The organism is Streptomyces sp. PR69 (assembly GCF_026420845.1).
Taxonomy (GTDB): domain Bacteria; phylum Actinomycetota; class Actinomycetes; order Streptomycetales; family Streptomycetaceae; genus Streptomyces.
This window is the reverse complement of the sequence record NZ_JAOWCB010000004.1, coordinates 1-337,959: the sequence shown is the minus strand read 5'-3', so window position 1 is coordinate 337,959 and position 337,959 is coordinate 1. Positions and strand designations below refer to the sequence as shown.

At 71.8% G+C, this 337,959-nt stretch carries 258 protein-coding genes, 11 pseudogenes and 2 riboswitches; of the genes and pseudogenes, 124 read left to right on the top strand and 145 right to left on the bottom strand.

Translation table 11 applies throughout. From position 1 onward, the window contains the following. The 7 genes from pqqE to OF819_RS06130 all read right to left on the bottom strand — a co-directional run. The coding region (gene pqqE, locus OF819_RS06160) for a pyrroloquinoline quinone biosynthesis protein PqqE (RefSeq protein WP_323748900.1) at positions 1–1,195 on the bottom strand (1,195 nt) is incomplete at its 3' end. Next, a complete protein-coding gene (gene pqqD / locus OF819_RS06155) occupies positions 1,192–1,464 on the bottom strand; it encodes a pyrroloquinoline quinone biosynthesis peptide chaperone PqqD (protein ID WP_267242315.1) in 273 nt (90 codons plus the stop codon). The genes pqqE and pqqD, both read right to left, overlap by 4 nt. Next, positions 1,461–2,183, bottom strand: a complete 723-nt coding sequence (pqqC, locus tag OF819_RS06150) for a pyrroloquinoline-quinone synthase PqqC (RefSeq protein ID WP_267242314.1) — start codon at positions 2,181–2,183, stop codon at positions 1,461–1,463. The genes pqqD and pqqC overlap by 4 nt, the downstream gene beginning before the upstream one ends. Further along, a complete protein-coding gene (pqqB, locus tag OF819_RS06145) occupies positions 2,180–3,094 on the bottom strand; it encodes a pyrroloquinoline quinone biosynthesis protein PqqB (RefSeq protein ID WP_267242313.1) in 915 nt (304 codons plus the stop codon). The genes pqqC and pqqB overlap by 4 nt, the downstream gene beginning before the upstream one ends. Positions 3,095–3,102: 8 nt before the next feature. Next, a complete protein-coding gene (locus OF819_RS06140) occupies positions 3,103–3,252 on the bottom strand; it encodes a pyrroloquinoline quinone precursor peptide PqqA (protein ID WP_267242312.1) in 150 nt (49 codons plus the stop codon). Positions 3,253–3,295: 43 nt separating this feature from the next. Continuing rightward, complete coding sequence (locus OF819_RS06135) at positions 3,296–4,504, bottom strand: PQQ-dependent sugar dehydrogenase (protein ID WP_267242311.1); 1,209 nt, start codon at positions 4,502–4,504, stop codon at positions 3,296–3,298. Between the two features lie 180 nt (positions 4,505–4,684). After that, positions 4,685–5,206: a GAF domain-containing protein gene (locus tag OF819_RS06130; protein ID WP_323748899.1), complete on the bottom strand. Its 522-nt coding sequence runs from the start codon at positions 5,204–5,206 to the stop codon at positions 4,685–4,687. An 84-nt stretch (positions 5,207–5,290) separates the two neighbouring features. Between OF819_RS06130 and argF the strand changes: the two genes are divergently transcribed. Both argF and OF819_RS06120 read left to right on the top strand, forming a co-directional pair. Then, a complete protein-coding gene (gene argF / locus OF819_RS06125) occupies positions 5,291–6,301 on the top strand; it encodes an ornithine carbamoyltransferase (protein ID WP_267242310.1) in 1,011 nt (336 codons plus the stop codon). A 147-nt stretch (positions 6,302–6,448) separates the two neighbouring features. Beyond that, positions 6,449–7,882 (top strand): amino acid permease, encoded by a 1,434-nt coding sequence (locus OF819_RS06120; RefSeq protein WP_267242309.1) that lies wholly within the window; start codon positions 6,449–6,451, stop codon positions 7,880–7,882. Here the strand turns inward: OF819_RS06120 and OF819_RS06115 are convergent. Further along, positions 7,860–8,303 carry an ATP-binding protein gene (locus tag OF819_RS06115; protein WP_267242308.1) on the bottom strand — a complete coding sequence of 148 codons (444 nt, stop codon included), beginning with the start codon at positions 8,301–8,303 and terminating at the stop codon, positions 7,860–7,862. The genes OF819_RS06120 and OF819_RS06115 overlap by 23 nt on opposite strands. Before the next feature lie 197 nt (positions 8,304–8,500). Between OF819_RS06115 and OF819_RS06110 the strand changes: the two genes are divergently transcribed. Beyond that, the gene (locus tag OF819_RS06110) at positions 8,501–9,328 is read left to right on the top strand and encodes an enoyl-CoA hydratase family protein (RefSeq protein WP_267242307.1); all 828 of its coding nucleotides are present in this window, start codon (positions 8,501–8,503) and stop codon (positions 9,326–9,328) included. After that, positions 9,325–11,742, top strand: a complete 2,418-nt coding sequence (locus tag OF819_RS06105) for a bifunctional salicylyl-CoA 5-hydroxylase/oxidoreductase (RefSeq protein ID WP_267242306.1) — start codon at positions 9,325–9,327, stop codon at positions 11,740–11,742. Before OF819_RS06110 ends, OF819_RS06105 begins: the two co-directional genes overlap by 4 nt. A 243-nt stretch (positions 11,743–11,985) precedes the next feature. Here the strand turns inward: OF819_RS06105 and OF819_RS06100 are convergent, their stop codons facing one another. Continuing rightward, a complete protein-coding gene (locus tag OF819_RS06100; protein WP_267242305.1) occupies positions 11,986–12,795 on the bottom strand; it encodes a PaaX family transcriptional regulator C-terminal domain-containing protein in 810 nt (269 codons plus the stop codon). 22 nt (positions 12,796–12,817) lie between these two features. Beyond that, on the bottom strand, positions 12,818–14,446 hold the full coding sequence (locus tag OF819_RS06095; RefSeq protein ID WP_267242304.1) for an AMP-binding protein: 1,629 nt from the start codon (positions 14,444–14,446) through the stop codon (positions 12,818–12,820). A 128-nt stretch (positions 14,447–14,574) separates the two neighbouring features. Here OF819_RS06095 and OF819_RS06090 point away from each other — a divergent pair. The 4 genes and pseudogenes from OF819_RS06090 to OF819_RS06075 form a co-directional block, all read left to right on the top strand. Further along, positions 14,575–15,687: pseudogene (locus tag OF819_RS06090) on the top strand (acyl-CoA dehydrogenase family protein); the annotation flags it as partial. An 836-nt stretch (positions 15,688–16,523) separates the two neighbouring features. After that, the gene (locus tag OF819_RS06085; RefSeq protein WP_267242303.1) at positions 16,524–16,922 is read left to right on the top strand and encodes a RidA family protein; all 399 of its coding nucleotides are present in this window, start codon (positions 16,524–16,526) and stop codon (positions 16,920–16,922) included. 148 nt (positions 16,923–17,070) lie between these two features. Next, complete coding sequence (locus OF819_RS06080) at positions 17,071–18,615, top strand: MFS transporter (RefSeq protein WP_267242302.1); 1,545 nt, start codon at positions 17,071–17,073, stop codon at positions 18,613–18,615. 39 nt (positions 18,616–18,654) lie between these two features. Next, complete coding sequence (locus OF819_RS06075) at positions 18,655–20,136, top strand: PP2C family protein-serine/threonine phosphatase (protein ID WP_267242301.1); 1,482 nt, start codon at positions 18,655–18,657, stop codon at positions 20,134–20,136. Positions 20,137–20,178: 42 nt separating this feature from the next. On the opposite strand, the gene OF819_RS06070 is transcribed toward OF819_RS06075, so the two are convergent. Together OF819_RS06070 and OF819_RS06065 are read right to left on the bottom strand one after the other, a co-directional pair. After that, positions 20,179–20,400 (bottom strand): hypothetical protein, encoded by a 222-nt coding sequence (locus OF819_RS06070; protein ID WP_267242300.1) that lies wholly within the window; start codon positions 20,398–20,400, stop codon positions 20,179–20,181. Further along, complete coding sequence (locus OF819_RS06065; protein ID WP_267242299.1) at positions 20,336–20,512, bottom strand: hypothetical protein; 177 nt, start codon at positions 20,510–20,512, stop codon at positions 20,336–20,338. Before OF819_RS06065 ends, OF819_RS06070 begins: the two co-directional genes overlap by 65 nt. 165 nt (positions 20,513–20,677) lie before the next feature. On the opposite strand from OF819_RS06065, the gene OF819_RS06060 reads away from it, so the two are divergent. The 13 genes from OF819_RS06060 (at position 20,678) to OF819_RS06000 (ending at position 42,389) form a co-directional block, all read left to right on the top strand. Further along, positions 20,678–21,460: a 2,3-dihydro-2,3-dihydroxybenzoate dehydrogenase gene (locus OF819_RS06060; protein ID WP_267242298.1), complete on the top strand. Its 783-nt coding sequence runs from the start codon at positions 20,678–20,680 to the stop codon at positions 21,458–21,460. A gap of 216 nt (positions 21,461–21,676) precedes the next feature. Further along, entirely contained in the window at positions 21,677–22,672 is a 996-nt protein-coding gene (locus OF819_RS06055; RefSeq protein WP_267242333.1) for an isochorismate synthase, read from the top strand. Further along, a complete protein-coding gene (locus OF819_RS06050; protein WP_267242297.1) occupies positions 22,669–24,279 on the top strand; it encodes a (2,3-dihydroxybenzoyl)adenylate synthase in 1,611 nt (536 codons plus the stop codon). The genes OF819_RS06055 and OF819_RS06050 overlap by 4 nt, the downstream gene beginning before the upstream one ends. A gap of 2 nt (positions 24,280–24,281) precedes the next feature. Beyond that, positions 24,282–24,950, top strand: a complete 669-nt coding sequence (locus OF819_RS06045) for an isochorismatase family protein (protein ID WP_267242332.1) — start codon at positions 24,282–24,284, stop codon at positions 24,948–24,950. Beyond that, complete coding sequence (locus OF819_RS06040) at positions 24,947–25,186, top strand: phosphopantetheine-binding protein (RefSeq protein WP_267242296.1); 240 nt, start codon at positions 24,947–24,949, stop codon at positions 25,184–25,186. The genes OF819_RS06045 and OF819_RS06040 overlap by 4 nt, the downstream gene beginning before the upstream one ends. After that, positions 25,183–26,031 carry a siderophore-interacting protein gene (locus tag OF819_RS06035; protein WP_267242295.1) on the top strand — a complete coding sequence of 283 codons (849 nt, stop codon included), beginning with the start codon at positions 25,183–25,185 and terminating at the stop codon, positions 26,029–26,031. The genes OF819_RS06040 and OF819_RS06035 overlap by 4 nt, the downstream gene beginning before the upstream one ends. Before the next feature lie 69 nt (positions 26,032–26,100). Next, positions 26,101–27,108 (top strand): ABC transporter substrate-binding protein, encoded by a 1,008-nt coding sequence (locus OF819_RS06030; RefSeq protein ID WP_267242294.1) that lies wholly within the window; start codon positions 26,101–26,103, stop codon positions 27,106–27,108. After that, positions 27,105–28,124, top strand: coding sequence for a FecCD family ABC transporter permease (locus OF819_RS06025; RefSeq protein WP_267242293.1), 1,020 nt, complete (start codon positions 27,105–27,107; stop codon positions 28,122–28,124). Before OF819_RS06030 ends, OF819_RS06025 begins: the two co-directional genes overlap by 4 nt. After that, the gene (locus OF819_RS06020; RefSeq protein ID WP_416370478.1) at positions 28,121–29,116 is read left to right on the top strand and encodes a FecCD family ABC transporter permease; all 996 of its coding nucleotides are present in this window, start codon (positions 28,121–28,123) and stop codon (positions 29,114–29,116) included. The genes OF819_RS06025 and OF819_RS06020 overlap by 4 nt, the downstream gene beginning before the upstream one ends. Then, positions 29,113–29,898: an ABC transporter ATP-binding protein gene (locus OF819_RS06015; protein WP_267242292.1), complete on the top strand. Its 786-nt coding sequence runs from the start codon at positions 29,113–29,115 to the stop codon at positions 29,896–29,898. The genes OF819_RS06020 and OF819_RS06015 overlap by 4 nt, the downstream gene beginning before the upstream one ends. Before the next feature lies 1 nt (position 29,899). Continuing rightward, positions 29,900–39,898, top strand: a complete 9,999-nt coding sequence (locus tag OF819_RS06010) for a non-ribosomal peptide synthetase (protein ID WP_267242291.1) — start codon at positions 29,900–29,902, stop codon at positions 39,896–39,898. After that, a complete protein-coding gene (locus OF819_RS06005; RefSeq protein WP_267242290.1) occupies positions 39,895–41,295 on the top strand; it encodes an MDR family MFS transporter in 1,401 nt (466 codons plus the stop codon). Before OF819_RS06010 ends, OF819_RS06005 begins: the two co-directional genes overlap by 4 nt. Next, positions 41,292–42,389 carry a 3-deoxy-7-phosphoheptulonate synthase gene (locus OF819_RS06000; RefSeq protein ID WP_267242289.1) on the top strand — a complete coding sequence of 366 codons (1,098 nt, stop codon included), beginning with the start codon at positions 41,292–41,294 and terminating at the stop codon, positions 42,387–42,389. Before OF819_RS06005 ends, OF819_RS06000 begins: the two co-directional genes overlap by 4 nt. Before the next feature lie 538 nt (positions 42,390–42,927). On the opposite strand, the pseudogene OF819_RS05995 reads toward OF819_RS06000, so the two are convergent. The 4 genes and pseudogenes from OF819_RS05995 to aceA all read right to left on the bottom strand — a co-directional run. Further along, positions 42,928–43,128, bottom strand: a pseudogene (locus OF819_RS05995) (hypothetical protein); the annotation flags it as partial. 135 nt (positions 43,129–43,263) lie between these two features. Then, on the bottom strand, positions 43,264–44,136 hold the full coding sequence (locus OF819_RS05990; RefSeq protein WP_267242288.1) for a 3-hydroxybutyryl-CoA dehydrogenase: 873 nt from the start codon (positions 44,134–44,136) through the stop codon (positions 43,264–43,266). Next, positions 44,133–45,725, bottom strand: a complete 1,593-nt coding sequence (gene aceB, locus OF819_RS05985; RefSeq protein WP_267242287.1) for a malate synthase A — start codon at positions 45,723–45,725, stop codon at positions 44,133–44,135. Before aceB (OF819_RS05985) ends, OF819_RS05990 begins: the two co-directional genes overlap by 4 nt. A 95-nt stretch (positions 45,726–45,820) precedes the next feature. Beyond that, a complete protein-coding gene (aceA, locus tag OF819_RS05980) occupies positions 45,821–47,107 on the bottom strand; it encodes an isocitrate lyase (protein ID WP_267242286.1) in 1,287 nt (428 codons plus the stop codon). 362 nt (positions 47,108–47,469) lie between these two features. Between aceA and OF819_RS05975 the strand changes: the two genes are divergently transcribed. After that, the gene (locus OF819_RS05975) at positions 47,470–48,876 is read left to right on the top strand and encodes a short-chain fatty acyl-CoA regulator family protein (RefSeq protein WP_267242285.1); all 1,407 of its coding nucleotides are present in this window, start codon (positions 47,470–47,472) and stop codon (positions 48,874–48,876) included. A 55-nt stretch (positions 48,877–48,931) separates the two neighbouring features. Here the strand turns inward: OF819_RS05975 and OF819_RS05970 are convergent, their stop codons facing one another. Next, a complete protein-coding gene (locus OF819_RS05970; protein WP_267242330.1) occupies positions 48,932–49,393 on the bottom strand; it encodes an acyl-CoA thioesterase in 462 nt (153 codons plus the stop codon). Positions 49,394–49,534: 141 nt separating this feature from the next. After that, positions 49,535–49,720: riboswitch (cobalamin riboswitch) on the bottom strand. Positions 49,721–49,743: 23 nt separating this feature from the next. On the opposite strand from OF819_RS05970, the gene OF819_RS05965 reads away from it, so the two are divergent. Continuing rightward, the gene (locus OF819_RS05965; protein WP_267242284.1) at positions 49,744–49,893 is read left to right on the top strand and encodes a hypothetical protein; all 150 of its coding nucleotides are present in this window, start codon (positions 49,744–49,746) and stop codon (positions 49,891–49,893) included. A 131-nt stretch (positions 49,894–50,024) separates the two neighbouring features. On the opposite strand, the gene OF819_RS05960 is transcribed toward OF819_RS05965, so the two are convergent. Then, complete coding sequence (locus OF819_RS05960) at positions 50,025–51,554, bottom strand: helix-turn-helix domain-containing protein (RefSeq protein WP_267242283.1); 1,530 nt, start codon at positions 51,552–51,554, stop codon at positions 50,025–50,027. A 69-nt stretch (positions 51,555–51,623) separates the two neighbouring features. After that, positions 51,624–51,815, bottom strand: a complete 192-nt coding sequence (locus OF819_RS05955; RefSeq protein ID WP_267242282.1) for a hypothetical protein — start codon at positions 51,813–51,815, stop codon at positions 51,624–51,626. Between the two features lie 260 nt (positions 51,816–52,075). Here OF819_RS05955 and OF819_RS05950 point away from each other — a divergent pair, with 260 nt between their 5' ends. The 7 genes from OF819_RS05950 (at position 52,076) to OF819_RS05920 (ending at position 58,024) form a co-directional block, all read left to right on the top strand. Further along, the gene (locus OF819_RS05950; protein WP_266731637.1) at positions 52,076–52,276 is read left to right on the top strand and encodes a hypothetical protein; all 201 of its coding nucleotides are present in this window, start codon (positions 52,076–52,078) and stop codon (positions 52,274–52,276) included. A 506-nt stretch (positions 52,277–52,782) separates the two neighbouring features. Beyond that, positions 52,783–53,877: a hypothetical protein gene (locus OF819_RS05945; protein ID WP_267242281.1), complete on the top strand. Its 1,095-nt coding sequence runs from the start codon at positions 52,783–52,785 to the stop codon at positions 53,875–53,877. Positions 53,878–54,208: 331 nt separating this feature from the next. After that, a complete protein-coding gene (locus tag OF819_RS05940; protein ID WP_267242280.1) occupies positions 54,209–55,360 on the top strand; it encodes a tyrosine-type recombinase/integrase in 1,152 nt (383 codons plus the stop codon). Then, positions 55,357–55,692, top strand: coding sequence for a helix-turn-helix domain-containing protein (locus OF819_RS05935; protein WP_267242279.1), 336 nt, complete (start codon positions 55,357–55,359; stop codon positions 55,690–55,692). The genes OF819_RS05940 and OF819_RS05935 overlap by 4 nt, the downstream gene beginning before the upstream one ends. After that, positions 55,689–57,209, top strand: a complete 1,521-nt coding sequence (locus tag OF819_RS05930; RefSeq protein ID WP_267242278.1) for a hypothetical protein — start codon at positions 55,689–55,691, stop codon at positions 57,207–57,209. The genes OF819_RS05935 and OF819_RS05930 overlap by 4 nt, the downstream gene beginning before the upstream one ends. Positions 57,210–57,309: 100 nt before the next feature. Then, positions 57,310–57,816 (top strand): DUF6650 family protein, encoded by a 507-nt coding sequence (locus OF819_RS05925; RefSeq protein ID WP_267242277.1) that lies wholly within the window; start codon positions 57,310–57,312, stop codon positions 57,814–57,816. A 73-nt stretch (positions 57,817–57,889) separates the two neighbouring features. Next, positions 57,890–58,024 carry a hypothetical protein gene (locus OF819_RS05920; RefSeq protein ID WP_267242276.1) on the top strand — a complete coding sequence of 45 codons (135 nt, stop codon included), beginning with the start codon at positions 57,890–57,892 and terminating at the stop codon, positions 58,022–58,024. Between the two features lie 135 nt (positions 58,025–58,159). Here OF819_RS05920 and OF819_RS05915 read toward each other — a convergent pair whose 3' ends face one another. Further along, a complete protein-coding gene (locus tag OF819_RS05915) occupies positions 58,160–58,732 on the bottom strand; it encodes a hypothetical protein (RefSeq protein WP_267242275.1) in 573 nt (190 codons plus the stop codon). A gap of 281 nt (positions 58,733–59,013) precedes the next feature. Between OF819_RS05915 and OF819_RS05910 the strand changes: the two genes are divergently transcribed. After that, positions 59,014–59,831, top strand: a protein-coding gene (locus OF819_RS05910; protein ID WP_267242274.1) for an IS5 family transposase whose coding sequence is annotated in 2 segments (ribosomal slippage) — positions 59,014–59,356 and positions 59,356–59,831 — 819 coding nt in all. Because the reading frame shifts where the segments join, the coding sequence is not laid out codon by codon here. Positions 59,832–59,865: 34 nt separating this feature from the next. Here OF819_RS05910 and OF819_RS05905 read toward each other — a convergent pair. Next, on the bottom strand, positions 59,866–60,921 hold the full coding sequence (locus OF819_RS05905; protein WP_267242273.1) for a hypothetical protein: 1,056 nt from the start codon (positions 60,919–60,921) through the stop codon (positions 59,866–59,868). A 424-nt stretch (positions 60,922–61,345) separates the two neighbouring features. Here OF819_RS05905 and OF819_RS05900 point away from each other — a divergent pair, with 424 nt between their 5' ends. After that, the gene (locus tag OF819_RS05900; protein WP_267242272.1) at positions 61,346–62,956 is read left to right on the top strand and encodes an AAA family ATPase; all 1,611 of its coding nucleotides are present in this window, start codon (positions 61,346–61,348) and stop codon (positions 62,954–62,956) included. A gap of 122 nt (positions 62,957–63,078) precedes the next feature. Here the strand turns inward: OF819_RS05900 and OF819_RS05895 are convergent, their stop codons facing one another. From OF819_RS05895 to OF819_RS05875, 5 genes are all read right to left on the bottom strand, one after another. Further along, a complete protein-coding gene (locus OF819_RS05895; RefSeq protein ID WP_267242271.1) occupies positions 63,079–64,086 on the bottom strand; it encodes a recombinase family protein in 1,008 nt (335 codons plus the stop codon). Between the two features lie 281 nt (positions 64,087–64,367). Continuing rightward, on the bottom strand, positions 64,368–65,039 hold the full coding sequence (locus OF819_RS05890) for a DUF2306 domain-containing protein (RefSeq protein ID WP_267242270.1): 672 nt from the start codon (positions 65,037–65,039) through the stop codon (positions 64,368–64,370). 96 nt (positions 65,040–65,135) lie between these two features. Beyond that, positions 65,136–65,978, bottom strand: coding sequence for an ABC transporter permease (locus OF819_RS05885; RefSeq protein ID WP_267242269.1), 843 nt, complete (start codon positions 65,976–65,978; stop codon positions 65,136–65,138). Further along, entirely contained in the window at positions 65,975–66,943 is a 969-nt protein-coding gene (locus tag OF819_RS05880; RefSeq protein WP_267242268.1) for an ATP-binding cassette domain-containing protein, read from the bottom strand. Before OF819_RS05880 ends, OF819_RS05885 begins: the two co-directional genes overlap by 4 nt. Positions 66,944–67,105: 162 nt before the next feature. Further along, entirely contained in the window at positions 67,106–68,086 is a 981-nt protein-coding gene (locus OF819_RS05875) for an NAD(P)-dependent alcohol dehydrogenase (RefSeq protein ID WP_267242267.1), read from the bottom strand. Between the two features lie 88 nt (positions 68,087–68,174). Between OF819_RS05875 and OF819_RS05870 the strand changes: the two genes are divergently transcribed. Next, positions 68,175–68,840, top strand: a complete 666-nt coding sequence (locus OF819_RS05870; protein ID WP_267242266.1) for a TetR/AcrR family transcriptional regulator — start codon at positions 68,175–68,177, stop codon at positions 68,838–68,840. A gap of 61 nt (positions 68,841–68,901) precedes the next feature. On the opposite strand, the gene OF819_RS05865 is transcribed toward OF819_RS05870, so the two are convergent. Further along, positions 68,902–72,039 (bottom strand): Tn3 family transposase, encoded by a 3,138-nt coding sequence (locus OF819_RS05865; RefSeq protein WP_267242265.1) that lies wholly within the window; start codon positions 72,037–72,039, stop codon positions 68,902–68,904. 164 nt (positions 72,040–72,203) lie between these two features. On the opposite strand from OF819_RS05865, the gene OF819_RS05860 reads away from it, so the two are divergent. Then, the gene (locus tag OF819_RS05860) at positions 72,204–72,998 is read left to right on the top strand and encodes an HNH endonuclease (RefSeq protein ID WP_267242264.1); all 795 of its coding nucleotides are present in this window, start codon (positions 72,204–72,206) and stop codon (positions 72,996–72,998) included. 64 nt (positions 72,999–73,062) lie between these two features. On the opposite strand, the gene OF819_RS05855 is transcribed toward OF819_RS05860, so the two are convergent. The 5 genes from OF819_RS05855 to OF819_RS05835 all read right to left on the bottom strand — a co-directional run bounded on the left by OF819_RS05855 (position 73,063) and on the right by OF819_RS05835 (position 77,930). Next, positions 73,063–73,566 (bottom strand): hypothetical protein, encoded by a 504-nt coding sequence (locus OF819_RS05855; protein ID WP_267242263.1) that lies wholly within the window; start codon positions 73,564–73,566, stop codon positions 73,063–73,065. A 68-nt stretch (positions 73,567–73,634) separates the two neighbouring features. After that, positions 73,635–74,171, bottom strand: coding sequence for a hypothetical protein (locus OF819_RS05850; RefSeq protein WP_267242262.1), 537 nt, complete (start codon positions 74,169–74,171; stop codon positions 73,635–73,637). 83 nt (positions 74,172–74,254) lie between these two features. Next, positions 74,255–75,304: a TniB family NTP-binding protein gene (locus tag OF819_RS05845; RefSeq protein WP_416370477.1), complete on the bottom strand. Its 1,050-nt coding sequence runs from the start codon at positions 75,302–75,304 to the stop codon at positions 74,255–74,257. Continuing rightward, positions 75,301–77,181, bottom strand: a complete 1,881-nt coding sequence (locus OF819_RS05840; protein WP_267242261.1) for a Mu transposase C-terminal domain-containing protein — start codon at positions 77,179–77,181, stop codon at positions 75,301–75,303. Before OF819_RS05840 ends, OF819_RS05845 begins: the two co-directional genes overlap by 4 nt. Further along, a complete protein-coding gene (locus OF819_RS05835) occupies positions 77,178–77,930 on the bottom strand; it encodes a TnsA-like heteromeric transposase endonuclease subunit (protein WP_267242260.1) in 753 nt (250 codons plus the stop codon). The genes OF819_RS05840 and OF819_RS05835 overlap by 4 nt, the downstream gene beginning before the upstream one ends. A 304-nt stretch (positions 77,931–78,234) precedes the next feature. On the opposite strand from OF819_RS05835, the gene acnA reads away from it, so the two are divergent. Then, positions 78,235–80,961 (top strand): aconitate hydratase AcnA, encoded by a 2,727-nt coding sequence (acnA, locus tag OF819_RS05830; RefSeq protein WP_323748898.1) that lies wholly within the window; start codon positions 78,235–78,237, stop codon positions 80,959–80,961. A 119-nt stretch (positions 80,962–81,080) separates the two neighbouring features. On the opposite strand, the gene OF819_RS05825 is transcribed toward acnA, so the two are convergent. Together OF819_RS05825 and OF819_RS05820 are read right to left on the bottom strand one after the other, a co-directional pair. Continuing rightward, a complete protein-coding gene (locus OF819_RS05825) occupies positions 81,081–81,998 on the bottom strand; it encodes an FG-GAP repeat domain-containing protein (protein WP_267242258.1) in 918 nt (305 codons plus the stop codon). A 170-nt stretch (positions 81,999–82,168) separates the two neighbouring features. After that, positions 82,169–86,029, bottom strand: a complete 3,861-nt coding sequence (locus OF819_RS05820; protein ID WP_267242257.1) for a GH92 family glycosyl hydrolase — start codon at positions 86,027–86,029, stop codon at positions 82,169–82,171. A gap of 469 nt (positions 86,030–86,498) precedes the next feature. Between OF819_RS05820 and ngcE the strand changes: the two genes are divergently transcribed. From ngcE to dxs, 8 genes and pseudogenes are all read left to right on the top strand, one after another. Then, positions 86,499–87,974, top strand: a complete 1,476-nt coding sequence (gene ngcE, locus OF819_RS05815; RefSeq protein ID WP_267242256.1) for an N-acetylglucosamine/diacetylchitobiose ABC transporter substrate-binding protein — start codon at positions 86,499–86,501, stop codon at positions 87,972–87,974. A gap of 41 nt (positions 87,975–88,015) precedes the next feature. Further along, positions 88,016–88,945, top strand: coding sequence for a carbohydrate ABC transporter permease (locus OF819_RS05810; protein ID WP_267242255.1), 930 nt, complete (start codon positions 88,016–88,018; stop codon positions 88,943–88,945). A 12-nt stretch (positions 88,946–88,957) separates the two neighbouring features. Continuing rightward, positions 88,958–89,902, top strand: coding sequence for a carbohydrate ABC transporter permease (locus OF819_RS05805; protein WP_267242254.1), 945 nt, complete (start codon positions 88,958–88,960; stop codon positions 89,900–89,902). 296 nt (positions 89,903–90,198) lie between these two features. Continuing rightward, positions 90,199–91,398, top strand: a complete 1,200-nt coding sequence (locus OF819_RS05800) for an ROK family transcriptional regulator (protein ID WP_267242253.1) — start codon at positions 90,199–90,201, stop codon at positions 91,396–91,398. Positions 91,399–91,532: 134 nt separating this feature from the next. Continuing rightward, complete coding sequence (locus OF819_RS05795; protein ID WP_267242252.1) at positions 91,533–92,639, top strand: sugar ABC transporter substrate-binding protein; 1,107 nt, start codon at positions 91,533–91,535, stop codon at positions 92,637–92,639. A gap of 237 nt (positions 92,640–92,876) precedes the next feature. Next, positions 92,877–93,653: pseudogene (locus OF819_RS05790) on the top strand (ATP-binding cassette domain-containing protein); the annotation flags it as partial. A 77-nt stretch (positions 93,654–93,730) separates the two neighbouring features. Then, positions 93,731–95,050, top strand: coding sequence for a sugar ABC transporter permease (locus OF819_RS05785; RefSeq protein ID WP_267242251.1), 1,320 nt, complete (start codon positions 93,731–93,733; stop codon positions 95,048–95,050). A gap of 225 nt (positions 95,051–95,275) precedes the next feature. Further along, positions 95,276–97,186: a 1-deoxy-D-xylulose-5-phosphate synthase gene (dxs, locus tag OF819_RS05780; RefSeq protein WP_267242328.1), complete on the top strand. Its 1,911-nt coding sequence runs from the start codon at positions 95,276–95,278 to the stop codon at positions 97,184–97,186. A gap of 600 nt (positions 97,187–97,786) precedes the next feature. On the opposite strand, the gene OF819_RS05775 is transcribed toward dxs, so the two are convergent. The 8 genes from OF819_RS05775 to OF819_RS05740 all read right to left on the bottom strand — a co-directional run bounded on the left by OF819_RS05775 (position 97,787) and on the right by OF819_RS05740 (position 106,831). After that, a complete protein-coding gene (locus OF819_RS05775) occupies positions 97,787–98,233 on the bottom strand; it encodes an NTP pyrophosphohydrolase (protein WP_267242250.1) in 447 nt (148 codons plus the stop codon). 29 nt (positions 98,234–98,262) lie between these two features. Continuing rightward, positions 98,263–99,330, bottom strand: coding sequence for an LCP family protein (locus tag OF819_RS05770; RefSeq protein WP_267242249.1), 1,068 nt, complete (start codon positions 99,328–99,330; stop codon positions 98,263–98,265). 194 nt (positions 99,331–99,524) lie between these two features. Further along, positions 99,525–101,654 carry a 3-hydroxyacyl-CoA dehydrogenase NAD-binding domain-containing protein gene (locus OF819_RS05765; protein WP_267242248.1) on the bottom strand — a complete coding sequence of 710 codons (2,130 nt, stop codon included), beginning with the start codon at positions 101,652–101,654 and terminating at the stop codon, positions 99,525–99,527. Then, entirely contained in the window at positions 101,651–102,871 is a 1,221-nt protein-coding gene (locus OF819_RS05760; RefSeq protein WP_267242247.1) for a thiolase family protein, read from the bottom strand. The genes OF819_RS05765 and OF819_RS05760 overlap by 4 nt, the downstream gene beginning before the upstream one ends. A 225-nt stretch (positions 102,872–103,096) precedes the next feature. Then, the gene (locus OF819_RS05755; RefSeq protein ID WP_267242246.1) at positions 103,097–104,380 is read right to left on the bottom strand and encodes a ribonuclease D; all 1,284 of its coding nucleotides are present in this window, start codon (positions 104,378–104,380) and stop codon (positions 103,097–103,099) included. A 129-nt stretch (positions 104,381–104,509) separates the two neighbouring features. Then, entirely contained in the window at positions 104,510–104,719 is a 210-nt protein-coding gene (locus OF819_RS05750; RefSeq protein WP_267242245.1) for a hypothetical protein, read from the bottom strand. Positions 104,720–104,811: 92 nt separating this feature from the next. Beyond that, positions 104,812–105,474 carry a response regulator transcription factor gene (locus tag OF819_RS05745; RefSeq protein ID WP_240136704.1) on the bottom strand — a complete coding sequence of 221 codons (663 nt, stop codon included), beginning with the start codon at positions 105,472–105,474 and terminating at the stop codon, positions 104,812–104,814. A gap of 640 nt (positions 105,475–106,114) precedes the next feature. Then, positions 106,115–106,831, bottom strand: coding sequence for a DUF3000 domain-containing protein (locus OF819_RS05740; RefSeq protein WP_267242244.1), 717 nt, complete (start codon positions 106,829–106,831; stop codon positions 106,115–106,117). Positions 106,832–106,923: 92 nt separating this feature from the next. Here OF819_RS05740 and hemE point away from each other — a divergent pair, with 92 nt between their 5' ends. After that, a complete protein-coding gene (hemE, locus tag OF819_RS05735) occupies positions 106,924–108,018 on the top strand; it encodes a uroporphyrinogen decarboxylase (RefSeq protein ID WP_267242243.1) in 1,095 nt (364 codons plus the stop codon). A 54-nt stretch (positions 108,019–108,072) separates the two neighbouring features. Here the strand turns inward: hemE and OF819_RS05730 are convergent, their stop codons facing one another. Then, on the bottom strand, positions 108,073–109,485 hold the full coding sequence (locus OF819_RS05730; protein ID WP_416370476.1) for an FAD-dependent oxidoreductase: 1,413 nt from the start codon (positions 109,483–109,485) through the stop codon (positions 108,073–108,075). Positions 109,486–109,573: 88 nt separating this feature from the next. Here OF819_RS05730 and hemG point away from each other — a divergent pair, with 88 nt between their 5' ends. Then, the gene (hemG, locus tag OF819_RS05725) at positions 109,574–111,043 is read left to right on the top strand and encodes a protoporphyrinogen oxidase (RefSeq protein WP_267242242.1); all 1,470 of its coding nucleotides are present in this window, start codon (positions 109,574–109,576) and stop codon (positions 111,041–111,043) included. A gap of 4 nt (positions 111,044–111,047) precedes the next feature. Beyond that, complete coding sequence (gene hemQ, locus OF819_RS05720; protein WP_267242241.1) at positions 111,048–111,767, top strand: hydrogen peroxide-dependent heme synthase; 720 nt, start codon at positions 111,048–111,050, stop codon at positions 111,765–111,767. A gap of 31 nt (positions 111,768–111,798) precedes the next feature. On the opposite strand, the gene OF819_RS05715 is transcribed toward hemQ, so the two are convergent. From OF819_RS05715 to OF819_RS05690, 7 genes and pseudogenes are all read right to left on the bottom strand, one after another. Further along, positions 111,799–113,442 carry an alpha/beta fold hydrolase gene (locus tag OF819_RS05715; RefSeq protein ID WP_267242240.1) on the bottom strand — a complete coding sequence of 548 codons (1,644 nt, stop codon included), beginning with the start codon at positions 113,440–113,442 and terminating at the stop codon, positions 111,799–111,801. Positions 113,443–113,578: 136 nt separating this feature from the next. Next, entirely contained in the window at positions 113,579–114,433 is an 855-nt protein-coding gene (locus tag OF819_RS05710) for a TIGR04222 domain-containing membrane protein (RefSeq protein ID WP_267242239.1), read from the bottom strand. Between the two features lie 102 nt (positions 114,434–114,535). Then, positions 114,536–115,021, bottom strand: a pseudogene (locus OF819_RS29220) (endonuclease); the annotation flags it as partial. A 759-nt stretch (positions 115,022–115,780) separates the two neighbouring features. Beyond that, positions 115,781–116,593: pseudogene (locus OF819_RS29215) on the bottom strand (DUF692 domain-containing protein); the annotation flags it as partial. A gap of 133 nt (positions 116,594–116,726) precedes the next feature. Then, positions 116,727–117,521 carry a DUF4142 domain-containing protein gene (locus OF819_RS05700; RefSeq protein WP_267242325.1) on the bottom strand — a complete coding sequence of 265 codons (795 nt, stop codon included), beginning with the start codon at positions 117,519–117,521 and terminating at the stop codon, positions 116,727–116,729. Positions 117,522–117,695: 174 nt separating this feature from the next. Next, positions 117,696–118,436, bottom strand: a complete 741-nt coding sequence (locus OF819_RS05695; protein WP_267242237.1) for a peptidyl-tRNA hydrolase — start codon at positions 118,434–118,436, stop codon at positions 117,696–117,698. Positions 118,437–118,489: 53 nt separating this feature from the next. Next, positions 118,490–119,359, bottom strand: a complete 870-nt coding sequence (locus OF819_RS05690) for a polysaccharide deacetylase family protein (protein WP_267242236.1) — start codon at positions 119,357–119,359, stop codon at positions 118,490–118,492. 131 nt (positions 119,360–119,490) lie between these two features. On the opposite strand from OF819_RS05690, the gene OF819_RS05685 reads away from it, so the two are divergent. After that, a complete protein-coding gene (locus OF819_RS05685) occupies positions 119,491–121,023 on the top strand; it encodes a glycosyltransferase family 39 protein (RefSeq protein ID WP_267242235.1) in 1,533 nt (510 codons plus the stop codon). A gap of 67 nt (positions 121,024–121,090) precedes the next feature. On the opposite strand, the gene OF819_RS05680 is transcribed toward OF819_RS05685, so the two are convergent. Together OF819_RS05680 and zapE are read right to left on the bottom strand one after the other, a co-directional pair. Next, a complete protein-coding gene (locus tag OF819_RS05680; protein WP_267242234.1) occupies positions 121,091–121,516 on the bottom strand; it encodes an OsmC family protein in 426 nt (141 codons plus the stop codon). Between the two features lie 40 nt (positions 121,517–121,556). Further along, the gene (gene zapE / locus OF819_RS05675; protein ID WP_267242233.1) at positions 121,557–122,624 is read right to left on the bottom strand and encodes a cell division protein ZapE; all 1,068 of its coding nucleotides are present in this window, start codon (positions 122,622–122,624) and stop codon (positions 121,557–121,559) included. A gap of 68 nt (positions 122,625–122,692) precedes the next feature. On the opposite strand from zapE, the gene OF819_RS05670 reads away from it, so the two are divergent. The 7 genes from OF819_RS05670 (at position 122,693) to fxsT (ending at position 133,657) form a co-directional block, all read left to right on the top strand. Then, complete coding sequence (locus OF819_RS05670) at positions 122,693–123,583, top strand: pyrimidine reductase family protein (RefSeq protein WP_267242232.1); 891 nt, start codon at positions 122,693–122,695, stop codon at positions 123,581–123,583. 121 nt (positions 123,584–123,704) lie between these two features. Next, positions 123,705–124,160 carry an indole-3-glycerol phosphate synthase gene (locus OF819_RS05665; protein WP_267242231.1) on the top strand — a complete coding sequence of 152 codons (456 nt, stop codon included), beginning with the start codon at positions 123,705–123,707 and terminating at the stop codon, positions 124,158–124,160. Positions 124,161–124,226: 66 nt separating this feature from the next. Next, a complete protein-coding gene (gene murC / locus OF819_RS05660) occupies positions 124,227–125,636 on the top strand; it encodes a UDP-N-acetylmuramate--L-alanine ligase (RefSeq protein WP_267242230.1) in 1,410 nt (469 codons plus the stop codon). Between the two features lie 23 nt (positions 125,637–125,659). Next, positions 125,660–126,067: a peptide-methionine (R)-S-oxide reductase MsrB gene (msrB, locus tag OF819_RS05655; RefSeq protein WP_267242229.1), complete on the top strand. Its 408-nt coding sequence runs from the start codon at positions 125,660–125,662 to the stop codon at positions 126,065–126,067. Between the two features lie 173 nt (positions 126,068–126,240). Further along, positions 126,241–127,938, top strand: a complete 1,698-nt coding sequence (locus tag OF819_RS05650; RefSeq protein WP_267242228.1) for an effector-associated domain 2-containing protein — start codon at positions 126,241–126,243, stop codon at positions 127,936–127,938. Beyond that, a complete protein-coding gene (locus OF819_RS05645) occupies positions 127,935–129,008 on the top strand; it encodes an AAA family ATPase (protein ID WP_267242227.1) in 1,074 nt (357 codons plus the stop codon). The genes OF819_RS05650 and OF819_RS05645 overlap by 4 nt, the downstream gene beginning before the upstream one ends. Continuing rightward, a complete protein-coding gene (gene fxsT / locus OF819_RS05640) occupies positions 129,005–133,657 on the top strand; it encodes an FxSxx-COOH system tetratricopeptide repeat protein (RefSeq protein ID WP_416370475.1) in 4,653 nt (1,550 codons plus the stop codon). The genes OF819_RS05645 and fxsT overlap by 4 nt, the downstream gene beginning before the upstream one ends. Positions 133,658–133,854: 197 nt before the next feature. Here the strand turns inward: fxsT and OF819_RS05635 are convergent, their stop codons facing one another. The 3 genes from OF819_RS05635 to OF819_RS05625 form a co-directional block, all read right to left on the bottom strand. Further along, on the bottom strand, positions 133,855–135,780 hold the full coding sequence (locus OF819_RS05635; RefSeq protein ID WP_267242225.1) for an aKG-HExxH-type peptide beta-hydroxylase: 1,926 nt from the start codon (positions 135,778–135,780) through the stop codon (positions 133,855–133,857). After that, on the bottom strand, positions 135,768–135,905 hold the full coding sequence (locus tag OF819_RS05630; RefSeq protein WP_267242224.1) for a hypothetical protein: 138 nt from the start codon (positions 135,903–135,905) through the stop codon (positions 135,768–135,770). Before OF819_RS05630 ends, OF819_RS05635 begins: the two co-directional genes overlap by 13 nt. Positions 135,906–136,101: 196 nt before the next feature. After that, complete coding sequence (locus OF819_RS05625; RefSeq protein ID WP_267242223.1) at positions 136,102–137,220, bottom strand: effector-associated domain 2-containing protein; 1,119 nt, start codon at positions 137,218–137,220, stop codon at positions 136,102–136,104. A gap of 75 nt (positions 137,221–137,295) precedes the next feature. On the opposite strand from OF819_RS05625, the gene OF819_RS05620 reads away from it, so the two are divergent. Together OF819_RS05620 and OF819_RS05615 are read left to right on the top strand one after the other, a co-directional pair. Next, positions 137,296–137,916, top strand: a complete 621-nt coding sequence (locus OF819_RS05620) for a nucleoside/nucleotide kinase family protein (protein WP_267242222.1) — start codon at positions 137,296–137,298, stop codon at positions 137,914–137,916. An 83-nt stretch (positions 137,917–137,999) separates the two neighbouring features. Then, positions 138,000–139,151, top strand: coding sequence for an aminopeptidase P family protein (locus OF819_RS05615; protein WP_267242221.1), 1,152 nt, complete (start codon positions 138,000–138,002; stop codon positions 139,149–139,151). Positions 139,152–139,248: 97 nt separating this feature from the next. Here the strand turns inward: OF819_RS05615 and treZ are convergent, their stop codons facing one another. Next, the gene (treZ, locus tag OF819_RS05610) at positions 139,249–141,036 is read right to left on the bottom strand and encodes a malto-oligosyltrehalose trehalohydrolase (protein WP_267242324.1); all 1,788 of its coding nucleotides are present in this window, start codon (positions 141,034–141,036) and stop codon (positions 139,249–139,251) included. A 111-nt stretch (positions 141,037–141,147) separates the two neighbouring features. On the opposite strand from treZ, the gene OF819_RS05605 reads away from it, so the two are divergent. Then, positions 141,148–142,530, top strand: a complete 1,383-nt coding sequence (locus tag OF819_RS05605; protein WP_267242220.1) for a GH1 family beta-glucosidase — start codon at positions 141,148–141,150, stop codon at positions 142,528–142,530. On the opposite strand, the gene OF819_RS05600 is transcribed toward OF819_RS05605, so the two are convergent. After that, a complete protein-coding gene (locus OF819_RS05600; protein ID WP_267242219.1) occupies positions 142,519–143,787 on the bottom strand; it encodes an MFS transporter in 1,269 nt (422 codons plus the stop codon). The two genes, OF819_RS05605 and OF819_RS05600, sit on opposite strands and share 12 nt — an antisense overlap. A 150-nt stretch (positions 143,788–143,937) precedes the next feature. On the opposite strand from OF819_RS05600, the gene OF819_RS05595 reads away from it, so the two are divergent. Next, complete coding sequence (locus tag OF819_RS05595; protein ID WP_267242218.1) at positions 143,938–144,486, top strand: DUF1707 and FHA domain-containing protein; 549 nt, start codon at positions 143,938–143,940, stop codon at positions 144,484–144,486. Positions 144,487–144,528: 42 nt separating this feature from the next. Here the strand turns inward: OF819_RS05595 and treY are convergent, their stop codons facing one another. Together treY and glgX are read right to left on the bottom strand one after the other, a co-directional pair. Next, positions 144,529–147,045 (bottom strand): malto-oligosyltrehalose synthase, encoded by a 2,517-nt coding sequence (treY, locus tag OF819_RS05590; protein WP_267242217.1) that lies wholly within the window; start codon positions 147,043–147,045, stop codon positions 144,529–144,531. Between the two features lie 144 nt (positions 147,046–147,189). Continuing rightward, a complete protein-coding gene (gene glgX, locus OF819_RS05585; protein ID WP_267242216.1) occupies positions 147,190–149,310 on the bottom strand; it encodes a glycogen debranching protein GlgX in 2,121 nt (706 codons plus the stop codon). 307 nt (positions 149,311–149,617) lie between these two features. Here glgX and OF819_RS05580 point away from each other — a divergent pair, with 307 nt between their 5' ends. After that, entirely contained in the window at positions 149,618–150,850 is a 1,233-nt protein-coding gene (locus OF819_RS05580; RefSeq protein ID WP_267242215.1) for an SAV2148 family HEPN domain-containing protein, read from the top strand. Positions 150,851–150,946: 96 nt separating this feature from the next. Beyond that, the gene (locus OF819_RS05575; RefSeq protein WP_267242214.1) at positions 150,947–151,729 is read left to right on the top strand and encodes a 3'-5' exonuclease; all 783 of its coding nucleotides are present in this window, start codon (positions 150,947–150,949) and stop codon (positions 151,727–151,729) included. A 167-nt stretch (positions 151,730–151,896) separates the two neighbouring features. Here OF819_RS05575 and OF819_RS05570 read toward each other — a convergent pair whose 3' ends face one another. Continuing rightward, a complete protein-coding gene (locus OF819_RS05570) occupies positions 151,897–152,751 on the bottom strand; it encodes a phosphotransferase enzyme family protein (RefSeq protein ID WP_267242213.1) in 855 nt (284 codons plus the stop codon). On the opposite strand from OF819_RS05570, the pseudogene mgt reads away from it, so the two are divergent. The 3 genes and pseudogenes from mgt to OF819_RS05555 all read left to right on the top strand — a co-directional run bounded on the left by mgt (position 152,739) and on the right by OF819_RS05555 (position 155,078). After that, positions 152,739–154,015, top strand: a pseudogene (mgt, locus tag OF819_RS05565) (macrolide-inactivating glycosyltransferase). The gene OF819_RS05570 and the pseudogene mgt sit on opposite strands and share 13 nt — an antisense overlap. A gap of 117 nt (positions 154,016–154,132) precedes the next feature. Then, on the top strand, positions 154,133–154,684 hold the full coding sequence (locus OF819_RS05560) for a DUF1697 domain-containing protein (protein ID WP_267242211.1): 552 nt from the start codon (positions 154,133–154,135) through the stop codon (positions 154,682–154,684). Then, positions 154,674–155,078, top strand: coding sequence for a nuclear transport factor 2 family protein (locus tag OF819_RS05555; protein ID WP_267242210.1), 405 nt, complete (start codon positions 154,674–154,676; stop codon positions 155,076–155,078). Before OF819_RS05560 ends, OF819_RS05555 begins: the two co-directional genes overlap by 11 nt. A gap of 6 nt (positions 155,079–155,084) precedes the next feature. Here the strand turns inward: OF819_RS05555 and OF819_RS05550 are convergent, their stop codons facing one another. From OF819_RS05550 to OF819_RS05490, 14 genes are all read right to left on the bottom strand, one after another. Then, positions 155,085–155,870 (bottom strand): sirohydrochlorin chelatase, encoded by a 786-nt coding sequence (locus OF819_RS05550; protein ID WP_267242209.1) that lies wholly within the window; start codon positions 155,868–155,870, stop codon positions 155,085–155,087. 9 nt (positions 155,871–155,879) lie between these two features. Continuing rightward, positions 155,880–156,803, bottom strand: a complete 924-nt coding sequence (locus OF819_RS05545) for an ABC transporter permease (protein ID WP_267242208.1) — start codon at positions 156,801–156,803, stop codon at positions 155,880–155,882. Further along, positions 156,790–157,647 (bottom strand): ABC transporter ATP-binding protein, encoded by an 858-nt coding sequence (locus OF819_RS05540; RefSeq protein WP_267242207.1) that lies wholly within the window; start codon positions 157,645–157,647, stop codon positions 156,790–156,792. The genes OF819_RS05545 and OF819_RS05540 overlap by 14 nt, the downstream gene beginning before the upstream one ends. Positions 157,648–157,749: 102 nt before the next feature. Then, a complete protein-coding gene (locus tag OF819_RS05535; RefSeq protein ID WP_267242206.1) occupies positions 157,750–158,901 on the bottom strand; it encodes an ABC transporter substrate-binding protein in 1,152 nt (383 codons plus the stop codon). Positions 158,902–159,131: 230 nt separating this feature from the next. Further along, complete coding sequence (locus OF819_RS05530; protein ID WP_267242205.1) at positions 159,132–160,493, bottom strand: sulfate adenylyltransferase subunit 1; 1,362 nt, start codon at positions 160,491–160,493, stop codon at positions 159,132–159,134. Between the two features lie 2 nt (positions 160,494–160,495). Beyond that, positions 160,496–161,437 carry a sulfate adenylyltransferase subunit CysD gene (gene cysD / locus OF819_RS05525; protein WP_267242204.1) on the bottom strand — a complete coding sequence of 314 codons (942 nt, stop codon included), beginning with the start codon at positions 161,435–161,437 and terminating at the stop codon, positions 160,496–160,498. Then, entirely contained in the window at positions 161,434–162,018 is a 585-nt protein-coding gene (gene cysC / locus OF819_RS05520; protein ID WP_267242203.1) for an adenylyl-sulfate kinase, read from the bottom strand. Before cysC ends, cysD begins: the two co-directional genes overlap by 4 nt. Beyond that, positions 162,018–162,731 carry a phosphoadenylyl-sulfate reductase gene (locus OF819_RS05515; protein WP_267242202.1) on the bottom strand — a complete coding sequence of 238 codons (714 nt, stop codon included), beginning with the start codon at positions 162,729–162,731 and terminating at the stop codon, positions 162,018–162,020. The genes cysC and OF819_RS05515 overlap by 1 nt, the downstream gene beginning before the upstream one ends. Then, the gene (locus OF819_RS05510) at positions 162,728–162,907 is read right to left on the bottom strand and encodes a hypothetical protein (RefSeq protein WP_267242201.1); all 180 of its coding nucleotides are present in this window, start codon (positions 162,905–162,907) and stop codon (positions 162,728–162,730) included. The genes OF819_RS05515 and OF819_RS05510 overlap by 4 nt, the downstream gene beginning before the upstream one ends. Beyond that, entirely contained in the window at positions 162,904–164,601 is a 1,698-nt protein-coding gene (locus OF819_RS05505; RefSeq protein ID WP_267242200.1) for a nitrite/sulfite reductase, read from the bottom strand. Before OF819_RS05505 ends, OF819_RS05510 begins: the two co-directional genes overlap by 4 nt. A gap of 126 nt (positions 164,602–164,727) precedes the next feature. Further along, positions 164,728–164,811, bottom strand: a complete 84-nt coding sequence (locus tag OF819_RS29210; RefSeq protein ID WP_398859568.1) for a putative leader peptide — start codon at positions 164,809–164,811, stop codon at positions 164,728–164,730. Positions 164,812–164,964: 153 nt separating this feature from the next. Beyond that, on the bottom strand, positions 164,965–165,525 hold the full coding sequence (locus OF819_RS05500) for a GNAT family N-acetyltransferase (RefSeq protein WP_267242199.1): 561 nt from the start codon (positions 165,523–165,525) through the stop codon (positions 164,965–164,967). A gap of 72 nt (positions 165,526–165,597) precedes the next feature. Continuing rightward, positions 165,598–166,806, bottom strand: coding sequence for a GAF domain-containing protein (locus OF819_RS05495; RefSeq protein WP_267242198.1), 1,209 nt, complete (start codon positions 166,804–166,806; stop codon positions 165,598–165,600). 320 nt (positions 166,807–167,126) lie between these two features. Next, positions 167,127–168,767 carry an acyl-CoA dehydrogenase family protein gene (locus OF819_RS05490; protein ID WP_267242197.1) on the bottom strand — a complete coding sequence of 547 codons (1,641 nt, stop codon included), beginning with the start codon at positions 168,765–168,767 and terminating at the stop codon, positions 167,127–167,129. Between the two features lie 17 nt (positions 168,768–168,784). On the opposite strand from OF819_RS05490, the gene OF819_RS05485 reads away from it, so the two are divergent. Then, entirely contained in the window at positions 168,785–170,011 is a 1,227-nt protein-coding gene (locus tag OF819_RS05485) for a YihY/virulence factor BrkB family protein (RefSeq protein WP_267242196.1), read from the top strand. A 25-nt stretch (positions 170,012–170,036) separates the two neighbouring features. Next, the gene (locus tag OF819_RS05480; protein ID WP_267242195.1) at positions 170,037–170,765 is read left to right on the top strand and encodes a helix-turn-helix transcriptional regulator; all 729 of its coding nucleotides are present in this window, start codon (positions 170,037–170,039) and stop codon (positions 170,763–170,765) included. On the opposite strand, the gene OF819_RS05475 is transcribed toward OF819_RS05480, so the two are convergent. Further along, a complete protein-coding gene (locus OF819_RS05475; RefSeq protein WP_267242194.1) occupies positions 170,705–171,109 on the bottom strand; it encodes a VOC family protein in 405 nt (134 codons plus the stop codon). The two genes, OF819_RS05480 and OF819_RS05475, sit on opposite strands and share 61 nt — an antisense overlap. A 141-nt stretch (positions 171,110–171,250) precedes the next feature. On the opposite strand from OF819_RS05475, the gene OF819_RS05470 reads away from it, so the two are divergent. Next, a complete protein-coding gene (locus tag OF819_RS05470) occupies positions 171,251–172,033 on the top strand; it encodes a response regulator transcription factor (RefSeq protein ID WP_267242193.1) in 783 nt (260 codons plus the stop codon). 4 nt (positions 172,034–172,037) lie between these two features. Beyond that, positions 172,038–173,153 (top strand): sensor histidine kinase, encoded by a 1,116-nt coding sequence (locus OF819_RS05465; protein WP_267242192.1) that lies wholly within the window; start codon positions 172,038–172,040, stop codon positions 173,151–173,153. A 312-nt stretch (positions 173,154–173,465) separates the two neighbouring features. Here OF819_RS05465 and meaB read toward each other — a convergent pair whose 3' ends face one another. From meaB to OF819_RS05440, 5 genes are read right to left on the bottom strand one after another with little or no spacing between them, the layout of a single operon-like run. Continuing rightward, positions 173,466–174,464, bottom strand: coding sequence for a methylmalonyl Co-A mutase-associated GTPase MeaB (gene meaB, locus OF819_RS05460; protein WP_267242191.1), 999 nt, complete (start codon positions 174,462–174,464; stop codon positions 173,466–173,468). 4 nt (positions 174,465–174,468) lie between these two features. Next, positions 174,469–176,682, bottom strand: coding sequence for a methylmalonyl-CoA mutase (gene scpA / locus OF819_RS05455; protein WP_267242190.1), 2,214 nt, complete (start codon positions 176,680–176,682; stop codon positions 174,469–174,471). Next, the gene (locus OF819_RS05450; protein WP_267242189.1) at positions 176,682–178,586 is read right to left on the bottom strand and encodes a methylmalonyl-CoA mutase family protein; all 1,905 of its coding nucleotides are present in this window, start codon (positions 178,584–178,586) and stop codon (positions 176,682–176,684) included. Before OF819_RS05450 ends, scpA begins: the two co-directional genes overlap by 1 nt. A gap of 57 nt (positions 178,587–178,643) precedes the next feature. After that, positions 178,644–179,690: a hemolysin family protein gene (locus OF819_RS05445; RefSeq protein WP_267242188.1), complete on the bottom strand. Its 1,047-nt coding sequence runs from the start codon at positions 179,688–179,690 to the stop codon at positions 178,644–178,646. Beyond that, complete coding sequence (locus OF819_RS05440) at positions 179,687–181,168, bottom strand: hemolysin family protein (protein WP_267242187.1); 1,482 nt, start codon at positions 181,166–181,168, stop codon at positions 179,687–179,689. The genes OF819_RS05445 and OF819_RS05440 overlap by 4 nt, the downstream gene beginning before the upstream one ends. A gap of 429 nt (positions 181,169–181,597) precedes the next feature. Between OF819_RS05440 and OF819_RS05435 the strand changes: the two genes are divergently transcribed. The 3 genes from OF819_RS05435 to OF819_RS05425 all read left to right on the top strand — a co-directional run bounded on the left by OF819_RS05435 (position 181,598) and on the right by OF819_RS05425 (position 185,535). Continuing rightward, positions 181,598–183,103, top strand: coding sequence for an RICIN domain-containing protein (locus tag OF819_RS05435; RefSeq protein ID WP_323748897.1), 1,506 nt, complete (start codon positions 181,598–181,600; stop codon positions 183,101–183,103). Between the two features lie 218 nt (positions 183,104–183,321). Next, positions 183,322–184,089: a response regulator transcription factor gene (locus tag OF819_RS05430; RefSeq protein WP_267242185.1), complete on the top strand. Its 768-nt coding sequence runs from the start codon at positions 183,322–183,324 to the stop codon at positions 184,087–184,089. A 9-nt stretch (positions 184,090–184,098) separates the two neighbouring features. Further along, on the top strand, positions 184,099–185,535 hold the full coding sequence (locus tag OF819_RS05425) for a sensor histidine kinase (RefSeq protein WP_267242184.1): 1,437 nt from the start codon (positions 184,099–184,101) through the stop codon (positions 185,533–185,535). Positions 185,536–185,547: 12 nt separating this feature from the next. Here the strand turns inward: OF819_RS05425 and OF819_RS05420 are convergent, their stop codons facing one another. The 3 genes from OF819_RS05420 to OF819_RS05410 form a co-directional block, all read right to left on the bottom strand. Further along, positions 185,548–186,507, bottom strand: coding sequence for a TAXI family TRAP transporter solute-binding subunit (locus tag OF819_RS05420; RefSeq protein ID WP_267242183.1), 960 nt, complete (start codon positions 186,505–186,507; stop codon positions 185,548–185,550). A 185-nt stretch (positions 186,508–186,692) separates the two neighbouring features. Continuing rightward, positions 186,693–188,687 (bottom strand): TRAP transporter permease, encoded by a 1,995-nt coding sequence (locus OF819_RS05415; RefSeq protein WP_267242182.1) that lies wholly within the window; start codon positions 188,685–188,687, stop codon positions 186,693–186,695. 87 nt (positions 188,688–188,774) lie between these two features. Beyond that, positions 188,775–189,797, bottom strand: a complete 1,023-nt coding sequence (locus OF819_RS05410; RefSeq protein ID WP_267242181.1) for a TAXI family TRAP transporter solute-binding subunit — start codon at positions 189,795–189,797, stop codon at positions 188,775–188,777. A gap of 395 nt (positions 189,798–190,192) precedes the next feature. Here OF819_RS05410 and OF819_RS05405 point away from each other — a divergent pair, with 395 nt between their 5' ends. Beyond that, on the top strand, positions 190,193–192,487 hold the full coding sequence (locus OF819_RS05405; protein WP_267242180.1) for an ATP-binding protein: 2,295 nt from the start codon (positions 190,193–190,195) through the stop codon (positions 192,485–192,487). 101 nt (positions 192,488–192,588) lie between these two features. Here the strand turns inward: OF819_RS05405 and OF819_RS05400 are convergent, their stop codons facing one another. After that, on the bottom strand, positions 192,589–197,085 hold the full coding sequence (locus tag OF819_RS05400) for a hypothetical protein (protein WP_267242179.1): 4,497 nt from the start codon (positions 197,083–197,085) through the stop codon (positions 192,589–192,591). A gap of 538 nt (positions 197,086–197,623) precedes the next feature. Here OF819_RS05400 and rsgA point away from each other — a divergent pair. After that, complete coding sequence (gene rsgA / locus OF819_RS05395) at positions 197,624–198,787, top strand: ribosome small subunit-dependent GTPase A (RefSeq protein WP_267242178.1); 1,164 nt, start codon at positions 197,624–197,626, stop codon at positions 198,785–198,787. A 691-nt stretch (positions 198,788–199,478) separates the two neighbouring features. Here rsgA and OF819_RS05390 read toward each other — a convergent pair. Together OF819_RS05390 and OF819_RS05385 are read right to left on the bottom strand one after the other, a co-directional pair. Continuing rightward, positions 199,479–199,961, bottom strand: a complete 483-nt coding sequence (locus OF819_RS05390; RefSeq protein WP_267242177.1) for a DUF456 domain-containing protein — start codon at positions 199,959–199,961, stop codon at positions 199,479–199,481. Positions 199,962–199,984: 23 nt separating this feature from the next. Beyond that, entirely contained in the window at positions 199,985–200,959 is a 975-nt protein-coding gene (locus OF819_RS05385; RefSeq protein ID WP_267242176.1) for a helix-turn-helix domain-containing protein, read from the bottom strand. Between the two features lie 93 nt (positions 200,960–201,052). On the opposite strand from OF819_RS05385, the gene OF819_RS05380 reads away from it, so the two are divergent. Beyond that, positions 201,053–202,483: a protein phosphatase 2C domain-containing protein gene (locus OF819_RS05380; RefSeq protein ID WP_267242175.1), complete on the top strand. Its 1,431-nt coding sequence runs from the start codon at positions 201,053–201,055 to the stop codon at positions 202,481–202,483. 12 nt (positions 202,484–202,495) lie between these two features. On the opposite strand, the gene OF819_RS05375 is transcribed toward OF819_RS05380, so the two are convergent. Beyond that, entirely contained in the window at positions 202,496–205,618 is a 3,123-nt protein-coding gene (locus tag OF819_RS05375) for an alpha-mannosidase (protein ID WP_267242174.1), read from the bottom strand. A gap of 222 nt (positions 205,619–205,840) precedes the next feature. On the opposite strand from OF819_RS05375, the gene OF819_RS05370 reads away from it, so the two are divergent. Beyond that, on the top strand, positions 205,841–206,350 hold the full coding sequence (locus tag OF819_RS05370) for an ATP-binding protein (RefSeq protein WP_267242173.1): 510 nt from the start codon (positions 205,841–205,843) through the stop codon (positions 206,348–206,350). 39 nt (positions 206,351–206,389) lie between these two features. Here the strand turns inward: OF819_RS05370 and OF819_RS05365 are convergent, their stop codons facing one another. Then, entirely contained in the window at positions 206,390–207,589 is a 1,200-nt protein-coding gene (locus OF819_RS05365; RefSeq protein WP_267242172.1) for a DUF2637 domain-containing protein, read from the bottom strand. A gap of 264 nt (positions 207,590–207,853) precedes the next feature. Beyond that, a complete protein-coding gene (locus OF819_RS05360; RefSeq protein WP_267242171.1) occupies positions 207,854–208,699 on the bottom strand; it encodes a (2Fe-2S)-binding protein in 846 nt (281 codons plus the stop codon). 213 nt (positions 208,700–208,912) lie between these two features. Here OF819_RS05360 and OF819_RS05355 point away from each other — a divergent pair, with 213 nt between their 5' ends. Beyond that, positions 208,913–209,686, top strand: a complete 774-nt coding sequence (locus tag OF819_RS05355; RefSeq protein ID WP_267242323.1) for a GntR family transcriptional regulator — start codon at positions 208,913–208,915, stop codon at positions 209,684–209,686. Between the two features lie 72 nt (positions 209,687–209,758). Further along, the gene (locus tag OF819_RS05350) at positions 209,759–210,169 is read left to right on the top strand and encodes a hypothetical protein (protein WP_267242170.1); all 411 of its coding nucleotides are present in this window, start codon (positions 209,759–209,761) and stop codon (positions 210,167–210,169) included. Positions 210,170–210,768: 599 nt separating this feature from the next. Here OF819_RS05350 and OF819_RS05345 read toward each other — a convergent pair. Together OF819_RS05345 and OF819_RS05340 are read right to left on the bottom strand one after the other, a co-directional pair. Continuing rightward, entirely contained in the window at positions 210,769–211,551 is a 783-nt protein-coding gene (locus OF819_RS05345) for a hypothetical protein (RefSeq protein ID WP_267242169.1), read from the bottom strand. Between the two features lie 226 nt (positions 211,552–211,777). Continuing rightward, positions 211,778–213,517, bottom strand: a complete 1,740-nt coding sequence (locus tag OF819_RS05340; protein ID WP_267242168.1) for a PucR family transcriptional regulator — start codon at positions 213,515–213,517, stop codon at positions 211,778–211,780. Between the two features lie 443 nt (positions 213,518–213,960). Between OF819_RS05340 and OF819_RS05335 the strand changes: the two genes are divergently transcribed. The 6 genes from OF819_RS05335 to OF819_RS05310 all read left to right on the top strand — a co-directional run bounded on the left by OF819_RS05335 (position 213,961) and on the right by OF819_RS05310 (position 222,152). Continuing rightward, positions 213,961–214,851 carry an FAD binding domain-containing protein gene (locus OF819_RS05335; protein WP_267242167.1) on the top strand — a complete coding sequence of 297 codons (891 nt, stop codon included), beginning with the start codon at positions 213,961–213,963 and terminating at the stop codon, positions 214,849–214,851. Between the two features lie 2 nt (positions 214,852–214,853). Continuing rightward, a complete protein-coding gene (locus tag OF819_RS05330) occupies positions 214,854–215,453 on the top strand; it encodes a (2Fe-2S)-binding protein (protein WP_267242166.1) in 600 nt (199 codons plus the stop codon). A 2-nt stretch (positions 215,454–215,455) separates the two neighbouring features. Further along, a complete protein-coding gene (locus tag OF819_RS05325; RefSeq protein ID WP_267242165.1) occupies positions 215,456–217,837 on the top strand; it encodes a xanthine dehydrogenase family protein molybdopterin-binding subunit in 2,382 nt (793 codons plus the stop codon). 246 nt (positions 217,838–218,083) lie between these two features. Next, on the top strand, positions 218,084–219,565 hold the full coding sequence (locus OF819_RS05320; protein ID WP_267242164.1) for an NCS2 family permease: 1,482 nt from the start codon (positions 218,084–218,086) through the stop codon (positions 219,563–219,565). 52 nt (positions 219,566–219,617) lie between these two features. Further along, entirely contained in the window at positions 219,618–220,769 is a 1,152-nt protein-coding gene (locus tag OF819_RS05315) for an XdhC family protein (protein WP_267242163.1), read from the top strand. A 192-nt stretch (positions 220,770–220,961) separates the two neighbouring features. Beyond that, positions 220,962–222,152 (top strand): glycoside hydrolase family 6 protein, encoded by a 1,191-nt coding sequence (locus tag OF819_RS05310; protein ID WP_267242162.1) that lies wholly within the window; start codon positions 220,962–220,964, stop codon positions 222,150–222,152. 126 nt (positions 222,153–222,278) lie between these two features. Here OF819_RS05310 and OF819_RS05305 read toward each other — a convergent pair whose 3' ends face one another. Then, entirely contained in the window at positions 222,279–223,418 is a 1,140-nt protein-coding gene (locus OF819_RS05305; RefSeq protein WP_267242161.1) for a helix-turn-helix domain-containing protein, read from the bottom strand. A gap of 86 nt (positions 223,419–223,504) precedes the next feature. Between OF819_RS05305 and OF819_RS05300 the strand changes: the two genes are divergently transcribed. From OF819_RS05300 to griF, 8 genes are all read left to right on the top strand, one after another. Then, the gene (locus tag OF819_RS05300; RefSeq protein WP_267242160.1) at positions 223,505–224,200 is read left to right on the top strand and encodes an NADPH-dependent F420 reductase; all 696 of its coding nucleotides are present in this window, start codon (positions 223,505–223,507) and stop codon (positions 224,198–224,200) included. 112 nt (positions 224,201–224,312) lie between these two features. After that, positions 224,313–225,176, top strand: coding sequence for an AfsR/SARP family transcriptional regulator (locus OF819_RS05295; protein ID WP_267242159.1), 864 nt, complete (start codon positions 224,313–224,315; stop codon positions 225,174–225,176). A gap of 158 nt (positions 225,177–225,334) precedes the next feature. Further along, positions 225,335–226,717, top strand: coding sequence for an FAD-binding oxidoreductase (locus OF819_RS05290; protein ID WP_267242158.1), 1,383 nt, complete (start codon positions 225,335–225,337; stop codon positions 226,715–226,717). Positions 226,718–227,013: 296 nt separating this feature from the next. After that, on the top strand, positions 227,014–228,381 hold the full coding sequence (locus OF819_RS05285; RefSeq protein ID WP_267242157.1) for an MFS transporter: 1,368 nt from the start codon (positions 227,014–227,016) through the stop codon (positions 228,379–228,381). 156 nt (positions 228,382–228,537) lie between these two features. Then, positions 228,538–229,548: a phenazine biosynthesis protein gene (locus tag OF819_RS05280; RefSeq protein WP_267242156.1), complete on the top strand. Its 1,011-nt coding sequence runs from the start codon at positions 228,538–228,540 to the stop codon at positions 229,546–229,548. Continuing rightward, entirely contained in the window at positions 229,548–230,945 is a 1,398-nt protein-coding gene (locus OF819_RS05275; protein WP_267242155.1) for an aldehyde dehydrogenase family protein, read from the top strand. Before OF819_RS05280 ends, OF819_RS05275 begins: the two co-directional genes overlap by 1 nt. A gap of 61 nt (positions 230,946–231,006) precedes the next feature. After that, on the top strand, positions 231,007–231,414 hold the full coding sequence (locus OF819_RS05270; RefSeq protein WP_267242154.1) for a tyrosinase family oxidase copper chaperone: 408 nt from the start codon (positions 231,007–231,009) through the stop codon (positions 231,412–231,414). A 27-nt stretch (positions 231,415–231,441) separates the two neighbouring features. Continuing rightward, positions 231,442–232,359, top strand: a complete 918-nt coding sequence (griF, locus tag OF819_RS05265; protein WP_267242153.1) for a grixazone synthase — start codon at positions 231,442–231,444, stop codon at positions 232,357–232,359. Positions 232,360–232,443: 84 nt separating this feature from the next. Here griF and griH read toward each other — a convergent pair whose 3' ends face one another. From griH to cobN, 4 genes are all read right to left on the bottom strand, one after another. Continuing rightward, positions 232,444–233,550, bottom strand: a complete 1,107-nt coding sequence (gene griH / locus OF819_RS05260) for a 3-amino-4-hydroxybenzoic acid synthase (protein ID WP_267242152.1) — start codon at positions 233,548–233,550, stop codon at positions 232,444–232,446. A gap of 49 nt (positions 233,551–233,599) precedes the next feature. After that, positions 233,600–234,451: a 2-amino-3,7-dideoxy-D-threo-hept-6-ulosonate synthase gene (locus OF819_RS05255; RefSeq protein WP_267242322.1), complete on the bottom strand. Its 852-nt coding sequence runs from the start codon at positions 234,449–234,451 to the stop codon at positions 233,600–233,602. A gap of 47 nt (positions 234,452–234,498) precedes the next feature. Then, on the bottom strand, positions 234,499–235,785 hold the full coding sequence (locus OF819_RS05250) for an aspartate kinase (RefSeq protein WP_267242151.1): 1,287 nt from the start codon (positions 235,783–235,785) through the stop codon (positions 234,499–234,501). 199 nt (positions 235,786–235,984) lie between these two features. Continuing rightward, positions 235,985–239,599, bottom strand: coding sequence for a cobaltochelatase subunit CobN (gene cobN, locus OF819_RS05245; RefSeq protein WP_267242321.1), 3,615 nt, complete (start codon positions 239,597–239,599; stop codon positions 235,985–235,987). Between the two features lie 43 nt (positions 239,600–239,642). Continuing rightward, positions 239,643–239,773: riboswitch (cobalamin riboswitch) on the bottom strand. Between the two features lie 81 nt (positions 239,774–239,854). Here cobN and OF819_RS05240 point away from each other — a divergent pair. From OF819_RS05240 to OF819_RS05230, 3 genes are read left to right on the top strand one after another with little or no spacing between them, the layout of a single operon-like run. Continuing rightward, positions 239,855–241,426: a nitrite reductase gene (locus OF819_RS05240; protein WP_267242150.1), complete on the top strand. Its 1,572-nt coding sequence runs from the start codon at positions 239,855–239,857 to the stop codon at positions 241,424–241,426. 4 nt (positions 241,427–241,430) lie between these two features. Beyond that, the gene (locus OF819_RS05235; RefSeq protein WP_267242149.1) at positions 241,431–242,072 is read left to right on the top strand and encodes a precorrin-8X methylmutase; all 642 of its coding nucleotides are present in this window, start codon (positions 241,431–241,433) and stop codon (positions 242,070–242,072) included. Then, positions 242,069–243,613: a precorrin-2 C(20)-methyltransferase gene (locus OF819_RS05230; RefSeq protein ID WP_267242148.1), complete on the top strand. Its 1,545-nt coding sequence runs from the start codon at positions 242,069–242,071 to the stop codon at positions 243,611–243,613. Before OF819_RS05235 ends, OF819_RS05230 begins: the two co-directional genes overlap by 4 nt. Here OF819_RS05230 and OF819_RS05225 read toward each other — a convergent pair. From OF819_RS05225 to OF819_RS05205, 5 genes are all read right to left on the bottom strand, one after another. After that, the gene (locus OF819_RS05225; protein ID WP_416370474.1) at positions 243,583–244,356 is read right to left on the bottom strand and encodes a cobalt-precorrin-6A reductase; all 774 of its coding nucleotides are present in this window, start codon (positions 244,354–244,356) and stop codon (positions 243,583–243,585) included. The two genes, OF819_RS05230 and OF819_RS05225, sit on opposite strands and share 31 nt — an antisense overlap. Before the next feature lie 68 nt (positions 244,357–244,424). Continuing rightward, on the bottom strand, positions 244,425–245,594 hold the full coding sequence (locus tag OF819_RS05220; RefSeq protein ID WP_267242147.1) for a GDSL-type esterase/lipase family protein: 1,170 nt from the start codon (positions 245,592–245,594) through the stop codon (positions 244,425–244,427). A 251-nt stretch (positions 245,595–245,845) separates the two neighbouring features. After that, a complete protein-coding gene (cobM, locus tag OF819_RS05215; RefSeq protein WP_267242146.1) occupies positions 245,846–246,604 on the bottom strand; it encodes a precorrin-4 C(11)-methyltransferase in 759 nt (252 codons plus the stop codon). Then, a complete protein-coding gene (cbiE, locus tag OF819_RS05210) occupies positions 246,601–247,887 on the bottom strand; it encodes a precorrin-6y C5,15-methyltransferase (decarboxylating) subunit CbiE (protein WP_416370479.1) in 1,287 nt (428 codons plus the stop codon). The genes cobM and cbiE overlap by 4 nt, the downstream gene beginning before the upstream one ends. Before the next feature lie 284 nt (positions 247,888–248,171). Then, entirely contained in the window at positions 248,172–248,411 is a 240-nt protein-coding gene (locus tag OF819_RS05205; protein WP_267242144.1) for a hypothetical protein, read from the bottom strand. 183 nt (positions 248,412–248,594) lie between these two features. Here OF819_RS05205 and OF819_RS05200 point away from each other — a divergent pair, with 183 nt between their 5' ends. The 10 genes from OF819_RS05200 (at position 248,595) to OF819_RS05155 (ending at position 266,740) form a co-directional block, all read left to right on the top strand. Further along, positions 248,595–249,767 carry a hypothetical protein gene (locus OF819_RS05200; RefSeq protein ID WP_267242143.1) on the top strand — a complete coding sequence of 391 codons (1,173 nt, stop codon included), beginning with the start codon at positions 248,595–248,597 and terminating at the stop codon, positions 249,765–249,767. Next, positions 249,764–251,785 (top strand): hypothetical protein, encoded by a 2,022-nt coding sequence (locus OF819_RS05195; protein WP_267242142.1) that lies wholly within the window; start codon positions 249,764–249,766, stop codon positions 251,783–251,785. Before OF819_RS05200 ends, OF819_RS05195 begins: the two co-directional genes overlap by 4 nt. A gap of 2 nt (positions 251,786–251,787) precedes the next feature. Next, on the top strand, positions 251,788–252,906 hold the full coding sequence (locus OF819_RS05190; protein ID WP_267242141.1) for an AAA family ATPase: 1,119 nt from the start codon (positions 251,788–251,790) through the stop codon (positions 252,904–252,906). A 15-nt stretch (positions 252,907–252,921) separates the two neighbouring features. After that, positions 252,922–255,708: an SAV_2336 N-terminal domain-related protein gene (locus tag OF819_RS05185; RefSeq protein WP_267242140.1), complete on the top strand. Its 2,787-nt coding sequence runs from the start codon at positions 252,922–252,924 to the stop codon at positions 255,706–255,708. Then, on the top strand, positions 255,709–256,635 hold the full coding sequence (locus tag OF819_RS05180; protein WP_267242139.1) for a hypothetical protein: 927 nt from the start codon (positions 255,709–255,711) through the stop codon (positions 256,633–256,635). Between the two features lie 3 nt (positions 256,636–256,638). Continuing rightward, positions 256,639–258,735 carry a PQQ-binding-like beta-propeller repeat protein gene (locus tag OF819_RS05175; protein WP_267242138.1) on the top strand — a complete coding sequence of 699 codons (2,097 nt, stop codon included), beginning with the start codon at positions 256,639–256,641 and terminating at the stop codon, positions 258,733–258,735. A 387-nt stretch (positions 258,736–259,122) separates the two neighbouring features. After that, on the top strand, positions 259,123–261,270 hold the full coding sequence (locus OF819_RS05170; protein ID WP_267242137.1) for a hypothetical protein: 2,148 nt from the start codon (positions 259,123–259,125) through the stop codon (positions 261,268–261,270). After that, the gene (locus OF819_RS05165) at positions 261,267–262,337 is read left to right on the top strand and encodes a hypothetical protein (protein WP_267242136.1); all 1,071 of its coding nucleotides are present in this window, start codon (positions 261,267–261,269) and stop codon (positions 262,335–262,337) included. The genes OF819_RS05170 and OF819_RS05165 overlap by 4 nt, the downstream gene beginning before the upstream one ends. Positions 262,338–262,341: 4 nt before the next feature. Beyond that, positions 262,342–265,176, top strand: a complete 2,835-nt coding sequence (locus OF819_RS05160; RefSeq protein ID WP_267242135.1) for a hypothetical protein — start codon at positions 262,342–262,344, stop codon at positions 265,174–265,176. Beyond that, positions 265,166–266,740: a vWA domain-containing protein gene (locus OF819_RS05155; RefSeq protein ID WP_267242134.1), complete on the top strand. Its 1,575-nt coding sequence runs from the start codon at positions 265,166–265,168 to the stop codon at positions 266,738–266,740. The genes OF819_RS05160 and OF819_RS05155 overlap by 11 nt, the downstream gene beginning before the upstream one ends. A gap of 11 nt (positions 266,741–266,751) precedes the next feature. On the opposite strand, the gene OF819_RS05150 is transcribed toward OF819_RS05155, so the two are convergent. The 4 genes from OF819_RS05150 to OF819_RS05135 form a co-directional block, all read right to left on the bottom strand. Then, complete coding sequence (locus tag OF819_RS05150) at positions 266,752–267,492, bottom strand: PP2C family protein-serine/threonine phosphatase (RefSeq protein ID WP_267242133.1); 741 nt, start codon at positions 267,490–267,492, stop codon at positions 266,752–266,754. A gap of 420 nt (positions 267,493–267,912) precedes the next feature. Then, positions 267,913–269,070 (bottom strand): ABC transporter ATP-binding protein, encoded by a 1,158-nt coding sequence (locus tag OF819_RS05145; protein ID WP_267242132.1) that lies wholly within the window; start codon positions 269,068–269,070, stop codon positions 267,913–267,915. Next, on the bottom strand, positions 269,067–270,656 hold the full coding sequence (locus tag OF819_RS05140) for an ABC transporter permease (RefSeq protein WP_267242131.1): 1,590 nt from the start codon (positions 270,654–270,656) through the stop codon (positions 269,067–269,069). The genes OF819_RS05145 and OF819_RS05140 overlap by 4 nt, the downstream gene beginning before the upstream one ends. 1 nt (position 270,657) lies before the next feature. Further along, positions 270,658–271,677, bottom strand: a complete 1,020-nt coding sequence (locus tag OF819_RS05135) for an iron ABC transporter substrate-binding protein (RefSeq protein ID WP_267242130.1) — start codon at positions 271,675–271,677, stop codon at positions 270,658–270,660. A gap of 332 nt (positions 271,678–272,009) precedes the next feature. On the opposite strand from OF819_RS05135, the gene OF819_RS05130 reads away from it, so the two are divergent. Beyond that, positions 272,010–274,679 carry an AMP-binding protein gene (locus OF819_RS05130; RefSeq protein WP_267242129.1) on the top strand — a complete coding sequence of 890 codons (2,670 nt, stop codon included), beginning with the start codon at positions 272,010–272,012 and terminating at the stop codon, positions 274,677–274,679. Positions 274,680–274,773: 94 nt separating this feature from the next. Here OF819_RS05130 and OF819_RS05125 read toward each other — a convergent pair whose 3' ends face one another. After that, positions 274,774–276,198: an RtcB family protein gene (locus OF819_RS05125; protein ID WP_323748896.1), complete on the bottom strand. Its 1,425-nt coding sequence runs from the start codon at positions 276,196–276,198 to the stop codon at positions 274,774–274,776. Between the two features lie 109 nt (positions 276,199–276,307). After that, complete coding sequence (locus OF819_RS05120) at positions 276,308–276,736, bottom strand: archease (protein ID WP_267242128.1); 429 nt, start codon at positions 276,734–276,736, stop codon at positions 276,308–276,310. 130 nt (positions 276,737–276,866) lie between these two features. On the opposite strand from OF819_RS05120, the gene polX reads away from it, so the two are divergent. Both polX and OF819_RS05110 read left to right on the top strand, forming a co-directional pair. Further along, positions 276,867–278,588, top strand: a complete 1,722-nt coding sequence (polX, locus tag OF819_RS05115; RefSeq protein WP_267242127.1) for a DNA polymerase/3'-5' exonuclease PolX — start codon at positions 276,867–276,869, stop codon at positions 278,586–278,588. A gap of 72 nt (positions 278,589–278,660) precedes the next feature. Then, on the top strand, positions 278,661–279,623 hold the full coding sequence (locus OF819_RS05110) for a hypothetical protein (protein ID WP_267242126.1): 963 nt from the start codon (positions 278,661–278,663) through the stop codon (positions 279,621–279,623). Positions 279,624–279,779: 156 nt separating this feature from the next. Here OF819_RS05110 and OF819_RS05105 read toward each other — a convergent pair whose 3' ends face one another. The 7 genes from OF819_RS05105 to OF819_RS05075 all read right to left on the bottom strand — a co-directional run bounded on the left by OF819_RS05105 (position 279,780) and on the right by OF819_RS05075 (position 286,644). Further along, complete coding sequence (locus OF819_RS05105; protein WP_267242125.1) at positions 279,780–280,751, bottom strand: ABC transporter ATP-binding protein; 972 nt, start codon at positions 280,749–280,751, stop codon at positions 279,780–279,782. Beyond that, on the bottom strand, positions 280,748–281,788 hold the full coding sequence (locus OF819_RS05100) for an ABC transporter ATP-binding protein (protein ID WP_267242124.1): 1,041 nt from the start codon (positions 281,786–281,788) through the stop codon (positions 280,748–280,750). Before OF819_RS05100 ends, OF819_RS05105 begins: the two co-directional genes overlap by 4 nt. Beyond that, positions 281,788–282,774, bottom strand: coding sequence for an ABC transporter permease (locus tag OF819_RS05095; protein ID WP_267242123.1), 987 nt, complete (start codon positions 282,772–282,774; stop codon positions 281,788–281,790). Before OF819_RS05095 ends, OF819_RS05100 begins: the two co-directional genes overlap by 1 nt. Next, positions 282,771–283,703 carry an ABC transporter permease gene (locus OF819_RS05090; RefSeq protein WP_267242122.1) on the bottom strand — a complete coding sequence of 311 codons (933 nt, stop codon included), beginning with the start codon at positions 283,701–283,703 and terminating at the stop codon, positions 282,771–282,773. The genes OF819_RS05095 and OF819_RS05090 overlap by 4 nt, the downstream gene beginning before the upstream one ends. Positions 283,704–283,714: 11 nt before the next feature. Beyond that, positions 283,715–285,472 (bottom strand): ABC transporter substrate-binding protein, encoded by a 1,758-nt coding sequence (locus OF819_RS05085; protein WP_267242121.1) that lies wholly within the window; start codon positions 285,470–285,472, stop codon positions 283,715–283,717. Between the two features lie 175 nt (positions 285,473–285,647). After that, entirely contained in the window at positions 285,648–286,085 is a 438-nt protein-coding gene (locus OF819_RS05080; protein ID WP_267242120.1) for a DUF2267 domain-containing protein, read from the bottom strand. Positions 286,086–286,212: 127 nt separating this feature from the next. Continuing rightward, a complete protein-coding gene (locus OF819_RS05075; RefSeq protein WP_267242119.1) occupies positions 286,213–286,644 on the bottom strand; it encodes an Hsp20/alpha crystallin family protein in 432 nt (143 codons plus the stop codon). A gap of 129 nt (positions 286,645–286,773) precedes the next feature. On the opposite strand from OF819_RS05075, the gene OF819_RS05070 reads away from it, so the two are divergent. From OF819_RS05070 to OF819_RS05055, 4 genes are all read left to right on the top strand, one after another. Beyond that, on the top strand, positions 286,774–287,403 hold the full coding sequence (locus OF819_RS05070; RefSeq protein WP_267242118.1) for a type III effector protein: 630 nt from the start codon (positions 286,774–286,776) through the stop codon (positions 287,401–287,403). A gap of 65 nt (positions 287,404–287,468) precedes the next feature. Beyond that, complete coding sequence (locus OF819_RS05065) at positions 287,469–288,635, top strand: NAD(P)/FAD-dependent oxidoreductase (RefSeq protein WP_267242117.1); 1,167 nt, start codon at positions 287,469–287,471, stop codon at positions 288,633–288,635. A gap of 24 nt (positions 288,636–288,659) precedes the next feature. Continuing rightward, positions 288,660–288,974, top strand: coding sequence for a (2Fe-2S)-binding protein (locus OF819_RS05060; protein WP_267242116.1), 315 nt, complete (start codon positions 288,660–288,662; stop codon positions 288,972–288,974). Continuing rightward, entirely contained in the window at positions 288,955–290,421 is a 1,467-nt protein-coding gene (locus tag OF819_RS05055; RefSeq protein ID WP_267242115.1) for an FAD-dependent oxidoreductase, read from the top strand. The genes OF819_RS05060 and OF819_RS05055 overlap by 20 nt, the downstream gene beginning before the upstream one ends. Before the next feature lie 570 nt (positions 290,422–290,991). Here OF819_RS05055 and OF819_RS05050 read toward each other — a convergent pair. From OF819_RS05050 to OF819_RS05030, 5 genes are all read right to left on the bottom strand, one after another. Then, positions 290,992–293,283 carry a xanthine dehydrogenase family protein molybdopterin-binding subunit gene (locus tag OF819_RS05050; RefSeq protein ID WP_267242114.1) on the bottom strand — a complete coding sequence of 764 codons (2,292 nt, stop codon included), beginning with the start codon at positions 293,281–293,283 and terminating at the stop codon, positions 290,992–290,994. Then, positions 293,280–294,287 carry an FAD binding domain-containing protein gene (locus tag OF819_RS05045; protein WP_267242113.1) on the bottom strand — a complete coding sequence of 336 codons (1,008 nt, stop codon included), beginning with the start codon at positions 294,285–294,287 and terminating at the stop codon, positions 293,280–293,282. The genes OF819_RS05050 and OF819_RS05045 overlap by 4 nt, the downstream gene beginning before the upstream one ends. A gap of 59 nt (positions 294,288–294,346) precedes the next feature. Continuing rightward, positions 294,347–294,877 (bottom strand): (2Fe-2S)-binding protein, encoded by a 531-nt coding sequence (locus OF819_RS05040; RefSeq protein ID WP_267242112.1) that lies wholly within the window; start codon positions 294,875–294,877, stop codon positions 294,347–294,349. 161 nt (positions 294,878–295,038) lie between these two features. Continuing rightward, positions 295,039–295,611, bottom strand: a complete 573-nt coding sequence (locus OF819_RS05035; protein WP_267242111.1) for a peroxiredoxin-like family protein — start codon at positions 295,609–295,611, stop codon at positions 295,039–295,041. A gap of 236 nt (positions 295,612–295,847) precedes the next feature. Next, entirely contained in the window at positions 295,848–296,312 is a 465-nt protein-coding gene (locus tag OF819_RS05030; RefSeq protein ID WP_267242110.1) for an ATP-binding protein, read from the bottom strand. Between the two features lie 139 nt (positions 296,313–296,451). Between OF819_RS05030 and OF819_RS05025 the strand changes: the two genes are divergently transcribed. After that, complete coding sequence (locus tag OF819_RS05025) at positions 296,452–297,219, top strand: IclR family transcriptional regulator (protein WP_267242109.1); 768 nt, start codon at positions 296,452–296,454, stop codon at positions 297,217–297,219. A 48-nt stretch (positions 297,220–297,267) separates the two neighbouring features. Continuing rightward, the gene (gene glpK / locus OF819_RS05020) at positions 297,268–298,794 is read left to right on the top strand and encodes a glycerol kinase GlpK (protein ID WP_267242108.1); all 1,527 of its coding nucleotides are present in this window, start codon (positions 297,268–297,270) and stop codon (positions 298,792–298,794) included. A 46-nt stretch (positions 298,795–298,840) separates the two neighbouring features. On the opposite strand, the gene OF819_RS05015 is transcribed toward glpK, so the two are convergent. The 3 genes from OF819_RS05015 to OF819_RS05005 form a co-directional block, all read right to left on the bottom strand. Continuing rightward, positions 298,841–300,433: a hypothetical protein gene (locus tag OF819_RS05015; protein WP_267242107.1), complete on the bottom strand. Its 1,593-nt coding sequence runs from the start codon at positions 300,431–300,433 to the stop codon at positions 298,841–298,843. 63 nt (positions 300,434–300,496) lie between these two features. After that, on the bottom strand, positions 300,497–302,272 hold the full coding sequence (locus tag OF819_RS05010) for a sigma-70 family RNA polymerase sigma factor (RefSeq protein WP_267242106.1): 1,776 nt from the start codon (positions 302,270–302,272) through the stop codon (positions 300,497–300,499). Positions 302,273–302,612: 340 nt separating this feature from the next. After that, positions 302,613–303,755: a magnesium and cobalt transport protein CorA gene (locus tag OF819_RS05005; RefSeq protein WP_267242105.1), complete on the bottom strand. Its 1,143-nt coding sequence runs from the start codon at positions 303,753–303,755 to the stop codon at positions 302,613–302,615. 223 nt (positions 303,756–303,978) lie between these two features. Between OF819_RS05005 and OF819_RS05000 the strand changes: the two are divergent. Further along, positions 303,979–304,215: pseudogene (locus OF819_RS05000) on the top strand (DNA glycosylase AlkZ-like family protein); the annotation flags it as partial. An 8-nt stretch (positions 304,216–304,223) separates the two neighbouring features. On the opposite strand, the gene OF819_RS04995 reads toward OF819_RS05000, so the two are convergent. After that, the gene (locus tag OF819_RS04995) at positions 304,224–305,066 is read right to left on the bottom strand and encodes a helix-turn-helix transcriptional regulator (protein ID WP_267242104.1); all 843 of its coding nucleotides are present in this window, start codon (positions 305,064–305,066) and stop codon (positions 304,224–304,226) included. Positions 305,067–305,190: 124 nt separating this feature from the next. On the opposite strand from OF819_RS04995, the gene OF819_RS04990 reads away from it, so the two are divergent. The 3 genes and pseudogenes from OF819_RS04990 to OF819_RS04980 form a co-directional block, all read left to right on the top strand. After that, positions 305,191–306,897, top strand: coding sequence for an AMP-binding protein (locus OF819_RS04990; RefSeq protein ID WP_267242103.1), 1,707 nt, complete (start codon positions 305,191–305,193; stop codon positions 306,895–306,897). Continuing rightward, a complete protein-coding gene (locus OF819_RS04985; RefSeq protein WP_267242102.1) occupies positions 306,894–307,196 on the top strand; it encodes a hypothetical protein in 303 nt (100 codons plus the stop codon). Before OF819_RS04990 ends, OF819_RS04985 begins: the two co-directional genes overlap by 4 nt. Next, a pseudogene (locus OF819_RS04980) lies at positions 307,124–307,574 on the top strand (AMP-binding enzyme); the annotation flags it as partial. The gene OF819_RS04985 and the pseudogene OF819_RS04980, both read left to right, overlap by 73 nt. Here OF819_RS04980 and OF819_RS04975 read toward each other — a convergent pair. Both OF819_RS04975 and OF819_RS04970 read right to left on the bottom strand, forming a co-directional pair. Further along, positions 307,474–308,091, bottom strand: coding sequence for a GNAT family N-acetyltransferase (locus tag OF819_RS04975; protein ID WP_267242101.1), 618 nt, complete (start codon positions 308,089–308,091; stop codon positions 307,474–307,476). The pseudogene OF819_RS04980 and the gene OF819_RS04975 overlap by 101 nt on opposite strands. A gap of 390 nt (positions 308,092–308,481) precedes the next feature. Further along, positions 308,482–309,405 carry a hypothetical protein gene (locus OF819_RS04970; protein WP_267242100.1) on the bottom strand — a complete coding sequence of 308 codons (924 nt, stop codon included), beginning with the start codon at positions 309,403–309,405 and terminating at the stop codon, positions 308,482–308,484. Between the two features lie 302 nt (positions 309,406–309,707). Here OF819_RS04970 and gcl point away from each other — a divergent pair, with 302 nt between their 5' ends. Beyond that, positions 309,708–311,495: a glyoxylate carboligase gene (gene gcl, locus OF819_RS04965; protein ID WP_267242099.1), complete on the top strand. Its 1,788-nt coding sequence runs from the start codon at positions 309,708–309,710 to the stop codon at positions 311,493–311,495. A 210-nt stretch (positions 311,496–311,705) separates the two neighbouring features. Here gcl and OF819_RS04960 read toward each other — a convergent pair whose 3' ends face one another. Beyond that, complete coding sequence (locus OF819_RS04960; RefSeq protein WP_416370473.1) at positions 311,706–312,710, bottom strand: fibronectin type III domain-containing protein; 1,005 nt, start codon at positions 312,708–312,710, stop codon at positions 311,706–311,708. A gap of 43 nt (positions 312,711–312,753) precedes the next feature. Continuing rightward, positions 312,754–314,922 (bottom strand): hypothetical protein, encoded by a 2,169-nt coding sequence (locus OF819_RS04955; protein WP_267242098.1) that lies wholly within the window; start codon positions 314,920–314,922, stop codon positions 312,754–312,756. A 120-nt stretch (positions 314,923–315,042) separates the two neighbouring features. Between OF819_RS04955 and OF819_RS04950 the strand changes: the two genes are divergently transcribed. Continuing rightward, positions 315,043–315,690 (top strand): TIGR03086 family metal-binding protein, encoded by a 648-nt coding sequence (locus tag OF819_RS04950; protein ID WP_267242097.1) that lies wholly within the window; start codon positions 315,043–315,045, stop codon positions 315,688–315,690. Positions 315,691–315,745: 55 nt separating this feature from the next. Here OF819_RS04950 and OF819_RS04945 read toward each other — a convergent pair whose 3' ends face one another. From OF819_RS04945 to OF819_RS04905, 9 genes are all read right to left on the bottom strand, one after another. After that, entirely contained in the window at positions 315,746–316,717 is a 972-nt protein-coding gene (locus OF819_RS04945; protein ID WP_267242096.1) for a hypothetical protein, read from the bottom strand. Between the two features lie 2 nt (positions 316,718–316,719). Continuing rightward, positions 316,720–317,910 (bottom strand): HEAT repeat domain-containing protein, encoded by a 1,191-nt coding sequence (locus tag OF819_RS04940; protein ID WP_267242095.1) that lies wholly within the window; start codon positions 317,908–317,910, stop codon positions 316,720–316,722. 108 nt (positions 317,911–318,018) lie between these two features. Then, positions 318,019–319,407: a nucleobase:cation symporter-2 family protein gene (locus OF819_RS04935; RefSeq protein WP_267242317.1), complete on the bottom strand. Its 1,389-nt coding sequence runs from the start codon at positions 319,405–319,407 to the stop codon at positions 318,019–318,021. Between the two features lie 356 nt (positions 319,408–319,763). Next, complete coding sequence (locus tag OF819_RS04930; RefSeq protein ID WP_267242094.1) at positions 319,764–321,158, bottom strand: 8-oxoguanine deaminase; 1,395 nt, start codon at positions 321,156–321,158, stop codon at positions 319,764–319,766. Positions 321,159–321,414: 256 nt separating this feature from the next. Continuing rightward, positions 321,415–322,338 (bottom strand): factor-independent urate hydroxylase, encoded by a 924-nt coding sequence (gene pucL, locus OF819_RS04925; protein WP_267242093.1) that lies wholly within the window; start codon positions 322,336–322,338, stop codon positions 321,415–321,417. 7 nt (positions 322,339–322,345) lie between these two features. Further along, positions 322,346–322,735 (bottom strand): hydroxyisourate hydrolase, encoded by a 390-nt coding sequence (gene uraH, locus OF819_RS04920; RefSeq protein WP_267242092.1) that lies wholly within the window; start codon positions 322,733–322,735, stop codon positions 322,346–322,348. Beyond that, positions 322,732–323,268, bottom strand: a complete 537-nt coding sequence (uraD, locus tag OF819_RS04915) for a 2-oxo-4-hydroxy-4-carboxy-5-ureidoimidazoline decarboxylase (protein ID WP_267242091.1) — start codon at positions 323,266–323,268, stop codon at positions 322,732–322,734. Before uraD ends, uraH begins: the two co-directional genes overlap by 4 nt. A gap of 216 nt (positions 323,269–323,484) precedes the next feature. Further along, positions 323,485–323,862, bottom strand: coding sequence for a helix-turn-helix domain-containing protein (locus OF819_RS04910; RefSeq protein ID WP_267242090.1), 378 nt, complete (start codon positions 323,860–323,862; stop codon positions 323,485–323,487). After that, complete coding sequence (locus OF819_RS04905; RefSeq protein WP_267242089.1) at positions 323,859–324,131, bottom strand: hypothetical protein; 273 nt, start codon at positions 324,129–324,131, stop codon at positions 323,859–323,861. The genes OF819_RS04910 and OF819_RS04905 overlap by 4 nt, the downstream gene beginning before the upstream one ends. 117 nt (positions 324,132–324,248) lie before the next feature. Between OF819_RS04905 and OF819_RS04900 the strand changes: the two genes are divergently transcribed. The 3 genes from OF819_RS04900 to OF819_RS04890 all read left to right on the top strand — a co-directional run bounded on the left by OF819_RS04900 (position 324,249) and on the right by OF819_RS04890 (position 327,708). Continuing rightward, on the top strand, positions 324,249–325,088 hold the full coding sequence (locus tag OF819_RS04900; RefSeq protein ID WP_267242088.1) for a TIM barrel protein: 840 nt from the start codon (positions 324,249–324,251) through the stop codon (positions 325,086–325,088). A 57-nt stretch (positions 325,089–325,145) separates the two neighbouring features. After that, a complete protein-coding gene (locus OF819_RS04895) occupies positions 325,146–326,036 on the top strand; it encodes a 2-hydroxy-3-oxopropionate reductase (RefSeq protein WP_267242087.1) in 891 nt (296 codons plus the stop codon). A 190-nt stretch (positions 326,037–326,226) separates the two neighbouring features. Continuing rightward, entirely contained in the window at positions 326,227–327,708 is a 1,482-nt protein-coding gene (locus OF819_RS04890; protein WP_267242086.1) for a catalase, read from the top strand. 354 nt (positions 327,709–328,062) lie between these two features. Here the strand turns inward: OF819_RS04890 and OF819_RS04885 are convergent. From OF819_RS04885 to OF819_RS04870, 4 genes and pseudogenes are all read right to left on the bottom strand, one after another. Next, positions 328,063–328,281 (bottom strand): annotated as a pseudogene (locus OF819_RS04885) (reductase); the annotation flags it as partial. A gap of 81 nt (positions 328,282–328,362) precedes the next feature. Further along, a pseudogene (locus OF819_RS04880) lies at positions 328,363–328,473 on the bottom strand (hypothetical protein); the annotation flags it as partial. Positions 328,474–328,583: 110 nt separating this feature from the next. After that, a pseudogene (locus OF819_RS29205) lies at positions 328,584–328,637 on the bottom strand (MbtH family protein); the annotation flags it as partial. 147 nt (positions 328,638–328,784) lie between these two features. Further along, positions 328,785–329,522, bottom strand: coding sequence for a TetR/AcrR family transcriptional regulator (locus tag OF819_RS04870; RefSeq protein WP_267242085.1), 738 nt, complete (start codon positions 329,520–329,522; stop codon positions 328,785–328,787). A 332-nt stretch (positions 329,523–329,854) separates the two neighbouring features. Between OF819_RS04870 and OF819_RS04865 the strand changes: the two genes are divergently transcribed. Next, the gene (locus tag OF819_RS04865; protein ID WP_267242084.1) at positions 329,855–331,312 is read left to right on the top strand and encodes a serine hydrolase domain-containing protein; all 1,458 of its coding nucleotides are present in this window, start codon (positions 329,855–329,857) and stop codon (positions 331,310–331,312) included. 105 nt (positions 331,313–331,417) lie between these two features. On the opposite strand, the gene OF819_RS04860 is transcribed toward OF819_RS04865, so the two are convergent. Then, on the bottom strand, positions 331,418–332,386 hold the full coding sequence (locus OF819_RS04860; protein WP_267242083.1) for an acyl-CoA dehydrogenase: 969 nt from the start codon (positions 332,384–332,386) through the stop codon (positions 331,418–331,420). A gap of 359 nt (positions 332,387–332,745) precedes the next feature. Between OF819_RS04860 and OF819_RS04855 the strand changes: the two genes are divergently transcribed. After that, on the top strand, positions 332,746–333,099 hold the full coding sequence (locus OF819_RS04855; protein WP_267242316.1) for a DUF4241 domain-containing protein: 354 nt from the start codon (positions 332,746–332,748) through the stop codon (positions 333,097–333,099). 21 nt (positions 333,100–333,120) lie between these two features. Here OF819_RS04855 and OF819_RS04850 read toward each other — a convergent pair whose 3' ends face one another. The 4 genes from OF819_RS04850 to OF819_RS04835 all read right to left on the bottom strand — a co-directional run bounded on the left by OF819_RS04850 (position 333,121) and on the right by OF819_RS04835 (position 336,877). Further along, positions 333,121–333,360, bottom strand: coding sequence for a DUF397 domain-containing protein (locus tag OF819_RS04850; RefSeq protein WP_267242082.1), 240 nt, complete (start codon positions 333,358–333,360; stop codon positions 333,121–333,123). Next, positions 333,357–334,214, bottom strand: a complete 858-nt coding sequence (locus OF819_RS04845) for a helix-turn-helix domain-containing protein (RefSeq protein ID WP_267242081.1) — start codon at positions 334,212–334,214, stop codon at positions 333,357–333,359. The genes OF819_RS04850 and OF819_RS04845 overlap by 4 nt, the downstream gene beginning before the upstream one ends. 155 nt (positions 334,215–334,369) lie before the next feature. Then, positions 334,370–335,992 (bottom strand): malate synthase A, encoded by a 1,623-nt coding sequence (gene aceB / locus OF819_RS04840; RefSeq protein WP_267242080.1) that lies wholly within the window; start codon positions 335,990–335,992, stop codon positions 334,370–334,372. Positions 335,993–336,247: 255 nt separating this feature from the next. Then, entirely contained in the window at positions 336,248–336,877 is a 630-nt protein-coding gene (locus OF819_RS04835; RefSeq protein ID WP_267242079.1) for a nucleotidyltransferase family protein, read from the bottom strand. A 112-nt stretch (positions 336,878–336,989) separates the two neighbouring features. On the opposite strand from OF819_RS04835, the gene OF819_RS04830 reads away from it, so the two are divergent. After that, the coding region (locus OF819_RS04830; RefSeq protein WP_267242078.1) for a serine/threonine-protein kinase at positions 336,990–337,959 on the top strand (970 nt) is incomplete at its 3' end.

The following is a 337,959-nucleotide window of genomic DNA, read 5'->3' as shown; positions in this document are numbered from 1 at the left end:
GCCGGACTCCGCGGGTCACCGCTTCAGGTCTGGCTGGTCGACTGGCTGGCTGGTCGACTGGCCGGCTGGGCGCCCGCCGCCTGGCGCGGGCCCGTGCGGGCGTGGCGGCGGGGCCCGCCTGCGCCGCGTCAGCGCCGTCGTCGGTCAGCGTCCGGATCAGGGCGTGGTCCGGGGAGAGCCGGCACGCGGGGTCCGTACGGGCGGCGTCTCCGGTGAGCGCGTACGCCTGGCAGCGGCAGCCGCCGAAGTCCTCGTCGCGGCGGGAACAGCTGCGGCAGGGGTCGGGCAGCCAACTGGTCCCGCGGTAGCGGGTGAAGGCCGTGGAGTGGTCCCAGATCCAGGCCAGCGGGCGGTCGCGGACATTCGGCGGGGCCAGGTCCGGCAGGGAGGCCGCGGCCGGGCAGGGGAGGACGGCGCCGTCCGGGGCCACGGTGAGCGAGACCGCGCCCCAGCCGCCCATGCACGGCTTGGCGACTCCGTCGAAGTAGTCGGGGAGGACCCAGACCAGGTCGGGTCCGGGGCCGGAGGAGAGCCGCTTTCGCCATCGCTCCACGGCGTCCCGCGCGCGGGCGAGCTGGCGGCGCGTGGGCAGCAGCGCGGCGCGGTTGAGCAGACCCCAGCCGTAGAACTGGACGTTGGCCAGCTCGATGCGGTCCACGCCCCAGGACAGACCCAGTTCGACGAGGGCGTCGACGGAGTCCAGGTTCCCGTGGTGCAGGACGACGTTGAGGCCGAGGGGAAGGCCGGCCGCCCGGACGAGTTGAGCGGCCCGTTCCTTCTCGCTGAAGGACCGGCGTCCGGCGATCCGGTCGGAGGCGCGCGGATCGGCGTGCTGGACGGACAGCTGGACGCTGCGCAGCCCGGCGTCGGCGAGCGCGGACAGCCGGGGCTGATCCAGGCCCACGCCGCTGGTGACCAGCTGGGTGTAGATGCCTGCGGACTCGGCCGCCATGACGATCCGTTCCAGGTCGCCACGGAGCAGCGGCTCGCCGCCCGAGAGATGCGTCTGGACGACGCCGAGCCCGCCGGCCTGGCGCATCACGTCCGTCCACTGCTCGGCGGTCAGCTCGCGCGATCGCCGGGTCAGCTCCAGCGGGTTGGAGCAGTAACCGCAGTGGAGCGGGCAGGCATGGGTGAGTTCGGCCAGCAGGGCCCAGGGGCGGGCGGGCGCGGACGCCGAAGCGGCGGGGGTCACCGGAGCCAGCCCTCCTTGCGCAGACGTTCGAGGAAGGGAGGGACGTCGGCGGCCACGGGAGCGCCGGGGAAGCGTGCGGCCAGCTCGTCGACGATTCCGCACACGCTGCGGACGCCGTCGCACAGGCTGATGACCGTGCCGGCCCGGCCCCTGAGGATGCCGACGCGTTCGGGGAGGAGCAGCAGGTCCGCGTCGCGTGCGGGGTCGTGCCGCCGCACGACGGCGGGCGCCGGCGCGGGCCGCCAGTCGTCCCCGGACGCCGGCCTCATGTCTGCTCCCGGCGGTCTGCCCGGTCCACGGCGTCCAGCAGCGACCACAGGACGTCGCATTTGAAGCGAAGCGCGGCCACGGCACGTTCCTGGTCGGCCCGGGAACGGGCCCAGCCCAGCACAAGGCCGAGCGCCTCCCGGCTGTCGCGCCGCCCCTGGGGGACACGGCCGCGGAAGTAGGAGAGGCCGCGGGGGCCGATCCACGGGTAGTGGCGTTCGAAGGCGTCGATGCGGGCGCGCATCAGGTCCGGGGCGGACAGTTCGGTGAGCGAAGCGGCGACGGCTTCGAGGGGCGAGCCCAGCCGGCAGAAGTTGACGTACCCGTCGACCGCCAGCCGTACGCCCGGCAGAACGCCGTCCGCGCAGAGCAGCGTCTCGCGGTCCAGGCCGGCCGCCTCGCCGAGCCTCAGCCAGCGCTCGATGCCGCCCTCGCCCTCTTCCCGCCCATCGTGGTCCTGGATGCGGCGCAGCCACATCCGGCGCAGCGCGGGAGTGTTCAGCTTGGCAGTGATCAGGGCGTCCTTGACGGGGATATGGCGCTGGTAGTGGAAGCGGTTGACGATCCAGCGGCGCAGCTCCGCCGGGCTGAGATCGCCGCTGTGCATCCTGAGGTTGAAGGGATGGCGGTCGTGGTACCGCTCTTCCCCTGCCGCACGCAGCCGCGCCTCGAACTCCGGGGAGGTCCAGCGCTCCGTGAGCGGGGCGGACGCCGTGTTCACAGCTCGATCACCATCCCGTCGTGTGCCACCTCGATGCCCAGCCGGGCGAGCCGCTTGTGCTGGGGCGCGTCCGGGTCGACGAGTGGGCTGGTGTTGTTGAGGTGCGTGTAGAGGCGCCGGGCGGAGAGCGGGGCGAGGCGTTCGGCGGTGCCGCCCGGCCCGTCGATGGGCAGGTGGCCCATCGCGGTGGCGGTGCGGTCGGAGATCCCGGTGCGAAGGGGCTCCTCGTCGTCCCAGAAAGTGCCGTCCACGATGACGCAGTCGGCTTCGGCGGCGGCCTGCTGGAGACGGTCGGGCCAGGCGGCCAGGGCGGGAGCGTAGAGGGCCGAGGCCCCGGAGGCGGGGTCGTACAGGCGCACTGCGACGACCCACGCGCCGGTGTCCGAGGCGTCGTCGTCCGGGATGCGGGCGGCGTACCGGGGGCGTTTGCCTGACACCGGAATGGCGCATATCCGCACGCCGGATGATGCGCGCTCCAGCGGCTCGGCGCCGCGCCGCGGCAGGTCCCGCCAGGTCACGGAGGTGTAAGGGGCCAGCACATCGCCGAGGCGCAGGCAGTCCAGGAGAGCCCGGCGGACGGGGGCCGTCGCGATCACCTGGAGGCGGTCCGCCTCACGCAGCCGCGCGATGCCCAGGGTGTGGTCGAGTTCGGCGTCGGTGAGGATCAGTCCGGCGACCGGTGTCTGCCGGGGCCGGGGCCCCGGGTGGAGTTCGGGCCGGCTTTCGATCTGGTCGCCGATGTCGGGTGTCGCGTTGACGAGGTACCAGCGGCCTTCGCCCGTGCGGACGGCGAGCGACGCGTGACGGCGGCGCCGGTGCGGTTGTGCGCGTGCCCCGGAGCATGCGGGGCACGCGCAGTTCCACTGGGGGATGCCGCCGCCGGCGGCGGTGCCGAGTACCAGCAGCAGCATGGCGTCGGCTAGCGGGAGCTGGGGGAGTAGTAGCCGGTGACCTCCAGGGCGGTGTCGACGACCTCGTAATCGGGCGTCTGCCAGGCGGCCTTGTCCGTGGTCTCCGGGGAGGGAGCCTGCTCGACCGGCTCCGTCTCCTGTTCCTCGGTGTCGCGCATCGGTCGCACCTGCCTTTCGGTGGGGATTACTCGTGGGGGCTGTTCACGGGGACTGCTTGGGGGACTGCTTGATGGTCACGCGGAGGATCTCGTCGTTGCCGAACCCGCGGTCGCTGGTGCCCAGCCACAGTTCGTCCGAGCCGGGGACCCTCGCGACGGCGCGCAGCCGGCCGTACCGGCCGGTGTAGAAATCGGTGTCCGCGCCGACGCGCTCGCTGTCCCCTTCGATCGGGACGCGCCACAGCCGCTGGCCGCGGAGCGACGCCACATAGATGACGTTGCGCACGATGGCGATATGGGCGGGCACGCCCTGCGGCGGCGTCCAGGCTTTCTTCGGGTTGGTCATCCCCTTGACGTCACAGGAGCCCTCGCAGGTGGGCCAGCCGTAATTGGCGCCGGGCTTGATGAGGTTGAGCTCGTCGTACGCGGACTCGCCGATTTCCGCCGACCACAGCCGGCCGTTGCGGTCCCAGGCCAGGCCGTACGGGTTGCGGTGGCCGTAGCTGTAGACGCGGTTGCCGAAGGGGTTGCCGGGGGCGGGGTCCCCGGCCTTAGTGATCCGGAGGATCTTTCCGTTCAGCGATGTCCTGTCCTGCGCGAGTTCCGGCCGCAGGGCGTCGCCGGTCGAGACATAGAGGTATCCGTCGGGGCCGAAGGCGACATTGCCGCCGTTGTGGTCACCGCCCCGTTCGATCCCGCCGAGCACCATGGTGTAGTCGCTGAGCGATGAGCCGTCGTAGCTCATCCTCGCCACCCGGGTCTCGTTCTCCGCGGTGTGCACAAAGAACACATGCTTGTCCGTCGTGCCGTTCCAGGTCGGTGACGGAGCGACCCCCAGCAGCCCGCCGGCGCCGTGGGTGTAGGGCTCGGGGACCGTGTACGGCACCTCGCCGACCCGCTTCTTGGAGCCGTCGCGGTCGAGGGAGTAGACCTGGTAGGAGAGACGCTCGGTCACCAGCGCCGAGCGTCCGTCCGGCAGGAACGAGATGCTCCAGGGGGTGTGCCAGCCCTTGGAGAACGTGGTGACGTCTGCCGGGGCGCCGCCGTCTGCGGAGTCGTCCGCGGCGGTGTCCGACGCCGCGGCGACGGCGGGCTGCACTGTGGCTCCGGATGCTGACGGCTGCGCCATGCCGGCCGTCAGCAAGGCGGTCACAGCGGTCGCGGCAGTCACAGCGGTCGCGGCGGTTGCACCGGTCAGCGAAGTCATGCCCCAGCGGGCCGGACGCCGCACCGGGCGATCTGAACGTGCCACGTCGACACCCTTCTTCGCCGCGCTCCTGGAGTGAGCCGTCGCCTACATCCTTGACCGTGTGCGATCGAGCCGCCATGTGTGGTGATGCGGGCGAGTGAGGCTCCGGCGCGAGGCGTCGCCCCCGGGCGCCAGGACCTCCGGGCGCCGGGCCGGGGTCCGCCGGCCGGTGACGCGTGGCCGTCACCGGCCGCTCAGTGACTGTTCCGTCCAGACCGTCTTGCCGTCCCGCGTGTAGCGCGTGCCCCACCGCTCGGTGAACTGGGCGACCAGGAACAGGCCGCGTCCTCCCTCGTCGGTGCTGCGCTGCAGGCTGAGCGCGGCCTGTTGCTGCTGGGTGTAGCGGCGGGCGTTGTCGATGGAGAGGGCGGCGCGGGCGGCGAGCTCCTGGGCGAGCGTCAGATCGTCCTCCTCGAACGGCTCCCGGCGTTCCGACCGCCGCAGACTGACCACACCGAGCACCAGGCCGCGTGCCGCGAGAGGCGCCACCATGAGCGAGTGGACGTCCGCACCCGTCTTTGCGCTGACCGCGGCTCCGGCTTCGGCTCTGGTGGCCGGGGGCTCCAGCGCATACCAGGCGGCGGAGCCGACGGCCGGTTCGAGCACCGCTCGCCGCTCGGCCAGACACCTGGCCTGCGGCGTCTGCGGAGGCAGACGGAGCACCGCGCCGGCCGGATGCATGATCTGCGCGTCCCGCGCCGACACGCCCCGTACGGCCTCTGTATATGAATGCAGCTTTTCGTATATACTTCCAACGGCACCGCACGCCGCGACCCAGGAGCAGCCGTTATGGCGACACACCTCGCAGGCCGCCACTTCCTCAAGGAGCTGGACTTCACCGCAGCCGAGTTCCGCGGCCTGATCGAGCTGGCCGCGGAGCTCAAGGCCGCCAAGCGGGCGGCGGCCGAGGTCCAGCGGCTGCGCGGCAGGAATATCGCGCTGATCTTCGAGAAGACGTCCACCCGCACCCGCTGCGCCTTCGAGGTGGCCGCGGCGGACCAGGGGGCGTCGACCACCTATCTGGACCCGTCGGGCTCGCAGCTGGGCCACAAGGAGTCGGTGAAGGACACGGCGCGCGTCCTCGGCAGGATGTTCGACGCGATCGAGTACCGGGGCAGCAGCCAGGCGGTCGTCGAGGAACTCGCCGCGTACGCCGGAGTGCCGGTCTACAACGGCCTCACCGACGACTGGCACCCCACCCAGATGCTGGCCGACGTCCTCACCATGACCGAGCACGGCGACCGCCCGCCGGAGGAGATCTCCTTCGCCTATCTCGGCGACGCCCGGCTCAACATGGGCAACTCCTATCTGGTGACCGGCGCGCTGCTCGGCATGGACGTACGGATCGTCGCACCCCGCGCATACTGGCCGTCCGAGCAGGTGCGGGCCCGCGCCCGGACCGCCGCCGAGACGAGCGGCGCACGGATCACTCTCACCGAGGACATCGGGGACGGCGTACGCGGCGCGGATTTCATCGCCACCGACGTCTGGGTGTCGATGGGGGAGCCCAAGGAGGTCTGGGACGAGCGGATCACCGCCCTGCGGCCGTACTCCGTGACCATGGACGTGCTGCGCGCCGCCGGCAACCCGTCGGTGAAGTTCCTGCACTGCCTGCCCGCCTTTCACGATCTCGGCACCGCGGTCGGCCGGGAGATCCATCGGAACCATGGGCTGCGTGAACTCGAAGTCACCGACGAGGTCTTCGAGTCGGAGCACTCGGTCGTCTTCGATCAGGCGGAGAACCGGATGCATACGATCAAGGCCGTGATGGTCGCCACATTGGGGGCACAATCGGCATAGCGATGCGATTGAATGCGTACCACGTCTGAATGCGCACGACGTGTCAATGCGCACGACGTGACCACAACTGATCGCGGGGTTCGAGCTCGCAGCTCGGGCCCCCTTTCTGTGTGCCGCCAGCCGTACGACCAGCGAGAGAACCACCCCATGCGCCGCATCAAGACCCCCGAACAGCTCGTCGCCGAGTCCGGCGCGGATCTCGAAGGGCACGGTCTGAAGCGCACCATGGGCCTGTTCCAGCTGGTGTGCTTCGGCGTCGGGGCGATCGTCGGCACGGGCATCTTCGTCGGACTCTCCGACAGCGTCGCCGAGGCGGGCCCCGCGGTGCTCGTCTCGTTCGTCCTCGCCGCGATCACCTGCGTCTTCACCGCCTTCTCCTTCGCCGAGCTGGGCAGCGCGATCCCGGTCTCCGGCAGCTCGTACTCCTTCGCCTACGCCACCCTCGGCGAGCGCGTCGCCTTCCTCGTCGGCTGGTGTCTGCTGCTCGAGTACGGCGTTTCGGCGTCCGCGGTGGCGGTCGGCTGGGGCCAGTACCTCAATGAACTGCTGGACAGCCTGATCGGCGTGCAGCTGCCCGCCGCGCTCTCCAGCCCGCCCGGCGAGGGCGGCATCGTGAACATCCCCGCCGTGGTGATCATGGTGCTCGCCGCCCTGCTGCTGGTGCGCGGCATCCGCGAGAGCGCCCGTGCCACCGCCGTCATGGCCGTGCTGAAGATCGCGATCCTGGTCCTCTTCTGCGCCGTCGGCCTCACCGCCTACCAGGCGGGGAACCTCACGCCGTTCGCGCCGCACCACCTGGCCGGCATCACCTCCGGAGCGTCGCTCGCCTTCTTCTCGTACATCGGCTTTGACGCGATCACCACGGCGGGCGAGGAGGTCAAGAACCCGCGGCGCAACATCCCGCTCGCGATCATGATCTGCATCGGCGTCGTCACCGTGCTCTACGGGCTGGTGGCGCTCGCCGCGATCGGCGCGATGTCCGCCGACGAGGTCGCCGGCCAGCCGGCGGCGCTCTCGCTCGTCGTCAACCAGGTCACCGGCTCCTCCCTCGGCGGCGGCGTCATCGCCTTCGGCGCGGTCGTCGCCATCGCCTCCGTCGTCCTCGCCGTGCTGTACGGGCAGACCCGCATCCTGATGTCGATGTCCCGCGACGGGCTGATCCCCGGCGTCTTCGAGCGCGTCTCCCCGAAGACGTCCACCCCGGTCGCCAACACCTGGATCGTCACGGCCGTCTTCGCGGTCCCCGCCGCCGTCGTGCCGCTCGACAAGGTGATGAATCTGAGCACCATCGGCACCCTCGCCGTGATGGCGGCGGTCAATGTCGCGGTGATCGCGCTGCGCCGCCGCCACCCGGGGACGCAGACCCGGTTCCGCGTCCCGCTGTATCCGCTCAGCCCGGTGCTCGGCGTGCTGTTCTGTCTGTATCTGATCTGGGGGACCGGCTGGCAGACCTGGGCGCAGTTCGCGGTGTTCCTCGCGGCCGGGGCGGCGGTGTACGCGGGATACGGCCGCCGCCGCTCACGGCTGGCCGCCGTGCGGGACGACCGGCCCGGCCTGGTCAGCGCCGCGCCGAGAGGGTGAACCACACCGCCTTGCCCGCGGGGGTGGGGCGGTGTCCGCACGCGGTGCTCAGGGTGCGGAGCAGCAGCAGGCCCCGGCCGTGCTCCTGCCAGGGGTCCGGCGCGCAGCCCGGTCCGGGCGGGGTGAGGTCCCCGGGTGGCGCGGGATCTGAGTCGTGGACCTCTATCCGGCAGCCGGACGGCAGCAGCTCCACGACCAGCTCGACGGGCGCCGCGCCGGCCGCGTGCTCGACGGCGTTGGCCACCAGCTCGGCGGTGAGTAGCTCCGCGGTGTCGCCGTCCGCGGCTCCCCCGGCTTCCGCCAGCGCCGTACGGATCAGGGCGCGCGCCATGGGCACGGCGACGGCCGTGCGCGGCAGCGCGATGCGCCAGGAGCCATGGCCGGGGCCGGGGGCCGGGCGGTGGCCGGGTGCGTGGAGCAAGGTCCGGTGTCCGTTCGGGGAGATGCTGGCGACAACCATACGAACGGTCGGCTGCCGGGGATGCGACCTGTGTCACATCTGAGACGGGTTCATATCCGGAGCCGGACATCTGTATCGCGTATAGATGACGGCAGTCACATAAGGGTGATAACTTCAAAGCCCGGCAGGCACCGCCCGCAGAGGGAGGCCACTCGCCCATGAGCCCCTTCACCGGTTCCGCGCAGAGCACCGAGAAATGGCGTCACCTGCGGCTGACGACGGACGGCGGCGTCGCGACCGTCACCCTCGCCCGCCCCGAGAAGCTCAACGCGCTCACCTTCGGCGCATATGCGGATCTCCGCGATCTGCTGTCCGAACTCTCCCGCGAGCGGTCCGTACGCGCTCTCGTCCTGGGCGGCGAGGGCCGCGGCTTCTGCTCCGGCGGCGACGTCGACGAGATCATCGGCGCGACGCTCTCCATGGACGCCGCACAGCTGCTGGACTTCAACCGGATGACCGGCCAGGTCGTGCGGGCGGTGCGCGAATGTCCCTTCCCCGTCGTCGCGGCCGTCCACGGCGTCGCGGCCGGCGCGGGCGCGGTGCTCGCCCTCGCCGCCGACTTCCGCGTCGCCGACCCGTCGGCCCGGTTCGCCTTCCTCTTCACCAAAGTGGGGCTCTCCGGGGGCGACATGGGCGCTGCCTATCTGCTGCCCCGCGTCGTCGGCCTCGGCCATGCGACCCGCCTGCTGATGCTGGGCGAACCGGTCGACGCCGCGGAGGCCGAGCGCATCGGCCTCATCAGCGAACTGACCCCCGCCTCCCAGGCCCCCGCCCGCGCCGCCGCCCTCGCCCGCCGTCTCGCCGACGGCCCGGCCCTCGCCCAGGCCCAGACGAAAGCCCTCCTCACGGCGGAGCTGGACATGCCGCTCGCGGCGGCGGTCGAACTGGACGCGTCGACGCAGGCGCTGCTGATGAAGGGGGAGGACTACGCGGAGTTCCACGCGGCGTTCACGGCGAAGCGCGCGCCCGAGTGGCGGGGCCGGTGAAGGAATCAGCCTCGCCTGGGGGTACCCCCGGACGGAGTCTGGGGGAGTTTGAGGCGCGGGGGTCCGGGGGCGGAGCCCCCGGTACGGCGCCCACCCTCGCCCTCCGCGTCGCCGTCATCGGCGGCGGCCCCGCCGGCCTCTACGCCGCCGCGCTGCTCAAGCGGCTCGACCCCACGCGCGCCGTCACCGTCTATGAGCGCAACGCCCCCGATGACACCTTCGGCTTCGGCGTCGTCCTCTCCGACGAGACCCTCGGCGGCATCGAGCACGCCGACCCCGCCGTCTACCGCGCGCTCCGCCGCGAGTTCGTCCGCTGGGACGACATCGACATCGTCTGCCGCGGCCGCACCCTCACCTCCACCGGCCATGGCTTCGCCGCCCTCGGCAGACGCCGGCTCCTCCAGATACTGCACGAGCGCTGCCGCGGGCTCGGCGTGGAGCTCCGCTTCCGTACACCCGCCCCGCCCGCCGCGGAACTCGCCCGCACACACGACCTCGTCATCGCCGCGGACGGGGTGCACAGCACCACCCGCTCCGCACACCCCGAAGCCTTCGGCCCGCGGATCACCTCCCACCGCTGCCGCTATATATGGCTCGCCGCCGACTTCGCGTTCGACGCGTTCCGCTTTGAGATCGCCGAGACCGAGCACGGCGTGATGCAGCTCCACGCCTACCCCTACGCCCGCCGCCGCCCCGCGGCGAGGCCCTCCGGGCCGGGGAACCAGCCCGGCGCCTCCACCGTCATCGTGGAGATGCGCGAGGAGGTCTGGCGCGCCGCGGGCCTCGCGGACTGCGACGAGCAGCAGTCCGCCGAGCGCTGCGCCAAGATCTTCGCCGATGCCCTCGGCGGCCGCCCGCTGCGCGGCAACAACAGCGCCTGGACCGCCTTCCGCACCGTTGTCAACGACCGCTGGACCCACGGCAACACCGTGCTGCTCGGCGACGCCGCGCACACCGCCCACTTCTCCATCGGCTCCGGCACCAAACTCGCCGTCGAGGACGCGCTCGCGCTCGCCGCGTGCATCGAGGAACAGCCCACGCTCCCCGACGCCCTCGCCGCATACGAGGCGGAGCGCCGCCCCGTCGTCGAGTCAACCCAGCGCGCCGCGGCCGCGAGCCTGCGCTGGTTCGAGGAGCTCGGCGGCTATCTCGGCCAGCCGCCCCGCCAGTTCGCCTTCAACCTGCTCACCCGCAGCCGCCGGGTCACCCATGACAACCTCAGGCTCCGCGACCCCGCCTTCACCGATGCCGTGGAGCGCGACTTCGGCTGCCCGCCCGGCACACCCCCGATGTTCACCCCCTTCCGGCTGCGCGGTCTGACGCTGCGCAACCGCGTCGTCGTCTCGCCCATGGACATGTACGCCGCCGAGGACGGCCTCCCCGGAGACTTCCACCTCGTCCACCTCGGCGCCCGCGCCCTCGGCGGCGCGGGTCTGGTGATGACCGAGATGGTGTGCGTCAGCCCCGAGGGCCGGATCACCCCCGCCTGCGCCGGCCTCTACACCCCCGCTCAGGGCGCCGCCTGGCGGCGCATCACCGACTTCGTCCACACCAGCGCGCCCGGCACGGCCATCGGCGTACAACTCGGCCACTCGGGCCGCAAGGGCTCCACCAAGGTCATGTGGGAGGGCATCGACCAGCCGCTGGACCACGGCAACTGGCCGCTGACCGCCGCCTCACCGCTGCCGTACCGCGCCGGGGTCAACCAGGTCCCGCACGCGCTGGACCGCGCCGGGCTCGGCGAGATCCGCGAGCAGTTCGCCGCCGCGGCGGGGCGCGCCGCGCACGCCGGGTTCGACCTCCTCGAACTCCACTGCGCCCACGGCTATCTGCTCTCCGGCTTTCTCTCCCCGCTGACCAACCACCGCACCGACGCCTACGGCGGCAGTCTCGCCCGCCGCCTCCGCTACCCCCTCGAAGTGTTCGACGCCGTACGCGAGCGCTGGCCCGACGACAGGCCGATGACGGTCCGCATCTCGGCCGTCGACTGGTTCCCGGGCGGCACCACAGCGGACGACGCCGTCGAGATCGCCCGTGCCTTCGCCTCCCACGGCGCGGACGCCATCGACGTGTCCACAGGGCAGGTCGTCCCTCAGGAGCGCCCCGAGTTCGGCCGCTCGTACCAGACGCCCTACGCCGACCGCATCCGCAACGAGCTGCACATCCCCGTGATCGCCGTGGGCGCGATCTCCTCCTGGGACGACGTCAACTCGCTCCTGCTGGCCGGCCGGGCCGATCTGTGCGCCCTGGCCCGCCCCCACCTCTACGATCCGCACTGGACCCTGCACGCGGCGGCCGACCAGGAGTACACGGGCGAGGCCGCGCCCTGGCCGCCGCCGTACCGCGCGGGCAGCCGCAAACCCCCTACGGGCCGCACCGACGCCCCCAAGCCCCGCCTCACCCTGGACCCTTAAGCCCTGGGGCTGAAGCCCCAGCCCCCGTTTCCGGGGGCTCCGCCCCCGAACCCCCGCGCCTCAATCTCCCCCAGACTCCGTCCGGGGGTACCCCCAGGCGGGGCTGGATTTTCCAGCCCGTCCGGCGTTTGAGGATACGGCCGAAGGCCGTACAGGGGGTCTGGGGGCGAAAGCCCCCAGTTACGGGAAGTGGGGGTCGCCCCACGCCCCCAGGGCGTAGGGGGAGGGTAGGGGAAAAGGCGCCTACGGCGCGTCGACGAACCCCGCCCCCGCATCCCGCAATCGCCCATGCAGCCTCGCGAAGACCTCCGCCGAGCGCCCACCCGGCCAGCCTCGCGGCAGCAGCGCCTCCGGCAGCCCGGGGTCGGCGTACGGCAGACGGCGCCAGGAGTCCAGCGCCGTCAGATAGTCCCGGTACGCCTCCTCGGGCGGGGTGTCCTCGCGGGCCTCCCAGGCCCGCAGCACCGGCTCGTGCAGATCGAGGAACTGCTCGTGCTGTTTGGCGATGGCCGTCAGATCCCACCAGCGCCCCGCCGCCTCCTCCGTCGGCGCAAAGCCCAGATGCTCGCCGCGGAACAGCTCCACATACGGGTCGAGTTGCAGCCGCCGCAGCGTGTGCCGGGCCTCCTCGTACAGCCGTGCCGGTGCGATCCACACGCCCGGCGCGGCGGAGCCGAAGCCCAGCCGGGACAGCCGGGAGCGCAGCAGATGGCGTTTGTGCCGCTCCGACTCGGGCACCGAGAACACCGCGAGCACCCAGCCCTCGGACAGCTCGGGGGAGGTACGGGCGAAGATCCGCCGGTCGCCGTCGTCGAGGAGCTGCCGGGCGTCCGCGGACAGGGCGTAGCCCGCGGCCCCCTCCGCCGTACGCTCGGCGACCAGCAGTCCGCGGCGCTTGAGCCGGGAGACGGAGGAGCGTACGGACGGGGCGTCCACGCCGAGGGCCGCGAGCAGCCGGATGAGTTCGGCCACGGGAAACGGCCCCGGCCGTTCGCGTCCGTACGCGCCGTACAGGGTGACGATCAGGGAGCGGGGGGTGTGCTGCTCGGCCACGCGATCACTCTAGAGCCCGCGGTCATCGAAGGTCCCGCAGCCTGAAACGCTGGAGCTTCCCGGTCGCGGTGCGCGGCAGGGCGTCGAGGAAGACGATGGAGCGCGGGCACTTGTACGGGGCGAGCCGCTCCCGTACCGCCGTGTTCAGCGCCTCGGCGGCGTCGTCCCCGGCTTCCACGCCCTCCCGGAGCACCACATACGCCACGGCGATCTGGCCGCGCAGCTCGTCCGGGCGGCCCACGACCGCGGCTTCCGCGACATCCGGATGGTGCAGCAGGGCCTCCTCGACCTCCGGCCCGGCGATGTTGTACCCGGCCGATATGATCATGTCGTCGGCGCGGGCGACATAGCGGAAGTAGCCGTCCGGCTCCCGTACATAGGTGTCGCCGGTGAGATTCCAGCCGTCCCGCACATATTCCGTCTGGCGTGGATCGGCCAGATAGCGGCAGCCGACCGGGCCGCGCACGGCCAGCAGTCCGGGCTCGCCGTCCGGCACGGGGCGGCCGGAGGAGTCCACGATCCGCGCCTGCCAGCCCGGGACGGGCAGGCCGGTCGTGCCGGGCCGGATCGCCTCGTCTGCGGCGGCGATGAAGATATGCAGCAGTTCGGTCGCGCCGATGCCGTTGATGATCCGCAGTCCGGTCCGCTCGTGCCAGGCCCGCCAGGTGGCCGCCGGGAGGTTCTCCCCGGCCGACACACAGCGCCGCAGCGAACCGAGATCGTGCCCGGCGCCGTCCTGCGCGAGGCTCTCCAGCATCACCCGGTAGGCGGTGGGCGCGGTGAACAGCACCGACACCCGGTGTTCCGCGATCGCCGGAAGCAACTGCTTCGGACCCGCCTGCTCCAGCAGCAGCGCGGACGCGCCCGCCCGCATCGGGAAGACGACCAGCCCGCCGAGGCCGAAGGTGAAGCCCAGCGGCGGGCTGCCCGCGAAGATGTCGTCGGGCTCCGGGCGCAGCACCTGGGCGGAGAAGGTGTCGGCGACGGCCAGCACATCGCGGTGGAAGTGCAGACAGCCCTTGGGCCGACCGGTGGTGCCGGAGGTGAAGGCGATCAGCGCCACATCATCGGCCGCGGTCGGCACAGCCGGGTACGGAGTCCGCGGGGCCTCGGCGACCAGGTGCAGCAGATCGTCCGGGCCGTCGGAGCCGTACGGGGTGATGTGCAGTCCGGGCGCCTTGGCCTCCCTCAGGCCCTCCAGCGACCGCTCGTCGCACAGCGCATGGCTGACCTCGGCGAGTTCGCAGATCGTCCGCAGCTCGGGGGCGCGCTGCTGGGCCAGTACGGTGACGGCCACCGCGCCCGCCTTCAGCACCGCCAGCCAGCAGGCGGCCAGCCGGGGGGTGGTCGGCCCGCGGAGCAGGACGCGGTTGCCGGGCACCACGCCCAGACGGTCCGTCAGCACATGTGCGATCCGGTCGACGTGCTCGCGGAGCTGCCCGTAGGTCCATCGTTCGCCGTCGCCGGTGCGGAATGCCGGCCGGCCGGGCCCGAAGCGCTCGACCGTGGCGTCCAGCAGCTCCGCGCCGCAGTTCAGCCGCTGGGGATAGACCGGACCGGGCGGTCCGTACAGCAGATCGGGCCACTGGGCGGGCGGCGGCAGGCGGTCGCGCGCGAAGGTGTCGAGATGGGCCGAGGGTGTCAGCTCCATGGTCGTTCGCCCCCCTTGCCGTGGTGGCGGGCCTTGTCATGGTGGCGTCGCGGCTTCGCACAGGGAGCGTATCGTGATGGTGACGACAGTCAACGGTCCGCGATAGCGGCGTAGGGAGTGGGCCACGAATGTCCGCATTCTCACTCGATCCGGTGCAGACCGCCTGGTGCGCCCAGCTGCGTACGCTCGCCGCCGAACGGCTCAGGCCGCTCGCCGAGGCGGGCGAGCCCGGCCGGGTCAACCGCCCGCTCCTCGCCGCACTCGGCGAACTGGGCCTGCTCAGAAGGGTGTTCACCGGAGGAGCGCTGGAACTGTGCCTGCTGCGCGAATCCCTCGCCCATGGCTGTACGGAGGCCGAGACCGCCCTCGCCCTCCAGGGACTGGGGGCGGCCCCGGTCCACCAGGCGGGCACCGAGGCGCAGCGGGAACGGTGGCTGCCCGAGGTGACCGCCGGGCGCGCCGTCGCCGCCTTCGCGCTCAGCGAGCCGGACGCCGGCTCGGACGCGGCCGCCCTGGCACTCAAGGCCGTGCCGGACGGCCCCGGCTGGCGGCTCAGCGGCGAGAAGTGCTGGATCTCCAACGCGCCGGAGGCCGACTTCTACACCGTCTTCGCCCGCACGGCCGAGGGGGCCGGGGCCCGCGGCATCACCGCCTTCCTCGTCCCGGCCGGCCGGCCGGGGCTGACCGGCGCCCCGCTGGAGATGCTCTCCCCGCACCCCATCGGCACGCTCGTCTTCGACGGTGTGCCGGTCGGACCCGACGACGTCCTGGGCCGGGCAGACCGCGGCTTCCGGGTGGCCATGCGCACGCTTGACCTCTTCCGCCCCAGCGTCGGCGCGTTCGCCGTCGGCATGGCGCAGGCCGCCCTGGACGCCGCCCTGGCGCACACCGCGACCCGCACCGCCTTCGGCGGACCGCTCAAGGACCTCCAGTCCGTGGGCCACACGGTCGCCGAGATGGCCACCCGCACCGAGGCGGCCCGGCTCCTCGTCTATGCCGCGGCCGCCGCGTACGACGACGGGGCCGCCGATGTCCCCGCCCGCTCGGCGATGGCGAAGCTGCTGGCCACGGAGACGGCCCAGTATGTGGTGGACGCGGCCGTCCAGCTGCACGGTGCGCGGGCGCTGCGGCGCGGACATCTGCTGGAACACCTCTACCGCGAGGTGCGGGCGCCCAGGATCTACGAGGGCGCCACCGAGGTCCAGCGCACGGTCATCGCCCGCCGCCTGTACGCATCCGCCGACGGGTCTCCCGCCGGTTCCACGTCCGGGCCCGGCGGGCCTTCCGGGGCCCCGGCCCCGGCCCCGGATGCGTTCCCTGCGGGGTTCGCATCGGGCGCCGGGCGGGCCGGGGGCGGCGGTGCCTCCGGGGGCGCGGCCCCGGCCGGGCGGCCGTTGGCCGCCGGCACGGCATCGGGCGCCGGTTTCGCCCCGGCCGCCGAGCGGACCGGGGGAGCGCCTCCCTCGCACGGCACGGGACTGTCTCCGGACAGAGGAGGACAGCCCCCGGCCGGGCCGCGCCCGCCCGAGAAGTCCCCGCCCGGCGGGGAACCCGCGGAGCTAGACCCCGCCAGGGAGCGGCCGACGCAGGCCGGGTGCGCGGAGGCGGGTCCTGCCGTGCGGGGGCCCGCCATGCCAGGGCCCGTCACGCCAGGGTCCGTCAGGGAGCGGCCGGCGCAGGCCGGGTGCGCGGAGGCGGGTCCTGCCGTGCGGGGGCCCGTCACGCCAGGGTCCGTCAGGGAGCGGCCCGTGCAGGCCGGGTGCGCGGAGGCGGGTCCTGCCGAGCGGGGTTCCGCCGGGCAGGGGCCCGCCGTGCCAGGGTCCGTCAGGGAGCGGCCCGTGCAGGCCGGGTGCGCGGAGGCTGGCCCTGCCGTGCGGGGTTCCGCCGGGCAGGCGTCCGCCGTGCCAGGGCCCGTCACGCCAGGGCCCGTTACGGCAGGACCCGTCAGGGAGCGGCCCGTGCAGGCCGGGCGTGCGGCGGCAGGACCCGCCGGGCAGGGGCCCGTCACGGCAGGACCCGCCGGGCAGGGGCCCGTTGAGGAGGGGCCGTCCGGCGAGGGGCCCGCGGAGGGGGCCGTATGAGTCTCGACCGCCGTAACCCCGCCGAACTCTCCCCGCCCGCGGGCTTCTCGCATGCCGTCGTCGCCACCGGCTCGCGCGTGGTGTTCCTGGCCGGGCAGACCGCGCTCGACGGCCGCGGCGGCGTCGTCGGCGACACGCTGCCCGAGCAGTTCGAGACCGCTCTCGCCAATCTGCTCACCGCCCTCGCCGCGGCGGGCGGCGCCCCGCACGACCTCGCCCGGGTCACCGTCTACGCCACGGACGTCGCCGACTACCGCGCGCACGCACCCGAACTGGGCCGGATCTGGCGGCGGCTCGCCGGCCGCGACTACCCGGCGATGGCCGTCATCGGCGTCGTACGACTCTGGGACGACCCGGCGCTCGTGGAGCTCGACGGCTTCGCAGTGCTCCCCTGAGCCGCCCACCCCACCCCACCCCACCCCTCTGACCAGCACATTCGCCCTCCGCCCCGGCGTGATCGACTGGTGGGGCGGGGGAGGCGGGCTTAACGTCGAACCGTGGGCGGTCACGTCTGCTGGCCCTCACACGAGGGCACGGTGCACCATGACCAGCTCGCAGCCGACGCCGCCGACGCAGACCGCCGCCCCGCACAAGGGCGGCGGCAGCGGGATCGCGCTGCTGATCATCGCCTCGTGCCAGCTCATGGTGGTGCTCGACATCACCATCGTGAACATCGCGCTTCCGCACATCCAGCGAGCGCTCGACTTCTCCACCACCAACCTGTCGTGGGTCATCAACGCCTACACCCTGACCTTCGGCGGACTGCTGCTGCTCGGCGGCAGGACCGGCGACATCCTCGGCCGCAGACGGGTCTTCATCTTCGGCGTCCTGCTCTTCGTCCTGGCCTCGCTGCTCGGCGGGCTCGCCCAGAACCCCGGCCAGCTGCTCGCCGCACGCGCCCTGCAGGGCATGGGCGGGGCCATCGCCTCCCCGACCGCGCTGGCGCTGATCAGCACCACCTTCGCCGAAGGACCGGCCCGCAACCGGGCGTTCGGGGTCTTCGCGGCCGTCTCCGCCGGCGGCGGCGCCATCGGACTGCTCGCCGGCGGCGTGCTCGTCGAATGGCTCGACTGGCGCTGGGTGTTCTTCGTCAACGTCCCCATCGGGCTGCTGATCGCCCTCACCGCGCCCCGCTGGATCCAGGAGTCCGAACGCCATCCCGGCAACTTCGACTTCGCCGGTGCGCTGACCTCCACCGCCGGCATGGTGATGCTCGTGTACGGCTTCATCCGCGCCGCCCAGCAGGGCTGGCGGGACGGACTGACCCTGGCCGCCTTCGGCGGGGCCGCCGTGCTGCTGTCGGTCTTCCTCCTGATCGAGCGGCGCTCCCGGCAGCCGATCACCCCGCTGAAGATGTTCGCCGACCGCAACCGGGCCGCCACCTACGGCATGATGCTCTGCCTCGCCGCCGCGATCTTCGGCATGTTCTTCTTCCTCACCCTCTTCGTGCAGAATGTGCTGGACTTCAGCCCGCTGCAGGCAGGGCTCGCCTTTCTGCCAGTCAGCGCGGTCATCGCGGTCGGCGCGGGAACCGCCTCCCAGCTGCTGCCCCGGTACGGCCCCAAGCCGTTCATGGTCGTCGGCGCGCTGCTGTCCGCCGCCGGGCTGTCCTGGCTGACCCTGACCGACATCCACTCCACCTATGCGGGCAGCATCCTCGGGCCGATGCTCGTCTTCAGCCTCGGCATGGGGCTGCAGTTCGTGTCGCTGACCCTGATGGCGCTGTCCGGGGTCCCGCCGCATGAGTCGGGTGCGGCGTCCGGGGTCCTCAACGCCACCCAGCAGGTGGGCGGTTCGCTCGGACTGTCCATCCTGGTCACCGTCGCCGGGACGTTCAGCGCCGACAAGGCCCGCGAGCTCATCCCGTCCTTCCTGGCCCGCGCCACGCCCGCCCAGCGCGCCGAGTTCGACCGCACCGGGGAACTTCCGCCGCCCTGGGGCGACCAGGTGCTCACCGCCGGGGCCTCCGCGGCCTTTGTCACCGCGGCCGCCTTCGCCGTCATCGGCGCGTTCATCGCGCTGTTCGCCATCCAGGTGCGGCCCTCCGACCTCGAACGCCTGCAAGGAGGTTTCACCCCGGGGCCGTGACGACAGTGCGAGACGGGCGTGAGAGGGAGGAGGCGGAACGTGTGCGCCGACGATGTGCCCGCCGTGGCGGGAGTCGCGCTGCTGGACGCGGATGCGAACTACCTCTTCGCGGACGACGCCTACCGCCGGATGACGGGGGAGCCGGCCGACGGCCTCGAAGGCCGGCCCGTCGGCGCCCGGGCGGCGGACGTCGCCGGGCCGCCCGGTCTGCTGGCCGCCGTCCTCGCCGACGGCCGCCCGCGCACCCACGCGAGCCCCGGCCGCCGCTGCACCTGGCAGCGGATGACCGGAGCACGCTCACAGGTGCTCGGCCTCATCGGCGTACTGGTCCAGCAGGCCCCCGGCCCACAGCCGCCCCGCCTCCATGTCGCGGACGCGGCCGACCGCATCGGCACGACCCTCGACGCGAGGACGACCTGCGAGGAACTCGCCCACTATGTGAGCACCGCCCTCGCCGACGCCGCCGCCGTCGATCTGACGGCCCCGGACTCCGCGGCCCCGGACTCCGCGGACGCGGCCGCGCCCGCCGCCCCGCTCCAGCGCACCGCCGCGGCGGGCAAGACGGAACTGCTCGCCGACCCCGCGGCGGCCGCCGCGGAGCGCGCGGTCCGGGAAGGCCGCCCCGTCCTCGACGACCGATGGCTCGCGGCGCCCCTGATCGCCCGCGAACGGGCGCTGGGCGTGCTCCTGGCGGCACGCGCGCACTCCCGCTTCACCCGCGACGATGTGCTGCTGGTGCAGTCGGCCGCGCTGCGTGCCGCGTTCGCCGTCGACCACGCCCACCGCTACGCTGACGCCCGGCGCACCGCCGTCGAGCTTCAGCGCACCCTGCTGACCGACCCCGGCCTGCCGCACCCCAACCTCCAGCTCGCCACCCGCTATCTGCCCTCCGGGACCGGGGACCTGGTGGGCGGCGACTGGTTCGAGACCGTACGCCTCCACTTCGGCCGCACGCTGCTCGTCATGGGCGATGTGATGGGCCACGGTGTGGCGGCGGCCGTCGACATGAACAGCTACCGCGCCGCACTCCGCGACGTCGCGGCCGCCGACCTGCCGCCCCACCGGGTGCTGCGCCGCCTCGACATGGCCATCTCCGACGCCGCGTCCCGCCGTCCCGCCGCCTGTCTGCTGGCCCGCGTGGACCCGGCCCGCGGCATCGTCTCCTTCTCCAGCGCGGGCCATCTGCCGCCCGCCGTCTTCACCGGCGACGGCGCCGCCGAAGTGGTCGACGTGCCCGTGGGCCCGCCCCTCGGCACGGGCCTCGGCGGCTATGACATCGCCAGCCGCCGGCTGCACCCCGGCGACACGCTCCTGCTGTTCACCGACGGCCTGGTCGAACGGCGGGGCGAGGACATCGACCTCTCCCTCGCCCGCCTCGCCCGCGTCCGCCCCCGCCCCGGCTGCACGGTCGACGAACTGGCCGACGAGGTCCTCATCCGCCTCGACGCCGCCCACGCGGAGGACGATGTGGCCCTGATGGCGGCCCGCATCCGCGAACGGGCCCTCCCGGAGCCGGAATAGGAATCCGGAGCCGATCACCTGCCTGGCCATCAGCCGGGCAGGTCACGAGCGGCGGCAGTGGAAGACGACCCAGCGCAACAGCCCCCGGTGCGCCGCGTCCACCCACCGGGGCAGATTGTCCAGCGGCGTGTCGATGCAGGCGGGACTGATGACGCCGCGCAGCTCCTGCTCACGCCTGCGGGTCTCCTCGGTGAGGCGTTCATAGCTGCTGCGCCATGCCCGCTGGGACGCCGACGCCGTCCGCGACGACCTGCGTGCCTGCACGGTCGAACACGTCGGTGCCGACGCGCAGTGTGCTGATCTTGGGCGAGACCGGCTTCCGGCTGCGCGCTGCCACGGCCGCGGGCGTCGCCGTCCCCGTGAGTCCGCTGCTCATGACGCCCGGTCTCCTGGGGGCACCCGCGTTGATCTCTTGACCCGCGGGGTGACATGACGCCCCGTCGCACGTGGCCGCGGTGTGAGTTTGCCTCTGGCACAAGCTCCAGTTAGGTTGGGCTTACCTTAATTAGGTAAGCCTTACTTAAGTGACGGGGGGGAGTGTATGCCGGCCTGGAACGCGCGGAACGCACCCTCGGTGGCGCTGGTCACCGGGGCGGCCAGAGGGATCGGCGCCGCCGTGGTCGACGGTCTGGTCCGCGAGGGTGCCGTGGTCGCGGCCGTCGACGTCGACGCGGACGGCCTGGCGAATCTCGCGGAACGCTCGGCCGGGATGGTCGTCCCCTTCGCCGCCGACGTGTCGGACCCCACCGCGGTCGCCGACGTCGTCGCCAGGGCGGAGAACGACATCGGGCCCATCGGCATCGGTGTGTCGGTGGCGGGCATCCTGCGGCCGGGGCTGCTGTGCGAGACCGCCGAGGAGGACTGGGCGGACACCTTCGCCGTCAACACGACGGGCACGTTCCTCGTCCTGCGCGAACTGGCCCGCCGGATGGTCGGCCGCGGCCGCGGGGCCCTGGTGACCGTCGCCTCCAACGCCGTCGGCGTACCGCGCGCCGGCATGGGGGCGTATGCCGCCTCCAAGGCCGCGGCCGCCATGCTCACGCGCTGCCTCGGCCTGGAGGTCGCCCGCCACGGCATCCGGTGCAACGTGGTCTCGCCCGGTTCGACCGACACCCCCATGCAGCGCCTGCTGTGGAACGACGAGGACGACCTCGCGCGGGTGATCTCGGGCACCCCGGAGCAGTTCCGGGTGGGCATACCGCTCGGCCGCATCGCCGACCCGGCCGACATCGCCGACGCCGTGCTGTTCCTGGTCTCCGACCGCGCCCGGCACATCACCATGCAGAACCTGTTCGTCGACGGCGGCGCAACCCTGCGCGCCTGAGAAAGGAATGCCGACGTGTCCATACCCGCGCTCGCGCGCCCGAGACCCGTGCACCGGGCGTCCGACCTGCTGGCCGCCTACCTGCCCGGCTCGTTCTACTTCTCCTCGCCCCGGGGGACCCTGCTCGCCGACGGGGTCCACACCAGGGTCCGTGCCGGCGGCGCGTCGTACGCCCGGGCCGCCGCCGGGGCACTCGACGCGGCCGCCGCGGCCGGGGTGCCCGAACCCGTCGTCGCCGGCGCCGTAGGGTTCCGCCGGGGAGCGGAGAGCGGCCTCATGGTGCCCTCCGTGGTACGGCGCGCCGACGCTCCCGCGGACGTACGAGCCCCCGGCCCGGAGTCCGGGACGTCATGGTCCGTCACCCCGCGCCCCGAGCCCGCGCGCTACGCCGACAGCGTCCGCCGCGCGCTGGAACTGATCGGCCGCGGCGAGCTGAGCAAGGTCGTGCTGGCCCGCTCCCTCGAACTGACCGCGGACGCCCCGGTGTGGGTGCCCGCGCTGCTGGCCCGGCTGGTACGGGCGGACCCGGCCGCGTACGCCTTCGCCGTCGACGTCACCGCGCCCGGGGACCCCGCCCCGCGCACCCTGGTCGGGGCCAGCCCCGAACTGCTGGTCTCCCGGCGCGGCGCGACCGTGGTGGCCAACCCGCTGGCGGGCTCGGCCCCCCGGTCGGGCGACGAGGCGCTGGACCGCGAGCGGATCGCCCGGCTGCGCGGCTCGGCCAAGGACCTCGGCGAACACGCCCACACCGCCGCGCAGGTGGCGGAGGTGCTCGGTCGGTTCTGCGTCGACCTGGAGGTGCCGGCCCGGCCCGAGGTGATCGGCACGCCGACGATGTGGCATCTGTCGACCCGGATCACCGGGCGGCTGGCGGACCCGGCCGACGCCGCCTGCTCGGCGCTGGGACTGGCCGAGGCGCTGCATCCGACCCCCGCGGTGGGCGGGGTGCCCGGGCCCGCGGCCCTGGGCGCCATCGCGGACCTGGAACCGGAGGACCGCGGCTACTACGCGGGGATGGTCGGCTGGACCGGTCTCGACGGCGACGGCGAGTGGGCGGTGACGATCCGCAGCGCCGAGGTGTGCGACCGGACGGTGCGGCTGTCCGCCGGGGCCGGGATCGTCGCCGGATCCGAACCCGCCGCCGAACTGGCCGAGACCGGTGCGAAGTTCCGCACGCTGCTGCGCGCCCTCGGACTGGAGGGCGTCGTATGACCGCGGACCACGTGCTCTGGCCGCCTCAGACCGCCGCACGCTACCGCGCCGCGGGCCACTGGCGCGGACAGACCTTCGGGGCGCTGCTGACCTCGCTGGCCGCCGCGTACGCCGACCGGACCGCCGTCGTGGGCGGGGACACCCGGTGGAGCTTCGCCGGACTGGACGAGAGGGCCCACCGCATCGCGGCGGGTCTGCTCGCGGCCGGGCTCGCACCCGGTGACCGGGCCGTGCTGCAGCTGCCCAACATCCCGGAGTTCCTGCCGGTCGTGTTCGGCATGTGGCGCGCGGGCGTACTGCCGGTGTTCGCGCTGCCCGCTCACCGGCACAGCGAGCTGCGGCACTTCGCCGAGCACAGCGAGGCCGCCGCCATCGTCACCGTCGGCGAGCACGAGCGGCACGGCCACGCCGCGACCGCACGCGCCGTCGCGTCCGAGGTGGGCTCCGTACGGCAGGTCCTGGTGGTCGGCTCCGACGAGTTCGCCGACCTGGCGGCGACGGCGCCGCGCGAGCTGCCCGACCCCGACCCCGAGGGCGTGGCGTTCCTGCAGTTGTCGGGCGGGAGCACCGGGCTGCCGAAGCTGATCCCGCGCACCCATGACGACTACCTCTACAGCGTGCGCGAGAGCGTCCGGATCTGCGGCCTGCGCCCGGACAGCGTCTACCTGGCCGCGCTGCCGGTGTCCCACAACTTCCCCCTCAGCTCGCCGGGTGTGCTGGGCGCGCTGCACGCGGGCGCGGCCACCGTCATGGCGCCGCGGCCGGACGCGGACACCGCGTTCCGGCTGATCGAGGCCGAGCGGGTCACGATCACCGGGGTGGTGCCGCCGCTCGCCGCCGCATGGGTGCAGGCGGCCGCCCGCACCGACCGCGACCTGTCGTCCCTGGAGGTGCTGCTGGTCGGCGGGGCCAAGTGCGGGCGTGAGCTGGCCGAGCGGATCGGCCCCGCGCTGGGCTGCCGGCTGCAGCAGGTGTTCGGCATGGCGGAGGGCCTGGTGTGCTACACCCGCCTGGACGACCCCGAAGAGGCCGTGCTCGGCACGCAGGGCCGGCCGATCTCCCCGGACGACGAGATCCGCGTCGTCGACCCGGACACCGGCGCCGACGTGGCGCCGGGCGGGACCGGCGCCCTGCTGACCCGCGGTCCCTACACGATCCGCGGCTACTACCGGGCGGCGGAGCACAACGCCACCGCGTTCACCGCGGACGGGTTCTACCGGACCGGTGACCTCGTGCGCCGCACGCCCACGGGGCACCTGGAGGTCGTCGGCCGGGCCAAGGAGCAGATCAACCGGGGCGGGGAGAAGGTCGCGGCCGAGGAGGTCGAGAACCACCTGATGGCCCACCCGGGCGTGCTCGACGCCGCCGTCGTCGCCGTGCCCGACGCCTATCTCGGCGAGCGGACCTGCGCCTACGTCGTGCCCGCCGCGGGCGCGACGCCCACCGGCCAGGAGCTGCGGGCGTTCGTGCGCGAGCGCGGTGTGGCCGCCTTCAAGGTGCCGGACCTGGTCCAGGTCGTCGAGGAGTTCCCGGTGACCGGTGTCGGCAAGACCAGCAAGCGCGAGCTGAGGGCGGCGCTGGCCGCACTCGCCCGGAAGGAGTCATGAGGATGTCCCTGCCCGAGATACGGCCCTATCCGCTCCCCGCGGCCGCCGACCTGCCCGCGGGGCGGGTGGAGTGGCTGCCCGAGCAGGGCCGCGCGGCCCTGCTCGTCCACGACATGCAGCGCTACTTCGTCGCCCCGTACGCCGGTGCGCCGGTGCCCGAGGTGACGGCGAACATCGCGCGGCTCGCGGAACACGCCCGCGCGCAGGGGATCCCGGTGTTCTACACCGCCCAGCCCGGTCGGCAGGACCCCGCGGACCGCGGGCTGCTCACCGAGTTCTGGGGCGACGGCATCGGCGGGGTCATCGACGCCGACCCGCAGGCCGCCGACATCGTCCCGGCGCTCGCCCCGGCCGAGGCCGACACCGTCCTGGTCAAGTGGCGCTACAGCGCGTTCCAGCGCAGCACGTTCGCCGAGCAGTTGGCGGCGCTGGGCCGCGACCAGCTGCTCATCACCGGCGTCTACGCGCACATCGGCTGCCAGGCCACCGCCGTCGAGGCGTTCATGCGCGACGTTCAGCCCTTCCTGGTGGCCGACGCGGTCGCCGACTTCTCCCGCGAACGCCACGACCAGGCGTGCGCGTACGTCGCCCAGCGCTGCGGCGTCGTGACCACCACGGCCGACGCGCTGGCCGCGCTTGCGGCCCGGGTCCCCGCGGGAGCCGCGCGATGAGCGAGACCCTCACACCCGAGCGCGTCCGGGCAGACGTGGCGGAACTGCTGGGCTGCGAACCCGCCGAGATCACGCCCGGGGAGAACCTCTTCGACCGCGGGCTGGACTCGATGCGGGTGATGATCCTCGTGGAGCGCTGGCGGGCCGCCGGAGCGGCGTCACTGGAGTTCCCCGACCTGGCGGAGTGCCCCGAACTGGGGCACTGGACGGCGCTCCTGACGGGGGATGGGGCGTGACCAGGACCGACCACCGGCACCGGCACCTGGAGCGGATCGCGGAGGTCCGGGCGGGCCGCCACGCCGAGAAGGTGGGCTATCCGATCCGCGTCCGGCGGACGGAGGTCGTCCGCACCGCCATGGTCGGCGCCGGCCTGCTGCGCGTGACGCTGGGCGGGGAGGGCGCCGAGGGCTTCGAGGCCCACGCGCCGGACGAGCATGTCAAGCTGCTCTTCCCGGAGCCGGACGGCTCGCTGCGACTGCCCGAGCCGAACGGCCTGATGCTGACGTGGCCACGGCCGGGGCCCACCTCGCGGGAGTACACCGTGCGCCGCCACGACCCGGTGGCGGGCGAGATCGACATCGACTTCGCCCTGCACGAGAACGGCCTCGCGTCGGACTGGGCGTGCGCGGTCGAGCCGGGCACCGTCGTGCACGTCGCGGGACCGCCCGGCGGGCTGATCGTGCCGCACGCCTACGACCGCTACGTGCTGGCGGGCGACATCACGGCACTGCCCGCGATCGCCCGCCGACTGGAGGAGCTGCCGAGGACCGCCCGGGGCTGGGCGTTCGTCGAAGTCGCCGACGCGGGGCAGGAGATCGAGCTGTCCGCGCCCGAGGGCTTCGAGGTGCACTGGCTGCACCGCGGCGACCGCCCCGCGGGCGCCGGCGACGCGCTGGCGCGGGCCGTGACCGCGGTGGCCGTGCCCGCGGGCGAGCGGGTGTTCGTCTGGGCCGCGGGCGAGGCGGGGCAGCTCAAGCCGCTGCGCCGCTGGGTCCGTGACGACCTGCGGCTGGAGAGGGCCGACCACGACATCACCGGCTACTGGAAACGCGGCGTCGCCGACTACGACGACGACCACTGACCAGCCGGTGTGTCCAAAACCCACGAGATCAATTAAGGTTAGCCTTACCTAAGTTCAAGGAGTTTTCGCATGTCCGTACGTAGATCCTCCGTCCTGGTCGGCGCCCTGGCCCTCACCCTGGCCCTGACCGGATGCGGCTCGTCGAAGAACGAGGCCGAGCCGGCCGGCAAGGCCGAGGAGAAGAACAAGACCCGGGTGTTCGCCGCCGACAACGGGAAGATCACCATCCCCGCCGACCCGCAGCGCGTCGTGGCCACCGGGTACGCCGTGCCCGCCCTGATCGAGGCCGACGCCCCCCTGGTCGGGATCTCCTCGTGGAAGCGCGGCGAGCCGATGATGAGCAAGGAGGACCTCGCCACCTACAACAAGCTGCCCAAGGTGGCGGGCGAGCAGGCGACAGAAACCAACTACGAGGCCATAGCCGAGGCCGATCCGGACCTCATCGTCATCGGCGTGCCCGCCCCCGTCCTCGGCGACATCGACGTCAAGCGGCTGGAGGGGATCGCCCCCGTCGTCGCCATCGGCCCCACCGTGCCGTCCGCGTGGCGCGACCTGTCCCGCAAGCAGTCCGACGCCGCCGGCGCTCTGGAGCAGTTCGACACCGTGCAGGCCGCCTACGAGGCCAAGGCCGCCGAGCTGGCCAAGAAGTACAAGGACGCGCTGGCCCCGCTCAAGTTCGGTCACGTCGGTTCGTACGGCGAGGCCGCCAAGGGCACCTTCCAGCGCGAGTTCAGCGGCTCGTGGGGCACCAACATCGCCGAGGACATCGGCGCCACTTACTACGGCAAGGTCAAGAAGCCCGGCCCCGGCTCCAAGGGCGTCAGTGAATACCCCTCCCTGGAGGAGCTGCCCGCCTCGCTCCGCGACGCGGACGCCATCACCTACTCCGTCAAGGCCGACGGCAGCGTGCCCGAGTCGGTGAAGTACGTCATGGAATCCGAGCTGTGGAAGAACCTGCCCGCCGTCAAGGCCGGGAAGACCTTCCCGATCCGCTACACCGAGGCCGCGACCTACGGACAGGCCGTCCAGACCCTGGAAGCGATCGACGCGGCGTTCGCGCCCCTGCTGAAGCAGTGACGCTCGCAGGCCACGCGTCTCGGGCCGGAACCGGGCGGGCCGTGCCGCAGGCCGGCCTGCTGGCCGGCGGACTGCTGCTGCTGGCGGTGGTCGCCGTGCTCAGCATCGGCGTCGGCGCCCGCCCGGTCCCGCCCGCCGAGGTCGTACGGGCGCTGGTGGACTTCCAGGGCACCGACGACCACGTGATCGTCCGGAACGTCCGAGCGCCCCGCGCACTGCTGGCCGTCGCGGTGGGCGCGGCGCTGGCGGTGGCGGGCGCCCTGATCCAGACGCTGGCCCGCAACCCGCTGGCCGAGCCCGGCATCCTCGGGGTCACCGCGGGCGCCGGGTTCGCCGTCACCGTCGGCTCGGCGCTCGGCCTGGCCGCCGGGCAGGCCGGCCAGCTCGGCTTCGCGATCACCGGCTCGGTGCTCGCGGCCCTGCTGGTCGCCGCGATCGGGCGGCACTCGCCGCTGCGCCTGGTACTGGCCGGTGTGGCCCTCACCGCGGTGCTCAGCGGCGTCGCCCTGGGCATGAGGCTCATGCTCCCCGACGTCTTCGACGTCTACCGCTTCTGGTCCGTCGGCTCGCTGGCGGCCCGCGAACAGGCCCCCCTGGGGCTGCCGCTGGCCGCGATCGGGGTGTCCCTGCTCGGGGCGCTGCTGCTGAGCCGGTCCCTCGACGCCCTCACGCTGGGCGAGAGCGTGGCGCACACGCTGGGCGCCGGCGTGACCCGGGTGCGGGCCGTCACGCTGGTGCTGATCACCGTGCTCACCGGGGCGGCGACCGCGGTGGCCGGGCCGATCCTCTTCATCGGGCTGATCGTGCCGCACCTGGTCCGCAGAGCGGCGGCCGGCTCCGTGCTGTGGCTGCTGCTGCACGCGATGGTCCTGGGGCCGGTCCTGCTGCTGCTCGCCGACGTCGGATCGCGGGTGCTGCTGCCCACCGGTGAGGTGCCGGTGGCCATCGTCACCGCGTTCCTCGGCGGCCCCATGCTGATCTGGGCCGTCCGCCGCTACGGGGAGGGATCGCTGTGAACACGCTCGCACTGCGCGCCGAACGCCGCACGGTGACGTTCGCGGCGGTGCTGGTCGCCGCGGGGCTCGGCCTGGGCCTGCTCGGGCTGTGCTACGGCGCGTCCTGGTCCTCACCGGGCCGGGTGTTCGCCGTGCTCACTGGCGCGGAGCACTCCGTGGTGATCGCACAGTGGCGACTGCCGCGGGTGACGGCGGGACTGGTCTTCGGGGCCGCGCTCGGCGTCGCCGGGGCGATCTTCCAGAACCTCACCCGCAACCCGATGGGCAGCCCCGACGTGATCGGCCTCGACGCGGGCGCCTACACCGGGGCCCTGGTCGCCATCACCGTGCTGTCGGGCACCTCCGCGCAGCTCGCCGTCGGCTCGGTGCTCGGCGGGCTGGTCACGGCCGCAGCGATCTACCTCCTCTCCTTCGACCGGGGCTTCTCGGGGCTGCGGCTGGTGGTGATCGGCATCGCGGTCAACGCGATGGTGACCGCGATCAACTCGTGGATCGTGCTGCGCGCCGAGCTGGAGGTGGCGATCGCCGCGGTCGGCTGGAGCGCGGGCTCCCTCAACGGCGTCGGCTGGCCGGACCTCTGGATCCCGTTCACGGTCATCGCCGTGCTGATGACCCTGATGGCCTCCCGCGCCCACGCCATGCACCAGGCGTCGCTCGGCGACGCGGTCGCGGTCACCACCGGGGTGCGGCTCGACCGGCTGCGGCTGCTGATGGTGCTGGTCGGAGTCGGTTGCACCGCCACGGTGACCGCGGTGGCCGGACCGATCGCCTTCATCGCCCTCGCCGCCCCGCAGATCGGCCGCCGGCTCACCGGCTCGGCCGGTGTGCCCCTGCTCCCGGCCGCGCTGACCGGGGCGGTGCTCCTCCAAGGCGCCGACCTGCTCGCCCAGATGCTGCTGGCGCCCGTCGCGCTGCCCGTCGGCGTGGTGAGCACCGCGATCGGCGGCTGCTACCTGATCTGGCTGCTGACCAAGGAAGTGAGGCGAGCGTGACCGCACGCCTGACCGCGCGGGAGATCACCCTGCGCTACGGCGACCGGGTGGTGTCCACCCGGCTGAGTCTCGACGTCCCCGACGGTGCGTTCACCGCCGTCGTGGGCCCCAACGCCTGCGGGAAGTCGACCCTGCTGCGCGCTTTCGTCCGGCTGCTGCGCCCCACCGCGGGACTGGTGCACTTCGACGGCCGGGACGTCGGGGGCTACCCGGCCAAGGCACTGGCCAAGCTGCTCGGCTTCCTGCCGCAGGACCCGCAGGCCCCTGACGACATCAAGGTCAGGCAGCTCGTGCGCCGGGGCCGGTTCCCCCACCAGCCGCTCCTGGCGCTGTGGTCGGAGGGCGACGAGGAGGCCGTCGCCGGCGCGATGGCCGCCGCCGGCGTCGCCGACCTGGCCGACCGGCCCGTGCAGGAACTCTCCGGCGGGCAGCGGCAACGGGTCTGGATGGCCATGGTGCTCGCCCAGCGGACGCCCTACCTGCTGCTCGACGAACCGACCTCCTTCCTCGACATCACGCACCAGTACCAGCTGCTCGGCCTGCTGGCCGGGCTGCGCGACGAGGGACGCACGGTGATCGCCGTCCTCCACGACATCAACCAGGCGTGCCGGTTCGCCGACCACCTGGTCGCCATGAAGGACGGACGGGTGGTCGCCGAGGGCGCCCCCGCGGACATCGTGGACGCAGCGCTGATCAAGGACGTGTTCGACCTGCCGAGCGTCATCATCCCCGACCCGGTGACCGCTACGCCCATGGTCGTCCCCACACTGCAAGGAGAGTAAGTTGACCACCGCACGCGTGTCCTCGGACGGCCCGCTCGCCCTGACCAGCGCCCAGCTGGGCATCTGGAACGCCCAGCGCCTCGAACCCGACTCTCCCTACTACCTCGTCGGCGACGTGGTGGAGATATCCGGCGCACAGCCCGTCGACGTCGACGCCCTCGCCGAGGCGGTCCGCGCCACCACCGAGGAGGCCGAGAGCCTGCGGCTGCGCTTCCACGACACCCCGGACGGCCCGCGCCAGACGATCAGTGACGAACCGGTCCCGCCGCCCCGCGTGGTCGACGTCAGCGGCGAGGCCGACCCCGCGGCCGCGGCCCACGCGCTCGTCGACGCCGAACGGGCCCGGGCGGCCGGGGAATGCCGGGGGATGGTGGACCGGCCGCTGTACACGCGCACCGTCATCAGGCTCTCCGAGCGCGAGGTCTGGTACACCCAGCTCGGCCACCACCTGGTCTTCGACGGCTACACCGCCGCGATGCTCGCCCGCCGCACCGCCGCCCGCTACACCGCCCTCGTACGCGGCGCCGAGGCGCCGCCGTCCACCTTCGGCCGCTTCGCCGACCTCGTCGCCGCCGACCGCGCCTACCGGGACAGCGACCGGTTCGCCGAGGACCGCGCGTACTGGGTCGAGCGGTTCACCCCGCTGCCCGACCTCGGCCCCCTCGGCGCCCCCGACGCCGCAGACGGTCCGCCCGAGCGCACCCTGACCGCCCGTGCCGTCGTCACCCCCGACGAGACGGCCCGGCTCCGCGCGTTCGCCGACCGGGAGGGCGTCAGCTGGGGCGAGGCGCTGATCGCCTGCTATGCCGCTTATCTGCACCGCGCGCTGGGCCGCACCGACGTGGTGTTCGCGCTGCCGCTGATGTGCCGCACCGGCTCCGCCGAGCTGCGCACGCCCGCCATGGCCGTCAACGTGCTGCCGCTGCGGGTTGCCGTCCACGCCGACGACGGACTGGGGGAGTTGAGCCGACGGGTCGCCTCCGCCATGCGGGAGATGCGCGACCACCAGCGGTACCGGGGCGAGGACCTGCCGCGCGACCTCGGCGCGCCCGGCGCGGGCGCGCTGCTGCACGGACGCGGCATCAACCTCAAGGCGTTCGACCTGGCGATCGACTTCGCCGGGGCCACCGGTGTGATGCGCAATGTCGCCGGCGGCCCGCCGGAGGACATGGGGCTGAGCGTCCTGCCAACGCGCGACGGCGGGCTGCTGCTCGGCTTCGAGGTCGACGCCCGCAGCAGCGACCAGGCCGCCGTCGACGGCAAACTGTCCGGCCTGCGCGCCCTGCTGGCCGACCTGGTCGACGGCCGGCCCGTGGGCCGGATCGCGCTCGCCGGCGACGTGGACCGGCTCCTGGCCGACTGGTCGCCGCGCGCCCTGCCCGGCACCCCCGTGGACGTCCCCACCGCGTTCGACGCCATGGTCGCCGCCGATCCCGCGCGTACCGCCCTGGTGTGCGGTGCGGACCGGCTGTCCGCGGGGGAGCTCGCGGACCGCGTGCACCGGCTCGCCCGGGCTCTGCGGGCCCGCGGGATCGGGCCGGGCGACGTCGTGGCGCTGGCCCTGCCGCGCTCCGCGGACCTGGTGGCCGCCCTCCTCGCCGTGATGGACGCCGGCGCCGCCTTCCTGCCGCTGGACGCCGCGTACCCGCCGGAGCGGCTGCGCGCACTCGTCGACGACACCCGCCCCGCGCTGGTCCTCACCGACGGATCGGTCGCCGGCCTGCCGTGGGACTCCTTCGTCCGTGAGGCCGCCGGACTCCCCGGCACGCCGCTGACGGCCGGTGAACTGGCCGAGCCCCGGCACCCCGACCACCTCGCCTACGTCATCCACACCTCCGGCTCGACCGGACGCCCCAAGGGCGTGCTCGGCCGGGTCGGAGGACTCGCCGCGCTGCTGCACCACCAGCGGTCGACCGTCGTCGCGGAGGCCGAGCGGGCCGCGGGCAGGCGGCTGCGCGCCGCCCACACGTACTCGTTCGCCTTCGACTCCGCGTTCGAGCACCTGGTCTGGCTGCTCTGCGGCCACGAACTGCACGTCTACGACGCCGAGACGACCCGCGACGCCGACGCCCTGCTCGCCGCCTGCGCCCGCGACGGCATCGACGTCGTCGACACCACCCCGTCGATGGCCGCACCCCTGATCGACGGCGGACTGCTCGACCTCCGGCCCACCCTGCTCGTCCTCGGCGGAGAGGCGACACCGCCCGCGCTGTGGCGCCGCATCGCCGGGTCGGGGATCGCCGCGCGCAACATGTACGGGCCGACCGAGGCGTCCGTCACCAGCAGCACCGCGCGGATCGACGGCGACGAGCCGACGATCGGCCACCCGCTCGCCGGCACCCGGACCTACCTGCTCGACAGCGCCCTGCAGCCGGTGCCGCACGGCACCGCGGGCGAGCTGTACCTGGCCGGACCGCACCTGGCCCGCGGCTACCTCGGCCGGCCCGGCGCGACCGCCGAACGGTTCGTCGCCGACCCGTTCGGCGCACCGGGCGACCGCATGTACCGCACGGGCGACCTGGCGCGCTGGGCGCCCGGCCGCGGCCTGGAGTACCTGGGCCGCGGCGACGGCCAGGTCAAGATCCGCGGCCACCGCGTGGAGACCGGCGAGGTGGAGGCCGCACTCGGTGCGGTCCCCGGGGTCACCGCGGCCGCCGCCATCGTCCGGTCGTCGCGGCTGGTCGGCTATGTCGTGTCCGCCTCCGCCACCCCGGAAGCGGTGCGCGCCCACCTGGCCGAGCGGCTGCCCGACCACCTGGTGCCCGCGGCCGTGGTGGTGCTCGACGAGCTGCCGCTCACGCCCAACGGCAAGCTCGACCGCGCCGCCCTGCCCGCGCCCACGGTGTCCGGCGGCGGCCGGGAGCCCCGCACCGAGCGGGAGCGACTGCTGTGCGAGGTCCTCGCCGAGGTGCTCGGCGTCGAGCGGGTCAGCGTGGACGACGACTACTTCACCCTCGGCGGCGACAGCATCACCGCGATCACCGTCAGCAGCAGGCTGCGGGCGAGGGGGCTCGCGCTGCGCCCGCGGGACCTGCTGGCGCGCCGCAGCTTCGCCGCCCTGGCCGCCTCCGCCACGCTGGTGGACGACACGGCCGAGCCCGTGGACGACCCGACCGGACCGGTGCCGGCGCCGCCGATCGTGCGCGGCCTGCTCGACCCGCACCCCGACGTGGACACCGTCGCCGGCTACGCGCAGTGGACGGCCCTGCGGGTCGACGCGCTCGCCCTCGACGACCTCGTCACGGGCGTGCAGACCGTGCTCGACCACCATGACGCGCTGCGGCTGCGGGTCGGCGACGACGGACTTGAGGTGCTGCCGAAGCGAGCCGTACAGGCCGTCGTCCACGAAGTCCACGGCACCGACGCGACCGCCCTCGCGGAGCGCCTCGCCGGGGAACTCGACCCCCGCGCGGGCGACCTGGTGCGGGCCGCGCTGCTGCGCACCGGCGACGGCACGGCGGACCGCCTGGTCGTCGTCGTCCACCACCTCGCCATGGACGGCGTCTCCTGGCGGGTGCTCCTGCCCGACCTCCAAACGGCCTGCACGGGCGGTGCCATCGCCCCGGTCGGGGCGTCCTGGCGGCGGCACGCGGCACTCCTCGCCGAGCAGGGCAGGACCGGGGCACGACGCGGCGAACTCGCCCACTGGCAGGCCGCACTCGACTCCGCGTCGCGGCTGGGCGCTCGCCCGCTCGACCAGAAGCGGGACACCGTGTCCACCGCCCACCGCTCCGTCACCCTGGCCACGCCCGAGGTCACCGAGGCACTGCTGACCACCCTGCCCGCGGCGTACCGGGCAGGCGTCGACGAGGTGCTGCTGGCCGCGCTCGTGCTCGCGCTGCGGGACCGGGGCCTGACCGGCGAGGCGGTGACCGTCACGATGGAGGGCCACGGCCGCGAACACCTCGACCTGTCCCGTACGGTCGGCTGGTTCACCAGCGAGTACCCGGTCCGCGTCCCCACGGCCGGCGACGTGCGGCAGGTGCTGCGCGCGGCCAAGGAGGCCAAGCGGGGCGTCCCCGGCGGCGGCCTCGGCTACGGCGTCCTGCGGTCCCTCGACCCGGTGGCCGGCCCCGAACTGTCCGCCACCCCGCCGCCGGACGTGCTGCTCAACTACCTCGGCCGGTTCGCGGCGCTGCCCGGCGCCGGATGGCAGCTGCCGGAGCGGGACGCCTTCTCGGTGACCGAACCCGGCACCAAGGCCCTGGAACAGGTACTGGCCCTGAACTGCTTCGTCCACGAGGAGGGCGCGCCCCGGCTCGCCGTCGAGTGGACGGCAGCGACCGGGGTGCTCGGCCCCGAAGCGGTGGCGGACCTGCAGACGGCCTGGGCCGCCGCGCTGGACGCGCTCGCCGCCCACGCGCGCCACACCGCGGGCGGCCTCACCCCGTCGGACCTGCCGCTGGTCGACCTCGACCAGGCCGCTGTCGACGCCCTCGAAGACGCCGCCGCAGACCGCATCGCCGACGTCCTGCCCGCCACCCCGCTCCAGGTCGGACTCTCCTTCCACACCCTGGTCCGCGACGACCGCGACACCGACGTCTACGTCGTCCAGGCCGTGACCACCCTGGTCGGCGAACTCGACCCGGACCGGATGGCCGAGGCCGCCCGAGAACTGCTGCGCCGCCACCCCGCCCTGCGCGTGTACCTCGCCCAGGCCGGCGACGACGTGGTGCAGGTGGTCCCCGCCGACACCGTCCTGGACTGGCGGTGCGACGACCGCTTCCCCGAGGCCGCCCGCGCCGAACTGGAGCGCCCCTTCGACCCGGCCAGGCCGCCGCTGATCCGCTTCCTGCTCTCCCGGGTCGGCCCCGCCGAGCACAAGCTGGTGATCACCAACCACCACGCCCTGCTCGACGGCTGGTCGATGCCGCTGGTCGGCCGCACCCTGCTCGCCCTCTACGCCGAGCTCGGGGGCGGCCCCGCCGCGCCCGCCGCCCCGGCGCTGTCGGAGTACTTCCGGTGGCTGGCCGGCCGGGACCGCCGCGCGTCCCTGGACGCGTGGCGGGACGCGCTGGCCGGAGTCGACGACGCGACGCGGCTGGCACCGGCGAGCGCCGGGACCGGCGTCGAGCGGCCCGGCCGCGTGACGGTCGGGCTGGGCCGGGAGTTCAGCGACCGGCTGCGCACCTTCGCCCGCGAGCAGGGCGTCACCCTGACCACGGTGCTCCAGACGGCCTGGGGCCTGCTCCTCGGCAGGCTCACCGGGAGCCGCGACGTCGTGTTCGGCTGCCCGGTGTCCGGGCGGCCCTCCGAGGTCGACGGCGTCGAGTCGATGATCGGCCAGCTCGGCACCACCATCCCGGTCCGCGTCCGGCACACCCAGGACCAGACCGCGCGGGACCTCCTGGCGGACGTGCACGCCGAGAGCGTCGCCCTGGCGGAGCACCACCACGTCGGACTCCCCGAGATCCAGCGGGCGGTGGGCGTCGGGGAACTCTTCGACACCATGCTGGTGATGGAGAACTTCCCGCTGTCCAGCCGGAAGCGCACCCCGCTCGCCCCCGGCCTCGACCTGGCCGGGGTGGACATCACCGACGCCACCCACTACGCGCTGACCGTGATCGTGATCCCCGACGACGAGATCACCATCGGCCTCGGCTACCAGCCGCGCGCCTTCGCCGAGGCGACCGTGCGCGACTACGGCCGCTGGCTGCACAATCTGCTGCGGGAGATCGTCGACGACCCCGCGCGGCCCGCCGTCGCCCTGCCCGCGCTCGACCCCGACGAGCGGCAGCGCATGCTCCGCACCGGTACCGACGTCGTGCCCGCCAGGGCACGCGGTCACTGGCTGGACGAGTTCGCCGGCTGGGTGCGCCGCAAGCCGGACGCGGAAGCCCTGGTCTGCCGCGACCGCAGCCTCAGCTACGCCGAACTGGACCGGCAGGCGAACCGGCTCGCCCACGCGCTGATCGAGCGCGGGGTGCGGCCCCAGGACCCGGTGGCGGTACTGCTGGGGCGCGACATCGAGATGACGGTGGCGCTGTTCGGCGTGGCCAAGGCCGGTGCCGTGTACGTGCCGATGGACGCCGCCTACCCGCGGGACCGGCTCGCCTACATGTTCGACGACATCGCACCGGCCGCCGTCGTGACGACCGGAGCCGAACTGCCCGTCGACCGCGAGGTCCCCGTACTGCGGCTGGACGAACCGGCCACGCTCGCCTCCGCGCCGGACACCGACCCGGCCGGGGCACGCGCCGGTCTCACCGACGACGCCCTCGCGTACGTCATCTACACCTCGGGCACCACGGGGCGGCCCAAGGGAGTCGGGCTGACCCACCGCGGCGTGCCCGACCTGATCGCCCTCCAGGAAGAGGTCGTCGGCGTCACCGAGCACGACCGCTACCTGCACTTCGCGTCGACCAGCTTCGACGTCGCGTTCTGGCAGACCATGGTGCCGCTGCTGTCCGGCGGCACGTCCGTGATCGCTCCCGAGGAGGTGCGCGTACCCGGCGACGAACTGCTCGACTACATCGCGGAGCACCGGGTGACCGGAGTGAACCTGCTGCCGTCGTTCCTGGCCGCCATGCCCGACGACCGCACGGTCCACCCCGACGTGTTCTTCGTCGTCGGAGCCGAGCGCCTCGACCCCGAACTGGCCCGGCGCTGGGGCGCCGGCCGCAGGGCGCTCTTCAACGCCTACGGGCCGACCGAGGTCACCATCAACGCCGTGACCTGGCGCTACGACCCCGACGAGGCCGACGACGCCGGTCCGCTGCCCATCGGCCGCCCCGACCCGAACGTCCGCGCCTACGTGCTCGACGGCGGGCTCCAGCCGGTCGGCGTAGGCGTGACGGGCGAGCTGTACCTCGCCGGACCGAGCCTGGCCCGGGGCTACCTCGGCCGCCCCGCCCTGACCGCCGCGGCCTTCGTCGCCGACCCGTACGGCCCTCCCGGCGAGCGGATGTACCGCACCGGCGACCGCGTACGATGGCGGGCGGACGGGCACCTCGTGTTCCTCGGCCGCGTCGACCACCAGGTCAAGGTCCGCGGCTTCCGGGTCGAGCTGGGCGAGATCGAGTCCGCCCTGACACGCCACCCCGACGTGCGCGCCAGCGCCGTGATCGTGCGCGACGGCAGGCTCGTCGGATATGTCATCCCGGCCGACGGCGCCGCCCCGGACACCGAGCGGCTGCGCGCCCACCTGGCCGCGGAGCTGCCCGACCACATGGTCCCCACCGCTCTCGTCACCCTCGACCGGCTGCCGCTGAGCCCCGGCGGCAAGCTCGACACCGCCGCGCTGCCGGCCCCGGAGACCGCCGCCACCGCGCGGCGCGAACCCGCCACCGAGACCGAAGCGGTGCTGCTCGGCGTGTTCCGGGACGTCCTCGGCAGCGACGACATCGGACCCGACGACGACTTCTTCGCCATCGGCGGAGACAGCATCGTGGCGCTGCAGGTGGTGTCCCGGGCCCGTCGCCGGGGGCTGGGCCTGACCGCGCGGGACGTGTTCGGGGGAGAGACGGTCGCCGGGATCGCGGCGCGGGCCCGCACCCTCGGCGACGGCGAGGCTCCCGCGGTCGGCGACGCGCCGCTGACGCCGATCATGCGGGACCTGCTGCACCGCGCCGGGACCGCCGCGGACGGCTTCTGCCAGTGGGTGGAGCTCTGCGTGCCCCCGGGCGGCGACGAGGCGGCCTGGGGGGCCGCGCTCGACGCGGTGCTGGCCCGGCACGACGTGCTGCGCGCCCACCTCGCCGACGGCGACACCGTGTTGCGCATCCCTCCGGTCGGCACCGTGACGGCGGCCGACGTGCTGACCCGCGTACCGGCGGACGACGAACCGCGGGCCCAGGTCGACGCCTGGACCGCTCAGGCCCGGGACACGATGGATCCGCGCACCGGCCCGCTGCTGCGCGCGCTGTGGGTGGACGCCGGCCCCGCCCGGCCGGGCAGGCTCGTCCTGATCGCCCACCACCTGGTCGTCGACGGCGTGTCCTGGCGCGTCCTGCTGGACGACGTCCAGCACGCCTACTCCGGTGGGTCGCTGACCCGGCACGGCCAGTCGTTCCTCGGCTGGGCCCGCTCCCTGCGCGACGCCGACCGGCGGGCCGAACTGCCGCACTGGCAGCGGATGACCGCCACACCGGCGCTCACCCGGCCCCTCGACCCCGCCCGGGACACCGTGGCCACCGCGGCGCACCACGAGATCCGGCTCGACGCCGACGCCACCCGCGCCCTGATCACGACCCTGCCCGCCGCCCACCGCACCACACCGGACGCCGTGCTGCTCTCGGCGCTCGCCCAGGCGGTACGGGCCTGGCGCGGCACGCGGGAGCTGCTCGTCGCGCTGGAGAGCCACGGGCGCCCGCCGCAGGTCGACCTGTCGCAGACCGTCGGCTGGTTCACCGCCGTCCACCCGGTACGGCTCGACGCCGACGACGACGTGAAGGGCGTCGCGGAGCGGCTGCGCGCCCAGGGCGACGGCCTCGGCCACGGCATCCTCACCACCGTAGGTCTGCTGGACCCGGTGCGGCCGGAGATCGCCTGGAACTACCTCGGCCAGTTCCCCGGCGCCCCCACCGAGGAGACGCCGTGGCAGACGCCGCCGGACGCCGACCCGCTCGGCTCGGGCGGCGCCGGCGCGCTTCCCCTGCCGCACAGCCTGATGGTCAACGCCCTCGTACGCGACGACGCGCTCGGGATCCGCGTCACCTGGCCGTCCGCACTGTTCACCGCCGCCGAGATCGAGGACCTGGCCGAGCACCTGCGGACCGCGCTGCTGCGTACCGCCGCCGCGCCGGAGATCCGGGCGCTCGACGGCGAACGCCCGGTCGCCGAGGTGCAACCGCTCACCCCGCTGCAGGAGGTGATGCTGCGGCACTCACGCACGGAGCGCCCGGACCCGTACACCGTGCAGTCGGCGTTCTCCCTGGCCGGGCCGCTCGACCTCGACGCACTGCGCGCCGCCGGCGCCGACCTGCTGGCCCGCCACCCGAACCTGGGCGCCGTGTTCCCCGCCGACCTCGCGGTGATCCCGGAGGCGGCCCGGCCGGAGTTCCGCGTGTCCGACGGGCCGGCGGAGGAGGTGCTGGCGGCCGACCTGGCCGAGCCGTTCGACCTCGCCGCGGGGCCGCTGTTCCGCCTGACCGTGATCCGGCGCGCCCCCGAGCTCGCGGACCTGGTCCTGACCAGCCATCACGTGCTCTCCGACGGCTGGTCGGCGCCGCGCATCCTCACCGAGCTGTTCGCCCTGTACACCGCGCGCCTGGGCGGCGGGGAACCCGGCCTGCCCGACCCCGTGCCGTTCGCCGACTACCTGCGCTGGCGCGCCGACCACGAGCCCGCCCTCGCCCCCTGGGCAGCCGAGCTGGACGGTCTGCCCGAAGGGGACTACCTGGGCGCCCGGGAACCCGGGCCCACCTGGCAGGAACCCGCGGTCATCGGTTTCGACGCGGCGCTGGTGGCCGAGCTGTCCGAGCTCGCCGCGCAGCGCGGCCTCACCCGGAACACCCTGGTGCAGGGCGCCTGGTCGGTGCTGCTCGCGCGCAGGTCCGGCCGCGCGGACGTCTGCTTCGGCGCGATGGTCTCCTGCCGGCCCCCGGAGCTGGAGGGCGTCGAGGAGATCATCGGCCTGCTGGCCAACACCGTCCCGGTGCGCGCACGGCTCGCGGGCACCCTGGCCGACACGCTCCACGACCTGCAGGCCAGGCAGCGGGCACTGGTGGAGCACCACCACGTCGCCCTGACCGATCTGGAACGGCTGACCGGGCGCCGCAGGCTGTTCGACAGCCTCGTGGTGTTCGAGAACTACCCGGTCGATCCGGACCGGCTGCGCGAACCCGCCCCCGGACTCACCGTCGTCGGAACCCGGTTCCGCGAGGCCACGCACCACCCGGTGACACTGACCGTCATGCCCGACGGCGACGGCTGGACCGGGGTGCTCGCCCACCGGGCCGGGGTGGACGTCGACGGGCTCGCCGAGGAGCTCCTCGACCTGCTCCGCACCCTGGGCGCCCACCTCGACGACGACGTGCGCGGCCTCCTGGAGCGCCGATGAGCAAGGACCTCGCCCCGCAGGCCGAGAGGGTCGACCGCGGACTGCTTCGGATCGCGTTCATCCTGGTCCTCGGCACCTTCATGGCCACCATCGACGCCACGATCGTCAGCGTCGGCATCGACACGCTGGCCGAGGAGTTCGGCGCCGGAGTCACCGAGATCCAGTGGATCACCACCGCCTATCTGCTGGCCGTCGTCGCCGCCGTGCCCGCGTCCGGTTGGCTCGCCGACCGGTTCGGCGGCCGCCGCACCTGGCTCGCCGCGGTGGGGGTGTTCCTGCTCGGGTCGGCGCTGTGCGCGGTGGCCTGGTCGGCGACCAGCCTGATCGTGTTCCGGGTCGTCCAGGGCCTCGGTGGCGGGCTGCTGCCCGCCACCGGGCAGGCCCTCCTGGCCCGCGTCGCGGGCCCCGGCCGCACCGGGCGGGTGATCAGCATCGTCGCGGTCGTGCCGCTGCTGTCGCCGGTGCTCGGCCCGCTGGTGGGCGGTTCCCTCCTCGCGGTGGCGCCCTGGCCGTGGCTGTTCCTGGTCAACCTGCCCATCGGTGCGGCCGCTTTCCTGCTGGCCCGCCGCCATGTGCCCGCCGTGCCGCCGTCGGACCGTCGGACGGCGTTCGACCTGCGGGGGGCCGCATTGCTCTCGCCCGGCCTTGCCGTGCTGGTGCTGGGGCTGACCGAGGTGGCCCACGGCCGCACCCTGCCGGCCGCACTCGCCGTGACGGCGGGCCTGGCGATGCTGGTCGCCTTCACCGTGCACGGGCTGAGGACCCGCCGCGCACCGCTAGTCGACCCCCGGCTGTTCGCCCGGCCGCCGTTCGGCGCCGCCGCCCTGGCGCTGCTGGTCCTGGGGGCGTCGGTGTTCGGCACGATGTTCCTGCTGCCGCTGTACTTCCAGACCGGCCGCGGACTGTCGGCCTGGGAGGCCGGACTGCTGCTCGCCCCCCAGGGACTGGGCGCGGCGGCCGGGTCCGTCCTGGTCAACCGCACCATCGACACGGTCGTTCCGCGGACCCTGGTGGTCACCGGCATCGCGCTGATCCTCGCGGGCACGGTCCCGTTCACCTGGCTCGGCCACGGACTCCCGGACGTGGTCATCGCCTCGGCACTCGTGGTCCGCGGTGTCGGAATGGCGATGATCGGCGCGCCCGTCATGAACATCGTCTACAGCCGGATCGAGCCCGAACACCTCCCGCGCGCGTCGGGAGCGCTCAACCTGCTCAACACCGTCGGCGGCTCGGTCGGCACCGCGGCTCTCGCCGTGGTCCTGCAGGACCGGCTGGCCGCCCGAGGCCCGGACATCTCCCGGGCGTTCGCCGACACCTTCTGGTGGGTGCTCGGTTTCTGCCTGCTCGCCGCCGCCGGGGCCACGAGGCTGCCCCGTACCCACGTGAGGAAGTCATGACCCGTCCCCTGCCCGCACCGGCCGATCTCGCCGCGGTGCGCCCGCTGCCCACGCCGACGGATCTCGCCACGGCCCACCCGCTGCCGACGCCTGCCGAGCTGGCCTCGGCCCACCCCCTGCCCCCGGCGGCCGCCGACACCGTCGCCCGGCACCGCGACACCGTCGCCGCCGTCCTCGCCCGCCGAGACCCCCGACTGCTCGTCATCGCCGGGCCCTGCTCGGTCCACCACACCACCGCCGCACTGGAGTACGCGGCGCTGCTCGCCGACGCCGCCGAGCGTTTCGCCGACGACCTGGTCCTCGTCCTCCGCGCCTATCTGGAGAAGCCTCGCACCGTCACCGGCTGGACCGGTCTGCTCACCTCCCCCTCCCTCGACGGCAAGGGCGATCTGGCCGGGGGGCTGCACCTCGGGCGGTCCTTCCTGACGGAGGCGGCCGCCACCGGTCTGCCCCTGGCGTACGAGTTCGTGGACCCCGCCCTCGCCCCGTACGTGGCGGACACGGTGTCGTGGGCCGCCATCGGTGCGCGCACCGTCGCCAGCCAGCCCCACCGCCACCTGGCCTCCTGGCTCCCCATGCCGGTCGGCATGAAGAACTGCGTCTCCGGCAGTACCGACACCGCGATCGCAGCCGTCCAGGCCGCCGCCCACCCGCACACCCTTCCCGGCCTTTCCTCCGACGGCCGCCTCACCACCCTCCAGAGCACCGGAAACCCCGACGCCCACCTGGTCCTCCGGGGCGGTCCCCTCCCCAACTACGACCGGGAGAGCATCGCGCAAGCCCGCTCGGCCCTCGCCGCGTCCGGCCTCCCGCAGCGCATCGTGGTCGACGCCTCCCACGGCAACAGCGGCAAGGACCACAACCGTCAGCCGGCCGTGGTCGCCGACCTCGCCCAGCAGATCACCGACGGCGACCCCTCCCTGGCCGGCGTCATGATCGAGTCCTATCTGTCCGACGGGAGGCAGGACCCCGACGCCCAGGCGCTGCGCCCTGACGTGAGCGTCACCGACTCCTGCCTCGGCTGGTCCCGCACCATCCCGCTGCTCGAGAACCTGGCCCTGGCCTCCCACCGCCGGGGCCGCCCGGGCGGGTGATCCGACGGTCGGAGGCGGGCAGGGCGCGTCCCGGCTCGGCCACCGCACCGCACCGCCCCGGCCGCGGCGCTGAGCAGGTTTCAGCGGTCCTCGCTCACGGCCGGCCACGACACCGGCCGGCCGTGAGCGCGCGGTGCCCGCGAGCAGGCTGGCGTGCCGCAGCTCCACGGCATCGCGGGCGAACGCTTCACAAGCGTCTCGTCCACCATCGCGTTGCCACCGAGCTTCACGACGACCGTGCGGCCCCGGAGCTCCTCGTGCCAGGACGGCGCCCCGGGCGGCGGACCACCCTCCGCGGCCGGCCGCGCGGCTGCGGTGCGCACGGATGTGGATCACGTCCCGGACGCGATCCGCGCTGGTGAACGTCGCCTCGGCGATCTCCCCTTGCCGGGAAACAACACGTCGGTTTGATCTTGGTTTTGTCGGGGTCGAGGAACCTGGTGACGTCTTCCCGTGTGCGGAAACGGGCTGTTGAGGCGGGGAGGCGGGGACACCGTGGGCTTCCAGAAGCGGGCGGATGTCTCTTGCTCGCGTCGACGGCGCGGTGCCGGGCGGGGATCGCGCCGACCATGAGACTGGCGTCCAGGACGTGGTCGTAGTACGAGAAGTCGCCGGTCGCCACCTCGTGCATGACGGCATCGGCGAGCTGCCGCCAGTCGGCGCGGGGCAGGCCCGCCGCGGTCTCCTTCAGGGCGCCGGCGGTGACGCGGCCCTTCCAGTAGCCCCCGATGGCCTTCTTCGGCAGGTCTTCTCACTCGCGGGCACGCCTGCCAGGCGGAACCGCGGCGGAGCGCGGAGCGGCCCCTCATTCCTCGCTCCGCGCCCGCGTCCACAGCAGCCCGGGCCCCTCAGCCCCGGCGGCAACCGGGGCCCCTCAGCCCCGGGCGTAGGTGTGAAACCCGCGGCCGGTCTTCCGTCCGAGCAGCCCGGCCTGGACCATCCGCTGGAGCAGGGGCGGCGGGGCGTACAGGGGTTCCCTGAACTCGTCGTACAACGACTCCGCGATGGAGGCGACCGTGTCCAGACCGATGAGATCGGCGAGCTTGAGCGGACCCATGGGGTGGGCGCAGCCGAGTTCCATGCCGGCGTCCACGTCGGCGGCGGTGGCGAAGCCGGATTCCGTCATGCGGATGGCGGAGAGCAGGTAGGGGATCAGCAGTGCGTTGACGACGAAGCCGGCCCGGTCCTGGGAGCGGATCGCGGTCTTGCCGAGCGTGTGGCGGGCGAACTCCTCGACGGCCGTCACGGTCTCCGGCGCGGTGTGGAGGGACGCCACGACCTCCACCAGGGGCAGGACGGGCACCGGATTGAAGAAGTGCAGCCCCAGGACCCGGTCGGCGCGGTGGGTTGCCATGCCCAAGCGCATCACCGGAATGGCGGAGGTGTTGGTGGCCAGGATCGCCCCCGGGTCTTCGACGATCTTGTCGAGGGCGGCGAAGATCTCGGTCTTCGCGTCGGTGTTCTCGATGACGGCCTCGATGACGAGCTGCCGGTCGGCGAGGTCGTCGAGGCTGCTGGTGAAGACGAGCCGGGCCAGGGCATCCTCGGCAGAGAGGCGGTCGAGCTTGCCACGCTGGACAGCCCTTTCGAGGGACACCGTCACACGCTCCTGGGCTCCGCGGGCGGCGGTGGCGTCCGCCTCGCAGACGACTGTGTCGAGACCGGCGCGGGCGCAGACCTCGGCGATCCCGGCCCCCATCTGGCCGCCGCCGACGACGCCCACGCGCTGGATACCGGTGGTGGTCATGCCTGCTCCGTTCCGCGCCGCACGAGGTGGCGGGCGTAGGCGTCGGTGGTGAAGAACTCGGGCAGGTCCCGGCCGAGGGCGGTGGTCACGAAGATCGCGCGGGCCTCGGCGGTGAGTGCCGCCGGGGCCTCCTTGGCCAAGGCGGCCGCCTCGCACTCGAGAATCTTGATCACCATGTCGCGGTCTACGACGCCGTGGCGCAGCCACTGCCAGACCTGGCAACGGGCGATCTCGGCGGTGGCCGCGTCCTCCATCAGCCCGTACAGGGCGACCGCGCCATGGCCGCGCAGCCAGGCGTCGAAGTAGCGCAGCGCGACGGCGATGTTGGCGCGGACACCTTCCTCGGTGGGCGGGGCGCTGATGCGGCGTACCGACAGGAGGTCGGCGGCTTGGACGTCGACGTCGTCGCGGGTGCGTTCGATCTGGTGCGGACGGTCGCCGAGAACACCGTCGAAGACCTCACGGCAGACGGGGACGAGTCCGGGGTGGGCGACCCACGAGCCGTCGAAGCCGTCCTCGGCCTCGCGCTCCTTGTCGAGCCGGACCTTGGCGAGGGCGGCCTCGTTCGCGGCCGCGTCGCGGCTGGGGACGTGGGCGGCCATGCCGCCGATGGCGTGGGCGCCGCGCTTGTGACAGGTGCGTACGAGGAGTTCGGTGTAGGCGCGCATGAACGGGGCGGTCATGGTGACCCTGGCCCGGTCGGGAAGCAGAAAGTCGGTGCGGTGGCCGAAGGTCTTGATCAGGCTGAAGAGGTAGTCCCAGCGGCCCGCGTTGAGGCCGGCGCTGTGCTCGCGCAGCTCGTAGAGGATTTCCTCCATCTCGAAGGCGGCGGTGACCGTCTCGATGAGGACGGTGGCTCGGACGGTGCCGCGGGGGATGCCGAGCAGGTCCTGGGCGAGGAGGAAGACGTCGTTCCACAGGCGGGCTTCGTACCGGTTCTCCAGCTTGGGGAGATAGAAGTACGGGCCGTACCCGGCGTCGATCTGGCGCTGGGCGCAGTGGAAGAAGTACAGGCCGAAGTCGACGAGGGAGGCGGGGACGGGGCGGCCGTCGAACTCCAGATGCTCCTCCACGAGGTGCCAGCCGCGCGGGCGGACCACGATGGTCGCGAGCCGGTCATCGAGCCGGTATTCCTTGCCCCCGGGGGAGGTGAAGTCGATGCGGCGCTGACAGGCGTCGAGCAGGTTCAGCTGACCGCCGATGACGTTGTCCCAGGTGGGTGCGGTGGCATCCTCGAAGTCGGCCAACCACACCTGCGCGCCGGAGTTGAGGGCGTTGATGGTCATCCGCCGCTCGGGCGGGCCGGTGATCTCCACTCGGCGGTCGGTCAGTCCGGGGGCGGGCGGGGCGACGCGCCAGTCGGGATCGTCACGGACGGGTGAGGTGGCGCGGGAGAAGTCCAGTGGCCTGCCCGAGGCCAGGTGGGCCGACAGGCGCCGCCGCTCCTTGAGGAGTTCCAGGCGCCTGTCCGCGAAGGCCGCGGCCAGACGTCCGATGAAGTCCAGGGCCTCGGGAGTGAGGATCTCCTCGTAGCGGTCGCCCGGCGCCCCGAGGACCTGGGCCCGGTGGGTAGTTGCGTTGGTGGACATGCGGGTCTCCTGAGGGGGAGGGGTAAGGGCCGGACGAGACGGGCGTTCGGCCCTCACCTGAACGCGGGCCGACGAGCGGGCTGGGCAAGGAGTGCCTAGTGGAACTGCTCTTCCTCGGTGGAGCCGGACAGTGCCGTGGTCGAGGAGGCCGGGTTGACGGCGGTGGAGACCAGGTCGAAGTAGCCGGTGCCGACCTCGCGCTGGTGCTTGACCGCGGTGAAGCCGTGCTTCTGGGCGGCGAACTCGCGTTCCTGCAGGTCGACGTAGGCGGTCATGCCGTGCTCGGCGTAACCGCGGGCGAGGTCGAACATGCCGTGGTTGAGGGAGTGGAAGCCGGCCAGGGTGATGAACTGGAAGCGGTAGCCCATCGCGCCCAGCTCGCGCTGGAACTTGGCGATCTGGTCGTCGTCCAGCGCGGCCTTCCAGTTGAAGGACGGCGAGCAGTTGTACGCCAGCATCCGGTCCGGGTACCGGGCGTGGATCGCCTCGGCGAACTCCCGGGCCTGAGCAAGGTCCGGGGTGCCGGTCTCCACCCAGATCAGATCGGCGTACGGGGCGTAGGCCAGGCCACGCGCGATGACCGGGGCCATGCCGTTCCGGACCCGGTAGAAGCCCTCCGCGGTACGCTCACCGGTGACGAACTGGGCGTCGCGCTCATCCACGTCGCTGGTCAGCAGGTTCGCGGCGAGGGCGTCCGTGCGGGCCACGATCAGGGTCGGGACGTCCGCGATGTCGGCGGCGAGCCGGGCCGCGTTCAGGGTGCGGATGTGCTGCGACGTCGGCACCAGTACCTTACCGCCCAGGTGGCCGCACTTCTTCTCCGAGGCGAGCTGGTCCTCGTAGTGGATGCCCGCCGCGCCCGCGGCGATCATCGCCTTGGTCAGCTCGAAGGCGTTCAGCGGGCCGCCGAAGCCGGCTTCGGCGTCGGCGACGATCGGCGCCAGCCAGTCCGTGGTGTCCGTCCCGCCCTCGGCGGTGGCGATCTGGTCGGCGCGCAGCAGCGCGTTGTTGATCCGGCGCACCACCTGCGGAACGGAGTTGACCGGGTACAGGCTCTGGTCGGGGTAGGTGTGACCGGCCTGGTTGGCATCGGCGGCGACCTGCCAGCCGGAGAGATAGATGGCCTGCAGCCCGGCCTTCACCTGCTGCACGGCCTGGCCGCCGGTCAGCGCGCCCAGCGCGTGGACGTAGTCCCGCTCGTGCAGCTGGCGCCACAGCCGCTCGGCGCCCCGCCGGGCCAGGGTGTGCTCCTCGCGGACACTGCCGGACAGCCGCACGACGTCGTCCGCGCTGTAGGTGCGCTCGATGCCGTTCCAGCGGGGGTCCGTGGCCCACCGTCGGGCCAGCTCCTGTGCCGCCGCTTGTGTCCCTGTCTGCGCCATGGCCGTCTCCTGAGGGGATCGAAACCGAAGATCATCTGTGAAGAGTGCGAAGGCGTTTCCGCTTCGCTTGGTGTGCGGCCCGGCGTGCCCTGGCTCGTGAGCGGAGGAGAGCAATGTCGACGAGCCGCCGGGACGGAACTGCCGGGATCGCCGACGTCACGGCATGAGATCGTGCCCGGAGTTCCGTCCCGGTCGCCGGGGACCGGCGGGCCGCACCACGACTCTGACAGTGGCACTGAGTGCCATCAAGCTTGGCGCTCTGCCAACTTCTGCGAATCTTCCATGCCCTCTTTGCCAAGATTGCGAAGGACCTTTCCGGCACCCCTTCCCCTAGGCTGTGGGTCGCGGCGAAAGGGGCTGGGATGAGCAAGACCTATGCGGGGGCGCGGCTGCGTCGGCTGCGCGAGGACCGGCGGATGAGCCAGGCGGAGCTGGCCCGGGTCCTCGCGATCTCGCCGAGTTATCTGAATCAGATGGAGCACGACTCCCGTCCGCTGACCGTGCCCGTCCTCCTGCGGCTGACCGAGGCGTTCGGTGTCGACGCCGCCTTCTTCTCCGAGCGCGACACCAGCCGCCTCATGGCCGACCTGCGCGAAGCCATGGCCGACGAGGTGGCCGCTGGCCGCGTCTCCGCCGCCGACCTGTCGGAACTCGCCTCCCGGCTGCCCGCAGTCGGGGAAGTGCTGCTGCGGTTGAGCCGCAGCAACCAGGACCTGGGCGAGCGGCTCGCCGAGGCAACCGATGACCGCGCCGCCACCGCCGATACGGCCGCACCCCGCACTCCACACGAGGAGATCCGCGAGCTCTTCTACCGCCGCCGGAACTACCTGCACGACGCCGACACCGCCGCCGAGGAGCTGGCGGCCGCCGCCGGCATCCGGCCCGGCGAGATCCTGCGGGCCCTGACCGCCCGCCTCGCCGACCGGCACGGCGTACGCATCGCGGCCGACGGGGACAGCCCGCACCACTACGACCCGCGGGACCGTACGCTGCATCTTTCGCCCCGTCTGCGCCCGGGCCAGCAGGCATTTCGCATGGCCACCCAGCTGGCCCTGCTGGAGTACGGCGACGAACTCTCCCGGCACGCCTCCGAGGACTTCGACGAGGGCTCCACCACGTGGAAGCTGGCGCGGATCGGGGTGGCCAACTACTTCGCCGCCGCGCTGATCCTGCCGTACACCGCCTTCCACGGCGCGGCCGAGGAGGTGCGGTACGACATCGAACGTCTCACCGACCGCTTCGGCCTCGGCTATGAGACGGTCTGCCACCGCCTGAGCACCCTCCAGCGCCCGCGACTGCGGGGGGTGCCCTTCTCCTTCGTTCGCGTGGACCGTGCGGGCAACATGTCCAAACGTCAGTCCGCGACCGGTTTCCACTTCTCCCGGGCCGGCGGAACCTGCCCGCTGTGGAACGTCTACGAAGCCTTCGCCGCGCCCGGCCGCATCCATGTCCAGATCGCTGCCATGCCCGACGGACAGCGGTACCTGTGGACCGCCCGCGCCCTCACCCGCAGCCGCGGTGGCTGGGGCGAGCCCGGCAAGACGTTCGCGATCGGGCTCGGCTGTGAGATCCGGCATGCCTCGCGGCTCGTGTACTCCGACGGCCTGGACCTGGACAACGCCTCGGCCGCCACCCCGATCGGCATGGGCTGCCGCGTCTGCGAACGCCTCGACTGCCCGCAGCGCGCCGTGCCGCCGCTCGGACAGAAGCTCGCCATCGACGAGAACAGCACGACCTTCGTGCCCTACCCCATCGCACCCACACCCTGAACCGGCAGTGGCTGTACGGCGGGGGCGCTCGCCGATGGAGTGCCCCCGCCGTCTCTCACGACCCCTCTGTTGTGCCGCCGCATGTGTTCGCGGTGCCCACGGCGCTGAGGGGCGGGACCGGGCATGGGCGGCTCTCGGCGTCGATGGCGACGAAGGTCAGCTGGGCGGTGGCGACGTTGGCGGCAGGCCCGGAGGCATTCCACCGCTCTGCGGTGACGCGGACGCCGACGTCCATCGAGGTGCGTCCGGCCCGATCCAGTTCCGCATGCACGGTAAGCAGATCACCGGCCCGCACCGGGGCGAGGAAGGTCATGCGGTTGACCGAGACGGTCACCGCTGGGCCGTCCGCATGGCGGCCGGCGGCGGCTGCCGCGGCGTCGTCGATCAACTTCATGATGACGCCGCCGTGGATGGTGCCGTAGAGGTTGGTGTCGTGCTCGCTCATGATGTGGGCGAGGGTCACGCACGAGTCGGCCGGGGCCTTGTGGGCAGGGCCGACGGGCAGTCGAGCGTCCATGGTCACGGAACTCTCCTTCGCGAGTTCTCGACGACCTCGATGGCCGGATGCGCGCGAAGGACGGGGCGGTCCACATCACCCCTGCCGCCGCCGACCCGCCCTCGAGGTCCGGTGTGGCCGCACCCGGTGGGGCACGGGCTGTGGCAGGTCTTCGGACTCGCGGGCACACCTGACCTTCGTCAGGCGCCTACTGGCCGTCGCTTCCCAGAAGCCCTCGGCTTCCAGTGCGTATGACGGCGGTCGTTCCCGCTCACCGCTGCGGGGCAGTCCCGGATTCCCACCGGGTTCCCTCTTACGACGCTCCCGCCTGGCGGACGGGGCGAACCAACTGCACCGGCCAGCGTACGGCAGTGCGCGAGCGGGCTTACCGCACGTGCTCCGCATCCCCGGCGCGCTGGCTGGGGCACTCCGACCCGGGGTTCACGCTGCGGAAGTACTCCCACTTCCTGTTGCGAGCCGGCGCACGGGGCAGCGCCGCCATCGAGGCGATCTTCGCGTAGCCGCGGCTGGCGACAGAGCCTGTGGAGCGCGGCTCGTAGCCCGCCGCAGGCCCAAAGTCCCAGAGATGCCGCCGTACCACTCCCTGCCCCGCTAAATAGCAGGTCAGACCGGGTACGGCGGCATTCGCACATCAAATGTCGCGGAAGATCTCGATCTGCGCGCCCACCGAGTTCAGCCGCTCCGCCAGCTCCTCGTACCCGCGGTTGATGACATAGACGTTGCGCAGCACGGACGTGCCCTCGGCCGCCATCATCGCCAGCAGGACGACCACCGCGGGGCGCAGGGCGGGCGGGCACATCATTTCGGCGGCGCGCCAGCGGGTGGGGCCTTCGACCAGGACGCGGTGGGGGTCGAGGAGCTGGAGGCGGCCGCCGAGGCGGTTGAGGTCGGTGAGGTAGATGGCGCGGTTGTCGTAGACCCAGTCGTGAATGAGGGTCTGACCCTGCGCCACCGCCGCGATCGCCGCGAAGAAGGGCACATTGTCGATGTTGAGGCCGGGGAAGGGCATGGGGTGGATCTTGTCGATCGGCGCTTCCAGCTTGGAGGGGCGCACCGTCAGGTCCACGAGACGGGTGTGGCCGTTGTCCGCGGGGTATTCGGCCGAGCGGTCGTGGTCCAGGCCCATCTCCTCCAGCACCGCGAGCTCGATCTCCAGGAACTCGATGGGGACGCGACGGATCGTCAGCTCGGACTCGGTGACCACCGCGGCGGCCAGCAGGCTCATCGCCTCGACCGGGTCCTCGGAGGGGGAGTAGTCCACATCCACGTCGATGTTCGGCACACCGTGCACGGTGAGCGTGGTGGTGCCCACGCCCTCGACCTTCACGCCCAGCGCCTTCAGGAAGAAGCAGAGGTCCTGGACCATGTAGTTGGAGGAGGCGTTGCGGATGACGGTGACGCCGTCATGGCGGGCGGCCGCCAGCAGCGCGTTCTCGGTCACCGTGTCGCCGCGTTCGGTCAGCACGATCGGACGGCCGGGGGTGACCGACCGGTCCACCTGGGCGTGGTAGAGGCCCTCTGTCGCGGTGATGTCGAGGCCGAAGCGGCGCAGCGCGATCATATGCGGCTCGATGGTGCGGGTGCCCAGATCGCAGCCGCCCGCGTACGGCAGCCGGAAAGCGTCCAGCCGGTGCAGCAGCGGCCCCAGGAACATGATGATCGACCGGGTGCGGCGGGCCGCCTCCGCGTCCATCGCGTCCAGGTCGAGGTCGGCAGGCGGCACGATCTCCAGGTCCACGCCGTCGTTGATCCAACGTGTCCGTACGCCGATGGAGTTGAGCACCTCCAGCAGCCGGTAGACCTCTTCGATGCGGGCGACGCGGCGCAGCACCGTGCGTCCCTTGTTCAGCAGCGAGCCGCAGAGCAGCGCCACACAGGCGTTCTTGCTCGTCTTGACGTCGATCGAGCCGGAGAGCCGGCGTCCGCCGACGACGCGCAGATGCATGGGTCCGGCATAGCCGAGCGACACGATCTCGCTGTCCAGCGCCTCACCGATTCGGGCGATCATCTCAAGACTGATGTTCTGATTGCCGCGCTCAATGCGGTTGACGGCGCTCTGGCTGGTGCCGAGTGCTTCGGCGAGCTGCGTCTGTGTCCAGCCCCGGTGCTGACGGGCGTCACGGATGAGCTTGCCGATGCGTACGAGGTAGTCATCTGCCATGGCGGCAGGCTATCTCAGATATGAGATGCGATCGCGCAGGGGTGGGCCATCAGGGTGACAGTCCGTTGGCTACCGGGTGATGTGGCCCATACAGCGGGAGTTCGGCTCCGCCGGGCATGCGGACCGCCGCGAGAAGCTCCTGGCCGCGGCCGGTTGGCGACCGTGAGACACGCCGCGCTCGGCCAGCCGGGCGAGTGTGCGCTCCAGGTCGTCGCGTATGAACGCCCGGTCGGCTTCGGCGTCGTGTGTGTAAAGGATCACATGCGCGCTGTTGAGCAGGCATCCGATGCTGCGTGGCCGCCGCCCGGTCGGCAATGAGAGCGCCGCCGTACGGGTCGCGTTGAGCCGTCGGCCGCCGCGCGAGGTCGAGCGGATTCGGCCCGTTCCTCCGGTGTTGTCCGGTTGTGCGCGACGCCTGCGCATGCTTGTGATCGAGTCGGCGCCGCAACAGGGCGCAGGCGTTGTCCTGTCTCAGCGAAGTTAGCCGGCGGTGTCGCGTTGACCTGCGAGGGCTGGATTGGGTGAGACGGCTGCCAGCAGCCCCCGAGCGTCTGAAGGCGAACCACATCCCCTTCAGCGACGTCCCTGGATACTCCCAGGCGCTCCGCCGCGTCCAGGGCCTCGGTGCCCGCCAGAAGGAACGCCTCCTCGAACTCTTCCCGCCGCGAGCGAACCTGACCAGCGGCGCCGCCGCCCGCTACAACGGCAGAGGACCCCGGTGATGCCGGGGTCCTCTTACTTCAAGATCAACCGCTGGTGTCAGCGAGGGTTGATCTCGACCTTGACGTGAAGGCACGTTCCGGCGGTGATGAGCGGGCCGCCGACGAAGGGGAAGCCGGTGAAGCAAAAGGCGACCCCGGAACCAACGCAGAGAACGGAGAACCCGAACTGGCACCAGGCGAGTGCTCCCTCGGGGCGCCTCCTGCTCACGGAGACGAAGGGCTGGCGCTCTGTCGGATCTACTGGGGTACCGTCGGTGGTAGTCAGGAGGAATACCTCTTTCCTGTGCGTACAGGTACCAGGGCAGTTCTGCTTGCCGGCTCTCTGTCCTGGGCCTGTGGGACCTCAACGGCTGGGGTTCCAGCTCGTGAGATCCATGGTGCGGCGGACTTGACAGGGTCTGAGGTACACTGGTCGACGGATTGATCCGCATGGCGTCGAGTCGATAGTCAAAGTTGAAGATGACATTGAAACTGGATAGCGAAGCCATGCGGATCAAACGGTAGCGGTGAAACCGTCAGACTTTTTGAGGGCAGCTGTGGCGCAGGAGCGGGATGGCAAGGTCGAGATCCGCAAGGACCAGCTACAGGCGTTGATGGGGGGCGAGCTCCCCGATGCGATCAAGAAGGCCCGCGAGATCCACGCGCGAGGCAAGAAGCCGCAGGTTGTGCGCGTGCGGCGGTCCTTCGTGAGGCTGGAGAAGTTCGGTGGGACGGTCGAGACCGAGAGGAAGCCGCTGCCTCGGGCCGAGCGCCCGCTCTCCGCACAGATGATCACGCCGAAAGGGCTCACCCTGAAGCTGTACCTCCTGATGCTGTTTGCGGCGCAGTGCGAGGCGGCGGTCGGCAAGGAGTGGCCCCAGCCGTACCCGATCGAGCCGGACGCCCAGAAGACCGATTCCTGGGAAGGCTTGGTGGCGACCGTCGCCAAGTACGCCGGGCCCGGCGTCCAGGCGTCCTCGGTCCGCACGAACAAGATCAGGCAGATCGCCCAAGCGATGAAGGCACTTGAGGAGATGGGGCTACTCAAGTCGGCAACCGGGATTAAGGGGCAGGTCCGCCGTGGCGTTCTGCTCCTGTGCGAGAACGGAAAGAGCAAGGACACCGGCGCCGCGAGCATCCCGTACACCGTGCCGGCCGATGACGAGCGCTTCCTTGAGATCCCCGTCGGGTTCTTTACCAACGGCTGGGTCCACGTGCTCACCAACAGCGAGATCGCGGCCCTGCTGATGTGGTTCGACGTCATGAAGTTTGACGCCATGCACGTGGCTCCCGAGGGCAGAGCCCCAATGACAGTCGGGTACGTGCTGAGCAACGTGCGCCACGGCTTCTACGGCGTCGGCCGCGACACCTACGAGACGCACAAGCCACTCGAAGCCTTCCAGCTCCTCGACGTACACCGGCCCTCCAAGCGGTACGACAGCGGGAAGTGGAAGGACTTTGAGGAGGACAGCAGCGGCATGGTCTGTCACCGCGTGGTGCTCCGGGACGGCGCATTCGATAAAGAGGCGGGTCCGGTCGTCGAGGAAGTACTCAAGAGGCGCGACGCCACCAACGAGTGGCGTCGGCCCTTCGGCGGATTTGTGCAGCCCCAGAGGTGGTGACCCGGGCCCGGGTCAGGAACCACTCCTTCCCGACGCCGGCCCGACCGCATGCGTCCACGTCCCGCAGGGGTGTATCCGCCGATTTAGAGATCAATCTCAGCGTCAATCACGGTTCCATTGATCCAATCACCGTCAATTGCATCAGATGCGAATTGGCGACGGTATGCGAATCGCTCCGAAGGAGGGCATCAACCATGCTGCGGGGTGGTCACGTTGGGTGCCCGAGCTACCGGTGACAGTAGCGGCACGCGGAGCCTTGCTGCCACTCACGCAGGGGGCTGAACTGCTGGTTTCCTGGCGACTCGCATAGGATGCGATTTCCTCGCATCTGATGCGAGTCACGGAGAGTGGTGGATCGGTGGGGTTCAACGGGTCGATACCGGGTGCGGCGAGGCTGCATCTGGTGGACGGGGTCGCGTTGCTGCGGCCGGAGGAACAGGTCTTCACTGCGATGCTGACGGGGTTCGCCAATCAGCAGCTGGCGCGGAATCTGGCCCGGACGACCGTGGAGGGACGGGAGAACGCGGTGAAGGCGTTCGCCGCGTACGTGAACACCTACCCATGGAACTGGACGCCGGCGATGGTCGACGAGTGGCTCGGGGACCTGCGCTCACTGCGCGATCTGAAGCGCTCGACGATCCGTTCGTACTCCGAGGCCGTCCGGTCCTTCTGCCACTTCGTGACCGACCCCCTCTATGAGTGGACCGCCACCTGCGAGGAACGCTTCGGCACTCACCCGGTCCAGGTGGTGCACGAGTGGAACACCGCAGTGCATGTCCAGGACAACGAGTCCGACCCGAAGAAGCGGGCGTTCACCAAGGCTGAGCTGCACGCCTTCTTCGCCTACTGCGACGACGAGGTCGCGCGCATCCGCTCGCTGGGCCGCAAGGGCTGGCTGCCAGCTTTTCGGGACGCCACTGTGTTCAAGACGGCCTACGCCTACGGGACCCGGCGCAACGAGACACGGATGCTCGACGCGGCCGACTTCGGCCGGAACCCGCACGGGGCCGAGTTCGGCGAGTACGGCCGATGCCAGGTGCGGTTCGGCAAGGCGAAGAAGGGCTCGCCGCCCAAGCGCCGCGGGGTGCTGACCGTGTTCGACTGGACCCCGGATGTCCTCGACGAGTGGTTCACCGAGGTCCGGCCCCACTTCGGGGCTGACGGCAATCCGGCCGCCTGGCCGTCCGAACGGGGTCTGCGGATCGGCTGCCAGCGGATCAACTCCCGTTTCAAGGCATACCGCGAGGCCCTGGGCCTGGACGACGGACTGGACTTCCACTCGCTGCGAAGGTCCTACGTCACCCACCTGATCGAGGACGGCTGGGACCCCCGCTTCGTCCAGGAACAGGTCGGTCACGAGCACGCCAGCACCACCTCCATCTACACCTGTGTCTCGTCGGACTTCCGCACCCGAACCCTGCGCCGGCACCTGGACGACACCATCGCCGCGGCCCTTCAGACCCGGAACGGGAGGAACGCATGAAGCGTAAGGTCGGCTACACCTGGCGGCTGCGCGAGGTGATGGCCCAGCATCAGATCTTCACAGCCACCGAGTTGGTCCCGCTGCTGCGTGAACGCGGGATCGACCTGTCCGCCTCCCAGGTCCACCGTCTGGTCTCCGGCACCCCGGAACGGCTGTCGTTGCAGGTCATGGCCGCGCTCTGCGACATCCTCGCCTGCACCCCGGCCGACCTGGTAGCCACCACCGCCGAGAACGCAGGGGTCCGCAAGACCGCCACCGGCGACCTTCCGGCCCTGTCCGCGAACGTCGCCAAGCTGCGGCCCCGCGCGGCCCGCATCCTGCCCGACGCATGAGCCCCGCCTACACCCCTGAAGAGTGCGAACGCTGGCACAAGCGCACCTGCGCCCGCTGCGAACGTCATGGTTGGTTCGCCGCCCGCTGGCCGGACGGATACGTCTGCCGGACCTGCTCGGACCGCGCGGTCCGGACACGGGGCACCTGCCCCGGATGCGGCCAGGACCGGGCACTTCCCGGCCTCCGCCCCGGCGACGGCGCCGCGATCTGCGCGACCTGCGCCGGTTTCTCCCAGACCTTCGACTGCTCACGCTGCGGCTTCGAAGGCAAGCTCCTGCGTGGGCGGCTCTGCGAACGCTGCACGCTCGCCGATCGGCTCACCACTCTGCTGGACGACGGCACCGGCCGCGTCCGCCCGGAACTGACACCGCTGTTCGACCTGCTGGTGGCGATGGACAAGCCCAGCAGCGGGCTGGCCTGGCTGGCCATGCGCCGAGACCAACCGGGAAACGCCTCCGAGCGGCTCCGGCAGCTCGGCCTCGGCCAGATCCCGCTGACGCACGACGCCTTCCACGAACTCCAGCCCTGGCGGTCGGCCGCTCACCTGGAAGAACTGCTGATGGCGAGTGGGGTCCTGCCCGCCGTCGACAAGTACATCTGTTCCTTCCAGCGCTGGCTGCCCGGTCATCTGGCCGATATCGCTGACCCCGAGCACGCGAAGACGATCAGGCTCTTCGCGACCTGGCGCGTCCTTCCCCGACTGCGTGCACGAGCCGACCGCGGCCACATCACCCCCAGCATCCGCCGCTTCGCCGCCGAGCAGATCAAACACGCAACCGCCTTCCTCGCCTGGCTCGCCGGGCGGAACACCGCCCTGGCCTCCTGCGGTCAGACCGACGTCGACGCCTGGTGGGCCGAGAACAGCGAGCACGGCCGCAATTGCCTTCGGGCCTTCCTCAACTGGGCCATGCAGAGCCGCCACTGCCGACGCTCGCTCTCCATACCCTCGATGAAGACCACCCGGCGAGCCGCGCTGAGCGAAGACGAGCGCCTGGACGCCCTCGGCCGGCTGCTGACCGACCCGGACACACCGGCGAACCTCCGCGTCGCCGGCGTCATCGTGCTCCTCTATGCCCAACCCCTCACCCGGATCGTCCGGCTCACCGTCGACGATGTGATCCACGACGGAGAGGCCGTACTCCTGCGGCTCGGGGAACCGGCCTCACCCGTCCCCGAACCCGCCGCCTCCCTGCTGCGGGACTACATCGCCGACCGCGACCACATGAACACCGCCACCAACCAGGCGTCCCCCTGGCTGTTCCCCGGCCGCCGGGCCGGCCAGCCCTTCCGCCCTGACCACCTGTCCGCACTCCTCAACGAGATCGGTGTCCCGGTGGCCGCCGCCCGCGGCGCCGCCATCCGACAACAACTCCTTGAAATGCCGGCTCCCGTCGTCGCGGACGCTCTCGGCTCCCACGACAAGACCACACCCGTCTCCTCAACGAGACCGGCGGAACCTGGAGCCGATACGCCCCCGGGGAACATAGGCGATCACCAGCAGGCTGGGTTCCTCTGAGCCCTGACGACGGCTGAGTACGGAACCTCGCCAGAAGCTCCTGCGAGTACAGGGGCGCTTCAGGGCTCCGTTGCCTACCTCGCCGTGCGAACATCGCAGGGTGAAGTTCGCCGAGATCATCGCGCGCGTGAACGGGATTAGTACGCCCATTTTTGGTGTGTCCTGGAACCCACCGACGGTCGATGTCGCCGTCGCCCGCAAGGTCCTCACCTTCGTCGAGGCCCGCCGCGTGCTGTTCTCGACGTATACCAACGAGGTGCCCGAACAGTGTGTCACCTCGGTCCTGGAGATCCGCGACTTCCTGACCACCGTGATCGGCGAGGGCGGTATCCGCGCCGAATTGCACGAGCCGCTACGGATCATGCGCCGCTACTGCGTGAGCTTCCTGAACCGGGTCGGTGCCACTGAGAACCACGCTGACGCGGCGACTGCCTCCCGCCACCTCTTCCGGGAACACCACTGGAGGATGCAGGACTACTGGTTCGGCGAGGCCCTCGGCGAACTGCGCGCTGGTGTTGGCCTCCAGGTGGCCACCATCGCGGCGTCCTTCGGCCTTGACGTAGAAGATGATCTAGCGCGGACGCTACCCGAACCGGACAGCGACTGACGCCTGCCCGTCCAGCAGATCACTCTCCCCCCGGCGAGCGCCCGTGTTCCCTGGACGCCGGGCCGGACAGCCGATGCACCCCGAAACGCTCGTGGCCCTGGTCAACGACCTCGGCATCCCCACCACCGTCGGCCGGACCTCTGCGATCCGCGAGCACGTCCTGGAGATGCCCGAACACGTCGTCGCGGACGCCCTCAGATACCACTAAGTCACCACCGCCAAGCTGGCTACCCAAGCCGGAGGCGCCTGGAGCCGGTACGCCGCTGGAGATCATCTACGGTCACCATCGGGCTGGACCCCTCGGGAAACTGACAATACGCGGAGCTGAAGTTGCGCTCTGCGATCACAAGACGGACCTCAGGCCGTCCTGCGGGTAGACGGCGTCACCGAGAACCGTGACCTTGTGCTCCACGAGGTGCACGTCATAGAAGTAGGGCCTGCCGTCGTGGAAGGTGATGGTCACCGAGGTGCCGTGGGTATTGTCTGCCAGATCCCTGTAGTCCAGCAGGAGCTGAGCGAACTCGGGAACCTTGGGCAGCCGGAAGACCAGCTCCTGGGCGTCGTCAGGCGCGAGCGTCCCAGGCGACCAATGCTGCGGGCTCACCCCGCCGGGGTCATTGGCGGGAGGCGTCTCCACCTGGGCCCGCACATAGAGCGCCGGGCCGCGCCCGACGTTACGGATGCGTACCACCAGGCTCAGCAGCTTCGCATCCGAATCGTGGGCCAGCTCGGGGTCTTCCAGAGTGGGCACAAGAACGGGACGCCACTGCGCCTTCAGATCCGCTTCACTGGCCTTCGCAATGTCCTTCGTACGCCGGACCAAGTGAAAGGTCACGGCGGCCAGCACCACCGTGGCGAATGCTGCGGACAGCGTGCCGATGGACACCCAGCCCCACGCCCATGGGTCGATTTCCATCCCGATGCCTCCTCAATGGAGCCGCCTGCCCCCATTTCACACCCGCCCAGCGACACCCACCTCCCGGATGCCTACGCCCGGGCCAACGATCGCCCTCGGCTCCCACGACAAGACCACACCCGTCTCCTCAACGAGACCGGCGGGACATGGAGCCGATACACCCCTGGAGATCACGGAACGTCACTGCCAAGCTCGTGAGCACCGACAACACGCGACAGTTGAATACGCGAGCTCACCAGTAAGACCGTGTCCTATGTGGTGAGTCGGGCGTTGGGCTCGGCATGGGGCGGGGTACGTGGAGTTGGATTGTTCCGGACGGGCTGTGGGAGATCGCGGAGCCGCTGATCCCGCCGTCGAAGGTGCGGCCGCAGGGCGGTGGGACGCAGGACACGCCTGATGAGACGCTGTTCGCCGCGATCATCTACGTCCTGGTCAGCGGGTGTGCCTGGCGGGCCTTGCCGCCGTGCTTCGGGATATCGAAGTCGACGGCCCACCGCAGGTTCCTGCTCTGGTCGCGAGCCGGGGTCTGGGGTCGGCTCCACGAGGAGATCCTGCACCGCCTGGACGACGCCGGCCTGCTCGACCTCTCACGGGCCGTGCTCGACTCCGCGCACGTCAGGGCTAAAAGGGGGGCGAACTCACAGGCCCGAGCCCCGTGGACCGGGGCAAGCCGGGTTCCAAGATGCACGTTCTGTCGGACGCGAACGGACTGCCCCTCCTCGTCGGCCTCTCCGCGGCCAACACCCACGACAGCCTCGCGTTGAAGCCGATGGTCGAGGGCAACCAAACGAGACACGACCCCCGCCGCGGCCGCTACTTCAAACCCCAGCGCCTCCACGCCGACAAGGCATATGACGTCCCCCACCTGCGCAAATGGCTATGGGGCAAGCACATCGGCGTCCGCATCGCCCGCAAGGGGGTCGAGTCCAGCGAACGGTTGGGGCGCCGACGTTGGGTCATCGAACGCACCATGTCATGGCTGACCGGCTACCGCCGCCTCAGCCACCGCTATGAACGCCACCCCCGCAACTACCTGGCCTTCCTCGGCCTCGCCGCCACCCTCTGCTGCTACAAACGACTCGTCCGACTCACCACATAGGACACGGTCTAAACTAGTAAGTAGCCGACTGGAGCTACCCGAGGAGCAGAGACACGATCGAGGCGAGCGAACCCACGATTCCGAACCGGGTGGCGAACGGTTCGATGCGGAGCCTCCACATGGAGCTGCGCAGTTCCGGCGTGTCCTCTTCGGACGCTGCCTGGGCCTGGAGTTCGTCTATGAGCGCGTTCCCTCCGGGATACTCGCCCAGATCCTGTCGGAGCCGGTTGAGAATCGAGATCAGGTCGGCGTCTTCCAGGCCGGTGTTCTGCTGGTTGTGGCTTCCAGCGATGGCGCTGCCGCCCCGGGATGCTGCGGAGGCGGGGCCGCTGCCGAAACTTACGGCGGCGCCCGCCCCGATGTCACCGACGCTGATGTTGGGCTGCAGGGCCTGGGGGTAGTGCTGGCTGTGGTCGGTCACGTTCCCTCGCACCGTCTGGGCGTTGCTTGCTCCGGCGGCCAGGCTACTGTCGTGCACCGGCCCATACACGACATTACTGTCGACGATGATGGTGCCGTTTGAGACGGGCTGCTGCTGACGGGTGGTCAGGAAGAACCACAGAGTCTGCTTGGAGCGCACGAAGTCGATGCCGTCGGCGGTCAGCGTAATGCGTTGGGGCCGGGGGGTGCGGTCGGCCACAAGAAGGCCCTTGGCTTCCAGGTAGGCGACGGCGGCGTCCACTTCGTGCCATGTGACCTCGGTGCCGCAGAACCACCACTCCTTGGCCGCGGCGAACTTCTGCAAGTCCGCCGAGCCTCCCGACGGGGAGTTGTTATACGCCCAGTGAGGCAGCACGTTGTTCAGATGTGCCTCGCGTTCGGCTCGTGGCTCCGAGTGGGCCCGCAACTCACGGGCCTTAGCCACGCCGGCCCGGGTCAAGCGGATGAGGGGAGAACGGCCGTTGGCCTGGTTGACCGCACGCTTCGCCCAGCCACGCACTACGAGATGGGAGACCACGGCCTGTTCGTCGGCCGCGTCCAGCCTGGCGGCTCCCACGATCCTTCCTGCATGGAGGATCTGTTCCGGGTCGTCGCCCATGGCGTCGAAAGCGCTCTGCAGGAACCGGTCGGCGTACACCTCGACTGTCACACCATCCATCGTACGGCGCGAGAACATCACGCCCCTGGGGACCACACACCGTCACCAGCAGGCTGGACTCCTCGGGGAACTGGCGACAGTTGAATACGCGAGTGCACCAGTACCAAGGCCGCCGAGGCCCGTCAGTTCAGGGAAACTGAAGGTTCTTCACCACGAACTCACGGGTGAGACGCCCTGATTCTGGGGGCTGGGACCGCGGGTTGGCGGTCAACCCGCGCGGCTGGCACCGGAGTTCCAGCCCGGAGACTGAGAACCTGTTGGTCGGCGCGCCGGACCCCGAGGCGTCCGTGCTCGGTCCGCCGGACAAGGAAGATCTCGTGCGTGCTGAGAGGTTCTGAGGTACTGGCCCACCCTGTTCGACGTGGCCACTGGCATCGGGGCCACCCCGACATTCCTGCGAGCGTGGAGGAACCCCGTGCGGTTCATCGTCCAACCCGACCGAACTTTGCCCTACGCCACGGGCCCCCGCGCCGCAATCCTCGTCCCCGATAGTTGGGACGACTTCGGCTACAGGACCAGCTACGACCTGTGGATCCGACCCTCCGCCAACACCATGCCGACCGAGATCGGACGCGTCAAAATTGCCCTCGTCGACCAGCAACCCGGCCCCAGCCCCCTGCCGTCCGGCGACTTCGACGAGAGGCTGCCGGCTGACCTGGGTGAATGGATTTCACTCGGCCAGGACGACCTATATTACGAAAAGATCGCTGATCTCGAACATTTTGCGGCAAGGGAAATCCTCATCGGCCTGGGCGACCTCACCGCACTGGACGACCCCGCCAGTACAGAAGTGAAACTGCTCGCGCTGTCATCGTCGAGTCCGGTCACGGCGACCTCCCTCATGCGGAGCGTCTCCCTGCAAACGGTCCTCCACCAGTATCGACGTATCACCGCCGGTGGCCCAAGGCTCACTAGCTACAAGTTCAATTACCACCCTCCGCAACCGAACCCCGATACCCCCGCCCGCCCCCCGCTGGAGTTCGAGGTTCGTCCCAATTCCGTGCCGTCGAGCAACATCCACGTGCTCATCGGACGCAACGGTGTCGGAAAGACCACGCTCCTGCGCTCCCTGGCCGCAGCCGCCGTACGACCCTTCGACCTTCCCGAAACCGCCGGCAAGATCACTTACATTGAAGAGACTGGCTTCGCCAACGTCCTGCTCGTCACCTTCAGCGCGTTCGACCCTTTCACAGGCATCACCCCCTCGCACACCACGACCAGATACACGCACGTCGGCCTGACCGCGGAAGTCCCCGCCATCGAGACAAACGACAGCCACACGGTCCGCCTGAAAGGGCGGGATGATCTAACGTCCGAATTCCTCGACAGCCTCAAATCGATCTCGACCTCCGGGCATTACGACCGCTGGGTCGATTCCGTGGTCACCCTGGCCAGCGACCCCCAATTCGCCGCTGCCGTCCTCGGCGACACTACCGAGCCCGCCCTCGGCAGTAGGCCGATCGACACCCTCACGACCGCTGGAGACAACTCCAGTCTGGCGACCGGCACAGGACGCCTGTGGCGCGACATCTTTGTGAGTCTCAGTTCCGGACATGCCATCGTGCTGCTCACCCTTACCCGGCTCGTGGACCTGCTCGCAGAGCAGACGCTCGTGCTGCTCGATGAGCCCGAGGCGCATCTCCATCCCCCACTGCTGTCCTCCTTCGTCCGCGCGCTGTCCGACCTTCTGACAGAACGCAATGGTGTCGCCATCACCGCGACGCATTCGCCTGTCGTACTCCAAGAAGTCCCCCGGTCCTGCGTCTACAAGATGAGCCGCAATGGCTCTCACGGGCGCGCACGGCGCCCCAGGATCGAGACCTACGGGGAGAACGTAGGAGTACTCACCCACGAGATCTTCGGCCTCGAAGCGATGAAGTCTGGCTTCTACGCGGAGATCGAGAAGGCCGTCGACCGGTTCGACACCTACGAGGACGTCATCGGTCACTTCAAGGACCAGCTGGGCGACGAGGCCAAAGGCCTGGTCCGCATCCTGCTCGCGGACAAGAGGGCGGAGGACCGCTGATGTGGCCCGCGGACCCGCTGACACTCAGCGCCAGAGACAGCTGGAACGGCCTTGGGGACCAACGGAACAACCAGTATCGGTGAGATTGATCTTGACGCCTTGAGCGGCTCTCTCGTCACCAGTCATCGGGCGGGTTCGGCGGTCTGTGCCGTGCGCGGGCTGGGGAGTTCTCCGGCCTGGTGGGCGGCGAAGTCGGTGTGGGCCTGTTCGACGGCTTCGGGGTACGCCTCGCGCTTAGCGTGCTCGGCGAGTGCCCGGTAAATGCTGGCGACGGACGGGTTCTGGCCCTTGCGCTTGCCGGTGGGGATGATCAGGTCGGGCTGGATCTGCTCGACGGACTCGCCGAGCGCGCGGCGGCGGAGCACGGTATGCAGCATGTCGTCGGTGATGACGGGCGGCCGGCCGCCGTACTTGCCCTTGCGGGCCGCGGTGTCGAGCCCTTCGAGGGTGGATTCGCGGATGTTCTCCCGCTCGGTCTCCGCCATCGCGGCGAAGAACGCGAACAGCAGCTTGCCGGGGCCGCTGGGGTCGTAGATGCCGGCCAGGGGGCCGTGGAGCATCTCCAGGACCAGGCCGTGCGCGGTCAGGTGGTCGGCGAGCGCCGTCAGTTCGGCAGCGTCCCGGCCCAGTCGCTTCATCTCGAACACCGTGAAGAGCACCCGGCAGTGCGGGGCGTGGGCCTTGATCTCCCGGGCTGTCTTGAGGGCCTGTTCGAACTGGGGGCGGACCCGGATGCGGGTGCTGATCTTCTCGCTGAAGATCTTGTCCCGGGGGATGCCGTGTCCGGCGAGCGCGTCGATCTGGGTTTGGAGTTCCTGGCTGCGGTGCGAGCACCTGGCGTATCCGATGCGGATGTCCGCGCTCGGCAGGTCGGGGTCGATGGGAGCGGGGGGCGGGGTGCCGGGCCGCCACGGCTGGCCGGGGGCGCGGTCGGCTGGGGTGGGCACCCGCAGTTTCTTCGCGAGCCGGGGCACCTTGGTGAAGCGGCCGGTGTGGTAGGCGGAGGTGACCGCGCCGGAGCGCGAGCGGCACGGCGAGCCGGGCTGTGCGTCACACTTCGGGCAGGCGTGCCGTTCGACGTCGTCCGCGTCCGAGGAGTCGGCGGGGGAAGGCTCGTGAGGGTCCGTCATGAGCCCGGATTTTCGCACAATGCAAGTCTCAGAAGGGGGTTGCTCCCCCTTTTGAGTGCGAACGGGTTCTGCGAACCGATCAGGGTCTTCGCGATCTTCGACGGCCCGTATTCGATCTTGCTCGGGCAAAGGGTCGTTTGTGAGAGTAACGCCGCGTTGAACCCGTGGCCTTGACGCTCCGGGCATCGAACTTCCGACCCACGTTCGAGTATCCGGCCGATTCAGTCGGGGTGGACTGTCAGTAGTTGGCGGACCACTCTGAGCTGATTGTCGCTCAGTGCTCATTCCGTCGTTATGCGGTCGACATCCTCGGGCTTGTGCGCGGCAGCCGATGGTCGCCGATGGATGGCCCACTCGGCCACGGCGAGGTTGATCACCCAGCCGAGGCCGTGGACCAGGGCTTTGTCCAGCTCGCCGGGCAGGCCGAGGGCGACGATCGAGGGTATGAACAGCAGTGTTTGCGTGCCCGCCCCCATGCCGATCGCGTAGCCGCGGAACATCCATGCGCGGTGCCGGGCCAGGTCCCGCCGTCGGACTGCGGCGAAGGCCAGGACGAGTGAGGCGGCCATGGCCAGGCCGAAGACCAGGCGGATACCGGTCAAGAGGTCACCGTCGCTGTCTGTCCGTGGGTAGAGCAAGGTCATCCACAGACCTGAGAGCGCCGCGGCGAGCCCACACACGACCAGGAACCGGCCGGCCGCGCGGTGCCGGCCGGGGTGCCGGCGGCGGATGGCAGGGACGAACTGGAAGGCGCCCAGGACGCCGAACGGGACGGCGGCGAGGATGTGGACGACCACGGGCGCGGGGGAGGCGAAGAACCGGGTGTTCTCCGGCGTGATGTCCGCGCCGCCGACCAGTTCGGTGAGGCGGAAGACGCCGGCGAGCGAGGGGATGACGGCGAGCGTCAGCAGTCCGGCGAGCGCGAACCTTTGGGGCGTGGAGGAACTGGTCATCGGGGGCCTTTTCCTGGCTTTCCTGATGGCGTCGTTCGGCCCTCGCCCGCTGAGACGAGGGCCGAACAACGTGTCGGACCGCAGGGAGCGTGAGCATTACGGTTCGCGGCGGTAGAGCCGCATCGTGACGGGGCCGAACACGGCGACCAGAGCGGCGCAGGTTGTCAGGACCCAGCCGATCTCGGTGGTGACCGGCTCTGCGTGCATCAGGCCGCGTACGGCGGTGACCAGGTGCGTGATCGGGTTGACGTCGACGAACGCTTCGAGCCAGCCGGGCAGGGTGGCGGGGTCGACGAAGACGTTGCTGACAAAACTCATCGGGAACGTCACCAGTATGCCGAGGAACATCACCGACTCGGGGCTGCGGGCCAGCAGGCCGAGGCTCGTCCAGACCCACGACAAGCTCCAGGCGAACAGCAGCACCAGGCCCACACCGGCCAGCACCCCGGACAGGCCCGCATCGGGACGGAACCCCAGCAGCACGCCGAGGCTCACGATCATCGTGGCCGCGACCGCGTAACGGCCCAGATCGGCCAGCAGCGCCCCGACCAACGGGGCCGGACGCCAGATCGGCAGCGACCGGAACCGGTCGAACACCCCTTTGGAGATATCGGTGTTGAGCGCGACCGCGGTCGACTGCGTGGTCATCGTGACCGTCATGACCAGGATGCCGGGCAGGACCGACTGCAGATACTCGCCGGTGGAACCGGCCAGCGCTCCGCCGAACAGGTAGGTGAACATCACCAGCATCATCAGCGGGAACACGGTCACATCGAACAACTGGTCCGGGACATGCCTGATGCGCAGGACAGCCCGCCAGCTGAAGGCGAGTGCGGCGGCCGGTGCGCTGGGACGGGCCGGACGTGCTCGGGTCGACAGCGCAGAGCGAAGCGGGGCGGTGGTGGCGTCGGTGGGCGGTGGGGCCGGGACGGTGTTCATGCGGTGGCCTCCTTCGGGGACTTGGGTGTGGCGTGGTGGCCGGTGAGGGCCAGGAAGACTTCGTCGAGGCTGATCCGGCCGACGCCGAAGTCGCTGACTTCGATGCCGCCGTGCGCGAGCTCGCTCAGTGCCGCACCGGCCCGCGCGGGATCGTCCAGACCGGCCGACAGGGCCGCCGGGTCCTCCTCGTGGCGGACCGGCACGGCCAGCACCCGGGTCAGGATCCGCGCCGCGTCGTCTCGCCGGGCCGGGTCCCTGAGCCGGACGTGTACCACTCCGGCGCCGACGGACTGCTTGAGTTCGGCGGGCGTGCCCTCGGCGATGATGCGGCCGTGGTCGATGACCGCCAGCCGGTCCGCCAGCCGGTCGGCCTCTTCCAGGTACTGGGTGGTCAGCAGGACCGTGGTGCCGCCCATGGCCAGTTCGCGTACGACGTCCCATACCTGGGTGCGGCTTCGCGGGTCGAGTCCCGTGGTCGGTTCGTCGAGGAACAGCAGGTCGGGTGTCACCACGATGCTCGCGGCGATGTCCAGCCGGCGGCGCATACCGCCCGAGTAGCCCTTGACCCGCCGGTGCGCGGCGGCTTCGAGGCCGAAAGCGGCCAGCAGCTCCCTGGCCCGCTCCGCGGCGGCACGGTGCCGGTGACCGAGCAGCCGGCCCATCAGCACCAGGTTCTCCCTGCCCGTGAGGTCGTCGTCGACCGAGGCGTACTGGCCGGTGAGGCCGATGCGGGCGCGTACCGCGTCGGCGTCGGCGACGATGTCGCGGCCGAAGATCCGTGCCCGTCCTGCGGTGGGCCGGACCAGGGTCGCGAGCATCCGGATGGTGGTGGTCTTGCCGGCCCCGTTGGGGCCGAGAAAGCCGTAGACGCTGCCCTGCGGGACTGCGAGGTCGACACCGTCGACGGCGACGGTGTCGCCGTACCGCTTGCGCAGCCCTTCGGCGTGGATCGCGTACGGGGGCATGGCCTTTCCTTTCGGTTCGTGAGCCGGACCGTTCGCCCGACAGGGATCCACCAGGCGTATTTACGCTGTAAACAATGGGGCGTGCTGCGCCCCGGATGGCGAGCCGCGTGCGGCCCCTTGAGTGTTTCCTGATGTGCCGAGGAGGCGGCGGCTCGGCGGGGCTCAGGACGCGATGGTTACCACGGTCTTGCCCCGCGCATGGCCCTCGCCCTGCCTGGCAAGGGCTGCCGCGATCTCCGGGAAGCCGTAGGCGCACTCGATGACGGGCCGCACTTCATCGGCTTCGATCAGCTTCGCGAGCGTCGCGAGGTCGTCGGGGTTCGCCTTCGCGGTGAGCGGCTTCATCCTCGGGCCGCCGCGCACAGAGGGGAGCGCGACCCGCAGGATGTAGGGCAGGGGACCCAGGACGTCACCGCCGGGCATGCCGCTGGCGGCGACGTAGGTCCCGTCGCGGCGCAGCACCCGCCGGTACGCCGACAGGGCGTGATTCCCGACGAGGTCGAAGATGACGTCGTAGGGCTGCCCGTCCCGCGTGAAGTCTTCTCGCGTGTAGTCGACGACCGCGTCGGCGCCAACCGAGCGCACCAGGTCGACGCCGCCGGTGCTGCACACGCCGGTCACGTGCGCGCCGAGCGACCTCGCGATCTGCACGGCGAACGTGCCCACGCCCCCGGAGGCGCCGTTGACCAGCACGCGGTGGCCGGCCCGGACGCCGCCGATATCGCGGAGCCCCTGGAGGGCGGTGATTCCCGCGAGCGGAACGGCCGCCGCCTCCGGGAAGCCGAGGCTGGCCGGCTTGGGCGCCAGTGCATCCTCGGCGGCCACGGCGTACTCGGCGTAGGCGCCGTGGGGCAGCTCACCGAACACCTCGGCGCCCGGCTGCCACCGCGTGACCTTGCGGCCGACCGCCTCGACGATCCCGGCGACGTCCTTGCCCCGCACCCGGCGCCTGGGCCGCGTCAGACCGGACGCGAGCCGCAGTACGTGGGGGAGGCCGACCAGTGTCATCCAGTCTGCGGGGTTCACCGACGAGGCGCGGACGCGCACCAGGACCTCGTGGTCTCCGGGCTCCGGCCGGTCGAGTTCGCCGAGCTCCAGCACCTCACGGGGATCGCCGTAGCCGCGCTGCACGATCGCTTTCATATCACTCCCATTGTATTTACACCGTAAATATTTACGGTGTACGTTAGACTTCGTGTCGCAGGCAGTCAAGAGGAGATGAGTGTCACCAGTGCCGAGGCTGAACGACCCGCCGAACGGGCGCCGCGCACCACTGAACCGCGACCGGGTGCTCGACGCAGGCATCGCCCTGGCCGACACCGAGGGCATCGGCGCCGTGACGATGCGCCGACTCGGGCGGACACTCGGCGTGGAGGGCATGGCGCTGTACAACCACGTCGACAACAAGGAGGACCTGCTCGACGGCATGCTCGACCGCGTCGCCAACGAGATCGAGCTGCCCGACAACGACGCGGACTGGCGGGACCACACGCGGCGACGCGCAATCTCCGCGCACACCGCGTTCTTGCGCCACCCCTGGTCGGCGTCCCTGTGGACAGCCAGCATCACCCTGGGACCGGCGCGGATGCGCTACCTGGACAGCGCACTGCGCACCCTGCGCGAGGCCGGCTTCCCACCCGACCTGCTCGACCGCGCCTTCCACACGATCGAGAACCACATCACCGGCCACGCACTGCAGGCGCTGGACTTCCCCCTGGACCACGGCGAGATGCAGGAGATGGGCGAAGGCTACCTGCGCTCCTTCCCGGCCGAACGGTATCCCGATGTGGCCGCACACATCCGCCACCATCTCAACCACCAGGACAAGAGCGACGGGTTCGAGTTCGGGCTCGACCTGATCCTCGACGGCCTGGAACGGATGCGCACCGCGACCTGAATCGGCGCCCCGGCACCGCCCTTGTCCGTGGGGCACCGCCGGGCCGACCGCCGTCCACGGCTCACTCGTCCTGGCCGTCGTCGTCATCGTCGAGGTCGACCGAGTCCGGGTCACGCAGCGGCCGCAGCCCGTCGACCGGCTGGGAGGCGGTGAAGCTGTAGCGGCCGAGGACGTTCAGATTCCGGTGCTTGAGCGGCGAGAGCCGGGCCACGTCCTCGTCCTTGATCTCGTGACCTTCGGCGCGGAGCTGGGCGACTGCGGCGTCGATGTAGCGCGTCGTCCACAGAACGACCGCATTCAAAACGAGACCCAGAGAGCCAAGCTGGTCCTCCATCCCGTCCCTGTACGCCTGGTGGATGGTGCCCTTCTTGCCGTGGCAGATGTCGCGGGCGAGCTTGTGCCGGGACTCCTGGACAGTGAGCTGCTTGTGCATCTGTCGACGGTAGGTGTCGTCCACGGGGTCGACGACGGCGAGCAGGTGCAGGGTCTTGGCGATCCGCCCATACTCGGCGAACGCCTGCCCCAAGGGCGTGGGGTGGCCCTCGCGGCCGAACATCCGCAGCAGGTCGTAGGCCCTGACCTGGTTAGTGACCAGGGAGCCCGCCACCCGCAGCATGTCCGGCCAGGCCGTGAGCACCTTCTTCACGTTCACCTTGTTGCGGGCCAGCGCCTCCAGCGGCCCGTAGCCGCCCGCCGGCTCGCCGCCGGGCATCTGGGCCTTCCAGAACCGATGGTCCTCCAGGTCCTTGAACCGCGGAGAGAAGCGGTAGCCGAGCATCTTGAAGATGCCGAAGACCATGTCGGAGTAGGAGGCGTTGTCGGTGGCGACCATCTCCGGCTTCACCCCGCCGTCCAGGTTCAACAAAGCGTCCAGGATGAACAGGGAGTCGCGCGGGGTGCCGGCCACCACCATCTGCCCGATCCCGATCACCTGGTCATTGATCGCGTTCAGCCAGGTGATGCCCTTCTTCTTCGCGAAGTACTTGGGGCTCGGGGCAGCGTTGATCGTGCGGACGGGGACGACGAAGCGCAGCCCGTCGACGGAGGCCAGCAGCCCGTTGCCCCAGAACTTGACGATCGGCACCCGGGCCTGGGCGGCGATCAGCGCCGCGTTGGCCGCAGCGATGGTGTCGGCGCGCAGGTAGTACTGGTCGACGTGGACCAAGCGGGAGCGGGTCAGGGCCTCGATGTTCGGGTTGATGACCGGAGTCATCCCGATGTTGCACGCCTCGCTCACCAAGAGCGCCACCACCGAGGTGGTGAGGTCCTTCATGCGGGTCTTCCCGTCACCCAGGTGCACGAAGGCGTCCAGGAACCCGGTCCAGGCGTGCACCTCGAACAGCAGGTCCGGCAGGTCGATCTTTGGAAGCATCTTCTCGACCCGCTTGCGCAGCCAGTTCAGCGACTTCGGCTCACCCAGCGCGTGGAGCTTCTCCACGTTCAGCCTTGCCTGCCCGTTCGGCTGCACCTCGATGCTGATCTTCGCGTCGGTGCCGGCCTCCTCCAGCCGCTCGGCCATCTGCTTCCACGTCGCGTCCAGGACCTCGATCAGTTCCTTCAGGTGCTGTTCGGCGTCCTCGTCCAGGCTCAGGCCCGCCAGGACGTCCTCACGGACGGCCTCCCACTCCTTGCCGTCCAGCAGGCGGGCGCGCGGGTCGGACCACCGGTGCGAGGGAGAGGCGTAGATGTCTCGGCGCTTCAGGGCGCGGAAGAGCTGCTCCAGCACGCACACCACGTACGCGTCCCGGTCCACCGCCCCCTCCGGCAGCTCGGCGTTCGCATACACCGCCTTACGCCAGGCCGGCGGCACCAGCTTCTCGTCGATCTCACGCGGCAGCAGCGGCTTCTCCGTCACCCGGCGCCTGGCCAGGGCGGGCAGCAGCTGCACCCCGGTCAGCACCCGCCTGCCGCCGGTCGCCGCGTCCAGGGCCTTCGACTCACCCAGCAGCGCCAGGAACGGCTTGACGGTGTTGTAGCGCAGCGCCAGCGCCTGCCGCATGGCGATCTCCGCTGAGTCGTCGTCCTCCGGCACCAGGCTGACCACCGTTGCGGCGGCACTCGACAGGGCAGCCCTGGGCGCGACCTCCTCCAGCGCCCGCCACAGCGCGGCCACGTCCACATCGCAGCCGGTCTCCTCCAGCAGCTCCAACTCCTCGATGAACACCTTCGAGGCACGCGCGACGATCCGTGAGGCCTTCTCCAGCTGCGGCAGCGTGGACAGCCGTTGCTTGTCCGTGGACCGCTTCGCGGTGCTGATCAACCGGGTGGCCATCAGGACCTCGAACAGGTCCAGCGCGTCGTCGATCGCCTTCGCCTCCAGGTGCCGCATCACCGCGGTGAGCATCGCCGTACGCTTCGGCTCACTGGTCCGCTCCAGCTTCGGGGCCTTCGTGCCCAGCCCGTACCGGGCCAGCGCCGCCAGCCTGTTCGGCGGGATCTTGTTCAGCTTCACCCGCCCCAGCTGGAACCCGGCGATCTCGTCCACCCTCTGCAACGCGTTCTTCATCGCGGTGCCTGTGGTCCGCGTCGGCGGCCGGCGCAGCGTCTCCAGGTACGAGTACCGCTTGCCCTCCGCTGTCTTCAGCGTGGCCACCAGGTCGCCGGGCAAAGCCGGGTCCGCGCGGCGTGCGGCCTTCGCGACGGTGGTGTGCAGCCGCTTCTCCGCGATTCCGCGGACCTCGGCCACCTGCCGGGCCAGTACCGAGACGCCCGGCAGCAGCACCCGGTTCCTGCGCAGCCAGCCCACCGCGTGGTCGAACAGCGCCTTCGGCCCTTCCGAGTGCGCCGTCCACGCCCGCCCGTGCAGGAACGCCCGGAACTTCCGGCCCATCGCATGGTCTTCAAACTGGTGGTAGCCGTACACGTCGCGGATCTCCCACGCATGGTCGTACACCGTCTGCCGCCGCTCCGTGTACCGCTTCACACACGACGGGTCCTCGATCCCCAGCTGCTCGGCCAAGTGCTCCACCACCGGCCACGGCACATCCAACAGGTCCTCGCCCAGGAATGTTCCCACGTACCGCACGGTGCACATCTGGAGAGCGAAGCCAAGCTGGTGATGCTTCGTACGCCGCAGCGCGATCAGATCGCGGTCGACGTCGTCCAGGAAGAAGAAGCGCTCCAGCTCCGGGCGCGTGGGCTCCTCAGTGAACTTGCCGTACGCTTCAGCCTGCTCATCAGATAAAAACTCCACCGGCATACGACGGACGTAACCACCCGCATCAAGCAGCCGAGGATCTTTCAGCGAACACCCGCACGCAACGGATCGCTCGTGCTAATGGATCACAGCGAGCTGACCATGATCGTTCTCACCGATACTGGCTGTTCCGTTGGTCCCCAAGGCCGTGGAAGATCTCCACCAGCGTGTCCCGCGACACGACGAAGAACGAAAACCTCGGGACCAGGCTCCGCGCGGCTGCGGACATCGCGGAGGCCGCCGCCAAGGCATTCCGGGCCGCCGCCCTGTCGTGCACCCTGCACAACCTCAAGTCGGAAGACTTTCAAGTCACAGACATACCTAGCGCGAGGGTCTCCGACATCGTCTACGACAGCGGCATGACCAACGGCCCCGGCCGAGCGATCTATGACGAGATCATGGATGGCCGCGACGAGAACCTCTGCCCGATGTGCCGGCACACCGAGGTAACCCAGCTCGATCACGTCATGCCAAAGAAGGCCTTCCCTGCCCTGTGTGTCGCCCCCGACAACCTCGTAGGGGTCTGCGAGTTCTGCAACCGCACCAAAGGCGACGACGTCACTGAAGACGCCGGGAAAGTACTACTGCACCCCTACTTTGAGGACGCCGCCACGGAACGCTGGCTGGAGGCAGAGGTCACCCCCGGCGGCGCAGGGGTGCTCAGGTACTTCGTGGCCCCACCGCCCCACTGGGAGGCCGTGTTCGCCGACCGCATCCGCCACCAGTTCGACTTCCTTAAACTGGGCAAGCGCTACAGCAGCAAGGCCAACCAGACCCTCTCAGGCATGCGGCAGCACCTCGCCCATCAGCTCAGGACCAACGACGCAACCGGCCTACGGAAGTACCTGGAGGAACTGGCCGCAAGCCACCGCGCCGACGACCTCAACGGCTGGGCAGCCGTGGCGTACAGCTCGTGGGCCGCCGACGCAGCCTTTTGTCAAGGATCCTTCATAACCCTGTGAACGCGGAATCACGTCGCCGCTTTCCGGTCGGTGTCTGGGCTAGGAATCCGGGCCCGAGCCGGTCTCAACAGCCAGTTCCGCCAGGGCTCGTGCGGATTCCGCGTAGCGCATTGCGGTCTTCTCGTCGAGCCCGAAGACCTTCGCGAGATGGAGTGGGTCGGGGCCCGTGGGTCAGGGCTTCTTCGAGTTGCCGGTCGACGCGGAGCCGCTCCAAGGTGGCGTCCTGTCCTCGCATCGGAGCGCTGATCCAGTGGTTGCTGGCCCGATTGGTTGTGTTGGCGGTCTGGTTGTTGATCAGCAGGTGGAGGTTCGCGGTGCTGGGCCACCGGCGGCGCCGGCGGCCCGGCCAGTCCGTCAGGAGTTTCAGGGTGAGGTCGTCGAGAAGCCGGGCGCGTCCGGCGATGGTCAGCCGGCGGTTGCCGAGATCGACGTCGTCGAGCACGAGGGCGGCGATCTGGGCAACGCGGGCGGCGTGGACCGCCGCGAGGGCGGGGACGAGCCGCGCCGCCGGCGTTGTCGCAGCCGCGACGGAGCGGTCGACCTGTTCGAGGAGGAGAGGTTGCAGCACGGCGTACTCGTTCTGCCCGACTGATCCGGCAACCGCGAATATGCGACACCTCAACATGTGGGCATGCCTCAAGCCTGGCTGAGGCGCTGCTGCCATGACCGGGTACGCCGGAGGTGATAGGCGAGTGCGCCGTAGGAGATCGAGTATTCGTGGTTGTCCAGGAGTTCGGCCCACATCTGTCTCGTGTTGAGGCCGCCAGCGATCATGCCTTCGAGGAGATCGGAGATTTCGCTGCTGATCGGGTCGGCGCCTCGACGCGTCCCTGGCAGGAGCGGCTGAGCCGTGTCCAGCGCCCGGTGGACGACCCATCTCTGGACGCCATGGCGCTGTGCGAGCAGCCGCATTGGCACACCCCTGTAGGCGTCACGGGCTATGCGGTATCGGAGGTCGCGGCGGCCATGGAAAGGGAACCTCCTCGCATAGCGTGCTGTTGGTTTGAAACGTCCCCGACGTGAGCTGGCATCGGCAAGAGCGCGGTCCAGGGCATCGGGGCTCCGGCCAGAGACCGCAGCGAGACGATCGAGAATCGGCTTCCCGAACCAGTAGGGCGGTCCGCAGAGGTATTCGTGCAGGTAGCTGGGCTTCAGATGGTTGGCACGGGCCATACGTCGAATGTAAGAGTCCGTGGTTTCCCCAAAGCGGGGCGAAACCTGGACGGGGAGTGGGCGCGGATGGTCGATGGTCCCTGTCAGCACGGGGATGCCTTTGCGTGAAGTGGCGCGGAGGCTTCTGCGGCGTGATCCAGGGGGATCGAGTCGATCCCCGCTTTTGTGACGCGTTCCGTGCCGTTGAGGATCGCGTCGATGGCAGCACCCCGGATCGCGTGGGAGAGCGCGCCGATCATCCCTCCAGTGCGTCTGTGGAGATGCCGGTCCAGTTTGACCAGGCTGCCCTGTGGATGGTCGTGCAGGAGCAAGGTTTTCTCCAGCGTTGCGACCAATCCTTTCCATTCGTCGCCGTAGGGAAAGGGGCGGGTAGGGACGAGGGTGAAACGACCCGCGATCTGGGCGCCCCGTGTGCCGGCAAGCAGCTCGCTGGTTTCCAGGCTGATGCCCGCGTAGACGAATGTTGCAGGGATACGTTCAGAGAAGTACTTGAGGGTGTCGGAGACTTCGGCGCCCGCCCGGGTGACCTGCGAGATGTTGTGGACCTCGTCAACGAGCACGAGGCCGGTGCGGGTATCGGTGCATACGCCGACCACAGCCTCGATGATGTCCGTCATATTCGATCGGTGCCGCACCGGCAGGCCCAGGAAGCGACCAAACTCCGCGGCAACCATGCGAGCAGTCGCGGCGGGCGGGACCGTGATGTAGAGCACGGGAATGCGGTCCGAGACATTCGGGTGACGATCCCGGTCGAGAAGCTCATGAGAACGTCCGAGCTGGGAGATAGCGCTCGTCTTTCCTGTGCCGGGTGGCCCGGAGACCATCAGTCCGCGGCGGGCACTGATCGCGTGGCGGTTGAGAAGGACCAGCCGACGGCCGCAGATCACCGTTTTCTCGACAAAAGACGTGGCGACCGTGAGCATGCGGGCGTGATGGTCAAGCCGGTCCTCGTCGTAGAGAATTCGGTCAGCCAGGGACAGTCGCTTTAGATCATCAGGGGCAAGCAACACTGGGGCTGCAGGAGGGCCATCGACGAACCTGCGCCATCCGTCCAAGGTGGTCAATTGTCGGTTGGCATCGGCATCGGCATCCTGCAACGTGGGGTGCTGGGCCGCCGCTTCGGAACGGGTCACGGGCGCCTCCAAGGGTTGGCGAGCGGGTCGAAGAGGCCCAGCGGGATGACTTCGGCGAGATGGATGTCCGTCCCGTCGTCGTGTGTGGGCTCGGTGGATGGCGTGTCGGGAACCGGTCGGTCCCCGGCGGTCACCCGGGTGCGGGCGGCGGCCCGGCGGTCACGTCTGGAACGCGTGGCCGGGGGGTCCTCCTTGGCGCCGGGGCCGTCGTGGGCTCGCCGCAGCAGAGCACTGACGGCATCGGCGATCTGTTCCTCGGTGCCTCCGGAGACTTGCTCACAGGCCCGGTCCCAGGCCAGCTCGCCGAACGGTACGCCGACGCGGTGTAGCTGCTTCCAGAAGACGGTGATCCAACGTTCGCCTTGGCGGTCGCGTACCCAGATCCGCGAGACGTCGTAGGGGTCGTGGTGGATCTCCCACAGGCCCTTCTTCGCCGCCACTCCGGAGTGCTGGCGGCGAAAAGGATTCAACTCCGCGCTGTCGTAGATGCGGTGTTTGATGCGGATGCCATAGGCGTTGATCGCCTGCCAGCGCTCGGGCAGCAGCTCGACGTAGTCATCGGCGCCGAGCGGAACCGGAACGTAGCCGCAGGACTCAAGTAGAGTCGCGTACTTCTCGTTCGGAGAGAACGCCCGCGCCGGTGAATCCGGGTCGCGCAATGCGTCATGGGGCCTGGTCTGCCAGCAGGCGATGACCCACTCGTCGAGAAGGCTCTGAAGTTCGGGCAGCGACCACAGCGGCCCGTCTTCTAGTTTCCGGCCGCGGCGGTCCGTGGTCGAGCCGGTGTAACCGGCGACGAACTGGGCGAACAGCGTCGCCACCGAGCCAAGCGTCTTCTCGATCGTGCCCTTGTCGGTCGGCGTCGCCTTGTGGGCCGGTTGCAGGTTGATACCCAGATAGCGGCAGGACGCCCGGAAGTTGTGCGAGACGAACACCTTGCCGTGGTCGCAGACGATGGTCTCCGGAACAATCACCGGTCGGGCGGCCGCGTGCTCCAGGCGCTCGTCGATACTCAGCAGCCGCCGGTGCGGCAGCACCGAGTGGGACATCCGCAGGGCCTCTGGCCAGCCCGGACGCATCGTCTCCGGTGTGACGCTTCGGGCCAGAACCGCGGAGGCATCCGCGGCCTTTGTGGTGGGCCGCAGCACCGCCGCGGTGATCGACTTCGTGGCGATGTCAACCATGGCCGTCAGCTCGACCTTCTCGGCAATCCCGTCATCCAACCGCACCAGCACATCCAGCGGCGTGGAGTCAATCTGCATCAGCTCGCCCGGGGCACTGGCCGGCAGCTCACCGAACGGTCCCGGCGGTCGCGCGTTAACCGAGCGGCGCGTGCGGGCCGACCCGGTGACGTGGGTGCCTGCGGCCAGCTTCTCGAACAGCCGGTAGAGCGTGGCCCGTGACGGCAGCTCAACTGCAGCAGTTTCCTCCCGGTCGGTGAGGATCTGCTTGGTCCGCCAGATGATGAACCCGATGGTTCTTGTCGATGCGTCGGCGGTCTCGATGATTGCCTGCCGCATCGCCTCCACCACTGCCCCGTCGACCTGCCCGAAGGCCGGCATCTGCTTAGCCGACCGGCCGTCCGCCAGCCCGACCAGCCCGTCCCGCTGGTAGCGTTGGCGCCGCTGCTTGATCCCACTGGTCGACACCTTGTGACCGGCTGCCGTCAGCTCGGCCGCCTTGGCCCGCTCCCGCTGGGCCAGCGAGTGCACTCTCGGGTCGAACTCTGGCCGCGGCTTCGCCCCTTTCGGAGCGTCCGGCGGCAGACCGTTCAGGACCTCCAGGATGTGCCTCTCCCACCAGCGGGCCTGGTCGGCGGCCGCTTTGGGGAACTCCGCGATTCGGGCCGTCGGTGGCACTCGCTTCTTCCCGGTCATCGGGCCCTCGCATCCGCCAGGCTCACGATCGTGCGGGGTCCCAGCAGCTGGGCCGCCATATCCTCAGCGGTCAGCTCCTGGCGCCAGAGCAGGTGGAACAGTACGGGCAGCGTCGCCAGGCGGTCCCCGGCCGCATCCGCCCCGGCCATCAGCGGCCCCGGCGTCGCGAAGACCTCCCGGAGCCGAGCCGCGGCCAGGCCGGTAAGGCATCGGGGATGTCGGTATCGCGACAGCCACCGGGCATTTGCCAGCAGCACCTCGTCCGGCGTCCCCAGCCGCTCGAACCTCCACCCGGTTTGGGTGCAGGCCAGGCGCGTCACCTCGAACGCTTCGGCGTCCTTCGGCTCGATCCGCTCATCCACACGGACATCGATGACCACCGCCGAGCCGTCTCCACGGCGCACGAAGTAGTCCGGGGCGTGCCGACGCTCTCGTTCGCCGTCATGCCAGTGCAGCCAGAACGGCTGAGAAGCGATCCCCACCACCTTGGGATCGAAGTCCATCAGCAGGAGGCTGTCCCTTTCCAGCCACGACTCGAAGCCGACGTGCTGCCCATTCGTGGCCGCCCAGTACCAGCCAGCGAAGTGACGCTCACCACGTGACCACCGAAACGGCCGCACCGGAGCGACATCCTCGAAGCGGGCTGTCACGCAGTCCAGGATCGGCCGCCGCTGACGCTCGCGTACGGCATCCACGTACGACAGCTCGACGTACGGCCCTGCAAGATCCACCCCAGCCGGTACAGCCATCCAGCACCCCCAGTGCGATCACGCTCACGACTAGGTTCACTGAGACAGCAGCCCGAACGACTGAGTTCGCTGAGTAAACGCCTCGATTGGATGACAGCGGACAGGCGTGCCCGGGCATGACCGGGCGGCGGTCATGTACTAGAGTTATCTCGACATCGAGATATCTGCCGAAGGCGTGCCGCGTCACCTTCCGTCGGGAGAGTCCGCTAAGGGTTACCTAACTTAGCCTCACCTTAGCGGATGGGTGAAGACCCCGGGCGGCAGGATGCGGTGAGATACGCGCACATTGATGAAGGAGACTGTCGTGTCGGCGAACAGCTTCGACGCCCGCAGCACGCTGCGCGTGGGCGACGAGTCGTACGAGATCTTCAGGCTGGACAAGGTCGAGGGCTCCGCTCGCCTTCCCTACAGTCTGAAGGTGCTGCTGGAGAACCTGCTGCGCACCGAGGACGGTGCGAACATCACCGCCGACCACATCAGGGCGCTCGGCGGCTGGGACTCCCAGGCGCAGCCCAGCCAGGAGATCCAGTTCACGCCCGCCCGCGTGATCATGCAGGACTTCACCGGCGTTCCGTGTGTCGTGGACCTCGCCACCATGCGTGAGGCCGTCAAGGAGCTCGGCGGCGACCCGGCGAAGATCAACCCGCTGGCCCCGGCCGAGCTGGTCATCGACCACTCCGTCATCGCGGACAAGTTCGGCAGCAGCGAAGCCTTCGCGCAGAACGTGGAGCTGGAGTACGGCCGCAACCGTGAGCGCTACCAGTTCCTGCGCTGGGGCCAGACCGCGTTCGACGAGTTCAAGGTCGTCCCGCCCGGCACCGGCATCGTCCACCAGGTGAACATCGAGCACCTGGCCCGTACGGTCATGGTCCGGAACGGCCAGGCCTACCCCGACACGCTCGTCGGCACCGACTCGCACACCACGATGGTCAACGGCCTCGGCGTCCTCGGCTGGGGCGTGGGCGGCATCGAGGCGGAGGCCGCGATGCTCGGCCAGCCGGTCTCGATGCTCATCCCGCGCGTCGTCGGCTTCAAGCTCACCGGTGAGCTGCAGCCCGGCACCACCGCCACCGACCTGGTGCTCACCATCACCGAGATGCTGCGCAAGCACGGTGTCGTCGGCAAGTTCGTCGAGTTCTACGGCGAGGGCGTCGCCGCCACCTCGCTCGCCAACCGCGCCACCATCGGCAATATGTCGCCGGAGTTCGGCTCCACCGCCGCGATCTTCCCGATCGACGGCGAGACCCTCAACTACCTGCGTCTGACGGGCCGCAGCGAGCAGCAGGTCGCGCTGGTCGAGGCCTACGCCAAGGAGCAGGGCCTGTGGCTCGACCCGGCCGCCGAGCCGGACTTCTCCGAGAAGCTGGAGCTCGACCTCTCCACCGTCGTGCCGTCGATCGCCGGACCGAAGCGCCCGCAGGACCGCATCGTCCTGGCCCAGGCCGCGCAGCAGTTCGCGCAGGACGTCCGCAACTATGTGGACGACGTCGACGAGGCGGGCAAGGAGTCCTTCCCGGCCTCCGACGCCCCGGCCGAGCACAACGGCGTGCCGACCCGCCCGACCCTGGTCACCGCCCCCGACGGCTCGACCTACGAGATCGACCACGGCGCGGTCACGGTCGCCGCGATCACCTCCTGCACCAACACCTCCAACCCGTATGTCATGGTCGCCGCCGCGCTGGTGGCCAAGAAGGCGGTCGAGAAGGGCCTGACCCGCAAGCCGTGGGTGAAGACCACCCTCGCCCCGGGCTCCAAGGTCGTCACCGACTACTTCGACAAGGCGGGCCTCACCCCGTACCTGGACAAGGTCGGCTTCAACCTCGTCGGCTACGGCTGCACCACCTGCATCGGCAACTCCGGCCCGCTGCCGGAGGAGGTCTCCAAGGCCGTCAACGACCACGACCTGGCCGTCACCTCCGTGCTGTCCGGCAACCGCAACTTCGAGGGCCGGATCAACCCCGACGTCAAGATGAACTACCTGGCGTCCCCGCCGCTGGTGGTCGCCTACGCCCTCGCCGGCTCCATGAAGGTGGACATCACCAAGGACGCCCTGGGCATCGACCAGGACGGCAACCCGGTCTACCTCAAGGACATCTGGCCGACCGAGGCCGAGGTCAACGATGTCGTCGCCAACGCCATCGGCGAGGACATGTTCACCAAGTCCTACTCCGACGTCTTCGCCGGCGACGCCCAGTGGCAGGCCCTGCCGATCCCGACCGGCAACACCTTCGAGTGGGACGCCGAGTCGACGTATGTGCGCAAGCCCCCGTACTTCGAGGGCATGACGATGGACCCCGCCCCGGTCGAGGACATCGCCGGCGCCCGGGTGCTGGCCAAGCTCGGCGACTCGGTCACCACCGACCACATTTCCCCGGCCGGCGCCATCAAGGCCGACACCCCGGCCGGCCAGTACCTCACCGAGCACGGCGTCGCCCGCCGCGACTTCAACAGCTACGGCTCGCGCCGCGGCAACCACGAGGTCATGATCCGCGGCACCTTCGCCAACATCCGCCTGCGCAACCAGATCGCGCCGGGCACGGAGGGCGGCTACACCCGCGACTTCACCCAGGCCGCGACCGCTGACGCGGCCCCGGTCTCGTTCATCTACGACGCCTCCCGCAACTACATCGAGCAGGGCATCCCGCTGGTCGTCCTGGCCGGCAAGGAGTACGGCTCCGGCTCCTCCCGCGACTGGGCGGCCAAGGGCACCGCGCTGCTCGGCGTCAAGGCCGTCATCGCCGAGTCCTACGAGCGCATCCACCGCTCCAACCTCATCGGCATGGGCGTCCTCCCGCTCCAGTTCCCGGAGGGCGCGTCCGCCGAGGCCCTCGGCCTGACCGGCGAGGAGACCTTCTCCATCACGGGCGTGACCGAGCTGAACAACGGCACCACCCCGCGCACGGTCAAGGTCACCACCGACACGGGCGTGGAGTTCGACGCGGTCGTCCGCATCGACACCCCGGGCGAGGCGGACTACTACCGCAACGGCGGCATCATGCAGTACGTGCTGCGCAACCTGATCCGCAAGTAACGGTCAGCGCCCCAGAGGCGCACGCCGGAAGACACCGGACACCGGAACGGGCCGCACTCCTCAGCAGGGGTGCGGCCCGTTCGTCTGCTCTGACCGCCCGCCGGGCGGTCAGAGCCAGGTCAGAACATCAGACGGTAGGCGTTCCAGCCACCGGTGCCGATCTTGACCCGCGGCTTGTACGGGGCCGCCGCGCTGCCCGTGCCGGAGTAGCGCCACAGCGCACCCTGGTGGTCGCGGGCCACCAGGTCCGAGACGCCGTCGAAGTCGATGTCGCCGACGCCCACGAGGCTGTTGTACGTGTTCCAGCCGCCGCCGATCTTGGTGCGCTTGCTGAGCGGGTTCTTCCAGTTGCCGGTGCCCTGGTAGAGCCAGAGCACGCCCGCCTTGTCCCGGGCGACGACGTCGGCCTTGCCGTCGCCGGTCACGTCGCCGAGGCCGGCGATCTGGGTGTAGATGTTCCAGCCCCAGCCGACCTTGGCGCGGGAGGTCACCTTGCCGTCGCCGTAGCCGAGGTAGAGGTACAGATTGCCGGAGCTGTCCCGGGCCAGCAGGTCATAGCCGCTGGCGCCGCCCAGGTTGCCCGGGGAGAACACGCGGTTGTAGATGTTCCAGCCACCGCCGACGCGGTAGAAGTCTGTGTTCTCGCCCCCGAAGTACAGGGCGCCGCCGTTGTCCCAGTGCCACATGCCGTCGGTGACGCCGTCGGCGTCGTTGTCCGTCTGGGCGGCGTTCTTGAAGACACCCCAGTCGTCGGTGAGCCATTCGCGGGCTTCGTAACCGCCGCTGCCGTTGGGCTCGTACCAGTACAGGGTGCCGCCGCTGGCGCCGAACAGCCCCTGGATGACGGCCCCCTGCGAGGCCGCACCGGTGGCCTGGACGCCGCTCCGCTCCTGCGCGCCGGCGGCCGCGCCCAGCGCCTCGTCCGGGTTCTCCGCGGCGACGGCACCGGTCGAGGTGGTGACAAGGGCGGCGGCTATCGCCGCCACGGCGACACGGGACAGCGCCCGGCCGCGCTTGAGGCCAGAGAGTTTGGCCACGTATTTTCTCCGTTTTCACGTCGAATCGACGTGGGCGGCTCCTGAAGAGGGGCCGCCCACGAGTACCTGTGGGATCTTTCCCACGGCATCTTCACATGTCAACGAGTTTCGGAAGCAGGCGCGTCGGACAAGTGAACGGCGCTCGCGCCCCGGACGCCCGTACAACGCCTCTACGAGAGCAGCTCCACCTCCGCCAGCACCGCCTCGGGGCCGCCCGTCGGGACCAGGCGGTAGTGCGTGTACGTCCCCGGCCGGGCGACGGTGAAGGCGCGGGTCTGCCGGTCCCAGACGAATGACTCGCCCGAGCGCCGGTCCAGGGTCTGCCAGGCTGTGCCGTCCCGTGAGCCCTGCAGCGTCCAGCCCGTGGGAGCCTGCGCCGCGGCGGACGAGGTCAGGGTGTACTGGACGACGGGCTTCCCGGCGGCGTCCTCGCGCAGGGGCAGTTCCGCCGCCGCCGTGAACTCCGCGGTCGTCGCCGAGGAGTCGTCGGTCAGCGGACCGGACCGCCGCAGGGCGTCCGCACGCGGCGACGGGGCCGCGTCATCCGCGGTGATGGACACCGGGGCGGCGCCCGGCCCCGTCCCCCACGACGACGGCCGCGGACCCATCTCAAACTCCAGCACCCCGCCCCGCGCCAGCAGGCGGTGCGGCAGTGCGGTGGACGTCCACCGCTTGCCGTTCAGCCGGACGCCCTGGACGTAGACGTTCTCCGCGCTGTTCCGCGGCGCCCGGACCACCAGTGTGCGGCCGTTGTCCATCCGCACCGTCGCCCTGGTGAACAGCGGCGAGCCGATCGCGTACTCCCCGCTGCCCATCACCAGCGGATAGAAGCCCAGCGCGCTGAAGAGATACCAGGCCGACTGCTCGCCGTTGTCCTCGTCGCCGTGGTATCCCTGCCCGATCTCACTGCCGACGTAGAGACGGGAGAGCACCTCCCGGACCTTCTCCTGCGTCTTCCAGGGCTGCGCGGCGGCGTTGTACATATACGCGGCATGGTGGGCGACCTGGTTGGAGTGCCCGTACATGCCCATCCGGACATCGCGCGCCTCCGTCATCTCATGGATGACCGAGCCATATGAGCCGACGAACTCCGGCGACGCCGTCTCCGGGGTGGAGAAGTACGCGTCCAGCTTCTGGCCGAGCCCCGCCCGGCCGCCGTAGAGATTGGCCAGACCGCGGGAGTCCTGCGGTGCGGTGAAGGCATAGCCCCAGCCGTTGGTCTCCGTATAGTCATAGCCCCACACCCGCGGGTCGTACGCCTCGCTCTCCACCCGCCAGGACCCGTCCAGGCCGCGGCCCTGGAAGAACCCGGCCCTGGAGTCGAACAGCTTCACATAGTTCCGTGCCCGGTTGCGGAAGTACGCCGACTCCTCCTGGTAGCGGGCCTTCTTTGTCTTCTTGTAGAGGGCTTCGCCCATCTTCGCCAGGCCGTAGTCGTTGAGATACCCCTCAAGCGACCAGGACAGGCCCTCATGGGTCCGGGTCGAGGCATAGCCGAGGAACGGCGAGGTCTCCATGCCCTTGCGGCCCACCCCCGATGACGGGGGCACGACCGTCGCGTTCTTCAACGCCGCCTCATACGCCGCTTCCGCGTCAAAGCGCACACCCTTCACATAGGCGTCGGCGAAGGCGACGTCGGAGCTGGTGCCGGTCATCAGATCGGCATAGCCGGGGGAGGACCAGCGGGAGATCCAGCCGCCGTCCTTGTACTGCTGGACGAAGCCGTCCACCAGCTCACCCGCCTTGCGCGGGGTCAGGAAGGAGTACGCCGGCCAGGTCGTCCGGTAGGTGTCCCAGAAGCCGTTGTTCACATAGACCGTGCCGTCGACGATCTTCGCTCCGGTGTGCGTCGGGCTGTCGGGGCCCTCGGCGGGTGAGAAGGGGCTCGCGTACCGGTGGCGCGGGCGATGCGGTGTGCCGGTGTTCTCAAAACCGGAGTTGGGATAGAGGTAGAGCCGGTAGAGACCCGAGTAGAGCGTGGTGAGCTGGTCGCGGGTGGCCCCCTCGACCCGTACCCGCCCCAGAATCCGGTCCCACTGCCGCTGCGCCCGGCGCATCACCTGCTCGAAGCGCATCGTGCGGGGGATCTCGTAGGACAGGTTCCGCTTCGCCTGCTCGACGCTGATCAGCGAGGTGGCCAATCGCAGCGTCACCGTGCGGTCCCGGCCCGCGTCGAAGCGGAAGCGGCCGGTGACGCCCTCGGCGGCGGCGTCGACCACCGGCGCGTCGAAGACGCCGTAGACGAACATCCGGGTCGCGCCGGTCGACAGTCCGCTCTTGACGTCCGAGTAGCCGGTGAAGGAGCGGGAGTCCGCGTCCAGCGTCAGCCCGCCCTCGGCGGTGACATTGTCGAAGATGACGCTCGCGTCGTCGCCGGGGTAGCTGAAGCGCATCATCGCCGCATGGTCGGCCGGGGCGATCTCCGCCTTCAGGCCGTTCTCGAACGTCACGCCGTAGTAGTGCGGGCGCGCGGTCTCGTTGTCATGGCGGAAGGGGAGGGCACGCGCGGTGCGGGAGGTGTCCGGGACGCCGGCCGCCGCGGACGGCATCAGCTGGAACGTCTGCCGGTCGCCCATCCAGGGGCTGGGCTCATGGCTGGCGCTCAGCGCCTGCAGGGCCGGCAGATTGTCCGCGTTGTTGGCGCGCGCGTACTCGTACAGCCAGCTCCGGGAGCCGGCGTTGGTCACCGGGGTCCAGAAGTTGAAGCCATGCGGGACGGCGGTGGCGGGGAAGGCGTTGCCGCGCGAGTACGAGCCGCTGGAGTTGGTGCCGCGGACCGTGGACACATAGTCCGACAGATGGGCGAGCGGCCGCTCGGGCGGTTTCGGGGCCAGGGCGATGTCATCGATCCAGCCCTGGAACTTCGCGGGTCCTTCGGGGGAGTCGTACGCCACCAGAATCCGGTCGACCCGCTTGCCCGCGGCGACCGCGCCGATCCGCGACGCCACATGGTTCCACTGGTTGGCGTACAGCCGCTTGGCCGCGCCCTGGCCCTGCGGGGTGAGCGGCCCGCCATGGGAGTCGGCCGCCTTCAGTTCGCTGAGATAGGACCCGTCGGTGAAAGCCAGATCCACGGCGACATGGGTGGCCGGATAGTTCAGATCCGTCTCCGGCATGGAGGGGAAGACCCGGTACGACAGCTCCGTGTCCCGCCGGATGAGCAGGTCGACGTCGAAGATCTTGTTATAGGAGTAGGCCCGTCCGTCCGGGTTGTGTGAACCGGCATAGCGCAGTGCCCGCTTTCCCGTGAAACCGGCGCGGGCCTTGGCGGTGGGGGAGCCGGCGGGGCCGCTGTCCACATGGCTGCGCATGGACGGTGGCGCCGGGGTGCCGCTGTCGCCGTCGGAGAACTGCACATCCGCGAGCTGTGTGATGCCCGGTGCGCCGTTGTTACGGGTGATCTCCAGCCGGTAGTGGGCGTACGGCGTCGCCCCGGCGGGCCCGGGGGAGACGTCGTACGTCTTTGTCTCGAAGCGCTTGGCGAACGACTCGCCCTCGCGGGTGTCGAGGACGGTCCACCGCTCGCCGTCGGCGGAGCCTTTCAGCGTCCAGTCCGCGGGGTCGCGCTCCGCGAAGTCATTGGCGGAGGTCAGCGCATATCTGGCGATGTGGATGGGTTCGTCGGTGTCGAACTCGATCCAGGCGGTGGGGGTGAATGTCAGCCATTTGGTGCTGGGCTGGAGGTCGACGAGATTCTCTTTGGTCTCGCCTGCCCCGGTGTTCTCGCCGCTGGCGCGCAGCGCGGTCACCCGGTCGGTGACATTGCCCGGTATCCCGGCGGTGAATCCGCCGTCGACGCCGGACGTCCGCGGCCGACCGTCCGCCTCGGTTTCCACGGCATGCCGCCAGTCCGGCTGTGGATCGCCGTCCTCGAACGACGAGACGAAGGACACGGCGGGGGAGGCGCCCCGGGCGGCTGGTTCCCCCTCCGCCGGCGACGGAAGGGCGACGGCTGCCGACTGCGCCGTCAACGCCAGCAGAGACGCGGCCACCGTCAGGGTGACCGAATGGGCCGTTGGAGTCATATGCATTCCGGCCTTTCCTCCTGTGGAGGCGATGGCGGACAACGTTGTCAAGGTCGATGCGCAGGCTCTAGTAGGGAGGTAAGTGCCGTACGGTGTCAAGGGTGTTGAGCGCGCCGTCGGCCGGAATCACCCGTTCCGTAAAGACTGCCGGGGTCACGGCGGCGTCTGTAGGGGGCATCTGTTCACGAGGTCTCAACTCGGGAAAGACTGCCGCCCAAAGTTGCATTCGATCTTGCTCGGGCGGCGGGAAGTGGACTATACCTGTCGGCGTCCGCAAGGCTGTTCCATACCTTCCAGCTCCACACGTTCCAGCTCCACACGTTTTGCTTCTGTCCGTGTGCGCAACACCGGCTTCACTGAGTTTCCCTCAGGGATACACAGCAACTGACCGCGGTGGCGGGGCCCTTCGCCTGAGGCGAGACATGACGGGCGACCGGTACACCGCCTGAGTCCTGGAGAAGGCGAGGACTTGAGCATGGGATCCACCTCCGCCCACAGCAATGAGGGCTCCGCTCGCACCGACGCGGCCCCGAGCCACGGGGGCCCCGGCCGCCGCGATCTGATCAAGCGTTCCGCAGCGCTCGGCCTGATCACCGTGCCGACCATGAGTTTTCTGTCCGCCTGCGCCTCCGGCGGAGGCGGTGACGAGGGCGGAAGCCAGACCAAGGGCAAGGTCTCCAAGGACAACCCCTTCGGCGTGGCCAAGGGAAGCAAGGTCGAGGTCGTCATCTTCAAGGGCGGATACGGCGACGACTACGCCAAGGCGTGGGAAGCCGCGTTCGACAAGAAGTGGGGCACCACCTCCTCCCACCTCGGCACCCAGGAGATCACCGGAAAGCTCCAGCCGCGGTTCAACGCGGGCAACCCGCCGGATGTCGTGGACAACTCCGGCGCACAGCAGATCAAGCTGGATGTGCTGTTCAAGAGCGGCCAGCTCAGCGATCTGGGCCCGGTGCTGGACGCCCCCTCCCTCGACGACCCCACCAAGAAGGTCCGGGACACCCTGATCCCCGGCGCCGCGGAGCAGGGTCTGCAGGGCGGCAAGATCGTGTCGCTGAACTACGTCTACACCGTCTGGGGTCTGTGGTACTCGGGCAAGCTGTTCAAGGACAAGGGCTGGACGCCGCCCAAGACCTGGGACGACTTCCTCGCCGTCTGCAAGGAAGCCAAGGACGCGGGGATCGGCGGCCTCGCCCACCAGGGCAAACACCCGTACTACATCAATGTGGCCATCATGGATCTGATCGCCAAACTCGGCGGTCTGGACGCCATGAAGGCGATCGACAACCTTGACCCGAAGGCCTTCGCCGGCAGTGATGCCGCCAAGCAGTCCGTCGAGGCGGTCTACGAGGTCGTCGAGAAGGGCTATCTCATGCCCGGCACCAACGGCCTGACGCACACCGAGTCGCAGACCCGCTGGAACCAGTACAAGGCCGCGTTCATCACCTGTGGCTCCTGGCTGGAGAACGAGCAGCTGAAGACGACTCCGGACGACTTCGAGATGACGTTCCTGCCGATGCCGCTGCTGCCCGGCAGTGCGCTGCCCTTCGAGGCGATCCGGGCCGGGGCCGGCGAGCCGTTCATCGTCCCGGAGAAGGCCGGGAACAAGGCCGCGGGACAGGAGTTCCTGCGCTCCATGCTCTCCAAGGAGTGGTCGACGATCTTCGCCCAGCAGGCGAACTCGCTGACCATCGTCAAGGACGGCGTCGATCCGGGCGTGGAGCTGCGGCCCGGCACCAAGTCGGCGGTGGACGCGGTGCGGGCGGCGGGCGAGAACACCTTCAACTACCTGTACCCGAACTGGTACAGCGAGATGGATGTGGAGATCCAGAACGCGTCCAATGAGCTGATGGCCAAGCGCATCCAGCCGGCGGAGTGGCTGAAGCGGGCCCAGGCCGCGGTAGACAAGGCGGCCAAGGACCCGAACAGCAAGGACAACCGGCGCGACTGAGCGCGCGACGGAAACACCCGGAACACCAGGGACAGGATGCCATGCGAAAAGGGCAGCACCAGTTCGTCACGGGATTTCTTCTCGCTCCTGTGGCGCTGTATCTGATCTTTGTGATCTGGCCGTATCTCCAGACGATCGGATACTCGTTCACCGACTGGAAGGGCCAGTCGCAGACCTTCTCCTTCGTGGGCCTCGACAACTACACCGCACTGCTTGAGGACAATGTCTTCCTGCGGGCGATCTGGCACAACATCCTGTTCCTGGTGTTCATCCCGGTGGTCACCATCCTGCTCGCCCTCTTCTTCGCCTTTATGCTCAACGCGGGCGGCCGGGGCGGCGCGGGCGGAGTCCAGGGCATCCAGGGCTCCGGCTTTTACAAGATCGTGTACTTCTTCCCGCAGGTGCTCTCGCTGGCGATCCTCGCGGTGCTCTTCGGCGCCGTCTACCGCAGCGACCAGGGCGGTCTGCTCAACGGCCTGCTCGTCAAAGCGGGGCTGGTGGACGCCGGCCGGCCCATCGAGTGGCTCAACGAGCCCTCTCTGGTGCTGTGGTGTCTGATGGCCGTGGTCGTCTGGCACGGCGTCGGGTTCTATCTGGTGCTGTTCTCCGCGGCCATGCAGTCCATCCCCAGGGAGATCTACGAAGCCTCCCTGCTGGACGGCGCGGGCCGGGCCCAGACGTTCTTCCGGGTCACCCTCCCGCTGCTGTGGGAGTCGGTGCAGACCTCCTGGGTCTACCTCGGCATCACCGCCATGGATCTGTTCGTCCTGGTGTCGACCATGACATCGGGTCAGTTCGGCGGCGGCCCCGACCACCACAGCGAGGTCATGGCCACGGTCCTGATGCGCAACTTCCTGTACTTCGGAAAGAGCGGCTACGCCTGCGCCATGGGTGTGGTGATGCTGCTGCTGACCCTGATCCTGTCCGTCGTCACGCTGCGCGCCACCCGCCGCGAGCGCATCGAATTCTGAGCGGGGAGAGCGATGAGCATCACTGCCAAGGAGTCCGCCGCCGCCGAGCCGGGCGCTTCAGGCCCGGCGGGCGGGCCGAAGAGCGGCCGGCGGACCGTGCGCCCCGGCGACCGCGCCACCGAGGGCGTCACCCTCAATGTCTTCTCGCACGGCTTTCTGGCCCTGTGGGCCGTGCTGATCGTGCTGCCGCTGCTCTGGCTTGTGCTGAGCTCCTTCAAGACCGACGCCCAGATCGGCGGCTCCGCCCTGAGCTGGCCCGGCAACTGGACCTTCGACGTCTTCGTACGGGCCTGGGACAAGGGCATCGGCGACTACTTCACCAACACCGTGATCGTGCTCGCCTTCTCGGTGCCGCTGACCATGCTGTTCGGGTCCATGGCGGCATATGTGCTGGCGCGCTATGAGTTCCCGGGCAACCGCTTCCTGTACTTCTTCTTCGTCGGCGGGGCGATGTTCCCCGTCTTTCTGGCGCTCGTCCCGCTCTACTTCATGGTCGAGCGGTTCGGGATGCTGAACACCTATCAGGGTCTGATCCTGGTCTACATCGCCTACTCGATGCCTTTCACGGTGTTCTTTATGCACGCCTTCTTCCGCACCCTGCCGACGGCGGTGCACGAGGCGGCGGTGATCGACGGAGCCTCGCACACCCGGGCGTTCTTCCAGGTCATGCTGCCGATGGCAAAGCCGGGGCTGCTGAGCGTGGGCATCTTCAACGCACTGGGCCAGTGGAACCAGTACATCCTGCCCGTGGTGCTGATGCAGCCCAGGGACAACAGCGACCCCGAGCGCTATCTGCTCACCCAGGGGCTGGTGCAGCTCCAGCAGCAGCAGGGATACGCCAGCGATCTTCCGGTGCTGTTCGCCGGGGTGACCATCGCCATGATCCCGATGCTGGTCGTGTATCTGTCGTTCCAGCGCCAGGTCCAGTCCGGCCTCACGGCGGGCACGCTGAAGTGACGCAGGAGCGGCCGGCCCGCGGCTGACACCCCTGACCCATGGGAACCGCCCGTATGCGCAGCGTGCGCATACGGGCACGCGTGCGGCCGGACGGCTGCGCCCGTCCCCCGGGCGGGGGAGGCCAGATCTCGGCGAGGTCTCCTTACGGTTCTCCTCCCGCTCAAGGTCTTGACGCGATATGCCCCATCCAGTTGAGCTTAGAGTTCATAAGTTGGAGAGACGCCGGGTCACATCGTGGTGAACCCGGCCGGGGGCGGCCGTCGCGCCGCCCACCGGGGGCAGGAGTGGATGGGTCAATGGAGACTCCGGGGTCGCAGACATCACTGCACCGGGCCAACCTTGAGCGGGTCGTCAGGGCCGTGCGCATGGCGGGCTCGCTCACCCAGGCCGAGATCGCCAGGAGCACCGGCCTGTCGGCCGCCACGGTCTCCAATATCGTTCGCGAATTGAAGGACGGCGGCACGGTCGAGGTCACCCCGACCTCCGCGGGCGGCCGCCGGGCCCGCAGCGTCTCCCTCAGCGGTGACGCGGGCATCGTCATCGGCGTCGACTTCGGCCATACGCATCTGCGGGTGGCCGTCGGCAACCTCGCCCACCAGGTGCTGGCCGAGGAGGCCGAGCCGCTCGATGTCGACGCCTCCTCCGCGCAGGGCTTCGACCGGGCGGAACAGCTGGTCAAGCGGTTGATCGAGGGCTGCGGAATCGGCCAGGACAAGGTGATCGGCGTGGGCCTCGGCGTGCCGGGCCCGATCGACGTGGAGTCCGGCACGCTCGGCTCCACCGCCATCCTGCCGGGCTGGACCGGGATCAACCCCAGCGAGGAGCTCTCCGCCAGGCTCGGCGCGCCGGTCTACGTCGACAACGACGCCAACCTCGGCGCGCTGGGCGAGCTGGTGTGGGGGAGCGGCCGCGGGGTGAAGGACCTCGCCTATATCAAGGTCGCCTCCGGCGTCGGCGCCGGTCTGGTGATCGACGGGCAGATCTACCGCGGCCCGGGCGGCACCGCGGGCGAGATCGGGCACATCACGCTGGACGAGGCGGGCCCGGTGTGCCGCTGCGGCAACCGCGGCTGTCTGGAGACCTTCGCCGCGGCCCGCTATGTGCTGCCCCTGCTCCAGCCCGGTCACGGGGCCGATCTGACCATGGAGCGCGTGGTCCAGCTCGCGCGCGAGGGCGATCCGGGCTGCCGCCGGGTCATCGGGGACGTGGGCCGTCATATCGGCAGCGGTGTGGCCAACCTGTGCAACCTGCTGAACCCCAGCAGGGTGGTGCTCGGCGGCGATCTGGCCGAGGCCGGTGAGCTGGTTCTGGGGCCCATCAGGGACTCCGTGTCCCGCTATGCCATCCCCAGCGCCGCACGGCAGCTGTCGGTGGCCCCCGGGGCCCTCGGCGGGCGGGCCGAAGTGCTGGGCGCGCTCGCTCTCGTACTCAGCGAAATGGGCGATTCGACCCTTCTGGACAGTGCGCTGCAGTCCGGTAGTCCAGCGTTCACTTAGAGAACACATGGCACCGTTGTCATCTCGTTAAGAATTTACTCCTTGACGACAGAGGCGGGGCCGAGTTGACTTCCAGCCACCTCGGCCGCAACGACGCGGCCGCGTCAGGGAGGTTTCGAAAGATGAACACGCGTATGCGTCGTGCAGCCGTCGTCGTCGCAGCCGGTGCGATGGCCGTGTCCCTCGCCGCCTGTGGCAGCGCCAAGGAGTCCGGCGACAAGGCCACGGAGCCGGCCGCCGGTGAGAAGAAGGGCGACGACCTCACCATCGGTCTGCTCCTGCCCGAGAACCAGACCGCCCGCTACGAGAAGTTCGACAAGCCGCTGATCGAGAAGAAGATCAGCGAGCTGACGGGGGGCAAGGCCAAGGTCGTCTACTCCAACGCCAAGCAGGACGCCACCCTGCAGTCGCAGCAGGTCGACACCATGATCACCAACAAGGTGGATGTGCTGATCCTGGACGCGGTGGACGCCAAGGCCATCGCCGGCAGCGTCAACAAGGCCAAGGACGCCGGCATCCCGGTCGTCGCCTACGACCGCCTCGCCGAGGGTCCGATCGACGCCTACACCTCCTTCGACAACGAAGAGGTCGGCCGCGTCCAGGGCCAGGCGCTGCTTGACGCGCTCGGTGACAAGGCCAAGGACGGCCAGATCGTGATGATGCACGGCGCGATCACCGACCCGAACGCCGCGCTGTTCAAGAAGGGCGCCAAGTCCGTCCTCGACGGCAAGGTGAACGTCGGCAAGGAGTACGACACCAAGGAGTGGAAGCCGGAGAACGCCAACTCCAACATGGAGGCGGCGATCTCGGCCCTCGGCAAGGACAAGATCGTCGGTGTCTACTCGGCCAACGACGGCATGGCGGGCGGCATCATCACCGCCCTCCAGGGCGGCGGCTTCACCAAGCTCCCGCCGGTCACCGGCCAGGACGCCGAACTCTCCGGCGTGCAGCGGATCGTGGCGGGCGAGCAGTACATGAGCGTCTACAAGCCGTACGCCCCCGAGGCCGCGGCCGCCGCCGAGATGGCCGTCGCCCTGGCCAAGGGCGAGAAGCTCGACTCCATCGCCAAGGACTCCGTGGACAGCCCCACGACCAAGGGCGTTCCCACCGTCCTGGTCCCGGTCGTCTCGCTGACCAAGGACAACATCAAGGACACCGTCATCAAGGACGGCGTCTACACGGTGCAGGAGATCTGCACGGACAAGTACAAGGCCGCCTGTGACGCGATCGGCCTGAAGTAAGGCCGGCCGGCCCCCTTCGGGCCGCCCCTCGGTCTCGCCCGGTGCTCCGCACCGCATCCAGCCCCGCAACTGGGCGGAGCACCGGGCGAAACGTATCTGCTGTCCGACCGTCCATGGTCTTTCGCAGCACCGCAGACTTCTGCACACTTCTGCTCAGCCTCCGCGCCCTCCACCCCCGTCGGGCGCGGCGTCCCGCCGTCAGGCGGTGAAATCCCCGCCGGTCAGGCGGCGAAGGAGATGGTTCACGTGTCCGCTACGCCCGTGCTGGCGTTGCGAGGGGTCTCCAAGCGGTTCGGCGCCGTACAGGCGCTCACCGACGTAGAGCTCGAGATCCACGCCGGCGAGGTGGTCGCCCTGGTCGGCGACAACGGCGCAGGAAAGTCCACGCTGGTCAAGACGATCGCCGGCGTCCACCCGATCGACGAGGGCGTCATCGAGTGGGAGGGCCGCCCGGTCACGATCAGCCGGCCGCACGACGCCCAGGACCTGGGCATCGCGACCGTCTACCAGGACCTCGCCCTCTGCGACAACATCGACGTCGTCGGCAACCTCTACCTCGGCCGGGAGCTGCGCAAGCGCGGCGTCCTGGACGAGATCGAGATGGAGCGCCGCGCCCGCGAGCTGCTCAGCACGCTGTCGATCCGCATCCCCAGCGTCCGCATCCCCATCGCCTCGCTCTCCGGCGGCCAGCGCCAGACGGTGGCCATCGCCCGCTCGATGCTCGGCGAGCCCAAGCTCGTCATCCTCGACGAGCCCACCGCCGCGCTCGGCGTCGAGCAGACCGCCCAGGTCCTCGACCTGGTCGAGCGGCTGCGTGAGCGCGGCCATGCGGTCATCCTCATCAGCCACAACATGGCCGACGTCAAGGCCGTCGCCGACCGGGTGGCCGTCCTGCGGCTCGGCCGGAACAACGGCGTCTTCGAGGTGAAGAACACCTCGCAGGAAGAGATCATCTCCGCCATCACCGGCGCCACGGACAACGCCGTGACCCGCCGCGCGGCGCGCAGCGCGGAGGCGAAGACCACAGAGAGCGCAGAGGGCGCGGAGACCGCGGACAGCGCGGACAGCGCGGAGAAGGCGGAGGCGAACAAGTGAGCACCGAGAAGACCTCCACCGCGACGGCGACCCCGGCCGGCGCGCCCGCGGACACGGACCACCAGGTCCAGAACCCCCAGGCGGCGCACGCCGCCGTCGCCGCCGTCGACCCCCGGCTGCTGGTGCGCGAACAGGGCTTCGCCGGATACCTCGGGGAGTTCAAGCGCAAGCTGCACGCCGGCGACCTCGGCTCCATCCCCGTCGTCGTCGGACTGATCGTCATCGCGGCGATCTTCCAGAGCCTGAACTCCAACTTCCTCTCCGCCAAGAACCTCAGCGACATCGCCGTCACGATGGTCGCCACCGGCATGATGGCCGTCGGCGTGATCTTCGTCCTGCTGCTCGGCGAGATCGATCTGTCGGTCGGCGCGGTCAGCGGCGTCTCCGGAGCGGTCGTCGCCGTACTCAGCGTCAGCCAGGGCATGAACGAATGGCTCGCCCTCCTCGTCGCCGTCGCGGGCGGCGCGGTCATCGGCGCGCTCCATGGCTTCTTCTTCGCCAGAATCGGGGCGCCTGCCTTCGCCGTCACCCTGGCGGGCCTGCTCTTCTGGCAGGGCTTCATGCTCCAGCTCCTCGGTGACACCGGCACCATCAACATCGACCGCGAAGGTGTGGTCGGCAGCCTGACCACGTACTTCTTCACCGATGTCGCCGCCGCCTACGGTCTGGCCGCCCTCGCCGTGGCCGCGTACTTCCTCTCCGGCTTCCTGGACAGCCGCCGCCGTGAGGCTGCCGGAGTCCCGGCCCGGCCGCTGAGCGACATCGCGCTGCGCGCCGCGGTGCTCGGGGTCATCGCCTTCGCCGCCGCCTATATGTTCAACCAGTACAAGGGACTGCCGCTGGCGCTGGTGCTGTTCCTCGCGGTCCTGGTGGGCACGGACTTCATGCTGCGCCGCACGGCGTACGGCCGGAAGATCTTCGCGCTCGGCGGCAGCGTCGAGGCGTCCCGCCGCGCCGGCATCAATGTCACGGCGGTCCGGATCTCCGTCTTCGCCCTCGCCGGCACCTTCGCCGCCATCGGCGGCCTCTTCTGGGCCTCCAAGATCGCCGCCGCCAACCAGAGCGCCGGCACCGGCGAACTGCTGATGAACGTCATCGCGGCGGCCGTCATCGGCGGCACCAGCCTCTTCGGCGGCCGCGGCCGCACCTGGAACGCCCTGCTCGGCGTCATGGTGATCGTCTCGATCCAGTACGGACTGGCCCTGGAGGGCATCCGCACCCCGGTCCAGTACATGATCACCGGCGCCGTGCTGCTCATCACGGTCGTCATCGACTCCGTCACCCGCAAGACGCAGAAGACGGCGGGCCGCGCCTGACACACGGCAGCTCACAGCGGTGCCCGGCGTGGGGAGACGACGCCGGGCACCGCTGTGTGCCCGTCATCATGCGCCGTACGGGTGACGTAGAACGCACAGTCCGATGACCATGTCCGCCGACGGAACACTAGACTCGGCGGATCGGCATGCTCAACGCAAGGAGGCAGGGTGGAACAGCCGCGCAAACCGCGACCGCCGAAGGCGGTGGCGGGCGACGGGTGGGAGCTGCTGACCCGCATCAGGGGACCGCGCGACCTGGACCGGCTCAGCCCGGAGCAGCTCGACCAGCTCGCCGCGGAGATCCGGACCTTCCTCGTGGACGCCGTCTCCAAGACCGGCGGCCATCTGGGCCCGAACCTCGGCGTGGTCGAGCTGACCATCGCCCTGCACCGGGTTTTCGACTCGCCCAGGGACAAGGTCCTGTGGGACACCGGCCACCAGAGCTATGTGCACAAGCTGCTCACCGGCCGCCAGGACTTCTCCCGGCTCAAGGCCAAGGGGGGCCTGTCCGGCTACCCCTCCCGCGCCGAGTCCGAGCACGACGTCATCGAGAATTCGCACGCCTCGACCGTTCTGGGCTGGGCCGACGGCCTGGCCAAGGCCAATGAGGTCCTCGGGCGCGACGACCATGTCGTCGCCGTCATCGGCGACGGGGCGCTCACCGGCGGCATGGCCTGGGAGGCGCTGAACAACATCGCGGACGCCAAGGACCGCCCCCTCGTCATCGTCGTCAACGACAACGAACGCTCCTACGCCCCCACCATCGGCGGCCTCGCCAACCACCTCGCCACCCTGCGCACCACCGACGGCTACGAGCGCTTCCTGGCCCGTACGAAGGAGGTGCTGGAGCGCACCCCGGTCGTCGGCAAGCCTCTCTTCGACACCCTGCACGGCGCGAAGAAGGGCCTGAAGGACTTCATCGCCCCGCAGGGCATGTTCGAAGACCTCGGGCTGAAGTACGTCGGGCCCATCGACGGCCATGACCTTCAGGCCCTGGAGTCCGCCCTGTCGCGGGCCAAACGCTTCGGCGGCCCCGTCATCGTCCACTGCCTCACCGAGAAGGGCCGCGGCTACCAGCCCGCCCTTCAGGACGAGGCCGACCGCTTCCACGCCGTCGGCAAGATCCACCCCGACACCGGGCTGCCGATCGCCAGCTCCGGCCTCGACTGGACCTCCGTCTTCGGCGAGGAGATGGTCAAGCTCGGCGAGGAGCGCGAGGACGTCGTCGCGATCACCGCCGCGATGCTCCAGCCGGTCGGCCTCGACAAGTTCGCCAAGGTCTTCCCCGACCGGGTGTACGACGTCGGCATCGCCGAGCAGCATGGCGCGGTCTCCGCCGCCGGCCTCGCCACCGGCGGGCTGCACCCCGTCTTCGCCGTGTACGCGACCTTCCTCAACCGCGCCTTCGACCAGGTGCTGATGGATGTGGCGCTGCACAAGTGCGGCGTCACCTTCGTCCTCGACCGGGCCGGCGTCACCGGCACCGACGGCGCGTCCCACAACGGCATGTGGGACATGTCCATCCTCCAGGTCGTCCCCGGACTGCGGATCGCCGCCCCGCGCGACGCCGACCAGGTGCGCGCCCAGCTCCGCGAGGCCGTCGAGGTCGACGACGCGCCGACCGTGGTGCGCTTCTCCAAGGGCGCGGTCGGCCCCGCGGTCCAGGCCGTCGGCCGGATCGGCGGCATGGACGTGCTGCGCACGCCCGCGGACGCCGAGCGGCCCGACGTCCTCATCGTCTCCGTCGGCGCGCTCGCCCCGATGTGTCTGGAGGTCGCCGAACTCCTCGACGCCCAGGGCATCTCCGCGACCGTCGTCGACCCCCGCTGGGTCAAGCCGGTCGACGAGGCGCTCGCGCCGCTGGCCGAGCGGCACCGCGTCGTCGTCACCGTCGAGGACAACTGCCGCGTCGGCGGCGTCGGCGCGGCGGTCTCCCAGGCCCTGCGCGACGCGGGCGTCGACGTCCCGCTGCGCGACTTCGGCATTCCGCCGCGCTTCCTCGACCACGCCTCCCGCAAGGAGGTCCTCGCCGAGATCGGCCTGACCGCCCCGGACATCGCCCGTCAGGTCACGGGCCTGGTGGCCAAGCTGGACGGCCGCTACGAGAGCGAGGCGGTGGAGCCGGCCCGCGACTGACGCCGGACCGAGCATCGAACACGCTGGGGCGTGGGCCGCCTGCCCACGCCCCAGCGCTGTGTCCATGCCGCTGCCGGACCTGCCTGCGGCAGTGCTCGGGGCCGTGCTCCGGGCAGTGCTCCGGTCCATGTGCTCGGCGGGCCGACGTCCTGGGGCGCGGGGGCGTGCCGGGCGCCCAGCCTGAGAAGGCGGCGGCCCGCAGCCCGTCCGTGCCCCGCCGGGAAGCCGCGGCCCATGGCACGTGTGCGCCGGCTGCCGCGCCCCGGTGCACAAAGGGCGCAGCGCCGCGCGTCCCGCCGGCTGCCTCTGCGCAGGCGCGCGGCCACGGGCCTTGGGCACGTGCGCCGATTCCGGCGATATTCAGGGTCCTGCCGTAGGGGACAGGCAGGAGCACCAGCGGAGCCGTATCGAACCGAGCCCGCAACCTCGGTTGTTTACGGCCGAGCAGTTGACGAGCGACGACGGCCGTCGCGCGCAAGCGAGCGCGAGCCGCTCGGTCAGCGGCACAGACGTGAAGCTGCTGGCACGCGGGGTGCGGGGCGACAGCCCCGCGATCCTTACTCTCCCCCGGAAGGGGGGCCGGGGGCGCTCCCCGGCCCGCTACCCCCGCACCGTCCGCGGCCCCGCGCACTCCGCCCCGTACGCCACCACCCGCGCCCGCAGCTCCCGGTCCGCAGTGACCACGACCACGGCGCGGCCGCCGGGGCCGTCGGGACCGCCGTCCGGCGGCCCGGCTCCGGCCGCCTCCTCCCGTACGAGCTCCACGATCCGGTCGTCCCCGCTGCCCGGCGCGGACTCGACGCGGACGCCGGGCACGGACTCCACCCCGCGCGCCGCGCCCTCCACGACGAGGACGATCTCGACCGGGCCGGGATGCCCGGCCAGTCCGCTCGCCGTCAGCGGGGCGAGCCGGTCACGGAGCCGCTCGGCGGCGCCGCGGCGGTCGCGCCACCAGCCGTCCGGCACGGAGCCGACGACATTGGCCCCGTCGACCACCACCAGAACCGGTCGCGCTCCCGCCGGGCGCAGCGGCTCCTGACCGCCCATAGGCTCTCCCCGTGACATGGTGTTCCGCGTCACCCCCCGGTGGCGGGGGACTTCTTCGCGGACTGCGGTATCTCCGAGTCCTCGCGGATCGCCTGCCACAGCTGCTCGGCCTGCGGCTCCGCGGCCACCACCCGGTTGGGGTCGATCGTGTCATAGGCCACCGGCAGCATGATCGTCTCCATCGAGCCCGGGTCCACGCCCTTCATGCTCTCGGCGAAGTCCGCCAGCTTGCTCAGTGAGGCGAGCTCGGCGTCGGTGGTCAGTGATTTGGTCGCCGAGTCGGCGATCTTGAAGGTCTTGGCAGGGCTGCCCAGCAGGTCCTGCTCCTTGACCTCGCTGAGCAGCGCCGTCAGAAACTGCTGCTGCAGCCCGATCCGCCCGAGGTCGCTTCCGTCGCCGATGCCGTGCCGGGTGCGGACGAACTTCAGCGAGTCGGCGCCGTTGAGCTTCTGCGGACCGGCCGCCAGGTCGAGACCGGTGTGCCTGTCGTGGATAGGCTCCTCGATATCCACGGTGACCCCGCCTATGGCGTCCACGAGGTCCTTGAACCCGGCGAAGTCGATCTCCATATAGTGGTCGATGCGCACGCCGGACATCTTCTCCACGGTCTTGACCACACAGGCCGGACCGGCGCTGGAGTAGACGGAGTTGAACATCACACGCTCCGCCGAGGGCAGCGTCGCCCCGTCGCCCTTCACACACTCGGGCCGGGTCACCAGGGTGTCGCGGGGGATGCTGACCGCGACCGCCTTGGTCCGGCCCTCGGGTATATGCACGACAAGCGCGGTATCCGACCGCGCCCCGGTCGCATTCCCGCCGCCCAGCGCCTTGTTGTCCCCGGCGCGTGAATCGGAGCCCAGCAGCAGGATGTCCATGGCCCCGGCGACCTTTTTCTCGGGCCGGTCCTCACCGAGGGACTTGTTCAGATCGACGGCCTCGATATTGCCGTCGAGCCTGCTGTACAGCCAGTAGCCGGTACCCCCGGCGGCAAGCAGCAGCACCACGAGCGTCAGCAGTACGACCCTGCCCCACCGCCGCTTGCGGCCGTCGGCTGCGCGTCGTGCTCGGCGGCCGGAAGGGGCGGTGTTCTCCGTCATACTCCTCGAATCCTCTGCTGGGCATCCGCTCGGGGCGGGGCGGGACTCGGGTGGGGGGTGCCGGTCCGCGGTGAACAGCTGGCCGACCGTGCACTATAGACATATTTTCGAGTCCATGCCGTCAGTTTGAGGAAAGTGTCCGGCCCGGTGGCCGCCGTTTCGACGGCGGCCACCGGGCCGGACGACTTCGCTGGTCACGCGGGGACGGAGGCCACCCCGGGCTCCAGGAACGTCTTGCCGTTCACCCGCTCGGAGACGCCCTCGCGGTCCAGGTACGGCGTGATGCCGCCCAGGTGGAAGGGCCAGCCGGCGCCGGTGATCAGGCAGAGGTCGATGTCCTGGGCCTCGGCGACGACGCCCTCGTCCAGCATCAGACCGATCTCCTGGGCCACCGCCTCCAGGACGCGGGCGCGGACCTGCTCCTCGGTCAGGACCGTGTCGCCCTGCTGGAGGAGGGCGGCGACCTCCGGGTCCAGCTCCGGCTTCCCGGAGTCATAGACGTAGAAGCCGCGCTTGCCCGCCTCCACGACCGCCTTCAGGTTCGGGGAGACCTTGAAGCGGTCCGGGAAGGCGCGGTTGAGGGTCTCGGAGACATGCAGACCGATCGCCGGGCCGACCAGCTCCAGCAGGACCAGCGGCGACATCGGCAGACCCAGCGGCTCGACGGCCTTCTCGGCCGTGGCGACCGGGGTGCCCTCGTCGATGACGTTCTGGATCTCGCCCATGAAGCGGGTCAGGATGCGGTTGACCACGAAGGCCGGGGCGTCCTTGACCAGCACCGCGGTCTTCTTCAGCTTCTTCGCCACGCCGAAGGCGGTGGCCAGCGACGCGTCGTCGGTCTGCTCGCCGCGCACGATCTCCAGCAGCGGCAGCACCGCGACCGGGTTGAAGAAGTGGAAGCCGACCACACGCTCCGGGTGCTTGAGCTTGGAGGCCATCTCCGTCACCGACAGGGAGGAGGTGTTGGTGGCGAGGATCGCGTGCTCCGGGGCGACCGCCTCGACCTCGGCGAACACCTGCTGCTTGACGCCGATCTCCTCGAAGACGGCCTCGATGATGAAGTCGGCGTCACAGAAGCCCTCGGCCTTGTCCAGCACACCGGTGACCATGGCCTTGAGGCGGTTGGCCTTGTCCTGGTTGATACGGCCCTTGCCGAGCAGCTTGTCGATCTCGCCGTGGACATAGCCCACACCCTTGTCGACGCGCTCCTGGTCGATGTCGGTCAGCACGACCGGCACCTCAAGGCGGCGCAGGAACAGCAGCGCCAGCTGAGAGGCCATCAGACCAGCGCCGACGACGCCGACCTTGGTGACCGGACGGGCCAGCGACTTGTCCGGCGCGCCGGCCGGACGCTTGCCGCGCTTCTGCACCAGGTTGAAGGCGTAGATGCCGGAGCGCAGCTCGCCGCCCATGATCAGGTCGGCGAGGGCGGCGTCCTCGGCGTCGAAGCCCTTCTGCAGATCGGCGTCCTTGGCCGCCTCGATGATGTCCAGCGCGCGGTATGCGGCTGGGGCCGCGCCGTGCACCTTGGAGTCGGCGATGAACCGGCCGCGCGCCACGGCCTGGTCCCAGGCCTCGCCGCGGTCGATCTCCGGGCGCTCGACGGTCACGGAGCCGTTCAGCACCGACGCCGTCCAGATGAGCGACTGCTCCAGGAAGTCGGCGCCCTCGAAGATGGCGTCCGCGATGCCGAGATCGAAGACCTGGGCGCCCTTGAGCTGCTTGTTCTGGTTGAGCGAGTTCTCGATGATCACCGAGACCGCGTTGTCCGCGCCGATCAGGTTCGGCAGGATCGTGCAGCCGCCCCAGCCCGGTACGAGCCCGAGGAAGACCTCCGGCAGCGAGAAGGCGGGCAGCGCCTTGGAGACGGTGCGGTAGGTGCAGTGCAGACCGACCTCGACGCCGCCGCCCATCGCCGCGCCGTTGTAGTACGCGAACGTCGGCACGGCCAGCGACGACAGCCGCTTGAAGACCTCGTGGCCACCCTTGCCGATGGCCAGCGCGTCCTCGTGGCGCTTGAGCAGCTCCACGCCCTTGAGGTCGGCGCCGACGGCGAAGATAAACGGCTTGCCGGTGATGCCGACGCCGGTGATCTGGCCCTCGGCGGCCTCCTTCTCCACCTGGTCGACAGCGGCGTTCAGATTCGCCAGCGACTGGGGGCCGAAGGTGGTCGGCTTGGTGTGGTCCAGACCGTTGTCCAGCGTGATCAGGGCGAAGTTGCCCGCGCCCGCCGGCAGCTGGAAGTGGCGCACATGCGCCTGAGTGACGACCTCGTCAGGGAACAGCTCTGCCGCGCCCTTCAGGAGTTCAGCGGTGGTGCTCACTTGTTGCCTCCGTCGAAGTGCGGGTTCTCCCAGATGACCGTGGCGCCCATGCCGATGCCGACGCACATGGTGGTCAGGCCGTAGCGGACCTCGGGCTGCTCCTCGAACTGGCGGGACAGCTGCGTCATCAGCCGTACGCCGGAGGAGGCGAGAGGGTGGCCGTACGCGATCGCGCCGCCGTACTGGTTGACGCGCGGGTCGTCGTCGGCGATGCCGTAGTGGTCCAGCAGGGCCAGCACCTGGACGGCGAATGCCTCGTTGATCTCGAACAGGCCGATGTCGCCGATGGACAGGCCCGCCTTCGCCAGGGCCTTCTCGGTCGCCGGGATGGGACCGTAGCCCATCACCTCCGGCTCGACGCCGGTGAAGGCGTACGAGACCAGGCGCATCTTGACCGGGAGGCCGTTCTCGCGTGCGAAGTCCTCCGCGGCGATGAGGGAGGCGGTGGCGCCGTCGTTGAGGCCCGCGGCGTTGCCGGCGGTGACCCGGCCGTGCACACGGAACGGCGTCTTGAGACCGGCGAGGTTCTCCAGGGTCGTGCCCGGGCGCATCGGCTCGTCGGCGGTGACCAGGCCCCAGCCCAGCTCCCCGCCCTCGGGCGTGGTGCGGCGGACCGAGATCGGCACCAGGTCCTGCTGGATCTTGCCGTTGGCGTACGCCTTGGCGGCCTTCTCCTGGGAGCGCACGGCGTACTCGTCGGCGCGCCGCTTGGTGATCTGGGGGTAGCGGTCGTGGAGGTTCTCCGCGGTCATACCCATGACCAGGGCGGACTCGTCGACCAGCTTCTCCGAGACGAAGCGGGGGTTCGGGTCGACGCCCTCGCCCATGGGGTGACGGCCCATGTGCTCGACACCGCCGGCGATGACGGCGTCGTACGCGCCGAAGGCGATGGAACCGGCGGTCGTCGTCACGGCGGTCATCGCGCCCGCGCACATGCGGTCGATGGAGTAGCCGGGCACGGTGTGCGGCAGCCCGGCGAGCAGCCCGGCGGTGCGGCCCAGGGTGAGCCCCTGGTCGCCGATCTGCGTGGTCGCGGCGATCGCAACCTCGTCGATCTTGGCAGGGTCCAGGCCGGGGTTGCGCCGCAGCAGCTCCCGGATGGACTTCACGACGAGGTCGTCGGCCCGGGTCTCGTGGTAAATGCCCTTCGGGCCCGCCTTGCCGAACGGGGTGCGGACGCCGTCGACGAAGACGACGTCCCTGACGGTACGAGGCACGATGGCTCTCCTCCAGGGTGCGGGGTGGCACTGCTGCGGGGCACGCCTAAGCGCGCGCTTGCTACACCCATGCTACTTGTGGGTAACCATGCTGCCCAGCCCCCACGACGACAGCGGTGAACGTCACACGGCGTTATGTTTCCCCGGCGGCCGGCGCCGGGCACATGCGGCGAGCCCCTGCGCCTTCGGCTGCAGGGGCGGACCGCTCAGAGGTCAGGTCGAGGGTCAGGGCTGCGCCGTGAGGGCGCGGGCCAGCAGGGGGGCGACCTGGTCGATCTGCCAGGGGCGGGCGCCGTGGGAGGTCAGCGCGGCGCGCACCGCCTCAGGCGTCGCCTCGGCCGGCGGCTCCCAGCACACCCGGCGCACCGTGTCCGGCGTGATCAGGTTCTCCTGCGGCAGCCCGAGCTCCTCAGCGAGCGCCGACACCGCCGCCCGGGCCGCGGACAGCCGGGCGGCCGCCGCCGGGTCCTTGTCCGCCCACGAGCGCGGCGGCGGCGGGCCGCCCGGCGGCTGGCCCGGCTGCGGCAGCTCCGCATCCGGCAGCGCCTTCGCCCGGTCCACCGCGGCCTGCCAGTGTTCGAGCTGCCGCCGCCCCATCCGATGGCCAAAGCCCGGCAGCCCGGTCAGCGCGTGCACATTCGCGGGCATGCCGAGGGCCGCCTCCACGATCGCCGCGTCGCTGAGCACCTTGCCGGGGGAGACGTCACGCCGCTGGGCCACCTTGTCCCGCGCCGTCCACAGCTCCCGCACCACCGCCATCTGCCGGCGGCGGCGCACCTTGTGCATGCCGGACGTACGCCGCCACGGGTCCTTGCGCGGCTGCGGGGGCGGCGCCGAGGCGATCGCGTCGAACTCCTGGCGGGCCCACTCCAGCTTCCCCTGCCGGTCGAGCTCCTTCTCCAGCGCGTCCCGCAGATCGATCAGCAGCTCCACATCGAGCGCCGCATACCGCAGCCAGGGCTCGGGCAGCGGCCGGGTCGACCAGTCGACCGCCGAGTGGCCCTTCTCCAGGGCGTACCCGAGGACGCTCTCCACCATCGCGCCCAGCCCGACCCGCGGAAAGCCCGCGAGCCGCCCGGCCAGCTCGGTGTCGAACAGCCGGGACGGGAGCATGCCTATCTCCCGCAGACACGGCAGGTCCTGGGTCGCCGCATGCAGAATCCACTCCGCGCCGGCCAGCGCCTCGCCGAGCCCCGAGAGATCGGGGCAGCCGACGGGGTCGATGAGCGCCGTGCCCGCGCCCTCCCGGCGGAGCTGCACCAGATACGCCCGCTGTCCGTAGCGGTAGCCGGACGCCCGCTCGGCGTCGACGGCCACCGGGCCGCGGCCGCGCGCGAACGCGGCGATCGCCTCGTCCAGCGCGTCCTGTGCGGCGATCACCGGAGGAACCCCTTCGCGGGGCTCCAGCAGGGGGATAGGGGCCTCGGCTGCTGCGACGCCGTCGTCCGGAGGAGCGCCCCCGGCGGTTCGCAGTGCTGTCTCTGCTGCGGTGTCTTGGGCGTCGGTCACGTGTCAAGGGTATCTGTACGGACGTGCGGCTGACCTGCATCATCGACACACGGCTCAGGTGACCTGCGAAAGCACGTTGCAGTCGAGCCCATGGCCGCGCGATGGCTCCCGCACCGCGGGGCGCGTCTGCTAGGCCGGGGTGTCCTCGCCTGGCCAGTCCGGATCGTCGGCCGCCGTGGGAAGCTCGCTGTAGCCCTCCGACCAGTGGTTGACCCATCCGCACATCGGGCATGCGTATCGCCCGGCCAGGCCATGGACTTCGGTCCCGCACCGAAGGCAGTCGGTGCGGGTGATCTCAGGCAGCGTGTAACCGCCGCCGCCTGTCTCCTGCGATGTCATGCCCGCAGGCTACTTGCGCCTGTCGCGGGTGAACGCAAGGCACCCGTCGGCGGAACGTTCCGCCGACGGGCGCGCACGGGTGCGGGCCGTGCTCAGTGGATGATGCCCGTGCGCAGCGCGACCGCGACCATGCCGGCCCGGTCGCCGGTGCCGAGCTTGCGGGCGATGCGGGCGAGGTGGCTTTTGACCGTCAGTGCGGACAGGCCCATCGAGACGCCGATCGCCTTGTTCGACTGGCCTTCGGCGACCAGGCGCAGCACCTCCACCTCGCGGCCGGACAGTTCGCGGTAGCCGCCGGGGTGGCTGGGGGCGCCCGGAGGGCGGCGGTGCATACGGCCGGCCGCGGCGCCGATCGGGGAGACGCCGGGGCGGGCCGGGTGCCCGATGTTGGTCCGGGTGCCGGTGACGACATAGCCCTTGACGCCCCCGGCCAGGGCGTTGCGCACGGCGCCGATGTCGTCGGCCGCGGAGAGCGCCAGACCGTTGGGCCAGCCGGCGGCGCGGGTCTCGGACAGCAGGGTCAGCCCGGAACCGTCGGGCAGATGGACGTCGGCCACGCAGATGTCGCGCGGGTTGCCGATTCGGGGACGGGCCTCCGCGATGGACGAAGCCTCGATGACGTCACGCACTCCAAGCGCCCACAGATGACGGGTGACAGTGGAGCGGACGCGCGGGTCGGCGACGACGACCATGGCCGTCGGCTTGTTCGGGCGGTAGGCGACCAGGCTTGCGGGCTGCTCGAGAAGAACGGACACCAGGCCTCCTGGGGAAGGTGCGGGACGGGCCGGCTCGGGGATGAAGCCGGGGCGAACCGTGCAGTTAGGGTCACTGACCTCTTCGGCACCAATCCCGGCGTCCTTTAGAGAATGATCACGATTTGGTGAGTAACAATCCGGGCAATTCGGACGGGTGATCGATCATCCTACGAGGAAGCCGTCCGGAGCAGCGCGCTTGGGTGATGCGCATGCGCCCGAGTGCCCCGTGTCCCGCGGCGCGCGCGGCGCTTGCGCCCGGCGTGCGTGGCCCGTCGCCCGGGCCCCGACCGGTCAGGTCCGGTGCGGATGCGGGTCGGTTCCGGTGACGCACACCCGGCACGGAGGGCGGGGGCGCCGGACGGCATCCGGATCGCGTACGACCCCGGGACTCGGGGCCCGAGGCCCGGGGTTCGAAGCCGTACCTGTCTGGCTGGGCGTCAGCGTACGGGCCCGGAGGGCCTGTCGGAGTCCGGCCGCCGGCCCGGAGCGCGGGCCGGACGCCTTGCCCGCAGCCGCCGACGGGGGGTGCTGCATGCCTCGGCAGCGCCCCGGCCGGTGGCCGTGCCCGTATGGCTCGGGGGGCACGTACGGCCGCACCGCGGCTCCGGCGCGCCGATCGGCAGCCGTCCCCTGGCGGGCCTCAGCGCTGCTGGGGACCGCGGCGCTGGGGCAGGGAGACCACGCCCCCGCCGGTGTCCCCGCCGGCCGGGGTGGGCGGCAGGCCGGCGATCTGGCACAGCAGATCGCACCAGGCCGCGAGGTGGGACGCCGTGTCCGGGACGCCGTGCGGCGACTCCGACGGGGTCCAGGACGCGCGGATCTCGATCTGCGAGGCCGGCCGCCGTGCCGCGAGTCCACCGAAATAGTGAGACCCCGCGCGGGTGACGGTCCCGCTCGGCTCCCCGCACTCCAGGCCCCGCGCCTCAAGCGCCCCCGTCAGCCACGACCAGCAGACCTCCGGCAGCAGCGGATCCGCCGCCATCTCCGGCTCCAGCTCCGCGCGCACCAGGGTCACCAGCCGGAACGTCCCCCGCCAGGCGTCATGCCCTGCCGGGTCGTGCAGCAGCACCAGACGGCCGTCCGCCAGGTCCTCGTCGTCCTGGACGACCGCGGCCTCCAGGGCGTACGAGTAGGGGGCCAGCCGCTGCGGAGGGCGGGTCGGATCCACTTCGATCTCCGGGCGCGGCCGCGCGGTCCGCAGCGCGTCGACCGCGAGCCGGAACGTGTGCGGGACCGAGTTTTCTTCGCGGCTCTCTTCGCGGCTTCCCTCGCTGTGTCCCGCGTCCTCCGCCGCGCGACCGCGCCCGCTCGCGGAGCTGTTGGAATGATCGGAAGAGTGTCCCTGAGGCGCAGCCATGCGGGGAAGAGTAGGCGGAACGGGGGCGCTGTGCAGGGAAGGACACCCGGGCCGAAGCGGGCACTTCACGAGCGCGTGCGAAGATTCTGGTCGTGACCGCCAACGACAGCCCCTCGGGCCGGCCGCCGGGCCAGCAGACGAATCAGACGAAGCAGACGAAGACGTACGACTCGACGTTCCTCACGGCGTGCCGGCGCGAGCCGGTGCCGCATACGCCGGTCTGGTTCATGCGGCAGGCGGGGCGCTCGCTCCCCGAGTACCTCAAGGTGCGCGAGGGCATCCCGATGCTCGAGTCCTGTATGCGGCCCGAGCTGGTCAGCGAGATCACGATGCAGCCGGTGCGCCGCCACAAGGTCGACGCGGCCATCTACTTCAGCGACATCGTCGTACCGCTCAAGGCCATCGGCGTCGACCTCGACATCAAGCCGGGCGTCGGCCCCGTCGTCGCAGAGCCGATCCGTTCGCGTGCGGATCTGGCGCGGCTGCGCGAGCTGACCCCGGAGGACGTCTGGTACGTCACCGAGGCCATCGGGCTGCTTGCCGGGGAGCTGGGCGAGACCCCGCTGATCGGGTTCGCGGGGGCGCCCTTCACCCTCGCCAGCTATCTCGTGGAGGGCGGGCCGTCCCGCAACCACGAGCACACCAAGGCGCTGATGTACGGCGACCCGCAGCTGTGGGCCGATCTGCTGGACCGCCTCGCCGCGATCACCTCGTCCTTTCTGAAGGTCCAGATCGAGGCGGGCGCATCGGCCGTCCAGCTCTTCGACTCCTGGGTCGGGGCGCTGGCCCCGGCGGACTACCGGCGGCAGGTGCTGCCGGCGTCCGCCAAGGTCTTCCAGGCCGTCGCCGAGTACGGCGTTCCGCGCATCCACTTCGGCGTCGGCACCGGCGAACTCCTCGGCCTCCTGGGCGAGGCGGGAGCAGACGTCGTCGGCGTCGACTGGCGGGTGCCGCTGGACGAGGCGGCCCGCAGGGTCGGCCCCGGCAAGGCGCTCCAGGGGAACCTGGACCCGGCCGTCCTGTTCGCCACGCCCGAGGCGGTCGAGGCCAAGACCCGCGAGGTCCTCGCCGCGGCGGCGGGCCTTGAGGGCCATGTCTTCAACCTCGGCCACGGGGTCCTGCCCACGACCGACCCCGACGCGCTGACCCGGCTCGTCGAGTTCGTCCACACCGAGACGGCGCGCTGAGCGCTCCGCGAAAGACAGACCGGCCGGGACGGGCCGGAGAGGCGGGAGGCGGGCTCAGCCTTCGTCGCGCACCGCGGAGGCCGCCCGCCTCGCCGCCACCAGGACCGGGTCCCACACCGGTGAGAACGGCGGGGCATAGCCCAGGTCCAGCGCCGTCAGCTGCTCCACGGTCATGCCCGCCGTCAGTGCGGTCGCGGCGACGTCGACGCGCTTGCCCGCGCCCTCCCGCCCCACGATCTGCACGCCCAGCAGACGGCCGGCGCCGCGTTCGGCGAGCATCTTGACGGTCATCGGGGCGGCCCCGGGGTAGTACCCGGCGCTGTTGGTCGCCTCGATGGTCGCGGTGACGTACTGCAGGCCCGCCGCCCGCGCGTCCTTCTCCCGCAGCCCGGTCCGCGCGATCTCCAGATCGCAGACCTTGCTGACGGCCGTCCCCACCACGCCCGGGAATGTGCCGTAGCCGCCGGCGACATTCGCGCCGATCACCTGCCCGTGCTTGTTGGCGTGCGTGCCCAGCGCGATATGGCGCTCCCGGCCGGAGACCAGATCGAGCACCTCCACACAGTCGCCGCCCGCCCAGATGTTCCCGCAGCCGCGCACCCGCATCGACAGATCGGTGAGCAGCCCTCCGTACACCCCCAGCGGCAGACCCGCCGCGCGGGCGAGGCCGGTCTCCGGCCGTACGCCGATGCCAAGGACCACCACGTCCGCCGGATACTCCGCGTCCCGCACCGCCACCCCGCGGGCCCGCCCGTCGTCGCCGGTGAGGATGCCGACGACCTCCGCGCCGCTCACCGTTGTGACGCCCAGCTCGTCCAGCGCCTTGCGCACCAGCGCGCCCATGTCCGGGTCGAGCGTTGACATCGGCTGCTCGCCGCGGTCGACGAGCGTCACGGTGTAGCCGCGGCGCATCAGGGCCTCCGCCATCTCGACGCCGATGTACCCCGCGCCGACGACCACGGCCCGCCTGCCGTCGTGCCCTTCGAGCCCTTCGAGGGTGTCCAGCAGCGCCTGCCCGTCGTCCAGGGTCTGCACCCCGTGCACCCCCGGCGCGTCGATGCCCGGGATGGGCGGCCGCACGGGCCGCGCCCCGGTCGCGATGACGAGCTTGTCGTAGCCGGTCCACTCCTGTTCGCCCGTCGCCAGATCGCGTGCGCGCACGCGCCCGGCGGTCACGTCGATCTCGGTCACCTCCGTGCGCATCCGCAGATCGATGGCGCGCTCGCGGTGCTCCTCGGGCGTCCGCGCGATCAGCGCGTCGCGGTCCGCGACCGCACCGCCCACCCAGTACGGAATCCCGCATGCCGAGTAGGAGCTGAACCGCCCGCGTTCGAACGCCGTGATCTGAAGCTCCTCGGGGCCCTTCAGCCGGCGTGCCCGCGATGCCGCGGACATGCCCGCCGCATCGCCGCCGATGACCACAAGCCGTTCCCGTTTCCCACCGCTCGTACGACTCATACGACTCATGAGGCACAACCTATGTGCCGTGGGACGTCCATACGGCGTGATCGACCGACAGAGCGGTCTGACAGAGCGGTCTGAGAGAGTGGACCGCATGAACGCGGACACACGCACGGCTCACCCGGATGCGGCCCATGTCGTCGTCATCGGAGGCGGCATCGCCGGGCTCGCGGCCGCGCACCGGCTCGTCGGCTCCGGTGCGCGGGTCACGCTGCTGGAGGCGACCAGCCGCCTCGGCGGCAAGCTGCAGACGGGAGAGATCGCGGGCGCGCCGGTCGACCTGGGCGCCGAGTCCATGCTCGCCCGCCGCCCCGAGGCCGTCGACCTGGCCAGAGCCGCGGGCCTCGGCGACCGGCTGCAGCCGCCCGCCACCGCCTCCGCCTCCATCTGGACCCGCGGCGCGCTCCGCCCGATGCCCAAGGGCCATGTCATGGGCGTCCCCGGCGACCCCGCCGCACTCGCCGGGCTGCTGACCGCCGAGGCCGTCGACCGCATCGCCCGGGAGCCGCGGCTGCCGCCCGCCGACCTCGGCGACGATGTCGCGATCGGGGAGTATGTGGCCGAGCGGCTCGGCCGCGAGGTCGTCGACCGGCTGGTGGAGCCGCTGCTCGGCGGGGTGTACGCGGGCGACGCGTACCGCATCTCGATGCGCGCCGCCGTCCCCCGCCTCTTCGAGGCGGCCCGCGGCCATGCCTCGCTGCTCGCCGCCGTACGGGAGGTACAGGCCGAGGCCGCCGCGGCACAGCCGGACGCCGGGCCGGTCTTCATGGGCGTCGAAGGCGGCGTCGGACTGCTGCCGGACGCGGTCGCCGCCGCCGTCCGCGCCCACGGGGGGCAGATCCTCACCGAGACGCCCGTCGTCGCCCTCACCCGGGCCGCCGCCGGGGGCGGCTGGCAGATCCGCACCGACGAGCGCACCTTCACCGCCGACGGCGTCGTCCTGGCCACCCCCGCCTGGTCCGCCTCCGCGCTGCTCGCCGACGAGTCCCCGGCGGCGTCCGCGGAGCTCGGCCGTGTCGAGTACGCCTCCATGGCGCTGGTCACCCTCGCCTTCCGCCGTGCCGACCTGACCGGGACAGGCGCGGGCGGCGGCCTGCCCGACGGCAGCGGCTTCCTGGTGCCGCCCGCCGACGGCCGCGCGATCAAGGCGTCCACGTTCTCCACCCGCAAGTGGGGCTGGGTCGACCGCGCCGCCCCCGACCTGTTCATACTGCGCACCTCCCTCGGCAGATACGGCGAGGAGGAGCAGCTCCACTGCGAGGACTCCGAACTGATCGCGGCCTCCCTCGCCGACCTCGCCGAGGCGACCGGCCTGTCCGCACGGCCCGCGGCCGCCGAGGTGACGCGCTGGATCGGCGGCCTGCCGCAGTACCCCGTCGGCCATCCGGACCGGGTCGCCCGCATCCGCGAGGAGGTCGCCAAGCTGCCCGGACTGCGGGTCTGCGGGGCGGTGTACGACGGCGTCGGCATCCCCGCCTGCATCGCAAGCGCCCAGCGGGCGGCGGATGAGATCCTCGCCATGCCCACCCTGGCGCGGAGCGCCGGAGCGGACGCGGGACAATAGCCTCATGAGCGCCCCCGAAAAGATTCCGAACGCCGGCAAGAAGGCCAGGGACCTCAACGAGGTCATCCGCTACACCCTGTGGTCCGTCTTCAAGCTGCGCGATGTGCTCCCCGCCGACACCGACCGCGCGGGGTGTGCGGCCGAGGTCCAGGAGCTGTTCGACCAGCTCGCCGCCAAGGACGTCACCGTGCGCGGCACCTATGACGTCTCCGGGCTGCGCGCCGATGCCGACCTGATGATCTGGTGGCACGCCGAGACCGCGGACGAGCTCCAGGAGGCGTACAACCTCTTCCGCCGCACCCGGCTCGGCCGGGCGCTGGAGCCGGTCTGGTCGAATATGGCGCTGCACCGCCCCGCGGAGTTCAACAAGTCGCACATCCCGGCCTTCCTGGCCGATGAGACGCCCCGCGACTATGTCTCGGTCTACCCCTTCGTGCGCTCCTACGACTGGTATCTGCTGCCGGACGAGGACCGCCGCCGGATGCTCGCCGACCACGGCAAGATGGCCCGCGGCTTCCCGGACGTACGCGCCAACACGGTGGCGTCGTTCTCGCTCGGCGACTACGAGTGGCTGCTCGCCTTCGAGGCGGACGAGCTCTACCGGATCGTCGACCTGATGCGCCATCTGCGGGCCTCCGAGGCGCGGATGCACGTCCGCGAAGAGGTCCCGTTCTTCACCGGCCGGCGCAAGTCGGTCGCGGACCTGGTGGCCGGTCTGGCCTGAGGTCGCCTGCCTGCCGCGGGAACCCGGAAGATCAGACGGCGTGCGGGACCTTCCCGGTCTCCGCGTGCCGCTCCAGCGACACCGGGTCGGGCTCCGGGTGCGGCGCGCACGCAGCGCGCCGCTCCGGCGTCTTTCCGGTCAGCAGATACCGCTCCATATGGGAGTTGACACAGGCGTTGGACCCGCCGCCGATGCCGTGCGTGCCCGAGTCCAGCTCGGTGACCAGCGCCGAGCCAGCCAGCCGCCGCTGGAGCTCCAGCGCCCCGGCGTACGGCGTCGCCGCGTCCCGCTCCGCGGCCAGGATCAGCGTCGGCGGCAGTTCGCCCTCCCCCGCGCCCACCTCCAGCGGCTGCTGCCGGGGCTCGGACCAGTAGGCGCACGGCAGGTTCATCCAGGCGTTGTCCCAGGTCTCGAAGGGCGCCTTGCGGGCCAGTTCGCTGTTGTCGCGGTCCCACACCTCCCACTCGGTCGGCCACGGGGCGTCATTGCACTCGACCGCCGTGTAGACGGCGTTGCCGTTCTCCCTGGCCTTCGCCGTCTCCGCCTTCGGCGCGGCCTGTTCGATCAGCGGCTTCTCGTTCCCCTTGAGGAACTCCGACAGCGCAGCCGCCCGCCGCGGCCAGTAGTCGTCGTAGTATGCCGCTCCCAGAAACGCCGCATGCAGCTGGCCGGGGCCGACCGTGCCGCCCGCGGGCCGGTACGCCAGCCGGGCCCGCACCTTCTCGTAGCTGCGCGCCACTTCCTCGGCCGTCGCGCCCAGCCCGTACACGTCGTCGTGGCGGGCGACCCAGGCGCGGAAGTCCGCCCAGCGGGCTTCAAAGGCCAGTGACTGGTCGAGATTGTTCTGGTACCAGATCTGGCGGGGGTCGGGGTTGACCGCCGAGTCGAAGACCATACGGCGGACCTGGGAGGGGAAGAGCGTGGCGTACAGCGCGCCGATGTACGTGCCGTACGACGCGCCCATGAACGTCAGCTTCCGCTCGCCCAGCGCCGCGCGCAGCACCTGAAGATCGCGGGCGTTGTTGAGGGAGTGATAGTGGCGCAGCGCGGGCCCGTTCCGGTCGGCGCAGCCGCGCGCGTACGCCTTCGCCTCGGCGACCCGCTCCATCTTGTACGAAAGGGAGGGGTGCGCCGGGGCCTGGGTGGGGGCCTTGAGGAAGTCGGCGGGGTCCTGGCAGGACAGCGGGGCCGAGCGGGCCACGCCGCGCGGGGCATAGCCGACCAGGTCATACGCCCGGGCGATCCGCTGCCACCCCTTGAGCTGGCCGAGCAGCGGGAAGTACATGCTGGACGCGCCGGGGCCGCCGGGGTTGTAGACGAGAGCGCCCTGGCGCTCGCCGGGTTCGCCGCGGGCCCCGGTGCGGCTGACGGTCAGTTCGATCTGCTCGCCGGTGGGGTCGGCGTAGTCGAGGGGGACCGAGACGGTGCCGCACTCCACGGACGCGGGCAGCATCTCCTCCTTGTGACAGCGGCCGAAGTCGACTCCGGACACGGCCGCGCGGGCGGCGGCGACCTCGACGCCCGCGGCTTCCGCCCAGCCCGCCGCGGCCGCAGCGGGCTGATGCGCGGCCTCGGGGGACGAGAGGGGTGCGCTGCCCGCGGGGGTGACGGCGAAGGCGGTCAGAACCAAGGAGGTGAGGCCGGCAGCGGCCCCCTTGAGCGCGGTTGCTCTCATCGCGTTCCCTTCGTGCGGGCGGCCGTGCGGGCGGCGGCTCCGCGGCCGTGGACGCACACAGACGCGGAGGCCATAGACGAAAGGATGATCAGCAGAGCGGTTCGGCGAAGTAAAGCACCGTGGTCCGGTGTCGGGGTCAATGACTCCGATGCGCCGTACGGCCCGGCGCGAGCGCCGCGCGCAGGGCGGGGTCGTCGAGCGCGCGCGCCCCTCGTACGGCGACGGCGGTCAGCACCTCGCGCTCGCCGTCGCGGCCGTCGCGGCCGCTGCGGGAGAGCGAACCAAGCAGCCGCTGGCCGTCGGGGGAGGCCCAGGTGCTGTACGGGTGGACCTCGATGCGCGCGATGGCCAGCGTGCCCAGGGTGAGGAGGAGGGGCAGCGCGAACCAGCCGAGCACCGGGGCTCCGCCGCCCGGCCCCTGAGGGAAGGTCAGATGGGCCACCGCGGCGAGTGCGACGGTGAGCGCGGCCGCGGCCCGTACCGCCCGCACCGCCGAGGAGATCTGCGCCCGGGCGGCTTCGGGGACGGCGAGCCCGGAGCGTACGAGACCGTCGCCGAGGGCGCGCACCGCCCCCGCGGCGCAGGCGGCGGCCCGTACCGCGGCGATCCGCGCCTGGCCCGCCGGTCCGATCGCGCCGATGACCGAGCGTTCCAGCTCGTCCTCGCCCTCCGGGTCCACGACGGTGGCCCATCCGGTGTGCGCCAGCAGCAGCCGCCGGCGGCGGTGCAGGGAGACGAGCGTGAGGTCGGTGACCCGGTGCGGTCCGCCGGCGAGAAACGCCGCCTCGTACAGGCTCAGCGTCGCCCGCGCCCCGTCGGCCCTGTCGGCTCCGCCGGCCTCGCCGGGCTGTCCGCCCGGCGCGGGCGGCGAGGCCGGGCGCGCGGCGTCTACGGCGGCGCGGCACAGCCGTACGCAGCTCAGCCCGGCCGCGGCCCAGGCCACCAGAAGGAGCAGAACCCAGAAGACATCCCCGTATATGTCCGAGTACATGTGCGAGTTGTACGCGAGGCGTCCTTGAGCGCGCCATGGGGCGTCCGCCGCAAGGGACCGGGCGTTACCGCTTCGTGATGTCCCGCCGTCGACTCGGCGCGCTCACCGTATGGTGAGCGCGGCGCGGGCCGCCCGGACGAATCTGGTCGCCCGCAGCGGCGGGCGCGAAGCGGCTCTCTCGTCATGCCACAGGGTGAGCCGACGGCGGACCCTCACGTCCGTGACGCGTCCGGAGCCCAGCAGATGCGCGGCGAAGTCAAGCGCGTCGCGGCGGTATCCGGAGCGCATCGGCCGGTTTCTCGCGTAGTCGAGGAACGCGTCGCGATAGCCGCCGCCGAGGATCTCCGGCAGCTCGGGGGCGACCTTGGCGACGACGTCGGCCCGCTTGGCGGACAGCGCGCGGCTCTGCACCCGCATCCGCCGCGAGTCGAACCCTTCGGGCGCGGGCGTCCCGGCCACCAGCGCCGACAACACCGCGGCCTGCCCGATCCCCAGCCGCACCCGTGCGCCGTCGTCCGCCGCGTCAGTCTCGCCCGCGGTGCGCGCGGGGGTCCCCGCAGCGGCCGTTTTGACGGCAGCCGCGCGGGCCGCCCGCCGCACGGGACCGCCGACCGCCGCTCCCGCGGCCCCGCCGCGCCCGTCCTCGGCGGTCGTCCCCTTGCCGCGCTGCTCCACCCGAGGCCGCGCGGGGCGGCGGACCGCCCGGCCGGCAGGCCCGACGGGGCGGGGCAGGTCGGCGGCCGATCCTGGTACGCCCGTGAGCTCTGCGTCGGCGGGCTGCGGGTCGGTTGCTTCCGGAGCGTGTGGGAGGTCCGTGTCGGGGGTTCGTGTGCCTGTGGTGCCGCGGGGCTGGTTGTGGGTCGGTCCGGGTGTGCCCGTGGGCTCTGTGTCGGTGGTCTGCGTGCTCGTGGCGTCGGCGGGCTGCGGGTCGGCTGCTTCCGGAGCGTGTGGGAGGTCCGTGTCGGGGGTTCGTGTGCCTGTGGTGCCGTGGGGCTGGTTGTGGGTCGGTCCGGGTGTGCCCGTGGGCTCTGTGTCGGTGGCGCGCGTGCTCGTGGCATGGCAGGGCTGCCGGTCGGCGGCCGGTTCCGGTGTGTCTGGAAGCCCGGTGTCCACGGCCCGCGCGTACATGGCGCCGCCAGGTCCGCCGGGCCCCTGCTCCGATGCCCGGCCAGGCTCCGCGGCGGGCGCGGGCCGCGCCCGCGCGCCGAGCGGCCGACGCCGGGCCGCCACGGCGCCCGGGTCCGCCGCTGTCGGCGACTCGTCGTGCGGGGCGGCCGCACCGGGCGTGGCCACGGCACCCGCGGGCTCCGCATCCGCCGAACGCGACCGCGCTTCCCGCGCCCCGCGGGCTAGGGCGGTGCGGATCGCCGTCAGCTCCGCGGCGAGCTCCTCCTCCGGAGGAAACGCGTCGTCGCGCTCCAGCAGCACCCCGGGCGGGGCCGTGCGGGAGCGGAGTTCGGCGAGGATGTCCAGCACCTTGCGCGGCACCGGATGGGCATGCGTGTCATGCCACACCCCGTCGCGCTCCACCCCGCCCGCGACATGCACATACGCGATCGCCTCGACCGGCAGCAGCTCCAGCTCCCGCACGGGGTCCTGGCCGAGGTTCACATGGTTGGTGTGCAGATTGGCCACGTCGATCAGCAGCCGGACCCCCGTCCGCTCCACCAGCTCGGCGAGGAACTGCCCCTCGGTCAGCTCCTCGTCCGGCCAGGAGATCAGCGCCGCGATGTTCTCCAGCGCCAGCGGCACAGGCAGGCTGTCCTGAGCGATCCGCACGTTCTCGCACAGCACCTTCAGCGCGTCCCGGGTGCGCGGCACCGGCAGCAGATGGCCCGCCTCAAGCGCCGGTGTCGCGGTGAGCGCGCCCCCGGCCCGTACGAACGCGATGTGCTCCGTCACCAGCGGCGCGCCGAGCGCCTCCGCACGCTCCGCCAGCGCGGTGAGCCGGTGCTCGTCGGGACGGTCCGCGCCGCCCAGCCCCAGCGAGACGCCGTGCGGCACGATCCGGGTGCCGCGGGCGCGCAGCCGGGACAGCGAGCCGGGCAGATGGCCGGGGCACACGTTCTCGGCGACGACCTCCACCCAGTCGACGCCGGGCAGCCGTTCCACCGTGTCCGCGATCTCCGGCCGCCAGCCGATTCCGATCCCGAGCTCCATCTCGTCCCCCTCCTCCGCCAGGAGTTGCCGTCGGCGGTTCCTGAGGGGTCTTCGCCCAGCCGGGCCGTGTTGAACCCGAACGAGGGTACGTTCAGAGGTTTATTTGAGCTTTACGGGGAGCCTGCGGGGAGCCCTACGGGGCTTCCGGCTCGCCGCCCCCGGCCACCGGCGGGCGGTTGGTGTTGATCGCCGTCGGCGGGCCCGGCTGGGTTGAGGGCCGCGAGGTGAAGGTCTGGCCGGGCCCCGGGGTCGCCGGGTTGGGGGCGGGCGGCAGGTTGCCGTTCGGCGGCGGCGGTCCGGTGGGGCTGGCCGTCGACGCCCTGGCCTCCTCGTTGGCGATCTCGTCGAAGTCCACGCGCCCGGTCTGCTCCAGCATCGTGATGTGGTCCAGCACGGTCTGGTTCGCATCCGACGCCAGCTGCCGGATCAGCGAGTTCCGCGTGGTGTGGCGCACCTTGGCGATCAGCCCGAACACCTTCCCGTGCGCCTCCCGCAGGATCTGCGCGAACTTCCGCTCGTACTCGACGCCCTGCGCCGCCGACAGCTCCCGCAGCCAGCCCTGCTGCTGCTCGGTGGGCTGGTTCGGCAGTTCGACCCCGAGCTTCGCCGCGACGTCGCGCGCCCGCTTGTCCAGATCGGTGTGGCCGACGACCAGATGGTCCCCCGCGTCCCGGATCGCCTGGCTCGGGGCGCGCTCCATCGCCTGCTGCCCGGCCGGCAGCTCCCACAGCCCGGCGAGCCGCACCTTCACAAGGAAGTCGCGGTCCGTCGCCGAGAGCGGCCCCCACTGGGTGGCGACGGACGAGGCGTTGAGATGGTCCTGCCCGGTGCCGGAGCGGTCGGCGTACGACCACACTGGGAATGCCAGCGCCCCTACCGTGGCGACGAGCGCCCCGATGATCAGTGCCGTCCCGTTGATGCGCCGCAACAATGTGCCTGCCTCCATAGCCGATGCGTTACCTGGCAACCAACAGCCGACCGGCGGGCGGACTCAAGCCGCTCGACGGCAATGAGAGGTACGCAATGAAACGGCCGGGCGTTCAGCGGCCGGCCGTTCCGGCGGGCAGACATTCGAGGTGCGGGGGTTCGGGCGGCGGGGCGTTCAGCCGTGCCGTCGCCCGCCCAGCGCGGGATGGTCCGCGACGACCGTGCAGCTGCCGGGCGCGATCTCCGTGTATCCGGCGTCCCGCACCACCGGCAGCCGCCCGCCGGCCGTCAGCGCACGCCACCGCTCGGGTCCGGCCGTACGCACCGACAGCCGGAAGGCGTTCTCGCGCCAGATCTTGCGCTCCGCCTCCGGCAGCTCCAGCCAGGCGATCTGCGCCCCGTGCCCGGCCTGCGCCATGGCCTTGCCCGCCGACATCTCCAGCTCGGGGCTCAGCCACAGCACCGGGTCCGCGGGGCCGGGCGCGGCGGGCGGCTCGGGGTCGTCCAGCTCGGTGCCGGAGACCTGGAGCTTGGCCAGCTCCTTGGGCCAGCCGTCCAGCGGCACCGGCGGGAAGACCCGCACCTCGGCCGTCTCCCCGGTGACCGTGATGCCGTCCAGCGCCGACGCCTTGCGCCACTCCGCGCCGCGCGCCCGCCGCACCACCTTGCGGATGCGGCCGTCCTGCCAGTCGTGCATGGCCTGTGCCCATGGGCCGTCGCCCGCCGAGCGTTCATCGGCCAGGATGTGCAGCACGGCGCGGGCGGCCGTCTCCAGCGCGTCGGTACGGGCCGGAGGCGCGGCCTTCTCGATGCGCACGACCATCGGCAGCACGAACTGTGGGGCAAGATCGCGGGCGGTCGGCTCCTGCCGGAACGGACTGCCGGGGTTCTCGGTACGGGACTCTTCGCTGCTCACACGCCCAGTCTGCCAGCGGCGACACAGCCCCGAGGGGGCAGGCCCGGGCCCGGTCAGCGGGCCCGCATCAGCTCGGAGACCTTCACAAAGCGGTAGCCGCGTGCGCGCAGCTCCGGGACGATGCGGCGTACCGCCTCCTCGGTGACGGGCGCGGCGCTGCGGGTGCAGTGCAGCACCACCAGCGAGCCCGGCCGCACCCCGGCCAGCACCTGAGCGGCCACCGCGTCCGCGTCAGCGGCGAACGCGTCGCCGCTGACGACGTCCCACTGCACCGCCGTCACCTTCGCGGGCGCGAGCGCCCGCAGCGCCGTGTCGTCGTAGCAGCCTCCGGGGAACCGGAAGTAGGGCGCGGTATGGCGCACCCCGACCTTCTCGAAGACGGCGAACGCCCGCTGCACGTCCTGGAGCATCCTGCCCTCGCCGACCGGCGGCAGGCTGTAGCAGGGGGAGGCGAAGGCGTAGTGGCTGTAGGAGTGGTTGCCGACCTCGAAGAGCGGATCGCCGCCGATCGCCCGCGCCTGGTCCGGATACTCCTCGGCCCATCGCCCCGTCATAAAGACTGTGGAGGGCACTTTCAGCGTCCGCAGCGCTTCGATGAGCCCCGGATTGTCGAACCGCTCCCCGCGCGCTGCCCGCGGCCCCTGGCCGGCGGTCATATCGGCGTCGAAGGTCAGCGCCACGACCTTTCCCGCCGCCGCGGTTCCCCGCTCGAAGACCGCGGTGAGCCCACCGGGTCCCGGCGCGAGGGTGGGTACGGGGGGCGTCGGCGTCGCGCCGGCGGACGGCCCTGTGACTCCCGTGGCCCCCGTGGCGGGAGCAACAGCGGACGCCCGGGCGGAATCCGGCGGCGTGGGCCCGCCCCCGCAGCCGGTCAGCACAACGCCGAGAGCAGCGAGAGCGGCGAGGGGCGTGAGCTTTCGCATGGAATGGGTCACTGGCGAAAATTATCTGACAGTCGGCTGATGCGAGGGGCCAGCGCACCCTCGGGGCCGGCAGTTCCCCTGAGTGGCCGTCCCTCCGCGGCCAACCGGCGGTGAAGTAATGTGATTTCTTCGTGGATGCGGCCGCGGAGGAGACCATCGACGTCCGACAGCAGAGCCCGGCCGAGGTGCGGCCGGCCCCCGTCCGCGGGCGGCTCGTCTCGTTTCTGATTCCGCTCCTGCTCGCCCTGGCTCTGGGCCTGTGGGGCGTCACCCGCCACGGCACGATGTGGCGTGATGAGTCCGTCACATATCAGGTCGCCCATCGCGGCGTCTTCGACATCGGCAGGCTGCTGGGCAGCGCCGACGCGGTGCACGGCCTCTACTACCTCCTCATGCACGGGCTGTTCGGCGTCTGGGACGGCGGCCTGCTGACGCTGAGACTTCCGTCGGTCCTCGCCGCAGCCGTCAGCGCCGGCTGCGTCGGCCTCATCGCATGCCGGCTGGCCGGCGTCCGGGCGGGGCTGCTCAGCGGCGTCGTCTTCTGTGTGCTGCCCGAGGTGCAGATGTACGCACAGGAAGGGCGTTCGTACGCTCTGGTCTGCGCGCTTGTCGCCTTCGCCACCTATGTGCTCGTCAGGGCTCTCACCGGCGCGTCCCGGCTCCTGTGGGCGGTCTACAGCGCAGCCGTGCTGCTCGCCTGCTGGCTCCATGAGTTCGCGGTGCTCGCGCTCCTGGGGCATGCGGCGGCGGTTCTGCATCCGAGTGTGCCGCGCCACGTCCGGCGGGCGTGGGCTGCGGCGGCGGGCACGGTGGCAGCCGGAGCGGCGCCCCTGGCCGTGTTCAGCATGGGGCAGTCGGCCCAGGTCTCCTGGATCGGCAGCCCGAAGCCGGGGGAGTGGCTGGAGATCTCGGCCGTCGCCCTCCTGGCGCTGCTGTGCGCGCGCTGGCTGTCGGCGGGCCGGGCGTCGGCTCCGCCGCACCGGCCGCTGCTGTGCCGCCTCGCCCTGCCCCTGGCGCTCGCCCCCACGGCGGCACTCCTCCTCGCGTCCCTGTACGAACCCATGTACGTGGACCGTTACGTCCTCTATGTCAACATCGGCCTCGCCCTGCTCGTGGGAACGGCGGCGGACGCGGTCCTCGCCAAGGGCTCCGCGCCGCTCCCTCTGCGCACCCGCGCGCATCGTCGCGTCGCGCTCCCGGTGCTGATCGGCGGGGTGGTCCTGGCGCTCCTCCCGGTCACGCTGCAGCTGCGCACACCCGACAGCCGCAAGGACGATCTGACCGCCATCGCCGAAGCGGTCGAACGCGTATCCGGCCAGGGGGACGCGGTCGTCTTCACCCCGGCTCGCCGGCGGGAGTGGCGGCTCTCCTATGCCCAGGAGTACGACGGCCTGGTCGATCTCGCCCTGAAACGAGACCCCGCCGAGTCGGGAACGCTGCAGGGCGAGGAGCATCCAGCGGCGGAGATACGGCGGCGCATGCTCGCCGCGACGCGCATCGTCGTGCTCAGCGACCCGCCGGACCAGCCCGAAGACGCGGCCGGACAGGAGCTGACCAAGCGCGAAGTCCTGCGCCACCACTTCGTACCGTGCGCGCGCACGCGGGTGAAGGGCGCACAGGTCACGCTCTACGCCCGGCCCGGAGCGTGCGGGCCGCGGTCCTGAAGCAGGCGCTTGCGGCAGCGCAGCCCGCGGACGTCCGGTCCGCGGGCTGCGGCTGAGTCCGCACGGCTCAGGCGAGGGATGCGGCCAGCGTGATCGTCGTGCCCGTGAGGGCCTTGCTCACCGGGCAGTTCACCTTCGCGTCCTCGGCCGCCTTGACGAAGTCCGCCTCGTCGATGCCGGGCACCTCGCCCTCGACCGTGAGGTGCACGCCGGTGATGCCGGCGCCGGGCTGGAAGGTCACCTCGGCCTTGGTGTTCAGCCGGGTCGGCGCATGGCCGGCCTTGGTCAGGACGTTCGAGAGCGCCATGGAGTAGCAGCTGGAGTGCGCGGCGGCGATCAGCTCTTCGGGGCTGGTCTTGCCGGGGGCGTCCTCGGCACGCGCCGGCCAGGAGACGGCGTACTCCCCGAGCTTGGAATAGTCCAGGCTGACGGTGCCCGAACCCTCCAGGAGGCTGCCTTCCCAGACCGTGTGCGCGTGGCGGGTGGTGGCCATGATGCGTTCCCTTCTGACGGAAAGGTGTTACGCACCGAACTTACTGGTCCACGAGGCTCTTTGCGTCACGCGCCAGCGCGGTGAGGCGGGAGATGGCCCTGAAGTACTTCTTGCGGTACCCGCCGTTCAGCATCTCTTCGCTGAACAGCCGGTCGAAGGGCAGCCCGGAGGCCAGCACCGGCACCTCGCGGTCGTACAGCCGGTCGGCCAGCACCACCAGGCGCAGCGCGGTCGACTGATCGGGAACCGGCCGCACGTCGGTGAGGCATACGGCGCGCACGCCCTCCGTGAGCGCCCCGTACCGGCTCGGATGCACCTTCGCCAGATGCTCCAGCAGCTGCGGGAAGTCGTCGAGGGAGGCGCCGTCGGCGGCGTACGCGGTCTTGGCGACGACCTCGTCGGAGTACGGGGCCGGGGCCTCGGGCAGCCCGCGGTGCCGGTAGTCCTCGCCGTCGATGCGCAGCGGCCGGAAGTGCGCGGAGAGCCCCTGGATCTCGCGGAGGAAGTCGGCGGCGGCGAACCGGCCCTCGCCGAGCTTGCCCGGCAGCGTGTTGGAGGTGGCGGCGAGCGCGACGCCCGCCTCGACCAGCTTGCCCAGCAGCGTGGAGACCAGGACCGTGTCGCCCGGATCGTCGAGTTCGAATTCGTCGATGCACAGCAGCCGGTGCCCGCTCAGCGTGCGCACGGTCTCCTGGAAGCCCAGTGCGCCCACCAGATTGGTCAGCTCCACGAAGGTGCCGAAGGCCTTGAGGGAGGGCGCCGCGGGGGTGGCGTGCCACAGGGAGGCCAGCAGATGAGTCTTGCCGACGCCGTAGCCGCCGTCCAGATACACCCCGCGGGGTGCGGCCGGGGCCGCGGGCTTGCGTGCGAACCAGCGCCGCCGGCCCGCGCCGCTCGCGTGCGCCCCGCCCAGGCCCCCCGCGAAGCCGCTGAGCACACAGACCGCCTCGGCCTGGCTGGGCTGGGCCGGGTCGGGGACGTAGGTGTCGAAGCGGACCGAGTCGAAGCGCGGCGGCGGAACCATCTCGGCCACCAGCCGGTCGGCGGGGACGAAGGGCTCGCGGGCGCACAGGGACAGCGGCGTGGCTTCACGCACGGTGTCACTCATGGGACTCGTGGGGCTCGTGGGTGTCGTCGGCACACTTCTCACTCTATGCGCCGTGCCAGACTGCACGGATGCGACGCCTGTTCCCTGTGACCGACCAGACAGCTGACACGGCAGCCGCCCCGGCAGCTCCGGCTGCCGACCGCGCAGCCGGACGGCCGGTCGTCGTGGACCGCGAGTGGTCCCTCGACGAGCTGGCCGACGCCTATGCGTACCCCAGGGTGGGGGAGGAGGCGGTCCGCGGAGGCGCCGCCGCGGACCCCCATGCGCCGGGCCCGGCCGCGCGGCCCGCGCCCCCGCGGGTCTGGCTGCGGGCCAACATGGTCTCCTCCCTGGACGGCGCCGCCCAGCATGACGGCCGCTCCCAGCCGATCTCCTCCGCCGCCGACATGCGGATCTTCGGCACGCTCCGGGGGCTCGCGGATGTGATCGTGGTGGGCGCGGAAACGGTACGTCAGGAGGGCTACCGGCCCGCACGGGCGCGGGACGCCTTCGCGGAGCGCCGGGCCGCCGCCGGTCAGGCCCCCGCGCCCGCGATCGCCGTGGTCAGCGCCTCCCTGGACCTGGATTTCTCGCTGCCGCTGTTCACCGAGCCCAAGACGCCGACGCTGGTGCTGACCGGTGCGGCCGCCCCCCGGGACCGGCTGCGCGCGGCACGGGACGCGGGCGTGGAGACGGTGATCGCCGGGGACGGGCCGGGGGCAGACCCCGCACGGGTGGTGTCCGCTCTGGCCGAGCGCTCTCTGGTGCGGCTGCTCACCGAGGGCGGTCCGAGGCTGCTGGGGCAGTTCATCGCGGCGGGGGTGCTGGACGAGCTGTGTCTGACCGTGTCCCCGATGCTCACGGCCGGTGACGCCCAGCGGATCGCGGGCGGTCCTTCGCTGGCGGTGCCGGAGCGTTTCGCGCTGGCGTCGGTGCTGGAGGAGGCGGGGTTCCTTTTCACCCGCTACCGTCGCATTTGACAATCAGCGGAATTAGCCGTTCCGGTTAGCTCCGGCCGGGCACACTTACCTCACGCAGACCCCGTGGGCGCAGACCCGTGCGGGCACGGGGAAGGATGGTTTCCGCAGAAGGGCTCCTGACGTGTTCAAAAGCGTACTGATGATCGAGAAGCCCCTGACATCCGAAGACGTGGAATTCGTCACCACCCTGCACGGAGACGAAAAGGTCTCCTTCATCGTGCTGATGCAGCCGCGCGGAGATCAGGCCGACGTACTGCTGCGCGCCATCGACGATGTGGCGCTCGGCGAGCTGAAGGAGGCCGTGCACGAGGGCGAGCGGCCCGAGAGGCCCGCCGAGCTCGCTCTGGAGCACTCGCTCGCCGCCCTGCGCGCCGCGGGCAGCGAGGCCGTCGGGCATGTCATCGAGGACCACCCGATGGACAAGCTGAAGGCCGTCGTCGACGAGTCCCGCGCGGACGAGGTGATCGTGCTGACCGCCCCGCACTACGTGGAGGAGTTCTTCCACCGGGACTGGGCCTCGCGCGCCCGTCACAAGGTCGGCGTCCCGGTGCTCAAGCTCTTCGCGCACAGCGAATAGGCTGGGGCCCTCAAGGACCCTCGCCGTCCGCCGTCCGCACGCACCAGCCCCAGGGGAGACACACGCATGGCATCCGCCGTTCCCAGCGCCGTACCCAGCGCCATGGAGCGCCCGCACTTCATCGGCATCGGCGGCGCCGGAATGTCGGGCATCGCAAAGATCCTCGCCCAGCGGGGCGCGAAGGTCGCGGGCAGCGACGCCAAGGAGTCCGCCGCGGCCGACGCCCTGCGCGCGCTGGGCGCGACCGTGCACATCGGACACGCGGCCGGACATCTGGCCGCCGACGCCAGCTGCGTCGTCGTCTCCAGCGCCATCCGCCCGGACAACCCCGAGCTGGTGCGCGCCGCGGAGCTGTCCGTCCCGGTCGTCCACCGCTCCGACGCCCTCGCGGGGCTGATGACCGGGCTGCGCTCCATCGCCGTGGCCGGCACCCACGGCAAGACCACGACCACGTCCATGCTGGCGGTCGCCCTGACCGAGCTGGGCCTCGACCCGTCGTACGCCATCGGCGGCGACCTCGACGGCCCCGGCACCAATGCCCGCCACGGCGCGGGCGAGATCTTCGTCGCCGAGGCAGACGAGAGCGACCGCAGCTTCCAGAAGTACGACCCCGAGGTCGCCATCGTCCTCAACGTCGAACTGGACCACCACGCCAACTACGCCTCGATGGACGAGATCTACGAGTCCTTCGAGACCTTCACCGGCAAGATCGTGCCCGGTGGCACGCTGGTGATCTCCGCGGACCAGCCCGGCGCGGCCGAGCTGACCGCCCGGGTGCGCCGCGGGCCCTTTGCGCCGAAGGTCGTCACCTACGGCGAGTCCGCCGCGGCCGACGTGCGCATCGACACGGTCACCCCGCGGGGGCTGACCAGCGAGGTCACCGTCCTTCTCGACGGCCGGCCGCTGACCTTCACCGTCTCCGTACCGGGCCGCCACTACGCCCACAACGCCGTCGCCGCGCTCGCCGCCGGCGTCGCCCTCGGCGTCCCCGCGCCCGAACTGGCCGCCGCGCTCGGCGCGTACACCGGCGTCAAGCGCCGCCTCCAGCTCAAGGGCGAGGCCGCGGGCGTCCAGGTCATCGACTCCTACGCCCACCACCCCACCGAGATGACCGCGGACCTGGAAGCCATGCGCTCCGCGGCCGCCGGCTCCCGGCTGCTCGTCGTCTTCCAGCCGCATCTGTTCTCCCGCACCCGGGAACTGGGGGCGGAAATGGGCCAGGCGCTCGCGCTGGCCGACTCCTCACTGGTCCTGGACATCTATCCCGCCCGGGAGGACCCGATCCCCGGCGTCACCAGCGAACTGATCATCGACGCCGCCCGCGCGGCCGGGGCCGAGGCCGCCGCCTGCCCCGACAAGGCCGCCGTGGCCGAGGCCGTGGCGGGAATGACCCGGCCCGGCGATCTTGTTCTCACCATGGGGGCGGGCGACGTCACGGACCTCGGCCCGGCCATCCTGGCCCGTCTGTCGAACTGATCTGTCGAACTGAGGAGCGCACGATGCCGTACGAGGTCGAGAAGCCCGACGACCAGTGGCGCGAGGAGCTCACCCCCGCCGAGTACCAGGTGCTGCGCCAGGCAGGCACCGAGCCCGCCTTCACAGGCGAGTACACGGACACCAAGACCGCGGGCGTCTACTCCTGCCGCGCCTGCGGCGCCGAGCTGTTCCGCTCGGACGCCAAGTTCGAGTCCCACTGCGGCTGGCCGTCCTTCTACGACCCCAAGGACTCGGACGCGGTCGAACTCCTCGAAGACCGCTCCCACGGCATGGTCCGCACCGAGGTGCGCTGCGCCCGCTGCGGCTCCCACCTGGGCCATGTCTTCGAGGGCGAGGGCTACCCGACCCCCACCGACCAGCGGTACTGCATCAACTCCGTCTCCCTGCGGCTCACCCCCGACGAGGGGTGACGTCCCGCGCCTGCCGCGGAGGCGACAGCCCGCCCGATCATGTCCCGCCCTGGTGAGGGCCGCCGGAGCGCGGGTATGTTGAACCGGCAGACAACGCGCCTACGCTGAGGTCTTCGCCGATACGGGGATCCGGTGCGGATCGCGCGACCGGACCGCGGTGCGAGGGGGCGCGCGTGGCCACGGAGAGATTCGACGCGGTGCAGCTGGCCGTCATCGCGGAGTTCGTACGGGTGCTTGAGGAGCCGGCCGGCGGGCTGCTCCGGGACAGCGGACGCCAGCTGTGGCGGCAGATCGTCCACGAGGCGATCGACGGACTGCCCCAGGACACCTACACCGTGCCGCGCCAGGAGTTCCTGAGCATCGTGCAGGCCTGCGCCAAGCGGGAAGGCGCGCTGGAGGAACTGGTGCGGGCGACGCATCTGGTCGCGCCCGCCCTCAGAGCCTCGCTGTCGCCGCTGCTCGACGAGTGGCGGGCCCGCCTGACGTATCCGGGGCGCGACTGGGAGCCCCTGCGCCGGGCCCTGCAGCCGGGCGTCTCCGGGCTCGCCCCGCTGGTCTCCAGGGCCACGGGAGGGCGCGCGGTGCTCCCGGCGTACTGCGGGACGCCCTGGCAGGCGTTCACCCACCTCGCCGACCGCAACGGCACACCGGGCGGGCTGCTGCCGGGCATGGTGCTGCTGGAGCATCTGTCGTACTGCCCCGAACTGGCCTCCGGGATCGGTGAGATCAAGGAGTGGAACGACTACTGGGCACGGGTCTGGGATGTGCTGGACGGGCCCGGCGGGCTCCGCGCCCTCCGCGCCGAACTGGCCCGCTTACGCAGAACGGGCGGGCGCCCGGGCGGCCCGGCGGCCGCACCCGGCGCCGAGGGCGGCTGGGGCGCGCCTCCGGGGACTGCGGGCGGCGGCGGTCTGGAGGGCAACGGCCTGGACGCCGCCTCCTGGCGTGCCGGGGAGGCGGCGGGGAACGCCGTGGAGCGCCCCGTCATCCACCTCTACATCAAGATCGTCCCCGACCGCACCCCCCGGCACTCCGCCGCCCGCGGCCAGACCGCCCGGGCCGCGCGCTATCACGTCTCCGCCAGTGTGAAGTACACCGACTCCGACACCCTGCACCGGGAAGCGGACGCGGAACCCCAGGAGTCGATGACGCTCAGTCAACTTCCAGAAGCCGTCTCTCAGTTGCTCTTACGCATGGCTGCACTGTGGCACACTCGGTCCGAGCTGGTGGCGCTCGACTTCTTCCTTCCCGCGGAACTGCTCAACGAGCCGGTCGAGTGGTGGAACCGGCACCCCGGGAGGGGGTACCGGAATCCGCTGCTCAGCGCCTACCGGGTGACCCTGCACAGTCTGGAGAGGGTGCAAAGGAGGGAGTTCCACCGCGCGTGGCGCGCACGCTGGGCGCGCTGGAAGCAGGCCATGGGGGAAGGGGAGCGGTCCGTGCATCTGTGCGCCCGGTCCGACGCCGACCGGCGGAGCGATGAGCTCCACCTGGCCCGGCTGGATGCGGCCATCGGAAGCGACGACGATGTGATCGGCATGATGCTGTGCCAACCGCCCAAGAAACACGGGCAGTTGGGGATGAAGGAACTGGGCCTGGCGCTGGATCTGGGGGTTCCCGTGGTGATCTACCACCGGGAGGAGGGCGTGGCGGACGTCTGCCGCGCGGCCGTGCGGGAGACCTTGGCCGACGAGGGGCTGGTCAGCCTGCCCGAACGCGCGCAACAGTGGAAGGCGGACGCTGCGGCCGGCCGGCCCTCCGCACACGACCCGGACGCCATCCGCTCACTAGGCATGATCTGGGACGATCCTGAGCATCTTCTCGACGGGGGGCCGAGCGCTCCCGCCGCCTTTGTAGGGGGGACCGAGTGAACGCATCACTTGAGAACGGAGGCCCGCTCTACAAAGGCACCGGGGAGCAGCAGCCGGAGACCGCCTACGAGGACCGCAGCTGGCCCCCGGGGCCTCCCTGGCGTACCTTCACAGCCCCTCCGGTCATGCCCCCGCCGCCCGAAGACGAGGACGCCGACCGCAGGCTCGGGCCGCCGGGGTCCTTACGCCGCCCGCGCCCCGAAGAGGTCCGCCTCGTCAACGCGTCACTGCTGCTGCGCAGGCCGCTTCTGGTCACGGGCCGCCCCGGAGTCGGCAAGTCCGGACTCGCCTATCGCATCGCCCGCGAACTGCGCCTGGGACGCGTGCTGCACTGGCCGGTGACCAGCCGCACCATGCTGGCCTCCGGGCTCTTCGAGTACGACGCCATCGGCCGCGCCCAGGCGAGGGCCGAGCCGGACGGCGCCGCGGGACCCGCCGGGATCGGGCACTATGTGCAACTCGGCCCGCTGGGCACGGCGCTGCTGCCGTACCGGCTGCCCCGGGTGCTGCTCATCGACGAAATCGACAAGTGCGACGTCGATCTCCCCCATGACCTTCTGACGCTCTTTGAAGACGCCCGGTACGAGATCCCTCCCCTCGTGCGGGTGAAGCAGCAGGAGTCCGCCGTCGTCGTCCACACCGACGATCCCGGCGGAACTGCCGAGGTGGTGAACGGCGTGGTGCGCGCTCACACCTTCCCCGTCATCGTGATGACGTCCAACGGCGAGCGGGAGTTCCCGGAAGCCTTTATGCGCCGCTGCCTCCTCCTGGACATCCCCGACCCGGACGCGGCGGCCCTGGGCGAACTCGTCAGCGCGCACTTCGGCGGACAGCTGGGCGAACTGCAGGAGAAGCTCATCCAGGACTTCCTGCGGCGCAGCGAGCAGACCGGCGGGCTCGCCGCCGACCAGCTGCTGAACGCGGCCCATCTGGTCACCTCAGGACGGTACGGACCGCCCGCCTCCGAAGACGGCTCCGGGCACGCCGCAGGGGAAGGGGGCGGCGAATGGGAGGAGCTCCTCAGGGCAATCTGGCACCCTCTCGGCGGTGGCGGGGCGGAGCCGGTGTGACCGGGCAGCCCCCAGACGCAGCCGGCGCAAGGACGGCGCGCGGCCGTGACGGACCGCAGCCGCCGCCCACAGGCTCACGGCTGCCTCCCACCGGGCTCTGCTCCTGGGAAGCGGCCGACGCTCTGTGGGTGGCGAGCGAGCATCCCTGGCTGACGGGGGCGACGGCGCAGCGGGGCGCCCCGCAGGGCGGCGACGGAGGCGCGCCGGACGCCGCGCCTCCGCAGGAGCGGGAGCCGGGGCAGGAGGGGCAGGGACAGGAGAGCCCGCCGCCCGCCCGCGCGGAAACGGACCCTCCGCATCCGGGGGGCGACGCGCCGCTCGCCGAGCCGCCCCCGGCGCAGGACACTCCCCAGGCGGCCGGGGAGCCCGACGCGGCCCTGACCGCCGGGCCGGAAGGGGCGGATACGGCGTCCGGGGACGCAGCAGAGGCCGTGCCCGTCCTTTCGCTGCGGGCAGCGGCGCCCGAGTGCCGCCGGGCGTCCTCGCCCGCGGGCCTGCGGGAGCTGGGGCGTGCGCTGCGTCCGCTGCGCAGCCGGACGCCTTCCCCGTACGCTGCCGAGATCGACGAGGACGCCACCGCCGAGCGCATCGCCGCCGCTCCCCATCTGCCGCCTGTGCTGCGGCCTTTCAGGGAGCGGCGCTGGGAGGCCGCGCTCGTGGTCGACGGCGCACCGCACATGGCCGTATGGCGGGCCGCGGTGGACCGCTTCCACGAGGTCGCCGAACGCTTCGGCGCCTTCCGCAATGTGACCGTGCTGACCCTGGACGCCGAGTCGCCGGGGGCCGCAGCGGTCTCGGCCGGCCGCCGCCGCACGGGTGCGCCGGCGCAGTCGGCCCGCGGCCTGGCCGACCCGACGGGCAGGCGCATCGTGTTCGTGCTGACCGACGGGGCCGCCCCGGCCTGGCGGTCGGGCGCGGCGCAGCGGCTGCTCGCCCGGTGGGCGAGGCGGCAGCCGGTGGCCGTGCTGCAGCTGCTGCCCCAGCGGCTGTGGCCCCGCACTGGGCTGCTCCCGTCCCTGGTCCGGCTGCGCGCGGCGGGTCCCTGGGCCCCGCACGCCAGGACCCTGTGGGAGCCGGCCGAGGCGCTTTCTGAGCTGCTGCGCTCCCGGCTGTCACGGGGGCGGGCGGCGCCTGTGCCGGTTCCGGTGCTGGAGCTGAGGCCCGAATGGCTGGGCCCCTGGGCCCGCTTCGTGGGGGCGAGCGGGCCGCGCAGCGTCGAGCTGGCCGCCGTGCTGGTCGATCCGCGGGCCCGGCCCGGGCAGCCGGCCGGCCGCCAGCCGGCGGCCGTCGGCCAGTCGGCCGTCGAGCGGGTGGCCCGCTTTCGCGGCTGGGCCTCCCCCGAGGCGTTCGCCCTGGCCACCCGGATGGCCGCCGTGCAGCTCGATCTGCCGACGATGACCGAGATCCAGCGGCGCACCATGCCGCGTTCCCACCCGGTCCATCTGGCCGAGTTCCTCATCAGCGGCCTGGTGAAGCCGCTGCCCGACTGCGGCGACGCGACCGGCTCGTTTCTCTTCGACGAAGGGGTGCGCGAGGAACTGCTGGCGCACGGGAGCAGGGACGCGACGGAGCGTGCGCTGCGGCGGGCGGCGGAGTATCTGGCTCCGCGGAACGCGGCGGCGCGCGACCTGCTGTCGTATCTGGACGGCGAGGCAGGCGTTACGGGCGAGGCGGGCGTGACGGCTGGGACGGTCGGGCCAGGCGTGACGGGCGAGGCGGGCGGGACGGCGGATGTGCGGGGCGGGGACGCTGCCTTCCGCGAGGTCGAGCGCATCGTCCTGCATGCCCTGAGCGGCCCGCATATGCACCGCGCAAGGCAACTCGACGCCCTGGTGGCCCGGACGGCAGAGGAGAGCGTACGGAGCGAGCAGGGGCGCGGCAAGGGGCGTGGGCAGCAGCCCGCGCCCCCTTTCGTGCTTCCGGACTCCCCCCTGCCACCGCGACTTTCACCCGAACACCACGATTCCTCGACGCTTCATCACTCGTTCGCCGGAGGGCTGCCATCGGCTGCCCTAGCCGGAACCACCCCAGCCGGTCCGGGAACAGGACCCGCTTGTCCAGGAGCAGGAGAAGGAGAGACACCAGTGAGCACGGGCCCCGTCGCGTCCGAACGCGAGCATCAGCAAAGTCTGACCGCCGGCGGACCGCGTCCGGCGACTCCGGCCATCTGGGGCAATATGCCGCCGCGCAACCTCGTCTTCACCGGCCGGGCGGACCTTCTGGTGGCCCTGGAGCGCGGCCTGCGCTCCGGGCCCACCGCCGTACTGCCCCATGCCCTGCACGGCATGGGCGGCGTCGGCAAGTCTCAGCTGGCCCTGGAGTTCGTCTACCGGCATGCTGCTGAGTATGACCTGGTGTGGTGGATTCCGGCTGAGCGTCCCACACAGATCCAGCAGGCATTCGTGGAACTGGCCCGCAGGATGCACCTGCCGGTCAGTTCGGAAGCCATCACCGCGGTGCCGGCCGTTCTGGAGGCGCTGCGCACCGGGGTGCCCTACAGCAATTGGCTGCTGGTCTTCGACAACGCGGAAAGTCCGAACGCAGTGCAAGAGTACTTCCCCAGTGCACCCGAGGGCGGGCCGACCGGTTCGGTCATCGTGACCTCGCGCAATCCCCAGTGGAACACCCTGGCGCATCCTCTTGAGGTCGATGTGTTCGACCGCAGCGAGAGCATTCAGCTGCTGCGCCGGCGCAACCCCGATCTCACCGATGACGACGCCGACATGCTCGCCGAGGTCCTCGGCGACCTGCCGCTCGCGGTGGAGCAGGCCTCGGCGTGGCGTGCCGAGACCGGCATGCCCGCTGCCGAATACTTGAGGGTGTTTGAAGAAAAGCGCGCCGAACTCATGGCGGTGTCACCTCCGACCCAGTACGAAGAAACGGTCGCCACCGCCTGGAATGTCTCCCTCGACCATGTCGAGACGAAGAATCCGGGGGCTCTGCAACTCCTCCAGCTGTGCTCCTATTTCGCTCCGGAGCCAATCTCCCGGCAGTTCTTCTCCAATGCCCTCCCGGAGCCCATCGCACCGGAACTGGACCGGATCTTCACCGACCCGATCCGGCTCAGCAGGGCCATCCGGGAAATCAGCCGGTATTCGCTGGCGAAGATCGACCACCGGACGAACTCCATTCAGATGCACCGGCTGGTGCAGGCGGTGCTCTCCGCCCGTATGACGGAGGAGCAGCGGGACCGGTTCCGCCGCGGCGCGCATCTGATGCTGGCGGCGAACGCGCCCAGCGACCCGCGGGATCCGCAGAACTGGGCACGCTTCGGCGAGCTGTACCCGCATGTCATCGTGTCCCGGGCGATGCACTCCGAGCACCGCAACGTACGGCAGATGGTCTACAACGTCGCCGAGTATCTCTTCTACTGGGGCGACCACGAGGCGGCGCTCGACTTCGCCCGCCAGGTCTACGCCGTGTGGCGCGACGCCTTCGGCGAGGGCGACCCGCAGACGATCGTCCTCGGCAGGCATCTGCGCTTCGTCCTGTGGCGGATGGGCGCCTACACGGAGGCGGCGGAGCTGGGCGAGCGCATGCTCAGCACGCTGGAGGCGGCAGGCCAGGACATGGAGGAGGAGTATCTGCGGGTCAAGGGCCAGGTCTCCAGCGACCGCAGAGTGAGCGGTGACTTCCGGGGAGCGCTGGAATTCGACGAGGAGGTCTATGAGCGGTCGGTGCGGGCCTTCGGCGACGACGACCCCGACACCCTCCAGCACGCCGCCAATCTGGCCGTCTGCCTGCGCGTCAACGGCGACTTCCAGCGGGCGCTGGCGCTGGACGAGGCCTGCTGGCGCTCCAAGGTGCAGACATTCGGCGCGGACAACCCCACCACGCTCGCCTCGGAGGCATCCGTCGCCCTGGACCGCCAGGAGCTCGGCGAGTACACGCAGGCCGTGATGATGTGCGACGAGGGCGTGGAGAAGTCCCGGGAGGTGTACGGCGAGGCCCACCCGATGACGCTGCGCGCCATCGCCAGGCTGGGCGTCGCCCAGCGCAGGGCGGGCCGGCACGCGGAGGCGCTGGAGAACACCCGGGTGGCGCGGGCCGCGCTCACCGACCGCTACGGCGAGCGGGCCCCCGACATTCTGCAGATCTCCCTCAACCTCTCCATCGACCTGCGGCAGAACGGCGAACTCCAGCAGGCGGCACAACTGGGCGAGCGCACCAGGGACCTGTACGCGGAGACACTGGGTCCGGACCATCCGCACACGGCGTCCGCCGACGTCAATCTGGCCGTGACGCTGCGGCTCCTCGACCGGGTGGACGCGGCGCGCAAGCTCAATGAGTCGGCGCTCGCCCGGCTGAAGGAGAAGCTCGGCGCGACGCATCCCTCCACGCTGGTCTGCTCGATCAACCTGGCGAACGACCTGTTCGCCCAGGGCGACTCGGCCGCGGCCCTGGAACTGGACGAGCAGACGCTCGCCCTGGTCGAGGAACACCTGGGCGCCGCCCATCCGACCGCCCTGGTGCTGCGCGCCAACCTCGCCCTGGACCTGCGGGCCGTGGGGCGTACGCAGGAGGCGGAGTCGGTGCATGCGGCGGCGGTCGCGGCGATCACGGAGAAGCTGGGCGAGGACCATCCCGCGTGCGCGGACGCGCTGGCCTGGCGGCGGGCGAACTGCGACATCGACCCGATGCCGCTGTAGCGGCGGCCATTGCCGCGTGGGCGGCGGGCGGCCCGCGCTTGGCCGCCGTACACCTTAAGTCCGGTGGCTGAGCACAGGCGCGGCCACCGGTCCCGCCTCGCCGACGTCATGGGCGTGCGTCCGGTCATAGGCGTGCGTCCGGTCATCGGCCTGCGCCCGGCGGAAGCCCCGGATGGCCCGGTCCGCCGGCGGGCGGATCAGACGCGCCGGTCGAGCCCGCGGCCCAGCCACCCGGCCAGGGCCACCGGATCGGGCGGCGCCCCGGTCTGCTCCGCCACGGTCAGATGGACCGCGCTGATCAGCTCCGGCACGGTCCACAGCCCGCGGACGGCCTCGGGGGACCGGCCGCAGTCCGCCAGGGCCAGCGCGAGCCCGGCCCATGCGGACGGGGCCCCCTCGCCCTTGGCCCGGTGCGGATCGGCGAGCGCGGCGGTGCAGGCGAGTACCGCCTCAGGCGCGCGGCCGCTCGCCCACAGCACGTCGGCGCGGCTCGCGCCGCTGACCCCCGGGACGTGGTCCAGGCCGCTGTCGGCGATCCGGTGCAGGGCCGTCGGGGTGGTCAGCGCAAAACGCGCGAGCACGGCCCGCGCGTCGAGGTGCCGTTCCCTGCGGTCCGGCGCCGTGTCCAGACGGGCGGCCGGCAGCGTCGGGGCCGCGTCCGGGGCGCGCCGCCACAAGGCGGCCAGCCGCTCTATGTCATCGGGTCGCGGACGGACATGGTGCAGTCGCCACAGAGCCCGGTGGTCCCGGGCAAGCGACCGGGCCAGACCGGCGGCCCGGCACGCCGTCGGCGACCGCGGCCCGTCGGCGCGTGCGCCGTCCACGGCGGCGCGCAGCCGCGCCAGCAGCCGCCGCCCCACATCGGTCAGCGCCGGATCCCCGGCCACCGCGGGCAGCACATGGCGCAGCTGACGCCGCCACAGCTCGGATTCGAACCAGGCGAGGCCCTCGCAGTCCGTGTCCTGCCGCAGCGTCTGGGCCCGCCAGAACCGGGCGACTCCGGCGAAGGCGTAAACGCCCTGGAGCATGCCGGACAGCGGCCGCGGATCGTCACGCCAGGGCGCGTAATAGAGACGTTCCCGGTCCGTGGGGTCCGCTGCCTCGTACAGGGGCGCAAGGTGCCCGAGGGCGCTGAGCTTGCTGTGCTGGAGCTCGTGCGCCAGCGTCGCGGCGCAGGACAGCGCAGAACCGGGCCAGGAGAGAGCACAGCCGCCGACCGCGTCGGCACTGGTGACGCTGCGGACGCGGAACGGCTCATGGGCGTTCATCGGCTGTACGGTGCGCAGCAGGACATGAGCCGCGGCGGCGGACGGGGGATCCGTCTCGGCGAGGAGCGCGCAGGCGTCCCGCAGCAGTGCCGTCCAGCGCCGCGCCGCGGCCGCGGAGAGCGGCCGGGCCGCGCCGATGGGAGGGGGCGCGATGCGCTGTCCGCCGATGTCGTCCAGGATGATCCGCAGCGGATGTCCGTCCCGGTCCCTGGCGGCCTGGAAGCTGTGCAGGGGACGCCAGCCCGGTGCGCTGTGGGACAGCGGCCGGGGCAGCCGGAGCACCGATGAGGGGGTGCGCAGTGTCACGGCGTCGTCCTGGGCCGTCAGCACCGCGACGCCCCAGGGGGTACGGTCGGCCAGCCTGGCCTGACCCAGTCCTGGCAGCTCGACGCGTCCGGTGCGGGAGGGAAGCGGAAGAGAGAACTCCAGGCCCGCGCGTGCCGCTGCCGCGGCGGCGAGCGCGTGCAGCCGGCCGACATCGGCCCACAGCGGCAGCCGCTCGTCCTCGCGGGGGAGATGCAGCCGGCGCAGCAGCCGGCCGAGCCAGAGCCCGGTCTCCGGCAGACCGATGAGCTCGCGGACGGTCTCGGGGGCATCGCGCTGGGCGGATGCGAGCAGCTCCCAGGCCCGCTGGGCAGCCGGGAGCGGGCCGGTGGCCGCCGGCCGGACGACCAGGAAATCCATGAGCAGATCGAGCATGAGCAGCCGTCGGCTGGTCTCCGCGTCTGCGAGGGCGATCAGTGCCTCGAATTCTCCCTCGCCCCGTGCCAGGCTCTCGAACTGCCGGGTGGTCAGGCTGTGTCGGCGCTCGCCGTCCGGCGGCCGGTCAGCAGCCCGCGGCGTCAGACCGTCCAACTCGGATTGCCTGTGCCGGTGGCCGCGGTCGTCGGTCCGCCCAGGGCCTTGAGCAGCTGCCGCTTGGCCTTCTCCCGGCAGGCGCTGCGCTGTGCGCGCAGCTGGTCGAGGGAGGCGTCCGTCAAGTCAGGCAGGACCGACCTGATGGCACTTTCCGGAGTCTCCATCCTTGGGCAGACCTCCCCGAAAATCCGAGCTGTGTTCGACCCGCTCTTACATCATGGCCCAACCCCACAGCCGCGGAAACATCCCCAACCAGCCACCCTGGCCGTGACGTTGGCCGATGTAGGCGGTTCGGCGGCCGCGGGCGGACCGGGTCCGTCAGTCCGGAGCGCACCACTCCGGGGTGCCGCGCAGCGTACGCTCCAGGTCCGCCAGCGCGAGCGACCCCGCGTCGAGCAGCGACACCGCCTCCCACAGATGCCGCAGTCCGTGTTCGAAGGCTGCGCAGGTCCCGATCAGCTCCAGGATCTCGACGCGCATCACAGGGGAGCGGGGCACGCTCGACGCGATCTCCGGCGGCAGCTGATCGATGACCGCGGCCCGCAGCCCGGGATCCTGCATCACGGGAACGGCCGCCAGCGCCTCGTACAGCCTGCGCCGGTCGTCCAGAGTGAGGCGGGGGCGCGCCGAAGCCCGGGCCGGAGCGGCCACGTCCGCGCTCGCCGTCATGGCGGAGGCGAAGCGCTCGCGCAGCGCGTCGGCGAGCTGCCGGGAGTCGTACCGCCACTCGGGGTGGGCGCGCAGCAGCCGTTGTGCCTCCGCGCCGAAACGGCCGGCGGTCGTTCCGCCGGGGCCGCGGGGGCCTCCGAGGCCTCCGGGGCGGCGCTGGCCGCCGGGGCTGATGGCGAAGAGCACCTGCTGGCCGCGGGTGGCGTGCGGCCGGCCGCAATGCGCCGGGCCGGGCCGCGGGACGCCCCCGGGGGACTGTCCGTGGACGTCCACCAGCCACAGCTGCCGCGGATGCTCCGGCGCCGCATCGGGACGGAAGGCCGCCAGCGCCGCCTCCAGATCCAGACAGCGCGGAGCGTGCTCCGTCGCGTCGGCGCACAACAGCCGTCTGCGTCCGTCCCGGTCCACCAGCCCACGGCCGGACCAGGCCACGAACAGCCACTCGCTGCTCTCGGCCGCCAGCTCCTGGAACACCGCATGCCGCACGCACTCCTGGTCGGCGCGGCGCCAGACGGCGCCCGCGTCCTCGACGAGCCGGAGACTGCCCGGCAGCGGCGACAGCAGCAGCGTCACCGCCTGCGGAGCCATCCCCAGGCAGCTGAGCAGCCAGTCACGGTACGCCAGCGCGTCGCGGACCGGCCCGTCGAGGTCCCAAGAGGGGCCCGCCGCGTACGACTCCACACCGGCGATCAGCGCCGCGGCCCCCGTCGCCCCTGGCGCTCCCGTCGGCTGTCGGTCCGCCGGACCTTTCCCGCCCGCCACATCCATGACGACGAGTGTTCTCGACGGACCCGCACACTGTCACCGCCCGGGAACCGGTACGCCAGTGGGAGAATGACATCCGTGACACCCCCCGTCTCCGCTCTCGTGGACCGTGCCCGCGCCCTTGCCGCCGGCGGACGGCGACGGCTCCTGGGCATCGCCGGCGCGCCGGGCGCGGGCAAGTCCACGCTCGCGGGCCAGATCGCCGACGCCCTGGGCGGACTGGCCGTCCTCGTCCCCATGGACGGCTTCCATCTGGCCCGGGCCGAACTGGACCGGCTCGGCCGGGCGGCCCGCAAGGGCGCGCCGGACACCTTCGACACCGCCGGATACACCGCGCTGCTCACCCGGCTGAGAACCCCTCGGGAGCCCGTGGTCTACGCCCCCGCCTTTGACCGGGCGCTTGAGGAGCCGGTCGCGGGCAGCATCCCCGTCGCCGCGGATGTCCCCCTCGTGGTGACCGAGGGCAACTATCTGCTGCACGACGAAGGGGAGTGGGCCGCCGTCCGGCCGCTGCTCGACGAGGTGTGGTTCGTCGACCTCGACGACGCCGTACGGGTACCGCGGCTGATCCGCCGTCATATGAAGTACGGCAAGGAGCGCACACACGCCGAGCGCTGGGTTCGCGACTCCGACGAGCCCAACGCCCGGCTGGTGGCCCGTGGCCGTGCCCGCGCCGACCTCGTGGTGCGCCTCGGCTGACGCGCGAGGCCGTCGCCGCCCCCGGCCCGGCCGAGTTATCCACAGGGCTCGCGGCGCAACTGATCCGGCGGCAGCATGGAGCCATGTCCACAGACCCCGCAGCTCCCGCAGCTCCCCCCGGCCCCGCCCCTTTCACGGCCGACGACTACCGCGCCCGCATGGCCCGCGCCGTGGAGTCCGCCGCCGAGGCGGGGCTCACGGGCCTGCTCATCGCTCCCGGACCCGACCTCGTCTATCTGACCGGCTATCGCCCTCCGACCGATCTTGAGCGGCTCACCCTGCTCGTCCTCGCCGCGGGGCGCGACCCGGTGCTGGTGGTCCCGGCCCTGGAAGCCCCCGATGCCCACCAGGCCCCCGGCGCGGCGGCGTTCACCGTGCTCGACTGGACGGACGGAAAGGACCCCTACGCGCTCACGGCCCCGCTGCTCGCCCCCGACGGCCGCTTCGCGGTCAGCGACAACACCTGGGCGCTGCATCTGCTGGGCCTGCAGAGCAGACTGCCCGGCACCGCGTACACGGCGCTGGCCGAGGCGCTTCCGATGCTGCGCGCCGTGAAGGACGCTCGGGAGGTGGAGCTGCTCGCTGCGGCGGGCGCGGCGGCCGACGAGGCGTACGGCGAGATTCTGAAGGTGCGCTTCGCCGGGCGTGCGGAGAGCGAGGTCGCCGCGGATCTCGCCGCCCTGCTCAAGCACTTCGGGCACTCCCAGGTCGACTTCACCATCGTCGGCTCCGGGCCGAACGGCGCGAATCCCCACCATGAGGCCGGCGCCCGCACCATCTCCGACGGCGACATGGTGGTCCTTGACTTCGGCGGCCTCAAGCACGGATACGGCTCCGACACCACCCGCACGGTGCATGTCGGCGAGCCGTCCGCCGAGGAGCGGCGCGTCCATGACGTCGTACGGGAGGCGCAGCAGGCGGGGTTTGAGGCGGTGCGGCCTGGGGCGGCCTGCCAGGACGTGGACCGGGCCGCCCGTCAGGTGATCGCCGAGGCCGGATACGGGGAGTACTTCATCCACCGCACCGGCCACGGCATCGGGGTGACCACCCACGAGCCGCCGTATCTGGTCGAGGGTGAGGAGCGGCCGCTCGTCCCCGGCATGTGCTTCTCCATCGAACCGGGCGTCTATCTGCCGGGCCGCTTCGGCGTCCGCATCGAGGACATCGTCACGGTGACGGAGGACGGCGGCCGCCGTCTCAACACCACGGGGAGGGAGATGGCGATCGTGGAGTAGCACACAGCACAGCCCGCACCGCGGCTGCGGGATCAGGAACCGCCCGGGTCCAGCTTCTGCGCCAGATCCCGCGCCAGGCCCCGCGTCAGATCCTGTCCTATGTCTCCGCCACCACGGCGCAGGACTGCGGCGGCAGTCGCAGCACCCCGTCCGCGCCCGGGGGCTCCACCGGGTCCCATGCCGCGAGGATCCGGGCGCCGCCCTTGCCTCCGCCGTCGGTGGCCCCGGCGCGGGCTCCGCCGAGGGGGATCTCGGCCGGGGCCCCGGCGAGATTGACGGCGATGCGCAGATCGCCGCGGCGGAAGGCGAGCCAGCGCGCCTGTTCGTCGTAGGCGGTGCGGACGGCGGCCAGGTCCGGGTCGGCCAGATCGGGCTGCTCACGGCGGAGTGCGATCAGCTCCCGGTGCCAGGCCAGCAGCCGGGCGTGCTCGGGGCGCGCACGCTCCGCACGGTCCAGACAGGACCGCTCCCGGGTGGCGGGGTCCTGCGGATCGGGGATCTCCTCGGCCGCCCAGCCGTGCGCCGCGAACTCCCTGCGTCTGCCCTCCCGTACCGCGCGCGCCAGGTCCGGGTCGGTGTGGTCGGTGAAGAACTGCCAGGGTGTGCGCGCCCCCCACTCCTCTCCCATGAACAGCATCGGGATGAAGGGCCCGGTCAGCACCAGTGTCGCGGCGCAGGCCAGCAGCCCCGGGGCGAGCGTGGCGGAGAGCCGGTCGCCGAGGGCCCGGTTGCCGATCTGGTCATGGGTCTGGGCATAGCCGAGGAACCGGTGCGCCGGAGTGCGCACCACGTCGACCGGGCGGCCGTGTGTGCGCCCGCGGAAGGTGGAGTACACGCCGTCGTGGAAGAAACAGCGGGTCAGGGTCTTGGCGAGCGCGGCCAGCGGGGCGCGGGCGAAGTCCGCGTAGTAGCCATGTGACTCCCCGGTCAGCGCGGTGTGCAGGGCATGGTGGAAGTCGTCGTTCCACTGGGCGTGCAGCCCCAGACCGCCCTCCTCGCGCGGGCGCGTCGTCCGCGGATCGCACAGGTCGGACTCGGCGATCAGAAAGAGCGGCCGGCCCAGCTCGGCCGACAGCTCGTCGACGGCGGCGGACAGCTCCTCCAGAAAGGTCAGCGCGCGACTGTCGGCGAGCGCATGGATCGCGTCCAGCCGCAGCCCGTCGATCCGGTAGTCACGCAGCCAGGCCAGCGCGCTGCCCAGCAGATAGGCCCGGACCTCGTCGGAGCCGGGCGCGTCCAGATTGACCGCCGCGCCCCAGGGTGTGTGGTGGGCGTCGGTGAAGTAGGGGCCGAAGGCGGGCAGATGGTTGCCCGAGGGGCCGAGGTGGTTGTGCACCACGTCCAGCACGACCCCCAGGCCATGGCCATGGGCGGTGTCGACGAAGCGCTTGAGGGCCTCCGGCCCGCCGTACGGCTCGTGCACCGCCCACAGGGACACCCCCTCGTACCCCCAGCCGTGCACCCCCGGAAACGGGCAGAGGGGCATCAGCTCGACATGGGTGATCCCCAACTCCGCCAGCTCGCCGAGGTGTTCGGCAGCCGCGTCCAGGGTGCCGGCGCGCGTCCAGGTGCCGATGTGCAGCTCGTACAGCACCGAGTCCCCGGTCAGGGGCCGGCCCGCCCAGGCGGCGCGCCAGATGTGGCTGTCCTGGTCGACCACCGCGCTCGGCCCGTCGGGCCCGTCCGGCTGGCGGCGTGAGCGGGGGTCGGGCAGCACCGGGCCGCCGTCCAGACTGAAGCCGTACCGGGCCCCTGCCGCGGCCCCTGCCTGAACATTCCACCAGCCTTCCAGACCGCCGGAACGGCGCTCCATCGGAAGCTCGACGCCCTCCAGCCACAGCGACACCCGCTCCTCGGCCTTCGGCGCCCACACCTCGAACAGCACAGCCGGTCCCCTCGTCGTCGAGTCTTCGGCTTCCATCCGGCGACGGACACCTCCATCCTGACAAGTCCGGGGTCTTCAGGCGTGTCGTTGCGGCCATTAAGGTCACGCCCCATGACGATGCCGCCGCTTCCCGCGCCGCCGTTGCCCGCCTTCCCGCCCGGCTTCCTCTGGGGGGCCGCCGCCTCCGCCTTCCAGACCGAGGGCGCGGTGGACGCCGACGGCAAGGGCCCCTCCGGATGGGACGCCTTCGCCGCCCGGGGCCGGATCAAGGACGGCGCCGACGCCGCCCGCGCCACCGGCTTCTACGAGCGCTACCGCGAGGATGTCGCCCTCCTCGCCGGACTCGGCGCAGACGCCTTCCGCTTCTCCGTCTCCTGGCCGCGGGTGATCCCCGGCGGCAGCGGGCCGGTGAACGCCCGCGGGCTGGACTTCTACGACCGGCTGGTCGACGAGCTGTGCGCCCACGGCATCACCCCCGCCCCCACCCTCTACCACTGGGACACCCCCCTTCCACTGGACGAGGCGGGCGGCTGGCTGGAGCGCGACACCGCCTTCCGCTTCGCGGAGTACGCACAGGCCGTCGCAGAGCGGCTCGCCGACCGCGTACCGATGTGGATCACTGTCAATGAACCGGCGGAAGTCACTCTCCTGGGTTATGCCCTGGGGGAGCACGCCCCCGGACGGCAGCTGCTCTTCGACGCGCTGCCCGCCGCCCACCACCAGCTCCTCGCACACGGCCTCGCCGTACGGGCGCTGCGCGCCGCCGGGGCGGACAACATCGGCCTCGCCGTCTCCCACTCACCCGTATGGACCGCCGGCACCGGTGAGGAGGACCGCTCGGGCGCCCGGCTCTACGACACGATCGCCAACTGGATGTACGCCGACCCCCTGCTCACCGGCCGCTACCCGGACGAGAACCTCGCCGCCCTGCTGCCCGGCCCCGTCGCCGACGACCTCGCCGTGATCGCGGCCCCACTCGACTGGTACGGGGTGAACTACTACCACCCCATGCTCGTCGGCGGCCCGTCCCAGCAGGCCCTCGGGGCCTTCGCCGGGGTCGGCATGCCCGCGGAACTCCCCTTCGGACTGCGGGAGATCGAGACCGGGGAGCACACTGACTTCGGCTGGCCGGTCGTGCCCGACGGGCTGCGCGAACTGCTCGTCTCCCTGAAGGAACGCTTCGGCGAACGGCTGCCGCCGCTGTTCGTCACCGAGAACGGCTGCTCGTACGACGGCATCGACGACCAGCGCCGCATCGCCTTCCTTGACGCCCATCTGCGCGCGCTCCACCAGGCCATCGAACAGGGCGTCGATGTGCGCGGCTACTTCACCTGGTCGCTCACCGACAACATCGAATGGGCGGAGGGCACCTCCCAGCGCTTCGGCCTGGTGCACATCGACTACGAGACGCTGAAGCGCACCCCCAAGGCCTCGTACCGCTGGTACCGGGATGTCATCGGGCAGCAGAAGGGCATACGGCCGTCACGGCACTGAGCGGATCTTCCACACCAGCATCCCGCCGAGGGCCGTCACCGCGGTCGCGGTCAGATACAGCCCGGAGTATCCGCCCGCGTACGCCACGACCGGCGCGGCCAGCGCCGGGCCCAGGACCTGGGGCGCGGAGTTCGCGACATTGATCACGCCCAGGTCCTTGGCCCGGTCGCCCGCCGTCGGCAGCACCTGGGTGATCAGCGCCTGATCGACCGCGATATACGCCCCGAAGCCCAGCCCCAGGAGCGTCGCCGCCGCCATCGCCACCGGCCAGGAATGCCAGAACACCAGCAGCGACGACGCCGCCGCCATCACCGCGGAGCTCACCGCCACCAGCGCCTTCCGCTTCCCCAGCCGGTCGGAGACCACCCCGCCCGCGACCGCGGTGACGACGACCCCCGCGGTGTAGAGGAGTGTCAGGATCAGCACCCCCTCGTCCGGATCCGGGTACCCCACCGCGTCCTTGAGGAAGTACAGCAGGTACAGCGTGCCGATGGCATTGCCCAGCATCACCAGGAACCGGGTCAGCCAGGCCCAGCCGAAGTCCGGATGACGCCGCGGGTCCACCCAGAAGTCGGTGAGCCGCACGGTCTCCCGCCTGCGCTGTGCGCGCGGCGAGGGCGGGTCGCGCGTCAGCAGCACGAAGGGCAGTGCGCAGACCACCACCAGGGCCGCGAGCAGCAGATACCCGGCCGTGAGCCCGGTCGCCACGACGGTTGTCAGCAGCGCCCCGACGACCAGCCCCAGCGTCTGCGGAATCCCGATGAAGCCGGACACGGCGGCGCGCTGACGGACGGGCACCTGGTCGGGGACGACCGCGTTCGCCCCGGCGAGCATCGCGTTCAGCCCGAGCTGGGCCAGACACCAGCCGACGGCCACCCCGGCCACGGTCGACTGCGCCGCCGTCACCGCGAGTCCCGCGGCCCCGGCGAGCGCCCCGCCCAGCAGCCATGGATGCCGCCGCCCGAAGCGCCCGCCCGTACGGTCCGAGAGAGCGCCCGCCAGCGGATTGGCGACCACCGCCACCAGCGCCCCGGCCCCGGTCACCCAGCCGAGCGCGACCTCCTTGCCCACTGGGTCGACCGCCTCGATCTGCTCGGCGAGCAGCATCTGGATCGGGGTGAAAAAGGCCATGTAGAGGCCGAGATTGGCCAGTACGAGACCCGCGATCCAGCCACCGCCGACACGCACCCGCGGCTCGGCGTGCGGCCCCGGCGCCGGACCGGGGGCCGTCTCTCCTCGCGCGTCTTCGGTTGTCATGGACCGCTCGCCATCAGCTCGGGGGTGTCCGGAGCCTACGGACACCCCCAAGCAGGAGCAATACCTGATCGGCAATCAGATTGGCGCCGCTGTCCGGCCCGGTCGGCTTGTTCTGGACACGTTCGACCCGGCGGGCCGACAATTCCCTGTGTGACGTCCTCCCATGAGTTCCAGACCGAGCCCGCCCGGCTCTCCGACGCCGAGCGCGACCGCGTCATCGGTGTGCTCAGAGAGGGGGCGGCGCAGGGGAAGCTGTCGCACGACACCTTTGTGCACCGAATGGAGCTGGCGCTCGCGGCCCGCCACAGCGAGGAACTGCGCGCCCTCACCGCCGATCTGGAAGGTGAGAGCCGCTGGTCGCAGTGGTTGTACGGCACGGTGGGGCGGGTGTCGGCGTTCTCGGTGCGGCTGCGCCGGGCCTGGCAGGCGGAGAAGCTGCCCCCGCTGCTGCTCCCCGAGCCCGGCCCCCACCCCCTGCGGATCGGCCGCGACCCGGGCAACGGCCTCAGACTCAGCCATGACACGGTCTCCCGGATGCACGCCGAGCTGAGCCGCCAGGGCAGTCTGTGGGTCCTGCGCGACCTCGGCTCCACCAACGGCACCACGGTCAACGGCAGCCGCGTCGTCGGCTCGGTCGTCGTCCAGGACGGCGACATGGTCGGCTTCGGGAGGATGAGCTTCCGCCTCACGGCGCGCTGACGGACGCGTCCTCCAGGACGCACGGTCGACTACCACGGTCGACTACGCGGACTGCGCCGCGGACGTCTGATCCCCCTCCCCGGCATCCCGGACCAGCAGCGCCACCGGGCGGTCCGCGAACAGCTCGCCCAGCGCGAGGGGGCCGCCGCCGAAGGAGCGTCCCGCTGAGAGCACATCGCGCCAGCGGCCGTCCGGGAGCGGCAGCGTGGTGTCCCCCCAGCCGCCGGACCGGTCCAGCCGCCGCGACAGCCGGGTCACCGCAGTGACGACCGCGCAGCCGGCATCCGTGCCGACCGTGTCCGCCGCGTCCGCCGCGTCCGCCGTGTGCGCCGCGTCCGCCGTGTCTGCCGTGTGCGCCGTGCCCGCTTCCGGCGAGCGGCAGAACGCCAGGCACAGGTCGGCCGCGCCCCCCGAGGCGTACAGCGGAGCGTACGACGACCCCGGGCCGAATACTCCGGGCCGCTCCCGGCGCAGCCGCAGGGCCGCGGCCGTCAGGGCCAGCTTCTCCGCGGTCAGGCTGCGGGGCCGGAGCCCGTCGTCGCTCCGGACCGCCGCGGCGGACGGGAAGCGCGCGGGAGCGCGGTTGTCGGGGTCCACGAGCGCGAGGTACTCGCCCTCCGCGCCCTGGTACACCTCCGGCACCCCCGGCATCGTCAGCTGCACCAGCGTCGCGCCCAGCACATTGGCCCGTACATGCGCGTCGATCCCGCGGCGGAACAGCGCCGTCGTATACAGCGGAGGCCCGGCAGGACCCGCCGCGACGAAGTCCGCGACCGCCTGCTCATATGCCGCGTCCGGCTCCGTCCAGCTGGTGTGCAGCCCCGCCTCGCGCACCGCCTTCAGCAGGGCGCCCTGCAGCCTGTCCGGGTACGGGAAGCCGAAACCCAGGGCGGTCTGCCAGGCCGTCCACGCCAGATGCGCGTCCGGCGCCCGGCCGCCCTCCAGACGCGCCGCCTGCACGCCGATCTTCTCCACGAACTCCGCCCACTCGCCGGGGAACTGCGACAGCACCGCGATCGCCGCCCGCACGTCGGCGCTGCGCTTGGTGTCATGCGTGGTCAGCACCGTGCCGGAGGCCGGCCAGTCGCGCGCCATCCGGGCGCAGTACGCATGGAAGGCGTCCGGGCCGACCGCCGGGTCGCCCGGCTCGCCGCCCACCTCGTTCGCCGACAGCAGCGGCGTGTACCGGTAGAACGCCAGGTCTTCCACGGACTTGGCGCGCAGCGCCGACGACGTCTGCGCGAACCGCGCCCGGAACGCCTCGTGCAGCGGTCCCTCGCCGCCCCGCCCCAGCGCCAGATCCCGCACCGCGTCGACGGCCTCCGCCTCCTCCGGGACCGCGAACGCCGCCTTCGCCCGCCGGGCGGCCTCCGCCGTGAGCACCTGCTCGCCGCCGTCGCGGTATGGGCGGTAGACCGGCATCCGCACCAGCAGCTCCCGCACCGCCCGGCGCAGCGCCCACGGCGCATGGTCGCGCGGCGCGGGGGCGGCGGCGCACAGGCGCTGCGCCATCCGGGTGAGCGCCGCGGTCTCCGCGGCCAGATCGTGGGTGATCACCTTGTACGCGGCGCGGCGCGCCGTCGCCTCCCAGGAGCCTCCCCGGTCGTCGGCCGCACCTGTGAACTCCCGGTAGTGGTACGTCAGCTTGTCGAGCCCGTCCGGGTCGAGGAACACCCCGTCGATGCGGCGCAGCGCGTCGTACCCGGTCGTCCCGGCGACGGCCCAGCCCTTGGGCAGCCGCTCGTCCCCGGTGAGGATCTTCTCCGCCACGGTCCAGCAGCGCCCTCCGGTCGCCTCGGCCAGCCGCCGCAGATACGCCTCCGGGTCCGCGACGCCGTCCGGGTGGTCCACCCGCAGCCCCTGGACCACGCCCTCCCGCACCAGCCGCACCACCGTGGCATGGGTGGCGGCAAACACCTCCGGGTCCTCCACCCGCACCCCGATCAGCTCCGAGACGGTGAAGAAGCGCCGGTAGTTCAGCTCGGTGCGCGCCAGCCGCCACCAGCACAGCCGGTACCACTGGGCGTCCAGCAGCTCTCTTGGGTCCGTCAGGCCGGCGGTCCCCGCGCGCAGCGGAAAACGGTGTTCCCCGTAATGCAGCACACCGCCCTCCACGCGCAGCGTGCCCAGCTCGTCCCCGAGGCGCCCCGCCAGCACCGGCAGCAGGATCTTTCCGCCGCCCGCCTCCCAGTCGACGTCGAACCAGCGGGCGTACGGGGACGAGGGGCCCTCCCTGAGCACCTCCCACAGCGCGCGGTTATGGCGCGGCACGGCGGCCATATGGTTCGGCACGATGTCCAGGACCAGTCCGAGGCCGTGCTCGCGTGCTCTTCGGGCGAGCTGCCGCAGGCCGCGCTCGCCGCCCAGCTCCTCCCGCACCCGGTTGTGGTCCACCACGTCATAGCCGTGCGTCGAGCCCGGCACCGCCTCCAGCACCGGCGACAGATGCAGATGCGAGACGCCGAGGGAGGCCAGATACGGCACGGCCGCGGCCGCGGCGGAGAAGGGGAATCCGGGCTGCAGCTGAAGCCGGTAGGTGGCAGTCGGAGTGTCGGTCATACAAACGTACGTACCCCGTGGGGTGGCGGTCCGCCCTGCCCGCCGCCCGACCGGCCCAAGCGAGTGCCCCGGCCCAAGCGAGCGCCCGCGCCCAAGCCGCCGTGCCTCGGACGAAGCCGCCGCCCCTCGGCTCCCTGGCGTCGGCTACGCGGGTCTGCGCAGCACCGCCAGGCTCCGCCCGGTCAGCCGTACCCGCTCCCCGGCCGCCACCTTCGGCCCCTGCCCCGGAGGCACCCCCTCCGGCCGCCCCGTGTCCACCACCACCTCCCACTGGCGGCCGTGGTTCACCGGCACCGTGAAGTCGAGCCCCTGCGCGCTGGCGTTGAACATCAGCAGAAACGAGTCATCAAAGATCCGCTCCCCTCGGGGACCCGGCTCCGAGATCGCGTGGCCGTTCAGAAACACCGTCAGCGCCCGGGCATGCGCCGCCTGCCAGTCCCGCTGGGTCATCTCCTCCCCCCTGGGAGTGAACCAGGCGATGTCCGACAGCTCGTCATGCGTGCCCTCCACGGGCCGGCCGTGGAAGAACCGCCGCCGCCGGAAGACGGGATGGTCCCGGCGCAGCCACACCATCTGCTGGGTGAAGGCCAGCAGCGAGCCCTCCTGCTCGCTCCCCGCCTTCGGCCAGTGCACCCAGGACAGCTCGTTGTCCTGGCAGTAGGCGTTGTTGTTGCCGCGCTGGGTCCGGGCGAACTCATCGCCATGGCTGAGCATCGGCACACCCTGGGAGAGCATCAGCGTGGCGATGAAGTTGCGCATCTGCCGCTCGCGCAGCGCCAGCACCTCCGGGTCGTCGGTCTCGCCCTCCGCCCCGCAGTTCCAGGAGCGGTTGTAGCTCTCCCCGTCGCGATTGCCCTCGCCGTTGGCCTCGTTGTGCTTCTCGTTGTACGAGACGAGGTCGTGCAGCGTAAAGCCGTCATGACAGGTGGCGAAGTTGATGGAGGCCAGCGGCCGCCGTCCGTCGTCCTGGTAGAGGTCGGAGGAGCCGGTCAGCCGTGAGGCGAACTCCGCCAGCGTCCGCGGCTCTCCGCGCCACAGATCGCGCACCGTGTCGCGGTACTTGCCGTTCCACTCCGTCCACAGAGGCGGGAAGTTCCCCACCTGGTAGCCGCCCTCGCCGACGTCCCAGGGCTCGGCGATCAGCTTGACCTGGCTGACCACCGGGTCCTGCTGCACCAGGTCGAAGAAGGAGGAGAGCCGGTCCACCTCGTGGAACTGGCGGGCGAGCGTCGCGGCGAGGTCGAAGCGGAAGCCGTCGACATGCATCTCGGTGACCCAGTACCGCAGCGAGTCCATGATCAGCTGAAGGACGTGGGGGCTGCGCATCAGCAGTGAGTTCCCGGTGCCGGTGGTGTCGGTGTAGTAGCGGCGGTCGGCGGCCAGCCGGTAGTACGAGGCGTTGTCCAGCCCCCGGAAGGAGAGCGTGGGCCCCAGGTGATTCCCCTCGGCGGTGTGGTTGTAGACCACGTCGAGGATCACCTCGATGCCCGCCTGGTGCAGCGCCTTGACCGCCTGCTTGAACTCCAGCACCTGCTCGCCGCGGTCGCCCCACGAGGCATAGGAGTTGTGCGGGGCGAAGAAGCCGATCGTGTTGTAGCCCCAGTAGTTGCTCAGCCCCATGTCCGCCAGGCGGTTGTCATGGACGAACTGATGCACCGGCATCAGCTCCAGCGCGGTGACGCCCAGCTCCGTCAGATGCGAGATCACCGCCGGATGCGCCAGCCCCGCATAGGTGCCGCGCAGCTCCTTGGGCAGCTCCGGATGGAGCATGGTCAGGCCCTTCACATGGGCCTCGTAGATCACCGTGCGGTGGTAGTCCGTGCGCGGCGGGCGGTCGTCGCCCCAGTCGAAGTACGGGTTGACCACCACGGAGGTCATCGTGTGCGGCGCGGAGTCCAGATCGTTGCGCGAGTCGGGGTGGCCGAAGTGATAGCCGTACACCGACTCGTTCCAGTCGACGGACCCGCAGATCGCACGGGCGTACGGATCGAGGAGGAGCTTGGCGGAGTTGCACCGCTGCCCCCGCTCCGGGGCGTACGGGCCGTGGACGCGGAAGCCGTACCGCTGGCCCGGCATCACACCCGGCAGATACGCATGGCGCACAAAGGCGTCGGTCTCCCGCAGCTCCACAGCCGTCTCCGAGCCGTCGTCGTGCAGCAGACACAGCTCGATACGCCGTGCGGCTTCCGAGTACACCGCGAAGTTCGTGCCGGCGCCGTCGTACGTCGCGCCCAGGGGATACGCCTGTCCCGGCCAGACCTGCATATTTATGACTCTTCCACTTCTGATCCGGGTGCTGGAGGCCCTCGGCCCGAATCGTCCCCGAAAGTATCGTCGCTCACGCCTCGATCCCGCGGCCGACAGGCGTGGACGGCGCGGTCAACATCGGGTTCCTTCTGTCGCCCGGGGGTGCAATCCCTATGAATCCGCTCACGTGGGCAGACATCGCCAGCGGGAAACCACCGGCGGTTCAAGGGAGTTGGAAAACGTCACGGTGGATACGCTGCATGGCGTCCCACAGGCGGAGTACCCTTCCTTGATCGTTGGAGGGGGTACGGAAGGCGGTGCGAGGGTGAGCTCGGGAGGGCTGGAGCTACCCCCCGGTGACGCGGGGCACGAGGGGGACTCCGCAGACGTCCCGCCCGGAGCGGTCTCCCTCGCCAGACCGGTGGAGATCGGGGCGGAGCTGGACTGGGGCGCGGACGCCTGGAGTGAGGTGCGCACACGTGCCCAGCGCGCCGGGCGTGCGTACATCTGGCTGAATCTGGTCGAGCAGCGGCTGCGGGCGGTGGTGGCCGCGGTGCTGCGGCCGGTGTACGAACCCGTCCACGGCGACGACTGGGTGGTCGCCGCGGCCGGGCCCGCCGGACAGGAATGGGTGCAGCGCGCGGTCGCGGTCCGCGAGGTCTCACGGCGCAAGGGCTATCTGCTGGACCCGGCGGACGACAACGTCCTGTCGTTTCTGACGCTGCCCCAGCTGCGAGAGCTGATGGTGCAGCACTGGCCCTGCTTCGAGCCGTACTTCGACGACCGGCGGGATGTCGAGCTGGCGCTCGACGAGCTGGAGGTGGCCCGCAACATCGTCTCCCGCAACCGGGCGCTGAACGAGGCGGTGCTCGCCCAGGCAGAGCGGGCCTCGGCACGGCTGCTGGAGATACTGGGCGGCGGGGCGGGCGTTCCCTCGGCGGACCGGCTCCCCGTCGACGCCGTGGAGGATCTCGTCGGCGACCGGTACGCGGACGTGGTCTCCGTCCACCCCGACCGGGTGCGGCTGCTGCGCCAGCTCCCGGCCGAGGACCTCTTCGGCGGCGCACGCCGCCTCGACGCCATCGGCATCGGCCTCAATCTGCTGGTGCAGAACTTCTCCGGCCGCCGGCTGGTGCGGCTGGCCGAGTCCGGCTGCCGGGTGCGGCTGCTCTTCCTCAACCCGGCGAGCAGCGCGGTCAAGCGGCGCGAGCGCGAACTCGGCCTCAAGAAGGGCGAGCTGAGCCGCACGGTGGAGATGAACATCCTCCATATGCGCCGGGTCCGCGCCCGGCTGCGCGATCCGGGCGCGTTCGAGATCCAGGTATTCGACGAGACGCCCCGCTTCAACGCCTATCTGGTGGACGGCGACGGCCCCGACGGCGTGGCCGTCGTCCAGTCCTATCTGCGCAAGGCACGCGGCATGGAGGCGCCGGTGCTGGTCCTGCGGGGCGGTGGACGGTCCGTGGTCCGGGCGGGCGTCGACCCCGAGAACGGACTGTTCCAGACCTACCGCGAGGAGTTCGATTCGTTCTGGGTGGATTCGCGCCCAGTGTCCTGAGATAAAGCCGCGGCCCGGCGTTGTCAGTGGCGCATGCCAGGGTGGAGAGCCAGTGGGGAACCGGTTGGGGGCCCCGCGCGCACAGAGGGGGGAGACATGGCCTGGCACGCAGAGCCGCTCGTCGGCTTCGACCTGGAGACGACGGGCACCGAGCCGCTTGAGGCGCGGATCGTGACGGCGGCGATCGTCGAGGTGGGGCCGCGGGGCATCGCCCGGCGGACCTGGCTGGCCGACCCGGGCGTGCGGATTCCGCCGCAGGCGTCCGCGATCCACGGCATCAGCAGCGAGCGGGCGGCGGCGGAGGGACGGCCGGCGCGGGAGGTCGCCGACGAGATCGCCGAGACGCTGACGGACTGCTGGCGACGCGGCGTGCCGGTCGTCGCGTACAACGCGGCATTCGATCTGACGCTGCTCAGCGCGGAGTTGCGGCGGCATGGGCTGCCCTCGCTCGCCGAGCGCGGATTCGACGCGGCGGGCGGGACGGGACCGGTGATCGACCCCTACACGATCGACCGGGCCGTCGACCGCTACCGCAAGGGCAAGCGCACCCTGGAGGCCGTCTGCGCCGAATACGGCATCCGGCTCGACGACGCCCATGAGGCGGGCGCGGATGCGCTGGCGGCGGTGCGGGTGGCGCGGGCGATAGCCGAGCGGCATGAGGCCGTGGCCGCGATGGCTCCCGCGGAGCTGCATGAGCGTCAGATTCGCTGGTACGCCCAGTGGGCGGCGGACTTCCAGCGCTTTCTGCGGCGCAAGGGGGATGCGGGGGCGGTGGTCGACCCGGCGTGGCCGCTGCGCGCGCTGCCGCCGTCACCTGCGGTGCTTTCCCCCACCCTCCCCCTACGCCCTGGGGGCGTGGGGGGACCCCCACTTCCCTGAACTGGGGCTCCGCCCCGGGAGGCCGTGCAGGGGCGGCGGCGCGAGGCTGCCGCCCGCCAGGGGGGCGCGGGGCGGCAGCCCCGCAGTCCCTCCCCCTCCCGGAGGGGGGTCTGGGGGCGGAGCCCCCAGTTACGGGACAACACCCCCGCCGCGCTGCCGGCGGCCCGTCAGAACGGACGCCACCTGACCCCCGCGTCCCCCTCGCGGAGGGACGCCACCCGGCGGCGGAACTCCGCCAGGGCGCGCGGGTTCGCGGGGGCGTGCTGGGCCACCCAGGCGCAGCTCGCCGTCTCGCGGGCGCCGCGGAGGAGTTCGCAGCCGGCCCAGTCGCGGACGTCCCATCCGTAGGCCGAGACGAACGCCGTATAGGCCTCGGGCGGCAGCCCGTAGCGGTCGCGGGCGAGGGCCATGACCACCAGGTCGTGCTCGCGGGCGTCCGAGGAGAAGGTCTCCAGGTCCATCAGCACGGGGCCGTCCGGGCCGACATGGACATTGCGGGGGAGCGCGTCGCCGTGCACCGGGCCGGGCGTCAGCCGTGGTGTGAGCGCGGCCGTCGCCGCACGGAGGCAGTCGGCCCGCTCACGCAGATACGCGGCGTCGGCCGGGTCGATCGCATCCCCCGCGAGCCGCAGCCACCGCGCCACCCCGCCCAGCAGCTCCCGCCGCGGCAGGGCGAAGGGCGCGGCGGGGAGCGCGTGCACCCGGCGCAGCAGCAGCGCCAGATCCTCCGGCGCGGCGGGGCGTACGGCGTCGGGCAGCCGATGCCACACCGTCACCGGGCGGCCTGCGGCCAGCCGCGGTTTCGGCTCCGCCGCCCGTACCGCGGGGACGCCCGACTCCGCGAGCCAGGCGGCGACAGCGAGCTCCCGCTCGGCGCGGGGCGTCAACTCGGCGCCCCGGCCCACCTTGACGACCAGCTCACCGGTCTCGAATACGGCGTTCTCGCCGAGGGCCAGCAGCTTGGCGTCCTCGGCGGGCAGTCCGGCCGCTGTCAGCAGCCGTCGGGCCTGTGTCTCGTCCATCACGCGGCACAGTCTCGCATCCGGAAAAGAAATGGCACGAGACGTATCGTCTCGTTATTCTTGCGGCATGACTTCTTCGAAGCGTGCCCATATCGCCATGTTCTCCATCGCCGCCCACGGGCACGTGAACCCGAGCCTGGACGTCATCCGGGAACTCGTCGCCCGCGGGCACCGTGTCAGCTACGCCATCCCCGCCTCCTTCGCCGACAAGGTGGCGCAGACCGGAGCGGAGCCGGTCGCCTACACCTCCACGCTCCCCACCGACGAGGACCCGGACGCCTGGGGCGTCGAACTGATCGACAACATCGAGCCGTTCCTCGACGACGCCATCTCCGTGCTGCCGCAGCTGTCGGCCGCCTTCGAGGGGGACGAGCCGGACCTGGTGATCCATGACATCACCTCCTATCCGGCGCGCGTCCTCGCCCATCGGTGGGGCGTGCCCGCCGTCTCGCTGTGGCCCAACCTCGTTCCGTGGGAGGGATACGAGGAAGAGGTCGCCGGACCGGCGTATGCCGAGATGAAGGCGTCGGAGCGGGGGCAGGCGTACTACGCCCGGTTCCGTGGCTGGCTGGCGGAGCACGGCCTCGGCTCAGTCGACCCGGACGACTTCGTCGCCCGTCCGCGGCGCGCCGCAGTGCTGATCCCCAGAGCGCTCCAGCCTCACGCGGACCGTGTCGACGAGTCGGTTTACACCTTCGTCGGCGCCTGCCAGGGCGACCGGGCCGAGCAGGGCCGGTGGGCGCCGCCCGCGGACGCCGAGAGGGTGCTGCTGGTCTCGCTCGGTTCGGCGTTCACCAAGCAGCCCGCCTTCTACCGCCGGTGCGTACAGGCCTTCGGCGATCTGCCCGGCTGGCATGTGGTGCTCCAGATCGGCAAGCATGTCGACGTCTCGGAGCTCGGCGAGATCCCGGGCAATGTCGAGGTGCACCACTGGGTTCCGCAGCTGTCCGTGCTGCGCCAGGCCGATGCCTTCATCACCCACGCGGGCGCGGGCGGCAGCCAGGAGGGCCTGGCGACGCGTACGCCGATGGTGGCGGTCCCGCAGGCCGTCGACCAGTTCGGCAACGCGGACATGTTGGTCTCGCTCGGTGTGGCGCGCCGTCTCGACGCGCAGACCGCCACCGCCGGGGAACTGCGCGAGGCTGTCCTCGCGCTGGCGTCCGACCCGGAGGTCGCGGCACGGCTCGCCGAGATCGGACGCCAGATGGACCGGGAAGGGGGGACGGTCCAGGCGGCGGACCTGATCGAAGCCGAGCTGCGCTGAGCGGGCGAGCGCCGGCACATCCTGAAGCGGTGCGGGCCTTCAGGCCCACCGCATCCCGCCGCGCGCGGCCGCCGTGCCCTCCCCCACGGGGCACGCCGGCCGTCATATGGTGTGACGATGACGACGAGGTATGCGGCGCTGCTGCGCGGGATCAACGTCGGGGGCCGCAGAAAGGTCCCGATGGCGGCTCTGCGTGAGGTCCTCGCCGCACTCGGCCACACCGGCGTCGGCACCTACCTGCAGAGCGGAAACGCCGTCTTCTCCAGCGCGTCCACGGATGAACGGGCGATCGCGGCAGACCTGGAGAAGGCCATCGAGGACCGCTTCGGGTTCGACGTCGGCTGCCTGGTGCGCAGCGGCGACTATCTGCGCGCGGTCATCGACTCCTGCCCGTTCCCCGCCGGCTCGCTGGAGGGGAAGCAGCTCCATGTCACCTTTCTCTCTGAGTCCGTCGCCCCCGCCCGCCTCGCCCCCGTCGACCCACAGGCCTTTCTGCCCGAGGAGTTCCGCCTCGGCGACAGGGTGCTCTACCTCTATCTCCCCGAGGGCATGGGCCGTTCCAAGCTCGCCGAAGCTCTTGCGAAGCCATCCCTGTTCAAGGGGGTCACCGCCACCAGCCGCAACTGGAACACCGTAGTCAGACTGGCGGAGCTGACCGATGCCGGCTGAGCCCGCGCCCGCGGACCCGGTCGGCGCCGCCATGGAGGCGGAGTTCCGGCTGCTGGACCCGGCCGTGCGCGCCTCTCCCCAGCGGCTCGCCGAACTGCTGCACCCCGACTTCTGCGCGATCGGCGCCTCCGGCCGGACCTGGAACCGCGACACGGTCACCGCCGCCCTCACCGCACGCGCGGAACCGGCACAACGCCCCGTCACCGCCTCGCATATGAAAGGCGTCCGGCTCGCTCCCGACGTGGTGCATCTGACCTTCGACACCGAGTCCGGCGCGCAGCGCACCCACCGCAGTTCGCTGTGGCGGCTGGTGGACGGCCGCTGGCTGCTCTACTTCCACCAGGCCACGCACTTCGGCGACCCGGCCGCCGACACGGCTGAACCCGTTGTATGAAGCGTCTCAGCCGACCGCCGCCAGCAGATCCTCCCGCCGGGCGCACGCGTCATAGCGCCGGAGCAGCAGCCGGGCCAGTTCGGGGGCCGGGCCCAGGACGTCGGCCAGCACATCCGCCCCGGCCTCACGCGCCCCGGCGGCGATACGGTCCGGCAGCCTGCCCGGCGCGATCACATACGGGGCCACGGCGACGCGCCGGACGCCTTCGGCGCGCAGTGCCCGTACCGCCGCGCCGGTGTGCGGGGGGCCCGCGGAAGAGACAGCGGAGGCGAACGCAGGCCGCACGGAGCACCAACCGGTGCGCCTCAGCTCCCGCGCCATTTCAGCGATCACTGCGATCGCCTCCGGGTCGGTGGAGCCGGCCGAGGCCAGGACCAGTCCGGTGGCGGACCGGTCGCCGGGGCCGAGGCCGGCTTCGTACAGCCGGCGCTCCAGCGCGCCGAGCAGCAGCGGCGAAGGGCCGAGCACCTCCGCCTGGCGGATGCGCAGCGCCGCCGGGGCGGCCCGCAGCACCGAGGGGATGTCCGCCTTCGCATGGAAGGCACGGGTCAGCAGCAGCGGCAGGGCGACCACATCGCGCGCCCCCTCGGCCGCCAGCCGGTCCAGCACCCGCGGCACGGACGGGGCGTTGAAGTCCAGGAACGCGGTCTCCGCCCGCAGTCCGGGGCGCAGCGCGGCGGCCCGGCGCACCAGGGCGTGCACGGTCGCCGCATGCCGCGGGTCGCGGCTGCCGTGGGCGACGACCAGCAGCACAGGACGCCGGTCGGCAAGAGCGTGGGGGTGATGGCGCATGACAGTGCCTCAGCTCCTGGCCAGCAGACCGCGGCTGCGCAGCACCCACCGCTCCAGCGGAGAAAAGATCAGCAGGTCGATGGCGATGCCGACGATCAGGATCAGCAGGATGGCGAGGAAGACGCCGGGCATGTCGAAGTTGTTCCGGCCGTTCTCCAGCAGCTGGCCGAGCCCCAGGCCCAGTTCCGGCGAGGAAGCGATGATCTCCGCGGCCATCAGCGACCGCCAGGAGAACGCCCAGCCCTGCTTCAGCCCCGCCAGATAGCCGGGCAGCGCCGCCGGCATCACGATGTGCAGGGTGCCGCGCAGCCCCGTCGCGCCGAGTGTGCGCCCGGCCCGCAGATACAGCGGCGGCACCTGGTCCACGCCCGACACCAGGCCGTTGGCGATCGACGGCACCGCGCCCAGCAGGATCACTGCGAACATCATCGAGTCATTGAGGCCCAGCCAGATCACCGCGGGCGGCACCCAGGCCACCGACGGCAGCGACTGCAGCCCCGACAGGATCGGCCGGATCGCGGCGCGTACGAACGCCACCCGCGCCACCAGCAGCCCGAGCGGGGTGCCGATGGCCAGCGCCAGCAGAAAGCCCAGCAGACCGCGGGAGACCGAGGTCCAGACGACCTCGTGGAGCGTGCCCTGCAGCCACATCTCGGACAGGCTGTCCCACACCGCGGACGGAGCGGGCAGCTTGTACTCCTCGGTGACCTTGGCCCACACCAGCAGCTGCCACACCGCCAGCACCAGCGCCACCGCCGTCACCGGCGGCAGCACCTTCTTCAGCAGCACCTCGCGCACCGGCGTACGGCGCGTCTGCACGGACTCCAGCGCGTCCAGGCCCGCCTCCAGACCGGCCAGGTCGTCGCCCTTCGCGACGGCGGCCGGTGCGGCGTTCGCCCCCGGGTCCGTCGTACTCGTATCAGTGCCGGCCATGACGGCGGATCTCCCCACGCAGCTCTTCGGTGATCTCGACGGACAGCTCCGCCACCGCGGCATCCTCGATACGGCGCGGCTGGTCGATGTCCACCGTCCATTCACGGGCGATCCGGCCCGGCCGCGACGACAGCAGCACCACCCGCTGCGCCAGCCGCACCGCCTCACGGACGTTGTGCGTCACGAACAGCACCGACAGATCTGTCTCCCGCCAGATCCGGGTCAGCTCGTCGTGCAGCACATCCCGGGTGATCGCGTCCAGAGCCGCGAACGGCTCGTCCATCAGCAGCAGCCGGCTGTCCTGCGCCAGCGCCCGCGCCATCGCCACGCGCTGCCGCATGCCGCCCGACAGCTCGTGCACCCGCTTGCCGTACGCGCCACCCAGCCGGACCAGCTCCAGCAGCCGCTCCGCCTCACCGCGCCGCTCCCGCCGGGGCGTCCCCCGCAGTTTCAGCGCCAGCTCGACGTTCTTGCCCGCGGTCAGCCACGGGAACAGCGCATGCTCCTGGAACATCAGGGCCGGCCGGCCGTCCGTGGTGATCGAGCCGGCGCTCGGCCGGTCCAGACCCGCCACCAGATTCAGCAGCGTCGACTTGCCGCAGCCGGACGCCCCCAGCAGGGTGACGAACTCACCGGGCGCGACATCGAGGGAGATGTCGTCCAGGACGGGCTGCGCACCCGCGGGCCCGGCGAAGGACTTCGAGACATGCTCGATCCGCGCCGCGTACGGAACGGCGGCGGGGGCGGGCACGGAGTCCGTCGTCGAACGGTCCCCGGCCCGGCGCACCGTGTCCTTCGTCAGGGTCTGCGCGGTCTGGGCCATGGTCGTCACCTCCTGGGTCATGCTGTGAGTCGTGTTGCGTACAGGTCGTACGGGCCGTACGGGTCGTACGGGTCGTACGGGGCTTACGGCGGCGTACACGGCAGAGCGGCTGCCGGCCGCCGGCTACCGGCTGCCGACGCCGAGCCCGTCGTCGGCGACGGCGGGTCTGCCCTGCGCGGCGAGCACCGTGTTCAGCGGCCCGAGGTCGTAGATCCCGGCGATCTCGGCGAGGGCGGTCTCGTCCAGCAGCCCCGCCTCCACCGCGTGCCGGGCCTGCACCCGCAGGGTCGCGGCCAGCGGATCGTCGGTGAACCGGAGTGAAGGCCACGCCGCGTCGATCACCTCGGCGGGCAGCGGCTTCCCGGTCAGCTCCGCCAGCTGTGCGTTGGCGGACTGCTTCGCCTTCTCCGGATGGGCGCTGATCCACTCATTGGTCTTCACCGCGCCCCGCAGCACCGCCTCCACCACATCCGGGTGCTTGCTCAGGAACTTCTGCGACACGATCACATTCGTGATCACGAACTTCTCGTCCGGCCATAGCGAGGCCTCGTCGAGCAGCACCTTCGCGCCCTTCGCCACCAGCTGCGACGCGGTCGGCTCCGGAACCCACGCCCCGTCGACGGAGCCGGACGCATAGGCGTCCGGGGTCACCTTGCTGTCGGTGCGCAGCACGGAGACATCGCCCTTGCCGCTTTGCGGGTCGACCTTCCAGCCCTGCTCGGCGATCCAGTTGAGGAACGCCACATCCTGGGTGTTGCCCAGCTGGGGAGTGGCGATCCGCTTGCCCTTGACGTCGTCCGGAGTGCGGATCTTCTCCGGGTCGACCACGAACTTCACCCCGCCGGAGGCCGAACCCGCGACGATCCGCAGATTCTGCCCCTTCGCCTTGGCATAGCCGTTGAGGGCGGGGGAGGGGCCGATGAAGCCGATGTCGACAGAGCCCGCGTTCAGCGCCTCGATCTCCGAGGGGCCCGCGTTGAAGCTCGCCGTGGACACCCGGGTGCCGCCCAGCTCCTTCTGGAAGAAGCCCTCCTGGTCCCCGACCAGGGCTGTGGCATGCGTCAGATTCGGGAAGTACCCGATCCGCACCGTGTCGGCCGACAGCTTCTTCCCCCGGGCGACCGGCACGGCGTCCTCGCCGCCGCGCTGCGCCTTGGAGCCGTAGCCGCACGCGGTCAGCGCCACGGCGAGCAGCGGCACGGCCGCCGTGAGGGCGAGACCGCGGCGCCGGGCGCGTGCGCCGTGGCGTCGCGGGGGAGTGCGGAGGGCTGGCACGGGAGGGGTTCCTCTCGTCGGCCCGGCTCTCACATCACCTCGGATCGCCGGGTGACGCGGCCGGGTTGGCGGCGGGTTCGGGTCTTCGTCTGCGCGGCGGGCAGCACGGCAGGGAGGTCAGCGCGCACATCGCGCCACTCCGCCGGTGCCCGCGCCGAGAACGCCGCTCCCGATGCGGCCGCCTTCTTTGGCGAAGGTCCCGTAGAAGCCGTCGGCGGCGTCGCCGGCCATCAGAAGTCCCAGCCGTCGTCGTCGGCCCCGGCGGTGTCTTCGGCGGTGTCTTCGGCCGCGGCGGCGAACGACGTTCCGGCCATGCCGGCCGCCAGCGTGGCGCCGTCGGCCGGATCGATCAGCAGGAACGATCCGGTGCGCCGCGAGTCCGCGTATGCGTCGATCGCCAGCGGCTCAGCGGTGCGCACCACGACCCGGCCGATGTCATTGGCGACCAGCTGTCCCGGGTCCGGATGCTGGGACAGATCGTCCAGCGTCAGACGGGACGGGATCTCCTTCACGATCGCCTTGACCGTACGGGTGGTGTGCTTGAGCAGCACCCGGTGGCCGACCCTGAGCGGCTCGTCCGCCACATGGCAGACGGTGGCCTGAACATCCTGGGAGGTCGCCGGGGCGTCGTCGCTCGGCACGATCAGATCGCCGCGGGAGATGTCGATGTCGTCCTCCAGCAGCAGCGTGACCGACTGCGGAGTCCAGGCGATGTCCACCGGCTTGCCGAGCAGGTCGATGCCGGCGACCTTCGACGTGCGGCCCGAGGGCAGCACGGTGACCCGCTGGCCCACCCGGAACGTACCGGCGGCGATCTGCCCCGCGTAGCCGCGGTAGTCGGGGTGCTCCGCGCTCTGCGGCCGGATCACATACTGCACCGGCAGCCGGGCGTGGCAGCCCGTGAGGTCATGGCTGACCGGCACCGTCTCCAAGTGCTCCAGGACGGTCGGCCCGCCGTACCAGTCCATGTTCGCCGACGCCTCGACGACGTTGTCTCCGGCGAGCGCCGAGATCGGGATGGCCGTGACCTCGGGGACGCCCAGCTCGGTCGCGTACGCCGTGAACTCCTCGGCGATCGCGGCGAAGACCCGCTCCTCGTAGCCGACGAGGTCCATCTTGTTGACCGCCAGCACCGCATGCGGGACGCGCAGCAGCGCGGCGATCGCGGCATGGCGCCGGGTCTGCTCGACGACGCCGTTGCGGGCGTCGACCAGGATGACGGTCAGCTCGGCGGTGGACGCGCCCGTCACCATGTTCCGGGTGTACTGCACATGGCCCGGGGTGTCGGCGAGGATGAACCGGCGGCGCGGGGTGGCGAAGTAGCGGTACGCCACATCGATGGTGATGCCCTGCTCACGCTCGGCCCGCAGACCGTCCGTCAGCAGCGCCAGGTCGGGGGCCTCCTGGCCGCGTGAGCGGGAGGCGTGCTCGACGGCCTCCAGCTGGTCGGCGAGCACCGACTTGGAGTCATGCAGCAGCCGGCCCACCAGGGTGGACTTGCCGTCGTCCACCGAACCGGCGGTGGCGAAGCGCAGCAGGGTGGTGGCCGACAGCAGCCCGTCGGAGGCGGCGGAGGGGGTGGTCGTGCTCATGTCTAGAAATACCCTTCGCGCTTGCGGTCTTCCATCGCCGCCTCGGACAGCTTGTCGTCGGCGCGGGTGGCGCCGCGCTCGGTGAGCCGGGAGGCCGCGATCTCGGCGATCACCGCGTCCAGCGTGGTGGCGTCGGAGTCGACGGCCCCGGTGCAGGACATATCGCCGACCGTCCGGTAGCGGATCATCCGCTTCTCGGTCGTCTCGGTCTCCTTGGGGCCGCCCCACTCGCCGGCGGTCAGCCACATGCCGTTGCGCCGGAACACCTCGCGCTCATGGGCGAAGTAGATCTCGGGCAGCTCGATCTGCTCCCGGGCGATGTACTGCCACACGTCCAGCTCGGTCCAGTTGGACAGCGGGAACACGCGGACGTGCTCGCCGGGCGCGTGCCGGCCGTTGTAGAGCTGCCACAGCTCCGGGCGCTGGCGGCGCGGGTCCCACTGCGAGAACTCGTCCCGCAGGGAGAACACCCGCTCCTTGGCGCGGGCCTTCTCCTCGTCGCGCCGCCCGCCGCCGAAGACGGCGTCGAAGCGGTGCTGCTGGATCGCCTCGGTCAGCGGCACGGTCTGCAGCGGATTGCGGGTCCCGTCCGGACGCTCCTTGAGGGCCCCGCGGTCGATGTAGTCCTGTACGGACGCCACATGCAGCCGCAGCCCGTGCCGGGCGACGGTGCGGTCGCGGTACTCGATGACCTCCGGGAAGTTGTGCCCGGTGTCCACATGCAGCAGCGAGAAGGGGACCGCCGCCGGGGCGAACGCCTTCAGCGCCAGATGCAGCATGACGATGGAGTCCTTGCCGCCGGAGAACAGGATCACCGGCCGCTCGAACTCGCCCGCCACCTCACGGAAGATATGCACGGCCTCGGACTCGAGGGCGTCCAGATGCGACAGCGCGAACGGACTGTCCGTGTCTTCCTGCACTGTGTCGTCCACGGTGGTCGTCATGCCAGGCCTCTCTCGGTCAGCAGCGCATACAGCGCCTCGGCGGACTCCCGCACGGTCTGGGTGTGGGACTCGATCCGCAGATCCGGGCTCTCGGGCGCCTCGTACGGGTCGTCGACCCCGGTCAGCCCGCTGATCTCGCCCGCCGCCTGCTTGGCGTACAGGCCCTTCACATCCCGCTCGGAGCACACCTCCACCGGAGTGGCGACATGCACCTCCAGATACGGGGTGCCCTCGGACCGATGACGCCCCCGGACCGCCTCGCGGCTGTCCGCGTACGGGGCGATCACCGGGACCAGCACCGTCACGCCGTTCGAGGCGAGCAGCTCGGCGACGAAGCCGATCCGCTGCACGTTGAGATGCCGGTCCTCGCGGCTGAAGCCGAGGCCCGCGGAGAGGAACTCGCGGATCTCGTCCCCGTCCAGCACCTCCGCCCGGCGGCCCTCGCCGCGCAGCCGGCCCGCCAGCTCGTTCGCGATGGTCGTCTTGCCCGCGCTGGGCAGTCCGGTGAGCCAGACAGTGGCCCCAGTCACGTGCGTCTCCCGCTCGTCATGCTCTTCTGTGGTCGTCGTCGTGGTCGTCATCAGCCGTGCAGCCCGCATTCGGTCTTGGCACGCCCGGCCCAGCGGCCGGCCCGTGCGTCCTCGCCCTGAAGGACCCGGCGGGTGCAGGGCGCGCAGCCGACGGAGGCGTAGCCGTCCATCAGCAGCGGGTTGGTCAGCACGCCGTGCTCGGCGACATAGGCGTCGACGTCGTCCTGCGTCCAGCGGGCGATCGGCGAGATCTTGACCTTCTGCCGCTTCTCGTCCCAGCCGACGACCGGGGTGTTCGCCCGGGTCGGGGACTCGTCGCGGCGCAGGCCCGTCGCCCAGGCGTCGTACCCGGTCAGGCCCTCCTGAAGCGGTCTGACCTTGCGCAGCGCGCAGCACAGGTCGGGGTCGCGGTCATGCAGCTTCGGCCCGTGCTCCGCGTCCTGCTCGGCGACGCTCTGGCGCGGCGTGAGCGTGATGACATTGACGTCCATGACGGCGTCCACCGCGTCCCGCGTGCCGATGGTCTCCGGGAAGTGGTAGCCGGTGTCGAGGAAGACGACATCCACGCCGGGGCGGGCGCGGGAGGCCAGATGGGCGACCACCGCGTCCTCCATGGAGGACGTGACGCAGAACCGGGGCCCGAAGGTCTCGGCGGCCCAGCGCAGGATCTCAAGCGCCGAGGCCTCCTCCAGCTCCCGCCCGGCACGCTCGGCGAGCGCCTTCAGCTCCTCTTTGCTTCTCTCCTCGCTCCGAGTCACTGTCATATCCGGTCCCCTCCGCCGTCGTTGCGTGAAACCCCGCGGGCCAGCAGCCCGAGGAACTTCAACTGGAAGGCTCGATTGCACGCCGCGCATTCCCACGCGCCGTGGCCCTGCTCGCTCGGACGCAGGTCCTCGTCGCCGCAGTACGGGCAGTAGAAGGGTGCGGCGCGCTCACTCATGAGAGAGCCTCCTCGCTCGCCCGCGCCGCCCATGCCGCGAACCGCTCGCCGTCCTCGCGCTCCTCCTGGAAGCGCTTGAGGACCCGCTCGACATAGTCGGGCAGCTCGGCGGAGGTGACCTTCAGCCCGCGGACCTTGCGGCCGAAGCCGGCCTCAAGACCCAGCGCGCCGCCCAGATGGACCTGGAAGCCCTCGACCTGGTTGCCGTCCTGGTCCAGCACCAGCTGGCCCTTGAGACCGATGTCCGCCACCTGGATACGGGCGCAGGCGTTGGGGCAGCCGTTGACGTTGATGGTGATCGGCTGGTCGAAGTCCGGCAGCCGGCGCTCCAGCTCATCGATCAGAGAAGCGCCGCGGCCCTTGGTCTCGACGATGGCGAGCTTGCAGAACTCGATGCCGGTGCAGGCCATGGTGCCGCGCCGGAACGGCGAGGGCTTCACCCGCAGATCCAGCGCCTCCAGCGCCGCCGTCAGCGACTCGACCTGCGACTCCTCCACATCGAGCACGATCATCTTCTGCTCGACGGTGGTGCGCAGCCGGCCGGAGCCATGGGCCTCCGCCACCTCGGCGATCTTGGTGAGGGTGGCGCCGTCGACCCGGCCGACGCGCGGGGCGAAGCCGACGTAATAACGGCCGTCCCGCTGCCGGTGCACGCCGACGTGGTCGCGCCACTGCGTCACCGGCTGCTCGGGAGCGGGCCCGTCGATCAGCTTCCGCTTGAGGTACTCGTCCTCCAGCACCTGGCGGAACTTCTCCGCGCCCCAGTCGGCGACCAGGAACTTCAGCCGGGCACGGGTGCGCAGCCGGCGGTAGCCGTAGTCACGGAAGATCGAGATGACGCCCTCGTAGGCGTCCGGGACCTCGTCCAGGGGGACCCATGCGCCGAGCCGCACACCGATCTTGGGGTTGGTGGAGAGACCGCCGCCGACCCACAGGTCGAAGCCGGGGCCGTGCTCGGGGTGGTTCACCCCGACGAAGGCGATGTCGTTGATCTCGTGCGCCACATCGAGCAGCGGGGAGCCGGAGATCGCCGACTTGAACTTGCGGGGCAGGTTGGAGAAGTCCTTGTTGCCGACGATCCGCCGGTGGATCTCGTCGATGGCGGGCGTGCCGTCGATGATCTCGTCCTCGGCGATGCCGGCGACCGGCGAGCCGAGGATGACGCGCGGGGTGTCGCCGCACGCCTCGGTCGTGGACAGGCCGACGGCCTCCAGCCGGTTCCAGATCTCGGGGACGTCCTCGATGCGGATCCAGTGGTACTGGACGTTCTGCCGGTCGGTGATGTCGGCGGTGCCGCGGGCGAACTCCTGCGAGATCTCGCCGATGACCCGCAGCTGTTGGGTGGTCAGCCGGCCGCCGTCGATGCGCACCCGCAGCATGAAGTACTCGTCGTCCAGCTCCTCCGGTTCCAGGATCGCGGTCTTGCCGCCGTCGATCCCGGGCTTGCGCTGGGTGTAGAGGCCCCACCAGCGCATCCGGCCGCGCAGATCGTTCGGGTCGATGGAGTCGAATCCGGCCTTGGAGTAGATCGTCTCAATGCGTGTCCGCACATTGAGACCGTCGTCGTCCTTCTTGAACTGCTCATTGCCGTTGAGGGGCGTGAAGTGGCCCACGGCCCACTGGCCCTCGCCGCGGTGGCGTCCGGCTTTGCGGCGCGGTGCGGCGGAGGCTGGCTTCTCAGGGGTGGCGGCCATGTCGATACGTCCTTCGAGACTGCAGGAGGGCGGCTCTGACCTGCACACTCACGCGGATGCGCGACGTGGGGCAGGAGGGGTTCGCAGAAGGTGGGAGCTCGTGCTGTACGGGGAGGTGCTGGGCTGTCAGCAGGCCCGACAGATGGCGCTGGACATGCGGCCGAGGTCGACGTGCCGCCGACTCACCAAGGCAATTCCAGCTCGAGACATGACGGAAGCGTGTCACGGGGATCGGAGGCCAGTCCACTGTTATCCATAATGTGGACAAGAATGTCCCGAATGATGGGACGGTGTGGGGTGGGTCACGCCGGGCGTGGGTGAGTCGCGGGCCAGCCGCGGGTCAGCCGCGGATCGGACCGCGTATCAGCCGTGGGCGCCGGGCCAGGGGCCGGGCGCGACGGCGTCCGGCTCCTCCTCCGCCTTTGTCTCGAAGAGCGTGAAGCCCCGGCGGAGGTAGTTGTCCATCGCGTGCTCGCCGTCCTTGGAGCAGGTGTGCAGCCATACCCGCTTGGTCGGCGGAAGGTCCGGCCAGCGGTCGGCGAGATCCCAGGCGCGGGCGGTTCCGTACGACAGCAGATGCCCGCCGATGCGGCGGCCCCGGAAGGCCGGGATGAGCCCGAAATACACGATCTCCACCACGCCCTCGGGCTGTGCCTGCAGCTCCAGATAGCCGGCGGGCGTCCCCTTCTCATACGCGACCCAGGTCTCGGCGCCGGGGCGGCTGAGCGTCTCCTGCCACTCGGCGTAGGTCAGGGCCAGCCGGTCGGTCCACAGGATGTCGCCGCCGACGGCGGTGTAGAGGAACCGGCTGAACTCAGGCGAGGGCGTTTCGGCGCGGACCACCGTGACGTGCGCCGAGGGCGCGGGGACGGGCCGCAGGCTGTCGGGGCTCGTCTGCTCCAGGGACCAGGTGATGACGCGCATGCGCTCCAGGGAACCACGCCCCTTGCCCCTCCCCCAAGCGAGGGACCCCGCACCCCCTCGCCCGCGCCCCGGTCAGGGGCAGAGCAGCACCACCTCCAAGTGGTCCGCGAAGCGGTAAGGGCGGTGGGCCAGGATCGGGGACAGCCGGCGGCGGAGGCGCGAGACCTCCGCCCGTACCGTCACCGTCCGCGCCGGATCCCCGAACACCTCCCGCGCCAGCTCCGCCGCGCTGTGTCCCTCCCGGTGCACCGCCAGCGCCCGCAGGATGTCGGCGTGGCGCGGGGTCAGCTCATGGGCCCACTCGCCGGAGCCGCCGCTCACCGTCACCTTCGGGGCGTGCGGGCGGCGCAGGTCCAGCACGACGCGCCCCGCCCCGGGGGACTCCGCCACCCGCAGCAGCCAGCCGCCCGGCAGCGGCTCGGCGGCGCACGGCCCGAGCCCGGGCAGCCACAGCCGGCCCGTCCGCACCGTCTTCGGCAGGGGCAGCCGGCCGTCCGGCGGCGGCATGCCGGTCACGGCCGCGGGCCACCCCTCCGCGTCCACGGCGAGCGCCCGCCCCGGCAGCCGCGCAAGCAGCGGGGCCGCCACCGTGCGCAGCCGGTCCAGCGCGGCCAGATGGCGCACCCGCAGCTCCGCCTCCGCGAGCCGGGCCACCGACGTCACCAGCGACAGCGTCCCCGGATGCATCGAGGACAGCGGCCCGCTGACGTCGACGACACCGAGCAGCCGCCCGTCACGCGGGTCGGTGATCGGCGCCCCGGCGCAGGTCCAGGTGTGGTGCGTGGAGACGAAGTGCTCCGCGGAGTGCACCTGAACCGGCCGCCGCGACACCAGCGCCGTACCCACGCCGTTCGTGCCCACCACGGACTCCGTCCAGTCCGCGCCCAGGACGAAGCCATGCGCGTCCCCCTTGCGCAGCACGGCCGCACTGCCCTCCCGCCACAGCAGCCGCCCCTCCGCGTCGGCGACCACCATGATGTGCTGCGCCGCCTCGGCGGTCGCGACGAGCCCTTCGCGCAGCACCGGCAGCACGTCGCGCAACGGCGAGGCCAGCCGCCGCCGTTCGATCTCCTCCAGGGGCAGCAGCCCCGCCCTGCGGTCCCGGTCGGGGTCGACGCCGCAGCGCAGCATCCGCTCCCACGACGCGCTGATGTCGGCCCGCGGATCCCACCGCGGGCGACGCCCCGAGAGCGTGGCGTCCCGCACGCCCTTCAGCAGCCGTGCGGCGTCCGCCGTGTCCATGGACGCCAGCCCCGCCAGGTCCAGTGTCGTGTTCCCCATGGGTCCTCCGCCCCCATGGTCCACGGCGTGCCGTCCCCGCGCGGCGACCTGGATCACACCCATACGGGGTGCAACCCCTTGCAACCCTCGCCAACCTCCCTCCTCGCGTACGAAAGTGAGGGCACGCCGGCTCGCCGGCGGTCATGCACCGCACCACCCGCTTGGCGGCCCGCATGACAACGAGCGCGGGGTGGCGCCGTGTCGGCGCAGCACCACCCCGCCGGTCGTACGGGCCGGTCCGTGACGTCGTACGGGACGTACGGGCCGGCCCCACGATCACCGGCGCCGCCGGGCAGGCGCCGCGGGCCCGCGGCCGTCGCTCAGACCACGGCCCGCGCCCGCTCCACCACCGCCGCCAGGTCCAGCGAGTACGGCAGCGTGCCGAACGCCGCCCCCCAGTCCCCGCCGAGACGCGACGCGCAGAACGCGTCCGCGACCTCCGGCGGCGCCCACCGCACCAGCAGCGAGCCCTGCAGCACCAGCGCCATCCGCTCCACCAGCCGGCGCGCCCGCGCCTCGATGCCGTCCAGATCGGCCAGCTCCGTCAGCAGATCCTTGATCGCGCCGTCCAGCCGGTGGTCCGCGCCCCGCGCCCTGCCGACCTCCGCCAGAAAGGCGTTCAGCGCCTGCGGCTCCCTCTGGAGCGCCCGCAGCACATCGAGGGCCTGCACATTGCCGGAGCCCTCCCAGATCGAGTTCAGCGGCGCCTCGCGCAGCAGCCGAGGCATCCCCGACTCCTCCACATAGCCGTTGCCGCCCAGGCACTCCAGCGCCTCGACGGCCACCGGGGTGCAGCGCTTGGTCACCCAGTACTTGGCGGTCGGCACCGCGAGCCGCAGAAACGCCCGCTCCTCCTCCGTGTCCGCGTCGTACGCCGCCGCCAGCCGCAGCGCCAGCGTCGTCGCCGCCTCCGACTCAAGCGCCAGATCGGCCAGCACATTGCGCATCAGCGGCTTGTCGATCAGCAGTCCGCCGAACGCCCTGCGGTACGCGGCATGGTGGACCGCCTGCGCCACGCTCTGCCGCATCAGCGCCGCCGACCCCAGCACACAGTCGAGCCGGGTGGCCGCCACCATCTCGATGATGGTGCGCACCCCGCGGCCCTCCTCGCCGACCCGGCGCGCCCACGTCCCGTCGAACTCCACCTCGCTCGACGCGTTCGAGCGGTTGCCCAGCTTGTCCTTGAGCCGCTGGATGCGGAACACGTTCCGCGTGCCGTCCTCAAGCACCCGGGGCACCAGAAAACAGGTCAGCCCCTCACTCGCCTGGGCGAGCACCAGGAAGCCGTCCGACATGGGCGCGGAGCAGAACCACTTGTGCCCCGTCAGCTCGTACTCGCCCGCGCCCCCTCCTGTGAGCGCCGTCGCCCGTGTCGTGTTCGCCCGTACGTCGCTGCCGCCCTGCTTCTCCGTCATGCCCATCCCGAACAGCACTCCGGGCTTGTCGGCGGCGGGCCGCAGCCCCTCCTCGTACACCCGGGAGGTCAGCCGGGGCTCCCACTCGGCCACGAGCTCCGGGTCGGCGCGCAGCGCGGGCACCGCGGCATGGGTCATCGACACGGGACAGCCGTGCCCGGCCTCCGCCTGCGTCCACACCATGAACCCGGCGGCCCGCCGCACATGCCCGGCGGGCCGGGTCCAGGCCGCGGTCAGGCCCGCGGAGACGGCCCGCCCCAGCAGCCGGTGCCAGGCGGGGTGGAAGTCGACCTCGTCGATCCGATGGCCGTACCGGTCGTGGGTGCGCAGCTTCGGCGGGTACTCATTGGCCTGCACCCCCCATTCCTGGGCCTGCGCGGAGCCCGCCGCCCGGCCGAGCTCGCCGAGCTCCTCTCGTACGCCGTCGAGGAGTTCGGGCGCGACATGCCGCTCGACCCCCTCGGTCAGAGCCCGGTCGCACGCATAGACGTCGTACCCCACCAGGGGCGGAGCCTGGTTGGTCACTGTGTGGGTGGTCGCTGCCATGCGGATACGGTAAGGAGGTGCAGGCAGCAAATGAAACACCCCAGAGGCCCCCGGGCAGGCTCCACCGGGCCCGGGTCCTCTACCGCAATGTCTCCAAGCGGAAGATGGCCTGGCTGCTGCTGAAGGACACGGTCAACTCGTGCATCGAGTACCGCATCCTCGGTCTCGCGGCCGAGGCCGCGTTCTTCACCCTGCTGTCCCTGCCGCCGCTGCTGCTCGGGATGATCGGCCTGCTGGGCTATATCGACGAGTGGACCGACACCACCACCGTCGCCTCCATCGAGTCCAACATCCTCAGCGCCGTGGGCACGGTACTGTCCGAGCGCGGCGTCGACGAGATCGCCAGGCCGCTGCTCGACGACATCACCAAGGGCGGGCGGCCCGACATCATCTCCATCGGCTTCGCGATCGCCCTGTGGTCGGGCTCGCGTGCGGTGAACGTCTTCGTCGACACCATCACCGTGATGTACGGCCTCGACGGGCACCGCGGCATCGTCGCCACCCGGCTGCTCGCCTTTCTGCTCTATCTCGTCGCCCTGGTGATCGGCGCGGTGGTGCTGCCGCTCGCCGTGGTCGGCCCCGACCGGGTCGTGGAGATCATCCCGTGGGGCACGGAAGTCGTCGCAGTCCTGTACTGGCCGGTGGTGATCCTGCTGTCGGTGGCCTTCCTCACCACGCTCTACCACGTGTCCGTGCCGGTGCGCTCCCCGTGGATCGAGGATGTGCCGGGAGCGCTGGTGGCGCTCGGGATGTGGGTGCTCGGCAGCTTCCTGCTGCGCATCTACCTCACCAACACGGTGGAGGGCCCGACGATCTACGGCTCCCTCGCCGCGCCGATCGCCGTCCTGCTGTGGATCGGCATCTCCGCCTTCGCGGTCCTCGTCGGCGCGGCCGTCAACGCGGCGATCGACCGCGTCTGGCCCTCGGTCGCCACCGCCGCGGCCCGCGCCGCGAACGTACGCGTCCGCGCCGCCGAGGCCGCGGCGATCGTCGCCCGGGCGAGGGCCGCGGAGGAGGCGGCGGAGGCGGAGGACGACGACGAGGGCGGCGCGGACATGCCGTCGGAGTTCCCGGAACGGTGGTCGAAGTTCCTGCCGCCCGACGACGTACGGGGCCGGCTGCACACAAGCCGGGAGCACGGTCGCGCGAACGGCAGGGCGAATGGCCAGGACAGCGGCCGGGACGGCGGCCGGGACAGCGGCTCGGCCCATGAGACCCGCGACGGCGGCGACCACAGGAGCTGAGCGCAGCGAAGGAAGGGGCGCGAGCATGTACGCGGAGCGGCCGTCGAGGCTTGCGGGAGCAGTCGTCTGGACGGCCGTCCGGGACAGCGGGGCGGCCGGCCGGGCGCTGCCCGTGCTGCCCGACGGATGCGTGGACCTGATCTGGGCTGGCGGCCGGCTGCTCGTCGCGGGCCCCGACACCCGGGCGCACCGGCCCGACCCCGCCCTCGGCGAGCGCTTCGCCGGGGTGCGCTTCGCGCCCGGGACCGGCCCGCCGCTCCTGGGAGTGCCGGCGCATGAGCTGCGCGACCAGAGGGTGAACCTCTCGGACCTGTGCGGCGCGGCGGACGCCCGGCGGCTCGCCGCCCGCGTCGAGCGAGCCGCGGGTCCGGCGGCGGCGCTGGAAGCCGAGGCGCTGCGCCGGGCGGCCGCCGCGGGGCCGCCGGATGCGCTGACCGCCGCCGTGGTCCGGCTGCTGGAGGCGGGCGGCACGGCCGCCGCGGCCGGCCTCGGCGTCCGCCAGCTGCACCGCCGCTGTCTGGACGCCTTCGGCTACGGACCCAAGACGCTGGCCCGGGTGCTGCGCCTGCAGCGTGCGCTGCGCCTCGTACGCCGCGGCATGCCCTTCGCGGAGGTGGCAGCGGCTTTAGGCTGTGCCGATCAGGCGCATCTCGCCCGCGAAATGCGGGAGCTCGCCGGGATGACTCTCGGGGCCTATGCGGAGTTGGCGAAGAGCGAGACCTCACAGCCGTCGGGGTCCAGCACGACCGCGTAGCGCTGGCCCCAGAAGGCGTCCCACGGCTTCAGATGCCCGCGGCAGCCCGCGGCGACGAGATCCGCGTACACGGAGTCGACCTCCTCGGGGCAGGCGCACAGGAAAGCGAGGCCCAGGCGGCCGCCGCCGGACGGCCGGGTCCAGTGCGGGTCGAACGAGCGGAGCGTCTCCTCGGTGTCCCAGAGCACCCGCAGGCCGCCGGGCAGCACGGCTTCCACGTGCGGCGCGGAGTCGGCGGCTGCGGGGACGTCCAGACCGAGACGGCGGTAGAAGGCGAGCGAGGCGGCCATGTCGGAGACGACCAGTCCGATGGCGTCGAGTCGTGGAGTCGGTTGCGCGGTCATGCCGTCGACCGTATGCCCGGGCACGGGCCGCGGTCTTGAACGGATCGGACATCCCCGGGGGAGCAGGGGAGTCCGCCGGCGTCACCGTTTCGTAAGGCCCCGGGGCCCTCGGCACGCCATGCGGGCGGGGACACTGGGGAGATGCACAGCATTCTGGTCGTCGACGACGATCCCACCGTCGCCGAGGTCGTCACCGGCTATCTGGAGCGGGCCGGGTTCCATGTGGACCGGGCCGCGGACGGGCTTGAGGCGCTCCGGCTGGCCGCCGGGCGGCGGCACGATCTGGTGGTGCTCGATCTGATGCTCCCCGGGATGGACGGGCTGGAGGTGTGCAGGCGGCTCAGGGCGGGCGACGCGCCCCCGGTGCCGGTGATCATGCTGACCGCGCGCGGTGACGAGGACGACCGCATCCTCGGACTGGAGCTCGGCGCCGACGACTATGTGACCAAGCCGTTCAGCCCGCGTGAGCTGGTGCTGCGGGTGGAGTCCGTGCTGCGCAGGCACGGCGGGCCTGGCGGTGCGGACGGGCGGCGGCGTACAGGGCCGAAGCTGCGGGCCGCGGGCATCGTGCTGGACCCGGCGGCGCGGCGGGCGGTCAAGGACGGGCGGGAACTGGGCCTGACGCTCCGGGAGTTCGATCTGCTCGCCCATCTGATGCTCCACCCCGGCCAGGCGATCGGCCGGGAGCAGCTGATGCACGAGGTGTGGGGCTGGGAGTTCGGCGATCTGTCCACGGTGACCGTCCATGTGCGGAGGCTGCGCGGCAAGATCGAGGACGATCCGGCCCGCCCGCGGCTGATCCAGACGGTGTGGGGCGTGGGCTACCGCTTCGACGTCCCCCAGGACGTCTCGGCCGGCTCCCAGGGCCCCGCAGCGCCCCACGGTCCCGCCGCCGGCCGGCCCGTCGCCCGGGAAGAGGTCTGAGCCCGTGCGCGACCTGCTGCTGATCGCCTTCTTCGCCCTGCTGGGCGCCGGTCTCGCCGGGCTGCTCGGCGCGGCCGCGCTGCGGCTGCTGAGGCACCGCTCCGTCGCCGTGTCGCTCACGGTCGTCGCCGCGGTGACGGTCATCGCGATGCTCGCGGGCACGCTCGCCGTGGCGCAGGCGATGTTCCTGTCCCCGCACGACCTCAAGGTCGTCACCATGGTGGTGGCGATGGCCGCGGTCGTCTCGCTGGCCGTCGCGCTGCTGCTGGGCCGCTGGGTCGTGGCCCGCAGCCGGGAGCTGACGCAGGCGGCGCGGTCGTTCGGCGAGGGCGGCGCGTTCTCCGCCCCCCACCGGGCCCCCACCGCCGAGCTGGCCGAGCTGAGCCGTGAGCTGGCCGCCACCAGCGAGAAGCTCGCCGCCTCACGGGAGCGCGAGCGGGCGCTGGAGGCCTCGCGCCGGGAGCTCGTCGCCTGGATCTCCCACGATCTGCGGACGCCGCTCGCCGGGCTGCGGGCCATGTCCGAGGCGCTGGAGGACGGCGTGGTGCAGGACCCGGAGCGGTACTTCACCCGGATGCGCACCGAGGTGGACCGGCTCAACGCCATGGTCGGAGATCTCTTCGAGCTCTCCCGCATCCACGCGGGCGCGCTCGCCCTCACCCCCACCCGGATGTCCGTGTACGACCTGGTTGGCGAGGCACTGGCCGGGGCCGACCCGCTGGCCCGCGAGCACGGCGTACGGCTCGTCGGCGACCGGGTGGAGCCGGTGCCGGTGGAGGTGGACGGCAAGGAGATGACGCGGGTACTGGCCAATCTGCTGGTGAACGCCATCCGCAGGACCCCCGCGGACGGCACGGTCGCCGTCGCCGCGGAGCGCCGCGAGGAGTGGGTGGTGCTGTCCGTCACCGACGGCTGCGGCGGCATTCCGGAGGAGGACCTGCCGCGGGTCTTCGACACGGGCTGGCGCGGCAGCCAGGCGCGGACGCCGCCGGCCGGGGCGGGGCTGGGGCTGGCGATTGTGCGCGGCATCGTCGAGGCGCATGAGGGCCGGGCGGATGTGCGGAATGTGACCGGCGGGTGCCGGTTCGAGGTGAGACTGCCGGCGGCGGTCGGAGCGTAGATCTGGGGGCTCCGCCCCCAGACCCCGTTTACGGGGGGCTCTGCCCCCGGACCCCCGCGCCTCAATCTGCCCCAGACTCCGTCCGGGGGTACCCCCACGAGGCTTGGGTTCTGGCCCTGCGCCTCAATCGCCGGCTGGGCTGGGTTCTGGTCCCTGTGCCTCAAGTGCCGGCGGGGCTGGGTTTCCGGCCCCCGCGCCTCGATCTCCCCCCCCAGCGGGCAGCTGGGGGAGGAGCCGGGGGGAGCTTGAGGACGCGGCCGGAGGCCGTACCGGGGGTCTGGGGGCTCGCCCCCGGTCACGGGAAGGCCGCGGCTACCCCCGCCCGCCGAACTCGTTCAGGATCTGCTCCGCCGCCAGCGTGGCCGTCAGCTCGCCCGCGCGGACCCGCTGTTCCAGCGCGGGCGCCAGGTCCCGTACGCCAGGATGCGCGCGCAGCCTGCCCAGCAGCTCGTCGTGGACCATCGACCAGACCCACTCGACCTGCTGCTCGCGGCGCTTGGCGGCCAGCCGCCCCGTGGAGTCCAGCAGCGCCCGGTGCTGCTCCACCCGCTCCCACAGCACATCCAGGCCCGCGGACTCCCGGGCGCTGCACGACAGCACCGGCGGCGTCCACGCCGCGTCGGCCGGGTGCATCAGCCGCAGCGCACCCGCCAGTTCGCGGGCGGCGGCGCGGGCGTCCCGTTCATGCGGGCCGTCCGCCTTGTTGACGGCGATGACGTCCGCGAGCTCCAGCACACCCTTCTTGATGCCCTGCAGCTGGTCGCCGGTGCGGGCCAGGGTGAGCAGCAGAAAGGTGTCGACCATGCCCGCGACCGCGGTCTCGGACTGGCCGACGCCCACGGTCTCCACCAGCACCACGTCGTACCCGGCCGCCTCCATCACCACGATGGACTCGCGCGTGGCCTTGGCCACCCCGCCCAGCGTCCCCGACGTGGGGGAGGGGCGGACGAACGCCGCGGGGTCGGCCGACAGCCGCTCCATCCGCGTCTTGTCGCCGAGGATGGAGCCGCCGGTGCGGCTGGACGACGGGTCCACCGCCAGCACCGCGACCCGGTGCCCCAGGCCCGTCAGCATGGTGCCCAGCGCGTCGATGAAGGTCGACTTGCCGACCCCGGGCACCCCGCTGACCCCCACGCGGCGGGCCGTCCCCGCATACGGCAGCAGTTCGGTGAGCAACTGCTGTGCGAGAGCGCGGTGGTCGGCCCGAGTGGACTCCACGAGCGTGACGGCCCGCGCGACATACGCACGCGAGCCCTCCCGCACGCCCTTCACATAACTGTCGATGTCGATCGTCGGCACAGGCAGGCCCACCGGCTCAACGCTGCTCGTGGCCGAGCGACCCGGCGAGCGTGCGCACCAGGTCCGCGGCCGCGTCCGGGATCACCGTGCCCGGCGGGAACACCGCGGCGGCGCCCGCCTTGTGCAGGGTCTCGACGTCCTGCGGCGGAATCACCCCGCCCACCACGATCATGATGTCCTCGCGGCCCTGTGCCGCCAGCTGCTCCTTCAGCGCGGGCACCAGCGTCAGATGACCGGCCGCCAGCGAGGAGACGCCCACGATGTGCACATCCGCCTCGACGGCCTGCCGCGCCACCTCCGCCGGGGTCTGGAACAGCGGGCCGACGTCCACGTCAAAGCCCAGATCGGCGAACGCCGTCGCGATCACCTTCTGACCCCGGTCATGGCCGTCCTGGCCCATCTTGGCGACCAGGATGCGCGGCCTGCGCCCCTCCGCCTGCTCGAACTCCTCCACCAGCGTGCGCGTCTGCTCCACCGCCGGGGACGTCCCCGCCTCGTTCCGGTACACACCGGAGATCGTACGGATCTGGCCCGAGTGCCGCCCGTACACCTTCTCCAAGGCGTCCGAGATCTCCCCGACCGTCGCCTTCGCACGGGCCGCGTCCACGGCCAGCGCCAGCAGATTGCCGTCGAGATCGCCGCTGCCGGCCGCACCGGCCTCCGCGGCCGCGGTGAGCGCCCGCAGAGCGTCCTGGCAGGCGTTCTCGTCGCGCTCCGCCCGCAGCCGCCGCAGCTTCTCGATCTGCTGCGCCCGCACCTGGGAGTTCTCGACCTTCAGCACCTCGATCTGCTCATCGCTGTCGACGCGGTACTTGTTGACGCCGATCACGGGCTGCCGGCCGGAGTCGATGCGGGCCTGGGTGCGGGCGGCCGCCTCCTCCACGCGCATCTTCGGGATGCCCGCGTCGATGGCCTTGGCCATGCCGCCCGCCGCCTCGACCTCCTCGATGTGCTGCCACGCCCGGCGCGCCAGATCGTGGGTGAGCCGCTCCACATACGCGCTGCCGCCCCATGGGTCGATCACCCGGCAGGTGCCCGACTCCTGCTGGAGCAGCAGCTGGGTGTTGCGGGCGATGCGCGCGGAGAAGTCCGTCGGCAGCGCCAGCGCCTCGTCCAGGGCGTTGGTGTGCAGCGACTGGGTGTGGCCCTGCGTCGCCGCCATCGCCTCCACACACGTCCGGGTGACGTTGTTGAAGACGTCCTGCGCGGTCAGCGACCAGCCCGAGGTCTGGCAGTGGGTGCGCAGCGACAGCGACTTGGGGTTCTTGGGATCGAAGCCCTTCACCAGCTTCGCCCACAGCAGCCGCGCCGCCCGCAGCTTGGCGACCTCCATGAAGAAGTTCATGCCGATCGCCCAGAAGAACGACAGCCGGGGCGCGAAGGAGTCCACGTCCAGACCCGCGCCGATGCCCGCCCGCAGATACTCAAGACCGTCGGCGAGGGTGTACGCCAGCTCCAGATCGGCCGTCGCCCCGGCCTCCTGGATGTGATACCCGGAAATGGAGATCGAGTTGTAGCGGGGCATCTTCTTCGAGGTGTACTCGAAGATGTCGGAGATGATCCGCATCGACGGCTGCGGCGGATAGATGTACGTGTTGCGGACCATGAACTCCTTGAGGATGTCGTTCTGAATGGTCCCCGCGAGCTTTTCGGGCGGCACGCCCTGTTCCTCGGCGGCCACGATATAGAGCGCGAGCACGGGCAGCACCGCGCCGTTCATCGTCATCGACACGCTCATCCTGTCCAGCGGAATCCCGTCGAACAGCTGCCGCATGTCGTAGATCGAGTCGATGGCCACGCCCGCCATGCCGACGTCGCCCGTCACCCGCGGATGGTCGCTGTCATAGCCGCGGTGGGTCGGCAGGTCGAAGGCGACCGAAAGCCCCTTCTGGCCGGCGGCCAGATTGCGCCGGTAGAAGGCGTTGGACTCCTCCGCGGTGGAGAAGCCGGCGTACTGCCGGATCGTCCACGGCTGGTTGACGTACATCGTCGGATACGGGCCGCGCAGATACGGCGCGATGCCGGGGTAGGTCTCAAGGAAGTCCAGGCCCGCCAGATCGTCGCCCGTGTAGAGCGGCTTGACCGGGATGCCCTCCGGCGTGTCCCAGACCAGATCGGCGTCGCCCTTGCCGGTGGCCTCCATGACGGCGCTGCGCCACTGGTCCCGGTCCGTCCGCGCCGCGCCGGACGGCTCGCCCAGCTCGATCGCCGAGAAGTCGGGAATGCTCATCACGCCACTCCGATCCGGTCGAGCACGGCACTCAGCACGGCGACCGCGTCACCGCCCGCGACGGCGAACGCGTCGACCCCGGCCCGTTCATAGGTTTCGCGCTGCTCGCCGGGGCGTCCGGCGAGGAACACCTGCCGCGCGCCCGCCGACTTCAGCGCCTTGGCGACCTCGGCCGCCTGCTCGGCGTAGAGCGCGTCGCTGGAGCAGATGCACGCGACGGCGGCGCCGCTCGCGGTGAACGCGTCCGCCGCCGACGCGGCGTCCACGGACACCGGCTCGTGCACGGGCTCGATGCCGCCCGCCTGGAAGAGGTTGGCCGCGAACGTGGCGCGCGCGGTGTGCGCGGCGGCCGGGCCCAGCGCGGCGAGGAAGACCCGCGGACGTGCGCCCGTGGCGGCCAGATGCGCGTCGGAGCGGGCCCGCAGCGCCTCGTACGCCTCGTCGCGGCGCACCCGCGGCAGCCCGCCCGAAGGCGGTACGGGAGCGGGCTCGCGCTCCACGGCCGGCTCGGCGAGCAGCGGGAACTCACTGACGCCGGTGACCGGTTCACGGCGCGTCGCCAGCTTCTTCTTACGGGCTTCCCAGGTCGCGCCCAGCCGCTCGGCGATCAGCCCGTCGCGCAGCGCCGCCGCCTGGCCGCCGGCCCGCTCGATGTCCCGGAACTGCTCCCAGGCGGCCGCGGCCAGTTCGCTCGTGAGCTGCTCGACGTACCAGGAGCCGCCCGCGGGGTCGATGACCCGCCCCAGGTGCGACTCCTCCAGCAGGATCGTCGAGGTGTTGCGGGCGATACGGCGCGCGAACGCGTCCGGCAGCCCCAGTGCGTGGTCGAACGGCAGCACGGTGACCGCGTCCGCGCCGCCGACGCCCGCCGCGAGCGAGGCGACGGCGGTGCGCAGCATGTTCACCCACGGGTCGCGCCGGGTCATCATCACCGGCGAGGTGACCGCGTGCTGGCGCTGTGCGCCGCCCGGGCCCTGGACGCCGCACACCTCGGCGACGCGCGCCCACAGCCGGCGCGCGGCCCGCAGCTTGGCGATGGTGAGGAACTGGTCGGCCGTGGCCGCGTAACGGAACTCCAGCTGCCCGCAGGCCGCCTGCGCCGACAGCCCCGCGGCCGTGAGGGTGCGCAGCCAGGCCACGCCCGTCGCCAGTGAGCAGCCCAGCTCCTGGGCGGGCGAGGCGCCAGCCTCGTGGTACGGCATCGCGTCGACGACGACGGCCCGCAGCCGCGGATGCCGCTCGGCGCACAGCCGGGCCAGCTCGGCGGCGGCCGCCATGCCGCCGTCGACCGCCGCATGGCCGCCCGTACGGGCAGCGTGTCCCAGCGGGTCCGCGCCCAGATTGCCGAGCGCCGCCTCGGGGGGCACGCCGCGCTCCTCGTACAGCCGCAGCAGAGCGCGCGCCGCGGCGTCGAAGTCCGCGCCCGCGTCCAGTACGACGGGCGCGAGGTCGAGATAGACGCCCTCCAGCGCCGTGGCCAGGGAGGAGACGGGCACCCCCGCGGCCCCGGCCGACAGCCAGAGCGAGGTGACGCCGTTCTCCAGATCGGCCAGCACCGCCTCGTTGGCCCGGACGGGGTCCGGACGGTCATGGCGCTGGCGCACATCCCAGCCGCCGGCCGCGGAACCCTCGGGCCTGCCGCCGCGGGTGAACGGGGCGAATCCGGGGTACCCCGTGGCCTCGGCCGTGCCTGCGACGCCGTCGGCCGCTGTGCCAGCCGTATAGAGGGGACGGGTGGCAAGCCCGTCCTCCAGGGCGGTGGACAGCATGTTCTCGGCCGCGTCGTCCGGAACGTCCTTGCCCGCTTTGCGCAGCACCGTGCCGACGAGGCGCTGCCACTGCTCATGGGATGCGTTCGGGAATTCGGCGGCCGGCGAGAACCCGTTGTCGGGGAGGACCGTCATGCTCAGATGCTAGGGCAACCCCGCAAAGGTGCAGCAGAGGCGAAAGCTGTGACCTTGCTAACGGGCGTTAGCCGCTTCGGGGCGCTCCGTCGCAGGTCCGGGGCCCACCAGCTCCTCCAGTACATCCTCCATCGTCACAAAGCCGATCACCGTGCCCCGCTCACCGGTGACCGCCGCCAGATGGGTGCCGGCCGCGCGCATCGCGGTCATCGTGTCGTCCAGCGGAGTGTCGATCTCGACCCGTATCACCGGGTGGAGCGCGCTGCGCGGGAACGGGCGGGTCCGCTCGGCCACGCCGAGGGCGTCCTTGATGTGGAGGTAGCCGAGTATCTCGTCGCCAGGCCCGGTCACCGGCAGCCGGGAGAAGCCCGAGGAGGCGGCCTTGCGCTCCAGCTGCTGCGGGGTGACGTCATGGCCGACCATCACGGTCCGGCCCAGCGGCACCATCACCTCGCCGGCCGGGCGGGCGCCCAGCTCCAGCGCGTCCTGCAGCCGCTGGCCGTCCGCCGGGTCGAGCAGCCCCGCCTCGCTGGAGTCCTTCACCAGCCGGGCGAGTTCGTCGTCCGTGAACACCGAGGCGACCTCGTCCTTGGGCTCCACCTTGAGCAGCCGCAGCAGCGCGTTGGCGAAGGCGTTGATCCCGAAGACCACCGGGCGCAGCGCACGGGTGAGGGCCACCAGCGGCGGGCCCAGCACCAGCGCGGTCGCCGTGGGCGCGGCGAGCGCGATGTTCTTCGGCACCATCTCGCCGATCAGCATGTGCAGATACGTCGCCAGCGTCAGGGCGATGACGAACGCGATCGGGTGGATCAGCCCCTCGGGCACGCCGACCGCCGCGAACGGCGGCTCCAGCAGATGCGCGATGGCCGGTTCGGCGACCGCGCCAAGCACCAGCGAGGACACGGTGATGCCGAGCTGGGCCGTGGCCATCGCCGCGGACAGATGCTCAAGTCCCCACAGGGCGAGCCGGGCGCGCCGGTTGCCCTTGTGGGCCGCCGGCTCGATCTGGCTGCGGCGCACCGAGATCAGCGCGAACTCGGCGCCCACGAAAAAGGCGTTCGTGAACAGCGTCAGAACGCCGATGGCGATCTGCAGAGCGGTCATCGGACTTCCTCGGCGATCTGCACGGCGGACGCCGGGGCGGCCCCGGCGGCGGAACCGGCGGTCGGGACGGGTTCGCCCACGGGTTCGCCGACGGGTGCGGGTGCGGGTGCGGGCACGGGCACTTCGGCGCGGGCCGGCTCCGTCACCGTCTCGCCCGCCGTCTCGCCGCCCTCGGGTGCGGGCGCGGCGATGCGGACCTGGTCGGCCCGGTGGTGGTCGACATGCGCCACCGTGAACTGCCAGCCGTCCACGTCCAGCCGGTCGCCGGTGCGCGGAATGCGCTCCAGCCGGTTGGCGATCAGACCCGCCAGGGTCTCGTACGGTCCGTCGGGCGCGCTGAAGCCGATCTGCGCCAGCTGGTCGAGCCGGACGGAGCCGTCCGCCTCCCATGCCGTACGGCCGTCCGCCGCCGGCTCCACCGGCAGCAGATCCGGCCGCTCATGCGGGTCGTGCTCGTCGCGGACCTCGCCGACGACCTCCTCGACGATGTCCTCGACCGTCGCCACGCCCGCGGTGCCGCCGTACTCGTCGATCACCACGGCCATCGTGCGGGTCTGCCGCAGCCGGGCCAGCAGCCGGTCCACCGGCAGCGAGTCGGGCACCAGCAGCGGCTCGGTGGCCAGGTCGGTCACCGGGGTGCGGGTGCGCACCGACTCGTCCAGGGCGAGCACATCGCGGATGTGCACGGTGCCGATCACATGGTCGAGGGTGTCCCGGTAGACCGGGAAGCGGGAAAGCCCGGTCGCCAGGGTGAGATTCGCGGCGTCCGCGGCGGTGGCGTGCGCCTCCAGGGCCTGCACGTCGACGCGGGGCGTCATCACGTTCTCCGCGTTCAGCGAGCCCAGATGCAGGGTGCGCACGAACAGCTCGGCCGAGTCCTGCTCGATCGCGCCCTCCCGGGCGGAGTGCTGCGCGAGCGCCACCAGCTCCTCGGGGGTGCGGGCGGAGGCCAGCTCCTCTGCGGGCTCCAGTCCGAAGCGGCGCACCAGGCGGTTCGCCGTGTTGTTCAGATGGCGGATCAGCGGCGCGAACGCGGCGGTGAAGACCCGCTGCGGGCCCGCCACCACCTTGGCCACGGCCAGCGGGCTGGAGATCGCCCAGTTCTTGGGCACCAGCTCGCCGACCACCATCAGCACCACGGTGGAGGCAGCCACGCCGAGCAGTGTGGCGACCGTCGGCACCGCGCCCGAGGGCAGCCCGGCGGACGTCAGCGGCCCGTGCAGCAGCATCGCCAGCGAAGGCTCCGCGAGCATGCCGATGACCAGCGAGGTCACGGTGATGCCCAGCTGGGCGCCGGACAGCTGGAACGTCAGCCGTTTGGCGGCCTTCAGGGCCCCGGCGGCCCCGCGCTCACCGGCCTGCGCGGCCCGCTCGAGCTCGCCGCGCTCCACGGTGGTCAGCGAGAACTCCGCCGCGACGAACACGGCGCAGGCGAGGGTCAGGGCGAGAGCGAGGAACAGCAGAAGTATCTCGGTCACCGTGCCACCCCCGCTTCACTCTGGGACGGGTCGGGGATGGCACGGCTCGTACTGGGAGGCTCACCCATTGCGGGACCGTAGCTCCTTCTCAGCTCGCTGGTTCAGGGGCGGGGAGGCTGACCCCGCTCTCACACATAGTAAAGGCGGCGCAAACCAGCCAGATGTGTCTCAGGTCACAGGAGAGTAATCGGTTGCCGCTCTCCCGTGTGAACTGGGCCGCACCTGCGCCGTGAGGCGGACTGGCAGGGGCTCACCCTGCGCAAGGTCTGGATGGAGCAGCGGAGCGCCGCCGAGCAGCACGTATGGCGAGAGAAGCTCGAAGGCGCGATGGCCGCTGTCATGGCCGCCTCCTCACATCTGAAAAAGCGAGAGGTCAGCAACAGGTCCTTATCGCGGAGCACTTGACGCCCAAGGCAGCGCACCTCCACTATGCGATTCCCGAAGAGATCAGGACAGGCGACAGACATTGTTCCGGGCACAGCGGTCCACGTAGTTCTTGGCCATCCCCTCCTCAGAGCAACCTTCAGTGATCACTTGTCGGGCCGGTCGGCGCCCTCCCCTGAACACGCAAGACCAGCAGCACCCGCGCGACAGCTTGAAACATGCACGAGGAGCACCGTGACCCCTATGGCCGCCGACGACCCCCTGCTCCTGCGTGCCTTCCGCAGCCTGGATCCGGCCGATCAGGCAGTCCTGTGCCCCCAACTGGCCGTAACTTCAGAAGACGTGGCACCAGCCTCCGAACCCGGCACGAGGGGACGCGGCTCCATCTCTGCACGACGGCAGCTGAGCGACGCGTATCTGAGGTTCTACGCTGCCGAGGCCCCCAGCCGAACCTGCCGCCACCTCGCCGCCGTATTGGACGACGCGGTGAGAGGCGGTGTCTCCCACCGCTCCCCGGAACTCGACCTGCACGCTGACGCCTGCTCCAGCTGCGCCCTGGTCCGCGCCGAACTCACCGCGGTCCACGGTGCGACTGCGTCCGCTCTCGTCGAAGTTCTCCTCAGCTCCGCGAGCGCCGCCGCAGCCACCGTGCGGGCGGAGAGCGGTGACGAGGACCACCCGGTCCCCAGGGAGCAGACGCCGTGCGCGGCAGCGCCTGCCGGGCCGTCCTTCACCCCGGGCGTTGCCAGTCGGCTACGGGCGCTGGTCACGGCCTCGCCGTCGCGCGCCGCGGCCGTGGCAGGAGCGACCGTCACCGCGCTTGGGGCAGCCGTCGTCGCCTTCTCGGGCGCCTCCGGGGACACCGGGAGCCCACTGGCTCGCACGACCGTCGCTGCTCCGGGGTCGGCTCTCCCGACCGCCGAGCCGTCAGCCGTCGCGTCCGCCTCTCCGTCCCGGACTGCCGGCGCCGCCTCCGGGCCGCCGGCGACCCCTCACGCCCCGACCGCTCCCGCCAAGACCACGGCTCCGGTCGCTGCCGCGGCTGCGTCGGTCACTTCCCCCGGGCACACACCGCCTCGTCCCCCCGCCGGTTTCCAGCTCGTCAACCGAAGCACCGGACTCTGTGTGGCCGTGCAGAGTCCGGCCGACGGGGCGATGCTGCGTCTCGATGTCTGCGATGCGGGGGCGGCCCGGCAGCGCTGGGAGACCGTGGCGGCCGGCTACGGCGCTCACCAGCTCCGCAACGTGGGTACACACAAATGCCTCGACGGCACCGACGGCGGGGGAAACGTCGTCAGGGTCGTCCAGAGCGACTGCCACAACAGCTACTCCGCTCAGCGCACCATCCAGCTGTGGATCACCAAGCCGCAGTCAGACGAAGGCGCCTTCCGCCTCCACTTCGCGCCGACGGTTCACGGAAGCGACTATTCCTCCCACCTCCTCGGTCCTGAGGACTGGTGGCGTGAGAACCCGCCCAGGCAGGGCTCCTATCTCGCCCGGCTCCCCAACTACTACAACTCTGAGAGCTTCGTCTTCACCACGGCCCCGTAGCGGCCTGCCATCCTCCCCTGGCCCATTCCGGTCAGGGCCTGCGCGGGCCCTCGGCCCGCCCGTGCTGGCAACAGGGGACGCCGGTGCTCTTAACATAGGTTTAGGGTTGGGTGACGGAGATCACTTCTACGCTCGACTCGACGGCCCGGACCCCTGCACTCGGCATCCACGCCCTGGCGGGACGTGAAGATCCGGCGTGCGAGGCACTGGGAGGCTCTGTGCGCATACTGCTTGTCGAGGACGACAACCGGGTCGCCGAGGCCCTGACCGGCTCGCTGCGGCGCAACGGGTACGAGGTGTGGCGCGCGGCCAGTGCCGCCGACGCACTGGCCGCGCCGGCCGTCGATCTGGTCCTGCTGGACCTGGGCCTGCCGGACGGGGACGGCATCGAGGTGTGCCGGGAGCTGCGTGCCCGCGGCTCCGTCCCGGTCATCGCGGTGACCGCCAGGGGAGGCGAACCCGACCGGGTGCGGGGGCTGCGCAGCGGCGCCGACGACTACGTGGTGAAACCGTTCAGCGCCGCCGAGCTGCTCGCCCGTATCGAGGCGGTGCTCCGGCGCAGCATGCCCCGGCGCGCCCGCGAGGACCGGCTCGTCACCATCGGCGGCCTTGAGATCGACCTGCCGCGGCGCACGGTCACCCTGGACGGGCAGCCGGTGCCGCTGACCCGCAAGGAATTCGACCTCCTGGCCGTGCTGGTGCGCGCCGACGGCGCCGCCGTGCCCCGGGACCGCATCATCGTCGAGGTGTGGCACACGACGTACGACGGCATGTCGCGCACCCTCGACGTGCACATGGCCAACCTGCGGGGAAAGCTGGGACGGGCGGGAAGCGTGGTGCGGACTGTGCGAGGCGTCGGCTACCGCCTCACAGCCGCCGACGAAGCATCCCCGGAGGCGGCGTCGGCCACCGCGCCGGAAGTGCCGCCGCCCTCAGACCCGGGCCATTCGGCCTCCGCCGCGCCGCCCACGCCGGCCGACATCTGAGCCCCACCGATGCGCCGCCGACTCCTCGTCATCGTTTTCGCCCTGGTTACGGGCCTCATCCTGGCACTCAGCGTCCCTCTGGTCCGGGCCACCGCGGAGCACACGGTCCAGACCTCGTTCATCGGACGCGTCCAGGACGGCGCCTGGTTCGCCGACATGGCCGCCACCGCCCTGGAGTCGGGCAGGACCGACCGCCTGGAAGCGGCCGCCGACCGCTACACCGCCCTGTACGACTCTGTGGTCGCCGTCGTCGATGCGGACAGAGAGATCGTCGTCGCGCCGCGCCCGCTCGACCTGGAGGAGCCGCGGGTCCGCACGGCGCTGCTGCGTGCCCTCGCCGACCGGCCCGCACGGCAGCCCGCCCTGATGTGGCCGTGGGACGACCGCCCCTTCGTCCTGGCCGAGTCGGTCAAGCGCGATGGCCGTGTGCTGGGCGCCGTGCTCATCGTCTCGCCCAGCGACCGGGCCCGCTCCGAGGTCGCCGACCATCTGACCCTCGTCGCCCTGGGCAGCCTGGGCGCACTCGCCGCCGTGGTGATCGCGGTGGCGGCCCCGGTGGTGCGCTGGGTGCTCCGCCCGGTTCACGAGCTGGACCGGGCCACACACGAGGTGGCCCTCGGGCGGCTGAAGACCAAGGTCTCGGAGCGGACCGGCGCTCCGGAGCTGCGCCGGCTCGCCAACAGCTTCAATGTGATGGCGGACAGCATGCACGCCTCGCAGGAGCAGCAGCGCGCGTTCGTGGCACAGGCCTCCCACCAGCTGCGCAATCCGCTGACCGCGCTCCGGCTGCGCGTGGAGAACCTTGAGGACTACGTGAACGATCCGCATGGCCTGCACGAACTGCACGCCGCCGCCGAGGAGGCCGACCGGTTCGGTGAGATCCTCGACGGGCTGCTGCGGATGGCCAGGACGGAGGCGTCCGAAGCGGAGCGCGTGGCCGTCGACGTCACGGCCGTGGTCGCCCACCGGGTCGACGCCTGGCGCACGGCCTACCAGGCGGAGGGCGTCCCGCTCAGCACGCAGGTTCCGGAGGGGGTGAGCGCGCTGTCCCTGCCCGACAGCCTCGACCACGCCCTGGACACCCTGCTCGACAACGCCCTCAAGTTCGGCGACGGCACCCCGGTCAGCGTCTCGGTCACCCGGGCCCCGGGCGGGGACAGCGACGACGGCCACGAAGGCGCGGGGCGGGACGACGCGGTGGTGGACGTGACGGTGCGCGACGGCGGCACCGGACTGACCACGGAAGAGCTGCCCCAGGCGGGCGGGCGGTTCTGGCGCAGCACCCGTCACCAGAACGTCCGGGGCACGGGCCTCGGACTCGCCCTCACCCGCCTGATGGTTGAGGCAGGCGGCGGCGAACTGCGCCTCGCGGCAGCCGAGCCGCACGGCCTCGCGGCGACCGTGCGGCTGCCCGCCGCTCCCCCGCCCCCGGATACGGCGGCCTGACCACGGCATGTGTCAGGGCTGGGACTCCCGGTACCAGCGCTCCGCGCCCGGGTGCAGCTCCAGCGGGTAGGTGGCGATCGCCGTACGGCGATCGAGCCGACGGGCCTCCGGGTGGACGCGGATGAGCTCCTGCTGTCCCTCGAACAGCACCCGGGTCAGCCAGTACGCCTCCGCCTCCGGCATGTCCGGCCGCACCACCAGGAAGTTCGGCACGCTCACCGTGCTCACCGCACTCTGCTCGCCGTAGACGACGGCCGGCACGGTGGTCTCCATATACAGGTCACCGTAGGACCGGGTCAGGGGGCCGACCACATCGCCGAGATCCACCAGGCGGACCGGCGTGGTCTGCCACAGCTCCGTGATCGCCGCCGTGGGCAGGCCTCCGCTCCAGAAGAACGCGTCGATCCGCCCCTCGGCCAGCGCGGACGCCGACGCGCGCACATCGAGCCGCTCTCCCTCGACGTCGCCGTCCGGGGAGAGCCCGGCCACGTCCAGGATCCGCTCGGCGATGACCGCGGTACCCGAGCCCACAGACCCCAGGGAGACCCGCCGCCCGCGCAGATCCGCCACGCTGCGCACCTCGCTGTCGGCGGGGACCACGAGCTGCACGTAGTTGTCGTAGAGCGCGGCCAGCGCCACCACCGGCACCGGCTCGCTGAACGGCGCGCGCCCGGCGGCGGCGTCCGCGGCGGAATCAGCGAGCGTGAAGGCCACTCGGGCCTCGCACGCGCCCACCCGGCGCAGATTGTCGACGCTGCCCCCCGTGTACAGGACCGGCGCGGTCGCGCCGGGCAGCCGCCGATCGATGAGCTCGGCGTACCCGCCCCCGTACACCGCGTAGACGCCGCCGCGATTGCCGGTGGCCACGCTGATCTCCCCGGCCGGCCGAGGCGGCGCGTCGCTTCCGGAACATGCGGTGAGCAGCACCGCCATCAGGGTGACAGCGGCAGCGAGCGGACGAGCCACCGGCATGGAGGCCTCCCTGGACACGACGAACCCAGCTGACCGCGAAGCCGCACCCACGGCCCACGCGATTCAGCCTAATCCCCGGGTGATGGGTGGCCGGCCGCCGTCCGATGGACCTTGTTGCGGTGTGCGGGCGCCGGGAACCTGCAGGCAGCAGGCGGGGACGTTGCGGATGCGCTTCGGACTGCGGGTCAGGCCGCCGAGGCGGCCTCTGCCTTGGGGGCCGATGGTTCGGGCGGCCGGGGGCCCTTCAACTGGGTCGCCACCACCGCCAGCGCCAGTGCCGCCCCGATCGCGTCGGCGACCAGGTAGGGGCTGAGCAGCAGGCCGGTGGCTGCGACCGCCGCCAGTCGCTCAAGTGGGGTGGTCCTGCGCAGCCAGAAGCCCTCGATGGCCACGGCGAAGGCCAGCAGGCCGATGAGGCCGGTCACCACCGCGAGAACGACCTCGGTGACCGGTCCGTTGAGCAGCAGTGGCGAGTAGGCCATCAGCAGCGGGATCACATAGAGCCCCTTGGAGAACTTCCACGCCGCCACGCTCGTACGCATCGGGGAGGAACCGGCGATTCCCGCCGCCGCGAAACCGGACAGTGCCACCGGTGGTGTCACGTTGGAGTCCTGGCTGTACCAGTAGACGATCATGTGCGCGACGATCAGCGGCACACCCAGGTCGAGCAGCGCGGGACCGGCGAGCACGATCAGCACGATGTATGCGGCGGTGACGGGCAGCCCCATCCCGAGCACCATCGAGGCGATCGCGATCAGCAGCAGGGTCGGCAGCAGATAGCCGCCGCCCCAGCTCAGCATCATGCTGGAGAACTTCAGGCCCAGGCCGGTCAGCCCCACCACCCCGACCACGACGCCCGCGGCCGCGGTGGCCACCGAGACGGAGAGCGTGTTGCGGGCGGCCAGGGTGAAGACCTCCCCGAACTCCTTCAGGCTCAGCCGGCTGCTGGCGCGGAGCATGGCCACCGCGGCCAGCGCGGCGGTGGCGTAGAGACCGGCGAGCAGCGGCGTGACGTGCAACATGAGCAGAGTGACCAGCACGACGAAGGGAGGCAGGAAGTGGAAGCCGCCGGCCATCACCTCGCGCAGGCGGGGGAGGTCTTCGGCGGGCAGCCCCCTGATCCCCTGCCGCCGGGCCAGGATGTCGACGAACAGGAAGATCACCGCGAAGTACATCAGTGCGGGGATGATCGCCACCTTGACGATCTCGATGTAGGGCACGCCGATCAGCTCGGCCATGACGAAGGCGCCGGCACCCATGATCGGCGGGAGCAGCTGCCCTCCCGTGGAGGCGGCCGCCTCCATTCCGCCGGCCTCGTGCGGCCGGTAGCCGACCTTCTTCATCATCGGGATGGTGAAGGCGCCCGTGGTGACCGTGTTGGCGATCGCGCTGCCGGACACCGATCCCATGAAGGCGCTCGCCACGACCGCTCCCTTGGCGGGGCCGCCGCGGTACCTGCCGGTGAGCACGTAGGCGATGTTGATGAAGAAGTTGCCGCCACCCGTCTTCTCCAGCACCGCCCCGAAGAAGATGAACATGAACACGAAGGACGCGGCGACGCCCAGGGCAAGGCCGTATATGCCCTCCTGGAACAGATAGCTGTGAGAGACGATGCGCTGGACGGTATAGCCGCGATGGGACAGCAGACCGGGCAGCAGCGGCCCGATCCAGGCGTATACCAGGAAACAGGTCACCAGCGTGGCCATGAAGGCGCCGATCGCCCGTCGGCACGCCTCCAGCAGCAGCAGAACGGCCACGGCGCCCATGACCAGGTCGGCGGTGGAGGGTATTCCGGTGCGGGCGACGATCCCGTCGTAGTCCAGTACGGGATACAGGCTCACGGTCACAGCGGCGAGCACGAGAAGCGCGTCGACGACGGCCATCGGCAGGCGTCGCGCCCAGCGGCCCTTGCCGGCCGGCCGGGTGACGAAGACCAGCACGAGCACGAACATCAGGTGCAGCACTCGCTGGAGGTAGGAGTTGAGGCTCAGGCTGACGGCGGTGTAGATCTGGAAACAGCCGAGTGCGAGCGTGAGGGCGAGCACGCCGTAGCCCACAGCGGTCGCGGCGCGGCCGTGGCCCCACCGGCCCGCGGCGAGCCGATGCCACAGTGGCCGGTCGTCGGCCGCTTCGGCGGGAGGCGCACTGTCGGGGGTGTCCGGGGCGATGGTCTGTCTCATTGCGCTTTTGGGCGCCCCAGGGCTGACACGTGACGGGGCGCCCTGCCCCTTTCTGGATCGCTGGGAGGAGAGGGATGCCGGGGCCCGTCAGGGGCGGAGCCTGTCGGGGATCTGCACTCCCTGCTCCTCCGCGTAGCGGATGACACCGGGGTGCAGCGGGACCGGACTCTTGGCCAGGTTCTCCAGGACGAGGTACTCGGCGCCGGCCTCATAGACCTTGTTGAGGGTGGCCACGTTCTCGTAGAGCGTGCGGGCCAGCTGGTAGCCGCGCTCCTCGGACATGTCGGCGGGGACCGCGACCACGTTCCACAGTGCGAGCGTCGGCACGTCCTTCTTGACCGTGCTGTAGATGCCGCCCTTGATCGTGTGCTTGTTGTAGAAGGGGTACTTCTCGGTGACCTCGGTCGCCTCGTCCTCACACATCGGGATCAGATGCAATGCGTCGGTGGCTTCGAGCTCGCGCAGCGATCCGTGGCCTTCGCCGACGACCCAGGATCCCGCGTCGATCTGCCCTTCCCGCAGCGCTCGGGCGGTTTCGGCATAGGCGTAGCGCTGGCGTTTGATGTCCTTGTCCGGTGACAAGTCCAGAGCGTCAAAGACCAGGTTGGTGGCCAGTTCGTTGCCGCTGCCGGGCGCGCCCACGGAAAAGCGCTTGCCCTTGATGTCGCTGAAGCAGTCGAGGCCGAGGTCGTCGTGGCGGGACTGCAGGGACACGGCGTGGTACACGTTCGGATAGAGCACCATCAGGGTCTGCGTCTTGACCGGTTTGCCGGAGAACTCCCCCTGGCCGTGGTAGGCCTGATGGACCACGTCACTCTGGGCGATGGCCATGTCACTCTGCCCCCCGGCGATCAGCCGGAGGTTCTGCACCGACCCCCCGGTGGTCTCGGCGCTGGCTTCCACGCCCTCGGCCTTGCGGTTGATCACCTCCGCCATCGAGCCGCCCATCGGGTAGTAGATGCCAGCGGTCGTGCCGGTGGCGATGGATATCCTCGCCGCGTCGCCGTCGCTCTTGCCCGACTCGGCGGGCTGGCTGCAGGCGGCGGTCAGCAGCGTGATGCTCAGGCCCAAGGCGAGGCCGAAGCCGTTTCTGCGGCGCTGTCGTCCCATGAAGCGCTCCTCGGTGTGGTGGGGTTTCTGTGACTCGGCTCACGAGTGAACGGTGGCTGGAACGGTACGTGCGCCCAGCCGGCCGGTGAGCGTTCCCAAGCGCATATTGAGCAATCCTTAAGGTTCACGATCGCGATCGTTCTGCAGGCGGCTCCAAGGTGTGCCGCGGCGCATCCACGCCCGCGCGGGGAGATCCGGCACGGCGGCCGGCCGCCGCCATCAGCGGATCGTCAGAGAGCGGGGGATCCCTCCCCTGGACGGAGGCAGCGAATTGCCCCTGAAGGGCGGTGCGTTGCCGACATCTTGGTAGCGTGGTCGCACGCGCGGCGCCATGGTCAGCCGAGTGCCGAAGCCCGCGCCGCCGATGCGGGAGCCAGGCCAGTTCGGGAGTTGCCGTGGGACAGAGTCGATCCGGCAATCTTCCAGCCGAGGCCACCAGTTTTGTCGGCAGGCGTCGAGAGATCGCACTGGCGCGGGAGATGCTGTCGCGGACCCGGCTGCTGACCCTCACCGGGCCAGGCGGCATCGGCAAGACGCGTCTCGCGCTGCGACTCGCAGACCAGGTGAAACGATCGTTCCCGGACGGTGTCTGGCTCGTGGAGCTGGCCGCCACCGACGACGAGGAGGCGGTTGTCCAAACGGTTCTGTCCGCCCTGGACCGGGACGACGACGGAGGCCGGCCGCCCATGACCGTACTGGCTGACCACGTGCGCCAGCGGCAGCTTCTGCTGGTTCTGGACAACTGTGAGCATGTGCTGCTGCCCTGCGCCGCTCTGGCACGAAGCCTGCTGCAGGCGGCGCCTGGGCTGCGTGTCATCGCCACCAGCCGGCAGGCACTGGGAGTCAGCGGGGAGGGAGTGGTGCCCGTGCCGGCGCTCGGGGCTCCCGATCCACGAGGGGAGGGGACAGGCCGGTCGCCCGGCGAAGCCGTGCAGCTCTTCATGGAGCGCGCCGCTGCCGCGCTCGGCGATCCGGCCGCCACCGCCGTCGACGCGCACGCGGCCGCACTGATCTGCCACCGGCTCGAAGGAATCCCGCTGGCCGTCGAGATGGCCGCCGCCCGTCTACGGGTTCTCAGTTGTGAGCAGATCCTGCAACGGCTGGACGACAGATTCGCTCTGCTCACCGGCGGCTGCCGCGGCGGGCTGCCTCGACAGCGCACGCTGCAGGCCACGCTGGACTGGAGCTTCGAGCTGTGCACCCCCGAGGAACAGCTGTTGTGGGCGCGGATGTCGGTCTTTCCCGGCGCCTTCGACCTGGATGCCGTGGAAGCGGTGTGTGCGTTCGGCGATCTCGCGCCCCGGGATGCTCTCGACGTCCTGACGGGTTTGGCGGACAAGTCCGTCGTGGTGCGCGAGGATCATCAGCCGTGTGCCCGCTACCGCATGCTCGACACGGTACGGCACTACGGCTTGCTGCGGTTGGGGGAGCCACGCGACGAACGGCTGCTGCGCCGTCGCCACCGGGACCACTTCCACGGCCTGGTCCTGCGCGCACAGCAGGATTGGTTCACTCCGCGTCAGACGGCATGGACCGAACGCCTCCACTGCGAACGGCCCAACCTGCGGACCGCGATGAACTTCTGTTTCAGCACGCGCGGCGAGGCGCAGGCCGGGCTGGAGATGGCCGCCGCGCTGTGGAGCCATCGCCTCGGCGCGGGCAGCCTGTCGGAGGAACGCCGCTGGCTGGAACGGGCCCTGGCCTCGACGGCGGTCCCCGGCCAGGCAAGGGCCAGAGCCCTGTGGGCGGACGGATGGCTGGCGTTGCTGTGCGGAGACCCTGATACGGCGCGTATCCGCGTCGCGGAATGCCGTGCGCACGCCGCCGCGCTGGAGGACCCCCTGACGGCAGCGCAGGCCGCCCAGCTGGAGGGCTTGGCCGCACTCTTCGCCGACGACTTCTCACGGGCCCTGCCCGCACTGGAGGCCGCGCTCGACCAGTTCGCCCGGTGCGGAGACCTCGGCGACATATGGACCACCGTGTTCCTCCTGGGCCTGGCCTGCTGCCTGCACGGCGACGCGCGTGCGGCCGGCCTCAGCGCCCAGTGCCTGGCACTCTGCGAGGAACACGGAGCCCAGTGGTCGCGTCCCTACGCCCTGTGGCTCCTGGGTCTGCACCACTGGCTCCGCCAGGAGACCGGGCACGCGGCCCGGCTGCTGCGTGACGGTCTGCGCACCATCAGCCCGGCCCACAACCGCCTCGCTCTCGCACAGTGCCTGGAAGTCCTGGCCTGGGCACAAGCACTCGACGGGCATCACGCCGAGGCCGCCGAGCTGCTGGGCGCCGCACACAGCGCCTGGCAGCTCGTCGGCGCCACCCTGCCCGGAGTGGGACGCCTGCTGCACCATCGCACCGCATGCGAGGAACTGCTCTCCTCCCGCCTCGGCGAGAGCAGGTTCACCGCACTGCACCGCACAGGCGCCGCGCTGGAAGCCGCCGAGGCCCTGGCCCTCGCCCTCGGCCGGGAACGGGAACCCGCCGCCGGCGACCCTCAACCCCCACCGCTCGCCCAGGTCCTCACCCTGCGCGAACGTGAAGTCGCCGAGCTCCTGGCCGAAGGCCTCACCGACAAGGAGATCGCCGCCCGGCTGGTGATCTCGTCCCGCACGGCCGAGGGCCATGTCCAGCGCATCCTGCGCAAGCTCGGCTGCACCTCCCGTGTCCAGGTGGCCACCTGGCTCTGCCGCTGAGATGGTCGCGGGCCTCTGCCGGCTGCGAAGTCCTGGGTGTGGTGCCATCCCTGGGCGGAGCCGCGCCGGTGATGCGCGGCTCCGCCGTGGTGTCCGGGGTGCTAGCTGAGGGTGATGTCGTCGATGTAGCCGCTGTAGTCGGCGTTGCCGGTGGAGTCTTGGTCGTAGCCGACGTTGATGCGGGTGATCTCCTTGTCCTCCAGCCCGTCGGGGAGCTGGACGGTGACGTGGTTCCACTTGCCGGGCGTGAGGCTCTGGCACTGGCCGGCGGGGTGGATTCTGTTGCCGTGCTGGTCGACCGCGGCGGAGTCGCGCAGGGTGGAGCCGTCACTGAACACCAGGTCGAGCGCGACGCAGTTGCTGTTGTTGACCGGCCAGTCCACGTTGTCCCATCGGTCGGCGGGTTTGGGGTGGATCCAGTAGCTGAGCGTCTTTCCGCCGTCGACCTTGACCGGCTTGTCACTGAGGTCGAAGAGCTTGAGATAGGCGTGGGCGTGTTGCGCGTTGTGGCCGCCTGGGGTTGAGCCGGAGTACTTCAGCGATCCGGTCCCGGTGCGGGCCGTCTCATCGGTGCGCGGGCTCGCCACCGGCCCGGGGACGCTGTACCGGCCGCCGACGTCGGACACGCCGCCGTTGTCCTGGTCGACGGTGTCGGTCCAGGACGGCATGACGTCGCCCTGCTCGAAGCCGGTGGTGAAGTCCGCACCGTGCGCGGGGTGGGGATCTACCGGCGCAGGCGAGTCCGGAGCAGAAGTGCCTGGGTCGGTTCGTTTGGTCTGCCGGTAGGTGAAGTCGGTCTGGGCTGTGTCGAAGTCCAGGCGCGGGGTGTTCAGGAGGAAGCAGTACGGGACGCCGAGCTGGGGGTCGCGGGGTGTGAAGCCGCCGTAGCTGCACAGGGTCGCGGTCTCGCCGTCACGGGGAGCGAAGTGCCGCACGAGGTAGGCGCCCTTGTCCTGATTTGCTTCGTAGACGCCGTAGGCGAAGGCCGTGGGCCCGCTGACAGCGCATTCGTCTCCGTCGCGGGCGCAGGCGCGCGCGGCCCAGTCGGCGTCGACGCTTTGCGTCTCGTGGCCGGTGTCCGCGCCGAGGACCAGGTCGTGGTCCCGCGCGGAGAGGTAGCAGTAGCCGCGGCTGCCGCCCCGTACGTCGTTGCCCGACACCGTGGCGACATCGGCGAAGGAGGCGTCGTTGCAGACGAACTCACCGGCGGGGACGGTCTTGACCACCCAGGATCCGTCTCCGCCGTAGGCGGCCTGGTAGAAACCCGACTCGGGCACCGTGCACGTCTGGCCTGGACCGGCGCAGAAGGCGAACGCGGCCGGGGGGCTGGCGATGTAGCAGCTCTTTGCCGCGCCGGGCAGGGGGTCCTCGCCGAAGACGGCGATGGTGCAGGGGACCCCGTCGGGGTAGTCGGCCGCCTTGACCGTCTTGTAGGTCCAGCCGCGGCTCTCGTCGTCGATGTGCGCGCCCAGCGCCAGCCGGACGGCGCCGGTGACGTGGCAGCGCTCGCCCTCGACGGCGCATGCCTGGTACGGCCCGCCGGCATTGACCGCCTGGTTCGGCGGCGCACCGGTCAGCACACGGCACTCCTTGGCCCTGCCGGGAGCAGGATCGCCGCCGAAACCGCCGACGGAGCAGACGGCAGTGGACGTGACGGGCTTGACGAGCCAGCTCGCCCCGGTGCCGAACGCCGCCAGCTGCGTGCCGGAGACCTCACACGCCGCGCCCTCCTGCGCACATACACGTACCGAAGCCAGCCACGACCCGTCGCTGCCCTTGACCGGGCTGTCCTGAGCGGGGACGAAGCACGACTGGTGGGCCTTGGGGTTCGGATTGACCGGGAACGAGGACGCCTCGCAGGCAATCCCCTCGGCAGGCAGCGGCACGGTGACGTACGACCCCGCCGCACCGAATGCCACCTGCCCGGTACGCCCCTCGATTCCCTTGCACTCGCCCCCGTCGTCCGCACACGGGATGAACCCGGCCGGGGCCACCGGAGCAGTGTCTGAGATCTGCAGGGGGGTGAACATCTTGCCCTCACGCACACGGGTGTCGACCGCGTCCTGAGCAGCTTTCACATCATCCGCGGTGAACAGGTTCTTCGGTGTGTCGGCGACGACGGGCTTCACATGGCGTTTCTCGAAGTCCGCCTGCATCCGAGGAATGTACTTCTCAGGGTTGCGGCACGTCTCATAAGTGGAGTTGGGCTCACGCGGGCAGTAGTTGAATATGTGATCGCTCGACCACTTCGGCCAGACAGCCTTGTCCATATAGGCCCTGGTGAACTCCTCGGAGCCGGTCCCCTCGTTCAGCGAGGCGAACACCGCGTCGACCGCCTGGTGCACGCCGTTGATGAAACCGCTGCGCAGCGACCCGACCGACGCCTCCGCATCCGCCGAGATCCGTGCGTTCGCGGTACGGGCGGCGGCGATCGCCGTGGAGTGCCCCGTCCTGGCCGCGTTGGCGCTCACGGTCTCCATGGTGAGGTGGGCGCCGAACAGAACCTGCTTCTGCGCACGGTCGAACGCCTTCTGCGCGGTAGACAGCAACTCCGGAATGGACTTCTCGATCACATTCTTCTTCATCGTGTCATGCCACGCCTGATTACGGGCCTCGATCTCCCTGTCCTCCTCGCTCTTCCCGCTGGCCCAGTCCGCAATCTGGGCGACGACCGTCGTGACAAGCGCCACGACGCCAAAAAGCATGGCCAGTTCCGGCTGCCCTGCCATCTCGGACACCGTCGCCAGCAGAGCCAAGGCGTTCACCACGCCGCTCAGGGCGTCATGCCGCTCCACCGCATCCGCAATGCCCAACAGCTGCCCCACGACCGGAACCGGAGCCAGAATGACGGTCGCCTTGGTCAGATCGGAGGCATCCTGGCTGAAAGCCTCCGCTATCGAGTTGATCCAGGCGGCCGCCATCGCCGGCGTCAACGCCTCATTGAAAACACCCCAGCCCTCCGTCAGCGCTGTGGAAACCCGGGCAGGCGCCACACCTTCCACCGACGTCGCCCCGCCGAACGGATGGAACACCTTGCCGGGGTTCTTCCAGGACTCTGCGAGATCAGATGTGAACCCGACTTCCGACAGATCAGAACCAGCGACCCTCGCGGCCTCGTAGGAGGACGCCGCGCTGCGGACCGAGGCACGCGCGTACACCGGAATCTCCTCCGGTGACAGACCTGCAACCACCTCCGACTCGGCAGGCGCCTGGAAGACCTTCCCGTCCTCCGCCGCGGCACGGAACTCCTCAACGGCCTTGACCTCAGCCGCAGTCGCGGCACGCAACGAGATCGCGCACCCTTCGACAGGACTCGCTGCGCCGCATGCGACTGGTGCGGGAGAATCCTTGACCAGTCGGGAGGATCTATCGGGGTTGTTGTAGTCGGCAGCCTCCAGAGACGCCCAAGAATGACCCGAGGCAGGCTTGAATGAATGCCGCGCGAAACCCTTGGGGCGGTCATAGCTCGGGCGATAGGGCTGGCTGATTGGGCTTCTCTTGACAAAGGACAGCTCGGTGATCGGTCTCTTGGCGATCTCAAGGCGGGCCGCAAGCGCTCGCTGCACTTCCGGATTCGTGGGGTCGTTGGCTGCCCACGTGGTGGCTATGCCCACTGCCTTCGCCGCGTACGGATCAGCTTTGATCCCGAAGTCGAACACGCCGAAGAGCGTCCTCTTCACCCCGAACGTCTCTTTCAGTCCAATTTTGCCGCCATGGGTGATCAGTTCTTCAGCGCGCGTGGAAAACAACTCGTACTTCGGTGTCCCCAGGGCGTCCTCCGTACCCGGCGTCGCCACAGGATAGTCGATTTTGACCTGCTGCTGAGATGCGTCCAACGGCTTGAAACCCAGAGTGTTTCGCATCGCGTGAATCATCTCGTGAAAGAGCACGGTCGCGGAGCGCGGGGCAAAGAGCCTTCCGCTCTTGTCATAGAACCCGGGGACGGAGTCCGCTATCGTAATGATGTTGCTCGCGTTTCCGATCCCTTCCCCGTCCCAGGGGCTTCCGGAGAGTGAGACTCCGGTAGCTAGGCCCTTGGTGCTCAGTGTCATGCTTTCGCCGTTCGGGTCAGCCCGCGCGATCAAGGCGTTCACACGCAGCGTTTCTGCCGGGCGCACCGGATCGTTGAACTCGTTCCCGAAGACGGTGGACGGCAATACAGATGCCCGCCCCATCACCTCAAGCAGCCTGATTCCTTCGGGGTTCGACGCGATCTCATCAAGATCCGCCCAGATCCTGTTGAGAAATTCCTGCGCTTCTGCACCACTGGCGTTGGCGGGCGGCCAAGAGCCCCCGTCGAGCAGACTTCCCTTTTCATTGGTCACTGTGCCGGGGTATACGGCGATACCCGTCGGCGCTCCTGAGGGCAGCACGTACTCGAACGCCACGACCTTGGCCTTGCCTGCCCTGGAGCCGACGTAATAGAAGTCGTGCGTCCCCACCTGAATGCTTCGAGGGTCACCCGATCCGTCGCTCAGATCAGGCGGTGTGGTGCGCACCACCGGCTGGGTCGGCGCGGCCGAAGCGGCAGAGGGAAACTGCCACTGCACGACAGTGACCGCCGTGGCCAAGAGCACCACGGGGAGAATCAACGCCATGAGGCGATATCGCCACCAGGGCAATTTACGGTGTACGGGCACGACTGCTCCTGTTCTCTTGGGTGGGGACGTCGTCCGAACCCCGCAGCCGCGGTGTCCCCACTCCTCCTGCCGCCGTTTGAGCCGACCCGGAGGTGGCGAGAAGTGTCCACTCGCGGCAAGAGAGAGCAGCAGCGTAGAAATACCTGAACGGCTACTGAACTTGATTGGGAGCTGGGGACGCAGGGGCGCGAGGGTGAGCCGAAGGACACCGGCTGGCGCGACCTGCGCGACCTGCCCCCGGGTTTAATCGGTGGTGCCGTGCCCCGGGGTGGGGCTATGGTTCTGCCCGTTCGAAGGCGCGGCTGTGCCGTTGCCGAGGGCACGGTATCGGTTCGCTGAGAAGAAGCAGGAGGTGAGGACATTGATGACTGTCACGGTGACGGGCTCTGCCCGCATTCAGGAGTTCATCGTTCCCACCCCTGTGGTCTCCGGCTGACATCCACTCGATCCGCGCGCTCGGAGCGCGCCGCCGGGGCCACCCTTCGAAGGGTTCCCCTTGTCCAACGCTTCGCTCCACCCGTCTTCTGCTGATCAGCACCCGCTCGCCGTCTACGGCTGGGACCAGGGCTGGGAGGCCGAGTTCGCTTCGTACGCCCTCCAGGGCCTGGTGCCCGGCCGGGTCGTCCGTGTCGATCGCGGCCAGTGCGACGTGGCCACCCCTGACGGCGTCGTCCGTGCCGACACCGCGTTCGTCGTTCCCCATGACCCGATGAAGGTCGTGTGCACCGGCGACTGGGTCGCCGTCGACTCCGGGGGTCGTGATCCGCGGTACGCGCGAACGATCCTGCCTCGGCGGACGGCCTTTGTGCGGTCGACGTCGTCCAAGCGTTCCGAGGGCCAGGTGCTGGCCACTAACATCGATCACATCGTCATCTGTGTGTCGCTCGCGGTCGAACTCGACCTCGGGCGGATCGAACGGTTCCTGGCGCTCGCGCTGTCCAGTTCGAGCGGTGAGGCACTGCTGCGTACGCCGGCGGACTCCTGGGAGAGCGGCGCACAGCCGCTCGTCGTGCTCACCAAGGCGGACCTGGTGCCCGACGCGACGGGCCTGGCGCATCTGGTCCAGGACGTGCAGACCACCGCGCCCGGAGTGCAGGTGCTGCCCGTCAGCGCGACGGCGGGCCACGGCGTGGACGTCCTCGCCGCGATCGTCTCCGGCGGTACGAGCGTGCTGCTCGGCGTCTCCGGCGCGGGCAAGTCGACGCTCGCCAACGCGCTGCTCGGCGAGGACGTGATGGAGGTGCAGACCACCCGCGACGTCGACGGCAAGGGCCGACACACCACCACGACCCGCAATCTGCTCGCCCTGCCGGGCGGGGGCGTGCTGATCGACACGCCGGGGCTGCGGGGGGTCGGCCTGTTCGACGCCGGAAGCGGCGTCGAACAGACCTTCTCGGAGATCGAGGAGCTCGCCGAGCAGTGCCGCTTCCACGACTGCGCCCACCGGTCCGAGCCCGGCTGCGCCGTCCTCGCCGCGATCGACGACGGCACACTGCAGCACCGGCGGCTCGACAGCTACCGGAAGCTGGTCCGCGAAAACCGGCGCAACGTCGCCAAGACGGACGCCCGCCTCCGGGCGAACATCCGCAAGGAATGGAAACGCCAGGACGCCTTCGGCCGCGCGGCCCGCGCCGCCAAGGAGGGCCACGGCCTGCCGTAGCCCGGGGGGCTGCCGCCCTCCCGGCCCCCCTTGGGGGGAGGAGGTGCGGGGCGGCAGCTTCGCACCGCCGCGCCAGAGCCTTTCCGGCTCCGGGCGCCCGGCGTCGCAGGCCCGCGCTGCCGCCGTTCCCCTCCAGGGGTGGCGGCTGGGCGCTACCGCCCCGTCGGGGGACGTGTGCTGCGGGCGCGGGCCCGTGCTGGTGCAGGGGCTCTGCCTCTGGCTCCGGGGCGGTGGTTTCGCGCAGCCGCGCTGGGGGCCTGCGCTCACGCCGGGGGCTCGCGCCAGTTCCTCCCCTGGGGACGGGGCTCCGTGCTGAGGGACAGCCCCGGTGGCGCGATCCACACCGGACCCGTCCCCGTCCCCTGCCGGGGTGCGGGTTGGGGCCCGCGGCCCGGGGGCTCGCGCTTTCTGCCGGGGGCTGTGTCGGCGCTGGGGGTTCTGCCGCCGAGCCCCGCACGGGGGAGCGCGGCCCTCCGCGGGCTGTCCCGCTCGCTCCAGGCCCCATAGGCCGCGCGCGGGGCGGCCGGGCGTCCCCGGCAGCCGCACGGCCGTGCCGCGTGGGGCGCAGCCCCCGCCGGCCTACCCCGGAGGGAGTCTGGGGCGGAGCCCTCAGTTACGGGAAGTGGGGGTCCCCACGCCCCACGCCCCAGGGCGCAGGGGGAGGGCGGGGGAGGGGAAGAACACCCCCGCCTCAACCACTTAGCACCGCTCCCATCCACGCCCCCACAATCACCAGACACGTAAACAGCTCCACCAGCACACTCGTCCCCACCGCCCGCATCACCGCCCTCGTCGACGCCATCGCCGCCCCATGACCGCCCAGACGGAAGCGTTCGCAGGTGTAGATGCCGCCGATGAAACCGAGCACCCCGCCGATCACGGGCAGCAGGAAGAAACCCGCGATCGAGCCCGCGCCGGCGAAGACGGCCATGCGTCTGGTGACGCCCACCTCCCGGATGCGGCGCGGTGGCAGCTGCCACACCACGACCTGGTTGACCAGCAGCAACACCGTCGTGGCGACCAGCAGCACCCAGGCGAGACCGGACTGGTCCTGCATCGCCCACCACAGGACCGCGGCCCACACCAGCCAGGTCCCCGGAACCCCGGGAATCAGCACCCCGAGCACGCCCAGCAGCATCACCGCCCCGACCATCAGGAGCTGCCACACGCCCATCTGCCCAGAGTGCAGGATCTGGATCACTCACGCAGTTCGCGTGCCACCCAGCCCCGCTCATACGCGTGCCAGCCCAGCTGGAGCCGTGTTGTGACGCCCGCCAGCTCCATCAGCCCCTTCACCCGGCGCTGCACCGTCCGCAGCCCCAGGTCCAGCTGCTTGGCGGCGCTCGCGTCCGTCAGTCCGGCCAGCAGCAGCGAAAGGATCTCCAGGTCGACCGCGTCCGGCCCCGGCGCCCGCCCTTCCTCCGGCGCCCCGCGCGCGCCGAGCCGCAGCGGGAGCGCCTCCCGCCAGACCGCCTCGAAGAGGCCCGACAGCGACTCCAGCAGCCCGCTGGCGTGGACCACGAGGGCCGCGGGCTCGGCGCGCCGGCCGGTCAGCGGCAGCATCGCCAGCGCCCGGTCCGCGATCACCAGCCGGGTCGGCACCCGCTCTGCCGCCCTGACCTGCTCACCGCGGCCCAGCGCCGCCGACAGCCCGGCCACCCCGTCCGGCAGCGACAGCGCCTCCCGTTCCACCACGACCCGGTACGAAACCCCCCGCCCCGCCGCCTCCACCGCGCTGGGCCCGCCGGTCACCAGGGCGCACACCTCCTCGTCCGCACCGAGCTGCAGCTGCAGCAGCCGGTGCGCCACCGCGCTCGCGCCGGTCACCACCTCCACCAGGTCGTGCACCCCGGACTCCGCGCCCCCCGCCGCCTCCGCCCGGTACTCCTCGGCCAGCACCGCCGCCGCCAGCTCGGCCTGCTCCAGCTCATGCCGCTGCCGGGTGAGCAGCGCGCCCAGCGCGACGCCGGGCGGGGCCGCCACCCACCGCCCCGCACACGCCGACGAGCGGGCGACCAGCCCCCGGCGCTCCAGCTGCCGCAGCGCCCGCTCCGTGTCCGGCTCGGGCAGTGCGAGCCGATGCGCCAGATCGGCCGCCTCCGCGGCCCCCAGCGCGACCAGCGCGCGGTACGCCGACTCCTGCCGCGCGTCGAGACCTATCGCTCCCAGCACCAGACTCCCGCCCCCTCCGCCGGACCATTTGTCGCATTGTGCTTTTTCGCCGCGCTCCGTTTTCGTCCGGCCCGCCCGGTGGACAATAAGGGCATGAGTCAACAGGGGGAGAGGCCTCCCACCGAAGACGAGTGGTGGAACAGGCTGTACGGCGAACCCGAATCCACCGCGGACACGGGCCCCGGCCGACGGGCGGGCGACACTCTGGACGATCGATTCGCCTCCGCCGCAGGCACGGTGACGGGCCGTCCGCGCGCCTGGTGGGAAGCCTCGCCGCCGCCCGGCCCGCCGCCGGAGCAGCCCCCGGAACCACGCGAACCACCCGAGCCGCCTGAGCTCCCCGAGCCGCCTGAGCTCCGCGAGGTCCCCGAAGTCCCGGAACAGCGGCCGGCCCGTCCGCCCGCGCAAGCCCCCCGGCCGGCACCGCTCGAACAGCCGCCTCCGCAGGCGCCCCCGCCGCGCCCCGCCGTACCGCCGCAGCCGGCCCCGCCGCCCCTGCCGCGGCCGGAGCCGGCCGCCGCGCGGCCGCCCGCGATGCCCCGCCCCGCCACCGGAGTCGTCGGCGGCGGACCGCCCACCTATGAGGCGGAGCCCACCGCGCTGCCGCCCGCCCGCCCGGACACACTCGGCGAACTCACCGCGGACACCGTCCTCGACGGCGCGCGCTATGGCTCGTACACCCTGCGCGCCGCGTCCGTCCGCGGCGACTCCGCGCGCTACCGCGGGGAGCCGCGCCGAGACGCGCTGCTCACCGCCCGCTTCGGCGGCGGCGAGACCGGGCTCGTCCTGGTGGCCGTCGCCAGCGGGGCCCGCGCCGCCGAGGGCGCGCACCTCGCCGCGGCCGACGCCTGCCGCTGGATCGGCACGGCCGTGGGCCGCAGCCACGACCGCCTCGCCGAGGACATCAGGGCGGGCCGCCGCGGCGACCTCAAGTCCGGACTGCACCGGCTCACCGACCGCACCCTCGGCAGACTGCGCGCCCGCGCGGCTGAACGCGGCGCGGGGCCGGAGGAGTACACCGCGGTCCTGCGCTGTCTGCTGCTCTCCGGCGACCCCGCCTGCCGTACGCGCGTCTTCTTCGGCGTCGGCGGCGGGGGGCTGTTCCGGCTGCGCGACGGCGTCTGGCAGGACATCGAACCGCTGCTGCCCGAGCCGCCCGCCGCGGCCGACGGCGGCCCCGCGGCCGGTGCCGGGGCCGCAGAACAGACCCCGGAGGGCGACCGGCTCACCATGGACCTCGGCATCCCGACGCCTCAGTCCCCGTATATCGAGCCTCCTCCGCCGCCACCCGCCGAACCGTTCCGTTTCCGGGCCTCCGTGGCCCGCCCGGGCGACGCGCTGCTGCTGTGCAGCGCGGGGCTGGCAGAACCGCTGCGCGGCGAGCCCGCCCTCGCCGGGGAACTGGCCGGGCGCTGGGCCGACGGCGAGCCCCCCGGCCTCGCCGCCTACCTCGCCGACGTCCAGCTGCGGGTGAAGGGCTACGCCGACGACCGCACGGCCGTGGCCGTCTGGGAGGCCCGCTGACCCGCCGGGCGCTCACGCGGGCGTCAGCCGCAGCGTCAGGATCTGGAAGGGCCGCAGCCGCACCCGCACCCCCTCGTCCGCGCCCTCGGCGGCGTCGGAGTCGGCGTCTTCGAGTGGGCGCTCCAGCAGATCCGTCACCTGCGCCCGTACGAAGGGGAAGCCGGGGCGCAGCACCGTGTCGGCCCGCCCGCCTGCCGACTCGTACAACCGCACGATCACATCCCCGCTCCTGTCCTCGGCGAGTTTGACCGACTCGACGGTCACCGACGGATGCCCGGTGTCCGCCAGCGGCTCGCCGTCCGGCACGGCCGCCGCAGGCCGCAGCGGCAGATTGAGCGCCAGACCCTCGCGTACGGCGTCCGGCACCCCGCCGCCGGGCAGCAGCGCATAGCGGAAGCGGTGCACCCCTACGTCCGCCGCGGGGTCCGGGCTGTGCGGGGCGCGCAGCAGAGTGAGGCGTACGGTCGTGCCCAGCCCCTCCGGGTGCGGGGTACGGGTCACCTCATGGCCGTATGTGGAGTCGTTGAGGACCGCGACGCCGTAGCCGGGCTCGGCCACCCGCAGCCAGCGGTGCGCGCAGATCTCGAAGCGGGCCGCGTCCCAGCTGGTGTTCTCATGCGCCGGCCGGTGCACATGGCCGAACTGGATCTCGGATGTGGAGCGTTCCGCGTGCACATCGAGCGGAAACGCGGCCTTGAGGACCTTCTCCGACTCCCGCCAGTCGACCTCGCAGACGACGTCGACGCGTCCGCTGCCGCCCGCCAGCCGGATGTCCTGGGTGACGCGGGAGTCGCCGAAGACGCGCACGACGCGCACGGCGGCGCGCAGCGGTCCCTCCTCGGTGAGCTCCACCGAGTCGGCGGCGGTCAGATCGGTGTGCCGACGCCGGTAGTGGCGGTCGATGTCCCAGGCGTCCCACTGGTTGGGGTGATCGGGGTGCAGCTGGAGCAGATTGCCGCGGCCGCCGGGCGCCAGCGCCTCACGACCTGCGGTCAGGTCGTACACGGAGGTCAGCAGCCCGTCGCGGTCGACGGTCACTCGCAGCAGCCCGTTGTCCAGCGTGATCCCGCCGGCCGCGGCCTCGGCCCGCACCGGCGGCGCGCCCGTGTCGCGGCAGCGGCCGACGGCGTGCGGGCCGGCCGTGACCGGGGCGAGCACCCGCCCGTCGGCGAGCGGCTGCGCCGGCACCCCCTGCGGCACCTGGGAGGGGGCGAGCGCGATGGCCTCCCCGCGTGGATACGGGCAGGAGTTCAGCACCCCCGGCGACGCCGCGCCGCCCGCCTGCGCCAGTGTCGCGGCGGCGGAGTCGGTGAGCTGCTCCAGTTCGCGGCGCACCTCCTCGTATGTCTGCCGGGCCTCCCGGTGCACCCAGGCGATCGACGATCCCGGGAGGATGTCGTGGAACTGGTGCAGCAGCACCGTCTTCCACAGGCGGTCCAGCGTTTCGTAGGGGTAGCGGTAGCCCGGTGCGCGCAGCGCCGCCGCGACCGCCCACAGCTCGGCCTGGCGCAGCAGATGCTCGCTGCGCCGGTTGCCCCGCTTGGCCGCCGCCTGGGTGGTGTACGTGGCGCGGTGCAGCTCCAGATAGAGCTCGCCGGACCAGACGGGGGCCGCCGCGCCGTACTCCTCCTCGGCCGCGGCGAAGAACGCCGACGGCTTCTCCACCGTGACCCGGGGCGAGCCCTCCAGGTCGCGCAGCCTGCGGGCCTTCTCCAGCATCTCCCGGGTGGGGCCGCCGCCTCCGTCGCCGAAGCCGAACGGGACCAGTGAGCGGGTGGCCCGCCCCTTGTCGGCGAAGTTGCGCTCCGCGCGGGCCAGTTCCGCCGCATGGAGCCGGGAGTTGTAGGTGTCCACGGGCGGGAAGTGCGTAAAGACCCGCGTCCCGTCGATGCCCTCCCACCAGAAGGTGTGGTGCGGCATCCTGTTGAACTGGTTCCAGGACAGTTTCTGGGTGAGGAACCACCGCACCCCGGCGAGCCTCGCCAGCTGCGGGAAGGCGGCGGTGTAGCCGAAGGAGTCGGGCAGCCAGATCTCCTCGGTCTCCACCCCCAGCTCCTCGGCGAAGAACCGCTTGCCGTGCACAAGCTGCCGCGCCAGCGCCTCCCCGCCGGGCATATTGGCGTCGGACTCCACCCACATGGAGCCCACCGGCGCCCAGGTCCCGTCCGCCGCGGCCCGCTTGACGCGCTCCCAGATATGCGGCTGGTGCTCTTTCACCCAGGCGTACTGCTGAGCCTGTGAGCAGGCGAAGACCAGCTCCGGGTAGTCGGCGGCGAGCGCCGTGACATTGGCGAAGGTACGGGAGGCCTTGCGCACGGTCTCCCGCAGCGGCCACAGCCACGCCGAGTCGATATGGGCGTGCCCGGCGGCCGACACGCGGTGCGCGGAAGGCGCGGCCGGCCGGGAGAGCGCACCGGCCAGCTCGGCGCGCGCGGCGGCCGCGGTGGACGCGACATCGTGCAGATCGAGTGTGTCCAGCATGTTCTCCAGGGCGCGCAGGATCTCATGACGCCGTGAACGGTCCGCGGGCAGCTCATGCATCAGCTCGGACAGCACCTCGATGTCCAGCACGAGATGCCAGACCTGTTCATCGAGCACGGCGAGGCCCGCGGAGGCGAACCGGTACAGGGGGCGGTCCCCGGCGGTCAGCACATCCCCGAGGGGCGTCGGTGCGAAGCCGCCGTGCAGCACGGCCGGGTTGGCGGCGGCCTCCAGCAGCAGCCGCACCTCCTCGCCGCCGGCCGCGGGGGCCGCGATCGGGACATGGCGGTTCTGCGGATGGACTCCTTTGAGGGGGACGCCCTGTGCGTCGTACACCAGCCCCTCCGCCTGGAAGCCGGGGGCGTCCCCGCCGAACCCCGGGTCGATCACCGCCTCCACCCGCCGCCCCGCCCATGCCCGCGGCACCGTTCCGTCGAGCCGGAACCAGCTCGTGGACCACGGGGGTCCCCACGGCGTTCCGGTCGCAAACGGCTCGAAGCGGGCCATGAGCGCCTGTGAGACGGGCGCCGGCTCACCCGGCACATGCCATGCCGAAATCGACAGCGGCAGTTCTTCCGCGTACTGCGCGGGCCGGATGAACTGATGCAGGGCGCGCTCCATGCGTCGCTCCACCAGCATGCGGTCGTCATGCATCACGATTCCTTTCGCCGGTCCCCGGGCGGTCGGCCCGGCCGTCTTCCGGCTGGTTTTCCGATAGTTGACGAATGGACATGAGTGGTGTTCCCCGCGTGGGGCATGCATCCCGTGAGCGTGTTCGAGAGAAGGGGACATGGCGACGTGCGGGTGGGGATGATGAGTGTGCATACAGGGGCCGAGCCCGCGGAGTGCGGGCCCGGATGCAAATCATCGACGGCCGTGGAGGGGGAAGAGGTCCGGCCGGCGGGCGGGGAGGTCCGGCTGCGCCGCCGGCTGGGCTCGGCCGATCTCGCCGCGGTGCCGGAGTTACGCCATTCGCTGCGGCAGGCGCTGCCGCGCTGGACGCGCTCGGGTGCAAGGACGGCGGATGTCGCGGAGCTGCTCGCCAGCGAGCTGGTCACCAATGCGCTGATACACACCGATCATGGTGCGGTGGTCACGGCCACCGTGGCAGGCTCCACACTCCGGGTGGAGGTCAGAGATTTTATGCCGGGGCTGCCGGTGCCCGAGGTGACCGCGTCGCCGCCAGGCGCCGCCGGCGACGATCTCAACGATCTCAACGATCTCAACGATCTCAACGAACTCGACGATCTCGACGAACTCGGCACGCACGGCAGGGGCCTGATTCTGGTGGAGAGCCTCGCGGACGCCTGGGGCATACGGACACAGGCAGTGGGCAAAGTGGTCTGGTTCGAACTGCGCGGGCATGAGCCGGAGGGGCCGGCCTGAGACAGGCACGACCCCTCCGCCGTCGTCTATCCGCGGCGCTCAGCCGAACTGCTGCTCCAGGTCTTTGAGTTTCTGCTCCAGAGAGTCGAGACGCGGCAGGGTCTGAGTGTCGTCCTCGGCGGTGAGGTCCACCGTGCGCGGCGCAACGCCCTGTGGATGCGGCGCTGCCTTAACGGCCTGAAGGGAGGGCCGGGAGCCTGCGGCAGGCGAGCTCCCGGGGCTGGGGCGAAGCGGCAGGTGTCCCTGCTCGGCTATGGCAGGCTCCACGACGGAGCCGGGGGAGCCGACGGAGCCGCCCTTCTGGCCATGGCCATGGCCATGCCCGTTTCCATGGCCGTGCCCGGCCCCTGAGCCGGGGCTCAGCATCTGCATCTCGGTGACCTGCATCTCCGTCACCTGCATCTCGGCGGCAAGCTCCGGGGGACGGCTGACCTGGCCCCGCCCCCAGGCCCGGTGCTGGCGGTTGATGGCCTTGATCTGAGCCCTTTCCCGCTTCTCCCGGTCCCGCATGCGGAGACGGTTCTGCTGCTTCTGCCGCCGGTCCTCGCGTACTTCCTCCACCGCCTCGTCCAGCGTCCGCACGCCCTCCAGCAGCATCAGCGACCATGCGCCGAAGGTCTCGCGCGGTGCGCGCAGCCATCGCACCACCCGGATCTGCGGCAGCGGCCGGGGCACCAGACCCTGCTCGCGCAGTGCGGACCTGCGGGTCTGTTTGAGCGCACGGTCGAACAGCACGGCAGCGGAGAGCGACATCCCGGCGAAGAAGTGCGGCGCGCCCGCGTGGCTGGCGCCGCGCGGCGCATGCACCCAGTTGAACCAGGCGGCCGCCCCGGCGAACGTCCACACGAGCAGCCGGGAGCCGAGGGCGGCGTCGCCGTGGCTGGCCTCGCGCACGGCGAGGACGGAGCAGAACATGGCCGCGCCGTCGAGGCCGAAGGGCACCAGATACTCCCACCCCCCGGAGAGGTTCAGGTTCTGCCGGCCGAAGCCGACGAGGCCGTGGAAGGAGAGCGCGGCGGCCACCGCGGCACAGCAGAAGAGAAGGCCGTAGGAGGCGGTGCCGTAGATCGCCTCTTTGCGCCGTCGGCGCTGCTCGCTGCGTTCCCAGGAGTCGTCGGACGACGCGGCCTTCTCATCGGCGCGCTTGCTGCGCGCAGCCACCGCCACCGCCACCACGACCCCCACGAGCAGCACGCCGCCCGGAAGCAGCCAGTCCAGCGTTATGTCGGTCAGTCTCATGACGGTGTTCCCTAGGTTCCTTGCGTAGCGGTAGGCATTTCGGCGGCCATATTGGCCGAAGATCCGCCAGTCACACGCCGATTCTTGGCAAGAGAACGCCATTGAGTCTGCAAGGCATTCGGATAGGTGCGATCTGGTCGAACACCTCTATGGACTGCCTGAGTTGAGTTCGAATAACGCCACACGTGCGTGTGAAGCAGGGCAACCGGAAATGATCGGAAAGGTTTCCGGGGGGATGGACGGGATCGAGGTGAAAGGAGTGGTTCAGACGGACTGGCTGAGCCTGTCGATCCGGTCGGCGTCACAGGTGCGCGGGCAGGTGACGCAGGTGTCGTCGGGGCGCAGGGTGTAGAAGAGGCAGCAACTGGCCCGGTCCCGTGTGGGCAGCGGCTCGCCGCCGGGCCCCGTCAGCTCACGGAAGCCGGCCGTGCCGACGTACGGCTTGGTGGCCCCTGGCAGCAGCCGCTCCAGCTCCGCTACGGCCCGCCGTTCCTCCCCGAGCAGATGTGCGATGTACCACAGTCCCTCGACGATCTCGTCCGTGGCCATGCCCCACAGCGCCCGCTTGCCCCGGCGCACCCGGGGCCGGAAACCGTCCAGCACGGGCTCGATGTGCTCGGCGACCGCGCCGCGCACCTCGGCGCGCAGCGCCTCCTCGCCGGGGACGACACGGGCGCCCGGCAGAGTGGCGGCGGGGTCGTCCGGCAGACAGGCGAATTCGCGGACGCGTACGGTCATACGGCCCAGAGCGCGATGGAAGGCGACGGACTCGACGGGCACGCGCGGCACCCTGCGCAGCATGAACCAGGGCACGGTGACCAGCAGACAGGCCGGCCAGGCGTAACGGTGCAGCCCGAAGCTGGCGATCACATCGGGGCGGGCCCGCTGTCCGTAGTCCCGCTGCACCTGGGCGTCGTCCCAGGCGAGGAAGGCATCAAGGGCCTCGCCGCCGGCCGCCAGCTCCGGCGCTCCCACCCAGCCGTCCCCGGACGGCGGCCGCTCGCCCTCCGCCAGCTCCGTCACGCGCAGCCCGGGGAACACCTCGGCCAGACGCGCATAAGCATCCGCGACGGGTGAGGCAAGGCCGGGGAGCACAGCGGGCACGGTCATGGAAGGACCACCGAATCGCGATCGTTGGCAGGTTAGCCTTACCTTACCCGATGCGATCGATGTTTGAACTGTGACCTCGTCCGCCTATCGTGCACAGGGGCCCCGCACAGCGCGCGCCGGGCCGGGTGGAACGCCCCGAGGAGGACCCGAGTGGAGCAGGTCAGAACGCAGGCCCCGGCAGAGCCGGCCGCGTCCGCCGCCCGTGTCCCGCGGATGCCGGGAGCGCCCCGCGCCCAGGCGGCCGTCGAGCGAGCCTCCGGCAGCCCCCGCATCCCGGGGCAGGTCCGCGGGGAGCACACCCACAGCGAACCGCCCGCCCCCGCAGTCCCCTCCGTCCCCGCGGTCCCCTCAGCTCCGCCGGCCGCGCGCGCCGTGCGGCGGCACTCGGTGCGCGCCCAGATCCTCACGGCGCTGCGCGCCGCCCTCGCCGACGGCGAACTGACCCCGGGCGAGGTGTACTCCGCCCCCGCCCTCGGCGAGCACTTCGGCGTCTCGGCCACCCCCGTACGGGAGGCGATGCAGCAGCTCGCGGCCGAGGGGGCGGTCGAGGTCGTCCCCAACCGCGGTTTCCGCGTCACCGTGCGCACCCCGCGCGAACTGGCCGAACTCGCCGAGGTCCGCGCGCTCCTCGAAGTACCGGTGCTGCTCCGCCTGGCCCACACGGTCCCCGCCGAACGCTGGGCCGCCCTGCGGCCCCTGGCCGAGGCGACCGCGGCGGCCGCCGCGGTCGGCGACCGCGCGGAATACGCGGAGGCCGACCGCGCCTTCCACCGCGCGGTCCTCTCCCTCGCGGGCAACGACCAGCTGGTGAGCATCGCCGACGATCTGCACCGCCGTGCCCAGTGGCCGCCGCACAGCGCCCCCGCCACCCGCCGGGCCGCCCTGCTCGCCGACGCGGCGGAGCACACGGCCCTGCTGGACGCGCTGACCGCACAGGACCTCACGGCGGTCCGGTCCCTGGTCCGCGAGCACTTCACCGGCGCCTGAGAGCCATGCCCGGCCCATGGGGCCGGACTACCCTGGAAGGCCGGAGACGGTCGAGCGGGGGTGCGAGCCGAGATGGGCGACGAGCACAAGGACGAGCACAAGGACAGGCGCGAGGACGGGCGCAAGGACGGGCATCAGTCCGGGATATCCGACGAGGCCTGGGAGGCCTTTCAGCGCGACAGCGAAGGGCCCGCGCGGCTGCGCGCGCCCAAAGAGCCCTCCGCACGGGCACGGATGGTGACCGAGCGGCTCCGGCAGGAGGACGAGGCCGCCGCCCGCAGCCAGGGGAAGACGCGCCGCCGCGCCCGGCGCGGTGAGCCGGTACGGGCGGAGCCCGAGGGATGGCGCACCTGGACCGCCCAGCGCCGGCCCGTCCGGCGTCGTGGAGGGCGGTGGAGGGGGCTGGTGTGGGTGCTTGTGGCCGTCGTCCTCGTGCTGATCCTGCTGAACCCCGGCGGGGTGCTGGGCTGGCTCGGCGGCTAGGGCGGGCCTGAGGGCGTTTCTCCCCTGCCCCACCCCTTCCCGCAACTGGGGCTCCGCCCCAGACCCCGCTTTCCCGGGGGCTCCGCCCCCGGACCCCCGCGCCTCAAGCGCCGGCGGGGCTGCATTGTGCGGCCCCTTGCGCCTCAAGCGTCGGCGGGGCTGGATTTCTGGCCCTCGCGCCTCAACCTCCCCCAGCTACCGCTGGGCGATACCCTCAGGCGGGGCTTGATTGTGCGGCCCCTCGCGCCTGGGGCACCGGCGGGGCTGAATGTGCGCTTTCAAGGTCGGCGGGGCTGGGATTTGGCGCAGCCAGATCAAGCCCGTTGGGGGTACCCCTGGGGGCACCTCCGTGGGGGTACCCCTGGGGGCACCTCCCAGCGGTAGCTGGGGGAGGAGTCTGGGGGAGGTAGCTGGGGGAGGAGTCTGGGGGAGTTTGAGGACACGGCCTTCAGGCCGTACCGGGCGCGGCGGCGCGAAGCTGCCGCCTCCTGGGGCGCGGGGCGGCAGCCCCGCAGCCCCTCCCCCCGAGGGGGTCTGGGGGCGGAGCCCCCAGTTTCGGGAAGGGGAGGGGTGGGGGAGAAGCCCACCGCCCGCGCCCGTCACGGCTTCGAGCGCCCCGCCTGCGCGGGCACCTGCGGGGAAAACTGGTCCGTCAGCCAGACCGGGATGCCGCCGAGGAGGCGGAAGAGCCGGGCGGCCTCCTCGCGCAGCCGGCCCGCCTCCGGCTCCGTCTCGCACGCGGCCAGCGCCGCCAGCGCCGGAGCTGTGCCGATCAGATAGCCCAACTCCTCCCGGATGCGGAGGCATTCGGAGAAGCCGTGCCGCGCCTGGGCCAACTCGCCGTCCCGCAGGGCCAGTCCGGCCTGGTGGTGCCAGGTGAATGACAGCAGCAGCGCATCGCCCCGCGCCTCCGCGCCCGCGTGGGCGCGGCGATAGGCGGCGAGCGCCGCCTGCGGGGAGTTGGAGAGGTGCTCGGCCACCAGCCCGCGGCGGAAGTCCAGCAGCGGCCGCCCCGGCGAGGCCGGTGCGAGCAGCGCGGCCGCCCGGCCGAGCGCGGAGCGGGCCTCGTCGGCGCGGTCGCGCACTCCGAGCCGGGTCGCCGCGTATGCCAGCCGGCCGCGCTCGCAGGCCGCCGCCCCGCGCTCCTCGTCGGTCGCGGCGGTCGCCTCCGCCGTGCGCAGCGCGTCCTCCGCCTCCGCCCAGCCCTCCGCGGTGAACAGGCAGCGTTCGACGAGCAGCCCGGTGCGCTCCAGTGCCGCGGCGGGCTCGTCGGCGCGGTGGGCGAGCAGCGCCGCCGCGTCGGTCCAGCAGCCGCGTGAACGCAGCCGCCATACCGCGGTCTGGAGGGGATCGTCACCTGCAGTGGTTCCGGAACCAGACATGGCGGTATGCGCCACTTGCCCTCCCCGAGCACGCCATTGAGCTGTTGGGTCCAAGCCGATGCCTCAAAGCCGTTGACCGGCGAGCCGACCGGCCGACCAGTCGTCGGGCCGGAGCTGCCGGGTCAGACGGAATCTCAGCATGGAACGGCATGCCGGGCCAAGGGGTGCAGGTGAATCAGTTCACAATCACCCCCAGGGGGTGGCCCGTCGGCCATGGTGCGGGCCGTCAGCTCATCCGCAGGGCCAGGAAGAAGTCCAGCTTGTCTTCAAGCCGCGACAGATCACGGCCTGTCAGCTGTTCGATCCGGCCCACCCGGTACCGCAGCGTGTTGACATGCAGATGCAGCCGGGCCGCACAGCGCGTCCAGGAGCCGTCGCAGTCGAGGAACGCCTCCAGCGTCGGGATCAGCTCCGCGCGGTGCCGCCGGTCGTAGTCGCGCAGCGGATCGAGCAGCCGGGCCGTGAACGCGCGGCGCACATCGTCCGGCACGAACGGCAGCAGCAGCACATGGGAGGCCAGTTCGTGGTGGCCGGCCGCGCACACGGGGCCCGGCCGGGCCGCGGCCACCCGGCGGGCGTGCCGGGCCTCTTCCAGCGCCCCGCGCAGCCCCTCCGCGGAGTGCACCGCGGCGCTGACGCCGAGGGTGAGACGGCCGTCGTCGGCGAGACCGGCGGACAGCGGTTCGCGGACGGAGGCGAGCAGTTCGTCGGCGTGCAGCCCCGCCTCGGCGGTGTCGGTCTCGCCGGACTCGGGGTCGACGGGGACGGCGGACGCGGGCAGCGGCACCAGCGCGACCGCCTCCTCGCCCGTGTGGGCGACGGCGATCCGGTCCGCGGGGTCGGAGCCCGGGGCCGCCGGGTCCACCAGGATCTCCTCCAGCAGCGACTGGGCGACCGCCCCCGCCTCGACGGCCGGGCCCGCGGCCGGGGCCGTGGCGGGCGCGCCCGCCGCCGTCGTGCCTTCCGGGGTCTCCCAGTCCACACGCGCCACCACGACCTGCCAGTGCGGCGCCGCGCCGAGCCCCGGCAGCAGCACGGGGGCGGCCACGCGCAGCCGGGCGGCGATCTCCGCGGGCGGGGCGCCGGTCTGGACCAGCTCCAGGACTTCCTGGGCAAGCCGCCGCCGTACCGTGCGAGCCGCTTCCCGGCGGTCCCGTTCGACCGCGATCAGCTGGGTGACGCCCTGGAGCAGATCCAGCCGCGCCGCCGGCCAGTCGCCCGCGTCCGCCTCCACCGCCAGCAGCCAATCGGACAGCACCGTCTCCCGCACATCCCGGGAGGCGGGAGCGGCCCCACGGCCCGAATTACGGATCGGGAAGAGGGAATAGGTGGATCCGCCTACTACCGCGCGGTACGGGGCCCGCCGCCCCGCCCGGGAGGCGGCCAGGTGTTCACCCGCGAGGGCGGCGCTCACGCCGGTGGGAAGCGGCTCTCCGGCGCCCGCGATGCGACGGCCCGACGGGGACAGCACCCAGGCACGAAGGTCCAGGTCAGAGCCGAGGAGATCGAGGACGACCTCCGGGCCGCCGCCCGCCGGGCCAGAGGTCATGAGCCGCCGGTGCCGGTCCACGACGGCTGCCAGATCGCCGGCCCGCTCGCCGGAGACCTGTCGTACGACATACTCAGTAATGGTCGCGAACGCAACGGATTCATTAACTGCAAAGAGTGGTAGTCGATGGCGCAAACACGCCTCGACCAAATCATCCGGAATGTCGCCCAGCTCGGCCTCGCCGGCGGCCAGACCGGCCACCCCCGCGCTCGCCAGAATCCGGACGAACGGCTCGGAGTCCTCCGCCGAACGCCGCCAGGCCAGGCCGGTGAGCACCAGCTCGCCGCCTGAGAGATAGCGGCTCGGGTCTCTCAGGTCGGTGGTCATCACGCCACGGACGCCGCGGTCGAGTTCCTCCTCGCCGCCGAGCAGCCGCAGCCCCAGCGCATCGGTCTCCAGCAGTGCGCGCAGCCGCATCTCGTCGCCGCCGATCTCTCTTGTCGTTGTCCGGTTGTCACCGGTGACCTGTGGCCATGGTTTCCGGGGGAAAACGGTGAGGTTACTGAGCCTCACCTTTCGTTCGAATCTACAAGACGAGACCGGCGGCCAGCCAACTCCTTCATGGTTTCGGTGACTGCACCCGGCTGGAAACGGCTTGTGTACTAGGCCACACAGCGTTAACGGCAGATGAATAACCAGTCGAGGGCCGACCGTCCCGGACCCGACAGCTCAAGACGGCGCATGACCTGCGACGACGCACCAGACGCACCAGACATATCAGGTGCACACCACGCATCAGACGCACCGAATGCAGCACAGCGCACCTGAGCCACCTGAGACACCTGAGGCACCTGACGCACCGGCCGCGACGACGCACGAGCTGCGACGAACGACCCCGATCACGAAGAAGAGAGCCACTCATGGACTTCCTTCGCCCCGCCAGCTGGGAGGAGGCGCTCGCCGCCAAGGCAGAGCACCCCACGGCTGTACCCATCGCGGGTGGCACCGACGTCATGGTCGAAATCAACTTCGACCACCGACGGCCCGAGTACCTCCTGGACCTGAACCGCATCGGCGAGCTGAGCGAGTGGGAGACCGGCGAGAAGACCGTCCGGCTCGGCGCCTCAGTGCCGTACACCGCGATCATGGAGCAGCTGCGGGCCGAGCTGCCGGGCCTGGCGCTCGCCTCGCACACCGTGGCCTCCCCGCAGATCCGCAACCGCGGCGGCGTCGGCGGCAATCTGGGCACCGCCTCCCCGGCAGGCGACGCCCACCCGGCGCTGCTCGCCGCCGGGGCCGAGGTCGAGGCCGAGTCGGTGCGCGGCAGCCGTCTGATCCCGATCGACGACTTCTACACCGGCGTGAAGCGCAACGCCCTCGCCCCGGACGAGCTGATCCGCGCCGTGCACATCAAGAAGGCCGCGGGGCCGCAGCAGTACTCCAAGGTCGGCACGCGCAACGCGATGGTGATCGCGGTCTGCGCCTTCGGCATCGCGCTGCACCCCGAGACCCGCACCGTGCGCACCGGCATCGGCTCCGCCGCCCCCACGCCGATCCGCGCCGAGGCCGCCGAGGAGTTCCTGAACGCCGCGCTGGACGAGGGCGGCTTCTGGGACAGCGGAAAGATCATCACTCCCTCGGTCGCCAAGCAGTTCGCGGAGCTCGCCTCCGCCGCCTGCAACCCCATCGACGACGTCCGCGGCACCGCCAAGTACCGCCGCCACGCCGTCGGCATCATGGCCCGCCGCACGCTCGGCTGGACCTGGGAGCAGTACCGCGGCGCCGGCCGCACCCTTGAAGGAGCTGCATAACCATGCGTGTCAATTTCACGGTCAACGGTCGTCCGCACGAAGCCGACGACGTCTGGGAGGGCGAGAGCCTTCTCTACGTACTGCGTGAGCGCCTGGGGCTGCCCGGCTCCAAGAACGCCTGCGAGCAGGGCGAGTGCGGCTCCTGCACGGTCCGCCTCGACGGGGTGCCGGTCTGCTCCTGCCTGGTCGCGGCCGGTCAGGCCGAGGGCCGCGAGGTCGTCACCGTCGAGGGCCTCGCCGACTACGCCAGGCAGCGCTCCGAGGGCGGCTGCGCCACGGGCGCCTGCGGCGGCGGCACGGAGTCCGGCGCCAGCATGGACGCCGCGAAGCGCTGGGAGGCGCGCCCGTCCGACGGCCAGACCGGTGAGCAGACGGACCTCGCGCCGATCCAGCAGGCGTTCATCGACGCCGGCGCCGTGCAGTGCGGCTTCTGCACCCCCGGTCTGCTGGTCGCGGCGGACGAGCTGCTGGAGCGCAACGCCCAGCCTTCCGACGCCGACATCCGCGAGGCGCTCTCCGGCAATCTGTGCCGGTGCACCGGCTACGAGAAGATCCTCGACGCGGTCCGCCTGGCGGCCGCCCGTCAGGGAGAGGCGGTCTGACCATGGCCACCACCGGCACCCCCACCAATCTCACCCAGGGCTCCAAGACCAAGGGCGGCATCGGCGAGTCCACGCTCCGCCCCGACGGCACCCTGAAGGTCACCGGCGAGTTCGCGTACTCCTCGGACATGTGGCACGAGGACATGCTCTGGGGCCACACACTGCGCTCCACGGTCGCGCACGCCGAGATCAGATCCATCGACATCTCCGAGGCCGTCGCCACGCCCGGCGTCTACGCGGTGCTGACCTACGACGACCTGCCGGCCGAGATGAAGAACTACGGCCTGGAGATCCAGGACACTCCGGTCCTCGCCCACGGCAAGGTCCGCCACCACGGCGAGCCGGTGGCCCTGGTCGCCGCCGACCACCCGGAGACCGCGCGCCGCGCCGCCGCCAAGATCAAGATCGATTACGCGGAGCTGCCGCTCATCACCGACGAGGCGTCCGCCACCGCGCCCGGCGCGGTGCTGGTCCACGAGGGCCGCGACGACCACCACGCCGGCCATGTCCCGCACCCGAACATCGTGCACCGCCAGCCGATCGTCCGCGGCGACGCCGACGAGGCCGCCAAGCGCGCCGACGTCATCGTCACCGGCGAGTACACCTTCGGCATGCAGGACCAGGCCTTCCTCGGCCCCGAGTCCGGCCTCGCCGTCCCCTGCGAGGACGGCGGCGTGGAGCTGTACGTGGCCACCCAGTGGCTCCACTCCGACCTGCGCCAGATCGCCCCGGTCCTCGGCCTGCCCGAGGAGAAGGTCCGGATGACGCTCTCCGGCGTCGGCGGCGCCTTCGGCGGCCGCGAGGACCTGTCCATGCAGATCCACGCCTGTCTGCTGGCGCTGCGCACCGGCAAGCCCGTCAAGATCGTCTACAACCGGTTCGAGTCCTTCTTCGGACATGTCCACCGGCACCCGGCGAAGCTCTACTACGAGCACGGCGCCACCAGGGACGGCAAGCTCACGCACATGAAGTGCAAGATCGTCCTGGACGGCGGGGCCTATGCCTCCGCCTCCCCGGCGGTCGTCGGCAACGCCGCCTCCCTCTCCGTCGGCCCGTACGTCGTCGACGACGTGGACATCGAGGCGTTCGCCCTCTACACCAACAACCCGCCCTGCGGCGCGATGCGCGGCTTCGGCGCGGTCCAGGCGTGCTTCGCGTACGAGGCCCAGATGGACAAGCTCGCGGCCAAGCTGGACATGGACCCGGTGGAGTTCCGCCGGCTCAACGCCATGGAGCAGGGCACGATCATGCCGACCGGGCAGCCCGTGGACTCCCCGGCCCCGGTCGCCGAGCTGCTGCGCCGCGTCAAGGCCATGCCGCTGCCGCCCGAGCAGCAGTGGGTGACCACCGAAGGCGCGGACGTACGCGCCCTGCCCGGCGGACTGTCCAACACCACCCACGGCGAAGGCGTCGTCCGCGGCGTCGGCTACGCGGTCGGCATCAAGAACGTCGGCTTCTCCGAGGGCTTCGACGACTACTCCACCGCCAGGGTGCGCATGGAGGTCGTGGGCGGAGAGCCGGTGGCCACCGTGCACACCGCGATGGCCGAGGTCGGCCAGGGCGGCGTCACCGTGCACGCCCAGATCGCCCGCACGGAGCTGGGCGTCACCCAGGTGACCATCCACCCCGCCGACACCCAGGTCGGCTCGGCCGGCTCCACCTCCGCCTCCCGCCAGACGTATGTCACCGGCGGCGCGGTCAAGAACTCCTGCGAGCTCGTCCGCGAGAAGGTCCTCGACCTCGGGCGCGCCAAGTTCGGCTCCTACCACCCCGCCTGGGCCACCGCGGAGCTGCTGCTCGAAGGCGGCAAGGTGGTCACCGACGGCGGCGAGGTCCTCGCCGATCTGACGGACGTCCTGGACGGCGAGGCCGTCGAGGTCGAGGCCGAGTGGCGGCACCGCCCCACCGAGGCCTTCGACCTGCGCACCGGCCAGGGCAACGGCCATGTCCAGTACTCGTTCGCCGCGCACCGCGCCGTCGTCGAGGTGGACACCGAGCTGGGCCTGGTCAAGGTGATCGAGCTGGCCTGTGCCCAGGACGTCGGCAAGGCGCTCAACCCGCTGTCCGTCGTCGGCCAGATCCAGGGCGGCACCACCCAGGGTCTGGGCGTGGCGGTCATGGAGGAGATCGTCGTCGACCCCAAGACCGCGAAGGTGCGCAACCCCTCCTTCACGGACTATCTGATCCCCACGATTCTCGACACGCCGACCATCCCCGTCGATGTGCTTGAGCTGGCCGATGAGCACGCCCCGTACGGGCTGCGCGGCATCGGCGAGGCCCCGACCCTGTCGTCCACCCCGGCCGTCCTCGCGGCGATCCGGAACGCGACGGGGCTGGAGCTCAACAGGACGCCGGTGCGGCCCGAGCACCTCACCGGCACCTGATCCCCCCACAAGACCCTCCGGGCGGAGCGCGCCGTGCCTCACCAGGAACGTCACACTTCCCCGGCCCGGCACGCGCCGCCCGGAGAACCCAGCAGTACCCGCAGGACCAGCAATGTCGGCAGCACCAGCAGTAACCAGAGCAGTGCCAGTTCGTCTCGGGCCGTCCCCCGGGTCGTGCAGCCAACGCACCATCCCAAATCCCGCATTCTGATGCGGGTGCCCCTGTGAACCTTGGGAGTAGGCACCATGACCCAGCAGTCCCTTGAGCCGAAGACTGCGGCGGAGGACGCCGGCGCCGGTACGCGCCAGCCCGCCGGAAGATCCTGGCTCGACCGGTATTTCCACATAACGCAGAGAGGGTCGACCATCGGGCAGGAGGTGCGTGGCGGCATCACCACCTTCATGGCGATGGCGTACATCATCCTTCTCAACCCGGTCATCCTGTCGGTGCCGGACGCCAGCGGCGCACGCCTCGACGGTGATCAGCTGACCACCGCCACCGCGTTCGCGGCCGCCGCCACCACGATCGTGATGGGCCTCATCGGCAATGTGCCGCTGGCCCTCGCCGCGGGACTCAGCGTCTCCGCCGTCATCGCCTTCCAGGTCGCACCCGAGATGACCTGGCAGAACGCGATGGGCATGTGTGTCATCTACGGCCTGGTGATCATCCTCCTCGTGGTCACCGGCCTCCGAGAGATGATCATGAATGCGATCCCGCTGGCGCTCAAGCACGCCATCACCATGGGGATCGGCCTCTTCGTCTGCCTCATCGGCCTGGTCCAGGCCGGCTTTGTCACCAGCATGCCCGGCCCCGGCGGAGTCGCCGGCGCCAAGCCCATCCAGCTCGGCACCGCCGATGTGCTCACCGGCTGGCCGGTGCTCTGCTTCGCCGTCACCGTCATGCTGATCTTCGTTCTGCAGGTCCGCAGGATTCCCGGCGCGATCCTCATCGGCATCGTCGGCGGCACCGTCTTCGCGGCCGTCGTCCACCAGCTCGCCGGTCTCGACAAGGCCGCCTGGGGCGGTCTGAACGCCCCGGAGATCACCGGTTCCATCGTCTCCACCCCCGACTTCGGGCTGTTCGGCGAGGTCTCCTTCAGCGGCATCGGCAGCGTCGGCGGCATCACGGTCGGCGTCATCGTCTTCACCCTGGTGCTGGCCGGCTTCTTCGACGCCATGGGCACCATCATCGGCATCGGCCAGCAGGCCAACCTCGCCGACTCCAAGGGCAAGATGCCCGGGCTGAACCGCGCCCTCGCCGTCGACGGCGCGGGCGGCGCGATCGGCGGCCTCGCCGGCGCGTCCGGCCAGACGGTGTTCATCGAGTCCACCGCGGGCGTCGGCGACGGAGCCCGCACGGGCTTCGCCAGTGTGATCACCGGCCTCGGCTTCACGCTGTGCCTGTTCTTCACCCCGCTCGCCCAGGTGATCCCGTCCCAGGTGGCGGCCGCGGCGCTGGTCGTGATCGGCTCGATGATGCTGACGAACGCCAAGCACATCGACTGGAACGACCCGGCGACCTCGATCCCGGTCTTCCTGACCACCGTGCTGATGCCCTTCACTTACTCGATCACCGCGGGCATCGCGGCGGGCGTCATCGCCCATGTGCTGATCAAGGCCGCCCAGGGCAAGGTCCGCGACATCGGCTGGCTTATGTGGGTCCTGGCCGCGGTCTTCCTCGCCTACTTCGGCCTTCACCCGATCGAGGGCTGGCTGGGCGTCAAGTAACCCCGGCCCGCCCCACGGGCCCCCACCCCCGCACACCCGTGAGGAGACCGACATGCTGGACATCGCCGATGAGCTGAACCGGTGGGTCGAGCAGGGCCGTGCCTTCGCCGTGGCCACCGTCGTGGCCGTCGGCGGCAGCGCACCCCGCCAGCCGGGCGCCGCGCTCGCCGTCGACAGCGAGGGCACGGCGATCGGCTCGGTCTCCGGCGGGTGTGTGGAGGGCGCCGTCTACGAGCTGTGCCAGCAGTCCCTCCAGGACGGCCGCACCGTGCTCGAACGTTTCGGCTACAGCGACGAGGACGCCTTCGCCGTCGGCCTGACCTGCGGCGGCGTCATCGACATCCTCGTCACCCCGGTCCCCGTGGACGCCCCCGCCAGAGAGGTGTTCGCGGCCGCGCTGGCCGCCGCCGCCCGAGGGGAGGCGGCGGCGGTCGCCCGCATCGTCGAGGGACCGGACGAACTGCGCGGGCGCGCGCTGCTCGTCCGCCCCGACGGCGCATACGACGGCTCCCTGGGCGGCCATCCGGAACTGGACCGCACCGCGGCCGCCGAGGCCGCCGCCCTCCTCGACGCAGGCCGCACCGCCGCCGTCGGGATCGGCGAGGACGGCAGCCGCTGCGGACAGCCGCTGACCCTTCTCGTCGAGTCCAGCGTCCCCGCCCCCCGGATGATCGTCTTCGGCGCGATCGACTTCGCGTCCGCGCTGGTGCGTGTGGGCAAGTTCCTCGGCTACCACGTCACCGTGTGCGACGCCCGCCCGGTCTTCGCGACGAAGGCCCGCTTCCCCGAGGCCGACGAGATCGCGGTCGAGTGGCCGCACCGCTACCTCGAGTCGACCGGCGTCGACTCCCGCACCGTGCTGTGCGTCCTCACCCATGACGCCAAGTTCGACGTCCCGCTGCTGAAGCTGGCCCTCACGCTGCCCGTCGCCTACGTCGGCGCGATGGGCTCCCGCCGTACCCATCAGGACCGCAACAAGCGGCTGCGCGACGTCGGCGTCACGGACCTCGAACTCGCCAGGCTGCGCTCCCCGATCGGCCTCGATCTGGGAGCCCGCACCCCCGAGGAGACGGCCCTGTCCATCGCCGCCGAGATCGTCGCCAACCGCCGCGGCGGCACAGGCGTCTCCCTGACCGGCGCCCACACCCCCATCCACCACGACGGCGCGGACACGCCGACGGGGCGCATCGGGTCGGTCGCCTGACGGACTGGACTGACGGACTCATGGACCGACGGACTGGACTGCTGGGCTGACGGACTGACAGCGCTGTCCAGGGCCGTCCGACGCCGCCATACGGGTGGCAGCGCGCGCGGACCATGGCCGGTCGGGGCGGGTCAGGGGAGCGAGAGGCGTACGAACTACAGGGCATGCCCTGCTGATCGCCGGAGTGACACCGTGCGCACCGCTTCCTTCGCCACCGCACTAGCCTTCGCCACCGCCCTCGCCCTCCCTGCCGCGCCGCTCACCCAGCCCGCGGCATCCGCCGCCCGCCCGCCGGCGCCGCCGCCCACCCGGCTCCACACGCCCCCCGCCAACCCCGACGCCTACCGCCAGGCGGCCGTACTGCGCGCCCAGGGGCGGCACACCGAGGCCGCGGGGATCGAGGCCATGGTGCGGACGCCGCACGCCGTCTGGTTCGGGGACCAGCGGCCCGCCGAAGCCGAACGCGACGTCCGCGGCGCCGTGCTGGACGCCGCGGCGCAGCGGGCCCTGCCCGTCCTCACGCTGTACAACGTTCCCGGGCGTGACTGCGCCTCCTACTCGGCGGGCGGAGCGTCCACGACCGCCGAGTACCGGCAGTGGATCGACGCGGTCGCGCGCGGCATCGGCACACGGCCCGCGCTGGTGGTGCTGGAGCCCGACTCGCTCGCGCTGCTGCCCGAAGACTGCCCGGGACAGGACGATGACCGCGGCAGCAGGACATCCGCCCGCTACACCGAGCTGAACTACGCGGTCGACGTGCTCGAACCGCTCCCCGGGACCAGCGTCTACCTCGACGCCGGGCACCCCGGCTGGCACTCCGTCGCGGGCATCGTGCCCCGCCTGATCAAAGCCGGCGTCGCGCGGGCCACCGGCTTCCACATCAACGCCTCCAACTACCAGACCGACGAGGCCAACGCCTGGTACGGAAGGCTCGTCTCCTCCTGCCTGGCCCATGCCGGGGGCGGCGGACAGGCGGCCGACTGCCCCGGCCAGTCGGCCCCCCGGAAGGACACCGAGGCATGGCTCGCCGCGAAGGCCGCCGTGGACCCCGCCGCGATGAAACACTTCGTCACGGACACCAGCCGCAATGGGCAGGGGCCCTGGACGCCGCCCGCCGGGCTGTACCGCGACCCCCAGGACTGGTGCAACCCGCCGGGGCGCGGACTGGGCGCGCCGCCGACCCTGGCCACCGGCGACCCGCTGCAGGACGCCAGGCTGTGGATCAAGACCCCGGGGGAGTCGGACGGCCCCTGTCTGCGCGGCACGGCCGGGCCGCAGGACCCCGCGCGGAAGGCCGTCGCCCCCAAGGCGGGCGAGTGGTACGAGGAGCAGGCCCTGGAACTCGTACGGCTGGCGCGGCCGCCGCTCGCTGACTGGGCCTGATCCGGCGGGCCTGGTCCAAACGACAGGGCCAGACCGCCCCGCGCCGGATTTCGGCTTGATCTGGCGCACCCGAAACCGGCCAAAGGTAGTGTGTTCAACGGGCAAGGCTCATGGGGGCAATAACGGTCAGGCGCCGTGGACGCGCACCATGCCGCTTTCCGCGAGCGGGGAGTAGTACTCGGTGAACAGCTTGCCGACCAGCTCCCCCCGGCTGGAGACGCCGACCTTCTCGAAGATGCCCTTGATGTAGTCGCGCACGGTGTGGGGGGAGAGATGCAACTGCTGGGCGATTTCACCGGTGGGCAGCCCGCGTGCGATGCACTGCGTGACCTCCGTCTCGCGGTCCGTCAGTTCGTACGCGTCGACGATGAGCGGGACGATCTCCGAGGTCTTCGCCGGTTCGATCACCACCGCGGAGGGGCCGAGCGCGCCGCTGCTCTCCCGCAGACAGGAAGCGTGGCAGACCAGCCAGCGGCCCGAGCGGGTGCGCACCCGCACCCGGGCCTGACCGCGGTCGCGTTCCTGGGCGATGGCCCTGGCCTTCATCGCCGTCGACTGCACCCAGGCCGGGATGCGCAGACCGATCTGCGCCGGTGTGGCCGGCCCTTCGGGCAGGTCCTCCAGATGCGCGCGGGCGTCGTCATTGGCCGAGAGGAGCATGCCCGACGGATCGAACAGCAGCAGCCCCGGACCGTGCTGGGCGTCCGGGAGACGCTGCATGGACTGCGGAGCGGGCTCGGCGAAGGAGCGCAGCTTCTTGGCGAGCGGGGCGATCAGACCGGCGATCAGCTTGGTCTCGGCCGTATCGAAGGCGGGGCGACCCTTCGCCCGGAAGAGGCTGATGTGACCGTGCGGACGGCCGCCGACGCGCAGCACGGCGCGCAGCTCGTCCTGGAGTCCGCGGGGACGCATGAACTGCTGGTAGAGAGTGCTGCGGGCGGGCAGATCGCCGGTCGCCTGGCGCAGGCCCGCGACCGGCATGGGGGCCTGGGCCAGATCCCGGAACAGATTCACGTTCTCGGTGAAGAGTTCGCTCTCCCAGTAGACGGCGCAGCCGCCCTCGTCCAGGTTCTCCGCCCGGATCGGGGCGGTCATCATTCCGGTCAGCGGATCCGTGACGCGCCAGACCGCCGCATCGTACGGCAGCAGTTTCCGTAACTGTGCCGACGACTCGGCGAACATGCCGAGCGCATCGGAGGTCCTCGCGGCCCGCGACAGCAGCTCGGTGCGGCCGATGTCGATTCTGGAGAGTGAAGAACCGGTCATCCCGCCATCCTCGCAGCCGGGTCAGGAATGGCCAACCCCTCAAATGCGGGGGCCGGAAGGGCCCTTGACTCCCCCTTGAATGCGGGATGGGAAGGAGCGGGCGGGTGAGAAAGAGTTTTACAGGGGGGCAGGAGGCAGCGATGGAGGAGTCAGCCGGAGAGATGCGATTAGGAATCATCGGCGCGGGCGGCATGGGCAGGGCCGTCGCCAGACGGGCGGCCCTCGCGGGCGCGGACGTACTGCTCGCGGACCACCGGATCGGCAAGGCCCGGGCCGTCGCCGCCGAAGCGGCGGCGGGCGCCCCCGGCTCGGTGACGCCCACGACGGTCGACGCCGCCCTGCGGCCCCGCATGGTGGTGCTCGCGCTGGGCTGGCCCGCGGCCATGGAGCTGATCAGCGCCCGCACGGCCGCGCTGCGGGGAAAGGCGCTGGTGGATGTGAGCGTGCCCAGCCAACGGGACGCCCTCACCAGCGGGGTGCGCAGACTGGCTCAGGCCGCCCCCCGTGCCCGCTGGGTGAAGGCGTTCGCCGCGGGGGACGCCGAGGCGCTGTTCCGCGGGGAGATGGACGGCCAGCCCGTCGATGTGTTCGTGGCGTCGGACGACGAGCGCGCCAAGGTCGCCGTGGTCGAGCTGGTGGACCTCTCGGGCCTGCGGGCCTTCGATGCGGGAGGACTCGACAATGCGAGAGGGCTGGAGGACATGGCTCGTCTCGGACAGGAGATGCGCGACCGTCTGCTGCTCACGGCCGGGTGGGGTTTCAAGTTTCTCCCCTGCTGGTGAGCGGCTTTCGACAACTACGTTGAACCGGTAGGCCATGACGGGGGAACCAGTGTCAGCGCACCATACGTTTTGCATACTCGGCCCGCTTGTCGTCCACGGCCTCAGCGGGGAGGTGAGGCTCGGCGGAAACAGGCAGAGAATTCTGCTGACCATGCTGCTTCTTCAAGCCAATCACGCGGTTGCCGCGGACCGGCTGGTCCGCGCCATTTGGGGAGACGCGCCTCCTGCGACGGCCCGGAGCCAGATACGGATCTGCGTGTCCGGATTACGCCGTCAGTTCGCGGCGGCAGGTGTGCGCGCCAGTATTGAGACCCACCGTCAGGGCTATCTCATCAGAGTGGCCCCCGGCGATGTCGACCTGCATCATTTCGAGACGCTTGTCGCCGAGGCGCGCACCGGTGCGTGCGGTGCGCCCAGCGAAGCCGTCGTACAGAAATTCCGGGAGGCGCTGCAGCTGTGGCGGGGGCCGATCGGCGCCGGGATGGAAAGCGAGCTGCTGGACAGCGTTGCCCTGAAGTTCCATGAAGACCGCTACTCCGCGATGGAAGACCGTTTTGAGTTCGAACTCCAGATCGGTGAGCACCGGCGTGTGCTGGGCGAGCTGACGCATCTTGTGGCGGAGCACCCGTTCCGGGAGACGCTGTGCGCGCAGCTGATGATCGCCCTCTTCCGCTCCGGGCGTACGGCGGAGGCGCTGTCGCTGTTCCGCCTCACACGCCGGCGGTTCTCCGAGGAACTCGGCATCGAACCGGGCGAGCGGCTGCGGAGGATCGAGCGGCGCATTCTGACCGGTGAAGGGGACGAGGCGTCTCTCGGCTCGACGCCGCCCTGCGGGCCTCCCCCGCAGACGCCCGGCTGCCCGGACCCGGCGGCGGCCGCCGGGCCGCTGTCGCCGCAGGACCGCATCGCGCTCCTGGAACAGGAGATCGCCGTGCTGCGCGAGGAGTACGTCGGGCCCGGCCGGCCCGGTGCCTGACTCCCGCGCCGTCTCCCCCTCAACCGAGGGGGAGACGGCGCGCGCAGTCCCTCGGCGCGAGGGATGGAGGGGGTCTGCCGGCCTCGGAAGACTGCTGGTCGTAGCCGTTCGCACAGGGTGTGGGGCGGCCCAGGCAGCAGCCGAGGGAAGGACAGACAGTGGCAGAGAACCTCCAGGCCCCCGTCACCCCGGAAGAAGCCGTCGACCGGCTGGCCGCAGGGCTGAAGGGCGAAGTGTTCATGCCCGGCGACCCGGAGTACACCGCCGAGTGCTCCGGCTTCAACGAGATCGCGCGGCACCGGCCGTCACTCGTTGTGGCGGCGCGCGGCACGGAAGACGTGAGCGCCGCCGTCCGCTTCGCCGCCGAGCAGGATCTGCCCGTGGGGGTCCAGGCCACCGGACACGGCATCGCGGCGCCGGTCCGCGGCGGAGTCCTCATCAGCACCCGGCGGATGAACGCCGTGGCCGTGGACCCCGTCGCCCGGATCGCGCGGGTGGAAGCGGGAGCGAGGTGGCATCAGGTCATCGCGGCCGCCGCCTACCACGGGCTCGCGCCGCTCAACGGCTCCTCCCATCTGGTGGGCGTGGTCGGCTACACCCTCGGCGGCGGACTCGGGCCGCTCGGCCGCCGGTACGGATACGCCGCCGACCATGTCACCCGCATCGAGGTCGTCACCGCCGACGGGACGCCGCGGACCGTCACGGCCGCCGACGACAGCGGGCTGTTCTGGGCGCTGCGCGGAGGCAAGGGCAACTTCGGCGTGGTGACCGCCCTGGAGTTCTCCCTCATGCCCGTGTCGCGGCTCTACGGAGGCGGCATCTACTTCCCCGGCGAGCTGTCGCCGTCCCTGCTGCGGACCTGGCGGCGCTGGACCGAGACCGTCCCCGAGACGATGACCTCCTCCGTGGCCCTGCTGCGGCTGCCGGACGTGCCCGCCGTGCCGGAGTTGCTGCGCGGCCGGCTGACGGCCCATCTGCGCATCTCCTTCATCGGCCCCGAGGAGGAGGGCGAGCGCCTGGTGCAGCCGCTGCGCGACGTGGGGCCCTGTGTGCTCGACACGGTCGGCGACATGCCGTACTCGGCTGTCGCCGACATCCACCAGGACCCTGCCGAACCCCTGCCGTACCACGAACGCAACATCGTGCTGCGCGCACTGGAGGACGACGCGGTGGACCGGCTGATGGACCTCGCCGGACCCGGCTCCTCCTGCACGGACCTGATGGTCGAGCTGCGCCAGCTCGGGGGCGCGCTCGCCCGGCCGCCCGCCGTGCCCAACGCGGTCGGCAACAGGGACGGGGCGTTCACGCTCGCGACCCTCTCGCAGCCGGGGTCGCCGGACCGGGTGCTGGGGCCGATGGGGCGGTGGGGCACCGGACGGACCTACCTCAACTTTCTGGCCGGGCCGGACACGGTGGGCGCGGCGAGGGGGTGCTTCGATCCGGCCGTGTACGCGCGGCTGCTGCGGGTGAAGGCGCGGCATGATCCGGGGAATCTGTTCCGGATCGGCCATGCGCTGGCCGATCCCGGTGCGGGCGGCTGATTTTTCCCCTCCCCACCCCTTCCCGTAACTGGGGGCTCCGCCCCCAGACCCCGTTTCCCGGGGGCTCCGCCCCCGGACCCCCGCGCCTCAATCTCCCCCAGCTACCGCTGGGGGTACCCCCAGGCGGGGCTCATTTGAGCCCGTCCGGCGCTTGAGGACACGGCCGTCAGGCCGTACCGGGGCGGACGGCGCGGCGCGGCAGCACCGCAGCCCTTCCCCGAAGCGGGTTCGGGGCGGAGCCCTGATGAATTGACGGTTTGCCAACCACCACCACGCTCTCCGCAGGAGGACGTCTGATGACCACCGACAACCCGACCGCCGCGGCCGCCGCCGCGGCCTCACCGAACGCCGGCGCCGCCGCGGCCCGCTCCGCGGGGCTGCGATACGGCGCGCTCTTCGGACCCGCCGTCTTCGGCGTCACCGCGGCCGGCGTCGCGCTGCCCGATGTGGCCGCCGCGCTGGACGCCGCGCCCTCGTCGACCGCGTGGGTGCTGACCGCGCACGCACTGGCGCTTGGCGTCGGCACGGCGCTGTTCGGCCGGCTGGCCGACTCCCGCGGTGTGCGGTTCTCTCTGCTGCTCGGTTCGCTCGTGCTGGGCGTCGGCGCGCTGATCTGCCTGCTCGCGCCCAACCTGGGGGTGCTGGTCGCGGGCCGGTTCGTGCTGGCCGCCGGCTCCGGGGCCATGACCTCCGGCGCGCTGGCCCTGTCCGCCTCGTCCGCGCCCGCCGACCGCCCCCGGGTCCTGGCCGGGTTCGGTGCGACGATGGCCGTGTTCTCGGCGAGCGCGACGCTCGCGGGCGGGGTGTTCACCCAGTGGGTGACCTGGCGGCTGACGCTCGTACTGCCGGCGCTGTCTTTGCTGGCCGTGCCGCTGTGCCTGCGCGCCGCCGCCGAGCGGCGCGGCTCCGGACGCCCTCTGGACCTGCCGGGCGCGCTGCTGCTCACGGCGGCCGCGATGTCGTTCCTGCTGCTGATCCAGACGTCCGTGCTGTCGCTGTCCGCCCCCGTGGTCATCGCGCTGGCGGCCGTTCTGGCGCTGACCGGCGCCGCGCTCGCCGTGCGGGTGCGGACCGTGCAGATGTCCTTCGTACCCCGCCGGCTGGTCGCGGACAGCCTGTTCCTGCGCGCCGTCGTCACCGGCATCGGCGTGTACGCAGGGCTCTTCGCGGCCATGTACGCCGTCCCGCAGCTGCTGGTGCGGGAGCACGGCTGGAGCGTGCTCGCCGTCGGCGCGTGGCTGCTGCCCGGCGCGGTGGTGGGCGCGGTGCTGTCCCGCACCGCCGGGAAGCTGACCGCGGGCGCCGGCGGCAGCAGGCTGCTCGCCGCCATCGCCGCCGCCACGGCGGCCGCCCTGCTCACCGTGTTGAGCGGATCCGGCACGGTCCAGCTGATCGTCGGCGCCTCCCTGGGCTTCGCGGCGTTCGCCGTCACCCAGGTGGTGACCACCGCGCTGATGTCGGCCCGCGTCGAACCGGCCCTGCGCGGCGGGGCGATGGGGCTGCTCAACCTCACCTTCTTCGTCGGCGGGGGAGTGGGCAGTGCGACCGCCGGCGCACTGGCCAAGTCGCTCTCGCTGTCCACCGCGCTCGGCATCGTCGCGGCCTTCCCTCTGGTGGCGGCGGTCTGCGCGCTCACCCTGGCCGACCGCGCCCCGCGGGCCTGACCGGCCTTCGCGGCGGCCGGAAAACACCATCGATACGGCGGCGATAGGCGCCGGGACGACGATGAACCTTCACCCGGCATCTGCGCATGAGGAGAGAACCGAGAAGCCATGGAAGATCTGGCGGATTCTGAATTCGACGGTCATATACGGAAACTGATGGACTGGCACTTCGGGGAGCACACGGGATCCCCGTTCTGGCTCGGAAAGCGGGACGGGCTGGGGTTCGACCCGCTTGCCGATGTACGGGGCGTCGCCGACCTCACCCGCTTCCCGGACGTCAGCGACGAACTGCGCACCGTGCCGGCCCGGCAGCTGATCCCCCAGGGCCTCGCGGACCGGCCGTTCCGGGTCTATGACTCGGGCGGCACCACCGGCTCGCCCAAGCGCATCGTGGACAGCGGCTACCGGTCCCGGCTGCTGGAGTGGGCCCATGCACGGCTCGTCGAGGCCGGGGTGCCGGGCAGCGGCAACTGGCTGCACCTGGGGCCGAGCGGCCCGCACGTCATCGGCTTCGACGTCGGCCGCTACGCCGCGCTCGGCAACGGCATCCTCTACGGCGTCGACCTCGACCCGCGCTGGGTCAAGCGGCTGCTGGCGCAGGGCCGTGCGGACGACGCCGACGAATACGTCCAGCATCTGCTGGACCAGGCGGAGACGATTCTGCAGACCCAGGACATCGCGGTGCTCAACACCACTCCGCCGCTGCTGGAGGCCATCTGCGCCCGGCCGGAGCTCTACCGGCTGGTCAGGGAGAAGACGCAGGCGATCATCTGGGCGGGCACCTCCATCAGCGCCGAGAGCCTGCGCCAGCTCGACGAGGTCTTCTTCCCCGGCATCCCGGTCGTCGGCGTCTACGGCAACAGTCTGATGGGCGTGGCGCCGCAGCGCCCCGCCGCGCCCGGCGACCGGCATCCGTGTGTGTTCGAGCCGTACCCCGCCACCACCCGGCTCGAACTGGTGGACGACGACGGCCGGTCCGTGCCGTACGGGGAACGCGGACGCGTCAGGCTGCACCTGGTCGCCGAGGAGATGTTCCTGCCCAACATCCTGGAGCGCGACACCGCGGTCCGGGTCGAGCCGCGGCCCGGCTCGGCCGTGGACGGGCTCGCCGACGTCCAGACCTTCCGCGCCCTCAGCGACGTACGCATCATCGAGGGGGTGTACTGATGGCGACGCACCTCGCTGCCGGCGTCGCCGCCGAAGCGGCGGGCGACATCCTCACGGTCGACCCCTGCGTCTGCGGCCGCACGACGCCCAGCGCCGACCGCTCCCGGCTGCCGAGCGTCCTGGGCGGCGATCTCGCCGATGTGGGCACCGCCCCGCGGCTGCTGGCCCTCGCCTCGCTCTCGGAGATCCGGGACCAGGCGGACGGCCGCGCTCCGCACGCCTCGGTCTTCGAGAAGGCGGCCGAACTCTTCGCGACCGGAACGCTCCAGGACGAGAGCCCTTGCGCGTACGCACGCCGGGTCTCGCACGCCACCGGGCTGACAGCCGCGGCGGTCGGCCAGGCCGTGCGGGACATCGTCGCGGAGATCGGGCAACTGCCCGCGACCACGGCCGCGGAACTGCCGGCCGCCGGACCCGGGAACGGCTTCGAAACGCGCTGGGTGCCGCGCGGCAGGGTCTTCGCCGCCGTCATGGCGAGCAACCACCCCACCCCCAATGTCTCCTGGGTGCAGGCCCTTTTCCACGGCTACAGCGTCCTGGTCAAGCCCGGAAGCCGTGACCCGTTCACCGCCCTGCGGCTCACCCGGGCACTGCTCGCGGCCGGCCTGCCGCCGCACAAGCTGGCCTTTCTGCCCTGCTCCCGGGAGACGGGCGACTTCCTGCTGAGGGAGGCGGACCGCGGCATCATCTACGGCGGCGACCGCGCGGTCCGCCAGTGGGAGGGCCGGGAGTCCGTCGCGGTCCGCGGCCCCGGACGCACCAAGGCGCTGCTCGACACCGACCCCGACGACCGTCTGATCGGCCATCTGGCCGTGTCCGCCTCCTTCGACGGCGGCACTCGCTGCACCAATCTCTCCGCGGTGCTCACCTCCCGCCCCGTCGCCGACGTCGCGGACCGGCTCGCCCGGCGGCTCGCCGGCCTTCCGTCGCTGCCGGCCACCGACGAGGCGGCCACCCTGCTCGTCGCGGACCGCGCGCGGGCCGAGCAGATCCGCGGACAGCTCGCCGCGCTGCGCTCTGAGCTCACCGACCACAGCGCCCGCGCCGACACCGGCGAAGCGGTGGTCGAGCTGGACGACGGATCGTTCCTGCTGCGCCCGGTGGTGCTCTCGGCCGACCGCGCGGACCACCCCGCCGTCGGCACGGAGCTTCCCTTCCCGTTCGTGGTGGTCGCGCCGTGGTCCGACGCCGACGGCATGGGACCGCTGCGCGACTCCCTGGTGCTGAATCTGCTGACGGACCGTGAGGACCTCCTCGAAGCGGCGGTCCGCGAACCGAGCGTGCGCAAGGTGACCCGCGGGCCGGTGCTGCCGTGGACCGCGGTGCCCGGCATCCCGCACGACGACAACTACACCCAGTTCCTGCTGGAGCCCAAGGGGGTCGTGGCCGGAGCCTGAGCCATGACCCGGCCCGCCGTGCCGCACCGGCCCCCGCAACCGAAGGAAAGGCAGCTGACGCATGTCCCTGAACAGACGAGAGATGGTCATGACCGTGACGGGTTCGGCGTTCGTCGCCGCGGCCGGCGCGGTGCCGTTCGCCACCGGCGCGCTGGCGGGGAACGCGAACGGCCCCGCGACCTCGGCGGAAGGCGAGCCCGCAGGCGGGGACGCCGCGGCCGCTGAGGAGTACACCGAGCGCTACAAGGGCCGCACGATACGGGTCCTGCCCGCCTCGGCGGGCGGTGGCGTGCTCATCGACGACCGTCCCCTGCACCTGATGAAGTTCGCCGACGACGCCTATCTGAGCTCCATGTGCCACTACGAGATGGCGCCCACGCCGCTGCACGCGGCACGCAAGGCCATCGACGAGCTGCGCGGCGCCGCTCTGCTGCCGTCCAGCCACGGCACGCACGTCATCGACGTCTGACACCCCGGAACGAAGGAACCCATCGGCATGGTGCACATCCGCAAAAACCACCTGGACATGTCCCGGGAGGAGAAGCGCCGCTTCGTCCACGCGGTGCGCGAGATCAAGAGACGGGGCATCTACGACCGTTTCGTCGCCCTCCATATCCGGATCAACTCGACCGACTACCTGGACAAGGAGACGGGCAAGCGGCTGGGGCACATCAACCCCGGCTTCCTGCCCTGGCACCGTCAGTATCTGCTGCGCTTCGAGCGGGCCCTGCAGCGCGTCGACCCCCGCGTCACCCTCCCGTACTGGGACTGGACCTTCGACCACGGCGAGGACTCGCCGCTGTGGGACGAGGAGTTCATGGGAGGCAACGGCCGCCCGGGCGACCGCAGGGTGATGACAGGCCCCTTCGCGCGCGACAACGGCTGGGTGCTCAACGTCAGCGTCATACCGGTGGGCGACGAGGACCCGGCACTCAACGGTCACTTCACCCATGACGACCGCGACTTTCTGGTGCGTGACATGGGCACGCTGACCGACAAGCTGCCGACGCCCAAGGAGCTCGACGACACCCTGGCGCTCCCCGTCTACGACTGTCCCCCGTGGAATCACACCGCGGGCGGGGAAGCGCCGTTCAACAGCTTCCGCAACCACCTGGAGGGCTACACCAAGTTCCCCTGGGAGGAGAAGGCGGGCAAGCTGCACGCGGCCGGACACGTCTGGGTCGGCGGGCACATGATGTACATCGGCTCGCCCAACGACCCGGTGTTCTTCCTCAACCACTGCATGATCGACCGCTGCTGGGCCCTCTGGCAGGAGCGCAACCCCCATGTGCCCCACTACCTTCCCCTGACGGACACGCCGGACGTCCCCGATCTGCACACCAGGCTGGGCCCCTGGCACACCATGACCCCCGCCGACCTGATCGACCACACGAAGTGGTACCGCTACGCCTGAGCCTCTCCCCGCACGCCGGCGGCGCCGGACCGCGCATCCGCGGTCCGGCGCCGCCGTCTGTGGGACGGGCCGTTCGGCCCCGGCTCACTTCTCCAGGCAGAACTCGTCGATCGGGTAGCCGACATGACGGTCCTCGCTCGGCAGATAGCCGAGCACCGTGTCACCCGGCTTCAGCTCGGTGCTGTTGAGGACCGTGCCGCCCGGGCCGAGGACCCGGACATGCCAGTCGTCCTGGAGGATCAGATTGACCCGCCGGCCGTCGGGGGCCTCGGCGTCGATCGAGATCAGCGGCCGGGACTCGATCTTCACCCGGCCGACCGTGACCATGCGGGTGTTGCCCTTGATGTCCACGGCGGTCACCTTGCTGCCCGCCTTCAGCTCGCTGAGGTAGTTGGTGCGTTCGTCCTTGCCCAGGGTGTACGAGTGGATGGCGCCCGCGTTCACCCGGAAGGGGCGGGTCGGCATATAGGGCAGCGGGTGGGTCTCGCTGACGCAGAGGATCATGCCCTTGGAGTGCGAGCCGACCAGGATGCCCTCGTCCTCCCGGAAGTGGGTGCAGGTGTCCACACAGGCGCGCTCGCCCATGCCGATGTGCGCGGTCTCGACCACCCGCAGCTCGGTCAGGTTGAGATTGGGCACTCCGGCCTCGGCGGCGCGCTTGAGCGCCGCGGTGTCTCCGACGGCCTTCGGAGCCATCATCACGCCGTCGGAGCCATGCTCCAGCACACCGAAGATGATCTCGGCCTCCTCCACATCCTGGGCGACGGTGATCAGCGAACCCTGGGCGCGCGCGGCCGCGGCGATCACGATCTCCAGCGGGATCTTGGTGGGGTCGCGGAACAGCAGCAGGCTCCACTTCTCGGTGCGCGCCGACTCACAGGCGTCCTCCAGCGTGGGGGCGTCCACGATCTCCACAAACCGGCCGAACTCGGTCTCGGGGTGGAGCAGGGACAGCTCGGCGGGGGTGACGCCGTGCCGCGCCGGGTCGACGATGACGACGCCGGCCTCGCCGAAGTCCTCCGGCAGCGGCTTGCCCTGGGGGAAGAGCACCTTGGTCACGGTGGGCGGCAGATCCCTCAGGTCCGCCGGGTCGTCGGCGACGACCGCCTCCACCCGGTGGTGCAGGGCCTCCTGGACGATCGCGTCACGGGCGTCACCGAGAGAGCGGATGTCAAGCCAGCTGATCTTCACAGTGGAACTCCTTGGATCGGTGTGGGTGAGAAGAGGAAATGAAGCACTGTCAGGCGGCCATGGCTCCTTTGGCCGGACCGTCTGCCCGGCCGTCTGTCCGGCCGTCTGCGCGACCGTCTGATCGGCCGGCGCCCCTGCCGTGGATGACGTCGGACAACTTGTCGGCCATGGCGCCGGGATCGGGGGCCTGGAAAACATTGCGGCCCATGGCCACCCCGGCGGCGCCCGCCCGCATCGCCTCCTCCACATAGGCGAGCGTCTGGGCCTCGTCGTCGTTGTGCGGCCCTCCGACCACCACCACGGGAATCGCGGCGGTGGCGACGATGTCCGCCATCGCGGCCTCCGAGCCGACATACAGCGTCTTGACGAGATCGGCGCCGAGGTCGGCGGCCAGCTGCACGGCATGGGCGACGAGAGCGGGGTCGCGGGGGTTGTCGATCCTGGGCCCGCGCGGATACATCATGGCCATCAGCGGCACGTTCCAGCGGTCGCAGGCATCGGCCACGGCCGCCATGTCGGCGATCTGCTGCCGCTCCTGGGCAGAGCCGATGTTGACATGGACGCTGACCGCGTCGGCGCCCAGCCGGAGACTCTCCTCGACGCTCGCCACCAGATACTTGGCGTCGGGGTCGGGAGCGTGCACCGTGCTCGCGCTGAGATGGACGATCAGCGAGGTACGGGTGAACCACTCCGGGTCGACAAGCCGCAGCGCCCCCTTGTGCAGGACCACCGCGTCGACCCGGTGTGAAGCGAGCTGTCCCACCAGTGCGTTGAGCCGGCTCCCGCCGGTGACGGGACCGTCGGTGATGGAGTGGTCCAGGGGAACGATGAACAGCCGCTCCGGATCATGGCGGTGCAGCCGCTGCAGACGCAGCCTCCTGGCGAACGGGGCATGGGGCATGGTCGTGATCAACATGTGCTCCCAGTGGTGTTGTCACAGTGGTGTTGTCAGGGCCGGTGTGCCAGATGAAGGGGGTGCGGGCCGGTCCCGGCGTCCAGCCCGAACTCGCTGTGCAGCAGGCCGACGGCGCGGGCCGTGTCCTCGCCGGGCACCGTGACCGACACCCGGAGCTGCGAGGTGGACAGCGAGCGCGCCGCGATGCCGGAGCCGGTGAGCGAGGAGAGCATCCGGGCCGCGTAGCCGGGGCGGCTCAGCAGCCCCTTGCCGACGATGGAGACCTTGGCCACGTCCTCGTCGATGTCCACACCGCAGGACGGGGAGACCGCCAGCTCGGCGAACGCCCGGCGCACGGCGTCCGCGTGCGTGTGATGGACCGTCACGCCGAAGGACTGGCCCCCGCCCGGCGTCTCGGAGACCGCGGCCATATCGGCCGGGACGCCCTGCCGGGCGAGGATCTGGAGGACCGCGAGGGCGGAGTCCTCCTGGGCGGCCGTGGTGCGCAGCGTGATCCGCACCACGTCAGGGTCGTGTACGACCGCCATGACGGCGGCTTTGGCCTCGAGCATGTCCTCTCCGTCTGTCGAGTGGATACGCGTGCCGGCCTCCGCTCCGGCCGCATGGCCCACATGGATGTCGACCCCGTACAGGGCCGCGAGCTCGACCGCGCGTGCGTGCATGACGCGGGCGCCGGCGAAGGCCATTTCGGCCATCACATCGACGTCGACGGACGGCAGCAGCCGGGCGGCGGGCACGATCCGGGGGTCCGCGCTGAACACCCCGGCGACATCGGTGTAGATCTCGCACGTCCGGGCGCCGAGCCCGGCTGCCACCGCGACCGCGGTGGTGTCCGAGCCGCCGCGCCCGAGGGTGATCACATCCCCCTCGGCGGTGACCCCCTGGAACCCCGCGATCACCGCGATCCGGCCCGAGTCAAGAAGCTTCACGGTCCGCTCGGCGTCGATCGCCACGATGATCCCCGCGCCGTGTGCGCCGCTGGCCAGGATGCCGCTCTGGGCCCCGGACAGCGCGGTGGCGTCAAGCCCCGTGCGCTGGAGGGCCATGGCGGCCAGGGACGCGGAGGCGGCCTCCCCAGTGGCCAGCAGATGGTCCAGCTCCCGGCCCTCGGCCCGCGGATTGACCGCCGCGGCCTGCCGGATCAGATCGTCCGTGGTGCTGCCGCGGGCCGAGACCACCGCGACGACGCGCCGGCCGGCCCTGGCGGCCGCGCCGATGCGCCGCGCCGCGTTGAAGAGCTGTTCATCGGTGGCGAGCGAGCTGCCGCCGTACTTCTGCACCAGGACGTCGCCCGCGTGCCCGCCGCCCAGCGTCCCCATGTCCGCCTCCGCTCATCGAACCGCATGTCCGAACGCAGTGATGAGCTTGTGCGAGGCGGGTATCGCCCCCGTTACCCCGTTGCACCGCCGGTGCATTGGCCGTGCATCATGAACAAATCGGGACGGGACGGGGCGTGTGAAGCCCATGCGAAACGCCTGGCCGGGAAGCCCGGCCAGGCGTCGTGGTGTGATATGTCTCTCAGGCTTCGCCGCCCTCCGGATCGCCTTCCAGATCGCCTTCCGTCTCCAGATACGCCTCCCGCAGCGCCTGCAGCACCGCCGGGTCCGGCTCGGCCCACATGCCGCGGGACTCCGCTTCCAGCAGACGTTCCGCGATGCCGTGCAGCGCCCACGGATTGGCCTGCTGCAGGAACTCCCGGTTCTCCGGATCCAGGACATATGTCTGGGCGAGCTTGTCGTACATCCAGTCGGCGACCACGCCGGTCGTGGCGTCATAGCCGAAGAGGTAGTCGACGGTGGCGGCGAGTTCAAACGCGCCCTTGTAGCCGTGGCGGCGCATCGCCTCGATCCAGCGCGGGTTGACCACCCGGGCGCGGAAGACCCGGGAGGTCTCCTCGACCAGGGTGCGGGTGCGGACGGTCTCCGGGCGGGTCGAGTCGCCGATGTACGCCTCGGGGGCCGTGCCGCGCAGCGCCCGCACCGTGGCGACCATGCCGCCGTGGTACTGGAAGTAGTCGTCGGAGTCGGCGATGTCGTGCTCGCGGGTGTCCGTGTTCTTCGCGGCCACCGCGATCCGCCGGTATGCGGTCTCCATCTCCTCACGCGCCGCGCGGCCGTTCAGCTCGCGCCCGTACGCATAGCCGCCCCACACCGTGTAGACCTCGGCCAGATCGGCGTCCGTGCGCCAGTCGCGGCTGTCGATGAGCTGGAGGATGCCCGCGCCGTAGGCGCCCGGCCGGGAGCCGAAGATACGGGTGGTGGCGCGGCGCTCGTCGCCGTGGGCGGCGAGGTCCGCCTGCGCGTGCGCGCGGATGAAGTTGCTCTCGGCCGGCTCGTCCAGACTGGCGGCCAGCCGCACCGCGTCGTCCAGCAGCCCGATCGTGTGCGGGAACGCGTCCCGGAAGAAACCGCTGATCCGCAGGGTGACGTCGATGCGCGGACGGCCCAGCTCCGCCAGGGGGACCGGCTCCAGGCCCGTCACCCGGCGGGAGGCGTCGTCCCACACCGGGCGGATGCCCAGCAGCGCCAGCGCCTCCGCCACATCGTCGCCCGCGGTGCGCATGGCGCTGGTGCCCCACAGCGACAGGCCGACGGAGGCAGGCCACTCGCCGTTGTCGGAGCGGTAGCGCTCCAGCAGCGAGTCGGCCAGCGCCTGACCGGTCTCCCAGGCGAGCCGGGACGGCACGGCCTTGGGGTCGACCGAGTAGAAGTTCCGGCCGGTGGGCAGCACATTGACCAGTCCGCGCAGCGGCGAACCGGACGGGCCCGCGGGCACGAAACCGCCGTTCAGCGCGTGTACGGCATGGTCGATCTCGGCGGTCGTGCCCGCCAGCCGCGGCACTGCCTCGCGCGCGGCGAACTCCAGCACCGCGGCGACCTGTTCACCGTGGTCCGCCGCCACGGCCGCCACGGCGGCCGGGTCCCAGTCCGCCGCCTCCATCGCCTCGACGAGCGCGCGGGCCGTCTCCTCCGCCGCGTCCGCGTCGGTGCGGGTCGCCTTCGACTCGTCCAGGCCCAGCGCCTCCCGCAGACCCGGCAGCGCGGACGTGCCGCCCCAGATCTGCCGGGCGCGCAGCACGGCAAGCACCAGATTGACCCGCTCCGGGCCGGTCGGCGCGGAGCCCAGCACATGCAGGCCGTCGCGGATCTGCGCGTCCTTGACCTCGCACAGCCAGCCGTCGACGTGCAGCAGGAAGTCGTCGAAGCCGTCGTCGTCCGGGCGGTCCTGAAGCCCCAGGTCGTGGTCCAGCTTCGCGGCCTGGATCAGCGTCCAGATCTGGGCGCGGATCGCGGGCAGCTTGGCCGGGTCCATGGAGGAGATCGCCGCGTACTCGTCCAGCAGCTGCTCCAGCCGGGCGATGTCGCCGTATGACTCGGCGCGTGCCATCGGCGGCACCAGATGGTCCACGAGCGTGGCGTGCACCCGCCGCTTGGCCTGGGTGCCCTCGCCCGGATCGTTCACCAGGAACGGATAGACCAGCGGCAGATCGCCGATCGCCGCGTCGGGCGCGCAGGCCGCGGACAGGCCCGCGTTCTTGCCGGGCAGCCACTCCAAATTGCCGTGCTTGCCCAGATGGATCATGGCGTCCGCGCCGAAGCCCCCGTCCTCACGGGCGGCCTGGATCCACCGGTAGGCGGCCAGATAGTGGTGCGACGGCGGCAGATCGGGGTCGTGGTAGATCGCGATCGGGTTCTCGCCGAAGCCGCGCGGCGGCTGGATGAGGATCAGCAGATTGCCGCGGCGCAGCGCGGCCAGCACGATGTCGCCGTCCGGGTTCCGCGACCGGTCGACGAACATCTCGCCCGGCGCGGGCCCCCAGTGCTCCTCCACCGCCTCCCGCAGCTCCGCGGGCAGCCGGCCGAACCAGCGCCGGTAGTCGGCGGCCGGGATGCGCACCGGATTGCGGGCCAGCTGCTCCTCGGTCAGCCACTCCTGGTCATGGCCGCCCGCCTCGATCAGCGCGCGGATCAGCTCGTCGCCGTCGCCCGACGCAAGGCCCGGCACCTCCTCCGCGCCGAAGTCATAGCCCTCCGCGCGCAGTCGGCGCAGCAGCGCGACCGCGGAGGCGGGGGTGTCCAGACCGACCGCGTTGCCGATGCGGGAGTGCTTGGTGGGATACGCGGAGAGCACCAGCGCGATCCGCTTCGCGGCGGCCGGGATATAGCGCAGCCGGGCATGGCGCACCGCGATCCCGGCGACGCGGGCGGCCCGCTCGGCGTCCGCGGCATAGGCGGGCAGTCCGTCCTCGTCGATCTCCTTGAAGGAGAACGGGACGGTGATGATGCGGCCGTCGAACTCCGGCACCGCGACCTGGCTCGCGGCGTCCAGCGGGGACAGCCCCTCGTCGTTCTCCTCCCAGGCCTCGCGCGACCCGGTCAGACAGAGCGCCTGGAGCACCGGCACATCCAGCGCGGCCAGCGCTCCCGCGTCCCATGACTCGTCGTCGCCGCCTGCTTGGGCTTCCGCGGGCCTGGTGCCGCCCGCGGCGAGCACGGTGGTCACCACGGCGTCGGCGGCGCGCAGTTCGTCGAGCAGCTCTGGCTCGGGGGCGCGCAGCGAGGCCACGTACAGCGGCAGCGGGCGGCCGCCCGCGTCCTCGATCGCCCCGCAGAGCGCGTCCACAAAGGCCGTATTGCCGCTCATATGGTGCGCGCGGTAGTACAGCACCGCGATGGTCGGCCCCTCGACGCCGTCACGCTCCGCGCGCTCCAGCCGTCCCCAGGTGGGGGCGGGCGCCGGCGGCTCGAAGCCATGGCCGGTGAGCAGCACCGTGTCCGACAGGAACCGGGCCAGCTGCTCCAGATTCGCCGGGCCGCCGTGCGCGAGATAGGCGTGCGCCTCGGCCGCGATGCCGATCGGGACGGTCGAGGCCTCCATCAGCGCCGCGTCCGGGGCCTGTTCACCGGTGAGCACCACCACCGGGCGGTCCCCGGCGAGCAGCACGTCCAGACCCTCCTGCCAGGCGCGCAGCCCGCCCAGGAGTCGTATGACGACGAGGTCCGCGCCCTCCAGCAGCGCGGGCAGCTCATCGAGCGGGAGCCGCGCGGGGTTCGCGAACCGGTACGGCACAGGGCCGCCCGCCGCACGCGCGCTCAGCAGGTCGGTGTCCGACGTCGACAGAAGCAGGATCATCCGGCGTCCGGCCTTCCTCGGGGTCCGCGCCCCGGGCAGTGCGGACGGCGGGAGTTCCTGGCTCATCCGGACGGTGCGCTCTGCACGCTCCTGCCGGACTCACAGTGGCGGGACCGCGCCGGACTCTCACCGGCTTCCTCCCCATTGCGCCGTCCACGGCGATGACGGGCCGTCTGGCCCGCCGACGAGCATAGTAGGGGTGCGGGCAGCTGAGCAGGGGATACGGCTTGTGTGATGGTCGGTATGCTCGCGGCCATGCCCACGGCCCCCTCCGCCGCCAACCGCCCGTACGGGGACGAACCGCCCCCGCGGGACGGCGCTGACGCCTGCCCGGGAGCGCTGCGGCTGCACTCCGCGAACGACGGCGCGCTGGCCCGCGTACGCATCCCCGCGGGCCTGCTGACCGCCGCGCAGGCGGACGTCCTGGCATCCGCCGCCGAGCGCCTCGGCGACGCCCGGCTCGACCTCACTTCCCGCGGCAACGTCCAGCTGCGCGGCCTGGAGCCCGCCTGCGGCGGCGAGTTGGCCCGCCTGCTCGACAGGGCGGGCCTGCTGCCCGCACCGCGCCATGAACGCGTTCGCAACATCGTGGCCTCGCCCCTGTCCGGCCTGGACGGCCAGGGGGCGGACGACGTCCTGCCCTGGGTGCGCGAACTGGACGCCCTGCTGTGCGCGAGCGAGACGGCGACCGCCCTGTCGGGCCGCTTCCTGTTCGCCTGCGACGACGGCCGAGGGGACATGACCGCGCTCGACGCGGATGTGACGATTCTCGCGTCGAACGCCGCCGGACAGCCCCCGGCGTGCGCCTGCCCCGCGCCCCGGGCGGCGACAGCCGGCCACGACGCCGCGTCCGCCCATACGGCGACCGCACAGCGGCTGCTGGGTACGCCCGATGCGCCGACGCCGCAGGAGGCTCGCCATGCGGCCGTCCCGCCTGGTCCGTCCGGCGCATCGTCCGGCGGCGGCCCGGCGGCGGCCCCGACTGTCGGCGGCGGGTCGGCGGGAGCCGACGCGCCCGCGCAGGGTGTGGCGCACCGCAGCCGGCCCGACGCCGTCTCCGCGTTGCTGCGCATCGCGGGCGATTCCGGGGCGTACCGTATCTCCGCCCGGCGTGCCGCGCGTGCCGCGCTTGTCGTCGCCGAGGCGTTTGTGGAGCTGGCCGGGGGGCAGGCGTGGCGGGTGCGGGAGCTGCCCGCGGGGAAGAGCCTGCCGCCCGGCGGTCTCGTACCGCTGCTGGCCGGACACGGCATCGAGGCGCGGTACGAGAGCGATGCGCCCGCGCCCGAGGGGCCCGCGCCCGTCCCCGGACCGGTCAGCGGACCGAACGGCCGCACCGCGCTGTCCGTCGCGGCGCCGCTCGGGCGGCTGACCGCCGCCCAGTGGCGGCAGCTGGCGGCCGTCGCGCGCGAGGACGGCGACGGCACACTGCGCCTCACCCCCTGGCGCGGCATCGTGCTGCCCGGACTCACCCCTGCCGCCGCACCCGCCCGGCTCGCCGCGCTCGCCGACGCCGGGCTGATCGTCGCCCCCGACGACCCCCGCACCGGCGTCAGCGCCTGCACGGGCAGGCCCGGCTGCGCCAAGTCGCTGGCCGACGTACGGGCGGACGCCGCGGCCGCGACGGCGTCCGGCGGCGGAGGGCTGCCCGTCCATCTCTCCGGCTGCGAGCGGCGCTGCGGCCACCCCCGGGGCCGGTGGACGGATGTGCTGGCCACCCCGGACGGCTACCGGATCGCCGCCCCCGATGGGCCCGTGCACCACGGCGTCACCCCCGCAGAACTCGCCGGCGCGCTCGCGGCGGCACGCACCACCCCAGCCACCCGGTGAGGAAATGAGCGAGAAGACAGTGTTCGAGTACGAGAAGGACGGGGCGGCCATCTACCGCGAGTCCTTCGCCACCATCCGCGCCGAGGCGGACCTCGCGGGGCTGCCCCCCGAGGTCTCCCAGGTCGCCGTGCGGATGATCCACGCCTGCGGCATGGTCGACCTCGTACGCGACCTCGGCTACTCGCCGCAGGCCGTGCTCCGCGCCCGTGAGGCGCTGCGCGCGGGCGCGCCCATCCTGTGCGACGTCTCCATGGTCGCCAGCGGCGTCACCCGCAAGCGGCTGCCCGCCGGCAACGACGTGATCTGCACCCTGTCCGACCCCTCCGTGCCGGAACTGGCCGCCCGTATGGGCACCACCCGCAGCGCCGCCGCCATGGAGCTGTGGCGCGACCGCATGGAGGGCGCGGTGATCGCCGTCGGCAACGCGCCCACCGCGCTCTTCCGGCTGCTGGAAATGATCGAGGACGGCGCGCCCCGCCCCGCCGCCGTCATCGGAGTGCCCGTCGGCTTCGTCGGCGCCGCGGAGTCCAAGGACGCCCTCGCCGAACACCCCTCCCGCCTGGAGCACCTGGTCATCCGCGGACGCCGCGGCGGCAGCGCCATCGCCGCCGCCGCGCTCAACGCGATCGCGAGCGAGGAAGAATGAGCACCCACCAGACGACGGGACGGCTGTACGGCGTCGGGCTCGGGCCCGGCGACCCGTCCCTGATGACGCTGCGCGCCGCCGAGGTCATCCGCGACGCGGACGTCCTCGCCTACCACTGCGCCCGCCACGGCCGCTCCCACGCCCGCCGCATCGTGGAGAGGCATCTGCGCCCCGAGCACATCGAGGAGCGCCTGATGTATCCGATCACCACCGAGACCACCGACCACCCCGGCGGCTACCGGGGCGCGCTCGACGACTTCTACGAGGAGGCCGCGGCCCGGCTCGCCGCTCACCTCGACGCGGGCCGTACCGTCGCCGTGCTCGCCGAGGGAGATCCGCTCTTCTACGGCTCCTACCAGCACATGCACAAGCGGCTCGCCCACCGCTATCCGACCGAGGTGATCCCCGGCGTGACCTCCGTGAGCGCGGCCGCCGCCCGGCTCGGCACTCCGCTGGTGGAGGCGGAGGAGGTCCTCACGGTCATCCCCGGCACCCTCCCGGAGGAGGAGCTGACGGCCCGTCTCGCGGCCGCCGACGCCGCCGTGGTGATGAAGCTGGGCCGCACCTTCCCCGCCGTGCGGCGGGCGCTGGAGCGCTCGGGCAGGCTGGCGGAGGCGCGGTACGCCGAGCGGGCGACGATGGAGGGCGAGCGGACCGGCGAACTCGCCGGGATCGACCCGGAGTCCGTGCCGTACTTCTCGATGGCCGTGGTGCCCAGCCGCATCGCCAACGCCCGCCCGTCCGCGAGCCCGTCCGCGAGCCCGTCCGCGGGCGCGCCCGCGGGCGAAGTGGTCGTCGTCGGCACGGGCCCCGCAGGTCCGCTGTGGCTCACCCCCGAGTCGCGCGGGGCGCTGGCCTTTGCCGACGACCTCGTCGGCTACACCACCTACCTCGACCGGGTGCCGCACCACCCGGGGCAGACCCGGCACGGCTCCGACAACAAGGTGGAGGCGGAGCGCGCCGAGTTCGCGCTCGACCTGGCCCGCCGCGGCCGCCGCGTGGCGGTCGTCTCGGGCGGCGACCCGGGCGTCTTCGCCATGGCCGCCGCCGTGCTGGAAGCGGCCGCCGAGGACCCGTACCGGGACGTCCCCGTGCGCGTCCTGCCCGGCGTCACCGCCGCCAGCGCCGCGGCGGCGAGGGCAGGCGCGCCCCTGGGCCACGACTACGCCGTCGTCTCCCTCTCCGACCGGCTCAAGCCCTGGGAGGTGATCGCGGAGCGGCTGCACGCCGCGGCCGCCGCCGACCTGGCGCTGGCCCTCTACAACCCCGGTTCGCGCAGCCGGACCTGGCAGGTCGGCAAGGCCCGCGAGCTGCTGCTGGAGCACCGCGCGCCGGACACCCCCGTCGTCGTCGGGCGCGATGTGGGAGGGCCGGAGGAGAGCGTTCGGATCGTCAGACTCGCCGATCTCGACCCGGCGCAGGTCGACATGCGGACGCTGCTGATCGTCGGCTCCTCGCAGACCCGCGCGGTGCGGCGGGGCGACGGGGAGCTGGTGTGGACGCCGCGCCGCTACCCCGGGAAGCGCGACGCGAACAGCTGACGCAGCCAGGCGGCGGCCTCGGGGGAGTCCGCCGCCGTCGGCACCCCCTGCGGCACGGGCGGCCGGCGGACCACCACCGCCGGGATGCCCGCCTCACGGGCCGCGGCCAGTTTGGGCGCGGTCGCCGCGCCGCCGCTGTCCTTGGTCACCAGCACCTCGATCCGGTGGCGGCGCAGCAGCTCGCGCTCCCCGTCCGCGGTGAACGGGCCGCGGTCGAGCAGCACCTCCATCCGCGCCGGGCACGGCGGCCGCGGAGCGTCCACGGAGCGCACCAGGAACCACTGGGCGTGCAGGTGCGCGAAGGCGGCCAGGCCCATGCGGCCGGTCGTCAGGAACACCCGTTCCCCCAGCGCGGGCAGCGCCTCGGCGGCCTCCTCCAGCGAGCCGACGGACCGCCAGTCGTCGCCGGGGACCGGGGCCCACGACGGCCGGCGCAGCGCCAGCAGCGGAACGTGCGCGTCGGCGGCGGCCCGCGCGGCGTTGAAGCTCATCGCCTCCGCGAACGGATGCGTCGCGTCCACGACCGCGTCCACCCGGTGCTCCCGCAGCCACCGTGCGAGCCCCTCGGGCCCGCCGAACCCCCCGATCCGCACCTGTCCCGGCGGCAGCACGGGCCGCGCCACCCGCCCGGCCAGCGAACTGGTCACGCGCACTTGAGTGTGCATCGCGCCGGCGAGCCGACGGGCTTCCGTCGTGCCGCCGAGGATCAGTACGTGCGGGGCGGGCGCGGGCGCGGGGTTCACCGGGGTCCTTCCAGGGGCGGGGCGGGCTGCCGGGACCCACTCAAGCACATGGCCCCTGGGCCCGCGTTTTACCGGGCGAAGACGCCGCCCGCGGCGAAGGCCCGCTCGGCGAAGCGTTCGCCGATGCGGAGATGGGCGGCGGCGTCCGGGTGGAGCGCGTCCGGCATCGGCAGCTCGGCGGAGTCCGCCTCGCCGTAGAGCTCGCGGCCGTCGAGGTAGTGCAGATTCGGGTCAGCGGCCGCCCGTGCGGCGACGATGCGGGAGAGCTCCTCCCGGATGACGGAGAGCGTCAGACGCGTGGGATCCGAGGGGTCGCCCGTGGCCCGGAAGGTCAGCCTCCCGGCGCCCGCGTTGTCGAAGTCGACCGCGGCCGGGCCGGGGGTGTCCTCGTGGATCGGGCAGAAGAGCGGCGAGACGACCAGCAGCGGCGCGGTCGGATGGCCGTCGCGGATGGTGTCGAGGAAGCCGTGGACGGCCGGTGCGAACGCGCGCAGACGCATCAGATCCGCGTTGACCAGATTGATGCCTATCTTGAGGCTGATCAGGTCGGCGGGGGTGTCCCGCAGGGTGCGGGCGGTGAACGGGTCGAGCAGGGCGCTGCCGCTCATCCCGAGGTTGGTCAGTTCCACGCCGCCGAGAGCGGCGGCCCGCGCGGGCCAGGTGCCCGTGGGACTCGCGGCGTCCGAGCCATGGCTGATCGAACTGCCATGGTGCAGCCACACCTTGCGGCCCCGGTCCGGTGCGGGCTCGACAGGGGCGTCGGTGCGCAGGGCGATGAGTTCCGTGATCTCGTTGTGCGGCAGCCAGATCTCGATGTCCTTGGGACCTTCCGGCAGCCCGCTGAAGCGGAGGGTGCCGGGCGGGCCGGGCCGGGTGTCGGCGGTTCCCGCGGCCATGTCGATGATCAGCGTGTTGCCCTCCCGCACACTGCCCTGGCCGGCCAGGCGGCCGTCGACGAGCAGGTCGTACACGCCGTCCGGGCGGGGCGGGGCGCCGACGTAGGACCGCTTGGTGGGCAGCGTGTCCAGCTCCACGGCGGCAGCGCGGGTACGGAAGACCAGCCGCACGCCGGAGGACTGCGCCTCCGCCACGGCCAACTGCCCGTCGCCGCACTGCGCCCGCGCCCACGCGGGCAGCCGGTGCGGCAGCACGCCGTGCGCGGTGCGCTCCAGCTCAAGGGCGCCGCGGAGGAGGGCGGGGGTGATGGGGGTGGTGATCCAGGGATGCGTGGTGTTCATGGCCTCGGGTCGTCGGTCGGAGGGTGGGTCTGTCCCCTGCCCCGCCCCTTCCCGAAACTGGGGGCAAGCCCCCAGACCCCCCGTACGGCCTTCGGCCGTGTCCTCAAGCGCCGGACGGGCTCACGTGAGCCCCGCCGGCGTTTGAGGCGCGGGGGTCCGGGGGCGGAGCCCCCGGTTAACGGGAAGGGGCGGGGCAGGGGACAGACCACCCCGCATCACAACCCGCCGCACCCCCACGCGGCAACCGAATTTCAGCAGACGTGGTCGCGGGAGCGGTCGCGTTCCGGCGAGTACAGATGGCTGTCCCGGAACGCCGACGCCGTCAGCGTCCGCCCCACCACAATCACCGCGGTGCGCACCACCCCCGCCGCCTTCACCTGATCCGCGATGTCCGCGAGCGTCCCGCGCAGGACGAGCTCCTCGGGGCGGCTGGCCATGGCGACGACGGCCGCGGGGCAGTCCGCCCCGTAGTGGGGGAGCAGCTCCTCCACCACGCGGTCGGCGTAGCGCGCGGCCAGGTGGAGGACCAGCAGCGCCCCGCTGCGGCCCAGCGTCGCCAGGTCCTCTCCCGGCGGCATGGGGGTGGCCTGCTGGGCGATGCGGGTGAGGATGACGGTCTGGCCGACCGTCGGCACGGTCAGCTCGCGCTTCAGCGCCGCGGCCGCCGCCGCGAACGCCGGGACGCCCGGCACCACTTCGTACGGCACGCCCGCCGCGTCCAGCCGCCGCATCTGCTCGGCGACCGCGCTGAAGACGGAGGGGTCGCCGGAGTGCAGCCGGGCCACGTCATGGCCTTCTTCATGGGCGCGGATCATCTCCTCGGCGATCCGGTCCAGATCGAGCCGGGCCGTGTCGACGAGCCGCGCGTGTGGCGGGCACTCGGCGAGCAGCTCACGGGGCACGAGACTGCCCGCGTACAGGCAGACCCGGCAGGAGGCCAGCGTCCGGGCCCCCCGCACCGTGATCAGATCCGCGGCGCCGGGGCCCGCGCCGATGAAGTACACCGTCATGCTGTGTCGTCTCCTGTCTGCTTGACCGCCCGACCGTGCTCGACCGGCGCCTCCGGGGTGACTGCCGTCTCCGGGGTGACCGGCGTCTGCGGCATGCCCGTCGTCCCCGCCGTGCCCGTCGCCTCCGCCGCGCCCGCGGCGTCCGGCTTGACCGCCGCCCACTGGGTGACCGGCATCGCCTGCCGCCAGCCCGTGAAGCCGCCCACCGGCACGGCGTGCGCCACCGCGAGCCGTACCAGCTCGCCGCCGTACCGCCGGCGGCAGTCGGCGAGCAGCGCCTCGGACTCCAGGGTCACCGTGTTGGCGACCAGCCGTCCCCCCGCGGGCAGCGCCTCCCAGCAGGCGTCCAGCAGCCCGGGCGAGGTCAGGCCCCCGCCGATGAACACCGCGTCCGGGGCGGGCAGTCCCGCGAGCGCCTCGGGCGCCCGGCCCGTGACCACCCGCAGGCCGGGCACGCCGAGTGTCCGCGCATTGCGGCCGATGCGCTCCGCCCGCACCGGATCGCGCTCCACGGTGACGGCCCGGCAGGACCGGTGGCTGCGCATCCACTCGATCGCGATGGAACCCGATCCGCCGCCCACATCCCACAGCAGCTCCCCGGGCGCGGGCGCCAGCGCGGCCAGCGTGGCCGCCCGCACATGACGCTTGGTGAGCTGCCCGTCGTGCTCGTACGCCTCGTCCGGCAGCCCCGGCACACCCCCGAGCCGCAGCGCGCCCTCCGCCCTGCGGCACTCGACGGCGACGACGTTGAGCGCGTCGCCCGGCGGATGCGCCCAGTCCTCGGCGACGCCCTCGACGGAGCGTTCCCGCCGTGACCCCAGCTGTTCGAGCACCCGCATCCGGCTGGGGCCGAAGCCGCGTTCCCGCAGCAGGGCCGCCACCTCGGCGGGCGTGCCGGCTCCTGCGCTGAGCACCAGCAGCCGGCGGCCGTCATGGAGTGCGGCGGCGAGCCGCGCCGCCGGGCGGCCGACGAGGGTGACGGTCTCCAGATCCTCCAGCGGCCAGCCGAGCCGGGCGGCCGCGTACGACACGGAGGACGGATGCGGCAGCACCCGCAGCCGCTCGGGCCCCAGTTCCTCGGCCAGCGCGCGTCCGATCCCGTAGAACATCGGGTCCCCGCTGGCCAGCACGCAGACCCGGCGCCCCGCGTGCGCCCGAAGCAGCCCGCGCACGGCCGGTCGCAGAGGCGTGGGCCAGGCGATGCGCTCCGCGGCGCACTCCGCGGGCACCAGCCGAAGCTGTCGGCCGCCCCCGATGACGGCCTCCGCCTCGCGCAGCGCCATACGGGCCGGCTCGGCCAGCCCTTCCCAGCCATCGGCGCCGATCCCGACGACGGTCACGGACGGCGGGGGGACAGCGCAGCTCACGGCCGGTTACCTCACGGGTGGAAGGGGACGGACCGGCACTCTACTCGGCCGTTCCCCCGTCCCCGCCGCCGCGTCCGGCCTGCGGATCACGCCGCCGGAATGCCACGCGGGCGGCGCGTCACCCGGGCGGCGCGTCACGCCCGCGGCTCAGGCGTCCGGCTCAGGCGTCCGGCTCAAGCACCCGGCCCAAGGCCCGCCGCTCACGCCTCGCCCGGGTGCCACGGCGGCCACTCGCCGGGCCGGTCCGCCCAGTGCACCTGCTCGGGGTCGTCCAGGTCGATGTCCGGGAACTCCCGCCGTACGCGCGGCTCGAACTCCTCCCGCTCCAGCGACTCCCAACCGCTGCCGCGGAACCGCACGAGCCGGTAGCGGCTGTCGGCGTCGTACGGCGCCACGTCGACGAGATGGCCGGACTCCTCCGGGGTGGTGGGATTCTCCATGGGTCCAGAGTGCCCCCGGGCGCCGTCGCGCGCGCGTCGTGGACGGCCGGTCGTGGACCGCCGGCGACTTCCCGGATGTTCCCCGATTCCCCCGCGGAGTGACATGTGTCACTACTACAGTGTGCATCCGGCTTCTCACCCTCGGACGGGGAGGGCGGGGCCGTGGGGGCACAAGGGGGAGCAGTGACCACGATTCTCTATGTCCATGGCACCGGTGTGCGCGCCGAGCGGTACGCGGCCGATCTGGAACGGCTGACAAAGGGGCTCGCAGGCGAACTGCCGGGCGTGGCGGTCGAACCCTGCCCCTGGGGCGACGTCCTGGGGGTCCGCCGGCCCGCCTTTGACGACATGCCCCCCGAGGCGGCCGCCCGCGTCCCCGACGAGGCGGATCGCCGCAGAGCCGTCTGGGCGAGGCTCTACGACGACCCCCTCTATGAGACCCGGCTGGCCGTTCTGGACGCGGACGCCGACGCCTCCGCCGTCCCGCCCCGTGTCGTCAAGGGGCTCGAACGCGGCTTACGCGGCCTGCCGGAGCACGGCACGGTCCGCGAGCGCGTCGGCGACGAGGGCGCCGCCGCGCTGTGCCGGGCCGTCGCGGAGCTGCTCGCGGACGAGGAGTTCGACGCCGCGCTGCCCGCCCTGGCCGCGACCAAGGCGAACGACCTCGTCGGCCGCGCGGTCACCGCCCAGTACATCGCCGTACGGGAAGAGGCCGCAGGCCATCTCGTCACCCCTGCCGAGCGGGACGATCTGGCGCAGGCGGTCGCGGACGCCCTCGGCGGCACGGCCCTCGGCGCGGGCCGGAAGGCGCTGCGGACCGGCTGGCGCACCGCGCAGCGCATCGCCCACCCGGCGGTGCGCCGCTACCGGCATCAGATCCTCGAACACGCCACGCCCGCCGCCGGGGACATCCTCCTCTACCAGGCACGCGGCACACCCGTGCGCGCCTATCTCGCCGAGCGGGTCGCCGAGGCCGCGGCGGACGGCGGCCCGGTCGTCCTCCTCGGCCACAGCCTCGGCGGCATCGCCTCCTTCGAGACCCTGGTCGCCGCCGCGCTGCCGCAGGTCCGGCTGCTGGTCAGCGTCGGCAGCCAGATCCCGTATCTGTACGGCATGGACGCGCTCGCCAGCCATCGCCACGGCGCGCCGCTGCCGGGGCACTTCACGGCGGACTGGCTCAATGTGCACGATCCCGCCGATCTGCTGGGCTTCCCCGCCGAGCCGGAGTTCCCGGGCCGTGTCCGGGATGTCGCCGTCGACACCCGCGAGCCGTTCCCGCGGGCGCACGGCGCCTACTGGGCCACCCAGGAGGTGTACCAGGCGATCGCGGCGGCGGTGGAGAGGAGCGCACGGTGACCCTGCGCGCTCTGCTCGTCGTCCCGGAGAGCTACGGCGACGGCTCCCTGCTGCCCGACCTGCCCGGCTCGCACCGCAGCGCGGTGTCGTTCGCCCGCTGGCTGCTCCAGCATGTGCGCGAGCCGTGCCACATCACGGTGTTCACCAACGCCGACCTCCCCGAAGCCGACGTCACCGGTCTGAGCTGGCTCGCGGACAACGACGGTCACCGCTTCGACGTCGCCCGCGCCGACCGCTCCAGCCTGAGCGGGGAGTTCCTCGACGATGAGGCACAGCTGGAGCAGCTCGCCCCGGACGACGCATTCGTCCTCTACTGGCTCGGCCACGGCGCCGTCTGCGGCTACGACAGACGCCATTGGCTCTTCCTGAAACGCCCCTCCTGCACCGTGCTGGAGGATCTCCGCGCGTTCATGTGCAACGAGGGCAGGCCCGAGCGGCAGTTGTACGTCATCGACGCCTGCTGTGAACGGGAGGTCCAGCAGGACACCGATGTGCACGGCGCCCAGCCGCTCATCGCCGCGCATGGGCAGCTGCCGCACCCCGAGTGGACCGACCAGCTCGTCCTCTACGCCGCCCGCGAGGGCGAGCAGGCGGCCGTCGACAGCGACGGCGGGGTCTTCACCCGCAGACTCCTCGGCGAGCTGGGCAAGCTCACGCCGCAAGACGCACTCGAACTGAAGGCGATTCAGGAGGCCGTGACGCGGCTGAACGAGAGCTTCGCCGAGGAGTACGCACGCCATCAAGTCGACCAGATCCCCACACACTTCCGCGCGACCCGCAAGGGGGCGGATGTGCTCCGGAGCGACTACCGCCCCTACACCCTGGTGAAGGAGCCGGAGATCGAGGCGCTGCGGTCCATCGTGGCCGGGGCGCACCTCACCGCAGGACAGCGGGGCGCGGTCGCCAGTGCCCTGCACCACGCCGGAGTCCACCTCGCAGAGCCGGACATGCCGCTGGAGGAGCTGGCGGCGCATGTCGCCGGGCTGCTCACCCGGCAGGAAGGACCGCCGGCGATCACCGTCTTGTGCTCCGTGCTGGAGTTCTTCGACCCGGACGGACCGATCCGCGACTGGTATGAATCTCTGAGCGAGCGCCCCGGGCTTCCCCCGCTGACGGATGACCATGCCCGGATCGCCGTGCCGCAGGGCACGTCGAGCCTGGTCGTCGAGATCCAGCGAGCCGAGGAGAAGGGACAGGTCACGGCGGCGTCGCGACGCAACCCGCTCTATGACCTCAGCGCCCGGTTCTACAGCGGCCAAGAGCCCCGTGACATCCCCCTCGCCCACCGGTCATGGCGCAAATCGCAGCTCGGCGAGGCGTTCCTGGAGGTCTACGACCGCACCTCCCGGCAGCTGACCGCGGACGAGCTCCACGACTCCCGGTTCGAGTTCCTCGTCGACAGGGAGCTGTTCGACCAGCGCTTCCACCGCCTGCCCTGCTATGCCGTCGAGAGCGGAGCCGCACCGCTGCTGGGAGACTGGGCCCCGGTCGTGCTCAGGGACCGCTGGCGGCATACATACGGACGAAGATCCAGAGCCTGGACGCGCATCGGCGGCGGGCATCTGGAGCTGCTCGCCGCGACCAACCGCTTCCTGTGGGACGCGTGCATCACGCCCTGCGACCTCGCGGCCGTGCGCGCCGCCTTCAGCGGAAAAGCGGCGGCCAGCAGCGCCGGAATCGTCCTCGCCCAGCCCAGAAACGGCGTCAAGGGCGCGCAGGACCATGTCTCGACCGCCCTCAACTACGGTGCGACGGTGGCGATCTGGCCGTACGAGGCCTGTCTGGACACCAGTCCGGGCACGATGGTCGACCGGAGCATGTGCCGCAGCGGCCAGTTCCGGAGGGCGCTGGAGGAAAAGCTTCTGGAAAGGCCGCTGAAAGATATCCCGGACATCATGTTCGAACTGCGCACCGGGAGCGGCGGCGTCGAATTTCCCGACATGGCCGTGATTTTCGAAGATCCGCTTCGTTTTCCAGTGGCCCGCACCCGGGTTGCCCAGCCTGTCGAAGGTGGTTGACCATGGACACATACGAACAGCTCGGCGGCCCCCCTCCTGCATGGTGGGTATATCAGGGGCAGTGGAAGAACGGGGCGGCCCCCGCGGCCCTCCCCGCCAGGGAAAGGGACAGCGGGCCGGAGATTCCGGACCCCCCGCCCTGGCGTATGTTCGGGCTAAAGGAAGCGCGCGCCTGCGAGGACGATCCGCAAAGGCCCCGGGACGATCCCTGGCATCCCGTCCCTCCCCCCAGGCCCGACCCCCGCGCACTGGCCTGGGACGAGCACATCGCGGTCGCCTACCACGGCGACGGCAAGGCCCATGACCTGGTGAACGCGGCCATCCATCTGCGCAGGCCCCTGCTGGTCACCGGACCGCCGGGCGTGGGGAAGACCACCCTCGCCGCGAGCGTGGCCAAGGAACTCAAACTCGGCCCCGTGCTGCGCTGGGGCATCACCAGCCGCTCCACCCTCCGCGAGGGCCTGTACGACTATGACGTTCTCGGCCGAATGCACGATATGAACGTGCGTCAGCGTACGTCACCCTGGAGGAAGGAGCCCGAAGGCGAGGACATCGGGGGATTCTTCCGGCTGGGGCCGCTGGGGGACGCCCTGCTGCCGAGGCTGCGGCCGAGGGTGCTCCTCATCGACGAGATCGACAAGAGCGATGTCGATCTGCCGAACGATCTGCTGCATGTCTTCGAGACGGGGGGATTCGAGATTCCGGAGCTGCGTCGCATCAGGGGGAAGGACCTGGTGTATGTCCGGCCCGCCGACGACGGGGAGAGGGTTCCCGTGCACGGCGGCAGGGTGTGCTGCGCTCAGTTTCCGATCGTCATCCTCACCAGCAATGGCGAGCGGGAATTCCCGCCCGCTTTCCGCAGGCGCTGTCTCTTCCTTCGGCTTGAACCCCCCACCACGGAGCGGCTGAAGGCGATTCTGAAGGAGCACATCGACAATCTCACCGATCTCGACGAGATCCAGGATGTGCTGAACCGCTATGAAGAGCTGAGCAGAGAGGGCCGCCAGCTCTCCCCGGACCAGCTCATCAACGCCGTACGGCTGCGCCTCAACGCCCAGATCGACCCGCTGGACCTTCAGACCATCGAGCAGGCCGTGCTGCACTCGCTGTCCGGGGCGTGACCGGTGCACCCGGCGGTGGCTGCGGCCCTACTGAGAGCGGAGGCGGACATCGGCCTCGGCGAGGTGCTCGACGTCGCCTGGCTGGCCCGCCGGATGGCCGGCACGACGCCTTCCGGGCGGGGCCAGGAGACCCACCCGGACCCCGCCCCCAGGGCTGAGCCCAGCCGCGGAGCGGGGGAGAGCGCCGCTTCCGCGCTCCGCCAGCGCTTCGCCGCGGGCGGTCCAGGGCGGTCCGCGCCGCCCGGCCGGACGGCGGGGGTGGACGTCCATCTGCTGCGCGCGGGGCCGGTGCTGTCCGCCGCGGGCAGGGTGTCCGGCGGCGGTGTTCAGGGTCCCGCGCCCACCTGGACCCTCCCGCACCGGCTGGGCCTCGCCCGCGCCCTGCGCGAACTGCGGCGCACCAGCCCCTCGCCGGTGGCCAGTGAGGTGGACGAGAACGCCACCGCCGAGCAGTGGGCGACCAGCGGCACGCTGGTCCCCGTCAGCACGCCCGCGAAGGAGCCGTACTTCGAGCTCACGCTGGTGTGCGACACCGGCGCGTCGATGCGCCTGTGGGACCGGATGCTGCGGGAGATGGCGTCCGGCGCGGCCCGGCACGGCGCGTTCCGCTCGGTGACGGTACGCCGGCTGCTGTCCGACGCCGACCCGGTGGCGCTGACGCGGCCGGGCGGCGCGACCGGGCTCGGCGAGCTGATCCAGCCCAACGGCCGGCGCATCGTGGCCTTCGTCACCGACGGGGTGAACCGGGGCTGGCACGACGGGCAGCTCGCCCGGCACGCCCACCGTCTCAGCCGGTACGGGCCCGTGGTGGTCATCCATCTGCTGCCCCGCCATCTGTGGCCGCGGACCGGGGTCAACCCGCTCCCCGTGTATCTGCGCACCGACAGCGAGGGCGTCGCCGATGTGCAGTGCCGGGTGCGGCCCGACCGGTTCACGCCCGCGGGCTGGTCATGGCACGACCTGTGGCCCGAAGGACCGCCCTGGAAGACCGCCCGTCCGCTCGCCGTGCCCGTCGTCTCGCTCGATCCCGCGTCGCTGCGTCGCTGGGTCGCCTTCCTCACCGGAGAGCCGGGGCAGATGCTCTCGGGATCGGCCTGGATCGTCACCGCCCAGGGGCAGGCAGGCGAAGGGCCGCCGGACGGGCCGCCGGACGAGCCCTTCGACGCCATGGCCGCCGCCGTACGGGGCGACACCTCACCCAGCCGACTGATCAGGGAGTTCGACGCCACGGCGAGTCCCCGGGCCCGGCGGCTGCTGCGCAGCCTGGCCACCGCGCCGCTGAACCTGGACACGATGTGGCTGGTGCACACCGCGACCAGCGGACAGCGGAACCAGTGCGGCGACCCCGCTCCCCTCGCGGAGGTCTTCCTCAGCGGGCTGCTGCGCCGTACCCCCGGCAGCGACTCGGAGGCCGACGCGAGGCCGGGCGGCGAGGACTACGACTTCGTCGAGGGAGTGCGCGGGCTGCTGCTGGCGAGCCTGGAGCGGCGTGAGGCCATCGACACCTTTATGACGGTCTCCCGCGAGGTCGCCCATCGGCTGAGGCGTTCACCTCTGGCCTTTCCCGCGCTGCTGACCTCTCCTCATGACACCGAGCTGGTACGTCAGATCGACATGGAGGTCCAGCCGCTCGCCAGGGTCGCCGCGCAGATCCTCAAGGGCCTCGGCCCCGCCTACCGGGGCGCCGTCGAACGCATCGAGCAGGCCGCCGCCCGGGCGGTCCTGGCCACGGCGCCGCAGGGCCAGGCGCATACGCAGCGGCCTGCGCCGGTTCACCCGGCGGCCACGCCGTACGCATCCGCAGGCGATGGCCCCGCCGACGCCCCCGCCCCCATCGACGCCCCCGCCCCCGCCCCAGCGGCGGGCACCCGCGTCGCCGTCCTCGGTGCGAACAGCTGCGGCAAGACCACCTTCCTCGCCGCCGCCTGGCTGGCGGCGGTCAACACGCCCAAGGAGCAGGGCCGCTGGAACATCGTCCCCATGGACGGCAGCGCCGAGCACTTCCTCATCCAGCAGACCCACAGCCTCGCCCTCGCCCGCCGCTTCCCCGAGCCCACGCTGAAGCCCAGGCCCTTCTCGTATGTCTTCCGGGCCGATCTGGGCGGCCCCCAGACGCCCGCCGACCGGCGGCTGCGCGTCGACTTCACGCTCTCCCTGCTCGACACGGGCGGCGGGGTGCTGAAGCGCGACAAGTACGGCAAGGACCCAGCCGTGGATGCCCACTTGGGGCGGTCGAACCGCATCCTGCTGCTTGTGGACCCCTTCAGTTCCGCGAAGAGGGATTCCCAGGCCGCCTATCTCACCCCGCATCTGGAGCGGCTCACCCGCGATCACTTCGAGAACGGGCGGCTGAAGCGAGGCCGGCTGCCGCACCGGGTCGCCGTGTGTCTGACCAAGTTCGACGACCCGAGGGTGTTCCGCTCCGCCCGGCGGGGGAACTGGGCCGGCCAGAACGGGCAGGGCGACCCCTGTGTGCCGCACGAGGACGCGGAGGGCTTCATCTCCTGGCTCGGCCGGAGCTCACCGGAGATCGCCGAGATCGTGGATCTGGTGCGGCTGAACTTCCTCCCGGAGCGGGTGCAGTGGTTCGTGCTGTCCGCCATCGGCATCCACCGGCGGCGCGACGGCTCCGTCGACCTTGACGACTGCTCCAACCAGACCCGCGACGAGGACGGCATTCCGATGCTGCGCGGGCCGGTCCGCCCGCTCCATGTGCTGGACCCTCTGGTCGCCCTGGGACGGCGGCGTTCCGGACTGCCGGGGAGCGCGGGCAGACAACGCAGAACACGGGGGGAGCGCTGAATGGGCCACGACGACAGCGAGTTGTGGGCGGTGTGGGCGCTGCTGTCCAAACCCCGCGGCGACGGCGGCGAGTACCGCGTACTCGCCTGCAGTGAAGGCCCCACGGCCTACGGCATGTTCGACGCCCTGGTGCGGCGGACCCTGTTCGGCACACCCCCGCAGTGGATGGGTGCCGGCGCGCCGGGGGAGGGCCTGCCCTGGATCTCGTTCGGGGCCTTCGGCGAGAGCGATCTGCCCCGCCGGCACCTCAGCATCTCCATCACCCACTGGAGCCGCCCCTCGGAGTCGTACTGGGACTCCTCGGGGCGGCGTCTCGCAGAGACGCGGTTCTTCGCCGTGCCGTACGAGGAACTCGCCCGCACCGGTCTCGGGCTGACCGGGCTGTGGCACGCCGTCCGCCCCGTGGAACTGCCGCCCGACGACGGCGAATCCCGCCTCGCCCTGCCCGCGGGCCCCGATCCGCTGCCGGATGTCGCCGAACTCCTCGACGACGAGCTGGGGTTCGACTGGGCGGCGGCCGCCGCGGCGGCGGCCCTGGAGCGCCCGCTCGCCCTGGTTCCGCGCTCCAGCCGGTTCGCCCTGACCCGTCTCGCCACCATCGACGCCGTCGCCTGGCTGCTGCCGTACGGGTGCCGGGCCGGGCTGACCGCCGCCACCTGGGCGCCGGAGCCGGGCCCGTCCACCCCCTGGCTGTGCTACACGCACAGCGACCTGGCGGACGAGCGCGTCCGGGTCTTTGAGTCGGAGCCCCCGGAGGTCTCTTCGCGCACGGGCCGCGCTCATCTGGCGCGGCTGCGGCTGCTGCGCCAGGAGCTGGGCACCCTCGGCATGCTGCGCGAGCTGGCCGCCGACAAGCGGCCCGCCCGTCTCGGCGGGCGGGCGCGGCGCGATGCCCCGGGGAGGGCCGCACAGGGACGGGGCAGGTGAGGGATGGAGCCACGGCGTCCGCAGGACCCCGGACAGCTGGGCCGGTTCACCGTGCTGTGCCGGATCGGCTCGGGAGGCTTCGGCGATGTCTTCCTGGCCCGTGAGCAGGACCGGCGGCACGAGCGGGGGCACGACCGGGGACACGAGCGGCGCCGCCGGCTCGCCGCCATCAAGCTGATCAAGCAGGACGTGGCGGACTCCGAGCGGCTCCGTCCGCGTTTCCGCAGCGAGATCGAGGCGGTCAGCCGGGTGGGCGGACAGGGCATTCCCGAACTGCTCGACGCGGACCCGGCGGCGGCACGCCCCTGGCTGGCCACCCGCTATATACCGGGCCCCTGTCTGCAGCAGCTCGTCGACCAGGCGGGGCCGCTGCACCCGGAAGCCGTCTGGGCGCTGGCCGCCGGCCTCGCGGGCACACTGGCCGACCTCCACAAGGTCGGTCTTTACCACCGCGACCTCAAGCCCAGCAATGTGCTGATCACCCGGGTGCGCCCCTGGGTCATCGACTTCAGCCTGGTCAGGCTGGTGGGCGACCCCAGCCTGACGGCGACCACGGACGCCATGGGCAGCTTCCAGTACGCCGCGCCGGAACAGGCCGCGGGCCTCGGGCGCGCCCAGGGGCAGGCCGATGTGTTCGCCCTCGGGGCGACCCTGCTGTTCGCGGCCACCGGACATCCCCCCTACAGCGGGCGGAACCAGCTCGACATCCGGCTGCGGGCGCTCACCGAGAGTCCGGACATGTCCGGGCTGCCGCGCGGTGAGCTCCGCGGCCTCGTCGGCGACTGCCTGGAGTTCGAGGCGGGAGACCGTCCCGAAGCAGCCGAGGTCCTTCAGCGGGCCGAGCATGTCGCCGGGGCCATGCGTTCCCGGCGGCTGCCGCTGCCCGCCCCGGCGCTGCGCGTGCTGGACGAGCACCGCGCCGGACTGCGAGCCGTGGCGGGCGTGGACGACGACTTCACCGAGTACGACGAAGTGTCCGTGCTCCGCCCGGCGACGATGTGCGTCGCGTCCCCCAAGCGCCGGGAGCCGCTGGTGCGCACCCGGTGGCAGTGGCAGTGCTACGACTGGCTGCGCGCCGCTCCCGCGGTGCTGGGCGCACTGGTGCTGGCCGTGACCGCCGACGGCGTTCTGTACGCCGTCGACCGGGCCGACGGCACGACGCGCTGGCGGCTGGAGCTGGGCGCCCCGGCCCGCGGCGGGCTCGCCGTAGCGGGCGACGCCGTCGCCGTGGCCACGGCCGACGCGGCGGTCCATGTGGTGCGCCTTTCTCCAGACGGGCCGTGGCCCTTCCGGTTCCGGCTGCCCGCGCCGGCCCATGCCGTGGCATACGACCCGGGCCCGCAGCCGGGCGAACCACGGCTGCTCATCGCGGCCGGACGTCTCGGGGTGACGGCCCTGGAGGCCGGGGGGCGCGTCGTGCGGTGGACGGCGGCACGGACCGGGGCGGCGGGGCGGCCCGTGCTGGACGGCGGGGCGCTGTATCTGCGCACGGCCGACGGGGCGCTGACGGCGCTGGCACTCGCGGACGGCGCACGGCTGTGGCGTGTGCCGGTGGCCGGGGCGGCATACGCGGGACCCGCCGTCGCTCACGGCAGGGTGTTCTCCGTCTCGGCCGACGGCTCGGCCACGGCGGTCGACGCAGCCTCGGGCGAGGTGCTGTGGCGGCGCAGGCTCGGTGGAACGGTGCATCTCGCGCCCGTGCCGTCGGACGGGCTGCTGCTCGTGGGGTCGGCGGAGGGCCGGGTGTGGGCCCTGGACGCCGCCGGCGGCCGGGAGATCTGGCGGCGGGGCCCGCGCGGCCACACCGGGCTCACGGCGCTGGCAGGGCCCTGCGCCCGCAGCGATGCCGCACCCGGCACATCCGACCGGGAAAGCGCCCTTCTGGCCGACCGTGACGGAATCTGCGCACTGTCGTCAGCAGACGGTTCCGAGGTGTGGCGATGGCGTGTTCGGAACGTGGCGAACCTCTGGCCGGGGCCGGGTGAACTGGTGGTCGGAGGGCTGGACGGAACGCTCCGCTGCGTCCATGCGGACGCCTCCGCGGCACGTCTGCGGCACCGGGAAGACGCCTGGATTCCGGAAGTGCCAGACACACCATGAGAAAAGCCGGAATGAATCCTTATTTTCTCCGGACACTGCTCTGAACGGGCTACTACCATCGGTCTCGCATCACGGCGGAGCGTAATGTTCAGGCCACTCTCCGCCGCCCGGTGCTGCCGACGCCGCCGCCTTCGGCCCACCGTCCCGGAGCCTTCCGGAACGGAGCACAGCGGTCGGCGCGGCGTCTGTTCGCCTCACCGCGAGAAGACGCCGCGCCCCGCCCAGGGGGGGAGCCATGAACGCCACCGCCACCGCCGCCGCACAGCCCCGGACGGCCCACCCCGCGCACCCCGCCCGGGAGGCGGCCCGGTGACCCGCCCCCGGTGGGGTCACAGTGACCGGACCCAACGGCTGGGCAAAGGAAACGACGCAGGCCACGGCAGAGCCGTGACCGAGGACGCAGCCGGGCTGTGCCCCGTGTGCCGGACACGCCGGACCGCACCCCGCTGCCCGGTCTGCGGCTGGGACGGCGGCGGTCGCGACGCCGCCGGGGGCGAGCGCGGGCGGGAGCACACGGCCGCCTGGCACTGGGACCTCCGCGCCGCCCGTCTCGCCACACGGGCCTGCCGCCCGGAGCCGGGCGCCTCCGCGACGCCCGACGGGACGCTGCACCCCCGGCTGCGTACGCTGCTGCGCCGGTCCCACCGCGTCGAGGACGACCCCGGAGCCCCCGTAGTCCCCGGAGCCCCCGGAATCCCCGGAGCCCCCGGGGACTACGGAGACCACGGCGGGCCGGAGGGCCTCGCGGACCCGGCAGCGGACGGCGACGCTGACACCGCCCCGCACGGAAACCTCTCCGGCGATCTCTCCGGCGCGGTCTCCCTGCTGACCGCGCTCGCGGCCGGCGAGATCGACGCCGTGTGCTTCCTCGGTGTGTCACCCGCGGGCCTCGCCATGGAGGAAGTGGGCCGCGACGACCGCGGCGTCCTCGGGCCCCACGACGACCGCGCCGCATTCCTCGACTGGCGTGAGGCGGTGCCCTGGCTGCGCCACCCCGCGCCGGAGCGTCAGTTCCTGCTGGCAGGCGGCATCGGCGCCGCCGCCCCCTACGGCCTCCGCGGAGTGCCGGCGGCCAGCGACACGGCCTGGGAGAGTCCGGTCGGACACGCCGTGCGCGAAGGAATCCAGGGACTGCTGGCGGCCCGCGGCCACGGCCGGGAGATCCCCCTGGTCGCGGTGGACGCGGCCCCCGGCTGGCGCTGGCCGCGGCACGCCCTGACCCTGCTGGAGCAGTACGCGCCCCCCTCCGCCACGCTCACCGTCCCGCCCGACGACCCGCGGCTGCACAGCGACCCGCGCCCGCTCACCGCTCTGGTGACCGCCGCCTGCCGCCGAGTGCCGCTGCGCTACGGCTATGCGCTGCTCACCCGGCCGCCCGACCGGCAGACCGCCACCGGCCCCGCCGCCCGCGCTCTGCTGCTCTTCCCCTGCGGCACCCTCCTGCCGGACTCCGGCGAACTCCCCGTCAAAGTGCCTCTCCTGGCCTCCCCCCAACAGGACGGTTCACTGTTCGCCCTGCCCGTGGTGGTCGCCCGCGGGCCCCATCCGCGGCGTATGAGCGTGCTGCACACCGCGCGGACACGCCTCGAACCGGGGCGCCGCACCACCGTGACCGTGCTGCTCGACGCGTCCGGCGCCGTGCGTTTCGAAGGGCCTGAGCCCCTCGCCTCCGCCGGCCCCGACGGCGACGCCGCCTTTGACTTCGACGAGCGGACGCTGCTCGAACAGCCGCCCGCCCTGACGCCGCAGCCGGAACCCCCGGCCGATCTGCTGGTGCTGCTCGAACTGGGCGGCAGCGGCGACGACTTCGCCCGGCGCACCGGCTTTCTCCAGACCGTGCTGAACCGGCTGGCCGCCGTCTGGCCGGACGGCGACGCCCTGCGCGTCGGGCTCATCGGCTATGCCGACCACGCATTCCGCACCGTGGGCCGCACCCGCGCGAGCGAGGCGCCCCTGCTCTTCTGGGGCTCCGGCACCGCCCGCGAAGCCGCCCACGCCCTGCCGGAGTTCCCGCCCTGCGGCGTCGCGGACGACTTCGGAGCACCCCTGGAGGAGGCGCTGCAGGCCGCCGCCTCTCCCGACTGCTGGCGGACCGGATCCCGGCGCGCCCTCCTGGTCGTCGGCCGGCGGCCGCCCCATCCGCCACGCCAGGGCCGGGACCAGACCCTGCCCTGCCCCGCCGGACTCGACTGGGAGGCGCTTCTGCACCATCTGCGACAGCGGCTGGGCCTGCGGGTGATCGCGGTCCGCGACCCGCGGCCGGATCTCCCGGGCCGGCCGGTCAGACCGCCGACCGGGGAGCGCATCGAGAGGTTCTGGGAGGAGCTGGGCCGCCAGGGCCGCTTCACCCTCGGCCGGCACGACCCGGACGACGTGGCGGTCTGCTTCACCCGGGCAGCCGGTCGCCGGTCCGCCGCGCCCCCGCTGCTGACCTTCGTGCCGGACGAGCCCGGCCCGTCCCCCACCAGCTATCTGACGATCGACCACGGCCTGACAGGCGGCTCCGCACAGCCGGAAGGGCGAGGAGAAGCATGAGCGCAGAAGAGCCGGGAGAAGTCCGGTTCCCACCCGAACTGAGGCCGACGGTCCGGGGCGAGGAACCCCATGCGGACAGCGCCCCGCAGTGGCGCGAGGCCGTACCCGACGCGTCCACCGCGGTACCCGGCCCACGGCCGCCCATGGGCGACCGGGTGCGCATAGGCCTGTGGGGCTCCCCCACGTCCGGCAAGACCACCTTCCTCGCCGCGTTACGGCTCGCCGCCCAGGAGCCCTCGGGCGCCTACGGGCGCTGGCAGGTGGTGGCAGGCGACGATGTGTCAGAGGCCTTTCTGATCAAGTCCTCGCGGGAACTGACCATCGACCGCAGGTTCCCCGGCGCGACCCAGGACTCCGGCCTGCTGAGCTGGCTGTTCCGCGGCGACCTCACCGGCACCCGCTATGCGAGGAAGCGGTTCGGACGCTCCCGCCGCGCCAACCGGATGGAGTTCGAGCTCAGCGTGCTGGATGTGCCGGGTGGCTTCTACGAAGACCTCTACCGGGACGTCGACGCCGACCGCAGCATCGACCATCTGGCGGCCTCCACCGGGCTTGTCTACCTGTTCGACCCGATGCATGAGGCCGTCGACGGGGACTCCTTCGCCTACCTCAACGGCACGCTCGCCCGGCTCACCCGCAGATGCATGGCCGCGGGCACCCTCGACGGCCCCTATCTGCCGCATCACATCGCGGTCTGCATCACCAAGTTCGACGACCCCGAGGTCTTCGAGCGGGCCAGACGCGGCGGCTGGACCGAACTGGGGCCGCAGGGCACGCCCGTCGTGCCCGACCCCGAGGGCTTCTTCGACTGGCTGGCCCGTGATCTGCACGGCAGCTCCATGGAACTCATCGGGCGCGCCATCAGAAGCAGCTTCCACCCCTCCCGCATCCACTACTTCGCCACCTCGGCGATCGGCTTCTCCACCCGGCCGGGCGGCGGGGTGGACCTCGGGCGGTTCGGCAATGTGCGGCAGGTGGGGGGCGAGCCGCAGATCCTCGGCGCCGTCAACCCGCACAACGTGATGGACCCGGTGATCGCTCTCCTGCTCGGCATCAAGAAGCGGTGATGACATGGACGGCATGCGCGAGGTCGAAGCGCTGTGGGCCTGGTACGGAAAGGAGCCCGGCTCCCGCAGGGAGTACAGCGTGCTCCACTGCAGCGGGGGACCCGACAAGGCACGCGTCTTCGAGAGCTACATCAAGTCCTCCGCCCCCGGGAACCCGCCGGCCGGCTCGCACCCCGGCGGGGACCGGCTGCCCTGGATCACCGTCAACGGCCGCACCGGGCAGGGGGAGCGGTGGATCGGAATCTCCTGCCTGGAACACTCGAAAAGCATCGACGGCGGCGGCAGAGTCATCTCGCCCACGCGCTATTTCATGATGCAGTACGAGGAGACCGCCCCCTGCGGCGTCACGTTTCTGGCGCTGTGGAACGCGGTGGAGACACTGCTGCTCCCCCCCGAGGGGTCCCCCCTGCGCGTGCCGGTGCGGCTCGCCGCGGACGACCGGGCGTCCGCCCTCGTCGGACTCGCCCAGATCGCCGGCGCACTGGCCCGCCCCGCGGCCGAGGCCGAGGCAGGACAACGCCAGACGGCGGCGGCCCACTGGGCGGCGGCCGTGGCCGCCTGCGTCCTCGCCGGGGACCGGGTGGTCATCACCGGCGCGGACGGGCTGGGGCTGCGCGAACGCCTCTCCGTGCTCGACGCCGTGGCCGGCTTCCTGCCGTACGGACTCCGCAGCGACCTCGCCGCCGGAAGCTGTGTCGAAGGCATGCGCCCACCTCGCACGGACCTGGCGTTCGGGCCCGACCGCACGCCTGACGCACGCAGGATCCCCCTCGGCCGGCTGCCCGCCGACCCCGCCGCGGGCGGCGAGTTCCGCGAGCGGCTGCGCCGCCTCATCGACGGCAGCGGATACCAGGATGTGCTCGCCGTTCTCTCGGAGAAGCGAGATCCGCTGAGACTGACGGACCGTCCGCAGATCCTGCGCAGCCTCGCGCCGCTCGACCCGCTGCGCCGCGCCGTGTCGGCGGTCGCCCTGAGCCATGGCCAGTCGGCCCTGGACACTCCGGACGAGCAGGCAGCCGCCACGCGCGAGACGCTGCGCATGCAGTGGCAGGACCCCCGTACCAGCCAGGACGTGACAGCACACGTCGTGGAGAAGCTGCTGGCGCCCGGCGTCGACTCCGCTGCCCCCCATGGCGAGCCGGGGGCGGCAAGCAGCCGTCGGCAGCTCCTGTGGCAGTTCGCGGTCCAGTGCGAGAAGGGCGAGGAGGTGCTGCGTACGCTCTTCGCCCACAGCACGCGGGAACCCGTCCTGGAGCACACCGCGCAGGTGGTCGAGTGTCTGCGCCTCCTCGGCCCCGAGCCGCTGTACCACAGCGTGCACACCCCGGCGGTGCTGAGGGAAGCGCCGTGGATCACGCTCGCGCTGCTGTACGCGGAGGCGGCCGACGTCCAGCGGCTGCACTTCTGGCTCACCGTCGCACAGCCCTGGGACCTGCTGGCGGAACCCTGGCTGCGGGCCTGGCAGCCGCTGATCGTCCCGGAGGCCGAGATCGCCGGTCTCGGTGTGCTCTCGGACGCGCCGGCGCCGGACGACGCGGTCGTGGTGCTGGCCGCGGCGGCGCGCGCGGGAGCGGGGGAGCCGCTGCGGGCGGTTGTGCGCTTCCTGTGGAAGGCGCTGCTCCGGGCGGCCAGGGAGGACGGCGGCCAAGACGGCGGCCCGGTCGCGCAGGAGCAGCGCGGCCGGCGCATAGCGCTGCTGGGCCTCGGCCCCGCCCAGCCGAAGGACGTCTTCCCCGACGCGGTGTCCGCAGGGGTGAACGCGCCGACGCTCGGAGAGCTGCTGGACCAGCCGCACCTGTGGGCCGAGTGCCAGGCGCACGCCGACGCCCTGCGGTGGGTGGCGGGCCAGCAGCCCGTCGGGCCCGGGGACGGAATGCTGGAGTGCCAGCGCTATGGCCAGGACGTCGAGAGGCTGTTCGGCGACGAGCACCTCAAGCCCGATCTCCGGGGATTCGTCACGGCGCTGACGAGCCTGGCGATGCGCGGGAGGCCGGGGGACGCCGTCAGCAGAATGCTGATGGACGTGCTGCGGCGGGTGCCCGTCGGGCACGGCCGTGACCACGTGACCGGGCGGCTCAACGAGTGGGTGGCAGCGCATATGCACGCCCCCGCACCCCCAGGGTTCGACGACGACCGCGCCGGAGGCGGCATCGACCCCATCGACCCCGTCGGCTCCGAGCGCTTCAGCCACGGATACGCGGAACACGAGTCCGCCACTTGGGAGAAGGCGGTCCAGCAGGCCGGAGGGCACCCCTCCGCGCCGCCGCCGGACATGACGGCTCAGCAACTGCCCGTACGACCGGCGTCCCTGGGGCTCCCCCGACCGGGGGAGCCCCAGCCGCCGGATCCGCGCCAGACCGGGGAGCAGACGGCCGCCTCCGCACAGTGGGACCTGCTCATCCAGATGGTGTCCACCGCCAGTTCGCCACAGGAAGTCGCCCGTGCCTGGGCGCCGGTGGCGGCGGGGCCGAGAGGCGAGGAGTCCCTGGCGCTCGCGGGCATGTGGTGGGGCCGGATGACGACCTCCGGACGACGCCATACGCTGCTCGACCATCTGCTGCGGGAACTCGTCGAACAGCAGCTGCTCGACGCCCATGAAGCCCATGAACTGGTCCACTTCTTCAACGTGCTGATCGTGTCGGATCGGGTCTGTGACGACCGTGCCGGCGGCTGGCACGGCCGGATCCAACTGAAGTGGGAGAAGCACCGGCTCACATGGCTCCGCAGACGTTACCGCCAGCTGAGGCGGGCGCGCCTGCGCTCCTACCTCCCACTGCCGCAGCGCAGGCGCAGCAAGCACAGCAGGCCCTCCAAGCAGAGGAAGAACGATGACGACTGACCGCGTACCCGGCAGACTCCGGGCCCCCGGGCTCCGGCCGCTGCTGGTCCTCGCCGTGCTGCTGGTCCTCGCCGTGCCGCTGACCCTCGCCGTGTCGCCGCCGCGGCCCCCGGCGGCGCGCGCCGACGACAAGCCCGCGGCCGGGCTGACCGCCCTGCTCGACCGGCTTGTCGCCCGCGGCGGCGCGAACTACGCGGTGGCGGTGGACACCTCCGACTCGATGCAGTCCAGCGGCAACTACGCCAGGACCCGGCAGGTGCTGCCGGACTTCATTGACTCGCTCACCGACGACGACCGGGTCTGTCTGGTGCCCTTCAGCGAGGGGGCGAGCGCGTGTGAACTGGTCTCCAGGACCGAGGCGAAGGCGCAGCTGAACCGGCTGCCCGAGCGTGCCACGGGCAGCGCGTCCAACTTCGGACGCGCCTTCGAGGCGGCCGTGGACGGGCTGCGCCGCTCGAACGCGGAGGTCTCCGGGGTCCTGCTGCTGTCCGACGCACAGCTCTACGCGCCCGACGACCCCCGGTTCAAGACCTTCGAGAGTCCGGGCTGGGCCGCGCTGCGCGCCGAAGTGGCCTCGCTGTCCGGCACGCAGGAGGTGACCGGCTACGGCATCCCGCTCGGCTCGGGCAAGAAGCTGGGGGACGTGCTGGCCAAGGTCTTCCCCCGGTACCGGCTGCTGGACGCGTCGGGGAGCGACCTGGCGCCACCGCTGATCGAGGCCCATGACGACATCCGCATCCGGCAGGCCGCCAAGCGGGTGCGGGACGACGAGGGCAGGGGAGTGGCCGTCTCCTGGCCCGCGCCGCCGTCCGACGAGCCGCTGCACGCCGGGAGCGAGATCCGCGCCCGGCTGACCGCGACGACCGAGGCGCTCCCCGTGCGGGTCGACTCGCTGCGGCTGGCCGGGCTGCCCGAGGGAATGCGCGTCTTGGCGGAGCCGTCAGGGCCGGTGGAGCTCGGCCCCGGGGAGCAGCGCGATGTGGTGTTCACCCTGGACGAAGCGGTCGAACACTCCGACGGGCTCTTCGACGGCAGGGAGCGCGCCACCTGGCGGCTGACGGTCGGGGGAGCGGTCTCCTCGCCGCTCTCCGACGACATCGAGCGCCATCTCGACGGCGCCTCCGCCGATCTGACCGACCGTCCGGAAGGCGAGCCGCTGACCGTCGTCGGCACCGTCGTTACCTCGGCGTCCGTGCAGTGGTGGGCCGGGGCCCTCGGGGTGCTCGCCGTGTTCCTGGCCGCGGCCGGCTATCTCTTTCTGCGCCGGAACCCTCCGATGCGCGGCATGCTGGTCGCCGAGGCGGTCGACCGGACCGCGCCGCTGCGCATCCGCGTGTACGGCCGCCGCACCATCACGGCCGACCTCTCCACGCTGGTGGAAGACGGCGGAACACTCTGGATCAAGGGCTCACCCGGGCCGCTCGGCGGCCTCCCCCCGCTGCGGCTGCGCTGCCGGATCGCCGACCGGTCCGTACGGGAGGCGGTGTGCTCACCGGGCGAGCCGCTGCTGCTCGCCGGACTGGAGTTCCGCTACCAGCCCAAAGGCTCCGGAACCCCCGGGTGACCCCGGCCCGGCTACTCTCCGACGCGCACCAGGGCGAGCGTGATGTTGTCGGGCCCGCCCGCCTCGATGGCCGACTTCCACAGCTCGTAGGCGGCCCTGCCGTCGTCGTATACGCGCAGCAGCTCCTCCAGCGCCTCCTGCGGCACCGGGTCGGTCAGTCCGTCGGTGCAGATCAGCAAGCGGTCGCCCACCGCGAGCGGAGCCGTCGAGACATGCGGCACGACGGAGCTGAACGAGGTCGCGCCGCCCAGCGCCTGCGTGACCAGGGAGGTGGTGCGCTGGCCGGGCGAGAGCGGCGGGCTGTCGTCGACGCTGAGCCGGCTCAGCCCGTCGTCGTCCATCCGCAGGACCCTGCTGTCGCCGACATTGAAGACCAGCAGCGTCTCGGTGAGCAGCACCGCGCCCGCGACTGTCGTGCCCATCGCGGTCAGCGAGGCATCGCGGTCTGCGGCCGCGTACACCGCGTGATTGCATACGTTCAGGGCGTCGCGGACGGCATGCTCATCGTCCATGGCCGAACCGAGCGCCGCGAGCCTGGTCGCCGCCAGCGCACTCGCGACCTCGCCCGCGGGCTGCCCGCCCATGCCGTCGGCGACCGCCACCACCAGGGGCCTGCCGTACGGGAACACCAGCGTCTGCGGCGTCTCGGTCTCGGTCGCACACAGCGTCCACGGTCCGACGACCAGACTGTCCTCGTTGTGGTCGCGCAACAGCCCGGAGTGGCTCAGCGCGGTCACGGCTGTATACGGCATCGCAGCGTCCGCCTCTCCCGCCCCCTGTGCGTGATGCCCTCCTGCCATTGTCTCTCCGCGGCGGTGGGTTCCCCTTCCCATGACTGCGGGCTCCGCCCCCCTCCCCCCTTCGGGGGAGGGGGCGCGGGGCTGCCGCCCCGCGCCCCCGCTGTACGGCCTTCGGCCGTGTCTCAAGCTCCCCAGCTACCGCTGGGAGGCGGAGGTGACCCCAATGCACTGGAATTCCGGCGCAGCCGAACACCAGCCCCGCCGGTGCGGGAGGCGCGCATTCAGCCCCGCCGGCGTTTGAGGCGCAAGAACCCGCACAATCAAGCCCCGCCGGCGTTTGAGGCGCGAGAACCCGCACAATCAAGCCTCGCCGGCGTTTGAGGCGCGGGAACCTGAAACCAAGCCCCGCCGGCGATTGAGGCGCAAGAGCCCTCATATCCCAGCCCCGCCTGGGGGTACCTCCCAGCGGTAGCTGGGGGAGTTTGAGGCGCGGGGGTTCGGGGGCGGAGCCCCCGTGAACGGGGTCTGGGGCGGAGCCCCGGTTTCGGGATGCCACGTGGCCTCGCCCGCCACCCGGACCCCCGTCCGCCCCCCTGGCCGCACCGGCACCGTCCCGGCCACCCGCACGGCGACCGGCGCGTCGAGCCCCTCGACCTCGACCGTGGCCATGGCGTCATGCCCGTAGAAGCGGACGTCCGTCACGACGCCGCACGCCCCGCCCCCCTCCGCCTCGGTGAGCCGGAGCTGCTCCGGCCGCAGCAGCACCAGACCCTCGCGCGCCCCGGCGGGCGCGGCCGTCAGCGGCACCCGGCCCAGCACGGTGGCGGCCGCGGCTGCGCCTTTCGCGTCCGCCGTGCCGGAGACGAGGACCGCGTCGCCCACGAAGCCCGCCACCCAGGGGTCGGCGGGCCGGTGGTAGACGTCCTCGGGCGTGCCGCACTGGGCGACCCGGCCGTCGCGGACGACGGCGACGAGGTCCGCCGTGGACAGCGCCTCCTGCTGGTCGTGGGTGACCAGCACGGCCGTCGCCCCGGTCGCCCGCAGTGCGGCGCGCACATCGTCCCGCACCCCCGCCCGCAGCGCGCTGTCCAGCGCGTTGAACGGCTCGTCGAGCAGCACCAGCTGCGGCTCGGGGGCGAGCGCCCGGGCGAGTGCGATGCGCTGCTGCTGCCCGCCGGACAGCTCGTGCGGCATGCGCGCGCCGTAGCCCGCGAGCCCGACCAGCTCCAGCATGCGGTCCACCCGGGCGCGCCGGGCGGCCCGGTCGACGCCGCAGAGCCCGTACGCCACATTGCGTGCCACGCTCAGATGCGGGAACAGCGCGCCCTCCTGCGGCACGATGCCGATGCGCCGGCGCTCCGGCGCGATATGCGCGCCGGGCCCGCTCAGGACGCGCCCGCCGACGGCGACGCTGCCCTCGTCGGGCCGCAGAAACCCGGCGACGATGCGCAGCATGGTCGTCTTGCCGCAGCCCGAGGGGCCGAGGACCGCGGCCAGCGCGCCGCCGGGCACCGTCAGGTCGAGTCCGTCGAGGACCGCGCCCTCGGGGCCGTATGCCTTGACCAGTCCTTTGATCTGAAGGTCGGTCATGTTCTGTGCCTTCCGAGGAGATACGACGGGACGGCGGCCAGCAGGATCAGCGCGGCGGCGTAGGGGGCAGCGGCGGCGAACGACCCCGCGCCGGTCTCCGTCCACAGCCGGGTGGCGAGGGTGTCCATGCCGGTCGGCCGCAGCAGCAGCGTCGCGGGGAGCTCCTTCATGCACACCACGAACGTCAGTGCCGCGCCGGCGGCGACTCCGGGCGCGGCCAGCGGCACGGTGACTGTGCGCAGCACCGCGAGCGGCGAGCGTCCCAGTGAGCGGGCGACGTCCTCCAGCACCGGCGGGGCCTGGAGGACCGCGGCACGGGTGGCGGCCGCCGCGACCGGCAGGAACAGCACCGCGTACGCGCAGACCAGCAGCGGCAGTTCCTGGTAGAGGGGCCGGGCGTAGCGGACCGCGAAGAACACCAGGGCGAGGGCGACGGTGATGCCGGGCAGGGCGTGACCGGCGTAGGCCGCCTGCTCCAGCAGCCGCGCGCCCCGGCCGCGGTGGCGGGCGGCGATCACCCCGACCGGGAGGGCGAGCAGCGTGGTGAGCGCCGCGCCCGCCGCGGCCGTGCCCAGGGTGGTCAGGGAGGTGTCGGCCAGTGTGCCGGGGTCCCAGGTGGCGGAGTTGCCGACGGCCAGCCAGTAGCCGAGCGTCGCGAGCGGGAAGCCGGCGGCGACGGCGACGACCGCGCCGCACCAGCCCAGCGCGGGCAGCCGGAGCCGGCCGAGCGGCGCGGGCTCGGCGGGGCGGGCCGTGCCCGCGCCGGTCCTGGCGTGCCCGGCGCGGCCGCGGGTGCGGGTCTCGGCCGCCACCAGCGCCACCGTCATCAGCACCAGCACGGCGCTGAGCGCGGCGGCCGGGGTGCGGTCGAAGCTCGCGCGGTAGGAGGTGTAGATGCCGCGGGTGAAGGTGTCGTACCGCATCAGCGACACGGCCCCGAAGTCGCTGAGCACATACAGCGCCACCAGCAGCCCGCCTCCGGCGGCCGCCGGGCGCAGCTGCGGCAGCGTGACGCGCAGGAAGGTGCTCAGCCTGCCGTGTCCCAGGGAGCGCGACACCTCCTCCTGCGCGGGGTCGGTGCGGCGCAGCGCGGCGGCGACGGGCAGATAGACATACGGGAAGCTGACCAGGGTCAGCGCCAGCGCCGACCCGGTGAACCCGGCGAGGCCGGGGGCCGCCGACAGCCAGGTGAAGGCGGCTACATAGCTGGGCACCGCCAGCGGCAGGGTGACCAGCACCGACCAGACGCGCGCGCCGGGCAGCGCGGTGCGCACGGTCAGCCAGGCGAGCGAGACGCCCAGCACCAGAGCGCCGAGGACCACGGCGGCGGTCAGTCCGAGGCTGTGGCCGAGCAGCAGCGCCGTACGGTCGTCGGCGATGACGTCCCAGGCGTAGGCCGGGCCCCGCTCCAGGGCGCGGACGGCGAGATAGCCCAGCGGCAGCACCGCAAGCAGGGCGGCCGCGCAGGCGGGGACGAGCAGTGCGGGGGACGGGCGGCGGCCCGCGGCGACGCGCCGCCGCCCGGCGGGCGGCTTGGCTGCCGCTGCCGGGCGGTCGGCGGAGTGACCGGTGGTCGGGTCGGTCACGTCAGACCATTCCGACGTCCTGGAGTATGGCCAGGGTCTCCTTCAGGGAGTCGAGTTCGCCGAGGTCGATCTCCGGGGTCGTCAGGGACTCGAACGGAGGCAGGTCCTCGACGTCGCTGGTGACGCCCGCGGCCAGCGGGTACTCCTTGGTCTTGTCGGCGAAGTGCCGCTGGGCTTCGGCCGACAGCAGGAAGTCCACGGCCTTGCGGGCGTAGGCGCTCTGCTCGGCGTCCGCGCCCTTGAGCATGCCGACGCCGGCCACATTGACCAGGCCGCCCGGGTCGCTCTTGGCGAGGAAGTGGATTCTGACGTCGAGCTTGTCCTCGCCCTTCTCGGCGACCCGCTCGTACCAGTAGTAGTGGTTGACGAGTCCGAGCGAGACCTCGCCGGAGTCGACGGCGTCCATCACGGCGAGGTTGTTCTCGTAGGGCTTGCCGTTGGCCTTGAGCCCCTTGAGCCAGTCGCGGGTGGCGTCGTCGCCCTCCAGCACGCGCATGCCGGTGACGAACGACTGGAAGGAGGCGTTGGTCGGGGCGTAGCCGACCTTGCCCTTCCACTCCGGCTTCACCACGTCGTGGACGGAGTCAGGCGGGGTGGCGACCTTGTCCGGGTGGTAGGCGATGACGCGGACGCGCCCGCTGAGCCCGATCCAGTCGCCGGCGGCGCCGCGGTAGGCGGGGGCGACCTTCTCCAGGGCGGTCTGCGGCAGCGGTGCGAGCCTGCCCTCCTTGGACAGCGCGCCGAGCGCGCCGGCGTCCTGGGAGAGGAACAGGCCCGCCTCGGTGGCGTCGCCCTCCTCCAGCAGCTGCGCGGACAGCTCCGCGCTCCCTCCGTAGCGGACCTCGACGCGGGTGTCGAGGGACTCCTCCAGCTTGTCGATAAGAGACCCCACGAGCTTCTCGTTGCGGCCCGAGTAGATCACAAGGCCGGCCGGTTCATCGCTGCCGCAGCCCGCGAGCAGGGGGGATATCAGGGCTGCCGCGGCGAGCGCGGTGAGGGTGCGGGCCAACGGGCGTCGCATGAGGGGGATGCCTTCCTGCTGTGCCTCTCGTCGGCGCGCCGCAAGGTGCGGGGCCGACGGGGGCGGTGGACCGGCGCCGGGGAGGAACCGAGGAGCTTAGGCATAAATAAGGTAAAGCTAACCTAAGGGTCAAGGGTTTCGGATGTAACAGCTCGGCCGCGAAAAGGCCGCGGATTCGACTGCGGCGTCTGGCCTGAACCTTTCGCTCACGCTCAAGGCGTCGGAGTGCGGAAGCAGTTGCCCCGTGCGCGGCGCGCGCCGTGACCCCGCGCACCGGACCGGCGGCGCGCGCCCCCTTCCCGATAAGGCCAGCCTTACCTACTATGCCCGCCGTGACGACCCACCCCGCCCCGCTCACCAGCGGCAACACCCTGCCCCTCGCGTGCGGCCTCGCCGCCCACGGCGAGCGCACGGCCCTGCTCACCTCCGATGGGGAGATGACCTACCGCGAGCTGGCCGCACATGTGGCGGACGCCGCCCGCCGATTGGGGCCCGAGCGCCGTCTGGTGCTGCTGCCTGGCGCGAATACGCCGGAGGCGCTTATCGTCCATCTCGCAGCCCTCTCGGCCGGCCACCCGGTCCTGCTGGTGCCGGGCGACCACCCGGAGGCGGCCCGGCAGCTGGCCGACGCCTACGACCCCGACGTCGTCGTACGGCCCGCTGGCCCCGGCGAGCCCTGGATCCTCGACGAACGGCGCACGGGGACCGCCCATGACCTCCACCCGGACCTCGCCCTGCTGCTGTCCACCTCCGGCTCCACCGGCTCGCCCAAGCTAGTCCGCCTCTCGTACGACAATGTGCAGGCCAACGCCGAGTCGATCGCCGCATACCTCGGCATCCGCGACACCGACCGCGCCGCCACCACCCTGCCCATGCACTACTGCTACGGGCTGTCCGTCCTCCACAGCCATCTGCTGCGCGGCGCGGGCCTGATCCTCACCGGTCTCTCGGTGGCCGACGCCTGCTTCTGGGAGCTGTTCCGCACCGCCCGAGGCACCGCCTTCGCCGGCGTCCCTTACACCTTCGAGCTGCTCGACCGCATCGGCTTTGACGCCATGGACCTGCCGCGGCTGCGCTATGTCACCCAGGCCGGCGGCCGCCTCGCCCCCGAGACCGTGACCCGCTACGCCGAACTGGGCGCACGCCGCGGCTGGGACCTGTTCGTGATGTACGGCCAGACCGAGGCCACCGCCCGCATGGCCTATCTGCCGCCCGATCTCGCGGCCGCCCACCCCGCGTCCATCGGCGTCCCGGTGCCCGGCGGCGCCTTCCGCCTCGACCCCGTGGACCCCGTGGACCCCGTGGACCCCGTGGACCCCGTGGACTCCGTGCACTCTGCGGAGGACGTCCCCGGCCCGGACGCCGGGGAACTCGTCTACACCGGGCCGAATGTGATGCTCGGCTACGCCCGCACCCCGGCCGACCTGGCACGGGGCCGGGACATCCGGGAACTGCGCACCGGCGACCTCGCCCGGCGCACCCCCGAAGGGCTGTACGAGATCGTCGGCCGGCGCAGCCGCTTTGTGAAGATCCTCGGCCTGCGCATCGACCCCCAGCGCATCGAGACGGTCCTCGCCCGCCACGGCGTCACCGCACTGTGCGCCGGCGACGACACCACCCTCGTGATCGCCGCGGCCGACGCCCCGGACGCCGACGCGGACCGCATACGCAGCCTGGCGATACGGGAGTGCCGACTGCCGCCGCGCGCGGTCCAGGTCCAGCTGCTCGCCGAGCTGCCCCGGCTGCCCACCGGCAAACCCGACTACCAGGCCATACGCGCGCTCCCCCGCGAGAGCGGGGACGCCCGGCCGCTGCCCGGCGACCCCCGGCCGCTGCCCGACGATCTGCGCCAGCTCTACGCCCGCATCCTCGACCGCGCCGACGTGACCCCCGACAGCAGCTTCGTCAGCCTCGGCGGGGACTCTCTGTCGTATGTGGAGATGTCCCTCCAGCTGGAGAAGCGACTCGGCAGCCTGCCGCCCGACTGGCACACCAGACCCATTCGCGACCTCGCCCAGCCCCGCGAGCCCGCGGCGTCACAGGCCGCCTCCCGGCCCTGGCCCCGCAGGCGGACCCTGGAGACCAGCGTCGCCCTGCGCGCCCTCGCGATCTTCTTCATCGTCGGCTCGCACATCCATGTCTTCGGCGTCAAGGGCGGCGCCCATCTGCTGCTCGCTGTCGCCGGATACAACTTCGCCCGCTTCCACCTCACCGACGCCCCCCGGCGTGAACGCATCCGCCACGCCTGCACCAGCATCGCGCGCGTCGCGGCGCCCAGCATGGTGTGGATCGGCGGCATGCTGCTGCTCGCGGACGACTACACCCTCAGCAATCTCGCCCTGCTGCACAGCGTCCTCGGGCCGCACGACAACCCGACCGGAATGCACTTCTGGTTCATCGAGGCCCTCGTCTACATCCTGGCCGCCGTCGCCGCCCTGCTCGCCCTGCGCTGGGCGGACCGGGCCGAGCGCCGCTTCCCGTACGGGCTGCCGCTCGCGATCGCCGCCGCCGGGCTGCTGACGCGTTACGACCTCCTCGGCCTCCCCGACCGCTCGCTGATGCCCGACGCCGTCACCGTCTTCTGGCTGTTCGCCCTCGGCTGGGCGGCGGCGAAGGCCGCGTCCGTACGGCAGCGGCTGCTCGTCACGGCCGTGACCCTGGCGACCGTGCCGGGCTTCTACCCCGAGGAGCCCATGCGCGAGGCGCTCATCGTGGCGGGCTTCGCGCTGCTGGTGTGGGTCCCGGCGCTTCCCAGCCACGAGCGGCTCAACCGGCTCGCCGGAGCCCTGGCGACCGCCTCGCTGTACATCTATCTGACGCACTGGCAGATCTATCCGCTGATCGACGACTTCTCCCGCCATCTGGCGTTCCTCGCGTCGCTGGTCTTCGGCGTGGCGTACGCGGCGGCGGCGAACCGCACGATGCGGGCGCTGCCGCGCCTCCGCGCCCCGGGGCTCCGTCTCCCGGACGCGGCTGGAAAATCCAGCCCCTCCGGCGTTTGAGGAGCGGGGGTCCGGGGGCGGAGCCCCCGCAGTCAAGCCCCGCCGGCGATTGCGGCGCAGGGTGGGGGCGGAGCCCCGGTCCGGACAAGGCGCCTCACCCCTTGAGGACCCCCAGCGGCACAAGCCTCGCCACCCGCCTGCACAACCCCGCCCCCTCACTCGCCCGCACCACCGCGTCGATGTCCTTGTACGCAAGCGGCGCCTCCTCCGCGAGCCCTCGGGCCGAGGAGCCGCGGACCATGACGCCGGCCGCCTCCAGGTCCGCCCGCAGCCGGCGGCCGTCGACCTCGCGGGCCGCCCGGTGGCGGCTGCGCACCCGGCCGGCGCCGTGGCAGGTGGAGTGCCAGGCGCCGCCGCCCGCCACCCCCGCCAGCACATACGAGGCGGTGCCCATCGTGCCGGGGATCAGCACCGGCTGGCCCACCGGGGCCAGATCGTCCGGCAGCTCCGGATGCCGGGCGGGCAGCGCCCTGGTCGCGCCCTTGCGGTGGACGCACAGCCGCCGCTCCCGCCCGTCGGCCGTATGCGTCTCCATCTTGGCCATGTTGTGCGAGATGTCGTACACCAGATCCACCGGACACCCCATGACCTCGTCGAACGCCCGTCTCGCCGTATCGCCCAGGACCTGCCGGTTGGCCCGGGCGTAGTTGGCGGCGGCCGCCATCGCCGCCAGGTAGGAGCGGCCCTCCGCGCTGTCCACGGGGACACAGGCGAGCTGCCGGTCCGGCACCCGGATGCCATAGCGGTCCATCGCCCGGTCCATCGTGCGGACATGGTCGGTGCAGATCTGATGGCCAAGCCCCCGCGAACCGCAGTGGATCATCACACAGATCTGTCCCTCGCCGAGGCCCATGACCTGCGCGGCCCGCTCGTCGTACACCTGCTGCACGGACTGCACCTCCATGAAGTGGTTGCCGGAGCCGAGGCTGCCGACCTGCCCGAGGCCGCGGTCCACCGCCCGGTCGCTCACCTCGTCGGCCGCGGCCCCCGCCAGCACCCCGCGGTCCTCGCAGCGCACGAGGTCGCGGGCCACGCCGTGGCCGCGCTCCACCGGGTACCGCGCGCCGTCCGTCAGCACTCCGCCGAGCTCCGCGCGGCGCAGGCTCCAGATGCCGCCCCGGCCGGGGCCCCGGGGCACACGGGCGCTGAGCAGATCCATCAGCTGCCGCAGCCGCGGGCCAAGCGCCTCCGCGTCGCAGTGCGCGGCCAGCAGCCGGACCCCGCAGGAGATGTCGAAGCCGACGCCGCCGGGGGAGATCACCCCGCCCGCGTCCGGTTCGGTCGCCGCGACGCCCCCGATGGGGAAGCCGTACCCCCAGTGCACATCGGGCATCGCATAGGAGGCCCCGACGATGCCCGGCAGCGCGGCCACGTTCACGACCTGTTGCAGCGCCTGGTCGCCTGCGACGTCCGGCAGCAGCTCGGCCGAGGCGAAGACGACCCCCGGCACCCGCATGCCCTCGCCCCGGGGAATCCGGAACCGGAACGCGCCGTCCGGGACCAGCTCCACATCCACCACCGCGAAGCACCTCCTCACCGGCTCCCACGTCGCACCACGCGCCGTCCACGCGGCACCCATATGTCGCCCGTATGTCGCCCGCGCGCCGCTCGTACGTCCTCACACGTCCTCACACGTCGACGGTGACCGCACACCGCCAGCCCGCCGCCCCGCGCCCGAACTCCAGGCCGTGCCAGGTGACCGCCTTGGGCGCGGCCCCGACGACCGGGCAGGAGCGGGCGTCGGCCATCCGCAGCACCGCGTGCACACCGCCGTCCACGGGTGTGACCTCGACGCCGACGGGCGCCTCGCCCTCGGCGTCCAGCCAGTACACGACCTCTTCCAGCAGCGCCACCAGCAGTTCCTCGTCGCTCCCGGCGAGCACCGCCGCCTCCCGCCTGCCGACGGCCCTGGCTCCCCGCAGATCGAGGAACGACTCGCAGACCCCGTGGACGGCCTGTTCCAGGCACTCCTCACGCGTCGCGCCCCATGCCTCGACCCGCAGATCCGCGGTGTGCGGAACACTGCGCCGGCCGGCGCTCTCGGGTGGCAGGTCCACAGTCGCCTCCTGTCCCTTTCATGGTGCACCGCCCGGCGGCCGCGCACCGCTCGGCGGGGGCGCACGGCTCGACGGCGGCGCACCGCCCGGCGGACATGCCCGCCCCGCGGCCGCGGTCCATGCTGGAGACATGGCCCGGGCAAACGAGGAGGTCGAGGCGCTGCTCCAGGAGTACGCCGACCTCATCGCGATCAGCGGCGGCGACGCCTTCAAGGCGCGCGCCTACGAAAAGGCCGCACGCGCCATCGGCGGACACCCCGCCGACATCGCCAAGCTCGACGCCAAAGGGCTGCGGGAGATCCCCAACGTCGGCAAGTCCATCGCCGACAAGGTCGTGGAGTATCTGCACACCGGCCATGTCCCCGCGATCGACGAGACCCGCGCGACGATCCCGGCCGGCGTCCGCGCACTGATCGCCATCCCCACGCTTGGCCCGAAGAAGGCCCTGGTGCTCCACCGGGAACTCGGCGTCTCCTCCGTCGACCAGCTCCTCGACGCCATCCACGCCGAACGGCTGCGGGACCTCAAGGGGTTCGGCGAGAAGACCGAGGAGAATCTGCTGCACGGCATCGCCCTGATGCAGAAGGCCGGCGAAGGCCGCATCCTCATCAGCGCGGCCCTGGACGTCGCCGAGCAGATCACCGGCGAACTGTCCACGATCCCCGGCTGCGAGCGGTGCGTCTACGCGGGCTCGCTGCGCCGGATGCGCGAGACCATCGGCGACATCGACATCCTGGTGGCAGCGGACGACTCCACACCCTTCATGGAGGCGCTCGGCAGCCTGCCGCAGACCGCCGAAACCATCGCCCACGGCGAGAAGAAGACCTCCATCCGCACCACCAAGGGCCTCCAGGTGGACCTGCGGGTCCTGCCGCCGGTCTCCTGGGGCGCGGGCCTGCAGTACTTCACCGGCAGCAAGGCCCACAACATCCGCACCCGTGAGATCGCGGTGCGCAAGGGCCTCAAACTCTCCGAGTACGGACTCTTCCACGCCAAGAGCGGACGGCGCGTCACCTCACGGACGGAAGAAGACATCTACGCCCGCCTCGGCCTGCCCTGGATACCGCCGCCCCTGCGCGAGGACCGCGGCGAGATCGCCGCCGGACTGGCGGGCGAACTCCCCGACCTCGTCACCGAGGACGACATCCGGGGCGATCTGCACACCCACACCGACCTCACCGACGGCCTCGCCCCACTGGAGGACATGGTCGCCGCCGCGGCCGACCGCGGCTATGCGTACTACGCGGTCACCGACCACGCCCCGAACCTCTCTATGCAGCGCATGACCGACGAGAAGATGCTCGCCCAGCGCGACCGCGTCCGAGCGCTCGACCGCGCCTTCCGCGGCATGCGGCTGCTGCACGGCACCGAGCTCAACATCGGGCCGGACGGCGAACTCGACTGGCCCGATGACTTCCTCGCGGAGTTCGACCTCTGCGTCGCCTCCGTCCACTCCCACTTCAACCAGAGCCGCCGGGCCCTCACCCGCCGTCTGATCCGCGCCTGCGAAAACCCCCATGTCGCGATCATCGGCCACCCCACCACCCGCCGCATCGGCAAACGCCCGCCCATCGACGCCGACTTCGACGCCGTCTTCAAAGCCTGCGCGGACACCGGCACCGCCCTGGAGGTCAACTCCCATCCGGAGCGCCTCGACCTGCGCGACGAGGACATCCTGCGCGCCAAGGAGTACGGCGTGAAGTTCGCCATCGACTCCGACGCCCACTCCACCACCCATCTGCCCTATCTGCGCTATGGAGTCGGCACCGCCCAGCGCGGCTGGCTGACGAAGGACGACGTCATCAACACCTGGCCGCTCACCAGGCTGCGCCGCTTTCTGCGCAAGGGCTGACGGCGGATCCGAGTATCCTCCGGTTCTGCCCTGCCCCGCGGCCCACCCGCCGGTCCCTGCAACGGAGAGCGCATGCCCGAAGCCGACAGCACACACGTCGACGCCGCAGAACTCCTCACGCTCGCGCTCCGCCACCTCGACGACTACGACACCCGACGTCCCTTCACCGAGATCCCGACCCTCGACGATTCCACCCCGCTGCCCTTCCGGCCGTTCCCGGCCCTGGCGATCGCCATGGCCGGGCATGTCCTGTCGGCGTGGGAGGTCAGGACGTTCCAGGTCGAGCGCGCCAAGCGAGGAGAGCGCATACGGTTCTTCACCGCGGTCGGCGCAGAGCCCAGACGGACCTTCCGTGCCTGCACCCTCTTCGACCCCGAGCTGGGCGCCCAGCGCGTCGTCGAGCTGTGCGGACACGCCTTCTGCCTCAACAAGGCCCCCGCCGGCCCCGGGAGCCGCTGCGCCGACCATCTCGGCGATCCGCCGCCGGACGGCCACGACCTGTGCCACTGGCTGCGCAAGGCCGGCGAAGCCGCCATCTCGGTCGAGCGCGGCCGAGGAGGTCTCACCGAGACGGAGGCGCTGGCCGTGCACGCGGCACGCGCCGGTGTGCCCATGGCAGAGGTGTGCAGAGCCACCGGGCTGCTTGAGTGGACGGTGCATGCCCTCAGCGGAGAGCCCGCGAGCGTTCCGGACGGCGTCGACGGCTCCGACGCCCCCGCGGCCTGGCCGCTTGTGCTCACTCCCGTGCGCGACATCACCGCGGCGGACGTCCACCGTGTCTACGCATACACAAGCGGCAGCCCCGCCCCGCCCGACCCGGACACGGTGCTCGCCCGGAAGGGCCGCTGGTACACATACGAGCCGCTGCGCGAGAACGGCCCCTTCCTGGTCTTCGAGGACGAGCACTGCTTCACGCTCCAGTGGTGGCAGATGCAGGACCATCTGCCGGAGCACCAGCTCGTGCGCCCCGGCGACGAAAGCCGCAGACGGGACATGTACCAGCCGCCCTGCCAGTGCGGCGACTGCGACTACTAGCGCCCCTCCCGGCAGGCTCTGCCCCCTCGCGCCGCCCTGCACGCTCCCCCACAGCCTCCGGCGTGGGCGGGCCCCCACCTCCCCCGGGCCCTGCGGGCCCGGGAGGCGCCCCCGCGCTGCGTCGCCCCGCTCCGCAAACGCCGGAGGGGCTGGAGTTCAGCCCGGCTCGGGGAAGTGGCAGGCCACCTGACGCGCTTCCCCGGGGGCCGCGATCCGCAGCACCGGGGCCTCGGTGCGGCAGATGCCCTGCGCCTTGGGGCAGCGCGGATGGAAGGTGCAGCCGGGCGGGGGCGCGGCCGGGCTGGGCGGATCGCCGAGGAGAGTGATCCGTTCCCGGGTCCGCTCGGCGGCCGGGTCCGGCAGCGGCACCGCGGACAGCAGGGCGCGGGTGTAGGGGTGGGCGGGGGCCGCGTACACCCGTTCCCTGGCGCCGATCTCGACGATCCGGCCGAGGTACATCACGGCGACCCGGTCGCACACGCGCTTGATCACCGACAGGTCGTGGGCGATGAAGAGATAGGACAGGCCCAGCTCCCGCTGCAGCCGCTCCATCAGATTGACGATCTGGGCCTGTACGGACACATCCAGGGCGGAGACGGGTTCGTCGGCGACCACCAGCCGGGGGCTGGTGGCCAGCGCGCGGGCGATGCCGATGCGCTGGGCCTGTCCGCCGGAGAACTCATGCGGATAGCGGTCGATGTGTTCCGGGATCAGCCCGACCAGCTCCATCAGTTCGGCCGCCCGCTTGCGCGCCTCGGCGGCCGGGGCGCCCTGCACGATCAGCGGGTCGGAGATGATCCGGGCCACCGTCTGGCGGGGGTTGAGGGAGGAGTGCGGGTCCTGGAAGACCATCTGGAGCTCGGTGCGCAGCGGTTTCAGCTCCCGCTGTGACAGACGGCCGATGTCGCGTCCGCCGAATTCAATCGATCCGGAGGTCGGCTGCAGCAGCCGGACGATCATCCGGCCCGTGGTGGACTTGCCGCAGCCGGACTCGCCGACCAGGCCGAGTGTCTCGCCCGTCGCCACCTCGAAGCTGACGCCGTCGACGGCCCGGACGGGGGCCGAGCGGGCCCGCCGGCCGGGGAACGTCATCGTCAGGTCCCGTACACAGAGCAGAGGTGCGGTCATGAGCTGATGCCTTCGTACGCGGGGAAGTGGCAGGCCACCGGATGCCCGGCCGGCCCGGTCGGTCCGTCGAGCTCGGGGCGCTCGGTCTCGCAGCGGGACCGCTCGCCGTCGAAGGAGGCGGCGGCCAGCCGGGGGCAGCGGGGCGCGAACGCACAGCCGGGGGCCGGGGTGAGCAGGGACGGCGGACTGCCGGGGATCGGCCGCAGCGGCTCGTCATCGTCGTCGTCGAGACGCGGCAGGGAGTCCAGCAGGGCGCGGGTGTACGGATGGGCGGGGGAGGCGAACAGCGTGTCGACGGGGGCCTGTTCGGCCGCCCGGCCCCCGTACATCACCAGCACGTCATGGGCGACGCGGGCGACCACCCCCAGATCGTGGGTGATCATCACGACGGCGAGCCCCCGCTGCTCCTGGAGCCGGGCGATCAGCTCCAGGATCTGGGCCTGCACGGTGACGTCGAGGGCGGTGGTCGGCTCGTCCGCGATGAGCAGCTCCGGTTCGCAGACCAGCGCCATCGCGATCATCACACGCTGGCGCATTCCGCCGGAGAACTGGTGGGGGTACTCGCCCGCCCGCCGCTTTGGTTCGGGGATGCCGACCTCGGCGAGCGCTTCGACGGCCCGGGCGCGGGCAGCCCGGCGGCCGGAGCGGAAGTGGACCCGGTGGTGTTCGGCGATCTGCTCCCCGACGGTGTAGTAGGGGTGCAGGCTGGAGAGCGGGTCCTGGAAGATCATGGCCATCTTCCGGCCGCGCAGCCGGTTCAGCTCCCGTTCGTCCCTGCCGATCAGCTCCTGTCCGTCGAGGGTGATGGAGCCGCTGACGCGGGCGTTCGCATGCAGGCCCAGCACGGCGAGCGAGGTGACGGACTTCCCCGACCCCGACTCGCCGACGATGCCCAGCGTGCGGCCCCGCCGCACCTCGAAACTGAGGGAGTCCACGGCCCGTACCGGACCGTGCTTCGTCGGAAAGGCAACCGTCAGATCCCGGACGGACAACAGGCTGTCGGACAGCGGCCTGTCGGGCGGCGCACTCTCGGACATCAGTACCTCACCCGGGGATCGACCACGGCATACAGCAGATCGACGGCCAGATTGGCCATGACGATGAAGGTGGCGGCGAGCAGGGTGACGCCGAGGATGACCGGCTGGTCGCCGCTGGACAGCGCGCCGTAGAACAGCCGTCCCACGCCCGGCAGCCCGAAGATCGACTCGGTGATCACCGCACCGGCCAGCAGCCCGCCGAGGTCCATTCCGAAGATGGTGAGGACCGGGGTCATCCCGGCCCGCAGACCGTGTTTGACCACGACCATGCGGCGCGGCAGCCCTTTGGCTCGGGCCGTGCGGATATACGGCTCCGCCATGGTCTCGATCATCGAACTGCGGCTCTGCCGCGCGTACATGGCCGCGTACAGGACGGCGAGCGCCAGCCACGGCAGCAGCAGATTCGACGCCCACTGGACGGGGTCGGAGCCCAGCGGCACATACTGCGGATAGGGGAGCAGCCCGGTCGCCCGGATCAGCCCGTAGATCAGCAGCACCGAGGTGAAGTAGACGGGCAGCGAGGCGGCGGCGACCGCGCCCACCATCAGCGCGCGGTCGGTGAGCGTGTCCTTGCGGAGCGCGGCGGTGACGCCCGCGCTGAGCCCGAGCCCCAGCCAGAGCACCGCGGCGCCGAACGCCAGCGAGGCGGAGACCGGCAGACGGTCCATCAGCAGCTCCCATACGGCCTGGCTGTTTTCGTACGAGTAGCCGAGGCAGGGGACGTCGCAGTGCAGCGCGTACTGTCCGCTGCCGATGGTGCGTCCGGTGAAGATGCCGGTGACAAAGTCCGCGAACTGCCGCCACACCGGCTGGTCCAGGCCCATATGGGCGCGGATCGCCGCCAGCCGGTCGGCGCTGCACGACTTGCCGCACGCCGCCGCCGCGGGGTCGGAGGGCAGGACGTAGAAGATGGTGAAGGTGACGGCGGCGATCGCGATCAGCACGCCGGCGACGCCGAGGAGCCGCCGGCCGAGGTAGCGGATCATATGCGGCCTCCCCTCGGATCGAGGATGTCGCGCAGCGCGTCGCCGAGCAGGGTGAAGGCGAGCACCGTGAGGAAGAGGCAGGTGCTCGGGAGGATGAAGTACATGGGATCCGTGTCGTAGAAGGCGACGCTCTCGGCGATCATCTGACCCCAGGAGGGGGTGGGCGGGCGGACGCCGACGCCCAGATAGCTGAGCGCCGCCTCGGTGGCGATCATCCCGGGGATGATCAGGGTGGTGTACGCGATGACGGGCCCGGCGACGCCGGGGAGGATGTCGCGGCTGAGAATCCGCCAGGGCCCGGCCCCGGCGACCCTCGCCGCGTCCACGTACTCCCGGTGTTTCAGGCTCAGGGTCTGGCCGCGCACGACGCGGGCGATGCCGGGCCAGCCGAAGAGCCCGATGACGGCGGTCATCAGCAGGATGCGGTTGGCGTCCTTGGCGACCGACAGCATCGCGATCATGAAGATCAGGGAGGGGAAGGACATGGTGAGGTCCATCAGCCGGGAGAGCACGGCGTCGGTGCGCCCGCCGAAGTAGCCGGCGGTGACCCCGGCCGCGGTCCCGGCGACCACCACGATCGCGGTGGCGGCGAAGGCGATGAACAGCGAGACCTGAGCGCCGTGCACGACCCTGGCGAACAGATCGCGTCCGGTGACCGGTTCGACGCCGAGCCAGTGGTCGGCGCTGATGCCGCCGAACGGGCCGATCGGCAGTCCGCCGAGGTACGGGTCGACGGCGGACTTGTCGAACTCGTCGGGCGACCAGCCGCCCAGCGCACTGAGCAGCGGCGCCGCCGCGGCCATGAACACGAACAGGGCGACGACGCTGAGGGAGATCTTCACGGAGGTGCGGCGGCGCAGTTCCGCGCGGGCGAGCTGCCAGGGGCCGCTGCCCGCGGGGAGTGAGGTGGAGCTGAGAGTGGCAGCCATGGTGTGCTGCCTCAGCCCGCGCTCTTGGCCGGGTCCTTGAGGCCCACCGTGGCGTAGTCGATCTGGCCGCCGAAGGAGGTGTGGCCGTACGCCCCCGCGATGTTGGTGCCGAGCAGCAGCGGCATGCGCTCGATGACGGCGGGCGCCGTGGGGGCCTTGGCGAGGATCTCGCCGTCCAGCTGCTGCCACGCCTTGTTGGCCTGCTGGGCGTCGGTCATCGCGGCGATCTCGTCCATCCGCTGCATGGTCGGCTTGTCGCGGAAGAGCGAGTGGTTGCCGGAGTTGCCCTTCTCCTTGATGTAGCGGCCGTCGAAGACGAAGGGCAGGAAGGTGGAGCCGGAGGGGTAGTCGGGGCACCAGCCGGTGTAGACGAGGTCGGTGCGGTTCTTGGTGTCGCCGATGGTGTCATAGAACGCCGACGGGTCGACGGTCTCGATGGTCACCTTGATCCCGGCCCGGCCGAGGGCCTGCTGGATCGCCTCGCCGACGCCCTTGTCGCCGTTGGAGACGGTGACGCTGGTGGCGAAGCCGTCCGGCTTGCCCGCCTCCTTCAGCAGCTCCCTGGCCTTCGCCGCATCGCCGGTGACGGGGATCTTCAGGGTGTCGGGCTGCTTGCCGCCGAAGAGGGAGCCGGGCATCAGGGCGGTGGCCGCGTCATTGAGCGCGGGCCCGCCGGAGGCGGTCACGATGGCCTCGCGGTCGAGCGCGTACTGCACGGCCCGGCGGACCCTGACGTCGTCGAACGGGGCGCGGCCGGTGTGCATCTGTACCATCTCGGTGCAGTTGGTCGACTCGGCGAGCAGCCGGGCCCGGACGGCGGCCTTGGTGAGCACCTTCGGAGTGCTCTCGGGGCGCATCTTGCCCCAGGAGACGGCGGAGGCGTCCGCACCCGAACTGGCGATCAGCCGGTCGTCGATCTGGTTGCCCTTCAGCCCCATCGTCACCACGATCCGGTCCGGGTACGCCTTGCGGACCTGGTCGGTCGCCGGGTCCCAGTGGGTGTTGCGGACGAGTACCAGCCGCTTGTCGCGCGCATACGACTCGATCTTGTAAGGCCCCGAGGAGAAGGGCCGGTTGTCGTACTGCGGCCCCTTGTCCTGCGCCTTGGGCACCGGGGCGAAGGTCGGCAGCACGGTGGCGTAGGGGAACTCCGCGAAGGGTTTGCGCAGTTCGAAGACGATCGTGCGGTCGTCGGGCGTCTTGACGGAGTCGAGGTGCTTGCCCTGGGCCGGTCCCTGGTAGCCCTCGGCGCCGGCGAGATAGCGGGCCGCGTAGTCGGGGCCGCCGGGCAGGTCCGGGGAGAAGGACCGCTCCACGTTGTACTTGACGTCCTGGGCGGTGATCGGGGTCCCGTCCTCGTACTTCAGGCCCTTCTTGAGTCTGAACGTCCAGGTCTTCGCGCCGTTGGAGGAGACGCCGAGATCCTCGGCGAGGTCGGGCACCAGCTCGCCGCCCTCCGCGCCCGGCGCGGCCTTGTACGTGACCAGCGTGCGGTAGAGCAGCCGGGTGCCGAAGTCCATGTCGCCCATCACCCAGTTGCGGGCCGGGTCGAGATGGGTGAAGTCCGTGTTGGACAGCACCGTCAGGGTGCCGCCCTTCTTGGGGACGCCGCCGACCATGGCTCCGTTGTTGGCTGTTACGGGGTTCTCGGCGGAACTGCCGCCGCGAGCCGAGTCCTTGCCGTCGCCTCCGCCGGAACAGCCGGCGGCGCCGAGCGCGAGGGTCGCCCCGAGGGCGACGGCGACGGCGGAGAGAGTGCGCTTGTTCATCAGTGGTCACTCCGTGAACAGTCGGACAGCCATGGGCAGCTGGAATGTGACCGGTAACATAGTAATGTGAAATGGTACTCCACAAGGTGCGGATGACGCCGTTACCCACCCGTGTCCAAACGGACCGTACGGGTGGGCTCGCAGAAAAACCGACGAGGCGGCCCGACGTCGCCGTCTACGCGACCGGGGTGAGTTCGGGGCGGCCGAACAGCAGGGCGTATCCGGCGGGGAGCTGGTGGAGGATGCGGGTGATCAGGTCGGGGCCGGCGCAGGCGGCGACGGCGGAGAAGACGGAGCCGGTGTCCCAGCGGGTGGTGGCCAGGGAGGCGCCGGAGCGGGCGGCGAGGTCCTTGACGAAGGCCCGGCCGGTCAGCGGCCGGGTGTCGGGTATCTGCGCGGTCAGCACGCGTGCGGCTTCCAGGGGCAGGCAGGCGGCCAGGTCCACACGTTCGTCGCCGGTCAGCTGGCGTCCCAGTCCGGCGAGAACCAGGCGGACGGCTTCGTCGGCTCTCTCGCGGGTGGGGTAGGCGCCCTCGTAGCGGACCTTCTCCAGCATCTGCTCGTATGCCGTCCTGCACGGCTGCTGGGGCGGTGTGTGCCGGTCGGAGATCACGGGGGTGGTTGCCCTTCCTGCTGTGGCCGGTGTCCGGGCACCGGGTGCGGGGGACGGTTCGAGGGGGTGCGGAGGGCAGGGTGAAGGGGAAAACGCGTGCCTGCCCTCCGCATCTGTCTGGCCGGTGTCAGCCAGAGATTTCCTTGCGGCCGGACCCGGTGCCGATGGAGATCTTGCGGGGCTTGGCGCGCTCGGCGATCGGAATGCGCAGGGTGAGCACGCCGGCGTCGTAGTCGGCCTTGATGTGCTCGGTGTCGAGGGTGTCGGCGAGCACGATCTGACGGGAGAAGACGCCCAGCGGCCGCTCGGACAGTTCCATCTGCACGCCCTCGGCCTTCGCCGCCGGCCGGCGCTCCGCCTTGACGGTGAGCATGTTCCGCTCGACGTCGATGTCGATCGCGTCGGCGGTGACGCCGGGCAGATCGAAGGCCACCACGTACTCGTCGCCCTCGCGGTAGGCGTCCATCGGCATCGCCGAGGGACGGGACCAGGTGCCCGGGCCCATCAGCTGCTGTGCCAGCCGGTCCAGCTCGCGGAAGGGGTCGGTGCGCATCAACATCGTGAAAACACCTCCAGCAGGTTCGGGCAGTTGCTGCCAATGCGCCTGACTGAAACCGTTGTAACATGTCATCCAATGGATGACAAACCCAAACGTCATCTACATGATGACAAGCCGAGGGAGGTGCCCGTGACCGCAGCCGACCAGCCGTCCACGACCAGCACACAGACCCACAGTCCGGCGTCGTTCCTTGCCGCCGCGGCGGCCCTGCACGCCATAGACGACGCCCTGCGCGACGCCCAGCGGGTGCCCCCGGACACCCCTGACGCGCAAAATCCCGGGCCGGAGCAGGCGCTGGCCTCCCTCATGCTGCTGCGGCAGGTCCGCGAGCAGCTCGCCGGATGGGAGACCGGCCTGATCGAAACCGCCCGCGACGCGGGCGCCAGCTGGGCCGATCTCGCCCGCCCCCTCGGCGTCGCCAGCCGCCAGGCCGCCGAACGCCGCTATCTGCGAGGCCGCCCCGGCCCTGCCGGAACCACCGGCGAGCAGCGTGTCGAGGCCACCCGTCAGGCCCGGGCCGCCGCGCGCACGACCGCCTCCTGGGCACGTGTCAACGCCGCCGCCCTGCGCGGCCTCGCCGGGCAGATCGCCGCCCTCACCGACCTGCCCGCCGCGGCCGACCGCCCGCTCGGCGAGCTCCACGCGGCCCTCGCTCGCGATGATCCCGCCGACCTCGTCGCCCCGCTGGCCGCCGCCCGCCCCCATCTGACCGCCCATCCCGACCTCGCCGCCCGGCTCGACAGCCTCACACCCCCCTGAGCCCATGCGGCGCCCGCCGGTGCGGGGTCTTGGCAAGCGATGTGCAATGTGAAATATTACCGTGTGTGCTCATCAGGAACACCTCGGACGTCATCATCGTCGGGGCCGGTGTGGTCGGCGCGGCCTGTGCCTACTACGCCGCCCGCGCGGGCCGCACCGTCACCGTGATCGACCGTGGACCCGTGTCCGGCGGCACCACGGGAGCCGGGGAGGGGAACCTCCTCGTCTCCGACAAGGAGCCCGGCCCTGAACTCGAACTCGCCCTGCTCTCCGCGGAACTCTGGCGGGAACTGGCCGATGTGCTCCCGCCGGCCGTCGAGTACGAGGCCAAGGGCGGCGTCGTCATCGCCTCCGACGAGCCGGGCATGGCCGCGCTGCGCGACTTCGCGGCAGGGCAGAGCAAGGCCGGCGTCGCCGCGCACGAGATCCCGGCCGGTCGGCTGCACGATCTGGAGCCCCACCTCGCACCCGGTCTGGCCGGCGGCTTCCACTACCCCCAGGACGCCCAGGTCATGCCCGCTCTCGCGGCGGCGCATCTGCTGCGTGCGGGCGGCGACCGGGTGCGGCTGCTGCTCGGCGAGGAGGTCACCGGCCTGATCACCGGGGCGAACGGCGAGGTGCGGGGCGTGCGCACACCGAGCGGCCCGGTGCACGCCCCGTATGTGGTGAACGCCGCCGGAGCCTGGGGCGGCGAACTCGCCCGCCTCGCGGGCGTCGAGCTTCCCGTCCTGCCCCGCCGGGGATTCGTCCTGGTGAGCGAGCCGCTGCCGCGCGTGGTGCGGCACAAGGTGTACGCGGCCGACTATGTCGCCGATGTGGCCAGCGGCTCCGCCGCACTGCAGACCTCCGCGGTGGTCGAGGGCACCCCCGCAGGACCGGTGCTGATCGGCTCCAGCCGGGAGCGCGTCGGCTTCGACCGGTCGCTGTCGACCGAGGTGCTGCGGCGGCTCGCCACCGGGGCCCTCGCGCTGTTCCCCGTACTGGCCGGGGTGCGGATGCTGCGCGCCTATGCGGGCTTCCGCCCCTACCTGCCGGACCATCTGCCCGCGATCGGCCCCGACCCCCGGGTGCCCGGACTGCTGCACGCCTGCGGCCACGAGGGGGCGGGGGTCGGGCTGGCCCCCGCCACCGGGCTGGTCGTCGCGCGGTGCCTGACCGGCGGCGAACCGCCGCTCGACCCCCGCCCGTTCCGGCCCGAGCGCTTCGAGCCTCCGCCCGCCGGCCCGCTGTGACGCACATGCGAAAGGAGGCCCGCAGTGGCCCGTAACCCCGTCGAGCTGGCCGGGGCCCAGCCCGGACCGCCCTTCGAGATCACCTTCGACGGCCGCGCCGTCACCGCCCTGCCCGGCCAGTCGATCGCCGCCGCCCTGTGGGCGGCCGGCATCCTCTCCTGGCGCACCACGCGCGTGGGCGGCCGGCCGCGCGGCGCGTTCTGCGGCATCGGGCAGTGCTACGACTGCCTGGCGACCGTCAACGGAACACCCAACCGGCGGGCCTGCCTGGTGCCCGCCGCCCCCGGAGACGCCATCACCACGCAGGAGGGACACGGCCATGCCGACCTCGGAGTCTGACCCCCATGGCCCGGTCCCCGAGCTATACGACCTGGCGGTCGTCGGCGCGGGCTGCGCCGGCCTCTCCGGCGCCGTCACCGCCGCGGAACTCGGCCTGTCCGTCGCCCTGCTGGACGCCTCCGGCCAGACCGGCGGCCAGTACTACCGGCATCCCGCGCCCGCCCTCGGAGCCGTACGGCCCGAAGCGCTGCACCACGACTGGTCCGCCTTCGCCGAGCTGCGCCGCCGTCAGAAGGCCTGCCGCGTCACCCGGCTGGCCCGGCATCATGTCTGGGCGGTGACGCGGGAGGACGGCGACCTGTGGGCGGTCCACGCGGTGACCGGGGCCGACGGCGACGGGGAACGGTCCGTACGGGTCCGGGCGCGGGCTCTGCTCCTCGCGACCGGCGCATACGAGCGGCAGCTGCCCTTCCCGGGCTGGACCCTGCCGGGCGTGGTCGGCGCGGGCGGCGCGCAGGCGATGCTCAAGTCGGGGCTCGTGCTGCCCGGCAGACGGATCGTCGTCGCGGGCAGCGGCCCGCTGCTGCTCGCCGTCGGCTCCTCGCTGGCCGCCGCCGGGGCCCGTGTCCCCGCCGTCGTGGAGGCGTCCGGCTATCTGCGCTACGCACGCCGACCGCGCGCCCTGGCCGCCAACCCGCGGAAGCTGGCGGAGGCGGCCGTCCACGGCGCGGCGCTGCTCCGCCACGGTGTGCGGGTGCGCACCCGCAGCGCGGTCACCGCGGTGCACGGCCGCGACCGGGTGGAGGCGGTCACGGTCTCCCGGCTCGACCGGGAGTGGCGGCCCGTACAGGGGACGGGCCGCCGCATCGCATGCGACGCACTGGCCGTGGGCTTCGGCCTCGTCCCCCAGACCGAGCTGGCCACGGGACTCGGCTGCGCGGCACACCGTACGGCCGACGGGGCGTCGGCCCTCGTCCTCGACCCGCTGCAGGAGACCTCCGTGCCCGGAGTGTGGGCCGCGGGGGAGACCGGCGGCGCCGGCGGGGCCCAGCTGGCCCGTGAGGAGGGCGAGGTGGCGGGCCTCGCCATCGCCGCCCGGCTGACCGGACGGCCCGCGCTCGTCCGGAGCGGGCGGATGCGGGAGCTGCGCCGCCGACGGGCCCGGATGCGCGCCTTCGCCGACGTCATGGCCGCCGCTCATGCTCCGGGCGACGGCTGGACCCGGTGGCTGGCCGACGACACCGACGTCTGCCGGTGCGAGGAGGTGACCGCGGGGCGCATCCGCGAGGCGGTCGCCGGTCTCGGGGCGCGGGACGCCCGGTCCGTCAAACTGCTCACCAGGGCGGGGATGGGGTGGTGCCAGGGGCGGGTCTGCGGGGCGGCGGTGGCCTGCCTGGCGTCTGGCCGCGGGGTGGCGGAGCGCCGTCCGCTGGCCGTACCCGTCACGCTGTCGTCCCTCGCGGCGCTCGACGGGGCGGGGGCGGATCCTGGACCGCCGGGGCCCTGAGGCTGTGTCAGGTGGGTCTTTCCCCTCCCCTCCCCCTACGCCCTGGGGGGTGGGGGGACCCCCACTTCCCGTAACTGGGGCTCCGCCCCAGACCCCGTCTCCCGGGGGCTCCGCCCCCGGACCCCCGCGCCTCAATCGCCGGCGAGGCTGAATTTCCGGCCCCTGCGCCTCAATCTCCCCCAGACTCCGTCCGGGGGTACCCCCACGAGGCTGGGTTGTTGGTCCCTGTGCTTCTGGGGTCGGCGGGGCTGGGTTTCTGGCTCCCGCGCTTCAATCGCGGGCGGGGCTGGGTTTCTGGCCCCTGCGCTTCAATCGCGGGCGGGGCTGGGTTTCTGGCCCCTGCGCTTCAATCGCGGGCGGGGGCTGGGTTGTTGGCTTTTCGTGCTTCAGGCGCCGGTGGGGCTGGGTTTCTGGCTCCCGTGCCTCAAGCGGCGGAGGGACGGGACATGGTCGCGTGCGCTCCCGGCCGGTCTCTCAGCGGCCCGGACGCCGGTGTCCGCGTCGGCGTCCTGTCCGGCGGCCGGGCGGGGGGCGTCGTCAGGGTGCTGAGGAGCTGACGGCACCGGGCCGTCACGAGGGCGCGATCACATCTTCGATGGTGATCGGGAGCGCGCGGAAGCGGCGGCCCGTCGCATGGCAGACGGCGTTGGCGACGGCGGCCGCCGCGCCCGACTGGCCCACTTCCCCGACTCCCTTGACCCCCAGGGGGTTGACAATCGCGTCCTCGACCTCGATGAGGTCGACGTCGACCTCGGGGGCGTCGGCGTTGACGGGCACGAGATACTCGCCGAGGCTCGCATTCGCCCAGCGGCCCGTGGCGGGCTCCATATGAGTGGCTTCGAGGAGCGCCTGTCCGAGGCCCCAGATCATGCCGCCCATGAGCTGGCTGCGGGCGGTCCTGGCGTTGAGGACACGGCCCGGGGCGAAGGCCCCGGCCATGCGGCGGACGCGGATGAGACCCAGTTCCGGGTCGACCGCGACCTCGGCGAACTGGGCGCCGAAGGTGAGCATCGCCCAGGGGGCGTCGTGCGGGGGCGGGCCCCACGCGCCGGTGGCCTCCGCGTCGGGAAGGAAGTTGCGGGTGAGGAGTTCGGCGTAGGTCTCTCCCTGGTCGGGCGCGTCGCGCCGGACCATTCTGCCGTCGCGCAGGATCACCTGGCCGCGGTCTGCTCCATGGAGCGGTGACTGCGGGTCGGCGACGGCCCGCGCGATCAGCTGGCCGCGCAGCGTGGTGCACGCGGCGTGCACGGCGGCGCTGACCATGCCCGCTCCGCTGGAGCCCACGGCGGCGGCCATATGCGGCAGATCGGTGTCGCCGCCTTCGAAGCGGCACTGCTCTACGGGGAGTCCGAGGGCCTCTGCGGCCACCTGGGTCATGGCGGTGAGCACGCCGGTGCCGATGTCGGTGACGGCGCCCTGGATGACGGCCGTCCCGTCGGCGTACACGCGTGCGCGGGCGCGCTGCGGGTTGTTCGGTCCGTAGACGGGGTAGGCCGCCGAGGCCATCCCCAGGCCGATGAGCCAGTCGCCGTCGCGTTCCGGTCCGGCGGCGCGGCGTTCCCAGCCGATGCGTTCGGCCCCGCGCCGGTAGCACTCCTTGAGGCCGTTGCTGCTCCAGGGATGGCCGGATTCGGGGTCGGTCTCGGCGAAGTTGCGCAGCCGCAGCTCGATCGGGTCAAGACCGAGCCGCTCGGCCAGCTCGTCCATGGACGTCTCCAGCGCGAACAGGCCGGTGGCCTCTCCGGGGCAGCGCATAAAGGTCGGGGTCATGGTGTTGGCGCGGATGAGCCGGTAGACGCCTTCGTAGTGGGGACAGGCGTACAGCCGGCCCGTGAGGGAGAGGGACGGCTCGGCCCACTCGTCGAAGGGGGAGGTCAGGGAGAGTTTGCCGTGGCGCAGGGCGATGAGCCGGCCCTGCTCGTCCGCGCCGAGGGTGAGGCGGTGTTCCTGCTCCTCGCGGTGGCCGCAGCCGGTGAACATCTGCTCGCGGGTGAGGGCGAGGCGGACCGGGCGGCCGACGGCGCGGGAGGCGAGCGCCGCCAGCGCCGGATGGTGCCAGACCATGGCCTTGGCGCCGAAACTCCCGCCCGTGTAGTGGCTGATGACGCGGATGCGGCTGTGGGGCAGGCCGAGCAGTGCGGCGACGGTGTGCTGGACGGCGGTGACGCCCTGCGTGGTGTCGTACAGCGTGAGCCGGTCGCCCTCCCAGAAGGCGGTGGCCGCCGACGGTTCGATGGGGTTGTGGTGGTTGGCGGCGAAGGTGAACGTGTTGTCGACGGTGACGGCCGCCTGGGCCAGTCCGGCTTCCACATCCCCGCGGGAGGACCGTCCCGGCACGAACCCGGCGAAGATGCTCCGCGGTTCGTATGCCTTCTCGCGCGCCTGGTCGATGACGGTGACGGACGGCTCCTCGGCGTACTCGACGTGCACCAGCCGGGCCGCGTGCAGGGCGCGTTCATAGGTGTCGGCGACCACGAGGGCCACCGGCTGGCCGGCGTAGTGGACGCGGTCGCTCTGCATCGGGAAGAACGTCTCCCCGGGGGCGGCCGCCCCGGCGAGCGAGGGAAGCAGTGGCGGCTGGCCGGCGATCTTGCCCAGGCTCTCCTGGGTGAGGACGGCGAGGACGCCGGCGGCCCGGTCGGCCTCCTCCGTGTCGATCCGGGTGAGGCGGCCGTGCGGGACGCGGGCGCCGACCACGACGGCGTGGGTCAGCCCGGGCAGTGGTGCGTCGGCGGCGTAGCGGGCGGCGCCGGTGACCTTGGCAGGCCCGTCCACGCGGTTCAGCGGCCGGCCCATCGGGCCGTCCGCAGGCGGTGCGCCAGGCGTGTCAGGTGCGCCGGATGTGGTGGACGGGGCGCTCATCCCTGCCTCCCGGTGACGGTGCCGGTGGTGGTGAGGGCGCGCAGAGCACGGACGAGCGTACGCCGCGCGAGATCGGGCTTGAAGGCGTTCATGGCGGTCGTGCGGGCCGCGGCCAGCTCCTCGCGCGCCGCCCGTTCGAAGGTCTCGTCGGTCGCGGGCGCGCCGAGCAGGACCTCCTCTGCGCGCCGGGCCCGCCAGGGCTTGACGGCGACTCCGCCCAGAGCGATCCGTACGCCGCTGATCGCGCCGTCGTCCGTGTCGACCGCGGCGGCGACGGAGACCAGGGCGAATTCATAGGACTCGCGGTCGCGCACCTTGAGATAGCGGGACCGCCGGGCCATCGGCAGGGCGGGCACCTCGATCGCCGTGATCAGCTCTCCATGGTCCAGCGGATGCTCGCGGTGCGGCGTCGCTCCGGGCTGAAGGAAGAACTCGTCGACGGTGTGGGACCGTTCGCCGTGGACGCCGCGCGTGTGGATGCGGGCGTCGAGCGCCGCGAGCGGGACGGCGACGTCGGAGGGGTGAGTGGCGATGCAGTGGTCGCTGACCCCCAGCACGGCATGGGTGCGGCTGACGCCGTGCAGCGCCGAACATCCGCTTCCCGGCTCCCGTTTATTGCACGGTGACTCGCCGTCGCGGTAGTAGGCGCAGCGGACCTTCTGCAACATATTGCCGCCCATGGAGGCCATATGCCGCAGCTGGGCGGAGGCGCCGAGCTCCAGGGCCTGGGAGACCATGGGGAAGCGTTCGCGTACGGCGGGCGATGCGGCGGCCTCGCTCATCCTGGCGAGCGCGCCGATGCGTACGCCGCCGTCGGGCAGGTCCTCGATGCCCGCGAGCGGCAGCCGGTTGATGTCGACCAGCCGGCGGGGGGCCAGGACATGCTGCCGGAGCAGATCCACCTCGGTGGTGCCGCCGGCGAGGAAGTGGCTGCCGGGGTCCGCTGTGACGGCCTGGACGGCGTCGTCGACGCCGTCCGGACGAAGATAGCTGACAGGGCGCATGACGGGCGTGCTCCTCGGGCTTCTCAGATGCGGCAGACACGGCAGACGCGGCAGATGCGTCAGACGCGCTCGCGTGCGGCGCGGACGGCCGCCCGGATGTTGGGATAGGCGGCGCAGCGGCAGATGTTGCCGCTCATCCACTCCTTGATCTCCGCGTCATCGGCGGCGTGGCCCTCCTCGACGCAGCCGACCGCCGACATGATCTGCCCGGGGGTGCAGTAGCCGCACTGGAAGGCGTCATGGGCGATGAACTCCTCCTGCATGGGATGGAGCCGCCCGTTGTGCTGTCCGTCCGGCTGCGCGAGCCCTTCGACGGTGGTGATCTCCCGCCCCTCGCAGGCAATGGCGAGCGTCAGACACGCCAGCACCCGGCGGCCGTCGGCGAAGACCGTGCACGCGCCGCACGTGCCCTGGTCGCAGCCGCGCTTGGCCCCGGTGAGATCGAGCTCCTCGCGGAGCGCCTGCAGCAGGCTCACCCGGGGTTCGATCAGCAGGCTCCGCTCGACGCCGTTGACGGTCAGCCGTACGGTGACGGGCCCGGGACCACGCTCGGCCGCCTGAGTGTCCGCGGCCGGTGTGTCGACTGACATGAGGCTCCCTCCTCCACGGGCACGGGCGTGCGGTCCGCCCGCCCCTGTGAGCCTCACATAGGACATCATTCCCGGCAATTCGGGGAAAGGTGACGATTCTGGCTGCGTGATCGGTGTCGCTCACGCTGATGAGCGCCCGCCTCGAAGAGCGTCCGCCCGGGCTAACGGTGGCGGGCCGCCAGGGACAGCAGTTCGTCCACGGGCCACTGGTCGTCGGCGTGCCGGCCGTACTTGACCTCGCGCACGAGGCCGTCGGGTCCGATGAGGAAGTCCGCGGGGAGGCCGAGGGCCCCGCCCGGTCCGGGGACGGACGGCAGGCGGGTGAAGGCGACCCGGAAGATCGCGGGCCAGGCGCGCGGGTCGAGCAGCGCCCGCGGCGACGACTCCACGCCGAAGGCCGCGTACAGCGACTTGCCGGGGTCGGCCACGGCCGGAAAGGGCAGGTCGCCCTGGTGCGGAAGCATCGACTCGGCCGGGGAGTGGAACACGGCCACCTCGCGGATGCCCGCGGCCCTGATCTCCTCGTGCCGCCGGGCCACGGACCTGAGGTGCAGATTGCACACGGGGCACCCCGCGAAGCGCCGGAACTGCAGATGCACCAGGGCCGCGGGGTCGGGAACGCGCAGGCGCTCGGAGGTGATCGTCGTCAGTATGCGGGGTGCGACGGCGTCTCCGGGCGTCAGCCGCGGGGCCGGACGGCCGCCGCGGCGGAAGATGCGGGACGCGGTGCTCATACTGCCTCCTGGGCGAGCCTTGGGCAGGGGAATCCCCGGGGTGCGAGCGCCGCGAGGGTCCCCCGCACGGCGCCGCGCCAGTGCTGCGCCGGAGCATAGCCGAGTTCGCGCGGGGCGCGGTCGCGTCGAGTCAACCGGCCTACGCGGTGTCAACCTTCCGCCCCGGCAGGGGTGTTGCCGAGGTGCGCACCGCACTGCGCAGTCTCCCGTCGTCGCGGCGGCGACGCCGGGCGATCTCACCCCACGACCACATCCGCCCAGCGGCCCGTCCCGCCGAGGTGCTCTCGTACGCCGCACCGGGCCGACAGCGCCGTGACGATGCCGAGGCCCCGGCCGTGCTCGTCCGGGTCCGCTGCAGGGGCCGGGAGTCCGGCCGGGGCGGCGGGCCCCCTGTCGGTCACCTCGACGCGTACGGCTCTGCGCCTGTCCGCCCACACCCGCGACAGCCGCAGCGTCGCCGGGGGCAGGGCGTGGACGATCGCGTTGGCGAGCAGCTCAGAGGCCAGCAGGAGCACATCCTCTGCGGCTTCCGCGGGCAGTCGCCAGTCCGCGAGGACCGCGCGTATACGCCGCCGTACGGCCGGGACGGCCCCGGGGGTGTGCGGCAGCGAAAAGATGTACTCGGTTTCCTCACAAGGCGCCGCGTCCTCACGAAGCGCTGCTTCCTCGCGGAGCGCTGGACCGGGCCGCGCTGCTGTCATGGCCCCTCCTCCGGGAGCTGTCGGTCGGCTGGAGGCCGGACGTGATGCACGCTACGAACAGAAGCGCGGGCAGTCAATGAACAGTGGTCGGCATTGTCGAACGGTGGTCCAATGCGGGCGACGGACGTACGATCGCCTCATGGTCGGCCCTGTCCAGTCCATAGAACGGGCGGCCGCGATCCTGCGTCTGCTTGCCGCCGGTCCCCGTCGGCTCGGGCTGGGCGAGGTGGCGTCGTCGCTCGGGCTGGCCAAAGGCACCGCGCACGGCATTCTGCGCACCCTGCAGCATGTGGACTTCGTGGAGCAGGACGCGGCGACCGGCAAGTACCAGCTCGGGGCGGCGCTGCTCCATCTCGGCACCAGCTACCTCGACGTCAACGAGCTGCGCTCGCGCTCCATCAACTGGGCCGACGCCCTGGCCGCCCGCAGCGGCGAGGCCGTCCGTCTGGGCGCGCCCCTGGAGGGCGAGGTGCTGATCGTGCACCACGTCTTCCGGCCGGACGACACCCTCCAGACCCTGGATGTCGGCGCGCTGCTGCCCTTGCACGCCTCCTCGCTCGGCAAGGTCCTGCTGGCCTTCGGGGCCGCCCCCCTCGACTCCGTGCTGCGGGCCGGACCGGAGGCGTACACCAGGCACACCCTGGTGCTGCCGGAGGACCTCGAACGGGCACTCGGCGAGATCCGGGAGGTCGGCTGGGGCGCGGAGGTGCAGGAGATGAGCATGGGGGACGCCGGAGTCGCCGCGCCGATCCGGGGGCACGGCGGTCTGGTGGTGGGCGCGATCGGGGTGTCCGGCCCGGTCGAGCGGATCTGCGACGACAAGGGCCGGCCCCGCCCGGCCCTGATCACCTTGCTCCGGGAGGCCGCACGGGCGATTTCCAGGGACCTCGGCGCGGCGCGCTGGTAGGCCCGGCGGTTCGGCGGCGCAGACGACTCAGCGGAAGGCGGGCGTGTCATGGTTGCTCGGTATGTGATGTCCATCGACCAGGGCACCAACTCCACGCGATGCATCCTGTTCGACCACCGCGGGCGACTGAAGTCGGTCGCCCAGCGGGAGCACCGTCAGCACTTCCCCCGGCCCGGCTGGGTCGAGCACGACGCCTCCGAGATCTGGCGCAACCTCCAGCGCGTCGTCCCCGAGGCGCTGTCCGGCGCAGACCTGGACGCCGGGCAGATCGCGGCCATCGGGATCGCCAACCAGCGCGAGACGACCGTGCTCTGGGACCGGCGGACCGGCGCTCCGCTGGGCAGGGCGATCGTCTGGCAGGACACCCGCACCGCGCCGCTCGTCGACGACCTGAGAAGCCGGCCGGGCGACGAGTACTTCCTCGAACGCTGCTGCCTTCCCCCGTCGACCTACTTCTCCGCGCCCCGGATCCGCTGGCTGTTCGACCACGTCGAGGGGCTGGAGCGGCGTGCGCGGGACGGCGAGGTGCTGTTCGGCACCATGGAGAGCTGGCTGATCTGGAATCTCACCGGCGGACCGGCCGGGGGCCTGCACATCACCGACGCCACCAACGCCAGCCGCACCATGCTCGCCAACATACGCACGCTGACCTGGGACGATGAGCTGTTGGACTTCTTCGGGACGCCGCGTGCGATGCTGCCGGAGATCCGGTCCTCGGCCGAGAGCTACGGCGAGGCCCGCTCGGTGCTGCCGGGCGTTCCGATCACGGCCGCCCTCGGCGATCAGCAGGCGGCCCTCTTCGGGCAGACCTGCTTCTCGCCCGGCGAGGCGAAGTGCACCTACGGGACCGGCAGCTTCCTGCTGATGAACACCGGCGCCGACGTCGTGCGGTCCCGGCACGGGCTCCTCACCACCGTGGCGTACAAGGTCGGGAACCAGCCGGCGGTCTACGCGCTGGAAGGCCCGATCGCCGTCACCGGCTCACTGGTCCAGTGGTTCCGCGACCGCCTGGGCCTGATCAGCAGCGCGCCCGAGATCGAGACCCTGGCGCGCACCGTCGAGGACAACGGCGGCTGCTATATCGTCCCGGCGTTCTCCGGCCTGTTCGCACCCCACTGGCGCAGCGACGCCCGCGGCGTCATCGTGGGCCTCACCTCGTACATCACCAAGGGGCACCTGGCCCGAGCCGTTCTGGAGGCCACCGGCTGGCAGACGCGGGAGGTCGTCGACGCCATGAACGCCGACTCCGCGCTCGCCCTCAAGCAGCTCAAGGTGGACGGCGGGATGACATCCGACAATCTCCTCATGCAGTTCCTCGCCGATGTGCTCGACGTTCCCGTGGTGCGGCCCCTGGTCGCCGAGACCGTCTCGCTCGGCGCGGCCTACGCCGCGGGCCTCGCCGCCGGCTACTGGCCGGACATGGAAGTCCTGCGCGGCAACTGGCACCGAGCGGCCCAGTGGCTGCCGGCCATGGACCCCGAGCGCCGGGAGCGGGAGTACGACTGCTGGCAGCGGGCCGTCGAGCGGTCCCTGGGATGGATCCAGCCTGCGCAAGGCGAGCGGCAGGGTCCATGACGAGCAGCAGGGCCCATGACGAGCGCGCAAGGACGTCATGGCCGCGTCATGGCCGCGGCGGGTCGGGGCGCACGCCCGGCGTCGTGCCGAAGGCGCGGAGTTCCACGCACGGCTCCGCCGTCGGACAGCGGGCGGTGACATACACGCTGTGCACACCGCTGACGGGTCTGATCGGCACCGAGACATCGGACGGCGATCCGTCGGCGTCGGGGATGATCTGTGTCAGCGGCGGCCGTTCCGGGGCGTCGAGCGTCAGCTCGATCCAGGCGCCGCCGCCTTGCGGCCCGGTGAGCCTGGCCCGGGCGAAGCCGTCCCCGCCCGCCGCGAAGTCGACCCGCTCATACCGGAGTACGGAGGAGTTGCCGAGCACACGGCTGCCGGCTGCGACGCCGGCCCGTGCGCCCTGCTGCGAGGTGTGGGCACCGGCCCGGACGGGAAACCGGGCGGAGAGCGCAGGGGGACTCTCCGGCGCGGTTTCCGGCTCTGGCTCTGGCTCCGGCGCCGACGGCGGTGGTGGTGTCGTCGGTCCGCCGCGCTGGTCGCAGGCGGAGAGCGCGAACATGCCCGCGACCACCCCGGCCAGAAAGCCGGCGATCGCGAGAGCGGCCGGAGAACGGCCGGGACGGCACCGGGGGAGCACCGCCCGCAGCCTTTGGCAGCGGCCTACGGCGGTCCCGGCGGCTCGGGCGGCTCGGGTGGTTCCGGCGACTCGGGCGACTCGGGCGGCTCGGGCGGCTCGGTAGGCTCGGCCGGTCCGGTGCAGCGGCGAGCGCCTCGCCGGGCCCTGAGCGCCCGTGCGCTCCAGCAGCCCGGCAAGGAACGGCGGGTCGCCCAGCGGCACGGGAATGGCGGCCTTCGCCCGCAGATACTCCCGCCCCGGCCACCATCCGAGCAGCCGCACCGGCAGCTGCGCCGCGAGCCGTTCGTCGAGCCGCGCGAGGTCCTTGTGGACGTTCCGGCAGCCCGGACACGCGCTGAGATGATCCGCGGCTTCTTCGTCAGGCTGCTCACCGGGCCGTGCGTGCAGACGACGGAACAGCTCCCGGCAGTCCGGGCGCTCCAGCCGCTCCAGATACAGGTCGGCACGGAATGCGCGGAGCACGCTCAGGGCCCGTTCGCACGCCTGAGGAATCTCATGACGCGCCAGCCCGGTGATGCGTGCCGTCAGGGCAGGGTCGTCCCCTTCCACGACCGAGTGCCACAGCAGACGCCGGGCAGCGGCCGGGAGACGCTCGTACGCGAGAGCGAGCTGGCCGTCCTCGCCCCACGGCCACTGTGAACCCGCCGCGACCCACTGCCGGAAGCGCCGGGACAGGGCGTCCGGCTCCCGCCGCCAGCGATCGACCGCCGCATTGCGTACCATCCCCAGCAACTGCGGGCGCAGACATCCCGGATGACGCTGCTCGACAAGGGACTCTCCGGCGGAGATCTGCTGGAGCAGACGTGCGAAGACGCTCGCGGTCACCTCCTGGGCGTCGAGCGGGCCTGACATGCACTGGGAGGCATACGCCTGCACGGCGGCGTAGTGGCGGCGGTAGAGATGCCGGAAGGATCTGGTCTGTCCCTTGCGTAAAGCGATCAGCAACGCCGCGTCGGGGAGCGGGCGCTGCGGCGGACGCGAGCCCAGGAGCAGGTGCACGGAGAAACCTTCCACTCGGTCCGGCGGCGGCAGCCGTACGCCGGTATATGCCTGGTGCGGGCTTTACCTGGCTGATTCAGAAGCCGGCGGGTCGGCCAGTACATACACCGGCTGATCCGGGCGGATCTTCATGCCGTCGAGGAGATAGCGCAGCCTCGGTGCGTGGTAGTAATTATGAGTGAGAGTCAATGGTTCTCCCTGTTTGAGTTCCGGATCGTATCCGGGGCATGTCGGGCACCAGTTGAACATTCCGAGCTGCATGTTGAACCACGGCTTACTGGCGTCCCGTTCAGTACGCAGCAGGTAACTGATCTCGCCTTCAGCCAGCGCCGGGTCCAGACGGAATTTCTGTCCTTCGCCGTCTTTCCGGCAGGGAGCCATCCCGACGGGAAAGAAGGCGGCGTTGTTGATGATTTTCCGGGTGCCTGCGCTGTAGTCGACGCACTGTCCCGTGGCCGCGTTGTGCAGCAGCCTGTAGTCCTTCGCGCGCGGGAGCGACACGGCCTGCCAGAGCTGCTCCTTGCTGCCGTCACAGGTGTTCTGGACGACTGACGCGGCGGCAGGCTCGACGCACTGCGCGGCGACGCCCAGATTGCGGAGGGGGCCCGACCAGACGACCGCTCCCGGGGCCCTGGGTGCGGCCGGGCGAGGCGTCGCGGACGGCGTGGCGGGGGAGGGGGCGGGGGACGGGGTCCGGGAGGGCGGCTTCGGGGAGGGCGGCTTCGGGGAGGGCGAGTCCTTCGGCCGGGCGGGGGTGAGCCGGACGGGCGGCGGATACGCGAGGGAGGCATGAGTCGTCTCGGCGGCCGCCGTCCATGGTCCGGCCCCGTTCCGGTCGTCTCCGAACGGCGAGGGCAGGAGGAACACGGTGACGCCGACGACGGCGACGACGCCTCCGGCGACCGCCCCCAGCTGGGCAGGGGAGCCTGCCGCCCGCGGCTGCCAGCTCCCCGCGCCGCCCGGGAGGAGGCCGTGGTCCGGGACGCCGGGGGCCGCCGCCGCACCGGCTGCGCCCGCACCGGTCGTCTCGGCCGTTCGGGCCGCGACATAGCCGGAGCTGCCGAACAGCAGCACACTGGCCGGCAGCTTGGCGTCAAGACGTTCATTGAGCTCGACGAGTTCGCCCAGCGCCCCGCGGCAGGGCGGGCACTGTTCGAGATGCCGGTCGAGGTCTCGGTTCGGCCGCCGTCCCGCCCGGCGCACCGCGGCGCCCAGCAGTGAGCTGTAGCGGCGGCACTCCTCGCTCGCCGACGCGCGCTCCGCGTGCACGGCCAGATACGCCTCGCGGAGCCCTTCCCGTGCTCTGGCCGCCAGCGAGCCGACGCCGCTCGGGCCCAGCCCCAGCAGTGCGCCGACCGTCGAGGCGGACTCCTCCTCGACGACGGTGTGCCACAGGGCGGTCTGCCACCGCTCGGGCAGCGAGCGGAACGCCCGCAGGACGAGGCTGGAGTCCTCCAGGCGCAGTATCCGCTCCTCGGCGCTCTCCTCGCCCGCGACGCCGGGCAGATGGTCGAGCCACTGCCCGAAGTCGGCGGACAGCTCGGTACGGCGGTCCGTGGCCGCCCACTCCGCCGCGACACGCCGCACCACCGCGAGCAGATAGGGACGCCAGGCGGCTTCCGGGCCGCGTCCGGACCGCACCGCCTGCAGAGTGCGGGCGAAGGCTTCAGAGACCAGATCCTCGGCGGTGTGCGCATCACGGCAGCAACTCCGCGCATACGAGAGGACCGCTGGGCGGTGGAGTCGATACAGCTCCTCTATCGCGATGTCGGGGTCTGATTCCCCGGCCGACGCCGCCGGTTGCGCGTCGGGGAGGCGGGCATTGTCACCAACGGGCATGCGCCAGCAGAGCCTTCCCTGTTTTCCCAACACTGCATATGCAAGAGATGTGCGGCTCCGAACGCCGCGGACGATCTGCCGGCGGCGGTTCCGGCGGGGGAGGCGGCGGGCTGGGTGAGGGGTGCAAGCGGGGAACCTCTTCTGCGCTCAGTGCGGTCGTGACGGTGGCTGCACTTGTTCAGAGGGGCCGCCTTCATGACCCGTCCCGCCTCTTTGCTGAAACGTTACGTTGGGGTTCGGCGTTCGGGTGGAACTGGCCCGGCTGTGCCGACGGGAAACGCTAAATGCAGGTTCCCTGACAATTGCCGCTCGCGAAAACCGGACGCCGGAGGCGTACGGCTCAGAGCCAGCCCCTCCGCTTGAAGACGACGTACAGACTGGCGCATACGACCGCCATCAGAGTGATCGCGAAGGGATAGCCGAACAGCCAGTGCAGCTCCGGCATATGGTCGAAGTTCATGCCGTAGATCGTCCCGACGAGCGTCGGGGCGAAGAGGATGGCCGCCCACGCCGAGATCTTCTTGATCTCCTCGTTCTGCTCGAAGCCCGCCTCCGCCAGCGCCCGCATCTCCGCGTTCTGCTGCTGGGAGACCAGCGTGGCGTTGACCGTGAGGATGTCCGCCAGGGCCTGGCGGAAGCCGTCGACGCGTTCGCTGGTGTGGGTGACGTGGTCGGCGACGTCGCGGAGGTAGCGCTGGAGTTCCTCGTGGGTGCCGTACTTGGCGAAGCCCGCCATCAGGCCGTTGAGCATGCCCACCAGGGGGCGGGTGGCGCGCTGGAACTCGACCATCTCGCGGGCCAGTTCGTAGATGCGGCGGGAGACCGCCGGGTCGCCGCCGAAGACCTCGGTCTCGATCTCGTCGATGTCGATCTGGACGCCCGCGACCACCGGGGCGTAGCCGTCGACCACCGCGTCGAGGATGGCGTAGAGCACCGCCTCGGGGCCGAGCGCCAGGAGTTCGGGGGTCTGCTCCATGCGGTGGCGTACGGCGGAGAGGTCGGGGGCGGCGCCGTGGCGGACCGTGATGACGAAGTCCTTGCCTACGAAGACATGCAGCTCGCCGAAGTCGACCTCCTCCGGGGCGTCCAGATAGCGGGCGGCGCGCAGCACGACGAAGAGGGTCTCGCCATAGCGCTCCAGCTTGGGGCGCTGATGGGCCTCCAGCGCGTCCTCGACGGCCAGTTCATGGAGATCGAACTCCGCGGCGAGGGAGAGGACCTCCGCCTCGGTCGGGCGGTGCAGGCCGATCCACGCCATGCCGTCCGACTGAGCGCGGAGCTGGCGGAAGGTGTCCGCGAGCGAGTCCGGGGTGGAGACACGGCGGCCGTCGCGGTACAGCGCCGCGTGCACCACGCTGTCCTGGTCCCGGCCGCCCGGGGGTCCCCCGGCCGTGCGGCCGGCATCCGGCGCGCCGTCCACGCCGGACGAGGGCCCGGGCGGCTCCGCGGAAGCGGCGGGCCGGCGCCGCCAGTGGGGGAGCATCGCCTGTCACCTCCGGCCGTCGGGATCCGCGCAGGCAGGATATCCGCGGTCGGGCACGGCGGCAGGACCGAGGCCCAGGCCACCGGCCCTCGGGACTGGGCGGGCGCGCGGGCTCGGCGTACGTGCGGACTGGGCGGGCGTGCGGGCTCGGCGTACGTGCGGACTGGCGGGCGTGCGGGCTCGGCGTACGGGCGGACTGGGCGGGCTGCGGGCTCGGCTACGCGCGGTCAAACCGCCGTACACGGCTCTCGCCGCCCGCCTCGACGGCTTCGACCCCGATGAGCTGTCCGCCCTCATGGCCTCCCGCGAGGTCGCCCGACTGGTCACCCTGCGGGCCACCATCCACACCCACACCGCCGATGACTGCCTCGCCCTGCGCCCCTCGTCCAGGCCGCGCCCGACCGCGAGCTGCGCGCCTTCCGCGGCAGGCTCGCCGGAGTCGACCTCGGCCGGTTCGCCGAGCGTCGGTCACGGCAGCAGACCCGCGCGCCGCGCGCAGACCACCGCCTCCAGCCGCGTATGCGCGCTCAGCTTCCGCATCGCGGACCGCAGATAGCCCTTCACCGTCTCCGGGCGCAGCCCCAGCCGCCGCGCCGCCGTCGCGTTCGTCGCGCCCGACGCGACCATCGCCAGCACGTCCACCTCCCGCGGGGTCAGCGCCACCCGCAGCGGATGCGACGCCGGGGCGGCCGCGGCCGCCAGCCGCCCGCACACGGCGAGGAGTTCCTCCCGCAGCGCGGGATCGGCGACCCGCGGCGCCAGCGTCCGCAGCACGCCATGCGCCTGGCGCACCTCCTCCCAGCCGGACGCCCCCGCCGCCGGGGCACGGGTCCTGGCCCGGGCCAGCAGCCGCTGCGCCTCATCCCGTGCGACCAGCGCCTGCTCCACATCCCGCGCCGCGGCCATCGCCGCGTCCAGGGTCCGTTCGCCCAGCGGCAGCGCCTCGCGCAGCGCGCCGTACAGCACGCCCCGCACGCTTCTGCCCACGACCACGGGCACCGCGACCACCGCCCGCAGCCCCTCCGCCGCCACCGCCGCGTCGTACTCATGGCTGATATGCCGGGCCGTGCGGTAGTCGGTCACCCCGCACGGCCGGGACAGCGCCATCGACTTGCCGCCCAGTCCGTTTCCGCTGCACACGCCGAGCCCGCGCAGCGCCCCGGTCGCCGCGCCGCTCAACTCGGCGATGCGCAGCGTTCCGGCCGTCCTCGCGCCGCGCACCAGCCCGCCGAACGCCACCGGCAGCCCCGTCGCACGGCGCAGGCGCACCAGGGCGGCGCGGATCTCCGCCGACTCCTCCGGCTCGCTCACGTCAGGTCCACTCCCTGTGCTGCTCGTGATCACCCCCGAACGGGGGTAGTGAGACCCAGGTCACCGATTACACGATGGCAGCGCCCCGCCCGGCAACAAGCCCGTCCGCCGATGAGGAGAGCCCGTGACACCACAGTCACCGCCAGCGCCAGGGACGTCATACACGCGGACGGAGAGGTTCCGCGCCGCACGGGACTTCCTGCTGGAGCACCGAGAGGACTACGCGGCGGCGTACGAAGGCTTCGCCTGGCCCCGCTTCGAGCACTTCAACTGGGCCCTCGACTGGTTCGACGCCATCGCCGACGGCAATGAGCGGACCGCGCTGCACATCGTCGAGGAGGACGGAACCGGCGCCCGGCACTCCTTCGCCGAGCTGTCCGCCCGCTCCGGCCGCGCCGCCAACTGGCTGCGGGAGCAGGGCGTCGGCCCGGGGGACCGCGTCCTCGTCATGCTCGGCAACCAGGTCGAGCTGTGGGAGACCGCCCTCGCCGCGATGAAGCTGCGCGCGGTGCTGATCCCGGCGACCCCGCTCCTCGGGCCGGCCGATCTGCGGGACCGCGTCGACCGCGGCCGCGTCCGCCATGTCGTCGTACGCGCCGAGGACACGCCGAAGTTCGCCGAGGTGCCCGGCGGCTACACCCGTATCGCGGTGGGCACGGGTGCGGCGGCGGGCTGGCTGTCGTACGACGGTGTGGACGCCGGCCGTACGCACTTCGAGCCGGACGGCCCCACCCGCGCCGACGACCCCCTGATGCTCTACTTCACCTCCGGCACCACCGCCCGCCCCAAGCTCGTCGAACACACCCATGTGTCCTACCCCGTGGGCCATCTGGCGACGATGTACTGGATCGGCCTCCGGCCCGGCGACGTCCACCTCAATATCTCGTCCCCCGGCTGGGCCAAGCACGCCTGGTCCAACCTCTTCGCGCCCTGGAACGCCGAGGCGACCGTCTTCATCCACAACTACACCCGCTTCGACCCCGGCCGGCTGCTGGCCGCGATGGACCGCGCGGGCGTGACCAGCTTCTGCGCACCGCCCACCGTATGGCGCATGCTGATCCAGGCGGACCTCACCGCGCTGCGCACGCCCCCCAGGGAGGCCGTCGCCGCGGGCGAGCCCCTCAACCCCGAGGTCATCGAGGCCGTCCGCCGCGCCTGGGGAGTGACCATCCGCGACGGCTTCGGCCAGACCGAGACGGCGGTGCAGGTCGCCAACACCCCCGGGCAGAGCGTCAGGCCCGGCTCCATGGGCCGGCCGAGCCCCGGCTACACCGTGGCGCTGCTCGACCCGGCCACCGGCAAACCGGCCGAGAGAGAAGGCGAGATCGCCGTCGACCTCTCCACCGCCCCCGTGGGGCTGATGACCGGCTACCACGGCGACCCGGAGCGCACCGCCGAGGCGATGTCCGACGGCCACTACCGCACCGGCGACATCGGCGCGCGCGACGCGGACGGCTACATCACCTACATCGGCCGCTCGGACGACGTCTTCAAGGCATCCGACTACAAGATCTCGCCATTCGAGCTGGAGAGCGCGCTGCTGGAACACGAGGCGGTCGCCGAGGCGGCGGTGGTCCCGGCCCCCGACGCGCTGCGCCTCGCCGTGCCGAAGGCGTACATCGTCCTCGCGGACGGCTGGCAGCCGGGGCCGGACACGGCGAAGCTGCTCTTCGAGCACTCGCGCGCGGTCCTCGCACCGTACAAGCGCATCCGGCGCATCGAGTTCGCCGAGCTGCCCAAGACCGTCTCCGGAAAGATCCGCCGCGTGGAGCTGCGCGAGCGTACGGCCGCGGGCTCGACGGCCGAATACGACGAGGGAAGCCTGCGATGACGGCCGAGACCCCTCGGACCGCCGAGACCGCCGAGACCGCCCAGACCCCTCAGACCGCTGAGACCGATCTGTCGTACGCGCATGGCGTCGGGACAGCCCCGCTGCTCGGCGACACCATCGGCCGCAACCTCGACCGTGCGATCGCCGCCCACCCCGACCGCGAGGCGCTGCTCGACCTCCCTGCCGGAATCCGCCACACCGGGATCATGGCGGGCTCGCCCTGCCCGATCTGGAGCGGCGCACCGGCACCGTCGGACGGGTGCTGCCGCATGTCGAGATCAAGGTCGTCGCCCCGGTGAGCGGCGTGACCGTGAAGCGCGGCACGGCCGGGGAGCTGTGCACGGGAGATCGAGGAGTTCCTGCACACCCACCGCAAGGTCGCGGATGTGCAGGTGGTGGGCGTACCCGACGAGCGGTACGGGGAGGAGGTGCTGGCCTGCGTCATCCCGCGCGACCCGGCGGACCCGCCGACCCTCGACGATCTCGCCGGCCACTGCCGGGGCCGGCTGGCGCACTACAAGGTCCCGCGCCGGTTGGAGATCCTCACGGCGTTCCCCATGACGGTCAGCGGCAAGGTCAGAAAGGTGGAGCTGCGCCGGCGGTACGCGGAGGGAGGGAGCGGGGCGGCAGGGCACGAGGACGCGGGGTGCGCACAGGCACCGTACGGGGAGGGCTAGCGGCTGCGCCTGCGAGCCCCCGGCGCATGCACACCCTGGGCCACTGGTCGAGACCGCAGGACGCCTCCGCGCGCCGGATCTCCCGCAGCCCCTCGGTCAGCTCGTCGTCGGCGAGGGCGCGGAAGCCGAGCCGCGCGTAGTACGGGGCGTTCCACGGGACGTCGGCGAAGGTCGTCAGGGTGAGCGCCGACAGCCCGTCGGCGGCGGCGCACACCGCGAGGTGGTCGAGCAGCCCGCTGCCGAGGCCGCGGCGGGCGGCCGACGGATGGACGGAGAGCTGCTCGACATGGGCGGCTCCGTCCACCTCCTCGCAGAGCAGATACGCCACGGGGCGGTCGCCGGAGTCCGCCGTCACCCAGGCGTGGCCCGCCCGCCGGAAGCGGTCGAGCGTTTCGATCGAGGGCGGCTCGTCGTCGGCGACCGCCGCCATGCCGAGGGCGCGGAAAGGCTCGCCGGCCGCCCTTTCGATCTCCTGGAGCAGGGGCAGTTCGGCGCGCGACGCTGGTCGGATGCGCATGGCCTGAGTATGGCGGAGCCCGCGGCCCGCGCCATATGGCGGGTCGGCCCGCGGCCCATGCGGAGGCGGGCGGGCACGGCCCGCCGCGGGCCCCGTCGCCGTCGCCGGACGTGGCCGGTCCCACAGACGGTCCGGCCCCGGCGGGCGCTGCGCGGAAGACGCCGGGCGGTGTGGGGCGGTGTGGGCGGCACGTGGGTGAGCGGCGAACGCAGGCGGTTCCGGGCCGCCAGGCGAGGCGTGCGCGGTGTCGGCCGGTGCGCGGACGCGCCGGGAGTGCCGCGGGCGGCGCGGTCCGGCCGGTGCAGGAGCCATGTCGGCGCATGGCCGATCTGCTGCCGGTGCGGGGCTCCGGGCCGATCGGACGCCCGCCCGGCGTGCCGCGGGCGGCGGTCAGTGTGGGCCGGGGGCTCCGGGGTGGGGCGCGCCCGTGCCGACCAGCTCGTCCGCCGCGCAGTTCACGGGCTGCGGGCTGCCGGTGAGATCCATGACGAAGAGCGGTATGCCGAGGGCGTCGGCGCGGGTGCGGGCGTCCTGCGCGTATCCGGCCAGTGAGAAGTGCACGCTTGCCGCCGCGTCATGCAGCCCGTGCAGCCACAGGCACTCGACCGCCCGCAGCGTCGTCCGGCGCGTCGACGGGTCCACCCTGGCGACCAGCCCGGGGCCGCGCAGATCCACGCCGGGGGCCGCGATATGCCGCTCGGGCCGGATGACGTCGCGGAAGCCGAGCCATCTGAGGTAGTGGGCGGCGGCCGTCACGGCGTCGTGCGCCGTGCGGATGGTGACCGGGCGGAAGGCGGGGCGGCGGGGAGAGGCCGCGGTGCGCGGCAGCGGGATGTGCGCGGGGCGGCCGCTCGCCTGGCTGGCCGGCCGCGGCATGCCGCCCTCGTGCTCCGCGGGGCTTCGGGGGCCGCCGCGGTCGCCGCGGTCGCGGAGGCCGTCGCCGTCCCCAGGGCGGCCGGCCGGCGTGTCCTGGCCTTCCGGGAGGTCCAGGACGGGGCTGCTCCGGTCCTCGCCGGCGCGGCGAGCCGGGGCCACGGGAGGGACGGGTGCGTTCCCGGTGCGGACCGGGACGCGCAGCACCGTGCCGCAGGGGCAGCCGAGCTCCGGCTGCGGCCAGTGGCCCTGGCGGGCGCACTCCGGGCAGCGGACCGTCACCCAGTCGTCCGTCCAGGTGCGGTGTGTGATCGGCTCCGGGGCCGCGCCGCGCAGCAGCGGGGGCGCCAGCGGGGCGCCGCAGGCGCATGGGTAGACGGGTGGCGCAAACCGGTGGTCCCGTCGGCATGCCGGACAGCGCACCGGCACGCTTTCGGTCATCGTGCCCCCCTTCCCCCTGGTGCGGGGTTTCCCCTCGGCTCGGGGTCCATCGTCCACCAAGTGTGAAGCCTTGGCGAGGTACTTCGGACACTTCCCGGTCTTCTGTACGCGGGGGAGTGTGCGCCTGCTCATCTCCCTTGACGCCGTTCGGCCCAGACCGTACATTGCTTCCGTATAACAGAATCTAAATTCCGCAATGCGAAATCCCCACGGGGGGTGTGCGGTGCGGAATCCCCGTACGGAATCGCAGCTCTCAGGTGGCGCGACAGAGCCCGATCCGCAAGGCCCAAGCAGGAGCACCCATGCCTCGTATGACCGCTGCCCGCGCGGCAGTTGAGATCCTCAAGCGCGAAGGCGTCACCAACGCGTTCGGTGTGCCGGGCGCGGCGATCAACCCCTTCTACAAGGCCCTCAAAGAGGGCGGCGGCATCGATCACACGCTCGCCCGCCATGTCGAGGGCGCCTCGCACATGGCCGAGGGCTACACCCGCACGCACCCCGGCAACATCGGCGTCTGCATCGGCACATCCGGCCCGGCCGGCACCGACATGATCACCGGCCTGTACTCGGCCATCGGCGACTCGATCCCGATCCTCTGCATCACCGGCCAGGCGCCGACGAACGTGATCCACAAGGAGGACTTCCAGGCCGTCGACATCGCCTCGATCGCCAAGCCGGTCACCAAGGCGGCGACGACCGTCCTGGAGCCCGCGCAGGTCCCCGGTGTGTTCCAGCAGGCCTTCCATCTGATGCGGTCCGGCCGCCCGGGCCCCGTCCTGATCGACCTGCCGATCGACGTCCAGCTCGCCGAGATCGACTTTGATCCCGAGACCTATGAGCCGCTGCCGGTGTACAAGCCCGCGGCGACGCGCGCCCAGATCGAGAAGGCGATCTCGTTCCTGCTTCAGTCGGAGCGCCCGCTGATCGTGGCCGGCGGCGGCGTCATTACCGCCGACGCCTGCGATCTGCTTGTCGAGTTCGCCGAGCTCACCGGCACACCGGTCATCCCCACCCTGATGGGCTGGGGCGCCATCGCCGACGACCATGAGCTGAACGCCGGCATGGTCGGCGTCCAGACCTCGCACCGCTACGGCAATGCGAACTTCCTGGAGTCCGACTTCGTCCTCGGCATCGGCAACCGCTGGGCCAACCGCCACACCGGCTACAAGCTGGACGTCTACACCAAGGGCCGGAAGTTCGTCCACGTCGACATCGAGCCCACCCAGATCGGCAAGATCTTCGCTCCGGACTATGGCATCGCCTCTGACGCCAAGGCGGCCCTGGAGCTGTTCGTCGAGGTCGCACGCGAGCTGAAGGCCGAGGGCAGGCTGCCGGACCGCTCGGCGTGGGTCGCCTCCACCCAGGAGCGCAAGGCCACGCTGCAGCGCCGTACGCACTTCGACAATGTGCCGATGAAGCCGCAGCGCGTCTACGAGGAGATGAACAGGGCCTTCGGCCCGGAGACGCGGTACGTCACCACCATCGGCCTCTCCCAGATCGCCGGCGCGCAGATGCTGCACGTCTACAAGCCGCGCCACTGGATCAACTGCGGCCAGGCCGGCCCGCTCGGCTGGACCATCCCCGCGGCACTCGGCGTCGCCAAGGCGGACCCTCAGGCCCAGGTCGTGGCGCTCTCCGGCGACTACGACTTCCAGTTCATGATCGAGGAACTGGCGGTCGGCGCGCAGCACCGCATCCCGTACGTCCATGTCCTGGTCAACAACTCCTATCTGGGCCTGATCCGCCAGGCCCAGGCCGGCCTGGACATCAACTTCCAGGTCAACCTGGAGTTCGAGAACCTCAACTCGCCGGAGCTCGGCGTCTACGGCGTCGACCACATCAAGGTCGCCGAGGGCCTGGGCTGCAAGGCCATCCGCGTCACCGAGCCCGACCAGCTGCTGCCGGCCTTCGAGGAGGCGAAGAAGCTGGCGGCGGAGCACCGGGTGCCGGTGCTGGTGGAGGCGATCCTGGAGCGGATCACCAATATCTCGATGAGCCGGACGATGGACATCAGCGACATCACGGAGTGGGAGGACCTGGCGACGGAGCCGGGCCATGCGCCGACGGCCATCAAGACCCTGAAGAGCTGACGCTCTTCACTCTGACCCTTCAGGGGCGGTCTCCCGAGCGGGGGACCGCCCCTGAAGCGTTAAACCCAGCCTCGTGGGGGTACCCCCGGACGGAGTCTGGGGGAGATTGAGGCGCGGGGGGTCCGGGGGCGGAGCCCCCGGAACACGGGGTCTGGGGGCGGAGTCCCAGTTGCGGGAAAGAGCGGAGAGGGGAACACCCACCCGCGCCGCCTACACCCTGTTGCTCGGGATCACCGCCGTCCGCTGCGCGGAAAAGTCTCCCCACTTGCCGTCGGGCAGCCTGGCCCGGAGTTTGACGCTGTAGCGGGTGCCCGGCGGGTCCGTGACCGTGAAGGTGTAGGTCGCCGTTCCCGCCGGAGGCCCGGCGCCCCACACGATCGTGGTCACCGGTTCGCCGTTCAGATACAGCTGGTGCTCCTTGACGGGGCCGCCGGCTTCCGGCGGGGTCCAGGTGAGCGTGACGCTGCCGGGGCGGGCGGTGACCTTGAGGTCGGTGGGGGCTGTGCTGGGGGTGTCGTCGCCGGGGGCGGGGGCGGTGGTGAGGTCGACGGGGGCGCTGTCCGGGGAGGAGTTCTCGGCGGCGTCGCGGGCGCGGACCGTGAAGGTGTAGATGACGCCGGGGCGCAGGTTCGCGATGCGGGCGGCAGTCTGGTCGCCGCCGACGCTGTGGACGCGGGTGTCCTCCTGGTAGACGTCGTATGCCGTGACGCCCACGTCGTCGGAGGCGGGCCGCCAGGTCAGGGTGACGGCCCGGCTGCCGTCGGCGGCGCCGCGCAGACCGGCGGGCGCGGTGGGCGCCTCGTGGTCGTCCGGGGTGGCGTCGGGGGTGGTGACGGGGACGGGGGCGCTGGGTGCGGAGACGTTGCCCGCGGCGTCGCGGGCGCGCACGGTGAAGACGTAACGGGTGGCGGGCTCCAGGGAGTTGACGTCCACCATGCGCTTGACGCCGGGGACGGCGGCGACGGTCCTGCCCTCTTGGAGGACCTCGTAGCCGGTGACCTCCTCGTTGTCGGTGGCCCACTCCCACATCACATGGACCGAGGTGGCGCTGCCGGCCTGCGCGGTGACTCCGGCAGGCGTCGTGGGGCTCTCGGTGTCCTCGCCGAGGCCGCAGGCCGTCATCGCCGCCAGGAGCAGGACGACGGCGGCAGCGGCCAACGCGGTTGCTGCGCAGGGTCGTTGCACGGATCGCCTCCGGGCCTGAGCCGACAGCATTGGTCCAGACCTGTATGGCATACCGTGTGCGGCACGGCAAGGGTCAGCGCGTGCGCTTCCGCTTCCGCGCGGGGGTTTCGGCGTTTTTGGCCTCATGGGATGCCGCGGAGGCCACGCGCGGGTCCGGGTGCCGGTCGGCGAGGTCGGTCAGCACGCGCAGGGCCGGGCCCGCGTCGGCGGCGGCGAGCGCGCGGAGGAGGCCCGCGGGGCCGTCGGGCCAGGCGGCCGCCGCCGTGTCGAAGGCGTCGGGCAGGGCCGTGGGCGGCGTCTTAGGCGCGCGGTCCTCGGCCTCGGCGGTGACCAGGACGCGCCGGTCCGCCAGCCACGCCTGGTCGAGGTCTTCGAGCAGCAGCACCGCGCGGGCGCTCTGCGGCACCGCGTCCTCGGGGGCGTCCTCGCCGCGTGCCAGCAGGCTGCGGCGGGCGTAGCCGCCGAGCACCGGGTCGGCGAGGGCGGCGCGCAGCGCCGTGGCGGGGATCCCTGCGCGGTCGAGGCGGGCGAAGACCGCGGGGGTGGCGACCTGGGGGAGGTCCGCCGCCCTGGCGGCGGACAGCGCGCCGAGCAGCTGGCTCCACGCGGGGTCGCCGCCGTGCGCCTCGGCCCACTGCCCGAGCACCGCGGCCGCGACGGCGAGCGGCCAGCCCTGAACCGCCCGGACGGTCTCCGCGGCGCTCCAGGAGAGGGCCGTGCCAAGGTCGGGGGCGGCCACATGGGCCGCCGTGAGGACATGCCGGAGTACGGCGGAGCCGAACGAGGTCAGCCCGTAGGCATCGCCGGTGCGGAAGACGCAGCCGGTCTCGGCCAGCCGGTCGACGACGACGGCCAGGGCGCGGGCGTGGGCGTCCAGTTCGGCGCGGTCGTCCTCGGTGAGACCGGGGAGGCCGAGCAGCGCGGAGAGGTCGGCCGCGGAGGGTGTGACATACGGGGCGGTGTACGCGGCGGCCGTGTCCGGCACCTCGACGGGGGCGTCCTCCAGCTCCGGGTCCACCCGCCAGTCGGCCATGTCGGAGGCCTTGCGCGCCACCGAGTCCGGGGTGCCGCCGCGTTCGTACAGGGCGTACAGGACGTGGACCGCGTCGAGGCCGTATCCCTCGTCGGCGGCTTCGGGCCCGGCGGCCGAGGCGGTGGGGATGCGGTCGGCCTCCAGGGCGAGGATGTTCGCGGCGAGTTCCACGGCCTCCTCGGGGGTGCCGGATTCCCAGACGATGTCCGCGGGGCCGGGAAAGCCGCACTGCTCGGCGAGCGGGCGCAGCTCCTCGTCGTCCGCGGCGCCGGTGGCGAGAGTCGCGGGCAGCGGCGCGGCGTGCAGCAGGCCGAGGATCTCATCGGGGGCGGGCAGCGCCTGGGGCGGCGGGAGCGGGACGCCGGAGTCGCCGTAGTAGTCGAGGTGCTCGTCCAGCAGGCGGTCCGCGAGCGCCATGTGCGGCATGGCCTCGGGGCCGGGGGCGAGCTGCGCGAAGGGCCCGGCGAGGGCCTCGCTCAGACCCGCCGCGCTCCAGCGGTCGACCAATGCGGCCGCGATCCGCTCCAGTTCCTCGGTGAGGGCGTCCTCGGGGCGGTCGGCGGACAGGGCGGGGGTGACCGGCAGCAGCGGCCCGGCCGGGGAGGGGGCCTCCACATCGCGGGCGAAGGCGGCCAGCAGCCGCTCGGTGAGCGAGGCCCGCACGGCGAAGGTCCGCGCCGTGACATCGGCGCGGTGCAGCGGTGCGGGCAGTTCGGGCCGATCGGCGTGCGGCAGGGCGTCATGGGCCGCGAGCCACGCCCGCACGGCGTCGGGGTCGTCGGCGTCCACGCCGTCGGCGCGCAGCAGCGAGGCGTACCAGCGCGGCCAGGTCAGCTTCCACGGGCTGGCGGCCGCGCCGCGCGCCTCGGGCATGAGGTCGTCGACGGCGGCCAGCAGCCGTGCCCGGCGCTTGGCGTTGAGCCGGCCCGCGGCGCGGACCCGGTCGACGAGGGCGGTGAGGACGCCGGGGAGCGCCTCCAGCTCCGCCGGGGTCGCGGCGAGCAGGACCGGCAGGTCGTCGAGCAGCACCTGCCTGAGCAGCTGGGACGTCGGCTCCGGCACACCCGCCCTGCGGTCCGCGCCCCGCAGGGCGAGCAGCGTGAGCACCGCGTCCGCGGTCCGCGCGGGCGGAGCGGCGCCGCGTTCCTGCTCCGCCCAGGAGAGGAAGCCCTGGAGTCCGACGTTCAATGCAGCAGCGCTTTGGGTCACCGGGGGAGCCTATGAGCGCACGGCCCGGCAGACGCGCTGCGGCGTTCGCGGATGGCCCGATCAGGTGACCTGCGGGCCGTGCTCCGATGAGTTCCGGGCGGCTCGCCGGTCTGCCGTTGTATGGACTCACCAAGCACCGGCTCGCCGATCTCGCCGATCTCACCGGCTCCTGCCGGGAACCCCGACCTGCGGCCCGCCGCCCGTGGCGTGGCGCGGCTCCTCGACTCCGTCCGCGACGAGCGGCTGTCGGACCCGACGCCATGCCCCGAGTACGCGGTACGGGAGCTGCTGGCCCATCTGACCGACCTGTCCGCCGCCTTCCGCGACGCCGCCCGCAAGGACCTCGGGCCGACGACCGGCACGGACCCCGGCGCCGCGGTGCCCGTGCTGCGGGACGACTGGCGCACCGTCCTGCCGCGGCGCCTCGGCGAACTGGCCGAGGCCTGGCGGCAGCCCGCCGCCTGGCAGGGCGACACCCAGGCGGGCGGCGTGCCCCTCCCGGCTGCCGTCGCCGGGCGGGTCGCCCTGAACGAACTGCTGATCCACGGCTGGGACCTGGCCCGCGCCACCGGTCAGCCGTACGCCCCCGAGGAGGCGAGCCTGACGGTGTCGTATGGGCTGCTCGCGCCCGCGGCGGAGAGCGCGGCGGACGACGGGGAGAGCGGCGGGCTCTTCGGCCCGCCCGTCCCCGTCCCGCAGAGCGCCCCGCTGCTCGACCGGGTGATCGGCCTCAGCGGCCGCCGCCCGGACTGGCGGCCGGGAGACTGACCGCCCCGGCGCGCGGCGCGGCGCCGACACGATGGCGCACGGCGCACGCGTGGCGTCAGGCCACCGGCGCACACCGCTGCCGGGCCAGCAGGTCGCGGGCGCATGCGCGGAACAGTTCGTCGCGGACCACCGCTTCCCAGACGAGATCAGAAGCCGCCACACGAAGGTCGCGTTCGGCCAGTTCGGTCAGCCGGGGCAGCGCCCCGCCGCTCGTCCGCAGCTCCGGGTGGTGCGCCAGCAGTTCCCGGAGCGCGTCGAGGGCGATCTCCGGCCCCGGGGCGTACTCGGCCGCGTCGAGGAGCCGGTCCGCCACGCGGTCGGGGTCGGTGAAGCGGTGGCCGAGGGCCAGCAGGGCGCCGACTGCGGCCGGGGCCGTCTCGGGGTCCCCCAGGAGGCGCTCCAGCGCGGGGATCAGCGGCCTGCCCTCCGGGCCGAGTCCGGCTGCGGCTGCGGCTGCGTGGAGCACCGGCCAGCGGCAGCCCTGCCGGGCGCGGGCGACGTCGTCCAGCACGCCCGAGAGGACGGCCACCGCCTCGTCGGCCGCGCCGCCCAGCCGGTAGAGCGCCAGGGCCGTCTCCGCCTCCGCCGCCAGCTGCCGCTCGTCGCGGCCGGTTTCTTCGCACGGGACGAGAGCCGCGCGGAGGGAGGGCCGCAGCCGCGCCGCGCCGCGGCCGAGGCCTGCTGCCTTCGCGGCGGCGTTCGCGACCTGGAGGCCGTATCCGTCGAGTGCTTCGGGGAGCGCGTCGAGCAGCGGCCCGGTCTCCTCTGTCAGCTCGTGCAGGGCTGTGGCGGCGGCGAGGCGTCCCGCCTGTGGGCCGTGCGTCGCGGCCGCGCGCAGCAGTCCGGCGACACGGTCGCGGTCCGCCGAGCCGTGTGTCGGGCAGACGGCGGCGAGTGCGCCGGGGACGTCGTCCGGGAACCGGGGCAGCGCGGCGGTGAGCTCGGGCAGGGCGGCCGTGGCCGCGGGGCCCCATGCCGTGAGTCTGCGCGACAGCATGTGCCCGTCGAAGGCTTCGAGGTCGGGCACGGTCAGCCGGGCGCGGACCGCGTCGAGCAGCTCGGGCGTGCAGGGTATCGGCGGAGCCGGACGGTCCTCGGGCAGGCCGCACGCGGCCGCCAGCGCCCCGGGCCGCAGCCCGAGGGGGCTCCGGGCAAGCAGCGGGGCGGCCGCCCGGGAACCACCCGGATCAGCGCTTCGAGCGCGCAGTCCGCGAGATCGTCGTCGTCGGCCGCGGCGAGGGCGGTCAGCTCGGGTACAGCCGGTGCGGCCTGCCGGCCGAGCCTGGCCAGCAGGTCCAGCGCCTCCCGCACGACGTCCGGCTCGTCCGCCGGTGCGGCGTCGCGCAGCAGGGCGGCGAGGGCGGGAACGAGCCTGCCGGGCGCGGCCCGTGAGACGGTGCAGGCGTGGTCGGCGGCCTTCAGCGCCTCCGCCTTCGCCCGCGGGTCGGGGGACCGCAGTGCCGCGTCGAGCAGTGTGTACGCGCTGTCCCTGTCCTCGTCGGCCCCCCGGGCCAGAAGTGCGTTCAGCACATATCGCACGGGGTCGGTGCGCTCCTGGTCGTACGGGGCGAGGACCAGCGGTTCTGCGGGCAGCAGCGACAGCGCCGTCTCGTGGAGGGACTGTGTCCACGGCAGACCCGCGTCCAGGCACATCAGCACGGCGACGATGCGCACGGAGCCGTGGCGCTCGGGGCCGAGGGACGGCAGGGCGAACTCCTCGGCGCACCGGGGGTCGAGGCGCACCAGCCCGGCGAGCAGCTCGGCCCGCACGAGGGGGTCCTGCTCCTCGGCCCAGCGCCGACGCAGCACCGGGGTCGCCTCGGCTGCCGCGCCGGCGCGGGCGGCCGCCCAGGCGGCGGTCTGCCGCACCCGCGGGTCTGCGGCTTCGCCGGTCAGCGGGAGGATCAGAGGCAGCTGAGCGGCCAGGGCACGGCGGCAGGCGGCGGTCTCCGCCGACCGGAGGTGCTCCTTCCGCGGGTCTCCCGTCGTAGCGCCCAGGAACTCCAGCAGCTCGCGGGACTTCCACCCGGCGGCGGCCAGCCGCGCCAGGAACGGGATCGCGGCGGCGGTCGCCCCGCAGACCGCGCCGTCGTCCAGCAGCGTCTCGTAGAGGCCGAGGAAACGGTGTCCGCTTCGTCCTCGTCGTCGCTCGCCAGGGCGCGCAGCATGCCGGGGACGTGCTCCGCGCTGCCGCCGCCGCAGGTGCGCAGTTCCTCCCACGGCACCTGGTCCACGTCCGCGAAGATCTGTGCGATGTCCATGCGCGGAGCATGGCACGGGGGTCTGACATCGCTGACCGGCGCAGGGGGCGCCCCGGTCCGGCACGGCTCAGTGGCCGGGACCTGCCACGGGCTCCCCCGCCGTCGTCTCAGGCACTGTCGTCGCCGTCGTCCCAGTCGCCGTCGTCCCAGTGGCCGTCGGGTGCGACTCGGCGTCAGCCGTGCTCCCGGCCGTACTCGCCTTCCTTCCCAGGTGGTTGAAGGCAAGATTCAGCAGGATCGCCGTGATGCAGCCGGTGGAGATGCCGGAGTCCAGCACCACCAGCAGGTCCTTCGGAAAGGAGTGGTAGAAGGCGGGCGCGGCGATGGGGATCATTCCGACGCCCAGGGACACGGCGACGATCACCGCGTTCTCGCCCTTCTCCAGTGCGGCTGCGGCCAGCGTCTGGATGCCGCTCGCGGCGACGGAGCCGAAGAGCACGATGCCCGCGCCGCCGAGGACCGGCAGCGGGACGAGGGCGATGACGGAGGCGGCGACCGGGAACAGGCCGAGCAGGATCAGGATGCCGCCGCCCGCGGCGACGACGAAGCGGCTGCGCACCTTGGTCATCGCGACCAGGCCGATGTTCTGGGCGAAGGCGCTGCACATAAAGCCGTTGAAGACGGGGCTGAGCGCGCTGCCGAGGGTGTCGGCGCGCAGTCCGCCCTCGATGGTCCGCCGGTCGGCGGGCCGGTCCACGATCCTGCCGAGGGCGAGCATGTCGGCCGTCGACTCGGTCATGCACACCAGCATCACGATGCACATGGAGACGATGGCGGCGATCTCGAACTGCGGTGCGCCGAAGTGGAAGGGGGTCGGGAAGCCGATCAGATCGGCGCTCTTCAGGGCGTCGAAGTCCGTCATGTTCAGCGGGATCGCGACGAGCGTGCCGACCGCCAGGCCGAGCAGGATGGCGATTTGCTGGAGGAAGCCGCGCAGCACCCTGCGCAGGACGAGCACGACGGCCAGAGTGAACGCCGCCATGCAGATGTTGCGCAGCGAGCCGTAGCCGGCGGCCGTGGAGTCGCCGCCCTGGGACCAGTTGAAGGCGACGGGCAGCAGCGAGACGCCGATGAGGGTGATGACAGTGCCGGTGACCACGGGCGGGAAGAAGCGCACCAGCCGGGAGAAGTACGGGGTGAGCAGAAAGCCCAGCAGCCCCGCGACGATGACCGCGCCGAAGATGACGGCGATGCCGTCGGCCCCGCGGTCCTTGCCGATGGCGATCATCGGGGTGACTCCGGCGAAGGAGACGCCGTTGACGAACGGCAGCCGTGCGCCGACCTTCCAGAAGCCAATGGTCTGGAGCAGGGTGGCGAGGCCGGCCGTGAACAGGCTGGCCCCCATCAGGAAGGCCGTCTCCATGGCGCTGAGGCCGACGGCGGGCCCCACGATCATGGGCGGGGCCACCACGCCCGCGTACATGGCGGCCACATGCTGCAGACCGCTGGTGAACATCTTGAACGGCGGGAGCGTCTCGTCGACGGGATGCTTGGGAGCGGCCACGAATGTTCCTCCGGTCGGTTAGACACGTCGGCGGGGACGTGGGTTTCAGGGAGGTGGTGCGGGTGCTGCACGGGGTGGCGCGAGTGGTGTGCACGGACATGCGTCAGGCGCACAGACGGCGGTGCATGGGGACAGCAGTGCACGGGGACGGCGGTACACGGGACCGGCTGGCACGTGTCACCGCACCGGGGGGCACGCACACCGCCTGGCGGCGTCGTACCCCCCGGTCACGGCTGCCGTGGACCCCGCTCGGGTCCACGGCCGGCCGGTCGAGGGCCGTCCCCCTCGACCGGACGTATGGGGGCCTGTCAGTCCTGGGCGGCGATGCGCGCCAGGCGCTGTGCCTCGTCCCGCGTGGAGCGGGCGATGGCGTCCTCGTCGACGGTGGTGAGCCGGCCGTTCTCCACGATGGGCCTGCCGTTGACGAGGGAGAGCGTCACCGGGGCGGCCGCGCCGAAGACCAGCGCGACGACCGGGTCGGCGATGGAGGAGTGGGCGAGCGTGTCCAGCTTCCACAGCACGAGGTCGGCGAGCTTGCCGGCCTCCAGGGAGCCGATCTGGCCGGCGCGGCCGAGGACCTGCGCGCCGCCGTATGTGCCGAGCCGCAGCGCCTGGCGGGCGTTGAGCGCGGCCTCGCGGTGCGCGCCGAGCCGGTTGATGAGCAGGGCGTTGCGCAGTTCGGTGTGGAGCTCCCCGGACTCGTTGGAGGCGGTGCCGTCGACGCCGAGGCCGACCGGGACGCCCGCCTTGAGCATGTCGGGCACGCGCGCGATGCCGGCCGCGAGCCGGGCGTTGGAGGACGGGCAGTGCGCGACGCCGGTCTTGGTGCGCGCGAATGCCTCGATGTCGGAGTCGTTCATATGGACGCAGTGGGCCATCCACACGTCCTCGCCGAGCCAGCCGGTGGACTCGAAGTAGTCGGTCGGTCCCATGCCGAACAGCTCATGGCACCACTTCTCCTCCTCCACGGTCTCCGAGCCGTGGGTGTGCATGCGCACACCGAGCCGGCGGGCCAGTTCGGCGCCCTGCTTGAGCAGTTCGGTGGAGATGGAGAACGGGGAACACGGGGCGACGGCCACCTGGGTCATGGCGTCGAAGGAGGCGTCGTGGTGCCGCTTGACGGTCTCCTCGGTGGCGGCGAGCGCGCCTTCGAGGGTCTCAACGGCGAAGTCCGGCGGCAGACCGCCGTCCTTCTCGCTGCGGTCCATGGAGCCGCGGGCCAGGGTGAAGCGGACACCCATGTCACGGGCGGCGCCGATGATCGCGCCGGACAGGTCGCCGGAGCCGTGCGGGTAGACATAGTGGTGGTCCATGGCGGTGGTGACCCCGCCGCGGGCCATCATGGCGAGGGACCCCTGCGCGGCCGAGCGGACCATGGGCTCGTCGATGCGCGCCCAGGTCGGGTACAGCGCCACCAGCCAGTTGAAGAGGTTGTGGTCGGTGGCCAGGCCACGGGTGATCCACTGGTAGAAGTGGTGGTGCGTGTTGACCAGGCCGGGCGTGACCAGGTGGCCGGTGCCGTCGATACGGCGTACGACGCCCGCGAGGCCCTCGGGAGCCTTGCCGGCCCCGACCGACTCGATCCGGTTGCCGGCGACGACGATATGACCGGAGGCGTACTCGGTGTCGTCGGCGTCAACGGTCGCGATGGCGCAGTTCTCGATGACGATGCGCTCGATGCCAGGGGCTGCCGATCCTGCCATGGCGGATCCTCGTTCTTTCTGTGGCGGTTTGGGCACGGCAGGGCCCTACGGGATTTGAGTGCCGGAGCCGGAACCTGCAGCTGGCGGTGCTGCCGTCCGTGGGGGTGCTCCGGGTGCCGAGGTGGTGAAGGCGCTGCGGGACGCTCCCCGGCGACGGATGTGCCTCATACGGGAGTTCCCTTTCTGGTGTTGCGGGGGTGCGGCCCCCGCCGGCGCCGGGCCGGCGGAGACGCTGCCCTGTCCGTCCCGGGACCGGTCAGAGGTTGGTCATGTCGACCGGTATCTGCGGCTCTGCTCCGTCGCGCAGCACGGTGGCCTCGATCAGGCCGTACGGGCGGTCGGCGGCGAAGTAGACCTCGTTGTCGTTCTTGAGCCCGAAGGGCTCCAGGTCGACGAGGAAGTGGTGCTTGTTCGGCAGGGAGAAGCGGATCTCGTCGATCTCACTGCGGCTGTTGATGATGCGCGAACCCATCTGGTACAGGGTCTGCTGCAGCGACAGGGAGTAGGTCTCCGCGAACGCCTGGAGCATGTGCTTCCTCGCCTGCGCATAGGACTTGTCCCAGTTCGGCATGCGCTCCTCGTCGCTGGACCAGCTGTAGCGCCACTGGGCCGCCACCTGGGTCGCGAGGATGCGGTCGTACGCCTCCTGGAGCGTCGTGTACTTGTCCTTGACGTAGCCCCAGAATTCGGAGTTCGTCGAGTTCATCACGACGAGATCCTTCAGACCGGAGATGACCTGCCACTTCTCGCCGTCGAAGGTGATCTGCGCCGTGCGGATCTCCTGGCCCTTGCGGACGAAGGAGTGCTTGACGTCGTCGGCGCCGATGAACTTGGAGTTGCCGTCGGAGGTCTCGATGCGCTCCCAGGCGTACTCCTCGATCCGGATGCGCGCCCGGTGGATCGGCTCCTGCGAGGTCACGAAGTGACGGGCGAGGTGGATGCCGAACTGCTCGGCGGAGTCGATGCCGTACTCCTTGGCGAACGCGTACACCGTGTTTTTGGTGGTGTCGGTCGGCAGGACGTTGGCGTTGGAGCCGGAGTAGTGGACGTCGTCCATGTCGCCGGAGAGGGCGACGGAGACGTTCAGATCCTTGATGTGGTGCGTGTCGCCGTCCCGCGTGATCCGAACGACGCGGTTCTCTGCTTTGCCGTACTGGTTCTGGCCGAGAATCGTAGGCATTTCTCTGCTAGCTCCCTCGGTAAACGGAGTAGCCGAACGGGTTGAGCAGCAGCGGTACGTGGTAGTGCTCGCCCGGTACGACGGCGAAGGTGATCGCCACCTCGGGGAAGAACACGCCGCTGTCCCGTGTCGCGGGGGCGTCCTGCTGTGCCTCGGCTTGCTTCTTGACGAAGTACGCCTCGGTCTCGAAGTCGAGACGTACATGGGTGGTGCCTTCCGGCAGCGCCGGCAGGTTCTTGCAGCGCCCGTCCGCGTCGGTGGCGCCGCCGCCGAGCGCCGTCCACTCGGCGTCGCCGCCGCTGCGGGCCGCGAGCCGGATGGCGACGCCCTCGGCGGGGCGGCCGGCGCTGGTGTCCAGGATATGCGTGGACACGGAGGCCGTGGTCTGTGTGCTCATGCGCTCTCTTCCTCCATGAGGTCCCCCTTGAGGTCCTCCATGAGGCGGGTCAGCCGGATACGGTTGATCTTGCCCAGCTCGGTGCGGACGATCTCCCGCTCCTGCTCGGGCGTGTTCCCGATCCGCTCACGGACGGCGTCGCGCATCTGCGCACCGGTACGGCCGGTGGCGCAGATCAGGAAGACATGGCCGAACTTGTCCTGATAGGCCAGGTTGAGTTCGAGCATCTCGGCCTTGAGCTCCTCGGAGGCGCCGGCCATCCCCCGCTGCTCGCGGGCGGAGGCCGGGTCCCCCGGCTTCGGCCGGCCGATCGGCGGGTGCCCCGCCATCGCCTCGGCCAGGTCCTCGGCGCTCAGCTCCGCCATGGCGGCGTCACCGGCGGCGAACAGGGCGTCCGCGGTGGCGTACGGGCGCTGGGCGAGCAGCTTGCGCCCCCACGCCGAACTGGCGCACACCTCGTGCAGGGCGGCCAGCGCCGCACCGCTCTCCAAGGCGTTGAAACGGGCGAGGCCCGGGATCGAGGACGAGGTCACGGGTGCCTCCGTGGTGCTTCTCGCGGTGCGTGGACGGGCTGCGGACAGCTAACGCCCTTGGGCGACGCAACGTCAACACTTTGTTGAAAACTCGTCGACGAGGGGGAGTCCCCGGTGACGCCGTGTACGCACCACGGGTACGGGGGGTAATCCCCCACCCCGAAATCGAGCCCCGCCGGCGTTTGAGGCGCGGGGGTCCGGGGGCGGAGCCCCCGGTTACGCGTTCTTCGCCGCGTTCTCGCGATTCAGGTAGTTGTACACCGTAAACCGGCTCACCCCCAGCGCCCCCGCCACCGTCTCCACCCCGTGCCTCACAGAGAACGCCCCGCGCGCCTCCAGCGTGCGGACGACCTGCTGTTTTGTCTTGCGGTCGAGTTCGGACAGCGGTCTGCCGTGGGTGCGTTCCATCGCGGCCAGGATGTGGTCCAGGGACTCCGAGAGCTGCGGCAGCCGGACGGCGAGGACGTCCTCGCCGTCCCAGGAGAGGACGACATCGTCGGCCCCCGCCTGGCCGGGCTCGAGTATTTCCGCGCCCATGGCGTCGACGAGCGGTTTCACCGCGGCGGCGAAGGGGTGGTCACGGCGCTCGGTCATCGCTCTCCCACCTCTCCGGCGCTGTCCGCGCCGATGACGTTGACCTGGAGCGAGACGCGGGTGGCCCCGGCCTCAAGGGCGCGCCGCAGCAGCGCGTCCACGGCGGTGAGCACCTGCTCCGCACCGCCTTCGGCCGTGTTCCCGAACGGCCCGACGTCCACCGCGTCCAGCTCGGCGGCCTGGATGACCTCGCGCGCGACGACCGCGTGTGCAGGTGCCTCGTCGAGGTCGAAGGGTTCGGTCGTGAACTCGACTCGCAATCGCTCCATGGGGGTCACCGTAGCGGGGTTTTCCCCGGGGCCCTCTTGACAAGCGCGGCAGCCCGGCTGCAATCTTCCATTAAGCAGAAATGAACTTCCGCAATACGGAAGGAGCGCATGCCCCTCATGGGATACACGGACCAGCGCTTCGATGTGAACCTCTCGATCCTCTTCACGGAACTCCCGCTGCTGGAGCGTCCCGCGGCCGCCGCCGCGGCCGGCTTCGGCGCGGTCGAGCTGTGGTGGCCCTGGATCGAGACCCCCACCCCCGCCCAGGCGGAGCTCGACGCCCTGAAGAAGGCGATCGAGGATGCCGGGGTCCAGCTGGTGGGACTGAACTTCTACGCGGGGAAGCTGCCCGGACCGGACCGGGGCGCGCTCTCCGTCCCCGGCGAGGAGTCCGACCGCTTCCGCGCCAACATCGACGTGGCCGCGGACTTCGCCGCCTCGGTCGGCTGCAAGGCGCTCAACGCGCTGTACGGCAACCGCGTCGAGGGTGCGGACCCGTCCGCGCAGGACGAACTCGCCCTGGAGAACCTGATCCTGGCCGCCCGCGCGGCCGACCGGATCGGGGCGACCCTGCTGGTCGAGACGCTCAACAAGCCGGAGTCCCCGCTCTACCCGCTGGTGAGCGCTCCCGCCGCGATCGAGGTCGTGGACAAGGTGAACGCGGCGACCGGCCTCGGCAATGCCAGGTTCCTGCTCGACATCTACCACCTGTCGATGAACGGCGAGGACGTCGGCCAGGTCATCGAGGCGTACGCCGACAAGACCGGCCATGTCCAGATCGCCGACAACCCGGGCCGCGGCGCGCCGGGCACCGGCTCGCTGCCGTTGGCGGACCTGCTGGACCAGCTCAGGAAGGCCGGTTACGACGGCTGGGTTGGCCTGGAGTACAAGGCCGGCGACCGCCCGAGCGCCGAGTCCTTCGACTGGCTGCCGCGCGAGGCCCGAGCGGCCCGCTGACCGCCGAAGCGGCCACCTCACCCCCGTACCACGAGCTTTGAAAGAGGCACCCCCGCCATGAGCGCACTTCCCAAGGTTGCATGGATCGGTCTCGGCATCATGGGCTCCCCCATGTCCGAGAACCTGATCAAGGCCGGCTACTCGGTCACCGGCTTCACCCTCGAACAGGAGAAGCTCGACCGCCTCGCCGCCGCAGGCGGCGCCGCCGCGGGCTCGATCGCCGAGGCCGTCAGGGACGCCGATGTCATCATCACGATGGTGCCCGCCTCCCCGCAGGTCGAGGCGATCTCCTACGGCCCCGACGGCATCCTGGAGAACGCCAGGCGGGGTGCGCTGCTGATCGACATGTCCTCGATCACCCCGCAGACCTCCGTGGACCTGGCCGCGGCCGCCGGGGAGAAGGGCATCCGCGTGCTGGACGCCCCGGTCTCCGGCGGCGAGGCGGGCGCCATCGAGGCGGTGCTGTCCATCATGGTCGGCGGCGAGCAGGCCGATTTCGACGCCGCCAAGCCGGTCTTCGAGGCGCTGGGCAAGACCATCGTGCTCTGCGGCCCGCACGGCTCCGGCCAGACCGTGAAGGCCGCCAACCAGCTGATCGTCGCCGTCAACATCCAGGCCTGCGCCGAAGCCGTGGTCTTCCTGGAGAAGTCCGGCGTGGACCTCGCCGCCGCGCTCGACGTCCTCAACGGCGGTCTGGCCGGCTCCACCGTGCTGACCCGCAAGAAGGACAACTTCCTCAACCGCGACTTCAAGCCGGGCTTCCGGATCGACCTGCACCACAAGGACATGGGCATCGTCACCGACGCCGCCCGCAACGTCGGCGCGGCCCTGCCCGTCGGTGCGACGGTCGCCCAGCTGGTCGCCTCGCTGCGCGCCCAGGGCGACGGCGGTCTGGACCACTCGGCTCTGCTGCGCGCCGTCGAGCGCCTCTCCGGCCGGCAGATCTGAGTCCCGTCAGTCCCGGCCGTTCCGGCCTCCCAGACTTCCGGGCGGCGGCGGCGCTGACACCTGTCCTGTCGCGCCCAGGCGTCGCCGCCGCCCGGAACCACACTCGGAAATTTCAACAAACTGTTGACGCCAGATGCGGGGCTTCTTACGCTCCTGACACCGTCAGCAGCTCCAGCACGGAAGGTCCACGATGTCGAAGCGCGTGCTTACGTCGCGAATTCTCACTACGGAGGCTGGCGCCCCCGTCGCCGACAACCAGAACTCCGCCACCGCCGGCGTCGGTGGCCCGCTCCTCCTCCAGGACCAGCACCTGCTGGAGAAGCTCGCCCGCTTCAACCGTGAGCGCATCCCGGAGCGCGTGGTGCACGCCCGCGGCTCCGGCGCGTACGGCTACTTCGAGGTGACCGACGACGTCACCGGCTTCACGAAGGCCGACTTCCTGAACACCGTCGGCAAGCGCACCGAGGTCTTTCTGCGCTTCTCGACCGTGGCCGACTCGCTCGGCGGCGCGGACGCGGTGCGCGACCCGCGCGGATTCGCCGTGAAGTTCTACACCGAGGAGGGCAACTACGACCTCGTCGGCAACAACACCCCGGTGTTCTTCATCAAGGACCCGATCAAGTTCCCCGACTTCATCCACTCGCAGAAGCGCGACCCGTTTACCGGCAAACAGGAGCCGGACAACGTCTGGGACTTCTGGGCGCACGCCCCCGAGGCGACACACCAGGTGACCTGGCTGATGGGCGACCGCGGCATCCCCGCCTCGTACCGGCATATGAACGGCTACGGCTCGCACACCTACCAGTGGACCAATGCCGACGGCGAGGCCTTCTTCGTCAAGTACCACTTCAAGACGAACCAGGGCATCCGCTCCCTGAGCAGCGAGCAGGCTGCCGAGCTGGCGGGCAAGGACCCCAACTCGCACCAGACGGACCTGCTCCAGGCCATCGAGCGCGGGGTCAACCCGTCCTGGACGCTGTACGTGCAGATCATGCCGGCCGCCGAGGCCGCGGAGTACCGCTTCAACCCGTTCGACCTCACCAAGGTGTGGCCGCACGCCGACTACCCGCTGCAGCGCGTGGGCCGGCTGGTCCTCGACCGCAACCCGGACAACGTCTTCGCCGAGGTCGAGCAGGCCGCTTTCTCCCCGAACAACTTCGTGCCCGGCATCGGCCCGTCCCCGGACAAGATGCTCCAGGGCCGGCTGTTCGCCTACGCGGACGCGCACCGCTACCGGCTGGGCGTCAACCACACGCAGCTGCCGGTGAACGCCCCCAAGGCGGTTCCCGGAGGGGCCGCGGACAACTACGGCCGTGACGGCTTCATGGCCACCCGCAACGGCTCCCGCCACGACAAGAACTACGAGCCCAACTCCTACCAGGGCCCGGCCCAGACCGACGCCGCGCTCTCCGCCCCGCTCGCCGTCTCCGGCTACACGGGCGCCCACGCGGCCCCCGCCCATGTCAAGGACGACGACTTCTTCCAGGCGGGCGAGCTGTACCGGCTGATGTCCGAGGAGGAGAAGTCCCGCCTGATCGCGAACATCGCGGGCGGCCTGTCCCAGGTCACGCGCGACGACGTGATCGAGAAGAACCTGGCGCACTTCCACGCGGCCGACGAGGACTACGGCCGCCGCGTGGAGGAGGCGGTCCGCGCCCTGCGCGAGGACTGACCTATACGGCCACCACGGTGGCGACCGCCACGACGGTCGCCGCACAAGCCGCGTACGGGACCTGACGGGAGGTCATGCTCCGTACGCTGCCCGAACCGCAGGCCCGGATGAGGGGTGGCCCGCGGCAAGGGCAGGGACGAGGACCGCAGCGGCGGCGATGCCAGTGCGGTGGTGAAGGTTCGAGGGCGCTCTGTCTGACCTGACGTCAGAGCGCTCCGCGAACCGATCGCCCCGCTGCGGTCCCAGCCCGCACTCTCCGCCCGGCGGCGCGAACGTCCTGGTCACGCCAGCCTCGCACCGTCGGGCGGCAACAACCCCTACGGCCTGGGCGACTTCAGCCGCCAGGGCGGACGGCCGCAGCCACGCCCAGGTGTCCGCGACCGTCTCGGCGGCCGGCCGGCAGCGGAGCCCGGCGGCCAGGGCCCGTGAGACATCGCCGCGGTGCAGCGCGTCATGCAGCTCACTGCCGGGCGGGCGCCAGATCGGCAGATCGCTCCACGGTGCGACGCCCGCCGCCTCGATCGTCGCCGGGTCCGTCCACACCAGTTTCGCGTCGGACCCGGTGGCGTCGACACCCAGTGCGTTGCGGTCCGTCTTTCCGTTGTCGTTGAGCGGCGCGCCGCCCAGCAGCCGGATGCGGGCCGGCACCATATGCAGCGGCATCTGGTCGCGCAGCCATGCGTCGAGCGCCGCCGGGTCCACCGCGCGTCCGGCGAAGGCCGCGGCAAGCTCGGTCTCGCCGTCGTCCGCGGGCAGTGCGACCACCGCGGCGTCGGCCACCTGCGGATGGCGGCGCAGCACCGCCTCCAGACGTCGTCCACGTGCGCGAGGCACTCCTCCCTGGTCCCCGAGAACCCGGCCTCCCGCCACCCGGTGGGCAGCTCCCGGCCCTCCGCCCAGATCGAGTACTGCTCCTCGCCGTTGAGCACCACGACGAACCGGTCGCCGTCCTCGTTCCGGACCACGCCCCACCTCCAGGGATGACGTGGACAACGTCCCCAGCCTGGGCCGCCGCGCGCACCCGGCACAAGGCCGACCCCATGGAAGGTCCCGAACGCCCGGATCGGTTCCTTCGATTACCGCAGACGGGTCTCCAGGCCGTCCAGCACCCGCTCCAGCCCGTACTGGAAATCCCTCTCCCGGGCGGCCCGGGGGTCCTTGCCCCGCTGCTGCGCATAGCTCTCGCGCAGCCGGGGATAGGCCAGGGCGGCCTGTTCCGCCGCCGGCCACAGCCGCTCCACCCACTCCTGCTCGTCCTGGCCGCTGCGGGCCAGAACCGTCAGCCAGGCGGCCTCGCTGGTCGCCATGCCCGTGACATAGGCGATGAGCGTCGCCATGGCCGGGTCCGCCTCGTCCGCCGGGAACCCCGCCGAGGTGAACACGCCGAGCAGCCCCTCCGACAGGCGCATCCAGTTCGGACCGAGGTACGACATGCCCATCTCGCCCAGCACCGAGGCGATCCAGGGGTGGCGCAGCATCGTGCCGCGCAGGCTGTGCGCGCACTGGGCCGCTTCCTCGCGCCAGCGCGCGGGGTCCGTGGCGCCTGGTGCGTCGATCTCACCGTAGATCTCGTCCACGGCCAGCTCGATCAGCTCGTCCTTGTTGGCCACGTGCCGGTACAGCGACGTGGCTCCCGCGCCGAGCCGGTTGCCCAGCTTGCGCATGCTCAGCGCGTCGATGCCCTCTGTGTCGAGCAGGCGCACGGCTTCGGTGACGATCTGCTCCCTGCTCAGCGCCGGCTGCTCCCGTCCACCCCGCGGACGGGTCCACACCGACGGGATCGCCTGCTCCCGGGAGGGGGATCGGGATGGCATGGGCTTCCTCCTCGTCCGCAAGCGTGAGTTCGCTGTCCAGTCGCTGCAGTTGATCACCGGCTGCGTCCCGCGACAACGGCGACGACCTTAGCGCACACCCTACGCATGCTGCGTACAGCCGCAACGGCCCGGGAACGCCGTCGGCGTTCAGCGGCCGGCGTGCGCCGTGTCTGGCTTCTCCCGAGACCCGCCACGCACTCTGGCCGGCGAGCGCCGCGCAGGGTGAGTGCCTCATTGTCGGCTCAGAGTCACCGCTTGTGCGCGGCGCATGATTGTGCGTACAGTGTGCGCATCCTGAGAATGCTGTACGCGTCGTCGTCGATGGAGGGGTCATGCCGCAGAAGGAGAAGGTCAGTTGGGACACCCAGGGCAACTGGGAGGCCAGCGGCAGCTGGGGCGCAGCCGACTCGCAGAGGCGCAGGTTCTACGTCGATCACTGGCAGGCCCGTCTCGACCGGCTGCGCGAGGCCCACCATGTGCCGGGCGCCTGCCTGGCCGTTCTCGCCCATGGCCAGGTCCACGAGATGGCGAGCGGCATCCTGCACCGCGGGACCGGCGTCGAGGCGACCTCCGACTCGGTGTTCCAGCTCGGCTCGCTGGCCAAGATCTATACGGCCACCCTGGTCATGCAGCTCGTCGACGAGGGCCGTCTGGACCTCGACGCGCCCGTGACGGACGTGCTGCCCGACTTCACCGCGGGGGACCCCGGGACCACCCGGCTCATCACCGTCCGCCGACTGCTCTCCCACACCAGCGGGCTCACCTGTGACTTCACCTATGACTCCGGGCGCGGTGACGACTGCCTCGCCCGCTATGTCGAGGCCGCCGCGGAGGTGGGGCTCGACTGCCCTCCCGGCACGGCCGTCTCGTACAGCAGCCTCGGCTACAACGTGCTCGGCCGGATCGTGGAGGTGCTCACCGGGAGCACCTGGGACGAGGCGCTCAGGGAACGGCTGCTCACGCCCCTGGGGCTGACCAGGACCATGACCCTGCCCGAGGAGGCGCTGGCGCACCGCACGGCGATGGGGCACCTCGGCGATCTGGGGCAGGACCCGGACCCGGCGCCGGCCTGGGATCTGATGCCGCGGTCGGCGGGCCCGTACGGGCGGGTGCTCGCCGCCGCCGGGGACGTCGTACGGCTTGCCAAGATGCACCTCGACGGCGGCCTTGCCGCGGACGGCGCCCGACTGCTCACCCACGGCGGCGTCCGCGCGATGCAGCGGCGCGAGGTCGACGTGCCCGACAAGTGGACGGTCAGCGCGGACGGCTGGGGTCTGGGCTGGACCCTCTACGACTGGTTCGGCGCGCCGGGCTTTGGGCACGACGGGGCGTCGATCGGACAGTACGGCTTCCTCCGGGTGGCACCCGAGGCGGGCGTCGTGGTGGTGCTGCTCACCAACGGCGGCGACGCACGCCGGCTGTACGAGGAGCTGTTCGGCGAGCTGCTGCGCGAACTGGCCGGGGTGCGGTTGCCGGCGCCGTTCGGGCCGCCCGCGCAGCCGCCCGCCGTGGACCTCGCTCCGCTGACCGGGGTCTACGAGCGGGAGGGTGTGCGCATCACCGTCAGCGAGCAGGGAGGCGCGGGGCGTCTGGTGTACGAGTTCGTTGGCGGGATGAAGGACTTCTCGCCGCCGCTGGAGATGGACCTCGTGCCCGTCGCGCCGCAGGTCTTCGCGGGGCCGGGCTCCGGGGCGTACAGCGCGGACTGGATGCCGGTGGTGTTCTCCACGCTCGCGGACGGCACGGGATGCGTGTACATCGGCATGCGGGCGGCGCCGAAGGTCGCCTGATCCCGGGGTGTGCGAGGAGGCCCGCCCGCGGCCCGGCGTGGCGGGGCGGGGCGGGACCCCTCGGGTTGAGCGCTCAGCGGACGGCCGGCGCCGGTGCGCCCGGCCTCAGCAGGGGACCGCCACCCGCGACGCGGTCCGTGCGATCGATCCGCCGCTGGCGATCGGGATCGCGGACAGCATCTCGGGCGGGAAGTCGAAGGCGTCGACCAGGGTCATCATGTGCGGAGCGAGGTCGGCCACGACGGCGTCCAGCGCATCGGGCAGTTCCCGCACCTGATCAGCGGTCAGATGCCCCTCGGCGAGCAGATCCCCTGTGTGCTCGCGGATCTGGCGCAGCAGGAACAGCCGGCACAGGGAGAGAAGCAGCGACCGGGCCGTCGGGTCCGCAGCCCGCTCCGCCGCGGCCGCGAGCGCGTCCGCGGCCTGCAGCCGGGCGTGGACGGACACCATCTCCAGGGCCGAGGCAGAGGTGACGTTCCAGCGGCCGATCGGGTCGCCGGCCGGACCGGCGCGCAGGGCTGTGCGGGCGCGCGCCTGCCAGACCGCCTCGACCTGGGCGAACAGGCCCCTGAGGAAGGGCAGGTCCGCCAGGCCGCCGGCCGGCATGGCGTCCGGCAGGGCCGTCTGATGGCCGAAGACCATCTCGGACGCGGCCTTCACCCAGATCACCAGGTTGTCGCCCTCGGCGGTGATGCCGCCCTCGATGCTGGCCGGCAGATCCGCGATGCCGTTCTCGGGGAACAGGCCCTGCGCGCCGCAGCGTTCGCGGCACTCGGCGGTGATCGTCCGGGCCTGCCAGGTGATCCAGCCCTTGGCGATCGCCGTGAGCCGCTCGACCTCCTCGCGGTTCTCCTCGGTGTGGGTGGCGGGCTGGTCACCTCCGCCAACGACGCGTTCACCAGTGCGATGTCGGCGAGCTTCCTGGCCGGAGGCGCGGGTGTCGTCGCCGCCGCCGTGCTCGCCCTCTTCCTGATGAAGAGCGGCAAGGGCACGGCGGCGGCCGACGCGGAGTCGCGGCCCGGCGAGGAGTCGTCGAAGCCGCTGGTCGACGCCGGCCACTGAACCACGCCCCACGGCCGCCGGGATCCCCCGTACCCGGCACTCGGCCAGGGCCTCCGCCCGACGCCCGAGCCTCAACCCCCGAGGCTCGGGCGTCGGCCTGCGTGCCCGTTGTCGATCGTGGAGAGTTGTCCATGAAATCGAGGACGTGGGGACTGAGGGGTGTGGGGGTACGACGAGCAGGGACGGCGCTTCTGTCAACTCGATTTGCGGTTGCTCGACGATGGCACTCGGCTGCTGCGCAGATATGTCCACACGTACGAGTACGACGGTCCGGACGCCATCGAGATCTCCGGAGCCTGCCGTGAGGGCTCACTGGAGCTGTTTCCCACGGGAGCGGCGATCCGGAGGCGCAAGCCCGGTCCGAGGGGCGGATCGCAGCGGTCCGGCTCAAGGTGAGTGATGAGCCTGTGTCGGTGTGGGAGATGGGGCTGGGCGAGGGCGAAGACGCCAGGCTCCTCGAAGCCGGCCACGCCTACGGGTACGACACGGACTCAGCGCTGGGCGGGTTCGCCGACGCGGAGGCATGGCCGATCCTGGCAGGGCGGTGGCGGGAGGCGCTGGAGGAGAGCCTCCCAGGTGTGGTGGAAGACCTGCCCTACTACTTCAGCCGGGTGTCGACGAGGACTTCGCCGCCGACCTTGTGCAGTTCTGGACCGGCGGTGATGGGACGTACCCCGTCTGGGTGGGGCGGGGTACGTCCGGGGAGGTTGCCGCCGTCGTGGTGAAGACGGGGTGCCTGCCCGGCCTCACGGTGCGGTGAGCTCCAGGAAACGGGACCAGGTGGGGGCGGAGACGGTGAGGTGGGGGCTGGGGTGGAGCTTGGAGTCGCGGATGTGGACGGTGTCGGGGGAGGAGGCGACCTCGACGCAACTATCTCCGTCGCCGCTGCTGTAGCTGGACTTCCGCCAGGAGAGGGCCACTTCGACGCAGTCGTCACCCGAGCTGCCGCTGTAGCTGCTCTTGAACCAGACCAGATCCGTGCTCATAGCGCTCCTCGCAGTCTCTTCAGCAGATCCGCGGAGTCTTCCGGGGTGAGTGCCTGCGAACGCAGTTTCGCATACCGCATCTGGAGTGTGCTGATGGTGTTCCGGTCGGAGATGAACTGTCCGCTCTCCTGCCCCTCGCAGTAGGCGAAGCGCTCGAGCTGCGGGGTCTCCAGGATGCGCATGGGGCCGTCCATGGCGCAGTGCTCCTCCCTGATCAGGGGCATGAGCTGGATCGCGACATTCCGCAGCGACCCGACGTCCAGCACATGGTCGATGAGCCCCCGTGTGACCTCGACTCCGCCCATCCTGCGCAGGAACAGATGCTCCTCCAGTACAAAGCTGAAGGCGCAGTTCGGCCGTTCCGTCAGCAGGCGCTGACGTTCCTGTCGGGCCGTCAGCTGCTCGGCGATCTGCTCGTCACTCAGTGGCGGAATGCGGTTCTCGAACAGCTTGCGTGCGTACGCCTCGCTCTGCAACAGGCCCGGCACCAGCCGGCACTCGTACGTGTCGAGCCACCGCGCCTCCCGCTCCAGCGCCGCCCACCTCAGGAACCATGTCGCCAGCCCCGGGTTGCTCCGCGACACATGCTTGGCCGCCCGCTTGATGACGCCGAACGCGTCCAGCGCCTCATCCGCCAACTCCGGGAACTGGGGCGGCGGAAACCGCCGCCCCAGTTCCACCGAGGCCACCGTGTGCTTCGAGCAGCACACCTTGGGCGCGAACTCCTCCCGCGACAGGCCCCGGTGTTCCCGGAAGGCCTTGACTACCTCCCCGAAGCCCTTAAGGCTGTCGGAGGCCTCGTCGTTGGTGCTGCTGTTGTCGTTGTCGTTGCCGTTGTCGTTGTAGTCGGCCATATCCCGGACACCTTTCCCACGGTCGCTCCTCCCCGCTGCAACTCGTCCAGGTTTATGGCCGGTACGCCGTACTGTCTACCGATTGTGCATGTACAGATACCCACCGTATGAGTACGGCGGCCCCGTACGCGCGGCGCTGCGTGACTGCTGTGCGGTCAGCCCTTCAGCTGCTCGTACGCCGGGAGCGTGAGGAAGTCCTCGTAGTTCTCGTCCAGCGCGACCTTCAGCAGCAGGTCGTGGGCCTGCTGCCAGTTGCCGGAGGTGAAGGCTTCCTCGCCGATCTCCTCGCGGATGGCGGCGAGTTCCTCGGCGGCGACCTTGCGGGCGAGGTCGGGGGTGGCGCGTTCGCCGTTTTCGAAGGTGACGCCTGCGTTGATCCACTGCCAGATCTGGGAGCGGGAGATCTCGGCGGTGGCGGCGTCCTCCATCAGGTTGAAGATGGCGACCGCGCCCAGGCCGCGGAGCCATGCCTCGATATAGCGGATGCCGACCTGGACGGCGTTGCGGAGGCCCTCGTACGTCGGGCGGGCGTCGAGGGTGTCGATGGCGATCAGGTCGCCGGGGGCCACGGAGACGTCCTCGCGGAGGCGGTCCTTCTGGTTGGGCTTGTCGCCGAGGACCGCGTCGAAGGAGGCCATGGCGATCGGGACGAGGTCGGGGTGGGCGACCCAGGAGCCGTCGAAGCCGTCGTGCGCCTCGCGGTCCTTGTCGGCCTTGACCTTCTCGAAGGCGACCTTGTTCACCTCGGCGTCGCGGCGCGAGGGGATGAAGGCGGCCATGCCGCCGATGGCGTGCGCGCCGCGCTTGTGGCAGGTGCGGACGAGGAGTTCGGTGTACGCGCGCATGAAGGGCGCGGTCATCGTCACCGCGTTGCGGTCGGGGAGGACGAACTTCTCGCCGCCGTCGCGGAAGTTCTTGACGATGGAGAAGAGGTAGTCCCAGCGGCCCGCGTTGAGGCCGGAGGCGTGGTCGCGGAGCTCGTAGAGGATCTCCTCCATCTCGTACGCGGCCGTGATCGTCTCGATGAGGACGGTGGCGCGGACGGTGCCCTGCGGGATGCCCAGGTAGTCCTGGGCGAAGACGAAGACGTCGTTCCAGAGGCGGGCCTCCAGATGCGACTCGGTCTTCGGGAGGTAGAAGTACGGCCCCTTGCCCAGCTCGATCAGGCGCTTGGCGTTGTGGAAGAAGTACAGGCCGAAGTCGGCCAGCGCGCCGGGGACCGCACGGCCGTCCAGCTGGAGGTGGCGCTCGTCCAGATGCCAGCCGCGGGGGCGCATCACGACCGTGGCCAGCTCCTCGGCGGGGCGCAGGGCGTAGGACTTGCCGGTGCGCTCGTCCGTGAAGTCGATGTTCCGGGTGTAGGCGTCGATCAGATTGAGCTGGCCGAGGACGACGTTCTCCCAGGTGGGGGCGGAGGCGTCCTCGAAGTCGGCGAGCCAGACCTTCGCGCCGGAGTTTAGCGCGTTGATCGTCATCTTGCGGTCGGTCGGTCCGGTGATCTCGACGCGGCGGTCGTTCAGCGCGGCCGGGGCCGGGGCGACCCGCCAGGAGGCGTCGGCGCGGATCGCGGCCGTCTCCGGAAGGAAGTCGAGGGTGGAGGTGCGGGCGATCTCGGCGCGGCGTTCGGCGCGGCGGGCGAGGAGCTCATCACGGCGGGGCGTGAAGTTCCGGTGCAGCTCGGCCACGAAGGCGAGGGCCGCATCGGTGAGGACCTCGTCCTGCCTCGGCAGGGGCTCGGCGTCGACGATGGCCAGCGGGGACGGCGCTGGTGCGGACATGAACGGTCACTTCCTTCGGGCGGGCTTCACGGGCGGTGCCGGGCGGCCGTCGGGGTGAGCGGGCGGCGCGCCGCGGTGCGGCGGACGTGCTCACGGCACTGAGTGCCAAGGCTCCGAGGGATCGGTCGCAGGCGCCGTCGCGTTGTCGGGCGCTTCTGATCAGTGGATAGTAGTTATCGCATAGTGGAAGTTCAATGGTTTGTTGATATCGAGATTCTCTGAGTCGACAGACCATGGCTCTCAGTGCCATGCCGTTCACTCAAGGTGGGCGAGATCGTCCGGGGTGTCGATGTCGTACGCCTCGGCCACATCCCCGCACTCGACCAGCGTGACGTCCGAGGCGTGCGCCGCCAGATAGGCGCGCGCACCGCGGTCGCCTTCCGCGCTCGCCGCGACGCCCTCCCAGTGGTCCGCGCCGAACAGCACGGGATGCCCGCGCTCGCCGCCGTACGCGGCCGCCGCCAGAGTGGCGGGGGAGCGGTACGCGGCACGGACCCGGCCCACGGCCCGTACGCCGATCCCGGGCTGGTCCACCAGGGACACCAGCGCCGCGTCCGCGCCCGTCCCCGCCAGCGACGCAAGCCCCGCGCGCAGCGACGAGCCCATGCCCTCCTCCCACGCCGGGTTGTCCACCACCGTGCAGCCGGTCAGCCCGGCCGCCGCCCGCACCCGCTCGGCCGCCGCGCCCAGCACCACATGCACCGGGCCGCAGCCCGCCTCCCGCAGCACCGCCGCGGCATGCTCGACCAGCGGACGCCCGCGGTGCGTCAGCAGCGCCTTCGGGCGGCCGCCGAGCCGCCGCCCGCCGCCCGCGGCGAGCAGCAGGCCCGCGACCACCGGCAGCCGGCGGCCGTGGTCCTCCGTCAGTTCCGACGTGTCTCTCATGGGCCATCCATATCGCACGTGGGGACGGGCGGGCGCGCCCTGCGGGGGTGACGCGGCCTTGGATAAAGTGCAGCCTCCGACAGCGAAGTTCACCATGGGGGACGAGAGCCGAATGAGCGCGAGTGCACAGCAGGGCACGGTCTTCAAGCCGCTGGGGGAGGACGACCCGCGGCATGTCGCGGGGTACCGGCTCGCCGCTCGGCTCGGGGCCGGCGGCATGGGCAAGGTGTATCTGTCGTACACGCTCGGCGGACGGCCCGTCGCCATCAAGGTCATCCGGCCCGACTTCGGCCAGGACGCGGAGTTCCGCCGCCGGTTCGCCCAGGAAGTGCAGGCCGCCCAGCGCGTCCAGGGCCTCTACACCGCCCCCGTCATCGACGCCGACCCCGACGCCAAGCAGCCGTGGCTCGCCACCGCGTACGTCCCCGGCCCCTCCCTCGCCGACGCCGTCACCCAGCACGGCAAACTCCCCGTCGAGACCGTGCTGTTGCTCGTCGCCGGAATCGCCGAGGCTCTCCAGGTCATCCACGGAGCGGGCATCGTGCACCGCGACCTCAAGCCCGCCAATGTGCTGCTCGCCGCCGACGGGCCGCGCGTCATCGACTTCGGCATCGCCCGCGCCGCCGACGCCACCTCGCTCACCAGCAGCGGCGTCACCATCGGCACGCCGTCGTTCATGGCCCCGGAGCAGGCCGCGGGCAGCCAGGTCACCCCGGCGACCGACATCTTCGCGCTGGGGCAGGTCGCCGCGTACGCCTCCACCGGCAGCCCCGCGTTCGGCGAGGGCACCTCGCACGGGGTGCTGTACCGGATCGTGCACGAGGAGCCCGATCTGACCGGGGTGCCGGAGCGGCTGCGGGAGCTGGTGACGCGCTGCCTGGCCAAGGAGCCGCAGGACCGGCCCTCGGTCGCCGAGCTGCTGACCATCTGTCAGGAGGCTGCCGCGGAGACGGTGCTCAGGCGGCCCGAGGAGTGGCTGCCGAGCGCGGTCGCCGCAGAGATAGGCACCCGCAAGGCGGCGCCCGCGCCGGCGGCGGCAGCGCCCGAGGCCGCCGTGCCGCCGGCCTCGCCTCCGCCGGCCT

Coding starts and splice junctions, on each gene's coding strand:
- OF819_RS05305 (WP_267242161.1), bottom strand. CDS start 223,418: ATGACCGGTTCTTCACTCTCCAGAATCGACATCGGCCGCACCGAGCTG.
- griF (WP_267242153.1), top strand. CDS start 231,442: ATGGTGCACATCCGCAAAAACCACCTGGACATGTCCCGGGAGGAGAAG.
- argF (WP_267242310.1), top strand. CDS start 5,291: ATGGCGACACACCTCGCAGGCCGCCACTTCCTCAAGGAGCTGGACTTC.
- OF819_RS05750 (WP_267242245.1), bottom strand. CDS start 104,719: ATGACATCGCAGGAGACAGGCGGCGGCGGTTACACGCTGCCTGAGATC.
- OF819_RS05375 (WP_267242174.1), bottom strand. CDS start 205,618: ATGCATGACGACCGCATGCTGGTGGAGCGACGCATGGAGCGCGCCCTG.
- OF819_RS05475 (WP_267242194.1), bottom strand. CDS start 171,109: ATGACCGCGCAACCGACTCCACGACTCGACGCCATCGGACTGGTCGTC.
- OF819_RS05230 (WP_267242148.1), top strand. CDS start 242,069: ATGAGCACCCACCAGACGACGGGACGGCTGTACGGCGTCGGGCTCGGG.
- OF819_RS05740 (WP_267242244.1), bottom strand. CDS start 106,831: ATGGCTGCGCCTCAGGGACACTCTTCCGATCATTCCAACAGCTCCGCG.
- OF819_RS05145 (WP_267242132.1), bottom strand. CDS start 269,070: ATGACCGACCTTCAGATCAAAGGACTGGTCAAGGCATACGGCCCCGAG.
- OF819_RS05330 (WP_267242166.1), top strand. CDS start 214,854: ATGCGTGTCAATTTCACGGTCAACGGTCGTCCGCACGAAGCCGACGAC.
- OF819_RS05540 (WP_267242207.1), bottom strand. CDS start 157,647: ATGACCCAGGAGGTGACGACCATGGCCCAGACCGCGCAGACCCTGACG.
- OF819_RS05505 (WP_267242200.1), bottom strand. CDS start 164,601: ATGGCCGCCACCCCTGAGAAGCCAGCCTCCGCCGCACCGCGCCGCAAA.
- OF819_RS05275 (WP_267242155.1), top strand. CDS start 229,548: ATGGCGACGCACCTCGCTGCCGGCGTCGCCGCCGAAGCGGCGGGCGAC.
- msrB (WP_267242229.1), top strand. CDS start 125,660: ATGCCGTACGAGGTCGAGAAGCCCGACGACCAGTGGCGCGAGGAGCTC.
- aceB (WP_267242287.1), bottom strand. CDS start 45,725: ATGTCCACCAACGCAACTACCCACCGGGCCCAGGTCCTCGGGGCGCCG.
- glgX (WP_267242216.1), bottom strand. CDS start 149,310: ATGCAGGTCTGGCCGGGACAGGCGTATCCCCTGGGCGCGACGTACGAC.
- OF819_RS05160 (WP_267242135.1), top strand. CDS start 262,342: ATGGACGGCATGCGCGAGGTCGAAGCGCTGTGGGCCTGGTACGGAAAG.
- OF819_RS05975 (WP_267242285.1), top strand. CDS start 47,470: ATGAGCAAGACCTATGCGGGGGCGCGGCTGCGTCGGCTGCGCGAGGAC.
- OF819_RS05110 (WP_267242126.1), top strand. CDS start 278,661: ATGCCCGAAGCCGACAGCACACACGTCGACGCCGCAGAACTCCTCACG.
- OF819_RS05435 (WP_323748897.1), top strand. CDS start 181,598: ATGCGATTCCCGAAGAGATCAGGACAGGCGACAGACATTGTTCCGGGC.
- OF819_RS05345 (WP_267242169.1), bottom strand. CDS start 211,551: ATGTCTGGTTCCGGAACCACTGCAGGTGACGATCCCCTCCAGACCGCG.
- OF819_RS04900 (WP_267242088.1), top strand. CDS start 324,249: ATGGGATACACGGACCAGCGCTTCGATGTGAACCTCTCGATCCTCTTC.
- OF819_RS05055 (WP_267242115.1), top strand. CDS start 288,955: ATGCCGACCTCGGAGTCTGACCCCCATGGCCCGGTCCCCGAGCTATAC.
- OF819_RS05155 (WP_267242134.1), top strand. CDS start 265,166: ATGACGACTGACCGCGTACCCGGCAGACTCCGGGCCCCCGGGCTCCGG.
- OF819_RS05805 (WP_267242254.1), top strand. CDS start 88,958: ATGAGCATCACTGCCAAGGAGTCCGCCGCCGCCGAGCCGGGCGCTTCA.
- OF819_RS05990 (WP_267242288.1), bottom strand. CDS start 44,136: ATGACCACCACCGGTATCCAGCGCGTGGGCGTCGTCGGCGGCGGCCAG.
- OF819_RS05075 (WP_267242119.1), bottom strand. CDS start 286,644: ATGTTGATGCGCACCGACCCCTTCCGCGAGCTGGACCGGCTGGCACAG.
- OF819_RS05300 (WP_267242160.1), top strand. CDS start 223,505: ATGGGAAGGAGCGGGCGGGTGAGAAAGAGTTTTACAGGGGGGCAGGAG.
- OF819_RS05930 (WP_267242278.1), top strand. CDS start 55,689: ATGAGCCCCGCCTACACCCCTGAAGAGTGCGAACGCTGGCACAAGCGC.
- OF819_RS05495 (WP_267242198.1), bottom strand. CDS start 166,806: ATGGGGAACACGACACTGGACCTGGCGGGGCTGGCGTCCATGGACACG.
- OF819_RS05940 (WP_267242280.1), top strand. CDS start 54,209: ATGCGAGTCACGGAGAGTGGTGGATCGGTGGGGTTCAACGGGTCGATA.
- OF819_RS05605 (WP_267242220.1), top strand. CDS start 141,148: ATGACGATGCCGCCGCTTCCCGCGCCGCCGTTGCCCGCCTTCCCGCCC.
- OF819_RS05770 (WP_267242249.1), bottom strand. CDS start 99,330: ATGACGGAGAACACCGCCCCTTCCGGCCGCCGAGCACGACGCGCAGCC.
- OF819_RS06060 (WP_267242298.1), top strand. CDS start 20,678: ATGCCGGCCTGGAACGCGCGGAACGCACCCTCGGTGGCGCTGGTCACC.
- murC (WP_267242230.1), top strand. CDS start 124,227: ATGGCATCCGCCGTTCCCAGCGCCGTACCCAGCGCCATGGAGCGCCCG.
- OF819_RS06065 (WP_267242299.1), bottom strand. CDS start 20,512: ATGAGCAGCGGACTCACGGGGACGGCGACGCCCGCGGCCGTGGCAGCG.
- OF819_RS06140 (WP_267242312.1), bottom strand. CDS start 3,252: ATGCGCGACACCGAGGAACAGGAGACGGAGCCGGTCGAGCAGGCTCCC.
- cysD (WP_267242204.1), bottom strand. CDS start 161,437: ATGACGACCACCGTGGACGACACAGTGCAGGAAGACACGGACAGTCCG.
- OF819_RS05340 (WP_267242168.1), bottom strand. CDS start 213,517: ATGCGGCTGCGCGCACTGCTGGAGACCGATGCGCTGGGGCTGCGGCTG.
- OF819_RS05715 (WP_267242240.1), bottom strand. CDS start 113,442: ATGAGAGCAACCGCGCTCAAGGGGGCCGCTGCCGGCCTCACCTCCTTG.
- OF819_RS05935 (WP_267242279.1), top strand. CDS start 55,357: ATGAAGCGTAAGGTCGGCTACACCTGGCGGCTGCGCGAGGTGATGGCC.
- OF819_RS04865 (WP_267242084.1), top strand. CDS start 329,855: ATGCCGCAGAAGGAGAAGGTCAGTTGGGACACCCAGGGCAACTGGGAG.
- OF819_RS05775 (WP_267242250.1), bottom strand. CDS start 98,233: ATGGGCGGTCAGGAGCCGCTGCGCCCGGCGGGAGCGCGACCGGTTCTG.
- OF819_RS06030 (WP_267242294.1), top strand. CDS start 26,101: ATGTCCGTACGTAGATCCTCCGTCCTGGTCGGCGCCCTGGCCCTCACC.
- hemQ (WP_267242241.1), top strand. CDS start 111,048: ATGAGCGCCCCCGAAAAGATTCCGAACGCCGGCAAGAAGGCCAGGGAC.
- OF819_RS04870 (WP_267242085.1), bottom strand. CDS start 329,522: ATGCCATCCCGATCCCCCTCCCGGGAGCAGGCGATCCCGTCGGTGTGG.
- OF819_RS05335 (WP_267242167.1), top strand. CDS start 213,961: ATGGACTTCCTTCGCCCCGCCAGCTGGGAGGAGGCGCTCGCCGCCAAG.
- uraH (WP_267242092.1), bottom strand. CDS start 322,735: ATGAGCACACAGACCACGGCCTCCGTGTCCACGCATATCCTGGACACC.
- OF819_RS06005 (WP_267242290.1), top strand. CDS start 39,895: ATGAGCAAGGACCTCGCCCCGCAGGCCGAGAGGGTCGACCGCGGACTG.
- OF819_RS05175 (WP_267242138.1), top strand. CDS start 256,639: ATGGAGCCACGGCGTCCGCAGGACCCCGGACAGCTGGGCCGGTTCACC.
- OF819_RS05390 (WP_267242177.1), bottom strand. CDS start 199,961: ATGGGCGTGTGGCAGCTCCTGATGGTCGGGGCGGTGATGCTGCTGGGC.
- OF819_RS05380 (WP_267242175.1), top strand. CDS start 201,053: ATGAGTCAACAGGGGGAGAGGCCTCCCACCGAAGACGAGTGGTGGAAC.
- OF819_RS06110 (WP_267242307.1), top strand. CDS start 8,501: ATGAGCCCCTTCACCGGTTCCGCGCAGAGCACCGAGAAATGGCGTCAC.
- OF819_RS05625 (WP_267242223.1), bottom strand. CDS start 137,220: ATGGATGTGGCGGGCGGGAAAGGTCCGGCGGACCGACAGCCGACGGGA.
- OF819_RS04890 (WP_267242086.1), top strand. CDS start 326,227: ATGTCGAAGCGCGTGCTTACGTCGCGAATTCTCACTACGGAGGCTGGC.
- OF819_RS05915 (WP_267242275.1), bottom strand. CDS start 58,732: ATGGAAATCGACCCATGGGCGTGGGGCTGGGTGTCCATCGGCACGCTG.
- pucL (WP_267242093.1), bottom strand. CDS start 322,338: ATGCCTACGATTCTCGGCCAGAACCAGTACGGCAAAGCAGAGAACCGC.
- OF819_RS05895 (WP_267242271.1), bottom strand. CDS start 64,086: ATGACGGACCCTCACGAGCCTTCCCCCGCCGACTCCTCGGACGCGGAC.
- OF819_RS05050 (WP_267242114.1), bottom strand. CDS start 293,283: ATGAGCGCCCCGTCCACCACATCCGGCGCACCTGACACGCCTGGCGCA.
- OF819_RS04910 (WP_267242090.1), bottom strand. CDS start 323,862: ATGACCGAGCGCCGTGACCACCCCTTCGCCGCCGCGGTGAAACCGCTC.
- polX (WP_267242127.1), top strand. CDS start 276,867: ATGGCCCGGGCAAACGAGGAGGTCGAGGCGCTGCTCCAGGAGTACGCC.
- OF819_RS05820 (WP_267242257.1), bottom strand. CDS start 86,029: ATGCATATGACTCCAACGGCCCATTCGGTCACCCTGACGGTGGCCGCG.
- OF819_RS05090 (WP_267242122.1), bottom strand. CDS start 283,703: ATGGCTGCCACTCTCAGCTCCACCTCACTCCCCGCGGGCAGCGGCCCC.
- OF819_RS05615 (WP_267242221.1), top strand. CDS start 138,000: ATGTCCACAGACCCCGCAGCTCCCGCAGCTCCCCCCGGCCCCGCCCCT.
- OF819_RS05010 (WP_267242106.1), bottom strand. CDS start 302,272: ATGCCCGTTGGTGACAATGCCCGCCTCCCCGACGCGCAACCGGCGGCG.
- OF819_RS05835 (WP_267242260.1), bottom strand. CDS start 77,930: ATGGCTGTACCGGCTGGGGTGGATCTTGCAGGGCCGTACGTCGAGCTG.
- OF819_RS05365 (WP_267242172.1), bottom strand. CDS start 207,589: ATGAGACTGACCGACATAACGCTGGACTGGCTGCTTCCGGGCGGCGTG.
- glpK (WP_267242108.1), top strand. CDS start 297,268: ATGGTTGCTCGGTATGTGATGTCCATCGACCAGGGCACCAACTCCACG.
- OF819_RS05235 (WP_267242149.1), top strand. CDS start 241,431: ATGAGCGAGAAGACAGTGTTCGAGTACGAGAAGGACGGGGCGGCCATC.
- OF819_RS05180 (WP_267242139.1), top strand. CDS start 255,709: ATGGGCCACGACGACAGCGAGTTGTGGGCGGTGTGGGCGCTGCTGTCC.
- OF819_RS05960 (WP_267242283.1), bottom strand. CDS start 51,554: ATGGCAGATGACTACCTCGTACGCATCGGCAAGCTCATCCGTGACGCC.
- aceA (WP_267242286.1), bottom strand. CDS start 47,107: ATGGCGCAGACAGGGACACAAGCGGCGGCACAGGAGCTGGCCCGACGG.
- OF819_RS05190 (WP_267242141.1), top strand. CDS start 251,788: ATGGACACATACGAACAGCTCGGCGGCCCCCCTCCTGCATGGTGGGTA.
- OF819_RS06050 (WP_267242297.1), top strand. CDS start 22,669: ATGACCGCGGACCACGTGCTCTGGCCGCCTCAGACCGCCGCACGCTAC.
- OF819_RS05600 (WP_267242219.1), bottom strand. CDS start 143,787: ATGACAACCGAAGACGCGCGAGGAGAGACGGCCCCCGGTCCGGCGCCG.
- OF819_RS05970 (WP_267242330.1), bottom strand. CDS start 49,393: ATGGACGCTCGACTGCCCGTCGGCCCTGCCCACAAGGCCCCGGCCGAC.
- OF819_RS05040 (WP_267242112.1), bottom strand. CDS start 294,877: ATGTCAGTCGACACACCGGCCGCGGACACTCAGGCGGCCGAGCGTGGT.
- OF819_RS05795 (WP_267242252.1), top strand. CDS start 91,533: ATGCGTCGTGCAGCCGTCGTCGTCGCAGCCGGTGCGATGGCCGTGTCC.
- cobN (WP_267242321.1), bottom strand. CDS start 239,599: ATGATCCTGCTTCTGTCGACGTCGGACACCGACCTGCTGAGCGCGCGT.
- OF819_RS05105 (WP_267242125.1), bottom strand. CDS start 280,751: ATGACCGCACCTCTGCTCTGTGTACGGGACCTGACGATGACGTTCCCC.
- OF819_RS05240 (WP_267242150.1), top strand. CDS start 239,855: ATGCCCACGGCCCCCTCCGCCGCCAACCGCCCGTACGGGGACGAACCG.
- OF819_RS05875 (WP_267242267.1), bottom strand. CDS start 68,086: ATGAAAGCGATCGTGCAGCGCGGCTACGGCGATCCCCGTGAGGTGCTG.
- OF819_RS04970 (WP_267242100.1), bottom strand. CDS start 309,405: ATGACCGAAAGCGTGCCGGTGCGCTGTCCGGCATGCCGACGGGACCAC.
- OF819_RS05325 (WP_267242165.1), top strand. CDS start 215,456: ATGGCCACCACCGGCACCCCCACCAATCTCACCCAGGGCTCCAAGACC.
- pqqB (WP_267242313.1), bottom strand. CDS start 3,094: ATGCTGCTGCTGGTACTCGGCACCGCCGCCGGCGGCGGCATCCCCCAG.
- OF819_RS05205 (WP_267242144.1), bottom strand. CDS start 248,411: ATGGAGAATCCCACCACCCCGGAGGAGTCCGGCCATCTCGTCGACGTG.
- OF819_RS05885 (WP_267242269.1), bottom strand. CDS start 65,978: ATGAACACCGTCCCGGCCCCACCGCCCACCGACGCCACCACCGCCCCG.
- zapE (WP_267242233.1), bottom strand. CDS start 122,624: ATGAGTGACACCGTGCGTGAAGCCACGCCGCTGTCCCTGTGCGCCCGC.
- OF819_RS05285 (WP_267242157.1), top strand. CDS start 227,014: ATGACCACCGACAACCCGACCGCCGCGGCCGCCGCCGCGGCCTCACCG.
- OF819_RS05850 (WP_267242262.1), bottom strand. CDS start 74,171: ATGGCCCGTGCCAACCATCTGAAGCCCAGCTACCTGCACGAATACCTC.
- OF819_RS04895 (WP_267242087.1), top strand. CDS start 325,146: ATGAGCGCACTTCCCAAGGTTGCATGGATCGGTCTCGGCATCATGGGC.
- OF819_RS06120 (WP_267242309.1), top strand. CDS start 6,449: ATGCGCCGCATCAAGACCCCCGAACAGCTCGTCGCCGAGTCCGGCGCG.
- gcl (WP_267242099.1), top strand. CDS start 309,708: ATGCCTCGTATGACCGCTGCCCGCGCGGCAGTTGAGATCCTCAAGCGC.
- hemG (WP_267242242.1), top strand. CDS start 109,574: ATGAACGCGGACACACGCACGGCTCACCCGGATGCGGCCCATGTCGTC.
- OF819_RS05560 (WP_267242211.1), top strand. CDS start 154,133: ATGACGACGAGGTATGCGGCGCTGCTGCGCGGGATCAACGTCGGGGGC.
- OF819_RS05095 (WP_267242123.1), bottom strand. CDS start 282,774: ATGATCCGCTACCTCGGCCGGCGGCTCCTCGGCGTCGCCGGCGTGCTG.
- OF819_RS06085 (WP_267242303.1), top strand. CDS start 16,524: ATGAGTCTCGACCGCCGTAACCCCGCCGAACTCTCCCCGCCCGCGGGC.
- OF819_RS05880 (WP_267242268.1), bottom strand. CDS start 66,943: ATGCCCCCGTACGCGATCCACGCCGAAGGGCTGCGCAAGCGGTACGGC.
- OF819_RS05670 (WP_267242232.1), top strand. CDS start 122,693: ATGCGACGCCTGTTCCCTGTGACCGACCAGACAGCTGACACGGCAGCC.
- OF819_RS04950 (WP_267242097.1), top strand. CDS start 315,043: ATGGACTCACCAAGCACCGGCTCGCCGATCTCGCCGATCTCACCGGCT.
- OF819_RS04905 (WP_267242089.1), bottom strand. CDS start 324,131: ATGGAGCGATTGCGAGTCGAGTTCACGACCGAACCCTTCGACCTCGAC.
- OF819_RS05450 (WP_267242189.1), bottom strand. CDS start 178,586: ATGACGGTCCTCCCCGACAACGGGTTCTCGCCGGCCGCCGAATTCCCG.
- ngcE (WP_267242256.1), top strand. CDS start 86,499: ATGGGATCCACCTCCGCCCACAGCAATGAGGGCTCCGCTCGCACCGAC.
- OF819_RS05270 (WP_267242154.1), top strand. CDS start 231,007: ATGTCCCTGAACAGACGAGAGATGGTCATGACCGTGACGGGTTCGGCG.
- OF819_RS04985 (WP_267242102.1), top strand. CDS start 306,894: ATGACGGCCGAGACCCCTCGGACCGCCGAGACCGCCGAGACCGCCCAG.
- OF819_RS05165 (WP_267242136.1), top strand. CDS start 261,267: ATGAGCGCAGAAGAGCCGGGAGAAGTCCGGTTCCCACCCGAACTGAGG.
- OF819_RS05360 (WP_267242171.1), bottom strand. CDS start 208,699: ATGACCGTGCCCGCTGTGCTCCCCGGCCTTGCCTCACCCGTCGCGGAT.
- pqqD (WP_267242315.1), bottom strand. CDS start 1,464: ATGAGGCCGGCGTCCGGGGACGACTGGCGGCCCGCGCCGGCGCCCGCC.
- OF819_RS05570 (WP_267242213.1), bottom strand. CDS start 152,751: ATGGACGAGACACAGGCCCGACGGCTGCTGACAGCGGCCGGACTGCCC.
- OF819_RS06095 (WP_267242304.1), bottom strand. CDS start 14,446: ATGGAGCTGACACCCTCGGCCCATCTCGACACCTTCGCGCGCGACCGC.
- OF819_RS05350 (WP_267242170.1), top strand. CDS start 209,759: ATGGGCGACGAGCACAAGGACGAGCACAAGGACAGGCGCGAGGACGGG.
- OF819_RS05500 (WP_267242199.1), bottom strand. CDS start 165,525: ATGCGCGTCATCACCTGGTCCCTGGAGCAGACGAGCCCCGACAGCCTG.
- OF819_RS05550 (WP_267242209.1), bottom strand. CDS start 155,870: ATGCGCCATCACCCCCACGCTCTTGCCGACCGGCGTCCTGTGCTGCTG.
- OF819_RS05355 (WP_267242323.1), top strand. CDS start 208,913: ATGCCGGGAGCGCCCCGCGCCCAGGCGGCCGTCGAGCGAGCCTCCGGC.
- OF819_RS05135 (WP_267242130.1), bottom strand. CDS start 271,677: ATGCGACGCCCGTTGGCCCGCACCCTCACCGCGCTCGCCGCGGCAGCC.
- OF819_RS06045 (WP_267242332.1), top strand. CDS start 24,282: ATGTCCCTGCCCGAGATACGGCCCTATCCGCTCCCCGCGGCCGCCGAC.
- OF819_RS06040 (WP_267242296.1), top strand. CDS start 24,947: ATGAGCGAGACCCTCACACCCGAGCGCGTCCGGGCAGACGTGGCGGAA.
- OF819_RS05255 (WP_267242322.1), bottom strand. CDS start 234,451: ATGCCCCATGCCCCGTTCGCCAGGAGGCTGCGTCTGCAGCGGCTGCAC.
- OF819_RS05315 (WP_267242163.1), top strand. CDS start 219,618: ATGCTGGACATCGCCGATGAGCTGAACCGGTGGGTCGAGCAGGGCCGT.
- OF819_RS05005 (WP_267242105.1), bottom strand. CDS start 303,755: ATGCTCCCCCACTGGCGGCGCCGGCCCGCCGCTTCCGCGGAGCCGCCC.
- OF819_RS05400 (WP_267242179.1), bottom strand. CDS start 197,085: ATGGCGTTGATTCTCCCCGTGGTGCTCTTGGCCACGGCGGTCACTGTC.
- OF819_RS06080 (WP_267242302.1), top strand. CDS start 17,071: ATGACCAGCTCGCAGCCGACGCCGCCGACGCAGACCGCCGCCCCGCAC.
- OF819_RS29210 (WP_398859568.1), bottom strand. CDS start 164,811: ATGTCTCGAGCTGGAATTGCCTTGGTGAGTCGGCGGCACGTCGACCTC.
- OF819_RS04930 (WP_267242094.1), bottom strand. CDS start 321,158: ATGGCAGGATCGGCAGCCCCTGGCATCGAGCGCATCGTCATCGAGAAC.
- OF819_RS05690 (WP_267242236.1), bottom strand. CDS start 119,359: ATGCGAAAGCTCACGCCCCTCGCCGCTCTCGCTGCTCTCGGCGTTGTG.
- OF819_RS05730 (WP_416370476.1), bottom strand. CDS start 109,485: ATGAGTCGTATGAGTCGTACGAGCGGTGGGAAACGGGAACGGCTTGTG.
- OF819_RS05425 (WP_267242184.1), top strand. CDS start 184,099: ATGCGCCGCCGACTCCTCGTCATCGTTTTCGCCCTGGTTACGGGCCTC.
- OF819_RS04835 (WP_267242079.1), bottom strand. CDS start 336,877: ATGAGAGACACGTCGGAACTGACGGAGGACCACGGCCGCCGGCTGCCG.
- OF819_RS05085 (WP_267242121.1), bottom strand. CDS start 285,472: ATGAACAAGCGCACTCTCTCCGCCGTCGCCGTCGCCCTCGGGGCGACC.
- OF819_RS05530 (WP_267242205.1), bottom strand. CDS start 160,493: ATGAGCACGACCACCCCCTCCGCCGCCTCCGACGGGCTGCTGTCGGCC.
- OF819_RS05030 (WP_267242110.1), bottom strand. CDS start 296,312: ATGACAGCAGCGCGGCCCGGTCCAGCGCTCCGCGAGGAAGCAGCGCTT.
- OF819_RS05555 (WP_267242210.1), top strand. CDS start 154,674: ATGCCGGCTGAGCCCGCGCCCGCGGACCCGGTCGGCGCCGCCATGGAG.
- OF819_RS05415 (WP_267242182.1), bottom strand. CDS start 188,687: ATGAGACAGACCATCGCCCCGGACACCCCCGACAGTGCGCCTCCCGCC.
- OF819_RS05680 (WP_267242234.1), bottom strand. CDS start 121,516: ATGGCCACCACCCGCCACGCGCACACGGTCTGGGAAGGCAGCCTCCTG.
- OF819_RS04960 (WP_416370473.1), bottom strand. CDS start 312,710: ATGCTGTCGGCTCAGGCCCGGAGGCGATCCGTGCAACGACCCTGCGCA.
- OF819_RS05250 (WP_267242151.1), bottom strand. CDS start 235,785: ATGGGGACGCTGGGCGGCGGGCACGCGGGCGACGTCCTGGTGCAGAAG.
- OF819_RS05515 (WP_267242202.1), bottom strand. CDS start 162,731: ATGACAGTGACTCGGAGCGAGGAGAGAAGCAAAGAGGAGCTGAAGGCG.
- OF819_RS05710 (WP_267242239.1), bottom strand. CDS start 114,433: ATGTACTCGGACATATACGGGGATGTCTTCTGGGTTCTGCTCCTTCTG.
- OF819_RS05575 (WP_267242214.1), top strand. CDS start 150,947: ATGGCCTGGCACGCAGAGCCGCTCGTCGGCTTCGACCTGGAGACGACG.
- OF819_RS05035 (WP_267242111.1), bottom strand. CDS start 295,611: ATGAGCACCGCGTCCCGCATCTTCCGCCGCGGCGGCCGTCCGGCCCCG.
- OF819_RS05920 (WP_267242276.1), top strand. CDS start 57,890: ATGCACCCCGAAACGCTCGTGGCCCTGGTCAACGACCTCGGCATCCCC.
- OF819_RS05045 (WP_267242113.1), bottom strand. CDS start 294,287: ATGCGCCCTGTCAGCTATCTTCGTCCGGACGGCGTCGACGACGCCGTC.
- OF819_RS05810 (WP_267242255.1), top strand. CDS start 88,016: ATGCGAAAAGGGCAGCACCAGTTCGTCACGGGATTTCTTCTCGCTCCT.
- cysC (WP_267242203.1), bottom strand. CDS start 162,018: ATGACGACCACGACGACGACCACAGAAGAGCATGACGAGCGGGAGACG.
- OF819_RS05025 (WP_267242109.1), top strand. CDS start 296,452: ATGGTCGGCCCTGTCCAGTCCATAGAACGGGCGGCCGCGATCCTGCGT.
- OF819_RS05410 (WP_267242181.1), bottom strand. CDS start 189,797: ATGGGACGACAGCGCCGCAGAAACGGCTTCGGCCTCGCCTTGGGCCTG.
- OF819_RS04850 (WP_267242082.1), bottom strand. CDS start 333,360: ATGAGCACGGATCTGGTCTGGTTCAAGAGCAGCTACAGCGGCAGCTCG.
- OF819_RS05320 (WP_267242164.1), top strand. CDS start 218,084: ATGACCCAGCAGTCCCTTGAGCCGAAGACTGCGGCGGAGGACGCCGGC.
- OF819_RS05800 (WP_267242253.1), top strand. CDS start 90,199: ATGGAGACTCCGGGGTCGCAGACATCACTGCACCGGGCCAACCTTGAG.
- OF819_RS04845 (WP_267242081.1), bottom strand. CDS start 334,214: ATGGCCGACTACAACGACAACGGCAACGACAACGACAACAGCAGCACC.
- OF819_RS05510 (WP_267242201.1), bottom strand. CDS start 162,907: ATGAGTGAGCGCGCCGCACCCTTCTACTGCCCGTACTGCGGCGACGAG.
- OF819_RS05445 (WP_267242188.1), bottom strand. CDS start 179,690: ATGACCGCTCTGCAGATCGCCATCGGCGTTCTGACGCTGTTCACGAAC.
- OF819_RS05840 (WP_267242261.1), bottom strand. CDS start 77,181: ATGACCGGGAAGAAGCGAGTGCCACCGACGGCCCGAATCGCGGAGTTC.
- OF819_RS05480 (WP_267242195.1), top strand. CDS start 170,037: ATGTACGCGGAGCGGCCGTCGAGGCTTGCGGGAGCAGTCGTCTGGACG.
- OF819_RS05490 (WP_267242197.1), bottom strand. CDS start 168,767: ATGGCAGCGACCACCCACACAGTGACCAACCAGGCTCCGCCCCTGGTG.
- OF819_RS05865 (WP_267242265.1), bottom strand. CDS start 72,039: ATGCCGGTGGAGTTTTTATCTGATGAGCAGGCTGAAGCGTACGGCAAG.
- OF819_RS05890 (WP_267242270.1), bottom strand. CDS start 65,039: ATGACCAGTTCCTCCACGCCCCAAAGGTTCGCGCTCGCCGGACTGCTG.
- OF819_RS05420 (WP_267242183.1), bottom strand. CDS start 186,507: ATGCCGGTGGCTCGTCCGCTCGCTGCCGCTGTCACCCTGATGGCGGTG.
- cbiE (WP_416370479.1), bottom strand. CDS start 247,887: ATGGCGCTGCGCGAGGCGGAGGCCGTCATCGGGGGCGGCCGACAGCTT.
- treY (WP_267242217.1), bottom strand. CDS start 147,045: ATGACCGACACTCCGACTGCCACCTACCGGCTTCAGCTGCAGCCCGGA.
- cobM (WP_267242146.1), bottom strand. CDS start 246,604: ATGACGGTGTACTTCATCGGCGCGGGCCCCGGCGCCGCGGATCTGATC.
- OF819_RS05545 (WP_267242208.1), bottom strand. CDS start 156,803: ATGGCCGGCACTGATACGAGTACGACGGACCCGGGGGCGAACGCCGCA.
- scpA (WP_267242190.1), bottom strand. CDS start 176,682: ATGAGCATTCCCGACTTCTCGGCGATCGAGCTGGGCGAGCCGTCCGGC.
- OF819_RS05280 (WP_267242156.1), top strand. CDS start 228,538: ATGGACTGGCACTTCGGGGAGCACACGGGATCCCCGTTCTGGCTCGGA.
- OF819_RS05470 (WP_267242193.1), top strand. CDS start 171,251: ATGCACAGCATTCTGGTCGTCGACGACGATCCCACCGTCGCCGAGGTC.
- OF819_RS04975 (WP_267242101.1), bottom strand. CDS start 308,091: ATGCGCATCCGACCAGCGTCGCGCGCCGAACTGCCCCTGCTCCAGGAG.
- OF819_RS05220 (WP_267242147.1), bottom strand. CDS start 245,594: ATGAACACCACGCATCCCTGGATCACCACCCCCATCACCCCCGCCCTC.
- OF819_RS05150 (WP_267242133.1), bottom strand. CDS start 267,492: ATGCCGTATACAGCCGTGACCGCGCTGAGCCACTCCGGGCTGTTGCGC.
- OF819_RS06000 (WP_267242289.1), top strand. CDS start 41,292: ATGACCCGTCCCCTGCCCGCACCGGCCGATCTCGCCGCGGTGCGCCCG.
- OF819_RS05100 (WP_267242124.1), bottom strand. CDS start 281,788: ATGTCCGAGAGTGCGCCGCCCGACAGGCCGCTGTCCGACAGCCTGTTG.
- aceB (WP_267242080.1), bottom strand. CDS start 335,992: ATGTCCGCACCAGCGCCGTCCCCGCTGGCCATCGTCGACGCCGAGCCC.
- OF819_RS04935 (WP_267242317.1), bottom strand. CDS start 319,407: ATGTTCACCAGCGGTCTGCAGCATGTGGCCGCCATGTACGCGGGCGTG.